Consider the following 461,373-nt stretch of genomic DNA (forward strand, 5'->3'; position numbering starts at 1 on the left):
CGCAGAGGCCGAGATGACTCCCAGCCCCGGCGTCAGAAGCGTGATGATCCGGTCTGATTCTTTATACCGGGTCTCTTTCAGGACAAGGCCCGGGGTCACAATGGTATCCATCTGTTTTTTCTCCTGCCGGGGCGGTGAGCCGCTGCTGAGCGAGCTGCCGCCTGTAGTCCAGATAACACAGAATATCACCGGTGCAGGCAAACGTCTGCCAGCTGAGTTCCACATCCATCGGACAACGCTCCTTTCCTTAAGGTATAGTGTCACCTCTATGGTACTGCGCTATCCCCGGGAAATCTGTCCTGTTATGAGGCTCAGCGGTTGGGCTGCTGCTTGAAGCCGAAATTGTTGAGCATGAACTCGTTATCGCGCCAGTCGGCTTTGACCTTCACCCAGCACTGTAAGTTGACGCGGCAGCCGAGGAATTCCTCGCAGTCGGTGCGGGCTGCACTGGCGATCTTCTTCAGCATCGCGCCGCCCTTGCCGATGACCATGCCCTTGTGGCTCTCCCGCTCACAGTAGATGTTCACGTCGATGTCCACGAGGTCCGTGCCGGGGCGCTCCTTGAAGCGCTCGACCACGACCGCAATGCCGTGCGGGATCTCGTCCCGCATATAGAGCAGAGCCTTTTCGCGAATAACTTCTGCAACGAGCTCCTTCTCAGGCATATCGGTGTAGGCATCATCGTCAAAATAATGTGGGCCTTCCACGGCATAGCGGCTCAGTGCATCGAACAGTTCCTCGCAGTGGTCATTATCGCGGACACTGACGGTATAGACATCATCAAAGACGCCCAGCGCTTTCAGCTCCGCCTTGCGGGCCTCGAGGTCCGCCGGGTCTTTGACGAGGTCGGTCTTGTTGATGACCGCGATGGCCGGGCCGCCCTTTTTCAGAGCCTCGACCAGAACCATCTCCGATTCATTCAGTGCGCCGTAGGGCTCGAACAGCATCATGGACACATCGACGTCAGCAATGGAGTCGCTGGCCGTCTTGTCCATCCGCTTGCCCAGCTTATTGTGGGGCTTATGCACACCGGGGGTATCCAGCAGAACGTACTGCAAAGGCCCCCGGGTGATGACGCCAGTAATACGGGTACGGGTGGTCTGGGGTTTGGAGGTGACGATAGCCACCTTCTCCCCCACCAGCAGATTCGTCAGGCTGGACTTGCCCACGTTCGGGCGGCCAATGACCGCCACGAACACAGAGGATGTATCATAATGGCCCTGGATCGGTGTTTCGTTTTTCAAAATAGAACTCCTGTCTTTTTATTCCGTGTAGCTCACCGTGCGGGGCAGGCCCAGCTGAGTGAGGACAGCTTCTTCCTTCTCACGCATCCGCATAGCTTCCAAACCGCCGTTCTCGTGGTCATAGCCCAGCAGATGGAGCATGGAGTGGACCGTCAGGAAAGCGACCTCTCTCTGCAGCGGATGGCCGTAGAGAGTCGCCTGCTCCTGTGCGCGTTCCATGCTGATGACGATGTCGCCCAGCATCTTGCAGCCGTTGTTCTCGTCCACATCATAAACGCCGTTCTCCCCCAGAGGAAAGCTCAAAACATCCGTGGGCATCGGCTTGTTGCGGTACTGGTTGTTCAGCTCAGCAATGGCTGCGTTGTCCACGAAGGTCACGCTGATCTCCGCCGGGTCGTCAAAATGCTCATATTCCAGCACAGCGTTGCAAGCGCGGCGGATAAGGATGCGAAGGCCCGAGGGGACCTTGATCGCTTTCTGCGAGTTGGTGATCAAAACTTTATTGGACATAAATCGTCCGCTCCTTTCGTTTCTACATTCTATTGAGCGAATACCCCGGTTTCTGTGGTATGCCGCCGGGGTTGTTTTTTTCAGTGTTTAGCCGGGTGGGCAGCGGCCTCGTAGGCTTTGATGATCTCCTGCACCAGACGGTGGCGCACCACATCTTTTTCAGTGAAGTAGCACTGCGCGATGCCGTTCACGCCCTTGAGGACCTGAAGTGCATCCACAAGGCCGCTGCGGGTGCGGTCGGGCAGGTCGATCTGAGTGACGTCGCCGGTAACGACCACTTTAGAGCCGACACCCATGCGGGTGAGGAACATCTTCATCTGCTCCGGGGTGGTGTTCTGCGCTTCGTCGAGGATGATGAAGGAATCGTCCAGCGTCCGGCCGCGCATATAGGCCAGCGGTGCAACCTCGATGATCTGCTTTTCCACGAGACGCTCATAGGTCTCTGCGCCCAGCATATCGAACAGGCCGTCGTACAGAGGCCGCAGATAGGGGTCTACCTTCTGCTGCAGGTCACCCGGCAGAAAGCCCAGCTTCTCGCCTGCCTCCACCGCCGGGCGGGTCAGCACGATGCGGGAAACATCTTTGGCCTTGAACGCTTTGACAGCCATGGCCACAGCAAGGTAGGTCTTGCCGGTGCCCGCCGGGCCGACACCAAAGGTGATGGCGTTGTTCCGGATGGAGTTGAGGTACTCTTTCTGACCCAGGGTCTTGGGACGGATGGGCCGGCCTTTGACCGTCACCGTCACGAAATCTTCGGTCAGCTCCCGGACGCGCTTTTCCTCACCGTCATGCGCAAGGCTCAGGCAGTAGCGCACCGTCTGGTCTTCCAGCGGTGTATGGTTCTCGATAAGGAGAAGCATCCCCTCCACAGCACGGGCCGCAGCTGCAACATTGGCCGGTTCGCCCGAAATGCGCAGCATCGTACCGCGGCACACCGCCGTCACCAAAAATTCTTTCTCCAGCATACGGATGTTCCGGTCACAGTTCCCGAATACGGCGGCTGCGATCTCTACGCTGTCTAATTCAATGCTCTTTTCTGCCATGCGGCTCCTCCTGAATGTCACTAGATTCTGCCTCTATTGTACCACCAAAACAGCGCGAAGAAAACTATGAAAATTGCACAAAATTTTTCAACCGCATATGGCGGTTTGGCAGAGCATTCGAAACCTGCTCTATCAGCCTTTTCAAAGCCGTCTCTGGGGCAGCTGTTTCGATTGCATTTTGATATTTTTGTGGCCCGCGCAACACATATTGAGAGGATTCTTGTCATTTCACTATAAAAATGGTATAAATTTGATAATGAGTTCTTATTTCGCGTATTTTCTTTTTATGATTGGTTCGAGGTGAAACATATGTCCAAACCCACACGCGCTTCCATTATCATCCGTGAGGGCCGGAAGCGTGCCGGGCTCACGCAGCAGGAGCTTGCAGATAAGCTTGGCATTACAACGGGTGCAGTCAGCAATTATGAAAACGGCGTAAGCTTCCCCAAAGCAGAGATTGCCTTCGGACTTTGCGACATCCTCGATATAACACCTCGCGAATTATTTGAGAGTGAGTGAGATTGAAAACGCTCGGCGTCCCAGCCAAACAAAAATCCCCGAAAAGCCAGGCGCGAAGCCACTTTTCGGGGATTTTACTTTGGAGCTACTGATCCGATTCGAACGGACGACCTGCTCATTACGAGTGAGCTGCTCTACCGGCTGAGCCACAGTAGCACATTGCGATCTCTGCAACGTGTGATATTTTACCATAAAAGCCGGGAGCTGTCAAGATTGATTCGCAACTTTATCCCTCTGTGTTTGATTTAGCTCCTTTGCAAGGACGCGGCTCAGCTCACAGACCACAAAGCAGCAACCGAGAAACACCAGCAGCGCACAGTCGGGCGGGAGGCGGCGCATCGTGGTCACGCGGCCGCACAGGGTGCTGAACGTCTCCTGCGCCCGCTGAGGAAGCAGAAGATAGAATATCAGCAGCGAAAGCGGCAGATGGAGCAGCCGGGCGCGGTAGAGCGGGCGGAGGGTCATCTCGGGCGGGCAGATGGTCCGCACCTGCATCAGAACAGAAAGCCCCTGCACGCTCAGTGCCGCGCAGCACAGCATACTGGCGAACCGGCCGCTTTTCGCAGCCAGGTCACAGCCGGAGCAAACCTCCAAAAGCATCGCGCAGAAAACGCCTGCACCGGAGGGCAGCACTTCCCCCGCTCCTGCGGCCAGCATCCGGAAAAACAGGACGAAACCGCAGAGCTTGAGGTAGGTCTGGGACGCCTGCGCGATGATGCCGTCCAGCCGGAGAGGCTGCGGAGCGGTCGGGACAGCGGGGTGCGTCATTGACCCAAGCGTCCCTCCCAGCCGCGCCAGAAGCGCGGCGGACAGATAGCCCGCCGCCACCTGTGCAAGGAACAGCAGGACGCCCAGCTCTGCACTGCCCAGCATGGACTGCCCGACAGCCAGTATCACAAAGGACGGGCCGGAACAGACACAGGCCGGAAGGAGCGCATCGGCCTCCCGCGCGGTGAGCTGCCCGGAGCGGACGGCCCCGGCGGCGGCACTTGCTGCGGGGGCAAAGCCGCCCAGAGAGCCGATGAGCAGCACCCGCCCAGCCGCCGGAGCGCGGACTCCGATGAGCCTTGCAACTGGGCAGAAGGGCAGCCCCAGCACATCCGCCGCCGGGCATTGGATGAGCAGCGTGGACACGATGAGGAACGGGAACAGCGAGAGCAGCAGCGGGCCGCCGCAGAGCGCCAGCCCTTCCCGCAGGGCCTGTGCGCAGGCATCCGGCGCGGCAAACGGCAACAGACCCGCGGCCAGCGCCATCAAAAAATACCCCACGCCCCGGATTTTCTCTTTCTGAATCATACGCGCACCCTCCATTTCCATATATATGTGGTAATTGGCAGCAGTTTGCATGGCGGGAGGGAGCAGCGTGGGAAGGAAACGAAAGCAAACGCATTCCCTGCGCGGCTGGTTCCGGCGGATGTTCCGTCAGCCGCCCGGGGACTTCTACGGACGGGCTTCGGTCTACCTGAGCGGCAGAAGGATGGAGATCGAGCAGTTCCGGCGCATCCGCTCCTACGAAGAAGGCAAGCTCTGTCTCGAGCTGGGGCGCGGCACTCTGACGGTCTACGGCGACGATTTGAAGATAGAGACACTCTCCGCCCGGAGGCTCACCCTGCGGGGGCAGATTCTGCGGACCGATTTTTCAAAGGAATAGGAGCTTTCTACCATGGAATGGATTCAGCTCTGGGCGGGCATCACCTTTGCGGCGCAGAACGGCGATGTCGAAGGTCTGCTGACTGCTGCGGCCGCAGGCGGGCTGCACCTCTTCGACATCGTTCCCCGGCCCGGCGGGTTCTCGGCCCGGTGCGCCGCATGGCATTATCGGAAACTGGCCGCTCTGGCCCGCAGACGGCGGGTGCGGCTGCGCATCCAAAAACGGCGGGGTCTTTTCTTTTGCATCCGTCCCCTTCTCCGGCGGCGGGGGCTCTGGGCCGGATGCCTTGTCTTTCTCCCTCTGCTGTTCTGGCTGCAGGGCTTTGTCTGGTTCGTCGAACCGGTGGGCCTGACGCCCGGCCAGCAGGCGCGGGCCGCCGTCGTCCTGTGGGAGGCAGGGCTTTTCCCGGGAAATGCCGTCACACAGGAAAAGCTCACCGCCGGAGAATACGCCCTGCTCCAGAGCGGTGAGTTTTCCTGGGCCAGCCTCAACTTTATGAAGGGAAAGCTGGTGGCGGAAGCGGCTGCGGCTAAACCGGTGCCGGACATCGCGGCCGGGACGCTCCACGGCCTCCGGGCCAGGGTGTCCGGCACGGTCGTTCGCACCAACCTCGTCAGCGGGACGATGCTCGTCGTCCCCGGCCAGGCCGTAGAAGCCGGTCAGGGCCTCATCGGGACAGCCCGCGCCGAACGGGACGGAACGCTCATCTTTCAGCCTGCGGCGGGCAGCGTCCGGGCGCAGTTCGAGTGGGAAAACGAGCAGGATACTGCCCTCCTGCTGCCCATCGAACAGCTCACAGGGCAGCAGGCCGTGCATCGGACGCTGTTCTGGGACGGTCATGCTATCGCTCTGCCCTCCCTGCATCCTGCTCCAGGCAAGGCAGAGGCCGAAGCCATCGTCCGGCACTACCAGCCAGAAGCCCTTGGACTTCCTGTTCCTGTTTTTATCGAAGAAACGACATATTATTATAAAGTCTCCACTGATTTGGAGCGGACCGAAGAGCAGGCTCTGGCCCTTGCAAGACTGCAAAGTAAACAAGCTTTACAGCAAAATTGGCCTGATTTTGAGCTTCTGGCCCGCAAAGAGGACGTCTCTGTCGAAGAAAACGCCCTCCACTACCGGGTCGTCTACACCATCACCGCCGACATCTGCAAATGAAAACGCCGCACAGCCCCGAGCTCATCTGCTCCGGCCATGCGGCGATTTATGATTATGGATTTTTGTTACTTCTCTTCCGGGGTCGTCTCGGCCAGAAGCTCGTTCAGGTCGAACTCATACTTCGTGTGACAGAAGTGGCAGACCACCTCACACTTCGGGTCTTCGTCCCGGAGCTTTACCAGCTCTTTGCGGCCAAGGCTGAGGAGCATATCCTTCGTGCGCTCCTTGCTGCAGTCGCACTGATACTTCACCTCGCGGGTATCGAGGACCTGCGGGTCGAAGCCTGCCATTGCCAGCTCCATCATATCCTGCGGGGTCTTCCCTGCCCGGAGCATCTCGGTGACGGAAGGCATGGCGGCGATGTTCTGCTCCAGACGGGTGATCTCGGCATCGGTCGCGCCCGGCAGGAGCTGCAGCAGATAGCCGCCGGCGCAGGCGATGGACAGATCCTTGTCCACCAGAACGCCCAGCGCACATACGGTGGGGATCTGCTCACTGTAGGCGTAGTAGCTGGTGATGTCCTCGGCGATCTCACCGGACACCAGCGGCACCTGACCCACCGTCGGCTCCTTCTGGAGCTTGTTGTCCCGGATGACGGTCAGAACGCCGTCTTTGCCGACTGCGCCGCCCACGTCCAGATGTCCGTTCTCCTTTGCGGGAAGCTCGACCAGCGGGTGGTCGATGCAGCCTTTGACGTTTCCGTGTGCATCGGTGCAGGCGATGACGACGCCAGCCGGGCCGCCGCCGGACACGCGCAGGGTGATGGAGTCGCCATCATCCTTGAGCATCGCGCCCATCAGGGAGACACCGGTGAGCAGACGGCCAAGGGCTGCGCTGCAGGTGGCGCTGGTGGTATGCAGCTTTTCTGCCGTGCGGACGATCTCAGTGGAGTCCACGCCGCAGAACACGACACCGCCGTTTTCAGAAATGCCGCGGATAAGATTCGACATATTATTGTTCCTCCAGTTGGGTATACTGTTTGACTGCGCAGAAGAAATAGCGCTCGCTCTCGTTGGTCAGAGGGCCAAAGCTCTCGCCGTCGCAGACACTTTCCAGCGCAAAGCCGTGCTTTTCCAGAGCGGCGCGGATGGTGTCGAGGTCGTAGGTGTACTCGTAGAACTGCTCGTGGAAGTGCTCCCCCGTCTCGCGGTAGTCGATGTCCACGCTGATCTCCACCCGGCGGTCGGCGGCGCTGTAATGGTTGCGCCAGACGCAGGAGGCGTCCTCTTCTTCAAACGTAAAGACGTTTTCGCCCAGCACGTTCTGGTGCTTATAGGGCGTGTTCATATCGAACAGGAGCACACCGCCTTTTTCCATAAAGAAACCGGCGTTGGCGATGGCTTTGTCCAGGTCCGGGATGTGGTTGAAGGTGTCGAAGGTGGACACCGCACCCCGGATGGTGCCGTAGAGGTCGAGCTTGAGCAGGTCCTGCCGCAAAAGAAGCAGGCCGCCGGAAAGGCCAAGCTGCTCAGCCTTGTCCCGGACGACGCAGAGCATCTCCTCCGACTGGTCGATGCCGATCATATCGTAGCCCGCCTGCGTGAGCATCAGGGTCAGCTCTCCTGTCCCGCAGCCCAGGTCTGCGAGGATGCCGTCATGGATACCGTGGGCTTCCAGCTCTTTTTTGATGTGGGCATACAGGGCCTCGTAGTCGGCCTCGCCGTTGAACTCATCGTAAAAATAAGCAAATTCGTTGTAAGCCATTGCGTTACTCCGCGTCCTCTGCGTTTGCCTCGTACTCGGCGGCGACAGCTGCGTTCAGCACAGCCTGCAGCTCCGGGATGCCGTAGCCGCTCTCACCGCTGGTCAGCACCACTTTCTGGCAGCCGTAGGGCAGGCAGAGCTTTTCGAACTCCTCCTGCGTCTGGGTCAGCTGGCTCTTCTTGAGCTTGTCGGCCTTGGTCAGGGCCACGACGAAGGGAATGTTGTGGTAGTGGAGATACTGCAGCATCTGGATGTCGTCGGCGCTGGGGGCGTGACGGCAGTCGATGAGCTGGACCAGCAGGGTGTGGTGGCGCTGAGCCTCGAAGTAGCTGTTGATGAGGTCGTCCCAGCGCTCACGGTCGGCGTTGCTCACCTTGGCATAGCCGTAGCCGGGCAGGTCCACGAAGTAGCAGTCATCCACCGCGTAGAAGTTGATGGTAGCCGTCTTGCCCGGCGTGCTGGACACGCGGGCGAGATTCTTGCGGTTGCAGAGCTTATTGATGAGGCTGGATTTGCCCACGTTGGAGCGGCCGGAGAAGCTCAGCTCCGGGCGGTCGCTCTCGGGCAGCTGGCTGGAAATGCCGTAGCTTGCAATGAAATCCGCTTTGTTATAGTTCATAGCTTCGCTCCTTTCGTCTCAGCAGACCGCGCCCGGCTGCGGCTTTTCAGCCAGCTGCGGCAGGGCCGAAGCCTCAGCGGGCTTTACCTTCCTGGTGCGGGGGTGGCCCGCAGACACCGTCTTGGGCTTGAGGAGGGCTGCGGCGAGGACCTGCGACAGGTTGGACATGGGCAGGAACTCGATGTTCTTCTTGACCTCGTCGTCCACCTCGTACAGATCGGACACGTTGTCCTTCGGGATGAGGACCGTCTTCATCCCCTCGCGGTAAGCGGCCATGCTCTTCTCGCGGAGGCCGCCGATGGGAAGCACATTGCCGTGGAGGGTGATCTCGCCGGTCATGGCCACATCGCCCCGCACCGGGATGCCGGACAGGCAGGAGATGAGGGCCGTGGTCAGGGTGACGCCGGCAGAGGGGCCGTCTTTGGGGACTGCGCCCTCCGGGGCGTGGATGTGCAGGTCGCACTTCTTGAGGCGCTCGGAGTCGATGCCGTACTCTGCGGCATGGACGCGGGCATAGGTGATGGCCAGCTGGGCGCTCTCCTTCATCACGTCGCCCAGAGAACCGGTGACGGTGATCTTGCCGCTGCCGTTGTCGATGACCTGCACCTCGATGGGCAGGGTCTCGCCGCCGATGCTGGTCCATGCCAGACCGTTGGCGATGCCGATGGCGTTGGTGCGGTTGAGGAACTCGGGCTTGACCATGCGAGGTCCCAGCAGCTTTTCGAGGCCGGTGCCGGTGACGGAGACATTCTCCGCCTCGCCGGAAGCAATTTTCCGGGCGCACTTGCGCAGGACGCTGGTGATGGTGCGCTCCAGATTGCGGACGCCGGCCTCGCGGGTGTAGCCGTCGATGATGCCGTAGAGGGCGCTCTGGGAGAAGGTGACCTTGCCGGTCAGGCCGCAGGCGTCCAGCTGCTTGGGGACCAGATGCTTCCGGGCGATGTTGTACTTTTCCACCCGGGTGTAGCTGGGCAGCTCGATGACGTCCATGCGGTCGCGCAGCGGGCCGGGGATGGCGCTGAGGTCGTTGGCCGTGGTGATGAAGAGCACATGGCTCAAATCAAACGGCATATCGATGAAATGGTCGTTGAAAGTGCTGTTCTGCTCGGGGTCGAGGGCTTCCAGCAGAGCGGCCGCCGGGTCGCCCCGGAAGTCGCCTGCCAGCTTGTCGATCTCGTCCAGAAGCATCAGGGGGTTCGAGCTCTTGGCAGAGATCATGGCGTTGATGATCTTGCCGGGCATCGCGCCGATGTAGGTGCGGCGGTGGCCGCGGATCTCGGCCTCATCCCGCACGCCGCCGAGGCTGATGCGGACATACTTGCGGTTCAGGCTCTCGGCGATGGAGCGGGCGATGCTGGTCTTGCCGACACCCGGAGGGCCGACGAGGCAGATGATCTGGCCCTTCACGTCGGGGGCCAGCTTGCGGACGGCCAGCACCTCGAGGATGCGGTCCTTGACCTTCTTCAGGCCGTAATGGTCCCGGTCCAGCACGCGCTGGGCCTTGGCGATGTCCAGATCGTCCTCGGTGAAGGTGTTCCAGGGCAGGTCGAGGCAGATGTCCAGATAGGTGCGGATGACCGTGCCTTCCTGATTGCTGCTCTGCATCTTGGAGAGGCGGTCCACCTCTTTGAGAAGCTTCTTTTCCCGGTCCTCGTCCAGATGGAGGGCCGTGATCTTCCGGCGGTACTCCTCGGCCTCGGCGGTGGTATCGTCGTCCTCGCCCAGCTCCTCGCTGATCATGTGGAGCTGCTCGTGGAGGTAGTAGTCGCGCTGGTTCTTGTCCATCGCCTCGTCTACCTTCTGGGCGATCTCCTTATCGATCTCGAGCATCCGACGCTCCCGGTGCATCTTCTCGATGAGCAGATGCAGACGGCCCATCAGGGTGCCTTCGTCCAGAATGGCCTGTTTATCCTCGAAGCGGAACAGGAGGTTGGCCGGGATGTACTCGGACAGGAAAGCGGCGTCGGTGCTGGTGGTGATGGCAAACACCACGTCCTTGCCGATGTGGGGGTTCAGAGCCAGCAGGTCGTCAAAGCTCTTTTTGACGTTGCGGACGAGGACGTCCGCCTCCGGCAGTTCCTCGGGCTTCGCCATCTTGACCGGGGCCGGGCGGACGGTGGCCAGCAGGAAGCTGCCGTCATCCTCCATCTCGGAGAGTCTGGCGCGGTATTTGCCTTCGACCAGGATGCGGACGAGGTCGTCCGACACCCGCATCACCTGCTTGACCTCGGCCACGACGCCGTAAGTATAGAGGTCGGCGGCCTTGGGGTCCTCGACCTTCATCTCTTTCTGTGCCACGAGGAAGACGTCAGAGTTGTTGCTGACGGCCCACTCCACGGCGGCGATGCTCTTCTCGCGGCCCACCTCGAAGTGGAGCAGATTGTTGGGGAAGACCACCAGCCCGCGCAGGGCGATGGCCGGAAGGTGGAGGACGCTCCGCTCCACCTTGACCGTAACTTTTTCAGACATAGTACAAAACCTCCCAGCCGTCCCTCGGATGCGAGTCATCCATAAGGGCGGCTTTTTTGTAGGGTCATATCAAATCTATCATTTTATTATAGCGAAAAATGTTTGCAGATGCAACTGTTCAGCGCTTTTCCCGGGTGTTGTAGCCCAGTCTGCCCAGTGCGGGCAGGATGGCCCGGAGGGTCAGCGACGTGAGGGCGCCCATGACAAGGCCCAGCACCAGCATCACCGGCGCATAGTACAGCGACATGGCCGAGGACAGGATGAGCCCCGCGCCGAGCAGCTGGCCGATGTTGTGGGACAGTGCGCCGCAGACCGACAGGATGAACCATGTGGGCCGGAACGGGAGCTTATAGTAGAGCACCCACATCACCAGCAGGGACAGCAGTCCGCCGCAGAGCGAGAGGAAGCCTGCCGTCCAGCCGGAGACGAGAAAGACGAACAGCGCCTTGAGCAGGTCGAGATAGAGCGCCTGCCGCGCCCCCATGAAGAACAGTGCATACATCACTACGATATTCGCAAGGCCCAGCTTCATGCCCGGCGCAAGGCCCGGGATGACCAGTGTGCCTTCGATGAAGGAAAGAGCCATCGCCAGCGCGAACAGCAGGCCGGAAAGTGCGATCTCGTGTGTTTTCTTCGGGTCATGGTTTCGGTTTGCCATCGGCTCTCCCCCTTTGCTGCATCGGTCATTCTTCGCCGCCGGCGGTCTGCTCGTACTGCTCCTGCTCTTCCACAGCGGCCTCCCATGCGGCGAAAAGCTCGTCCTGATGGAAGCGCAGGTCGCTGAGCTCGTCGCTCTTTTCCCGCAAAAGCTGCGGGTCGTTGTAGACTTCCGGCGAGTTTATCTCGTTTTCCAGCTCCACTTCGCGGGCGCCGCAGGCTTCCATCTCGTTCTCGCAGGCTTTGATCTTAGCGCGCAGCTCGGCCCGGCGGCGGCGCTGCTCTTTGCCGTAGCCCGCCTTGGCGGGTTCGCTGCTCTTCTCGGCCACGGGGGCGGGAGCGGCGCGGCCCATCAGGGCGTCATAGCTGGGGTAGATGACCGCCTTGCCGTCCTCGAGATAGAGGATGGGGCAGGCCAGACTGTTCATCAGGTGGCGGTCATGGGTGACGAGGAGCAGCGTGCCAGTGTAGGCCATCAGCGCCTCGGTCAGGTTCTCGCGGGTGTAGATGTCCAGATGGTTGGTAGGCTCGTCCAGGAACAGCAGGTTCGGGCGTTCCAGCACGATCTCTGCAAAGCGCAGTCGGGCCAGCTCGCCGCCGGACAGGGCTTCGCAGGGCTTGAAGACCGTCTCGCCCCGGAAACCCAGCTTTGCCAGATGGCTGCGGACTTCCAGCTCGGTCATCCGGGGGTACTTGTTCCAGATGACGTCGATGACGCGGCCCGCGCCGATGCGGTCCTGCTGCTGGGCGAAGATGCTGGGCCGTGCGCCGGTGCCAAGGCGCACCATGCCGCCGGAGGGGCGGCGCTTGCCGTCCAGCACCTGCATCAGGGTGGATTTGCCTGCGCCGTTGGGGCCGGCGATGATGAGCCGCTGACCGCGGCAGACCGTATAGGTGAAGGGCTCCAGCAGGGTGCGGTCGCCGATCTTAATGGTCAGGTTCTTGAGCAGCACCAGCTCATTCCACGGCTCCACGTCGTATTCGAAGCGGAACTTGAGCTGGTTGGTCTCGTCCTGAGGGGCCTCGGTGATCTCCAGCTTTTCCAGCTGCTTGCGGCGGCTCTGGGCCATCTTGGTGGTGGAGGCGCGGACGAGGTTGCGGTCGATGTAGTCCTGTAATTTTTCGGCCAGCGCCACGTCGGCGTCGTGCTGCTTCTGGCGCAGGGCGTCGGCGGCTTCCTTCTGGGGCAGATAGGCCGAGAAGTTGCCCTTATAGGTGGTCATGGTCTGGAACGAGACTTCCCAGATCTTGGTACAGACGTTGTCGAGGAAATAGCGGTCGTGGCTGACCACCAGAACGGCACCGGAGTAGCCCTTGAGGTAGTTTTCCAGCCACTCCATGGTGGCGAAGTCCAGATGGTTGGTGGGCTCGTCCAGAATGAGGACGTCCGGCTTCTCGAGGAGGAGCTTGGCCAGACGGAGACGGGTCAGCTCACCGCCGGAGAGGACGCCCACGTTCTTGCTCCAGGTATCCTGCGCAAAGCCCATGCCGGACAGCACCTTCTTGATGTTGACGTCCATGTTGTAGCCGTCGGCGGCGTCGATGATGTTCTGCAATTCGTCGTGCTTTTCGAGAAGGGCGGCGTCGTCGGGAGAGGCCGCCATCTTCTTTTCCAAGATCTGCATCTGGGCCATGGCGTCCAGCACAGGGGCGAAGGAAGAGCGCATCTCCCCATAAATATCCAGCGTGACATCGAGCTTTGCGTTCTGCTCCAGATAGCCCAGCGTCACGCCGTGGGTCACGCTGAACTCGCCGTCATAGTCGGTGTAGACGCCGGTCAGAATTTTGAGCAGGGTCGTCTTGCCTGCGCCGTTCTGGCCCACGATGCCGATGCGGTCTTCTTTTTCCACGCTGGCGCTCACGTCGTGCAGGACGACTTTCTCGCCAAAGCTCTTTCCGAGTTTTTCCAAATGAATCAGCATATCGTTCTTCCGTGTTCTTTTCCAGTAGGGTGGATGGGGACATTCCCGCCGTTACAGCTGATGACGGCGGTGCTTGAGGCCGAGGTTCGCCAGCTCTTCCGGCTCCATCACCAGCGGGTAGAGCTCTTCCAGCGAGGCGATCTCGTAGGTGGGGCTCACCTTGCCCGGGTTCTCGGCGTGGCCGGGGTTGAACCAGCAGGTGTCGAGGCCCGCGTTCACGCCGCCCTGAATGTCGCTGGTGAGGCTGTCGCCCACCACCAGGACGTGCTCCCGGTTCTCCACGCCCAGAGCGCGGAGGGCGGAGTCGAAGATGCGGCGGCTGGGCTTCTCGCTGTCCAGCTTCTCGGAGACGAAGACGTCCTCAAGGTAGGCCCCGATGCCGGATTCTGCCACCCGGCGGCTCTGCACCTTCTCGAAGCCGTTGGTCACGATGGCCAGCGTCGCCACCTCGGAAAGCTCCCCGAGGACGTCCAGCACATTGGGGGTCATCAGGTCGGGGTGGGAGGACAGGTGGTCGAGGTAGCAGCGGTTCATCTCCACGCCGTCACCGGCTGCGTTGATGGCCTTGAGGAAGCGGGTGAAGCGCTCCCCCATCAGCTTGTCGCGGCGTATCTGGCCCTTTTCCAGCTGACGCCACAGCTCCGAGTTGATGTCCCGGTAGGTCTGCACCGTCCCGGCGTCCGGCTCGATGCCGTATTCCACCAGCGTCTCAGCCAGCGCCTTGTTCTCGGCGGCGTCAAAATCCAGAAGCGTATTGTCTGCATCGAAGAGGATGCAATAATATTTTGCCATGTTTCTTTCCCTTCTCTATCATTTTTCGAGCCGCCTGCCGCCTTGAGCGGGTGCGGCTGCGGTGCGGTTTGAGAACAGCGAGAAGCCAGCCCCGCCCGGCAGAGCTGGCTTCTCGTATTTTTTATCATTCCAACGTCATTTCATAGGCTTCGCCGTCGGACTGGTCCGGCAGGTTCCCGCTGCACTTACAGCGCGACGTGCAGGCACACTCTTTTGCGATGCACTTTGCCATCTGCTCCTCCGTCACGCCGTTCTCGACGTTTTCCCAATCCATGTCGTAGTAGTCCACGCTGCCGTCGGTCACATCTTCTGCGCCGGGCAGGCCGAGAACTCGCATTTCTTCACGGAACATCCGCTCGCCTCCTCTCGGCTCAGCCTATGCGGCTGCGCAGAGGAAGGTGCGGGGCGTCATTCTGCCTTGCTTTCGGCTTCCTTGCTGGCAGAGGCTTCCGACTTGCTTTCGGCCTTGGACTCTGCTTTGCTCTCGGATTTGGATTCTGCTTTGCTCTCGGCCTTGGACTCTACCTTAGACTCCGCTTTGCTCTCGGCCTTGGACTCTACCTTAGACTCCGCTTTGCTCTCAGTCTTGGATTCTGCCTTAGACTCGGCCTTGCTTTCGGACTCCGGCTCTGCCTTGGAGCTGCCAGACGACGAACTGCTGGTGCTGTGGGAAGAGCTGCCCGAACTTGCAGAGGAAGACGAAGAGGATGTACTGCCGGAAGAACCGGCATGGGACGAGGACGAACTGCTGGTGGAGCCGGACTCGCTGGTCACACCGCTGCCGATGGTGATGGTCAGGGTGTTGCTGCTCACCTTGCAGTCGTTGTAGGTGACGACGGCGTGGATCTTATAAGAAGCGTTGACCATGGAGTTGTCCACCACCACAGTGATGCTGGACTTGCCGGCGGCCTGCGTGACCTCCTGACCGTTGGCGTACCAGCGCAGGTTCTCGGTCTTGGCGTACTTGCCGCTCAAAGCCGCCTTGAAGGTGTAGGAGCTGCCCACAGCGCCCTTGCCCTCGCTGGTGATGTGGACGGAGGCCGTGCCGAAGACTGCTGTGACGTCCAGATTCTGCTTGAAGTCGGTGTCGGTGCGGGTCTTGCTGGTGAGGCCGTCGCTCCACTTGACGAAGACGTGGCCCTCCGCCGGGACAGCGGTCACGGTGATGGATTTATCAGGGTCGGTGACGGTGTAGGTCACAGAGCTGTTGCCGGTGTCATTGCCGACGCTCAGAGTGCCGCCGCCGTTCTTGTCCACACGGTAGCGGGCCTCGAACTTCTTGCCCTCACCGGTGCTCTCGCTGGAAGAGCTCTCCGAGCTGCTGGCACTCTCGGCCTGACTCTCGCTGGAGCTGACAGCCTCCGAGCTGGGAGCGGCCACGGCGGAGCTGGGGTTGGAGACATACTCCATGGTGCGGGTGGGGATGTTGTTGGTGTCGGGGCGGCGGTCCTCGGTCTGCAGGGCGTGGGTGCGGAGATAGTTCAGCACTGCCTTGAGGCCGGCGCTCTTGAGGTGGATGTCGCCGCTGGTGTAGTAGTCCGCGATGCCGTAGCCGTCGCTGCCCTTGAGGGCCTCGGCGGAGTTGAGGAAGCGGACGCCCAGCTGCTCGCAGAGATCCAGAAGGGCCATGTTGAAGTCGTCGATCTTGGCCTGGTCCATGTGGGGGTAGTTGGAGTGGTCAGCCGGGACCGGCGGCACCGTGTTGACGATGATGTCGGCGTAGGGGTAGCTCTGCTGGATGGCCTGGATGAGGGCCGTGTAGTGGGCGATGAAGTCCGCGACTTCCATCCCGGTGTCGTTGGTGCCGAAGGTCATGACCACACGGCGAGGCTTCATCATGGCCACCGCCTGAGGGATGGTATAATGGTTGGAATCCTTCTTAAAGGTAACGATGCCCTCGTTGAGCGCTACCTGGGTGCCGATGCCCTCTTTGGCGCAGAACTGCTGCAGGGAGATGAGGCCGTTGTTATAGAGGCGGACGGTGTTGGAATCGCCCAGAAAAAGGGTGTCGTTCAGATAGTCCGTGCCGGCGTCGGCGGTCTCCGTCAGCAGAGCGGTGGAGGCGTTGTCGATCTGGTAGTGGCCCGACAGGTCTTCGCCGGGGGTGGGGTCTGCCACAGACTCCGAGACGGAGGGGTCAGACTCCTCACCGCCCTTTTTAAGGAGGGTGGTGGTGATGCCGAAGGTCAGCAGCACCGCCAGCACGCAGAGGATGCAGACCAGAACGGCCCGATGCTGCATGGGAGTCATGGTTTCATTTTGTTGTTGTTTTTTTCGACTCATAGATTCAGTCCCTCTCGTTTCAGGAATGGGAAGGCTCGTCCACCGGGCGGAGAGCCCAGTCCGTCAGCTCGTTGCAGTCAGCGGCCATGAAGACCGGCGCAAAGGGGGCGACCTCTTTCCTTCCGCCGTAGCCGTAGAGCACAGCGGCGGCGTCCAGGCCGCAGTTCACAGCGCCCTGCATATCGTCCCGGCGGTCGCCCACCATCAGCACCCGCTTGCCCTGCATGACGGGCTGGGCGAGGACGTGGCGGATGACGTCGGTCTTGTTGTCGCGGCTCTCATCCATGGACGCACCGCCCACGAAGGAGAAGTAAGGCGCAAGGCCCTGCTCTTCGAGGATGGGCCTCACAACGTCGGTGGGCTTGCAGGTGGCCGTGCAGAGGGTCAGGCCCGCAGCCTTGAGACGGCCCAGCATCTCCACCACGCCGGGGTAGACATCGCCCTCGTGGCAGCCTTTGGCGGCGTAGCTCACGCGGTAGCGCTTCGTGGCCTCCTCGATTTTTGCAGGGTCGGAGAAATGCTCGCCGAAGCTCTTGCGGAGGGGCGGGCCGATGTAGCGGCCAAGGTCGCTCCGGGCGACGTCAACGCCCATGGAGCTGAAAACTTCTTCCAGTGTATTGAGAATGCCGGGGGCGGAATCGATGAGCGTACCGTCCACGTCAAACAGGATCGCATCGTAGTGCAGCAAGGTCAGGTTCCCCTTTCTCTTTGGATAAACATTATATAGTATAGCACAGATTTCGATATTCAGCAATTCCAACAAAACACTTTTCCGACTTTTATACATATTTTTAGGCAGCCCCGCCCCGGAAAGCAAAAACTGCCCACCCATTGCGGGCGGGCAGTCGCATTTTGACATCAGTTCTCGGTGGTGGTGCAGTTCCCCGTCGAGGGGTAGTAGAGGTTGTTGGCGATGAATTCCAGCTTCTCTTTCAGAATCAGCTCAAGGTTCGCCACGGCGTGGACCATGTTGGTGGCGGAGTCGTTGACTTCCAGCAGCTTGCACAGGTCCAGCTCCTCCATGCTGAGGGCGGCTTTCATCTTCTGGGTCTCGGCGCAGAGGATGTGGCTCAGGGCCGACTCCTGCAGAGCGATGCTCTCCATCAGGTCCACGACGGCCTGGTCGAGGGAAACTCTCGGCAGCGCGGGGCAGCCGCAGGAAACGCAGGGGGTGCAGTTGGTGGTATCAGCCATAAGAAGGACCTTCCTTTCTATAATAGGAATAGGGCGCAGTCCATCCTATGTGCCTCGCCGCCCGGATGTCACTCCGGCTTTGCGCTCTTCTGTACCTTCTCGATGGTGTCGCGGTAGCCGCCGGAGCCGTACTGGATGCAGCGGTTGATGCGGCTGATGGTGGCGGTGCTGATCTCCACGGCCTTTACGATCTGGTCGTAGGTGCTGCCGCCGAGCAGGAGCTTGGCCGCTTCCAGACGCTGGGCCATATCGGAGATCTCCTTGACCGTGCAGAGGTCTTCGAAGAAGTTGTAGCACTCCTCCCTCGTCTCAAGACTCAGGATCGCGTCGAACAGTGCGTCGGTGGTGGGGTTTCTTCTGGGGTTCTTGTCCGCCATAGCTTCCTCCTTCAGGGCAAAGTGCCGCAGGGTGCGGCACGGGTCTTTCTATTACTCTGTTACTTTAGCACTTGAAAGTGTAAAAGTCAAGTGTTCGGTCTTTCTTTCCGGGGGTTTAGAAGATTTCACCTGTGGAGGCATTCAGTTTTATTCATCTCACATCTGAACAAAAATCGCCTAAATTTTCTTAGTTTCTCCCCCGCAAAAATGGCACAGTCTCCTAACTTGCCCAAAATATATTGACAAGTTATGAAATCAGGACTAAAGTATACACAATCATTCGGCAAATGCAATGAACAGGACATGACTTTTCGCATTCCCTGCGCTCAGAGAGCCGCCATTCCGGTGCAAGACGGCAGCACAGTGCGATAGGCCCTCACCTGCGAGCAGCCTGTGCGAACCCGTTTGCGGCAGTAGTGCATGGCCGTTCAGCCCACGTTACAGGGCGGCGTATCGGCGGCCAAACGCCTGTACGCGCAAGCGGCTGCTCCCGAAAGCAGCAAACGAAGTGGTACCGCGGAGAGCGACCGGTGCAGATGCACCGTTTGGCCTTCGTCTTCGAGGAAGATGGGATACATTTTTGTGTCTCTGTCTTTCATGAGGACGGAGGCTTTTTTCACCCCTCCGGGCCGTTTCGCCTGCCCTGCTTTTGGGTACAGACGCTCTGTCTGGCACATTGCCGGTTGCCGGTGTGAAAGAAAGGAAAGAGGTATAAAGAAATGAATACGCTGGTCATCGTTTTGATCGCAGCCGTGTGTCTGTTCGGCGCTTATACGCTGTATGGCCGCTGGCTGGCCAACAAATGGGGCATCGACCCCACCGCCAAGACCCCCGCAGTCGTCCACGAGGATGGCCGCGACTATGTCCCCACCAACGGCTGGACCGTGTTTGCACACCAGTTCAGCTCCATCGCCGGTGCAGGCCCTGTCACCGGTGCCATCCAGGCTGCTGCTTTCGGCTGGCTGCCTGTCCTGCTGTGGGTGCTGCTGGGCGGCATCTTCTTCGGCGCTGTCACCGACTTCGGCGCTCTGTACGCTTCCGTCAAGAACGACGGCAAGAGCATGGGTATGCTGATTGAGAAGTACATCGGCAAGACCGGCCGCAAGCTGTTCCTGCTGTTCTGCTGGCTGTTCTGCGGCATCGTCATTGCAGCGTTTGCTGACATGGTGGCCGGTACCTTCAACGCCTTCGGCGCCGACGGTGCTCTGGCGGAGGCTGCTCAGACCAACGGCGCTGCCGGTATGGTCTCCATCATGTTCATGGTCTTCGCTGTCGTCTTCGGCCTCATCCAGAAGAAGTTCAACTTCTCCGGCTGGAAAGAGAGCCTCATCAGCATCGTTTTCATCGTGCTGTCCTTCGTCATCGGTGCGAACCTGCCCATCATTCTGGGCAAGGCTGCATGGAGCTACATCACCTTCGTCTACATCTTCTTTGCCGCTGTTCTGCCCATGTGGCTGCTGAAGCAGCCCCGTGACCACATGACCACCTTCATGTTCGTGGCCATGATCATCGGCGCTGTGGTCGGCCTGCTGGTCGCTCATCCCACCATGAACCTGCCCGTCTTCACCGGTTTCACCAACGAGAAGCTGGGTACCATGTTCCCCATCCTGTTCGTCACCGTGGCCTGCGGTGCTGTCTCCGGCTTCCACAGCCTCGTCTCTTCCGGCACTTCCTCCAAGACCGTCGAGAACGAGAAGGATATGCTGAAGGTCGGCTATGGCGCCATGATCCTCGAGAGCCTGCTGGCTGTTCTGGCTCTCTGCGTAGCCGGTGCTGCTGCCGCTGCTGACGGCACCCCCGCCGCCGGCACTCCCTTCCAGATCTTCAGCCGCGGCGTTGCCGGTTTCTTTGAGATGTTCGGAGTCCCCGCTTATGCCGCTACCGTCTTTATGACCATGTGCGTTTCCGCACTGGCTCTGACCAGCCTTGATGCCGTGGCCCGCATCGGCCGCATGAGCTTCCAGGAGCTGTTCAGCGTGGACGACATGGAGCACGCTGAGGGCTGGCGCAAGCTGCTCTGCAACGTCTACTTCTCCACCTTCATCACTCTGGTGTTCGGCTTCATCCTGACCAAGATTGGCTACGCCAACATCTGGCCCCTGTTCGGTTCTGCAAACCAGCTGCTGAGCGCTCTGGTCCTGTCTACCCTGTGCGTCTTCCTGAAGGTCACCGGCCGCAGCAACAAGATGCTCTTCCCCCCGCTGGTCATCATGCTCTGCGTCACCTTCACCGCTCTGGTGCAGCGTCTCATGGCGATGGTCAAGGCCATCAGCAATGCCGCTTCTGTCACCATCCCTGCCGGTGAGACTACCTGGGGCGCTGTGTTCATCGCCAACGGCCTGCAGCTCATCCTGGCTGTGCTGCTGATCGTTCTGGGCCTGAACATCGTGTTCCACTCCTTCTCCGCCTATAAGAAGGCAGAGCACAACAGCGAGGCCAAGGCCTGATCCATTGACCGCTGCTGACTGAATAAGCAAAGCGCCGCTGACGGCTTCCGAACCGTCGGCGGCGTTTTTGTTCTGTTCCGGTTACAGCATCTTCACCATGATGATCTCATCCCGGTAGGTGCCGTCCTTCAGCTTAAAGGCCCGGGGCTGGATGCCATAGCGCTCAAAGCCGAACTTTTCATAGAGATGGATGGCACGGCTGTTATCGCTGTACACCCCCAGCTCCAACTGCTCGAAGCCGTTGGCCCGGGTCTGGTCGATGGCAAGCTGCATCAGGTAGCTGCCCAGGCCGCAGCCCCAGTATTTTTGTTCAATCGAGATGCCCATATATGCACGATGGCGATATTTCAGCATACTCCGAACACAGCAGACACCGATACGCCCAACCTGCTCTTTCCCGTCGAATGCACCGACCTCAAAGTCAAAGGGACTCTCCTCGCAAGCTGCCAGACTGGCTGCCGTTTCCGGACTATAAACACATTCCTCCGGGTAACGCGCCATAAAGTGTGTCTCACCGGAGGTCATGCACTTGAATTTGATGTGTACCTCAGCATCTGCGGCAGTTACACTGCGGACGAGCAGTGCTTTTCCGCTGGGCAGCTCATATTCTCTGGGTTCGATCTTCATGATTTCTTCTCCCCTCTTTTATATAGCCCTTATAATAGCACATTCGCCGCGCAAACACCAACAAAAAGAGCCGCAGCGCCCTGTTACAGGCACTGCGGCTCTCGTATGCTTCAGCAGTAGAAGCTGGCTTACTTCACCATGCTTGCGACTTCAGCAGCGAAGTCGTCAGAACGCTTCTCCAGGCCCTCGCCCTTGACGAAGTGGGTGAACTTGATGACCTTGATCTCGCCGCCCAGGTCCTTTGCGACCTTGGCAGTGTACTGACCGACGGTCATGTCGCTGTCCTTGACGAACTCCTGATCGACCAGGCAGTTCTCCTTGAAGTACTTCTTGATCTTGCCCTCGATCATCTTCTGCTTGACAGCATCGGGCTTGTTGGCGTTCTTCGGGTCGTTAGCCATCTGAGCGAGGAGGATCTCCTTCTCCTTGGCGACGACCTCAGCGGGGACAGCAGCCTCATCGACGTAGCTGGGGTTGGCAGCTGCGACCTGCATGGCAACATCCTTGCCGTATGCAGCGAACTCGTCCTTAGCCTCGATGCCGTTGGAGGTCTCGAAGTTGACCAGGATGCCGTGGGTGCCGCCGCCGTGGACGTATGCAGAGCAGACGCCCTCGTAACGGACGAAACGGCGAACCTTGATGTTCTCCTTGATGACCAGGATGAGGTTCTTCAGAGCCTCATCGACGGTCTCGCCGCTCTCGGTCTTGCATGCCATCAGAGCCTCGACATCAGCGGGGTTCTGCTTCATGATGACCTTGGTGGCCTCCTTGACGAAGGCGACGAACTTGTCGTTCTTGGCGACGAAGTCGGTCTCGGCGTTGACCTCGATGACGACGCCCACCTTGCACTCGGGGCAGTAATCAGCGTAGACCATGCCCTCGGCAGCCACGCGGCTTGCCTTCTTGGCGGCGGTAGCCAGACCACGCTCACGCAGGATCTCGATCGCCTTCTCGAAGTTGCCGTCAGCCTCGGTCAGAGCCTTCTTGCACTCCATCATGCCGCAGTCGGTCTGCTTGCGCAGTTCCATAACGTCCTTTGCAGTAATAGCCATTTTGGTATTCTCCCTTACACAGTATTTGTTGGTTTGTGAGAATTTCGGGAAATCAGGCGTTTGCTGCGTCCTCAGCGGGAGCGGCCTCCTGGTTGCCCTGCTTGCCTTCCAGCACAGCGTCAGCCATAGCGCCAGCGATCAGCTTGACAGCGCGGATAGCGTCGTCGTTGCCGGGGATGACGTAGTCGATCTCGTCGGGGTTGCAGTTGGTATCAACGATCGCAACGATGGGGATGTTCAGCTTGCGAGCCTCAGCAACAGCGATGCGCTCCTTGTGGGGGTCAACGATGAACATGGCCTTGGGCAGGGTCTTCATGTTCTTGACGCCGCCGAGGTACTTGTCCAGCTTCTCCATCTCCAGCTCGAGCTTGGCGACTTCCTTCTTGGGCAGCAGCTCGAAGGTGCCGTTGTCCTTCATGTTCTGCAGCTGAGCCATACGGTCGATGCGCTTGCGGATGGTGCGGAAGTTGGTCAGCATACCGCCCAGCCAGCGAGCGTTGACGTAGTGCATGCCGCAGCGCAGAGCCTCGTCACGGATGGACTCCTGAGCCTGCTTCTTGGTGCCGACGAACAGGATGTCGCCGCCCTCAGCTGCAACTTCCTTCACGTAGTTGTAAGCCTCGTCCAGCTTCTTGACGGTCTTCTGCAGGTCGATGATATAGATGCCGTTGCGCTCGGTGAAGATATACTTCGCCATCTTGGGGTTCCAGCGGCGGGTCTGGTGACCAAAGTGAACGCCTGCCTCGAGAAGCTGCTTCATAGAAACGACTGCCATAGTAAAATTACCTCCAAAATTTGTTTTGCCTCCGCACACCGTGATCTGCCGCCGTATCGGACGGTTGCAGACTGCCCTCCACCCTCTCGGGCACAAAAGGGCATAGTGATGCGTGTGTAATGCTAAGTAATAATAGCACAAACCTCTGGCCGTTGCAAGGGGTTTTCGTGCTTTTTTCTAAAAAGAATCGTAGTTTTTCGTCAATCTGCGCCCTCGGCGATGCTCTCGAGGCCCATCCGGCTCAGGGCATAGCCTTTGCCGAACATGAGGTCGTACTGGAGCAGCCAGTGCTCATCGCTCCACTTCTGCTGCAAGGGGGTCAGCTCGTTCGAGGCAGTGCCGTCCTTCTCCAGAATGGTGCCGCGGGTGTTGGCCCGGTAGGCGGCCCGGAGCTGACGGCCAAGGAACTGGAAGTAGGCGGGCTGACGCAGGCCGAACAGCTCCATCATCACCGGCGAGATGTCGTAGGCGGCGATGGTGCCGAGGTCTACCGCGCGGTCGGAGTAGTTCGACCACATCAGCAGGGTGGTCTGATGGAGGCGGGGGTCGGCGCTGGAGCCGCTGGCATAGCCGCTGCGGGTGTAGATGTCGTAATTGGAGTCGATGGGGTTGTAGTGGTCGCCCCAGAACACGAGGATGACCGGCTCGTCCACCTGCGAGAAGTAGTCCGTCAGCCTGCCCAGCATGGCGTCGGCGTCCCGGATGCCGGTGGCAAAGTCTTCCAGCGCACCCACGGTGCTGGCCTTGAGGCCCGCCGGGGCTTCGGTGACTTTCACCCGCTGGTCGTCGGGGTAGTTATCCTTATTATAATTGGTATGGTTCTGCATGGTGACGGCGTGGAGGAAGATGGGGGCGTCGGACTGGGCCTTCATGGTCTCGTACTGGCCGATGATCTGGTCTGCCATGGAGTCGTCGGTGACGAGGCCGGTGGTCCAGTAGTGGCGGCGCACCTTCTGGACGCCGTGCATCTTCTCGAGGCTGATGAAGTCGTCGAGGCCGAGGTTGGGGTAGGCCGTGTCGCGGCTCCAGTATCTGGCCCAGAAGCAGTGGACCGCCGCCGTCTGATAGCCCTGGGTCTTGAGGTAGCTGGGCAGGGCGAACATGGGTTTCGTCACGTGCTGCTGGTAGGGCTTGCTGCCGCTGGGCAGATAGGACACCGAGTAGCCCGTCAGGGCCTCGAACTCCACGTCACAGGTGCCGCCGCCGAAGCTGGGGCTGTAGACCCGGCCATAGGCGCTGGTCTGCTGCAGAGCGTGGAGGTTGGCCGAGACGTCGGTGTCGAACTGGAAGCCGTACTGTTCCAGCTCCGAGACGTCCCAGTAGGACTCGTCCATCACGTAGAGGATGGTGGGCTGCTTCACCTGTTCGTCTGCCGGGGTCTGGGCGGCGTAGGAGCCGGGGTAGACCGGGCTGGTGGTGTACTTTTCCCCTGCCTCCACGTCGTCGAGGATGGCGTTGATGGCCTCCTCGGAGTAATCCTCGGGCTTGTCGATCTCCAGATTCGTCAGGTTGGTGAGGAAGCTGGTGATGACGCCGTAATAGCGGTAGTAGCGGTCCTGCATCCATGCGTCGGGCAGGATGCCCAGCGACTGGGTGACGGCAGGCTGCAAAAACACCCCGAAGATGAGGGCGCAGGTGGCCGCTGTGCTGGCCGCAAAGCCCGCCAGACGCTGCACCCACGGCAGCTTCTGACGCCCCCGGTAGAGGAAGAAGGAGCCGACGGTCAGAGCCAGCACCACGACGCCGGAGACGACCATGCTCTTCTGGACGTGGATGCCCGCCGCGGAGGCCACGCCGGCCGCCTCGGACACCTGCATCAAGTCCCACGGGAGGAAGGGCTCGCCCCGGAGCTGCAGGATGTAAAAGTCCACCGTGGCGGGCAGACAGCCCAGCAGGGCCGACAGGAGGGTGGCCAGCGGGGCGAAGCGGGTGAGCCAGTCCACCGCCATCCAGACGAGGAAGAGCAGCCCCCACGCCAGCAGGTAGGCTTCTGGGTGGGGGAAGATGTACTGCACAAAGGTATCTCCGCTCAGGGTGCCGCGGGCGATGTACTCGGTGAGCACCAGAAACAGAAGGGTGGCCGCAGGCGGAAACAGCAGCCGCGCCCCGTGCAGCCGGAGGGACGCAGCACTCGGATGGTGTGTCATAAAGAAGTTCCTTTCACTTCTGCGTTTTTCGTATTATTTGAAGCTTATTTGAGGCGGCAGACTCCGCCCCAGTCCTCTATTATAATCATCCCGCCTCCAAAATCCAGCCCTGACGGACAAAAAACGGGTGAAAATCTTTCATCCGTTCAGCCACTGATGCAATTTATCCAGCAGTCCCCCGTGGGAGGGCGGCGGGGCGGGGATGTCCGTCCGCACGAGGATGGCGTCCAGACCGATGCGCTCGATGTCGGCCCACGGGATGGTCAGGGTCTCGTCCCGGCCCAGCAGCCCGAAGAGCCGGGGCCGCCCCAGCAGAAGCAAACTCCCGATGCGGGCCGTGTCGGCGTCCAGCTCCACATCGTCCACCCGACCAAGGCAGGCCCCGTCCTTCAGCTGGACGACTTCCTTGCTGCACAGCTCCCGAAAGGTCATCTCCCCCGCCCCCTTACAGTCCCATCCTATGCCGGTACGGGCCGGACGATGCAAAAGGGCTGGAAAATACTGCCCCGGATGTGCTATACTGGGCGCAGTGCAATCCCAACTTTTTTTAAAGAGGTATCATCGATGTATAAAAATATCGTGTTCGACTTCGGCGGCGTCATGGTGGATTTCGACCCCCACAAGTACCTCATCGACCTGTTCGGGAACCGGGGGCTGGAAGAGGAGGTCTACGACCTGACCTTCGGCAGCAGAGAATGGCGGCTGCTGGACGCGGGCCGCATCACCCGCCGGGAGGCCAACGAGCGGATGCTCGAGCGGGCCAGAGCCGTGGGCCGGGGCTTCGAGGTGGAGGGCGTGCTGGACGACTGGATGAGTATGCTCCGTCCCCGCCGCCGGATGCAGACGCTGGTGGCGCAGCTCAAGCAGCGCGGCTACTGCGTCTACTACCTGAGCAACATCCCCGAGGACGTGCTGGACCTGCTGATGCACCGGGACTTCGAGGGTCTCTTCGACGGCGGCGTGGCCTCCTGCGAAGTGAAGATCAACAAGCCCGACCCCCGCATCTATCAGGCCCTGCTGGACAAGTACCATCTCCGGGCCGATGAGTGCATCTTCATCGACGACCGGGCCGACAACCTCGTAGCCGCCAGCGCTCTGGGCTTCGGCATCTACGAGATGCACAACGTGGGCACCCTGCTGCGCAGCCTGCCCACCTTCGGCGTCAGCCTCCACTAAAGGCACAAATGATAAAAGACCCCTGCCCGGCAAGGCCGTCGGGCAGAGGTCTTTTTGTTGCGCAGGGCTTACTTCTTCTCGTAGCTCTGGCAGTAGTGCGGGATGTCCACCTGCTGAGAAGAGCAGGTGCAGCGCTCCGTCACCGTGATCTCGGGCAAGTCACACTTGCAGCTCCCCACGTTGTGGCGGCACTCGCAGACATCACAGCGGACACCTGTGTTTTCCATTCATTCATCACCTCTTTGTCCCTAGGTTGCCCCAAAGACGCGGGATGATGCAGGATGGGCCGGTGTTATTTTTTACCAGTTGGCCAGATCAGCGCCCAGCTTGCGGCAGGCAGCCTGAACGTCGTCGTCGGGCGTTTCGTTGCAGACGAGGCCCTCGTCGCTGAACAGCTGTGCGCCGTCCTCTTTGGCGCGCTCGCACCAGTCGCGCATCCACTGGCCGTCGCCCCAGCCGTAGGAGCCGAACAGAGCCACCTTCTTGCCGTTCAGAGAGCCTTCGAGGCCCGCGAACATCGGCTCGAACTCGCTCTCCTCCAGCTGCTCCGCGCCCATGGCCGGGCAGCCGAAGGCCACCACGTCATACTCGCCCAGCTTTGCTGCGTCCATCTCGGCGCAGGGGACGATGGCGGCGGCAGCGCCTGCACCCTCCGCGATGCAGTTTGCCATGGTCTCGGTGTTGCCGGTCGCGCTCCAGAATACGATTGCTACTTTGCTCATAATGTTCAGCCTCACTTTTGATTTATTGGGTTAGCTGCTTCTAACTTTTTGCTCCATAAAAATGCGTCGGAAGCAGGCTCAGACGCATCTCTTTAGTTAGATTTCTCTAACCGTCCATAGGATACCACAGCGCCGCTGCTTTGTCAAGCGGTCACAGAGGCTAACTTTTCCAGAAGTTTTACCCCGCTCTCACCAGCCGGAACGCCACCGTCAGCACCCCCAGGATGACCGGCTGATGGAGCAGATAGAGCACCAGCGAGTGACGGCCCATCCAGCCCAGCGGCGGGCAGACCGACCGGCGCAGCGGCGCGAGGCGTCCGCGGCCCACGAGGTGGTGGAGGAAGTACCCCGCCCAGAACAGAAACAGCCAGGGCAGCAGCGGGAAATAGTCGGTGGAGAAAAAGCTCTTCGGCATAAAGCCCAGATAGGCCGTGGTGTAGCTGGCGTAGAGGGCCTGCGGCAGGACCAGACGCCCGCCCGGCAGGTTCCAGAAGCCGTTCATCGTCGGGTAGGTCACCCAGAACAGCAGGGCGCTGACGGCCACGCCCGCAGCGGGCGGGACACGGCGAAACAGCGGGTCCAGCGCGGCGGTGAGGAGCATGGACGAGCCCAGCAGAGTCAGCACCCCGAACCACACCACGTCCTCGGGCAGGAAGAGCAGGGTGACGGCTGTGACCAGCGCCCCTGCCCCGAAGACGACGGCTCCCCGCCGGAACGGATGATGCCCCAGCGGCAGGCAGAAGCCCGAAAGCAAGATGAAGACCCAGCAGATGCTCTGCTGCCACACAAAGCCCGGGCGTCCGGTGTACCACTTCTGGACCACGCCGAAGAGGAACACCACGTCCCACATCCCGTGGTAGAGCATCATGCTGATGAGGTCGAGTCCCCGCAGCTCGTCCAGAAGACGATAGCGGGCGGCAGTTTGCGGTTCCATAGAGTCCTCCTTCCCTCTTCCTGATAAGACTAGGGAAATTATAGCACAAAAAGACCTCCCTGCAAAGACAGGGAGGCCGCAGTGCTTCAAAATTTACTTCTCGTCGCGGGGCAGCAGGCAGTTGAGCAGGATGGCCACGAAGGCGGCAGGCACGATGCCGCTCTCACCGCAGATGAGCTGGACGAACTGGGGGGTGTTGGCGAGGATCTTGGCGTTTGCACCCATGCCGTAGCCCACGCCCAGCGCCACAGAGACGATGGTCAGGGTGCGGGGAGTCATCTTCTCCTTGGTGATGAGCTGGATGCCCGACACCACGATGGAGGAGAACATCATGACGGCAGCGCCGCCCAGAACGGCCTGCGGCATGATGGAGATGAGTGCGCCCAGCTTGGGGATGAGGCCGCAGAGCATCAGGAAGATGGCGCCGGTGGCCAGTGCGCCCCGGTTGACCACCTTGGTCATGGCCACGAGGCCCACGTTCTGGCTGAAGGAGGTGTTGGGCAGGACGCCGAAGCAGGCGGCGACGGTAGAGCCGAGGCCGTCGCAGATGATGCCGCCGCTCAGCTCCTTATCGGTGGCTTCGCGGCTCATGCCGCCCTCCATGACGCCGGAGATGTCGCCCACCGTCTCCACGGCGGTGACGATGAACATGATCATGACGGGCAGGATGGCGCGGAGGTCGAAGACGATCTTGACCGGCACCAGCTTCGGGATGGCGAACCAGCTGGCTTCAGCGACCTTGTTCCAGTTCAGCACCCATGCTTTGGTGAACTCCACGCCGTCGGCGGTGACGCCGGTGGTGGGCAGGACGAAGCCCATGACGATGGCTGCCAGATAGCCCGCGACGATGCCCACGAGGATGGAGGAAGAGCTGAGGAAGCCCTTGGTCCAGTGCTTGAAGAAGAGGATGACCACCAGCACAAAGACGGCCAGCAGCAGGTTCTCCACCGAGCCGAAGTCCTTGGCTGCGTTGCCGCCGCCGAAGGAGTTGACGCCCACGGAGATGAGGGACAGACCGATGGACAGCACGACCGTGCCGGTGACCACCGGCGGGAACAGCTTGCGCAGGGGCTTCAGGAAGACGCCCAGCACGCTCTCGAACAGGCCGCCCAGAATGGATGCGCCCATCATGGCGCCGTAGGCCGTGACGTCGCCGCCCATGGTGGCAGCCACGCTGTTGAACACGCCCAGAAAGCCCGAGCTGGTACCCATGATGATCGGCACTTTGCCGCCCACAGGGCCGAGGCCGTACAGCTGCACCAGCGTGACGATGCCCGCCACGAACATGGCGTTCTGCAGCAGGCTCACCTGCAGGTCTGCGAACTCACCGCCCGCGAGGCCGCAGGCGCTGGTGATGATGAGCAGCGGGGTGAGGTTGCCCACGAACATGGCGAACACGTGCTGCAATCCCAGCGGGACAGCGTGGCGCAGCGGCATTTTCGCCTCAAACTCATATGCCGAATTTTCCAGTTCAGCGCTTTTTATCATATCCTGGCTCCTTTACTTCACTTCAGGTTTTTGTAACAAGCATAGAAAATTATAGCAGACCGGAACCGGGAACGGTAGGGCTTTTTCGAGTTTTTATTCATATTTTCGTCATAAGTCGTACTTCTACGCCCCCAGCACAAGCACAGAGGGCAGGCTTCCCTTTGTACAACCTCTCAGTCTGCTTCGCAGACAGCTCCCCTAGTAGGGGAGCCTCTGGCGAAACCGTTCACTTTGCGGGGACTGCCAAGGCCTCTCCTACTAGGAGCAACGGCGACGACCGCCGCCAGTGGCGGAAACAGGGAGGAGCTGTTGGGGCCGCGGCCAGCAGGATGCGAGCAGCAGCGAAGCAGACGCTGGGAGCCGCAACCCGGGCAGTGGCATCGCGCAGCGATGACGGAGAGGTTGGACTAAGACAGAGCCTTTCCTTTGTAGGAAAGTCCGGCTCGTGGCATCGCTTCCTGTATCTTTTTGCCGAAGTTTATGGTATACTTATTTTGCACGCGGTGGAAACGCTGCTGCGCTCCCGGGCAAAGCCGGAGTGAATCAGCCGACAAACGGCAGATCTGTTTTGGCAGGGGCTTCGGTCAGGATGGTCAGAACCTCGGGGACCAGATCAGGGTACTGCCGCAGGATAGCAAGGATCTCTTCATTTGTCATCATGCCCAAGCGCTCCTTTTTGTTGTATTTATAATTTTATGTTACAACAGCTATAAGCTGAAATCAAGAGGAAAGAGGCAAATCAAATGAAAATTACAGAAAAATGCAAAGTTATTGTGGCAGGCAGCCTTGTGGCCGCTCTGATGGCAGGTACTGCATTGCCTGCGCTGGCCGCCAGCCCCGCCGGGGACGTTCCTTTTGCGGTGCTCGCGCAGCAGAATAGTGCTGTGACCCCGGAGCAGGTAGAAGCGCTGATCAGCCAGATCGGTACTGTCACGCGCAGCAGACGCGCGGCAATCGTGGCCGCTTTGGATGCCTATAACCAGTTGGATGATGCAGGAAAAGCTGCTGTCACCAATTTTGGTGTGCTGGCAGAAGCACAGCAGATTCTTGGTATTCAGGATGCACTTGCAAAGTGCAATGTCAACTACGATGCAGTAGAAGACTGCTGGGCGATTACAACCCCGCATGATGACAGCATCGATAAGCGCAAGACGTGTGGCATTGGCCCCAACCTTTATATCTGGGACAAGGGGAACACGATTGTTTTCTGGGAAGATTTTACTTACATGGGCTCTTCCGAGCTGGATATCGATGACATCATTCTGCGCGGTGGAGATTATAAGTACACTTACATTTGCGATTATGATAACTCCGGTTATGGATACGACAAAGAGCTTGGTAAATGGTTTGCATGGGCCACCTTTGAAATGGAAGACAGTGAAGTCGAATGGTTGCGAAACCTTTTGAGTGCCGATACCGTTATCATGCGTTTCGAGGGAACGGATTATAGCAAGTTTGATTACACATGGACGGTGCAGGACCGGCAGGCAATCACCGATATTATTGACCTCTATAATCTTCTGAAAGCAGTTACACCGGAAGTGCGTGAAAAAGCACTGCGTAACTAATACGTTCGGCCTAGGGAATAGAAGCTTGGAAGAAAAAGTCTCTTCATGCCAGTGAACAGGAGCGTTCCCGATGTGGCGCAGAAGAGAAAAGACTGGAACGGCCTTATATGATGAAAGCGGATGCAATATGGATATGACAAGAAGGAGCCCGGGTTGCGGCTCCCAGCGTCTGCTTCGCTGCCGCTCGCATCCTGCTGGCCGCGGCCCCAACAGCTCCTCCCTGTTTCCGCCACTGGCGGCGGTCGTCGCCGTTGCAAGTGGCTTGACAGATGGTTCACGGGCCGTAAGCACTAAATAAAGAAGACCCCCTTTTGGAGCTGGCACTCCAGGAGGGGGTTTTCTTCTTGGTGAGTCAAATGACTAGTTCAATTTCTACTTTCACTATTTATAGTATATGCCATCCCCCGCAAAAGTCAAGCGCTGTGCAGAAAGTTTACAACTTCGCTCACACCCCCGGCACCAGCAGTCTCCGCGCCTCGTCGAGGCGGGCGGTGCCGTCGGGGAGGTCGTTGGCGGCCAGCATCTGGCCGGGCGAGACGTGGTAGCGCCGGGCGATGGCGAACAGCTCCTCCCCCGGCTGGGCGTAGCAGATGCGGAGCGACACCTCCGGGTCGGCGGGGGCGAGGGGGTCGCCCAGCTCCACCGCCCCCACGAGAGAGGCCGTCTGCCGCGCCAGCACCGCGCCCTCGGCCCGGACGGTGAGGGACACATCCAGCGCGCCGCCCGCGCTGGCGCATTGCAGGTCCTGAACGCTCAGCCAGCACTCGGGGTAGGCGTCGGCATCCTCGGGCAGGTCGGCGGGGAGGGGCAGGGCGTAGTCCAGCGCCTTTTCGTAGCACTCCATCTCCCCGAGGGTGTTTTCTGCAAAGGCCGACACCACGGCCCGGGCCGCGAGGAACGCTCTCCCCTCCTGCCGCGTCAGGCTCACCGGCCCGAAGGACGCGAAGCAGGCTAAAATATGCGCTCCGGCGTCGGGCAGAGGGCCGGAGCCTCGCAGCACCGTCGTCTCGTCCAGCGCGCAGAGCAGCGACTCGGTGGCGAGGGTCTGGGGCGTGAGGGTCGTCTCGAAGCGGGTGGAGAAGGCATCGGCCACGCATTGGAGCTGGTAGGGACGCCAGCCGCTCAGCCGCAGCATCGCCGTGGCCGTGAGGGTGGTGGAGGCCGCGCCGTCCTCGGTGGTCTCCCCTTCCGCCGCCGCAAAGCCCACCGGCTCCAGCACGCAGAGGCAGCGGCAGTCCTCGCTGAGGCCGTCTGCATCCAGGATCTGGTTGAAGGGCAGGTCGGCAGTCTGGCTGCGGAGGGCGGCGTCCCCTTCGGCCCGCCATGCGCAGAGGACGTGCAAGACCCCCTTCGCCACGGCCTTGCCCTGCATCAGTTTCAGCTCCCTCACCTCGGCGGTGCCGGTGATGTCGAGGATGGCGGCAGGGGGCTTCGGGAAGGTCAGCGCCCCCTCGATGGTCACGAGCTTTTCGAGGGTGGCGGCCCGCCGCACTCCTGCCAGCGTGACCGGCTTCTGCTCGATGCCGCCCTCGCTGAGGGCCGTGATGACCTCGGTGGACAGCTGGGCGTGGACGCTCACCACCAGCCCGTAGGCCCCCCGCACCTCGATGCGGCGGGGGTTGACGGCCCGGCAGTTGAGGTATTCGGTCTGGCCCTCGACGCAGGCTGTCCACGCCGTGGCCGCGAAAGAGGGCAGCTCGAGGGCCTTGGTGAAGGGCAGCTTCTGCTCGGTCTGGCACAGCCCCGCCCCCTCTTCGCCCTGATAATACACGGTACAGCGCAAATATCCTTCCAGCGTCAGCCGCCCGGGGGCCAGCTGCTTTTGCAGCACCACCGGCTTTGCGAAGCACTTGACGATGCGCTGCACCGGCGGCAGATAGTCCGAGATCAGTAGTTCGGTCTCGAGGGGCAGCTCCGCCTTGGCGGTGCAGTCCGCACCCGCCGCAGGCAGAACGTCCCGGAACACTTTCAGCTCCATGGTGATGCTCCTTTCCTGTCCTTGCTCTGATGAGAGTGTATGCGGGGCAAAGCCGGGCTATGCCCTGCGCCAGCCCACAGGCGCAAAAAGGCCCCCTCAGAGGGGCCTCTGAGGGGGGCAAAGTTTTCTTTCCGGAACAGGGGGTGTAAAGCAGAGCTTGGCATCACTCCCTACACATTACCACCAACCGTTCATTATTGTGACCATCGCGGCGTAGGTTTTTCCGTTTTTCTGGAATGTACCGGCGTATAGTTCAGCGTCATTTTTCTTGTAGCTGCTCAATTCATTTCTTAAACTAGAAGGATCCACCAGATAAACCCAATGGTAAGGATCACCAGAACCAGGCCCTGGGTCTATATATCTATCCGAGTAAATCGGCCTGTTATCCAGAGTAATATCCGCTGTCCCGCCGGGGGAGGTCAGCTCCATCACGTCCACCCATAACGCCTGTTTAGCCTGCAATTTGGCTTTCGTGATGGAATCGAGCGCAGTTATAGACGTTTCGTTCAACATGTTGTTGTTGTCGAGCCATCCTGCGTCAAATCCTTTTGCCACTTCCTCAAGCGTCTCCTTGGCTCTGGCGCTTGCTGTGGTTTCAGAAAGACCGAAATACTTCTCGAGCTGCTTTTCAAGCTCCTCGGACTCCGTCACAAGGCTCTTTTCGTTGCCCCGGGAGGCGCTGCCGCCGCCGCCAAAGAACCAGTCGTAGAGGGCATCCAGCGGTGCGCAGGCGGTGAGGGTCACTGCGGTCATCACGCCCGCGAGGGCGAGGGCAAGGAATTTTTTTCGTTTCATGGTCGTATCCTCCTTTTTCCAGGGTGTTTTTGATACTTCCATTATAACCCGGCCCCGTCGCAGTTGCAATGGCCATTCGCGCAGGTTTTGGGGCGATTCACGCAGAAAAAAGCCCCCGGGGAGGTTGACCTCCTTGGGGGTTTTGCATTTATTGTATCTTTTTGCCGAAGTTTATGCTATACTTGTCCTGCGGCCTTGCCCGCCCATTTTATTGGGAAGGGGGTGAGCACCATGAGTCCATTTTTATCTCTTATCCAGTCCGTCGTAGTAAACATAATTTCACATTGTGTTTGCAAGTGGCTTGACGGATTGTCTACGGGCCGTAAGCACTAAATAAGGAAACCCCCTTTCGGAGCGGCAACTCCGTGAGGGGGTTTTCTTTTGCTTTGGCGAGCACCATGAGTACTCTTATCTCTTATGCTTTTATTATATGCCATTCTCCGCAAAAGTCAAGCGTTGCACAGAAAGTTTACAAGCGCATCATCGGGCCCGGACAACGACCACCAAGCAGTATTCCCGGCCATCGACGGTCTTATGGCAGACGCCGACACGCAGCTTGGTATTGACCGTGGGCGACACATCTTTATAGTACACCCTGACCACCGGCGCACCGCTGGAGAACCGCTCTACCTGCTGAAGGGCGCTCATCCCGGTGGAGTCGAAGGCAACAAAGCTCACGAAATTGCTCTGCGCGTAGGCCTTCAGGCTGTCTTGCAGGAAGCCTTTCAGCGTCTGACCGGCGTCTATGGGGAAGTTCTCGTCCAGCCAGATGATTCCCTCTGGGGTCTTCTGGAACCAGTCCGGGGTGAACGCGGGCCGAATGGTGCGGGTCAGCGCGGGGACGCTGTAAGAGACTTCGACGTTTTGGGAGTTTCCCTTGAAGATGTCGGCGACGGCCTCCGCGACGAGCCTGTCCTCTTCTGTCCCGCTGGCACCGCCGGAACAGCCGGTGAGCAGGGCCAGCATCAGCACGCCCGCAAGGGCGAGGGCAAGGAGCTTTTTCAGTTTCATGGTGGTATCCTCCGTTCGCTGTGGTGTTTTTGACACTTCCATTATAACCCGTCTCCCGCCGCAGCTGCAACGGCCATTCGCGCAGGTTTTGGGGCGATTCACGCAGGTTTGGGGGCTGAAGCTGAAAAAGGCTCCCCCTTTGGGGGAGGCCTTGGCATACCGGAAAGCCTCGCCTCTTCGCCAGAGGCTCCCCTACTAGGGGAGCTGTCTGCGAAGCAGACTGAGAGGTTGTACGAAGGTGAGCCTGCCCGTGAGCCGCAGTGGTGAAAACCTCTCCGTCAATGCTTCGCATTGCCACCTCCCCTACCGAGGGGAGGCCTTGGCATGTCGGGCAACTCTTCGCTGGACGCTGAAAGCTCAATATGACGCAAAAGGGCGGGCCTTGCTACAGAGGGCAAGGATGCTGCCATTCACGCAGGTTTCGGGAAATATGGCTGCTCTGAGACCAGCGGGTTATCTGACGAAGTGACAATTTTATGTCGTCATTTCGTTCAAAAACGCACTTACGCAAGGTGACGAAGTGACGCTTGTTGCGTAAGTGAGTCACTTACGCAGATGCCCCATTTACGCAGGCTGCGTAAGTGGCATTTTATAACATATACACGTTATATATTTCTCACTTACGCATTTGTTTTACTACAGTAGGAAAGAACACTGTACCAGCTTCTTTCGCCACCATTTCGTGTGAACTGCTTTTTGGTCACTTCACCGCTCATCACAAGGCTTCTATAAGCTCTATCGTAAGTACATTTACTACATTCAATTTCTTTCATCACCTCGGCCCGGAGCTGGGTGCTGGGCATACTCCCCAGCTTGCTCTCGGCCAGCACGTTGAGGATGGCCTGCGCGGTATCCTCTTTCGTCTGGGCGGTGCGGACGCGGCGCTCCTCCACGAAGTCGGCGTCCTTCTTGTCGGTGCGGCTGTCAAAAACGGCCACGGCTGTCTTCACGCCCTCCACCTGCGCCTGCTCGATGTGGAGCAGGGCCGTCCGGGCCGGGGCGGAGTAGCTGCTCTTCTCGTGGCTGAGGTAGAGCTTTTCGCTGTTCTTGTCGCGGCCCATCATGAGGACGCTGCGGGCGATGTCCCAGATGTCGGAGCTGTCGGCCAGACGGGCGCGGCCCGAGACGTTGGCGCGCTTGTTGGTGTGCATCGAGATGAGGGCCGCGCAGCCGTGCCTGGCGCAGAGGGCTTTGAGGGGCAGCAGGGCGCTGCGCATCTGGTTGCGGCTGGCCATCTCCACCCCCGCGGGCAGAAAGCTCTGCAGCGGGTCGATGATGACGAGGGCGGGCGCGGCCTTCCCCACGTACTTTGCAAAGCTCGTGTCCGGGATGCAGAGCGGGCTGCCGGTGCGGGCAAAGTAGGCGTCGCTGGTGACCACCATCACCCGGCTCATATCGGCCCCTGCCGCCGTCAGGCGGGCTTTGAGCACCTTGCCGGGGTCGTCCTCGCCGGAAAAGATGAGGACGCTGCCGGTCTTCTCCGGCGGCTGGGGGAAGAAGCCGGAGGTCCGGCCCGCCGTGACATACGCAATGAGCTGGGCCTGCCAGATGCCCTTGCCGGTGCCGCCGTCGGCACCCAGAAGCGACACCTCCCCCATGGGCAGCAGCCCGTCCACCAGCCAGCTCACGTTCTGGATGGGGACGTTCTCGAGGCAGTCGGGGGTGAAGTTGAAGGGCGCGGCGCGGCGGCGGTCCCGGAAGCGCGCCCGGGCCGCGTCGGCCTTTTCCCGGTAGGCGGCGTAGTCCTCGGCGATGCGGCTCTGGAACTCCTCCCGGCCCACCGCTTCCAGCTCGCTCTTGCCGTCGGCCAGCCAGCGCTCCATCCGGAAGGTCAGGCCCTGCCAGAAGCCCAGCTCCTTCGCCCTCGCCTCCACCAGCTCGGAGCGGCTGAGGACGTCCTCGGGGCGGTCCTGTCCGGCGAACCAGTAGGTCAGTCGGGAGAACAGCTCCTCTTCGGTGCGCACCGTGCCGAGGTAGGCCACGAAGTCGTCGTAGCTGCCCGGGGTGCGGTCGGTCATGTTTTTCTGCATAAAAACTCCTTTCGTTTGTGTTTGATGCATTGAGCATAGCACAAATGAAAGGAGCGGAACAGTACATACTTTTTTTGGGTTTTGAGGGGGGGTGAAAGTTCGTGTTTCTCGACAGTGCGTTAATTATTTGGTGCTTTTCGCGAAAAATCGAGGAAAGTCTCAGGAGAGCTTTTCCTTTGTGGCAAGGCCCGTCTTTGTACAACCTCTCCGTCATCGCTGACGCGATGCCACCTCTCCTTGTAGGAGAGGCCTTGGCAGTCCCCGCAAAGTGAACGGTTTCGCCAGAGGCTCCCCTACTAGGGGCAACGGCGACGACCGCCGCCAGCGGCGGAAGCAGGGAGGAGCTGTTGGGGCAGCGGCCAGCGGGATGCGAGCGGCAGAGAAGCAGACGCTGGGAGCCGCAACCTGGCCTTGTCGAACGAAGTGAGACTGAGAGGTTGTACTAAGACAGAGCCTTTCCTCTGTAGGGAAGTCCGGCTCGTGGCCTCGTTTCCTGTATCTTTTTGGCGAAGTTTATGATATACTTGTTTTGCGGTTCATCCCGCCCATCTTACTTGGGAAGGGAGGTGTACCTGATGATTCATATCCTCACGATTTTGGAGTCTGTCGTAGCAGATGTAATGTCGCATTACATCTGCAAGTGGCTTGACAGATTCGACAAGGACCGCAAGCCCGACTAAACGGAAAGCCCCCGGGGAGGTCGCAACTCCTTGGGGGCTTTTCTTTTTGGTGTACCGAATGGAATATCCTCACAATTCCATCTTTAGTATATGCCATTCCCCGCAAAAGTCAAGCGTTGCACAGAAAGTTTACAAGCCTGCTGCTTTCATTTTGCAAGTTCCTCATACACGTGCTTGTTACGGTCCATCAGCTTCAGCGAAGAGGCCAGCACATCGTCATCTGCTGCGGCCTGCATGGCATCCGCCTGGTTGAAATCACACTTCACTCTTCTCTCTCCTTTTTTATGCCGAACAGCCTCCGGAGCAAGCCTCTCAGGCACTTGGGGCTTTTGAGAACGACCACCTGCATAGAGCCGACCACCTTTCGTCGCTTGATACGCCATTATAGGCGTCCCGCGCCCGGAATGTTCCGGTTCAGCTCAGGATCGGCCCGTCCGGCACCGTCTCCACCACCACCAGCGCGCCCTTTTGGGTGGAGATGGTGATGCAGTCGGAGCCATCGGCATACTCGTTGCTGACGCCGAGGGGGTAGCCTGCGGTGAGGACGGCGTCGGTCAGCTCGTAGAAGGAGCCCCGCTCCGAGACCCCCTCTGCCCTGCCCTCCATCGGGAAGACCGAGAGGTAGAAATACCCGTCCTTCGGGTAGCGGCGGGTCTCGCCGGGCATCACGAAGGTGATGCGGCTGCGCTCGTCCAGAAGCGTGGCGCGGACGCCCCGCTGTTCGAGGCCGAGGCCGGTGCAGAGGTTGGCCAGCGTATGCTCGAGGCGTCTGCCGCCCAGTACACCCAGCAGCAGCGCCTCGTCGAAGCCCTTCTCGGAGGCCAGCTTTGCCGCGTACTCGGTGTCGGTGTCGTCCTTGACGTGGGGCAGGATGATGGTGTCGTCGCCCTCCTGCGCCGGGCAGGGCGCAGTGTCGAAGTCGCCCACGATGATGTCGGGGCGGCAGTGGAGCGGCGCACAGTTGCGGTAGCCCGCGTCGCAGGCAATGATGGTGTCGCCGGGCCGCAGGGCCGACGCCAGCGAGGCGCTGACCGGGCAGGCGGAAATGATAACACAGCGGGACATTACAACCCCCTCCTCTGCCACTCCTTCACATCCTTGACCTCATCGTACATGGCGCAGTAGCTGTCGTAGCGGGTCTGGGAGAGCTTGCCTTCCGCGAGGGCGGCGCGGACGGCGCAGCCCTTCTCGGAGCGGTGGGAGCAGCCGGTGAACTGGCACGCGCCGAGGTAAGGCCCGAACTCCGGGAAGGCGTGTTCCAGACCCTCTTTCGGGATGAAGCCCGCCCGGCTGGCCTCGAGGCTGGCGAAGCCCGGGGTGTCGGCGATGCGGCCCCCGAAGGCTTCAAAGATGGTCACCTCGCGGGTGGTGTGACGGCCACGGCCCAGCTTCTGGCTGATGGCGGCGGTCTGACGCTCCACGTCGGGCAGGAGGGCGTTCAGCAGGGTGGATTTGCCCACGCCGGAGTTGCCGCAGAAGGCGCAGAGACGGCCATTGATCCAGTGCCTGATGTCGTCCAGACCCTCGCCGGTGGCGTAGTCGATGCGGATGAAGGGCAGGGTCGATTTTTCGTAGGCGCTGCGCAGAAACTCCGCCTCGGCGAGGTCGCTTTTGGTGCAGACGATGACGGGCTGGACGCCCTTGTCCACCGCGATGGCCGAAAGCTTATCCAGCACGAGGGTGCTGGGGGTGGGCTGGGTGGTGCTTGCCACAAGGAACAGCACATCGAGGTTCGCCATGGGCGGGCGGACGAAGACGTTCCGCCGGGGCGCGATGCCCGCGATGACCGCCGCGCCGTTCTCGGTCTCCAGCGTCACCACGTCGCCCGCCACGGGGGTGATCTTCTGCTTGCGGAAGATGCCCCGGGGCTTGCACTCCACGATGCCTTCCGACGTCTTAACGTAATAAAATCCACCGATGCCTTTTGTGATATAACCTGTCATACCTTCTCCTTTAGCCCAGCCAGGACGTCCACCAGTCGCTGAGACCGCCGCCGGTGGAAGAAGACGAGCTGGCGCCGGTGCTCTCGCTGGAAGAGCTGCTGCCCCCGAAGAGGCCGCCCAACCAGCCGCCGGAGCCGTCGCTGCTGGCGGTGCTCTCGCTGGGTGCTTCGGGTTCCGGTGCAGGCTCAGGGCCTGCGCTGACCACGACGCTGACGCGGGTGTTCAGCTTGGCCGATGCGCCCTCGCCGGGGTTCTGGCTGATGATGCTGCCCACGGGCTGGTCGCTGTACTGCTCCGTCTGGCTGCCCAGACCCAGTTTCCGCTGCACCAGCAGGGTACGGGCGTCGTTCACGTTCATGCCGATGAGGCTGGGGACTTTGGTGGTGGTGGCCACCTGCGGGCGGCTGACGTAGACCACCACCGTGGTGCCTGCGGCCACCTGACTGCCTGCGGCGGGGTCGGTGCGGATGATGGAGCCTGCAGCCACCGACTCATCCACGGCCTGAGTGACCAGCACCGACACGCCCAGGTCCTTCAGCTGCTGTTCGCCGTCGGCCTGCACGTAGTTGGTCAGGTCGGGGACGGTGACGTAGTGGATGCCGAGGCTGACGGTGAGGGTCACGCTCTGGCCCTCGCGGACGGTGCGGCCCGCCACCGGCGACTGCTTGTAGACATAGCCTGCGGCGTAGTCGTTGTTGTACTCCTCTTCCCAGTTGACGACCACCTGACCGGAGGCCACCTGCTCAGAGGCGTTCACCTCGTCCTGCGTCATGCCGCTGAAATCGCTCAGCACGATGTCGTCGCTTTTGGTCATGATGTTGCTGGAATCGTTCAGGATGGTCCAGCACAGGGCCGCACAGGCCAGCGCAAAGGCCGTCGTGATGCCCAGCAGCACCGGCATAAAGCCGCTGCGCTTCTTCTTTTTCGCCCCGGCCTTGGGGCGGGCGGGATTCGCCGCCGGTTTCTCCGGGGGTCTGCGGATGCTGCGTTTCTGCGGCATGGGGTCATTCACCACCTTTTCAGGTTCTTCCTTTACATATTGATACTGGAACGTGACGGAGGGGTCCTGCACGTAGGCGTCCAGCGCTTCCAGCATCTCTGCGGCGCTGGAATACCGGTTGACCGGAAGCTTCGCCATGGCGCGCTCCGTGATCTGCACGAGGCCCAGCGGCACATCCGGGGCAAGCTCGGCCAGCGGCTTCGGGGTGTCCCGAATCTGCTTGCGGGCCACCTCCACCATGTCGTCGGCGTCGAAGGGCAGCCTGCCCGAGAGCATCTCGTACATCATGACGCCCACGGAGTAGATGTCGCTCTTGGGGTCGGTCTCCTCCCCCTTCGCCTGTTCGGGGCTGATGTAGTGGACGCTGCCCATGGCCTTTTTGCCGTTCTGTATCTGGTTCTCGGCCCGGGAGATGCGGGCGATGCCAAAGTCCATCATCCGCAGCTGGCCATTGTCCAGCAGCATGATGTTCTGGGGCTTGATGTCCCGGTGGACGACGCCGTTGCGGTGGGCGTGGTCGAGGGCGCGGAGGATCTGGGCGATGAAATGGACGGTCTCCCGGCTTGTTATTTTGCCGCCCCGCTCGTTGAGGTACTCCCGGAGGGTCATCCCCTCCACGCACTCCATAACGATATACTGTAAGTTTTCGCCGACGGAGACGTCGTAGACCTTGACGATGTTGGGGTGGTTGAGCAGGGAGATGGCCTTGGACTCGTTCTTGAAGCGGCGGACGAGGTCGGCGTCATGCATCAGCTCCTGACGCAGCACCTTGACGGCCACCACCGTGCCTTCCGGCACAGGCCCGCCGGGGGCAGAGACCACGGCCTTGTAGACGTTGGCCATGCCGCCTGCGCCGATGAGCTCCTGAATGGTGTAGAGCCCGTCCAGCGTCTTGCCGATGAGATTATCCATGCTTCACCTCCAGCGGCTCCACACCCAGCAGCAGCGCGGTGATGTTGTCAGGGCCGCCGCCCGCGTTGGCGGCGTCCACCAGCCGGTCGGGGATGTCGTAGAACCCGCCCTTCGTGAAGATCTCTTCGATCTTTTCTTTGGGCAGGACGTTGGTGAGGCCGTCGGTGCAGAGCAGGATCATATCGCCCTTCTGCACCGGCACGCTGGTGAACTCGGGGTCGAGGCGGTAGTCCACGCCCAGCGCCCGGGTGATGATGTTCTTCTGGGGGTGATGCTCGGCTTCCTCGGCGGTGATGGTGCCGCAGTCCACCAGCTCCTGCACGTAGGAGTGGTCGTGGGTGAGCTGGGTGAGTCTGCCGTCCCGGACGAGGTAGGCCCGGGAGTCGCCTGCGTGGCAGATAAAGGCGTTGCCGCCCCGCACGAGGGCGCAGACCGCCGTGGTGCCCATGCCCGCCAGCTCCTCCTCCCGGGAGGCTTTCTGGAAGACGAAGCGGTTGGCGTTGATGAGCGCCCGCTTCAAAAACCTTTCCTCGTCGCCGGGCAGGCACTGGGCGTACTGCTCGTGGAAGCTGTGCTCGATGACGTCGCAGGCGCTCACGGAAGCCTCACGGCCTCCCCGCGCACCGCCCATGCCGTCGCACACGAGGCCCCAGGCCGCGTCGCTGTTCAGCTCGCCTGCCCGGTAGTCATCCTGATTCTCGGGGCGGACGCTGCCGACGTCTGTTTTTCCTGCAAGTTTCATAGGATTCTCCTTCTCAAACTTTGCCGTTCATCTCGTCGCGGCGGAGCTGGCCGCAGGCGGCGCTGATCTCGCTGCCCAGACGGCGGCGGACGGTGGCGTTGACGCCGAGGCTTTCCAGCTTCTGCTGGAAGCGCCGGACGTTGGCGGCGTCGGTAGCCGAATAAGGGCTGCCGTCCACCGGGTTGATGGGGATGAGGTTGACGTGAGCGCCCATCCCCCGGATGAGGTCGGCCAGCTGCCTGGCGCAGGCGTCGGAGTCGTTGACCCCCCGCACCATGGAGTACTCGAAGCTCACTCTCCGGCCCGTCGTCTCCTGATACCGGCGCACGGCCTGCATCAGCACCTCCACGGGGTAGGCGTCGTTCACGGGCATCATGCCGCTGCGGATGTCGTTGTTGGGGGCGTGGAGGGAGACGGAGAGGGTGAGCTGGAGCTTCTTCTCGGCCAGCTGGTCGATCTTCGGCACGAGGCCGCAGGTGGAGAGGCTGATGTTCCGCATCCCGATGTTCACGCCCTCGGGGGACGAGATGTTCTCGAGAAAGCGCATGACTTCGTCGAAATTATCCAGCGGCTCCCCGATGCCCATCAGCACGATGTGGGAGATGCGCTCCCCGATGTCCTTCTGGGCGGTGTAAATTTCGGAGCATATCTCGCCCGCCTCGAGGTTGCGCACCCGGCCCGCCTGGGTCGAGGCGCAGAAGCGGCAGCCCATCCGGCAGCCCACCTGGGTGGACACGCAGACCGTGTTGCCGTAGTGGTAGCGCATGACGACGGTCTCGATGCAGTTGCCGTCGGCCATCCGCAGCAGGTACTTCACGGTGCCGTCCTTGGCCTCCTGCCGCCGCTCGATGATGGGCGCGGCGATGTAAAATGCCTCCTCGAGCTTTGCCAGCAGGGCTTTGGGCTGGTCGGTCATGGCCGAAAAGTCGGTCACGAGCTTCTGGTGGACCCAGTGGAAGATCTGTTTAGCCCGGAAGCCGGGCTGGCCCATCGCTTTCAGCTCCGCTGTCAGCTGTTCCAGCGTCAGGGAGGATATACAGCGTTTAGTCTCCATGAAAATCTCCTTTTGTCAGGAATCACGTTTCTGCATCGCGCAGAGGAAAAAGCCGTCCATGCCGGTGCGGGTGGGGACGGAAAGCGCACCCCAGTCCCCCACCGTCATCCCGGCCGGGAAGCGGACGTCCGGCGTCACCACCCGGAACTCCGGGTGTCGGCCCACGAAGGCCCGCACCTGCTCTTCGTTCTCGGCAGGGTCGATGGTGCAGGTGGAGTAGACCAGACGCCCGCCCGCTTTCAGGTGGGCGGCGGCTGTATCCAGAATGGCCGACTGGGTGGCCAATAATTCATCGTGACGCGCTTTTTCGAGGGTCTTGTAGCGGATGTCCGGCTTCTTGGCGAGGATGCCGAGGCCGCTGCAGGGGGCGTCCACCAGGATGGCATCCGCCATGGGCAGGTCGGCGTCAGGCTTAGTGCCGTCGGAGACCCGGGGCTCCACGTGGGCAAACCCCATCCGCTCCACGGCCTTGCGGATAAGCTGGACGCGGTTCTCGCTGACGTCGCAGCTCACCAGCCGCCCTTCGTCCCCCATCTCCTCGATGAGGAGCAGGCTCTTGCCGCCGGGGGCGGCGCAGAGGTCGAGGACGGTATCGCCGGGCTTTGCCTCCACGCAGAGGGCGGCAAGCTGGCTGGCCTGCCCCTCCACGTGGAAATATCCGTCCCGGAAAAGCCCGCTCTCCGCCGGGCTCCCCTCGAAGCGGGCCAAGACGCTGCCCGGCACAAGGCCCGGGGCGGCGGTCTTCGCGCCCGAGGCCAGCAGCTTTTCGCAGAGGGCTTCCGGCGTCCCTTTCAGGGGGTTGGCCCGGAGGCTGGTCAGGCCGCTGTCGGCGGTGTGGGTCAGGATGTCCAGCGCCTCGTCGGGGTAGTGTTCGTGGAGGAACGCTGCCACGTCCCGGCCCGCCGAGCCCAGCACCATCAGCCGCTCCACCTCGTCGGCGAAGACGGCAGAGCCGAGGTCATAGCCGATGGCCCGGCGCAGCACGGCGTTCACGAGGCCGGAGGCGCTGGCTTTTCGGAAGGTGCGGGTCAGCTTGACGGCCTCATTGACCGCCGCCGAAGCAGGCACCTGCATATAGCGGGCCTGCGCCAGCGCGGCGCGGAGAATTTCCCGCACCTGCGGGTCGAGCTTGGCAAGCCCTTTGGGCAAAAACTGGCTCAGGATATAGTCCAGCGTTCCCTGATGTTCCAGCACGGTGTAAAAAATCGCGCTGGCAAATGCTTTATCGCGGCCTTCCAGCTTCTGGCGGCGCAGCTCTGCGTCGAGGATGAGGTTCGAAAAACCGTCCTGCTCCTGCCGCACCAGCGCCGCCACCGCCGCCGCGCGGGGGTTCGGGCCGCTCACAGGCTGTCCCCCGCCTTGAGGCGGAGACCGGCGGCGAAGGAGGTGCCGTCCATGGGCTTCTTGCCCTCCGGCACGACGTGCAAAAGCTGAATCGCGCCCTCACCGCAGGCCACGGTCAGGGGCTTGGTGGCGAGGACCGTGCCAGCGGCTTCGCCGTGGCTTTCCGCGACGCGGCACTCCATGACTTTGACCTTCTTGCCGCCCGCCGTCACGAACCATGCCCCGGGCCACGGGTTCATGCCCCGCACCCAGTTGTGGATGTGGTCGGCGCTGTCGGTCAGATGGAACTCGGCCATCTCCTTGCTCAGCATGGGGGCGACGGAGGCGTTCTCGTGGGCCTGAGGCTCTGCCTTGAGCGTCCCGGCTGCGATGGCGGGCAGGGTCTCACAGAGCACCCGTGCGCCCACGGCAGTGACCCGGTCGAACAGCTGGCCGCTGGTCTCCTCGGGGTCGATGGCGATCTTCTCGCAGGCCAGCACGTCGCCGGTGTCGAGGCCCTCGTCCATCTGCATGATGGAGACGCCCGTCTCGGCGTCGCCGTTCAGCACCGCCCACTGCACGGGGGCGCTGCCCCGGTATTTCGGCAGCAGGGAGACGTGGAGGTTGATGCAGCCATATTTCGGCGCTTCCAGCACCGATCTGGGCAGGATGCAGCCGTAGGCCACCACGACGATGAGCTCAGGAGCCAGCGCGCGGATGTTCTCGTCCTCGCCGCCGTCCCGCAGGGTGCGGGGCTGAAAGACGGGGGTGCCGTGGGCCAGCGCCACTTCCTTCACCGGGGGTGCGGTGAGCACCTGCTTGCGGCCCACGGGCTTATCGCGCCGGGTATAGACCGCGCAGATGTCGTGGCCCGCCTCATACAGAGCTTTCAGGCAGTCCGCCGCAATATCCGGCGTCCCCATGAACAGAATGCGCATCAGTCGTTCTCCTTCTTCTTGGCGGCAGCGGCGCGGCCCTCCTCGGTGTCCTCATAGAAGAACTCGCTGGACTCCATGATGGTGATGCCGTCCAGATGGTCGTTCTCGTGCTGGATGCAGCGGGCCAGCAGGCCCTCGGCTTCCAGCTCGAACCATTCGCCGTTCCGGTCCTGTGCGCGGACCTTGACGGCCACGGGGCGGGTCACGGCGCCGTTGTGGCCCGGGAAGGACAGGCAGCCCTCGTAGGCGGTCTCCTCGTCCTCAGACACGGCGAGGATCTCCGGGTTGACGAAGTCGATGAACTTGTACTCGTAGTTTTCGGGAATTTCTTCCGGGGCGTCGGTGGTGTCCCACACCACGAAGAGGCGGCGCAGCATCCCCACCTGCGGGCCTGCGAGACCCACGCCGTCGGCGGCGATCATCGTCTCGCGCATATCGTCCAGCAGGGTAGCCAGACGGTCGTCGAAGTTGGTCACCGGGCGGCAGACCTTGTTCAGGATGGGGTCGCCCTCTTTTACAATGTTGCGGATAGCCATGAAGTATACCTCCAAATAATCTTATCAAATATCACCGTCAGAATGCATATCCACCACCACGGTGGCCTTGCTGGGCAGCTTTTCCTGCTCGTAGAGGCCGAGGGTCTGGCGGACAAGGTCGCGGAAGCGTTTGTCGGCGCGGCACTTGATGGTGAGCTTGTAGCGGTAGTTCTCGTTGATCTTTTCGATGTTGCCGGGGGTGGGGCCAAGCACCCGGAGGGGCAAGTCCGGCTGCTGCGCGGCCTGACGGCCTAAGAGGGCCGAGAACCGGGCGGCGGCCCGGGCCACCTCGATCTCCTTCGGGCCGGAGAAGCCCACGACGCAGAGCCCGCAGAAGGGCGGGTAGAGGCCCAGTTTACGATATGCAATTTCCTGCTCAAAGAAGGCGTCGTAGTCCTGCGCGGCGGCGAGGTTGAGGACGGGGTTGTCGGGGTCGGTGGTCTGGATGATGGCGAAGCCCGGGTCTTTCGCCCGGCCGGAGCGCCCCACCACCTGGGTGATGAGGCTGAACACCGTCTCGTAGGCCCGAAACCCCTGCGCAAAGAGCAGCGAGTCGATGCCGAGGACGCCCACGAGGGTCACGTCCTCGAAATCGAGGCCCTTGGCCACCATCTGGGTCCCCACCATGATGTCGTACTCATGCCGGGCGAACTTCGCCAGCAGCTTTTCGTGGGCGTCTTTGGCGGCGGTGGAGTCCTGGTCCATCCGCAGCACTCTTGCCTCCGGGAAGAGCTGGGCCAGCTCCTCCTCGGCCTTCTGGGTGCCGAAGCCCCGGTAGAGCAGCTTGCCGCCGCAGGCGGGGCAGGTCTTGGGGGGCGGGTCGAGCTGGGTGCCGCAGTAGTGGCAGAGCAGCTTATGGCCCGCCTTGTGGTAGACCATGGGGACGCTGCACTTGGGGCATTTCAGCACCTCGCGGCAGTCGTCGCACTGGGCCATGGTCTGGTAGCCGCGGCGGTTGAGCAGCAGGATGGTCTGCTTGCCCGCGTCGAGGTTGCGCCGGATGGCGTCCTCCATCGCAAGGCTGATCTCCCTCGGGTTGCCCGAGGCCAGCTCTGCCCGCATATCGACGATCTGGACGCTGGGCAGCGGGTTGCCGCCGTAGCGCTGGGTGAGCCGGACGAGCTGGGTGCGGCCATTCTGGGCGGCGTAAAAGCTCTCGGTGCTGGGGGTAGCGCTGGCCAGAAGGAGCAGGGAGCCGTTCTCCGCCGCCCGCTGCCGGGCCACCTCGTGGGCGGCGTACCGGGGCGCAGACTCGGAGCGGTAGGTGTGCTCCTGCTCCTCGTCGATGATGACGAGGCCGATGTTTTCCAGCGGGGCAAAGACGGCGCTCCGCGTCCCCACCACGATGTCGGCGCCGCCGTCCTGTATCATCTGCCATTGGAGCAGACGCTCGGTGTGGTTGAGGGCCGAGTGCTGGACGGCCACCCGCCGCCCGAACCGGCTCTTGAGGCGGAGGATCATCTGAGGCGTCAGGCTGATTTCCGGCACCAGCACGAGGGCGCGGCGGCCCAGCGCCAGACACCGCTCGATGAGCTTTAAGAACACCAGCGTCTTGCCGCTGCCGGTGACGCCGTAGAGCAGCGCCGAGTGGGGGGCGGTGTCTTCGAGGCCGGGCAGCAGGGCGTCATAGGCCGCCTGCTGCTCTGCCGTCAGGGTGATGGGCTCGTTTTTCAGCGGGATAGACGAATACAGGTCGATGGATTTGTTCACCTTGCTGCATTCGACGACGCCCTTGGCGCAGAGGTTGTCCAGCACGGCTTTGGTGATGCCGTGGGCCTCCATCTCGTTCTGGGTGCGCTCTCCCCCGCTCAGCAGGGCCACTGCCGCCAGCTGCTTGGCCGTGGGCCTGGGCTTTTGCTGCAAAGACCCCACCAGCTTATAGCTGTTCTCGGTGTGGCGGGTGAGCTGCTTTTGGAGCACCGGCGTCACGCCGTCCGCCGCGAGGGCGGGCTTATACTGCGCCCCATAGGGGATGACCGCCTTGACGGCCTCGTAGTAGGTGCAGAAGGTGCGCTCCTTGAGGAAATGCACCAGCCGCAGCAGCTCCGGCGTCAGGCAGGCCGAGGCGGGAGCTACGTCGAAGAGGTACTTGAGCTTTGCATGCTCCGGTTCTTCGTCGCAGGCCAGCACCACGCCCATCCGGGCCTTGCTCCCCCGCCCGAAGGGCACCAGCACCATGCTGCCGAGGCGGACGGCCTCCTGCTGGTCGGGCATGACGGCGTAGGTATAGAGTTTGTCGAAGTGAAAGGTCGCGTTGCTCACGGCAACGCCTACCGTTTTTGGCATTCGCGGCTCCTTGTTATCTGTCGAGGCCGGCCCGCTGGCGGATGATGCCGTAGAGCTTCTCAGCGCAGGCGTCCACCTCGTCGTTCACGAGGGTGAGGGTGAACTTCTCCTGCTCGGCCAGCTCCTTCTTTGCGGTGTCGAGGCGCTCGAGGATGCTGGCTTCCGTCTCGGTGCCGCGGCCCCGGAGGCGGCGTTCCAGCTCCTCCACGGAGGGCGGCAGCAGGAAGATGGTGGTAGCCCCCGGGAACATCCGGCGGATGTTGGCCGCGCCGTGGACGTCGATGACCAGCACCACCAGCTTGCCCGCCTCGAGGCGCTTATCCACCTCTTCGCGGAGGGTGCCGTAGTAGTTGCCGTTGTAGAAGTTGTGCTCCACCACCTGGTCGGTGTCGATGAGGTGCTGGAACTGCTCCCGGGTGCGGTAGTAGTAGTCCACGCCCTCCTGCTCGCCGGGGCGGGGTGCACGGGTGGTGGCGGAGACGGTCTTTTCGATCTCGGGGTGGGCCTCGCGCAGGGCCTTGACCACACTATCCTTGCCGGTACCGGCGGCACCGGAGACGACAAACAGGTACTTTTCGTTTTCCATTTTTTACTGCTCCTCTGTCGATTTTCCTTCCGGCTGGCCCGCAGCGCGGCTTGCCACTGTCTCAGGCGTCAGGGCCGAAAGGACTACATGGTCGGAGTCCATGATGAGCACGGCCCGGGTGCTGCGGCCATAGGACGCATCAATGAGCATCCCCCGCTCCCGCGCCTCCTTCACCAGACGCTTGACCGGCGCAGAGTCGGGGCTGACGACGGCCACCACCCGCCCTGCGCTGACCAGATTGCCAAAGCCGATGTTGATGAGCTTCATCTGAACTCCTCCGTACTGTTTTTATTCGAGGTTCTGGATCTGTTCGCGGATCTTCTCGATCTCCGCCTTCATGTCCACCACCGTGCGGGTGATGTCCAGGTCCTGACACTTGGAGCCGATGGTGTTGGTCTCACGGTTCAGCTCCTGGGTCAGGAAGTCCAGCTTGCGGCCCACCGGCTCGTCCAGCTCCAGAATGGAGCGGTACTGGGCGATGTGGCTGCGCAGACGGACGGTCTCCTCGTCCACGGCGGTCTTGTCGCCGAAGATGGCGGCTTCCGTCAGGACGCGGGCGTCGTCGATGCTGCGGTCCTCGAGGATGGTCTTAAGCTTCTCGTAGAGGCGGCTGGTGTAGGCTTCGACGCGGCCTGCGCTCAGGGTCTCCACCCTGCCCACCCGCTCCTCGAGGAAGCACAGGCGGCTCTCCACGTCGGCCTTCATCTTGGCGCCCTCGGCGGCGCGCATGGCGATGAAGTTGTCCAGCGCCTGAGCCGTCACGGCGGAGACGTCGGCCCAGAGCTGTTCCTCGTCCACGTCGGCGTGGCGGGTGGCCAGCACATCCGGGAAGCGGGTCAGCGTCGAGACGGTGACGTCGTTCTTGATGCAGAGCTTCTCCGAAAGGTTCCGCAGGGCCTTCTGGTAGCTGCGGGCCAGCTCCATGTTGACGGTCACTTCTGCGTCGGCGGCCTCTACGTTCTGGATGGTCATGCTCAGCTCGACCTTGCCGCGGGTGACCCGCTCGTTGAGCTGCTTTTTCAGGCGGCTGTCCATGTAGCTGCAGCTGCGGGGGATGCGGGACGAATACTCGAAATACCGGGAGTTGACGCTGCGCAGCTCGACCGTGATCTCGCGGCCATTCAATACAGCAGTCCCCCGGCCAAAACCGGTCATGCTCAGGATCATATGCTCCACGTTTCCTCTCTGTTCATGGGTGGATATGCGGACAAATTACGGTATATGTATCCGCGTTTGGGTATACAGGCCCATGTTACGATACATATGTTATTATTCTACTCTGATGACCGCTTTTTTGCAAGTAAAAGAGCGCAAAAAGCCCCCCGCATCCCTGCGGGGGGCTTTGAAAAGCCTTATGCTGTTTTATCAGACGGGGTGAGACTTATTTGCAAAATCTGCATGGTCTGCATCCACGCCCTGAGCCTTGGCGTTGCGCTTCTCAAAGAACTTGGGCGCGACCTGCGGGAACATGGCGTAGGTCAGGACGTCCTCTTCCTGAGTAGCCCACTTTGCAGCCTCTGCCTTCAGCTTGTCCATCTCGGGAGCGAGGGTGTCAGCAAAGCGGCAGGTGATGGGCTGCTCGTCGCCCAGGATCTTCTTGGTGAACTCGGCGCTGATGGGAGCGGGAGTCTTGCCGTAGTCGCCGTGGACCAGGCCCTTGAACTCCTTGGTGACCATCTTGTAGCGCTCGCCCAGGATGACGTTGAAGACAGCCTGAGTGCCGACGATCTGGCTGGTGGGGGTGACCAGCGGAGGATAGCCTGCGTCCTCACGAACGCGGGGGATCTCAGCCAGCACTTCGTCCAGCTTGTCCTCTTTGCCGGCATCCTTCAGCTGCTTGAGCATGTTGGAGAACATGCCGCCCGGCACCTGATACAGCAGGGTGTTGGCGTCCACGCCCAGAGACTTGGGGCTGATCTGGCCGTTGGCGATGTACTTCTCGCGCAGCTTTGCAAAGTATGCGCGGACGACGTTCAGCTGCTTGAGGTCGAGGCCGGTGTCGTAATCGGTACCCTGCAGGGCAGCGACGAGGCTCTCGGTAGCCATGTGGCTGGTGCCGCCGCTCAGGGGGCTCATGGCGGTATCGACGATGTCAGCGCCGGCCTCGATGCCCTTCAGCAGGGACATGGAAGCCAGACCGGCAGTGTAGTGGCTGTGGATGTCCACAGGGATGGACAGGGTGTTCTTCAGCTCCTTGACCAGCTCGTAGCAGGTGTAGGGAGTCAGCAGACCGGCCATGTCCTTGATGCAGATGGAGTTTGCACCCATCTCTTCCAGAGTCTTTGCGTACTTGACGTAGTACTCGTTGTTGTGGACAGGGCTCAGGGTGTAGCTGATGCAGCCCTGAACGTGTGCGCCTTCCTTGTTGGCAGACTTGATGGCGGTCTGCAGGTTGCGGGGGTCGTTCAGTGCGTCGAAGATGCGGATGACGTCGATGCCGTTTGCAACGGACTTCTTCACGAAGTACTCGACGGCGTCGTCAGCGTAGGGGCGGTAGCCCAGCATGTTCTGGCCGCGGAACAGCATCTGCAGCTTCTGGTGGGGCAGCTCCTTGCGCAGGATGCGCAGACGCTCCCAGGGGTCCTCATCGAGGAAGCGGATGCAGCTGTCGAAGGTCGCACCGCCCCAGCACTCGACGGAGAAGTAAGGGATCTTGTCCATCTCGGGCAGGATGGGACGCATATCGTCCATCGTCATACGGGTGGCCAGCAGGGACTGGTGGGCATCGCGCAGGACGACTTCCGTGATCTTGATGGGCTTTTTAGCCATTGTTGTCACCTCTCTCTTAGTTCATGGAAACCAGAGTGTCACCGGAGTTGACGGTGTCGCCCTTATGGACATTGATGGAAGCAACGGTGCCGTCCTGAGGAGCAACGATCTCGTTCTCCATCTTCATGGCCTCGAGGATGACCAGCACGTCACCAGCCTTGACGGAAGCACCGGCGGCGACCTTCACGTCCAGGATGTTGCCGGGCATCGGAGCCTTGACCTCAACAGCGCCTGCGGAAGCAGGAGCAGCGGGTGCGGCAGGAGCAGCAGCGGCAGCGGGAGCCGGAGCGGCCTTGGGTGCGGGTGCAGCAGCAGGAGCCACGGGTGCAGCGCCGGCAGCGGTCTCCTCGACAGAGACGCTGTAAGCAACGCCATTGACGGAAATATTGTAGTACTTCATGGAAGAGTCCTCCTGAATCAATCTAGATCGTTAGATGTACGTTTTCTTACAGAGCCATGTTGCCGTGCTTCTTGGGCAGACGGGCAGCACGCTTGGTGCTCAGCAGCTCGAACGCGGCCACGACGCTTGCGCGGGCGTTGGCAGCCTCGCAGGTCATGTCGGCAGAACCGGCGGCCACAGCAGCGTCAGCGCTGCACACCTCGGCGACGTAGGCAGCAGCCTTGGCCTTGGTAGCGGCGACGATGTTGTCGGAAGCGTCGATCTCGTCCTTGTACAGCACGGAGACGGCAGCGGAAGGCTCGAGAGCGCTGATGGTGCAGCCCTTGACAGCGATCTTCAGGTCAGCAGCGGCCAGTGCGGTGTAGACGGGGCCGACAGCCTTACCTGCGATAAGAGCCACCTTGGCGGTGGTAGCGTCGGCATAGGTAGCAGCCAGACGGGCAGCCTCGCGGATGCCTCCGGCGATGTCATCGGAAGTGCTGGGAACGAAGCCCTCGGTGTTCACGATGGTCAGCACGGGGACGCTGAATGCGTCGCACAGGCGGACGAAGCGGGAAGCCTTCGCCACGCAGTTGTGGCACAGCTCCTTGCCGGTGGCCACGACGCCCACGGCGTTGCCGCCGATGGTAGCGAAGGCGGTGTAGACGTTCTTGCCGAAACCGGCGTACATCTCCACGGCGCTGTCCTTATCGATGAGGGCAGCAGCGGCCTTTGCAGGCTCGGCGTTGGCGCTCAGGACAGCGGTGGGCTGCTCGAACTCGAAGATGGCCGGGCCGGTCAGGTTGTTGGCAGGCAGCAGACCCACGATGTGGGCAGCCTTCTCAGCAGCCTCGGCAGCGTCAGCGGCCACGATGGCAGCCACGCCTGCCTTTGCGGCAGCAGCGGCAGAACCGGCGTCAGCGACCTTGTCGCCCTTAGCGGCAGCGGTGAAGGGAGCGGTGAAGAACAGCTCTGCGCCCTCAGCCATGATGCAGACATCTGCGTTGGCAGCGCTCAGAGCGCTGGTGCCGCCGCAGACGCCCAGAACGACGGCTACCTGAGGCACGACGCCGGACACCTTTGCGATGGTGGCGTTGAGCTTTGCAGCTGCATTCAGCACGTCCAGACCCTCAGCCAGCTTTGCGCCGACGGAGTCGTAGAAGGTGACGACCGGGCAGCCCGTCTGGGCAGCCAGCTCGAGGACCTTGATGTTCTTCTCAACGTCCTTGACGGAAACAGCCTCGCCGTTCTGGAAGACGGCGTAAGCCTGCTGACCGGCAGCATAGCCGCTGGCAGCGCTCACCGCACCGTCCGCAAACAGAGCGGTGTATTCCCCGTCATCAAAAAACTTGGCGAGGATTTCTCCTTTGGTACTCTTTGAAGCCATGGTAAGACCTCCTGCTTATCTGTGTGAGTTTCAAAATTAGGTATATTATACCCGATTTTTCCAAGATTCTCAAGCCTTGTTCCATTCCTTTTTTTCAGAGAATGTTACAAATTTGGCAAAAAGAGCGGAAATTTCGGACACATTGCTCACTTGTGCTTTTTGCCCGCAGCGGCTTTGTTCCCGCCCACAGGACCCCGGGGACGGCGGGCAGCAGCCTTGGACTGCAAAGCGGCCGAGCGGGTCTGGGCGCGGCCCTTGGCGGCTGCGGCGCGCAGGCCGTTCACCTCTGCCTTGGTCAGCTCGCGGTACTTGCCGGGCTGGAGCATTCCCAGCTTGACGACGCCCTCGGCGTTCCGCTTCAGACGGATGACCTCGAGGCCCACGGCCTCGCACATCCGGCGGATCTCGCGGTTCTTGCCCTCTTTCAGGGTCATCTCCATGACGGTGCGGCCCGGCTCGTCGGTGACGACGTTGATGGCGCAGGGCATGGTCCTGGTGCCGTCGTCCAGCACGACGCCGGAGCTGAGCTTCAGGATCTGTGCCTCATCGGCCCGGGGCTGGACGGTGACGCGGTAGAGCTTGGAGATGCCGCCGGACGGATGGGTGACAGCCTGTGCGAAAGCGCCGTCGTTGGTCATCAGCAGCAGGCCCTCGCTGTCCTTGTCGAGACGGCCCACGGGGTACAGGCGGGCCGGGATGTCGGCCACCAGCTCCATGACCGTCTTGCGGCCCAGCTCGTCGCTGGCGGTGGTGACATAGCCACGGGGCTTGTACAGAGCTAGATAGTACAGCTGCTGGTTCTTCTGGATATAGATGCGCTCGTCGTCCACATGGAGGACGTCGCGGTTGGGGTCCATCTTGTCGCCCACCTTCACGGGGTGGCCGTTGACCTTCACGCGGCCCTCGGCGATGATCTGCTCGGCGGCGCGGCGGGAGCACAGGCCCTGCTCGCTCATGATTTTCTGAATGCGTTCTTCTGCCATGATAAAATCTCCTTGTGCGCCTCCCGGCGCTCAAATAGGGCTGCGGATGAACTCAACCTCTCAGTCTCGCTCACGCTCGACAGCTCCCCTACCGAGGGGAGCCTCTGGCGAAACCATTCACTTTGCGAGGACCGCCAAAGCCTCCCCTCGTTAGGGGAGGTGGCATTGCGAAGCAATGACGGAGAGGTTAATTACAGCAGCCTCAGTATCAAAACTGCGGGTCGGAAGTCCGCAGTTACGGCGTAGGTTAAAGTTTACTCTGCTGCGGGAGCGGCAGGCGCAGCGGCGTCCTTCTTCTCCTCTTTCTTCAGCAGAGCGCTGACCTTGTCCACCAGCTCGGGCAGCATGGTCAGGGCGCGGTCAACGGTGTTGGAGCCGTCGGACAGCTGGATGGTGCGCACGCAGCCGTCCTTCACCACCAGAAAAGCCACCGGCTGGATGTTGACGCCCGCGCCGGAGCCGCCGCCGAACAGGTCCTTGTTGGCGGCGTTCTTGCCGTCGAAGTCGGTGCCTGCGGAAGCAAAGCCGAACGAGATGCGGGACACCGGCAGGATGGTGGTGCCGTCGTCGGTCTTGATGGGCTTGCCGATGATGGTGTTGGAATCTGCCATCTGGCGGATCTTGTCCATCGTGACGTTCATTAAACCTTGAATCGGATGCTCAGCCATAAAATCGGCCTCCTACTATTATTTTCCGGGAAAACTCCCTCTGGATAGGAGTATACACCATACGATATTATTGTAACACACTTTATAGGAAGACGTCCAGCACTTTTTCGCGCCAGAACTCATACAAAACGCGCAGAGCGGCTGCAACGATGAAAAGCAGTCTTGCGCTGAGGTGGAACGACACCCGGTCGGCCACCGTCGGCTCGGCACTGCCGAAGTCCGGCAGGATGCGCAGCTCGTCAAAATCGAGGTAGACGAAGCGGTCGATGACGCCGAGGGACGGGTAGAGCCATGCGTTCAGCCTGCCGTAGGCGCGGGCGGCTTCGGCGGGGTCTTCGCCCCGGACGCCGAGGCAGACCTGGATCTTCGTGACGCGCAGCGAGCCGAAGACGGCTTTCGTCAGCCGCCCGGCACCCCGCAGGATGGTCACGAGGATGTTCAGCGTCAGCTTCGCCTTCTCGCGCGGAGCGGTCTCCTTTTTCGGTCTCTTCGCCTCTTTTGCGGCGGCTTTCTTCCGCTTGCGCTCTTCGCGGCGGGCGCGGAGCTTCGCTTTCAGCTTTCCCCAGAAGCCTTTCGGTTCTTCGGATCCGGCAGGCTTTTCCGGCGCAGGCCACCGGAACACCGGCAGGGTGAGCCCAAGCGCACCGGCCCGGACGGTCAGGACGCCACCCTCCCAGCAGACGTCCGCGCACAGCGGGCAGAGCAGGACGAGGGCCAGCAGCACCAACAGGATCAGGAGCAGGACGCCTGCGATCTTCAGCAGGGTCAGCAGCAGCCAGCCCAGAGCCATCAGGACTCCCATCATGTCGCCGCCTCCCCTTCCTGATCTCCGCGCACCGGCGGCAGGTCCGCCAGCGAGGAAAGGCCGAAGCACCGCAGGAAAACGTCCGTGGTGCGGAAGCTCACCGGGTGGCCGGGCAGGTCGAGACGGCCCGCCTCCTCGATGAGGCCCTTCTGCAGCAGGCCGCTGACGCTGGACGAGGAGTCCACACCGCGCACCTGTTCGATGAAGGCGCGGGAGACGGGCTGGTTGTAGGCGATGATCGTCAGCGTCTCCATGGCCGCCGGGCCGAGAGGCACCGAGCGCCGGGCGTCCAGCAGACGGCGGATGCAGTCAGCCCACTCAGTCTTGGTCGCCAGCTGCCAGCGGGTGTCCAGATGGAGCAGGCAGAGGCCGGAGTCCTCCCGGGCGTAACGGACGCGCAGGTCTTCCAGCGCGGTCTCCACCGTGGTCTGGGGCAGCTGGACAGCAGCGGCAAGCTTATCGGCGCTCACCGGGTCGCCCGCCGCAAAAAGCATCGCCTCTACGGCGGATTTTATCTGTTTCTGGTTCATTCTTCCTCCTTTGCCTTTTCACGGGGCAGGCGTCCGCGCTGCATGGTCAGCTCCCCCTTGGGGCCGAGAGTGACACGTCCGCCGCGCACCAGTTCCAGCAGGGCCAGAAAGGTAGCCACGTTGGTGCTTCGGCTCTGGCTGCGGGCGAAAAGCTGGCTCATCCGGGCCGCACCGCCCGCGATGAGGCGGCGCAGGATGTACACCACCCGGCTGCTCACCGACACCTGCGGGGCTGTCACCAGCGGCTCAAAGACGGCCTGGGTCGGCATCCGCCGGACAGGCGCACGGCCCATCAGGCTCTCCCAGCAGTCGGCCAGCACCTGAGGCAGATGGTTGAGGGCGTAAGTCTCGTCCCGTTCCAGCAGCATCGGCTGTCGGACGAAGGTGGGCGTCGCCTCCGCAGCGGCGCGGAGGGCAGAGGCCATCCGGCGGCACTGGTCGTACTCGATGAGCTGGCCGGTGAGCTCCTGCTTCATCCGCTCGCCCTCGGTGCTCCGGGGCAGCAGCAGATAGCTCTTCATCTCCACGAGGTGAGCTGCCATTTCGATGAAGGAGCTGGAAATGTCGGGGTCTGCGGCCTGCGCGGCCTCCACGGTGCGGGTGTACTGGTCGATGAGCTCAAGGATGGGGATGTTGTGCAGGTCCATCTTGTGCTTTGACACCAGCGCCAGCAGCAGTTCCAGCGGGCCTTCGAACTCTTCCAGATGGAAGGTAAGCTCCTCCGTCATCAGATCACCGCCCCTGCAGACGCATAGTAGGCCGAGTAGGCGATGGTGTCGATGTACTGAGTGCCATTGTCCAGCAGGTCCCACACCACATTGTTCATCACGCTGAGGGGGCCGTCCAGAAAGCCGCCCCAGACCGCCGCCAGCAGGACGATGAGGATGACCTTCTCATACTTCATCATGCCGAAGTAGATGCGCTCGGGCAGCACAGCCAGCAGGACGCGGCTGCCGTCCAGCGGCGGCACCGGGATGAGGTTGAACACGGCGAGGCTCACATCCAGATACACTAAGTATTGCAGGAAGAGCGCCAGAAAAATCGTCGCATCGTTGACGGGCGCCCAATAATAGAGCAGCTTCCAGACCACCATCGCAAGGTAGGCCAGGATGAGGTTTGCCACCGGGCCGGCCAGCGCCGTGAGGGCCATGCCCTGCTTCGGTTTTTTGAAGTTGCGGGGGTCGGTGGAGACAGGCTTTGCCCAGCCCACGCCCGCGAACACCATGCAGAGCGTTCCCAGCAGATCGAAGTGGCGGAAGGGGTTCAGTGACAGTCTCCCCTGCTGCTTGGCTGTGGGGTCGCCCAGCAGCCATGCGGCCAGCGCGTGGCCCGCCTCGTGGAAAGGGATGACGGTCAGGGCGGCCAGCACCCGTGCGAGGGTATAAAACATTCTTGGGGTCATGGTGTTCTCCTGTTTTCTATAAGATATACGCGTTTATTGTACTATTTTTTTCGCCTTTAGACAAGCGTTTGGGCTGTAGACGAAAAAAAGCCGCAAAAAAATCGAAAAGGGACTTGCTTTTTGGCGGCAGTTCTGGTAAAATAGTCAAGCTGATTATTTTGATTCCATACTTCACTGTAGGAGGTGCAAGTACCATGGCTAAGTGTGAATGCTGCGGCAAGGGTGTTACCTTCGGTATCAAGGTCTCCCACTCTCATCGCCGTTCCAACCGTACCTGGAAGCCGAATGTCCGTCGTGTCAAGGCGGTCGTGGAGGGTTCTCCCAAGTATATCTACGCATGCTCCCGTTGCCTGCGCGCTGGCAAAGTCACCCGCGCTGTCTAAGCTGATGCGTATTGCCGGTCACTTTGTCGAGTGGCCGGCTTTTTATTTTATCTCGGAACATGGGAGGAAACAAAAGATGGCTCTGCCGAGCGACCCGATCATGCTTTTGAGCGTGGTCAACCTGAAACTGCGCGATTTTTACCCCAGCCTCGACGCCCTCTGCGACGACATGGACGCCGACAAGGACGCCCTGTGCAAGGCACTTTCCGCCGTAGGCTATGCCTACGACGCGGCACGCAATCAATTCATCTGACAGGAGGAGCATTTTCATGATGGAAGGCACTTATTATAAGGAGTGGAGCGCGGTGCTCGACCGCGAGATGGAGTTCAAGGTCTACGGCCACGGCGGTGTGCCGGTGCTGGCACTGCCCGCCCGGGGCGGCCGCTTCTACGACTGGGAGAACAACGGGATGCCCGACGCAGCGGCCCGTCTGCTGCACGAGGGCAAGATCCAGCTCTTCTGCGCCGACAGCATCGACGGCGAGAGCCTGCTGGCGGGCAATGAGTCTCCCCGCCGCCGGGCCGAGATGCAGGAGAAGTATTTCGTCTACCTCACCAGCGAGCTGGCCGCGCGCATCGCGGAGCTGAATGCCCCCGAGAGCAAAGAGAAGCCCCGCATCTGGTGCGTGGGCGTGGACACCGGCGCCTATCAGGCCGTCCAGTGCCGCCTGCGCCGTCCCCGGACCTTTGCGGGTGCAATGGGCCTCTCCGGCCTCTACGATATGGGCCGCTTTCTCGGCAGCGCAGAGGACGACCTCGTCCTCCGCAGCAGCCCCCTCGCCGCTCTGCACAAGAACGGCATCTGCGACAAGAATGTTCTGTCCAAGGCCGAGGAGAACAGTCTGCTGCTCTGCGTGGGTCAGGGCGGCTATGAGGGCGATGCCCTCGCCGACACCCAGGCTCTGGCCGACACCCTGAGTGAAGTCGGCTTCCCCTGCCACCTCGAAGTCTGGGGCGGCGACGTCTCCCACGACTGGTACTGGTGGGGCAAGGAGTTCGGGATGTTTGCCGAGCGTCTGTTCGGCTGAGCGTAAGGAGGATGCGGTATGTCTGAATTCATCGTCGGCGCACGCGGCCACGATTTTGGCCGTCGCAGCGTGGAAGAACTGCTCAGCTCCATCGGGGACGCAGGGTTCCGCTGCACCCAGCTGGCCTACACCAAGGCCGTGGAGGGCGTCAAAAGCTATGCAGACGTGACCCCTGAGCTGGTGGCCGCCACCAATGCCGCCGTCCAGAAGAGCGGCGTGTCCATCGCCGTGGACGGCACCTACGTGGAACTGAGCTACGCGGACGAGGACAAGCGCCGCGCCGAGGTGGCGAAAGCCCTGAGCCAGGTGCCGGTGGCAAAGGCTCTCCGGGCCGGCTGCATGGGCAGCGAGACCACCAACATGGCAAAGCAGCCCACCGTCAGCCGCAAAGAGGCGCAGGAAGCACTCCTTCGCAGCCTGGGCGAGATCCTGCCCGTCTGCGAGGAGCAGGGTGTGCTCTTCGCGGTGGAGTGCGTCTATTACCACGCCATGAACACCCCCGAGGCCGTCAAGATGGTGCTGGATACCATCGCCAGCCCCAACCTGCGGGTCATCTGCGATCTGGCGAACTACGTCGGCCCCGAGAACGCCTCGGTGGACGCACAGCGCCGCCTCTGGGACAAAGTCGGCAGCTGGTACGGCGACAAGATCGTGGCCGTCCACTTCAAGGGCCAGAACTTCAAGCCCGACGGCACCCTCTACTCCACCAGCCTCGAGGACTCCTGTGTGGACTACAAGGGCGGCTTCGAGATGCTGCGCACCCTGCCCCAGCCCATCCTTCCCGTCCTGCGGGAAGAGGCTGTCCCGGCCCGCGCCGCCAGCGATATTGCGTTCATGAAGAGCTTTTTCTGAAGCTTCTGAAATAAAAATAAGAGGCTGTTGGACAACCTCTCAGTCTGCTTCGCAGACCGCTCCCCTACCGAGGGGAGGTGGCACGGCGAAAGCCGTGACGGAGAGGTTGAAGCCAACGGCCTCTTTTTATTTAATCCGTATCGTATTCCACGCCGCCTTGCGCGGCATCCCCGCCGGCGGGCGTCCCGGTATCCGAAGGCGCTTCCGGTTCCGCCGGGGCATCGGCGGGGACATCGCCTGCGATATAGAGCACGATGGTAGTTCCCACCTCCACCATGCTCCCGGCGTCCTCGCTGGCCGACACGACGCAGCCCGCCGCCTCGGAGCCGTCGTTGACGACCGTGAAGCAGGTGGCGTTCAGACCCTTGGTGGCCAGCTCCTGCACGGCGCTGTCCTGCGTCTGGCCGATGACGTCGGGCATCTCCATCATCTGGGGGCCTCGGCTGACCACGAGGCTGACGGTGTCCCCCTTCTGGATGACCTCGCCCGCCTCCGGCGACTGCCGGATGATGCGGCCCTTCTCCACCGTGTCGCTGTATTCCAGCGTGACGTAGAAGAGATACTCGTCGATATAGCTGTGGTTGTTGCGCACCTCGGCGTCATAGTCGCGGCCCACGAAATTCGGCGTCAGGGTGACGTTTTCGCTCACCGGCTCACTCGCCGCCTCGCTGACGGACTCCGGAGCGATCACTTCCGGCGGCTTCTCGCTCTGACGGCTCAGCAGGCCCCAGAGGATCAGCAGGATGAGGACGCTGAGCAGAATGACGATGCCCGCCAGCAGATTTCGGACGCTCAGCAGCTCGGTCTTCGCGGGCGCTTTCGGCTCCTGCGGCGCGGGGGCGGGCGGGTCCAGCGCCTCCATGCTGCGGGACAATTCCTCCGCATACTCCCGCTCCGAGAGGGCGCGGAAAAGCTGCTGTACCGTCTGGATGCGCTCCACCGGCTTGAGCCGGAGTCCCAGATACAGCGTTTCGGAGACGTAAGCCGGCACCGACGGCGTCACCGTGCGGGCCTTGGGGTTGGAGTCGGAGACGAGGCGCTGTGCCGCCGGGACGGGGCTCAGCCCGCAGACCATCCGGTAGAACACCGCCGCGAGGCTGTATTCGTCGGTGTAGCGGCCCTCGAACTCGGCGGTGGAATACTGCTCCGGGGCGGAATAGCCCTCGTACAGCTGCTCGTGGAGGCCGCTGCCCGCCGTGCGCAGCCCCACTGTCGCGTAGCCGGTGAGCCGGGCGCGGCCATTGTCCATGATGCGGATGTTGGCCGGGCAGATGCCCCGGTGTACGAGGCCCACCTGATGCATGGCCTCCACCCCGTTGAACACCGGTTCCAGCATGGCGCAGGCCTGCTGGGGCGTCACGGTGCCGTGCTCCTCCAGCCACTTCTGGAGCGGACGGCCGCCGGGGTTCTCCATGACGGCGTAGACCGTGTTGTTCTCTTCGAAGACGTCCAGCACGGCCTCCAGGCCGTTGGCCGGGGTAATGCGCTGGATGAAGCGGTAGAGGTCGGCAAAATCCATCCGGGTGGTCTTGAACAGCACTTCGCTGCCCGGCTTCGGGCGGAGGATGCAGTCCCTCCCCCGCTCTGCCGCCAGCGTCAGGGGTATATACTCCTTGATGGTCACCCGGAAAGGGCCGTTGTTCTCCACGCCCCGGTAGAGGATGCCCTCGCCGTCCACGCTCTGGATGTCGCCCACGGTATACCGGCCTGCCAGCACGGTGCCTGCCGGAAGACTGCCCGACGGGTTGCGCCCTGCAAGTTCCCGGCCGCAGTGGGGACACTGCGCCTCCCCCGCTTCCAGCTCCTGCATACAGTATGGACAAATGCGTCGTTGCTCCATGTCGGCCCCTCCCCGTAATGTTCTGTACTGTTTATTATAGCATAGCCGACGGGAAAATGGTACCCTACCGCCATGAACTTCAGAAGCACGGGATCATTCAGTATATCCACTCTTTTCGTTCATGCACAAGACGATGTATTTTTCAGTTTTCACATTATTTCAAATATTCTTCTGCACTTTTGCAGATCTCTGCTTCGATTTTTTCAGCAGTCTCCTTATTTTCTGCACTAATTGAAATATAGGTCTTGAGCTTCGGCTCGGTGCCGGAGGGGCGTACCACGATGGAGCAGTTGTCTTCCAGCAGGAACTTGAGCACGTCGGATTTCGGCAGGCCATCCAGACCCGGCGCATAGTCCAGCAGTTTGACGACCTTTTTGCCGCCGAACTCCTTGATGCCGCCCCGGAACGCCTGCATGATGCGCTGCATCTTGGCAAAACCGGCACTGCCGTCGAACTCATAGCTGTGCAGAGTGTTCAGGCAGTAACCATAGATCTTGTACAGCTCTTCCAGCTTGTCCAGCAGGCTGATACCCTTGGTCGCATAGTAGCTGAACATTTCGCAGATCATATAGGCGCCGTCCACGCCGTCCTTGTCGCGGACGTAGGAGCCGGTCAGGTAGCCATAGCTCTCCTCAAAGCCGAACACATAGCTGTCTGCCCTGCCCTGCTGTTCCAGCTTGCCGATCTGCTCACCGATGAACTTGAAGCCGGTCAGCACATTGATGGTGCGCAGGCCATAGTGAGTTGCGATCTGCTCGCCCATATCCATGGTGACAATCTATGTTACACACATCCTTTTGGATGGTAAAACCAATCTATTGTGACTTTCTTGTCATTTTCCTCAGTGCATATTTATTTGCCATGTTTATCCACCTCCTCACCCAAGTGTTAAGTTGTTGAATAGCCCTGTTTCCGCGCAGTCGCTATATTGAAATTCCAATTTTTGTAGCAATCACATAAATATAGCTATCGTTCTTTTTGTGACATCTCATTATCGTATAGCAGACCTCAATCCTGGCTCCAACTGATTTCGTCCTCCAATTCTTCGTCCCTATTGTCACTGCGGCAACGACAAGATAAACATCTTTTTTAAATCTATTTCCTTATGGACAAAAGCAAACAAACCCACGGCGGGTCGCATAAAGGCAATCCACCGTAGGCTCGATTCGTTCTCCTTAATTTTTTACTTGCTGCTCATTTTGTGGGTCAAAACAGAGCTACACCAAAGCCTCCCACTTATAACCTCTGGATTTCAGCTTCTCCGCAGCCTGTCAGCAAATAAATACTTTTGTTGAACGAGTCGAGCCGTCAAAACCCTTTAGTTATCGTGGTTTTTCTTGGTTGACCCTATGCGGTTGTCAAGTAAGGAACAAAAATTTTTGCAAATAAATAAGCCCTACAAGGTTTTCAAATCGGTTTTGAACCAATTTGATCCTTGTAGGGCTTATCTCTTAATTTTTATGGACGAAGACCCTTTACAAGAGTCTGAAATTCCTGTTCTGTATCCACAAAGTGGTAAGGCGCATACTCACCATACGCTGTTGGCCTGCTGATTGTTACAAGCTGTACTCCCTTATATCCAACCTCTTTGTTCAATTCTCTTTTTAATTCCACCAGATGCTTCCCATGCGTCGTTTTTAGAGCAAAACAACCATGTGCATTACGATCTTTTGCTACTAAATAGCACATTATTCAGCACCTCCTTAAATTCATGTTCATTCCGAATCAATCCATTTTCATACTTTTCACGCATTATCTTCCCTGTTTCCACGGGATAATTCTTTTTATATTGCTCTTTTTTCGGCATCATGCCGTCACTTAAATTGATGTTCTCCCCTGTCACCAAATCATTTTCCTTCAATAGTTTTCAGTTCTTCAAGGTAATAGTCACCATGATAGAATTTAGAAACATCCATATCAAGAGCTTCAATTACCCGACACGCCAAGCCAAAAGAAGAAGTCAAAATATTTCTTTCCCCAGATTCCAGCCTTTGATATTGACGTAAAGTTATATTGGCTTGATCAGCAACCTCTTGTTGCGTCATCCTTAACATTTGTCGTCTTTCCGATAAGACAGCCGCTGCTGTTGGAATTATCGTTTGAAAACTATCTAAAATTCCACCACTCATAATATTGGTTCCCTTCATCACGTCCATTTGGACGTATTATACGACCAAGCGGACGTGATGTCAAGTTGTACACTTTTGAGGCGAGAGGGCACTTTGTTCATCTTTTTCAAGCGAAATGATAACTGCATTTTTCTCGGCATCATACCGTCCTTTAAACTGATGGTCTTTTCCTGCCACCAGACCATTTGCTTCCAGCAACACCTGAATGAACTGTATTCCGTTAATCATCATCCGACACTGCCCATCGGTCAGCAGCCTGTCTGGGACCTTAAAGGACATGGGATGCTCCGCAGCACACGGCGTGATTGCAATAGACTTCCGATCTTTCCTCTGCAAAACGCAGATATAGGCCGGACTTCCAAGAATACGGATAACATCTTTCCCAACATTCATTCTCCGGCTTTCCGCCGGAATTGTCACTCGCATGTTCATAACTCGCCCAGAATTCATGTCGGCATTCCTCTCTCAGCAATCTCATTGCCCGATTGTTGTACGTTTTCAAGCTGTCCCGGTAAATCTGGCAAAGGTATATTTTCAGATTCTTCACGTTGCGGAATCGGTATTGAAGTAGTGCCTGCTTCCCGTTCGGGCTCATCCAATACAGTAGAACTCTGATACCCAATGAAGTCTTCAAACATGTTCATCTGATGGTCTGCAATATAGTCATTATAAGATTTTCCGATACGGTTCTTATAGGCATCCGGGAAGAATTTCATCTGCTTTTTCTTCATTTCACCAGTAAGCGGATCTGTATATTCCTGTGGCTTCGGGGTGAACATGATTGCTTCTTCCAAATCAAACAACATACAAAGACCCTGATCTGAATTAGCCACCCGTCCAAGCACTTTATAACGGCATTCCCGATTCCAGTTCATGAGCCTGAAGATATTTTCCACAAATTCCAATGATGTAATATCCTTATTCACCCAGTTTTCGTCCTTCTGTCTTGCCCATTCAACAGATGCACTGTCCTCTTCCGGGCACATAATCAGCGCAAGCCGCTTCTTGTTTGGGTGCAGAATCGGAAGAACATACTTGATTCCTTCAAAAAGCCGGATGCAGGCCATATTAAATTTCATAACGCCATACTTTATGCTCACTGCTGGCTTATTCAGCATGGAAAATTGTGTACGCGGCGGCAGCTCATAACCATCAAATTTTTCGTACTCCAGTTCTCTTTTATGTTCTTTTCGTATCTGCGTCAACTCACGAATCAAGGAGATTTCCCGAACGCTCAGTTCCTGCTCCCTACCTTTTTCTTCCATTTCACAAATCCTCCTACATCGACATTAAAAGGTCATCCAGTTCACGTTGAACTTCATTTCTGCTTGGAATTGCACCAATCATTGGGTTTTCTACGACTTGGCCGGATTTCATCACATCACTGGCCGCAATGCTCTGAATCCACTTGCTCCGATACAGCCGACATTTCAGATCCATCGAACGACCTTCAATCTGTTCATACTGATTTTTACCAATCAAAATCCGGGACTCATCCAATTCAAAAATTAGGAACCTTGCATTTTCCTCTCCACGGCAGATACCACGACACTGGTAACGGCAACTCCATTTCCAGTTCATTGCTTCAAATATCACCCCTGAAAACGCCCTGGATGAAAAACTGCTGCAAATCTTATCCTTATTTTCCCAATGTATCGCTGTTGAAGCGTCACGATTACTTTTTCGCAGGATCACGACTTGCAGAATCGGATGATAGAGCAGTTCCACATGCTCGCAGTCGTCCAAGCGGGTATGACACGCTTTGCTGAAACGGATTCCATTTTTTGAGATTGTTATGACCGGGCTGCTCTGGTTGATAAAGCAAGTACCTGAAACCGTCAGATAATCAGATAACAATGCCATATCCGACTTCTTTCCAGACCGCATTTCCGTCATATCGTTCAGTTCGACCACTTCTTCCGGCAGATAGGCATTCAGGCAAAGGCTGCGAATGCTTTCGGCATTGATGCCACTCCAGTTCGGATGGATGCCCACGAATCCTTTCAATGCTCCCTGCTGGATTACTACAATATCCTGCACCCCGCACTTCTTTTTGCTGGACGCCACAAGATGTGCAGCCCGTGCAATTTCCGGCGAAACAATCGCTTCGTGATGTTCTGGAACGTAGGCAGAGCAGCGATTTCCGTTATTCTTTGTGACCTTGCCCAACTTGTAGTCCACCACAATGCTCTTCCGAGCTTCCAGATCACCCCAGCGACGTTCGTTTTTCATGATGTTAGCCACCATCATGCCGTTCCACTCCTGCCTGCCGCGCAGGGTGCTGCGCTTCTTCTGTGTCAGGATCATTGCAATCTGTTCGTAATCATAGCCCTGAATAAATGCCAGGAAGATAAAACGTACCGTCTTTGCTTCTTCCGGCTCAATCACAAGCTGTCCATCCTTCGTATGCCGATACCCCATCAGGTCAGCCACCGGGTACTGACCTGTCATAATACGCTGGTCATACGAAAGGATCATGCGGCGGCTCTTATTGCCCGATTCCCAGTCTGCCAAAAGAGCCTGGATGTCAAGACTGTATTGACTGCTTGGATTCAGCGTGTAGATATTCTCTGTTTCAAAGTACACACCGATGGGATGTGCAGGATGCATGGTTTTCAAAGCTGCGATCTGTGTCATGCAATCCGAAAAGTTCCGGGCAAAACGCGAAATGCTGGCACAGATAATCAAATCCATCTTCTGGTCTTTGGCATCTCGCATCATTCGCTTAAACGCATCCCGTTTCCGCAGTGAAGTACCCGATTTTCCCTCGTCACTGTAAATATCCTGCAGATTCCAGTTTTCCGTTTCTGCAATCTTTTTGGTGTAGTATAGAGTCTGATTTTCAATGGAGGAAATCTGTTCTTCGCTAGATGTGCTGACACGGGCATAAACGGCCACACGTTTTAGGTCACTGTCATAAATTGATGGGGTCGGCTTTGCAGGGCGGAAATAATCTTTTGCTGATTTCTGGTCCTGTTCAGTCTGCTTATGGATTCTGTCGCGGATTTCAGCTTTTCTCTTTTCAGCTTCCAAATGCCTGCTTTTCCAATCCATTCCATTGGACACAACTTCGATATTTTCTATTGAAATATGTTCTACATTTTTTGAATCATACTGTCCTTCGTTCATTTTCCATCAGCCTTTTCCATTTCATGTTCTAGTCGTGCTTTCCATGCAAGATATTCTTTCTCACGGATTGATGTGTATTTTTCGGCTAATTCTTTCAGACTTTGCCGTTGGTTATCAACATCAAGAATGGTGTCGATTCTCTGGTCGTCATCATCCGTAACAACGTCCACTCGCATCGGTATGTCAAACAGATATTTCAACAGGAAACAGAAATCACAGGTATTCGCCGCAAGGTAGGCTCTTGTCTGTGAAAAAATCAGATTGACGGCACCCTTTTTGCAATCTTTGAGCAGATGCACCATTTCCGGGCGTTTGTAAATTTCCTTATTTCCTGTGATGTCAATATAGACACCAACCAGCCTTTTATCCACATCATCTCTGAACCTTTCAGCGTAATAGGAACTATGATAGGCTACTGCTACATCCTTGGAGCGTTCCCACAGTTTTGCAAGTTTCACATAGCCACCAACCTTATACTTGCGGTCCATTCATAGCTCCTTCTTCCAGCTGAACACTCCAATACCATCTCCGCTTCTTCTGGTAGCAGTGGATTCCCATTTCCGTTTTTACCATCCGCGCCACTCGTTTGCTGACACCCTCATTGTCCAGACGGCAATAAATTTCATTTGCACTCATATCGCCTTTTTCAAGGAAATGCTTGATCCAATAGGCAGCTTTCTGTTGCTCTGTATCAAATTTAGGTTCGGCGTCCGGCTGTTGTTTTTCAAAAAGCTGTGGCCTGCATTCCAGCCATCGAAAGCCCTTGTCGGCAGAAATGGAAAAGCGGATGTCTTCTGCCGTAGGCGCAAGACTGTTTTTGATTTGATGTACGATTCTTATATCAGGATTCTCGGTATCTCGCTCCACCTGCAGGACGCTTCGTGCTGCTGCCACAACATCAATGCTGCCAAGGCTGCGGTACAGCCCTTTGGAGCCTTCTTTTTTGTTAAGGTGTCCAATCAGAACGATAGCGCAGTCGTAACCAGCAGCCCACATTCCAAGGCGGCGCATGAGTTTCCGCGCTCTGCCTGCGATTTGCAAATCCGAATCGCTGCCAAGATAAGCCTGAATCGGATCGATCACGACCAATCGAGGCCGAAATTCAATGATTGCCTGACGGATGCGCTCATCATCCAATGTGAGGCCGTTATAAACCTCTTCATTGATGAAGGCAATCTTCCGGCAGTCTGCTCCGCAGCGTTCCAAACGGGGCTTTATCGTGTCTGAAACGCCATCCTCCGAGCACTGATAAATCACTTTTTGCGGCGCACCAATTTTGCATCCGTCCGGGGTCTTACCTCCTGTTGAAAGTTCCGCAATCAGATTCATCATCATGGTAGATTTTCCATCGCCGGGATCACCTTGCAGAAGTGTGATTTTCCCGATTGCAATAAAGGGATACCACAGCCACCGTACATCCGTTGACTGAACTTCGCTATACAGTGTCAGCAGCCGTTCCATTTCGTTTTCCCCACTTTATTTTCGCAGCTTGATTTCATGCTTTTATTATACTCTTATCAGATGATTTTTTCTGTGAAGTGGCACTTCACATGTGCAGCAAATTGTGATGTAACACTTCACAAAATTGCCTCAGAACACACAACCGCTAGGGGTGGCCCCGCCAAATTCTGAGCCACATTTTCATCATTTTCTCTATACAAATGAAAGTACATCTGTTAACTGAACCCCGCTGTACAGCGTCAGTAACTTTTTCACTTCGTTCTCACTCACATTATCGTGCTGTTCAATTTTATGGTTTTATTATACACCTGTCAGATAATTTTTCTGTGACCCAGCAGGTCACTTGTTCCTTAAAATGTGACCTACTGGGTCACATTTTGGCCTCAGAAGCCATCTCCGCTAGAGGGGAAAAACGAAAATTCTGACTTCTATGTTGGCTGCTCTTTTCGTTCTTCTTGATTCGTTTTTTCATAGGCCAGATAATAAAAGTACTCTTATGCGGGCATTCGAAAGGAAGATTTACTTATGTCCGTCAATTATGTTGCTTTGGGAAAACGTATTGGTTATTTCAGAATGCAGTGTGGCAATATCACCCAGGAAGCCTTAGCCTCTAAAATCAATCGCAGTCGTGAATTTCTGGCCAAAATTGAAAAAGGCACAGAACACCCCAGCGTTGCCACTCTGGTCGATATTGCCGACGCCCTCTGCATTTCCGTTGATGATTTGTTGATAGACAGTCTTCACTATTCCGTTTCAACTTCCAACACCGAATTGCATCGTCTGTTATTGGACTGCAACGAAACTGAGCAGGAAATCATTATCCGCACGGCGAAGGAGTTAAAGGCCACTCTTGTCAGCCTAGGAATTTAACATCCATCCGTATTAAAATCACAAAATAAAAAGGCCCGCATAAGCCGCAGACGCACCCTCGAATCATCTTGGGTGCTGTCTGTGGTTTATGCGGGTTTGCCTAATTCATTTCGGAAATGTTACATAAACTCCTTTTACAATTTCTCTTGCCTCTATACCGTCTTGTTCATCCTCCATCAAAATATTGATTTTTTCTCTGCTCAACCTTGTAATTATATATCCATCATCGCATTTATACGTTTTATAGCCATATACCATAAATACAGGACTCGTTTGCATACCATTACTAAAAATGAAAGTAATTCCTACAAACACAAAAATAATCGCTGCCATCCAAATTCCATAATCGGAAAATGCTGTAGGCAAAATCACTGTTAGTATATTAGCAGTTAAAAAGCCAAAATTCTCTATAACAGCATTTTCTTCCACTTTTTTCTTAATTCTCGTATTATTCCTTTGCCGCATAAACTGTCGGACATAAAAAAGTGAAAAAGCAATAAGTATAACTAAACCACACCACACAAATTTATTTTCGGAAAAAATCAAACTTGCTTTCTCCGCTATTGATTTACTTTCTATAGTTTTTACGCTTTTCCAGCCATTAAAAACACTCACACCAAGAAGAAAAACGTACACAATACAATACGAAGAAATATACAGCATCCATTTTGACAGGTTCGTCATCATTATCTATAAATATAGCCTCCTTGCATTATAAAGAATCTTCAGTTTTAGAAACGCCTATTCTCTCTGCCAAAAGTGATTTGAAGTAGGCATCTGACATCAGATTGACAATATGGTATAGCTGTGATTTTTCTCTGTAGATCAACTTTCCATTTTCGTCAAACTCAATATCCAGTCCAAGATCTTTCACAATTCCTTCCACTTTATCATAATTATCAAAGAATAGTGGCAGTCTTCCTTTACTCATGATATTAGTGAATCTCTTCATGATTCTAACATCTCTACTGCAATCATCCGCAAATTGTTCAATATTCACAAGTACACCTTGTGTCAAAATTGCTCCCATTGCTTCATCTGTTTTAGCTTTATACGCATCTCTATAGTTAAAAATTCTTTCCAAGGAGATATGGTTTAAAATCACTAATGAGTCTTCGCATAATACCATATCCACATCTTCATCAAGCCCAAGGAAGTCACTTTCCATTTCAACCAGTTCATCGTTAATAAAGTGTGTAAGTAATCCACTTCGAAGCTTTTTCATCTTAGAAAACTGGCGCAGAAGATATACGCATTTTCCTTCATATACAACTCTCAAACAGTAGAAACTCACTTTATCAATTTGAAGATTTTCTATTTCTTTACAGACTTTTCCATCATCAAGAGTTTTTACAAAAGTTCCTACATCTGTAACACTTTCCTTGTTGAGAATTTCAATTTCCTCATCTGCTACTCCAATAGGATTAAAATCCACCAAGCGATTTATTTTAAACTGGTTCTTCAACTTTGGAAGCACCATTTTCAAAATTTTCTTTTGAAGTTCAGCACTTATCATTGGCTGAAAAGATCGAAATCTCACGTCACTCATTAATTTTTGAACGAAGTAAAGACTCAATATATTTTCCGGTTCATTTGCAATAATCTTTTCGAAATAGTCTATATATTCTACGTTTGTCATATTTATCATCACCCGTTTCTCATAGATTTTTTATTTTACTAATGATAGTTGCTGTCACTTTTTCTTCACCATGCAGCGTTTCTTAAAGAACGAAATGCCATAGCAAAGAATCTGATCATAGTCGTCCTCATACTCCTTTGCGTACATCCTATCATCAATTTGCTGCAAAGCCGTATCGCACTCACTCTCCAGATTTTCCAATACCTTCGTGTACTTTGCTTCAAAGATTGCAACGCGAGCATTGATGGAATCGTAAACAACCACATCGCTTCGGCCTTCTCCATGCTCCTTGTTGGAGTCTACCATATATCCAGCACCTGTAAAAATGCCCGCAAGGAAAGCGTGATAGAAGTCTTCCCGATAGTCATGGTAGCTGATGGTACGCCGGAGCAATACATTCATCTCTTTCGTAATGCCATCGCTGTCACCGTTCCAGACCGCATCAAACAGCGCGTTTCGATTCCACTTCTTCGTACTGTCATCGAACCATTTGATGACTGTCGTTTCAAAAATCTCTTTGATTTCTGCATTCGGAATCATAAGGGCAACCATGCCATCCGGCAACTCACCCTTATAATTTTCTTCACGCGCCTTGGTTAAGTACCCTGTCAGGTACAGCGTACTCCAAAGATTGTCTTCTGAGGAATGCAGATAATCATAGGTCAGGTTTTCATCTACACGCTGAACGATGCAGCCACCAGCCATCAGCGTTTCAAGTTTATTTGTGATGGTACTGCCTGCATAGTCAATAAAGGAACGAATGATGGCATTATCGCTGGTGTTCTTCCAGTAGCTGATAGGCTTAGCTTTCGGATTGCGCTGCAGTTCCAGCATGTAATTCATTACGTCCCACGGGCAGTAAACATCAAAGGCTCCGAAATGGTATCCATCATACCATTTTTTGATGTTCTCAGCCTGCGTTGTCAAGTCAGCATCCTTTAGCAGCAGGTCGACCTCACTCTGTACAAATCCGAAATACTCGTTCAGCCGAGAATTTGTGATAGTATCCGATACAAAATTGTTGGTTCCTGTAAAGATACTCTCTTTCGCAATCTTCAAGCAACCTGTAACAACTGCAAAACGAAGGGCTTGATTGTCTTTCAGTGCTTGCATCAGGCCTTTCATGACATCGAGCATTTCATCATAATAACCGTTGTTGTTTGCTTTTGCTACGGGTACATCATACTCGTCTATAAGAAGAATTACAGGCTTTTCATAATAACTTTGCATCATCGTTGTCAAAAGCATAAGGCTGCTCTTAACTTCTTTTATGGAGCCACTGCCATGTGCAAGATGCTCAAACGCTGTTTTTTGGAACTCTGTAGCATTTTCACTATCAAGCAAATAAAGATGTTTATTGTACAAATCTGCTATCACCATTGTAAGCATATCGTATGCCCCGGTGAAATTCAGTCCATCTACTTGTCGAAATGAAACAAAAATTGTCGGATACTGGTTCATCCACTCAACGCACAATGCTTGGTTTTCTGTAATTTCCAGTCCCTCAAACAGTTTTCTGCTGTCTTTGCGGATGTCAAAGAAGTTTTCCAGCATACTCATGCCCAATGTCTTACCGAAGCGTCGGGGACGAGTGATAAGCGTTACTTTCGTTCCTGTTCTACTGAGCAGTTCTCCAATCAGTCCCGATTTATCAATATAGTAATACCCATTTTTTCGAATTTCTTCAAAGTCCGAAACTCCAACGGGAATATTCATTTCTTTCATCTCTGCTGCTCCTTTCGCGTAGCCATGCACAGACTTTTCCTTGCTCTTATGATACCATGAATCTCGTGTTCTTACAAGAAAAACTCTGCTTACAGCAGTGATTTCGACTACAACTCATTCTGCATAGCCTGCTAGCACATCTTCAAATGTAAAACGAATTTTCACACGCTCATCGTTGAAAACCTCAATGCGGTCAATAAAGGTTTCCACCACATTCTGTGATAAGCGCATCACATCGCCTGCTTCTTCTGCTGCACTTACGACAGTCTGCAAATTATCAGCATCTTTCCTTACTGGCAGGAAAATTTGATTTTTCTCGGCACGAAGTCGTTGAATCTGCTCCATTCGTTCATCTTCTTGCGCTCTGTAGGCGTCTCTCTGCCGGACGAATTCTTCCTTGCTTATATTTCCGTCGGCGTATTGCTCATACAGTGCAATGCGCTGTTTTACGATCTCTGCCTTTTCTGCACTCAGCTTTTCTTCCTGCCGTTCCAGTGCGGAAAAGCAAATCAACGCTTTGCGTTCCCGTTCGTGCAGGATTTCCAGTACATGCTCCGCCTGCTTTATCTGCACTGTCAGTGCGTTTCGGACAATCTCTTCCAGCAATTCCTCAGAGATCGGGATTCGCTTGCAGGGACTGTCCACCGCTGTGGCTGAGAATCTGCAGTTAAACGAGGGGCCAAGCTTCTTGAGAACACGATATTTCATCAGTTTCTGGCAGTAGCCGCAGTAGACCTTGCCTTTCAAGGGATACTGGCGTTTTGTGTAGTTCCCGGCCTGGTGCTTCCCATGCTGCAGCATGATGACCATTTGTGCCTGTTCAAATTCCTCCGGGGTCACAATGGCGGCATGGCTATCCTCAATTCGTACCTGCTGTTCCAAAGGAGCGCGCAGAACCCGATGCTTACAGGGAACCGGCATAATGAATTTCGCGCCCACATAGGTTCCCTTATACTTCTCATTTTTCAGAACATGGTAAACCGTTCCACTTGTCCAATGGCTGCGCTGCAGATCCCATGCTTTCTGCTCACTGTACACATGGTTTTCCGCCACATGATATGCTGCCGGGGTCGGGATCTGCTTTTCATTCAGGATTTTGGCGATGGTGCCTGTTCTGTTGCCCTGCAATGCCAGTTCAAAGATCAACCGCACATATCGACTGGCTACCGGGTCGAGGATCAGCTTATGGCAATCGTTCGGGTCCGGCAGAAATCCAAACGGGCGGTATCCTCCGAGATACATTCCTTTTTTCTGCATCACATGGTCTGCTGCTGCGATTTTAGCGGAGAGGTCCCGGCTGTAGGATGCGTTGATGATGTTCTTGATGGCTACTTCCAGTCCGCGCACATCGTTCCCAGCCTGCATTCCACTGTCATACTCATCGTTGACAGAGATAAAGCGAACGCCCAGCAGCGGGAAGATGCGCTCCATATAATCGCCTGCCTCAATGTAATCACGGGCAAACCGTGAAAAGTCCTTTACGATGATTGTTTTTATCTTGCCATCCTGTGCGTCCTGAATCAGCTGCTGGAACGCCGGGCGGCTTGTGGATGTGCCGGAATAGCCATCATCCACATACTCCTGTCGCGGCTCTGCAGCCAGTTCCGGGCGAGCCATGATGTACCCCTCTACCAGTCCGCGCTGACCCTGAATGCTGTTGCTCTCAGCCTTATCTGTTCCCACATCCTCGTCCGCAAAGGAAAGTCGATAATAGGTTCCGATCATCTGCTGCTCACCGCCCTTCAAACGGATAAATCAATTCTGTCTTTACAATTTCCGCTGCACGATTTTCCAGATTACTCATGCGGCGTACCCATTCCATCTGATTTTCTTCTTTCAGTTTTTCCGAAATGCCCTCCCGTTGGCTCATCTGCTCAATCAAAACCTCATATCGTTCTGCTGCATGCTCTTCCACGTCTGCCAAAACAGCATCCAGTTTTCCACTCAGCAGCAGGCTCTGATAATAGGCTGGTTTTCGTAGTTTCAGGTACGCCTTGTGCAGCATTCCCCATCGGCCAATCGGACGAGTCCGTGGCAGTTTCAAGGCTGGCAGGTAACAATTTCCAACTAAGGAATATTCCATCCCTGTCCGGGCATCGTAGATTTTCTCTTTCATTGCTTTGTTCTCCTTTTTCGTTAGAACGAAAATTCCGTGCAAGTGATTTTCTCGCGGTCCACTTCAATTTTCTTTACATACTGCTGTAGATTGTCTGCCGTCAAAAGCACCTCTGTGTTGTCTGCGATTTGCTTTTTCTGCCGCAGTTCTTCTTGAACAACTACCAGTTCTTTCTCGTTTTCAGCTTTTGTCTGTCTGAATGCCTCAATTTCATTCTCTGCATCCTGCTTCAATTCCAAGAACTTTTCTTTTGAAATTTTTCCAAGGACATACTGCTCGTAGCCGCTGCGCTTCTGTGATTCCAGTCGAACGATATTGCCTGACGCCTGTTCAATTTCACGTTTTGTAGCTATTTCTTTTGATTGGAGTTTGCTTTTTCCAGAGCTTTTCCGTACCAGCTTCTGCAAATCACGGTGTTCTTCCATCCGCTGGTGCAACTCCTTGTTAATGCCATTCCAGAGGTCTTTCTCTGAAATTGAAACATGGCAAGATGCACAGTAAAAATACAGCGAACCATCGCTTTGCCAATGACAAAACAGCTTTTCTCCGCACTCTTTGCAAAATATCCGGCCTTTGAAAATGTTCGGATTACTTTCTCTGCGCTGTCTGCACCACTTTTTCCGTTCCTCCCTGACCGCTTGCTCGGCTTCCCGCAATGCAGAAACTTCATCAAACAATTCCCAACTGATGATTGCCGGATGGCTGTCCGGCACCATCCGCCAGCTTTCCCGTGGATTCCGCCCGATTTTCCGATACGTTTCATCATAAGCGATGCGGTTATAGACCATTGTTCCTGTGTAGATTGGATTTTCCAGCACCTTTGTCACGAAAACGGTCTGCCATGCTGGGTCCTTTACCCGCAAGGTGTTTTTCAGGTATCCCAGCTGACAGCGGCGTGTAAAAGGTGTCGGGATTCCCTGCGCAGACAGCTTTTTTGCAATCTCGCGCTCTTTCATACCGGATTTCTTCCAGAGAAAAATCCGAACTACCACATCGCTGACTTCCTCGTCCAGAATCAAATGATTCTGCTGATTTCTCTTGTAACCGAACGGAACAGGCGTATAGATTTCTCCTCGTGCTTCCTTGGAACGAAAGCACGACTGAATCTTCTTGGACAGGTCTTTCGAGTACATTTCATTGATCATGCTCTTGATCGGCACCAGCATCCCGTCCCGACTCTGGCTGTTCAGGCTATCATAATTATCATTGATGGCGATAACTCTTACGCCAAACAGTGGAAACACCTGTTCCAGATACTGACCTGTTTCCACGAAATTACGGCCCAGTCGGGAGAAGTCCTTTACCACAATGCAGTTGACTTTCCGCTCCTGCAGTGCTTTCAGCAGCCGTTCAAATTCCGGGCGGTCAAAGTTCATCCCTGTACACCGCTTGTCCGCAAATACATCCAGCAGCATCAAATCATCCCGGTGATTGATGTACTCCTTGATATAGGAAATCTGCACTTCCAGTGATTCCGTATTCCGAAGCACATCATCGAAATCAGACAATCGTGCGTAAATTGCGGTTTTCCAGATACGGTGCTGTGCGTTCTCGGCCTCCCGCTGCGCCGCACTTACTTTCTTGCTTACTCTTGCCATAAATCACGACCTTCTTTCAAGCTGACACTTCATGCTGCTTTTGGTGCAATTCCTCCAGCAGGTCTGCAATTTCATCCTGGAATCGGAACGTAATTTCCACCCGATTGCCCTCATAGACTTCGATTTTCTCAATCAATTCGACAATCATCGGGCGGGTGATTTCTTCCAATTTTCGATACTTACGGTACACGTCCAGAAATGGATACGCATTCGGGGCAGTCTGTAAATTTTGCTGTTCCGCCTCCAGTTCCTCAATTTTGCGGTCATACTCTTCGATTCGCTTGCTGTACAGTTCGTTGTAGTTCAGGAAATCCTCCCGTGTGAGGATTTCGTCTGCATAATCCCCATACAGTTTTTCCTTAATGCCCTGTGTATGGGTCTTTTCTGCAGTCAGCTGCCGAATCTGCCGTTCAATGCGCCGCACACGGTAGGGTTCCTGCTGGGCCTGCCGGATGCTTTCCACAAATTCTGCTTCCTCCATCACAATCTGGATCTGCATCTGGAGCGCATTCCGCACAATGTTATAGAGCTTTTCATCCCGTAGGTTATGGCTCGTGCAGCTGCCTTTGTTCTGTTTGCTGCCGGAGCACTGATAATAGATGTACCGCTTTCTTTTATAGCTGGCCGACCTGCGTACCAGCCGACTGCCGCAGTCCCCACAGTAGAGAAAGCCTGCAAACAGGGCCACCGTTTCGGCATCGTTTGGCCTGCGGGTTTCGGTTTCCAGAATCCGCTGCACCAGTTCAAACTGCTCTGCCGGAATGATTGCTTCATGAGTGTTGTCCACGATTACCCAGTCCCGCATCGGCACATTCATTTTCTTTTTGGAGCGATAATCCAGTCGCCGGGTCTTTCCCTGCACCAGCTTCCCGATATAGACCTCGTTGTGCAGAATGCGGTCCACTGCCTTGGCAGACCACGGCGGCTCATCGCTCTTGCGGAAATGCAGGCTCAGCTTTGCACCGCTCTGCAGCTTTCGCGCAGCCGGGGACGGCACCTTTTTCGCATTCAATCGGTCTGCGATGCTCTGATTATTCATGCCACTGATCTTCCAGCGGAAAATATCTTGCACTGTTTCCGCTGCCAGTTCGTCCACGATCAGCTTGGTATGATTGCTGGGGTCCTTCTGGTACCCATAGGTTGCAAAACTTCCCACAAAATCGCCGCGCTTCCGCTTTACCGCAAGCTGACTCTTGATTTTGACGGAAATATCCCGACAGTAGGCATCATTGAGCAAATTTCGCATCGGGACCATGATGGAATCGCTGGTCTTCCACGCAGATTGGCTGTCATAATTATCCGTCACTGCAATCAGCCGGACCCGCATGACCGGGAAAATACGTTCCAGATAACGCCCCACTTCAATGTAATTTCGTCCAAAGCGGGACAGGTCTTTCACCAGAACACAGTTGATGATTCCTTGTTCCAGTTCCCGAAACAGCCTTTGGAACGCAGGTCGTTCAAAGTTTGAGCCGGAGTAGCCATCGTCCACAAACTCATCCACGATGCACAGTTCCGGGTGGTCTGCAGTATAGGCTTCCAGCAAGGTACGCTGGTTTGCAATACTGTCGCTCTCTGTCTTATCGCCATCCTCACGAGATAAGCGTAAGTACAAGGCTGTACGGTATCGGGTTGTATTTTGCTGTGTTCTCTTCTGCAAATTTATATCCGGGTATAACAAAAGCCTTCCACCTCCTTAACGAATCGGCAATACTGTTCGTCAGAGAAGCGAAAGGCTCCACATTTTCTATGTAGAACAAGCCTACCGAGCAGGTTCTGCTCAGCTTGCACATTCCTATCTTCTTACCCGTAAACAGCTTACCAGAATCATCATCTTTTGTCTATCGCTTTATCGCATTAAAGTGTGAAATTTTTCTGCGTTTTTTTCAGCAGTTTGCCGAAAGCTTCTCTGCCTTTTCAGCTGGCAGACTGAAAGCACCTGCCAATGCGCTCAGACAGTGTGCTGCACCCTCTTGGTGCAAAATTCAGCTTTACAATAATTCCATTGTCCAGATAGCAGTAAGGATTTCGGACCTTATCCAGCAGCTTTTTCAGCCTTTCCTCTTGTGGCAATCCGTGTTCCACTGCATCCTGCTGCAGTTCCTGCAGTTCAGACTGTTCAATCGTGCGGATGTCCCGGTTCTTCATCTGGCGGATCTGCGCCAGCCAATTCATTGTACCGTTTTCTTTCAATTGCGTTCCTCCCATTCAGGCCAGAAGTGCTTTCAGCAAGTTCAATTTTGCCTGTCCTATATCCTTTCTCATGCTGGGGCCTGTGCAGGCAATCGGGGTACACAGTTCCAGCAGCCGGTCATAGATACGGGCGTGTGCGGTATTCTGCGGGTTCTTCAACTCCGTCAGGGTCAGGTTCGTGGTGACGATCAGTGGTTTTCGGCTGCGGTAACGGCTGTCGATAATGTTGTAAATCTGCTCCAGCACATATTCCGTGCCCCGCTCCATGCCGAAATCGTCAATGACAAGCAACGGATAGCCGCAGAGCCTGTCCACGACTTCATTTCGCCCGGAAAAGGCGTTATTCAGTTCATTCATGATTCGGGCAAAATTCGTCATGCAGACGGCCACTTCCTGTTCCATCAGGGCATTGGCAATGCAACCCGCCATAAAACTCTTGCCTGTACCGACACCGCCCCAGAGCAGCAGCCCCACATTCTTTTCCCGCATTTCCGGCCAGTGGGCCACATACCGCTGTGCCAGCTGCATCTGTGGATTTTGCCCGTGATCGTTTGCAAATGTCCAGTGCTACATCGCCCAGTCGGTAAAGCCCTGCAGCTTCAGCCGCTGCACTTTCTCGTAATGCAGCCTTGCACGTTCTTCTTTCTCTTGCTTTTCCCTTGTAGCCTGCCTGCACCGGCATTCAGCCGGATGGCGGTCACGCCCAAACAGTTTTTTGCCGTTCGGAAAGAACGCTTCCTTGGGAGTTTTGCAGCTGCCGCAGTACAACAGCCCATCTTCTGCAACATAGTCCTGCGGTTCCACAGAGATCGTCATAAGCCTGTCCATCGCTGTCTGGATTGTTTCCGTCATAAACTTTCCTCCTTGTTGTAGGTATAGTCCGGGATACCTGCTCCCGGTTTCTGTTGTCTTTTCTTCCGTGCTGACCAGCTACGCAGGGTCGCCGCATGGTCTGCGTACTTCCTGCCTGTAGACTGCATATAGATTGAAAGGTCATCAATCAGGGAATCTAACTCTGCAATTTCCGTTTTCAGTTCTGAATAATCTTCCAGATAGACATTCCGATAACGCCCATATGCTTCTTTGGTTCTACTCAGTTGGTTCAATCTTAGGTTGTTCTTATTTATTTGGTTAGGTGTGCAGTTTTGCGCAACCGTATTGCCCACTTTTGAGCAATCAGGCTGCTCATTTTTGACCATCTCGACTGTGCATTTCTGCGCAGTAGATGGAAAGCTTAGGAACACCTGGTTTGGCTTGGAAAAGCCATTGGACCACCGTTCGATCAGCCGTGCGGCTTCCAGTTCCCGCAGGGCACGGGTGACACTGGAAATGCTGCTCTGCAGATCTTCTGCCAGCCCTGCCAACGGATAGAGCACATATGCCCGGCCCTGTGCATCCACCCAGCCGTTCTTCTGGGAAAGGGTCATGCGGTCCAGCAACAGAACATACGTCAATCGTGCCGTATGGGAAAGGCTCATCTGCAGCAGAAATTTCGGATAAGGGAAATAAGCGGGTAGTGGGGTTTGTGCCTTGATGTACTCTTTACTCAAACTTCCTCCTAATCGTTTTCAAAAGTCCCTGCCGAATGGGAAAGTCCTGCACGGGCTTACGCATCCGGCAGGGTTCCGGGGTGCGGGGTGGAAGACCCTGCTGATTACAGGCTCACATCATAGCTGCGCTTCTTACGTTTCGGTTGACGTACGCGCTGTTCCTGTCGAACCTGCTCCTGCCTTGCCTTTTCGCGGACTCTAGCCTCCCACTCGCGTTTCCATGCAAGGTCGGATTTCATCTCATTGGTTTTTCGGAAGATGCTGTACACATTATCCGATGCAACTTCCAGACGCCGGGATTCTTCTTTCAGGGGAGTGTATACCTTTTTCCTCTCCGCGATTTCTTTCGTCAGTTCTTCTTTCCGTTTTTTCAAAGATTTCAGCGATGGCAGCTTTCCATCATTTTCTTCCCGGAAATATTTCACGGATTCCACATAGGCATCCAATTCCTTGGAATGCTCTGCGCGGAATTTTTTCTTGAAAATTGCTTTCGTAAATTGCTGCTGGACCTCTTTTGTGGAAAGGTACTGCCCCGCATAATGAATCTGTTCATTGGTTTTGTACAGTTCATCCTCCGCCTGTGACAGCCGTTCATACGCTGCCTGCGCATTGGCCTGCGCAGTTTTACACAGATCGTTCAGTTCTGTCAGATCGTTAATGTTATTCTCCTGTACCCATACCAGCGTTTCAGCCATTTTCTGCAAATTGCTGATTTTGACCTTTAGCGCATAGGCCAGATTTTCCTGTGCCTTAACATTCTCCTGCAGGTCCACAACAAGCCGCAGCCTGGTTCTGGTCGTAAAGATCAGTATGGGATCTTCCTTGTACCGCAGATTCTTCTCGGCGTTCTGAACAAAAAATCCTTCCAGACATTCTCTTTTGCAGCTATCCCCCAAAGAACGCTCCGATATAAACTTGTTCCGTTCCGGTAGCAGATAGCTGTAACGCCCACGTTGTGTTTTGACAAAAATGTTGTATTCATCCTGCAGGATGTCTTGAAAATCTTCATACGAGATTGCTTTCTCACGAGCAGCGGCAACAGCATCCCGGATAAGCTGTTTCTGTGTTTGAAACTTTGTCAGGTTGGGCGTAAATCCTTCCTTTTCGATTTCCTGTTTTTTCTCATCCAGCCGCCGCTGTGCCCAATACTCTGCTTCGGTCACACCCGTTCTGGATGGTGACAGCAAATCGACCTGATACAGAAATTCGCGGTTGCACAAATCCATGAGGGATTTCTGCAGGTGCTTCAGATACTCGTTTGTTACATGGTGCTTGTAGCCAGCCTTGCTATCAATGGGTCGCTCCATGAAGGGCTGCTGGGGCACATCCAGTTTTCGCAAACTGTTGATTACGATATGGACATGAATGTTGCCGCTGCCATTGTGCCCATCCATGTGCGTACAGACCAATGCCTGATGTCCCGGAAAGTTGGCTTTTGCGTATTCCAGTCCAAGCTCCTGCGCCCGTTTCCCCGTCAAACAATTTTCTGTGCTGTCCCGTGGATCAAAGCTGATGATGTAATGGTGGCTTTTGATTTCATTCTTGTTTTTGTTTTTCTGGTACTCGCGGTTCAGCTGCTGGCAGGCCGCATCAAAGGAATAGGGTTCACAGTTCAGACCGTCCAGATAAAACTCATCTCGCATGATACGATTTCCGTTCTGGTCAAGGATCGGAGTTTTCCGAAGCTCATCATGTTTGAAAATCAGATACTCCAGTGCAGCACCATAGTTGGAACTCTTACTTGCGATGTGCTTTAATATTGCCATAGTTCTTTCCTGCCATTTCTGCGACTTGTTCCCGCATTTCAAAAATGCGGGAAATCGCATGGTTGATGTTTTCACGCATAACATGTGATGGAAGGCCTCCACTGTTGAAGAACGCCGCGATCTGGTTCAGGTTGTTCCCGATGGCGGCAAACTCCCGTGTGATTGCTTCGATCTCGTCCGGGTGGACATAGAACACATACGAGGTATTCACGCGGCCTTTCATCAGCATCTGCGCTGTAAATTCAGAGAGGGTCATTCCGGCATCTTCTGCCTGCCGGTGTAAAAGTTCATGTACTACTTCTGTAACTCGTGCGGAGATTACTTTTGTCTTTACGATAGATTTCACTTTTTTCTTCGTTCTTGGCATGGGGTCTCCTTTCCAAAATCAAGAATTTGATTTTCCCGGCAGTGCATCTGCACTCCGGCTGTGACCTGCTGCAGCAGGCCACCAATGGGCAAAATCATGTGATTTTGCACGATGTGAGGGTATGGGGAGCGCAATCCCCATCAAGATGCCGCCGTGGAGAAACTGCCCGTAGGAGCGGTTTCGTATACAAAGGCTAATCTTGCTCTTAACCACTGTCCACTCTGTCCCAGCCCGTTCCTGCCCGATTTTCTCCGGCGTATTTTCCGGTAAGACGCGCAGAATGCACATTCAGTACCAGAGGTATCCTGCTGGGGTGGCTCATGCGATTTTCAAGGTGCGATGTGCCTTTGTAAGGAATTAGGGATTTTCGGGGGTGAGACCAACAGCGAATAGGTCTGTTTGAGAAAATAGTCCTTACACCCTATACAAACTTTAAGGGGTGTTTTTAAACCGGGTCTTTTGAAAGTTTAAAGAAAATTCATTTTTCCAACGTTCCCCTCTACCTATAACATTCTAAAATGGGTGTTTGGCAACCAGTTTTTTAAATTTTGTTGAACTGACTAATTTTAGAATATAGATTTTGTTTATTTTCCACTCATAAAACTAGAGGAAAGCCGTTTCACAAAAGATTTTGAAAACCCCTACACTAATAGGAATCCGCAGAGCCGTTTTGGAATACAGTTTTAATTTTTTATTTAAGGCAAAAGAAAAACGGTAAGGCTCGCAGATGGAACCTTACCGTTTGAAACCGTCATTCAACTTTCTAGTGCTTTACATTTTTAAAGGCAATCCAAAATTCGGAAAACTATTCTCCGATGCTCTTATATATTGCAATCATTTCATCTAGTATGTTTTGATACTCGCGAATCGGACTATCATTCGAAGCCATCCCGATATCCTTATCGCCTCTCATCTCTGCCACCTTAAAAGGATATTGATTCATCCTTTCTAAAAAAGCCTCTCCGCCGCTTCGCTGAATAAATTCTTTTTTTTCCCGTTTAGACATTTTGCGAAGTCTCTCTCGGATGCTTTTTCTTAGATTGTATGACAGCCAATCTGCCGTATCAAAAAAAGCTCTATACTCATGTCCGTATGCTTTTTCCAAGTTTTTCTTCACATACAGTTTGCAATCCACATCTTCTGGAACTTTCTTTAAATCAATTGAGAACGTTCGTATAACATGATCATAGGCATCTCTATGTTCCTTTAACGGCTGAAAGAAAAGAACACCTTCTTCACATACTTCTTCTGCTACCAGAAGATATTCCTTTGTTATTCTGTGCAATCTGCAAATATTAAGCCACTGTTCTTGAACATCTTTTTCTTGTAAAATTGCAAAAATCGACTCTTGCGTCATAGTTCATTTACCCTTATCTGACTTTTTTTCTGGCTTCTCGTTTAATTTGCAATTCTAAATTGTTTTTTTGCAAAATTTGATCCATAGCGAATCGCCAAGATCCTCGCCTGTTTACAATCTCACGGTTTAAAAGGATTTTCTCCGAAGAATTGACCGGAAAAAGAACTCCCCATCCATATCCTATAAATATCAATAGTGCTACAATTATAAATGCCACATTCATCTTCCAAAGTGCCTCCTACAATTTATCGGTCTTCCCATGATGTCGAAATATCAGAGTCATCATTCTGATGCGGTTCATTACTCTTCGGTTTTAATAAATCTATATGTATCTTGAGTTCCCGTCCTAGTGCTCCTAGAACTGCTGCGACAAGAATGGCACAGATAATGATTACTGCCATATTTTCAAGTGCCTTATGAATCACATTTGTTTCAGCAGAAAAAGAATAACATACCGCTATAATAATTGCCAGCGCGTTTGCTCCGAGAACCATTACTTCTCTACGTATGCAACAGAACTCATAAGAGGAAGTCTCCAAATACCCCATCACGTCTGCAATTGTATTTATTGCTTGTAATAACACCGTCAGATAAAACGCTCTAGCATCTCCCTCTATACCAATCGTGATTTCAGCAATAATTGTGATTGTAAGAAGCATTAGTTTTGTACAGCATTCTTTCAGATTTCTTGTTGCGGTTGACCTCAATCCCATTTCACCCGCTTATTCATACCATTCAATGGTCATCCATTCAAGTTTGTAACACAAAAATCCGAGAAACCAGTTACAGTTTCTTCGGATACATTTTATATAAGGGAACTAGTGTAGTGGTATATTGCTTTGCAATATACATACGCCCTTACGATTCTTTATAAGTTTTTACTGTCTTGCAGATGATGATATTGTATCACTTTCTCTTTCGCTTTGCAACACAAATTTTAATATTGTTTCCTCTAATCGTCAAATTTCATTCGACAGCACCCACCCTTAATCAAGCTATTCACACAATTCTCATACGCATGGATCTGTATCAATGTCATCATGTGGTGTCTGGCTCTCCCCATCCGCTCCATTTGCATCATAAAGATCATGCTTAATTTGGCTGGTGCTAATTTCGGGAGTTCTGGGTAAGTACACAACCTCAACACCCTCTTCCTTCAGAAAATCAAACTTTCCCTTCCAATCATCGCCCATGACAAAGGTATCCACATGATACTCGTGCATATCGGAACGCTTCTGTTGCCAGTTTTCTTCAGGAATAGCAAGGTCAACATAGCGGATTGCTTCAAGAAGCTGCTTACGCTGCTCATAAGTAAAGTATGTTTTCTTATGCTTTTCATTCCGCTTGAACTCATCAGAAGAAACTACCACTATAAGATAAACTCAACGCTTTTGCTCTTCTTAGCAAGTTAATGTGACTATAGTACATCAGATCAAATGTACCACATCGGCCGCAGAAATAAACGAGAATTCCACACCGTACCGATTGGACAGCTTCATGGCGACAGGCAGAGCGTTAATGCCTTCTATAACCATGCTGACTTCTTTAACACCTTCATCCGTCTTTTGACCAATTAAACAGCCTGCTCTATTCATAATCAAAAACTCATATTCCTCTATAAATAGAGTCATCCTTTTCTCCAATTCTATTTTTAAGTGCAATTTTCATACTAGGATTCGTTTGTTTTATGATAAAAAATTAGCGGCCAAGCCCGTAAAATGGCTTAGTCGCTAATTGTACATTTTTCAAGCCTTAAAATTAACTTTAAAATACCAATTTCTTATTTTCTTCAATTATTCAATGGAATATAAATCAATCTTGAACCATTTTTCGGAGCCTTTGTACTAGCCGATGCAACGCGATATGCAAATAGCCCGGCATAATTTCTCAAATCCCAAGTCAACCCATACGTTAAAACCAAGTCACTCTTTTGAGAGGATTTCGGATATGCCCACAAATCCACATAACCAGTCGTCGGAGAAGCACCCATCCCTGTTTCTACAGGGAGCATAATAAGAGAATTCTCCGCGTCAAATGCCATCTTAGAGACAAATGCTGTATTACGACCCTTTCGTATTTCATAGGTAAAGGGTAAACCTGAATATGTTTTGAATCGCACATCAGCATAAAGAAGAACCACTTCCCACAAATGCTCTTCTGTCGGCTCGGTTCTCAGTTTTCTTACCGCTCTGTATCTCCGCTGCCGCTCTGCTCCTACACTGATTTTCTCTTTATCTGCTGTACTTGGGTAATACACGCCTTTCTGATATGGTAGATACGAGGTAACGGAGGCTTTGGAGAGTTGAAGAGTATTTGCGGTTGAGAGTATAGCTTCTTTATAGCGCTGTGTTTCGCTGTGTTTCTCGGTACTCTTCAAAAGTGTCTTGTACCTTCTCCGCCACTTCTGATTCATACACACCAGCCGTGATGAGGAGCTTCCTTACTTTGATAGGGTTTAGGTTCAGGGCATCACCGATGGCCTGCAAGGACATCTCAGAATTATAAAGTGCCACAGCACTTTCCATCTGCTCTTTCAGATTTTTCCCAGCATCGTACTCCGGCTTCAGCTTCTTCCGGCCTCCACCGGGCTTTCTGGCTTTATATGCTCTTTTCTCTCCCATAATTATTCGTGCAGCTCCAGCGGCAGTCCGTCCGGGTCATGGAAGAAAGTCATCTTCTTGCTGGTATAATCATCCACACGGATCGGCTCACATTCAATGCCAACTTCTGCCAGTTCTCTGACTGTCTGCTCCACGCTATCCACGCAGAACGCAAGATGACGTAGCCCACAAGCTTCCGGTCGGTTCACACGCTTCGGAGGATTTTCCTCAGCGAAAATCTCCAGCTCTGTGTGTTCATTGACACGCAGATCCAGCTTCCAGTCCTTGCGCTCCGGGCGATAATTTTCCCTGATAACAGAGAAGCCCAATTTGTTCACATAAAAATCCTTTGCAGCTTCGTAGTCAGATACGATGATTGCAATATGATGTATTTTTGATAAATTCATTTTATCTCACACTCCTTTTTATTTCCGTCACAAACTATATAGTGACTCTCAAAATATACCGTGTGAACTCCTGGAGTTCAGTTTGTCCACACGGCATTTATTTTTTCTTGGGTTCTTGTTTATTTCAGCTTTTCCAGAATCTCGTCCGCACTCATCCCGCTGGCTAACATTCTCTTAACCACACTCTCAGCTTCAGCCTTCTTTGCTTCTTCAGCGGCTTTAGCATCTGCTTTGGCTTTCTTGGCTTCGAGCTTGGCGATTTCTTTTTCGACCTGCTTGATCTCAGCTCTCTGCGGCTTCAGCGATTCACGCATAGACTTGATGTCTGTCTTTAACTCCTCAATCTGAGCAACCGTCTTGGCTAGGCCCTCTTCTAAGAGAGCTTTGTCCTTCTGCAGCTTTGCGATCTGTGCATCGAAGTCGGTCTTGGCGCGATTCTTGCTTCCTTTGGTTCTGGGCATTTTTGTTACCTCTTACATTTTGTGTACTATTTCAATTACAAAAAGCAATGATAATTTCATCAAATATCAAAATTTGCTTTTGCAATATTTATATTTTGATCCTCATTAAGATAGCATACTGCTGTCTGTATTGAATGATCCGCAAATAGCTTTCTAACTTTGGTTTTTCCCATATGCTCCATGATTTTCTCTACGAGTGCCTCATTTTTTGCTATTATAAAATTGTAGTACCAATAATGCTCATTACCGGTTTCATACAATTTCTTCAGCTCGAACGCATTTGTCATTCCATGCAAAACCCTGGCGTAATTTCCTCCTCCAACAATGGTAGTTATTATTCTAAATTTTCGACCATTTTCATCTTCCGCTTCATAAATATCCGGGTTATCAAACAGCCTAATTGACTCATTCTTTGGAATTTTATCGATCACATAAATGGGTTTAACTATCAAATTATTAAAAATCTTTTGAATGTCATCTGCAGATAGTTCTTTTCGGATCTTGTCATTTTCTTTTTCATCCTGCACGGAATCTATATCTTGCAATACATTTTCGTGAATTTGATCATCCAGCAATAAATTGACGTGATAAATAAAATTCTTCATTGAAAGAAGCCATATTCGCTTATTTGCTTGTTCACGAAATTCTTTTAGCAACTCAAATCGAGGAGTTCTTTTATCTTCCTCGTACCAATCTATCTTTACATCATTTGTTACAAAGATAAAATCTTTTTGCTTTGATTTTGCACAATCAAGGATTTGATTCCATACAAACAAGTCTCCATATTTTTGGAGGCCAGTCTTTTCTTTACCGTCTTCGTATCCAGGAGGAATTTCTTCGCTATATCTAAAACTTCCCTCTCTAGCAATTTCCATCATTTTTGAAAAAGAATACTCTTTTCCAATTTGAAAACTGCTTTCTATGGCGTTATTCACATTATCAGGTAGCAGATCACTCTGCAACTCTGTGATTTTCTTTTCAATTTCTTTCTGTATTCTTGTCTGGAAGTCTGCTGTCTTAGTTGAAAAATCAGTCAATTGATTTTCAACAACAGACAATACACTTTCATATTCTGCATACACATCTGGAGACAAATATGGGTGCTTATCCGTTCCTAATGTTTGTTCCTTCAGTGTCTTCAATTGATTTTTTATCTCGCCTAAACTTTGCCCTTGGAGCATCTTTGTCTTGTCTACGATTGAATTAACATATCCACCATCTTTGCTTTGTTTCGTTAATAGTCGCTCATACGAAAGGATTGGTTTTTCTGAAACCTTGCTTTTGTTCTTTAAATATTCAAAGTATACCTGTGCAGGTATCCATAGCCGACCTTTGAGATAATTGAATGCCTTATTAAAAATCTCATTTCTGGTTTCTGAAGAATAGTAATATAAATCCAGCAATGCAGAAGTATCGAACACAACAATTCCATTCTGTAGAATCTCTTTGATCGTCTCGCTATCAAGATAATATTTTTTATATAAGTCAACCATTTTATCACCCCCGCACTTTGTGCATCTTCTTCACATATTTCCTTGGATTTTTAATATGGTATTATCTCTCTGCTGCCCTCGACATTCTCAAAATAATCGTCTTTCCAAAGAACACAGCATTTATATCCAGTGCTTTTATATCTGATGCCGTCAATTCCCAGTTCTTTACAGCACGAAGCTACAAAATTAGGCAGTAAATATTCTTGCACCGTTCTTCCCTCATCGTTTTCTACTGTAAATCTCAGGTGCTCTACGAAACGATTAGTTTCTTTTACATCTCCAGACAAATCAAGTAATTTAGCCGATTTTATGGCTTTCAGCCCAATTACTTGCACACGAGGTTTGGTTTTGCCACTGTGCTTGTAAATTTCTTTTAATGCGCCGTCCTTGGTTTCAGCTATGTAATAGCAACTTCTTCCAACTTCATTATAACGGCCGTGTGCTGAAACATTGGTAGGTGCTTTCATCATCTCAGAGTCATGAAAAGGTCGTTGATTTTCACCTAACGTTCTTGCATGATAATATGTAATATTCTCAAAGCTTACAAAGTTCTTCCAATTTTGAAGAATTTCATATATTCTAATGCCAACTGGATGTCGAACAGCAAAAGCAAAATTCTGTTCCAATTTACTTTCAAATGAAAGCAACTCATCAAGTGTAAACTCCGCAAACAGCTCCAGCGAACTCTCTACCACCGTGATTTGATCTGCCGATAGCTTACTTTCTGGTGAATCTTTGTGATAAAAGTCTTTTTCCTTTGGATCAAACTGAATCTCATCGGACTGCATCAATTTCTTAGCAGTCGTTTTTGTCAAAGACCTTAATACCTTTTTACTTCCACGCGGCAGCTCTAAATCACTGTAGCAGGGCAGCATTCTTACCATAGCGAGATTTTGTGCTGCAATACTACGCTCTAATACATTAGCCACTCCAAGCGCATTGTCCCACTGTGAAGTCAATCCATTTACATAATCAGAAATAGCAGACATACCATCTCCCATTTCTTGGACATTAACTTCAAACTGTGTACGAAAATCCCGTAGTTCTGGCGTAATTGCTGCAGCTTCAAAAGCGGCTAGAACATTTGAGTTGAATAAATTCATATCTTGTTGGTACGGCTGTATTGCTGTTGCTACAACATTCAAAGATTCTGTCATTGAGCCCACTGCATTATCGGGAACTATTGTCTGGGCCACAGAAGATAGAGATGCCGCAACAAGCCCCAAGCTATTTTGATCTATTAAATTATGATATGGTTGCAAAGCATCTTGCAGGGGCTGTAAAGCTTGAATCAATGGTGCCTGTTGAATTCTTATTTGTTCTGCAGCATCTGCGGCAATTTGCATAGCCGGAGTATTAAAAATGTGTGCCTCTCGTTCTTCCATTCTTTTTATGGCTTTATCATAGGCAGTTTCCGAAGGATGAATGGAATCCTCGTCTGATTTTTTTGTCATTCATATCCCTCTCACATATTTTTTCTGTAGTTCTTCACATCTCAGCCAATCCTTAGATCGTTGCCTGCTGCTCACCGCGTAAAGGTGTGTGATTATTAGAGCAGCAAGAGCCACGGTCTCCCGTGGCCCCAGAGTCAGGGCCCCACCTGAGACACAGTCAGTCTCGTTTGCCCCAGTATATCATATTATTCTCTATTTTGACAGCCTTTCGTGTACTTTCTTTCCCACTTGTAACACAGTCCACCAAGCATACCGCCAAGCGTGTTGTACACGATGTCTGACACTTGGAATGTCCCCAGTCGAAGCAGCAACTGCAGCATCTCGATGCTCACGGAGAAGATCAGGCCAAGCTTTGTGCTTTTCCATACTACACCCTTCTCAACATCAAACATCCACATCACCATCCCGGTGAACGGCATCATCAGGATCACATTCTCGATGCACTCGGTCGTCAGCTGTCTTTCTCCGTTCACCGTTTCCCAGATGCCCCAGCCGCCCATTACATCGGACAAAGGATTCATCCACAAGTCCCGATTCAATAGCGTCCGGAACAGGATCATTGAGGTGACAAAAACAAGCAAGAATAACTTTCTAAAAAAAGAGGATACTTTGAATGCAGTAAACCATGTATGGATTGCTGCTTTCCAACCTTTTCCGGCTTCAGACGGGTAATAGGCATAAAGGTAAAAAAACAGAGCAAAAAAAGAAAGCAAGCATGAAAAGCCAAAAGGTTTATATAGAGTTGCTAGAATATTAGTAAGGATTTTTTTGGTAATAATTAAAAGCTGACTCATTTTTACTTTTCTCCTTGATTTCTTTCAGACAACAGCTCAACGCATCCTATTTTAGTCAGAAGCGGAATACTTCGACCTTTTTATAATGTTCAGGCTATTCTGATCATGTTACTTTAAGTGAGCCAACTTGCTTTTTGCCTCATTAATAATGAACTTTGTCTCCTTAGGAAAAGAAATCCATGTCACAACCATTATTTCAAAAATATAAATGAAAAATCCAGGGATAGCACTAAAACAAAATCCACATACTAAAAAAGCGCACGTCTGAATAAAAGGATACAGCTTTTCCTTGGTGTTATATTTTATCCACTTAAAATCAGGTAAACATAAAAAGTACCAGCATACAGCCGATAGCAATGTACCCACTGCAAAACTTTCCTTTACCTTATAAAGGTTATAGCATATTACATTAAACACAAATCCCACAACAATAATCGCTGTGAGTTTTATAAAATAAATACTCTGCTTTTTTTGTGCCTTATAGAGATTGACGTAAATGCTTTTTATGACAATATAAAAAATCTGTGCCGCAAAAAGCAAAAACATCACCTTAGCAGAATCGATATATTTTGTTAAATATACTTCCAAAATAAATCTAGCAGGAAATGCACAGGATACAATCAATGCGGCAAAAATCATCACATAATTTCTTGCTTTTCTTACCTTAACTTCATCTGTTGCCTTACAAAAGTAATTATATAATGTAGTTGTAACAGGTGTGACTGCGACATTCATAAAGTTCTCCATGCTAACAGCAAATGAGTACTGTGCAAATGCAAGCGTAGTCATAAGAGCTTTTACAAACCATCGATCCATACTTGTAAGTACAACTGATGACAGATTTCCAACAGTTAATAATATACCCGCTTTTATATTTTTTATCAGCTCATCAAATGAAAATGTATTTCCATCATTTTTGCTACCAATAAGTTTTCTACAGTTGAGTTCCAATACAATCCATACAATAAAATAAACCGCAACATTACTCAGCAGAAAGCAAAGAGCATTATCTGTTTTTATTAAGAAAATCCAAATCATGTTTGCAAAGAAAATCAAAATCGTATTTGCATTCATGATTTTTCCGTAAAGTGAGAACTCACCCGTTGCTTGATATAATTGTTTGAAATAGTTTGCTAAATTCAACGGAAGAATTGAAAGCGAAAAAAACACCAAAACTTCTTGCTTTGAAATTATCGCAATAATAGCACAAACAATCGTAACAACAATTTCAAACAACCTTAAAGTCGAAAGGTTTGTCCCTAAATCTTCACGCCGGAGTTCTTTAATGTTTTTTCCTCCATATTTTAGGTACATTCCATCAACAAATCCAAAGTGAAATAAACCAGCATAACTTACATATAGCTGGAATGTTTTTATTGTAGCGTAGCTTTCCACACTCAGCTCTTTCGGGAGAACAAAATTAGTTATCAGATTAAATCCTAAATTTATGAAATTGGCTATAAAAACATATGCCAATCCCTTTTTCAGTGAAGTTGACATTATATATGTATTTCCTTTCGTTATTGTTTTTACAGCGATCCAAATAAAATCCTTAGTTTTGCCTTCTGCAATTCCCGCGTGGAAAAAACGTTTTCTGTTGATTGCTTAAAAAAATAATTTTTTGCCTTTATGGACTTTGGATAACTGGCAAAAGTCTTATATTTTGAAAGCATTTCTTTTTTCATATCTTGTCCATAGAGTCTTATGATTTCATCAATCATCTTCGCTCGTGGGGAACCGTTTTGCTGGCATATCATTTGGATTTTTTTTTCTTATCGAAATTCGTTTTGCTCCAATAACATTATTTCCGTGTTGTCTATACTGGATATACGCATTTTTATCTGATATGATTTTTCCACCAATTCCGAGGCAGATATAATACAACCAACAATCATGCATCGTTATTAGATCAAACTCCGGCTTTCTTTCCTGAATTTTTCTCATCAAACAATTATTGAATACCATAGTGCAACCTGGAATATAAAAGACCATCAAAGTTTGATCTATAAACTTGGTTTTATTGCAATTTCTGGTCATTTTTATATGTTCTAAATTCTCATCAACAATTTCAAGCTCACAATGATACAATGCTGGTTTGTCATCAAAGTGTTCAAGTCTTTCTATCGCTTTATAAAGTTTATCTTCTTTCCAATAATCATCTTGATCACAAAAAGCATAATAGTCGTACTTTAACGGTGCGTTATATACCAAATCCAAGAATGATTTTGCCGGTCCCATATTTGTGCTAGAGTACCAATTAAGTTTGCCGCATTTTTGGTATTCTTCCAGAATACGAATCGTACCATCTGTCGATTCATCATCTCGAACTCGTATAGTTACTTCAACATTTTTTTGAGCAAGAATGGAGTCTATCTGTTCTTTTAGATACTTTTCTCCGTTATATGTAGACATCAGTACCAAGATATTTCTCATTTATTTTCTCCCCAATAATACTCTATTATCTTATCAATCCCATCTTCTTTTTCTGGAGCGCATTTTGTCTTTTCTATTCTCTTTTTGGCAAAGTCATCAAACTTCCCTATTACTTTAGCAGGAACTCCCGCAACGATTACTCCCTCAGGTACATCCTTCGTAACAACACTTCCTGCTGCAACAATTACGTTTGGACCAATTTTAGTATTAGGCAATATTAGGCTATTTGCTCCAATCATCACATGATCAAATATCTCGATTGTTCCCATATAATAGTGTGCCTTTCCTATTTGTTCGTACTCAGGCATTTTGTTTACCATATAAGACGCAATATCATGCGTGATCAATCTAACGCCCGCCGCAATGCGGACATCATCATGCAACTTAACAAGAAAAGGCTCTGCGGGCAAATCTCTTGTATGATAATAGCAGTCCTCTCCCATTGCATAAAAAATTTGTTTTTTCTTAAGATATTTTGCTCGTTTCCAGCCACTTGAACATAACATCAGTCTAATTTTTGCCCACCGAATATCTCTACTTTTATAAATCATTTCTTTTCCCTCATGCTTTTAATTCAGAATTATAAATAATATACAGTGCTATAATTACCCATAATAATTGTGAAATATCTGCAACTGACAGCATAACTGCAACATATGATAGAAAGCAAAGGAAAAAGCCATTATTCAAGTTTTCCGCATTTTTGAATGTCGCCCTCTTCCACGAGGTTCTAAGAAGCGAGAAAAAAAGACTAAAGCACGCAAGTCCTCCTAGCAGACCTTCCTCTACAAAATATGCAACATATCCATTATCAATTGTATCTCGGATAGACCATGCACCATTTATATAATAACTTAGCTTTCCTCTTGTGTGACAACTTGCTCCCAATCCAAATATCGCATTGTGCATAAGCATCCAAGTAATGCCAGATAATTGAATCATTCTGGATTCAAGTCCTGTTGATGAATTTCCTCCAAAATTTTCAATTGTCTCACTGCTATCTCCAAATGCAATCATTACAGATTTAATAATATTTGAAAACTGCTGCGCAACTGTCGGTACAACAAAAGAAACCACAACAGCGACACATGCAATCGCACAGACCGCAGTTAAAATTCTGTTTCTCGTTTTTTTATCCGCAATTATAACATATACCAAAAAGAGTGCCAGCAATACAACGATTGTTCCTCGTGACTCAGTCAAAAACGCCGCAATAACATTTAAACCGAGAACACAGCTATTCCACGCATTTTTTTCATTTTGCCAAACATACAATGCAAGCGGAATAATAAGTGCGCAATACATTGCATAATATACCGGATGTCCGAAAGTTGCCTCTGCACGAATAATACCCATTCTTACAGTAGATACCATCAGTACATTTCTGGACACTGTATTCAAATTGTAAAACAAGTTGGACCCAATCAGCACATTGATAATGCTTATAATTGCTACTACGCCACTTGCATTCACAATAGTCTTTACACACAAATGCACATCTTCTCTGCTTCGGACAACTTGACAAATCATAACAATCAGCAATAGCTGTTCCACAATCACTGTAAACTCAGTATTGATTGCCGCAGATAAACTCAGTGCATAATATCCATTTGCTAAAATTCTTGCCGCAAAATATATAAACAACGGCCAGTATAAACCTGTAACTTTCAATGGTTGTCTGATCAGATGTATTTTTTTATTATGAAAACACACACACAGCATCAGAATCAGTAACAAAATTCTGCTGGCCTTGAGTAATGGAAGCCCGCCGCCCAATTCGATAGCAAAATAATCAGGCAATACTGGATAAAATGCCATGAAAAACAAAATAAATTTTTTGTTTCCTTTCAGTGCAACCAATAGTGCAACCACTATAAAAAATACTAAAAACAGCATTGTTTTATTTCTCCATATTACATTCTTTCCATCCTATATTTTTACTTGTTTTTAATTTTACCAGCCATCTTCTTAATATTTCTCTTCAACCCTTTTGGAAGCATTCCGGAAACCGTATATTTCAAGATATCCTTCTTATAGTTTTTATGGAAATAGCGGTCAACCGCTTCATAGCCTTCTTTCTGGTACAATTCCAGAATCTGCTCACGTTTCGGGCTGTACTTGCTGGGCGAATGCAGCTGGTCGTTATGCCGTGCAACTTTCTCAAAGTCTGAGGTCATCAGGACGAACTGACCTTCGCACTGCTCCAACGTAGCTTTTCCTTGATTGGTATTGACTAAAATGCAAGAAACGCCTTTCCCATTAGAAAGTCCCTGCTTTTCATCATAAGACGGGTATTCTTCATGAAATCCCCAAAAATCCCCCAAAGTCAAATCTCCAACGCGCTTCTCTGAAGCAAAGGGGCAGGAATAGCAATTTTTGCGGTATGTGAATGACCTCAAAAAGAAATTGAAGTAGGAAAGTAAATTTCCTACAATTATTTTTTCTTGCTGTTCGCCATTTTTATTTTTATAGACACTCCGGGTAATCATACCCTGACCTTTGCTCTTGTCCCGGAAATAAAACTCGGTGATCGTTCCACCCAGTTTCTTCCCGTAGTCTTCCATAAAGCTCTGGAAAAATCGTTTGCTTGGAACTCCATGACAAATAATGTCCACTGTGAGCAGATTTTCATAATCTTTTTTCAGATACTGCTTTAAGCCTGCAATCTGACAAGGTGTTCCAGAAAAAAAACACTTTTTCCATCCAACAGATCTTTTTTTGCCTGTGCATAGGTATCCCCAATCGCACTTTTCACATATTTCGACCCTTGCAGTTCAGTCAATCTTTCCACTGTATCAATGCGGAGATGCTTTGGCTCCAATTTTCCATTTTCCAGAGGAAGTGCAGCACCATATACCACACCACCTTTTTTCAACACATTCTCTGCAAGGACAGCAAATGCTCCGCCCGATGCAGATTTTCGCAACAAATTGTCATCGTTCGATGCAGCCGCATAGACCGCTTCGGACTTCTGCATCATAGGCTGCATTTGATAGCCGCAAGCCTTTTTGCAGGCACCGCATCCAATACACAAATTTTGATCGATTTCTGGATAAACAAAACCGACTTCATCTTCCGCCATTCGAATCGCATTCTTGGGACAAACGTTCATACACGCCCCACAGCCGCAGCAATCCTTTTTATCGTCAAATAAAACGATCGAACTCATGATTTATCTCCTGTAAGGAAGTCATCTGCTTCCTGAATCTTCTGTGCAATATAGTTTCGAGTTTCCGTATAATCCATTGGCGTATCCAACAGCGGGATAAAATCATCTTCGCATCCCACCTCCAAAAGTCGAGAGGCAATCTTCATATCGGATAACAGCGAACGAATCTTATTGATTCGGTTTTTCTCTGTTGGATAACACAAAACCGATTTGTTGTACTTAATAGAAAAAACTGTCCCATGAAATGTTCCAGTAATAACTTTTTCTGCATTCCGAAACAAATCGACCCACTCATATGGGGTCAGGTCAATAAATCCTTCATCGTAGAATGTCTTGTAATCGCCCGCACCAATGATCTTCAAATCATTTTTCTTTGCATATTCCTGTAGCTGTTTCGCCATCGGTTCTGTTAATTTGCAGTCATAGATCAGAATATACCGGTACGGCTTCGGCTTGATATTTTCCCTTTCAATATCCATATCAAAATTATAGAGAAAAGTCGGATCAAGCATTTTCTCAGCTTTTCTTCCGCAGGCCCTCTCAACAAATTTTAAAGATTCCACATCACGACCAGATATCCGATCAAGGTGTTTCAAGCCCGAAAAGACATCCTCCGGCACAGCGGTTTCTTCGGTTACTGCGCCAACACTCGGTGTATAAGCAATTGTCCGCTGATTTTCAAGTCCCGTACCAAATTTCAAAGGATGGTACCCAGATCCACACAGATTCCAAATTTCATCACTGCCAAGAACGATAAGATCCAATTTCAAATCGATTATCTCCTTGGCAGTCTTTACCGAGCGAGTCCTCGGAATACTGCGTTCATATTTTGTGAATGTTCTTAACTGTCGGATTTTTTCCACATAGGTAGAAAGCGTATCAATTCCCGGACGAAAGTGAAGAATATGGATGATGTTTCTTCTCCAATGCTTTTGATTTACATAATTGATGATTCTCACTTCTGCTTCAGGATATAGCCTTTGTAGCGTTTCATACATTCCCTTCATCTGAAGGAATGCACCATAATTTTTTACGTAATGATGTGTTAAAATTCCTATTCTCATTTTTTTGCCATTCCTATCGCATCTTTTAAATACTGCTTGCTGCTCTGCCGATTCTGTTCTATGACATCATACACTTTTTCATAGTTGATTTCCGACTTCATACTTTCTAAATCGAAGCAAAAATCCTCTTTGATAGGGCGGTTTGTAATCTGAAGTTCACTCAGCAAGGCTGTTACTTTTTTGATTCGGCTTTCATTTGTCAGATATACCTTAAACTGCCTGCGATTCAGAATAGAGAATACTGCACCGTGAAAAGTTCCAGTAAACACAAACTCCGCATTTCGGAACATTTCCACCCACTCAAATGGTGTCAGGTTTACAGTAACTTCTGAATATCGTTTGTCATATTCACCCGCGCCATAAACCGCCAGACCATGCTCTTTTGCATAAGAAAAAATTTGATTTAAAATATTTTCCGGTAGATTTTCGCAATAGTAAAACAGAATATACGGCCTTCTATTTGCTTTCAATTCTGCCCGTGGAAATTCGGCCAAAAAAGTAGGATCTAAAACTCGTTTCGGTGTCTTCCCTGTTACCTGCTCGACCAGTTGTTCTGTCAGGTCATCTCTCGCAGAAATCCGCTTAAACTTTCTGATACCATCAATAACATACTGCGGAACTACTTCATCCGCTGCCGTCTTTCCTACACTCGGCGCATAGGCAATCAAATTTTTACATGTTAATCCTACACCAAATTTAAGTTCAGCATTTCCCTTTGTATCTCTGTAGTTCCACACTTCATCACTGCCGACAACAATGCAGTCAAATGCTAATTCGTTGATTTGCCGAGCATTAAAACATCTTTTTGAAAGAATCATTTCTTGATTTCTTGCTTTCGCAAAAGTATTCGGGAGCTGAACCTTAGCAAACCATTCTTTCAGCGTTTCTCTATTTTTATAAAATCGAAACCACCCACCGGCATTGATGATATAATGTTTTACGTTTACATAATCTATAATCTGCACTTCATCTTCGGGAAATAGTTCTGAAATTGCTTTTCTTAGTGCCCATGCCTGTAAAAAAGCACCATAATTGTTGATATACTGATGTGTTAATATTCCGATCTTCATTTCACTTCTCCAGCAAGTTGTAAATATCTCTCCTGCAGTTTCTTCGCTTCAAATGCAATATTATAGTGGTGTTCTGTAATCAGCTTCGTGTTGTCATTACGCTCATTCTGCTGCAACGCATCACACAGTGTTTTTGCCCATACAGAAACAGATTCTGTGAGCGGAACAAATTTTGCGCGCTGTGACAGCCCAATTTCTCTTGTAATGGCTGACGAAAAGACACACGGAAGGTCCGCTGCCTGAGCCTCTACACCCACAACGGGAATGCCTTCCCAGATTGACGGCAAAACAAAGCAGTCAAATGCTTGATACCACTCATTGGCGTTTCCAACATTTCCAACGAAGGTTACATGCTCACTGATACCAAGGTCTGCCGTCTTTCTTTTAATTTCATCCATCAGTTCACCATCGCCTAATAGAACAAGATGTGCCTGAGAATCAATTTTTAAGACCTCTGCAAAAACATCCATTAAGAACGTATGGTTTTTTTGCGCCATAAAGCGTCCAACATGCCCCACAACGTGTTTGTTTTCCAGATTGTTTTCCTTGCGAATCTTATTACGGATTTTGGGGTTATAGATAAAGCGAGCAACGTCTATTGCATTTGGAATCAGCACATAGTCATTTTCGTCTACCACTTTTTGTCCAAAATAGCATTTTGCGGCCTCGACACCACAAGAAAAATGATGCGTCATATTTGTGGGAAGGCAAGCCTTACAAACAAGCTTGATTGGAAGCTTCCAGTCTTTCGTTATGCTTGCTCCATGTGCATGAAAAATGCGCACAGGAATTTTGCTCACTTTGGCAGCATGAAGTGCATACACGCCAAGTGCCCCATTGTGCGCCTCAACGATTTTATATTCTGGATGTTCTTGAAACAGTTCTCGCATGTATTTCAAGTACACAGGATACTTGGCCGGATTCAATCCCGGTGTATGATAAATTCTACCGCCCATAGATTTTATTTCATCGTCATACGCTCCCGGTTTTTTCTTATTGCATAAAAAATCGAATTGAACTTTTGACTTATCCATATATCGATAATAGTTCATCAGCATCGTCTCAATACCAGCACGATCCATATTGCTGACAGAATGAAGAATTCTTATCATTGCCTTTTCTCCTTATAAATTTCTTTTCACAATACGAGTTACGTACTGTCTTTCTGCTGATAAATATTTTCTCAGCAATTCAAGTGTCAACCGTTATATTCTATGTTCTATTTCACTGCCCCTGTTCAGATAAAGCACTTCCAATGCGTTGTTCATAAACCAGAGTGCTCCATACAAACGCAGGTAGTGATACTGAAAGTTCTTATGATAAAATCATCTGCTGTTGCTAAACCTAGGTAGCGAGATAAAAACCACACTTGCAGCTCTGCCCATCTTCCGAAAAGCGCCGTAAATACGCTATTTTTCCAGTATTTTTACTATGTACATCTCACTACCTGCGTTCGGTTAGAGGAGATTATTTATTATCAATACTCTCATCTATTATTATCTCCTGTACAGTTTCATCGTTTCCTTTACAACTTCATCCCAATTGTATTTTGCACAGATAAAGTCAGCTGCCTGCTTCTTCATTTTCATAACCATTTCAGGATGGTCACAGGCATCTTGCAATTTTTCTCGCAAGTCCTCTACATCTGACTTTTTGAAAATCAATGCCTTATCTTCCACAACCTCTGCGCACTCCGGAATATCCGAAACCAAACAGCAGTTGCCGTAGCTCATTGCTTCCAGTAGACTTAGCGGCATTCCTTCCAAATCAGACGGCAGCGTGTAGATGTAAGCGTTGCTGTATAGTTCATCCAGCATTGCTCCCTGCACAAACCCAGTAAAGAGAATCCGATCGTCACCCTTCGCCAGTTCTTTCAATTCCTCCATAAAGGAATCCGTATCACTAGAGCCGCCTGCGATAACCAGCTTTTTATCCGTCTTGACATTCTTGAAGGCCTCAACCAGATATCGAATCCCCTTCTCCGGCACCAGACGACCGAGGAACAATATGTATGAGTCTTTTTTCAGCCCGAACTTATCTGTAATCAGACTTGCTTCCCGAATCTGCGGCCTATTCACGCCATTAGGGATAAAGTGCGTTTCTCTTCCATAAGTTTCCTTAAAATAGCCCTGCACGCCTTTGCTCAGAACAATGACCTCGTCCGCATATTTCACAGCGTTCTTTTCGCCTTGGTGGATAAACTTAGAGCCAAGTCCTGATTGCCATTTCTCGCGCTGCCAATCAATGCCGCCCGATGTCAAGTCTTGGACAACTTTTTTCACAAATAAATTTGAAAAAGCGCAAAAAAATAAGCCCCACAAGGCTTTCAATCGGTTTTGGGAACCAATTTGAGCCTTGTGGGGCTTATCTGCTCTATATAGTATTTGTATTATACTGCCTGCAACGGCGTGTCATCCATTACTCTCTTGAACTGCTCTACGCTCATATTAGCATCCTCGGCAGCCTGCTCGATTGTAATGCGGCCTTTTCTCACCTGCTTCACAAGCATCCTGAGTTCGCCTCGTTCTTCGCTTTCGTTCATCATTTCCTCAACAGCTTTGCACACATCAATCACCTCCGCGCCCTCTGGAATATCCAGCGGTGTATTCGTAACTGCTTTAATAACCCTCGCCGCGTTTGCTTCTATCAGCATACGCGGATTATCCGTCAAAAATTCAGATAAGCGTTTCTTATCTTTGGAATACTTAATGTATCCAATGACTTCTCTCAGACTTGAAGAGAATCTTTCCAAATCCTCTGCGCTTAGCTTTGCAGGGTCAATCAGGTGAATCTGATAGTCCTGCACAAAGTTCAGAAGATTCTTATTTTTAACCGCCATCATCTCATGGAGTGACAACGGCCCATCCCATTCATTTGCGCCAAAGTGCAGCACCAGCGTGATAACAGGTGTAATCTTATCTTCTTTGTAGAATCCAGAAAGATACTCGCCACGGCTATGCCCTTTTGCATCTCCATCACTCGCACGATGCTTGGCTGCAATATCAGCCACCTGTTTTCCGTACTGGAGAGCATCATAGATGATGTTGCGGACAGGCATTGCATAATGAATGTCAGTCTGATTTTCGATTCCCAGTAAAATGTACGCAGCCTCATCATCCTGTTTAATGATTGCTGATTTCAGCACATCACGGTATTTCTGAACTGCTTCTTCAGGCTGTTTTCCATCTTCATCCTGCGATCCAAACGGTAATGCAATCTCCGTAGTATCCAGTTCTTGCAGTTGTTTAGGGTCTACAACTGCTTCGCCGCCGTAGATCAAGTAATTAAACGCATCCGCAAACACAGAATTATCTTTCATATAGGCTTTGGTCACGGTATCAGCTAATCCCATTGGCTTACACCTCCTTGTCGTAGTCAACAGTAGCTTTTGTCCGCTATTGTAATTCTATCTTACCATAAACCACCCATCATATCAAGCTGTGCAATTCCCTCAAAATCCTTAAATTTTTACGAACAGTTGTCCATAATATAACATTGTCGTTGATGTTATATCATGGACAACCGCTTGATGCCACTTTCCTGCCGTGCTATACTTATCCTATACAAAATTGTCAAGAGGAAGTGCATTATCATGAGCAAAAGACTTGTCGCCTATTTTTCTGCCAGCGGTGTCACCGCAAAAGTTGCCGAAAATCTGGCAGATGCTATCGGTGCAGACGTTTTTGAGATTCAGCCGGAAGTTCCTTATACCAAGGCCGATTTGAACTGGATGGATAAGAAATCCCGTAGCACCATCGAAATGAGCGATCCGACCTCTCGCCCTGCCATCGCCGCTAAACGTGATAACATGGACGAGTATGACACCATCTTTGTCGGCTTCCCTATCTGGTGGTATGTTGCTCCCACCATCATCAATACATTTCTGGAAAGCTACAATCTGAAAGGTAAAACGATTATTCCCTTTGCCACCTCTGGCGGCAGCGGCATGGGTAAGACCAATGAAAAACTTGCGCCGAGTTGCCCCGGTGCAAAGTTGCTGCATGGTAAGGTGTTCAACTCCTATTCCAGCAAAGCCGCCTTGTCTGCATGGGTAGAAACGCTGAGCCTGTAACTTTCACATTCCTGCGGAATGAAACACCCGCCTGATTGAGAAGATTCAATCCTCTCAACCAGACGGGCGTTTTGTTTACTCTAATTTAATAATCTCTTACAAACATTACAATTCAATCATACCTGCCATTTCCCCTACAACATTTCTTGAATTTTTTGCCACTACCACAAGGGCAAAGAGCATTTACCCCCGGCTTCTTTACTCGCCTATGATTGTTCTTGGACTTCATCCATGTCCTAAGTCCAACTCCTGTCTCTGTAAACCAAATCGCTTCCGTTTGAATTTCAGCATCTTCATTTTCCAGCTTTTCTGCAAAGTTTGACAAGGACAAAGGCTGAAGTGTTTCATACATTTCAATCATATAGTGTTTCAATTCGCTGAGATGTTCTTGGGCACACTCTGTAAAAGCCGGATAGTAAAAGACATTTCCTTGCGCTATATTTCCTTTATGTTCTGCTTCCACATCACATACTACTTTAAGCCACTCTGATTCAATGATTTCAAATTCTTCCTCTGATTCAAAAAATCGCTTAAGACTTCCTTCTACAATTTCTTCTGCATAATACATTCTAATAGCTGGAATCGGATGACCACATTCTTTCAGAGATTTAAGAATTTCAAACCTTGCGCCAGACCGATTATCGAAAAGTGAATATGCCGAAGCCAACGCCGCCATCAAAAAGCCAATTTCATTTTTTATATACGAATTTCTTTGTTCTACATATAGTCCTCGCTGTTTTGTATCTCTCATTAGCATATTAACCAACATACAAAATGCCGAACTATCCGCATCCAGTTCCAAAGCCTGCTGTGTCATATTTCTCCGAGCATCTGGGGAATTGTCCTTTAGTCGTTCAACTCGCTCACCTTGCGCAAAATTTGTTAGCTCAGATTTCATTTTTATCACTTTTTCATTGTCATCAAATTCGTATAGGCTTTTCCATAAACCATGCCGATGCCACAAGTGATATAATTCATGTAATACTATATATCTCCAAAAATAAACTCTTATTCCAGAAAGCACTTCCTCTTGAGGGATTCCCTCAAATATTTTGTACTTCTTTAAAACGTCCTCCGTGTACTTTTCTTCTATCAAATTCAGAAACGAAAATATCAATCCTGAAAAGACTACAATATATCCATCCGCTTCACCTGTAGGTTGGGCAAATGCATTTGGCTCATTTTTATCAGCCAAATATATTCTAGGTTTATATACTTTAGGGTACATCGGATGCAACAGCTGATAAATATAATCCAAACAGTCATTCATCATTTCCATTGCAGTGAGACACGCCATCTTCTTTTCAAAATCACCTTTATAAATTTCAGTCTCGTTTTCAAATATTTGAAGGTTTTCTTTTTCAAAAGGGATTTCTCTCATATCTGCTCCTTATGTTCAACCATTTCATATATTCATTTTCATTCGTGCAGTTCCAAAGGCAGGCCATCCGGGTCAAAGAAAAAGGTCATTTTCTTTTGGGTGTAGCTGTCCAATCGAATCGGTTCACATTCAATCCCCATCTGTGCAAGTTCTGCCACGGTAGCTTCCACATCCTCCACCCGGAACGCCAAATGCCGCAGCCCACAGGCTTCCGGCCTGTTTACACGTTTGGGTGGGTTCGGCTCTGCAAAAATCTCCAATTCAATCGCATCGGCTCCATCACCGACACGCAAATCCAGTTTCCAGTCGTTCCGCTCCTTGCGGAAGTTTTCTCTCACAACTGCAAAGCCCAGCTTGTTCACATAAAAGTCTCTCGCTTTTTCGTAGTCAGAAACGATAATCGCCACATGATGAATCGCCGCCAATTTCACTATCTGTACGCCTCCCCATTTTATATGTACCATACCTGCCGAAGTATTACTGCCGCCAGTTCCAAAAGCACGACCACGCCGCCGACCACCTGCGGTATCATAAAAATCACAAATCCACCAATCAGCATTTGAAGTGCTTCCATCCCCTGCGACTGCTGCATGAGGTACGAAAGAATCGCCGTTGCCAATAGCACACTACCCAGCAAATAGAAAATCCATGCCGAACAATGATGCAGGAATACTACAAACCACTTTATCAGCCACACAGCAAGGATCAGTGGCAAGGTCATAATCACCAGCACCAATTTTAACAGCCATCGAATTGCTTTCATAATGTCCTCTTTCCGGCTGTTTTGTTGCCCATATTATAACATACTCTTTGATGTTACAATATGGGCAACGCAGCCTTTTTTGAAATTCAGTCTGTGTGTAGTGCTTTTACAGCATTCTGGATGCTCTGCTCATATTTGAACCGTACCACAATGCGCCCGCCATCATATACAAAGACATTTTCAATGAACGCTGACACCATACTTGCCGTAAGCCTAGTGCCATTCAAAAAGTTTTCTGCCTGCTCAGCCGCTGCGCGCACAGTTCCCGGCACAACGCTCTTAGTGGATTCTTCCGCTTTGGACTGTTCAATTTGCTCTTGCACCTCTGAAATTCGTCTATCACATTCCTGCTTTTTCTGCTTGTAAGTATCCAGTGAGAGCGTTCCTGCTGCATATTCCTCATACATCCGCATTTTCTCCCCTTTTAGATTTTTTAGTTCCTGCTCCATCAGAGTTTTGCGGCGGCTTGCCTTTTTGTGAGCTTCCTTCAATCCCTGTTCTTCTTTTTGAATATCGCCATAGAGGGAATCCAGCAGGGAGAGTTCCTTTTTCAGTGCTTGAAGAACCGCATTTTCAATATCACTGACCTGAAAGACTTCGGATGTACACTGAGTTTGTCCCACAAGTTCCAGTCCTTCTCTGCACCAGAATGTTGGAACAGCCTGTTTGAAATTGTGCGCCATCACTCGCCTGCAATTTCCGCAGCGGACTTTTCCTTTCAGCGGGAAGTCCACGCCGCCCATCAGCACTTTATGGCTGTTGCTTTTTATGACAAGCTGCGCTTTTTCAAATTCTTCCCGGCTGACGATTGCTTCATGGGTTCCCTCTGTAATAAACTGCTGTCCTTTGGGGACTGTTCGGACAATGCTTTTGCCAGAAATCAGCGTTTTGGTTTTACCCAAAACCATCGCCCCGGTGTACACATACGCTGTGAGGATTTTCCAAACGCGGGAGCTGTCCCAAAGTATTACAGGGGCAATGGTATAGGTCGTTTCCTTGCCATACGCCTTATTCTCTTTGTTATATATGCTCGGCACAGGAACATTTTCGTCATTGAGCATCATCGCTATCTCTCGCGTACCCAGCCCCAGAATCGCAAGGTCGAAAATGCGCCGCACGATTTTTGCCGCAGGTGGGTCGATGATAAATGCACCCTTTTTGTTCGGGTCAAACTGATATCCAAACGGTGCAGCAGATGCCGTTGTGATGCCTTTACGCCACTTGACCTGATTGGCTGTCCGCAGTTTCTTTCCTGCATCCCGGCAGTACATGGTATTTACCAGATTACTGACGATCACATCCATTCCCAGCGTTGTACCTTTATAATTATTGCTGTCATAGTTATCGTTGATGGCAATGAGCCGGACACCCAGCAGGGGGAAAATCTGCTCCATGTATTCGCCCACACCGATATAATCACGTCCAAAACGGGAAAGGTCTTTCACGATGATGGTATCAATCTTGCCATTGCGCACACTGTCCATCATCTGCTGGAATCCAGGTCTGTCAAATAATGAGGTGTGATAGCGATAGCGGCAAAAAGCTAATAAAATCAATGGTTTTGCGGACAGCGGATAGACAGGGAATGTGTTAAAAACTGAATACGCACACAAACGGCGTTACCTTAACCCCTTTGGGGGAGAAAGTAACGCCGTTTTTTTATGCCCGCAGGAAAGGAGGTGCAGCCGGAATGTATTTCACAAAGGGCAAGCAGCGGGCGTTTGAATTGCTCATGCAGCAGAAGCCGGGATTTGACCGCTATCAATCCGGTTGTGCCGGAGATGATGAAGATTGCGGCACTTGCCGTTTCTACCGCCCCGGGTGGAAATATGAGTTTTGCGTTTTCAAAGAGTGTCCCTATTGCCCCGGCAAAAGGACGCGGAAAACGCACGCCAGCATGGACAAATAGACGGGCAAAAGCCCTTGTGCCATGCGGCTTTGCAGACGCGAAAACGGCAAAGGGCATATTGCAATACCAAAACAGCCGAAAACGGCTTTCTAATTGTCCACGCATACCAAGAGAGGAAGTGAGGAAATATGGCAGTTTTCAGAGTGGAGCGAAATACGGGATATACCGTTATGAGCAACCACCACTTGCGAAACAAGGAATTGTCCTTAAAGGCAAAGGGCTTGTTGTCGCAAATGCTTTCGCTGCCCGAAGATTGGGATTATACCCTTGCGGGCTTATCCCATATCAACCGGGAGAAGATCGACGCAATCCGCGAAGCGGTCAAAGAACTTGAAAAAGCCGGATATATCGTCCGCAGCCGGGAACGCGACGAGAAAGGACGTTTGCGCGGTGCGGATTATGTCATATACGAGCAGCCGCAGCCCAAAGAGCCGGAAGCAGCTACCAGCAGCGAACAGCCGCCTACATCGGATTTACCTACATTGGAAAATCCAACATTGGATAATCCAACGTTGGAAAAACCTACGTTGGAAAAACCTACGTTGGAAAATCCAACGCAATTAAATAAAGATATATCAAGTAAAGAACAATCAATTACTGATTTATCAAGTACCCATTCCATTCCTTTCCATTCCCTAAATCCCTTGCCTTATGAGCAGGACGAAGCGGCTACGCCGCCGGAAAGGAAAAGAACGGAAGCGAAAACAAACAGCGCAATAGAGATTTATCGGGAAATCATCAAAGACAACATCGACTATGACATTCTCATTCAAGACCCCAAAATGGATAAAGACCGTTTGGACGAGATTGTAGAAATCATGCTGGAAACCGTCTGCACAGCCCGAAAGACAATCCGTATCGCCGGGGACGACTACCCCGCCGAACTTGTCAAATCAAAGTTTATGAAGCTGAATAGCAGCCACGTTGAGTTTGTTTTGGACTGCATGAGGGAGAACACAACCAAAATCCGCAACATCAAGCAGTATCTAAAAGCGGTGCTGTTCAACGCACCGAGTACCATTGACAGCTACTATACCGCCCTTGTCAATCACGACTTTTACGGCAGCAAATGAGCATAGCCGCAGTTTACCGGGAAAGGAGTTGATACCTTGCAGGAGGAAGTAACCCAAAAAACGATTGCCCTATCCGTCAATGTGGGAAAAGGCGCGGCAAGGCTTACCGAACAGGCGTTGCAGAAAGCAATCAAGAAGTTTTTGGAGCAGAAAAGCAAAGCCCCGCATGGGAAACAGACCATGCGGCAGCTTATGAAGCAAAATGCGGGTGTTTCCAACATCGAGATCACCGACAGCAATATCAAAGCCTTTGAGAGTACCGCGAAGAAGTACAACATAGATTTTTCGCTGAAAAAGGTTAAGGGCGAACAGACCCGTTACCTTGTGTTTTTCAAAGGCAGGGACGCGGACGTTATGACCGCAGCGTTTCAAGAGTTTTCCGCAAAGAAGCTGAACAGGGATAAAAAGCCCTCTATCCGCAAAGCCCTTGCCGCAGCAAAGGACAAGGCGAAGCAGCTTAACGCCGCCCGCGACAAGGTAAAGAAAATAGACAGGGGGCGCGAGATATGAAGCAGATGAACTACAAAAAGTTGATAATCCCGAATATCCCCTATGTGTTCTTTGTCTATCTCTTTGATAAGGTGGGACAGGCGGTGCGGCTTGCCCCCGGCGCGGATATTTCCGAAAAGATACTCAATATCACACAGGGATTTTCCGAAGCGTTTTCAAATGCCTTGCCGAGCGTTCACCCGTTGGATTTGCTTATCGGCATTGTCGGCGCGGTGGTTATCCGTCTGATTGTCTATGTCAAAGGGAAAAACGCAAAGAAATACCGCAAGGGCGCAGAATACGGCAGCGCACGTTGGGGCAACGCCGAAGATATAAAGCCCTACATCGACCCGGATTTTCAGAACAACATCATTTTGACGCAGACCGAACGCCTTACCATGAACAGCCGCCCGAAGCAGCCGAAATATGCGAGAAATAAAAACGTCGTGGTGATCGGCGGCAGCGGCAGCGGCAAGACAAGGTTTTTCGTAAAGCCTAATTTAATGCAGCTTCATTCTTCCTACGTCTTGACCGACCCAAAAGGCACCGTCTTAATCGAGTGCGGAAAGCTCTTGCAGCGCGGCGGCTACAAGATAAAAGTGCTGAATACGATAAACTTCAAGAAATCCATGCGATATAACCCCTTTGTGTATATCCGCAGCGAAAAGGACGTGTTAAAGGTTGTCAATACCCCCTGATGTCAAGATAGGGACAAAAAATTTCACACAAAAAAATAAGCCGTATAGGATTTTCTAATGGCTTTGAACCATTTAGACGCCCTATACGGCTTATTCATATTTACCTAGCTAGTCTTTTCCAGTATTTTTTTCTATAATCCTATTAGTCATATTTTCCATTTCCCCTGCAGCATTTCTTGAATTTTTTTCCGCTGCCGCAAGGACATAGTTCATTTGCTCCCACTTTAGGACGAACTCTTTTATACGGCTCTTGATATTTATTCTCTTCAAAAAGAAACTCTCTTAGTCCTTCCTCAAAATCTGCAATCTCTTGAACGCCACCGTCCGACATAGGGTTATACCTTGCATCCTGCTGAGCATTTATCACCACTGCTTTCGTTAAATAATGTGCCCGATTTTTTTCTTCCGTGGAATTGGGCAGTAGTTTATTAAAGAATAATTCTCTCAACGATTCAGAATATGGATTTAATTCCACATATCGGAACACTTCATCTATTTCTGTTCTCACAATCTTTCTGTGCAAGATACCTTTACACAGCGCAAGTTGTGCCGACATAAAAGCTCCCGCAACTTCACATTGGTAAGGGTTTACTGAAAGAATTTCTCTTGCATCAGTAATTATTGTATTTATTTTGTCTTTATCTTTGTTCACAAAATTAAGTTTAAATGTGTTTGTCGCACCCCATAGCATTCCCAAGTATTCAGATGCCTCATTATTTTTTTCATAGCTATTTAGAGGAACTTCTATTTTTATTTCACTCACTTCGTCTAGTGATATGGTTTCGCCTTTATCAAAAAACCTTTCCTCCAAGTCGCAAAGTCTACATAACATCCACTTAGCTTGAACATCAACGTCATTCAGATATTTTTCAGAAAGCATCTTTGCGTCCGCCATAACTTTAGCAATGACGTCTTTCTTTCCCATTTGAAATGCCATTTCAATAATATTTCTGTGTGATAGCATCAAGATACGCACTGCATTGATATTTTCATAGTTACATTTGCTTCTCATTGTTTTCAAGACATTAAGTGCGTCATCAAATTTTTCAAGCTGAAGATCATTCATCATTTCAGCATTGTAGCAGTCCATTTCTGAGATCGATGACAATTCATCCATCTCAGGATTTTCACCGATTATTTCGTTCATTTTCTGAATCAAACTATTAGATTCTTCTACAAATCCCTTTTGTGATAACCCTTTTATAGCTTCGGATAAAAACAATTGTTTCAGGACGTTGGTGGCTTCACCTCCTTGAACCTTGCACATCTCATCTAATGCCTCCATCATGTAAGAAAGATCATACAGTGACCACCCTGCATATTGTTGTGCCACCATATTTAATCCCATTACCTTTGTTGTTGCAAGCTTCTCCTTCTGAGTATTTTCCTCTGGAATTTTTACTTGTCGCCAAAAAGCATATTCATTATCAATGATAGAAATAAGAACCATCGGGTCATCGTTTTCATCAACTGTCCGCTTTTGTAGGAGATTAAGTCGTCCAAGCAATACATCTATATTCTGGGTATTTTCGTCAAACTCTTTCAAAACCTTCTTAAAAAATGAAATTTCAGGAAAATCCGTCAAAGCCCGCGTTATAAATATTGCAAATTTGCTTGCTTCATTTTGCCACAACTCATTCAGCACTTCCGAAAGTCTTGAATCATCCATATAGAAACAAAACATATATTCTTTTATTAAGTCTGGATATAATGGTTCAATTTCCAAACTATTCTCATTTACGTTTTGACAAATTGTTGCAAATATTGCTTTCTTTTCTTCTTCTCGTTGCTTTCCCGGAAAAGAGTGATTTTGCAAAAAGGAATTCACCATATTCCAATCGTCTTGATAATAGATTGGAATCTTTTCCGGTTGAAGTTTACCGCTAATATTGGCTCTCAATAGTAAGTGAATAAATGCATTGCAACAAGATTGGTCATTGTCTAATATCTCCAGCCATCTCTGCTGTTCTCTTTCTAGCAGTTTTTGCAGAAGCTCCTCAAATTTATCATATCTTGGCAGTTGGAAGTCATTTTCAATCCATGCTTCTACAAATATTTGCACAAATAAAGGTCTGAATTGCAATTTTTCGTATTTTTTCCCATAAGCCTCACATAATTCCCGTGCAACTATATCGTCCGCTTCTATTCCTCTTTGGTTCATAACTTCTTTAATTAAGGTTTCTACTGATGCTCTATCCAAATCCCCCAAATTCAGAAAATAGTTTTTGTACTCCGTACTTTTTAGATCGTACGTGTCATATTTTCCAATCCTTTGAAGCAGCTTGTAATACCACGAACTTGCATTTCTTGAGTTTTCTCGTTCCAACAAAAGAATTCTTACTTTATAGTCCGAATTTTCAAATTTTTCTTTTATCGAGCGAATAGCATTTGCAACAAATCCTTCACGACTTGCAACATAATCAATGACTACCACTGTATTGTTAAACGGTTCAAATGAATCGAAATCACTTTGGGTTGCATTCTCATTAACAAAGAATCCGAACCATTTACCGGCAGATTGTTTTAGAAACTCTAGTGCAAGGCGACTTTTTCCTGCTCCAGCCTGCCCCGTAATCGCCCACCACAAGAACTTCTGATCTTCTTCAAGAAAATTTTGCAATTGGCTCATTTCGCTGGTACGCCCGCAGAAAGGCAATTGTTGTAAAGAATAATGATACCTCTGCAACACATCTGTCGCATATCCCGCTGTTTTGTATGGCGATAGTCCAATCAGCGGTCTTTTAATGACCTTCTCTTTAATGCGCAATTCTGCCATGTCCTCTAAGAAATCTGGCAAATCACTGTACTCATTTCCATACGAAATAAGTTTTATATTGCTGGGCATTCCAATGGGATTTTCGCCCTCTCTATAAAGGAAATAGTATTCCTGATTCATCTTGAGATGGCTATTGGCGAATTGAATAAATCGTGATATATTAGCGTCTTCTGTTGTCTTTCCGCATCCAACAAAAATGAGCGTTCTCGTTCCCAAAATTCCTTGTATAAACTGCGCTCCTTGATTATTCATTACCGCATCATACTGTTCTTTATCTGCAACAATATTGTCAATCTCCTTTTCAGAATCATAAATTCCATGAATGTGCAAAACATTGTTCGATTTTCCCTGTTTTAGCATTTGAAAAGCTACATTGGGTTCTTCATAAGATACCGCCATCAGTCCAGTAGCATTCTCTAGAAGGTGGTCATAATTTGTCGTTGCAAACACATCCTGCATAAGCAATATTTTCATTAGTGTGTTTTTCAGTTTTTCGTTCACAACCGCGGTTGATTCAAATGCCTCATGCATCCATGTTTTATAAGACCCTTCTTCCTTGAGTATTTTTATAACTTTTCCAACAACAGAAACCATGTTGTCCGTTGAGTTATCGGACATCAATGATTCATTAAGCATATCCGCAGTAGCATGGTCTTTTATACGACCAATTCCATCAACTATCCAATCCCACCATGTGTATTTTCTTCCCGATAATGCTGTTGAAAATCCTGCTCCAAAGAGGTAAACAATCTCATTCTTTTCTAGTGCTTTTATAAGATCAGGATACAACTGGATGTCACTTTTCATATTCTTTCTCCATAAAGTTGCTGTCTTTCAACTTATATTCGACCTTTTTATTTACGGCAATATATACAATTCTCCTACTTCTCGAAGAATCTGTTCTTTTGTTCTTCCCACAAGCCCCAACTGCTTGATGTCAACTGCTTCATCTTTCATCCGTTCAACAAACCTCTGCATATCCTCATACACGCCACTAGGAGCGGCAATCTTGACCGTAGGGTCAATCAACTCAGTCAATCGAAAAACATCATTTTTATGTTTTTTGATGTTTTTACTATCAACGTGTTCTCCTAACGCTTTGCGATCCGTCAAATCCATCCACGCTTTCGCCTTGAATGGAATCAGATATGCAGCATCCAAAACCGTTACTCCATCAACGGTCACTTTTCCCTGTTTCAGAAATTCATAGTAGTCATCATCCAAAAGAATTGCGGATAAGCTCGATATGTCCTCATCCATTGGCAGCGGAGTCAGTTCTGCATCATCTGGAAGCTGAATTGCATCCAGTTTTCTGGTAAACAACTCGATCATTGCCGGGTAGCGGTTTGAGGTCGGGTGGCTGAAACGATAGAACTGCGGTACCCCCGAACTCTTATTGCAGTGTTCATATCCGGCCTGTTTTACATAGTCCCAGAACTTTCTTCCAAAATCCGCATCCACTGCTTCAATAATCAGAACAAGGTCAATATCTTTTGTTGCACGGAAATCTAAGCCTTCTTCTGTCATCAAGATGTCACACGCTGTTCCACCGATAATTGCATACTGGCTCTCGTTGCCCTTAAACCATTCCTTAAAGCTCTCAATTCCTGTTACCATCTATCTTCCTCCACAGGTTATTTAACATTTCTTCTACTGCTTCTTCTACCCGTTCATCTGCATCTTCTCTAAGCGATAATGCTAGAGAAAGTTCATCAACCATTTTTTCCCTCGATAATTTTCGTGGATCATACCTCCACATTTCAATAGCTACCTGCGAATTTGAGTCCTGTAAATCCTTGGTCATAAAGTCATTCCACTGAGATATTTTTTCTGAAGCATAGCACCGAACACTAGGCGCATTGAGCATCGAATACTCTGCCAACGCAGAATAACCGCTCTCCAATAATTCAATCTTTACTTTCTCATCTGGAATATAGACCGTTCTTTTCACAGGACTAAGCAGAGCTTTCTCTGCTTTATAAAACAGTTCCTTCGGGGAATTTTCCGAGGACAGTATCTTCTGCACTCCGATTTTTTTTGCTTGCAAAAGTCCCATTTCTTCAAGTTGTTTCGATGCTCTGGAAATAGATGTTGGAGTCAACTCCAAATCTTTTGCAGCCTGACTTGTGGACAGCTCCTTTGCTCCCTCATAAATAAAATAAAGCAACAGCATCTGTGCCGATGGCAAGATTTCTTTTCTGTCACTCTTTTCTGCATCACAGCGTTCCTGCAAATACACCGCCATGAAAGGCAGATATATTTGCTTTCCATCTACAATAAATGCTACTTTCTCTCGAAGCAAATACTCTCTTTGCCGTGCCGTGATTTGTTCCAGAACCAACACCACAGGACAATCCGCACTCTTTTTCACACGTTCCAGATGCTTTTTTAATGTTTCCACCTGCTCCAATTCGTTTTTTGGATACAAAAAAACCACTTTTTGACCATTCAAAAATACTCTCTGCGAAACGTATCTCGTATTGATGAAGTTTGGCAGATGCTCTAAAGCTTTATTTTCATATAGCACTTCGATTCCTAAAACTCGCTTAAGGTATTCCACTCTATCGCCTCCATTCATAACTCTTTTTCTGTATTATAACTTATTTTGAGTTAAGATGCAATATTAAAGTTATAATTAGCAAAACCAAACATTGAAAATCCAGCATTTTCCAAATAATTCTGTTTTCATTTCACTTCTTGATACCCCACCCCCACCGTGCTATACTATTATCAAATCAAATATTGAGGGAGTGCATTGTCATGAGCAAAAAGCTTGTTGCCTATTTTTCTGCCAGCGGCATTACCGCAAAAATTGCCGAAAATTTAGCAGATGCCATCGGTGCAGACATTTTTGAAATCCGTCCCGAAGTCCCTTACACAAAAGCCGACCTGAACTGGATGGATAAGAAATCCCGCAGCACTATTGAAATGAGTGACCCTGCTTCTCGTCCTGCCATCGCGGTCAAACGTGATAACATGGATGAGTATGACACCATTTTTGTCGGTTTCCCGATTTGGTGGTACATCGCTCCCACTATCATCAACACATTTCTTGAAAGCTACGACTTAAAAGGAAAGACCATTATTCCATTCGCCACTTCCGGTGGTAGCGATATGGGCAAGACCAATGAAAAGCTTGCTCCTAGCTGCCCTAGTTCCAAGCTTCTGCATGGAAAGGTATTTAACGCTTCCTCAACCAAAGCCGATTTGTCCGCATGGGTAGATAGTTTGAATTTCTAAAGAGGAAATACCATGAACATTTTTGAAGAAAAGACCGACAGCGAACTGCTTTCCTATTTTTCTGATTATCAAAAGCTGTGTTCCCTTGACAAATATACTGGATTTCAAAATCCAGACTTTACGGCTATTCTTAAATCCTATCGGGAGAAGTTCGGCCCTATTGGTGAAGGAGTCCTTGGTCACGACTTCTTTGAAGCTGTTTTCCATCGTTGGGAAAAGACCGTACATAACGACTAATCTCCATTCCTACGGAATGAAATGCCCGCCTGATCGAGAAGATTTGCGAATCCTCTCAACCAGACGGGCATTCTTTTTTGCTCACCTCGCTGTTTCTATGCAGTTATGCGCCATACTTTTCCAATGCTCTCCGAATCACATCCTCACAGTTAAACTCAACTTTCATCGTCTGATCGTCATACAGATAAACCATGCTGACAAAGGCATCCACACATTCCTTGGTCAGACCTCCTATGTATGTTTTTTGACTTGCCTGCTTTGTCAGACTGCGGATTTCCTCATCCAGTTCATCTGCGGTTTCCTGCTCTTCCTCTTCTATACGAATCTTCTCTTGCAAATCTGCCAGCTTTTCCCCAAGTCCTTTCTTCTTTTCCAGATATTCATTGCGGGTCAGAATCCCATCTGCATACGATTCATAGAGTTTAATTTGCTCTGCCCGAATCATTTCTGCCTGCTTTTTCAAATCATCAACATCTACACACTGCAAGGTTATGGATTTTTTCTCCTGCATTCCCTGATTCACAACTTCCAATGCTGTAAATACCGTTTTTATAGCGCGGGCAACTCTTGAATTGACCGCCTGCTCTCTGTAATAGCCTGAATAGCAGTGCGAGAATTTCCCCACTGACCTTTTGTGACCGCAACAGAATACCATTTCGCCATACTGCTTCTCATGCCGGAGCTGTCTCAGGCAGTTTCCGCAGCATATTTTGCCTTTCAGAGCAAAATCATCTTCGGTCTTGTATTGGATCGGAGCAACATTGCGGATTGCCTTTTGCGCCTGATAATACTCATCTTTTGTAACGATCGCTTCATGGGTGTTCTCCGTAATAATCCATTTATCTTCCGGCAAGGTGCGGAACGCCGTAGTATTCACATCAAGTTTCTTCCTTCTGCCCATCACCAAAGCCCCAGTATATTCGTACCGCCGCAGCACCCTCCAGACGATTCCTGGATTCCAAAGTATTTCGCTCTCCGGGGCTATAATTGCATTGCCGCCTACTATGGTATTTTTCCGTTTAGAGTACAATCCTGGTGTCGGCAAGCCCAATTCATTCATCGCATAGGCGATCTGCGTTGTATTGCGCCCAGATAATGCCAAATCAAACACCTTTCGGACGCAGGCCGCTGCTTCTGGGTCAATCGCCCATCGCTGATTGCCTTTCCCGTTCCAGACGTAACCAAACGGTACATTAACAGATGTAGCTTTGCCACTTTTCCAGTTCACTTCCAATGCCGCACGAACCTTTTTTCCAATGTCACGGCTATACAGATTATTCACCAGATTGCTGACTGCAACTTCGATGCCCGGAGTGCCGTTGTTCAGCTTCATGCTGTCAAAGGCATTGTTCACTGCTATAAAGCGGACACCCATCAATGGAAAAATCTGCTCAATATAATCGCCCACGCCAATATAATCACGCCCTAGCCGGGACAAATCTTTGACCACTATGGTCTTTATCTCCCCTTGCTTCAGGTCAATAATCATCTTCTGAAACGCCGGACGATTGAAGTTCGTTCCAGTATAGCCATCATCTACATACTCCACAATTTCGCCTGAGAGATCGTCCTGCTTTTCAATATAGGAATGGAGCAAAAGCCGCTGGTTTTCAATGCTATTGCTCTCATCCTTGCTTCCCTTTTTCAAATCTCCATCTGACAGAGATAATCGAAGATAAATCGCAATCTTATTATTCATTCTGCACCTCCGCCACAAATGCCAGAACCTCTTGATACGGGTCACTGCACTTAAACTCGATCTCTACCGAATTGTCGATGCCCACATAGATTTTCTTGATAAGCTCATGTACCAGTTCTTCATCAAATTCCTTCTGATTCAGAATAGCTCTCATCCGCTCCATCTGTTCATCGCAAATTCTCATTCTCTTTTCAAGTTCTAATGACCGCTGCCGCTGCTTTTGCAATTCCTGTTCCAGCCGCTGCTTTTCAGCAATATAGTGTTCTTTTAACTGACTGTACTCTTCTTCATCCAGAATTTCTGCCTTATAGTCCTCATATAAGCGCAGCCGCCGTTCTTCGGTTTCCTGAATCCGAAATGCAATCGAGTTTTCTTTCACCTTGATGGAACGGGTGGAATCCAGACCACCGTTGTTCAGCATTTCTTTTACCATCTTTTCTTCTTCGCACATGGTAGAAACAAGATGATGAATCTGCTTCATTGCTACCATCATAAGCATTTTTTCTGGCACAGTATGATAGGAACATGGTGTTGTCCCTTTCTTTCTCTTGCACTGGAATACTCCAAAATAGCTTTCCTCTTCCGTTTTATGCACCTGACGCACAAATGTCATGCTGCGCCGACAACAGCCGCAAAACACCATGCCTGCAAAGTGATTCCTACACTCTGTCCGCACCTGTTCTGAACGAGCCATTGCATTATTTCGTCTTTCCTTATTATGTTTTCTTTTTTCCTGCACGATTTCAAAATCGGACTTCAAGATAATTGCCTCATGAGCATTTTCCACAATATGCCATTCTTCCTTATCTACCGGGTGCAGCCCAATTCCTTTATAAGAGGCAGTCCGGGTTTTTCCCGTCACCAAATTTCCGATATATACCTGACTATCCAGAATACGGAGAACAGAACTGGAATGCCATTTATTAAAAGTCGTATCATGTCCCTCGTGCAGTCTACGATTCAGATGTTCATTCGGACGAGGCACTTCCAGAAATTCCAACCTCCGAGCAATCTCATTCGTACTCAGACCCATGAGATACCACTGATAAATCAGCTTCACATACTTTGCTTCATCTGCCACTTCATACTGACTTTTCTGTTCATTCATGCGATAGCCATACGGCACACACCATGAAGTAGGGATTCCTTTTTCCCTACGCATCTGGTAGCTCAGCCCAATTTTCTTTGAGATGTCCTTTGCGTACAGGCTGTTTACCATGTTCTTGATGGGGACTGCAAGACTGTCCACATCCGACTGCCGGATATTGTCAAAATCATCATTGATAGCAATAAACCGGATATGAAGCATCGGAAAAATCGTTTCCAGATAGTTGCCCGTTTCAATGTAGTCACGACCAAAGCGGGACAAATCCTTAACCACAATACACTGGATTTTCCCTGTCCGCACATCCTGCATCATACGCTCAAACTCCGGGCGGTCAAAGTTTGTTCCAGTAAAGCCATTGTCCACATAGGTATCCGTCAGTGTCAGCTCTGGATGTTCCTTTATATAATTATGGATTTGCAGAATCTGCGTATTCAGGGTATCTTCTGTTTCATGCCCGCTGTTCTCCGAGGATAATCGTGCATACGCTGCTGTACGCAGAAGATTGACTTCTTCGGAAATACGAATCTCCGGTGCAGCACTCTGCGGCATTATGTTTTTTCTGCTCTTTCTAGCCATTTTAATTTTCCTTTCCGTTTCTCAGCCATTCCTCCGGGAAGAATCTTGTCCATTCTTCTCCCTTCAAAACAACCTCTACTCGCTTAAAATCCTCAATCCAAACCCGCTCCACATATTTTTTGATGTGCGTCCGTTCCAGTATTTCAGGAGTCGTAAGGTCTTGAAATTTTGTCAGCCATGGATTTACATAACTGAACGCCTTCTCTATTACGGAAACTTTCATCATAATGTTCTTGAACTCTGCTTCCAGTTCTTCTATTTCTGCCTGATACTGAGATTCAAAATCCTCCAACTGCTCTTGTTCCATTTCACATCTTTCATATTTCCGGTAGACAGCAGTTCTCTCAACATCTTTTTCAGACAGCGCATCCATAAGTGTTCTTGCCTGTTTCCTATAAGGCTGAAGCACAATATTCTGGCATCGCTTAACTTCATCTTTGTCCGATTCCAGTAATCTGCCAATATATCTTGCCTGCTCCTGCGCTGTTTTCAATGAAGATCGAATCGCATCAAAAATTTCAGTGCTTTCAATATAGGGTGCTTTCCCACTAAAGCACTTATATTTTCTGTCAAAAGAATATATCTGCCTTGTTTCGTCCTCAGTCGTTCTGCACAACAAGCGTTCTCCACTTGCCCGGTCATATATTTTCTTGATAAGGATATTGGGCGTTGATCTCCGTTTAGGAGCAGGAAGTTTAACCGAATCATTGATTCTTTCCTGCACCTTTTGAAAATCTTCCTCTGATACGATTGGTGGAACTTCCATCTTCTTCTCAGCACCGGACAGCTTCAATGTGAGCTTTCCGATATAGAGTGGATTCACCAGAATAGAGCGAATTGTCGTGACAGGCCATTTTGTTTTCCTCGTCACCTTTTTATTTCGAGTCATCTGAATTTGCGGCGATGGGACATTTTGTGCGTCCAATGCCGCTCCGATTTCTTGAAGCGTCATTCCTTCCAGATACATCTGAAAAATTAGTTTCACAATGTATGCGCTTTCCGAATCAAGCACAAAGCTCCTACGATCTTCTGATATGTCATATCCATACTTTGCCTGCCGATGTGTCAGCACTCCTTTTTCAAAGCTGTCCTGTCTGTTCGCTATAAATTCAAATCGAATTTTCTCAATGGCCTTTTCCTTAAAATACTGTTCCACTTCGTCCGCTGTTCGGTCTGTACTGCAAAAATCATCCTCAACAACAGCAAACTGAATACCAACCGGATAAAAAGTTTTCTGTAATACCTCAATGGCAAATGGCAATGTCTTGCCAAAACGGAAGATGGAATCAACGGCAACCGCATCGAATTTTTGTGTCATGCCGTCTTGCACCATTCGATCAAAACCATCGGCTGCTTCTGCCGATCTCTTGCGGTCACTGTACTTTTCTGATATTCTGTACCCTTTATTTTTCAAGTATTGTTCAATATTTGCATTCTGTTCTGCAATCGTATTGGCAGGATTTTCTTCTCCGATCCTGCTGGAGATTGAACGTGTGTAACTTACCCACCTCATTCTTCTGCCACCTCTTTCCCGTTATGCGCCTGATATTCCATGAATTTTTCTGTAATGCTGTGTAGTTCGTCCTCAAAGCAGAAGTGAATTTCAATTTCTTCCTTACTATGAATGTCGATGTGGTCGATTAGTTCTACCACCACCCGCCGTTCCAGCGTTTTAATGTGCTGGTACTGTTTCAGTTCTTCCAACCAACCGGGAAGCATTGTGTCATGCTTGACCGCCTCCTGCTTTTTATCCTGAATCGCCTGAATTTTGTCTTGCGCCTCTTTTATCTTCTGCGCAAACCGGGCATTCATCTCACTGTACTCTTCCTTGCTGACAACATCATCGCAGAAATCCTGATACAGCCGAACTTTCAAATTACGGTATCGTTCCAATTCCGCTTCCAGTGCATTGATTTGTCCATCCAAAATTTTTACGCCAATCTGTTCACCGCTTGCCAGGTCTGCATGAGATAACACCTGTTCTGCTTCAACAAGAAGTGCAACCTGATGCCGGATTGCCGCCAAAACACTTCCTTCCAGCTTCTCGCCGTTTATCATGTGCGGAGTGCAATCTCCGCCATTCTTATAGGTAGAACAGTGATAGTATTGATATTTCTTTCCTTTCTTTGTCACCGTGCGCCGAATCATGTTCTGTCCGCAGTCAGCGCAGCGCAGAAAGCCTGATAATGGATATACTGTTTTCTGACTAGGTGAAGTGCGTGTATCCAATTCCATCAACTGCTGCACCTGTTGGAACTCACCTCTACTGATAATCGCGTCATGTGTTCCCTCGACACGAATCCAGTTATCAGTCCCAACATCCTGACTCTTTTTTATTTTGTAGTTAATTTTCCGACGTTTGCCTTGAATCAAGGTTCCCGTATAGGATTCATTTTTCAGAATCCGATTGACCGATACCACCGTCCATTTCTGGTTCAGTCCCGCTCGAAATCCGCAAGTATAATTGAATCCGCTGGCTCGTTTGTACTCATTTGGCGGCAAAACTCCCAATTCATTCAGATGGTTTGCAATGTGCTGTGCGCTCATCCCGTTGAGCTTCAGCTTGAAGATTTCCTGCACGATGCCCGCCGCGTATTCATCTATAATCAAATGATTCTTGTCTTTCGGGTCTTTCTGATACCCGTATCCTGCAAAGCTGCCGATGAACTGTCCTTCTTTCCGTTTTACATCCAAGTGACTTCTGACACGCATGGAAATGTCACGGCAATAGGTATCGTTGATAAGATTGTTGAACGGAATCAGGATGCGTCCCTTATCATCGTTTTCTTCTGCACTGTCATAATGATCGTTGATGGCGATAAATCGGACTCCCATAAATGGAAAGATTCTTTCCAGATAACGTCCTGTTTCAATGTAGTTTCTGCCGAATCGTGATAAGTCTTTGACGATAATACAGTTGATTTTCCGATTCTCAATGTCCTGCATCATCCGTTTGAAATCCGGGCGTTCAAAATTCGTACCGCTGTATCCATCGTCTACATACTCATCGACCTTATGCAGTTCCGGGTGCTTTCCCAGATAATCGTTCAGTAAGGCTCTTTGATTTTTGATGCTGTTGCTTTCCTGCTGATCGCCGTCCGAACGTGACAATCGAAGATACACAGCGCAGCGATATTGTCCATTTTCCTGAAAAAACATAAAAAGCCGATAACCTCCTTAATCTATTTGTCGTTCTGACAATAAACCAAGAAAATTATCGGCTTTAGTTAGCATATTCTGTTTTGACCCAAAGCCATTATCTCATATTTCGCGGTCTATGTCAACACTTTAATATGTTAAAGTGCAGATTTTCTTCTACTTTATTCTTTTTTATCTTCTATGCGTCCGTGCGCATTTTTTCAGTGTGTCCTCTAATCGGTTCTCTCCTGCAAAGCTGATCTTCACTACCATGCCCTTGTCAAGATAGCAATAAGGGTTCTTGATCTGCGAAATGAAATCGACCATCCGCTCCCGCTGCGACAAGTCTTTTCTAATTTCCACTTCGTTGATGTCTACCAGTTCCTTGCGGTTCACATTACGGAGATCGGTCTGCGCCATCTGGCGCAGGCTTTCCATGGTGTGATAGGTTCGTGCAGTTGTTTCGGTCATTCACTCATTCCTTTCTGTTTTTTGGGTGGTGTGTCAACCTCTTTCACTTATAGAATTGGAGAAAGGCCATTTCGCAAGGTATTTCAAAATTTTTTTGATTTTTCTCAAAAACACCTTGCGAAACACGCTCTGCACGATTCTAAAGATAGAAGAACCCGAAAAATGCGTAAGGCTACGGCTTCCACCGTAAGTAGCGCAAGATTCGCCTGGAGTAACTCAAAATTCACTTTCGTGATTTTTCGTTACCGGCAATCTTGATGGGGATTCCGCTTCCCCATTCCCTCGGTACGCACAAAATCTCTGATTTTGGCTATTTGGCTTCCACTAAAGTGGTCGCAGCCGACCGCCTACGGCTTGTCGGGATTTGCTTCGCAAATAAATTTGAAGGGAGTTTCTATCTATGGGCAGAAGAAAAAAGTGCGAGCAGATAAAAAGAACAAATAACGTAATGGTACGTTTTACGGATGCCGAGTACGCTTCTATTTCCATTTCTGCTGAACAGGCAGGCTATCCGGTTGCCGTTTATGTCAGGAAGAGTGCGCTGGACGAACGCATCGAAGTCCACTACAACATCACTGCAGAACTTCCCGAACTTCAAAAACTGATTGCTGAGTATTCTGCCATCGGCAACAACCTAAATCAGATTGCCCAATACTTCCACTCTGGCGGTTTCTATTCCAAGTCAATGCAGGACGAGATCAACCGCCATCTCACTGCATTATGGCAGCTTCGGCAGGAAGCAATCAAATTAGGGGGAACCTATCATGGCCGTGTTAAAACACATCGCAATAAAAAACGCTGATTACAGTGCGGCAGTCTGCTATTTGAAATACCAGCATGATGAACGACACTTAAAACCGCTCCTTGATGAAAACGGGAGCATGATGCTCCGCAGCGAATTTCACATGAATGGAGTAAACTGCAATCCCGACACCTTTGATCTTGAGTGCGAAATGCTCAATGACCAGTATCGAAAAAACTACCGATACGACGAAGTCAAGTCCCATCACTATATCATCAGTTTTGATCCGCGCGATAAAGACGAACACCATCTTACTGGCGAGAAAGCACAAACCCTGGGACTTGAATTTGTGAAGAATCATCTTCCCGGCCATCAAGCATTGGTCTGTACTCACACGGATGGACATAATGGCAGTGGCAACATCCATGTTCATATCATAATCAACAGCTTACGGAAACTGGACATAGAGCCACAGTCATACACCACACGCAGCATTGACTGCAAAGCAGGATACAAACATCACCTGACAAAAGATTATCTAAAATACTTACAGCAAGAACTTATGAATCTATGCCAGCGTGAAAATCTGTATCAGGTCGATCTTCTCTCTCCGGCTCAACATAAAATCACTGAAGCTGAATACTGGTTGCAAAAGCGAGGTCAGAAAGAGCTGGAAGATATAAACGAACAGATCATTGCTGATGGCATGAATCCAATGGAAACAACATTTCAGACTCGTAAGCAGTTTGTTCGGAATGCCGTTTCAGAGATTTCTTCCTCCGCAATTTCGTTTGAAGATTTTCAAAGCCAGTTATTTGAAAAGTATAAGATTCATGTGAAAGAAAATCGGGGAAGATATAGCTATCTGCATCCAGAGCGAGAGAAGTACATTTCTGGTCGCTCTTTAGGCACAAATTTTGATAAAGATTATTTGCTCAATCTTTTTGAAGCCAATGCACTTGCTGCTGAGCAAGAAGAAAAGCAACGACAGACCATGCCCGATTACCATGCAGACCCGATTGCCATTCTCTTCATTCGCTCTGATCTGCGTCTTGTTGTGGACTTGCAGAACTGTATTAAGGCTCAACAGAGCAGAGCTTATGCTCAAAAAGTCAAAATTTCCAATCTTCAGCAGATGGCAAAGACCGTAGCTTACATTCAGGAAAACGGATTCGATACCAGAGAAAATTTACAGACAACCTACGATAGCATCACATTACAGATGCACGATGCACGGCAAAAGACAAAGGACACCGAAACACAAATCAAATCTGTGAATGAGCAAATCCACCATCTGGGTCAGTATCTTTCCACAAAATCCACCTACAATGAATTTTTGAAAGCTCGCTTCAAAGGAAAATTTCGCAAGGATCACGCTGATGAAATTGAGAAGCACGAAAAAGCCGCCCAGATTCTGAAAGCACAAAATCCAGACGGCTCACTTCCGAAGATGAAAGATTTGAAGCTTGAAAAAGAACGATTACTTGCCTTGAAAGCGGCTCAATACGACACCTATACCTATTATAAAGATTATCAGAAAGAATTACGAACAGCCTGCGCCAATGTTGACAACATCTTGGGGCAGCACCACATTCGAGATCACACTCAGCGAACAGAACAGACCCTTTAAGCAAAAAAGAGCCACCATACGCTACCCTTTTGTTGGGTAAGCCTATGGTGGCTCTTGCACTATTTTCAGTCTTTAAGCGTCCCTGTATTTCAAGAAACCATTTTGTAATTCCACAAAGCGATCCTGAAATATTTCTTCCAACGCCTGTTTGCAGGGAACTCTCTGCATCCGGGCAACAACAGATGCTTCCATTACTCTGAATGTCTGCTGATTATGTTCTCCACAGAACTGAACATAAGAATTTATGTATGGTTCCGCTGCATCAAATGTCCACGAGATTTCTTTCTTCAACCTCAAGAATTAAATATTTTACTTTTTGTTGCCAAAGTGGAAACAAGTCCTATCCCAGAGATTGCTATATCTCCAGGATAGGACTTGTTCATCACTTCCTGTTCCGTTCCATATCAGCCGACTGCTCTTGGCTACTCTTTTGCTTTTCCCGTGCCATCTGCCTGATTCGCAATTTATCAAGAACGGATTCCCGTCCGTTGATTATGCGAGGCTTCGGGAGATTGTTGGCACAGCCATCAATCATATTGTAATTCTGTTCCGTAGTGGATTCTACGGCCCGAACATATTCCCCGTTCTCATAGAACTTCTGATAATGTTCCATCTGGTGTAGTGAAAACTTCTGATTCACCGGCTTTTCTATCAGCGGTGGATGCAGATAATCCAGAATCTTTTTTCTGGCATCCTCATCCAACCCTTTTCGGATTTCAGTGGAAACCAGTTTGCCAGAAGCATCTACAATCACGTTCGGTGCTTTTTCCTTATAGACTTCATGCTGCATCAGAAAAAAGTGCTGGCTTTCTACCACGCATTCTTCGGTTGCCATCCACGTTCCAGCACATCCATCTATAAAAAGATTCTTCGTGTCAAGTGTAACCAGAATGCCAGAGCTACTACTGCGGATAAAGCCAGCAACCACAACAAGGGAGTCCTTATCCACGAAATACGCCGTAATTTCTCCCTGTTGGTTTATGACAATCACATCACCGATACCAAATGGACGACCACGGAAGTTTTTCGGTCGATGCTCTTCCAACCGTTTCCGAATCATCTCTGGTGTGTCCGATGTAAACAACTTTGTAAAATACGCCTGCTGATAATTTTGTACGATCACCTGAAAATGATGTTCCGTCAAATACTGATACGAGCGCGACCGATACGCAGCAAGTTCTGCAATTTCTTTCAGCTGATAGACCGCATACTGATTGATATTCATTTTGCCACCACATCCTGAAGATACGGTTTAAGGTCAAGTCTGGAAAATTCCATGTCCGAAATAGAGCGCATCTTTTTCATGGTCGATGCTACCAGCGAAAAAACTTCAACATCGCCCTCGACAAACGGAACAACTTCCTCGATATATCTCATGGTTTCCGTCCGTGTCGGCTGCTCAAACATTGCCATAACCATCATCTCATCTGCATTAAACTTCACCTTGCTCACAGTTCCATTTCTCCTTTCTTCTTTGCCTTCTTCGGTTTTTCCTGTTCCTGCGCCTTTTTGCGGTTCTTCAACGCTTCACAAACAGACTGCCGGGTGCTGGGGCGTTCCTCTAACTCCTTGCTTGCCTGCCGCTTTTCCAAAAGCGTTTTCATATCCGAAATTGCTTTCTGCACCAGCGGACTTTCCCGGTAATGCTGGATATGGTTGACGATTTCTGCCTGCACTTCTCCACCTACCATCAGGTCAAACATTCCCGAATAGATGCTTCCATCCTCAAGGGAAAAGCCAATGCTCTTGATTCCGTTCATCCGCTCTGCCGGAATCTTATCGTAGACTTCCAATGCCTGCTCCAAGGTCAGATTGTCATGGAACTCACCCATCACTGGGAACTCTGCACACTCTGCCACATAAAAGCTGATGCTTGCTTCTGGCGCAGGCTTCTCTGCCGCCAGCTTTTCTTTCATCGCTTCTGCCCGCTGTGTTTCTGCACGGTAGGACTGTTCCTGAAGATATTCAGCGCTAATCACACCGCACTCAGAAACGCTGTGTCCGTGTTCTGCCAGAACTTCTTCCATCACTTCCTGCACGGGTCTGTACTCGTCTGTTTCAACAATGCCACCGTCCATTACTGTGAAGTCCTTACTATATAAGGTATAGTCGTAGCCGTCCTCGCTGGTCTGGATGTGAAAATAGCCATCGTTGATCTCATAGGCTACCGCCACATCCTGCACTTTCAATGCTTCTGCCACCAATGCAACAACATGATTCTGGATGTACGGATTATCCCAGCCCGGAACTTTCTTGTAGTCCTCCACAATCGTGTCGATACCGTTCTTGCACTGCACAATGTCCAGACTGCCCGGAAGTGGGTCAGGCATTTTCTCTACGCCAAGGGCTTTTAGATGAAAATTCGGAACCTGCTGATAGCAGGACATTGCATCATCGAGATCCCCGAACTTCTCAATTTGCATCGGATTGGTCTGCAAATCTGTCACAACATAGAACTGCTGCACAAAAGGCTTTTCCGGCTCCCTCTGCTGTTCAGTCTCAAGTTCTTTGCGGTACATATCCACAAATCCGTTCAGCACAGCCGGGTGACTGCACACGATCCAGTCAGGACGAATGTTGTTACCGCGTTCTCCTTTACAGGTGGTCTCTGCCCATTCCTTATTGCTGTGCGAATACCGTCCGTCGTGATTGTTATAATTCAGCGTATACGCCAGAATATAGCCCATACGCTCCATGCCGAACTGTTCAACGACGGATTTCGTAGCATCGTCTGCAAGGTGCATTCCATCGAAATTGTCTGCAATCGCTTCTTCAATGGCATTTCTGCAATCTTCATTGAGCTGTCTGGAAATGCGGTACAAATCCACCTCGCCATTCTCTGCTGCATAGGCAAAAGATTCGTAATAAACCGGAACATCCGAATCATCCGTGCGGCTTTCCTCTGCCACAGGCACAGCCTGTTCTTCTTTTTGTGAAGTCGGATTCTTTTCTGCAAAATAATCATTCAGCGGATTCTTTGCCAGTTCTGCATCATACTGGTTCGGTCGAAGCACCCGCGCCACCCATGCAGGACGCTCCATATCTTTCAGATAGATCAGAGAATCCGTAACACGTTCGATTTTATAAAGGCGGTCATCTTCCAGATAGAGATAATCCCCGACATTTCTGCTGTACTTTGCCGCCTGCTTCTGGGGTTCTTCAACCACTGCGGTGGTTGAATGCTCTTTCGATTCCTGTTCCTGCGCCCAAATATCGAAAAGCGATATTTGTCCTGTCTCAGAAACAGAAATCTCAACAGCCTTTTTCTTTTCCGGGAAGATCGTGTACGTTCCCTCGACATACTGGTGCAGTTCAGCAAGCGTCTTTGATTTTTCCGCATATTCCGGGGAATCCAGCGGCACGGAAAGAAGTGCTGCATCCATCTTTTCCAGAAGCTCTACCGCCTGTTCCGGGTCAGCCAGCATGGTGGGCAGTTTCTTTCTGGCATCCTCATTCAGCAATTCCCGCTTAAATGGACGCTCTACTTCATCGGGCAGACGATGGTAGAAACCGATTACCCGATTTGCCATCTGCTCACGCTCGTAACTCGGCATCCGGCTGTAATCCGCAGGCTTCAGATACAAACTCTGGTCAATGAGCTTTGCAACTCGTTCAGCCGCCTGGTTCCAGTTCAGCTTTACCAGCGCATCCGGCTTTCCATAGATGCCCCGTGCCAGTTCAAGACCTCTGCCGTCATAGCTGGCATGGGAATTATCTGCACGGGAAAGTGCATGACTGCTGCCGCCCACACCGTATCGGTCTTTCAGAAATGCCGCGCGTTCTGCTTTCTCTGTATGGGTAAGGAAGAAACTGTACGTTGCCAGCCTGCCATCCGAATACGGCCCGCCGCCTGCAAGGAAAGCATTGATCTCATCTTCCGTGATAAAGACTTCCTGCTCATTCCACTGAAAGCCCTCTCTTGCCTGATACGGCTGGAACGGGAGGGCAAACTTCTGAAACTGTTCGGATACTTTGTCCGGGCGATAGAACGGCATCCGCATCACGCTTTTATCTTCGGCGTAGGCTTCTGCCAGTCCCAAAAGACGTTCGTTCAGGTCAGCCAGAAATTCCGGCTGGTCAATCAACTTTGCAAGTCGTTCTGTAAGTTCCGGGTATCCGCCGGAGAAGATGGACGTATCGGCAAAGACCATCTCTGCCACGCCCTCTGCCATATCGCGTTCCATATAGCTTAGGGCTTCTGCGTGTTCATGCAGAGCATTGCCACGGGCTGCATCCAGGACAGACTTTGGTGCGTACTCTCCCTGCTGCAGAAGCTGATGGATTCTGCAGCTGACATCTTCCCAGGACAGAAATGCTTTGTTTTTGGGGTCGTTCCGAACCGTATCTCCAACGGCGATCTGCATACCCAACTCATCGAACCAGACTGCATATTTTGTGCCGCCGATCTCAAAGCCCTTGCCGCCCTCGCCATACTCTTTTTTGACGAAAGCAGTATACTCTTCCGGGATCTGTTCGGTCATAAAGTTATAGATAAGGCGGAGCTGGCTTTTGCTTCGATTGCTTCCCGTCCGCAGGATTTCATCCACAACTTCTGCCGGAATCGTGATCTCATCGGCATACTGGGCCTGCATCGGGGCTTCGATTGCCCGAATCTGCTGTTCCACGGTCGGCAGACTGGGCAGAGAAAAAGCAGAGGCAATTTCTTCCTCTGCTTCGCTCAAATCCTGTTCGGTTGTGTCAGCGGTTAGTTGTACACCAATTCCTTCAGCACGATCTCTTCCGCCATCGCGGTCAGATTGTTCTGATGTGCCACCCATTTGCACTATTATAAATAACAGTACATTCCTACGACGGAGCATCTTGCGACACTCCGCCGCATTGTATCTGCTGTTATTTGAGCTTTGCCATTCTGCCCCAGCCCGTTCCTGCCCCATATTTCAGCGGCGTTTTCTCTGACAAGACACGCAGGATGCACATTCAGTATCAGAAGTATCTCTCTGGGATGGCTTATTCAATTTTCAAGGTTCCGGTGAGAGGTTTTGTATTGTCCTCTCATCCTTAGAATCGGAGAAAGGTCATTTCGCAAGGTGTTTTCAAAAAACTTTTTGAACATTTTGTGAACCTTCCGATTGGGGTGGAGAATTTTTGTGTCCTCTCACTCCTAGAATCGGAAAAGGGCTATTTCGCAAGGTGTTTTGAAAAAAGTTCAAAAAATTTTTGAGCCGCCCAATTCAGCGTGTTTTCTGATTGGACGGCTCATCTTTTAATTATGTATCTGTTAGCAGCTGCACAATGCCCGGAAATGCTTTTTCTGTATCTTGTAAATTGCTGCGTTATAAATTCCGGTAAGATTCTGGCGAGTCATGCCAAGGTGTTTTGCCGCCTCTGTGAAAGACAGACCATGGAACAGGTGGATGTGAACGACCTTTCTCTGCAAATCAGTCAAAGTAGAGAGCAATTCTTCCACTCTTTCCTCACTTATCATTCTTTCCAGTGTGCTGACTGCTCCATCGACTCCCTCCAGGATTTCTTCTTTATACTCCCTGTCCTCACGGGATGGCATCCACTTTCCTTGGATGATCTCATAGTTCATAAAAATCCGATCCTCTCCTTCCAGAACCAGACGGATGTGCCACTCGTATTCATCAAATTCCTCTTCCTCAATGTGATGTCCCGCCCCTTCTGCTGCATCATATTTATAATGTACACAGTCGCGGAGAGAAAAAACTGTCACCCTCTTGTGCGCCCGGTAGATCACATAACCGTTCTGGTAGACATTGATGCTGCCATGATTTTCCAAGACCTTTTCGGTAACCACTGGCACACCAGATACCTCAAGTGCCTTCACGGTTGGAACACGCTGTTCCTTGTACAAAGGGAGTTCAACAAGCTTTTTCAGATCCTTGAATGTCATCATAATGTCCACCTTTCTGCCTTTTGGCTGCGGGCGGTCTGAAACAAAAAATGCAGCAAAAGTTGTCCCAGACTTACCCGTTTTTTTTTGAACGGGAAGTCTAAGACTTCTCCTACTGCATCGCTATTTTATGATTCACTTTTAAGGTGTGATGTTTAGTCTCTCATATATAGAATTGCTGGAAGGGCATTTCGCAAGGTGTTTTTGAAAAAAAATCAAAAAAACCGGAACAGGATGAGTTACTCACAGGCGCACTACTGCGCTGCATTCGCTCATTCTGTTCCGGCCTATATCACATATTGCTACGGTATCGCTCTAAACAAACAGATATTATATTGTAGACCCAAAAGAACGTCTGATGGAGCTGGTCGGCTAACCAAGTGCCGCCTAAGATTCCACCTCTGCGCTTTCAGTGTCCGATGAAGCACTCTGCTTCAGGCTTCTTTCCGTTGGTTCTCTGCTGTGAAAAATTCGATACTCTTCACAGGAAGGCCGTGAATACACTCCACCAGAGATTCAGCAGAAATATAATCTTCACAGCCACCACGCTTGATCTGAAGCATATTCTTTCCATCAACGACACTGCGATTCCCGATCCGCAGCCCTTTGGGGGTGCGGATTTCATGTTCTCCGTTGCTCATCTTCTCACGGCCTCCTTTGTGTTGGTTTAAGTTTCTTCTTTTCTTCTATTCAATTTCACCTTTTGAACTTCCGCTCTTTTTTCACCTTTTTCATCTTGCATATTTACGATTTTTACGGTATAATAATCCAAAAGATGATAGAATATAGCATATATTATAAGCAAGTCGTGTCGCCGTGTCAAGAGGAAAATGTGAAAATTCGTTGCATCTTCCAGATTGAATATTTACAAATCCCGTTGCACATTGTTACAGCACGATAACTACGCCATAGAAAGGTTGCAAACATGAAATTTGGAGAGAAAGTCCGCGATCTGCGAAAAAAACATTCTTTAACACAGGACGAATTGGCACAATGTCTGGGTATCAACAAACGAACGATCATCGGATGGGAGCGGGATGGCCGCTACCCTCGCAGTATTGAAATGCTTGAAAAGATGGCCGACATATTCCATGTACCTTTGACCTATTTACAGCCGGATCAGTCTTTATTTATCGAACGTGCCGCCGAAGCCTACGGAAAAAAGGGCAAAATAGAAGCCCAGCATCTCGCATTCGAGCTTACTGAGCTATTTGCCAGCGGAGAGTTGACCCCGCAGGATATGGACGGCATCATGTATGAAATGCACAAAGCCTATTTTAAGTACCGAGAACAAAAACGAGAAAAAGAACGAATCATGAACCTGTAAATCACTGTTCCATTCACTATGCCATCCCCGAAAGGAGATCACATTATGGATTCTGCATTTATCTACCGAGCTGCCAACGAACTTGTCCAAAGTGCCGGAACTCGCAACATCAAACGGATCGCGCGCAGTTGCAGTCTGGACATCAGTGAAACCTCCCGCATTAAAGATATGTTGGGTTTGCTTTCGCTCTATTTTGATAAACCATTGATCCTTATCAATCGCCAGCTGGACAAACAGACAAAGCAGATGGTGTGCGGCTATGCGCTGGGGCATTATCTGGAGCATCAGCTGCTTATGGACTTGCATACCCTGGACAAGTTTCTGACCATTAAGGACAAGCACATCCTTCTTTACGAGCATAACGCTTTCACATCCCACCTGATGCTGGACAGTGATGAAGTCTATCAAATGACGAAGCGCGGGCTGGATGCTGCTCAAATTGCCGCTGCTAAGGGAATCCACCTCAATCTGGTGCTGGTGAAGCTGCTGGAACTGCATCATCTAGGATATGATCTACGTCACTACCACGCCCAGCACCATGCGTTTATCAAAAAGCTCAACCTTCCGGCACATTTTCAGTTTGATGTTGCCGTTGGATGAACTTATGTTCTCATAATTCTAAAACCCGTAATGAACGGTGCGTTATGCCTGTCCATCACGGGTTTTTCGTGTTATTTCAGTTTTGCGAGAATTTCATCGGCACTCATGCCTTCGGCCAGCAGCTTTTTCAGAACGGACTCTGCTTCTGTCTTTTTTGCTTCTTCTGCAGCTTTGGCATCTGCCTTTGCCTTCTTCGCTTCCAGCATTGCCACTTCTTTTTCGGCCTTCTTCAGAGCAGTCTTCTTCACTTTTAGGTCAGCCTTCAAAGTGTCAATGTTTGCGGTGATAGATGCGATTTCCGCTGTGAGCGCTTCCTTTGCGGACTGCTTTTCTGCAATCTGCGTTGCGAAATCAGCAGTCACAGTTTTGGGCTTATTCTTGCTACCTTTGGGACGGGGCATAGGGGACACCTCCATCAAATTCATATTGCTTTAATGTAAGTATATCATATTGTTTGCTCTATTTCAATTTTAGAAATTGAAATGGCTGGTTGCTTGTTCTTTTGCGATATGCTCCATATCTGGATAAATAGAACTTTCATGGAATCCCATCGCATCAAGCTGAACTAAGAGTTTCTTTCTGATCTTCCGCGGTATACGAATTTTATAAAAGTAATCGCAGGATTCGTCTAACTTGAGTATCTGATCCAACCGTTCAGTAGTACTATGAATCGTAAAATCCGACTGTTGCACATACATTCTCAAGTCACATCCTACTCCATGACACGCAATAATTTTGCCCTGTGATTCATTATCATCGTTATCTTGATTAGAAAATGCACCTTCCAGGTCACCTCTTAGACTATCGTAGCTTATCGGAGGCACATATTCTCCATAGCCCACTTTTTTATTTAACTCCATTGGATTTAGAACCCAAACAGCTGCATCTGTCTTTGCATCTTTATCACTACTCAATGCAAAATACAGTGCAACCAATGGAGATTCCGACCAATCCAGCAATCTAGTTGGTAATCCATAATGTTGCATTAACGTCAACCACGATGCACGATCATACCGTTGCGGAGCAGTAGGATTCAGCCGCATGGTATGAATCATGAAATTGGTCGATACATACTGCTCATAGTGTTTACCCATACCATCTTTTCGTTGAACCGATGGTACTAACCCCCACGAATAATCAGACTGACCCCGAAACCACATACGATACTGTTGTTCCGCATCAATTTGTGTAATTACTTCTATATAATTTCCAATATTGTTGATTTTAAATTCACGAATCATAATGCAATTTTCTCTATCTTAATAGTAGTTTTACAACATTTAGACCTTTTCAGACTGTTTCTGCAATACCAATCTATAGTAAGTTGTTCTCGTACACTCTCCTTCAACTCGACCCTTTCTAATGTACACAATATTAAACAATCCACCTTCGATTTTTCTCCGATATTCTATCCTCTGCTCCATAAATCAACTGCTTTCTTGAACCACTCATAAGATGAATAAAGAAGAGTGCAATCACAAAGACCAATAAAATCAGACCATCGGCAAAAACTGTTCCAATTCTTGTTGTCACTTTTTATTCAACCGTAACGCTCTTTGCAAGATTTCTCGGCTTATCTACATCTAAGCCCTAAATTCTTTCACCATTTATTTTCAAATCCAGCGCATTTAATCTGCATAGAAAATTCCTGTTTGAGAAAATCATATTTTCAATCTTTTTTCTAGCGTACTCAATTGAAATTCCGACGCCAAAAATCAATAGTAACAGCAACCAGCTATACGGGACATAGTACCACGATAGCGATATACGATCCAGACAAAAAAGTTCTTTCCAAAATATCGAAATACTTGCTTCATGTGTATGTAGCAAATAAATACCAAATGTTGTTGCTGCCACAAAATTGATTTTTTTGTTATAAACGATGTTGATTTTTTTAAACATCAAAAAGAATGCCGCTGCTCCCAAAACACACGGAAATGATTGCATATCTCTTATTGTAGAGAAATTATCCATGGCAAATGTGTTTCCGCCGAGTCCCAAAGAATACATTACCACTTCTGTAATCAGCATTACACTATAACACGCAAGCCAAATCCAAAAATAGAACCACTTGGACTGCTGAAATATTCTGTAGTTTTTACAATTTTCTTTAAGATATTTAATCAATAAATACAAGAATGAAAACCATATCGGCCCAAACAGCAACAGTTTAAAGCCATAATGCACAAGTTTAGAGGGGCCAAACAGATTTCCATTAAATGTTAATGTGGGTACTACGGAGAACACAGCTACTCCCACTAGAATTAAATAGCCCTTCTTTTTCAATTTCCTATACACACAATTTAAAAGTGGTATCAGAATTAGAAGAATTATATAGGAAGATGCAAACCAGTAGCTTCTTCCTAGAATTGGAAGAAACGATTTTATCCACACAATTGAATCAATTCTTTCATGAAAAAACACGGTGTCAACTATATTCAACACAATCATATAGAAAAATGTTTGCATCCATAGTTTCACTATTCTTATACTTTTAAATTTCGAGTCACACAGGAAATAAATTCCTAGAATTACAAATACATTCGTTCCAAATTTTCCACCGAGCAAATATACCATTGAGACCATGCAATTTAATGATATTTTCGGGTAATGTACCCCCCCCCCAGACTAACTACATGATTCAACACTATTATGGCCATAGTTATGATTCTACAGCATTCTAAATTGCTATCTCTCTTTTTAATATCTTTTTTCATTGAAGCCTCTTCGTTATTGTAAGATTCAAAAAACCATATAACGATATTCAGGCATTAACCTAGTTTTTGCCAATATCGTCACATCAGTTCCCAATTAAGGCGCTTTTCACAAGAGCATTATTCTTTTCATCACTATGAAAAACTGACCCGAAAGCGGTTTAGATAGACATTTTGCGATAAATCAATCCAGCTTTGACCATCTATCGAAGATTGCCTGCCGACTAAATCACAGTTCACCAAGGATGTCCATCGTTCTCTCCACGCCACTTCTTATATCATATTTTGCGCTCCATCCCAAATTTTCCAACTTACTTCCATCAAGTCTTGCTTTAGTAGCCTTGCTATAGCCAGCACTTTCTATCTCATCCGGTATTTCAAATACAACTTTTGTTCCAGCGTAATCGGCTATCAATTTTGCCAAATCTTTAAGCATAATATCCGATTTTCCATTTGAAATATTATACGCTTCTCCAGATTCTCCACAAAGAAGCACTGTGAGTAATCCAGAAACTGCATCTGCAACATAGGTGTAAGAGTAATATTGTGTTCCCGCGCTTTTTAATACAATATCCTCTTTATTAATCCCTTTATGCAAAAATTGAGAAAGAGCTTTGGTATCAGATGCCAAAAGCGTTGGCCCATACGAACGAGTCAGCCTTGGAATCACTATGTCAAGCTCTTTTTGCTTTTTATATGCCTGACACAATGCTTCACCACAGCGTTTGCTCTCAGGGTATCCAGCCCTCATAGTGTTAGAATCAATGTAGCCACAATATTTTTCATCAAATTTTTCTACATCACCACGATTTTCACCATATATCTCATTCGATGATGCAAATGCAAATCGTCCCGCTCTATGCTCAACACAAAAATCCAACATATATTTCACGCCAAAAATATTTGTCGTGATTGTTCCTATTGGATCGGTCGAGTACTGCATCGGATGTGTATTACTAGCTAAATGCAGAACATATCCGATATCCCCGACTGCTGTAGTTTGTAGTGGTTTATTGATATCGTGCTGAACAAAAATAAAATTGCTGTCTTCAAAGCAATATCGGAATCTGCCCTTTGCCTTATCCTCATTTCTTCCAAGCGCATAAACTGCGCAATTTAACCCCTCTTGATTTTTTTTCATGATAACATCCACAAGAAAAGAACCAATCAGCCCTGTTGCACCGGATATCAAAATAGACCGATCAGCCATTTTATTCCATGGCAAATCGAGATTTGCCACATATTCTACGTCTTCAATATATTTTTTATTGTCATATAACTTCACTTACACTCTTCCTCCTCATCAATATCTCAGGAAAAGAATTTCATGGCAGACTCATTCATTTCGGCCTTAATTTGCATTAAAGACCGATTACTTCAGCCACGTATCTTTTGCACCATTCAAGTACGCCTTAAACATTTCAAGGTTATCTTTCGTTGTCAACTTAATGTTTTTATCCGAACCAGCGGCAAAGTGCAATACCTCACCCAATTCGACCATCATCGTATTTGTATAGGACGATCCATAAATTCCGATTTCCTTTTCAAACGCTTCATGATAGCGTCTGTCCAAATTAGAAAACTCGTATGCCTGTGGTGTTGAAACTCTTCTCAATGTCTCTCTGGGAATATACTGCGTTGTTGTCGTTTCATCTTCTTTGGAAACAACAAAAATTTGCTCATTGTACGGCATTGACGTAACGCCATTTCCAAATTCCTGAGCAGTTCTTATGACATCAGTAAGCACCTCATCTTCCACCAATGGCCGCACACCATCGTGAATAATAGCAATATCCCCTTCTCTACATATACCTTCCAAATTGTATACACCATTCCGAATAGATTCCTGCCCGCTATTTCCACCAGGAACAATCCACTTCAACTTGTTGATATTAAACTGCTTTGCGTATGCCCAAAGAATTTGATCCCAGCCTTCCAGACATACCACCTCAATTGCATCAATAAGCGGATGATTCTGAAAGCTCTCTAGCGTATAAATTATAACAGGCTTATCATATACATTTATAAACTGTTTTGGGATATCCTGTCCCATTCTGTGGCCAGATCCTCCGGCAATAATTACTGCAACATTCATTTTTATCCTCCTCAATCAGAACATAACTCCAGAATAGTCAACCTTTGGGTACTTTGAAAAGTCAAACAAATACTCCGGCAGCATTTTCTCTATGTATTCTATTTCTTTCTTACACTGCGGATAACGATCCATAAGTCTCGTGTTGTTGATCGAAATTTCCGGTTTAAAGTATTTTTTAGGCTCCGCATGATTTTCACAACCCAAAAAAGCTTCAATTCTCTTTACCGTTTCATCATAGTTGTAGATTACATCCTCGAACCGAACGAACAAAATCCGATCCGTATCTTTTCGTTCCTGGTTCTCCCTAAGACGCTTATAATATTCCACAAACACCTTGACGTCCTGGCGAGGCATAAAGCGTGCTTCACCTTTGGCATCTCGTGCATATTTTGATACAAGCCATAAATCTCTAGGATCACGATCCACAACGATTGCCTTTGGGTCCCTAAAAAAAGGAAAACAATTTTGGGGAGCATTTCCTTCAAAGACCTGATCAAAAACCACCGTCTGTTCAGGGTCAGCTCCAGATGCACGTATCAGCTCATCTGTATAGCATTTTGCTTTTTCATAAAATCCCTCTGGATTAATGGAAAGATACATTTTACGAGCAGGCCAATGATCAAACGAATGTCCTGTCAACTTTTCATAATTTGGGAACACCAGTTTCTTATACAACAAGATAATAAAGTTCAAAAACGGATGCCCTGTATTATAATCAATGTTGTCGATTCCGTACCAACTTCCCTGAATCAAACTGTCTACAAATTCATTTGCTGCTTTTATATATTTTTCCGGTGGAATCGTTTTCTTGACAACCGGCGTTTTATAATATGTAATGGACTTTTTAAATCTTACGATTGCAGCATCTCCAGAAATATGTCTCGAATACTGTTTTACCAAATGGTATTCCAAGTCCTGCAATCCATCCACCTTGAAAGCTTCCTGAATCTCAGACTTGTCACAAACAACCAATTCTGGATACTCTTTCAAGAGACCGACTACTGCGCTCGATCCTGTTGCACCATATCCGCATACACCAACAAACATTTGAAAATCCCACCTTCCTTTAAGCCGCAGCTTTCATATCATACTGCTTTTTTCCAGATAAAAGTCGTCCAATTTTTTCGTTTCCTTTTTTATATCGTACCCTTTTTGTTCAATCCATTTATGCGGGTCATTTTCTCTCTGCATATTTTTATATTCCAGAATTTTCTCCGCCCACACTTCAGGACTATCGCTCAAGTTCAAATACGCGCTTTGCGGTAAAATCGCAGCATCCTTTGTAATAGTTGTCGCAAATAGAACAGGAACTCCAATTGCCTGAGCTTCAACACCTGTCACTGGAAGTCCCTCAAAATGAGAAGGCATAACTAACAGATCAAACGCCTGCATAATGCGATTTACATCCGATCTGAATCCGAGGAACTTCACCCTGTCATCAATCTGCAGCATCTTACACTTTTCTTTGATTTTGTCCTCCAACTCACCTGTGCCAACACAAACCAGCACGGCATTGGGATCTTTTTTATCTTCTCTCGTTTGACGAATAACCGCCTTTGCATCATTCAGACTGTTAAACGGCCCTGTTTCTGCTGTACCTGTTCCCGTTTCTTCGTCATAGTTGTAATGGTTATAGAACTTGCCATCGGAATATTGCAGAATTGCAATATCCTCGATATATCCCTCCTGCATCATCACCGTTGACTGATACCGTGCAACGACTTTTGCCTTTCGGGGTTCCTCAACCGCTGCGGCGGTTGACTGCTCTTTCGATTGCGGTTCCTGCTCCATAAAATCAAACATGGACATCTGCCCCTGTTCAGGACCCACAATCTCAACAGCCCTCTTCTTCTCCGGGAAAATCGTGTACGTTCCCTCGACATACTGGTGCAGGATAGAGAGGGATTCTGCCTTGCGCTCATATTCTTCCGAATCCAGCGGCACGGACAGCAGTGCAGTGTCCATCTGCTCCAGCAGTTCAGCCGACTGTTCGGTGTCGGCCAGTTTTTTGACGAGAGCATTTCGTCCTTCTTCATGGTAAAGGTCTTGCGGATAAGGCCGCTCCACGTTGTTCGACAGATGGTGATAGAAGCCCATCACCCGCATTGCCATCCGCTCGCGCTCATAAGCAGGCATCCGGGAGTAGTCTGCCGGCTTCAAATACTCACTGTCACGGATAAGCTGGTTGATCCGGCCTGCGGCCTGATTCCAGTTCAGATGAACGCTGGCATACGGGCTTCCGTATCCTCCCACGACAAAAACGCATTGACAAGCGTGCCGCCCTTTGCCGTGCTGCCTACTGCAATACGCAGCCCTAAATCATCGAACCAGACTGCATACTTTGCGCCGTCAATTTCAAAGCCTTTGCCGCCCGCACCATATTCGTTTTTCACGAACTCCATGTATTCTTCCGGGGTTTTCTCGACCATGAAATTGTAGATCAGACGAAGCTGACCTTTACTGCGGTTGCTGCCCGTGCGCAGAATTTCATCGACCACTTCGGAATCAAGTGCAATTTCATCCGCATACCGCGCCTGGATCGGTGCTTCGATAGCGCGGATCTGCTGTTCCACGGTCGGCAGATCAGGAAAAGAAAAAGCAGAGGCAATTTCTTCCTCTGCTTCGCTCAAATCCTGTTCTGTTGTCGTTTTGGTTAATTGTACACCAATTCCTTCAAGACGATCTCCTCGGCCATCGCTGTCAGGTTGTTCTGGTGCGCCGCCCATGCCAGCGGGTCCTTCTCCTTGCTCGGTGCCGGGAACTTCTCGTTCAGGCTGTCCAGCAGGGTTTCCACCCTGCTCTCCGCTGCTTCCTCGATCTGCGCCAGATGCTGGTTCAGCCTGCCGCTCATCAGCATACTCTGATACCAGTTCTTGCGATTCCTTTTCAGGTACGTCCTGCGCAGCATCCCGTACTTCCCGATGGTCTGCGGCTCGTCCTGCACGGCCAGATTCGGGAACAGATAATCTCCCTTGCGGTAATACGTCAACTCCATTTTCTTGTCCTCCTTTGGTCGTGGCCTCTTCAGTTTCACGCTTTAATGTGCTAAAGTCTATATTGGTATTATACAAGCTGTCAACAGATTTTTCAAGCTGCTGCGTGATTTCTTTTTTGTAAATTTTCCGCATCTCACGGCTAATGTCAAAAAGAACCGCTTCGCACTGTTCGGAAACCGCATTGCCAAGGAACGACAGCACCGGCAGCTTGTTGAAATCCACGATACGGATAAACTCATCATCGTCCAGCACATCCATAGGCTCCTGCCCGCAGCGGCGGGAAAGCGTATAGAAGATACTGTTGGTCATCAGTTCCCGGAAGCGGACACGGATGTTATCTTCGTCCAGTTCCTCCAGAAAAGTGTCTTTCACCTCATAGGCCAGACCATCCATCGCTTCATCCAGATTGTCGGCGGTCAGCTGCTGTGCCAGTTCCAGCAGAGCAGCGTTCATGCTGTCTGTCTGGGATAAACCATAGGTATCTGCCAGATGGTCTAAGATAGCCTGCTCATGCTCGTGGCTGTCCAGATTCCATAAGAGCGGTGTTCTGCCGCCGCGTACCAGATGGGTGTCCGCAATATCGAACACATACCGCAGCTTGGTACGAGGTCCGGTATCATCCAGAAGCGCGATGCCCTTTGCACCACGATTGACCCAGCGGTTCATTTTCTGATTCCACAGTTCCAGTTCTGCACAGGCGGTTGCATCGGGCCGCTGTGCGTGGATCAGGAGCGCATCGGTGAACGAATAGCGGTACAGCCGCGCCGCCACATCCAGATAACTCATCCAGTCCTGTGGCGAGTTACTGACATACCGGGCGTTCTGCTGCGCCAATTCTCGAATATCGTTAATCTGTGGCAAGGGTCAAACCTCCTTTACGTTTTCGTTTTCATCGTTGTTTTGGGAAATTCCAGACTGTACTGTGCGCGGCCCTCTTCGACGCGCATCACAAGATCGGCAGCGAACGTTTTATCTTTTTTCACGGAATAAAAATCTTTTACATGGGTGCGGCCTTTCTTCAAAAGGTCTACCGCCATCTTCTTGTCCAGCGTTTTTCTCATATTGGCCAAGTATCTGCTTTCTTTCCAGAGGGCAAATTTGCAGCTGCGGTCTGCACAACAAAAGCTGAGCTTACTCTCATGTACAGGGTTTCCGCAGACCGGGCAGCTTCCTACGCTTACCTTATTATGATGGGGAGCTGCCGCGACGGTAGGAATCTGCCGGAGGTCAGCCAGCATCCTATCGAGCAGTCCGTGGATGCCCTGCATAAAATCATGTGGCTTGATCTCGCCGCGCTCCATCCGCAGCAGGTCATTTTCCCACTCGGCTGTCATGCTGGCAGATTTCAGGTAGTCCGGGATATTGCGGATCGCGGCCACACCGTCCTCCGTAGGAATCATCTGCTTGCCTTTACGCTGCACATAGCCGGAGGATACCAGCTTTTCCAGAATTGCGGCGCGCGTTGCAGGGGTTCCCAGACCTTTCTTCTCCGTGTCCTTTTCAAATTCCTTGTTGCCTGCTGTTTCCATGGCCGACAGCAGGGTATCTTCGGTGTAGACTTTCGGCGGTGAAGTAAAGCCCTGCTTTTTTTCTGCCCGTACCACCGGAATAACCATCCCCTGTTCCAGATCGTTCGGAAGTGACGCATCCTTGTTCTTCTCCGGCTCCACAAGCGGAACAGGTTTTGCAGTATAACCGGGCTGCAGAACATCCTTATATTTTGCTGTAAAATTCTGTCCCTGACAGCATACCGTCACAAGCACATCCTCATAGATGAACGGCGGCTGCACAGCCTGCACCAGTTTCCAGATGATAAGCGAAAGAATCTTCTGCTTGGTTTCGGACAGCTTTTCCTTATCACACTTTGCACCCTGCATAGTCGGCAGGATCGCATGATGGTCTGTGACCTTGCTGTTGTCAATAACGCAGCTTACGTCTGCCGCCGCGTCATCTAAGGCTAGCACCAGAGATTCCACCGTCTTGCGCATATCCTCGGTCACGAACTGGCTGTCCGTTCTGGGATACGTCACCAGCTTTTCTTCATACAGTTCCTGTGCCGCCTGCAAGGTCTGGCTGGCGGTCAGACCGTAATAGCGGTTTGCTTCTCGCTGCAAAGTTGTCAGGTCATACAGCTTCGGGGGCTTCTTTTCTACCCTCTTTCGCTCGATGCTGCCGACCACCGCGCACTGCCCGTCACAGGCAGCCCGCATGGTATCGGCATCCTGCTCCTGCGCCATCTGTTCCGATACTGCGACCATGCCCCCACCGGACAGTTCCACTTTATAATAGGGTTCCTTTACAAAGTTCTGGATTTTGGTCTGCCGTTCGGTCAGCATCGCCAGCGTCGGGGTCTGCACACGGCCAATGGTCTGTTTTCTGCCGTACTTTTTCGTAAAAGCACGGGTTCCGTTCATGCCGATCAGCCAGTCCGATTTTGCCCTGCACTCGGACGCTGCAAACAGATTATCATACGCCGCACCATCTTTCAGGTTTTCAAAGCCCTGCTGGATGGCGGCATCCTCCATGCTGCTGATCCACAACCGCTTGATGGGGAGTTTGCTTCCGGCAAGAGCATACACACGGCGGAAAATTGCTTCGCCCTCGCGCCCTGCGTCGCAGGCGTTCACCACATAATCAAATTTCTTGCTGCGGAGCAGTTTGCGCAGAACATTGAACTGCGGCTTCTTGGTATTGTGTACCAGCAGTTTCCACTCAACAGGGAGAATCGGCAAATCCTCAAAACGCCAGTTTTCATAGCGTTCATCGTAATGCTCCGGGGCTGCATACTCTGCCAGATGCCCCAGACACCAGCTTACCACGCAATCCCCACCCTCCAGATACCCGTCCTCCTGCCGATATGCACCGATCACTTTTGCAATGGATTTCGATACGCTCGGTTTTTCTGCAATCACCAGATATTTCAACGCTTTCTCCTTTTTTGAAAAAAGCAGGGATAGCCTTTCGACTACCCCTGCATCCTTATGTTACGGTTTTCTTATGTGCCATTTTCGTTGCCGGACTGATTATCCTCGTTCACCGTCGCAAGGCTCTGGTCGGTTTCCAGATTTTCACTCTGCGGCGTTTCTTCTTTCGGCTTCGGCTTATAAATGTAGAAGTAGAAGAAAGCACCTGCACCGCCCAGTGCCGCCACGAATACCAGCAGCAGAATCTTATTCATGCCACCGCTCGATTCCTCTTTCGGTTCTTCGATTTCCACATCCGGGGTAGATTCGGGTTTGGTTTCGGGCAGAACTACCGCAGGCGTTTCTTCTTCCTGCTTGCCGTTCCGCTCTTCATCATCCAGAAACTCCTGCAAATCGTACTCGTCGATCATCGAGAGCATATAGACGTTCTCATTGTTCCGCGCCCGGTCAATCACCAGAAAGAACGTGTTGCCGCCCTTGGTCTTTACTGTGAAGAACTCCTTGCTGGGGTCATCCACGATGTCATCCTCTACCTCGCCGTTGCCTGCGATGGTGAACGGAATCTTTTCTTCCTCCGTCGGCTCTGCCTCCTCGATTACCTGCACAGGTTCCTCTGCCACCTCAGTGGTATCCACATAGGCAAAGACCGGAGTCGAAAAGCCCACCGCCATCAGCAGGGTCAGAATTGTGCTGGGAATAACAACACCCAGCCGTTTAAGCATCTTTTTCAATCGCTTCCTCCGTTTCCGCTTCCTCCGAAGCATTGTTCACAGCGGTCAGGAACGTCACGTTGCCCGCCTGAATGTTGTCCAGCAGAGCCAGCAGTTCGCGCCCGCCCATCTTGGTGCTGCGGATGGCACGGATGATCTCGCTGTCCTCTTCCTTTTTCTGTGCTGCCCGGATGGTTCTCAGCCGTTCTTCCAGTTCCGCGATCTGCTGTTCCGTTTTTTCGGCTTCATCCAGATATTTCTGTAATTTTTTGCCCATCGGCCCTCCTTTCAGTTGATGCGGCCAAAGCCTAAAAAGTGGCTTTGCCAGTAGGTCGAATTGATACTGGTATAGGAAATGGGGTCGCCGCAGTGGATCATCATGCCATTGCCGACGTAGATTCCAACGTGCGACGCGCCAACGGTGTTATAGGTTTTCTCAAAGAAAATCAAGTCACCAGGCTGTGCATCCGCAGGAGAAACATAGCTGCACTTTCCGCGCAGACCGTTGGCTGTTGTACGCCCAACGCTCCACCCATTGCCGCTGTTATTGATGACCCAGCAAACGAAGCCGGAGCAGTCAAAACTGGTGCTTGGGGAACTTCCGCCCCACACATACGGCATACCAAGATACTTTTCGGCTTCCTCAATCATCCTTGCAAACTTTTCATCCGAAAGGGCTTCCGAAGGAATATCATACTTGAAGCCGCCGGAGCCACCAGTACCGCCGCCCGTGCCAATACTGCCCGTTGTGCCGCCGCTGTATGTCGGGGAGCCTGCACCGAACAGTTCCGGGCGGTTGCCGTAGGTCAGGTTGTAGGCATCGTACCGCCCGGTCTGCTTCCGGTTCATGTTCTTCCGCGCGATGGTATCAACGACACTGCGATTCCCAATCCGCAGCCCCTTTGGGGTGCGGATTTCATGTTCTCCGTTGCTCATCTTCTCACGGCCTCCTTTGTGTTGGTTTAAGTTTCTTTTTTCTTCTATTCAATTTCACCTTTTGAACTTCCGCTCTTTTTTCACCTTTTTCGGCTTGCATATTTACGATTTTTACGGTATAATAATCCAAAAGATGATAGAATATAGCATATATTATAAGCAAGTCGTACCGCCGTGTCAAGATGAAAATGTGAAAATTCGTTGCATCTTTCAGATTGAATATTCACAAATTCCTTTGTACATTGTTACAGCACGATAACTACGCCATAGAAAGGTTGCAAACATGAAATTTGGAGAGAAAGTTCGCGATCTACGAAAGAAGCATTCTTTAACACAGGACGAATTGGCACAATGTCTGGGTATCAACAAACGAACGATCATCGGATGGGAGCGTGATGGCCGCTACCCTCGCAGCATTGAAATGCTTGAAAAGATGGCCGATATATTCCATGTACCTCTGACCTATTTACAGCCGGATCAGTCTTTATTTATTGAACGTGCCGCCGAATCCTACGGAAAAAAGGGCAAAATAGAAGCCCAGCATCTCGCATTTGAGCTTACTGAGCTATTTGCCAGCGGAGAGTTGACCCCACAGGATATGGACGGCATCATGTATGAAATGCACAAAGCCTATTTTAAGTACCGAGAACAAAAACGAGAAAAGGAACGAATAATGAACCTGTGAACCACTGTTCTATTCACTATGCTATCCCCGGAAGGAGATCACATTATGGATTCTGCATTTATTCACCAAGCCGCCAACGAACTTGTCCAAAATGCCGGAACTCGCAACATCAAACAGATCGCGCGCAGTTGCAGTCTGGACATCAGTGAAACATCTCACATTAAAGATATGTTGGGTTTACTTTCGCTCTATTTTGATAAGCCACTGATTCTTATCAATCGCCAGCTGGACAAACAGACAAAGCAGATGGTGTGCGGCTATGCCCTCGGACATTATCTGGAGCATCAGCTTCTTATGGACTTGCATACTCTGAACAAGTTTCTAACCATTAAGGACAAACACATCCTTCTATACGAGCATAACGCTTTTACATCCCACCTGATGCTGGACAGTGATGAAGTCTATCAAATGACGAAGCGCGGGTTGGACGCGGCGCAGATTTCTGCGGCCAAGCGGATTCACCTCAATCTGGTGCTGGTGAAGTTGCTGGAACTGCATCATCTGGGATACGATCTACGGCACTATCACGCCCAGCACCATGCGTTTATTAAACAGTTCAACCTTCCGGCACATTTTCAGTTTGATGTTGCCACTGACTAAAAAATTTATCTTTGTAACATAAAAAATCCGTAGGGGCAAGAATGATCCCTACGGATTTTCCATATTATTACAAGATTGTTTTTACTTTGCTCAGCATATGTGAGCGATATAGAATATAGTATAAAATTATCGGAATCAATGTAGATGCGAAGAAAATATCTGCTCCATAGTATCTAAATTCACGAAATATCAGTGTATAACTAAACGCCACCCACATATGCGTAAAATAGATTATTTCACTAACATATCTCATATGTTCCCATATTGGATGCTGCGGCAATGTTACTTTACAGGAAGCACTCAACAAAATTTCAGCAATCAAAAACTTTAACAAAAACCCCCATGTATCCCCTGCTAAATATAATGCTCCCAATAATATTAGGCCAAGAATTATGCTAATCCGCCCACTTAATATTTTCTTTTTAGCAACAATCCATCCAACTGCTATATAACCAAATCCAGATAGAATTCTCCCATTTCCAAATATAAATTTGATGCACTTAATTACCATCTCTATTTTTCTATATTCTGAGAAATCAACTGTCGTTAGTACTCCTATACCCCCCCCCCCATTAAAAATATGGCCATCATAATCTTAAATATATTTTTATCTTTGATTTTATGTTCAGCCATAATACAAATTGAAGCAATCACAAAAAACACAGACAGTAAATACCAAAGTTGCCATGAGTAAAATTGTTGGCCTATAAAGAGAAATCCTCTTATACAATCGAGTACGTATCTCGCAAATGACATATTATTTTCCTTGAATCCAAAAATAGTTATTGGCAGATAAATAATATTCCAAATGACATATAACGAGAGTACTCTTGATAGATACTTCTTACACACCTCCATACTTTTCCTGCTTAATATATTCGCATCAATTTTTGAAAACAGAAGAAAACCCGATACTGAGAAAAAATATGGCACAGCCAAACTAGTAATCGTGTCAAATAATCGTTGCACAACTATAGACTGTATGCTATAAAGCGGCTGAGTGTGAATAGCGACCACACACACTGCCATTATAAACTTTAATAAATCTATTCCGTAATAGTTTTTCTTTTCTAGCATTATCTTTAATAATCACTTCACTTTTCTTATATTCACCATTTCTCCAAGCTTTGCATCCCATTCTTCAGGAACAAACGGCATAAAACCACCACATGGGGAAAACGTCAGCTCTGAGAAGTACACTTTATTGTTTATCTCGTATAAATCAACCCGTAGAAATGGATGCCCACCGGATAAAGATTTTGCTATTTTCACCATTTCATCGAACTTTGTGGGCTTCGGAGGAAGAACTTCAAATTCAAGATAGTCAGATCGTCCAAACGGAGCTTTTTCCCAATTCATTGTCAAAAAACTCAGCCGAGCAGTTTCATGGTTATCCATTCCATTTGAAACATAGAGATATTTAGGAACACCATTAAAACAATAAAATTTGTAGTCTGTCAATCCATTACCTGATATATCTTCCATGTATTCCTCAGCAATAATCTGCGGCTTTACATTTTTATACGGCCACTCACGTCCTCCTTTGTAGTAGTTCGTTTTCATAGATTTCTCTATTTTCTTTTTTGCCGCCTTTTTATTTAGATTGCTTTTGTCCTTGCAAACAACCAATCCACCAGAATCGTGTGTACATTTTAGAACAAACTGCGTTGGTAATTTATCAAAATCAATATCATCAAAACGACTCCAAACGCCTAAAGTCGGAATAATATGTTCTTGCCCTATTATACTTGCCACATATTTTTTCGCCATGAATTTATCTACCATTTCTGTATATTCTGGCTTTCGATCATTCAATTTCAACCATTGAAGTTTTTCATTAAATGTCACAGGATTATTGAGGTCAAGCTCTTTACCAAATTTTCTTTTATAGGCCATTTTCAAGAACGTCTCATCATCCATTCCATCATAAAGTCCCGAAGATATTTTAAGCCAATAAATGTGGTTTTTCAATTTATCTATAAACAATTTCATTTTGCTCCTCCTGATTAAAAACCATACAAAATCAGAAAGGCAAAGCATTAAATCCTTATTTACTTGTAGGAAGTTTAATCCAATCCCCCATTTTAATCGCCCATTCTTCTGGTTGAATCGGCGCAAAACCACTGCAATGGTAAAAGGTCAACTCTCCAACATATAGCCTTCCATTCGCACAGTAAAAGTCAACTCTTAAATGGGGCAATCCTTTGGACAATACTGCTGCAATTTTTTTCATTTCATCAAAACGAATCGGTTTTTCAGGTAACACATCCGAATTAGGATCTCGCATTCTAATCGGCAAGTGAGTATAATCCATATCAAAAAAGTCCGTCGTCGGATTTTCTGCCTTGTCTTTCGATATATAAACAATTTTAGGTATTCCACCAAAACAGAAAAACTTATAATCTGTCAAGCACTCCTGCTCGCCCACTTTCGTTGCATCATCTTTAAGAAGAGGCTCTGCAATAATTCGAGGCTTTACATTTTTATATGGCCATTCGCGCCCCCCCCCGAAATAATTAGAATGCAACGATTTATTGATCTTTTTTCTTGCTTTTTCCCTGTCAAGTTTACTTTTATCTTTGCAAATAACCAGACCACCAGAATCATGTGTACATTTCAAAACAAACGCATTCGGAAGCTTTGTAAAGTCAATATCATCAAATTTTTCCCAAACACCTAATGTTGGAACCACATACTCTTCACCAATTTTTTGAGCAATATAAGCTTTTGCTTCATATTTATCAACCATCGTTGTATACTCCGGCTTTCGATCATGAAGTTTCAGCCATTGAAGCTTTTCATTAAAGGTCACAGGATTTTTCAAATCCAATTCTTTTCCGAATTTTCTTTTGTAAGCCATTTTCAAAAATGACTCATCATCCATTTTGTCATAGAATCCCCATTCAATCTTTTTCCAATAAATATGGTTTTCTGCTTTGGACACAACAGCTTTAATGTTCATTTTCTCTCCTTTTAACCATCAACGCTTAACTTTTCTTTTAATTATCAAATTCATACAAGCCAAGAACTGTTTTTTTTCTGTAATAAAATATATAAGTCCAGTCGTCACAAGTACTATTATGCTTGCAATTACAGCATACATAATCCACTCACCCCAACCATTCATAATATATTTTCCAACCAACAACTTATACAGTATCACATTAATAGCAATTACTAGCGCAACTCTCAACACCCTTAAAACGGATTTTTTGCAGGATATATTTAGAATATGCTTATGTGAGTAATAGATAATATCCGTTGTTCTATAAGCAAAAGAACAAATAGTTCCAATCAGCAGACCATACATACCTAATGGTTTAATCAGCAAAAGGGAAACCGTAATATTTATTACAGCTTCTAAAATTGCTCTCCATTGCGTTTCTTTGAAATGCCCTGCTGCGTTAATCATTGTCAAACAAGGAATTCGTATATTATTCGCAAAGCCTATCAACATAAACAGGACAGCAAGCTTTACATCCACATAAGGAATATCTGTATATTTCTTCGTGTAAACACTCACAAATGGCAAAATCATTGATGCTGAAACACCATAGACAAATGTTATTATAATATAATAACCATATTCATACAAATCATAATTTCGCAGTAGGGACTCTCTCTTATTTTCACTCATCAACTGTCCAAAACTCGCTAAAGTTCCAGACGAAAAAATGTTCGTCAACAGTTCATACAGTTTTTGAAAGACCAAATTGTAGACAGAGTATATACTAACTTGCACAAGACTTCCAAATAGCGTCAATAACGTAACATCGGTATTATAAACAACCAAACCTGCTAATTGATGGGCCATCGCAGACCATCTTTTTGACAGTGCTGAGTTATCCCTCACGACCTTTTTATCCAGTCCCGGATAATTATTTCGACAGTATATGGACAAAATCATCATTCTAAAGATAACCATAACCGCAGGAATTGCCATTACGATCACAATGCTTGCCTTAGCCCAAATCAAAATCACCTGAAGCCCAACACGAACAAAATACATTATGGTATCGGCAACAGAAACCACAAATAGCCTCTGATCCGCTTGTAAGAGAACTTTGTACTTACTATAAATGAAACATTCTAATGTGCTACTTGCGCCTATCACAATCATCAAAAGCACAATAAGTATCGGAGGCAACTGATTTGACAAAACAAACGGTAATACGCTCGCAATTATTGCTATCGCTATCGTATAAAGGCATCCCGAAACTGTATAGAAATGGTCAATAGCATTCAAAACTTGGTTTAATCTATATGTGTCCTTTTTAGCAAGAGGCGTATATAAGGCTTGCACTGCTGCAGGAGCCAATCCCGCATTAACAAGTGCTACATAACTCATAATATTAGAAACAGTTGTTGTATAACCATGTAAACTTGCACCATAGGTGTTCAAAATCATGCTTGGCAAAACGAATCCGAATAATGCCGTCACGATCTGATATGCTCCCATAAGTGCCATATTTAGCATAGATGCTTTCTTTTTGCTCAATGGCTTGCTCATGTTATAATCCCTTCGCTGCTTCCTCTAAATATTGTTTAAACAGTGGAAGCACCTTTTCCAAGCTAAAATCCTGTGATCTTTCAATTGCACATTTTCCCATTTGTTTTCGCTGTTCAGGCTGCTTTAATATTTCCACAACTTTTTTTGCAAATGCTTCTGTATCGAAGTGATCTACAAGGTATCCATCAACCGAGTCTCTAATTATTTCGTCTGGGCCGTAATTATGAAATGCCACTACTGGAATACCGCAAGACATAGCTTCTAGTATTGTCATTCCAAAGCCCTCCCATCGAGAAGTCTGGACCATTACTGACGCCCTGCCATAGAATTGATAAACATTATCTGTTGTTCCCAATAGGTTAACTTTCTCCCCTAATCCAGTTCTTTCTATCTCAGCTTTTAGCCAATTATGTGATGGTCCGTCTCCAATAATAGTCACTCTCAACTTCGGGACTTCTTCTGAAATCTTTTTTATTACATCAATTAAGTAGTCCAACCCTTTATGCTCTCGTTCCAGTCTCCCAGCAAACAAGACATATCCTTCTTCATACGTTGTACTAACGCTGTCATTTTTCGGAAGTGGATTATAGAGTACTTTGCTTTCTATACCCAAGTTGTTATCAAATTCTGTTTTGTCAGAATTTGTCAAAACCCAAATGCCATCCAACGCTGAATAACATTTTTTTACATATTTCATCAATCCATATCCAGTTGCTCCTCTTTTTTCAAAGTATGAACCGTATGTACTGTGTTGCCATCCTATAGTTTTTGCTGATATATCTTTCTTGATTTCGCCCAAAAGCAGACTATATTCAATGCCCGCACCAATAACAACATCAAAATTTTCTTCATTGAAATATTTTATGTACTTTTCTTTTTCCTGTGGTGCGATTCGATTGTTTAGGACAAATGGAAGTGCTATACCATTATCTAAAAATCCAATTCTTTTGTTTAATGCAAAAATATATCTTACGGGCTTATGTTCTCGATTCACAGATAGTTCTTCTTGATTTTTCAGCTTAATACGTTCATCAATTTTGAAAAGTTTCTCCCCGCTCATCTTAAAAGGCATCACAACTGTTATGTCGTAATTTTCGTCATTCACAAGTTCATTTAAAATTGTAGTTACAACTCGTTGGATACCTCCTAGTGTATATAGATTTTGTACTAGAACACATATCTTCATTTCCATTTCCTCTTACCGCATAGCTTAAATTCAGTAACAAAAATACCGAAACACAATAAAGCAACATCTGATCAGATTGCGTCGTAATCCCGTTATAACTGTTCACATCGAGAATTAGTATAATCAGAACAATAAAAATTTTAATATTTTTGTTCTTAAGTATCATCATTGCTGGGGTCAAAAATAAAATGATGCACATTACCACTGAAAACCACACTCCAAATAGATATGCCCATCTTAATGGTGGATACTCCAGCGCAGCAATCATTCTTTCCGATAAATCTGCTCCTGCATGACCCATTAAAAAATTAAAATGCAAGTATCCATTTCTCATAAGTAGGGCTAATGCAGTGTTTCTTCCTGTTGTTAAATCTCCTGATTTGAAGCCATCCAAGAATCGTCCGATCACTGTATCCAATAGTCCATAACCATAGGCCCAATAAACAGCCGCGGCGACTAGAATAAAATATTTTATTCCTTTCTTATTGACATACAGCAGTGCAAACTCTATTGCAATCAATATCAGTCCCGTTTTGCTTCCGCAGAATCCTATTCCGATTACACTTACTATTGAATAGTATACTGTCTCTGTTACTGTTTTTTTCTCTATGCAGTAATTTACCAATGTATTAAATGAAAAGCACAAAATCATAACTTCACTTGTCAACAACGGATGCCCAAAATATGAAACCATCCGTCCTTGACGAATAGATTCAATCAATGAATCTGCCGCCGAAAATTCTGCTATTGTCTTTCCAATGCTCGTACCAATAAAGGTATCAAAAATACCACACAAAACAACAACCGTGCTTGCAATGGTTAATAACTTTGCAAACATTTTAAAATATCGAATGATTTCCTGTCTTGGCAAGGAAACATATAATATATAGCATGGAAGAATCGTTGCATAGATGTACTTAATCTTTGATTCAGCCGAAAAATACGGGAGCATCATTCCTTCAATCAGAAAAAGGATTATTAGCGTTATTATCAATAATGGATTTGTAACTCCATTGCTTCCATCTTTAGATAATACTACTCTGCCCCCCCCCCATAATATCTCTGTGTCAGCAGAATAATTCCTATCCATGATAATACATTTACTAATGCCCATTGAGATTTCAACATTCCCACTCTTAGTAAGCTCGGTACAAATAGCAATCCACAGCCCACCAAAAAAAACTGAATATCCTTTTTTCTAATTTTCATTTTTCCAGTTCTCCTCTGTAAATCCAGTTATTATGAGTGGTAATACTTAGGTTTCCTCATAAACATTTACATTACAGCCTAAAGTCAAGATAATATGGCATCAGCCCAGATACATCATATACTGTAAATAGTCGAAGCACCAACCAAATGGGCATTGCCACTTTAACTATCATATAGTATGCTTTTCGAGAATTTTTCGATATTTTTCTCGAAAAGTCGGTTATTATATATCCTAAAATCAAAAGACGAGGCAAAAAGAAATAGCTCGCTCCACGCCAAATCCCTAAAATGTAGCATATTGGAATTAGCATCAAATCGAAGTAGCACATCATTTGAAGCATCCGAAGTTTTTCTTTTTCCAACTCTTCCATTTCTTGCAGTTGTCCATTTACTTTTTTATAGGACAGAATCATATACCCATCAATGATTACTTGCTCAACAATTAGCTTTATGTAGTCGAATAAATATCCCGCAGATGATGATGCACTTGCATAATTTGCATACACCCCTCCTGTTAAATACCCAATACTGCCACCAATAATAACTTTCTTCCCGATATATCCAACAGCACATCCGATAATAATAAAAGCTGTTGCTTTTTTCATCGTCATCTTATTCTTTTTATAATAAAAATAGAAAATCGGAAAGATTGCATATATTAAACTTGCTCTCTGAATAAAAACACTCGCAATAAGTAGTCCCCACATTAAAATATTTCTTCTATTTTTCAAAGCAACTATCGCCAATAAAATCAATGCAATAGTTATATGTGTGCGTATCGCGCAAAAGCTTTGAATAAACGGGAACACAAGCATAAACAGCGGAGTTTTATTGCTTTGTAGGAGGTCAAACTCATCTATAAAGCGCAAATAACTAAATATTATCAGTCCGTAAATGAGTGCGAAGTACACATGGTAGTTAGACGTAATAGTTCTTACCGCCTTAGTCATTATCTGAAACAATGGTTCTGTCCGCACAAAATAGATATTATTTCCTTTACCAGCTAGACACGTCTGGAAATAATCTATATATGTAGGGGCATCATTACCTCCAATAATTATGCCGCTCTCATATCCAACATATCGGTATACAGCTAGGAAAAGCCACACAAAAAACAGAATTGCATAGGAAACTTTTAAGCGCCTTCTTACTCCATTTTGAATGCTTCTTCTTTCCTCTGATATACAAAAGTAGCCTATTGACGCCATCACAAGATATAATATTACGCTTTTAATATCCCACATCTTATCTCCTTATCAAAGTAATTGCAGCCATTTCTGACAAATATTAGGTGCAGCTAACTGCTCACGAATTTTTATTGCATTATTTGAAATATGCTTTACATACCTGCTATTCGTTGCAATCAATGTCATTGCACTGACCAAATCATTTTTATTTTCCATTTGAATAAGAACACCATTATCTCCCGTATGTACAAACATCTTTGATCCTCCTACTGGACAATCGGTTACGATAGTCGGAATTCCCATTCCTAATGCTTCCAGCATCGAATTAGAAATTCCCTCATGATTCGATGTTGAAATATACATGGCTGCTTTATTGATTTCTTCAGGTAGATTTGACGCAAATCCGGGAAGTTTCACACTCCCACCTAGCCCAAGTTCCTGTATTTGCATTTCATAATCTTTCCTCAGTGCACCTTCCCCATATATTGTAAGTGTATAGTCTGGGAAGCTTTCATGAAAAGTCGCAAATCCATCTATTAGAAGTGCAAAATTTTTCTCCTCGGAAAAACGACCGGCAGCAACAATTCGTTTTTCACGTTCTCCATCGTATCTTTCTGGGAGTTTATCAATATCCAACGGATTCGGAATGATCGAACTCTTTTTCTGAATTTTTTCAGAATAGTATGACTGTGCATCTGGGGTTTGAAAAACCATCCAATCTGCCAAAGAAAAAAGGCCACATTTTCTCATAAAGAAATTTCCAATTTTATCTTTCCATGGCAAATTGTTGAACTGAGCTCGCGGATCAGCTCTTTCAGACATGATTACTTTTTTTCTCAACCCAATATTTGCAATCATTGTATATAACGAAATAATGGGAAGGAACGGAATCACTACTTCTGCAGCTGATTCTTTCAGCACCCTATGCAGCTTTCTTATGCGTTTTATAGTTGCTAGTTTTCCGTCATCTGTAAATTGAACTATTTTGACTTTATCAGACACAGGATATACGATTTTCTTTGGTCTTAGTACCACAAGCGTAACGTCTGCTCCAAGCTCTGCACAGCCCGATGCTAAAATTGACATTACCTTTTCTGCCCCACCGTCAGCCAATGAGCCAGTAACAAAAATCACGCTTTTTATCACCTTGTTTTAATCCTCCTCTATTTTTGAGCTATAAATTTTAGGATTTCCGCAGTATTTTTTCCAAATGCACCCATACCATTTGCCATTTGAGGGAACCATATACTCTGTCCTCTCGTATTTGCTTCTATCAGAACAAACACTCCATTTTGATCAACTGTTAAATCCCACGAAATAATTCCGAGCTGCGGGGCATTCAGATGTAGCTTCTTCGCTGTTTTGATAAGTTCAGGTACAAAGTTAAGTTTATACCCCTTGAATACGGTGTGTGTATCAGGATGTTCTTTATATCTTTTTCCAAATTCTGTAAACGCCTCATCATTCAGTTCACCCAAGTCATTTACACCGATAAACATTCCACCAGCATGAGCATTATCCAAATAGCTACCGCCTTGTCCTATTCTTAATGCAAGCGGCACATGGAAAACTTCTCCGTCCCAAAGATATGTAATAACCCTAAATGTATTGACTGCCTCTGAATACAACATGGCAAGTTGTTCATTTTGAGTGATACATTCCTGTACTATATATGTACCCTTTTTTGCTGCTTTCTCTTGCAGATTGTTCTTTATCGCTTCTATTCCTTTTATTTTCTCAACACCAACACCTGATGATGTATCTTGAACAGGTTTTATTATTGCCTCTGTACCCCCCCCCATTAAAATTATCATTTTTCAAATCCACAATATTTTTTTCTTCATCAAAGCAAATGCCATCGCATACTGAATAGTATGTACGCGGTGTTCTGACGTGATCTACGCCCACACAAAACAATGGAAGCAATAGTTTATCATCAAGAACATAGCGATAATCCATCGGATTCATCTTTGGCTCTAACACACTTGAAAAAAGATATTCCGGAAAATAGTTTTCATCAAATTTCCCTGTAAAAGATTGATACAGCCTATGCCAATCATATTTAATCTTTTTGCCATAAGTAGAAACAAACAATGTATCAATTTTATTCTCTTCTGCTTTCGTCAAGTGTACTGTTTCGATTAAGTTCTGTCGCCTAGGATCATTGATTTTCTTCATTTCTCCATGAAGTTGACCCATACTGTAACTTTTCTCTATGAAGCCTTTCATCGCTTTACGGCTACTATTTAATACACCCATTATCTAACCTCCGGCAATTCAATCCAACTGCCAAATTTGTAATCCCATTCCTCCGGCTCAAAAGGCATCAATCCGCTCCAATGGAAAAATGTCATCTCACCAAAAAGAATTTTTCCATTGACATTGTACAAATCTACCCGCACCTCTGGCATTCCCTTTGAAAGTATGCCCGCAATGCGAAGCATCTCATCGAAATTTTCTGGCTTCTTTATCTCCTTGTCCGCATTAGGATGGCCATTGGTAAAGGGCAGATGGTGAAACTCTGTATCAAAGAAATCAAATTTAGTATCCGTTCCACGATCTGTTGCAATAAACATTGCTTTCGGTTCACCATTAAAGCAGAAAATCTTATAGTCTTTTAGCTCGTAGCCAGATTCGTCCACCGTATATTCCTCTGCAATAATTCTAGGCTTGACATCTTTATACGGCCATTCTCTATGATTGAGGAAGTAATTTCTTTTAAGGCAATGTTCAATTTTCTTTCGTGCTTGTTTTAAGTCTAATGTCGATTTGTCTTTGCAGATAATCAAACCGCCCGAATCATGTGTACACTTCAAAACAAATTGATTGGGAAGTTTGTTAAAGTCAATTTCGTCAAAGTGATTCCATACGCCAAGGCATGGAATCAGGTGTTCACTTCCAATTCGTTCTTCAATAAACTTCCGTACTTCATATTTATCGACAAGTTGGGTATAAAGAGGATTTCTGTCATAAATCTTCAACCATTGCAACTTTTCACTATATGTTTGAGGGTTATCAAAGTTACACTCTTTCCCCATCAGATACTTAAATAAAATTTTGAGATATTTTTCATCAGCTTCGGGACTACCTTGCAGAATATGTCCCAAAGCATAAATACTATATAATTTCCACTCAGAAAGTTTCATTTTATCTTCCACCCTTATTCATCAGTTTCAAATACAAATTCTGATACCTCTTGCTCATACCCTCTGCCGTGAAATTTTCCATAACAGCGGTATAACTTCTTTCGCCCATTTCAAACAGGTTCTCATCCATCATCTGATCCATCAAGGCTGAAAGCTGCTTAGCATTCCCAAGTTTATAGGAATGACCACACTGGGGGTCTGCTTCCAAAACCTCCATGTGCTGCGGAATGTCTGACAGAAGCACCGGCAAGCCGCAAGCCATCGCTTCCAAAACGCCATTAGGCAGTCCTTCGGACTTGCTTGTTGCCAAGTAAACATCAGAAGCATGGAGATATTCATTTACGTTGGACACCTTACCCCGGAACAAAATATTTGTATTCTTAGAAAACTCGTCTTTCAGTGCTTCAAAATTCGTTCCATCACCAAGCAGAAGTAAAACTGCATCTGCATTTTTCTTCATTGCCAAAAATGCGGTAATGGCTTCTCTTTGATTTTTTCTGTCGATAAATCCACCGCTATACACATAGATGACTTTTCCTAACGGCAAATCAAGTTTTCTCCGCACGTCATCTATTTCGTCACAGTTTCTTTTTGTATATTGGCTCACATCCACGCCGTTGCGGATATACGGAATCTCCATATTCTGACGGCTTCTATACATTTTTGTCAAACTTTCAGAACACGTCACGAAAGGTTCGCCTGCTGCCATATGTTTCTTAATCAAATTCAAATCGAGAAAGGCCATAACTGTTCCGGGAATTTTCCCATAGTAGTCAGGATAATCCTCATAGCAATAATTTCTGAGCGTGACAAAGTGAATTGCTCTCTTATAGCCGAGCGTCATTCTGTACGGCGGCATACCGACACCCTGCACAATATCCGGCTGCAACTGCTCTAAAAGTTGTCCAACCTCTTTCTTTCCAAAGAGAACAGACTTTTTCTTGCTCATGTTTGCAGACAGTACGGGGATACCCAGCTTTTTATACTCATCAATCATTGAATTGTCTGCATCTTCCGGCCACACAGTTACCAGACTAGGCTCAAAGACCTCTTTGTCCATATTGCGAATAATATTCAGTGTCTGTTTGATTGGGCCATTCTTTTTACAATTTGTTTCTACAAAGGTAACTTTGATTTTGCTCATTATGTTCGTTGCCTTTCTTTACTTGTTAAACAACTCATCTACGATTGACTCCAAGCCCTCATTGAATTTTGCATTGTTGCTGCTAATCCCATGACCCATGCCTGCTACAATCCGATCGTAATTGGTTATAACATCTCCAAGGGTTTCAATATCTTCCACTTCAATAATCGTTCCCATCCGTTTTGCGACATTTCGTGCAAATTCCACCTGATGGTCATTAACGTGTTCATTGAACTGATGCTGCCGTGGCACAACAATAGGTGTTTTTCCAATCTGAAGCGGCATAATAAAACTTGCTGGGCCACCGTGGGTGATTACAATGCGCGCATCTGCTACATTCTTAATCATTTGCTGGTACGGAATCAACTTGCTCCACTGGCAATATTTTGGTTCGTATGTACTGAAACCCGTCTGAATAATGACATCTTCGGTTATAACGCCATCTTTTTTTAATTCATCCACCTTTTGAATCAACCGATTAAATGGTTGCTCATGTGTTCCCACTGTCACAAAAATCATGTTGGCTTTCTCCCCCTACTATCTTAGAATATACTTCCGAGATTTACTGCTTTGGGGTAAACCTTCTTCTGCTCATCCCATTGAACGACAAATTTATCAGCAATAGGGTAAACCATCTTTCCAGTCATAGTTGGTTTATCAATACGATCAAACACCTCGATGTATACCACTTTTGCTCCCATCATTTTTCCGATATAGAAAAACGGAACGGCTACTGCTGCACCACAGGAAACAATCAAATCCGGCTTTTCCTTATGCAGAACATCCCATGCAATTTTGGTGTTTTTTACCAATGCTTTCAAACTACGATTTGTCGGGTAATAGCACGGATAAACTTTTTCTCCCTCAAGCAGACTACGCGCATCTTCTTTATCAAATGTAACCCAAAACCGCTCTTTATCCTTCCAAAACGGTTTCAACATATATAAGTGCGTTAAGTGTCCGCCTGACGATCCCACTAAACATACTTTCATCTTCGTACTCCTGCTAATTAGTCACGGCGGAAAATATCGCGCGTATAAACCTTATCCTTCACATCATCCAGACACTTGTCATAGCGATTTGCGATGATAGCATGGCTCATTTCCTTGAACTTAGCCAGATCATTAACCACTACTGATCCAAAGAAAGTCTCACCGTCCTTCAGAGTCGGCTCATAAATAATGACCGTCGCCCCCTTAGCCTTAATGCGCTTCATAACGCCCTGAATGGAGCTCTGACGGAAGTTATCACTGTTGCTCTTCATCGTCAAGCGGTACACACCAACTACAACTTCTTTTTCTTTGCTCTCATCCCAGCTGTCATTTGCTTCATAAGCACCAGCAATTTCAAGCACACGATCCGCAATAAAGTCCTTGCGAGTACGGTTAGATTCCACGATTGCTTCAATCAAATTTTCCGGTACATCGGCATAATTTGCGAGCAGCTGTTTAGTGTCCTTGGGCAGGCAGTACCCGCCGTAGCCGAAGCTGGGATTGTTGTAATGAGTACCGATACGCGGATCAAGGCAGACACCATTGATAATCTGCTGGGTGTTCAAGCCCTTCATCTCTGCATAGGTATCCAATTCATTGAAGTAGCTAACGCGCAGAGCCAGATAGGTATTAGCAAACAATTTGACCGCTTCTGCCTCGGTAAAACCCATGAACAGCGTATCAATGTTTTCCTTGATTGCGCCTTCCTGAAGCAATTCAGCAAAAATATGTGCAGCCTTCACCAGACGGGCGTTTTCTACATCCGTGCCAACGATGATACGGCTCGGATACAGGTTGTCGTATAGAGCCTTGCTCTCACGCAGGAACTCCGGGCTAAAGATAATGTTATCGCAGTGATATTTTTCACGAACACTTGCAGTGAAGCCAACAGGAATCGTAGACTTGATTACCATGATTGCTTCCGGGTTATACTCAATCACCAACTTGATAACCGCTTCAACCGCAGAAGTATCAAAGAAATTCTTCTTGCTGTCGTAGTTGGTAGGAGCAGCAATAACAACAAAATCTGCATCGCTATATGCTTCCTTTGCATCCAATGTTGCAGTTAAGTTCAGTTCTTTCTCTGCCAGATACTTTTCAATGTATTCGTCCTGAATCGGAGACTTTTTGCTATTGATAAGTTCCACCTTTTCCGGCACAATATCCACTGCCATAACCTTATGATGCTGGCTCAGCAGCGTTGCAATGGAAAGTCCAACGTAGCCAGTTCCGGCCACAGCAATTTTCAAATCCTTAAAATCTCTCATGATTACTTTCTCCTCTCTCTTTGCGTTTTTATTTTGAAAACACACTCTTTACATACTCATAGCTGTTAATATCGCCAATGTCATACCTCTTACCCGGCATGACGTAAGCGTGCATCGGTGTCTGCTTGCTCAACCAAGCCGCAAAGCTGCCCGGTGCGTCATAGCCGCAGCCGTTCTCCAGAGCTTCCTGAATCCGCTTTACATCACAGGCACGATAGCAGTAGAACGGCGGCACAGCCAGATTTCCTTTTGGTTCCTTTGGCTTTTCCTCATAGCTCGTAATCAGATCCGAGTTATCGAGCGTGATGATTGCTGTTTTCTGCTGCTTTTTCAGTTCGTTTTCCTCATGGCACATCACACAGGAAGTATTCTTTTCCTTGGCAAAATCAACGAACTTTGAAAGGCTGAAATCCAGCACATTATCGCCAGCCATAACCAGCAAATCATCAGCCAGATTCAGCTTTTCTACCACCAGTTGAATATCTTTGACTGCTCCCAGACGAGTTTCATTGGTGCTTGTACCATCGTCGATCACAGTAATCTCATAAGGCCGCGTCTTTTGCTTATTACTTTTCCAATCCTCAAAATGCTGTGCAAACTTGTGATTGGAAATCACCACAAATTCGTCAATGTCGGTGGTGTCCACCAGATCATCCACCAACCAATCAAGGATGGATTTCTCGCCCACTTTCAGAAGCGGTTTCGGGAAATTCTCTGTCAGCGGATAAAGCCGTGTAGCATAGCCCGCTGCCAAAATCAAACATTTCATCTATGTACTCTCCTTATAGTTCCACGCCATCGGCACTCTCACACAAATGGAAACTATACTTTCCATTCAGTGCTGGGAACGCTTTCAGATACTCTGCTGTCACCCTCGCTTCAATATCTTCGGCCTTGTCCGGGTCAATCAATGCCATGCAGCAACCCTTGAAGCCCGCACCAGAGAAGCGGCCACCGTAGATACCATCGGTATCGGTCATGATTTCATACAGTTTTTTTAGTTCATCGCAGCCACACTCATAGCTATAAATAGAGGATTTTCCGCTTTCAAAAACAAGCTGACCGTAGCCCTCCAAATCACCTTTACGCCACAGTTCTGCACCCTTTTCGGCACGAGCGAACTCACTGTAATAGTGCTCTGCACGTCTGCGCCACAACTCTGGCAAACGATCTTTATAGGCTTCAAAGACCTCAAACGGTACATCACGGAGCCGGGTGTTTGCAAAGGTATCGTAGTCCATCCCTGCATAGCCCATCAGTGCATAGGCCGCTGCCTTGCACTCATCTTGCCGCAGATTGTACTTAGAGTTTTTCAAAGAACGTTCCAAACCAGAGAAGAAAATTGCAACCTTGTAGGGCTTCATCTTCTCGCTGGTAGGGATCAGTTCATAGCTGTCATCTTTCGTGTCGAGGTACAGTAGATGGTTTTTCTTAGAAAGAACTTCGCAGCTCTGGTCGAGCTTGCCACAAGAAACGCCAACATACTGGTTTTCTGCTGCCTTTGCGGTGAGAATCATTTCCATCGGCTTCAAATGGATGCCATTCACTTTGCACAGTGCAGACAAGAAGCAAATAATGACCGAAGCCGACGAGGACAAACCGCCAATCGGTAAGCTGCCTTCGATGATACCTGACAGACCAACTTTCAGGCGATACTTCTCCCCCAGCATTTTCGCTGCACCACGCAGATGATCTGCCCAGTCACCCTGTTTTTCTTCCGGCACCGCACTTACAAAGAACTGAGCGCGTTTCGGAAAATTCAAAGACTGCAACTCCACAACGCCGTTCTGTTTCGGATGGTAGGCCATGTGAATTCCTTTGTCGATTGCCAGACCGTTGATTTTTCCATACTGATGGTCGATATGCGCACCCAGTGGACTGATACGGTACGGGCAGAACGCCACATCAAACGGCTCCTGATGATATAATTCCTTGTAAACCTCAACACACTTCATGGATTCGTTTTCCTATTCTTCTTGTTTATTTGTAAAACTTTGCGTACCACTCAGCGAACTTCCGCAGACCCTCGCGCAAACTGGTAGAAGGTTTATATCCGAAGTCACGCTCCAGTGCGCTCGTGTCCGCATAGGTCACAGGTACATCACCCGGCTGCATCGGAACCAGTTTCTTGTGTGCTTCAAAGTCGTAATCTTCCGGCAGGACACCCGCACGGATCAGTTCTTCCTGCAAAATCTGTACGAAGTCCAGCAGATTTTCCGGGTTCTGATTACCAATGTTATAAACTGCATACGGAGGAACAGGCAGACCGTCTTCACCGTTCTTGCGCTCCGGCGCACCCTGCATTACACGGACAACGCCTTCAACAATATCGTCCACATAAGTAAAGTCGCGCTTGCAGTTACCGTAGTTGAAAATCCGAATTGTCTCGCCTTTCAGCAGCTTATTCGTAAAGCCAAAGTACGCCATATCTGGGCGACCAGCAGGGCCATATACCGTGAAGAAACGCAGACCAGTAGACGGAATGTTATACAGCTTAGAATAGGCATGAGCCATCAGCTCATTGGATTTCTTAGTGGCTGCATACAGCGATACCGGGTTATCCACCTTGTCATCCGTGCTATAAGGCACTTTTTTATTGCTGCCATACACGGAAGAACTGGACGCATAAACCAGATGCTCTACCGGGGTATGCCCCTCATCGTAAGAATGGCGGCAGGCTTCCAAAATGTTATAGAAGCCAATCAAGTTTGCTTCCACATAGGCATCAGGGTTCGTAATGGAATAGCGGACACCCGCCTGCGCACCGAGGTTCACTACGATTTCCGGCTTATACTGCTCAAAGATAGATTCGATCACAGCCTTGTCTGCCAGATTGCCTTTTACGAAACTGAAATTTTCAAACTGCTCCAATTCGTTCAAACGTGCTTCCTTCAGGCGCACATCATAATAGTGGTTCATGTTGTCCAGACCCACAACCTTGACACCCTCCACCGTGGAGAGCAGACGCTTTGCAAGGTTGGAACCAATGAAACCCGCTACACCCGTGATAAAAATGCTTTTGTTTTTCAGATCAATTTTTGTTTTATTTTCCATCATTTATCTTTATCCTCCTTGTCGAATCACCTTGCGTACTTCATAGCACAACAACAAGCCTGTATACAGATTGCAGCAACAATCTATACGCAGGCTTGTCCTCGTACCTCCTTATTCTGTTTTCTGCTCTATCAGCTTTCGCTGTGGTGGGTTAAGTATAGAGCGCAACCAGAAGCCATTAACCCCTGAAAACACGCTGGTCCTAACGCACCATGGCAAGCAGAAACAAGTTGAGGTGAAAAGGTCAAGCCGCGCAAACCCGCATGAAATCAGGCTTTTCTCTGGTTGTCCATATTATTTCACACTCCCCACGGCGGATCACTCAATGGCAATCCACCGTAGGCTCGATTCGTTCTCCTTATTTTTTTACTTGCTGCTCATTTTGTGGGTCAAAACAGAGCTGCGCCAAAACCTCCCACATATAACATTTGGATTTCAGCTTCTCCGCTTCCTATCAGCAAATAAACACTTTTGTTGAACGAGTCGAGCCGTCAAAACCCTTTAGTTATCGTAGGTTTTCTTGGTTGACCCTATTATATCTCTAGCCCCAGTTCCGGCTACAGCAATTTTGTAGTTTTTCATTTTATATCCTCCTATTTTAAGTCAATACTATTTCTTTATCGGTACCCTTACTAACTTTACTCATCCAGTAGATAACAACTCCTACTAGCAGAGAAATCATGTCCAACTCTATTGCAATAAGAAGGGCGACAATCGCAGTCAATGGATATTTTCCACTTATCAAAAGACAAACTTTTTCCATGACATTTATATCTGTCAGTTTGTTTCTCTCCAAGCGATCAATTTTGTTAGAAATATCGGTCGAATCATATTCCAGCGCATCTTTATTTATTTCAATGCCACTCGCACTAAAAGCTGCTATTTCTTCCCCTGAATACGAGGGAATACGCCAAACAATTTCTCTTAAATTCTCTAGCCGTGTCTTCCACTCTGCTACCCACATTGTTTTTGTGTTTTCAAAGTCATCTTCTTGTGGATTTGGTATTGTCAATTTTTCCTCTACATCAATTTTCAATTGTTTGATTTTTTCTTCGGCACTTTCACTATCATCTGCATTTTTCAAACGCGAATAATCATCGAGTACATTATTAATTTCTAAAACAGTTTCAACAATCTCGGCATAATTACTCGGTATCTGCTCGCCCTCTCCAATGCTCAAAACGTAGTCAACAAGGTCTTCCATGTGTTTATTCATGTCATTTATGTTAAAGTTCGGCTTCAAAAACTCAACCAGCATTTCCATTACCAAACTTCCACTAGACGGTTTATAATTCGTTACTGCATCTTCTGCATCCATAAGGTCATTTTGCGCCTGTGTCAGTTCGTTCTTGGCTGCAGTGTACACCCTGTTCTTTTCTTCCAAGTTCGTTTTTGCGTCTTCAAATTCATCTGATTTCCAATATCTTGTTGCCTTTGCATCTTCATAATCCGTTTTTGCCTGATTGTATTCTCTTTCCGCATTTTCAAAGGCGGTTTGTTTTTCTTTAACAACTTTGATGATGTCGCTTTTCTTTGCATTTAAAGCTTCCAAGTTCACCGATTGTGAATTTTCAATCAGTCCTGCCTCGCTCATTTTAATCTGTAAATTGGACAGTTTATTACTCGCACGCAATGGCAAAACTCTTAGGTTCTCATCTATCGCCTTTTCCGCCTCATTCAACTGATTCCTATAAAAGCTCATCAATACTGTGTTATCATCCGCGTAACCCGTATCATGTTTATATACCAATTCATTTCCGATATACACAAACGAAAAGAATGAAGATGTAATCAGCACCAGAGCATAAAAAACAATCGCGATTTTCTGCGCAAAAGTATACTTATATTTCCCTTTTCGATTTACTTTACGTTCTTCTTTAGGCGTTGATTCTCCAATTTTTTCAATAAGGAATGGAAGCCTAAGATTGAATACAAAAAGAATGCTTTGAACTCCGAACGAAATCAAAGTTGCTTCAGCTCCACCTGAGAAAACATCTGCCTGCAAACCTCTTGCTGTTGCCATCCACGAAACAATTGCAAAGCAAAAAGCCGCCACAGTCAAAACCTGTTGTTCATTGCTCTCACGAGAAGTTTTTTCAATATCTTTAAAACGATGCTTATTTTTCTTGGCGTCATTTTCACTCATTTTTGTTTTCCTCCTCTTCGTGAGATTCACTGTTCTTTCTTTCTTCCTTTGATTTTTCTTTTTTCGTCAAAATCGTCACATTTGCTAAATTTGCCATAGCGGTAAAATAGCTGGGAATAAATGATAAAAAACTAAGGATGGAAAGGATTGTCATAAATACATAGTCAAACAGTGCTTTTATAATTTCTTTGCAATTTTCTCCCAAACAAATTTCTTCTTCTATGCTTTTAAACTTTTCCTTTATTGATTTACCATTGATTGTACTTATTAAAGCAAGCATTCCATGAACGATCCACAGCAGGAGCACAAACACTGTAATAATTAGAATCAGCAGTAATGGATATGCTAAATATTTTCCATCAATCGCAAAATTCGTAAAATCATCAATGGTAAATTTCCCCATTTTATAGGATAAATAGAAAAGAGCCAACACCACAAAAACGCTTAATACATATAATGGAATTCCGTTTTCTTCATCTTTTTCCTTTTGTGGATTTTTCAATTCATTTACAAATTGCAATACTTTACGAACCAAATAGCTTGAAAAGGTCAGTAAAATCAGAAAGCCAAATACTACAGCGAATGCTACCATTAAAAAAAGAATTCCGTAGATGAAAACAGTAGTCGCATTCTCCATTGGGTTTGCTTTCATCTTGTCTAAAGGCATTCCATTAACCTTAAATATTAGAAAAAATGAAAGAGCCACTATAATTAGCAGCATTACAATTACACTCACAACATAGTAAAATGTGCTTGCTTTCATAGATGTTGCCAACTTTGTGCTATCAACATCTGTTCTACCTTTTAAGTTTTCATTTTCCTTTTTCCATTCTTGTTGAACTTTTTCATTGGCTACATAATTTTCATTCTTCTGTTTCCGTTGATTTTCAAGTTCGCACTGGTTTTGTTTTTCATTTTCTTCAACAATTTTTTCTTCTTTTGCTATTTCACCTATTTTTTGGGAAACTTTTACAAGGGTAAACACAAATGTTACCAACAAGAAAACCGCAAGAACACAAGCTCCCTTATCCACTTGATCAATAATCGGAAAAATGTGTACCAGATTATCGTAAATATATAACCTATTGGCAAACATCATTGACAAAAATATATTAAACAGCAAAAAGCCATACGCTGTTCTCTTCTCTTTATTGAAGAAAAATCCATATATTGCATAGACACCAACAACCATTAAAATAATCGTTACTGATACAGCCATATCAACAAATGCAGTCGGTAAGAACAAACTCGTGAACAGAATTGTTACGGTAATCAGTACTTCCATAATCCACCCAATTTTGGAGTTTAAAAATATCCGCAATTTATCCATGTTCTTATTCCTCCCTGTCTTTTTGACTATGTCGCACACTCTTCTTCCACTTTATACATTTTTGATTAATAAATCACTGTGTCACCCATCACACCTTTACTCTATCTTCCTATTCTGAGAACGCTTTTTTCACATACTCATAGCTGTTAATGTCGCCAATGTCATACCGCTTACCCGGCATAACATAAGCGTGCATCGGGGTCTGCTTGCTCAACCAGGCCGCAAAGCTGCCCGGTGCGTCATAACCGCAGCCATTGTCCAGTGCTTCCTGAATCCGCTTTACATCACAGGCACGATAGCAGTAGAACGGCGGCACAGCCAGATTTCCTTTCGGCTCTTTCGGCTTTTCCTCATAGCTGGTAATCAGGTCATTGCCATCCAACGTGATGATTGCCGTTTTCTGCTGCTTTTTCAGTTCATTTTCCTCGTGGCACATCACACAGGAGGTATTCTTTTCCTTTGCGAACTCCACAAACTTGGAAAGGCTGAAATCCAGCACATTGTCGCCAGCCATAACCAGCAAATCATCAGCTAAATTCAGCTTTTCTACCGCCAGCTGAATATCTTTGACTGCACCCAAACGAGTTTCATTGGTGCTTGTACCGTCGTCGATTACAGTAATCTCATAAGGCCGTGTCTTTTGCTTATTGTTCTTCCAGTTCTCAAAATGCTGTGCGAACTTGTGGTTGGAAATCACCACAAATTCGTCAATATCGGTGGTATCTACTAAATCATCCACCAGCCAATCAAGGATGGACTTCTCGCCCACTTTCAAAAGCGGTTTCGGAACATTCTCAGTCAGCGGATAAAGCCGTGTAGCATAGCCCGCTGCCAAAATCAAACATTTCATCTATATGTACTCCCCTCTTACAACTCAACGCCATCTGCGCTCTCACACAGATGGAAGCTATACTTTCCATCCAGTGCGGGGAACGCTTTCAGATACTCGGCTGTGACCCTTGCTTCAATATCTTCGGTCTTGTCCGGGTCGATCAGTGCCATACAGCAGCCTTTGAAGCCCGCACCAGAGAAGCGGCCACCGTAGATGCCATCGGTATCAACCATGATCTCATACAGCTTTTTCAGTTCATCACAACCACACTCATAGCTGTAAATAGAGGATTTTCCGCTTTCAAAAACAAGCTGACCGTACCCCTCCAAATCACCTTTACGCCACAGTTCTGCACCCTTTTCGGCACGAGCGAACTCGCTGTAATAGTGTTCTGCGCGTCTGCGCCACAGTTCGGGCAGGCGGTCTTTATAGGCTTCAAAGACCTCAAACGGTACATCACGGAGGCGGGTGTTTGCAAAGGTATCGTAGTCCATCCCTGCATAGCCCATCAGTGCATAGGCCGCTGCCTTGCACTCATCCTGCCGCAGATTGTACTTAGAGTTTTTCAAAGAACGCTCCAAGCCAGAGAAGAAAATTGCTACCTTATAAGGCTTCATTTTCTCACTGGTGGGGATCAGTTCATAACTATCGTCTTTCGTGTCAAGGTATAGCAAGTGATTTTTCTTAGAAAGTACCTCGCAGCTCTGGTCGAGTTTTCCGCAGGAGACACCAACATACTGGTTTTCCGCCGCCTTTGCCGTGAGAATCATCTCCATCGGCTCCAGATGGATGCCGTTCACTTTACACAATGCAGACAAAAAGCAAATAATGACCGAAGCCGACGAGGACAAACCGCCAATCGGCAGACTACCCTCGATGATGCCCGACAGACCAACTTTCAGGCGGTACTTTTCTCCCAGCATCTTTGCAGCACCACGCAGATGATCAGCCCAGTCACCCTGTTTTTCTTCCGGCACTGCACTCACAAAGAACTGGGCGCGCTTTGGGAAGTTCAAGGACTGCAACTCCACAACACCGTTCTGCTTCGGGTGGTAGGCCATGTGGATTCCCTTGTCGATTGCCAATCCATTGATTTTTCCGTACTGATGGTCGATATGCGCACCCAGTGGACTGATGCGGTACGGGCAGAACGCCACATCAAACGGTTCTTGATGATATAATTCCTTGTAAACCTCAACACACTTCATCAGACTTTTCTATCCTCAACAAATTCAGTATAAGATTGGCGGCTGCCCTTTCTTTTCAACAACACATCGGACATAGCCTTCCCACTTTTGAATTATTTGTGTCCATTCTTTAGATGCAAAGTACGCGTCTATATCACTATCCAAATCAAATTCTGGCATATAAACGCCCAGCACACCTTTTTCTAATATGCCTTCTTCTACTACGCCCTTTTCTCTTATAATTAATACCGGTAGTCCCAACTGAAAAGCCATCGCTGGTTCAATTTGGCAATATGGACTCGTCAGCCACTGATTTGTCAAATCGTACGCATTTTCGCCTATATCGCTATCCGGTTTTCCCGTTCCTTTCACAATTAAGCTTCTTCTGAATGCGATTGCTATCAATCCATTTGATTCCAGCAACAATCTTCTTATTGCTATTAGTGGGGCATCCATATCATAATCCGTCACGCCTAATGTTCTTGGTTGCAGCCCTCTATTTTCTAAATAACTGACAACTTTTTCTATAAACTGCTTTTGCTTTTCTAAATAAGGCTTTGGATAGCTCAAAAAGACGGAATCTTTCATTTGCGTCCTCCAGTTACATCTTATAAAAATTTGCATACCACTCAGCAAACTTCCGCAAGCCCTCGCGCAAACTGGTAGAGGGCTTATATCCGAAGTCACGCTCCAGCGCACTGGTATCTGCATAGGTCACAGGTACATCACCAGGCTGCATCGGAACCAGTTTCTTGTGTGCTTCAAAGTCGTAATCTTCCGGCAGGACACCAGCACGGATCAGTTCTTCCTGCAAAATCTGTACGAAGTCCAGCAGATTTTCCGGGTTCTGGTTGCCGATGTTATAAACTGCATACGGAGGAACGGGCAGACCATCTTCACCATTTTTACGTTCCGGCGCACCCTGCATCACACGGACAACGCCCTCGACAATATCATCCACATAAGTAAAGTCACGCTTGCAGTTACCGTAGTTGAAAATCTGAATTGTTTCGCCTTTCAGCAGCTTGTTGGTAAAGCCGAAGTACGCCATATCCGGGCGACCAGCAGGGCCATATACTGTGAAGAATCTCAAACCGGTGGAAGGAATGTTATACAGCTTCGAGTAGGCATGAGCCATCAACTCATTGGATTTCTTAGTGGCCGCATACAGAGATACCGGGTTATCAACCTTGTCATCCGTGCTGTAAGGCACTTTCTTATTACTGCCATAGACCGAAGAACTGGATGCATAAACCAGATGCTCCACCGGAGTATGGCCATCATCATAAGAATGGCGGCAGGCTTCCAGAATGTTATAGAAGCCAATCAGGTTTGCTTCCACATAGGCATCAGGATTTGTAATGGAATATCGAACGCCAGCCTGCGCGCCAAGGTTCACCACAATTTCCGGCTTATACTGCTCAAAGATAGATTTGATCACAGCCTTATCAGCCAGATTACCTTTTACGAAGCTGAAATTTTCAAACCGCTCCAGTTCCTTCAAACGTGCTTCTTTCAGGCGCACGTCATAGTAATTGTTCATGTTGTCCAGACCCACGACCTTAACCCCCTCCATCGTGGAGAGCAGCCGCTTCGCAAGGTTGGAGCCAATGAATCCCGCTACACCCGTGATAAAAACGCTCTTGTTTTTCAGATCAATTTTTGTTTTATTTTCCATCATAATTTTCTTATCCTCCCTTGTTGAATCCCCCACTTATTTCATTATACGGCAACAAGCCTGTATACAGATTGCAACCACAATCCATACGCAGGCCTGTCTTTTTATTCTCCATGCCCCAGCAAGCACACCTTGAAGGTCTTAAAAATAATCTTCCAATCCACCCAGAAACTGCGCTCCTTGACATACTTCACATCCAAATCCATCCACTCCTCAAAAGAGAGGTCATTGCGGTGCGGAGCGATCTGCCAATAGCAGCTCAGGCCCGGCGTCACATACAAACGCTGCTTCTCATAATCCCCATACTGCTCCACCTCGCGGGGAAGTGCCGGGCGGGGGCCCACAATACTCATGTCTCCCTTGAGGATATTCCAGAGCTGGGGCAGCTCATCGATGCTGGTCTTGCGGATAAATTTACCCACACGGGTAATGCGGGGGTCGTCCTTGATCTTGAACACAGGACCATCCATCTCGTTCTGGTCCAGAAGGTCGTCCAGTTTTGCTTCCGCATTCGGACACATGGAACGAAACTTGTAGAACCTGAACGGTTTGCCATCTCGTCCAATGCGTTCCTGCGAAAAAATAGGCCCGGCAGAAGGGTCATCTACCACGATAGCGATAGCTGTTGCCAGCATCACCGGCGACAACACCACCAGCGCCAGTGCCGATAAGACCACATCCTGCGTCCGGCGTCCGACCCAATATAACCGATGTTCCCGCAGATTCTGCTTTCGGTCGATGACGACCGGCTTTTCAATTTCAACCACACTTGCTGACATTCCGCATACCTCACTTACGATTCGATGTTTTGCTCTGCCTCACCGCTCATCTCTGCCCGCTAAAATCGCTCGACTACCGCATAAACGGAGCTTTTCGAGCATGACGACCACCAGAGCTTTTATGGACACATCTGAAATACCTTTTCTCCGGTATTTTGACCAAAGGCATTTCATATTCAATGTGTCATTCCATCAACACTTTTGAAATCGCGATTTCTTTTTTCATCTTTCAGTTTCGCACAACTTTAATAGACTCCTGCATGCACTCTGCAAAAGTCAACCCCTTTTACTTTGAGATTTCATTCTGTTTTTATCGTTTTTCTGAGCTTTTTTCTTTCAGAGCCATAACCCCTGCCTATTTTCATATTATGATTTATTCCTCGACCAATTTTATCATAATTTTACCATTACTTCAATAGTTTTCCTCCTCAAACATATACCCTTTCTATAGCCGCCGATTTGTCACCCTCTTTGCCTTGTTCTATTTTTGTTCTACAAAGTTGAATTGCTATAAATGATTTTTTGAACAGCTTTTGTCTAACAGCCACCGTCTAAGCTTGCAATAGATCCAGAATTGTAAATAAGCGGCAAAAAGCGTTTTTATCTTTTACAGACACTCCCAATATTAGGAGCCACTATCAAACAACAAAGCCGCTTTCTGTGCCTCGCAGCACAAAAAGCGGCTTTGTTACGTCCTTATTCAGACTTGTAGAGCATTATTCCGGCAGGTCCTCTTCGTTCTCGAGAGAGTGCCAGACATTCTGGACGTCATCGTTATCCTCGAGAGCATCCAGCAGCTTGCCCATCAGCTTGAGCTGATCGGGGTCGGTCAGGCGGGTGGTGGTCATGGGGACCATAGCCAGATCGTCGGAGAGGATCTCGTAGCCCTTCTCCTCCATTGCCTTGACGACAGCGGAGTAGTTCTCGGGGTCGGTGGTGATCTCAGCGGCATCTTCGCCTGCATCGAAGTCCTCAGCACCGGCATCCAGGGCGTCCATCATAGCCTCGTCGGCATCCTTGTCTTCCAGAGAGATGTCGATGACGCCCTTCTGGCTGAACAGGAAGCCCACGCAGCCCATAGCGCCCAGATTGCCGCCGTTCTTATCGAAGTAGTGGCGCAGGTCAGCAGCGGTACGGTTGCGGTTGTCGGTCAGAGTCTCTACCATGACCGCAACGCCGCCGGGGCCGTAACCCTCGTAGGTGATTGCCTCGTACTCGGTCTTATCGCCGCCCTCGGCCTTCTTGATGATACGCTGGATGTTATCGTTCGGCACGCTCATACGCTTTGCCTTGGCGATCAGGTCAGCCAGCTTGCTGTTGGAAGCGGGGTTGGGGCCGCCGGTACGGACGGCAACGCTGATCTCGCGGCCGATCTTGGTAAAGACCTTTGCCTTTGCGCCGTCAGTCTTCTCCTTCTTGCGCTTGATATTGTTCCATTTGCTATGTCCAGACATGGGAAAGAGCCTCCTGTATTTTATCAGTGATCTCCGCCTGCGGGCAGACGGGCTGTGGTCGCCCGCATTGTGGCAGCACACAAAATCTAACTCTATTATTTTATCACAACAGCCATCGGCGTTCAAGCCTTGTACCGATGGTTTTCCGGTTTATTCTGCCAAAAACTACGTTTTACAGCAGACGAAGTGCCTTGGGATAATGGTTTTTGACCCTGCCGCCGGACACTTTGCCGCCTCCCAGCGGCCAGCCGTCCACCGTCACACAGCACCATCCATCGGCAGCGGTGTGAGCTTCTATCTCCCGGCCAGAGAGATATTCCACGGTTCGGGAGTCGGCGAGGGTCAGTTCCTCACGGTTCTGGCAGAGCGCGCCGAAAGCCGTGAACAGATGATGTTCCGGCACGAAGCGCCCCTTTTGCACGCTGCCCACGAAGACGCCTGCACGCAAAACGTGAAGATTCGTCTGCGGGAAAGCCGCCGGCAGCAGAACGCCGCCGCCATGCACCACGGCAGGGCGCTTTGCCAGCTCCGGGAAATATTCCTCCGCAAATTCCCGCCATGCAGCGAGGCTCTGGGCGGGCGATGCATCCCCTGCCCCAGCGTCCCGGCTGCGGGAACTGCGGCCCTGCACAGCCTCTCGGCAAGCCCGGCTGTTCTCGCGCCGGGCGCTGCGGGCATCCGCAGGCTTTGCAGCCTTCTGTGGTTTGCTGCCCTTGGCCTTTTTGCCTGCTTCGGCGGCAGCGGCCAGCCAGAGCTGCTCTTCGGGGGTGTACTCGCCGGGAGCCGGCAGAGTCCGGGGCGTACCGGCTTTGACGAGCCGGGCCATAAAGTGGCCCTCACCGCCCTGACAGGGCCAGATGCGGCGCACCTTGCTCACATCCAGCGGCAGACCACCGGTGCGGTTGGCCTCACCCTCGCTGCCGAAGGGATGGTCCACATTGCCCAGCACATCGGCCAGCGTGAACTCCGGGTGACGCTGCAGGAATGCGGCCACCTGTCCCTCGTCCTCTTCCGGCGCGAAGGTGCAGGTGGAGTAGACCAGTTCGCCGCCCGGCGCGAGGGCCGCAGCGGCGCTGTCGAGGATGTCCGCGCCCAGCTCTGCGCACTGCTTCACCAGCGCTTCGCAGTGCTGGGCCAGCGCGGCAGGCTCTTTACGAAACATCCCCTCACCGGAGCAGGGCGCATCCACCAGAACGCGGTCGAAGAACTCCGGCAGTGCCGCCGCGATGCGGGCGGGCGTCTCGTTTAGCACGACGGCGTTGGACACGCCCATCCGCTCGAGGTTGCTCTTCAAAATCTCTGCACGGACCGCGACATATTCGTTGCTCACCAGCAGGCCCTGCCCCTGCAGAGCGGCGGCAAGCTGGCTGCTCTTACCGCCGGGGGCAGCACATAGATCCAGCACCCGCATCCCGGGCTTGACGCCCAGCAGCGGAGCTGCCGACGAGGCCGATGGCTCCTGCGAGTAGAAGACGCCTGCGTGATGGTAGGGATGGCGGCCCGGCTTGAAGTCGGGCTGTTCCACCACGAACGCCGCCTTGCAGAAGGGCGAGGGCCGCAGCGGGAAGTCTGCCCGGGCCGCAAATTCTTCCGGCGTAGTGCGGAGGGCAGAGACGGTCACGCCGCGGGCCGCTGTCTCCTGCGGGGCAGCGTAGAGCGTATCGTATCGCTCACCCAGAAGGGCGCGTTCCCGGGCTTCAAAATATTCGGCAGACATTTTTATGAGACCTCCTTCGGGCTGCGGTGCATAAAGCCGCCGCAGCCGGTCAAACTATGGGCAGGGAGCACAGAACACCTCCCGAAATCGAAAGGAGCGACGATACGATGGAAAATCGCAGCGAGAACCGCAGCACCAACTGCAAGAACCAGACTCAGAACCGCACCAGCAATCAGAGCACCAACCGCAACACCAATTCCAGCCAGAACTCTGCTACCAACGAGCACAAGCACCCCAACCAGTACACCAAGGGTGCCGACGACGAGGGCAGCAAGAACTCGGCTCACAACTCCGCCCGCAACAGCCGCTAAGCCTCTGCGCTGAGCGCCGCCCCGCCCGAACGGACCATCTGGCGGGACAACAAAAAGCCCACTGCTCTCTTTGCACTGTTTCCCAGTGCGGAAAGCAGTGGGCTTTCGCGTGTTCCGGTTATTTTTCGTTGGGGTCGAACGACTGCCACAGCGTCTCGAACAGCTCATGCACCCGGCTCAGCTGGCCGTTCAGATACAGCCAGCCCAGCAGGCACTCGAAGCCGGTGGACGCGCGGTACTCCTCCGGGGAGGCGTGTTTGGCCACACTGGCCTTGCTGGCGTTGCGGCCCCGCTTGAAGACAGCCAGCTCGTCCTCGGTGAAAAGCGGCTCCAACAGCTGCTCTTCCCGGAACTGCGCCCGGGCCGAGACGTATTTGACCTTTTCGGCGTTGAGCTTTCCCGCCGACAGACGGTGGTGCTCCACCAGCCGCTGCCGCACCAGAAGTTCCAGCACACTGTCGCCCACGAAGGCCAATGCCAGCGGGCTCAGCTCCCGGGGGTCGATCTTTTCGGGTTCGTTCATAGGATACCTCTTAAAGCTTCTTCTTTGCTCAACCTCTCAGTCTCGCATTCGCTCGACAGCTCCCCTACCGAGGGGAGCCTCTGGCGAAGAGGGAAAGCTTCACGAAATGCCAAGGCCTCTCCTCGCTAGGACAGGTGGCATTGCGAAGCAATGACGGAGAGGTCTATCCCGCAAAAGCTCTTGCTTAGAAAATATAATCGAACTGATACTCGCCGATGAGGATGGTATCGTTCTCCTGCACGCCCTTCTGCACCAGAGCGTCCAGAATGCCGCTCTCGCCCAGCTGGCGCTGGAAATACTGCAGGCTCTCGTAGTCGTCCACGTTGCTGCCGGCCAGGATATACTCCAGCCAGGGTGCATCCACGCTCCAGACATGAGCCTCCATCCGCTTGATGGTGAACTCGCGGCCACCGGCCTTTGCCTCGGGCTTCTTGTACTCGGGGGCAAACACGGGGACGGCGGGAATATCCTTCAGGCGGTTGTAGACCAGACCCGGAAGCTCCCTGACGCCCTGCATGGTGGCGGCGGAGATGGGGACGAAAGTCAGGCCCTTCTCTTCCACATACTTGCGGAAGGTGTCGATCTGCTCCTCGGTGGCAAGGTCACACTTGTTGCCCACCACGATCTGGGGACGCTCGGCCAGAGCCGGGCTGAACTTTGCCAGCTCCTCGTTGATCTGCTCGAAGTCCTCGATGGGGTCGCGGCACTCGCTGCCGGAGACGTCCACGACGTGCAGCAGCAGACGGCAGCGCTCCACATGGCGGAGGAAGTCGTGGCCCAGGCCGACGCCCTCGCTGGCACCCTCGATGAGGCCGGGGATGTCGGCGCAGACGAAGCTTGCGCCTTCACCCACCGACACGACGCCCAGCGTCGGCACCAGCGTGGTAAAGTGGTAGTTTGCAATTTTCGGCTTTGCGGCGCTGATGGTAGAGATGAGGGTGGACTTGCCCACGTTGGGGAAGCCGATGAGGCCCACATCCGCAATGAGCTTCAGCTCGAGAGTCACCTGAATATCCTCGCCGGGCATACCTGGCTTTGCAAACTTGGGGATCTGGCGGGTGGGGGTAGCAAAGTGTGCATTGCCGTAGCCGCCGCGTCCTCCCTTGGCGATGGTGACGGGGGTGTGGTCGGACAGGTCAGCGATGACAAGGCCGCTCTCTGCGTCCTTGATGACCGTCCCCAGAGGCACCTTGATGACGAGATTCTCGGCATTCTTGCCGTGGCAGAGGCTTGCGCCGCCCTTGCCGCCCTCGTCGGCGGTGTACTTGCGCTTATAACGGAAGTCCATCAGAGTGGTGAGGTGGTCGTCCACGACGAAGATGATGTCGCCGCCCCGGCCACCGTCGCCGCCGTCCGGGCCGCCAGCGGCCACGAACTTCTCACGATGGAAGCTCACTGCGCCGTCGCCGCCCTTTCCGGCATGGAGCCAGATGGTGGCGATGTCGATAAAATTGGTTTGTGCTGCCATACAGGCCCTCCTGTTCTCAGAAAAAATTCTTCTCAGCGCTTATTCTCTGCGCTTTTATTTGAAAATAACCTCTCAGTCCGCGCTTTGGCGCGTCCAGCTCCCCTAATAGGGGAGCCTAATCGAGGAAGAAGAAATTCATCAAAAAGAGCCGGGCCACGAGGGTCCGGCTCTCTGTGTTGCAGATTTTAGAAAGAAGTTACTGCTTGACGCTGCACTTCTTGCCGCTCTTGCCCACGCGCTCGAAACGAACGGTGCCGTCGACCAGAGCAAACAGGGTATCATCGCTGCCCTTGCCGACATTCTCACCCGGCTGGATGTGAGTGCCGCGCTGACGAACGAGGATGTTGCCGGCCAGAACGAACTGACCATCTGCACGCTTGGTGCCCAGACGCTGAGCCGCAGAATCACGGCCGTTCTTGGTGCTGCCTACGCCCTTTTTATGTGCCATTGTAATATACCTCCTACTTAGCCGTTGATCGCAGTGATCTCAACCTTGGTGAAGGGCTGACGATGGCCCATGCGGCGAGCACTGTGCTTCTTTGCGCGATAGGTGATGATGTTCAGCTTCTTGCCCTTGCCATTCTTGATGACCTTGGCAGAAACGGAAGCGCCCTCAACAACAGGAGCGCCAACCTTGACCGAACCCTCCTCGCCAATAGCGAGAACCTGATCAAACTTCACTTCGGAGTCGGCCTCAACGTCCAGCTTTTCGATGTAGACGATGTCGCCCTGCTCCACGCGGTACTGCTTACCGCCGGTAACAATGATTGCGTACATTTTGTTCATTCCTTTTCGTTGTACTCGCTGGTCGTAAAGGCAGGCCCTCACAGGGGCCATTTGAGGCGCCCACACCAAGCGGCTAGAATAGTATAGCAAAAAAATGTGCGGATTTCAAGAGGAAAATCCCGCTTTTGCGGAAATATTTTCAGTTTTTCTCCGCCAGTTTCTCTTTGAGCTGCTGCTTCACCCGCTCGTTATAGGCATTCGTGCGCTCGAGGAAGAGCTTGCGGGGGCTGGAAGCCACCAGCTCTTCCCTCTCCACCGTAAATTCCGGCTCTGCCTTGCGCACCTTTGCCAGCAGACTGCGGTTCTCTGCCGTCAGGGCCAGCGTCACCATGAGAGGCTTGGACTTATATTTCCGGGTCAGGAAAATTTCCAGTGCCACACCGCCCACGACGGCCGCAGCCGCCACCAGCTGGGAAGCGCGAAGGCCGAGCGACGGCACCAGCAGCAGGCTGTCGGTGCGGAGAGATTCGATCCAGAAGCGGCCTGCGCCGTACCAGACAAGGTAGCGCAGGGCAATGTCGCCGTTGAACTTCCGCTTTTTGATGTACGCCGCCAGCAGAGCCAGACCCACGAAGCACCAGATGCTCTCGTAGAGGAAGGTGGGGTGGACGGGCATGGCGGGGTCGATGGTGACGCCCTTCGGCACCGTGACGGTGCTGCCCATCAGGTAATCTTCCGTTGCTTCGCTGAACATGCCCCAGGGCAGGGTGGTGTTGCAGCCGAAAGCCTCCTGATTGAAGAAGTTGCCCCAGCGGCCGCAGCCCTGTCCGATGAGGAAGCCCATGCCGGCCAGGTCGAACATGGGCAGCACCGGCACGCCCCGCCATTTGCAGGCCAGGCCGCCGAACACAAAGGCGCCGATGATGCCGCCGTAGATGGCCAGACCGCCGTCGCGGACGGCCAGCACATCCCAGATGGTATCGTAATTATAGGGTGCCATCGCCACATAATACAGGCGGGCGCTGGCGATGCCCAGCACCACGCCGATGAGGATGACATCCACCATCGAATCGGCGTCGATGCCGAACTCCGTGCAGCGGCGGAACGCAAAGACCAATGCGAGGCAGAGACCAAAGGCGATGCAGACGCCGTACCAATAAATATCCATGTCGCCGATGCTGAAGGCCACCCGGCTCAGCTCAAAGCTGAGGCCGAGGCCCGGGAACTGTACCAGATTCGTCATTCTTCCGTCTCCTCTTCTTCCTCGTCCTCAACGGCAGTGCCGTCCGGCTCAATGTACATCACGGCCATCCGCTCAGGCCGCAGGATGTGCTGCAATGCCGCGTCGGCGTCCTCTGCCGTCAGGCCCGCCAGCATGGTGATCTGCTGGGCCACAGTCTGACCTGCCAGCGCGAAATCTGCCATCTGGCTGGCCGAATCCTCGACATTTTCCAGGTTTTCGATGAGCTGGCCGTATTTTTCGTTCTTGCAGAGGGTGAAGATCTCCCGGTCCACGCCCTCTTTGCGCACCCGCTCGATCTCGTCCAGCAGAAGCTGCCGGACGGTGTCGGGCCGGTCGCTCTCGCCGGTGAAGAGGATGCAGCAGCATCCGTCCACCCGCAGCACCTCACCGCCGAAGCCCGGGTTGGTCAGGCCCTCGTCGTAGAGGCGGCGGTAGAGCGGCGACATCCCGCCGCAGATGCAGCAGAGGATGAGCTCGTACAGCATCTCGCTGCGCAGGTCGCCGAAAGGCAGCGGCTCTTCTTTGAAGCCCAGACCGAAGCAGGACTTGGCGATGGGCATGGCGATGGTCTTTTCGGCCGCCGCCAGCGTCATCGGCTCCGGGCGGAGCAAGCGCTCGACCTTTTCCGCCGGGCGCTCGTCCATCAGGCCGTGGCGGGCGCAGGCAGCCAGGATCTGCTCCATGCTGGTGTTGCCTGCTGCGGCCAGCACCATATTGCCCGGCGCATAGAACGCCTTGCAGCAGTCGTAGAGCATTTCCGGCGTTATCTCCGCGATGCTCTCCACCGTTCCCGCAATATCGCTGCGGATGGGGTGGCTGTGATACAGGCACTCGCACAGGCCGGTGATGAGCCGCCAGTCGGGGCTGTCGTCGTACATCTTTATCTCCTGCCCGATGATGCCCTGCTCTTTGGCGATGGTCTGCTCGGTAAAGTAGGGGTGTCCCACCATGCCCAGCAGCACGTCAAGGCTCTCGTCCAGCTGTTCCGTGGCCGTAAAGAGGTAGCAGGTGCGGTCAAAGGCCGTGAAAGCATTGGCATTCGCGCCGGTCTTGGCGAACTTTGCAAAGGCATCGCCGTCCTCATCCTCGAACATCTTGTGCTCGAGGAAATGGGCCACACCGGCGGGCAGATGCACTTCCCGCTCCCCCAGCCGGAAATCCCGGTCGATGGAGCCGAAGCGGGTGGCGTAAATGACATGGGTGCCGGAGTAGCCCGGCATGGGGCGGACGAGTACGGTCAGCCCCGAGGGCAGAACTTTCCACTGGTCAGCGGCGGTGCGTTCCAGCACGCTCTGGGTGTTCTCAGCCATTTCCATTCTCCTCCTCCCGCGTCAACAGACAGCTCACCGACAGGGTGAACTGCTTCAGAATATCCCGCACATCTTCCCTGGTCACCGCCAGCAGGGCGCGGCGGGCGTCGTCCGGCGTCTGCACCGGGCCGCCCCGCAGCACTTCCATATAGTACCATGTCTCGATGCCGCCCAGCGTATCCTCCAGGCCGTTCATCCCGGCCAGCAGGCCCCGGCGGCAGTCTTCCAGCTCTTCGTCGGTGATAGGGCCGTCGCAGAGATCCGCCAACTCTTTGAGCACCGCCTGCTCAGCGCGGGCCGCGTCGGCGTGCTCGACGCCGCTGTTGACGGCCATGCTGCCCGTGAAGCTCTGGAAGGACGACGAGCAGTAGTAGCACAGATGGTCGCGCTCCCGGACGTTCAGGAAAAGGCGGCTGGTCACACTGCCGCCGTAGAGAGCCATCGCCAGCCGGACAGCGGCCAGCTGTTCAGGCTGCATGGGCCGGCCCAGCGTGAACAGCATACAGAGCTTGGCCTGCGTGGTGTCGAAATGCTCCACCTTCCGCACCGGCTCCCGCCGGGGCATGGCGATATTCTCCGCCCGGGGCAGCGGGGCTCGGTCGATGGCTGAAAGCTCCATCAGAAGGGCGTCCTTCACGGCGGTGGTGCTTGCCTCGTCGCAGCCCAGCACGATGAGCTCGATGTTCGCCGTCCGTAGCATCTCGTAGTATGCTTCGGTCAGCGCTTCGGGCGTCAGGCCGTCCACTTCTTCTAAGTAGCCCTCCTGCCGGACACCGGCGGGGCTGTCTCCGAAGAACTCGCGGTTGGCCTGCCGCTGGCAGTAAAGGCGCTTGTCGTTCACTTCGTCTTCCAGCGCCTTTTTCAGCATCTGCTTTTCGATGCCCACGGCCTCGGGGTCGAAAGTGCTGCCCACAAAATAGGGGTGGAACGCCGTGCCGAGGGCCAGTGCGGCGTACTCCTGCGTCAGCTTCTCCCCTTCCAGTGCGAACTGGTCCTTGATGCCGGTGATGCTGACGCAGAGGTTGTGGCTGCAGCCCATGGGGCGGGCGTCCACGGTCAGGTCGGCGCCGTAGAGGCGGGCCAGCTTTTTGGTCATCTGGGTCATGTCGGGGCAGTCGGCATAGCCCCGCTCCATCACCAGCGGCAGCAGCGCGTGGGCCGTGGCCGTCTCGCGGCGGGCCGGGAACGCGAAGTGGATGCTGATGCGGCAGCGGTTGAATTTCTGCGCGGCGTCATACGAGAGGTGGACGCCGGGCGCGATTTGGAATCGTCTCAATGTTCTATCGTCCTTTTGTATTATTTCGTTTGTTCCAGCGCCAGATACTCTTCCAGCGAGAGGCCGGAGGCGCGGATGGCGAGGGCGTTGTCCCTGCCCACATACCGCCAGTGCCACGGCTCAAACACCATGCCGGTAGCAGCCTGACGCTCCTGCGGCCAGCGCAGGATGAAGCCGTACTCTGCGGCATAGGCTTCCAGCCACTCATAGGCACGGGTGTCGGCGAAACCGGTGTCCTTCTCCATGCTGTCTGCCGCGAGGATGTCGGCACCGTAGCCGGTGGCATATTCGCTGGCCTCCGGCGCAGGCTGGACGGTCGCAGCCCTGGCAGTGGCCTCTTCCTCCGAGCAGCCGGACTCCCGGTAGCTCTGGACAGCAGCCTCATAGGCGCTCTGGCGGGCGGCGGCATCCTGATACCCTGCCGTCAGCACCAGCTCTATCTCATCCTGCTTTGCAGCCTCGGCCATTTCGCGGTAGGCTGCGGCAGCCTCGGCTTCCAGCGAAACGCCGGTGGCATCATCGGCCACAGCCAGCTCCGGCGTCGGCTCTTCCGTCAGGGGAAGGTTTGCATTCACCAGCATGAGGCGCTTATCCGAAAGGTCCGTCTCCGCGCCGCCCTCATACTCCCGGGCCTCGAAGGCCGTCGGCGGTGCGATGAGGGCATAGGCCCTGGGCAGCAGCCAGAGGATGCCGCCGGTCATCACAGCCATGACCGCGCCGCAGCTGAGCAGAAAGACCGTCCAGTTGCGCACGAGGCGGATACGGTGTCTCCGGCGGCGTTCTTTCGGCGACAGAGCGCGGCGGGGTGCGGGTCGATTTTGCTCCATGATGCAGCTTCCTTCCTGTTTTTGACGTTCGCCCTGAATACAGGCACATAATAATATTATACACCCCTTTTATCTGGGTGTAAACGGCAGGGGCTGTAAAAAAATTGTGTACGCAAAAAGCCGCCGCACCGGCACAGGACGCACGGCACGGCGGCTTTGAAGCCACGTCTTACTCGAACAGCATCTCGTGGATGGCGCTGACAGCCTTGTCAGCGTCCTCACGGTCGATGATGCAGGAGATCTTGATCTCACTGGTGGAGATCATCTTGATGTTGATGTTGTTGTTGGACATGGCCTCGAACATCTTGGAGGCCACGCCGCTGTGGCTCTGCATACCGGCACCCACGATGGACACCTTGGCGCAGGTCTCGTCGCAGGTGACCTGGTCGAACTTTGCGCTCTCGCGCAGGACGCGCAGAGCAGTCTCAGCTTCGCTCTCGGCGCAGGTGAAGCTGATGTCCTTCTTGCCGTCGCGGCCGGTGGACTGCAGGATGATGTCCACGTTGATATTCTTCTGGGCCAGCAGGCCGAAGATCTTGAAGCTGGTACCCGGCTCATCGGGAACATTCAGGATCGTAATAACAGCAACGTCGGTGTCCTTTGCGACACCCTTGATCAGCATACCTTCCACGTCTTTTACAACCTCCTTGACGACCGTGCCAGGCACGGGGTTCAGGCTGGAGAGGACCTCCAGCTCCACATTATACTTTTTAGCCAGCTCCACGCTGCGGTTGTTGAGCACCTGTGCGCCGAGGGATGCCAGTTCCAGCATCTCGTCGAAGGTGATCTCATCCAGCTTGCGGGTGTTGCGCACCTTGCGCGGGTCGGCGGTGTAGACGCCCTCCACGTCGGTAAAGATCTGGCAGCGGTCGGCGTGGAGCGCTGCTGCGATGGCGACAGCGCTGGTGTCGGAACCGCCGCGGCCCAGCGTGGTGATGTCGTCCAGCTTGTTCAGGCCCTGGAAGCCTGCCACGACGACGACGCGGTTGCGCTCCAGCTCCGAAGAGATGCGCTCGGTCTCCAGCTTGGTGATGCGGGCCTTGGTGTAAGCACGGTCGGTGCGGAAGCCTGCCTGCCAGCCGGTCAGACTGGTGGCATGGCAGCCCAGCTCGTTCAGAGCCATAGCCAGCAGGGCGATACTGATCTCCTCGCCTGCTGCCAGCAGCATATCCATCTCACGGGCAGAAGGGTTGTGGGTGATCTCTGCTGCCTTTGTGATAAGGTCGTCGGTGGTGTCGCCCTGTGCGGACACTACCACGACCACGTCATTTCCCGCGTTGTGGGTGTTGGCCACGATGCGGGCCACGTTGAAGATACGGTCCCGGTCCTTCACCGAAGAACCGCCGAACTTCTGTACGATCAACGCCATATCTTGTCACTCTCCTCTTTTTGCTCCCTCAGTGTGTGAGGGGTACACCGGGCGGAAGCGGTCTTGCACTTCCGGTCCTGTTTATCATTCCACTGTCGCACCGGTGTTGTCGGCATCCAGCCGCAGCAGTGTAAATGCTTCACATCCGTCCAAGCCTTCCAGCAGCTCGAGGCCCTTTTCCAGTTTGGAGTAGAATTTCTCGGCGTTGGCCTTTTCGGCCACAGCCATTACGGTGCTGCCGGCGCCCGAGACGTACACCGCCTTGGCACCGCAGAGCCGCGCCATATCGAAGACCTCCTTCGAGCCGGGCATCAGGGGCATCCGGTAGGGCTGGTGGAGCTTATCCTCGGTGGCAATGGCCAGCAGGTCGTGGCGGCCCTCGCAGAACGCCGCCGGGATGAGGGCCGCACGGGACAGGTTATACACCGCATCCTTGTGGGTGACCTCTTTGGGCAGAGCCGCACGGGCGGCTTCGGTCAGCAGCTTGTAGTCCGGCACGATGGCCGCGAAGCAGAGGCTCTCGTCCACATCCCGCTTGACGGAGTAGACGACGCCGTCTTCGAAAACGCTGCTGGTCAGACCGCCAAGAAGGGCCGGTGCCACGTTGTCCGGGTGGCCCTCGATGGAGGTAGCCAGCGTCAGCAGCTCCTGCGTGTTGAGCACATCGCCCAGCATCCGGTTCGCACCCAGCAGGCCCGCGATGATGCAGGCCGAGGACGAGCCGAGGCCCCGGGCCATCGGGATGGCGTTGGTCTGGACGAGCTTGAGGGGCGGCATGGTCTTGCCGACCTTATCGAATAGACCCTTGGCCGAACGGTAGACCAGATTGGTCTCGCCGCGGGGGATGCGGGTGCCGTCCGCCGCCGAGATGTCCAGATGGTCGCTCTCTTCGAATGTCACGGTATTGTACAAGGTCACAGCCAGACCCAGCGCATCGAAGCCGGAGCCGATGTTGGCACTGGTGGCCGGGACGGAAACTTTTATCTTCATCGCAGTTCCCTCTTTTCTCACGCTCAGGCGTCCTCAGGCAGGCGGCGGAGCACCAGCTTCACGCTGCCGCCCATGGCCTCTACCTTGCGGGCTGCTTCGGCCAGAGCCTTGTCGTCGGCGCTGTCCACAAAGTAGGAGCAGCCGTCGAAATGCTCTTCCACCACATGGCCCTTGCCGTAGATGGCCTCGGCCACCGCCGGGGCGATGCCTTCCACACGCACATAGTATGCGGCGGGAGCGGGGTCGGTGAGCATTCCTTCCACCGGCTCGGCGGGCTGCCAGAACAGGCTGTCGTGGACCTTGACGCCGTTCTTGAGGGCGTCCACCACGTCGGCCACGACAGCACTGGCAGTGGGCAGCTTACCCGCGCCCTTGCCGTAGAAGACCACGTCGCCCAGCATATCGCCCTTGACGAGGACGGCGTTGAAGACGTCATCGACACCGGCCAGCTGGTTTGCCTTCGGCACGAGGCAGGGCTCGACGCCGGCGGCAACGCTGCCGTCCTCGCCCCGCTTCATCCAGGCAATGAGCTTGATGACGCAGCCCAGCTTCTCTGCCGCAGCCACATCATCCACCGTGATGTCGCGGATGCCGCGGGTGGGGATGTTCTGGGGGTAGATCTGGTGGCCGCAGACCAGCGAGGACAGGATGGCGATCTTGCGGCAGGCGTCGCGGCCGTCCACATCGTCGCCGGGGTCCTTCGTCTCGGCGTAGCCCAGCTCCTGAGCGATCTTCAGAGCCTCGTCAAAGCCCAGATTCTCCCGCACCATCTTGGTGAGCATGAAGTTGGTGGTGCCATTGACGATGCCCTCCACCTCAGTGATGACGTTGGCTGCGAGGCACTGGTGCATCGGGGTGATGATGGGAGTACCGCCGCCCACGGAAGCCTCGAACAGGAAGGCGCAGTTGTGTGCCTTGGCCAGAGCCAGCAGCTCTGCGCCGTAGGTGGCCACCATCTCCTTGTTGGAGGTGCAGACGCTCCGACCGCTCTCGAGGCAGGCTTTGACGTAAGGGTAAGCGAAGCGGGTACCGCCGATGGTCTCGACGACGACCTTCACTTCGGGGTCTTCCAGAATGGCGTCAAAATTCTTTATAAACAGCTGTGCAGCCGGATGATTCGAGAAGTCTTTGGGGTCAAGGATGTACTTGACCTCCACCGGTTCGCCTGCGCGGCGGGAGACACCTGCGGCGTTGCGGCAGAGCACCTCGTACACGCCGCTGCCCACCGTGCCAAAGCCCAGAATCGCGATTTTTGCCATGATACTGCCCTCGTTCCTTTTTTCTATGAATGTACTGTCACAGATTGTATCCGCAGTGTACGCCCACGACCATCCTCTGGCGCGAAAGCTTTTCCGTCAGCTCCTCGGGGGTCATCTGCATGGTGTCGGTGCGGATGGTGACAGCCACCAGCGCGGCTCCGTTCTCCGGAGTAGACTGATTGATGGTCACGATGCTGGCACCGGCGGCACTGATGCCGGCCAGAAGGCTCTGCAATGCACCCGTCTCGTCCCGCAGGGTCGCCATGACAGTGATGACCTCGCGGCCATTCTCCGAGTCGAAAATGCAGTCCTTATATTTATAAAATGCACTGCGCGACAGGTCTACACTGCGGGTCGCAGCCGAAATGCTGCGTGCCTCTCCGCTGGCCAGAAGCTCCTTGGCCCGGACGACCTTGAGGAAAACTTCCGGCAGGACCTGCGCATCCACCAGATAAAAACGGCGTTCCAACTTGTTCACCTCTCAAACACAAGTGTTCTTGCAGAAAATATAATAGCATCCGACTCCCTGCATTGCAAGAGGTCGGATGCTATTTTGTCAGATTATCCAGTTTTGAGCCGTGAAGTACCCCTTCAGCGCACCGAATCTGCAACCCAATGTGCCGAAAAGTACGATTTTTGCCTCAGTCGGTGTCCAGGTTGGTGGTGTCCGGCTCAGGCGCGAGGGGTTCGCTGGCGACAGCTGCCTGACCGTGGGAATAATTGCAGACGTCGGGCAGGTCGTCGGCACGGTAGTAGCCCACTGCCGTGCTCGGGCAGGAGCCGCTGGCCAGCAGGCCGCTCTGGGTGCAGTAGCTGCGCTCCACGACGCCGTCAGCCGCCGGGAATGCCTTATAGGGCAGGTCTGCCTGGACCTGCTCCATCAGGGCCTTCCAGGCCGTGACGCAGGTGCGGGTCTTGGCCTGCTGCTTGCCGAGGGTCTTAGTCATATCGTAAGGCGCATCGTAGCCCCACCACACAGCGGTGACGTAATAGGGCGTGCCGCCCACGAACCACAGGTCCTTTTCATCGCTGGCCGTACCGGTCTTACCGAAGGCCTCCATACCGTTGGAGTTGGGGTAGCGGCCGCTGGCCGTACCAACGCTGGAGAACAGGACGTTCTTCAGCAGGCGGTTCATGACATAGGCCGTCTGGGGCGTCAGAGCCTGATAGCTGGTGTCGTTGCTCTCCATATAGATGTTGCCGTCACGGTCGAGCACACGGGTGTAGAGGTGAGGCGTGGTGTACTCGCCGTCGTAGAAGATCTGGAACGCCGCCGCCAGCGCCATCGGGGTGACACCGTGGGTCTGGCTGCCCATGACCATCTGTGCAAGGCCCACATCGTTGACGGGGTCCAGCGTGCTGAGCTGCAGGGTATTGTAGACGAAGTTGAAGATGTTGTTCGCACCCACGAGGTCGCCAACGCGGATGGCGATGGTGTTCAGGGAGCGTGCGAGGCCGTTCCAAAGCGGCAGGTCGGAGCCGTCGCCGTAGTTGCCGCCGTAGTTGCGGGGCCAGCTGCGCCATGCGTTGGGGTAGGCTTTCAGCTGCTTGTCCGTCAGGCCCATGAGGCCGTTCCGGCGGCAGTAGTCCTCGTCACGGATGACCATATCCTGCTTGAGGTAGAGGGGCGAGTTGTTGAGCATGGTGGACCAGTTGACCAGACCATACTCGATGCCCAGCGCATAGGCGCCGATGGGCTTGATGGTAGAACCGGTCTGACGGGTGACGCCGTAGGCGCGGTTCAGGGAAAGGCTCTTGGTCTTTTCGCCCAGACCACCCACCATGGCGATGACATTGCCGTCATAGTCCAGCGTGACCATCGCCGCCTGGGTGCGGACGTTGCGGTAATAATAGACCGTACCGTCGTCGCCGGTGCGGGTCTTGGGGGTGCCGTCCTCGTTGTAGACCTGCACATCGTCGTCGGAGATGCTGGTCACCTCTTCCTCATGCCAGCCGGCCGGGAAGTAGGCATCGTCGGTGTTGAGCATCAGGTTCTCCATCGCGGTCTGGATCTTGGGGTTGACCGTTGCCTCGATGGTGTAGCCGCCGGTGTAGAGCATACTCTGGGCGGTGGACTCGTCCACGCCCTCCTTGGCCATGATGTCCTTCACCACCTCGTTGAAGAGGGCATCGGTGAAGTAAGAGGTGGTGGAGCTACTCTTCTTCGTGTTGTCCGTCTCTGCCAGCACCAGCGGCTGGGCAGCGGCGTTGCGGTAATCATCCTCCGAGATGACACCCTGCTGCCACATATTGTAGAGCAGGAAGTTCCGGCGGTTGATGAGGTTCTCGGGGTTGGTGTAGGGGTTATAGTTGGTGGGATTCTTGGTGATGGATGCGATAGACGCGCACTCCCAGAGGGTCAGCTCGCTGACATCCTTGTCGAAGTACTCGTTTGCCGCCGTCTGGACGCCCTGGATGGTACCGGTGAAGCTGATGGTGTTCAGGTAGGCTTCCAGAATGGTCTCCTTGGAGTAGCTGCGGCTCAGGATGAGAGCGCGGTAGATCTCGCGCAGCTTGCGCAGTGCGCCCTCGATGCCGCTGGCGCTCTTGTCGCTGGTCAGGTTCTTGATGAGCTGCTGTTCCAGCGTGGAGGCGCCCTGCTTGGAGCTGTAGATAGGCAGCAGGTATTCATTGATCATCGCGCCGATGGTGCGCTTGAAGTTGACGCCCGGCTCGCTGTAAAAGTCTTTGTCCTCGGTGCAGATGAATGCATACTGTAGGTTGGTGGGGATCTGCTCGAGGTCCGCCCAGACGCGGTGGCTGTTGGAAGAGCGCAGGGTGGCGTACTCCACCTGTGCGCCGGTGTCGGGGTCGGTGGCCACCACAAGGCTCGACTGGCTCAGTTCGATGTTGTCGAGGTCCAGCAGGTCGCCGTCACTGGCCGTAGCCTGCACCACATAGTATACAGCGCCCACCGCCACCAGACTGCCCGCCATAATGCCCAGACAGACGAGGGTGACGATGGTCCGGCCCAGGAATCCGAGAACGGGATGGCCGTGCTTTTCTCCCTGCTCCTGCGGTCCGCGGGGCTCACGGACCCGCCGGTTCTGCTCCGCTGCGGGCCGCTGCTCCCGGAGCGCACCATCACTGTGGAGTCTCCGTCTTTCATTGTTTGAGATAAGGATCGCCTCCTATCGCAATTTTCACTGTTCTGCATCTCAAAGCATCCTCTGACGATGCCGTTTGCTGTTCCTGCTGCGGCCAGACTGCCCACAGCCATAATAATACATTATAGTCCGCACCGCCCGCTTCCGCAAGGGGGAAATCGACGGGATACGATGTTAGTATAGCACATCTGCCCCGCCAAAGTACAGCATCCGGGTGTGAAAATTCTGCATTCCTGTCTGAGGCAGTTTTCTTTTGCACATACTACCGTCTGAAACACCATTTCAGCCGAAAGGAGTCCACTGCCATGCGCAAGGTCTGGCTCTGCATTTTTTATGCGCTGTGCATTTTTACCATCGTGTTCAGCCTGTTCTGGATGGCCCTGCCCAGTCTCCCCTTCCCTGCCGACTCCGGCGAAGAGACACCGGCCTCCGAGCCGGGTCTGGCCGCGCAGGGCTCCGCCGGGCAGAGCGGCACCGATTTCTACCTCTGCGACGAGGGCGGGCGGGTGGTCGTCTACACCTGCTCCGACAACGGACTGCCCGACAAGCGGCTCCTGCGCACCGGCATCTATGTCAATCTTCTGCCCGAGGCCGATGCCCTCCGGCTCAAGCAGGGCCTCTATGTCACCGGCGAAACGGCCCTCCGGGCGCTGCTGGAAGACCTGGGTGAATAAACAAAAACAGTGCAGACGCTCCCCGGGGAGGTCTGCACTGTTTTTATCCTTTATCAGAATCAGGCTTCGAGCTGTTCCAGCGGGATAAGGTAGTCCTTACGGCACTGCTCGTAGTTGAGCATATATTCCTTGGTGGGGTTGTGGTGCATCATGTTCTTGAGGGTATGGGAGTCATAGTCCTCGCCCGCCTCCATGCCCACCAGACGGGCGGCGATGTTGGAGCAGTGGTCCGAGATACGCTCTACATTGTTCAGCACATCGAGATAGACGACACCGGTATCAATGGAGCAGGCACCATCTTTCAGGCGCTTGATGTGCTGCGCACGAAGCCGCTCCACGAGGATGTCGATGACCTGTTCCAGCGGCTCCACCTGGCTGGCGGTCCGGGCGTCGTCGAACTCGAAGGCGTCCGTGGTGAGGGTCAGTATCTTTTCCAGCGCATTGTCGAGAAGCTTCAGCTCCTGCTGTGCCTTCTCGCTGAAGGTGACTTCCTTGTCGGTCAGCTCCTGCGCTTTTTCTTTAATGTTGACTGCATAGTCGCCGATGCGCTCGCACTCGGTGACAAAGTTGAGCAGCTCGGTCACCTCATGGCTCTCCGCGTCGCCCAGCTCCTGGTCTGCCAGCTTGATGAGGTAGTTGGAGATGTCCACCTCCATCCGGTCGATGAGGTTCTCGCGGACATCGATGGCACTCACGACGTCCTCGTCCATCTTGAGCAGCAGCGGGGTGGCGAGGCCGACGTTGCGGGCTGCGCGGCGGGACATCTTGACCACCGCGTTCTTAGCCTGCTGCAGAGCCACAGCCGGGCTCTTGAACAGACGCTCATCCAGCACAGGCATACTCAGCTCCTGCGCCTCCTCCGCGCTGTTCGGCACGGTCATCATGGCCAGCTTGGACAGCACGCCGCTGCAGGGCAGGAAGAACAGCATCGCAATGACGCTGGTCATGGTGTGGATGTTTGCAATGCTGCTCTTGTTCATCACATCGCCCCACATGGGGATGCCGATGGTGAACTGGACTGCATAGACCAGCGCCAGCAGGATGACGCTGCCGATGATGTTGAAGTACAGGTGGATGAGGGCGGCGCGCTTGCCGTCCTTGGAGGAGCCGCCGATGGTCAGCAGCGGGGTGAACGCGGTGCCGATGTGGGCACCCAGCACGATGGGGATGGCCGAACTGAAGGTGACGAGGCCGGTGCTGGAAAGCGCCTGCAGGATACCTACAGAGGCCGAAGAGGACTGGATGATGACCGTGACCACCACGCCCACGAGAACGCCGAGGATGGGGTTGGTCATGGTGACGAACAGCTCCTGAAATGCTGCGCTCTCACGCAGGGGAGACACACCGGTGTCCATCAGGCTCATGCCGGTGAACAGGATGCCGAAGCCCAGCATGATCTGGCCGATGTTCTTTTTCTTCGCGTTGCGGATAAATACATAAAAAATGCAGCCGATAAACGCCACCACCGGCGCAAACGTCTTGGGCTGGATGAGGGTCAGGATGAGGCTGTCGCCCGAAATATCCGCCATGCGGATGAGCTGACCGGTGACCGTAGTACCAATGTTTGCACCCATGATAACGCCTACCGACTGCGTAAGGGTCATGATGCCGGAGTTGACGAGGCCGACGCAAATGACAACCGTGCCGGCCGACGACTGGATGACGCCGGTGATGAGGGTGCCGAAAATGACGCCCTTGATGGTGGACGAAGTCAGTTTCTGCAATACGCCCTGCATCTTGCCGCCGGCCAGCTTTTCGAGGCCGGCACCCATGATCGACATGCCATACAGGAACAGCGCAATACCGCCTAGCAGAGAGGTGATGTGTGTAATGTCCATAAAACAATGCTCCTAAAATCTTCCTATTGCTCCATTGCACAAGACGGCTGTGCTTAGCTCTCCATACGCAAAACGCCGTCCTTTTTATTATAGCATCGAACCCCCCGGCTCAACAAGCATTATTTTACAGGAAAATCACTTTTTTGACCGGAATTTTAAGATTTCCGGGCCTTCTTAGACGGTTCTTTTCTTGAATTTTACATTCATTTTACATTAGTATTTTCTAACCTCTGCTCCGACGTTTCCCGGCATTCCCGGGAATGCATCAGGCGGCATCCAGCTCTTCCATCGCCTCCCGCAGGGTGTCCGCCGAGAACAGGAACGCGCCCGCCCCCGTATACACCTCCACATGACCGCCCACATACCGAAGCTCAATGTCTTTCATTCCTCTTCCCTCCTGTGTCTTTTTGTTCTGACAGGAGTATAGCAGAATAAAAGTCCAATAAAATGTATCTTCAGGAAGTTTTTTGAGCAAAAAGGCGCAGAAAAGCTCTCTGTCGGCGTCCTTGCCCTCTCCGCACAGTGATAAACCGTCTCCTTGTCAGAGCCAAAATCTGACGGGTTTTCTCCATTCACGCAGGAAACAGGGCGATTCGCGCAGGTTTTGTTGATTTTTTCCCGCAGATCCGGTATATTTAAAGTAACCTGATATTCTACGGTCTCACCATTTCTTTTCACCGTTCAAAGGAGGTTTTTGTATGCTGTCTTATCGTAAGCTTGCGATGCGTGTTCTGGGTCGCCCTCTCCATACGGAGGGTATCGATTCACCCCGTCCGGCCTCTCAGCGGGCAGCAGCGTTTATCCTGACCGCCGCAATGCTCACCACCCTTGCCGCCCCGGCTTTTGCCGATATATGGCACATCGAAAATGGTGACATTACGATTTCGGCGGGTGAGAGCGGCAACAACGTCACTCAGAACAACAATACCACCTACGGCGACACCAACACCATCATCACAAATCAGAACAAGGACACCGCTTCTTCCCACACCGTGACCATCGAGGCCAAAGATAAGGACGATAAGGTCGAGGTCACACTCAAGGATGTGAACATCGACACCAGCAGCCGGAACAAAGCCGCCGTAAGCGTGACCGGCGAGGGCGACACCAATATCAAGCTGGATGGCGACAACGCGCTGAAGAGCGACATCTACCGCAGCGGCATCTACGGCAGCGGCAGCGGCAGCCTCACCATCTCCGGCGGCGAAAATGACAGCCTGACGGCCCAAGGCGGCAGCGGCGCAAACGGCATCTCCAGCAGCGGCAGCCTCACCATCTCCGGCGGTACGGTCACTGCCAACGGCGACGACGGCGGCCGCGGCATCTCCAGTAACGGCGGCGTCACCATCTCCGGCGGTAGTACGGTCACTGCCAACGGCGGAAGCGGCACCATCTCCGGCGGCGACGGCATCTGCAGCAGCGGTGGCGTCACCATCTCCGGCGGTAGTACGGTCACTGCCAACGGCGGTAACGGCGGCAGCCTCGTCGGCGGCGACGGCATCCGCAGCGGCGGCGGCCTCACCGTCTCCGACGGTACGGTCACCGCCAAGGGCGGTAACGGCGACAGCAAAGACGGCTACGGCGGCGACGGCATCCGCAGCGGCGGCGTCGTCACCATCTCCGGCAATACGGTCAACGCCGCTGGCGGCTACGGCGGCAAAGTCGGCGGCTACGGCATCTGCAGCTTCGACCGTGTCGCCATCTCCGGCGGTACGGTCGAAGCCGCTGGCGGTAACGGCAGCACCGGCGGCGGCAGCGGCATCTACAGCAGCGTCATCGATCTGTCAGGCAGCCTTGAGCTGACCGCCAAGGCCGGCAGTCCCAACGGCAAGGCCCTCTCGCAGAAAGGCAGTGAGCTTGTCCTCGACACCATCAAGGACAAGCTGGGTCCGGGCGCAAAAGTCACCGCCACCGATGCCGACGGCAAGGTCATCGATCAGGTCTCTACCCCCCGCCCTGTGGAGCCGGAAGAGTCTTCTTCCTCTTCTGACGGCGGCTCTGCCGCCCCGTCCGCACCCGCCTCTCCCCTCCCCGGCCTGACTGTCACCGACAAGGACGGCCAGCGCATCTCCTACACGAGCACCCAGAGCGGCAACACCCTCACCGTCTGCGTCGGACGGCTCACAGCCTCCTTCCGCATCTCGCTGGCCGCGCTGCGTCAGCTGCGGGCTGAGGGCATCGAGACCATCACCTTCCAGACCGTCCTCTGCTCCACCACCCTCTCGGTGGACGAGCTGCTGGCCATGGGCGGCGAGGACGCCGAGGCTGTCCTGACCCACCGGTTCACCGATTCCAGCCTCACCGTGGGCTGAAGCACCGCTCTCCCTTTCCCACAGGCATAGAAAGGCCCCGCTGCCCTGCACATTTCATGCAGAGCGGCGGGGCCTTTTCCTGTTTTACTGCACCCCGGCAGAAACCGGGACTCGTTTTTCCTGCTTTTCGGGCTTTCTGCGCTGCTCTGCGGCGGCAGCGCGGGAGCGGTCGTAGCAGTAGCGGATGATGGCCTGACGGCGGACGATGCCGATGAACATTCCCCGGTCATCCACGACGGGGACGAAGTTCTGGTTCATGGCCGCCTCGATGAGCTGGTCCATGCTCGTGGTGACCGTGACGGCCTTGTAGTCCCGCTTGTGGGCAAAATCCCGGATGGGGATGTCCTCTGCCGCCTCAAGGTCGAGGCCGTGGAACTTTTTCAGCCCCCAGAGGATGTCCCCTTCCGTCAGAGTTCCCACATACTCTCCCTTGCGGTTGAGCACCGGGATGGATGCGTAGCGGTTGTTCTCCCATTTTTCCAGCGTCTGGCGAAGGGTGAAGTCATCGTACACATACATCAGATCCTGCTTGGGGGAAAGGAAAAACAGAATATTCATGAAAACAACTCCTATTGTGAACTTTTCCGCCGCCGGGCCGCAGCTCCTGTGCAGCCGCAGCAAATTCCTGTCTTCAGCACCTTGGCAGCCGAATGCCCCGGCATCCTGCGCCGGATACAGTCTTACTCTTGCCACCTTAGATTTTAGCACTTTTTCATAGTAAGATAAAGATGTCTGCGCCATCTTTTATATTTTATTCACAATCACCTTTTGTTTCGTCGGATAAATATTCACGAAATGGATGCACTGCGAAGGATTTTGTGCTATACTAACAGCAGGAACGCGGCCCTTTGCGGCTCTGTCTGTCTTTCAGTATACCGGCATTGCGGTGTCGAAACAGACCGAGACGGGTAAGCCGCGCCTGACTTTTTTCTTTCTGTCAGCAATTATGTGCTGTACAGCTTCCTCATAAAGTTGTATAATAAGAGTGGTTCGCCGCCTTCTTAGGCCCGCGCACCGCCCCGCCGCCGTGCGGACCGGGGTATCATAATGAATAAAAGGAGCAGAGCGACTATGATCACTTCCCGTTTCCCGCTGGGAGATGTCAGCTTCTCAGCCGAGTATTTTTCCACGCTCGTGGGCGAAGCAACCAAACAATGCTACGGCGTGGCCGCAATGGCCCCCCGTGATCTGACCGACCGTGTCCGCAGCGCCGTGCGCGGCGTGGACGACTCGGCCAAGGGCGTCCGTGTCACACAGGAAGAGGGCCGTCTCGTGATCGAGCTGCACATTGCCGTCAGCTACGGGCTGAACATCTCCACCGCCGCGCGTTCCATCTCGCACCGCGTGAAGGACGAGGTGGAGCAGGCCACCGGCCTGAAAGTCGCCCGCGTGGTCGTATCAGTCGATGACGTGGTTGCCTGATGAGACAAAGCCCGCCCGGGGGTACCGGGAAGATATAAGGAGTAAAAAGCAATGATTTCTGGTAAGATCCTGCGCGACGCCATTATTTCCGGCGCAAACAACATCAACAACCAGCGCTCCCGCGTGGACGAGCTGAACGTGTTCCCCGTCCCCGACGGCGACACCGGCACCAACATGGGCATGACCGTCGGCGCAGCCGTCCGTGAGCTGCAGGCCATGGACGACAGCTGCACCGTGGGCGAGGCCGCAAAGACCGCTGCCTCCGCCATGCTGCGCGGCGCCCGCGGCAACTCCGGCGTCATCACCAGCCTGCTGTTCCGCGGCTTCTCCAAAGCTCTGGAGGGCAAAAAGGAGGCTGACGCCGCCGACATCGTGGCTGCACTGAAGAAGGGCGTCGAGGGCGCTTACAAGGCTGTCATGAAGCCCACCGAAGGTACCATCCTGACCGTTGCCCGCATCGCTTCCGAGGAAGCTGCTGCCTGCGGCAAAGAGGACGTGGCCGAGCTGTGGGACGTGGTGATGACCGCCGGTCAGAAGGCTCTGGAGGACACTCCCAACCTGCTGCCCGTCCTGAAGAAGGCTGGCGTCGTGGACGCCGGCGGTCAGGGCATCATGATCATCTTTGAGGGCATGGGCAAGGTCTTCCACGGCGAGGACATCGTGGCCGGCGGCGAGGCTGTCCCCAACAAGGCCAAGCTCTCCACCGCGAACGCCGGCAAGGGCGTCTTCACCGATGACCTGATGAAGGTCGAGGACATCAAGAACGGCTACTGCACCCAGTTCCTCATCAATAAGAACGAGGGCGCAAGCGCCGCAAAGATGCGCGCCTTCGCCGAGTCCAACGGCGACAGCGTCGTCTGCATTGAGGACGATGACGTCATCAACCTCCATGTCCACACCGCCGACCCCGGCAAGATCCTGAGCGAGGCCATCAAGTACGGCTACCTGACCAACTTCAAGATCGAGAATATGCACGAGCAGTTCCTGGCCCGCCAGAAGCAGGGCAAGAGCCTCGAGAAGCAGGCTTCCGCTGAGAAGAAGCCCGACCCCGCCAGCGAGTTCATCTACGCTGCCGTTGACCCCAGCCGCGACTATGGCTTCGTTGCTGTCGCCGCCGGTGAGGGCCTGAAGGCTGTCTTCACCGACCTGGCCGCTGACGCTGTCGTCTCCGGCGGTCAGACCATGAACCCCGCCACCGAGGACATCCTTGCCGCCATCCAGAGCGTCCCGGCCAAGACCGTCTTCGTTCTGCCCAACAACAAGAACATCATCATGGCTGCTGAGCAGGCCCAGAAGCTGGCTGACCGTCAGGTGGTCGTCCTGCCCACCCGTACCGTCCCCATGGGCATCACCGCTCTGCTGAACTTCGACCCCTCTGCCACCGTGGAGGCCAACACCATCAACATGATGTCTGCTGCCGATAAGGTCTCCACCGGCCTCATCACCTACGCCGCCCGCGACAGCGAGTACGACGGCAAGCGGATCCGGAAGGGCGAGATCATGGCCCTGGAGAACGGCAAGATCGTCTCCACCTCCAACGACATCACCAAGGCCACCTATCGTCTGGCCCGCGGTATGTGCAAGAAGGATTCCAGCTTCGTCACCATCATCTCCGGCTGCGACGTCTCCGACGAGGATGCTGAGAAGGTGACCGAGATCGTCAAGGCAAAATGCCCCAACCACGTTGAGGTCAGCCACATCCGCGGCGGTCAGCCGGTCTACTACTATATGATCAGCGTGGAGTAAGCCTCTCCCCTGTTCAAAAACTCAATCGTATAACAAAACGACCTCTGCTTCCGGTCCATCCGGCTGCAGAGGTCGTTTTTTGCTGCAATTTTAGAAGAAGCTCACCTGACTGCTTTCCGGCAGCTCACCCAGAGCGCCCACCTGACGCAGGCGGTCGATGATGCTGCTGCCAACGCCAGAGGCCTGCTGCAGTTCCTCGATGGAGAGATACTCTTCGCCGTGGATGGTCACATTTTCCAGCGCATCGGCGGCGGCACCGCCCAGACCCTTCAAGGAGCAGAAGGGCAGGCGTACCTTGCCGTCCTCCACCACATACTTCGAACCCCGGCTCTTGCCCAGCTCGATAGGCAGGAACTCGTAGCCGCGCACCAGCATCTCGTTGACCAGCTGGAGCGAGACGAGCACATCTTCATCCTTGGCGTTCTTCTCTTCCTTGAGACGGCGCTTCACCTCGTTCATGTGGGCGCGGGCCACCGCCGCGCCGCCCACAGCGGCTTCATAGTCGATGTCATCGCCGCGGACGGTGAAGTACACCGCATAGAACGCCTGCGGGTGGTAGAGCTTAAACCACATGAGGCGGATGGCCGACATCAGGTAGGCCACCGCATGGGCTTTCGGGAACATATATTTTATCTTGCGGCAGCTCTCGATGTACCAGTCCGGCACATCGTGCTCCCGCATGGCCTCTTCCCAGCCGGGCGCAAAGCCGCCCTTGGCCACCTTGCCCTTACGGACGGCCTCCATAATATCGAAGGCCATCTTCGGCTCGAGGCCCTTGCGCAGCAGATAGAGCATGATACTGTCACGGCAGCCGATGACCTCCGCGATGGTACAGGTGCCGCTGCGGATAAGCTCGTCGGCGTTGCCGGTCCAGACGTCGGTACCGTGGGACAGGCCCGAGATCTGGATAAGCTCGGAGAAATTCTTGGGACGGGCCTCCACCAACATTCCGCGCACGAAGTTGGTGCCCATCTCGGGGATGCCGAAGGTGCCGGTCTGGCTGTCGATCTGCTCCGGCGTCACACCCAGCTCTTCCGGGCTGGTGAGCAGGCTGTAGACCTTGGGGTCGTTCATGGGGATGCTGTCCACGGGGATGCCGGTGTACTCCTCGAAATACTTGTAGAAGGTGGGCATATCGTGGCCCAGCTCGTCCAGCTTGAGCAGGGTGTCGTGGAGGTACTTGAACTCGAAGTGGGTAGTCAGCAGACCGCCCGCCACATCGTCCGCCGGGTGCTGGATGGGGCAGAAGTCGTAGATCTCGTAGGTATCCGGCACGACGACCATGCCGCCGGGATGCTGGCCGGTGGTACGCTTGACGCCGGTGCATCCCAGCGTCAGGCGGTTCTCTTCCGCGTGGTTGACCGTTCTCCCCCGCTCATCCAGATACTTTTTGACGTAACCGTAGGCCGTCTTGTCCTGAATACCGGAGACGGTGCCGGCCTTGAACACGTTGGCCTTGCCGAACAGCTCTTCCGTGTAGCGGTGGACGTTGGACTGGTACTCGCCCGAGAAGTTCAGGTCAATATCAGGCTCCTTGTCGCCGTAGAAACCAAGGAAGGTCTCGAAAGGGATGTCGTGGCCGTCCACCAGCATCCGGGTGCCGCAGTGGGGGCAGTTCTTGTCGGGCAGGTCGAAGCCGTCGTCCACGCTGCCATCGGTGATGAACTCGCTGTACTTGCACTTGGGGCAGCGGTAGTGGGGCGGCAGACTGTTGACCTCCGAGATTCCGGAGAAGTGGGCCACAGCTGACGAGCCGACCGAACCACGACTGCCCACCTGATAGCCGCCCGCGTTGGAGTAGGCCACCAGTTTGACCGCGATGACGTACAGGACGGCGTAGCCGTGGCCGCAGATGGAATCCAGCTCTTTTTGCAGGCGCTTCTCCACGATCTCGGGCAGAGGGTCGCCATAGTCCCGCTTGGCGTGTTCCCAGGTCGCATCCCGGAGCTGCTGTTCTGCGCCCTCGATGCTGGGCGGGTAGGTGCCGCGCGGGATGGCGCGGACGTTGCCGTCGATGCTGGCCGCTATCTTGCGGGGATTGGTCACGACGATCTCGTAGGCCTTTTCCTTGGGCAGGTAGCTGAACTGGTTCAGCATATCCTCGGTGGTGCGGTAGAACAGGGGCGGCTGGTTGTCCGCGTCCTTGAAGCCGTTGCCCGCCTGCAGGACAGAACGGTAGATGGCGTCCTCCGGCTCGGTGAAATGGACGTCGCCGGTGGCGATGACGGGCTTGTGCAGGTCTTCGCCCAGCTTGATGACGGTGCGGTTGAAGTCCTTGATGACCTCTTCGCTCTCCACCTTGCCCTCCCGCACCATATAGGCGTTGTTGCCCAGGGGCTGGACCTCCAAAACATCGTAGTACGATGCAATTTTCTTCAATTCTTCATAAGAGCGGCCCTCTACGACAGCCCTGTAAAGTTCTCCTGCTTCACAGGCAGAAGTGAGGATAAGGCCGTCCCGATACTTGTTCAGAAGGCTGCGGGGGACGCGGGGCTTCTTGAAGAAGTAGTTGACATGGGCCTCGCTGACGATTTTATAGAGGTTTTTCAGGCCCATCTGGTTGCGCACGAGGATGATGAGGTGGAAGTACTTCTTCTTCAGCACCTCGCGGTTTCCGCCGAGGCCGGTGTTGATGCCGCTGACGGCAGTCACCTGCTTTTCCTCCAGATCTTTCAGCATGACGCAGAAGATGCGGCCCAGTGCGGCAGAGTCCTCGCAGGCGCGGTGGGCCTCGTAGGCGGGCAGCTCCAGATGCTTGTTGATGGTCCCCTGCTTGTAGTTGTGGAGGCCGGGGTACATGGCCTGGGCCATGGTCAGGGTGTCGATATAGGTCGGCTCAAACTCGATGCCGCTCCGCTTGGCGGCGGCGCGAAGGAACCGGATGTCGAAGGAGTGGGCATTGTGAGCCACAAGGATGCGGCCATCTACAAAGTCGAGGAAGGCTTTCAGCGCCTCGGCCTCGCTGGGGGCGTCGGCTACCATCTCGTTGGTGATGCCGGTCAGCTCGGTGATCTTGGAGGTGATGGCCTTTCCGGGTTTTACGAAGGTATCGAATTCTTCCACCACTTCCCCGTTCCGCACGATGACCGCGCCGATCTCTGTCAGGTACTCCACGCCGGGGTCGAGGCCCGTCGTCTCAGTGTCGAAGACGCAGAACTCACCGTTCAGCGGCTCGTCTTTCACGCCGTAGACGCAGGGTATCATGTCATCGACAAAGTAGGCCTCACAGCCGTAGATGAGCTTGAAGTCCGGGTCTGTCTTGTGGATGGCGTCTGCAGCCAGCATAGCCTCGGGGTAGCCCTGACAGACACCGTGGTCGGTGATGGCAATGGCCGGGTGGCCCATCCGGTGGGCCAGCTTGACGATGCCGCCGGGGTCGCAGAAGGCGTCCATGCTGGACAGCTTGGTATGCAGATGCAGCTCCACTCGCTTGACGGGGGCGTTGTCCTCCCGCTTTTTGCGCTCGACAAAGAGGACGTCGTAGGGCCAGACGATATAGTCGTGCTCGTACTTATCGTAGGAGCAGTCGCCGCGCACCACGACCGTCGTACCCTTGGGGATGGACTCCCACTTGGAGCAGTCCTCCCCTTCCTGCGCACGGATCTTCAGGTTGATGGAGCCGGTGTAATCGGTAATGGAGACAGTGTATATCTTGCGGAAGTTGCCCTTCACTTCGGTGAAGAAGACGTCGCCCCAAATCATGCACTTGCCGCCCTCGCCGCCCAAATCCTTGAGGGGGGTGAGGTTTTTCGGGGTGAACATCTTGCCGTGGAAGATGGTGACGGGCTTGTCCGTAAGGTCGAGGCCCTCCACCTTGATGGAGGGGGCAGTGTTCTTTTTCTCGAACTTGACGACAGGCGGCGCAATTTTCCGCTCAAGTTTTTCTTCCATCTGGCGCTGTTCGGCCTCGCCCACGCTGCTTTCCAGCGTCACTTTGGGCTTTACGCCGGTGTGGGCGGCGATGCGCTCCGCCAGCAGGCGCTCGAACTGCATCTCCTGCAAAAACTTCGTGCCGTGGCAGACGCCGATGGTGATGTTCTGGCCGGTGATGGTGATGCGGCAGCGGTCGAGGAAACCGTTGATGGGGACACCATCCCGTTTCATCTCCTCCATCATTTCCCGCAGACCGGCTTCATCCAGCGTCGCATAGCCGAAAAGATTGTTGATACGGAGCTCGAAGCCCTCGTAATCCGGTGCCAGCGAGGCCAGCAGCCGGGCGCACAGCCCCTTGTCCAGCGGGGCAGAACTGCGCAGCGTAAAGATGACCTGCCGCTCCTGCCGCAGCATCTGGGCGTGCTCGACGACCACGCGGCCAAAACAGGCCGCAAAGTCCGGGTCCGCCATAAACTGCGGCCATAGCTGGGAAACAAGTGGTGTCACAGTGGTACTCCTTTTCTATCAGATAACAGCACAAACTGCCGCGCCCTAGAAAAGGGCGTGGCAGCAGGTTGTTCTTGAGCTTACAGCTTATAGATCTCCTCCATGAACTGGTCGAGGATATTATCCCCCGTCAGCTTCTTGACGGGGTTGCCGTGGACGAACAGCACTGCCTCGCCCTTTCCGCCGGCAATGCCGATGTCAGCCTCACGGGCCTCGCCGGGGCCGTTGACGACACAGCCCATGACAGCCACCTTGATGGACTTTTTGCAGCCCTGAAGCCGCCGCTCCACCTCATTTGCGATTTCGGTGCAGGGGTACTGGGTGCGGCCGCAGGTCGGGCAGGTGATGACCTCCGGGCCGGCCACCGGAAAGCCGACAGCGCGCAGGATATTGTAGCCTGCTTCCACTTCCTTCTCAGGGTCAGCAGCCAGCGAGACACGAATGGTGTCGCCGATACCCTCCAGCAGCATCCCGCCGATGCCCATGCCGCTCTTGAGCAGACCCATCTGGTAAGTGCCGGCCTCAGTGACGCCCACATGGAGCGGGTAGTCGGTCACAGCGCTGAGCTGGCGGTATGCCTCCATCATGCGGGGGACGTTGGAATTTTTGATGGAGATGACGATGTTGTTGAAGTCGAACTTTTCCAGCAGGCGGACATGGTACAGAGCGCTCTCCACCATCGCTTCCGGCACAGGTGCGCCGTACTTGGCGAGGATGTGCTTTTCCAGACTGCCGCCGTTGACGCCGATGCGGATGGGGATATTTTTCTGCTGGCAGGCATCCACGACAGCCTTCACGCGGTCATCGTCGCCGATGTTGCCCGGGTTGATGCGGATCTTATCCACGCCCACATCGGCGCAGGCAATGGCAGCCTTGTAGTCGAAGTGGATGTCTGCCACGATGGGGATATTCACGGCGTTCTTGACGGCCTCGATGCACTTGGCGTCTGCCGCGCTGGGACAGGTCACGCGCAAAATCTGACAGCCTGCCGCTTCACAGCGCTTTGCCTGCGCCACATTGCCCTCGATGTCTTCCACCGGGACGTTCAGCATGGTCTGCACGGCAATGGGATTCTTGCCGCCGATGGTCACATTGCCGATCTTCACTTCACGTTTCAGCTGCCGCATGGTTTTACCCCTTTCAAATTGCTCCGGTCACGAGCCGGACGATGTCATTGTACGTTGCAAAGAGCATCAGGCCGAACAGCAGCGCAAAGGCTGCGACGGTCAGACTGCTCTGGATTTTTTCCGGCACTGCATGGCCGGTGACTGCCTCGATGAGCAGGAATACGATCTTGCCGCCGTCCAGCGCCGGGAACGGCAGCAGATTGAGGACGCCGAGGTTGATGGTGATGAGCGCCAGCAGCTCAGCCACATCCTCCCAGCCGTAGCTTGCGGCCTGACCGATGGCGGTCACGATGCCCACCGGGCCGGACAGGTCGTTGATGCTCTCGCGGCCCCGCAGAAGGTCGGCCAGCGAAGTATAGATGATGCGTCCATAGTAGATGACGCTGTTGGCCGACTCTTTCAGGACGTTCTGCGGTGTTTTTTTAAGGCCGTAGACTGTGAAGCCCAGTGTCATGTGGGTCTGGCCCTGCTCATCCTGCCAGGTGTCGAACTGGACGTCCGGCAGCTCCACGAGCTTGCCGTCCCGGCGGACGGTGAAGTCTGCACGGTAGCTCTCGGTGCGCATAAGCTCGTAGAGCATATCGTTGGCCACGAAGCAGTGCCGACCGTTGACGGCCACGATCTCGTCGCCGGCCTGCAGGCCGGTCTGGCCACAGAGGGCGTTGTCCTCCACGGCATAGATGACTTTGCTGGTGATCGGCTCACTGCGCAGTGAGATGAGGAGCAGCAGCACCACGAAGCCCAGCACGAAGTTCATCACCGCGCCTGCCGCCATCACCAGCATCCGCTGCCAGACAGCCGCCTCGTTCAGCGGCTTGCCTGTCCGCTGCGCCAGCACCTCCGGCGGGATGTCCGGGCCGTCATCGTCCCCGCTTCCACCCTCGGCCTGTTCGCTCTCAGGGCTCTCCTCCCCTTCCAGCGCCACAAAGCCGCCTACGGGCAGGAGCCGCAGGGTATACTGCGTGCCTTTGCGATAGGTCTTGATGAGGGTCGGACCCATGCCAATGGAAAACTCGTTGACCTGGACCCCGCAGAGCTTTGCCACTGCAAAATGGCCGAACTCGTGGATAGCGATGACCGCGCCGAAGATGAGCAGCGCAGCAGCAAAGGTGATGAAAACTGACATTATTTCTCCTATATTACAGATGTGCTCTCACGAATGCACGGGCCATACGGTCACACTCATACACATCCGCGAGGCTGTAGTCGCCGCCGAAGCTGTCGCTGTCCACGACAGCCTCCACCAGACGGCCGATGTCGAGGAAGCCGATCTTATCCTCAAGGAAGAGCTTGACGGCCTCCTCGTTGGCACCGTTGGCGGCGCAGGGGCCGAGACCGCCCTTCTTGATGGCCTTCTTGCAGGCGGCGAGGCAGCGGAAAGTCTCCTCGTCGGCCACATCGAAGGTCAGCAGTTTGAGGGTGGTGAAGTCCAGCTCCGGCACGACGCCCGGCACACGGGCCGGATAGGTCAGCGCATACTGGATGGGGATGCGCATATCCGGCACACCCAGCTGGGCGATGATGGAGTTGTCGCTGTACTGCACCGCCGAGTGAACGATGCTCTGGCGCTGGACAACGATTTGAATTTTCTCCGGAGGCAGACCGAACAGCCACACAGCCTCAATGAGCTCGAGGCCCTTGTTCATCAGAGTGGCGCTGTCGATGGTGATCTTTGCACCCATGTTCCAGTTGGGATGCTTGAGGGCATCGGCCTTGGTCTTGCCCCGCAGCTCTTTGGTCTTCATGCCGAAGAAGGGGCCGCCGGAGGCCGTCAGCAGAATTTTGGTCAGGCTCTTGGCGCTCTCCTTATCCTGCAGGCACTGGAAGATGGCCGAGTGCTCACTGTCCACAGGCAGCAGTTTGACGCCGTGCTTTGCCACAGCCTGAGTGACAAGATGGCCGCCGGTGACAAGGCTTTCCTTGTTGGCGAGGGCGAGGTCATGGCCGCTCTCGATGGCGGCAAGGCTTGCGCCGAGGCCCGCGATGCCCACCACGCTGTTCAGCACCACGTCCGGGCCGTCCATCGCAGCGAGGGTCTTGAGGCCCTCCGGGCCGGTCAGGAGCTTGGGTGCATCGGCGCGGCCTGCCAGCGCAGCCGAAAGCTTTTCGGCACCGGCCTCACTGGTCATGCAGACGTATTTCGGGTGGAATTCTTCTATCTGCTGCAAAATTTTATCCGTCTGGCTGTGGGCCGACAGGCCGAACACCTCATACCCTTGAGCACGGATGACGTCAAGGCTCTGGGTGCCGATGGAGCCGGTGGAACCCAGCAGCGTGATTTTCTTAGCCATAAAGAATCTACCTCCTGCTGATTTTAATCGTAGAATGCTGCGATGACCACCATCGTGACGAAGGGCGCGATGAACATCACGCTGTCAAAGCGGTCAAGGATGCCGCCGTGGCCCGGGAAGATGGTGCCGTAGTCCTTGATGCCGCACTGGCGCTTGACCACGCTGGCGAACAGGTCGCCGTAGATGCCCAACACCGCAGCCACACAGGCCAGCAGCGCAATGATGACATACATGGATACGCCAATATTGGAGCGGGTGAACTCTTCCATCCGGTCTGCTGCGATGGAGTAGATGACCGTGACCAGCACACCGAATACCATAGTACCCAGCACGCCGCCCACAGCGCCCTCCACCGTCTTTTTGGGGCTGACCACCGGGCAGAGCTTATGCTTGCCAAAGGCGCGGCCCGCGAAGTAGGCGCAGGTATCGCCGCCCCAGGCGAAGCAGAGGATGAGCAGGATGAAGAAGATGGCGTCGTAGCCATATTCCTCCACCGGCAGCATCTCCTTGAGCCGGATGAACGAGTAGAAGCAGAAGATCACGATGCCCGAAAACATGGCGAGGCCGCTGGCTTTCTGGTAGCTGATGACGCCGTTGCGCACTACAAGGTAGATGGCATAGAACAGCACCACGAGGAAGGAAGCGGGCATCACCATCGCCCGGCAGACGCTGTAGCTCGACAGCATGATGAGCAGTGTGTAGGGTACCAGAACGGCCAGCAGCGGCCAGTCCTGCTTTTCAAAACCCAGCGCAGAGTAAATTTCATGCAGGGCGATGAGGGTGATGGCCGCGATGACCAGATTGAACACCAGCGTATCGAAGGTGAACAGGACGCCTGCCAGAACGATCAGGCCCACCACGGCTGTGATGATTCGTGTTTTCATAGTTTCATGTTCTCCTTTGTTTCGTCCGGGAGCCGCTCCCCTGCTCTGGCAGGGTCTGCAGCGTCAGCGCCTGAGGAAATACCGGACGCTCTCCGGGGGCCGCGCACGCCGCGCGGCATCTTGCGTATCGTTTGCTGCGCTCAAAGTCCGCCGAAGCGGCGGGAGCGCCGGTTGAACTCCATGATGGCGGCATCGAGGTCATCACGGGTGAAATCAGGCCACAGAACGTCCATCTCCACCAGCTCCGAGTAGGCTGCCTGCCAGAGCATGAAGTTGGAGAGCCGCTTTTCTCCGCTGGGGCGAAGGATGAAGTCGGGGTCTTTCTGGCCGGCGGTGTACATTTGGGCCGAAAGAGCCTCTTCCGTGATGTCCTCGGGCTTCATCTCGCCCGCAGCCACCTTGGCCGCAAGACTCTGGGCCGCCCGGACGATCTCCGGCCGTCCACCGTAGTTGACGGCGATGTTGACGGTCAGACCGGTCTTGGAAGCCGAGTCGGTCTCCAGCTCGTTCATCAGCTTTTGCAGCTTGGGGTCCAGCGCAGTGCGGTCGCCCATGAAGCAGATGCGGATGTTCCGGTTCTTGTAGTCAAAGCCCTTGATGAGGTACTCGCCGAACAGCCGCATGATAGCACCCACTTCTTCGGCGGGACGCTTCCAGTTTTCGGTCGAGAATGCGTAGAAATACACCGACTCCACACCCAGCTCATCGCAGTAGTTCGCAATGTCCTGAAAGACCTGTGCGCCCTTTTTGTGGCCGGCGGTGCGGGGCAGGCCGCGGCTCTTGGCCCAGCGGCCATTGCCGTCCATGATGATGCCGATGGACAGCCCCTTCGCAAAATCCTTTGGATGTTCCATGATCTTATTCCTCTATTTTCAGTCTGGCAAAAAGTGCCGCGCACCTTCTTTCAGCGCACGGCACCTCCCTGCTTGCAGTCAGAATCAGACGGACATGATCTCCGTCTGCTTTTCTTCCACAGCAGCGTCGATATTCTTCACGTACTTGTCGGTCAGCTTCTGGACGTCCTCTTCCATGGTCTTCTGGGTGTCCTCGGTCAGTTCGCCAGCCTTCTTCATTGCCTTGGCCTTGTCCATAGCGTCGCGGCGGACATTGCGGACTGCCACCTTTGCCTCCTCGCCCATCTTGGAGACTTCCTTGGCCAGCTGCTTGCGGCGCTCCTCGGTAGGAGCCGGGAAGTTCAGACGGATGGTCTGGCCGTCATCAATGGGGTTGATGCCCACATCGCTGGCCAGGATGGCCTTGCTGATGGCGCGCAGCAGAGTGCGGTCCCACGGGGTGATGGTCAGGGTGCGGGCCTCGCTGACAGCCACAGAAGCCACCTGCTGGATGGGCGTGGGCGAACCATAGTAATCCACGGTCACCTTGTCCAGAACGCCGGGGTTGGCACGGCCTGCGCGCACGGTCTTCAGCTCACGCTCCAGATGCTCGACTGCGCTCTTCATCTTGTCTTCGAATGCCTTGGTGTTGCTGCTCATTGTCCTTGTCTCCTGTTTGTTATCAATTCTCACCAGCCGCGAAAAGGCGCCTGGCATATTCTATTGTCGGAAGCGGGGCGATATGCTCAGCCCTCGTAGACCAGCGTACCCACGTTCTCACCCTGCACAGCGCGGGCGATGTTGTCGGGGTCGGCCAGGTCGAACACGAGAATGGGGAGCTTGTTGTCCCGGCAGAGGGTGGCGGCAGTGCCGTCCATAACAGCCAGACGGTCTTCCAGCACCTTAGTAAAGGTAAGGGTCTCGTACTTCTTGGCATCGGGGTACTTATGGGGGTCCTTGTCATAGACGCCGTCCACCATCGTGGCCTTGAACATGATGTCTGCACTCACCTCAACGGCGCGCAGAGCAGTGGTCGTATCGGTGGAGAAGAAGGGGTTGCCCGTACCGCCGCCGAAGATGGCGATCTTGCCCTCTTCCATTGCGTGGAGAGCTTCCTTGCGGGTGAAGGCCGGGGCCACCTGCGGCATGGTGATGGAGGTGAACACCTCGGTCGGCACACCCAGCTGCTCCAGCTTGTCGGAGACAGCCAGGGCGTTCATCACCGTTGCCAGCATACCGATCTTATCGGCCAGCGTACGCTCCATCTTGCCGCTGGAACGGCCGCGCCAGAAGTTGCCGCCGCCCACAACGATGCCGATCTGAACGCCCAGCTCATGGGCCTTCTTTACGCCTCCACAGATCGCGTCCATGGTCGGCTCGTCGAAGCCGGTCCCCTTTTCGCCGCCGAGGGCCTCACCGCTGATCTTCAGAAGGATACGCTGATATTTCAATGCCATAATAACATACACCACCTGTATCAGATTTGGCCGCGCTGTGCGCCGCCGATTTTATCTCTTATCTATTTTACAATAAAACTGCTCCAAAGTAAACAGGCAAACGCCAGCTCATCGGCAAAGGTTTCTTCTCCTTCTGCACTTTGGGCAAAAAAAGCTGGACATTTGCCGCGAATCATGCTATAATACTGCTTGTATCCCGGCAAAATAGAATATGCGGGCATCGTACATCGGCTAGTATATCAGCCTTCCAAGCTGAGGAGGTGGGTTCGATTCCCATTGCCCGCTCCACAAAAAACCGCCTAGATTCGTCAGAATCCAGGCGGTTTTCTTGCTTCATTACCTCATTTCTTTTCCATACCATATAATAATGCCCCCTTCGAAAAAATTTTGAAGGAGGCATTATTAGACTATACAGCTCTCACCGCACTCTCTTTTTCATCCTTGCCATAAATGCATCCGCCTCGATGGCCTCAGGGGTGAAGCTGTTGTTCTTCCACCATGCGGCCAGTGCTGCACCGACGGTGAAGCCGGTGGAGATCATCTGCTCGAGCTGGGCGTTGTCGATGGGCAGTACAGACTTGCCCGCTGCGCTGAGCAGCTGATTTGTCAGGGCGAGGCCCAGCGCTACGGTACGGGTCAGAGTACCGGTGGAGACGGTGCGGTTGGTAGGGTTGGTAATGATATGTGCGTTCATAGCTTAATTCCTTTCTCTTGTATGTTCGTTTGCTTCTAAATCGACGATGCGGTGGTTTGCCACCTTCATCTGCTCTTCCAGCACGGGGACGCGCTGGGCGAAGTTGTTGTGCGCCCGCACCTCGCGGGTCAACTCCTCAAGCTTGGTGTCTGTGACAGCCTGACTGCGGCTGTTGGCGATGAGTACGCCGATGAGAGTCACGGCCCCGGTGATAAGCGCTGCGAGAACATTCTCCATCGGTCTCACCCCTTCCATCTGGACTTATTCGTCCGGGTGTCGATATGCACCCAGCCGGTCTTGCGGGCGGGATGCTTTGCATCCTTCGGGTACCGTCCGATGCCGCCTCGCCCGGGAAGCAAGGTCTCCGCATAGGCGGCGACTGTCGCTACCGGCACACCTTCGACGTAGAAGTCTGCCGCCCGGCCCAGCAGGTGCTGGCTGCTCTTGCTGCCGCCCACGGCGGCATTGTGTTCGGCGGTGCGGTAGCCGCTGGTGATATGTACCGGTTTGCCGAAGTGCTCCCGGATGCACTGCAGAAGCACCACCAGCTCGTCGTCGATAAGGACAACGTCGCTGCCCTTGCAGGCGAACTCGCGGACGCGGAAGCTGGGCGAGAGCTGCCGGGTGGAGTCGCGGGTCATGGAATATTCTCTGATTGCCAATTTCTTCATCCTTTCTTTTTGCTTTGTTGATTGACATTGTATCGCATATGTGCTACATTGTATTCAGAAGGAGCGTGATACTATGGCACAGACCACTGTCAGCATCCGTATGGATAATGATTTGAAAAACAATTTCGACCACATCTGCAATGAACTTGGGATGTCCATGTCCACTGCTGTCACCATGTTGGCCAAGAAGATGACCCGTGAACAGCGCCTGCCTTTCGAGCTTTCGGTGGACCCGTTCTACTCTGAGCAGAACCAGGCTCGTCTGCGTAAGTCCATCGCGGAGATGGAAGCGACCGGCGGCACCATCCACGAGGTCGATTTGGATGATTAAGGCGTGGACAGAGGAAGCATGGGAAGATTTTGAATACTGGACAACGCAGGACCGCAAGGTGCTCAAGCGCATCCTGCAGCTCCTGAAGGACATTGACCGAAACAGTTATGAAGGCATCGGCAAGCCCGAGCGCCTCAGCGGAGACTTGTCCAGCTATTGGAGCCGCCGTATCGACGATGCAAACCGTATCGTTTACCGAATTGATGGAAATGTAGTCAAAATCGTCCAGTGCGGTTCCCACTACAGAGATAAATAATTTTCATTTCCGGAGCAGCCACTCATTCGAGCGGCTGCTTTTTGTTTAGTACTTCTTCCCGCAGATCTCCTCGAAATCCGCCTTCGAGATAATGCCCTTGCGGACATACACCCGCAGCATCGCCTCAGAGATGCGGCCCTGCGTCCAGCGCTCGGTCAGTTTTTCCTTGTTGCTCATAACTTCGTTCTCCTTTCTCATTCTGCGTCTGGCAGGCTCAGCGCCACCATGTCTTCCAGAGCGTCCGCAATGCGGGTCTGGTCGGAGACGCCGGCGTCTGCCATGGGCGGGTTATCCTCGAACGCCTCGATGGCGGCCAGATAGTCCTCGTCAGTGGTGCAGGCACTGAAATCGCAGCCCGCCTTGCGGTAACGCTCCACCTCGTCGTCGAAGACCAGCGCGACGCTGCCGTTGATGATGCCGCCGCCCACGATCATCTTGGTGTAGCGGCCCCACTGGTAACGATCCAGCCACTGCTCAGCGGTAAGCTTCTCGCCCACCGGGGTGATGACGTCCGATTTGTTGTCGTAAATTTTGTATCGTGCCATTTTGATTTCTCCTTTCATTACGCCGAATAGACATCGACGACATCCTGATATTTGTCTATCGTGCTACTGATTTTTGAGATACCGCCTGCGAACAGCGCATAATCTCCAATTACAGCAGATGCAAGGCCATGCCGTCCGACACTCAAGTCTGGCATAGTCGTCTTGGTTAACGCGGTGTTGTATGCATCCACCGTCGCCACATAGGCTGCATCGCTGTTGCCTTTATAGCCACCTGCAAACATTGCGTATTCGCCCACTGTGGCCGAGGCCAGGGCGGTCTTTGCGCTGCTCAATTCGACGGCAGTGCTTCGGGTCAGCGAGGCGTCGTACGATTCTACTGTGGAGAGGTATTTTCCCGTAGTGCTGTTGTATCCTCCTGCAAAAAGAAGATGATTCCCGATGGTTGCGGCGGAATGGACTGCTCTGGGGCAACTCAAGGGCGCGGCCTTACTGGACGTAAGAGACGAATCATATGCGCGCACTATCTCCATAGCCCCAATGGCTTCAACAAGAGTCGAATCCGAGTTCATGCTGCTGCCGCCGCTAAACACTGCATAACCTCCGACTGTGCCTCCTGCACAGGCGTATACATTACTGGGCAGCGGAGTTGCAGTCGTCCGGGTGAGAGACGTGTTGTATGCATCTACGGCGGACTGCGAGATTGCAAATAAGCCATTATGCCTTCTGCCGCCAGCAAAAAGCGCATAGGAACCTACAACTGCTGCGGCGCTGTCATATCGGTCAATACTCAGCTCTGTAGCGGTCGTCCGGGTAAGAGATGCATCGTAGACATCCACCGTACCAAAGGACGTGTCTTCGCTTCGTCCACCGACGAATAGTGCGTGATTCCCCAGCGTTATCGCCGTCAATCCTTGCCTTGCCACGCTCAAAGAAGCTGCGGTCGTCCGGGTGAGAGATGCGTTGTATGCGTCCATTATGGCCTCGCCTTTTCGGGCGTCGCTATCATAACCGCCGCCTCCGAACAGGGCATATCCGCCAACTGTCGTTCCGGCAAGGAAGATTCTGTATTTACTCAGCGGTGTCGCAGTTCCAAATTTGTCAGCCTCTGCACTATAGCACAGCCTCGCCTTGCCTCCGACACCGATGTACATCTTCTTGACCTTGCGGGCCTTACCGCCGATGCCGATGTAGGCTTTCTTCATCTTGCGGGCTTTGCTGCCAACGCCCACATAAACTGCTTTTGCCATATCCGGCCTCCTTTACACGTACACGATGAGCACCTTGTTGGTGGTCAATGCGCTTCCCGCCCCCGGGTCGGTGGTCTGGGCGGCGAAAGTCAGGCCATTGACCGAGTTGGCCGTGCCGCCCGCACTCGAAGACCCGGCATAGTTGTGGGTGTGGGAACTGTTGGCTTTGCCGTTGAGTTTGGTATTCATCTCGCTTTCGGTGTAATACCGGTCATCATGGGTGTGGTTTGCGTTCGCCTTCCCATTCAGCTTGGTGTTCATCTCACTCTCGGTGTAATACCGGTCATCGTGGGTGTGGCTGGACGCCGCCTTGCCGTCCACGAGGCCTTTCAGCACCTTGCCCTGATTTGCGCTCAGACTCTGGTCGGTGGCCGTGCTGGTCAGGTTGTCCTGCACCCCGCGCCAGGTGTTGGTGTCCGTGAACTTTGCATCCGCAGGCACACTCTTGCCCAGCGTGTAGGTCATAGCGACCGGCACACCATCCTTGAAGTATACTCCCTGCGTAGCAGAACCCGCGTTCTTGTTCAGTTTGTTGGCTGAGTTTGCCACACCGCCCGCGCTGGACGAACCAGCGTAGTTGTGGGTATGGCTGGCGGCAGCTTTACCCGCCAGCGCGTCGCCGGTGGCTTTGGCATCGGCCGCCGCGCCGGAGACTTTGAGGGTGGAATCCACCTTCGTTTCTTTGCCCGCCGGGCCTGTCTCGCCTTTCGGTCCCTGAGGGCCGGTCGCGCCTACAGGACCCTGTGGACCGGTGTCGCCTTTGTCGCCCTTCGGACCCTGCGGGCCAGTCTCGCCCTTTGGACCTTGTGGACCTGTTGCACCAGTGGGGCCTGTCGGGCCGACGTCGCCTTTTTCGCCTTTAGGCCCCTGAGGTCCGGCATTTCCCTGCGGACCTCTCGCGCCTGTATCACCCTTTTCGCCCTTGAAATCTCCCGCAGCGATGCCATCCTGAAGCTCTTTCAGTTTTTTCGCCGCCGCTGCAGCACTACCGGCCGCTGCGCTTTTTTCACTTTCGGCCTGTTTCATCGACTTCCGGGCCTGTTCGGCACTTTTCCGGGCGTCTGCACCGACTTCTTCCACCCGGCCCACCAGCTGCTGCCACGCAGGCGTACCCAGCGGCGGCATAGTACCGTCTTCGGTGCCGGAATTTGCCGCCACGCGGTAACGCATATCGGCGCTGGTGATGGTCCGGGTGCCGTCGGAGCCTTCGAAGGTGATGCGGCCCTCGCCGGACACAGCCGTGACGAAGGCAGGCACCTCCACCACACCGTTCTCTACCAGTGATGCAGGCGGGTCACCCTCCGGCGTATGCCAGAACACCCGGAGCTTCATCCCCTTCCACTCGTCGGCGGCAGCCACCCTCAGCCGATAGACGCCGCAGTTCTTGTTGTAGCCAAACCGCAGCATATCCTCATAACCCGGTGCTTTTACCGCGCCGGACGATGCAAGAGAAAGCTTGTATTCTATCATTGAGACCTCCTTTTTCGGCAGTCATTTCCTGTGCGGAGGCTTCTGCCGATACCATCCGCACGCAGACAAAAACTTCGAGCCGTTTCCAGCACAGATGCCGGCCTCTGCGCCCATGAAACAACTTTATTTCGTCATCTCTGCCTTTTCTTGTGCCATATGGTAGCATTTTGCACATTCAAAGTCAACGATTCTCATGAAATAGTCGGAAACTTGTGCAAAAGCGCACAAAAAACTGTATTTTCCTCTTTTGGACGCAAAAAAAGAACCGACCCAAGCCGTGTGAGGATACACGAACTCGGGTCGGTTTTCCATCATTTTATTTCAGAACGATGTTTTCGGAGCAGCTATGCCGCCGGGATGTTTGCCTCATCTGTCCCACTTGTCACAGAGAGCGTTGATCTGGTCGGCGAACTTGGCGAGGTCCTTGTTGGCACCGCCCTCGTTGTGCTCGATGACTCGCAGCAAACGCTTGCCGGCATTGAGCAGGCGCTGGAAGACGGTAGCTGCACGGGCTGCACCCTCGCTGACGTGGTGCTCGATGCGGATACGGGTGCCTTCCTTCAGGCAGACTGCGCCCTCGGCACCGATGGCCCACTGCTCACCATTATAAGGTGCGCAGGCGTTGAAGCCCTGCTCAGTGAGGGTCTGGGCAAAGATGTTCTCCACCTCATCCTCGCCGTGGATGATGAACACCCGCTTGGGCTTCGGCTCAAAGGAGTTGACCCACTTCAGCAGGCCCTCCCTGTCGGCGTGGCCCGAAAGGCCGGTGAGCTGGCAGATCTCCGCCTGCACCTCGATGGATTCGCCGAAGAGCTTCACGTTGTCCGCACCCTCCAGCAGAGAGCGGCCCAGCGTGTTCACGGCCTGATAGCCCACAAAGAGGACAGTGCATTCCTTCCTCCAGAGGTTATGCTTGAGGTGGTGGCGGATACGGCCCGCTTCGCACATGCCGCTGGCCGAGATGATGACCTTCGGCACAGGGTCAGTGTTGATGGCACGGGACTCATCGCTGGTGACGCTGACCTTCAGGCCCGGGAACTGGATGGGGTCGATGCCCTTTGCCAGCAGGGCGTTGGTCTCTTCATCAAAGCAGGAGGAGTCGGTGTCCTTGAAGATACGGGTGGCCTCGATGGCCAGCGGGCTGTCGATGTACACCGGGAAACAGCCGTGGCCGGTGACCAGATTCTTTTCCTTTATCTCGCGGATGAAGTAGAGCAGTTCCTGAGTGCGGCCCACTGCAAAGCTCGGGATGACCACATTGCCGCCGCGATCGAAGGTGCGCTGCAGGATCTTCGCCAGCTCTGCCACATAGTCGGGCCGCGGGCCGTGGCTGCGGTCACCGTAGGTGGACTCCATAAAGACATAATCTGCGTCTTTCAGATACGTGGGGTCTTTGATGATAGGCTGGTCGTGGTTGCCGATGTCGCCGGAGAAGACCAGCTTTGTGGTCGCGCCGTTCTCCGTCACCCATATCTCGATGCTGGACGAGCCCAGCAGATGGCCCACATCCACAAAGCGGATGACGATGCCGGGCGCAAGCTCGATCTCTTTATTGTAATCATAGCCCCGGAACAGCGCGATGGCTGCCTCGGCGTCCTGAATGGTGTACATGGGTTCCACAGGCTCTGCACCGGAGCGCTGGCCTTTGCGGTTCTTCCACTCGGCTTCGAATTCCTGGATGTGCGCCGAGTCGCGCAGCATGATACTGCACAGTTCTGCCGTGGGCCTGGTGGCATAGATCCTGCCCCGGAAGCCGTTGCGCACCAGAAGAGGCAGAAGGCCCGTGTGGTCGATATGGGCATGGGTGGCCAGCACGCCGTCGATCTCGCCCGGCGCAACGGGGATGGGTTGGTTCTCATAGACATCCTTGCCCTGTTCCATACCACAATCGATGAGGTAGCGCTGTCCCGCCGCTTCCAAGAGGGTACAGCTGCCGGTCACTTCGTGGTTGGCACCCAAAAACGTCAGTTTCATAGACACACCTCCAACGAGATTATCCAACTTTGGTACATTAAGTATATCACGTTTCGCGCTGTAATGCCGCCCAAATCGATAGCCGATTCTCGGGCAAAACGCCGAATCCATCAAAAAATTTTTATACAATCTTGACAAACCACCCCCGGATGATATAAACTTAAATCGTATGACGTAACTTCTACTGAGATTCAAAATAGAGAGGTTGTATTTTATGGTTCGTAACGATTTGCGCAATGTCGCTATCATCGCTCACGTTGACCACGGCAAGACCACGCTGGTGGACGCCCTGCTGCGCCAGAGCGGCGCTTTCCGCGACAATCAGGCTGTGGCAGAGCGTGTCATGGACAGCGGTGACATCGAGCGTGAGCGCGGCATCACCATTCTGGCCAAGAACTGCTCCTGCACCTACAAGGGCGTCAAGATCAATATCGTCGATACCCCGGGCCACGCCGACTTCGGCGGCGAGGTCGAGCGCGTGCTGAAGATGGTCAACGGCGTTCTGCTGCTGGTGGACGCTGCTGAGGGCTGCATGCCCCAGACCCGTTTCGTGCTGCAGAAGGCTCTGCAGCAGAATCTGAGCCTTGTTGTCGCCATCAACAAGATCGACCGTCCCGATGCCCGCATCAAGGAAGTCATCGACGAGGTCCTCTACCTGCTGATGGATCTGGGTGCTACCGACGAGCAGCTGGACTGCCCCATGCTGTTCTGCTGTGGCCGTGATGGCACTGCAAGCCTTGACCCCGATGTACCCGGCACTGACCTGGTCCCCCTGTTCGACACCCTGCTGAGCACCATCAAGCCGCCCGAGGGCGACCCCGAGGCTCCCTTCCAGATGCTGGTGTCCTCTGTGGACTACAACGAGTTCGTTGGCCGCATCGGCATCGGCCGCATCCAGAACGGCGTCGCCAAGGTGGGCGAGGAAGTGGTCGTGTGCGACTGGCACAACCCCGACCTCAAGATGCGCGGCCGTCTGACCAAGCTGTATGACTTCCAGGCCAATGGCCGTCAGCCCTGCGACAACATCACCGCAGGCGACATCGTGGCTTTCTCTGGTCTGCCCGACGTCACCATCGGCAACACCCTGTGCAGCCCCTCCAATATCGAGCCGCTGCCCTTCGTGAAGATCAACGACCCCACCGTCGAGATGACCTTCTCCGTCAACGACAGCCCGCTGGCCGGCCGTGAGGGCAAGTATGTCACCAGCCGCCAGATCCGTGACCGTCTGCAGAAAGAGCTGCTGAAGGACGTCGCTCTGAAGGTGGAGGATTCCGCCACCACCGATTCCTTCCGTGTCATGGGCCGTGGTGAGATGCATCTGTCCATCCTCATCGAGACCATGCGCCGCGAAGGCTATGAGCTGCAGGTCTCTCCCCCGCACGTTCTGACCAAGGTCATCGACGGCAAGACCTACGAGCCTATGGAGCACGTCGTCATCGACGTCCCCACTCAGTATCAGGGTGCTGTCATGACCGGTCTGGGCCAGCGCAAAGCCATCCTGCAGCAGATGGAGTCTCTGGGTTCCGACCGTGTGCGTCTGGAGTTCCGTATGCCCAGCCGCGGCCTGTTCGGCTACCGCAACCAGTTCCTGACCGATACCCACGGCGAAGGCATCATCAACCAGATCTTCGACGGCTATGACGTCTGGGCTGGCATGATCGCCAACCGCTCCACCGGTTCTCTGGTCAGCTTTGAGACCGGCGAGGCCGTCACCTACGGCCTGTTCAACGCTCAGCAGCGCGGCACTCTGCTGGTGGGCGCCGGCGAGAAGGTCTACGAGGGCATGGTCATCGGCTACACCGCTTCCGGCGAGGACGTCGATGTCAACGTCTGCAAGACCAAGCACCTGACCAATACCCGTGCTTCCGGCTCTGACGACGCTCTGCGCCTCATCCCCATCAGCAAGCTGAGCCTCGAGGGCTGCCTCGAGTTCCTTGCTCAGGACGAGCTGCTGGAGGTCACTCCCGAGAACCTGCGCATCCGCAAGCAGATCCTCAACCACGAGCAGCGCATGAAGGCCAAGAGCAAGATGAAGTAAGCCTTCCTCATAAAATGCAAAATGTCCCGTCCTCCGTATCACTGGTACAGGGGGCGGGATTTTTGCTGCAAAAAAGCATCCGTGATGTTTCTCTCCCCCTCCCGGGGCAGGGCATCACGGATGCTTTTGTTCTTTTTGGTTTTGCGCTCAGCCTGCGTAGGCACTGCCGGGTGTCCATGCATTATCGGCAGAATACTTGGCGTGGTTGCGCAGGTAAGTGACCCACGCGCCGTAGCCGTTGCCCGCCGAGAAGTGGACGCCGTCTGGCGCAGCCAGCACCTCTTTCAGGTTACCCTCGCCGTCGGCCAGCGTCTCCCACAAATCGAGGTAGACACAGCCCTTATCTGCGGCCAGCAGGGCCAGCTGCTCGTTCACCGAGCGGATGATGTCCGAGGCAAGGCCCGGCTTTTCCGCTGCGGCCTCGGGGCGGACGGGCGGGATGGACTCAACATAGATGACGCAGTCCTCCCCCAGCGTCTGGCGCAGCACATCCAGCATCTGGCCGTAGTAAGCGAGGAAGCGGTCTGCCGCACCCACGGTGGTCAGGGTGTTGGTACCCAGAAGGATATACAGCTTCTTGGGCTGAGCAGCGGCCAGCACGTCCAGCGCGATTTCCTCGCCCCGCACACTGCTCTTGACGGCGCTGCGGTTGACGATGGCGTCCGGACCGACGCCGGTGTAGCCGCAGATGAGTGCTCCGCCGAGGTTGATCTTATAGTCGGAGAAGCCCACCGTCAGGCTGTCACCGAGAAAGGCGGCATCGGAGAAGTAGCTCAAATCGACCTGGCCGCTGGCGGGCTGGCGGATGACGCTGCTGTCGTAGGCTTTGACGCTGTAGGCTCCCGCCGTCTGACGGGCCGGGCCGAACTGCTCGAGGGTCACGGCGGGCGTGCCGTCTGCCGCTGCGTTCTCCTCGCCGCTGACGGCGCTGTCGGTGGTGCTGTCCGCCGCGCCCTGCATGGGCAGCGGGGCCAGAATGTTCTGCGCCGTGCCGTTGGCCGTCACGGTGGGCAGCTCTTCGGGCTGTGCCTGTCCATGCTCGAGGATGGCCGTGATGGCGAAGCTCACCAGCAGGATGCCGGCCACGGCCCCCGCAAACCGGATGACTCCGCCGGGACCGCCTCTGCGGCTCCTGCCCGTGCTATGATAATCGTGTGAAATGCCCATAAAGGTGTTCCCGCTTTCGTTTGGTTCTGCTCTTAGTCTGCCCGGGCGTCGGCGGGTTATCCCCGCTTTCCGGCCCGGCAGAGCTGTGCAGCACCTATTTTATCATAATTTTTTTGCCTCTGCAACCAATTAGGGCTTGCATACAACAGGCAAAACAGTTACAATAGAAGAAGAGCAGGTTTTTGCACACATTTCTCGAAGTGCTTGCACGACCTGCCAGAATTTTTGTGCGAGTTGCAGTCATCGATTGTTGGTTGTTCCCACGTCTGTACACTGTGCAGGGTGTACGGACCGCGAAATGGGGACAGCGCGGAGCGGTGCTGCGGCGCACAGGAAGTCCAATTTATCGGTAAATGGTACAAGGAGGTTCTCATGGCCAAGAATGTCATCATCGGCCAGAGCGGCGGTCCTACCGCCGTCATCAATTCCAGTCTCGCAGGCGTCTATAAAGCCGCCTGCAGTCTGGGCGCAGACAAGGTCTACGGCATGAAATACGGCATCGAGGGACTGCTGAAAGAGGAACTCGTGGAGCTGAACGTCCTGCTGGACGACCGGCTCAGCATCGAGCTGCTCAAGCGCACGCCGTCCAGCTATCTGGGCAGCTGTCGCTACAAGCTCCCCGAGCCGGAGGCGGACTCCACGCCCTACGTCAAGCTGTTCACCCTGTTTGACAAGTACGACATCTGCGCGGTGTTCTACATCGGCGGCAACGACTCGATGGACACCATCGCCAAGCTCAGCCGCTACGGCGCACAGGTAGGCAGTGCGGTGCGTTTTATCGGTGTACCCAAGACCATCGATAATGACCTCTGCCTCACCGACCACACCCCCGGCTACGGCTCTGCGGCCAAGTACATCGCCACCATCCTCAAGGAAGTCATCCGTGACTCCTCCGTCTACGACATCCGCAGCGTGACTGTGGCCGAGATCATGGGCCGTCACGCCGGATGGCTGGCCGGTGCGGCCTGCCTCGCAGGCGGCGACGACAGCGACGGCCCCGACCTCATCCTTCTGCCGGAAGTCCCCTTTGACCAGGACAAGTTCCTCGCCAGAGTGGATGAGCTGCAGCGGGTGAAGTCCAACGTCATCATCGCGGCCAGCGAGGGTGTCAAGACCGCCGACGGCACCTATCTGTGCGACCTCGTGTCCACGGCAGGCCAGCTGGACGCCTTCGGCCACAAAGCCATCCTCAGCGGCACCAGCCGCTATCTGTCCGACCTCATCCACGACAAGCTGAACTGCAAGAGCCGCGCCATCGAGTTCTCGACACTGCAGCGCTGCGCCAGCCATCTGGCCAGCCGCACCGATGTCAGCGAGGCCTACGCCGTGGGCGGCGCAGCGGCAGCCGCAGCCTTTGCCGGTGAGACGGGCAAAATGATCGCGCTCAAGCGCGTTTCCGAGTATCCTTACCAGTGCATCACCGAAGCGGTGGACGTCCAGCAGGTGGCAAACCTCGAAAAGAAGGTGCCGCTGGACTGGATCACCCCCGACGGGATGCAGGTGACGGCGGCGTTCGAGGAATACGCCCGCCCGCTCATCCTCGACGAGGTCACCCCTGTCTACGTCAACGGTACACCCCGCCACATCTGCCTGTAAGGAAACTCGCTTCTCCCCTTCCCCGCGTCTGTTTTCGTGCTCCTGCACGATTTTATAAAGCCGAAACAGAAAAACAAAAAAGGAGAAATCATCATGGGTAAAAATGCAATCGTTGGCCAATCCGGCGGCCCCACCTCTGTCATCAACGCAAGTCTGGCTGGTGTGTTCGAGAGCTGCAAGAGCCGCGGCGCGGGCATCGTCTACGGTATGTGCAACGGCGTCGCCGGTCTGCTGGAGGAGCGGGTCGTGGACCTGTCCACCCTGCTGACCGATGACCTCGACATCGAGCTGCTCAAGCGCACCCCCTCCAGCTTCCTCGGCAGCTGCCGCTACAAGCTGCCCGACTGGCACACCGACGAGGCCGTGTACAAGAAGCTCTTCGCCATCCTCGAAAAGCTGGACATCGGCTACTTCTTCTACATCGGCGGCAACGACTCGATGGACACCATCGGCAAGCTGGCTGAGTACGGCGAGTGCATCCAGAGCGACATCCGCTTCATGGGCGTGCCTAAGACCATCGACAACGATCTGATGGTCACCGACCACACCCCCGGCTACGGCTCTGCGGCCAAGTACATCGGCGTGGTGATGAAGGAGATCATCCGCGACGCCACTGTCTATGGCACCAAGTACGTCACCGTCGTCGAGATCATGGGCCGCAACGCCGGCTGGCTGACCGCCGCCGCCGCACTGGCCAAGAGCGACGACTGCGAGGGCGTGGACATGATCTGCCTGCCCGAAGTCCCCTTCAATGTGGAGCACTTCATCGAGAAGGTGCGCGTGATGCAGGAGAAGAAGCCCAGCATCGTCATCGCGGTGTCTGAGGGCGTCAAGCTCGAGGATGGCCGCTATGTCTGTGAGCTGGCCGACGATGTCCACGCAGTGGACGCTTTCGGCCACAAGGCCCTGACCGGCACCGCCCGCTATCTGGCCAACGTCGTAGCCCGCAATCTGGACACCAAGACCCGCTGCATTGAGCTTTCCACCCTGCAGCGCTGCGCCGGCCACCTGACCAGCCGCACCGACATCACCGAGGCCTATCAGGTCGGCGGTGCTGCTGTCAAGGCTGCGTTTGAGGGCGTCACCGGCCAGATGGTGGCCCTGAAGCGCATCTCCAACAGCCCCTATCAGTGTACCACTGAGCTGCACCCCATCAGCGAGGTCGCAAATCTCGAGAAGAAGGTGCCGCTGAGCTGGATGAACGAGAATCATACCCAGATGACCGAAGATTTCCTCGCTTACGCACGGCCCCTCATCCAGGCTGAGCTGACCCCGCTCTACATCGCCGGTCTGCCTCACCACATCTACATGAAGCCCCAGAAGTAAGCGTTCTGTTTCGCAAACGTACCTCCGCGCCCCTGCACCCTGTGTGCAGGGGCGCATTTTTGTACGGAAAAAGCTTTGATTTCACTTGTATTTTACCCGAAACCGTATTATAATACTATCTGCGTCGCTCGCTGTTGAGCGGCGCGTTTTTTCGTGAGTACCATCTGATATTTGAGGAGGCAGAGCATTTTCATGGCACAGAATACCCGGACAGGCGATCTGACCAGCGGCCCCATGCTGCAAAAGATCATCCTGTTTTCCCTGCCGCTGGCTGCATCCAGCATCCTGCAGCTGCTGTTCAACGCAGCCGATGTCGTCGTCGTAGGACGCTTTGCGGGCAGCACGGCGCTGGCCGCTGTCGGCTCCAACGGTGCGCTCATCAACCTGCTGGTCAACCTGTTCGTGGGCCTGTCGCTGGGCGCGAACGTCGTTGCGGCCCGCTGCTTCGGCGCGAAGGATGATGAGGGCGTCCACAACACCGTCCAGACCTCCGTGGCGCTGGGCCTCGTCAGCGGCTTCTTGCTGGCCGTGGTGGGCTTTTTCGCCGCCCGCGTCCTGCTGGAGCTGATGAGCTGCCCGGAAGACGTCATCGGCCTGTCCACCCTCTACCTCAAGATATACTTCATCGGTATGCCCATGACCATGCTGTACAACTTCAGCTCGGCCCTCCTGCGCGCCGTGGGCGACACCAGGCGGCCTCTGTTCTGTCTGGCCGTGGCAGGCGTCATCAATGTGGTGCTGAACCTCGTGTTCGTCATCCTCTTCTCCATGAGCGTGGCGGGCGTCGCTCTGGCCACCATCATCAGCCAGACCGTCTCCGCCTGCATGGTCACGGCCCTGCTCGTGAAGGAGAAAGGCCCGCTCCACCTCGACCTCGGCCATCTGGGCTTCCATGCGGGGGTTCTGGGCCAGATTTTGCGCATCGGCCTGCCTGCCGGTCTGCAGAGCACCGTGTTCAGCCTCTCCAACGTCGTCATCCAGTCGGCGGTCAACTCCTTCGGCTCCATCGTCGTGGCCGGCAACTCTGCCGCTTCCAACCTCGAGGGCTTCGTCTATACCGCCATGAACGCTTTCGCCCAGGCTGCTGTCACCTTCACGAGCCAGAACATGGGCGCCCGCCGGTACGACAACCTGGACCGCGTCATGCGCAACTGCCTGCTCTGCTCCATCGTCACCGGCCTCGTGCTGGGCGGCGGTGCTTCCCTGCTGGGCGAACAGCTGCTCCACTTCTACTCCTCCGATGAGGTCGTGGTGACCGCCGGTCTGGCCCGTATGCACATCATCTGCACCACCTATCTGCTCTGCGGCGGCATGGATGTTCTGGCCAGCTGCCTGCGCGGCCGGGGCTACTCCGTCCTGCCGATGGTGGTCAGCCTCGTTGGCAGCTGCCTGCTCCGCCTCGTCTGGATCGCCACCATCTTCCGGCTGTTCCACACCACCACGATGCTTTACCTCAGCTACCCCGTCAGCTGGATTCTCACTACACTGGTGCATCTGGCCTGCCTGCTGGTGGTACGGCATAAGATGAACGAGAACCTTAAAGCTGCTGCACAGCGGTAAGCAGGCTCTTTGTCAGAGCGATACGATCGCAGTGCAAGAGCTGTTTGGCAGCGTCCTTGCCCTCTCAGGCGCTCCGCGCCAGCTCTCCCAGAGGGAGAGCCTTTGGCAGGCCGGTCAACTCTGAGCTGGCCGCCGGAAGCCTGATATAACGCAAAAAATAGTGCCCTGCTACAGAGGGCAGCAGCTACGGAACCATGTTCCTTGTCAAGCTGCTGCTAGCCTTGGTAGCAGGGCACTACTGTTTGCGATACAAATTAAGCTTTACTCGTCCAGCATGGGCTTGACCGACACGCCAGTGCCTCTCCCTTCGGGAGCAACGGCGACGACCGCCGCCAGCGGCGGAAACAGGGAGGAGCTGTTGGGGCAGCGGCCAGCAAGGATGCGAGCGGCAGAGAAGCAGACGCTGGGAGCCGCAACCCGGGCAGTGTCACCGAAGGTGGCGGAGAGGGGCCTTCGCCAGCAGATACCGGTCATACCCGCCGTACATCTCCCGGCGGCAGACGATCTCAAAGCCGCTGGCCAGAGCGTTGTTCAGGCTGTACTGATTTTCCGGGCTGACGGTGGCCCCGATGCCCACGATGCCCGGACGGAGCAGGGTAAGCGCCACTTCCAGCAGCTTCCGCTGCAGACCGTTGCCCCGGTAGTCGGGGTGGACGATGGCGCTGTCGGCGTTGGCCCAGCCGTCCCACTCTTCTCGCGGGATGCCCATAAAGGCGGCATAGTTGTGCGCGTCCTGCCCGCAGTACCGCAGGATGAAGTAGGCCCCCAGCCGCCCGCCGTCCCACCCGCCGATGCACAGATCCTCTTTCAGGTAGCGGGCGATGTTTTCCAGCGTGTCGGGTACGAACTGCTCCGGGTGAGGCATCGCGGCCCGCACCTCGTTCTGCAAGGCGTAAAAGGCGGCGGCATCCTCCGGCCCGGCAGCGCGCAGGGTCATGGTGCGGCTTGCGGGCCGGCCGCACACTTTGTGCAGAAGAATTTCCATTCTTGCTCTATCCCTCCAAAATAAAATCATACTTTCCGGCTGATTCCAGTATAAATGCCGTTTGAATCATTGTCAATTTATGCTATAATATTTGCAGGAAAAGCTTTTGTGCTCAGGCACAGCTTTTTCGGAAGTCCAGGCAGGGCCGCCCTGCCCGTGTACCGGAGGAAACGAACCATGAGAGATTCCAGCTTATCCCCTTCCAGCCGCCTGGGTGGTGCTGTCATCAGCGACCGCATCGTCAGCGCTCTGCTAGAGGAACTGCGCACAGGCCGCTATGCACAGACTGACCGTCTGCCCGCCGAGGTAGACCTTGCCGCCGAACTCGGCGTCAGCCGCACCGTCATCCGCGATGCGCTGAGCGAGATGGAGCGTGCGGGTTACATCGAGCGGGTGCGCGGCATCGGCACAGTGGTCAACCGAAGTGTCCTGAACCTGCGCAGCCGGTTGGACCAGAAGCTGGAGTATTACCCGCTCATCCGCAGCTTTGGCAGCTACCCCCACGCCGACGGCATCCAGATCTACCCCGTCCGCGCAGGCGAAGAGCTGGCCCGTGATTTGGCCATCGAGCCCGGCGACGATGTCATCTGCATCAAGAAGCGCATCCTCGCCGACACCACCCCCGTCATCTACTCCATCGACTACCTGCCCCGCGCCCTGTTTGGGAACCGGGACTACACCCGCATCGACCTGTCGGGTGACATATTCGATGTTCTGGAGCGGGAGTGCCGCCAGCAGGTGGCCTCCAATGTGGCCCATCTCAAGGCCAGCTGCGGCGACGAGCCCATCCGGGCCGCCATGCGTCTGGCCCCGGGCGAGGCCATGCTTCTGCTGGATGAGATATGCTACAACCGGCTCTGCCATCCCGTCATGCGTTCGTTGAGCTACTACACGAACTTCTTCGACTTCTCGATTCTTCGAAAGCTTCTTTGACGGAGGGAAACAAAAGAATATGCGTCATCTAATCGATCCGTTGGATTTCAGTCAGCAGGAGATCACCTCTCTGCTGGACCTGGCCGACCGCATCTGCGCCGACCCGGCTGCCTATCAGGACGTGGCCGCCCACAAAAAGCTGGCTACTCTGTTCTACGAGCCGTCCACCCGTACCCGTCTTTCGTTTGAGGCCGCGATGCTGAACCTCGGCGGACATGTCCTCGGCTTCCCGAGCGAGACCGTCTCCAGTGCATCCAAGGGCGAGAGCGTGGCCGACACCATCCGCGTCGTCTCCTGCTACGCCGACATCGTGGCCATGCGCCACCCCAAGGAGGGCGCACCGCTGCGGGCCAGCCGGTACTCCCGCATCCCTGTCATCAACGCAGGCGACGGCGGTCACCAGCACCCGACCCAGACCATGACCGACCTGATGACCATCCGCCGCCGCAAGGGCCGTCTGAACGACCTGACCATCGGCCTGTGCGGCGACCTCAAGTTTGGCCGCACCGTCCACTCCCTCATCAAGACCATGGCGCGCTGTGAGAACATCCGCTTCGTCCTCATCAGCCCCGAGGAGCTGCGGGTGCCGGACTACATCATCACCGACGTGCTCGAGGCCAACCACATTCCCTACAAGGAGACCCGCAGCCTCGAGGAGTCCATGCCCGAGCTGGACATCCTCTACATGACCCGCGTCCAGAAGGAGCGTTTCTTCAACGAGGAAGACTATGTCCGTCTGAAGAACAGCTATATCCTCACCAAAGAGAAGATGGCCCTTGCCAAGCCTGACATGGCCGTGCTCCATCCCCTGCCCCGCGTCAATGAGATCACGCTGGACGTGGACGACGACCCCCGCGCCGCCTACTTTGAGCAGGTGCAGAACGCCGTCTACATCCGCATGGCGCTGATCATGACGCTGCTGGGCCTCAAGGACCCCAAGGCTGAAAAGGAGGGCAACTGAGATGTTGAACATTGATGAAATTCAGAACGGTATCGTCATCGACCATATCAAGGCAGGCACGGCCATCGGCCTGATGGACCTGCTGGGCATCAAGGGCAACCGCACCTCCAGCGTGGCCCTCATCCAGAACGCCCGCAGCCACAAGGCAGAGTCGGGCCGGAAGGACATCATCAAGGTGGAGGGCGACGCATCCTGGCTCAACCTCGACGTGCTGGCCTATCTCGACCCTGACATCAGCGTGACCGTCATCGAGAACGGCAAGGCTGTCAAGAAGGAAAAGCCCCAGCCCCCCAAGCGTCTGGTCAACATCGTGCGGTGCAAGAACCCCCGCTGCATCTCCTCCATCGAGGAAGAGTGCGACCAGATCTTCGAGCTGAGCTCCAACGGCAAGTATCGCTGCATCTACTGCGAGCAGGAGCTGCAGGTCAAGCCGGAATAATATAGATAAACGATAAAAGCCGCCTGTCATTCAACGAACGACAGGCGGCTTTGCTTTTGATTCTCAGACTTTCCGGCGCAGCAGGCTCATAGGCGGCAGCTCCGGGGTGGGGATGGTATAGCGCTCCATCGCGTGGGGCGTGGACTCCACCAGCTCACCGGCCTCATTCTTTATCCACTCGGGGTTCAGCGGGATGCTGCGGCCATCCGGGCAGAGCACTTCCAGCGTGTCGCCGAGGCTCCACTTGCCCCGCTGCTGGCAGCTGGCGACGCCGTTCTCCCAGCCGTCCACCGTACCGACAAACTCCCACTCGCGGATGTAAGTAGCGCTGTCGGTAGCCTGACGGGCCTGCTCCCGGCCAAAGTAGAAGCCGGGCGAATAGTGGCGGTGACTGGTGCGGGTCAGCTCAGCCAAAACCTCTTCCGGCAGCTCGAAGTTCTCGTTCATCGGGTCGGCCAGATACTGGTCGAGGGCGCGGCGGTAGGCCGCCGTCACGCTGGCGACGTAGTAGAAAGTCTTGGCGCGGCCCTCGATTTTGAGGCTGTCCACGCCCGCGTTGCAGATGAGGTCGAGAAAGGGCGCGGTACACATATCGTTGGCGTTGAGGATGTAGCTGCCGTTCTCGTTCTCGCCGATCTCATAGAGCTGCCCCGGGCGGGTCTCCTCGCTGAGATAGTACTTCCAGCGGCAGGGCTGGGCGCACTGGCCGCGGTTTGCGTCGCGGCCTGCCATGTAGTTGGAGAGCAGGCAGCGGCCCGAGACGCTCATGCACATGGCGCCGTGGACGAAAGCCTCAATTTCCAGCTCCGGCGGGGTCTTGTCGCGGAGGGTGGCGATGTCCTGCAGGGTCATCTCCCGGGCCAGCACCACCCGCTTCGCGCCCATATTGTAGGCGGCGCGGGCAGCGGCCCAGTTGGTGATGCCGGTCTGGGTGGACATATGGACGTCGATGTCGGGCGCGAACGTCTTGCAGGCGTCCAACACGCCGAGGTCGGCCACGATGAAGGCGTCCACACCGGCGGCGGCAGCGTCCTTGATGGCCTGGGGCAGACGGTCAGCCTCCTCGTTGGTGGGCAGGGTGTTCATGGTCAGGTAGACCTTGCGGCCCCGGGCGTGGGCATAGATGACGCCCTCGCTCAGTTGCTCCGGGGTGAAGTTGGTGGGTGCAGAGCGCATCCCGAACTCAGGCAGAGCGCAGTAAACGGCGTCCGCGCCGTAGTTGATGGCATACCGCAGGCGCTCGAGATCGCCTGCCGGGGCCAGAAGTTCCGGTATCTGTAACATGGTATTCCTCTCTAGCCCTCTCAGTCACCTTCGGTGACAGCTCTCCCAGAGGGCGAGCCATTGGCAGGCCGGTCAGCGGCTGCCTTTTCCGTCAGGCTTGCGGGCTTCGCTTCTTATTTCAGGTTCTTGTTGACTTTAGCCGCCTCATCGCAGTTTTTCTGGTGGTCTGCGTAGGTGCGGGCGTAGTAGTAGTGACCGGCAAGGTCCGTGACAAAGAAATAGGCGTCTTTCACCTCATCGTCGGGCTGCGGGTCAAGCGCCGCACGGATGGCCGCGATGCCGGGGTTGGAGATCGGGCCGGCGGAGAGTCCGGTGCGGGTGTAGGTGTCGTAGGCTTCCAGAATATTCTCCGGGATGCTGTCCCAGCCGCCGTAGTAGGGTGCGACCCAGTTCCAGAGGTAGTTGTTGTCGGCGTCGCTCTGGACGTAGCTGGAGGTGTTGCTCTGCAGTTTGGGGTAGGGTGAACCCTCGGCCAGACGGTTGCGGAACACCTGCGCCACATTATCGTCCTGATCGTTGCCGGCCTCCTCCTGCACGAAGGACGCCAGAGTGACCACCTCGGAGAGGGTCATTCCCTGCTTTTCCATCTCGGCATACATCTCATCGGTGATCTGCTTGTCGAAGTGAGAATAGAACGTCTCAACGTAATGATGGACGGTGTCATCCTTCAGGAAATCGTAGGTATCCGGGAAAAGATAACCCTCGCACTTGAGGAAGCGGTCCGGGGCGTCCTTGTCGTCGGGGACGTACTGCCAGAACCTGTACTGGCTGAAATCACCGGTGTTGGCCTCCTTGAGGAAGTCTTCGGCGCTGCACAGCCCGGCATCCTCCATTTTTTTCGCAATGGCGATGGCCGTCGTGCCCTCGGGGAAGGTCAGCCGGACGCTGTCGGCTTTCGCGTAGGCGGAGAGCGCCTCGATGATATCGTCGTAGGAGCTGCCGGGGGCGAGGTCGAACTCGCCGTATTGGAGCTTGCCTGCCGCGCCCTGTTTGCCTGCATACCAGCGGAAGACGTGGGGGTACTTGATGACGCCCGCCGTCTTGAGCTTCTGGGCGATGGCTGCCACGCCGCTGCCCTGCTGGATGCTCACACTCACCGTTTTGCCAGCGGAAGCACTGCTGCCGTTGATCTCTTTTCGGATGGCCAGCAGACAGCCGCCCGCCGCCAGTACCAGGATCAGCAGCACGATCAGAATCATTTTCGCTGCGCCGCCTTTTCTGCTTTTTTTATGTTTTGCATCGTGTGCCATGTACACACTCCTTTACCATTCCGTTCAGCTTTCCATCATCAGCCGCATATAGCTTTCTTCCACATCGAAAGGCTCCGCGTCGAACCGTATCATGCCGTAGTCCTGCCGGGTGCCTTCGCCGAGGAAAAGGTTCTGAGCCGCACCCACTGTGATGACGGCGCGCTCCACGATGACTTCCTTCTCCCGGGCCGCTTCCATCAGCACCTCGGCGGAGCGGTCGTCTTCGGCCATCAGCTCCACAAAATAGAGGGTGTCCTCCCGGCGGAAGTAGATGCCGTAGCCCTTCTCGCTGGACACGATGGTCGCGCCCCGGGCGTAAAGGTCGGTCAGCACGACGGCCATCTGCTCCGGCGGGAACTGGACGGTATCGGGATAGAAGCGCTCCCGCAGCTCACAGAGCTTGCGGGCCGTCACGGAGTCGAACTCCGCCTGACTCCACAGGTTGCGGGACACCTCCCGGGGCAGGCAGCGGAGGGCAAAAGCCCGCTGGAAACCCTTGTTTTCCAGCAGCGCGGCCTGCTCCTGTCCGGCCGGAACGGCCACGGTGAAGCCCGCGCCCCGCAGCTTCTGCTGCGCACAGAGACAGTCTACAAGTCCTGCCAGAAGCAGGCTTCCCTGCCCACAGAGGCCGTAGAGGTAGCTGCCGCTGCGTCCCTTGAGGGTGACGGGGACCGCCAGCGCCGCAGCGACGATCTCGTCATTTTCCTCAGCGACGTAGATATTTTCCGCTCCGGCGAACTTTTCCAGAGCAGTCTTGATGAACTCGGCGCTGTCGCCGCGTTCTTTCTGCCACAGTGCCACGACTGCCGCCTCATCCGACGGCTGCATCAAACGATACATTGATAGTATCCCTCCCATTTTCGCGGTTATCCGAGTTCTTTTTCCGCCAACGCCCGCACCTCGGCCTGAATATCCTCGATGGTGCGCATGGCTCCATTTTCCGTGCAATGGACGGTGGCCCAGCCCAGATGCTCTGCGCAGTACTCAGCGGCACGGCGGCTGCGGGCCAGATATTCGATGTCCTTTTCGTGGACGTCCTTCCTGCTCTCGTCGCCGTGGTAGCGGCCGGTCATGAGCTTCTGGCTCACGGCGGGGTCTACCTGTAAGTACACCACAGCGTCCGGCGCGGGCAGGCCCAGCAGCCTGTATTCGTAGTCAAAGGCCCAGCGGAGGAAATCGTCCCACTGCTCCGGCGGGAGCTTGGAGCACTGATGCACCGCGTTCGACGTGGTATAGCGGTCGGCGATGACGATGCCGCCCGCCTCGTAGAAGCTGCCCCACTTGGTCTTATAGCTGGCGTACCGGTCCACCGCATAGAAGCTGGACGCCGCATAAGGGTTGACGTCGTCGGGCTTGTCGCCGAACTGACCGGAGAGGTACATCTTTACCAGCGCACTGGAATCGCTCTCGTAGTCCGGAAAGGTGATCTCCATCACCCTTCGACCGCTCTCGGCCAGATGGGAGGCCAGCAGCTTTGCCTGGGTGGCCTTGCCGGAGCCGTCCAGCCCTTCGATGACAAGAAGCCTGCCCTTGCTCATTCTGCCTTCTCCCCTTTCAGCGCGGCGTACTGGGCGCGGACCTCAGTGGTGCGTCCGCAGCACATCTTGCCCTCCGGGCAGGGGCCGGACACGCAGGCCGGGCCGGCGGTGCGGAAGATATGGGGTGCCACCGGGTAGACCAGCCGCAGCATCTCTTCGGCCAGCTGCCGTATCTCCCACTGGGCACGGCTGCAGCAGCGCAGGTGGAAGAAGTTCTGCAGGCTGCGGGCGTTCATGGTCACCACCATCTTGGTCTCGCAGGCGTTGGGCAGCACGAAGCGGGCGTCCTCGTTGGCCTGCTTGGAAGCCTTGGCCCGGGCCTGCTTTTCGGGCAGACCTTCGGCCATCAGGCGGGCGGTGTGGCCGTCTTCCAGCTTCTGCACGAGGTCGAGGTAGCGCCTGGCGTCCTCGTTCATGCTCTCGATGAACGCTGCCTTTGCCTCAGGGATGGCCTCGATCTCGGGCGGGATGACGTAGCGGAAATCATCCAGACGGACGTACCGCTGACTCTGGACGCTGAAGGACGCGATGCGGTGACGGGTGATCTGGGCCAGCAGGGTACGGCTGACTCCCTCGATGCCGAAGGTGAAGCTTGCGTGCTCGATGGGGCTGGCGTGGCCCAAATCGCTGAGCATGGTCAGGAAGCGGGCAGTCTTTTCCTCATCCAGCCCGTCCAGCAGGTCGGTGATGTGGGCGTCGGAGTAGCAGAGCTTCGCCGCAGCCGCCACGACCTTCTCCGGCTCCGGCGTATGTGCTATCAATCGGACAGTCATCATTTTTTCTCATTCCTCCGTCGTTATCTTCACAAGGGGCGCAAAGTTGGCCATAGTCTTTTTCACGCCCACCTTCTCGAAGCTGATCTCCACGATCTGGTCGCCGGCGGCGGGCTTGACTTTCAGCACCTTGCCGCGCCCGAAGACCTTGTGCTCCACGATGTCGCCCGGCTCATAGTGTTTGGGGCCGGTGGATGCCGCTGCCGGACGGGGCGAAGACGTCACACCGCCGCCTGCGGGTTTGACCGGCGCTTTGGGCGCTGCCGGACGGCCATAGCCAAAGCCGAAGCCGCTGCTTCCCGAACCGGAGCTGCAGCCGCCATGACCCGACGAAGCACTTCCCCGGCCCGCGCAATCGGAGCCAAAGCCTCGATTATTGGACATTGGTGCGTTATATTCTTTATTCAGATAGCCGCTGCGGCTGCCATAGCCCGAGCCGTAACCGGAGGCCGCACGCCCCCAGCCGGAGGGGCCGGAGTAGCCCGACGCACCGCCCGGCACGGTATCGCTGCCGTAACCGCTGCCCCAGCCGCCCAGACGGGAGCGCTGTTCCAGCACCGGGCTGCGGGTCTCTTCGATGTACTCCGGCTCGATTTCCCGGAGGAAGCGGCTGGGCTCGTTGCGCTGGGTGCGGCCATAGAGCATCCGGGTGACGCTGTTGGAGATGTAAAGCTCCTTCTTGGCGCGGGTGATGCCGACATAGGCCAGGCGGCGTTCCTCCTCGAGGTCAGCCTCGGAATACCTGCTCATCTCACTGGGGAAGACCCCCTCTTCCATGCCAATGAGGAATACATAGGGAAATTCAAGGCCCTTGGCCGAGTGAATGGTCATCAGCACCACCTGATCGGCGCTCTCGTTGTAGCTGTCGATGTCGCTGATGAGGGCGATGTCCTCCAGATAGCCTTCCAGCGAGGCCTCTTCGCCGTGCTGGTCGCAGTAGCTCTTGACATTGTTGACCAGCTGACCAAGGTTCTGCAGACGGTCAGCGGCATCCTCGTGACCCTTGGCGGCGTCGGCTTCCAGCATGGCGCGGTAGCCGGTGATCTCGATGACATCGGAGGCGAACTCATCCAGCGTCTTCGTTTCCAGCGATTCCTGCAGTTTCTGGTAGATGTCCCAGAACTTGAACAGCGGTGCGATGGCGCGGCTGAGCTTGGCGTACTGGTCGGCATGGGAGATGACATCCAGCATACTGATGCCCTGCTGAGCCGCCAAATCCGCGATGACTTCGATGGTCGTCGCACCGATTTTGCGCGCAGGCTCGTTGATGATTCGACGAAGTCGGACATCGTCCCGGGGGTTCGCCACGATGGACATATAGGAGTGGATGTCCTTGACTTCCTTGCGGTCGTTGAAGCGCTGGCCGCCCACGATCTTATGCGGGATGCCCGCACGGGTGAAGTAGCTTTCGATGGGGGCCGACTGGGCGTTCATCCGGTAGAGGATGGCGTGGTCGGCCAGATGTCCGCCCTCTTTGAGGTGCTGGCCGATGACGTCCGCGATATGGCTGGCCTCGTCCTGCTCGTTCTCGGCGGTGTAGACCTGCACCTTGTCGCCCTCGCCGTTCTTGGTCCAGAGGGTCTTGCCCTTGCGCTCGGTGTTGTGCTGGATGACACAGTTGGCGGCATTCAGGATATTCGACGTAGAGCGGTAATTCTGCTCGAGTCGGATGGTCCTGGTGCCTTTATAGATGCGCTCGAAGTTGAGGATGTTCTCAATGGTCGCGCCACGGAAGCGGTAGATGCTCTGGTCGTCGTCGCCCACGACGCAGATGTTTTTCTCCGGGCCGGTGAGCAGGCTCACGAGCCGGAACTGAGCCACACTGGTGTCCTGATACTCGTCCACCAGCAGATATTTGTACTTGTTCTGGTAGAACTCCCGCACGTCCTCGTGCTCCGACAGCAGGATGACCGTCTGGTAGATGAGGTCATCGAAGTCGAAAGCACCGGCCTCCTTGAGCTTCTTTTCATAGGCGGCGTAGACCTTGGCCGCAAGAGCGCCCTTCGTGTCCCGGGCCGGGGTCTTCAGGGCCTCTTCCGGGCTGATGAGCTGATCTTTCCAGCGGCTCATCTGGTTGATGGCGCTTTTGACCGGGAAGAACTTGTCGTCCACGCTCAGCTCTTTGTACACAGTCTTCATGACACGCTGGGAGTCGTCGCTGTCGTAGATGGTAAAGCTGCGGGGGTAGCCGATCTCCTCGGCCCAGCGGCGGAGAATGCGGACGCAGGCCGAGTGGAAGGTGGAGGCGAACACCTCGTCGCCCTCTTCCCCGCCCAGCATCCGGCGCAAGCGCTCTTTCAGCTCACCGGCGGCCTTGTTGGTAAAGGTGATGGCCATGACGTTCCAGCTCCGGACGGCATCCTTCCGCAGCATCCCGTCCAGCCACGACGGGGCGTCGGTGCCGGTCATGATGGCGGTGCGCAGGGCTTTCACATCGTCCTCTGTCACCTCCCGGGGCGTCCACCTGGAGCCGTGGGCCGAGCCGAAGCGGATGAGGTTGGCGATGCGGTTGACCAGCACGGTGGTCTTTCCGCTGCCTGCACCCGCGAGGATGAGCAGAGGGCCGTTGGTGGTGAACACCGCCTCCCGCTGCATATCGTTCAGGCGTCCGAACTGCTTTTCGATATACGTATCACGCAAAGCGCAGAATTGTTGTGCGAGATCTGTTGCCATTGTTTCACCTGTTCTTTTCAATCATTTCTGGATATATCACTTAAAATATAGTATATCACATTTCAAAAAAGTTGTACATAAAAACAATGCAAACAAAAAACCGCCCCACCGCGGTCAATACCACGATGGAGCGGAAATTTCAGGAAATGCTTAGCCGAAGATGTTGATGAGGATACCAGCAGCGACGGCAGAGCCGATAACACCGGCCACGTTGGGGCCCATTGCGTGCATCAGCAGGAAGTTGGAGGGGTTCTCGCTCTGGCCGACCCTCTGAGAAACACGGGCAGCCATAGGCACAGCGGAAACGCCTGCGGAACCGATCAGGGGGTTGACCTGACCGCCGGTCAGGATATACATGACCTTGCCGCAGAGAACACCGGCAGCAGTGCCGAAGGAGAATGCGATGAGGCCCAGCACGATGATGAACAGGGTGCGGTTGTTCAGGAAGGTGTTTGCAGAGGTGGTGCAGCCAACGGACAGAGCCAGGAAGATGGTGATGATGTTCATCAGCTCATTGCCGGCGGTCTTCTGGATACGGTCCACGACGCCGCACTCCTTCATCAGGTTGCCCAGCATCAGCATACCGACCAGAACGGCGGCATCCGGCACGATGAGGGAAACGATGATAGCGACCATGATGGGGAAGATGACCCTCTCGGTCTTGGTCACGGTGCGCAGCTGCTTCATCACGACGGTACGCTCTTTCTTGGAGGTCAGAGCCTTCATGATAGGCGGCTGGATAACAGGCACCAGAGCCATGTAGCTGTAGGCCGCGACGGCGATGGAGCCCAGCAGCTCAGGAGCCAGACGGGAGGTGACGAAGATAGCGGTGGGGCCGTCTGCGCCGCCGATGATGGCGATGGCGGCAGACTGCTTCTGGGTGAAGTCCACCAGACCGGTAGCGGCCAGCAGACGAGCGCCCATGTAAGTACCGAAGATGCCGAACTGAGCGGCAGCGCCCAGCAGCAGGCTCTTGGGGTTGGAGATCAGGGGTGCGAAGTCGGTCATGGTGCCGATGCCGAGGAAGATCAGCGGCGGGTAGATGCCCAGCTTGACGCCCATGTAGAGCATGTCGGCCAGACCGCCGTTGTTCAGGATCTCGACCCACATCGGGTGCTCGAGGCCGTCACCGACGAAGTACTGCATATGGATGACGCCGCTGCCGGGGAGGTTGGCCAGGATCATGCCGAAAGCCATGGGCAGCAGGATCAGAGGCTCGAACTCTTTGACGATAGCGAGGTAGAGCAGGAAGCAGCCCACGCAGATCATCACTGCGTACAGCCAGCCGCCCGGCTCACCGAACTTGGCAAAACCGGAACTCTGGAAAATACCGACCAGAGTCTCAATAAACTGAGTCATGTTTTTCCTCCTGTGTTAAAAGGGTGCGGTGGTGTCGTTGACGCCAGCCTTGCCCCAGCCATTCTTGCCGCGGCGGACTGCCTTCAGCACATACTTGCCGTTGCCCATAGAGTAGATGGCTGCCATGATGGCTGCCACAACGTCGCCGGGGATGCCGGCCTCGACCTGCGGGGCAGCAGCCTTTGCAGGAGCGGGCGCAGCGGCCTGTTTCACAGGAGCAGCCGGTTTTGCAACAGAAGCAGCCTTAGCAGCTGCCTTCTTGCCGTTCATGGCGTCAAAGATCTTGCCCTCCAGCGTGATGATGGCCATCAGCAGGACGAGGATCAGAAACACCAGCACAATACCGGTTATGGTAACGATCACATCATAACCTAAATCCATGGTCTTCCTCCTATTTACTTTTTTCTTTGCCGCCCGGGGGGCGGGCGGCAAAAAGCGATTTGAAGATATTATACAATATTTTCCGGGTCGATTCAACAACTATGAACAAAAATCATATTGTTTTTCACGGTTCTGTGAACAGCACTTTCCTCTCAGCGGCGGCCCATGCGGGGGGTGGCGTCCATGAAGCCGGTCTCCAGCTTGTCGCCCAGACGCAGGCTCATGGCCGTACCCAGCGCGACACAGTTGACGGGGTCAGGCGAGACGGTCACTTCCACCTTCAGCTCCTGGCTGAGGTACTCAGGCAGGCCGTGGAGCTGTGCGCCGCCGCCGGTGAGGACGACGCCGTTGCGGTAAATGTCTCCGGCCAGCTCCGGAGGAGTCTTCTCCAGCACCTGATGGGCGGCGGTGCCGATCTGCTCGCTCAGGCGCATGACCGGCTCGTAGAGGTCGGCGGTGGAGACATTGACACGCACGGGCAGGCCGGTGAGCAGGCTGCGGCCCTTGATCTCCATGGTCTCGTTGAAATCCGCCTTCTGGGGGCAGCAGGCCACGTTCTTTTTCAGGTTCTCAGCGGTGCGCTGGCCGATGGCGATGCTGAACTTGTTGCGCACGAACTTCAGGATCTCTTCGTCGTAGTGGTTGCCGGCCACGCGGACGCTGGTGGCCTTGACCTTGCCGCCGAGGCTCAGCACGGCGATGTCGGTGGTGCCGCCGCCGATGTCGATGATCATCCGGCCATCCGGCACGGTGATGTCGATGCCGGAGCCGAGAGCTGCGGCGATAGGCTCATCAATGAGGTAGACCTGACGCGCACCGGCGGCCATGACGGCCTCCACCACAGCGTCGCTCTCGATGCCGGTGATGGCGGCAGGCACACAGACGGCCACCCGGGGCTTGACCATGTGGGAGCTGTAGACCTGATTGACGAAGCGGCAGATGAGCTCCCGGGTCATGGTGTGGTCGCTGATGACGCCATCCTTCAGCGGGAAGATGGCGGAGATGTAGTTGGGCGTGCGGCCCACCATTGCAAGGGCCTTGTCGCCGGCCTCAAGCACGCAGTTCTTGCGGGTATCCACCGCCACCACGCTGGGCTGGTTGAGCACGACGCCCTGCCCCTCCTGCGCGATGATGATGGTCGTCGTACCAAGATCGATACCGATGTCATTCTGTGCCATAATCGTGATATTTCCTTTCTCTGCTGCCCATTCTCTATTTCCATCGCCCATCTCCGGGCGCGGGTCATCAAAACACATTATAGTATAACACAGGTGTATTCAAAAAGAAACCCTTAAAGGTTCTCCTGCTCCGGGGGCAGAGCCTGGGCCAGCAGGGCGGCCAGGCCGCTGTAGCGCAGGTTCTGGCGGATGTTGGACATCATCCGGTTCACCACGTCCCGCCGGCCCACCACGATGCAGAGCTTCCGCCCGCGGGTGACGCCGGTGTAGAAGAGGTTGCGGTAGCACAGGCGGGGCGGCACCTGCGCCGCCGGGAGGATGACCGCCGGGAACTCGCTGCCCTGGCTTTTGTGTACCGTGATGGCATACGCAATTTCCAGCTCGTTGAGGTTCTCCGCCGGGTAGACCAGCCGCCGGTCGTCCATCCGCACCACCATGGAGCGGCTGCGCACGTCGATGGACTCCACGATGCCGATGTCGCCGTTGTAGGCGCCCACACCCTGTTCCCCGCCGATGCGCTGCCATGTTATCTCGTAGTTATTGCGCACCTGCATCACTTTGTCCCCCACCCGGAAGACCCGGGCCGCGCTCTGCAGCTCCGGCTTTCCCTTCCTGGGCGGGTTGAGCATGGCCTGTAACTCCGCGTTGAGGGCCTGAGTGCCGGTGGGGCCAAGCTTCGTGGGGCAGAGCACCTGAATATCCTTCACCGGGTCGAACTGGTAGCTGCGGGGCAGACGGGTGGTCACAAGGTCGCAGACCAGCTTCTGGGCTGCGTCGCCGTCGGCTTCGAGGAAGAAGAAATCGTCCGTCTTTCCGCCCTTTTTCAGTGGTTCGCCCGAGATGATGTGGTGGGCGTTCTCCACGATGAGGCTCTGAGCGGCCTGCCGGAATATCTCGTTGAGGCAGACCGTCGGCACCAGCCCGGAGCGGATGATCTCACCGAGGATATTGCCCGGGCCGACGCTGGGCAGCTGGTCGGCGTCGCCTACCATAATAATACGGCAGCTGTACCGCAGTGCCGCAATGAGGGCCTGGAACAGCTTGACATCCACCATACTCATCTCGTCGAGGATGACGACGTCGCACTTGAGCAGGTTTTTGTCATTGTGGATGAAGCTGACCACGCCGCCGGTGTAGTCCACTTCCAGCAGACGGTGGATGGTAGAGGCTTTCCGGCCCGTCAGCTCGCTCAGACGCTTGGCGGCGCGGCCTGTGGGAGCACAGAGGGCTACCCGTTCGGCCTCGTTCTCGAGTAGCTGCAAGATGGCGTTGACCGTGGTGGTCTTGCCGGTGCCGGGGCCGCCGGTGAGGACAAGGCAGTTCTCGGTCATGGCCTTACGGATGGCTTCCTTTTGGAGCGGCGCGTAAGCAAAGCCCTGCGCCAGTTCCAGTATTTGGATGTTCTTGTCGAGGCCGTGGGCCGTCTGCTTCCCGCGCTTGGTCAGCATGGCCAGACGGTCGGCGATGTCCTGCTCTGCGGCCAGCAGATCCGGCAGATAAATATACGGTGTGCCGTCGAACATCCGCACCGCCAGTTTCCCGGTCTGGATGCAGCTGTCCAGCGCCGCCGCCAGCTTTTCGGGGGGCTGGTGGATGAAGTTCGACGCCGTTTCCAGCAGCTGCGCCCGGGGCAGACAGGTGTGGCCATTGCCTGCGTTGTGGCGCAGGGTGCGCAGAAGGGCGGCTTCCAGCCGCTGGGCGCAGTCCCCTGCCATCTGGTAATACTGGGCGATGCTGTCGGCATGGCGGAAGTCCAGCTGCAGCGGCTCCCCGCAGAGCAGGTAGGGGTTCTGCTGGATGGCCTGCATTGCCCCCGGCCCGAAGGTGCGGAAGACCTCCATCGCCCGGCGGGGGCTGATCTCGAACTGAGCCAGATAGGCGATGAGCTCCCGCATTCCGAACATCCGCTTGAACTCCTGCTGGATGCGGTCGGCCTTGTCCGCCGAGATGCCCGGGATGAGGGTGAGCTGGGCGGGGTCGTTGGCGATAACTTCCAGCGCCGCCGCGCCGAATTTGTCAATGATCTTATCCGCCGTCCGTGCGCCGATGTAGGGCAGCGACCGGCTGGCGAGGAAGGCGTAGACGGCCTCGAGGTCTTTGGGCATATCCGTCTCGCACTCCTGTGCGTGGAACTGTCGGCCATAGGTGGCGTGGTTCTCGTACCTGCCCCGGCAGACGACGCTCTCACCGGCGTGGAGCTCTCCCACCACGCCGCACACAACGGTGACGACACCGCTGCCCGACACCTCGAACACGGTGTAGCCGTTGTCCTCGTTCAGGTAGATGATGTCCTCTACCGTGCCTTCCAGCCGTTCCAGCTCCTGCTCCATCGTCCCGCCTCCTCGTTTTGACACAACTATATATAGTATAGCGGTTTTGGGGGGATTTGTAAATACAACAAAAGCTCCCCCGAAGGGGAGCTGTAGGCGAGGTTTAATCCCCCACCCCATATGCATTTTCTTTCATCAGCCGATTGCGCACTGCAAAGTACGCCGGGATGAGGAAGAAGCAGGCGAAGAACCATGCCACAGGGTTGGCGATGCAGGCCGCAAAGTAGCCCCAGAGCGGCACGAACCAGAAGCCCACCATGGCACGTGCGACCATCTCGGCCACGCCCGCGAACATGGCAAGGCCGGAATAGCCCAGGCCCTGGATGGTGTAGCGGTAGATGATGAGGACGGCCAGCGGGATGTAGAACACGCTGTTCCAGAAGATGAAGCTGCGGGCATTCGCCATGATCTCCACCTCGCTGCTCTCGAGGAAGAGGCTGATGAGCGGCACATCCAGCACACGCAGGATGAGGAAGGATGCCACACTGTAGACGCAGCCAATTCCCAGCGCAGTATTGACGCCCCGGTCCACACGCTTGAGGTCGTGAGCACCCATGTTCTGGCTGGCGTAGGTGGTCATGGCGGTGCCGATGCTCTCCAGCGGCACCGAGAGGAACTGGGCGGCCTTGCTGCCTGCGGTCTGCGCGGCCACGATGCTGCTGCCCAGACCGTTCACCGCGCCCTGCAGCACGACGCTGCCGATGGCGGTGATGCTGCACTGCAGGCCCATGGGGATGCCCATGTTGCAGAGCTTGAGGCAGTGGCTGGCGCTCAGACGGCCCTCTTCCCTGCTCCATTTCAGCTCCGGGTAGTGGTGGCCGATGTAGATGAGACTGCCGATGCCCGCCACCGCCTGACTGAACACGGTGGCGAAGGCCGCACCGAACGCCCCCATCCGGAAGATGAGGATACAGAGCAGGTCGAGGCCGATGTTCAGCACGCTGGCCACCAGCAGGAAATACAGCGGCCGCTTGCTGTCGCCCAGCGCGCGCATGAGGGCGCTGGTGACGTTGTACAGCAGGGTGAAGGGGATGCCCCAGAAGATGGTGCGGATGTAGATGTCCGCGATGTCGATGATGTTGTCGGGGGTGTTGGTCCAGACCAGCACCGACCGGGTCAGGGCCACCGTCACCACCGTGAGCACGGCGGCGAAAAAGAGGCTCAGCCAGACGGTATTGGCGGTGTAGCGCCGCATCTCTCTGTAGTCCTTCGCGCCGAAGGTCCAGGAGATGGGGATGGAGAAGCCGCAGGCGATGCCGTTGACGAAGCCCAGCACCAGATAGTTCAGGCCGCCCACGCTGCCCACCGCCGCCAGCGCATCCACGCCCACGAAGCGGCCCACGATGATGGTATCGGCCAGATTGTAGAACTGCTGGAACAGGCTGCCCAGCATCAGCGGCACCGCAAAGGCAAGGATGAGCCTGAGCGGGCTGCCCTGTGTCATGTCTTTTGTCATACAAAGCCCCTCCCCGGGCGGTCACTTAACATTTCTTTGCCAAATTTTTACCGACAAAAACGCCCTGCCGGACGAGGGGCAGGACGTTTTGCGTTTCATGAGTGGTATTATACTCAGCTCATCGTGATTTTGCAAGGGGTTTTTCTCAGATTTCTTCGTACAACATTGCTATTTTCTATTGATGGTTTTTGGTGATTGTGCGCAGTGGGCGGCAGGTCTGCCCCTGCGCAGGACCCTCCTGCTGCACTCCCTCTCAGCGCGCGCTCTCAGCCTTCATAATCGTACATCCATGCAGTGTCAGAATATGTGGGGTCATAAAAGGGATCCCACGGAAAATAGTCATGGAGTCTTACCCATTTGTTTGGTTTCCAATATGCGGGGTCATAAAAGGGATCCCTGATCCGTGTCTGCAGGATTGGTTTCCAATATAACTGATCACCCTCCTGCACCGGCTGCCACTCCCACCAATAATCGTCGCTGCTCCCCATCCATTTTCTTGTATCCCGATTTCCTCTCAAATCCGGCGGCCGACTGTCATCCTTGCCCGGCTTCCACACCAAGTCACCCTGACTGTCCGTTACCCATCCGCCTGTCTCCGGCTGCTGGGTGCTTGTCTCCGGCTGCTGGGCGCTTGCTTCCGGCTGCTGGGCGCTTGTCTCCGGCTGCTGGACCGTGGTGAGGCTGTCCGGCGAGAGAGTCGTCAGGCCGCTGAGGTCACCGACGGAGGGGGCCGGGTCGTCCTTCTTGCTGTCCTGCTTCCCGCTCACGAGCTTCACGATGTTACCGGTAACTGTCTTCCACACCGTGGAGTCGGAGGCGGACTTCCCGGGCAGACGAACCGTGATGGAGCCCATGTCGGTGACCTTCGGGTCTGCGATGGAGTCGGTCACGCCGCCGACGGTGTCCGTTCCCGGCTGAGTCAGCTCGGGCAGTCCGCTCAGGGAGCTGCTTTCCCGACCGGAGAGGACAGTTCCCCATTGTTTTTTCTCCTGCTTACGGCGGGCGATCGCTTCCTCCACCCGGGCGCTCTCCTGCGCTTTCTGCTCCTCATCGCCAACGCGGTACACGAGGACCAGTTCCCTGCCGTTTCGGCGCAGGGCGGTCTCATCCGAGAATGCTTTTTTATCATATCCCGTCTGCCCGATAACATAGAATCGTTCGATTCCTTCCTGGGACAGCTCGAGTTCGAATGCGCCATTCACGCCGACCAGATCTTTGATCCGGACCAGCGGAATGACCGCCTCCATTTCCTGCCCGTTCCCATCAAGGAACCGGACGCGAAGCTCATGGACCTCCTTTGCAAGCTCCCGCAGCGAGTCGCCTGTCATCCGAAAGACCGAACCATGGGCATCGAAGCTCAGGACCCTGTTGACCGGGTCATACTCTGCCGTGGTCACGTCACCAAGCTCCTGTGTGCCATCCAGATGGGTGATCACGCCGATGGCCTCGTACATCTGCTTCACACGGCCCGGCACCTCGCCAGACTGCGAGTTCGGGGTGTCGTCCTCGTCGTCATCGTCGTCGTTCTCGGTATCATCTGGCTGTTCCGGCTTGTCCGGCTGCTCCGGCTTGTCTGGCTGCTCCGGCTGGGAGGGCGTCCGCCGGTCGTAGCTGTAGTCCTCCTTCTTGTTCCCGGCGGGGTCGTAGCGGGTCAGACTGCCGCCCGTCACCTTGTGGTCGTCGTTGGAGAGGGCGTCATTGGGGATCTCGCCGACCAGGCCGCCGCCGATGGCCGCAGTTTTGCCGCCGGTGCTTGCGCCCGCTTTGGCCTCCACCTCGGCGTCGCCGGAGATGATGATGTTATTGGGGTTGCTGGGCGGCGCATCCGGGTCTATCTCAGACCACGCGCCCGCGCCGTCGCCGATGCCTGCCGCACCGGGGCGGGGATCGTCTTCAGGGCCGCTGTAGCTGCCGCCCGAGGCCGATACCTTGCCGCCGGAGATTTCGATATCGTGGCCCGTGCCGTACACACCGCCGCCGATACCGGCAGCACCCTCGCCGCCCACGGCCTCTATCGTGCCGCCGGTGATCTCGATGTTTCCGGCACCGCTTTCGTGCTTTCCGCCGATGCCTGCGCCGCCGCCGTCGCCGCCCTCAGCGGTCAAAACGCCTTTGGTATCGTTATCGTCCTTGATGGTCAGCTTGCCGGAGACGGTTTCGCCCTCTTCAAACCTTTCATCATTCTTCTCGAGGCCCGCACTGTAGCCGCCGCTCTTCAGCTCGTTGTCGCCGTCCAGCTCGATGGCGGCATCGTGGTCACCCTGCACGGTGACGGCGGCTTTGCCCGCATCGACTGGGCTGTCACCGCTGCCATCCACCTCGGTCTTGCCGCTGACGTCAATTTTCAGGTCGTCGAAGGTGACGTCCACGTTGCCCTTGGTGGTGTCGATGGTGACGGTATGCTCCTTCGACTCGCCGGTGATGACGGTCTCCCCCTCATCCTTCTCGAAATCCTTTTCACCCTGCTTGACATTGTTATAGTTTCCGCTTTCATCGCTCGCACCTTTGACCGTAATGTCGCCGTCGGCGATGTCCCATGTTTTCGCATAGGCCGGGATGCCGGAACTCACCACGATGCCCGCGATGACGGCGGCGGCTACGCCCCGCCGGAGTGCGCTTTTCAGTCTCATAGTACATCTCCTTTCGTTCTATGTATCATGCAATGCCGTCGATGCGGCTCAGGCTCTCCTTTGAGGGGCTTATGAGATGCTCCAAGTCCTCCGGCAGCCAGAGCTTTATCTCACCCTGCGTCGGCAGGTCGTCCCAGTCGTCACCAAGGTCGGTATAGCTCCGCAGGTCACTCTCCAACAGATTGGTATACTTTGTGCCATCCGGGACGGTGGTTTCCAGCAGGAAAAGCCGTGGCTTATCCTCCTCGGGAGCGATGGCCTCAAATCGGGAAGCCAGCTGTTTCAGGGACTCGTCAAGCCCGATTCTCGGCGTTTCCTCTCTCGCAGGCTCGAGCCACCACTCCAAACTCGGGCGGTCGTCCCTTTTTTTCGCAAATTGGAAGCCCATCTCCCGCTCTTGTTTCAGTAATTCGTCGAGTTCACGTCTGAGTTCTTCACTCGTTTTTCGCTCTACCTCTTCGTGTTCGTGGGTCAATATCAGCCGCTCCTTCACCTCTGGTATCCTCACCGGCACCCACTCCTGATAGCGCTCCGACAGGTCGTCCCGCGTCTCGCCGTCCAGCCGGAGGCTGATGTCCTCCCTGTTCTGCTTCAGCTCCACGTCAGCGTCCTCGCCCGCCGCGTCGGCCATCTTGTCCACGCTATAGTGGGTCATGGTGTCCTCATAGCGGAAGAAGATGTCCTCCACGCCGTCCTCCCGGAGGCTGGAGATGTCGGTGGTGACGGTGGAGCGGGGGGCGGCGCTCTCAATAAGCACCACACCCCCCGGGGTGAGGACCTCTCCGGCGTCGCCGGCCTTTACGCCGCCGGGCAGGGGGTCGGCGCTCTCAATGGCCAAAGCAGGGTCCAGCCGCTGGATGGTGACCCGGCTGGAAAAGAAGCCGCCCACCACCATGCCGCCGGGCAGGGGTTCGGGGGCGTTCTCCTGCACCGGGGGCGGGACGTCATCATCATCGTCGTCCTCGTCGTCGTCCGGCTGGGGCTTGGGGGTGGAGGTGTAGTCGTAGCCCATCCCCTCCATCACGGTGCCGTCCGCGTTCAGACGGGTCAGCCGTCCTCCCGTCACCTTATGTTCCTCGTCAGAAAGGTTCTCCGTGGGTACTTCGCCGTAGCTGCCGCCGATGGCCGGGGCTTTGGCGTCCGTCATCTGGCTTCCCGCCTTGGCCGTCACCTCGGCGTCGCCGCAAATGTAGAGGTCTCCCGGGTTCGGGTCGTCGGTGTCGTCCGACGCGCGGCCTGCTCCGTCGCCGATGCCTGCCGCGTTGCTCCCGCCCACAGCCTCGATGGTGCCGCCCCGGATGGTGATGTTGCTGCCGGTGCTCTCCTTTCCCCCGCCGATGCCTGCGCCGCCGCCGTCGCCGCCCTCAGCGGTGAGGGAGCCGTCCTTGCCCTTGTCGTCCTTGATGGTCAGAGTGCCTTTCGACTCGTGTTCGTTCTTCTCAAGACCCGCATTATAGCCGCCGCTCTTCAGCTCGTTGTCGCCGTCCAGCTCGATGGCCGCATCGTGGTCGCCCTGCACGGTGACGGCGGCTTTGCTCTCCCGGACAGGGCCGTCATCGCTGCCATCCCCCTCCTTCTTGCCGCTGACGTCGATCTTCAGGTCGTCGAAGGTGACGTCCACGTCGCCCTTGGAGGTGTCGATGGTGACGGTGTTCTTATCCGACTCGCCGGTGATGACGGTGTTGGTGTCGTCCTTGTCGATGGTCTCGCCCTGTGAGACCTTGTTCTTTCCTTCGGCGTCGCCCGCTTTCACGGTGATGTCGCCGTTGGCGATGTCCCACCGGGCCGCATAGGCCGGGATGCCGGAGCTTACCACGATGCCCGCGATGACGGCGGCGGCCACGCCCCGCCGGAGTGCGCTCTTCAGTCTCATAGTCTGTCCTCCTTTGGTCTGTTCGTCTTTTGAAGAATCAGCCTTTTCTGACACAAGATTACCAAAAAATCCGGAGGATGTAAATAGAATCTGCGCGAATCGTGGTGTTTTCGGCGTGAATGGCGCAAAAAAGCCCTCCCGAGCTGGGAGGGCCATAGCCTGTCTTATTCAGAGTAGTGCGCCAAAAACTGCTTGGTGCGCTCCTCCTGGGGGTGGTCGATGAGCTGGCGGGCCGGGCCTTCCTCCACCACGACGCCGCCGTCCATGAATAGGATGCGGTCGGCCACGTCCCGGGCGAAGTGCATCTCATGGGTGACGATGATCATGGTGGTCTTCCGGTCGGCGAGGTCCCGCAGGACGCGGAGGACTTCGCCGGTCAGCTCCGGGTCGAGGGCGCTGGTGGGCTCATCGAAGCAGAGGATGTCCGGGTGGAGCGCCAGTGCGCGGGCGATGGCCACCCGCTGCTGCTGACCGCCGGAGAGCTGGTGGGGGTAGTGGCCCGCCCGCTCCGACAGGCCCATCTGGGCCAGCAGGTCACGGGCCTGTGCTTCCAGCCGGGCGTGGATGGCCTTTTTGTTGGCCTTGTAGTCGGGCTGCTCCTTCGCCAGAAGCTCCCCCGCCAGCATCACGTTTTCCAGCGCGGTGTACTGGGGGAAGAGGTTGAAGTTCTGGAACACGAGACCGAAGTGGAGACGCTTTTTCCGCACCTCGCTCTCCCGCTGGGTGGCAGGGTCGGCGGCGTCCCACATGGTCTCGCCGTTCACCCTGATGACGCCGGTGTCGGGACGCTCAAGGAAATTCAGGCAGCGCAGCAGCGTCGTCTTGCCCGAGCCGGACGAGCCGATGATCGCCAGCGCCTCGCCCTGTTCCAGTGTGAGCGAGATGTCCTTGAGAACTTTCGTCTCGCCGAAATTCTTCCCGATGCCAGAGGCTTCGAGTAATGCCATAATTCAGTATCCTCCTTAGCAGCGGAAATAGTCCATCTTTTTCTCGGCCCAGTCCAGCAGCAGGGTGAGTGCGCCGACAAAGACGAGGAAGAAGATCGCGGTGGAGAACAGCGGCCAGATAAGGCCCTTGGCGCTGTACTCCTTCGCCATCATGATGATCTCCTTGTTGGCGATGACATTCGCCAGCGAGGTATCCTTCACCAGCGTGATGACCTCGTTGCCCATCGGGGGCAGGATGCGCTTGACGACCTGCAGGAGCGTGACCTTGAAGAAGATCTGGCTCTTGGTCATGCCAAGCACCTGACCGGCCTCGGTCTGGCCTTTCGGCACAGCCTCGATGCCGCCGCGGTAGATCTCAGAGAAGTAGCAGGCGTAGTTGATGGCGAAAGCCACCACTGCCGCCACCAGACGGCCCGAAGAGCCGGAGGGCCAGGGGTTGGTCATGCCCAGCAGGCCGGGGCCAAGGTAGATGACGATGATCTGGAGCATCAGCGGCGTACCGCGGATGACCCACACGAAGGTCTTGACGACGCCCCGCAGCGGTGCGCACCGGCTCATGGAGCCAAAGGCCACCACAAGGCCCAGCGGCAGCGAGAACAGCAGGGTCAGAAAGAACAGCTCACAGTTGAGCGCGAATGCGCCGGTCAGACGCTCCAAAATCACAGTCACAGAATCACTACACCTATCCGTTTATAATGTAAGTTACTCAGCCAGAGTCAGGCCGTACTTGTCGGCCAGAGTCTGCATGGTGCCGTCAGCCTTCAGCTCGTCGAATGCGTTGTCCACAGCCTCGGCCACGTCGCTGCCCTTGCGGAAGGCCACGCCGTACTCCTCGACGTTCAGCTCATCCACCATCTTGAGGTTTGCATAGTCGGTACCCTCGCCGATCATGGCAGAAGCCAGAGTCAGGTCGAGGATGGCGGCGTCAGCAGTGCCAGCGGCGACTTCCATCAGGCAGTCGGTCTGAACAGCCTTGGAGATGAAATCAGCCTGAGACAGGTCGGCGTTCTCGGTGATGGTGGTCTCACCAGCAGAGCCGGCCTCGGCCACCACGGTCTTGCCGATGAGGTCGGCGGTGGAGGCGTAGTCGGTGCCGTCCTTCACCACGACGACCTGGGCGTTCTTGACGTAGGGCTTGGTGCAGGCCATGTTCTCCTCGCGGTCATCGGTCAGGGTCAGGCCGTTCCAAATGCAGTCGATGCTCTTTGCAGCCAGCTCGGTCTCCTTGGTGTCCCAGTTGATCTCCACGAACTCCGGCTCGACACCCAGCTTCTCACAGACAGCGGTGGCCAGCTCGGTATCGAAACCGGTGAAGTTGCCGTCGGCGTCGGTGTAGTTCATCGGCTCATACACGGTGTAGCCGATGACCATCTTGCCGTTGGACTGGATGTAAGCCAGGTCGCTGTCAGCGGCCACGGAGCTTGCCGGGGCGGCAGAGGCGGCGGCAGAAGAAGCAGCCGTAGAAGTGGATGCAGAACCGCCGCAGGCGGCAAGGCTCAGTGCCATCGCACCGGCCAGAAAAGCAGATACCAGACGTTTCATGTTGTAATTTCCTCCCTCAGTTTCAGCAGAAGCGGCGCTTCGTTTTACCGCTTTACCATGCTAAATTGTTAAACTGTGACTATAGAATAGCGCGTTTTGCCCCGTTTTGCAAGAGGAAAACCGATTTTTTCGCGTTTTGCCCGCAGACCGCCCCTTTCCGATCGGGTTTTCGGTGTATTTGTACAAAGGACAAAAAGAAAACCGCCACCTCACGGTGACGGTCAGACTTTCCGTTCAATTTATAATGACGCATTCTCAAACGCATCCCCTGCGGCCTTTTGCAGGGCGTCGATGGAGATTGTGCAGAGGGCCGCGAGGTCGGCGTCCGAGCCGTCGGCAGGGATGTCCGCCACCTCTTTCTCAGTCTTGCCCTTGAGGTAGCTGCAATAGCCCTCGCTGTGCTCGTACCACTCCTTGCCGAGGCTGGATGCATTCCGCATCCCGTAGCTGTCGCCCAGCTCAAGCTTGGAGCGGACGGTGTCCGGGGCGGTGACGCCGCCGTCTGCCGCGATGGTCAGCGCAGGCTCTGCCATGTCGCCGATGGCGCTGGTCACACGGCCATCGGCATCCAGAGTCAGGGCCACGACGGTAAGGTCAACTTCTGCGTTCACATCCTTGTCGTCGGTGGCAGTGATGTCCGAAGAGGCATTCTCCGCCTCCACGCCGAGGCTCACCCGGTCGCCCTTCGCCGCGCCGAGGGCGGACGCATTCGTGCAGGCTTTCGCCACGGCGTCGCGGTACTTATCCACCCGGATGGTGCAGCCGGACAGCAGGTCGGCGTCCGCAGCCTTGCCGTCCTTATCCGTTTCCAGCATGGATGCCTGCTCGGGCGTCATGCCGGTGAGGTAGTCGGCGAAGTCATCGGCCTGCTCGGCCCAGCCCTTTTTCAGCGAAGATGCCGCTGCCAGCGGGTAGTCGTCCCCTTTCTGGCGCTTGGTGCGGTAGTCGGTAGGCATGGTGACGACGCCTTTGCCGTCGGCGGTAACTTCCACTTCCAGCTCATCCAGCATCACGTCGGCCAGCTTGCCGTCTCCGTCCAGCAGGACGGCGGCAGCGATGGTATGGATGGTGCCGGTACGGGCCTCATCGGAAGCCTCGGTCAGGATGCCGAGGCCGGTCTTCCAGCCGCCGGTCTGGGTGGTGCTGGCGCTGCCGGACGAGCCGGACATGGCGTTCGAACTGCTCATGCTGCCGGAATTGCTGTTGCCTTTGCGGCAGCCGGACAGCAGCAGTGCCGCCGCCACGGCACAGCTCAGAAGAGCTTTTTGTCTCTGTGTCATAAGCGTTACGCTCCCTTTCATCTCTTTGGGAGTAGTATAGCCCGACACAGAGCCAATCATGCACGTTTGCTCTGAGACCGACGTGTTATCTGGCGAAGTGAGAAATTATAAACGAAACATCGTCGAGAATGTCACTCCGCCACCGTGGCGAAATGAGCACAGCTGGCGAAGTGACCAGTTCGCCAAGTCAAAGCACTTCGCCAAGTTGGCGAAGTGATAAAATATAACGTAGATATATCATTAAGTTGTCACTTCGCCACTTATTCTACCGCAGTATCGCTCACATCAGCGGGCTCAACAGGCGGAGCACACTGTCCAGCAGCGTCCCGGCCAGCGAGGTGCGGCAGTCGGCCAGCTGCACTTCCCGGCACTCCGGCAGGGTGCGGAGCACATCGTCCCGCAGAGCAATGACCTGACTGTTATAGAGCAGCAGCGCCCCGCACTCAAAGTGGAGGAAGAGGCTGCGGTAATCCATGTTGATGCTGCCCACCACGGCGGCGCGGTCATCGCTGACGTAGCACTTGGCGTGGAGGAAGCCGGGCGTGAACTCGTAGATGCGCACCCCCGCCCGGAGCAGCGGCACATAATAGGAGCGGGTCAGCCGGAAGATGAGCTTCTTGTCCGGGATGCCCGGCAGCACCAGCCGGACGTCCACGCCCCGCTTTGCCGCCGCCTTGAGGGCTTCCAGCATGGTCTCGCCCACCGCGAAGTAGGGCGTATAGATATAGACATACCGCTGGGCCTGATTGATGATATTCAGGTAGACCGTCTCGGCCAGAGCCTCTTCGTCCAGCGGGCTGTCCCCGTAGGGCTGTATCACTCCGTCCGACTGGGCAGACAGGGACTCAGCCTGAGGCATAAAGGGCGCATAATCCTCCTCGCTGGGGCGGAAGGCGTTCCAGTGGTCGAGGAACATCACCGTGAAGTTCCAGACTGCCGCGCCCTCGGTGCGGAGGGCTGCGTCCTTCCAGTAGCCGAACCGCTCTTCTTCATTGATATACTCGTCGGCCAGATTGATGCCGCCCGTATAGGCTGTATTTCCGTCCACGACCACGATCTTCCGGTGGTCGCGGTGATTCATGACCAGCGACACCAGCGGCACCACCGGGTTGAACGGGATGCAGCGGATATGCGCCCGCTCCATCTGCACCACGAAATCGGACGGCAGACCCAGCAGACTGCCGAAATCGTCGTAGATGAGCCGGACATCCACCCCCTGCGCCGCCTTGCGGACGAGGATGTCCTCTACCCCCTTCCACATCTTGCCGGTGCGGACGATGAAGAACTCGAGGAAGATGAACCGCTCTGCCTTTTCGAGGTCGGCCAGCAGGTCAGGGTACATGGCCTCACCGCAGGGGTAATATTTTGCCGTGGAGTTTTTCCATGCGGGGTACGGCCCGTACTCCGAAATATACCGGCTCAGTCCCCTGCTGGCGGGGTCGAGGGCGTCGGTCTGACCCGGCTGCTGGGCGAGGTCGGCGGTGTGCTGGCGCTCCACCGCCTGCATCCGCTGGCGCATCCGCTTGGCAGGGGCCTTGTTGCCGAAGGCCAGATAGAGCGCACCGCCCAGCAGCGGCATCATGCCGATGAGGACGAGCCAGATGATCTTATAGTCGCTGTTCTCGTCCTTCCGCACGAGGTAGAGGGTGATGAAGAGGCTGAGGACATTCAGCCCCGCATTCACCCACACCTTTCCGGCGGTGAGGGAGAAGAAGGCCCAGAGCAGCCAGCCGATCTGCAGCAAAACAAGGGCCACTGTAACCGTGGCCCTGTTGATGACACGATTGAAGAACCGTACGACCGGCAGCCGAAAGAACATCTGCGCCTCCCCCGCTGCCTTTCGGCAGCATTTTTATGGGAATAGTATAGCGCAGAGATGCGGAGATTTCAAGCTCAGGCGTCCGCGTCCTCGAAGCCCACCATGAGGCCGCCCAGCTCGGCGTAGTAGCTGCACAGGCCGCCGCATTCGGTCACCCGCACCTGTGCGCCCTCGAAGACAGCTTTCACCATGTGCATCAGGCGCTCGGCGGCGGCGGGGTTGCCGCAGTGGGCAATGATGACCTTGCCGTTCGTGTAGCCGTGGCCTTTGAGCTCCAGCACGATGCGCTCGAGAGCGCCGTGCTCGCCGCGGGTCTTGCAGAGGACGTCCAGTTCGCCCACATCGCTGGCCTTGCCGATAACCCGGATGTTGAGCACCCGCGCTACAGCAGCCACAGCGGGCTTCACCCGGCCATTCCGGGCCAGATTCGCCAGCGATTCCAGCGAGAACAGCAGATGGGTGTGGTGACGGTAGCGCAGCATCTCTTCGCACACCTCGTCAAAGTCCCTGCCCTCTTCGATGAGCGCACGGATATGCTCTGCCAGCAGCACCAGTTCCGGGCCGGCAGACAGGCTGTCCAGCACAAAGACCTGAGCACCCGGGTGCTCTGCCTGATACTCTTCTGCGGCCAGCTGGGCGGCGTTGCAGCTGCCCGACAGGGTGCCGGTGATGGTGATGGCGTATATCTCGTCCGCGCCCTCGTAGGCTTCCAGCCAGTCGCCGATGTTGGGGCAGGAGGTGCTGGTCTTTCCTTTATAAGTGCGCAGGGTGGTCGCCATCTCCACGGCGTCCAGCGTGCCGTCGTCGAGGTATTCCCTCTCGTCGGTCACGATCTTCAGAGGCACAGCCGCAAAATCCACGCCGTCCAGCGCATACAGGCTGGCGGAAGAGTCCACAACGATTCGTTTCATATCCATCTATCTCCATTCCGGCGGGTGTCCGCCGCATTTTTTACATTCGGTGAGTCCACTATATCAGTTTTTCAAAAACCTGTCAAGCGATTTGCAAAATTCTTAATATTGTTTTCATAAACGGTTGACCCCGACTCAAAAATGCGCTATACTACCACCATGAATCAGGAAATGAAACGCCGTGTCACGGCCTGCGCCGCCGGGTTTTCCCTGCCGCGCTACCGGGAGCTGCCCTCTGTGGGGCTGTATCTCGACCAGACCGTGCAGCTCGTCAATGGCTGCTTCCGGGGCTTCCCCGGGGTGGAGCTCACCCCCTCCATGGTGAGCAACTACGTCAAGAAAGGAGTCATCTCCCACCCCGTCAAAAAGAAGTATTCCCGCGAACAGCTGGCTTCTCTCATCTATATCGTATTGTCCAAAAACGTCCTCTCGCTGGAAAACATCGACACCCTCTTCCAGATGCAGCGGGCTCACTGCACCGCCGCCGAAGCCTACGACTACTTCTGCGACGAGGTAGAGAACTGCCTGCCCTACATCTTCCGGGCCAGCACCACCATCTGCGACCTCGACCCGGATGCTGACGACGAAAAGCGTCTGCTGCGCGGTACCATCATCGCCGCCGTAAACAAGATGTACCTCGACTGCTGCTTCGTCGCCATGCGGCAGGAGGAAGCCCTCTGGCCGGGGATACTCGGCGACCTCGAATAAAAGAAAAAACGTCTGTACCTCCAAACGAAGTACAGACGTTTTATTATGCTCTGATTTTAGGCATCCTGCAGCTCACCACGGCTTGCGGCCTTGAGGTAAGCGAAAATGAAGCCGTCGAGGTCGCCGTCCATGACAGCGTCCACGTTGCCGGTCTCATAGTTGGTGCGGTGGTCCTTGACCATCGTGTAGGGCATGAAGACGTAGGAGCGGATCTGGTGGCCCCATGCGATCTCGTTCTGGACGCCCTTGATGTCGTCGATCTTATCCATGTGCTGCTGCTTGGCGATCTGGTACAGCTTTGCCTTCAGCATTTCCATCGCGTAGTCGCGGTTCTGGAACTGGCTGCGCTGGGTCTGGCAGCTGACCACGATGCCGGTGGGCTTATGGATGAGTCGGACAGCGGAAGAAGTCTTGTTGATGTGCTGGCCGCCTGCACCGGAGGAGCGGTAGACCTGCATCTCGATGTCCTCGGGGCGGATGTCCACCTGGATGGTGTTGTCCAGCTCGGGCATGACTTCCAGCGAAGCAAAGCTGGTCTGACGGCGGGCGTTGGCGTCAAAGGGAGAGACGCGCACCAGACGGTGGACGCCGTTCTCGCTCTTGAGCAGGCCGTAGGCGTTGGCACCCTTGACCATCATGGAAGCACTCTTCATGCCGGCCTCGTCGCCGTCCTGATAGTCCAGGACCTCGACGGTCATGCCGTGAGCCTGCGCCCACTTGTTGTACATACGGTAGAGCATCTCGGCCCAGTCCTGTGCCTCGGTGCCGCCGGTGCCTGCGTGGAAGGTCAGGATGGCGTTGCTGTGGTCGTACTCACCGTTCAGCATGGTCATCAGCTGCAGCTCGTCCACAGCCTTGCCCACGGCGTTGACGGCCTCTTCGGCCTCCGGCACCATCTCGGGGTCGTACTCCTCGTCCAGCATGACCAGCATGGTCTCTGCGTCATCGTACAGGCCCTGCAGCTTCTCGAAGCGGGTCAGCTTGCCCTTCAGGTCGCCCACCTCGTCGAAGACCTTCTTGCTCAGCTCAGCGTCGTCGTAGAAGCCGGGGCGGGACATGGTGTGCTCCAGCTCCTGCACGCGCTTGCGGGAAGCGTCGATGGCCAGCGCTTCCTCCAAGTCCTTTACAGCGGTGTGGTATTCAGCCAGCTGTACTTTCAGTTCATCAGTGGTGATCATCGTTTTATTCCTCTCGTCTCAAAGAACAGGAGCAGCCTCTTCATCATCAGCCACGCACACGGGCAGGCCCGTCTTAGTACAACCTCTCAGTCTCGTTAGCGCTCGACAGCTCCCCTAGTAGGGGAGCCTCTGGCGAAACCGTTCACTTTGCGGGGACTGCCAAAGCCTCCCCTACCAGGGGAGGTGGCACGCCGTAGGCGTGACGGAGAGGTTGTACGAAGGAAAGCCTGCCCGAGGACTCGGCCAATGACGGAGAGATTTACTCCTAAAAGATACAGTTTATACACAGATACTTCATTAGTATACCCAGAATCCATGATAAAGTAAAGAGGAAAAAATACCATTGTGCTGGAATTTTGAAGATTTTCGCCTTTTCTTTTCCGCATTTTAAGTGTATAATACTGATAAACTACCATATTCATTGGAGGATGTTATGCCAAAATACTATGGCTGTCCGTGTGAGGGCTGCGGCAAGCCCCTCACACTTCAGGATGACATCGTGGTCTGCCCCGACTGCGGCGCGCCTTATCACCGCGTCTGCTACGAGAAGCTGGGCCAGTGCATCCACCGCCCCGCCCACGCCGCCGGCTACGAGTGGAAGTTCCCCTACGAGGAGAGCCAGCTCCGCACCTGTCCGTCCTGCGGCGAGCGCACCCTGCGGGACGAGGAAACGTGCCGCTGCTGCGGTGCTGTGCTGCCCCCCGAGGGGCAGGAGCCTCCTTCTTCCCGCGGCAGCGGTGAAGAGACTTTCGACTACTCCCAGATGTACCGTCAGTTCGGCACTTCCGCTGACCCGGAGAAGGAGTTTTTTGAGGACGCCTTCGGCAAAGAGGCCAAGATGGACGGCATCGACCGTCAGGACTGGCTGGACTATATCGGCCCCGCCGCTCCCGCTTACCTCGCCGCTTACAGCCGGATGCAGCTCCAGAAGAGCAAGGTATCCATGAGCTTTTCGGCTCTGCTGTTCGGTCCCTTCTACTTCTTCTATCGCAAGGCGTGGAAGCCGGCCTTTGGCTTTCTGGCCGCTGAACTTCTGCTGGCAGCGCCCACCTTTATCGAGATGCTGCAGCTCTCCGGCAGCGCCCTCGCCCCGGCCATGAGCGCTTCGGCTCTGACGGTATTTGCCCGCATCTGCTCTGTCCTCAGCTTCGTGCTGATGCTGGTGCGCGGTATGTACGGCAAGTGGCTCTACCGCAAGAGCGCCGCCGACCACATCCGCCGCATCCAGTCTGAGTTCCCCGATGCCCAGCAGCGTCAGGCCGTGCTCCGCGCCCAGGGCGGCGTCAGCTTCGGCGCGGTCTTTCTCTGTGTCCTGCTCCTGAGTGTCTGCGGCAGTGCGTTCACCCTGCTGCTCGGCCCGGATCTGCAGGCCATCCTCAACGCTTTCTATGGCTGATACACCCAGCCGTGAATCTATCGCAAGTCAATAAATTAGTGCAACATCCAAACAGCATATTTGCGATATGCAATTCAACGCTGTTGCATTAAAAAGTTGAATTGCTATAAATGTGAAGGAGTTTGAACCATGAAAAAAGTCACCAAGGCAGTCATCCCCGCCGCTGGTCTTGGCACCCGCGTGCTGCCCGCCACCAAGGCGATGCCCAAAGGAATGCTCCCCCTCGTGGACAAACCCGCCATCCAGTATCTGGTGGAGGAGGCTGTCCGCTCCGGTATCACCGACATCCTTATCATCGTGAGCCGCAATCAGGACATCATCCAGGACCACTTTGACCGCAGCCCCGAGCTGGAAGCAAAACTTGCTGCTCCCGGCAAGGAGAAGATGCTGGAAGAGTGCCTCGGCATCTCCAATCTGGCCAACATCTTCTTCGTCCGCCAGCAGCAGACCCTCGGCCTCGGCCACGCTGTCAGCATGGCTAAGCCCTTCACCGGCGACGACCCCTTTGTGGTCATCTATGGTGACGACGTCATCTGGGGCGAAGACCCGGTCTGCGCTCAGCTCATCCGTGCCTACGAAGAGTTTGGCCGCCCGGCTGCCGGTGTGTCCGCCGTGCCTTGGGCCGACGTGAGCCGTTATTGCAGCCTCAAGACTACCCCCATCCACGACAACTACTTCTTTGTGGACGACATGATCGAGAAGCCCAAGAAGGGTCAGGAGTTCAGCAACTACTCCATTCTGGGCCGTGTGCTGCTGACCCCGGAGATCTATGACATCCTCGCCAGGACCAAGCCCGGTGCCGGCGGCGAGATCCAGCTGACCGACGCCATGGCCGAGTATGCCCGCAGCTACGGCGGTATGACGGCTGTGGAGTTCACCGGCAAGCACTACGACATGGGCAACAAGCTCAAAGTCGCTGAGGCACAGGTGGAGCTGGCCCTGCAGCACCCCGAGATCGGCGGGGCGTTCCGCGCCTACCTGAAAGAGTTCTGCAAGACGCTGTAAATAACCGCATAAAAAGCAACGCCCGGCATCTCATTGAGGTGTCGGGTGCTTTTTGCTATTTGGAGATGATAACCTTGCGGAATGCCAAGGCCTCCTCTCGTTAGGAGCAACGGCGACGACCGCCGCCAGCGGCGGAAACAGGGAGGAGTTGTTGGGGCAGCGGCCAGCAGGATGCAAGCGACAGCGAAGCAAACGCTGGGTGCCGCAACCCGGGCGGTGGCATCGCGCAGCGATGACGGAGAGGTTTTGTCCCGCAGCGGCTCACGGTCAGGCTGTCCTTCGTACAACCTTTCAGTCTCGTCGCAAGCTCCTCGCCAGCTCCCCTAGTAGGGGAGCCTCTGGCGAAGAGATCAACTCTCTAAAGCAAACCAAAAAGCGCCCTCACCTTGTCATCGGTGAGGGCGCTTTGCTGATTGCTGATTATTTTGATTGGGTTGATTATCTCAGATTAGTCGCTGACGTAGGGCATCAGAGCAACGTGACGAGCACGCTTGATAGCCACGGTCAGTGCGCGCTGATGGAAAGCGCAGGTGCCGGTGACACGGCGGGGAATGATCTTTGCACGCTCAGAGACGTACTTACGCAGACGGGGAACGTCCTTGTAATCGATGGTGTCGATGCGATCGACACAGAAGCTGCAAACCTTCTTGCGGCCGCGACGCATGGGGCGTGCGGGGCGAGAGCCTTCGGTTCTTTCAAAAGCCATTGCTTATTACCTCCTGTTGGATTTTTACGGTTAAAACACCGGTTCGGGAATCAGAACGGCAGGTCGTCGCTGTCGTCGATGACGGCGAAGTCATCTGCATTGCCGGCAGAATAGCTGGGAGCTGCCTCCACAGCAGCCGGACGGGCAGGAGCTGCGTTCTGGTAGGACGGAGCAGCATTCTGATAGCTGCCGCCGCCCTGATTGCTGCCATTCGATTTGGAGCCAGCAAAGTTGACGTTGTTTGCCACGACCTCCACAGCGGTGCGGTTGTTTCCGTTCTTGTCCTGATACTGGCGGGTCTGGAGACTGCCTTCGATGGCGATCAGACTGCCCTTCTGGAAATACTTGGAGACGAACTCTGCCTGCTGGCGCCATGCGACGATGTCGATGAAATCGGCCTGACGCTGCTCGCCCTGACGGGCAAAGTTGCGGTCACACGCAATGCGGAAGCTGCACACATTGGTGCCGCTCTGGGTGGTGCGAAGCTCGGGATCCGCCACGAGACGGCCCATGATCGCTACAACATTCAACATAATACGGACTCCTTTTTCGTCACGAAAAGATTACTCCTCGTGGGCAACGATCAGGCTGCGCATAACGCCCTCAGTGATCTTGTACACACGGTCGAGCTCAGCGGGGAAGCTGGGGTCAGCAGTGAAGTTGATCACGGTGTAGACGCCTTCCTCCTCATCGTTGATGGGGTAGGCCAGACGGCGCTTGCCCCACTCATCGATGGAATCGATGGTACCGTTAGCCTCGATCAGGGACTTGAACTTACCGATGAGAGCGGAAGAAGCCTCCTCGTCGAGAGCAGCGCTGGTAATCAGCATGGTTTCGTACTTTGCCATTTTGTAGCACCTCCTTTTGGACTTAAGGGCCTCAAGAATATGAGGCCAAGGGTACACAGCCAGCGCGGCGTCGCGCGGACTGTGCGGCGTGTCTGTTCAGACAGCAACTTATTATAGCAAGCCCCGCAAAAATTGTCAAGCCCTCCCGCAGGATTTTTTTCGTATTTTTGAGCGCATGACAGCAAAATCTCCCTCATCATTCTTTTTATGCTTTTCCAGTATATCCGTCATATCTCTCTTATATGGCATCCTTAGTCATTTCCAAGCCAGTTTTCCTTTGCATTTCGCCGAAAGATGGACTATAATAAAAGATGTTCTTCTCCCCTTCTGTCTTTGTGCGCGGCGCATGGCAGGGCTTACGGGGGAGCAGGACGATTGCTAACGTCAAAGGAAGGATCGCCTATGTATTCCATCTTTCGGAATCTCGCCCTCATCCTCATCAGCGCCAAGTTCTTCGCGCTGCTCGCCCGCAAATGCCGGGCGCCGCAGGTGGTGGGCGAGATCATCGCAGGTCTTGTCATCGGTCCCTGTCTGCTAGGTCTCGTGCAGCCCAGCGACTCCATCGCCATTTTTGCTGAGATAGGCGTCGTGCTGCTGATGTTCACCACCGGCCTCGGCACCAACCTGCAGGAGCTGATGCGGGCAGGCCCCATCGCCACCCTCATCGCCTGCGTAGGCGTGGCGGTGCCTCTGGCGGGCGGCACCCTGCTCTACAGCCTGTTCTATGGCTTTTCAGCGCTGGGCAGCCCGGAGTTTTATCGGGCGCTCTTCATCGGCACCATCATGACGGCTACCAGCGTCTCCATCACCGTCGCCACCCTGCAGGAACTGGGCAAGCTCAAGAGTTTCCTCGGCACCACCATCGTCAGCGCCGCCGTCATTGATGACGTCATCGGCATCGTGGTGCTCACCTGTGTGCTGGGTGCCAGCGGCGGCGCGGACACCAGCCTCGTGGAGGTGCTGATGGACACCATCCTCTTCTTCGCGGCCGCCATCGTCATCGGCCTCATCATCCACAAGGCCATGCTCTGGCTGGACCATCGCAACCCCCACACCCAGCGCATCACCATCGTCAGCCTCGCCTTCTGCTTTGCGATGGCCTACATCGCGGAGCAGTACTTCGGCATCGCAGACATCACGGGTGCTTACATTGCCGGCATCGTGCTCTGTTCCCTCGAAGATGCGCCCTACATCGAGCGCCGGGTGGACATCAGCAGCTACACCCTCTTCGCCCCCGTCTTCTTCGCCAGTATCGGCCTGAAGACCGACATCAGCGGCCTGACACCCACCATCCTGCTGTTCAGTGCCTGCTTCGTGATCGTCGCCCTGCTCACCAAGATCATCGGCTGCGGTCTGGCTGCGAAGCTCTGCCGGTTCAACTGGGGCGACTCCCTCAAAGTGGGCGTCGGCATGATGACCCGCGGCGAAGTGGCCCTCATCGTGGCCCAGAAGGGCCTCGGGGTCGGTGTGGTGGACCCCGTCTACTTCACCGCCGTCATCCTGCTCATCGTCGTGTCCTCTATCGTGACGCCGCTGGCACTGAAGGGGCTGTTTACAAAAGCATAAGTCATCAGAAAGCCCCCTCTTCCGAATGGAAGAGGGGGCTTTCGTCATCTTATCGGTTTTCTGCTAAAACTCAGACCACCTGAATGCGGCCTGCGCCATACGGGTTCTCGTAGTTCAGCAGGTAGCCCGGATAGCTTGCCAGCGGGCTGTTGGCACTGCTCAGAACAGGCATATCGTTCACAGCGTCGAAGATCATGGCGTAAGTGGACATGACGAGGTAGTCCTCAGAGACATAGTCCTTGATGAGCTCTGCGCCGTCGAACATGGCGAAGCCATCGCCCAGGTTGCGGAGGGTGTAGTTCATGCCGGCCAGCGCATAGGTGCGGTTCAGGTCCAGCGGCTCGTAAGTGCCGGTCTTCTTGTTGTAGATGCGCACGTTCTGGACGCGGGGCGTGCCGGTGGCGCTGCCCATCCAGACATTCTTGTCGTCGGTGAGGACGGTGTTGGGGATGTCGGTGTGGATCTCGTAGGTCGCACCGGCAACATGCAGGAAACCGCCGTTCTCCTTGCCCTCCGGGCCGACGAAACGGGCGCCGAACTCCAGAGCATCCTGGATCTGCTTGCCGGTAACAGACATCAGGCAGGCCACATTGCCGAAGGGGCTGACCTGCTTGCAGGTCTTGAAGGTCCACTTGCCGGCGTCCACATCGGTGCGGATGCCGCCGCCGTTCATCATAGCGATGTCACAGTCCAGCTGCTCGACCTCATTGAAGTAAGTATAGATGCCGTCGGCCACGAAGTCGCCGAGGTTGGTCTCGCCCATACGGATGCGGCGCTTGCCGGTAGCGGGGTCGTTGATGTAGAAATTGATGTCAGTGGTCGCGATCTGCTCGCCCAGCATAGCGTCCACGTCGTTGATCCAGGCTTCTGCGGTAGCGGCCACAGCGGCGTCGGAGACATCAGCGGTGGAGATGAGCTCGGTGGTGATCGCGCCGTCCTCGGCGATGGTCATCTTACCGACGTTTGCCAGATAAGAGCCGGTCTGGGTCAGGGTGACAGCCTTGCCAGCTGCATCGTAGACCTGTTTGTTCTCCATGACGGTGTGAGAGTGGCCGTCGATGAAGGCGTCAAAACCGGTGGTGTTGGCAATGACTTCCTCACTGGTCCAGGGAGAGGAGGACGGGTCAACGCCCAGATGGCCCAGACCGATGATGATGTCTGCGCCCAGGGTCTTGGCCTTGTCGATGGCCTTCTGGACGGCGTCGTACAGCTTCCTGCCGTCGTCACCGCCCAGGATGTCGTAGATGTACTTGGTCTGCTTGGCGTTCATGAAGTAAGCAGGAGTGGACTTGGTGAAGGACTCGGGGGTCGTGATGCCCACGAATGCGATCCACTTGCCGCCTGCGGGGAACAGCTTGACAGCGGGCAGGACGCGCAGGCCGGTGCGCAGGTCCACCCAGTTGCAGGAGACATAGGGGAAGTCCGCTTCCTTGATGATGGCCTTTGCGCGGGCCATGCCGTAGTCGAACTCGTGGTTGCCCAGAGTAGCGATGTCGTAACCAGCCTCGTTCATCAACTCGATGATGGTAGCGCCGTCGTCCATGGAGCCGTAGGCAGTACCCTGAATATGGTCGCCTGCGTCCACCAGCAGGACGGGCTTGCCCTCATCCACATAGCCCTGCTTCATGGCAGCGATAGCGGCATAGGTCAGTTTGGGAGACTTGTTGTCGATGTAGGTGTGGACATCGTTGGTGTACAGGATGGTGACAGCGGCATCCTTGCCCGTCAGGAAACCGGCCGAAGCCTGAGGAACGGCAGCAGCCATAGCGGAGGCAGCGGCGGTGACACCGGCAGCCTTCAGGAAATTGCGGCGAGAAATAAAGTGTTTCACAAAAAGGACCTCCTTTATGTTCCAGACCAATTTTTACAGCACAGCCTCTCTTCCGCTGTGCCGCATTCTTTGTTTTAAGCTTACCACAGAACCGCCGAAAGAGCAAGCACAAAGATAGTCATCCTGCATAATAGTTTTCTTTATGAGTACGACTTTTTATGAAATCTCGCGCAAATCAGCACAAAAGGCCGGGTGCTGTTTCCTGCCTCAGGCATACAGCACCCGGCCTTTTGTTTTGGACGGTATTGTTCCGTCGTGAATATCGTCTTATCAGATAGCGTTATACTGGCGCAGGAACTTCTCGAGGTCGGTGCCTTCGATCTTCTTCAGCGCCTCCTTCAGGGCGATGCGGCCCATAAGGGGCAGTTCCATGTCCGTGAGCTTCCGGCCGTCCCGCAGCTTCACCGAGGCATCCACCAGCGCCCGGACGTCATAGGTGCTGCCCCAGACCTCCGGCACACCGCGGTCAATGTTCAGCAGCCGGTACACGGCCTCCATGCCGGTGCGCATGGAGTATTCGGTGGTGAAGATGGTGTCCCGGCCGGTCTCGGCGAACTGACCGAGGAAGGCAAAGTTCACCGCATCCTTCGGCACGATGTCGGGGCGGTCGCCCTTCGCGCGGGGCATGAAGAAAGCGTCGATATAGGGCATCATGACCGGCACGGTGTTGGCGCTGTGCTCGGCAAGCTCTGCGATGTCCTCCACCGGCACGCCCAGATGGTAGAGCCACTCCATGCAGATCTCCCGGCCGGTGCAGTCCCGCATGGGCTTTTTGACGTAATCGCCGGGCTTATCGCTGAACAGGCCGTACACCCAGACGCAGAGCTGGTCTTTGGGCTGTGCGCGGAACTGCTGCTGCCGGTTCAGGGTCCAGCTCATGAGCCACTTAGAGTCCTTCACCGTGACGATGCCGCCGGTGACGGTGCGGCCGCTGAAGGGGTCGCGCTTGCAGATCTTCTGGATATACTGGGGGATCTTCTCATCCAGCGTCGTGATGGTGGCGCTTTCCCAGTTGGTCAGCTCCGGCTGGCTGCAGAACTTTTCCGGGTGGCCGAAGGAGTCGTCCAGCGCGGCGATGCGCTTCCAGAGGTCCCAGCCGTTGCCCGGCTTGATGGTGGGGTCGAAGCCCGTGGCCTTGTTCTGTGCGCCGACGGTGCAGCTCTCCACGCAGCCGCCGTTGGTGATAAAGAGCAGGTCGTCCTCGGTGAGGTCGATGGTCTCCACCTCGCCCTTGTGGTCTACCGTGATGCCCGCCGCCTGCTTTTTGCCCGGCTCGAGGCTGAACTGGACGTCCACGACCTTTGTGTCGTAGTAGAACTGGACGCCGTGGTCTTTCAGGTAGGTGACCATGGGCAGGATGATGGACTCGTACTGGTTATACCGGGTAAAGCGGAGGGCCGTGAAGTCGGGCAGACCACCGATGTGGTGGATATACCGCTTGAGGTAGAGCTTCATCTCGAGAGCGCTGTGCCAGTTCTCGAAAGCGAACATGGTGCGCCAGTAGAGCCAGAAGTTGGAGTTGAGCACCTCATCGTCAAAAAAGTCGGTGATCTTTTTGTCCTCAAGCTGCTCGTCGGGGGTGAAGAAGAGCTTCATGATCTCCATGGCTCCCTTATCCGACAGGCCGAACTTGCCGTCGGTGTGGGCGTCCTCGCCCCGGTTCACGGTAGCGCGGCAGAGGGAATAGTTGGGATCGGCCTTGTTCAGCCAGTAATACTCGTCCAGCACACTGGCTCCCTCCGTTTCCAGCGAAGGGATGGAGCGGAGCAGATCCCACATGACCTCGAAGTGGTTGTCCATCTCACGGCCGCCCCGCATCACATAGCCGACGTCGTACTTGTAGCCGTCGCAGGCACCGCCGGGCAGGGGGTCTTTTTCAAAAACGTGTACCCTCTCCCCCTTCATCTGGCCATCCCGCACCAGATAGCAGGCTGCCGTCAGGGCCGCCAGGCCGCTGCCGATGATATAAGCCGATTTGCGATCCACGCCTTCGGGCTTGCGGGGCCTCGCAAAGGCTTCGTAATTGCCACTGGAATAATACATAGACGTGACCTCCATTTTGTTCTGTACCGGCAGCACGTTCGGCCCCGGTTTGTTTTGTTCTGGCATCAGTATACCCCGCCGCTTCCCGCCCTACAACAAACAAAATCGCCCAACTGCCGCAATTTTTGTCATACAGGCAGGTTTGCATAGAAAAAATCCGCCCCCGGCGTACCGGAGACGGATAAAAAGTTTTATGATGACTCAGAATGTCAGCCGCATCTGATGCCAGACGACATCGCCGTGGGTGGAGACGGAAACGCCCTCATCCACGAAGCCGAACTGCGCATAAAAGCCGATGAGCCGTTCCTTGCAGGTGAGCACGATGCCCTTGCGCCCGGCGGCTTTCGCGTCGGCGCAAACCTGACGCAGAACACGGGAAGCACAGCCTTCGTGCCGATGGGCCGGGGCGGTGACGACGCTGAATATCATCTGCCACGCACCCTTCGGCGTGTGAAGATGGGGGTCATCGTACATCTCATCGGTGAGGTCGGGCATATCGGTGACGAAGCCGTTGACGAAAGCTTTCACCTCGCCGCCCTCGTCCAGCAGCCAGAAACAGTCCGGGTAGACAGCCACACGCCCGGCGATGCTCTGCCGGGATGCCCCCTCAGCGGACGGGTAGGACGCAGCTTCGATTTCGGCCAGTGTGTCCACGTCAGCGGGCAGTGCATGACGGATGCTCATACTCTCCCCTCCTCAGGCTTTGGCGGCGGGAGCCACTTCAAAGTCGATCTTGCCCAGATTGACGTCGGCGCGGACGATGGTGATCATCATCTTGTCGCCGAGGCTCCAGGTCTTGCCGGAAGCGGGGTCAGTCAGGCGGACGCCCTCGGTCAGGCTGGTGCCGGAGGGAGTCAGGCTGGAGGCAGGCACAAAGCCCTCCACGCCGTTGTCCAGCTCGATGAAGAGGCCGCGCTGGGTCACGCCGGAGATGGTACCCTCGTAGCACTCGCCCAGATGGCGGCGGGCATACTCGGCCTTATAGCAGTCCTCAGCCTTCCGCTCGATCTGCATAGCGATGACCTCACGCTCGCTGGACTGCTTGGAGGCGCGCTCTGCGAAATCGGTGTAGCGGAGGATCATGGTCTCCTTCTCGGTACCCTTGAGCAGATCGGTCATGATGCGATGGATGGCCAGGTCGGGGTAACGGCGGATGGGGCTGGTGAAGTGGGCGTAATCCTTCAGCACCAGACCGTAGTGGCCCTTGGGCTTCTCTTCGTAGAGAGCCTTGGACATGCAGCGGAGCATACCGGTGTTGATGATCTGCTCATAAGGGGTACCGCGCACACCCTCGAGGATGGCGCTCAGCTCCTTGGGAGTGGGAACGTCCTTGGCGAAGTGGTCATTGATGCCGCAGGCCTGCAGCAGAGCGTGCAGACGCTCCAGCTTTTCGGCGTTGGGCTCTTCATGGACGCGGTAGACGAAGGGGATCTGCTTGACGCGGGCAAAGTGGGCAGCGCACTGGTTGGCCAGCAGCATGAACTCCTCGATCATGCTCTCGCTCTCGCCGGAAGTGCGCTTCTTGACGTCGATACAACGGCCATTCTCGTCGAGGATGAGCTTGACTTCGCCGCTCTCGATGTCCATGCAGCCGCGCTCCTTGCGCAGGCGGGCGCGGTGGCCGTACAGCTCCTTCATAGCGGGCAGCTGGTCGATGACATCGGCATACTTTGCCTTGATCTCGGCGTCGGCCGTACCGGCCAGCAGGGCGTTGATCTCGGAGTAGACACCCTTGACGCGGCTGCGGATGATGGACTTGACAAAGCGGTAATCCGTCAGATTGCCCTCCTTGTCCAGACGCATCAGGCAGGAGAAAGCCAGACGCAGCTCGTTCTCGTTCAGGCTGCAGATGCCGTTGGACAGGGCCTTGGGCAGCATCGGAACGACCTGATCTGCATAATAGACGCTGGTTGCGCGGCTGAACGCCTCGTTGTCCAGCTCGGTGCCGGGCTTGACGTAGTTGGAGACGTCTGCGATGTGGACGCCCAGCTCAAAGCCGCCGTCAGAGGTGCGGGTCAGGCTGATGGCATCGTCGATGTCCTTGGTCTCGGCACTGTCGATGGTGAAGATGGGCAGGGCGCGCAGGTCCATGCGGCCCTCGCAGTCCTTCTCAGAGACCTCTGCGCCCTCGAACTTCTTGGCCTCATCGCGCACTTTATCCGGGAAGCGGGTGCGGATGTCCTTTGCGTAAAGCAGAGCCTTGGCGCAGCGCTTGGCCTCGTCGGAGCTACCGAAGCGCATGGCGACGCCCACGCGGTGGTCTTCCTGACGGTTGCCGCGGTTCAGGATCTCGACGGCTACCTTGTCGCCGTCCTTTGCGCCGCCCTCGCAGTCGCGGGCCAGAGGCATGGTGATGGCCGGGCAGTCGTCTGGCACGAAGCGCAGACGACCCTCGACCCGGCGCACAGTGCCGACCAGATCGTTTTTCTCGGTCAGGATGGCGAGGATAGCGCCCTCGTCGCTGCCCTCCACACGGGGATGCTCGAATTTCTCCACCAGCACGTCGTCGCCGGGCATTGCGCCCTTGGTGAAGCGGCCGGGGATGAAGATGTCGCTGGTGCCGTCCTCCAGCATGACGAAAGCAAAGTTCTTGCCCAGCTTGACCACCTTGCACAGCAGAGCCTTGTCGGCACGGCCGGAGCGGACGGTAAAGAACACGCCCTGACGCTGGCAGACGACAGCCTCTCGCACCAGTTCGTCCAGAGCTTCCATCACCTTGCGGTCTGCGCCGCGCTCGCCGCCGAACTTCTGCTTCAGCTCTTTGACGGTGCAGGGCTGGTTCTGGATGGCATGTTCGATTTTATCGCGCATTGACATAAATTTTCTTTCTCCTTAACTACCATAGCCCGCCCTCCACCGGGGCGTGGCTTCTTCCCTCTTATCTCTTTTATAACAACATATAGACACAAAAACAGCCCCGCTTTCATCACGGGGCTGCGGGCGCATACTCAGGCCAGACGGCTTGCGAACACGCAGGCCAGGATGGCCACCACAAAGAAGATGATACCGGCGACGCGGGTCACCTTTGCCAGCATCTGGTCCGCAGGGGTCAGACGGGCGTTGTTTGCGCCGTAAGCGCTGCCGTTGATGGCACCAGCCAGGCCCTGACCGTGGGTGTGCTGCATCAGGGTGAGGGCAAAGATGACCACCGAGACGACGAGCAGAATGACGCCGCCGACGATTTCAATGACTGCCATGGATGAAAACGCTCCTTTTATTGTTAAATTTGGATAACAAACATACAAATACAAGTATATAGTAACATACCTCAGCCAAAAAAGCAAGCAAAAAAGCAAAACCATTCACGCCCCGGCGCTCAGTGCGTCGCACAGGCGGGCAAAGATGGCTGCGCTGGACACTTCCGGCTCTGTCTGGGCGTCCTGCATCACCACGATGGTCCAGCGGGGCTTTTCTGCCGGGTAAAAACCGGCGAACCAGTAGTTTTTCAGCTCTTCGCCATCCCGGAACTGGCCGGTCTGGGCGGTGCCGGTCTTTCCGGCGGCAGTCCCCTCGGAGGGGGCGGCCTGCTGGCCCGTTCCCTCTGCCACGACGCCCGCCAGCAGCTCTTGCAGCTTTTCCGCCGTCTGCTCCGCGAACACCCGCCGGGACGAGCTATGTGCCAGCGGCATGAGCTCTTCGCCCGTCGTCTCGTCCACGGTACACTCCACGAAAAGCGGGGTGTGGTAGACGCCTCCCGCCGCAATGGTGTTCATCATCCCGGCCACCTGTAAGGGCGTCGCCAGAAGCTTCCCCTGTCCGAAGCAGAAGTTGGCAAACTGCCCCTCGTTTTCGAGTGTCTCTGCTTCGGGCAGAACGCCAGAAGCAGACCGGAGGCCGTCTGCAATGTCCTGTCCCTTCCCGAAGCCCAGCGCTGCCGCCATCTTCCGGACACGCTCCGGCCCCAATTCCCGCCCCAGCTCGATAAAGTAGCCGTTGCAGCTCTTTTCCAGAGCGCCGCCCAGCCCCACGAGGCCGTGAGGTACGCTTCCGGCACAGCGGTAGACCTGACCGTTCAGGGCGTCGTAGCCGGGACACTCCCGGATGAAGTCCCCTTCTCCGGCTTCCAGCGCCGCTGCGGCCAACACCGGTTTGAACACCGAGCCCACCGCATAGGCCGAAAAAGCACGGTTCAGAAGCGGGCTGTCCGGGGCAGTCAGACTCTCGCCCACATTGGCCGCATCAAAACCCGGCAGGCTCACGCAGGCCCGCACCTTGCCGCTGCTTACATCTATAATAAGGATACACCCGGTGGCCATGCTCTCCGCCGCCACCCCTTCTGCGGCCCTCTGGATTCTGCGGGAGAGGGTCAGCCGCACACCCTGCGGGGCAGAGTCTGCTTTTTCTAAAATCGGCTCACTGCCCCGCTGCAGCCGTCCCTGCGCTGTGACCGCACAGTGCAGTGTATCCCGCTCGCCGGTGTAAAGAACATCGTCCAGCGCAGCCTCAAGGCCCGCTGCGCCGTGGCCCTCGCTGTCCAGGTAGCCGATGAGCTGTTCTGCCAGCGGGGCAGCGGCGTACCGCCGGGGAATAGCATAGCACCGCACGCCCAGTCCACTTACATCCTGCACCACGTCCAGCAGAAAGGGTCGGGAAGTATTCCGCTCCCGGTAAAGCCTGGCCTGCCCGTCAGCGTCCGCATAGGGGTAGAGCCGCGCGTAGCTGCCCTCACCCGGGAAGCAGAGGGCCAGCCAGCTCTGAGAGATGCCCGTCAGCGGCAGGCCGTCACAGTCGTAAAAGTTTCCCCGCGCCGCAGGCAGGCGGAGGACCGCTTCGCTCTGCGCCGCCGCCCGCACGGCGTACTCCGTGTTCGAGCAGAGCCAGTACAACCTGCAGACCACCGCCGCAAACCCCAGCAGCAGCGCCCCGTACAGCGCAAGCACTCTCCGACCCGACATAAAAAGCCCCCCTTCCCTGCCCGGTAGTATGGGCAGAAAAGAGGGACGGTACACAAGCCTCCGAAGAAGCTCTGCCTCAGATACTGAAACAGTATGCGCGTTTTGGGAAAGGCTGCGGCTTAGTACATGCCGCCCATACCGCCCATGTCACCGCCAGCGGCAGCAGGAGCAGCCGGAGGTTCGGGCAGGTCGGCCACGAGGCTCTCGGTGGTCAGAACCATCTCAGCGACGGATGCTGCGTTCTCCAGAGCGGAGCGGGTGACCTTGGTCGGGTCAACGATGCCGGCGGCGATCATATCCTCGACGTAGACTTCATTCTGAGCGTCGAAGCCGTAGTTGGGCTTGTTGGCAGAGATGATCTTGTCGATGATGACGCTGCCCTCGAGGCCGGCGTTCTTGGCGATCTGGCGCAGAGGAGCTTCCAGAGCCTTCAGGACGATCTTAGCACCGGTGCGCTCGTCGCCTTCCAGCGTATCGCACAGCTCACGGACAGCAGGGATGGCGTTGATGGGAGCAGTGCCGCCGCCAGCAACGACGCCTTCCTGAACAGCAGCCTTGGTTGCGTTCAGAGCATCCTCGATGCGGAGCTTCTTGTCCTTCATCTCGACCTCAGTAGCAGCGCCGACCTTGATGACAGCCACGCCGCCAGCCAGCTTTGCCAGACGCTCCTGCAGCTTCTCGCGGTCGAAGTCGCTGGTAGCGGCCTCGATCTGGTTGCGGATCTGACCGATGCGGGATGCGATAGCGTCCTTGTCGCCAGCGCCGCCCACGATGGTAGTGTTCTCCTTGGTGACCTTGACCTGACGGGCATGACCCAACATGTCAACGGTAGCGTCCTTCAGCTCGTAGCCGAGGTCTGCAGAGACAACCGTGCCGCCGGTCAGGGTAGCAATATCCTGCAGCATCTCCTTGCGGCGGTCGCCGAAGCCGGGAGCCTTGACAGCCACGACGTTCAGGGTGCCGCGCAGGCGGTTGACGATGAGGGTGGACAGAGCCTCGCCCTCAATGTCCTCGGCCACGATGAGCAGCTTCATGCCGTTCTGCATGACCTGCTCCAGTAGAGGAACGAGGTCCTGAATGACGCTGATCTTCTTATCGGTGATGAGGATGGCGGCGTTGTCCAGAACAGCCTCCATCTTGTCGGTATCGGTGACCATATAGGGAGTCAGGTAGCCGCGGTCGAACTGCATACCTTCGACGATCTCGTTGTAGGTCTCGGCAGTGGTCTTGTTCTCCTCGATGGTGATGACGCCGTCGGAAGTGACCTTCTCCATCGCCTCGGCGATGAGACGGCCGATCTCGGGGTCGCCTGCGGAGATGGTGCCGACGCGGGCGATGTCGTTGGAGTCCTTGACCTTCTGGCTGTGTGCCTTGATGGTCTCGACGGCCTTAGCGACAGCCTTGGTCATGCCGCGGCGGATGTCCATCGGGTTTGCACCGGCGGTGACATTCTTCATGCCCTCGGTGACCATAGCCTGTGCCAGAACGGTCGCGGTGGTGGTGCCGTCGCCTGCGGCGTCGTTGGTCTTGGTAGCGACCTCACGCACCAGCTGTGCGCCCATGTTCTCGAACTCGTCCTTCAGCTCGATCTCCTTTGCGATGGTCACACCGTCGTTGGTGATGACGGGGGCGCCGAACTTCTTGCTCAGCACCACATTGCGGCCCTTGGGGCCGAGGGTGATCTTAACAGTATCTGCCAGAGTGTCGATACCGGCACACAGTGCCTTGCGGGCTTCCTCGCCCTGCTTGATCTGCTTAGCCATATTTTATCGCTCCTTCGTAAAAGCTTGATTATCCAGTGTGAGGGGAAGACGCTTACTCCACGATGGCCAGAATGTCGGCCTGACGCACGATGGTGCATTCTTCGCCGTCCACCTTGACCTCGGTGCCGGAGTACTTGCTGGTGAGCACCTTGTCGCCCACCTTGACAGTCATCTTGACTTCCTTGCCGTCCACGACACCGCCGGGGCCAACGGCCACGACCTGTGCCACCTGAGGCTTCTCTTTAGCGCTGCCAGTCAGGATGAGGCCGCCCTTGGTGGTCTCCTCGACCTCAACAGTCTTGATAACAACACGGTCTGCAAGAGGAATGATCTTCATCGTTCTTGCCCTCCTATTATAAATATAAAAGATAAACTGTTTTATGTCCCGGGGGCTTTGCCCTCCCGGTTATTTAGCACTCCTTTTCCTTGAGTGCTAAGTGTATTGTACTCATCTTGGAGTCAAAAATCAAGGGGTTTTGCAAATTTCTTTGTTAAGTTTTTATGTCCTTTCCATGAGCCATGTTCTTTTTGCCCTCGCCATGTACGAACAATGTACGCTCCATCTACTTTTCAGATAACAAAAAACGCACCCGTCATAAGACCAGTGCGTTAAACTATAGGGGGATCCTCTCTATTTGGGCAATTCCGGTTCACCTTCATATTTTCGCTCCGAAACACAGTGCAGTCAAAATACTTGACTTTGTCAAGTAACAGTGCTATAATGCTTTCCATTCAAAAGCAGAAGGAGTTGACGAAATGGAGCCATTCACGGTATCTTCCTGCATTCTGACCCTGCACAAAGAGTTTGCCGCTTACACGACCCAGCGGTTACAGGAACTGGGTCTGAGCTTCGGGCTGATATATTTTGTCATTTATGTAGGAAAGCATCCGGATTGTACGCCTTCGGAACTGACCAAAGATCTGCATCTGGATTGGGGCCACTCCCAGCGCAGCCTGAACAAGCTGGCCGAAGACGGCTTTCTGACGAAAGAAAAGAATGGGCGCAGCTACCACCTGAAGCTGACCCAGAGGGGTGAAAACGCCTTTGTGGTCTGTCATCAGGTCTTTATCGGCTGGGATGCGCAGAGTCTGGGCGGACTGACAGCGCAGGAGCGGCAGCAGCTGCTGACATTACTGCAAAAAGCAGTGCAAAAGAAAGTGTGCAAATGATGTACGAAACGATCTTGAGTCCGATCCATTATGGTGAGATGCAGCTGAAAAACCGCATCATTTTTGCGCCGACAACATTCGGGCTGTCGGATGAAGAATACCTTGCAAAGATCCGTGCCATTGCACAGGGCGGCTGTGCCATGATCATCGTGGGCGATGTCCCGGTGGGCAAAAGCAAATTTGAAAAATCTCTATTTGACCCCAAAGGCTTTGCATTCTACCAGCAGGTCGTGAAAATCGCCCATGATGCGGATTGCAAAGTCTGTGCCCAGCTGCACCAGAGCGATTCCAACCTGCTGGCCCTGTTCAAGTACATTCCCGGCGTCCTGCTGAAGAAGATCACCCCGGATCAGCTGCGGGAAAAACTGAACGCCGAAGTCGCTCCTTACATTACAAAGATGTCCAAACGGAAGATCCGGACCATCATCAGCGGGTTTGGAAAAGCGGCGGTGCTGGCAAAACAGGCCGGTTTTGATATGATGCAGGTGCATGGCGACCGGATGTGCGGCAGTTTCAGTTCGGCCATCTTCAACCACCGCACCGATGAATACGGCGGCAGCGCAGAAAACCGCGCCCGTTTTGCGGCGGCAGCGGTCTCGGCTGTCCATGCGGCGGTTCCGGGGATGCCCATTGATTACAAGCTGGCCGTCCGGCAGGAAAACCCGCACTTTGGCAATGCCGGTGTGGTGGAAGAAGAACTACCGGTGTTCGTTCCGCTGCTGGAGCAGGCGGGTGTGACCAGCTTCCATGTAACGCTGGCAAACCATTCCGCATTGGAAAACACCATCCCGCCCGCCGATCATCCCTATTTCAGCCAGCCGGGATGTTTCCTCAAATTCTGCGATGAGGTGCGGCAGTACACCCAGCTGCCCATCTGTGGTGTCGGTGGTCTGAACGACCCGGATCTTGTGGAGCAGCAGCTCGCCAGCGGACGCATCCAGTGCGCCGCCATGAGCCGCCAGCTTCTGGCAGACCCGGATTGGGTGAACAAGCTGAAAAACGGGCAGGCGGAACAGATCCACCGCTGTCTCCGCTGCAACAAGAAATGTCTGGGCGGGCTGACGGCACATCAGGGGACCCGCTGTGTTTATGATGCTTTGCGAGAAAAAGAAGCAAAAAACGCATAAACCTACCCGACAAAAAATCACGATATACTCAACAAAAAGACATTCACAAAGGAGAAGCTATGAGTTACGCAATCGTATTCAGCAGCAAAACAGGCAACACAAAAATCTTGGCAGATACGCTGCACGACTGCCTGCCGCAGGAAGGCTGCGATTATTTCGGCATCCCGGATCCTGCTGCCATGGAAGCGGACACCCTTTATGTAGGCTTCTGGACGGACAAGGGAAATGCCGATGAAAGCACTTTGGACTTTTTGAAGCAGCTGCACGGCAAAAACATCTTTCTCTTTGGCACTGCCGGCTTCGGCGGCAGTAAAGAATACTTTGATAAGATCTTGAAAAAGACGGAGCATTCGCTGGACAAGAGCAACACTGTTTTCGGCTGCTATATGTGTCAGGGCAAAATGCCGATGTCCGTACGCCAGCGGTACGAAGAGATGAAAAAGCAGCCGATCCATCTGCCCAATCTGGATGCCATGATCGAGAATTTTGACAAGGCCCTTTCTCACCCGGATGCGGATGACCTGGAGCAGCTGAAACAGGCTGTAAGATAACGGAAAAGGCGGCGGCTTTCCTTGACAAGGAAAGCCGCCGCCTTTGTTGATCATCCGATGAGCACCTAAAGAAACGTGCAGGGTGCTTCTCATCCTTTCATTTTACACGCTGGCACGCTGGGCCATGAACCGCTCATAGGCCGGTTTGGGCAGCAGGACGCGCCCGGCCAGCGGCTTGAGCTGGGCGGTGATGGCGTCGCATGGAGCGCACTCGCCGTCGGCGGTCGCCACGATAGGGCCGCGTCCGTCTGCCGGGCGCAGGGAGACACACTTGGCCCGGCGGTAGATGAAGTAGGGCTTCGCCTGTTCCGTCAGCTCACCGTTCCGGAAGTGCCTGCCGCTCTTGTACATCCCCAGCAGGCGGGCGATCGTCAGGCGGCTCACCCTGCGGATGATGAAGACGTCCAGCCAGCCGTCGTCGGGCTGAGCCTCGGGGGCTGCATAAAAGCCGCCTCCATAGGTGCGGCCATTGCAGACGGCACACATCAGGCAGTCCACCGTCAGCTCCTCGCCGTCGATGGTAAAGGTCACGTTCCGGCCGATGTGGCCGCAGAGCTGCTTGACGATGGAGAGTGCATAGGCCATCTCGCCGCCGCAGAACGGGATGCGCCGGAACTGCGGGATGCCGTAAGCCACCTGTGCATCGAGCCCGGCGGCGCAGATGGTCGCCGAAAGGCCGAGGTCGGTCTGCATCAAATCAATGTCCACCTCGCCGCCCGCCAGCTGGGCGTCGAGGTCATTGAACTCTTCCCGCGTGCCGTAGGTGCGCAGAAAATCATTGCCGCTGCCAAAGGGCAGACACCCCACCGCCGCGAGGCTGCACCCCTGCGCCCCTGTCAGTGCCTCGTTGAAGGTGCCGTCGCCGCCCGCTGTCCAGATGCGCACCGGCTCACCGTCGGCCTGCGCGGTGTGCGCCGCCTCAGCGGCCAACTCCCGGGCATGGCCCGCGTACTGGGTCACAACGACCTTCCGTTTTTCCGGCGGGATGCCCGCCCGCTGGGCTGCGGCCTGGATGGCCGGGGCCAGCTCGGCAGTGCAGTCCCGCTTACCGGCGGTGGGATTGAGCAAAAACAGATAGCGCATTCGGCTTCCTCCTCTGGTAGTTCCTGCCCTCTATCATAGCGGAAAACCAGAGCAGATGCAAGAGTTTTTCAGCCGACACCCGCCGTCTGCGTCTCCTGCACCACGATCGTGCCGTCCTCGGCACAGTCTGCCGTCCAGTGCTGTCCGAGGCTCACACTGCCGGAGGCGATCTGGTCGGCGAAGGCCTGCTCCACGGCCCGGTCTACCTGTCGGCGCAGCTCTCGTGCGCCATAGGGCGAATGTGCTTTTGCCGCCAGCGCCGGGCCGACCCGGGCCGTGTGGGTCAGCTGGTAGCCGCTGCGGGCAGCACGCTCTTCCAGCTGGCCCAGCAGCTTTTCGGCGATGGAGCAGAGGCTCTGCTCCTCCAGCGGGCGGAAGACGATGAGCTCATCCAGACGGCCCACCAGCTCCGGCCGGAACCACTTTTTCGCCTCGGCAACGGCGGCTTCCGACTGCTTTTCAAAGGCGGCTTCGCTTCCCGCCCCGAAGCCCAGCGGTGCGCTCTGCCCGGCGAGGAATCGTGCGCCGAGGTTGGAGGTCAGCAGGACGATGGTATTGCGGAAATCCGCCTTGCGGCCCATGGAGTCGGTCAGCTGGCCGTCCTCGAGCATCTGCAGGAGCACATTCTGAATATCCGGGTGCGCCTTTTCGATTTCGTCAAAGAGCACCACGCTGTAGGGGCGGCGGCGGACGGCCTCAGTGAGCTGACCGCCCTCGTCGTGGCCCAGATAGCCCGGAGGCGCACCCAGCAGACGCGCCACGGTGTGCTGCTCCTGATACTCCGACATATCGAACTTGAGCAGGGCTTTCTCGCTGCCGAACCAGCTCTCCGCCAGCGCCTTTGCCAGCGCAGTCTTACCGACACCGGTAGGCCCGAGGAAAAGCATCGCACCGATCGGCCGGCCCGGCTCCCCCAGCCCGGTGCGGCTGCGCCGGATGGCCCCGGCCACGGCAGCGACAGCCCGGCTCTGGCCCACGACTTCGGCGTTCAGGCGCTCTTCGAGGCGGGCCAGACGCTCCCTCTCTTTTTCGCCCACCCGTTCTGCCGGGACGCCGCTGGCCTGCGCCACCACCCGGGCAATTTCCTTCCGGCTGAGGACGGGGTCTTTCTCCCCTTCCCGTTCGGCCCGGATGCGCACCGCCGCGCAGGCTTCGTCCACGAGGTCGATGGCCTTATCCGGCAGACAGCGCCCCGGCAGATACCGCACTGAAAGCTCCACGGCCTCCCGCAGGGCTTCGTTGGGCAGACGGACGCCGTGATACCGCTCGTAGCGGGGTGCCAGACCTTCCAGTATATCCACAGCCTGCTTCGGCGTAGGCTCTTCGATTTGGACGCGGCCAAATCGGCGCTCGAGGGCGGCGTCCTTCTGGATGTGGGTGCGGAATTCCTGATTCGTCGTCGCGCCGATGAGCTGCAGTTCACCCCGGGCCAGCACCGGCTTTAAGATACTGGCTGCGTCGATAGCCCCCTCTGCCGCACCTGCGCCGACGATGGTGTGGAACTCATCCACGAAGAGGATGGCGCTGCCGTCCCGGACGAGTTCTTCCAACAGATTCTTGAACCGCTCTTCAAAGTCGCCGCGGTATTTCGTACCAGCCACGAGGCTGGCCATGTCCAGCGCCAGCAGACGCCGCCCCTGGAGCATCCGGGGTACCTGCTTGTCGGCGATGCGCTGGGCAAGCCCTTCGGCCAGCGCGGTCTTGCCCACGCCCGGTTCCCCCACAAGGCAGGGGTTGTTCTTCTGGCGGCGGCATAAGATCTCTACCATCCGGTCCAGCTCTTTTTCCCGGCAGAACACCGGGTCCAGCTCGCCGTCCGCCGCCCGGCGGGTCAAATCGCGGCAATATTTGTCGCTGGCCCGGCTCCCCCGCGGCAGCGACGACGCCGAGCGCGGCTGGATCGGCAGGATGAACTGCCCTGAAAGCTGGCGGCACTCCCGCACCGCCTCGGTGAGCTGGACACCCATGGATGCCAGCATGACCCCGGCGGCGCAGTCGGTGTCTTCCAGCATGGCGCAGAGCAGATGCTCCGGCTCGGCCCGGCTCAGGTGGGCGTTCTGCGCCCCGATGATGGCGTAGTCCATTGCCCGGCGCAGGTCCGCCGCCATATCGCCCCGGGCAAGCCTGGTGACCGAACCATCCCGCCCGGCGGACAGCTGACGCCGCACTTCCAGCTCCGAGATGTTCTTCCCGGCCAGAAAGCGGGCCGCCGGGCCGCCGTCCGCTTGCAGCATCGCCCACAGCAGGTGGCCGGTGTCTGCCTTTTTGCAGCCCAGCCCTCCGGCCAGCTCCACCGCCTTATCCAGCAGCTGCCCCGCCTCCCGGGAGAAGCCCTTATACCGTCCTTTGCCGAATGCGTCCCAAATGCTCATTTGCCTGGCTCCTATCTTCCGTGTTGCCTTGTTGCATCAAGAAACAGTATAGCCCCGGCAGGCGAGAAAAAATCAGAGCTTTGTGTCGCACCGGCCCAAAAAACGCACCGAGAGACAAAACAAAAAAGCCATCTGAACGAATCAGATGGCTTTCTGGTTGGGGATGAGAGAATCGAACTCCCACAAGTAGAGTCAGAGTCTACCGCACTACCACTATGCAAATCCCCAATATCCTGTTGTGTTTCGCGGCATTGAGCCGGTCAACGTGTGCTATTATAGCCGCCTTCGAGCGTTTTGTCAAGCAGATTTTTGAAAAAAGTTGTACTTTTTCAGAAATCCGCGAAAATCCGTCAAGTTTATTTTTCAATGTCCGAAGTTCCCTCTTCCAGATAGATGGCGACGTCTTCGATTTTGCAGTCTAAAATCTTGCAGAGCTGGTCGAGAGTATAGGTATTGACATTATGATTGTTTCGCAGTCGGTTCAGCTGTCCAGCGCTGAAGTGGTAATCTTTGATCAGTTTATACTGGGAGATACCACGCATTTTCATTGTTTTCCAAAGAGGTTCAAACGAAATCACGGACAGTCCCACTCCCAACAAATTAGATTATATCTATAATAGAATGGTAAAGGATTGCCCGAATATTGACAATTATCCATATGTGGAGTATTATTTTGATATAGCCCGAAAGTGGACAATATCAGAGGTAAAAAGGATGGTGTCATAATGAACGCTGCGGCAATCAAAGAGCATCTCAAAATGTTAATGGAGCTAGAAAAAGAGGTCTATACTCAAAATCAAGTTATCGCATCGTTAGAGTATCAACTTTCCTGTCTGCCAGATGCTCACCGGTACACAAGGCCCGTCTATACCGAAGCAAACTCCAACTACCAAATCAGTGGACTTACATGGTTGTGCTTTGGCAGCGCACTTATATTCCTTTTGTTAGCACCTGTATCAGATGCCATCATCAATTCCGATTGGGGAATTATGGGCTTGCTTCTCTTTCCTATTCTTTTAATTTTCTACCTTGCCAGGTCTTTCGCTATCCCTTGTGCAATATTTTTGTTCGCCGCTGGCATAATCGTTTTCTTTGTCGAAAGGAACAATCAATCCGACGCTCGTTATGCTGCCAAACAGCAATCCAAAAAATCCTATGAAACTGCTATGGCCACATACAATCGGGCGGTCGAACAAGACCGACTCCGCGTAGAAAGAGAGCGTCCTAAAAAGCTCCTTCTTCAAGGCCAGCTCAAAACTTTGAAAGATGCACACAAAAAGACTGTAGACACTTTGAACAAGCTATACAACAAGGGCGTTATCCATAAAAAATATTGGGGTCTCGTTCCTATCTGTTCCCTGTACGGCTACTTCGATACTGGCGTATGCACTCAGCTGGAAGGCCATGAAGGTGCATACAACAAATATGACACTGAATGCCGTCTGGACAGAATTATCTCGAAATTGGATCAGGTCATCCAGCGTTTGGATGAGATCAAAGAGCTCCAGCAGGACCTTTATGAAGCTATCGAAGAATCCAACTGCAAGGTTGGTCAGCTTATCCGCAACTCCGAGCGCATATCTGACCAACTGACTGGGATCCAGTCGCAGGGTGCCGAACTGAATGCCCGCATTGCCAACCTGCAAACCACTTCTGACATCAATCTCTATGTGAATGCCTGCGCCAAGCGTGAGCTCGAGTACATGAACCGCGCCAACCGCATCTTCTGATAACTTCCAGCATACGCCGTCTCCCGCCCCCGGAGGCGGCGGTTTCTTTGTGCCAACCTCAGAACCGGCATTTTCTGCACGCTCCGCACCATACAATAAGGTGTACCTGATTTTCTACTTGTTAATAAAGGAGGACGCCTTATGCTGCAAACCCCATCCAAGACCACCCAGACTCTGCTTTCGTCCCGCATCCCCCGCGACAACGAGCACGAGCGCTACCACCCCGAGCTGGAAGAAGAGCTGAAAGAGTGCCTGTTCTGCCTGCAGCGGAACGCGATGATGTTCGACCTCGAGGTGGACTCCGACCTCATCGAGCAGCGCATCTACGAGCGGCAGGCGCTTTTGTGCCGCTACCGCTACCTGCTGGCCCGCGCCCGGGAGCTGGGGCTGCATACCATCCTGAAAAAGTATCAGCCGCTGGGATAAAAACCTACCCGCGAAATCTTGACAGAATCCGCACATCGTGTTATCATACATAAAGATAACACTGTATACAGAGAGCTGTATGCGAAACTTTGGAGCTTAGAGAGGTTTTCAACTATGGAACGTATTAAGACTATCGCTACTCGTGACCTGACCAAGAGCGTCGTGACCGGCGGCTGCGGCGAGTGCCAGACTTCTTGCCAGTCTGCCTGCAAGACCTCCTGCGGCGTCGCAAACCAGAAGTGCGAGAACAGCAATAAGTAATCATTGCAGACCCTATGCCGCCTTTGCAGGGCGGCATTTTTTTATGGCAATTATAGATTGGAGAATGAAATGGTACATCAGTATCAACTGAACGGATATAACATCGTGCTGGACAGCTGCAGCGGCTCGGTCCATGTCGTGGACGACGTGGCTTACGACGTCATTGCGATGTACAAAGAACACTCTGCCGACGAGATCGTGGCCGCCATGCTGGCAAAGTATGCCGACCGCCCCGACGTCACCGAGGCCGACCTGCGCCAGTGCCTCGAGGATGTGGCCTCTCTGGAAGCCGCCGGCAAGCTTTGGGCTCCCGACGTCTACAAGGACATGGCGTTCGACTTCAAGAACCGCCAGACGGTGGTCAAGGCGCTCTGCCTCCACGTCGCCCACACCTGCAACCTCAACTGCTCCTACTGCTTCGCCTCGCAGGGCCGCTATCAGGGCGACCGCGCCCTGATGAGCTTCGAGGTGGGCAAGCGGGCCATGGACTTCCTCATCGAGAACTCCGGCACCCGCCGCAACCTCGAGGTCGATTTCTTCGGCGGCGAGCCTCTGATGAACTTCGACATGGTCAAAAAGCTCGTCGCCTACTGCCGCGAGCAGGAGAAGATCCACAACAAGAACTTCCGCTTCACCATGACCACCAACGGTATGCTCATCGACGACGATGTCATCGACTTCTGCAACAAGGAGTGCCACAATGTCGTGCTGAGCCTCGATGGCCGCAAGGAAGTCCATGACCGCTTCCGCAAGGACTACGCAGGCCACGGCAGCTATGACGCCATCGTGCCGAAGTTCCAGGAGTTCGTGAAAAAGCGCGGCGACAAGAACTATTACATGCGCGGCACCTACACCCACTACAACACCGACTTCACCAACGACATTTTCCACATGGCCGACCTCGGCTTCACGGAGCTGAGCATGGAGCCTGTCGTCACCAAGCCCACCGACCCCAGCGCCCTCACCGCCGAGGACCTGCCCATCCTCAAGGAGCAGTACGAGATCCTTGCTAAGGAGATGATAAAGCGCGACCGCGAGGGCCGCGGCTTTACCTTCTACCATTACATGATCGACCTCACCGGCGGCCCCTGCATCTACAAGCGCATCTCCGGCTGCGGCTCCGGCACCGAGTACATGGCCGTCACCCCCTGGGGCGACCTCTACCCCTGCCACCAGTTCGTCGGCGACCCCAAGTACCTGATGGGCGACATCTGGAAGGGCGTCACCAACACCGCCGTGCGGGATGAGTTCAAGCACTGCAACGCCTACGCCCGCCCCGAGTGCAAGGACTGCTGGGCCAAGCTCTACTGCTCTGGCGGCTGTGCAGCCAACGCCTACCACGCCACCGGCAGCATCACCGGCGTCTACGAGTACGGCTGTGAGCTGTTCAAGAAGCGCGTCGAGTGCGCCATCATGATAAAAGTTGCTGAGAACCAGGAGCTGGCAGCTCAGGGCATCGAAGTTCCCATCGAGCTGGGCGGCACCTGCAACGCCTGCGCAGACGGCGAAGCCTGCGAATAAAGCCATGAACACTCCTGTCGTCGATTTTGTCCGTCGCTACGCCCAGCAGCGCACCACCCGGATGCATATGCCGGGCCACAAGGGCCGCGGCCCGCTGGGCTGTGAAGAGCTTGACATCACCGAAATTGCGGGCGCAGACGAGCTGTACGAAGCCGAGGGCATCATCGCTCAGAGCGAGGCCAACGCGACGCAGCTCTTTGGCACCGCCCGCACCTATTACAGCACCGAGGGCAGCAGCCAGTGCATCCGGGCCATGCTCCACCTTGCGCTCCAAATGCGGCCCGCAAAGGCAGGTCGTCCTGTCCTGCTGGCGGCGCGGAACGCCCACAAGGCCCTGCTTTACGCGGCGGCTCTGCTGGACTTCGATATCCAGTGGCTCTGGCCCGCGCCGGACGCCGCCGGGACGCTCTGCACCTGCCCTGTGGAGCCGGAGGCGCTCTCTTCTGCGCTGGACGAGCTGTCCGCCGAGAGCCGTACGCCCTTCGGCGTCTACCTCACCAGCCCGGACTATCTGGGCTTCGTGCAGGATGTCGCGGGGCTGTCGGCGGTCTGCCACGCCCATGGCCTTCCCCTTCTGGTGGACAACGCTCACGGCGCCTATCTCCACTTTTTGAAGGAGGGCAGCCGCCACCCCATCCAGCTGGGCGCGGACCTTTGCTGTGACTCGGCTCACAAGACCCTGCCTGTCCTCACGGGCGGTGCGTATCTCCATCTTGGGCCATCGGTGCAGGCCGACGAGGCCGCGGTGCGCAATGCGCTTGCTCTCTTCGGCTCCACCAGCCCCTCTTATCTCATTTTGCAGTCGCTGGACGCTGCCAACGCGGTTCTGGCCGACAGCTTCCGGGAGAAGCTGGACATCTGCCGCTGGCGGCTGGGGATGCTCTGCCGGGAGCTGGATGCCCTCCGGCCCGGGCTGGCACTCCCCCTCACCGGGGCGCACCGCGAGCCCCTCAAGCTGACGCTGGACGCCGCCGCGCTGGGGCTTTCCGGCCAGCAGCTGGCGCAGGCTCTGCGGGAGCGGGGTGTGGAGTGCGAGTATGCCGACCCCCGTTACGTCGTGCTGATGCCCTCCGCCGAGAGTTCTGCGGCAGAGTTTGCCTGCCTGCAAACGGCCCTACACGCCATCTGCGGTGAGGCCCCTGCTGCCGATGTTTCCGTTACGGCTGACGATCCTGCCGCTTTCGCGGCATTGGCCGGGGCGCTCGAGGCACAGCCCCGCCGCTTCACCATCCGGGAAGCTGTCCTTGCACCGCAGGAGATGATCCCTGCCGCCGAGGCCGTGGGCCGCATCTGCGCCGCACCGGCGGTCTCCTGCCCGCCTGCCATCCCCATCGTGGTCAGCGGTGAGACGGTCCCGCCGGAGGCCCTCCCCCTCTTTGCCCGCTATGGCATCGAGAAGGCGGCCGTTGTAAAAGAATAACGTGCAAAAAGCATTTTCGTACTCTTCAGCCTCTTTTTTTACTCTATATTCAGAGTCCCCCCTAAGATTCAGCTAAAAGTCCCGCACATTTCTTGACAGGCTTCGCATATTCTGGTTTAATAGAATTGGATAAAAGGGAGTAAAGGGCGCTCCACCTTATGGGAGCGCTGCATGGCAGCGTCAACACGGCAGAAATGCCCGATGTCATGTGTTCGCTTGAGACTTTTGTCGCAGTAATTGATGCTGTGGCGGAAGTCTCTTTTTTCGTCATTGCATCGCAGATTTCAAAGGAGGCAATGACATGGATTTCTGGAACGCATTCGCCAGTCTCTTTTCCAATTTCGGAAACCTGACTTGGCAGATGGTGGTGATGTGGGGCATCGGCGCCCTGCTCATCTACCTCGCCATCGCAAAAAAGATGGAGCCGAGCCTGCTTCTCCCCATGGGCTTCGGAGCCATCCTCGTCAACCTGCCCTTATCGGGCGCTATCACGCAGGGCGACACCGTCGGCCCCATCTCGGCTCTGTTTGAGGCCGGAATGTCCAACGAGCTGTTCCCCCTGCTGCTCTTCATCGGCATCGGTGCGATGATAGACTTCGGCCCGCTGCTCGAGAAGCCGTGGCTGATGCTCTTCGGCGCAGCGGCGCAGTTCGGCATCTTCTTCACCCTCTTCCTCGCGGGCTTCTTCTTCGATTTGAAGGACGCTGCTTCCATCGCCGTCATCGGCGCGGCAGACGGCCCCACGGCCATCTTCGTGGCCAACGTCCTGCACTCCCAGTACCTTGGTGCCATCATGGTGGCGGCCTACAGCTACATGGCGCTGGTCCCCATCGTGCAGCCGCCGGTCATCAAACTGCTGACCACCCAGAAGGAACGCCGCATCCGGATGCCCTACCAGAAGGGCAGTGTCAGCCAGCTGACCAAGATCTTGTTCCCCATCGTCGTGACCATCATCGCCGGGCTCGTGGCTCCGGCCAGCGTAGCACTGGTGGGCTTTCTGATGTTCGGCAACCTGCTGCGGGAGTGCGGTGTGCTGAACACCCTGAGTGAAACGGCGCAGAACGTCCTCGCAAACCTCATCACCATCGTGCTGGGCCTGACCGTGGCCGGCCAGATGACCGCCGACAAGTTCGTGCGGCCCGACACTCTGCTCATCCTTGCACTGGGCCTCGTGGCCTTTGTGTTTGACACCGCCGGCGGTGTGCTGTTCGCAAAGCTGGTGAATCTCTTCCTCCCGGAGGGCAAAAAGCTCAACCCCATGATCGGCGCAGCCGGCATCTCTGCCTTCCCCATGAGCGGACGCGTCGTCAACAAGCTGGGCCTCGAGGAGGACAACCAGAATTTCCTGCTGATGTACTCCATCAGTGTCAACGTCTCGGGCCAGATAGCCTCTGTCATCGCCGGCGGACTGCTGCTGACCCTGCTGAGCTAAAGGAGGGACCGATATGCTGCATCTTACTTCGTGGATGACGACTCTGCCCATCATGGTCATCGGGATGGTGAGCATCGTGCTGGTCATCGGCGTCATCGTGCTGGCTGTGATGTTTTTGAACAAGCTGACGAGCCGGAAATAACTGCAAAGGGCTGCTGTACCGTGTTGTACAGCAGCCCTTGTTTTATTTATCAGCCCACGCCTTTCAGATAGCCGCTCTTGGCGTTCTGCCCGGTGTCATCCGGCTCGTCGCAGCCATCGTAAGGAGCATTCGGATCGTGAGCCTTTTTCTTTTTGAAGGAAACATTCGATTTTGATGCCGTCGATGTCCAAGATCTGGCCGCCCTTCAGGAGGACTTTTTTTGTTGTTGATCCTCAACCGTTGGGGTTGATGATTTTTTCTACCGTCAGCTTTCCGTCTGCATAAGTCATCTCGAGGATGCCGCAGTTGCCGATAAAGCCGGCGATCTCGCCCGCCTTTTCCGGGAATTTAGTCAAAAAGCGCCGGATAGCCATGCCGTGGGAGACGATAAGGATGCACTCCCCTGCCGCGTGTTCGGCAATGCCCTTCACTGCCCCGTATACCCGCTCGGTGAAGGCATCCAGGTCTTCGCCGCCGTACTTCACGAAGTAGTCGCCGTAGGGGTACGTCGGGTTTTCACGGATGGGCGAAGCTTCCTTTATGCCGAGGAAAATTTCCTTGAGGTCTTTGCGGCGGGTATAGGACATCCCGCCTGAGACGAACTCCGCTGTGTCGCAGGCCCGCTCTGACGTGGAGCTGTAGACCGCATCAAAATGGACGTTGTGGGCATCGAACCACGCTTTTGCCGCCTTTGCCTGCCGGATGCCGTTTTCTGTCAGAGGCGAATCACACTGGCCCTGATTGACGTCCATGGTGTTGAAAAGCGTTTCACCGTGACGCATGAGGTAGATTTTTTTCATGAAAGAGTCTCCTCCCCGCTTTTTTACCAGTATAGCACACCGCCTGCATAGACTGCAACAGCCCGCACAACGCTTCTGTGCGGGCTGTGTTTCGTTACGTTTCCTGTGTATCTGCTTGCCGGTCAGGTGCTCGATGGTGATTTCATAAAACCGGACGGCCTTTGCAATTTCAGCCTCAATCTCCTCTGCACTGGGATAATATTTCGCCGGTGGGGCCGTTTTCTTGTTTTATCTGCTCCAGCAGGTCTTTTTGTCCTCATCGGTGATAGCACGGATGACATGGCAGGGATTGCCGACAGCCACCGAGTTATCGGGGATGTCCTTCACCACGACGCTGCCGCCGCCGATGACCACATTGCTGCCGATGGTCACGCCCGGCATCACCTGCACGCCTGCGCCGATCCAGACATTGTCCCCCACCGTGATAGGGTAGGCATACTCAAACCCGGCGTTGCGGCGCTCGAAGTCGATGGGGTGACCAGCGGTGTGGAAACCGCAGTCCGGCGCAACAAAGACGTTATCGCCGAATTTCACCTTAGCACAATCAAGGATGACCAGGTTGTGGTTGGCGTAGAAATTTTCGCCCAGTTCGATGTTGTAGCCATAATCGCACCAGAACGGCGCAGTGATGTAGAAATTCTCCCCCGTCTTGCCGAGAAGTTTCTTCAAGACCGCTCTCTGGCCCTCTTCGTTCGACGGGCGGAGCTGATTATACTCCCAGCACAACTCCTTGGCTGCGATGCGCTCATCGTGCAGCTCCTTGTTGTAGTTTGCGTCGTACATCTGATGGGCCAGCATCTTTTCTTTTTCGGTCATTTCTGTATCTCCTTCAAAAGCTTGGTATAAGAACACGTCAGACTGCCGCAAAGCACCCCGTACACCGCAGCACCTCGTCGTGGCATCAGTCGCCGTCCGACAGGTCGGAGTGGCAGATAATGCAGTTTCTCAGAACAGGTCAAGCATATTGTCCAGATAGATGGCTTCCCGGACATGCAGCTGGTATTCCGGTTTTGTCATGTAGTAGAGCAGAAATTCCAGTACCAGCGCACTGCCCAGGCCCCGGCCCTCGATCTTGAAGTTGGAAAATCCCATCGGCATATAGACATCCTGAATGTCCCTGATGCCGATAAACCCCGGATTTTCCATCGCCTTCGAGAAGCGGTAGCCTTCCTCCGCACCCGGTGCGGTACAGATGTGTTCGGGGCAGGCTTCGCCGAGATTTTTTCGGCTGACATTCTCATAGCAGCGCTTTCTGTCCCGGCATCCGACCCAGCAGCACTCGTTGCAGAGAAATTCCACCTTGTCTTTCTGCGCCTGCGGCAGACTGTCCAGCTCTCCAAAGGCTTTGTTCAGCCGGAAGTCCGGCACCACATAGCGGAACTCTTCCCGGGCTGTCTCCGCCCGGAGCTGCTGAAACTCTGTCAGCACTTTCGTCGTGGAGGACACGAAATAAAGCTGCGGATAGTGCGTTTTCAGGTAGTCCAGCAGCAGCTCCGAGTGGACGATGACGCCGCTCTGTACCGGGTTTTCTCGCTCAAACAGGGCGCAGAGAGCATTGCACTTTTTATCCGAAAGATGTTCCTCCCGGAGGAGCGAGTTGCTGAAGGTCAGCCGCGCCGAGATGCCGTATTCCCGCGTCAGGGCAAGGACTTCTTTGGGGTCATGCTCCCCGAAGCCAGCCCGTCCCCCGCCCCAGACGCAGTCTGCCGGTGCGCCGTAGATGGAGCCGATGTCGCACCAGTCATAAAAGTATTCTCTGTGTACCCGGAACAGTGGCAGGAACTTCCGGTACAGCTCGTAGAACTCGAACGATCCGGGCAGATGGTAATAGGCTTTTTCCTGTTTCATGGCGTATCCACCTTCCCGCAAGAGTTTTTTCCTATTATGCCATGAACGCAGTGAAATGGCATAATTGCGCATCCAAAGCCGGTTGCCACGCAGCTCCGCAGGAGCAAGCGGCGAGGCGCTGCGCATAAAACTATAATATCGCGTTAGCGATATTATACCACGTTCTCTCCCATTACAAAAGCCCCCGAAGAGTACAGCTTGCTTTGTTCACGATGCCCTTCATCCGGCGGTTGATGTTGTTGGCAAAGCGGCGGACATAAAAGCGCTTGATGAACCGCGACGCCTGCACCAGCAGGGCGACGAAGATATAGGCCAGAACCAGCAGCGCCATTTGGGCCGCTGTTTCGCTGCCGCTCAGGATGTCCGCCAGGCACTGGGCCAGACGGCCCTCGAACCACGGGGTGGCCAGCAGGCCGATGTTATAGATGAGGCCCGACAGGGTCACGAAAGCCAGCGGGAGCCACTCGACCCGGAAATAGGAGAATATCCGGTCCGGGCGGAAGGTCTTCTCATTTTTCATCGGTCGTCTCACCCCCTGCGGCATTTCGGAAGTGCGGGAAGCCCGCACGGCTCTCGGTCTTGGACGCCGTATAAAGCTTGTTCAGCGAAGCGGCAAAGGCGGCGGCTTCTTCCTCCGTCAGTACACTCGTCAGATACTCGTAAAAAGCGGCCTCAATTCCGGCCTTGGAGGATTTCATGCTCTCGGCCTTTTCTGTGGGGAAAAGCAGCTGGCTCCGTCGGTCGTTCGGGGCGTCCTCGCGGGTCAGATAACCCTTCCCTTCCAGATTTTTGGTCCGCCGGGCGATAGCCGCCTTGTCTGCGTGCAGCAGTTCGGCCAGCTGGGCCTGCGTACAGCCGGGATGGTGGCGCAGCGCATGGATGAGGTCGATCTCCGCTGTGCCGACGCCCTCTTCCCGCATCGTGAGCAGGACGAGCTTTTCAGCCTCCCGCGCGATTTTTGTGATTTTTCGTTCGGTAATATCCATAGACAGCCTCCGGGTCTTATCTCAAGAAGATGTATCTACATCGTTGTATGTACAACCATTATGATACAAAACCACTCTTTGTCAAGAGCGGCAGTGGTTTTATTCATCAAAAAAATGTTCTTCCAGCATCAGGCACAGGCAGTGATAAATGGGCAGATGAAGCTCCTGTATCTGATAGGTCTCCTGCAGCGGCACCCGGATGCAGACGTCGCACAGCGGCAGCAGCGGGCTGTCTGCCCCGCCGGTCAGGCCGACCACTTTCATGCCCAGAGCGCGGGCCGTTACCGCCGCGTACAGGATGTTCTTGCTCTTTCCGCTGGTGGAGATGACCAGCAGCACATCTCCCGCCCTGCCATAGCCATTGACCTGCTGGGCAAAGCACATCAGCGGGGCGCAGTCGTTTGCATATGCCGTCGTGAGAGCCGGATGACCGTCCATAGCGATGGCCGGCAGTGCCTTCTGCAGATGCTGGACAAGGTCCGGCCCCAGTTCCGGGCTTTCCCGGAGAAGCCGTTCCGCCAGTGCCTCATCCAGCCTGCGGGGCTTCTTGAACCCCTTCATCAGCTCGCCCACGATATGCTCCGCATCCGCTGCCGAACCGCCGTTGCCCGCAATGAGGAGCTTGCCGCCCGCCTCGTAGCTGGCCGCGATGATCTGGTAGGCACCGTCGATCTCATCCCGCTGCCCGGCGAGGATGGGATAGCGCTGCAGCAGAAGCTCGAGCTGCTTTTTTGCCCCGTCAGTCTGTTTCATCGTTTCTCTTCTCCTTCTTTTCCACGCAGCACCTGCTCCACGAAGTCGTATAAGGATGGTGCCGTCCTCTCCTGCCCCAGCTCCGGCGGTGCCCCGTCGGCACAGAGCAGCGCCGTCCTGCACCCCGCATTTTTTCCGGCGAGGACGTCATTTTTTCCGTCTCCTACCATCCAGGAGCGGCTCAAGTCGATGTTGAACCGCTGTGCTGCATCCAGCAGCATCCCTGGCGCGGGCTTGCGGCAGCTGCAATGGATTTTCAGCTCCGGCCTTTCGCCGGGAAATCCCTTGTCCGGGTGGTGGGGGCAGTAATAAATAGCATCCAGCCACGCACCCTCCCGGCCAAGCAGGGTCTCCATCTTGCAGTGGATGGCTTCCAGCTGCTCTTCCGTCACCTCGCCCCGGGCGATGACCGGCTGATTCGTCACCACGACAGCAAGCCAGCCCAGCTCGTTGATTTTGCGGACAGCCTGTGCCACGCCGGGCAGAAGCTCAAACTCGTCGATATTCCGCAGAAAGCCAACGTATCGGTTGATGGTCCCGTCCCGGTCCAGAAAGACGGCTTTCTGCTTCCGGCGCAGATTCCGCGCCGCCGCATGGCCGCTGCGCACATCCTCGCAGACTGCCGCATAGCGTTCCGGCGTTCCCATATCCTTGACGTACTCCGGGCTGTCGTAACAGAGCAGCTGCCCCGTTCCCGCCAGCGGCTTCAATATCTGCCGGTCCAAGTCTACCTTTCCCGCCGGGATGTTCCCTTCCAGCAGCTTTGGGCTGAGGATGTGCAGCCCTGCATTGACCCGGTTGCGGTAATACTGCGGGCGGGCATCCTCCTTGGTCAGCCACTGGGTCACCCGCTGCTCGCTGTCCGCCACGATAAGGCCGCTGTCATAAGGGTGGCCGTTCGGGTGGGTGAACAGGGTGGCCAGCCCGCCATGAACCTTGTGGAACGCCGCAAAGCGCTGCAGATCTACATCGAACATCACGTCTCCGTTCAGCAGCAGAAAATCTTCGTCCAGCCGGTCCCGGATGCGGAACAGCGCGCCCGCATTCCCCAGCGGCTCTTTCTCCACAAAATACTCGATGTGAACGCCGAAGGGCCGGCCCGTCTGTGGCGAGCATCCGCTGCCGTCGCCGAAGTACTCCATGATGGCCGGGGCCAGATGCCCCACTGTGATGAGCACATCCGTCACACCCTGCTCCCGCAGGGATCCCAGCTCCCGCTCCAGCACAGGACGCCCGTCAATGGGCAGCATCGGCTTGGGGAGATCCCCTGCCAGCGCGGCGATGCGGGTGCCGCGGCCTCCGGCCATGATAACAGCTTTCATAATGCCGGCTCCTCCTCGGGCGCATAGTAGATGACCCGCGTGCCACCGTTTTCAAAGCGGAACGGGATATAAAGCAGCTCCTGCATGGCCTGGCGCACGGCGGCCTGATGTTCCGGCTCCACGTAAAATACCAGAAATCCACCGCCGCCCGCGCCCAGCAGTTTTCCGCCCAGCGCACCGGCGGCAATGCCTCTGGCGTACAGCGCGTCGATGCAGTCGGTAGAGACTGCTGCGCCGGTGCCGCGCTTCAGCTTCCAGGTGTGGTCCAGCAGACGGCCAAATTCGTTCAGGTCTGCCTGCTCGTCGGTCAGGATGGCTTCGGCTTCATCCACGAGCGCCAGCATCTCCTGCAGCCGCGCAAGCTTGTCTGCCCCGTTCCGGCTGTTGTTGAGCTTCTGGATCTCCGCCGAGAAACGGGTAAATCCGGTAAAGAACATCATCAATCTGCCGTTCAGACGCCTTTTGCGCTCCGGCGACAGCAGGACTGGGCGCACTTCGTACCCGTCCGCGCTGAAATCAATGCGGTTGAAGCCGCCGAACGCCGCCGCGATCTGGTCCTGCCAGCCGCCGGCCTCTGCACAGAGCACCCGCTCCAGATAGATGGCCTCCTTGGCCAGTTTTTCCTTGCTGGCATACTGCCCTTTCAGCGCGTAGAATGCGTTCAGCATCCCGACGGCAAATGAGCTGGACGTCCCCAGTCCGGACCGCGCCGGAAGGTCGGCCTCGTAGGTCAGCCGGATATGATGCATATCCAGCATCTTCATTGCGTTCCGGATGGCCGGATGCTCGATCTCTTCCAGGCTGTTCACCCGCTCGGTCTTTGCGTAGGAAAGCTCCGTCGCGTAGGAAAAGAAGGGCGGCAGATGCCGGACGTTGACATAGCAGTATTTGTCGAACGTCGTGGAGAGCACAGCCCCGCCATATTCGCGGAAAAAGCTCTCCATGTCCGTTCCGCCGCCAAAGAAGGACATCCGGAAAGGTGTTTTGGTAATGATCATCTTCTGTCACTCATTTCACATCTGAATCGTGTTCCGGTCCGGCATTCCGGTACTTCCATGCCAGACGGAATATCTGCATATCATCCACAAAATAGCGGTGGAACAGCCGTTTCGGCTCCTTCACAAAGCGGTAGAACCATTCCAGTCCATTCTCGCTGAACACCTTCGGGGCGCGCTTGATATTGCCTGCCAGAAAATCCACTGTGGCACCGGCGCAGAGCGTGACGCCCGATGCACAGTCGCGGTAATGTTCGCTGACCCATTTTTCCTGCTTGGGGCAGCCAAAACAGGCCAGCAGGATGTCGGGCTTCACCTTTTGCAGCGTCTCTCGGATATATGCTACCTCCTCCGGCTTTTTCTCAAATCCCATGCTGGGCGAGAGTGCGCCCGCCATCACCAGACCCGGATAACGGGCCTTGATGTTTTCTGCTGCCTTGCGGGCCGCGTCTTCTTTTCCGCCCAGCACAAAGACAGAGCGGCCTTCCTTTGCCGCAGCCTGCAGCAATGTCGGCACGAGGTCAGAGCCGGACACTTTCATCTTCAGCGGTCGGCCATACAGCTTCGAGATCCAGATGAGCGGCTGCCCATCCACCAGCGTCAGGTCTGCGTCGTCGGTGATCTGCCGCAGCACAAGGTCTGTCTCCATCTTCACCACGACATCCACGTTGACTTCCACCACATAGGCCGGGGTCTGTTCCCGTATCTTCTGCAGCAGAAATTCCACCGCTTCGTCCAGCGTGATGTTGTTGACATAGGTATTCAGCAGCCGCATTTTTTCCATTGTTGTTACCCTCTATCGTTATTCTGATGAGCACCGCCGAGTTTTTGAAGTGCAGTCATCAGGAGTTCGTTTTTGGTATGGTACAGATAAAGCACAGACAGGATGCAGTAGACGCTCCCTCCCACGACAATTTCCAGCAGGAGCCAGGAGACTGTGATCTCGGCCCGTTGGTCGAGCACCCGGACAGCCCCATACATCAGAAGACCGGCCATTCCAAAGAAGGCTGTGCTTTTCAGGTAGGCCAGGATGTCGATTCGTTTTTTCACCGCAAGACACTGGGCAGCGCAGACGACGCCCTCGGCGATCACCGTACCCACTGCGGCACCCAGCGCTCCGCAGCGCGGGATGAGCAGCGAATTTGCTGTCAGATTGGACACTGCGCCCAGGATGACCGAGAGGATATAAGCTCCGTCCATCCCGTTCGGGATAAGGTACTGCATCCGTATCACATTGGCAAAACCCGAGAAGGGAATGGAGAGGGCCAGAGCGCTCAGGATATAGGCACAGGGCGCGAAATCCTCGCCCCAGAAGATGGGCGCAAAGAGCCGCGAGACGCTGACGATGCCCAGTGCGATGGCAAAGGCGATGGCCATGATGGCATCCACCGACAGCTTCATGTACCGCTGGCTCTCCCTGAGGTCGCCGTCCGAGAACAGCTTGGTCATCCGTGGCATCATCACGGTGCCAAAGGCCGTGATGACCGAGCTGGCGCAGAGGATGATGCGCTCAGACGCTTCGTAGAAGCCCATCTGCGCATTGGTGCTCATGGCACCCAGCATCAGCTTGTCCATCATGGTGTACAGGCTGACGGCCACCACCGGGATAAAGAGGATGAGCATCGGCTTTACATGGGCCAGGACCCTCCCGCCGTCGAAGACCGGTCTGCCAACGAGCTTCCTGGCGTAAAACCAGAGGAGGAGCTGGTTGATAAAAGTGCCTCCGCTCATGATAAGGCAGTATTTCAGCAGGTCGCCCGGTTCCCGTATCATCAGGAACACCGCTGCCGTGGTCAGTATCTTAACGACCATGCTGCACGTCGTGGTCTTCTTGAACTGCTCCATGCCGAACAGAAACCAGCTGATGTCGAGCATGGAATCCACGATGAGGATGGCCTGCACCGCCGTGACAGCCTGGTCTTCCCGGACGAAGAAGAACGTATATCCGAGATAAACGATGAGCATCAGCAGAGACGCCAGGAACTGGACGGAATAGATGCTCCAGAACCAGATATTCAAATCGCCTGTATCCCGATGCACCGAGATCTCGCGGTTGCCGTAATTCTTGACGCCCAGCATCCCAAATAAACCGAAATAGGTCGCCAGTGTGCGGGAGTAGGAGTATACGCCCAGCATATCCGCACCCAGCATCCGGGAGATGAACGGTGCCGTGAACAGCGGCAGCAGCATGGCAAACAGCTCATAGGAGACCTGATAGAGGATGTTGCCTATGATATTTGGTTTTTTCACAGGGTCTCTCCCCCTTTCTCCCGGCGTCGTTCATTATCCTTTCAGCACCTGCTCCAGATACTGCCGGGCCGTCTTCTGACTGGTCATTTCCCGGATGGTCTTCAGGCCCGCGTAGGCAGCCGCCTGATTTTCTGCCGCAGGAGCCTGTGCAATGGCGTCCAGACGCGCTCTCAGCTCCTCCGCATTTCCGGGCTCTACCAGATAGCCGTTTTTCCCGTCCACAAGGATGCCGTCGATGCCCTCATTCCTCGAGCCGATGGCGACGCACCCTTGAGACATCGCTTCCAGATAGACCAGTCCCAGCGTTTCCGGGCTGCTGATCATCACGAACACCTCCGCTTTCCGGAACGCCTCCAGCGTCTGCTCCCTTGTCAACCGGCCAGTGAAGCGGCAGGAGTCCGCAATGCCAAGTTTTTCTGCCAGACGGATGCAGGGCTGCAGGCACACGCCATCTCCGATGATGGTGAACTCAAACGGGCGCTTGTCTTTCCAGCTGCTCAGCGCCGTCAGGACGGCGTCCACATTTTTGTCCGGAAGCAGATTTCCCGCATAGACGACCCGCATGGGGTGCGGTCCCTCTGCCCATTTTTTCCGGAACTCCTCGTCCGTCATGATGATGTCTTCGTCAATGCCGGACTGTGCCAGAAAAGTCGTCCTGATGCCGGTCTTCGCCAGCTTTTTCTGCAGCTGGCTCGTGCGGGCGCCCAGCACATCGTAGGTCTTGCGGAGAGTCGGGCAGACTTCCGGCTTTGCCAGCACCGTTCCCAGGTCGGTCTTATGGAAAACAGCCGCCTTTTTGCAGTGGATGTCCAGCCTCTCCACGATACCGACATAATTGGTCGGGAAATGCACCAGTAGAACATCCGGCTCATATTCCTTCTCGTGGAAATACTGGTTGATGGCCACAGCCATCTTCTTCTGCTGCACCGGCAGATACCACTTGGCGTTCCGGAGCCAGAACTGCTCTTCCAGCAGAAGCACCCTGACGCCTTCGTTGTTCGGACACTCCTGTATCTTTCCGTAACGCCGGAAATCGTGCTTTCCCAGCTCCTTGACCAGCTCCCGGAAATAGTGTCCGTAACAGTGCAGCACCGTCACCTGATGGCCCTGCTTCACCCACTCCCGTGCGATGTAGTGAACCGCAGAGGTGTCCCGCAGCAGATCTTTCCTCTCGGGGTGTGGGTAAAATGTCGTTATGACCAGAATCTTCATTGTTTTTCTCCCGCAGCGATGGACAAAAATGCATCCGCACAGGGTTTCCAGTTGTAGCGCTGCACCGTTCGGGCCGCACTCTCATGGAGCGCCTCTCTCGACGGATGCTCGGCCAGCAGCCAGTTTTTCACGTCCTCGTAATCGCGGCACAGCTTGTGTCCGGGCATATCCTGCAGCGTCACCGACGGCCCCGGGGCCACCAGCGCCGCAACTGAGACTTCATAGTACATGGCCTCCAGAATCGCCATGCCGAAGATCTCCGTCTGGCAGAGATTGACAAAGTAATCCGCAGCAGCGTAAATTTTCCAGATCTGGTCGTTGGGTATCCGGTCGATAAGGATAATATCCGCTGCCCATTCGCAGGCCGCTATCCTGGCTTTCAGCTCATCACTCTGGATGCCCTCTCCTACCAGGAGCAGCTTACAGGGCTTCTGCCTGCGGACCTCCCGATAAATATCCACCAGATCCAGCGGATTTTTCTCCGGTCCCATTCTTCCGACGGTACAGATGACGGTATCCTCCGGCATCAACCCCAGTTCCCGGCGCAGCTGCGCCCGGTCGTACTCCCGGAAGTTGGACTTCATGACAGAGAAATCCAGCCCCACCGGAGCCACCGTCACATCCTTTACTCCGAGCTGCAGAAGCTCCTGCCGCACTTCTTCGATTTTGGAGATGACCGGCCCGCGCCGGAACCAGCGCAGCGTCCCCATATGAAACAGGGCATTCATCACGAATCCGTGGACGCCCCCGCTGCTGCTGTGCGTTCTGCCGATATACGGCACGAGCTTTATCCCATGCCGCACACAGAAGCGATGGATGTGCGGAAGAAAGATTTGATTATCCGCAAAGCAGAGCGCCGCATCCATGTCCGGGTCCAAAACTGCCGTGTCCAGACAGCCATGGGCACCAAAAGAAGAGACCGGGATGTACAGGATGGACAGCCGGTCGCCCAGCTCCACACGCTCTGCTTCGCCTGCGCCCTCTTTTTTCACGCACTTATAAATGGTGACCGCGTGGCCCTGCCGCACCAGTTCCCGGCCCAGACCGATCTCCTGAGTATTGTAAAATCCTCTTCGTCCAAACCCATTGATCATGGTGCAGATGATTCCAAGCTTCATGCGAACTCCTATCACTTTCTGTTTCTCAGTTTCCATACCGCCAGTTCCAGCTTCGGGGAGATGCAGGACAGCAGCACCGAAAGCTTCTGGCTGCGTCCGGAGTTTTCATCCCTGAAAAACAGACCCGCTCCCCGGCGGAGGATGTCCTTGAGCCGGGCATGATCGGCTCCATGGTAGCCTGCCGCTTCCATCGAGCGCAGGACGATGCCCGCTTCCCGGACTTCATGGAGACGGCAGGCCGCGGTCACAGCATCGTCCTTATACAGGTCTGCCATATATTCCGTCATCTCAAAAACGCTCATCCATTTCGGGTCATACGCCTTCCTGCCGGAATACCGGCCTCGGTTTGCGCCGCCGCTGACCTGACGGTAGCAGTACAGGCATTCCTCTGTGACGCAGACCCGGCTGCAATGGTAGAGATAGCTTCCCACAAACATGGTGTCCTCACAGGCCGGATAGTCCGCGTGGAACCGGATGTCGTTTTCCCGGATGAGCTGCAGATCGAAGAGCTTGTTCCAGATATAGCCGTTGAAGCTGTTATACCCCATCAGCAGCTGCATCGCCTCCCGGCGGTCCACAACTGCAGCTTTCAGTGTCTTTACCTGAGGCGGGTGCTCCACGCCGACCGCCTCAAAGCAGCAGGATGCCAGCTGACCGTCTCCGGCCTCAAGCGCAGCCTCCATCTTTTCGAGGAAGTCCGGGTGGTACCAGTCGTCTCCGTCCAGAAAAGCGGCGTACCTTCCTTTGCTGTGGTCTAGACCTGTATTTCTCGCCGCAGCGACCCCCTGATTCTTCTGATGAAACGGAACGATGCGGCGGTCGGTCTGTGCCAGCCGGTCCACGATCTCGCCGCTTTTGTCCTTTGAGCCGTCATCCACTAAGAGCAGCTCGAAATTTTCATAGGTCTGTGCCAGCACCGAACGAATGCACTGCTCCAGATACACTTCGACATTATAAATCGGCACGACCACCGTGATGAGAGGCTTCTCGTTCATCGTTCTTTCTCCTTCGGAGCTGTTTTCGGTCGGGGATATGATTGCACGCAACTGCGAGCAGAATAAAGAACATCACCACGCGGTACGCATACGCATTTTCGAAAATGCGCTCCGTCAGTCCGCAGAGCATCAGGTAAAAGAAGAGCGAACTGACCCGCATATACTCATTGAGCTTCATGTTTTTTGCATACCGCATGGAGCCAACGATGGCAAGGAAGTAAGAGGCGATGCCAAACAGACCGATATTCAGCCAGAGTTCCATGATCTGGTTGTGCGCACCGGTGGACATTCTGCTGAAATAGGATTTGTGGTTGTACATCAGGTGCAGCTTCTTCACGTTCGACTTGTTCATCCAGAACTGGCCGTAGCCGTAGCCTGTGAGCATATTGTGCTGCTGCATGAACTTGTAAATACCGTTCCACAGCTCTGTGCGTCCCGTCAGCGTCGCGTCCTTGCCCATGCTTTCCAGCAGAGGGGCAAACAGCGGCAGGATGGTAAAGGCAAACACCAGAAAGCCCACACTGCCCGCAACATAGAGCCATCCCAGCGGGAGCCGCAGGTCACGCAATTTCCGGAAGACCAGGAAATACATCGGGAGCAGCATGGAGATGAGCAGTGCGCCCGTCGCCTTGGCCATCAGCAGCAGGATGCCCTGAAATGCGATGGCGGCAAGCCAGAACGGCGAGAGATTCTTTTCTTCCTCCGCCTCACTGACGATATGGAGGAACATCACGATAAGGCCGAAGGCAAGCTCCGACGCCAGTGCATTTTTTGCCTCATACACGCCCCTGAGCGCGTGAGAATAAGTATCGCCAGACTGGAACGCGATGCCGGGCCGCAGGACGATGATGCCGACAATGGCCAGGTCAAGCAGCACCTGTGCGTAGGAAAACAGTTTCAGGATACGGTTCAGCGTGAAATGCTCCACCAGCCATATCGCAAACAGGATGGTCACAGAAAGCCGCAGACTCGTCACCACCTGCGCCTTCGGCACATCGGTCACCAGCATCGACTCCGCAAATGTAAATATCATGAACTGGTATATCGCCCGGTATTTTGGCTTCATATCCAGCAGCTTGACATCCATAACAGTCTCTCCGCTGGACGTCAGCATGATCACGATCTGCATCAGAAAGGAGAGGTACTCGTACAGCGTCTCTATAAAACCGCCAAATATCTGGCGGTAGGTCCCCGGAAAGCCGATGCTGCCCAGAAAGATGAAGACGATAACGATTTCCGTCCGGAATTGTGTGAGGTCACTTTTCTGTTTCATGGATGCACGCTGATGCTCACAGCCGCTGCCGCGAACGGAGCCCGACTCCTTTCCTGCAAAATCACAGCCGCCAGAACCGCATTCCGGATGCTTTCATATCCTTTACGGGATAGATGCCTTTGACGTCGATGAGCACCTTCTGGCCGTCCGGGACGTCCCGGTACAGGGCTTTCAGCTCTTCCACCGACAGAGCGCGGAACTGCTCATGGGCGACTGCCGCAATGATGCAGTCTGCCTCCCGGACGTCCGAAAGGTCCACCAGCTCTACGCCGTAAAAGCGCTTAGCTTCTTCCCTGTCCGCCCAGGGGTCCACGACCACAGGCTCTATCCCGTAGGTGCCAAGCTGCTTGATGATGTCCACCACCTTGGTGTTCCGGATGTCCGGGCAGCCCTCCTTGAAGGTCAGGCCCAGAACGACCACCTTCGCCGCTTTAGGCGTCTGCCCGGCCAGAATCATCTGCTTGACGGCCTTGTCGGCGATATAGGCGCCCATATTGTCGTTGAGGATGCGTCCGTTCAGGATGATCTGGCTGTGGTAGCCCAGCTTTTCGGCTTCATAGGTGAAGTAATAGGGGTCCACGCCGATGCAGTGGCCGCCCACCAGTCCCGGCCGGAACCCAAGCGCATTCCACTTGGTGTTCATGCCGTCCACGACCTCGTTGGTGTCGATGTCCATCCTGTCAAACACCATCGCCAGCTCGTTCATAAAAGCGATGTTGATGTCGCGCTGGCTGTTCTCCACGACCTTGATGGCCTCTGCCGTCCGGATGTTCGACACGGGATAGGTCCCCACCTCGATGACAATATCGTAGATATGCTGGATCTCTTCCAGAGACTCTTCGTCCATACCGGAAACGATTTTCCGGATGTTTTCCAGCCGATGGGCCTTATCACCGGGGTTGATGCGCTCCGGGCTGTAGCCGATCTTGAAATCGGTGCCGCAGACCATGCCGGAGCCTTTTTCCAGGATGGGGATGCAGACATTCTCGGTGCAGCCCGGGTAGACCGTGGACTCATATACCACGATGGCACCCTTTTTCAGATTCCGGCCCACGATCTCCGACGCACCGATCACCGGGGTCAGGTCTGGCGTATGGTCAAAGTTCACCGGCGTCGGCACAGCCACCACGATGAAGTCGGCCTTCCGGAGCTGTTGTTCCTCGTCCGTGAACTGCACGGTGGTGTTCCGTACCTGCTCGTCGCCCACTTCCTTCGTCGGGTCTGCGCCGGAGCGGTAGGCTTCTATTTTTTTGCTGTTGGTGTCAAAGCCAATGACATTCAGGCCCTTCTTTGCAAATGCCACCGCAATAGGCATTCCCACATAGCCAAGACCGACCACAGCCAGCACTGCTTCTTTGGCAATCAATTTCTCATATAGCGACATGATATTTCTCCTCATCCTGCTCGTCATAGCCGGGCATATTCCATTTTCTGCACGCTTCCCGCACGGCTGCGGACCAGTGGTTCCAGTGCTTTTCCCCGTGCAGCGACCTTTCCGTCCGGCAGATGCTCCTTCTTTTCCCGGTCGATGAGCACACCGTCCGAATCATGATCCGGGTGTACCATCATTTCCGAGATGCCGGGAAGCGTTTTCTCATACATCCGGATGCTCTCAAAATGCTCCGGGCTGCGGAAGCCGTTCTGCCTCAGTCGTATCCCATAGATGTGAGCATACAGCCCGTTCCACAGCTTGAATCTGCCCCGGACATTCTTGTGACATCTCACGCGGCAGATGCCATGCTCCCGGCAGACCCGAAAAAAAATCGGTGCAAGCATCCAGTTCCAGTGGATGTGGTGGTGGGAATCGGCATGGGTAAGTTCTATCCCTCCGGCAATGAGCCGTTCCATCTGTGCCGTCAATTCTTCGTAGATGTCCTGCTTATCCTGCGGGGAAAGGCGGCGGAAGTAGTTCGAGCGGGTCTTGAAATAATCGGTAAACCGCCCATTTGAGACAAATTTCGCATTTTTCCGCATCGCAGGTGTCAGGGCAGGACCTTCCGTCAGGTTCAGGTGCGCTCCGATATGGCCCCGCATTTCGGGAGCCATTGCGAATGCAAGCTCCATCGCTTCCCCGTTCGCCACCATCGTTGTGTCGGTTATCAGGCCCTTCTGAAAAGCCTCATAGATGGCTCTTGTACACGATTCGGTCTGACCGAAATCATCCGCGTTGATGATGACTGCATACTCATCCTTTTTCATGCCTGTACCTTCCTGTGCCGTTATTTTCTGCTGCTGTGGTGGACGATTTTGTACAGCACCAGGCCCAGAAGAGCGCCGAACGTGTTTGCCAGAATATCGTCCACATCGCAGTTTCCCAGCCGGAAGATGAGCTGACAGCTCTCGATGATGGTCGAGAGCATCACGCCGATGCCCAGCACCTGAGCGGCATCGCCCAGCTTCCGGGGATGCATCTGCACGAACAGATAGCCCAGCGGCATGAACATCACGACGTTCAGGATCATGTGGTTCAGCTCTTCCACATCCCCTTCCAGCAGGAAGCTTTTTACCGAGGCGAACAGCTCCGTCTGCAAGACGGTCTCCGTCCGGGTCTGCCGGGTGATGAGGGTCACCACAAGAATCGCAAGGATGTAGAGGACGAACAGCACCGCGTACTGAGGCTTTATCTCTCCGCGGCTGTGGGAAACAGTCAGGATGACGTTTCCGATCTCCACCAGAGCAAAGAGCAGGCAGAGCGTATACAGCACCATTCCGAGGTCACCCGACATATAGGCTGCCACTGTAAACCCGCCCGCAAAGCAGGAGTATACAAAAAACAGGACCACCCGTATCATCATCCGATTGCCCGGGGCGGCAGATTCGGGGACGGTCCGCTTTGCAAGCAGATAAAATCCCACAAGATACAGGATGATCGCTAACAGGATGGTCATGTTATTTTCCTCTTACTCTTTCCCAGTTCCGGCCTTCCTGCGGCATACCGCCGGGAACCTTCTGCCCAAAAGCAGGATGACAGCCTGCGCTGTCATCCTGTGCTCAATGCTTTGTTTTTTTGCCGAAAATGCCAAGCCCCCTGCGGGACGACGGCTTTCCGTGCTTTTCTACTGCGGCATCCGATCCTTCCTTATAGATATATTTGTGTTCCGGAGCAGACTTGCGCTCGTGCTTGGGTGCCGGTGCCGCTTTTTGTTCAGGTTCCGGCGGCAGCTCTGCCGGGAGCGGCTGCTCCAGAGGAGCCATGTCAGCTTCGGCCTTCTCAGGCTCGGCCCAAATCTCTTCCGTTTTCTGCAGTTCCGGCTCTGCTGCGGCAGATTCTTCCGGCTTTTCAAACACAGGCGGCTCCGGAGAGATGCTGCTTTCTTCCTCGGTCGGCTGCATCTCTGCGACCTCTGCCGGGGCGGCAGCAGCTTCCTGCGGCTGTGCCTGAGAGGCTTTGCTTTCCGGTTTTTCCGGGTCTGTCTGCTTCCAGCTTCCGTCTTTGCCCATGCGGAGCAATTCCCACATGGCCTCATTGTCGCTCAGGCCGCCCTTTGTCTGGTACAGGTCGTCTGTCAGTTCGTCCAGCACGCTCTGGCTCCCTGCACCGGACGGCTTCCAGTCAGCGGCCTTCTCCTGACCGTCCGCCGGGCGAAGCAGATCTTCCGGCAGCGAGCCGCCAGTTTCTTTTTCGTCCGTATTTTCGTTCTTTTTCGATGCGTTCGAAACTGCAGTGCGCTCCGGATAGAACTGGAAGGTCCCCAGAGACTGCGTCTCATTGACCACACAGCCCAGCACACGCACACCGGATTTATCCAGCTTTTCAATGGCATCCTGCAGAGCGGGCAGCGGCGTCGCATCGTAGCGCACCACAAACAGCACATTGTTCGCCAGTTTGTTCAGGCGCAGCACGTCCGAGGAACGACCCACCGACGAAGCGTCGATGACCACGTACTCGTAGGGCTCCATGATTTTTTCCAGAAGCTCGAACAGCGTACCATCCAGAGGCACGGCGTTGCGCTCCAGTACCATCGGCAGCAGGTCCAGAAAGCCCGTCAGCGAAACGATGGCCTCCTGTGCAGCAGACTCGCCCTTATACAGAGCATTCAGAGTCCGGCTGTAATCCACGCTCTGCAGAAACATTCCGCCCAGACTCGGGGCGCGGGTGTTCAGGTCCAGCAGCAGAGTGCGCTTTTCCATATCCGAAAGCTGCAGAGCCAGGTTCGCTGCCACCGTGCTCTTGCCCTCGCCGTCCTCGGCAGAGGTCACATAGAACCGGTGCTGCTTTTCCTTCGTGCCGAAGCGATTGGTCAGGATATATGCCGCCGAGGCAAAGTTCTGCACAGCTTCGGCATCCGAGCGGTGCTTTTCGCTCAGGAGCTGGGTATTCTTCTGGAAATAGCCGTCGTCCTTCGGGACATTGCCCAGCGTTTCCAGACCCAGAACATCCTCCACGTCTTTCAGGTTCACCAGAGTGGGCCGCATAAGCAGTTCCAGAACTGCCATGCCCACACCGGCCATCAGGCCCAGCAGGCTGAAGATGATCCAGAGGCTGGCATAGCTGCCGCCACCCATCAGGTACTTTGCCTCCGGGGCGTCGATGACCGCCACCGATCCCACCATCAGCGTCTCCGGCAGGATCGTCCTGCTGGCGTCCAGAATGGCGTTCATCAGCCGGATGCCGGCGTCCGCATTGTTCCAGCTCAGAGTGAGCTGAAGGACCTGTGTCTCGTTGTACCGGCTCACCTCCAGATTCTGGTAAACATCCTTCGTCGAGACCGACACAAGGCCTGTGCTGTCAAGGGCCGCCTGCAATACACGGTTGCTCTTCATCACAAAACTTGCCGCGTCTACCATATCCTCCGCCAGATGGAAGTCGTTGGTGCTCAGGTAGGAGGAGTTGTTGGTAAAGGCTCCCGTCGATGATTGGGAGGTGATGGCAATGGAACAGCTGATCTCATAGCTGGTGTAGTTGCCCTGCAGATAGGAGACACCGCTGAGCGCGAATCCGCAGATGAATCCCAGCAGGCCCAGCGCCAAAATCATCTTCCAGCGCTTGAAGGCCGCATACAGCAGGTCTCCTACACGGAGCTGAACATTGTTCATCGTTTCTCACCGCCCTTTATGACTCTTTTTTGTTCGAATCTTCTTCGTTCTTTTCTTCTTTCTGAGCCTCTGCTGCCTTCCGCGCCTTGCGGCGGGCCAGCACGCCCCACAGGAATACCAGCAGCCAGATGACGCCTGCCGCGATGACAGCCAGCACAGCCAGCGCGATGGCACTGCGCAGCGTGAATACCGGCACGTTCCAGTTCTGTTGTCTTGCCGTATCCTGTACGGTAAAGTTATATTTCTTTGCGTTTTCTGCATTCGGCTCACCGCGCACGACATAGTAGCTGCCCTCGGTCAGGTCGGTGAACATCTCGCCGGAACCGTTGGTCGTCCAGGTCTGGATGAGCTGGTCCTGAGCGTTGTACAGCGAGAGCTGTTCGTCTGCCGTGTCACTGCGCAGGACCATATCCACTGCGTGGATGGACACCCTCAGCATCCGGTTGGTGATGGACAGAGCTGCCGTGCTGAGGCCGTCGATACGGCCATCTGCCGCCACCGTCATGGTGTAGTCCGTATTGTCCAGGCGGTAGTTCTCCAGCGTCTGCTGCTCACGGATGTGATAGGTCGTGCTCTTGTCCAGGTCGGTCAGCAGCACATTGCCTGCGGCATCGGTCGTCACGGTCTGAGTGATGCCAGTGCGCTCGTTGCTCACAGCAAAGGTCACACCTTCCAGTCCGGTGGAGTTCAGTTCATCGGTGACGCTCAATGCGATTTTGGTCTTCTCTGCGTCGATCTCATGCAGCTCCGGATCCTCGCCGTTCTTCTTCTCCACCTCGACATTCAAATCTTCCTGCATGGTGGTGTAGTAGTTCGGTGCGGTCTGCTGCTGCACGGTGTAATTGCCCAGATACAGCTCCTTGCTCTCGCCGTAGCCGTTCTCATCGCAGACGATGGTATCTGCATACTGGCCCTGCGTATAGCGCACCGTGCCGTCCTTGGTCACGATGTCCTCAGCTGCGATGACGCGGAATGTACCGCCGCCCACAGGCAGCTGCGTCTCGGCGTCGTTCATCTGGATGCGAATGATGTTTTTGCAGGGCGACAGCCGGATCTGCACCACATAGGGGTCGGGCCAGTCGTACATCCGGTTCACATCATAATAGGTGTCCCCCGCCGCATCGTAGCCCTCCGGCTCGGTCAGCTCGTGGAAATAGTAACTGCCCTGCCAGATCTTTTCCGGCAGATAAAAGACGCCTTCCTCGGTCGTCTCATAGTCGCGGTAGTTGATTTTTTCCGGATAATAGGTATTCAGGGTCTGCAGGCTTCCGTTCTGCAGATGGGTCGTATCGGTGCGGTACAGCTCGAAGGTAACGCCCGCTTCCGGGATGCGCCGCTCCGTCTCATCATCGACCACTTCTACGAACACGGCGGTCTTAATGCCGTCCTCGCCGTAGCCGCCTCCACCGCCGGTCTGGATGATCTGCTGGTCGAACTGACCGTTGCCGTCTCCATCACCGTCGCCGGTGCCGCCGTCATAGTACCAGCCGCCGGGGTCGTTATTGTTCCAGCCGGTGCCGCTGGACGAAGGCCCTTCGCTGGAAACGGAGGACGCCTCCTCATAACCGGTGTAGTCGCTCAGAAGATAGAGACCCAGCAGCGCAATGATGAGCACCAGCACAAACACAAGGCCGCTCATCATATCGGTGGCCGGCTGCCAGAAGTTGTACTCCTCATTCGGTTTCTGTCTGTGTCTTTTCATCCTGCGTGCCCCACTTTCAGAATCTTGGCGAACTCATCCACCGACAGCGGTCGGGAGAAGAAATAGCCCTGTCCCTCGGTGCAGCCTGCCTTGCGCAGCACATTGAGCTGCTCTGCGCTCTCGATGCCCTCTGCCAGCAGGTTCAGCCGGAGCGTCCGGGCCTGCACAAAGATACCGGGCAGTGCGTTCGTCCGGTTCTGCATCTCGGCGCTGCACAGGTCGAGCTTGAGCACGTCGGTGCCGATGTCGCCCAGAGCACTCAGCTCCATATAATTTCCGTCAAAGCCGTCCAGCACGACCCGGAAGCCCATCTGCTGCAGCTGAGCCACTGTCTCGCTCAGAACGTCGTGCGTTTCCAGATAGGCAGTTCTCGAAATATCAATGTCCAGATATTTCGGCGGGATACGATATTTCTTCAGCATTCCCGAGAAGAATTCTGCCACATCAATGGCCAGAATATCAGTCTTGGTCACGTTGACCGTAATAGGCATCGGACGGACACCCTCGTCGATCCACACCCGGATGGTCTTGCACACTTCCTCCCAGATATACTGGTCCAGCTTCGTGATATAGCCGTTGCTTTCCAGTACCGGGATGAACACTGCGGGCGAAACGACGCCCAGTACCGGGTGGTTCCAGCGCACCAGCGCCTCGGCACCGATGACCTTGCGGGTGTTCAGCTCATACCGCGGCTGTAGGAAGAAGGTGAACTCATTCTTGCGCAGGCCGTCCAGGATCTGCGGCATCAGTACGCGCTCGTTGCCGCCGTTTCCGCTCATGGCTTCGCCGGTCAGCGCGCCATTGCCCGTGTTCTTGGGCAGACGGTCCAGCAGTTCCAGGATCTGCCGCACCTCGCGGCGGCTGCTGTAGCGGGCCTGCTCGTCCGTGGTGGGGATGACCGTCTTGTGGAACTCTTCGAGGAACAGTCCCGTCTCGCGATTCATGATGTTCCTCAATACATTATTTATAATATTAAACAGGATAGACAGGATAACGCCTGCGATGGAGGTATAGAATGCCGTATCGATACCGGCCAGAATGGACTGCACGCTGCCCAGAGCGGCCTCCACCGTGACGAAGCTGATGTTCCGCAGGCCCAGCAGCAGACCCACGAAGGTACCCAGAATGCCGAGGCCCGTCAGGGTGCCGGGGATCTGGGCGATGACGCCTCGCCATGTGTACAGTGCAAGGACATCCTCGTTGAGGACCTCATCGATGTCGCTGACGATCTGCCCCGTCTCCCGCTGGTGCTGCACTTTCTCGCGGTACTCGCCAAACAGCTTGTCCAGCCGCTTCTGCTGGAAGAAGCGCTCGATCCGCAGCGCCGCGACCCACGCCGAGCTGCCTTCGGTCCCGGATGCCTTGCGAATGCTGTTCTGTCCGTTCAGCAGTCCGCCCGTAAACGAGATCGTCGGCAAAAGGCCATAGATGCACCCCGCCAGTGTGATCATACACATAAAGCCGACGATGACCATGGAAAGCAGGTCCGGAGAATACGCTGTGAGCACAACACCGCTCACAAGCAGCACTGCCACAGACAGGTAGGAAAACAGCCTCATACTTCCATCCTTTCTCACCATTGAAAGCGCAAAAAGAAAAAGGCTGCAATAGTATCTTCCCCAAAAATAAGGGAAAATCCTTTTGCAGCCGAACCACCTTTTGGTTTTATAAAACAACTTCCAGAAGGCTTCAAACTTTGCGTCCTTGACTCACATCAAGTTTGCCCAGATAATTCAATTATATTAAAGGAGCAAAGTACCCTTACGATTACAAAAGACGCACTACTCACCTTATTCTAGTGCTTATGATACCATTCTTAAAGTTCAAAGTCAATACAAAATCTCTTTTGGCAGACTTACTAGCAATTCAACTTTTTAATGCAACAGCAACAGCGTTGCATTGCATATCGCAAATATGCTGTTATCATGTTGTGTTATTTTCTTGACTTGCGATAGATTCGGTACTATTTGGTTTCTATTCTACCACGCTTTTCTCTGCCGAAAAGATGCCGGAACGCAAAAAGCCCCCGGAGAGCCTTGGGCAGCTCTCCGGGGGCAAGTTCTATGCACCGGTGTTCCTCACACCGATGCACAGGCATTATTCAATTTCAATGAGGTTGGGATTGACCGGCAGAGCCTTCTGCTGCTGAGGTGCAGGCAGCATGATGTGCAGGATGCCATCCTCAAACTTTGCGTGGATGTCCTCCTTCTTCACGGTGTCACCCACATAGAAGCTGCGGGCGCAGGTACCGGAGAAAGTCTCGCGGCGCAGATAGCGGCCCTCTTTATCCTTCTCGTCATTGGAGTGGCTGCGGACGGCCTGAATGGTCAGGTAGCCGTCGTTCAGCTCCATCTGAACGTCTTCCTTCTTGCAGCCGGGCAGATCAACAGCAACGTCATAGCTGCCGTCGGCGGTCTGCTTCACATCGGTCTTCATCATGTTTGCACCGCGCTTGCCGAAGGTCTCACGCTCTTCACGGTTCATCGCACGCTCCAGCGCACCATCGTTCCAGAACGGGTCAAAGAAATCATCGAACAGGTTTTCATGAAAAATAGTCGGCATAAACATAAATCATTCCTCCAATCCCGGCGTTCGGGTCGGGCAAAAAATTTATGAGATGTGCATCAGGAGCGGAGTCTTCCCGGGAGCCTTGCGGCTCCCTCATGCCCCTCTCTCCTGAGCACGGCTTAGTTATAGCACATGTTTTTAGCACTGTCAAGCATAGAGTGCTAAAATTCACAAAAGAATAATACTTTGATAAAATCTCATGCAATCTTTTCAAAAATCAGTCGTATCATCGTCTTCATTCAGCAAAAGCGCCAGGCACAGCAGTTCTTTGCACCGCCTGCGATTTCTCTGTATTTCAACGCTTACTCCACTTCACTCTTGAGCAGTTTCAGTGCCTTATCCATAGGCACACAGTCAGCATAGCGGTCCGGCCAGAGAAACTCATTATAATATCGATAGCTCTGCTCCCCTGTCATATAGATCACCATTTTCTATAAGCAGAAAACGATTCTGAACCCCCTCTCCCCGTTCATACTGTATAGAAGAACGGTTTTGGAGGTGTTCCGTATGCTGTTGACCCTGCTGCAATTTTTCGCGTCCAAATTCCTCGTGCTTGCGCTCCATCTGGAAGCGGGCAGTTTCCCCCGCCCGCTGAGTCCACAGGAAGAGATCAGGGCCTTCGCCGATCTGCGGGCCGGTGATTCATCCGCCCGGGAAAAGCTCATCCGCCACAATCTGCGCTTAGTGGCGCACATCGCAAAGAAATACTATGCTCTCCCCTCTGAGCAGGACGATTTGATTTCCATCGGCACCATTGGCCTGATGAAAGCCGTAGACACCTTCGACTCCACCCGCCGGGCGCGCTTCTCCACTTATGCCAGCCGGTGCATCGAAAATGCTATCCTCTCCCCAGCGCACTTTGGGATGGAAAAGAGAATCCACCTCTTTCACGCAATGACGCATCTACGTCAAAATGGATTTTTTGGAGCCGAGAGAGTGGTTCCTTTTTTCTGCTTCAGAGGGTGTCATGTGAGGGTTGTGGTCTAACCCCTCTATACATCTTACAGGTAAGTTTGGCAGGCCCCCGCACTACCGTAGAGGCGCAGGCGTTCTACCGTATGTACCATTCTTACGCCGACATCCCGGACCCATGGGACCGTCTGCGTTGGTGCCGCTATGGTCTTGACCTGCTGCAAAAAGAGGTTGCTGCCATGGTTGGCATGGAGGAATGGCTCTATCGGGATCTGGAAAGCGGCATATTTCACCGCAGCTTTACGCCGGAACTTGCGGACAAGCTCGCCGCCCTTTACGGCATCCCGGTGGAGGACATTCTGGACGACTACACCCTGTTTCTGCACCGGGGCGGCGGAGACTTCCTCCGCAGATACCGGGAGGCAAAAGGCTGGAGCCGTCAGCAGCTTGCCGACCATGCCAAGGTAGGCAGGACAAGTATTCGCTGCTGGGAAAACGGACAAAAGACTATCAGTCAGAGGTGCTTTTGCCTTCTGGTGGAAAACCTTGGTTCCGATTTTCCATCTATGCTTCGCATGTGAGGTATGGTAATTTTTCTCCGGCCAAACGAAAAAGCTCGTCTGCAAGCCACGATATGTGGCAGCGCAGACGGGCTTTCGTTATGGAATCATTCTGTTTCAATCATTCTGATATTCGCTCTGACTTACATGGCGTTCCGTAAAACACGCAGTCGTTCTTCAAACGTTGCTTTCCATGCCGGATGCTCGGAGAATACGGTGTGCTCCACCTGACGGACTTGGTTCAGTCCGATGTTCCGCACCGCTTCCACTGCAGCATCTTTTTGGCTCAGATGGCGTTTTCCCACGGTCAGACAGTTTGCGCCTTCTGGCGTGTCGTACTGCCGAAACGCCCGGTTGAAGTCCATCAGGTCATGCAGACGGATGGGCTGATTGGTTTCGTTGTCTACCAGCAGACCCCAATTTTCCCAATGACGGTCGGTATTGCCCACCAGATAATCCAGAATGTTCATCATATAGTAGCTGGGAGCATCCAGCTCTAAGATCTTATCCAGTGTGTTCCAATCATGGTTCGTGCAGTAGACGTCATAGGCTGCATAGGTCACAAGACTGTATCGCTGAGATGTCATGATTTTGCTGATAGAAACCGGCTCATTTTCAAACATCCCCTGCTCATACAGTACCTGATGGCAGTCAAAGCACCGGCAGATTTTGCTTGCCAGCACTTCACGTTCCACCGCATCCCTGCCACCATCCTTGTAAAGATAGAAGCCATCCTCTTTGCGCACCCACGCCTTGGGGTACACGCCACCCGTAGACAGGTCATTTGCCAGAAGATGGGCGTTTGTCACCGTCATTTGGTGCCCCCGCAGCGCAATATCCACAAGCGCATTGCTTAAGGAGTGTGCGAAAAGGTTGATATCCTCGAATCGAATCTTCTCGTTTTCTTCTTTCACCCAGAACACATCCAGCAAAGACAGACAATGGTAGGATAATGCAATCTGTGCTCGTTCCCTGTCCGTAACACTCTGAGATGCACCGATACTGTTCAGGATTTCCTTGGCGTAGGTGCGATCCAACGTCAACATCCGGGAGGCGCACCAATAGTAAAAGTTCGTTACATTATTGATGCGCTCGTCAAAATCATCCGATTCCACCAGAACCAGATCATAGGGCATGAAATCCTCGAGGCAGACCCTGCATTCCCCTGTTGTGCTGAGTTGTGCCACACAGCTTTCCCGGTGCATGATCTCGTAAAACATGGTTTTCATCCCTCCCTGCGTTCTGTGTCTTGCTCTGTATTTATATTACCTTCTTTTTTCACGGGACGCAAGAGCTTTTACTTTTCAAAAAGCTTTTTCTGCTGCTCCATCAGGACGGTTTCGATACGCTCTTTCAGCAAAAAGCGGAACTGTTTTGGGTAATATGCAGCGTCAAATAATTTCCAGCCATTTGTGATCCTCCGCCATTCTTCCCTGCGTCTTTTCAACAAGCAGAACCGGGTCATATTCCGGAACGCCAACAGCATCCAGATAGTAATCCAAGCCCTTTCGTGTTTTCGGAATGCATCGGTCTGCCAGAAAGGCCAGGAAATCTTCCCATGAGGGCGTTTCGTTCACACCAAACGCAGTATCCAGCACATCGTCGATCTTATTTTCAACGCAGACCTGCTGGGCTGTAAAATCTGCCAGGATCACGGTACACAACGTATCTCCGTCATAATACCGATATTCTTTCAGCTGATGTCCTTTCTGTTCTGCATTTCTGCGAAACAGTTCCGGGTCTGTTGATGCAAGCGGTCGGACGGTGATTTTTTCACCGTCAAAAGAGAGTTCCACACGATCCTCTTTTGAAAGCCCCATTGTATGAAGCCACCCTGCCGGGAGATTGAGCGAATACTTTTCTGCATTCTTTCCTGCTGTTCCCCCGGCTTTTCTTCTCATAATTTTCACGCTGCGACGATTCATGCACTTCACCTTCCCTTACAAAAAGAATACCATATTGGCCGCCAACAATCAACCGTTTTGTTGTGTCAGCAGCATTTCAAAACACTTATGTAACACAAAAAGCCCCACGCTCAACACTGCCTCTGAATCTGACCGTCTCTGGTCAGAGCAGAAAAGCATATGTTGAGCGTGGGGCTTTGTTTATCGGCTCGGCTGCCAGCCGGGCTTTTGGTGTTCCTTGGGTTTGTAAGTTCCTTTGGTAGTATCGATCACCGCCTGCAGCAATTCGAGCTTCTGCCATGTGGGGCAGTTCAGACGGTCGATTTTTTCGATCACATAGTTGGCGTGGGCGGTTGCGACCCGTTTTCCGAGTTCGTCCCATCCCTCTTTCGTTTTGGGGTAATGTACCACCACTTCAATGGGGGCACTCTTTCGCATGGCTCACTCACCTCCGATTACATCGCTATCACCTCATTTTTACGGGTTACTGGTTGTCCGCTATTCGCTGCGGTTTCCGCTCAGAACATTCAGAGCCAGACTGACCAGCAAAGCCATATCAATGCGGAGCATTTCAGCCTTGCTGGCATAGCCCATAAAGCGTTCGATGCGGGATTTATCGATCGTGAAGATCTGCTCCAGAAGAATCATGGACGGTTCTTCAAAGGCCGGGTTGGAATCCACCAGCACATGGGTGGGCTGGTTTTTCTTCTTTTCCGTCCGGGTGGTAACAGTTGCAACGATCAGTGTAGGCGAATGACGGTTTCCAATGTTGTTCTGCAGAACTACCACAGGGCGTTTCCCGCCCTGTTCCGAGCCGATATGCGGCTCCATGTCTGCATAGTAGATGTCCCCCTGAGATATCTCCAATTGTTCGGCAACATAAAAATCAACCTCCTTTTTATGTAAGAAACAGCCGCCGCAGACGGATACCACGACGGCTGTTGTTCAGGAGGTAGAACGAAATTGTCAGTTTTTCAGCGGCAGGCTCATCTCACGGCTGGCACCGTTATAGATGCGAAGAATCTGCCGCATATGGCGGTTTGCAGAACTTCCGGTGTCTTTCTGTGCCAGCTGCGTGATGGTTTTCGGATGTGTCCTTGCCAGCTGCTGCACCAGCCGCTCCCGGCTGTACTCGCCCTCGTACTCCGAAAAGTTTTCCGCGATATGAGCAACCTTTTCGACATGCAGAACACGCTGATATTCAGCGCACGGGATCAGCAGCGCACTGTTCACCATCTGATAGGCAAACTTGCATTCAGGCAAAGCACTGAGGTTTAAATTTGAATTCATCATAATTTCTCCTCCTTTACGGTTTTCAGGTAAGACATCATTCGGTCCATTAGTTCAGAAAGTTTCTTTTGGCAGACTTTATCGATCAGAACCTCCGGGTGTTCTTGAAAGACAACATTCCATCGAAAAATAAAATCTTCCGTTGCTCCCTGCAGTTCGCACAGCATGATGGAGCCGGTTGCTGCTGCTTTATCCTTGTAACGGGCATCCACCGAGGCCTGCAGTCGGGCCTTGTCTTCTTCGGACAAGTGCCGTTTATGACCCTGTATGCTCTGAAGAAAACTTGGTGGCGCATTGCTGGTCGGCTCAATTTCCTCTTCCGGCGGGGACTCGGTGATTGGTGCCTGTACCGACGTTTCCGGCTGTTCTGCCTGCGACGCCGTGTTGTTTTCCGTTGCCGTTGGCTTTTTCTTCTGCGGTGCAGGCTTTGGCTTCGGTGGTGGCCTGTTCGGCTTCAGGCGTTCGAGGACCGTATCATCACGGTCACTCTTTTTCTTCTTGAGTTCCTCAAGAATTGCCGTGCGCTCTTCCTTTGGAATTGAAGCAAGCGCTACGATCTGTTCATCTGTCGCCTTGATATGCCCGGTCAGGATCTCTTCCTGCGCACCGGGCACCGCTTCTTCCGCAGCATCAATGCCTCGTGAATACTTTTCAGCACGTCGTACCGTCGCAGACCCAACACCATGTTCTACGGCGATTCGTTCGCAAGTGCGTTTTTCTGTATGGTTTCTCTTAATTTGCCCCCGGCACCCCTGAGAAAGGGAAACAATCAGGCGTTGGATTTGCACCACTCCATTGGCCTCTCGGCCACCCCGTCTTCTTTATGACCGGGCCGCGAATTACGGAAGCATCATTATCTGGAAGTACCTGAAGCTGCATATTCAATTTTCAAGGTCCATCGGCTCCGGTTTCCGCTCCCTCTCGGGCCCGGTCCGTTTCCGTGACATGATTGTATCGTACTTTCGAGCAAAAGTTTATGGACTCGTAGTCCAAGTCACCCACCCTCTTAGTCCATATATTGTATACAACAGTCCCAAAAAGCAAAAAAATCCCGCCTGAAAAGCAAAACCTTCGCTTTGCCCTCAGACGGGATGTCTTTCGACACGACTGTTAGCTAAATCAACCAATAAAGGCCTCCGAATCTCTTTCTTATTAGGAAAAGATTCAGAGGCCTCTGTTTTACAATTTTTTCGGAATAGCGGCTTTCACCAGCAGCATCATGGGACGGCGCAGTTCATCCTTCATGCCGTAAACACTCAGCATCTCTGCAGAGGTTCGTTGTCATATTCGCTAGTATGGAGTGGTTTCACTGGCTGCATTGAACTTCTGATAACATCCAAAATAGTCTGATCCGCCGGGAGCCACGGAACGGAATCAATGTCATCTTTTGTCAGCCATCGTGCAGCTTCCGCTTCTTTCAGCACAAGCTCGCCGGAAACCACTTCACACCAGAAGCAGTCCATGGAAAGATGAAACGCCGGATAATCGTACTCGATTGTACCAATTAAATCCTCCACGGCGATTTCCGTGTCCAGTTCTTCTTCAATTTCCCGCTTCAGAGCCTGCTGCGGGGTTTCACCCGGCTCGATTTTGCCGCCCGGAAACTCCCATTGACCTTTGTAGTCACCATAGCCGCGGGCGGTAGCGTAAATTTTGCGTTTTGCCTGCATGGAATCGCAGATCACAGCGGCCACAACACGAATCGTTTTCATAACGTTCTCCTTTTGGATTCATTAGGCCGACCGTCAGAAGTCCCACCGACATGATAGAACACCCTGTTTCCTGCTTTTCTTGCAGTAAGCAGCCCCATCTCATGGAATTTCATCACAAACGTCCGAATAGTTGCATACGCAGCGTTTCGGAAATCCTTTTCCAGCTGCTTTGTGGTAAACTCCTCTGCACCATAAGCAGACAGAACATACTCCCAGAGCAGCCGTTCTTTTTCTGTGATTTTTCCTTCCGCAAGAGCAGTTTGATAAACCTCAAGATCAGTTTTCGGCGGGACTGCATCCACCTGCAGGCGGTTATAGACCTCATTGCAGAAGTAGAACAGAAAGGGAGTCACATCCGTATAGCCGGAAATCAGAGCATTTCTCTCCACGCGTTCGTAGGCTTTGTAATATGCGTCCTTGTTTTCAGCGATGTATCGGGAAAACGGCGTGAACAGTGCCGCAGGATAGCCCTGCTGAACAAGATACCAGAGGTGGAATAGCCGTGCAGTGCGTCCATTCCCGTCAAAATAAGGGTGGTAGTATGCAAAAGCAAAGTGCAGAATGGCAGCCTTATGCAGCTCATTGATGCCGTCATTGGCATTCGCAAAATCGACAAGACATTTCATAGCACCGGGAAGCCACTCTGCCGGAAGTCCCGGTCTGGGTTCTTCACCGCCCACAATAAAAACCTCGCCATGCCGATAAAAGTGGTTTGGCAGTAATCGATCTTCATCCGGGAGATAATCCCCTGTGCTGATCTGATATAGGTGATGCAGATTCTCCTCGGTGATCGTATTCTGACGATTCGCGATAAACTCCAGTCCGCGCTTCATACCATAGATGCGGGCTTCTTGTTCATCACGAGGGGCATAACCATCGAGGATATAACGGATACTGCTGCGGGTCGAGCGGATACTTTCAATTTGAAAAGTAGCATAAATTTCCTCGGTCATCGCCGACAAACCGAAGTTTTGTCCACTGACAGGGACAGAGAGCAACTGCTTCATACCATTTGTTGAAATTTGCGCGAGGTTCGGCAGGTAAAACAGCTTATTTCCAGAAAAATCAGTCAACGGCAGAGGCTGCGCAAAGTTTTGCCGCAGCAATTCGGCAAATTCTTTGACTCTGACAGTCGAGTACTTGTATTCCATCCGATTGAGTTCAAACAAATGCTTATCTGAAAGCATTTTGGCAAACTGTGCCCCATCCATTCTGTCCACCTCGCAGTTGATACTTATTGATACTATATAGTATCAATATACCAATTCTTTATAAAAAGTCAACCGAAACAGGCCGAACCAACTTTTTTTCCATACTCCCCGTCAAAATTCCCGTGGTTCCGTCACGAATCACGTCTCCATCGGCTTATTCCCCACTTCGTCCAGATACGCATTCAAAAATTCCGCTGCAAGGCTGTTGGGACGGATTTCGGGCAATAAGGCACAATGCCCTCTTCTTCCAGTTCTTTTTCAATCAATGCCGTACCGCATTCAAAGCAATGCTTCTGAATCATTTTTACACTTCAAACACTGTTTTCGTCAGCCGGATACCTGCTGCCGTCTTCATCGTATGTTCCATAAAGGTTCGGATTGCCTGCTGGTCGTACCCGCTTTCGGACGCATTGACGATATAATCTGCCTCAATCAGAATCTGATAGTCAATGCCGTCGATCTGCGCCGAACTATGGTGGTGCCCTACCAGATAGGCCACCCGGTCGATCTGTGCCGCTGTCATGCCGGTATCCGCCAAGAACTCCCGCACCAGCGGGGCACCCTCCTGCTCCTGATATTTACCATTGGTGTTGCCGTACTTTTTGCGGCAGAGCGGGCAGGCGATATCGTGGGTGATGGCCGCCACCTCCAGAATAAACTGCGTGTCTGCGTCCAACCCCTCCAGCTCACCAATGGTTTTGGCATAGGTCCACACACAGCTCAGGTGCGTGATGTCATGGATATTCCCTTCGGAAAAGGCGATCATCTTTTCCATGATCTGTGCAATGGTCATCATTTGTTTTCACTCCCGTTTTTAATACTTAAATGTTCACCTTGATAAACGCGAATTTGTTATTCTCCTATGGAGGTACCGCTATCGTCTTTAAGACCACAAATCGCAACTATACCATTATTTTTATAACTCACAACGAGAATGGTATCATTTCCTATTTTCCAACATGCTGTGCCGTTTTCACTGGTATCAGGCTTCCCCCATACCTCTCTAAGCTGGTCAATATGATACCCAGGCAAAAGGTTATTAACATCGGCTTCACTCATTTCTGCGATTGCCGCCAGAGTGGGAAGATTGTCGTTGCTTTTGTGATTGTAGTATCCATAAAACCACGCCGATACACATATCGCAAGAACCAAGATGATTACAGCTATAACAGATAGCTTCTTTTTCATACAATCACACTCCTCGTCAAGTTCCGATTCATAAAATCCCCGTCAGCGCCACTGCAACCAGAAGGGACGGCAGCAGGTTTGCCACCTTGATGGTTCTTGGCCACACCAGATTGATGCCCACACAAAAAATCAGAATATTTCCTACCAGCGAGAGATTGTTCAGCACAGCGCCTATCACAATGGCCAGCGCATTGATGATCGTTCCCAATCCCCGCATTTTCGTTTTTCCTTTGCTTACTGATTCCTGTATTTGTTTAAGACTTCATCCGGGATATGACAGTAGCTGCAGTCTTCCGGGTACCGCTCCAGATGGTGCTGATGCTCCTCTGCACTCCGGACGTAATTCGTCAGCGGCAGCACTTCCACAACGATTTTATCCCGGTCCTTCCGGCTGTCAATAAAGGCTCTTGCTTCTTCCAGATGTCCGAGATTTGTGCTGTAAAGCCCCGTGCGATACTTTTTTCCAACATCAACGCCCTGTTTGTTCAGGCTGTACGGGTCGATGATTTCAAACAGATGCTCCATAAGCTCTGTAACACTGGTACATTTCTCATCAAAGACCACTTTAACGCACTCTGCGTATCCATCATACGGGCCGTCCAGCGTGTTTGTTGTTCCGTTGGCTCTCCCGGCTTCGGTCGTCCGTACACCGGGCACCGTGTCAAAAAAATGCTGGACGCCCCAAAGGCACCCGCCTGCAATGTATACCGTTTCCATACTCTTGACTTTCCTTCTTTTACTGGTACAGTTTGCATCCATGCTCTGTACTCCTTACGGTTTCCTTGCTAGCTGCAAATCGATCCATCATACCAACTCACAAAAAGTGCTTCCGCACCATTGCAGAGTAATTATCATACGGATAAAAACAGTTTCTGCAATTCATCGGCCGTGAAATCTTTTGTTTGTTTATACTCGATTTCCATGATGCACCCCTTTATAACTTCCACAAATGCGAAGTTGTCTTACTTCTTGTCATTGAAGTAGATGATAAAAGCACCCATTACTGCAATAGCAATGAGCAATCCAAACTCAACCCAATTACCTAAAAGTTCAAGTCCTACGACCGTACCTAAATAACCAACAATCAATGTAACGATTGCTGCCAAAATCGCTTTACCCATATAATCACACTCCTTTGTCAAATTCCGATTTATCAAATAAGAATTTCCGTCAATTTTTCTCTTGATGCGGCTCGCTTCTAAGAGTAGGAACGAACTGTTCTGTTGCCGGAGACCGACCATTCGGGTCGGTCTCCGGCAGTATTTTTGTTATCGCGTATTAAAAAACAGCCGGAACGACTTTCTGCTGCGCTACATCGATGATGCCGTATGTATTCAGTCTGAGTTTGGGAATGACCGGAAGGCTGACGAAGGCGAGGGTCATAAAAATGCCGATGTCTTCCGCCACGCCATGTGCCTTGAGGGCATCGTTCAGCGCCTGCATTTTCGCCGCAACGCTCTCTGCGCTTTCGGTGCTCATCAATCCGGCCACCGGAAGCGCAAGTTCTGCCACGACCTGTCCATCTGCCACAAACGCAAGTCCGCCTTTGTTTTTCCGCACAGTGTTGCCGGCCAGCATCATATCGGTATCGTTGTCCCCTGCCACGATCAGGTTATGGGAATCATGTGCGATGCTCGATGCAACGGCTCCGCATTTCAGGCTGAAGTTTCCTAAAAAGCCAATGCCCACATGGCCGGAGTGATGATGCCGCTCAAAAACGGCCAGTTTTACGATGTTGTGTTCCGGGTCCACACCGGGAGCTTTGCCCGGATGCCGTTGGAACGGGATGATTTTTTCCTCCGTAAGCAGCTCGCCCCGGTTCAGGCAGATGACACGCTCCTGCTCCCCGCTCCCCCGAAGTTCCAAATCCTCCAGTGTGATTTCATCCAAATCGAACGAGTTCATGACGCGTGCAAAGCGCGCATGGTCGATTTCAAGCGATGCGGGTTTCAGCGTTTTTCCGTGCTCGGCCACCAGCGTGCCATTCTTGTAAACCCGTTCGACCGTAAAGGATTCAAAATCCGATACTACAATGAGGTCGGCAGCATACCCCGGTGCCACGGCACCGTGCTGCTTTAATCCAAAATACTGTGCCGGAACCAGCGTCGCCATTTTGACGGCCACTGCTGGGTCTGCGCCCAGCCGGATCGCTTTACGGATGTTGGAATCGATGTGTCCGCTGTCCAGCAGGTCACCGGGGTGCTTATCATCCGTCACCAGCATACAGCGGCTGCAATAGGGCTCCCGGAACAGCGGCATCAGGGCCTCCATATTTTTGGCAGCCGTTCCTTCCCGGATCATGATGTATTGTCCACGCCGGAATTTTTCCATGGCTTCCTCGATGTTGGAGCACTCGTGATCGGACTGAACACCTGCCGCAATATAAGCATTCAGGTCCTTATCGCTCAAGAGCGGCGCATGGCCATCCACGATCTTTCCCGCTTCGGTGCAGTCGCGGATCTTCTGCAGGATCTTCGGGTCACAGCGCACCGTCCCATAGGCATTCATCAGCTCCGCAAGCCCCAGCACGCGGGGATCGCCGTAGTAAGGCCGGAGCTGTTCTGCGTTCAGCACCGCACCGGATTCATCCAGATCCGTGGCCGGAACACAGGAGGGCAGCATGAAATAAACCGAAAGGGTCAGATTTTTTGTCGTTTCCAGCATAAAATCCAAGCCTTCCAGCCCCGCAACGTTCGAGATCTCGTGTGGGTCTGTGACCACCGCAGTGGTACCGTGGGGCAGCACTGCCTGCTCGAAAGCCGGACCACAGAGCATGGAGCTTTCGATGTGGATATGCCCATCGATCAGGCCCGGGCAGACATATTTGCCGTGCAGATCAACTTCTTTCCGGCCATGATACGTGCCCACGCCCACGATCGAATTTCCGCTGATGGCAATGTCAGCGGTGTCGATCTCATCGGTAAACACATTGACAATTCTGGCATTTTTCAAAACCAGATCAGCCAAAGCATCTCCTCTGCCTGCCGAGATCCGGCGTTTCAGCTCATCAGACTGCATAGAAACATCTCCTCTCTCTGAAGTTCGATTTTCTCACCTGTGGATTGGTTCTGCCATTATTCTACCACGCCTTGCCGCTGCGGAAAAGATGTCGGGAAACAAAAATGGCCCCGGAGGGCTTGTTACAGCTCTCCGGGGCCACCTTATGTGCGTTGTGCCTTGGCGCACACGACCGGCGTTTTACTCGATTGCAATCAGATTCGGGTTCTCAGGCAAAGCCTTCGTCTGCTGAGGAGCAGGCAGCTCGATGTGCAGGACACCATCCTCGAACTTTGCGTGGATGTCTTCCTTCTTCACATCGCCCACGTAGAAACTGCGCGCGCAGGTGCCGGAGAAGGATTCGCGCCGCAGATAGCGGCCCTTCTTATCCTTTTCATCGTTGCTGTGGCTGCGCACTGCCTGAATGGTCAGGTAGCCGTCGTTCAGATCCATCTGAACGTCTTCCTTCTTGCAGCCCGGCAGGTCAACAGCTACTTCGTAGCCATTGTCCGTCTGTTTGACATCGGTCTTCATCATGTTTGCACCACGCTTACCAAAGGCACCACGAGCCTCACGGTTCATAGCACGTTCCAGTGCAGCGTCATTCCAGAACGGATCGAAGAAATCATCGAACAGGTTTTCATGGAAAACAGTCGGCATAAGCATAAATCATTCCTCCAATCCCGGCGTTCGGGTCGGGGCAAAAAATCTGAAGCGTCCACTCGGAAAGGCTTTCCGGAGAGCCTTGCAGCTCTCCTTTTGCCCTTCCTCCTGAGCACGCCACTGTTATAGCACCGTTAATTAGCAATGTCAATAGAAGAGTGCTAAAATTCACGAAAGAATAATACTTTTATAAAATCCTATGCAATCTTTTCAAAATTCAGTCGTATCATCGCATTTTATATCATCTTGGCAATCATGAAGCACAACAGTTCATATGCTTCCCGGATGTCCTCCGGCAGACGTTTCAAAGTCTCGTCCCGCAGTTCCTGCGGCATCCCGTAAAAAGCTTCGGCAATGCCGCCGGTGATGCAGGCAAGGGTGTCGCTGTCGCCGCCCAGAGAGGCCGCATTGCGAAGTGCATCCTCAAAACTGACGCTTTCCAGAAAAGCAATGATTGCTTCCGGCACAGTTTCCTGACAGGTCTCCACATGATGATAGGTCGGCCGAATTTCATCGCAGGTACGGTTCAGGTCATAACCGAAGGTCTGCTCCACATATTGTTTGATTTCCGGCTTGCTGTGGCCGGTACGGGCCAGAAAAATCACTGCCGCCGTGGCCTGCGCGCCTTTGATGCCCTCCGGGTGGTTGTGGGTAACTTCAGCGGTCACTTTTGCCATTTCCAGCGTTTTGTCCAGCGTATCGAACAGCCAGCCCGCTGCCGACACCCGCATAGCCGAGCCGTTACCGAAACTGCCATAGGGATTCGGATTTTCTGCGTGCAGCCACCGGCGGAACATCCCGCCGTAACCGGCATGGGGATATTCACGGCCCCAGAACCGCATTTCATGCTGCACTGCACAAAATGTTCTCTCCGGCAGACCCTTTCCATCAATCAGACCAACTGCCACCGCAGCGGTCATGACGGTATCATCGGTGAAGTGCGATTTCTCGCTCAGCAGCGGAAAATCCTTGTGCTTGTAATTGTTGTGGTCAAATTCATAGGGACTGCCCACGATGTCACCCAAGATTGCTCCTAACATGGCTGTTTCCTCCCTTACCTATGATACCGCTTCTGGAAATCAGCTTCGATTTGTTCTTTCCACTATGCGCCGATGGACGCGCAGCAGGGTGCCTCCCGCATCCGGGAGACTGTCTCGCTGACAACGTGGTAGTTGACCGCCACGCCCTGTGCGTCATTCTCAAACCGCACAGCCCGGTCAGACGAGATGCCGAAGCGGGCAGCTTCCTTCACGGCGTCCATGTTGGCACCGAGGAACAGGAACTCCCAGCCGTACTGCTCTTTTTCCCGCTCGATCATCCGGCGGATCTTCTCATAGCTAAACCGTTTGCTGGCGTTTTCCAGTCCGTCGGTGGTGATGACAAAGATGACCTTTTCGGCACGCTCGTCCTCCGGCAGATGGCGCTGGATATTCACCATCTTTTCCATGCCATAACCAATGGCATCCAGCAGCGCCGTGCAGCCCCGGACGTAGTAGTCCTTTTCGGTCAACGGCGCAACGGCGTGCAGCGGAAAGCGGTCGTGCAGTAGCTGCACCTCATGGTCGAACAGGATCGTGGTCACATTGGCCTCGCCCTCCTGCTCCTTCTGCCGGGTCAGCATAGCATTGAACCCGCCGATGGTATCCTGCTCCAGCCCGCCCATGGAACCGCTGCGGTCCAGAATGAAAACAAGCTCGGTAAGATTTTTCTTCATAATAAATGCCCTCCGTTTTGTGGTGTATCGCTTTCGTTGGCAAAAGGATACCACAAACCGGAGGGCAAAAGGTCAACGGGCAGGCGACAAATCACGCACCCAGCTGTTCCTGATCGTATTCAAACAATAGCGTATTGACCTGATTGATGTTATAGATTTTGTGTTCCAGACAGTACCGCACGATCCAGTCCCGCTTGGAGCCATCCGAAAAGGCATAGCCCGCGCTCTTGAGCAGGTCGATGGTTTCATCTTCGGACAGGTGCAGCCCAACCGCAAAGGCCAGCACCGTTTTCTTTTTGGGGTTGTAGTCGCGATTGCACTGAATTTTGGAGAAATGCTGCCGAGAGATGTTGGACTGCTTGTACACGGTGGAGTCTTTCAGCCCCCGCTCGTCAATGAGCCGCAGCAGACGAGTGGTGAAGCTCTCGCCAAGGTTGTCCATCAGGCTTTCCAGACTGCGGGCTGTCCTGGGTGCCGCGGCGGGTGCCGGAACTGCACCTAGCATCGGCAGGGCGGCATCTTCTTCCAGAAGCCTCCGCCGCTCTGACAATTCCCTGCGCCGACGGCCAAATCCGTAGCTTTCATCGTTCTGTGCTACATAGTGGTCGTCAATGTACTCCTCCACCGAGGCGAACAGCTTCCGGCTCACGGCCAGCGAGCCCCGGTCGTAAAGCACCAGATACACGGTAAGGTCGTGCTCCATGACGTACTGTGTGATGGTGTCCACCGCAATGCGGAAGGCCTGTTCTTTGGGGTAGCCATAGTTTCCGCTGGACAGCAGCGGAAAGGCCACGCTCTCGCAGTGGTACTCTGCGGCTAATTCCAATGCGGAGTGGTATACACCGGCTAATTGTTCAGCTTCGCCGAACCCGCCGCCGTGCCACGCAGGGCAGACTGCATGGAAAATATACGTTGCAGGCAGCCCGAACGCCGGAGTACACACGGCTCTGCCCAAATCGCAGCGGCCGATGGCTTCGCAGGCGGCGGTCAGCTCCTGCTCCCCTGCCGCCTGATAGATGGCACGGCTGGTGCCGCTGCCCTGCAAAAGGTTCCGGTTGGCCGGGTTGACAATGGCATCCGCCGCCACTTTGGTGATGTCGTTGCGGATCATCTGAAACGGCATGGTGGTTCCTCCCTCACATGGTTTTCTTCATCCTATCACATCCGATGGGGCGGTGCAAGGGGTGCTCTTGTTTCCTGTCCGCGCAGCTATTATAATAATAGGTACAGAAAGAGGGTGAGCTTCCTGCACGACATCTGGAATCCATGGCACGGCTGCGTCAAGTGCAGCGAGGGCTGCCAGAACTGCTACATGTATTTTCTCGACCGGATGCGGGACCAGAACGGGGCCGAGATCTACAAAACGAAAAGCGGCTTTTCCTACCCACTCCAGAAAGACCGCACCGGACACTACAAAATCCAGAGTGGTGAGCAGATCCGGGTCTGCATGACCTCGGATTTCTTCTTGGAAGAAGCCGACCCGTGGCGGGCTGAGGCGTGGGACATCATGCGCCAGCGCAGCGATGTGGTGTTTTTTCTGCTCACCAAACGGCCGCAGCGGGTACGGAAGTGCCTGCCGCCGGACTGGGGCAGCGGTTGGGACAACATCTTTTTCAACGTCACCTGTGAAAATCAGCGCCGCGCCGATGAGCGCATTCCCATTCTGTTTGACCTGCCCTTCAAGCACAAGGGCATCATGTGCGCGCCCTTCATCGGGCCAGTAAGCATCCGGCAGTACCTTTCCGCCGGGCAGATTGAGCAGGTCATCTGCGGCGGCGAAAACTACGATGGTGCCCGCCCCTGCAATTTTGATTGGGTCAAATCGCTCCGGCAGGAATGTGTGGATGCCAACGTGACCTTCTGCTTTATCGAGACCGGCACCGTGTTTATCAAGGACGGCAGGCGCTACCACCTGCCAAACAAGCAGCTGCAAAGCCGGATGGCTTATAAATCCGGTATGAACTTTCAGGGAAGGCCCATCCGTTTTGACCTCGTGGACGACTGGGGCTACCCCATCCCGCAGGAAGATTTATATACGCCCCATTTCCGCGCAAACTGCGAGACCTGCGGCAGCAAGTTGATCTGCAACGGCTGCAGTGACTGTGGAAAATGCTTATAAAATAAAGGAGTTCTATGAAGAACCAGAAGAAAAAATCGTTTCCCCGCAGAGTGTTCCTCTGCCTGCTGGCTGTTTTGCTGGCCGTCTGCATCGCATTCGGCATTTACGTCAGCGACTACTACCACACAGACCCCGCCGCCGAGGATGCAATGGTGTCGGACCGCTTTGTGAGCGTCACCAAGCAGAACGGCAACTGGGTCTTTGCGCCGGAATCTCCCACCGCCGGGCTGATCTTCTATCCGGGCGGCAAGGTGGAAAACACCGCCTATGCTCCCCTCCTGCACGACCTTGCCGAGGACGGCATTCTGTGCGTGCTGGTAAAGATGCCCTGCAATCTGGCCGTACTGGACATGAACGCGGCGGACGGTATCCCGGAACGCTTTTCCGAAGTCACAGACTGGTACATCGGTGGGCACTCGCTGGGCGGGGCCATGGCGGCAAGCTATGCGGCCAAGCACACCGATGAACTGGACGGTCTGGTGCTGCTGGCGGCCTACTCCACCGCCGACCTGACCGACAGCGGCCTGCGGGTCTATGCCGCCTACGGCAGCGAGGATGGTGTGCTGAACCGCGAAAAATATGAAGCCGACCGCACGAACCTCCCACAGGACACCACCGAAACGGTCATTGACGGCGGCTGTCATGCCGGGTTCGGCAGTTACGGTGCGCAGAAGGGCGATGGCACACCCACCATCTCTGCCGAGGAACAACAGCGGCAGACGGCGGACGCGCTGGCGGCATGGATGAATCTTCAATAAAAAGCAAAAATATCCCGACCATTTTCCTGTATGTCACAGGAGAATGGCCGGGACTATTTTTATTATTCCGCGAACCAGCACTCAATACAAATGGAACTTATGGCTGATCCGGTGTGCAATTTCATCCGGCAGCGGGCGGAAACCGATGCAGGTCAGGGTCATGCCCTCGCCGTTTTCATCAAATTCTTCCGGCTCCAGCTCGGTGTGGCAGGCATCCCGGATAAGGAAGAAGTCTTTGTTTTCCACAAGCCCCAGTTCTTCGGCAATGGTCTTTGCTTTCAACAGCTGATTGCGGTTCTTTGCCCCGCAGATAGTTTTGGTAAAAGAGCCATCGAACCATTCTTCATAGGTTGCTTTCTCCAACATGATTTCTGCCCGATAGCCGGTAATTTCTCCGTCTTTCTCGATGGGTTCCACGCCCTGTCCCATGCCGATGGGGTCGGTGAGGAATGCCAGCGAAGCATGGCAGCACTGCGCCGCCAGCTTACCGGGAGACATCTGCAGGTCTTTTCGGGCAATGATGAGTTGACGCATTTTCTCTCCTTCTTACGACAGCTTGATCTTCAAATCTGCCAACAGATTCACCGCTTCCGGCAGCGAAAATTTCGCATTCTTCAGGCGGCTGCCCAGAATGTCCACCTTATAGCCTGTAGCATCCCGGAAATCCGCCTTGCGCAGATCACACTGGTAGAACTCCGTTTCGTGAAGTTCTACACCCTTGAAATTCGCCAGCTGCATCTCGCATTTGGCAAACATGGAGCCGACAATTTCGTTGCCATCCGAAAAGTCGAAGCGGTTAAAGTTCATTTCGGTGAAGGTGTTATATTTCAGACTGCACTCTTTCAGCGTGTGGATAGGGTCCGGGAAGGCACCGTTGGACATCAGCGGTGCCCACTCAATTTCATTCAGGCGGCAGTCCTCAAAATCCAGCGACTGCACCGAGGAATGGGTACTGCGCAGACCTGTGATCTCACACCGCACGAATTTGCACTCGTTCAGCGTGGTATGATCCAGTTCGCATTTGGTAAAGGAGCAATCCACAAACACGCAGTCGATAAAGTTGCAATCCTCAAAAGCCTCCTCGGTGAACGACATGTCAGCAAACCGTTCACCTTCACAATAACGCTCTGTCATAAAATTCTCCTGTCAGCGCAGTTCTTCCAGCAAAGCTGTGCAGCCCTCCAGCACGTCCTGCCAAGTGGCCTCAAAGTCCCCGGTATACCACGGGTCGGCCACATCGCCGGGGCGGCGGGTATGATCCATCAGCAGAGACACTTTATGCTCCGGGTCGCCGCCCACAAAGCGCGCCATATTGCGCAGGTTGTTGTGATCCATGGCGATCAGGTAATCGTAGGTTTCGTAATCCCTCCGGGTCATCTGCCGGGCGGTTTTACCCTCGCAGGAGATGCCGTGCTCGGCCAGCTTCCGCCGGGCGGGCGGATAGACCGGGTTGCCGATCTCCTCGGTGCTGGTGGCGGCGGATGCGATTTCAAACTGGTCGGAAAGTCCGGCTTTGTCCACCAAGTCTTTCATTACAAATTCGGCCATTGGGCTGCGGCAAATATTGCCGTGGCACAAAAAAATCATCTTTGTCATTCCTTACACATCCCTCCACAAGTCTTTATAACACGACACATCGCATTATTTTTAGGCGTTGATTCTGTGCGCTTTTCACGCATCTCTACGCTGCTCTCCATAACTTTTCAGCAAAATGGTGTAGTAATGGTGTACCAAACCGTGCTATATCAACCTGACATCTTTCGCTCCTGCCGGTCAGACGACCCCGGAAAATCGACCAGTTTCGCCATCTGTTCCGCAGCGTGGTCATAGCTTGCATGGGTGTAGACATTCAGCGTGATGCTTGCATCGGAGTGTCCCATCACATACTGCAACGCCTTGATATCCATCCCCGCATTTGCCATGTTGGTGCAGAAGGTATGCCGGAATACATGAGGCGTGATGTGCGGCAGCGGTGCATCCGGGTACAGCTTGCGATACTTTTTCATCGCCCAACGCATCTCGTTCTCGATGTGCAATGCCACCTTCGGATGATCGTTTTTATCCAGCAGCAGAAACCCACTGTAGCCATCAATGATAACCTCATTTTTCAGCCGTTTGCGGTTTGCAAGCAGGTTCTGCAGGCTCTGGAACACCTCCTCCGTCATCGGGATAAACCGGCGGCCACACTCTGTCTTGGTTTTCTCAACGTAGTATTTGCCGCCGCTCTCCCGGATCAATTGATGGTCCACACGGATCTTTCGATTTTGAAAATCCAGATCCTGCAGGGTCAGACCACAGAACTCGCTGACACGCATTCCTGTTCCCAGCAGCACCACAAATTCATCGTAGTACTTGGCGTAGCTCTTATCCTCTCGGATGAAGTTCATCCACACCTTCTGCTGTTTCTCGGTCAGGGAGATACGCTTCTGCGAATCGTTGACCACCACATCCGTCAGCTTGAAGTCAAACGGATTGCGCCGCACAACTTCTTCGTTATAGGCCATCTGGAAAGCCGGTTTTACAACGCCCCGGATACTGGTTAGGGTGCTGTAGCCCTTTCCTTCCTTTTGCAGCTTGATCATCCACCGCTGAGCATCCGACACCTTGATATCCCGGATCTTTCTTGCCCCGAATGGTTCTTTTTGTACGATGTTCATCACAAAGCCGTACCCGACCTTCGTGTTATAGCGGACACCGCACTTCAGCGAAAGATAGCGTTGCAGCAGTTCGTATACCGTAATTTCGCCGCCTGCATAGTCAAGGCCGTCTTCAAGGCTTTTCTGCAGTTCATCCTCTTTTTCACGCAAGGTTTTAAGATCCGACGCATAGATGCACTTTCGGTTTCCCAAAGCATCCGTGTAGCGATATTGATAGATCAGGTCTTTTCGCTGGCTCTCTCCTGTCCGAAGAACACGCCCTTTATTGTCTTTTCTTCTTGACATCGTCAAACTCCTTTCCTGAATGGAAAGAGCCTTGATATGACACCCTCAGTATACCACATCAAGGCTCACTTGGCACGTCTGATTTTAGATGGAGTAGGCTTTATCGAGATATTCGTCCAACCTACGGCGTTTGATGAGCCGTTTTGAACCGATCCATAAAACGAACTGACAGTGCTCGCCGTCCGACAGCGTGCGAAGTTTGTTGATGCCAATGCCGGAATAAGCCGCAGCTTCCTCCAGCGTTAAATTGCTCTTTTCCCAAATCGGGACATCCTTCATAGGCAGACCTCCAATTCCTTGTAACCGAACGCCTGTAACCGGGCAGGAAAACTCTCTTTTTCTGCACACAGGGCATCCGGTGGGCTTTATACTTTTTCTTATTCTTTTAAGGTTACATGGTTACAGAGAGAGGAAAACACAGTAGCCATGCGGTTTTTGCGCTGTAACTGCAGCGTAACCGAACCTGTAACCAGACGTGTAACCACTGTTCATCAGAAGGGAAAGCCCAGTTGCTTGGCTTCCGCATCCGTTATTTCGGAGAAATTTTCAGCCCCGGTTTCGGGGCTGGTTACGCGCTCCCAGCCTTTCTGAACGCCGTACTTCGGGTAACGCTTGGCGGTTTTATGAGCCTGCCAGCCTTGGATATCGCCGCGCGAAATACCCGTGTTCATGATCTCGCAGATAGCACGGGTCTCCCACTCTGCCGGGATGTTCGTGTTGCCCAGAGCCTCCACATAGAGCTGCTTGGAACACACCCGGTCACCCGTGTAGTCCTCCAGAAAGGCGTAGATCATGCCCGCCTGTGCATCCTCCTGCATGAAATCCTGCTGATGGGCTTGCAGCGTTTCCTGCATGGCGGGGCTGAACGCCAGCTTGTAGTTTCCGCTGTTGTAGAGGATCATGGCTTCTGCCCAAAGCTGGTCGATATAGGCACGAGAATCTTCCTCATTGTCCAGAATGTGGACTTCGGCCAGTTCAGCATCCACCGGGATGGGGATAAAACGGCGGTTGCCCGTGCGGTCACGGGGCAAAAAATCCTGCCGGTTGGTCGTGCCAGCAAAGACGCACTGGCGCAGACGGTCGGCAGGATGGGTCTCGTAGGGGACTTTATAGGTTTCCTTCTGCTTGCTGAGAAAGCTCTTGATTTCCTCGATGCTCTTGGCATTGGCAGTGGCGATCATCTCCGACATTTCGATGATCCAGTGCCCTTGCAGCTTGCGGTACACGTTGTCATCGTCCAGCCGCCGCAGGTCGTCCGAGAACCACTCGTCCTTGACTGCCAGCAGTCGGAAAAAGCTGGACTTTCCTGCACCTTGCCCGCCCACCAGACAGAGCATGGTCTCAAATTTGCATCCCGGCTGGAACACCCGCTTGATGGCTCCCAGCAAGAAGATCTTCATGGCTTCGCAAGTGTACTCGTCCTCCGCAGCACCGAGGAAATGGTGCAAGACGTGGGCAATTCGCTCTGTTCCATCCCATTTCAAACCGTTCAGATAGTCCCGGATGGGATGATAGCGGTTCTCATTGGCAACGATTCGGATGGCGGATTCAATTTTCTTTTCGCTGGAAATGCCGTATTTCTCCATCCCCCGCAGGATATACTTCATGTCGGTGTCGTTCAACGTTTTGCCGGAGCGGGGCCAGCCCACGGGCTTTACAATGTCGATGCGCTCACTCAACAGGTTCAGTCGGATGGCATCGGCAAGCACATGGTCATTCTGCAAAATCGTGATGCAGTTCTGGATCGTCCGCTGGATCTCGCCGTTGGAGTGCTTGGTCAGCATCTCCTTTACTTCGGCAACGGTTCGTGGAGCGCGTTCTTCGTTGGCTTCTTTGCTCAATAAACATCACCTCGTGTTTCTGTTTTTTCAGCAGTGGGCGGCGCAGATGACTTCCGCTGTGCCTGTTCTGCCTGCAAGCGGTTCAGCAGTTGCAGAACGGAATCCCGCGCTTTCTCCTTGACCTGTTCTTTGCCTTTCTGCCGGACTTCCGGCTTCAGCAGCTTGTTCTGCAAACGGGCGGCGGTGGTTTGCATGGTCTTGAGGAACTTCTCCAGCACGGTGTCCAGATGCTTGGCGGTGTACTCTCGTGTGGCTTTGGGAGCCTTGCGCTCCGGGGATAGCACCCACTTCTTCGTGTCCTCGATCACCCGCATATCTTCTTTGCGGGTCTCGGTGCGCACTACATCCGTCACGACCTCCACCGCCTTGTCGTAAGCTGCAGCCGAAACATTTTCCAGCAGGGTCTCCATATCCGCTACTTTCAGGGTCAGTTCATCCAGCTTGCTCTGCTGGACGGCAAGCTGCTCCTTCTGCTTGGCAAGGATGAAGTCCTGCTTTTCCAGATATTTGCGGTTTCCGTACTCCGCTTCTTCCTCCAATTCCAGCCCATGCCGTTTTGCGATCTCGAACAGCATCTTCCGGCAGGCGGCATCGAAGGTGATCTTGCGGTTATTCCTGCGGCTGAGGGGCTTGTCCGGGTCGGGCAGATCAAAACCCAGTGCCTCCAGCGCCTTTTCCTGCTGGGGTGCCACCTCGCCATACTTGTTCTCGCAGTCGAACACATGACGCTCGTGGATGTGGGGGGTGCTTTCATCCAGATGCAATGCCCAGTCCAAAACGTGAACGTGTTCGCCAAACTTGGCCTTGAACTCGTCAATGAACTCGGTGACGATGTTCAGCAAGTCCTCTGCGGAAGCGTGGGCATCCAGCGTTCCCAGCTGATAGATGGTCTCTTCCGGGCAGGTCTTACGGCTGGACAGCAGGTCGGTAATGGAGCGGTTGCGCTCCGTGTGCCGGATTTTTGCGTTACGCTCGTTCTGGCTTTCCACAAAAGCCGTGTAGTAGGTCTCGTAGAATTGACGTTCCACCTCCGAGAAGGTCGCCGCCAGATCATCCGGGTCTTGTGGGTCAAGGGCCGAACGGAAACCGTGGAAGCAGTCCCAGTAGATGTTGCCCTTGGCTCGTTCCGGGTCGATATGCTCACTGTTGGCAAGGTTAAAACTCCGGTCATTGTGCTTGGGGTTATAGGTGCCGTGGGTCCCGGCTCGTCCGTTGTGCCGTGTTAATTTCAGATAGACATCCCTCCGTTTCGACTTATTGGCGTGGGAGAACGCAGCAGCGAAGCTGCTGAATCTGCCGCCGTTTTGCGCCAGATAATACCCAGTAGGATATGACGCACAGCATCATATCACTGGACAAGGCGTTCCCCCTTGACTCCCTTCAACGGGCCATTTTGGCCCGTTGATTTTGGCAAACTGGCGGGCAAAGATTTGCGAATCTCTGCCCATCAGCTCGTCCGGCTTTTTCAGTTGGCCAAAATGACCAACTGATTCCGTTACGGTCAGAATCAGGTTGTCATCTTGGCAACCTGATTTTTACGGAGTGGGGGTGACGTGTTACAGGTAAAACCGAAGTTTTCAAAATGAGAACTCCGGTGGTTTCGTTACGGGTGCAATCAAGTTATCATTTTGGGAACCTGATTCGGCGGGAATTGCAAATCAAGTTACGGAAAGCGTAACCTGATTTACAACCGCACAGCCCAAATTCCCATTTTGGGGATTTGGGAGTGAGCGATTAGGCGTTATGGTATTTTGGTGCTTTCCAAAATGGGAAGTGCCACTTTACTGATAAAAGCGAGCGTGGATAAAGAACTTGACAAACTTCATCAAGTTTCTCAAAGAGAAGCGTGAACCATCGCTTTACGCTGGCGGTAGTCTTTTTGCCGACAGGCATTGCTGCAATATCTGGCATCTGCCCGAATCGGTAAGAACTGCTCCCCGCAGCAAGCGCAGGTATACTTTCCTCGCTCAACGCGCTTTTTAAGCCTTTTCCGCAGATTCAGCATCTTGTGACCACAAGTCTGGAAGCTGCAATATTTTCGGTTCCGGGTCTGGGTGTAGATGACCTTGCGGCAGTATTCACACTGGATTCTGCGCACACTGGGGTCGCCATCAATGAAATATTCCATCAGGGTGTCCTGATTTTCACGTTCCCATTGTTCTGTTGTCATAGGCATCCTCCTTTGGCTGTTACGGGTGTGTGGTGGATAATGAAAAGCATTATTTGCCAAAAGTGTTACGGAAGCGTGGCTGTTATCAAAATGGTAACAGCCACTTTTGCACAATAAAGTGTTGCAATTGTTTGGTTGATGGTCAAAATGACCACCAACCAAAATCTGTGCGTTATGGCTGGGTGGTAAGTGGACATTTTGTCCATTTACCACTTCCAAGTGGTGAGTTACGGTTTTCGTAACCCACCACTTTTCACCGTGGCTTGACAAAATGTCAAGTCGAGGTCAAACGTAACACAAACGGAGTCAACGTGGACAATTTGTCCACATTGATTTAGGCAGCGGCAATTCACCTCGTGTGGACAAAATGTCTACATGAGGTGAGCCATAACGCAGAAGATCCTTCTGGGAAATGACGCTTTGTGTCATTCCCCAAATCAAATGGTCATTTTGACCACTTGATATTGGATGCGCCGTTCTCCCTGCATGGATTTCCTGCCCCCTTCCGGCGGCGTTTCCCGGCTCTCCCTTGCGGGGTCATCGCCGTGTATCCCATGCAGACGGTCATGCGGTTTTCAAGGTGCGGTGCTGGATCTGGCAATAAAAAAATCGCCACACAACAACCTGAATCTGACCATCTCTTCCGGGATGGCCTTGGTTCGGGTTCGTTATGTAGCGATAAGAAAGTCAAAAACTTGCTCCGACTCCTTCAGGAGCCGAGCTGGAACTCTAAGTAAATATGTTATATTAAATTGTTGGGATAGATTACCACAAAAATCGAGCCGTGTCAACAAAAAAATTCCGAAAATGCGTCACTTTCGGCAGCTTGCAAGAAAACGCACAGGAAACTTTGGTAAAAAGAACGAAAACAAGACTGCTTGTCCTGTTTGATATGATGTATCCAACAGCTTTCATTTTTGTAACAGCATAGCACAAAAGGGCGGCCATCTGCACCCATGCAGACAGCCGCCCTTGGTTTAATGCTGTATTCTATTTGTCAGTCTCTGAAAATCTTATCCAGTTCCCTTTCCATGGTGCCCGCCTTGGCAAATTCCAGCGTATCCGCCTGACGGATATGGTGGGCGGTGATGCCGTGACCCTTTGCAAAGCCCAGAATGTAGCTGATGGCAATGCGGTAGATGATCTCGGTCGGGGCCAGGCCATAGACCTGCTTGGCAAAGATATGTTCCAGCCGAGCGGTATCGTCCGGGAAGGCTTGCCGCATCTTCTCGCTGCGGTAAAGGCGCTTGACGATTTCCGTGATGTACAGGCCGGACTTCATGTAGGGGTCCAGGAAGGTCTTGCCGGGGTCATCGAAGCAGCCGGGGTTCTCCTGCTCCAGCAGATCCACCATCTTTTTCACCACCCACTTGGGGGTAAAGATCTGGTTGGTTTTCTGGGGCGGGATGTAATCGAAGATATCCTCGGTGCGGCTCTCGTCAAAGTAATCCGCCAGCTTGATCTTCAGGTTCAGAAATTCCTTCACCGAATCGTCAAACACCACCGGATCGAACAGGTGGCCTGCAAAGTGCTCCTCCTGTCCGGTGGCTTGGTTGAGGTAGGGGCCGCCGTCCCGCAAAAAGCGGAACTGCTCCAGCGTGATGCTGGTGACCTCCTGAAAGACCTTGTCCGGGATGATCTGGTCAAAATTTGCCAGTGTCACGGTCTCGTCGCCGTAGGCCATGAGGAAGGACGGGATGGTGCGGGAAAAGCCCCGGAGATGGTCACGGACGGTGTCCTCGTAGCCCTTTTTCTCCTGCTCCTTCTGGTTGGTCTCCACGGTGCGCACGATGGTCTGCTGCATTTCCTGCGCCGTCTGCTGGATGGTGGATTGCAACGTCTCCATCAGGGCGGCGGTGCTCTGCTGCTGCTTTGCGTCAAACTCCCGGTTCACCTGCTGGCGCTGCTGGGCGGTGGTGCAGTTCTGTAACTGCTGGGTGCGCTGGGTCTCCAACTGGCTCTGGTCGATGCGGTAGTTGTCCACCACCTTGTTCACCGCCACATCCATTTTTGCTTTGGCGGTGCTTTCAAACCGCTTCTGGTCGGACAGCTTCAAATCTCGCCCATACTCCTGCTTTGCCTGCTCCACCATAGGGGTGATAATCTCTTTGGTGATGCTCTTTTTCAGGGGTTCCAGATGCTCTTCTTTGGCAGGGGCCGGGGCATCGGTCAGGTCTTGCAGGGCGGTGTCCAGCGCCGGGGTGTTCTCATAAATTTTCGCCCCGAACACATCCGTTGCCTTGCCGATGACGTAGCCCTCGTCTAAATCCACCTCGCCCTTGTCGTTCAGGGAGAGGTCTGCGCCGGTGTCCGGGGTGATCTGGATGGGCTTTGCCTTGGCTTCGCTGATGGGCTGGAAGTTTTGCAGAATGTCCAGCACCTCCTGCGGGGCACTGAACACGTTGGAAATGTTCTGGAACAGGAAATTGCTCTGGAAGCCCATCCGCACCACTTCCTTGGACTTGATCTTGCGGGGGATGCTGAGGACTTTTTCTGCATCCAGCGGAATCATCTCCCCTTCCTCGTCCTCGCCGATGACCGGAAAGAAGTTGAGCAGATTCTGGATGTGCGCCTTGCGCTCTTCGGTGTCGCCCTTGCCGCTGGCAGTGTCCTGAGAAAGGTCGTTGGCGAACTGCTCGTAGATCAGCAGGGTGCGGGCGGGGTCAAAATCGAACACATAGGCGTTCTCTTTGCGGCGAAAGGTGCCGTTTTCGTGGAAAAGGCAGGGGTTCTGGGCACGGAACGCCGCCTGCATATACAGCGCCGGGCTTTTCAGGTTGGAGAGCATCAGCACCGCCGACCACTCCGGGATGGTGACACCGGTGGTCAGCTGCCCCACCGACAGGGTGATGGTCTTTTCGTGGTGGGCGATGGCGGCTTTTACCCGGTCAAAGCTTTTCTGGTTCTCGTCCGTGTCGTCCAGCTTGCCGTCACCGGCGGCAAGGATTACCTCATAGTCCCGGAATACCGGGTGTGCCTGCAGCTTTTTCGCCAGCGCTCTGGCACTGTCCACCCGATTCAGCAGCCAGAAGGTGTGCTTCAGTTCGGCACGCAGCTCCGGGGTGGAAAACGGAAATTTGTTCTGGGTGGTCATGGCATCCAGAAAGCGGTCCACCTCGGCCTCGTGCTCAAAGCTGCCATTGAGTTTCACCTTAAAGAACTCGTTCAGGTCAAAGGCAAATTCCTGCGTTTCACCGTCGATCTCCACGCCCTGCCGGATCTCATCCCGGATGATCTCGGACATCTGGTAGGTGTAGAGGTTGAGCATGGGGAGGTTTGCGTAGGGGTTCTGCTGCCCCGGTGCGCCCTGCCAGTTCCGCTTGGCGGCCTGCTCGTCCGCATAGGTCCAGTTGAAGATGGCATCCCCGGCAAACTTGTCGTTCGCCAGCGCCTTGAAGGGCGTGCCGGACAGGTGCAGCGTGAACTTGCGGCGGATGCGGTCAAAGGCAAGGTCGGTCTTGTAGGTGTCCACGCCCTCGTGGGCTTCGTCGATGACCAGCACATCCCAATTCAGTTCGGTCAGGTGGCGCAGCTTGTCGTACTCGCCGCCGAAATACTTAGAGCCTTTCATGTCCTGCAGGCTGACGAACTCAATGCGCTTATACAGTTCCTCGCCCTGTGCGGCGGCATCCAGATAGCCCTGCTCGTCCAGCACATGGGGCTGCCCGGCAAGGGCATCCACATGGCTGACGAACAGATAGCCGGACTCCCTGCCCAGAAAGCGCACATAGTCGCTGTACCAGCTGTTGGCGATGGCAGGACGGTTGGTGACGATGAGCACCGTCTGCGCATCGACCTGCTTGCAGAAGTCGTAGACGGAAAGGGTCTTGCCAAAGCGGGGCTTGGCATTCCAGAGGTATTCCCCGCCGGGGTGGCTCTGGTAATAGGTCTTGGTGTCGCGGACAGCCCTTGCCTGTTCTTCCCGCAGGGTGTAGGCGATGGCGGCATCCAGCTGCACCCGGCCCCGATTCATGCGGAAATCCTGAAAATACCGCCGGGACTGCTGCCCATCCAGATGGAACCACTCGTTTTTGCGGTCATTCTCCACGTTCAGCTTGCGGAGGTAGGCGTGGAAGTCGTGGTCGGTGAACACCTCGCCGCTGCCGTCATCGTAGACGGCATTACCCCGCCACTCCTCATGAAACAGCACATCGGCGGTGTGGGTCTGCTGTTTCAGGCGTTTGTCCACCGACTGCTCGGTGTAGCCGATCTTCGTCCAGCCGTTGTGCCGGGCAATTTCCGGGGTGGTATAGGCGTAGATCATGGGCACCACCTGCCGGGCAGTGCGCAGGGTTATGCCAGCCATTATGCCATCTCCTTTATCATTCCTTGAATATAGTTTACTTCTTCACTAGACAAACCATATTTTTCAAACAGTTGTTTGTCTGTCCATTTTCTTGTAAAATCCTGACAAGGAACAAATGCAAATGACGCTTTACTCAACTGCTGCGTCATTGCAATTTGTAAGATAAGAAATCGAACAAATTGCGTCTTTAAGTAATCCATATAGTTGGTTGCTTCTTCTTTTGAATCAAATGCTCCTGCCACAAGATACGTTTCGGAACATATTTCGCCCGGCTTCAAAAGTTCCATCGTCGAAAGGACACGGTACTTTCCATCCTTGGCTGGTTGTCCTGCGTGTTCAGCCGTAAGACGAGAAATGATAATTTTCCATTGGTTAATTATTTCTGTTCCAACCCTTATTTCGGTTCTTTTATATGGGCCACGTCCTCCATTGTATCGTAGTGTGATGTCACCGGTTTTCATTGGCTTTGCTGTTGTTGCTAGTCCAAATGGTTTTCTGCTGGAAACCACTTTATCCAGTGTTAATTCTCCATCTTCTTTTACTTTTTTGACTATCTCGGATGCAACCGGATAGCGAATAAATGTTTGAAACTCGTTCAAATCTCTGTATGCTGTTGTGGCTTTTCCATTACGATAGTTTGTATACTTACACTTCCCGTTATATGCTTCTTTCCAGACAAAGTAGCAAACGCCACCTGCAACATCTACATTCGGAAAAACATCTAGCGAATTAGAATAATCAACCAATGTTGAAATATGTCTATCTCCTAGCATTTCCTCTCTGAACTTATCCAGTCCTTTACCGCCGGAGTACCATTTTGCAGGAATAATCAAGCAAATTGCGCCGGGATGTGTAGTTTTGATCGCTTCGATAAAACGATTATAGATAGGCGTTGCACTTACGCCGGCACCGCCATCACTTATCTGATACGGCGGGTTTCCGATGACATAATCAAACTTCATGCTGGTACTCCCTTCCTGAATGGTTTCAAAGTTCTGGGCGGTTCCATGGCTGCCCTTGCGCCAGTTTTTCACTTTACAGGATACCGTGGGCGGCTGCGGCTCTGCCGCCCCGAACATGGAAAAGAGGTCAAGCTGTTCTGCCTCCGGCTGGGGCTTGCCGCCGGGCACAGACAGGTGCAGGCCGTCCATCTGCCACAGGTTCCAGCTGATGATGTTGGCGATGGTTTGCAGTTCCTCTTTTGTGGGCTTGCGCTGCCAGCGGTTTTGCAGATGCTCTGCATAGGTCAGCAGCAGGTTGACCCGCGCCAACAAAAGATTATCGCCCTGATACTCGTAGCCGTAGGTGGACTGCACCGCATGGGTGGCATATTTGCACCACTCGTCCTCTGTGGCGGCGTTCTCGCTTACCACACGCAGCTTGCGGTCCAGAATGCCAATGCGCCGGGGCACCGGGATCATCTCGCCGGTGGCGGCATCGTACCGGGACACAAGGAACGGAGCCTCGCCGCAGGTCACCTCCAAGCGGCGGCTCTGCACATACTGCACCCATGCCGGGTTCTTGCCCCCGCAGGCCGGGAACTGCACCGGCGTTTCCACCGTCTGCCAGCCTTGGGGCAGCTCCACCGTGAACTGCCCGGCACTTTCCCCTGCCCCCAGCCCACGGAACCAGTCGGCGTCCAGTGCGTTGTTCATCTTGTTGCAGACCCATGCAGGGCTGAACACCTCGCCTTTTTTGCGGGTGCGCTGCTGCTGGGTGTCGGTCTGCTTCATCATCCGGGGCAGCACTACCTCGTAGTGGGTCAGCCCGAGCTGCTGGGTGGTGATCTGCGATTTATCCGTCACCGGCTCGTACATTACCGTTTGCAGTTCCTCCGGCGGGTCGGTGGCCCAGATGATGTTTTTACCGGTGGATTTATCTTTTAGTAGCGTATCCAGCACCGCCTGCACTTCTGGTGCGTGAAAGTCGATCAGTTGTTCCAACGGGGTATTCCTCGCTTTGCCTTAGCGTTGCGGCGGAAGTGATAATGTTCTTAGCACTTTCAGCCTATACTAACAAGTATCTTATCATTTTCAAGGTAAATTAACAAGATTCTCGGCGTTTTTTACCAAAAGTGATATGAAACACCTATACTTATGGCAAAGAAAGGCGGGAAAAAGATGATTGGAGCACGATTAGCCGACCTGCGAGATTGGAATAACCAAACGCAGGAAGAACTCGCCAAAGCCCTTAATGTAGCAACCTCTACCATCCGCAGTTGGGAGCATGAAAAGAGTTCCCCAAACCATGAGATGTTGATTGCCATTTGCAGGTACTACGGCACCTCCGCCGACTACCTGCTGGGTCTGACCGACATCGACCCCTCGGACGAAGCCCGCAAACAGCGCCAGCGCTTGACCGAAGAAGAACAGAACGAGATGCATCGCTACGAAGAATATCTGTTGTGGAAACGCAAAAAATAAGCCGCCCAGCGAGACCGTAAGGTCGCTGGGCGGCTGTTGTTTTGTTATGGAATTATTTTGCGGCATCCTTAAAATTATTCATCAACTTTGAAAAATAATCCATTTCTTCCTCAAAGTGAGGATTACTATCAATGGCGAGATCCTTATAGATGGCAGGAATATTTTTTCGAGAGTTTTCTGCTCTGCTGGACTTGAGAATCTCGTCCAGAATCTGCTGTTCCGTTTCTTTATTATGTTGGTGAAGGTACAGAAGTATCTCGAATTCACGAATTGTCATAATAAAACAGGAAGAATCCGAACCTAATATTTTGTGCGCAGCTTCTTCTACTATGGCCGAATTAGAAAACTGGTCATACAAGAGAATAATTTTTATAATAGGATTCTTGCTCGAAACTGATAATCGAACATAACTACTATTTAATTGCTTATACGCTTTTGAGATTGTGCGTTCAAAGAAAATATCGGCATTGTGTAAATTGGGAATCTGCTGCTTTACATCAAGACTAATCAGAGCAGATTTGGATTCTACAAGAAGCGTTAAGCTTCCTAGATCGAATGTGAAATCTGCTGACTTTCGGGAACCAGTAGACAGTGTAGTCCATTCAGATGGTTTACAATATTTTGAGGCAATATCTTTTATATAATCCTCAAAAAGGCATCCGAAGGTGTTTACAAAGACTTGTGTTCCTTGCTTGCAGTAATAATTGCGCACAAGCCAATAAAGACCATTTCCAACCAGCATTGCCACAGGAAAAATACTTGAAGCAAAATATTCTCCCGTCCTTTGCGTTTTAATGAATGGTTTTGAATACAAGAGCTGCTTTTTTAGAGAAGAAGTACGCAAATTTTGATAGGTGCACGAATAATATTTAATAAAGTTGGAAAGATTCTCAACAGTAAGGACTGCACTGTTCACATTACTGTATAATTCTTCCGGAGCAGACAAAGGATCCGGATGCTGACAGCACAACCAAAAAACAGTTACCAGAATTAAAACATAATCATTGACAGGAATTCCAAAAATCTCGCGCACAATAGCGTCAGTATCAATTATAGACCGATGTTCAAAATTTTCCGCCGCAAAAAGAATATAATAATCACGGCTGAATTTTTCAAATAGCCAATATAGATTTTCATATGCAAATTGTTCAGCTGTCATTCCCATCAGGGTACGAAATACGCCATCGGCATCTACATTTTGAAAAATCCCCTCTTTTGCAGAGCGCTCGTTGTCATAGTCGCGATATAAGTCGACTAGAGCTTCAACTGGGACTTTTTTTGAGGAACGACGATAATCGTTGCTTTCTTTTATAGATAGAAACTCCATGTCAAGAATATCCCAAGCAGTCAATGTGACGGTTAGAATCTTTCTCTGACCATTGTGTATAACTGGAATAGTTACAGGCATTAAACACTCATTTTTTCTAAACATATCTATAGATTTTTCCGAAAGACAATAAATAAGTCCATCCGTTGGAATTTTCTTAATTTCAGAAATAAAATCCTTCATAAGGCACTCCATATTATTAAGCGATTTTCTTCTAATACAAAGTTTATAGCGGTCATTTCCATAAACATCACTCAATCTTTCTGTTTGCTTCCTCTTCCAACATCATAAATCGATCAAAATCGCTCTCATACAAACGGTCCTGCACGACACGATACTTCTCATATTCCGTTTCAGCATGAAGCTTCGCCTGTTCTGCGCTGATTTTTCCGGGACCGGTCAGCAGCTCGTTGCCGTTGAACTCCAAAAAGCCGTCCAGACGCTTTGCCCAGTCCTCCATGCTCATGGGGATTTTCCGTTCTGCCTGCAATTCGGCATAATCCAGATAGAGTGACACGATGCGCTCCAGATAGTTCATTTCCTCTTTGCTCAGGTAGTTTTTGGCCACCGTCACATCTGCTTTCAGGATTTTTCCGTCCGGGGCATTCTCCCAAGTGGTAAGCCCCATGTGTTCCTTGTTGGCATCGGCTCGCTCATAGATCAGCTCTGCCGCCGTATGGCGATGCACGGCATAGTGCATCTTGTTCTGGACGGTCTGGAAGAACAGCCGGGTCGTCTTGGCATCCTTGTCGTAATCGAACGCCGTAGCATACAGGTCTGTCACTTTCTGGTAGAACTTGCGCTCCGACAGACGAATCTCCCGGATCTGCTGCAGCTGCCGCTCGAAGTATTCATCCGTGAACATATGGCCCTTTTTCAGGCGTTCCACATCCATTGTCCAGCCCTGAATGGTGTGGTCCTTGACGATCTGCCCTGCCCACTTACGGAACTGCACCGCTCGCTGGTTGTTTACCTTGAAGCCGACAGCAATGATCATTTGCAGGCTGTAGTGGTCCTGTTTGCGGCTGATTTGCCGGTTGCCCTCGGTTTGAACCGTCAAGTATTTCTTGACAGTTGCCTCCGGAGTGAGCTCTCCATCGGCATAGATGCGTTTGATATGCTGGGAAATCGTCTGTTTGGACACAGCGTACAGTGCCGCCATCATCTTCTGTGTCAGCCAGATGTTCTCATCCTCGTAGCGCATTTCATAGCTGGCATCGTTCTCCCCTGTGGACGCCACAAAGGTCAGGTACTCCGCTGCCGAGCTGCGGATCACCGCCTCTTTTCCCTTATCATCTTTATTCCGCTTCACTTTTCACACTCTCTTCCAAGTAAAGAATTGCCGTGGAAATCAACGCATGGCAGCGTTGATAGAAGTAATCGTACTGCCGATCATCTGTAATATCGGTCTGCGTTGTTTCGTGATGCCGGATTCTAAAGCCATTTCCAATCTCAGTCAACACCTTGAACTCATCTTCATACAGCTTTTGAAAATGGGGTTCTTTGTGGCTCATAGTTTCAACCACCTTGTTTGCCGAGTTCTTTTTATCCAGCTTCGGAGAATAGTATGTTTTCAATCGCTCAAACGCATCCCACAATTTCTCAACCGCAATCTGTTTATTTCCATCCCTGTAATAATTTTCTGCGTCCGTAACAAGTTCTTTTAGTCCCTTTTCTGGAATTGCTGCAATCGTATTCTCACTCAAAGACGTTTCTACTGTACATTTAAGTTTTCCTTGAATCAATTGATACCCAATCGCTTGTCGCACCAACAATGCATTCATCTCTTTTGAGTAATTATTGTCTGCATTGTATCGAAAATAAATTTCTATTGCATCAAAGACGCAAAATGGAGAATTATGTAATATGAATTGCTTCATATCCCTTGTTCTAACATATTTGCTACTTCTGTTATAACATCTCGGTTCATAGAAACAGGAAATATCTCGAAAAACATATTCTTCCGTTGTTACGTCATACTGAAAGCCTGTTTCGTTTGTTTCTCTATACACATCATTATACTTTTCAAACAATGCGCAAATTTGATTACGTGCTTTCATACAAATATACAGTTTAAGACTATGTGCTCTGATTGCTTTTTCATTCCGCTGAGAAAATGGAACAAACACATCACTTTCGTTGTCGTTATACTCTCTCCAATTATAAATGTCTCTTCCAGAAATTTTCCCAGATGGATACAACTCATACCCATCCATGCGAAGCAGCTCATTCACGGAAATAAGGCACTCTTGCCAGTATCCTCTTTCTTCGCGTACAGCCGGATGGAATACCGCGCAAAGAAACTTTAGAAAGATTTCGTCATCACCATTTGATAATTTAAACCTCTCATCATCAAAAGCCCATCCTTTTTGATAGTCATCATTATTTACAGTATGCTGCCAAATATCACCTTCTGCATTTAAATACCGCCCATCATAACTTGGCAGCTGTTCAAGATTATAAATTCTCTTCAAAAAGTCCAGTTCGCTTAGTTTTCCAGAATAATTATAATGGAGCAGTTCTGTTCCGAAATCTGTATTTTTATCTATTCCATATAGAAACAAATTAAAAATATCTCTTCTCGTTATTTCTGAAATTCGTTTCACTTATAGCACCTTTCTTACCGTTTCCGGGCTCTCTTCCACCGGTTTTGTGCTTTTCAGCATTCGTTGAGGTATTCCTCAAGGCTATCTTTCAAACTCCATTCTTATTATACCACCCCCTCATCCCCCTGTAAACGAAAAAGCTGACAGTGCGCATCTTGCGGCATCCGTCAGCTTTTTGTGTCATTCAAGGCTCTTATAAAATGGTGTAATTGTGGTGTAGTAAGCCACGCAAAACGTAAATTTTTAATTTACTATCGTTATTATTTTGCATTTTCAAAGATATTGCCGTGGCAGATAAAAAGCACTTTCGTCATACCAAAATATTTCCTTATATCGTATCATTTTGAATTTTGCACACATGCGTGCAAAATTCAGTTCTGCTTCAAGAACTCCCGCAGCACATCCTCTGGGCGGGGTGTATGGTTCGGGTACTTTTCCCGCAGCGGTGCGGCGGCACCATCCATAATGTAGGGCACACCCACAATGTCCAGCATCGACACATCGTTATAATTGTCGCCAAAAGCCATCACATCGGCAAGGGCGATGTCCAGAGTCTTGCAGATGCTGCGCACACCGATGCCCTTGTTGGCAAAGGTGGTGTCGATCCAGTACGGCCCTGCCACAGCGCAGTTCGCCTCTTTCCATCGTGGGACAAACCGTCCCGTGTAAGATTCTACGCCTTCGTGCAGATACACCGATACTTTTGTGATCTCCTCCGGCACCTCGGAAGGGTCATGGATGATTTGATAATTGTTCCCGATGAACTGAATACGCTTGAGCATTCCCAGACCCCGCTCCATCAGGTATGCAGTATTCTGACCGGAAAGCATCACTTCGCCCTGCCCGTCGCTGCGGGTCCACAGGTCGTTGGCGATTTCTTCGGCCAGCGCGCGCGGCATCGGATTCTTGGCAATGCACTGCTCGTCCTTATAAATCACACCGCCGTTTTCGCAGAGAAACACACAACAGTCTGCCACCGGTGCAAAAAGCTTGCACAGGCTGGTATACTGCCGGCCGGATGCCGGGCAGAACAGAATGCCGCGCCGATGCAGCTCCCGCATCTGCTCAAAGATCTCGTCTTCCAGTTCCTTTTTGCCGTATTGCAGCAGCGTACCGTCAATATCGCTGCAAATCAGTCTGATTGACATTTTCCGTCCTCATTTTTCAAGATAATTTTAGGCAATTCCCCGGCATCCAGAACACGGACACCTTCGTCCATCAGCATTTTCGCAAAAACGCCCTGTCCGGGAATCTTTGTCCCGGAAAACGTTCCGTCGTAGATTTCCTTCACGCCGCAGCTGGGGCTGCGGGATTGCAGGATGGCAAGCTCCACCCCATTTTCTTTTGCGATGGCAAGGGCCTTGGCTGCGCCCGCTCGGAACTCCCGGTCCACATTGATGCCCTCTTTGTTCGTGACAACGCCCTGCACGATTTCCGCCGGGCACCGCGGTGTGGGCAGGCCGCCCAGCACCTCCGGGCAGACCGGAACCACCTGATGCCCCCGCGCAAAATCGCAAACCGCCTGATTGTAATTGTTTCCGCCGCTGTATTTGCAGTTTTCGCCCAGCAGGCAGGCGCTGACCAGAATCTTCATTGTTGCGCGCTCCGTTTTTCAGATACTGAATCTTTTACCTATTCTACCACGCTTTTGGGCATTGAAAAAGAGGATTCTGCTTTTTCCTATCCCCATACCGGGAGGTCCGCCGTAATCTTTTCTAATTCCTGTGCAAGAAACGTCAGCCTTTCCCTCAGATGGTTGTTATGCGGTGCATCTCCGTTCAGCAGATAGTCCGTTCTGACATTCAGGCAGGACGAAAGATCCTGCAGCAACTCAATCGAGCAGCAGCGGCTTCCCGTTTCAACTTTTGCAAGATGGTTCGCACTAACGTTCAGCATTATACTCAACTGTTCCTGCGTAATCCCTTGCTTTTTCCGCAAATCGCGGATACGTCCGCCGAATTCTTTTGAATCAGATCGCATTGTTCAATCCTTTCCTTTGCGCTGAAAACACAAACAGGCCGAGACTCCTTTTCCGAGTCCCGGCCTGTTTTCAGCTTGAAAATATGATAACACTTCCTATTTATGATTTCTGTGACTGAATCACGCAAAGCGTTTTTCTGCCGTCTTCACCCTTCCCTCTGCTCCACGATTTCCAAGCTGTCACGCCCTACATGGCAGAGCAAAAACAGCACTTGCACACCTGCGGCCTTTGCTTCGGCCAGTGCCGTGCCAAACTCCGGCTGTGTGCTGACATTTGGCCGCACCTCAGTGATGCCCCTTCCATCTGAATCACAAAGGCCACAGCGCACCGATACCCTGCCTGCTGTGCCTGCGCCAGCTCGTGCAGGTGCTTCACACCCCGCTCGGTGGGTGCATCCGGGAAATAGCCGATACCGTCCACTTCCAGTGTGCAGCCTTTGACTTCCAGCAGGTACTTCTGTTCGCCCTTTTCCATATAAAAGTCGATGCGGGACTTCCCATAGGTGAATTCCGGCCTGATATAGTCGTAGCCCTGTTTTGCAAGCCACTCTCCTACTACCTTGTTAGGTGACTGACTGTCCATATTGACCCAGCCAAGCCCCTGCTTGTGTACCGCCACGAGGTCGTATTTTGTTTTGCGTTTCGGGTTATCTGACACTTCCAGCCGCACCGCAGTACCGGGCAGCAGCAGTTCCCTGCACCGCCCGGTGTTCTTGACATGGACGGTTTCCACTGCTCCATTCACTCCCACATGGGCAATAAAGCGGTTGGGACGGTCAACAAAAATGCCGTCTGCGATTTCTCTGTATTTCAATCTTTACTCCATTTTTGCCTGATACACCCGCTCCGTCCGGGCATCGAAGCAGCAGAAAATCACCTGCATGGCGTAATCCGCGTGATCTTCCAGCCACTGTGCCACTGTTTTGACTGCAATCTCCGTGGCATCTTCCAGCGGGTAGCCATACACGCCGGTCGAAATTGCCGGGAACGCAATGCTATGGACATCATGCTCTTTGGCAAGGTTCAGCGAATTGCGGTAGCAGTCCGCCAGCTGCGCGGCATCCTCTGCTGTGCCGGAATAAATCGGGCCTACCGTATGAATGATATACTTTGCTCTCAACCGGTAGCCCTTGGTGATTTTTGCTTCGCCGGTGCGGCAGCCGTGCAGCGTACGACACTCCGCCAACAATTCCGGCCCTGCTGCCCGGTGGATGGCACCATCCACACCGCCGCCACCCAGCAGACTCCGATTGGCCGCATTCACGATGCCGTCACAGTCCAGTTTGGTAATATCACCCTGCACCACTTGAATCTGATTTTTTACTTTTTCAGAAATCATTGTAAACTCCTCACTTTTTGAGCAGTTCCAACGCCTTCTCCATAGGCACGCAATCGGCATAACAATCTGGCCAGAGGAATTCATTGTAATAGTGGTAGCTCTGCTCCCCTGTCATATACTCGTTGTCCTTCGTGGAATTTGCATAGGCAGGAACGATCATGTGCAGGCCATGCTCAAAGCCCGCCTCCACCGTTGCATTGATGCAGAAGTCCGTCATGATGCCGCAGACCATCACATCTTTTTCGCCCTTTTCCGTCAGATATTCCAGCAGACCGCTTTCTTTTTTGAACGCGCTACATACGGTTTTGACGAACCGTCTTTCAGTCGGCAGCGGTGCAAATTCGGAATAGACCTCAAATTCATCGTCTCCGATGGAAAAGCCTGTACCGGGCCCATCGTCATGCTGGACATAGACGACCTCGATTCCCTGTTCGCGGGCAGTCCGGATCAATTCCCTGATGTTGCTGACAAACTTTTCAAACGCATACAGGCGTTCATCCACGATACCTTTCTGTGTATCCACAACCATTAAAACCATGTGTAAGCCCTCCTGTTTTTCTTTGGTTTCATTCTACCATAGACCGCCGTTTTCTACAATCAGATTCGAAAAATCCCCACAGGGAAAACCTGTGTTTCACCTGCAGGGATTGATTCAGCCATCCAAGACGATCAGGATCAGCACCACGACCACTGCAATAGCGATCAGGCAGCCGCATCCGCTGCCGTCCCCGCCGCCACCGCCATTGTTGTTGTGGTTTCCGCCACCACCACCGCCGCCGGACGAGCCGCCGAAGTTGCGGTTGAACGCCGTCATGTACTGGGCATATGTTGAGCGTAGGGCTTTGTTTACCGGCTGGGCTGCCAGCCGGGTTTCTGGTGTTCCTTGGGCTTATAGGTACCCTTGGTGGTATCAATGACTGCCTGATACAGTTCCAGCTTCTGCCATGTGGGGCAGTTCAGCCGCTCGATTTTTTCGATCACATAGTTTGCGTGGGCGGTTGCGACACGCTTGCTCAGCTCTTCCCAGCCTTCCTCGGTTTTGGGGTAATGCACCACCACTTCAATGGGGGCACTCTTTCGCATGGCTCACTCACCTCCGGTCACATCGCTATCACCTCATTCTTACGGGTCACGGGTTGTCCGCTATTCGCTGCGGCTCCCGGTGAGAACATTCAACGCCAGGCTGACCAGCAACGCCATATCGATGCGAAGCATCTCGGTCTTGGCAGCGTAGTCCATACAAGAGGAAGAAGCAGTATTTTGGGCTGCTCCACCCTGTCCAATCCGATCTTCTTTGCATTCCTGCTGGGCGTGTGGTTCTTGCTCCGCTGAACGTGGCAGCAGGCAGCGCTATGAACATCTTTTTCCCGCTGCCGGGCAGGAGGGTGCATATAAGTATCGAAAGGTCTGATCATACCAGTTTTAGGGGATGGTTCTGCGGAGTCATCCGTTTTTTCTTATTCAGATCGCATTTTTTCTGTTTTCTCTTGACGATGCCCCGCTAATGGAGTAGGATTGTGCTGCAAAAACGAATTGCAAAAGAGGAGTTCTAAATGCAAATCAGCCTTTTATTGATGCGGCAGATCGCGCAGCTATTTCTGATTCTGCTGATGGGATATGCCGTTGTGAAAACCGGCCTGTTGAAGGCATCGGACAGTAAGGTGCTGTCTGTGGTCTTTGTCTATCTGGTCATGCCCTGTGTCGTTCTGAACGCCTTTCAGATCAAGGATACACCGGAGATCCGCACCGGGCTGCTTTATTCCATGGGCATCGCCGTTGGAATGCACGTTGTATTTCTGCTTCTGAATGCGCTGTTCCGCAAAGCTCTCAAGCTGGACGCCGTGGAGCAGGTCAATACCATTTACAGCAATGCCGCCGCGCTGGTCATCCCCATCGTGCAGGCCCTGCTGGGAGAGGAATATGTTGTCTACTCCTGCGCCTTTGTCATTGTACAGCTGGTACTGCTCTGGACCCATGCCAGTGCCTGCCTGCAGGGGTCTGCACAGCTGGAATGGCGCAAGCTCCTTACCAATGTCAATCTGATCGCCATTGCAGCCGGTGCTCTGCTGTACCTGCTGCACGTCTCGCTGCCTGCCCCGATCACCAGCACACTGAGCAGTGTCGGCAATATGATCGGCCCCATGGGAATGCTGCTAGCAGGCATGGCCATTGCGGATGTCCCCCTCAAAAAGGTTTTCTGCACCCCTCACAACTATCTGCCGGTGTTCCTTCGTCTGCTGGGTGTTCCGCTGGTCATCGTTCTGCTGCTTTGGGCAGTTCAAGCCTCCCACTGGATCCCGGACGGCAAGTCCATCCTGATGACAGTCTACCTTTCTGCCATTACCCCCGCCTGTGCAACAGTCACCTCCATGGCACAGCTCTATGACCGGGATGCTTCTCATTCCAGCGCGATCTATGTCCTGAGCACGCTGCTTTCCATCCTGACCATGCCGCTGATGATCGGGTTGTTTGAGCTGTTGCTCTGAAATACGAAAAAAGGCTGTCCGGCATCGCAGCAGGGCAGCCTTTACAACTACAAGGATGTGTCTCTATGAAACTCAAACAATTCATTCAGCAGGAAACGGTCCTCACCGCAGCCGCTGTGCTGGCCGTTGTCTCCGCCTTCTTTGTTCCGCCGGATGCGCAGTATCTCGGCTACATCGACCTGCGCACGCTGGCGATCCTGTTTTCCCTGATGACGGTCATGGCCGGGCTGCGGCGGCAGGGCTTTTTTGATGGACTGGGACGGGCATTGCTGTCCCGCACCCACAGCACTTTTCAGCTGACGCTGGTACTGGTCGGGCTGTGCTTTTTCGGAAGTATGTTCATCACCAACGATGTTTCCCTGCTGACCTTCGTTCCCTTTACGTTCGTGGTCCTGAGCCGTCTGGGAGCGGATGTCCGCCGCGCTCTTCTGATTCCGGTGGTCTGTATGCAAACCATTGCGGCAAACCTTGGCAGCATGCTGACCCCCATCGGCAACCCGCAGAACCTCTATCTTTACGGAAAAAGTGGCATGAGCATCGGGGGATTTGTGCTTCTTATGCTGCCCTACACCCTGGTCTCTCTACTTCTGCTGCTGGCTTGGGCAGCGCTGGTCTGCCGAAAAGCCTCTGCCGCCCTCTCCGTGGACGAGCTTGTTTCTTCCTCTGCATCTCGGGGGGATCAGAAGATCATCCTGCTGTATCTGGTTCTGTTTGCCGTTTGCCTGCTGTCCGTGATCCGGGTGCTGCCCTATGGCATTGCCTTTGCCGCTGTGCTCCTCTGCGCCCTTTTTGCAGACCCGCACACCTTACGGGCAGTGGACTATTCCCTGCTTTTGACCTTTGTGGCTTTTTTCATCTTCATTGGCAATCTTGGCCGCATTCCGGCCTTTTCCGGCTGGCTGCAGGAGTTTCTGACCGGCCGGGAAGTTCTGGTGGCGGTTCTCGCTTCGCAGGTCACCAGTAATGTTCCCGCCGCCCTGCTGCTGTCCGGGTTCGCGGCAGAGACACAAGCCCTCATCATCGGCACCAATCTGGGAGGTCTTGGCACTTTGATCGCATCCATGGCCAGTCTTATTTCCTACCGGCAGATTGCACGGGAGCTGCCACAGGGAAAGAAGCAGTATTTTGGGCTGTTCACCCTATCCAACCTGATCTTCCTTGCGATCCTGCTGGGCGTGTGGTTCTTGCTCCGCTGAGCGTGGCAGATGACTTATGGTTTTTCTATACCCTTTCTTTTTGTACCCGCAGTCGCAGTAGGGCCCGCCGGAGGCAAGGGTGTACTGCCGCACAAAGTTCGTCACAGCGCCCGCTTCGCTCATGGTGTAGTCCAGATGGCACAGGGCGGGGGTCAGGTCGTACAGCCCCAGTTCCTTCATCAGCACACAGATGCCGCATTTGGTAAAGCGTCCCTCGTAGCCGCTGCCATCCGGGTATTCGTAAAACTCCATGTTCCACGAGTAGGGGTTGCGGTCGGCGGCTTTCAGGGCGGCAGTGACTTTCATAGCGGCAATATCCTTTGCGGTAAACTTGCTTTTTCCGCTCTTGCGGCAGAACCACTTCATCAGCGACGTCATCTGGGCATTCTCATAGTATACCGTCAGCGCCTCTGCATCCGGCCGCTTCGGCATACAGAGGACGAACGCCCCCAGCATGGCGCAGCCAATGATGTTTAATTGGAAGCGATCACCCTTTTCAAACTCCGGCAATTTTGCGATGATCTCTTTGTATTTCGGCTTGGCGATTTTGGTGATCTGCTTTGCGGCGTCTGCATCATAGCCCAGCACAGCGGTCAGCTGCTTTTGAAAGGAGCCCGCAAACAGCACCCACATTCCAAAGGGCATTCCTGCGTATTTCATTGTCTGTCTCCAAATCCGATCTTCACGATCTGCATTTTCATTCCGTTGTCTCCAACCTTGGCGACGAATCGGAAAAAGCCGCTGACAGAAGGATCTTTCAAATCGTTGTACCCCAGCATATAGCCCCGGCTGGACACTTGCAAACGGCTGTCCCATGGGGAAAGCTCGCTTTTCACATCCGAAACCGCGAAATATGCTCCCACATCCTTGATTTTCGCCGTCCTGAGCCACGTTTTGGCGATCATCTTTACCGCCGTGCGGTTGGCGGCATCAAACACCAGCACTCCGCCGGGGAACGCATCTGCCATCCCCTGCACCAGCGCCTTGACCTGCTGGGTCAGGAAGTAATAGAACACCCCAGAGGCAAAAAACACCGCCCCGCCGGAGGCATCGATCTTGTCAAACCATGCGGGGTCTTTCAGGTCGCAGGGGATGTTTTGCTCCCGCTCCCCGGCGGGCAGCAGTTGCTGCCGCAAGGCGATCACATCCGGGAAGTCCAGATTGTAGATCTTGCATCTGCCGTTGTCGCAGGCTCTGCCGGTGTTATCCAGCCCGCAGCCCAAATTGACCACCGCCGCACAAGGGTGGTTTTTCAGGTACGCCCGCACCTCAAAAGCAAGGTCATTCTGCCGCGTGGCCACCTCCAGCGCACCGAAACGCTGCATCAGGCTGCGGGAATTCTTCTCTGCCTGCGAAAAATCGTAGTCGATCTGGTCGAGCAGCCGAACCGCTGTTTCGTCCCGATAAAGGTTTGGGTACAGTTCGGTACACAGCTTCCGGGAATACAGTGGGAGGATCAGCGTCTCCTGCACGGTGTTTTTCTCGATTTTGTATTTCATAGGTTCCTCCCTGTTCTCCTTATTCTGCTTTCCGGCAGACAAACCATGCCATACTCTTCACCGTGTCAAGTGTTACGGTTGCGTACCGTTTCTCCAGCCGTTTTTTCAAGCTGAAGGCCGTCTCGTAGGGCGGCGTGAAGAACCCCGTCTTTTCATAAATGTGCCGGACAAACCAGTCCGTCCGCTTCTGCTCGCCCTTCACATAGAAGCAGCCGCAGAAGATTCCGCCGGGTTTCAGCACCCGATAGGCCTCCCGGTAAGCGGCCTCTTTATCCGGGAACGCGTGAAAGCCGTTCAGCGACAAAACAATGTCAAATGCACCGTCCGCAAAGGGCAGCGCACCTACATCTCCCTGCCGGAAGGTCACATTTTTCAGGTGCAGGCGGTCTGCCTTTTCCTGTGCCTGCCCCATCATATCTACCGAGTAATCCAGACAGGTGATGTCCGCTTTTGCGCCGTAACGCACAGCCAGCCCTTTTTATTTTTGTGGCTTTGGATCTGACAGAATCCTGCTTTTTCCAGATACTCTTTCAGTGCAGTATCCGTATAGATGGCCATGCCATCGATGATCTGCGTCCATTTGTCGTCTTTTGTCGTTTCGCCGTTTGCTTCGTTACAGATGAAAAAGATTCCGCCGGGCTTCAGTACTCGATAAACCTCTCTGAAATTCTGTGCAAGCTCTGGCCAGAAGTAGACCGTTTCAAAGGCGGTCACCACATCAAACTGCTCCGCTTCAAACGGCAGTTCTGCCACACTTGCCTGTTGCACGGTACACCGTCCTGCCGCAATGGCTCTGGCATTGACCTTTCGCGCTTTTTCCACGCTGACGGCTGAGTAGTCGATGCCCTGTACCTTGCCGTTGGGGCACAGTTTCAACAGCGTTTTAATGTTCGCTCCACCGCCGCAGCCGCAGTCCAGCACCATGGCATCCGGGGCAGGCTGTAAAAAACTCAGCCCCCATTCTGCCATTGCGCTGTGTCCAAAGTTCATCATAGCAACCATGATCTTCCCGCCAAGGCCTACGGGCTTTCGGGTGTTTTCAAAAAAGGACATAACGCCACCCTCTTTCTGTTTACCGTTCACAATGCAATGCTTTTTACCAGATGCGCCCACTGCACCGGATGACAGGCCAGCAATTCCTCGCGCCACAAGTTAGGTAAAGCTAACTTTCTGTTCTATAAAAAGCCGCTTCTCAGCGGTCCTTCTGCCAAAATAATACGCCCTGCCGTCTCCTCTGTCAAGAAGTTTCGGCATTTTCGGGTATTCCGAAAGAGATTTCGCTTTCGGGAACCCCCAACCGTCACCCCAGTGCCACATCCAGCACCATCATCACGCTGAAGCCTACCGCAAAAAACACCGTGCCGACGTTGGAGTGCTGTCCCTGCGACATTTCCGGGATCAGTTCCTCCACCACAACATACAGCATGGCTCCGGCAGCAAAGCTGAGCAGATAGGGCAAAGCAGGCACCACGATGCCTGCCGCCAGAATCGTCAGCACTGCCCCGATGGGCTCTACGATGCCGGACAGTACGCCGCCCCAGAATGCCCGGCCTTTTTTCATTCCTTCCGCCCGCAGTGGCATGGAGATGATAGCACCCTCCGGGAAGTTCTGGATGGCAATGCCAAGGGAAAGTGCCAGCGCCCCGGCGGCGGTGATCTGAGCCGTTCCGGCAAGGTATCCGGCATAGACCACGCCCACTGCCATACCCTCCGGGATGTTGTGCAGCGTTACCGCCAGAACCATCATGGTGGTGCGCTGGAGCTGGCTTTTTGGCCCTTCGGCCTGCAAGCTGTTCTGGTGCAGATGCGGGATGAGATGGTCCAGCAGCAGCAAAAACAGGATACCCAGCCAGAAACCCACCGCCGCCGGGAAAAATGCCAGCCTGCCCAGATCTGCGGCCTGCTCCATAGCCGGGATCAGCAGGCTCCACACCGATGCCGCCACCATCACTCCGGCGGCAAAGCCGGTCAACGCCCGCTGGATGCCGTCACGCAAAGAGTTTTTCAAAAAGAACACACAGCCTGCCCCAAGGCTTGTACCCAGAAAGGGGATCAAAATCCCCCAGAATGCGTCTTGTATCATGTAGTACCTCCTCGCGGTTAAATATAACTAACTACGCAAGCAGTATACTGCGCTCCGGAAAAAAGGTCAAGGGCTTTGCGGTATAGAGGATGCAGATCGTTTCCTGCACCGAAAAATTAGCCTCTGCAAACTTGCCGGTTTCTACTTGACAACGCCCGGTGGGAGTGCTATTTTTACTTCGCGAATTTGTTTTGCCTAACCATCTGAGGGGCTTTGCCCCTGCATTTTTTTGCATCGATTGTTAGGAAAAGCTAACTGTTTTTTCAAAACTGAGATAGAGGTGTGTTACCATGAGATTGAAAAAAGTATTTGCAGGTGCGCTTGCGGCCGCTATGCTGGTATGCGCTGTGACAGTCCCGGCCTTCGCTGCGGAAGAGGTGGAACAGGAAAACTGCCTGACCTCCAGCTATGTCCAGATGAACATCCCCTACGCCGACTTCTACAAGGCTGCCGGTGTGGACAACGCATCTGAGATCGACGCTGTGACCAGCGCCACCAAGAACAAGCCCCGTGCGGGCAAGCTTGCCGCCGGTTCCTACCACGTCAACGCAGATGGCACCGACATCACCGGCGTTTCCTTCCCGGTCAAGGTGCTGACCCCGTGGGCGCTGAAGAATGCAAAGCAGGTCACTGATGCCGACAGCTACGACATTACCGTTACCCTGAAGGGCAAGGAATCCACCACCACCTACACCGGCGCAGATGCCTTGTTTGAGAACGAGAGCTACGCTTACTACAAGCTCAGTGAGACCCCTGCCTACTACATTACCGCATGGTATAACCTGCTGAGCGGCAAGTGGGAGTTTGGCAAGGTCCACGCCACCGAGACCACCGTAGAGGGCACCACTGTGGAGCTGAATACCAACGGTCACCACGCCACCTACGAGATGAAAATCTCCGGTTTTGATCTGGACTACAAGGCCAACAAGGTCTACGGCGTAGTTCTGACCACCGCCGATGGCAGTGAGTACGGCCTGCGTCATCTGGCCAACATCTGGCATGGTACCAAACTGGGCCTCAATGCCGATGATCCTTACTTTGCATCCATCATCGGCAAGACGATTACTCAGATCACCTTCTACGCCGCCGACGGCGTGTATGTCCTGCCGGTCAGCGTGGCACTGTAAGTTTGCGGAAGGCTGCCTGATTCAGCCAACATATAGCACAAAACGGCAAGGTTTCCTGATTGCGGGAGACCTTGCCGTTTTGTTATTGCAGATGGAACCCAATCGCAGGGTCAACAGTTTTTACGTCTGCAATACGGAATCAATATTGTCGGCATTACTCTGCGAATCACAAAAGAGTCCATCCGACAGCGTTTTGGCGATGCTGGCAGGCTCTACGTCCAGTGCGTGAGCTGCCTCTGCCACGGTTGCCGAGGACTCGCTCAGCACAATGACATGGTCTCCCAAGCCTTTGAGAATGCAGTATACATCTCCCCATAGGTGGCCGCTTTTCCTTCCAGCATCTCCGCCAGACTCAAGCTGACGCTTCTATCCGAGACTGTCGTTTCTTTTATTACTCTATCCCAACTGTCTGGTTTTTGTCCTAATCCATGTAAGTATAAATACTTCATCTGCTTTTTACCATCATCGTTTTTCCTTTTTTCTTCATACGTCCTGCTGCTTTTCCAGTGCTTCAAAGTGATACCGGGGCTTGCCTTTGCTCTTTTTGCCGTACTCGATGGCTTCTTTGGGGCAATAGCAGATGCACGCCATGCAATGGGTGCAGTTTTTGCCCCAGACTGGTTTGCCGTTTTCCAGATGGATATTGTTCAACGGGCACAGCTCCACGCACCTGCCGCAGCCGATGCAGGCATCCGTTGCCCGGAAGGCATCCGCTTTTACAAAGAAGCGATAGAACACCGGATTCACCGGGCCGCTCATAAAGCGGTCATAGAGGTTGTCTCTCGGCGGGGGAAATTCCTGCCCGGCCTTGAGCTGGGCCAACACCTTCTGAAGCGCAGGCTCTGCCTGCTCCACGACGCTCCGTGCCTGCTCCTTTTGGGGTGCATTGAACATGGCAATGTAGTTTTCCGGCATGACGACCTGCGCAGTCCCCATATAATGCAGATATTTCTGCGCCGCGAGCTGCCGGTTATAGCCTGCCGCATTGCCAATTTCGCTGCCGCAGTCCATCACAAACCAGATACGCTCTGCCCCGGTCAGCGCGGTCTTGCCCAGCCACTCCGACACCACCCGGGGGATGCGCCATGCGTAGGTAGGCGTGACCAGCACCACATCCCGGCCAGTCTGCACCGGGGCGGTATTCCCTGCCTTGATGCAGGCGTTCAGGTCGTAAAGCTGCATCTCCAACCCTTCGGCAATACGCCGCGCCAGATACCGGCTGTTGCCGGTTCCTGTAAAATAAAGTACCATGGCTGCTCCTTCGTTTTTTGTGTGGTTTTCAGTTGCCTGTCTGCCCGGCAAACTGGAAGTTGTAAGTTTCTTTACTATCATATCTTTAAAACTTGTTTTGCTTTCGCATTAACAAATTGGATAATTGGGCCTGAAATGATAACTGTAATAAGCGTGCATACACCAAACTTTCCGCCAAACAAAACACCTGTAACAACAACCAAAATATCCAATGCCATTCGGACAAATTTAATCTGCCAGTGATTTTTTTCTGCTAAAGCAAAAGTGACTGCCTCATAGGAGCCTCTACCAAGGGATGCCGACGCATATAGTCCTGTTCCGACAGCAAACAAAACCACTCCTAACAACATAATTAAAAAATTGATCCACTTATAGGTACTGTAAATATGGCAGTTAGCAAACAAATCTACACAGGTACTGTATACAATCTGGTACAACACAGTTCCTATATGAATCTGACTTTTATCGTAAATGAGCGCAAACAAAATCATTCCCAATGCTACAACAAAAGATGCTGTGCCAATGCTTATGTGAAATGTTCTTGCAATCCCCTGCCACAGCACCGCAAGCGTAGCTCCGCCAAATCCAGCATACAGTGCAAGTGTAATTCCATAAGCCGCAATTATAGAACCTATTACAAGGATTGCCAATTTCTTTAGTGTTTTTTTATTGTTATTTTTCATTGACTTTTAATAATTCACTCCTCGTATAATTTTCTTTGGGGCTAAAGCATACCGTTAGCAACCGCTCTAATTTATTTAATACCAGCAAATTACTCTCCTCCACAAATTCCGAGTTGTCGCTCTCCGTATGCCATAGTCTCCGCACGCCAAAAAAGCCCCCTGTGCAAGGTGTGTGCTTACACCTCGCCCGCAAATTTCATGCCCCAGCTCATGCGGGTGTCGTACATCAGGCGGGTCAGGGCAAGGCTGTCCTGCGGGGTGTAGCGGTCGCTGCCGGTACGCCCCAGCTTGACGCAGCGGCTTGCTTCCCGGATCTCATACTCAAAGCCGTTGATGTCCACCGGGCAGCGGATGACCTCCGGCTCTTTGCCCTCCACTTCCAGCGTCATGGTCTCGGCGTGCTGGAAATCCGGCAGGAAAATACTGCCCTTGGTGCCAACGATGCGGGCATTGCGCTCCAGCTCCTGCCCGATGGTCTGGACAGACTCCGCCTTGCAGCCGCCGGGGTAGGTCAGCACAAGGCGACTGTAATCGTCGGTGCCGTACTCGTTGATGTGGACCTCTTTAGTCTCCACCTTCTCCGGGTCCTGTCCGGTGAGGATGCGAAGAAAACCCAGATCGTAGATGCCGATATCCAGCAGCGCACCGCCGCCCAGACCGGAATCAAACTTGCGGTCCTTCCGGGCACCGGAGGCCACAAAGCCGTACTGACAGGTGATCTGCTTCAGCTCCCCGATGGTGCCAGCCGCAAGGATCTGGCGCAGACAGTCGTACAGCGGCAGCAGCCAGATCCAGAATGCCTCCATGAGAAAGCGTTGCTTTTCCTCTGCCAGACGGTACAGCTCCTGCGCCTGCTCCGGGCTGATGGTAAAGGGCTTTTCGCACAGAACGTGCTTGCCCTGCTCCAAGCAGAGCTTGCAGTTTTCGTAATGCAGGGTGTTGGGGGTGGCGATATAGATGGCCTCCACCTCCGGGTCGGCGGCAAGGGCTTCGTAGGAGTCATAGCAGCAGGGAATGCCGTACTGCTGCGCAAACGCCTGTGCGCTTTCCAGATGCCGTGACCCCACGGCAACAAGCTGCTCCCCCTCTGCGCCCATCTGTTCCACCGTAGATGCAAACTTTTTGGCAATGGTGCCGGTCGCTAAAATTCCCCACTTCATAACGGTACCTCCCGATTTATCACTTGGAACTCAGTATACCACGCTTTTTCCCCACAGAAAAGATTCCGCACGCAAAAACAGGCTCCTGCAAGCGTCAACCACTGGCAGGAGCCCGTTTATTTCTTACAGTTTCGTCATCCACAGACCATGCAGGTTGCAGTAGGCGTAGACCGCCACCGGCTTTTCGCCGCCCAGCTCAAACACCGCCTTGGGTGCCTGACCGGGGGCGAGGTATCGGAGCTGTCCGCCGTTTTCGGTCTCCACAAAGAGCCACTGGATGTGGTGCACATCCACCATGGGGTGCTCCACTGCCCCCACCGTGACGGTGAGGGTGCTGCCGGAGTGCTCTGCCACCGGCAGATGCTTTTCGCCGCTGGCTTCCACGGTGTTGGGGAGCAGTTCCTTCATCTTTTCGCCGCAGCAGACCAGCGGAACCCCTGCGTTGTGGATGGTGGTGACCAGGTTGCCACAGTGCTCACAGATATAAAACTTTGCTTTCATATTCAAATCCTCCATCGGAATGTCGTTGGTGTTTCCTGTGACTATATGATAACATTTCCTAGTTAGATTTTCTGTGACTGGGTCACGTAAGCAGCCATTGCATGAGCCAGCTTCACTCTTGGCGTGAGCCGGATGAAAAACTAGAAGGGTCGTTTTTCTTGACTTCGACCCGGCAGAAGAGTATACTCCGTGGCAGTGAAATATTCGGCTATGACGAGAAAGAGTACCCGGAAAGAATGCTGCAGAGAGCTGCCGGATGGTGCAAGGCAGTGCAGGGCGTCCGTGGGAAGATCCTCTCCGAGCTTTCCGGCTGAATGGGCGGTGTATGCGCCCCAGTAAGCGGGAACGGCAGGCCCCCGTTATCACGGGCCGCGCATTGTTGGATGCGCACTGAGGGGCCGGGCTTTGCACCGGCAATAAGAGTGGTACCGCAGAGGAGTTTATACGCCTTTGTCTCTTACGAACTGTAAGGGACAAAGGCGTTTTTGTTTGCGGGAAAGCCATTTTCCGGATGTTTCATTGCCTTTGCATCCGCAAAAATAAGTGTTTTGAAAAAGGAGATTTCATCATGAAAACATTGGAAAAAGTGAGCGACTTTGTGGGCAAATACATGGCCGCCATCGTCATTGTGGTAGCGGCACTGGCTCTGCTGTTCCCCGGCACCTTCAGTGTGGTAAAGACCGCATGGGTCAACACCCTGCTGGGCATCGTCATGTTCGGCATGGGTCTCACCCTGAAGCCGGAGGACTTCAAGGTAGTGTTCAGCCGCCCGAAAGACGTGATCATCGGCTGCATTGCGCAGTTCACCCTGATGCCCTTTTTGGCATGGGCGCTGACGCAGCTGTTCCACCTGCCCACCGAGCTGGCTATCGGCGTCATCCTTGTGGGTACCTGCCCCGGCGGCACCTCCTCTAACGTGATGACCTATCTGTCCAAGGGCGACGTTGCACTGTCCGTTGGCATGACCGCAGTTTCCACCGTGCTGGCGCCCTTCCTCACCCCGCTGCTGACCCTGCTGTATGCCGGCCAGCGCGTGGATGTAAATCCTGTAAATATGTTCCTGTCCATCGTCAAGGTGGTGCTGGTTCCCATCGCACTGGGCTTTGTGGTCAATCACTTCTTCCACGCCTTCACCCAGAACGCCGTCCGGGTGCTGCCGCTGATTTCCACCACCGCCATCGTGCTCATCATCTGCGCTGTTGTGTCCGCAAACTCCGCCAAGATCATGACCAGCGGCCTGCTGATCCTTGCTGTGGTCATCCTGCACAACCTGCTGGGCTACCTCACCGGCTTTGGCGTGGGTAAGCTGCTGAAGCTGGATTCCACCAAGTGCCGTGCAATTTCTATCGAGGTCGGAATGCAGAACTCCGGTCTGGCCACCTCTCTGGCTGCCGCCCACTTTGCACAGTATCCGCTGGCAACCATCCCCGGCGCTGTGTTCTCTGTGTGGCATAACATTTCCGGTGCCGTCCTCGCCAACTTCTTTGCCCGCACCGCCGAGAAGAAGGACTGAGTTATTACATACCATAATGGGCTGCTGCAAAAGGCTGGGATCTGCAACGATCCCAGCCTTTTTTCAAATCATTCAGAAGAGCTTGCTCAGAACCGAGTTCTGGCAGCTCTCATAGATGCCAGCCTGCAGGAACTGCGTAATGACTGACGATTATCCTTCTACTTTGACCGTAGCACGATCGCTCTTTGCGTTTCCATCCGCATCCAGCGTGATATGCACAAAATGTTCCGGCTTATCATAATCCCTTGTCTCGCCGTCATCGGTATAGTATTCATAGGATGCACCATCGGGAGCATAGGCAAGCAGGCGCAGATCTGCAAAATCCACATCGGCAACGCTCTGGATCTTTTTGCCGTCCTTGGCAAGGGGCAGAAGGTGTCCCTTGCGCATAAAGAACACCACTTCATCCAGCTCCACCGGAATGTAATGATGGCCTGCTGGCAGCACGCTGGTTTCGATGCGGTTGCTTTCGCTGCACTTTACCCGCACCTGCAGCATCTCCTCCGGCAGGTAAACATAACGACCTCGGGCGTTTTGCTCATATACCGGGGCGATCAACAGGCTTTCACCGATCATCACCTCATCCTCCACCCGGCGGGCAAAGTCGTCCTCCGGGAAGGCGAACGCCAACGGCATACAGTACATGCCGTCGTGCAGGGCAGCTTTCATGTACTCGCTGTAAATATAGGGCAGCAGCAGGTAGCGCAGCTGTAAAATACCGGCAAAGGCGGCCTTGTTCTTAAAGCGGTAGGGTTCCTGCCGGCGGGTGCCGTTGGCAGAGTGGTTCCGCAGCAGCGGAGAGAAGATGCCCATGCCGTACCAGCGCAGCACCAGATCCTCCGTGGTATTGCTGCCAAAGCCGCCAATGTCGGGGCCTTCGTACAGGAAGCCGCACATATTCAGGGAGGGCATCATGTGCAGCGCAAGCAGAATGTGGCTCCACCAAGAATGGTTGTCGCCGGTCCAGATGCCGCCATACCGGTGCATCCCGATGCAGGCAGAACGGGAGTACATCAAAATGCGCTTGTCCGGCTCCAGCCGCTCAAAAGCCTCGCCTGCAGCACGGGTCATGTTATAACCAAAAAGATTATGTACCTTGTCGTGCCGCATACGCCCCTGTTTGGTGTTGTGGTAGAACAGCTTATAATCGTTTTCGTTGTTGGAAAGCTCTGCCACCATGCCGGTAAAAGCACCAAAGCTGGAAATATCCAGGTTTTGCTTGGTGTATTTCTCAATTTTAGCAAAGACCTTTTTCAGTCTTTCCTCTGCGTAGAAGATAGCCGGCTCGTTCATATCATTCCAGAAGCCCTCGATCCCCTGATCCAGCAGAACTTTATATTGACTGCCAAACCAAGCACGGGCTTCCGGGTTGAGCATATCGGGGAAGTGTACCCGTCCCGGCCACACACCGGCTACAAAGGGGGTGCCATCCTGATTCGTGCAGAAGTAGCCGTTTTTCACGCCTTCCTCGTACACATCATATCCCTCTTCGACCTTGACTCCTGCATCGATGATGGGGACAAGATGGATGCCCTGCGCTTTCATCTCGGCGGCAAAGTCTGCAAAATGCGGGAAGCGCTGCGCATCCACCGTAAAGTCCTTGTAACGCTCCATGTAATCAATATCCAGAACCACAGCGTCCAGCGGCATATGATTGGCACGGTAATTTGCCACCACCTCGCGGACCTCGTCCTCGTTCATGTAGCTCCAGCGGCTCTGGGCGTTGCCAAAAGCCCATTTGGGCGGAATATAACTGCGTCCCACCAACTGGCGGAATTGGTGCACAATATCGGTCAGGCTCTCGCCCTCAATGATGTAGAAATCGTAATTTTCCTCGGCTACCGTGATGCGTAAGGTATCCAGGTCGGTGTAGCCGCAGTCAAAGGTGACCTTGCCCGGGTAGTCGATAAAAAAGCCAAATGTATCCTTGCCGGACACGATCATAAAATTATAAGCACCGTACAGCGAGGATTTGCCCTCGGTATGGTTGCCGTCATCGGAGCATTTGCTTTCGTACACCCACCCGCGCTTGTTGATACCACGGACGTTTTCGCCAAGACCATACAGGACATCCTGCGGTTCCATGGCATAGGAGAAACCATTCGGCTCCTTGGTCAGATAGGGTATCGTTTCCATCATGGGCAAAAAAGAACCCACTACACTTTCGGTATCAAACGGTTGACCGTATCGCTTTTTGTAGATCATAGCAAAATATCTCTCCTTTGTTTTTTGAATCGTCACAGTGTAAAACGTACCAACGTATTTTTGATGGACAATCTTGAAACGTGATGTTCCTGTTTGCCCAGATAGGGCTTTATGTCAGCCAGTATCACGCGCCTTACTGCAATGCACAGATCACAGCCACTGTTTCAGCACATCGTTCAGCTTATTCAAATCAAGCGGTTTGGCGATATGCTCGTTCATGCCGGTGTTCTTTGCCAGCTGCACGTCCTCGGCAAAGGCATTTGCCGTCATGGCAATGATGGGCACTTTGCCCCGGCTGCCGGCAAGCGCACGGATCGCAGCAGTGGCTTCGTAACCATTCATGATGGGCATCTGGATGTCCATAAAAATGAGATCGTACCACTTTTCTGGCGCTTCCATCACCTTTTCGACTGCAATTTTTCCGTTTTCGGCAATGTCAATGGTCACGCCCGTCATGCCTATGATCTCGGTTGCGATCTCACGGTTCAGCTCGTTATCTTCCACAAGAAGGATCCGCTTACCCGCATAGTTTTCCTTCGCAAAGTCTTCCAGATAGTTCCGGGCGTTTTCCTCCTTCTTCTCGGATGTAAGCTGCCGCAGAGTTGCCGTCAGACGGGAACGGAACAGCGGTTTTGCCATAAACGCATTCACGCCTGCTGCTCTGGCTTCTTCTTCGATCTCGCTGAAATCAAAGGAAGTCAGGATGATGATCGTGACATCTTCTCCTACCCGTTCCCGGATTTTTCTGGCAGTTGCAATACCGTCCATCTCCGGCATCTTCCAGTCCAGGATCACCGCAAAATAGTCACTGTTGGTCTCATGACGCGCATAGCAGCGCTCCACAGCTTCCTTACCGGTCAGGACCCATTCGCCCGCTATGCCGATCTCCTGAAGGGTCGCAACGGTGCTTTCGCAGCAGGTCTTGTCATCGTCCACGACCAGTACCGGCAGATCGAGCAGTTCTTTTTCCTGTTCCTTCTCGTTCTCCTGAAGCTTCAGATAGACTGTGACCGTGATCTTCGTTCCCTTGTTGGGAGCGCTTTCGACCTGAATGTCACCATTCATCAGGTTGACGATGTTTCTTGCAATGGCCATGCCAAGACCGGTGCCCTGCACCTTGGTCGTCCGGTGATCGTCTGCCCGGCTGAACGGCTCGAACATGATCTTCTGGAATTCCGGCGTCATACCGATGCCGTTGTCCTCGATGGAAAACTCATAGCAACCAAGCTCCGAGAAGCCGTTCGGTTTTTCCTTGATCGTAAAGGTGATGTTTCCTCCATCCGGGGTGTACTTGACGGCGTTGCTCATCAGGTTCACAAAGACCTGCTGGATGCGCAGGCTGTCGCCGCAGACAGCTTCGTGCTCAATGTGCTCAACATGGACTTCGAGCTGATGGTGGTGCTCGTCGATTGCCGGTTTTGTGAGGGTGAGCAGGTTATCGACCAGCTCCGGCAGTCTGAAATCCTCCTCGGCAAGGCTTATTCGCCCGCTCTCGATTCTGGCCATATCCAGCACTTCATTGATCAGCCCCAACAGATGACGACTCGACTTTGTGATCTTGCCAAGGCACTCGACCACCCTGTCCTGACTCTCGATATTCGCACCCGCAATGGCGGTCAAGCCAACGATTGCATTCATCGGTGTACGGATATCATGGGACATATTGGAGAGAAATTCTGTCTTGGCGCGGCTTGCGTTTTCCGCCGCCCGGTACGCATCCTTCAGTGCCTTATGGGATTCGATCTCGGCCTTTTTCTCCTGTGACACATCCATAGATGCCAACAGTGCTTTGACCAGCTTTGTGCCATCCCACTCCAGCGGAATGAAGGAAGCGATCTTATAGGTGTTTTCGTCTATGGAGCAGTATTCAAATTTGTAGATGTCGTTCTCGCCCTGCAGATTCTTTCGGATATTTTCCGGCGAGATCAAAGCAGCCAATCCGTCCAGCGGTTCCAGTGTCTTATACTTTGCAGCCACCTGCTCCACAAAACCATGGTAGGTTCCCGTCGGCGCGTATATCATTTCACCTCGCAGATTATAGAACCGATACCGGTCATTCTCCAGATCGCAGACGACAAAGCGGTCCAGCAGACGCACCATACTCTTGATCAAAAGGTCCATGGATGCGTTATCTGAGGCCATCTGCATCCGCCGTGCCATCTCTGTTTTGAACTCTGTGATGTCCCGCAGAAAAATCATCGCATATTCGGAATCTTCGATCTCGCCGCGCATGACCACATTGCTGACCCATCGTTCCTCCCCATTCAGAACGATGCGGCAGTCCTGACGCAGCTCCGTCTCCAGCCCCTTTAATTTTTCCGCGATGTAAGCGCGATTATAGAAATTCGTTACAGGCTTTTTGTCCTCTTCAACCACATAGTTGTCCACAAAGAATCTGACCAGTCCATCCCATGTGTGGTTCTGCTCAAAGGCCGTCATCAAAGAGGGCTCCACTTTGAAAGTATCAAAGGTGTTCTTTTCCAGATTTACATAGTATTCGCAGAGGTTTGCGCTGGTAAATGCACGGTGAAATGCCGCTGCCCGCTGCGCCTGCATCCGGCTTCTTTTTTCCGCGTCAATGTTGCTGATGATTCCGGCAATTCGATTGGCCGAGCCATCCAGACGGCGTATCACCTCCGCCGATGCCCGGAACCACTGGTATTGGCCATCCTGCATTTTCAGTCGGTACTCTACGCTGAACTTCGTGGCGTTGCTTTTGTCCGCAATCGTTTCCAAAAGCAGCTTCATCACCCGGTCATAGTCCTCCGGGTGCAGAAGGTTCGACCAAGAATCCAGTTTGTTCGGAAAATCCAGAATGTCATGATAACCAAGGATCTGCCGGAACGCATGGCTCCAGTTCACATGAACGATCTCACTGTTTTCATTACACTCAAAATACCATAGTGCAGAATGGATGGATTCATTGACCAGCGCAAGGTTCTCATACGCCCAGTTCATCTGTACTGACATGATCCAGATCGGTGTTCCATTCGTATCGACTACATCTTCTTTATAGAGACGCACATAGACGGGAGAGCCATCTGCTGTAAGGATCCGGCCTTCTCCTTCGCCCTTGATCTGACGAAAGTGCGCATTGTCGAGGAATGTGGCATCTTTCTTATAGAAAAGATTCTTCAGCGAACCCTTTGTCTGCTCCATCAGGGACTCATAGCTGTGGTTCAGATTATGCAGCAACAGATCACTGACCGACAGGATCGACAATTCGGCATCATAGTACCCGGTAATGGTTCCGACACCGCCATTATGATAGATCGTCTCCTGCATGGCCTGAAATGCATCTTTTCCCAGCCTTACCGTATCGGAAGTGTAGATTTCATCTGTAAGTCTTCTATCGAATTTCATTTTCATCCTCGTAGGGTTTTGACCCCGCTGTTTCCTTCCATTCCAGCGCTTCCGTTGTGTCTCACAAGGCACACTGCAACATTTTATATTATATCCCCTCCCCCACTGTCATTTCAAGTCCTGCCAGACGTTGGCTGTGTAAAAAAGAGAGGCCAATCTGCGTGAAAATTTACGCAAGTTGATTCCTGTAAGCAAATCAGGTCGCTCAACCGCTGCACTGCCAACGCCGAAAAGAAAAAATCCCGGAACTTTCTGGTGCCATCCAGTGCCGTAGAGTTGAAAATCACATGGTTGTGGATGTGTTTCCTGTCCGTGTGGGTGGCAACAACAAATGCGTGCTTGCCCTTGGTAAAACGCATGGCCAGTTTGTAGCCCCCCTTTTTGACCGTTTACATCCTTGACACCTCCGTTCTGTTTGTGATGAATATATATAACTATCGTTATTTTTCTTTGCCAAAATCGCTCACCATGCTACAATAGCCGCATCTACGGCCACCAGACAACAGGAAAGGAGTATCTCATGGCCAAAACTGCCGACACCATTGCAATTTATTCCCGCAAGTCCCGCTACACCGGCAAGGGCGAGAGCATCGGAAATCAGATTGACCTCTGCCACGAATATATCCGCACCCACTACGGCGATGCCGCTGCGGAACATGCCGTTGTCTTTGAGGACGAGGGCTTTTCCGGCGGCAACCTGAACCGCCCGGATTTCAAAAAGATGATGACCGCCGCCAAAGAGCGGAAGATCCGTGCCATTGTGGTCTACCGTCTGGACCGCATCAGCCGCAACATCAGCGACTTTTCCAGCCTGATTGAAGAGCTGGGACGGCTGGGCATCGACTTTGTGTCCATCCGGGAAAGCTTTGATACTTCCAGCCCCATGGGACGTGCCATGATGTACATCGCATCGGTGTTCAGTCAGCTGGAGCGGGAGACCATTGCAGAGCGCATCCGGGATAATATGCACGAACTGGCAAAGACCGGGCGCTGGCTGGGCGGCGCTACCCCCACGGGATACGCCTCCGAGAGCGTCAAGAGCATCACGGTGGACGGCAAGACCAAAAAGGCTTGCAAACTGAAGCTGCTGCCGGATGAGGCAGAGATCATCTACAAAATTTTCGACCTCTATGAGCAGTACGATTCCCTGACCATGACCGAGACCGAGCTGCTGCGGCAGGGCATCAAAACAAAAACCGGGCGTTCGTTCACCCGGTTTTCCATCAAGTCGATTTTGCAGAATCCTGTCTACCTGATTGCAGACAAGGACGCCTATCAGTATTTTGTGGACAATGAGGCAGAGCTGTTCTCCCCGGAGTCCGATTTTGACGGCATTCCCGCCCAAAGTCAGGAAAAAGGGCAAGCCATCCTTCATAAATTAAAGTAACAGTTTATGATGCTTCGGGGAGGAACTCGGCATGTTTTTATCTCTTTTACAATTTTTCGCCACAAAATTTCTGTTTCTGGCGCTTCATCTGGAAGCGGGCAGTTTCCCCCGCCCGCTGAGCCCGCAGGAAGAGATCCGGACCTTTGCCGCCCTGCGGACTGGTGATTCGTCCGCCCGGGAAAAGCTCATCCGCCACAATCTGCGCTTAGTGGCGCACATCGCAAAGAAATACTATGCTCTCCCCTCTGAGCAGGACGATTTGATTTCCATCGGCACCATTGGCCTGATGAAAGCCGTGGACACCTTCGACTCCACCCGCCGGGCGCGCTTCTCCACTTATGCCAGCCGGTGCATCGAAAACGAGCTCCGGATGCACTTCCGGCGGGAGCGGAAGAACGCCCCCACCCTCTCGCTTCAGGAGACTCTTGATGCTGGAAAGGAAGATTCTGCCCTCACCCTCGCCGATGTGCTGCAGGACGGCTTCTGCATGGAGGACAGCTGCGAAAAACAGGACGATGCCCAGCGCCTGCGCCGCCTCATCGAGGGGTTGCCTGCCCGGGAGCGGAAACTCATATTATTAAGGTACGGTCTGGCGGGCCAGCCGCCGCTGACCCAGCTGGAAACGGCAAAGCTGCTCCAAATAAGCCGGAGTTACGTTTCCCGGCTTGAAACACACGCACTGGAGCTTTTGCGGGCCGGATGGGAGCAGCCTTAGCTTCCTCTTGCATTCCTCGCCGAACTGTGGTACAATACTAAGGCACACAAATCGTGTGCCTTGTCGGACAGCGCCTGCTGCGTGGTTCGGCATACGGATGCGGGTCCTGTACGATGGAGCCGCAGTGAACCAGGTCAGGTGGGGAACCAAGCAGCCTTAAGCGGCGCGCCCCGTGCGTTTCAGTCAGCCTGCATCCGTATGCCGAGTTACGCAAGGCGGGGGTCAAACCCCGTCAGCGCTGTCCGATTTTTTATTACTGACGGGAGGGAAGCACCGATGTATCGCGCATTATACCGCAAATGGAGACCCCAGCGGTTTGAGGATGTCGTCGCACAGCGCGGCATCGTCACGGCGCTGCGCAATCAGATAGCGTCGGGCCGCGTAGGCCACGCCTACCTGTTTACCGGCGTGCGCGGCACGGGCAAGACCACCTGCGCGAAGATTTTCGCCAAGGCGGTCAACTGCCTCCACCCCCATAACGGCGACCCCTGCGGCGAGTGCGAGATCTGCAAGGGCATCGACAACGGCAGCATCCTCGACGTGGTGGAGATGGACGCCGCGTCCAACAACGGTGTGGACGACATCCGCGACCTGCGTGATGAGACAGCCTACACCCCCAGTGCCTGTCATTATAAGGTATACATCATCGACGAGGTACACATGCTGTCCACAGCGGCCTTCAACGCCCTGCTGAAAACGCTGGAAGAGCCGCCCGCCCACGTCATCTTCATCCTCGCCACGACCGAGATTCAGAAAGTCCCGGCCACCATCCTCTCCCGCTGCCAGCGGTACGATTTCACCCGCATCGGGCCGGAAGACATCGCCCAGCGGGTCGAGTATATCGCCGGACAAGAGGGCTTAGAGTTGACGACCGGTGGTGCAGAGCTGATCTCCCGTCTGGCCGATGGTGCCATGCGTGACGCCCTCTCGATCCTCGACACCTGCGCCGGCGTGACCGCAAAAATCGATGCTGATGTTGTCCGCCGGATGGCGGGCGTCACCGACCGGAGCTACCTGTTCCATATTTCGGATGCTCTGGAAGCGCAGGACGGCGCAGCGGCGCTGGCTCAGCTGGCCGCACTGCGGCAGCAGTCGGTGGATGTGAAGCGTCTGACGGAAGAGCTCATCGCCCACTACCGCGCCCTGATGCTGGCGGCTCTGCCCGGCGGGCAGAGCCTGCTGTCCGGTGTTTCCCCCGAAGAGGAACAGCAGTACCTCGAAAAAGGCCCTCAGCTGGGCCAGCGGGAGGCCATCCGGGCCATCCGTACGCTGGGCAACGCCCTTGAGCATATGACTCGGGGCAGTGACCAGCGCATCGAGCTGGAACTGGCCCTCTTCACCCTCTCGGAGCCGCCGCAGGCCGCAGCTGTCCCCGTGGCGGCAATGCCTGTGCAGACTGTCGCTCCTGCCGCACCGGTCGTCCGGCCCTTTGTTGCGGCACCGATCCAGTCTGCGCCGCAGCCTTTCATGAGTACACCTGCTGCACCCGTGGAACCTATGGCCGCACCGGCAGTGGAAAAGGAGCCTGCTCCCGCGCCCGTTGTAGAGCCGAAGGCCGCTGCCCCGGATATTCCAGAGTCCCCCGCGCCCGCAGACGAAGAGCTTCCACCTCCGCCCGACGAGCCGCCGGTGACGGAGTCGGCCCCCCTGCCCTGGGATGAGCCGACTGCGCCGGTCACTGCGCCTGTACCACCCGTACCGGAAGAGAGACCGGTGGAGTCCGCTGCAACGGTCTCGTCGGCAGCACCTGCCCCGGAGTACACCGTCGACCCGGCTCTCAGCCGACCCCGCAAGGTGGCCGCAGAGGGCGTCAATCCCTTCGAGCAGTGGAGCGAAGTCGTCAAGCTCTTACAGGAGAAGGACCCGATGCTTCACAGCTACCTGCGCAAATCGAAGGCGTACTTCGATGGCACACGGGTGCTCATCGACGGCGGCAAGACCTTCCGGGACTTCATCCGTGTCAACAAGGACAGCCAGCGTCTCATCAAAAAACTCATCGCGCAGGTGTCAGGCGTCGCGGTGCCGATCGGCCCCTACGAGCCCCGCACCGCCGCAAAGCACACCTCCAATGCCGAACAGTCACTCCATGCGCTGGAAAAGCTGGGTTTGGACGTGAGCATTGAGGACAGCGCGAAGAAAAAAAGATAAACAATAACTTTTAAGGAGAACCAATTATGAAAGCAAGAATGCCCGCAGGCTTTGGCCGCCCCGATATGAACGCCCTGATGCGTCAGGCTCAGAAGATGCAGGATGACATGAAGGCCAAGCAGGCCGAGCTGGAAGCCGCCGAATACACCGGCAGCGCCTCCGGCGAGATGGTCACTGTCCGCATGAACGGCAAGCACGAGATCCTTGGCATCACCATCAAGCCCGAGGCCGTTGACCCCGACGACATCGAGATGCTGGAAGACCTGGTGGCCGCCGCCGTCAACGCCACCGTCAAGCAGGTGGACGAAACTGCCGAGGCCGAGATGGGCAAGCTGACCGGCGGTCTGAACATCCCCGGCCTCTAAGCGGGAGGGATACGCATGGGTTACACCGCAGCGCCGCTGGAAAAGCTTATTGAGCAGTTCAGCCAGTTCCCGGGCATCGGCCGCAAGGGCGCGACCCGGATGGCCTATCAGGTGCTGAGTATGTCGGACGCGGACGCCGCGGCACTGGCCGAGGCCATCCAGAACGCCCACACCCGGCTCCACCGCTGCCGCGTCTGCCAGAACTACACCGAGGCCGAGCTCTGCCCCATCTGTTCCAGCGCCAAGCGGGACCGCTCCACCATCTGCGTGGTCGAGACGCCCCGCGATGTGCAGGCCTTTGAGCGCACCCGGGAGTACCACGGCCTGTATCATGTCCTCCACGGCCTCATCAGCCCCATGGACGGCATCGGTGCCGAACAGCTCTCGGTGAAGGAGCTGTTGGCCCGGCTGGGCAGCGGCGAGGTGAAAGAGGTCATCATGGCCATGAACCCCACCGTCGAGGGCGAGGCCACGGCCATGTATCTGGCAAAGCTCATCAAGCCCCTGGGCATCAAGACCACCCGTCTGGCCTACGGCCTGCCCGTGGGCGGCAGCCTCGAGTACACCGATGAGACGACGCTTTACCGCGCGCTCTCCGGCCGCGACGAGCTGTAAAGAGCAGATTTTATAGAACCTTAACGATTCTTTCAAAAATCGCTCTTGAAAATCCAGCAAAATGTGATATAATGACAAGACAGTAAAGGAAAGGAGGCGCGCTTCATGGCACCTGCCAAGGAACGTCCGGCGACAAAGACCATCGCCACAAACCGCGAGGCGCGTCACGAGTATTTCGTGCTCGAAGCGCTGGAAACGGGCGTCGAGCTGAAAGGCACCGAGGTCAAGAGCCTGCGTGCCGGCGGCGTCAACCTGAAAGACAGCTGGGTCGATATTGAGGACGGCGAGCTGCTGGTCAAGGGAATGCACATCACTCCCTACGACCACGGCAACATCTTCAATCAGGACCCTCTGCGGGTGCGGCGTCTGCTGGCTCACAAAACCGAGATCCGGCGTCTGCACCAGCAGTGCAAGCTGCAGGGCTATACTCTCGTTCCCCTTTCTCTCTACTTCAAGCATGGCCGCGTCAAGATGGAAGTCGGCCTGTGCAAGGGCAAAAAGCTCTACGACAAGCGTGCCGACGCCGCCAAGCGCGACGCCAAGCGCTCCATCGACCGGGCTGTGAAGTCCAACGGCAAATTCTACTAAATCTCTTTCAGGCAGCATTTCTGCCCTGAGAACACCAAGCTTTCTGCGCATGGCAACATGCGCTTTATGGGGGCGTAAAGGTTTCGACGGGGGGAGCGAGGCCTGGGCAGCGGGTAGCAGTGGGGGAACTGCTCTAAACTCCTCCAAAAAATTAACTGACAACAACAATTATCAGTTGCTCGCAGCCTGAGTGCTGCGCGTTCCGCCCACTCTTGTGTCGTGTGGGGCCGGGGCGTCCTTTAGACACAGCACCTGAACGGACCTAAGCTTTGCGGACCGGCAGGAACTCATGAAGCTACTGAAGCGTTAGCCTGACGACCGGCGTGACGCGGAGGGAATGTTGTAGATCGCCTGCACCCGGAGACACCTACGCTGAACTCTTTTCGGACATGGGTTCGACTCCCATCGCCTCCACCACACGTGAGCCAGACGAACCCTCTGTGCTCCACCAAAGGGAAGAGCCTCACCGCTTTGCAGTGAGGCTCTTCCCTTTTCATCTTATAGCATCCTTATCCCATGAAATCAAGCAGCACGTCGATGTCCTGACTGATGGCGCGAAGATAGTCAGCTCCGCCGCGCTGGCCTCTATAGTTCCGGGCGCGGCTGCTCATCTCATTCAGGAGCTCTTCCTTCCGCACCAGAACGGGGTCTCCGATCCACTCGTCTTTCTCTATAAAGGCCTCCAGCTGCTCATATTCTTTTATGATACGGACGTTGGACAGGTTCTCCGGGAGGGTACGGGCATCGAACCAGTCCGGCTGCGCGTGAAAGTCCAAAGGCGGCAGCGGGTCCAGCGGCTCATCGGCGTCCCACACATAGGGATGCCGGTCATCTTCTTCCGGCGTCTTCTTGAAGCGTCCTACCCGGTTCTCGGCCTTGCCGACCGTCTCATAGTGGTTGAACAGCGCCTCAGCGTCATAGCCATAGAGCTCGTAGGCGTCCGAATAGCGGTCTGCATAGTCCTTGTACTGGAACGTCTCGACGCTCTCCGTCCCCGGGGTAAGGTCAAGCCAGATGCTCACCGCCTCCGCATGGGTGGGCAGAGCTGCCATGACCGTCAGGGCCAGAACGCCCGATGTGACCGCCGCAATAAATTTTCTTCGCATGATAAAACCTCCTTTTTATGAGCGGTTCATCCCAGAATCGAGAATCTCCGCACTTCTACATTGTTATTCTCCACGCCGGAGCAGTCCTGGAAGACTTTATGCCGTATCCGGCCCCGGATGGTGTTGCCGCTGACTTCCTTCGTGCTGGCGATGCCGTAGCCGAGGGAGACGTCCAGCGTATTCCCTTTCAAGGCACTGAGCTGATAGCAGATGCGCCGCCCGTTGTCGCCGCTCAGGGTGATGCGGCTGTTCTGGATGACCGTGCTGCCGTCGGCACGGTCATTGCCCCGGGCCATCATGGGGTTCGCGCCCTTTTTCATATCGTGCTTTGCCATGCTGTCCGGCTGTTTCATGGTGATGTCGCAGTTGTCCACGACGGCGCGGGTCTTATCGCCTACCATACGGAAAATGGTCTCACAATACTCCGCACGGACGGTGCAATCCTCCATCCGGACGTCTGTGGTGCCGCTCTGCCCCAGCGTGATGAACCACACCGAGCGATGATCGGCATCCAGCGCCTCCTGCGTCTGTGTCTCATAGAAGCTGCAGCCTGAGAGGACGACATCCCGCACCGCGCCGCCCCATCCCCAGACCGCCAGCAGCTCGTCGGCACCGGACTTGTAAAATTCACAGTTCTGGAAGCGGATATTCCGGCTCTCCACCCTGTCCGTCCAGTTGCGCACCCAGATGCCGCCGGACGCGCCGGAGGTCATCTGGCGGAATACACAGCCCTCAAAACGGATATTCTCGTTGCCGCCATACAGGTCGGCGGCGCAGCGCCCCCACTCGTTGGGCTCACAGTCGAAGGTGCAGCCCACAAATTCCACATTGCGGGCGAGCATCACCCGGAGCATATAGTTGGCCTGACAGCTGTCCGCTGCCCGGAAGGTCACATTTTCCAGCCGGACGTCGTGGGCGCGGTCATCATTGGGGTCTCCCATAAGCTCCACCGCCACACGGTCCTCTCTCAGGTCAGGGTACTGAATATCGCTGAGCAGGACAGCGCCGTTTCCCTGGATGGTCAGCCCGCTGGGCAGCCCGAGGCTGGAGGAGAAGCGGTAGACCGCCCCCTCCGTCAGCTCGAGAGGCTGACCGGACGCGCTGGCCTGCTGCATCGCGGCCTGCAGAGCCTGCAGGTCGTCCGCGATACCGTCGCCCTTCGCCCCGAACTGTTCCGGCGTAACGCCGGTACTCACCGGACGAGCCGTACTGCTCTGGGCAGCAGACGCTGTGACCGCCTGAGCCGGGGTCGCAGCCGCCGTTTCGCTCTTCTGCCCACAGCCGCACAAAAGCAGCACCGCCATGAGGACAAAGGCCAAAGCTTTTATTTTCACGTTCAAATGTTCTCCTTCTCTGCCGGGGCTTCTTATGCTTATCATATCATAAACCGCAGTCGATGTACATCCAAAAGAGCCGCTGCCCGCAAAATGCGGCAGCGGCTCTTTTCAGCTTTTCAGTTCAGCCGGATGTCAGCTCAGGACTGGCAGGCGGTGATGAGGCTCATCTTGTAGACCTCGTCGGCGTTGCAGCCACGGGACAGGTCGTTGATGGGAGCGTTCAGGCCCTGCAGGATGGGGCCGTAGGCAGCGTAGCCGCCCAGACGCTGTGCGATCTTGTAGCCGATGTTGCCGGCCTCGATGCAGGGGAAGATGAAGGTGTTAGCCTGACCGGCGACCTTGCTGCCCTTGCACTTGACCTGTGCGACCTCGGGAGCAACGGCTGCGTCGAACTGCAGCTCGCCGTCAATAGCCAGCTCGGGAGCCATCTCCTGAGCCTTGATGACAGCGTCGTGGCTCAGAGCGACGGTGCCGCCCTTGCCGGAACCCTTGGTGGAGAAGCTCAGGACAGCGACCTTCGGGTCGATGCCGAACAGCTTAGCGGTCTTAGCGGTCTCGACAGCCACCTCAGCCAGCTTGGCAGAAGCAGCGACCTTGACCTCGCCGGTAGCCTTATCGACGGTATCGGTGTAGTCGATGTTGACGGCGCAGTCGCCCATAGCGATGCGCTTCAGGCCCTCTTCGCCGCAGTCACGGTCCAGAATGAAGCAGGAGCTCACCAGATGAGCGCCCTTCTTGGTCTTGACCAGCTGCAGAGCGGGACGGATGGTGTCGGCGGTGGAGTAGGTAGCGCCGCCCAGCAGGCAGTCAGCCTTGCCCATCTTGACCAGCATGGTGCCGAAGTAGTTGGACTTCTTCAGCAGAGCAGTGCACTCCTCTGCGGTCTGCTTGCCCTTGCGCAGCTCGACCATGGTGTTGACCATCTCATCGAAGCCGGCGTAGTTCTCAGGGTCGATGATCTCAGCAGCGGAAATATCAAAATTGCCAGCAGCGGCAGCAGCCTTGCACTCTGCCTCGTTGCCGACCATAACAACTTTCAACACGCCCTCAGCCAGCAGCTTGCTTGCGGCCTCCAGAATGCGGGGGTCATTGCCCTCGGTAAAAACGATCGTCTTGGGGTTTGCCTTCAGCTGGGCTACCAGGGGTGCAAACATATCAGCCATTGTTGATTACCTCCGAAATTACTTTGCAATTATTCCGGGCATCACAGATATGCCCTTCTTTTTTATTCTAGCACAGAGTCAGAAAACTTCAAGACAAATCTTGAATTTTGTGGTATATTTTAAGGAAGAAATCGTGCGATGATTTGTTAAGAAAATGTCATTTAGTTTGTGAGAGGATACCGAGCTTATGGATTGGGAAACACTGAAAAACGACTGTCTCGCCTGTCAGCGCTGTCCGCTGCACACCACCCGGCACAACGTGGTGTTCGGGCAGGGCGTGGAGAATGCCGAGGTGCTCTTCGTGGGCGAAGGCCCCGGCCAGAGCGAGGACGAGCAGGGCCTGCCCTTCGTGGGACGCAGCGGCCAGCTGCTGGACAAATACCTCTTCGCCATCGACCTCGACCGTGCCTCCAACTGCTATATCGCCAACATCGTCAAGTGCCGCCCGCCTCAGAACCGCGACCCCCTGCCCGCCGAGAGCGAAGCCTGTATGCCCTGGCTGCGAGAGCAGTTCCGTCTGCTGCGGCCTAAAATCGTCGTCTGCCTGGGCCGCATCGCCGCCCAGCGGATGATACGCGCCGACTTTTCGGTGACGAAGGAGCACGGCACCTTTATTGAGAAGAACGGCATCCTCTTCATGGGGACGTTCCACCCCGCCGCCCTGCTCCGTCAGCCCCAGAACAAGCCGGAGGCTTTCGGCGACTTCGTGGCCCTGCGGGATAAAATACACGAGGTGTGCGAGCATACGTATTAAACCTCTCAGTCTCGCTATCGCTCGACAGCTCCCCTACCGAGGGGAGCCTCTGGCGAAGAGATTAAGTTTTCCGGTATGCCAAGGCCTCTCCTCGATAGGAGAGGTGGCAGCGCGTCAGCGCTGACGGAGAGGTTTTCCCCTCTTCACTTTTTTCCTCATTTTTGCATACCCTATAGCAAAAGTGAGGTGTTTGAGTATGAATGCTGTACGCAGCGATTCTGTTGATTTCTTTCTGGGCACCACCACCCCCGCCGGGTTCAAGGGCTATTTTGAGCCGCTTCGGCAGGAACCGGGGATGCAGATGTATCTCATCAAAAGCGGGCCGGGCTGCGGCAAATCGACGCTGATGAAGCGGCTGGCCGTCAAGGCCGAGCAGAAGGGGGAGCCTATCCAGCGCATCCACTGCGCCAGCGACCCCGACAGTCTGGACGGCGTCATCTTTCTCGACAAGCGCGCCGCCATCGTGGACGCCACCGCACCCCATGTCATGGAGCCGGACGCCCCGGGCGCAGAGGAGCAGGTGGTGAGCCTGTACCACACACTGGACGCCGACGCCCTCCACGCCCACGCCGACGAGGTGAAGCGGCTCTTCGCCCAGAACACTGCCCTGCGCAGCCGGGCCGCGCGGTATATCGCATCTGCCGGGAGCCTGCTGCTGGACAGCCGCCGGGCTGAGGCGTGCAGTGCCAACTTCGAGAAAGTCCGCCGCTACGTCAAGCGGCTCTGCGCCCGGACTCTCCCCCGCCTGCCCGAGGGGGCCTCGGCCAGCGAAGAGCTGCGGCTGCTGTCGGCCATCACGCCGAAAGGGCCGGTCTTCTACCGCGGCACCGTACAGGCGCTGGCCGACCGGTATGTGGTCTTCCACGACGACTACGGCGCCGTCTCCCGCCTGCTTCTCGAGCTCATCCGGGCCGAGGCGCTGGCCCGGGGCTACCACATCATCACCTGCCCCTGCGCCATGCACCCCGACGACAAGATAGACCATCTCTTCATCCCGGCCCTCCGGCTGGCTTTCCTCACCGACAACCGGTGGCACCCGGTGCAGCTGCCCGGCGTGCAGGCCGTCCGGTGTACCCGTTTCGTGGACCGGGAAAATCTGGCGGGCTACCGCGCCCGTCTCCGCTTCAACGAGCGGGCGGCAGCAGAGCTTTTGGAACAGGCCGCCGACCTGATGGCACAGGCCAAAGCCTGCCACGACGAGCTGGAGACGTACTACCGCGCCGCCGTGGACTTCGGCAAGGTGGACGAAGCTGCCGCCCAGTGCGCCGGGATGCTGGGGCTGGAATGATATTCTAAAAGGAAGTGACCCGCTATGCCTGCTTTTCGCCTGCCTGTCCGCCAGCTGGTGGAATTTTTGCTCCGCACCGGCAGCATCGACAGCCGCTTTACCGGCTTCGACCGCGCCAACGAGGGCGCACGCATCCACCGCAAGCTCCAAAAGGCCGCAGGCGAAGGCTACGCCGCCGAAGTCTTTCTCTCCGGCGAACGGGAAGCGGCGGGCATCCCCTTCACCATCGAAGGCCGGGCCGACGGCATCTTCACCGACGAGGCGGGCGTGACGGTCATCGACGAGATAAAGGCCACAGCCGTCCCCGCCGACGACATCGCCGAGGACATGAACCCCTGCCACTGGGCGCAGGGAATGGTCTACGGGGCGCTGTATGGCCGTCAGCAGGGGCTGGAAAAGCTGGACGTCCGGCTCACCTACTACCAAATCGACACCGACGACATCCTCCGCTTCGTGCGGCATTTCACCCTTGAAGAGCTGGAAGCGTTTTTGCAGGATCTGCTCGAGCAGTACGCCCCCTGGGCGCAGCGTCAGCTGGCGTGGAAGGAGCAGCGGGGCGTGAGCCTTTCGGCGCTGGATTTCCCCTTTCCGGCCTACCGGCCCGGGCAGAGGGCGCTGGCAGGCGAAGTCTACCGCGCCTGCACTGCCGCGCCGTCTAAAAGCGGCGTCCGGCTCTTCTGTCAGGCCCCCACCGGCATCGGCAAGACCATGAGCGTCCTCTTTCCTGCTCTGCGGGCCATCGGCACCGGCTGCGGCGAGAAGCTGTTCTACCTGACGGCCCGCAACACGACTCAGTCCGCCGCCGAGGATGCCATTGCGCGGCTGCGGGCGTCTGATTCCAAGCTGGCTCTGCGCAGCGTGACCCTGACAGCCAAGGAGAAGGTCTGCCTCCACCCGGATGCTGAGGGCCATCCCGCCTGCCTGCCGGAGCTCTGCCCCTACGCAAACGGCTACTACGACCGGGTGAACACGGCCCTGAAAGCCCTTCTGGACGACGGCACCGGCCGCTTCGACCGGGCCGCGCTGGCCGACGCCGCAAAGCAGTTCACGGTCTGCCCCTTCGAGCTGGGGCTGGATCTGAGCGAGTGGTGCGACGTCATCATCGGCGACTATAACTACCTCTTCGACCCCGTAGTGCATCTGCGGCGGTTCTTCGACAGCGCGGGCGACTGGCTCTTCCTCGTGGATGAGGCCCACAATCTGCCCGAGCGGGCGCGGGCCATGTACTCGGCACGCTTCTGCAAGAGCAGCCTCACCGAGGCAAAACGCGCACTCGGGCGGGGCAAAAGCACCCTCAAGACCGCTCTGAGCAAGGCCGACAAAGCCTTTTTAGAGGGACGGAAAGCGGTCTCGACCCTCGCGCCCCGCCGGGGCAGCACTGCCGCCGAAGAGGACGACAGCGGCCAGACCTCCCTGCTGGGATCTGCGGAGACGCCCGCCATCGAGCTGCCCGCCGCCGACTACGCTCAGGACGGCACGGTGTTCTGCAAGGAGCTTCCCTCAGCCCTGCTGGCCCCGCTGCGGGCGCTGACGGCTCCCTTGCAGGACTGGCTGGAAGATGATCCCGACGCCGAAGCCCACGCGGCCCTGCTGGATCTCTACTTTGAGGTGCAGGACATCCTGCGGGCGTCGGAACGGTACGACGAGCACTTTGCCGCCCAGCTCACCGCCCGGGGCAGTGACCTTGAATTGCAGCTGCTCTGCCTCGACCCGTCCCCCTTCGTGGACGCAAGCCTTTCGGCAGGGCGGGCGACGGCGCTGTTCAGCGCGACGCTGACGCCGCCGGGCTACTACCGCACCGTCCTCGGCTGTCCCGAGGCCCGGGCCGTGGCGCTGGAAAGCCCCTTCCCGGCAGAAAACCTCGGGCTCTACTGTCTGCCCTCCATCTCCACCCGCTACCGCCAGCGGGACGCCAGCATCCGGCCCATCTCGGACGCCCTCGCGGCACTGGCGTCCAGCCGGGTGGGCAACTATCTGGCCTTCTTCCCCAGCTATGCCTATCTGCGGCAGGTGTGGGAGGACTTCACCGCCCGCTACCCGGACATCGGCACACTGGTACAGGAGAGCGGTCTGGACGACGCCGGGCGGGCGGCGTTCCTCGAGCGGTTTTCGCCCTGCCCGGAGAAGACGCTTCTCGGCTTCGGGGTCATGGGCGGCATCTTCGGCGAGGGCGTGGACCTCGCGGGCGACCGGCTCATCGGCTGCGCCATCGTGGGCGTGGGCCTGCCGCAGGTGAGTCCCCGTCAGGAGATGCTGCGCCGCTACTACGACGCCCAGAACGGGGCGGGCTTCGACTACGCCTACCGCTGGCCCGGGATGAACAAAGTCCTGCAGGCCGCCGGGCGGGTCATCCGGACGCAGGAAGATAAGGGCGTGGTGCTGCTCCTCGACGACCGCTTTGCCCAGAGCGAGTACGCCCGGCTCTTCCCGAAGCATTGGAGGCATCTGGAGTATCTGAGGGATACGGAAGAGCTGAAGAAAAAGCTGGAAGATTTCTGGAAAGGCTGAACCTCTCCGTCACGGCTGACGCCGTGCCACTGCCCGGGTTGCGGCTCCCAGCGTCTGCTTCGCTGTCGCTCGCATCCTGCTGGCCGCGGCCCCAACAGCTCCTCCCTGTTTCCGCCGCTGGCGGCGGTCGTCGCCGTTGCTCCTACCGAGGGGATCTGTCTGCGAAGCAGACTGAGAGGTTTTTCCCACACAAAAAAGAGGCAGACTCGCATCTGCCTCTTTTTCCATGCACTTATCGCCTTGCTTTCGCCGTCTTTTTCCGCATGATGTCCCACGAGGGCATCTGGCTGCGCAGGGTATCCCACGCCGTCATCCGGACGCTCGTCCGGGTGCGCAGACCTTCGAAAGCCTCATCGAGGTACTGCATCTCGGTCACAGCATGCATCGCGTGGTCGGAGACGCAGAGACGGCCCAGCGGGGTCTTACAGAGCGCCAGGACCATGGCGTCCATCTTCCGGCGGCCGGGCGTACCGGCACGGTAGCAGTCGGTGTTCTCCTTGTCGTCCACGGGGATGTGGGCGGCTTTCAGCATCTCGCAGGCCTCCCACGCGGCGTCGAGGACCAGGTCACGCTGCTCCTTCGTCGCCTTGGAGAGGTCGCCGCTGCAGGCGTAGCAGAGATAGCAGGCCGGCAGGATGAGGGCGAGGTGGCACTTGAGCCATCCATCCATGTCGCTGACGAAGGTCAGCTTGTACTTTGCGCCCTCGAAAGCCGTCTTGACCCGGTAGCGGAAGACGCCCGAAAGGGGCGCGGTAGCCCCGCCGATGGTCATATCCACACCGACGTGGGCGCTGACGACCTTATCGACATCCCGGTGGCCGCCGCTGCTCTGGAAGCCGAAGGCGATCTTATCCGCCGGGCGCTGCATGGCCTGCATGACCTCCACGGCGTGGGGGTCGTTGCCCACGAAGACGAAGTATTCGCTCCTGTTCTGCTTGAGGATGGGCAGCACGTCGGGCAGCTGCCCGGCCTGCATCGTCACGAAAACGAGGTCGTAGCAGTCGTCCGGGGCCAGCGTGTCGATAGTGGCCACCCGATCCACCGTGGTGCGGCACTGCGCCCAGTGGCGGATGACGAGGCCCCTTTGGTCGAGCCTCTCCTTCCACTCGCCCCGCGCCAGCATGGTGACGACATTCTTTTTGTTCTGCAGCAGACGGTGGGCCAGCTCACAGCCCTGCACGCCTGCACCATAGACCAGTATCCTCATCTCTGCCTGCCTCCTTATACAGGCCCCACCCGGGGGCCGGAAGTCATCAGTGCTTCAAAAACGAGAAGAAGCCCTTCTTCTCATACGGCTTTTCCTCTGCGCCGGTCACGGTATAGCCCGTGTCGGCAATGGCAGCCTTCAGGGCCTCGATGTCCAGCGGCTGGGCCGAGACGATGACCGTCTCTCCCTTAGTGTGGGAGGAAGTCACCTTCTCCACCTGCGCAGTCTTGCGCACCACCTCGTTGACGTGGCTCTCGCACATTCCGCACATCATGCCGTCTACTTTCAGCGTCGTCTGAACCATTGGTCAGTACCTCCTAAAAATCGTTATCCACTGGGCAGACTGCACAAGCCGCCCGTGCGTTTTTCGTCATTTTGTTAGTTTTGCCTAACTTTTTATGGGAAACAAAAGGCCGTCGGCCCCGCGCACCCCCTCAGCGCCCGAGGCAAAAGACCCTGTTTTTCTGTTTCCGCTTTCATCATACCACACCGGTATGGTAATTGCAAGCACCGGTTTCTCACAGTACACGGGTGTGGTATATTTCTCCCGTCTCTACGTCTTTCCAGTAGAAGACGCCGTTTTCCAGAATCATATAGCTGTGGGGACTGTTTTCCTTCGGGATGCTCAGGGAGCCGGGGTTGAGGCAGACGTTCCTCTGCCCGAACTCCGTCCACGCCGGGACGTGGGTGTGGCCGTGGAGCAGGATGTCCCCTTCGGCCAGCGGCGGCGGGTTCTTTCCATTATAGATATGCCCGTGGGTGGCATAAATGAGCTTTTCGCCCGCCGGGAGGATGCAGTAATCCGCCATCACCGGGAGATCCAGCACCATCTGGTCCACCTCGGCCTCGCAGTTGCCCCGGACGCAGCAGAGTTTGTTTTTCAGGCCGTTCAGCATCGGGATGACCTCTTTCGGCGCGTAGTCCCGGGGCAGATCGTTCCGGGGGCCGTGGTAAAGCAGGTCGCCCAGCATCAGCAGCCGGTCAGCCCCCTCCCGCTCAAAGGCCTCCACCATCTTCTTGCAGTAATAAGCCGACCCGTGCAGGTCGGACGCGATCATCCATTTCATGGCATCTTTCCCCTTTTGTCCTGTTTTTGACTTCATTGTAAAGGCTCTCAAACAGAAAGTCAAGCATGGCTCCCAGAGGTCGGAAACGCTTTTCATCTTTTTTATTTTATCCTATCCCCTTGTCAGCGCAGATGTAAAATGATAAAATTTTCCTGTCCGAAAATCTCATTTTGTTAGGAAGGAAAAAACATTATGGAACAAAACCATGACATGGATGAGATCGACCTCCTCGAGTTGGCGCGGCTTCTCTGGAGCCACGCATTGCAGATCGCTGCGGCCGGCATTGCGGCAGCGGTCATCTGCCTGCTGGTCTGTACCTTCGTATTGACGCCCCGCTATCAGGCCTCCGTCAATCTGATCGTCAATTCCCGGCAGGACGGCAATGCTTCCATTACCAGTGACAACATCAACTCGGCCCGGAATCTCATCGACACTTATGCAGTCATCATCAAGAGCAACATCGTCCTGAACGACGTCATCGAGCAGCTGGGTCTGGATATGACCTACCGTCAGCTGCTGGCCTGCGTCTCTGTGGACGGCGTGGGCTCGACCCAGATCATGTCCATCACGGTCACCAACGAGGACCCCGCCCTGGCCGGAAAGATCGTGCAGGCCATCGCCGAGACTGCCCCCGATGTCATCGTGGACAAGGTGGAGGCCGGCTCCTGCAAGGTCGTGAGCGACGTGGAGATCACGAGCAACCCCGTCTTCCCTCAGACGAAGAAGTACGTCCTGACCGCTGCTCTCGGCGGCATTGTGGCGGCCTGCGGCATTCTGGTTCTCGACCACCTGCTCCATGACTACATCGTCGATAGCGAGGACATCCAGAAAAAGCTGGAGCTTCCTGTACTCGGCCTTATCCCGGAGGTGTAATACCATGTGGAATCCGTTCAACCGAAACACCATCTCCAACTCTTCGGCAAGCAAGCGTTCGCTTCAGCTCATCACCCAGAAGGGTATGCCGTTTGCCTACGTTGAAGCTTACAAAGCTCTGCGCACCAACCTGAACTTTCTGTCCGGTTCCGGCGATGTCCACGCTTTCGTCGTCACCAGCACGGTCCCGGAAGAGGCAAAGTCCAATGTGTCGGTCAATCTGGCGCTGGCTCTGACGGAAAGCGGCAAAAAGGTCGTCCTCGTGGACTGCGACCTCCGCAAGCCTGTCCTTCACCGCTATCTGAAGGCCGGACACAATCTGAAAGGTGTCTCCAACGTCCTGTCCCGTCAAGTGGCGCTCTCCGACGCCCTCGTCGAGCCGAAGGACATCCCCAACCTGACGTTCCTGCCGGCCGGCACCACCCCTCCCAACCCTTCTGAGCTGCTCAGCCAGCCCCAGATGCAGGAGATGGTGAACACGCTGCGCGGGAGCTATGACTTTGTCATCCTCGATGCGCCTCCCATCTCGATGGTCACGGATGCCGCCGTCATCGGCCGCATCGTGGACGGTGCTCTCTTCGTCGTCCGCTCCAAGTATGCGTCCACCGACGCCGTCAAGACAGCCCTCGAGAAGCTTCAGGATGCCGGCGTAAAAGTCCTTGGCGCCGTTCTTACCCGTTATGATGCCAAAAAATCGCTCAAGCGCTCGGATTATGGGTACGGATATTACTACTATAATAGTAATTATTCCTATGGTCCCCCCGATGGCATTTCAGAGTCAGCAGCCAAAAAGAACGGCCTGACGTCAAAAAAGCAGCATAACGGCAAAGAAAAGCATTCCGTACATACGGAGGATGAAGCATGACAGACCTTCATTGCCATATCCTTCCTAACATTGACGATGGTGCCAAAGATGTTTCGATCTCCCTTCGTCTGCTGGAAAAAGAGTATGCAGACGGTGTGCGGAACATTGCTTTTACGAGCCACTTCAACAGTGAGTGGACGACTCCCGATGCATTCCTGCAAAAGCGTGCGGCCGCCTATGAGACACTGACAGCCGCGCTTCCGACCGGACCGGAAGCCATGCAGTTCCGCTTCAAGCTGGGCTGTGAAGTCTACTTCTCCCCCAAGCTCTGTGAGCTGGATGCCAAGGCGCTCTGCATCGGCGATACCTCTTATATGCTGGTGGAGTTTCCCACTACCCACAAGCCCCATTTCATCCGGCAGACCTTCGCCCTCCTGCAGGAGCAGGGCGTTCTGCCCCTCATCGCCCACATCGAGCGATACCCCTACGTCCTCGAAGACCCCACCCTGCTCTACAACTGGGTGGCCGCCGGAGCCTATGTCCAAATCAACGCGGGCGCACTGCTGGATTCTCCAAAACTGCGCCGGACGCTCTGCAAGTTCATCTCGTGGCAGCTTGTCCACGTCATCTCGACGGACACCCACTCCCTGGACAAACGCCCGCCCCGGATGGCAGAAGCCGCTGCTGTTCTGGAAAAGGAGCTGGGCAGAGAGACTGCCTCAAAGCTTTTGCAGAACGGCGACGCACTTTTCGACGATGAGGAGCTGGATGTTTTCACTCCCCACCGGCCCAAAAAGTTCCTGAATTTCTGGATGTGACAGGCCTGTGAGTCCTCTATCCAGCTGAGCTTCCTCTCTATGCTGGTTTTTGTGAAAAGTCATACTTTTTCCTTGACAATCCACCCGTTTCGTGGTATCCTATCGCAGGCCGGTCAGAAAGGCTCTTCCCGTACTGCCCTTTCCGGCCCGCATCCCGGTGCTGTCCGGCGGCGTCCCGTAACACCGCTTTTGCGATGCACCGTATTTCTCAGCACTTCAATAAAACCCGTGTGGATTTTTACAGCATAGATGTTTGCTACTTTTCGCCACACAATGGCCCGCTTCAAGCCGCCGTTGTGTGGCTTTTCTTGTGCGGAAATTTCAGGAAAGGAAGCTTTTGCCCCTATGAACGATACTTTTATGAAGACGAAGCCGGTGTTCCCGCTGCTGGTGTCGATGGCTCTGCCCAACGTCATCTCCATGCTGGTGAACTCGCTGTACAACATCGTGGACAGCCTCTTTGTGGCCCAGATCAACGAGCAGGCCATGACGGCCCTCTCTCTCGTGTTCCCCATCCAGAACTTCGTGAACGCCGTTGCCATCGGCTTCGGCATAGGCATCAACGCCCTTGTGGCCCTCTACCGGGGCGCAGGCGACTACGACAGGGCGGACACCGCCGCCACCCACGGCATGGCCCTCTCGGTGCTCCACGGCATCCTCTGCACGCTGGCGGCTACCGCCATCATGCCCGGCTTCCTGGCCCGGTTCACCGCCGACGGCACCATTGTCTCCATGGGCGTGACCTACTCCACCATCGTCTTCCTGTTCGCCACCGTGAACATGGCCAGCCTCGCCTTTGAGAAGCTCTTCCAGGCCGTGGGCCGGATGAAGCTCACCATGATCGCCCTCATCTCGGGCTGTGTCTGCAACATCCTGCTGGACCCCGTCCTCATCTTCGGCCTCGGCCCGGTGCCTGCCATGGGCATTGCAGGCGCGGCGCTGGCTACCGGCATCGGACAGGCCGCCACTCTCGTCATCTATCTCGTGGTCTACAGCACCACCGAGTCGCCCGTCCATCTGCGCCGGAAGGCCCTGCGGCCTGACCTCTCTCTCGAAGGCCGTCTCTACGCCATCGGTGTGCCTGCCATCCTGAATCTGGCCCTGCCCTCCCTGCTGGTCACCTTCCTCAACGGCCTGCTGGCGGCCTTCTCCGAAAGCTATGTGGTGGTGCTGGGCATCTACTATAAGCTCCAGACTTTCCTCTATCTGCCCGCCAACGGCATCGTGCAGGGAATGCGTCCCCTCATCGGCTACAACTACGGTGCAAAAGAGCACGCCCGCGTGGCAAAGCTCTACCAGCTCACCCTCGGCATGAGCGCCGTCATCATGGCGGCGGGCACCGTCATCTGTATGGCCGCTTCCGCGCCCCTCATCGGCCTGTTCTCCTCCACCCCCGAGACCATCGCCATCGGCCAGACCGCCCTGCGCATCATCTGCCTCGGCTTTGTGGTGTCGGCAGTGTCCACCACCTCTTCCGGCGCGCTGGAAGGTCTGGGCAAGGGTGCAGCCTCGCTGGTCATCTCCCTCTGCCGGTACGTCATCTTCATCATGCCGCTGGCGTGGCTGCTCTGCCGCCAGCTCGGCCCCACCGGCGTCTGGCACGCTTTCTGGGTCACGGAAGTGCTGTCGGCTGTCATCGCCTTTGCGGTGTATCGGAAGAGCGTAATTAAGAAGTAAGAGAAAGCCCGATGCATCGCATCGGGCTTTCTCTGTTATCTATCTTCCGGCACCAGCGCACACACCAGCCGCACCATCCACGGCAAAAAAGGCAGCCAGAGCAGGGCGCAGCAGACGTTGAAGGCGGTGTGGGCATTGGCGATTTGCCGGGAAATGACTTCCAGCTCCGGGCCTTTGGGGGAGATAAACTCCACCAGCCGGACGAACCAGGGCAGCAGCACCGCCGCCAGCAGACTCCCGCTGAGGTTGAAGCAGCTGTGGGCCAGTGCGGCGCGGGCGGCGTCCTTCCCCTGCCCGATGCAGGCCAGCAGGGCCGTGACCGTCGTGCCGATGTTGTCGCCCAGAAGGACCGGCACCGCCCCGGCAAGGCCCAGCACGCTGTGGATGCCGTCCGGCCCGGCCTGACGGGCCACGTTCTGCAGCAGCGCGATGGTGGCCGAACTGCTCTGCACCACCATGGTCATGGAGAGGCCCAGCAGGATGCCCAGAAGCGGCGACTCCTTCACCCGGGTCATCCAGTCGAGAAAGACCGCCTGCCCGGCCAGCGGCTGCAAAGCCCGGCCCAAAATGTCGATGCCCTCGAAGAGCAGCCCAAAGGAGAACACCGCCTCGCCCACGGCCTGCCAGCGGGGCCTGCGGGCCGCGAAGTCGAGGAGGAAGCCCAGAAACAGCACCGGGTACACCAGCGTCTGGACATCGAAGGCGATGAGCTGAGCCGTCATGGTGGTGCCGATGTTGATGCCGTAGATGACGGCCACCGCCCGGGGCAGTTCCAGCAGCCCGGCGCTGACGAAGCCGATGACCATTACTGTGGCCGCCGAGCTGCTTTGGAGCACTGCCGTCACGGCCAGCCCGGTGAGGACGCCCAGCAGCGGTGTGGCCGTCAGCCGGGCCAGCAGCCGCTTCATGGCGTCGCCCGCCGCCCGCTGCAAGGCGCGGCTCATCCTGTCCATCCCGTAGAGGAACATCGCCAGCCCGCCGAACAGCGCAAAGAGCATCTCCGTCCCCTGCTCCATCCGCACACCCCCTTGTCCAACAATGTATGAGGGGTGGACGGGCGGTATGACGGGAAGGCTTCTTCTCTGTACAACCTCTCAGTCTGCTTCGCAGACAAGGCCGGGTTGCGGCAGCGCGTTAGCGCTGACGGAGAGGTCGGACTACAGAGAACTTCCTCTGAGACCCGCGCGTTATCTGATAAAGTGACATTTTTCTAACGCAGCATCGTCCAAAATCCCACTTTCTCAAGGTGATAAACTGAGGCTTGCTGATAAAGTGGGTCACTTTATCAATCAGGGTCACTTTATCAAATTGATAAAGTGACGTTTTATAATTATAGTACGTTATTTTTTGGTCATTTCATCACATAATCCGCCTCAGTAGAGCGTATCACTTCATCAGCCCCATCGTCCATGCCCGGACCAGCAGGCCCAGCAGGACGACGGCCAGCAGCACCACGGTGAGAGCGCGGCTCTGGGTGCGCTGACGCTTCTTGCGGCGGGCCGTGGTCTGCATATTCTGGCGGCTGCGGCTGTTCCGGCCAGAGGTATTCCGGCTGCGGCTGGATGTCCCCCGGCCCGAAGCGGCACGATTCCCGCCGCTCTGGCGCTTGCGGGATGTGCTGCCGCTTTTCTGGGACTTCTGACGGCGGGGCGCCTCGTCCTCAGCCTTCTTCTGAGGCTCGATGGTCTCCGACGCGCCGCAGCGGGACAGAAAGTCCTCCGCCATCCGGTAATACTTCTCGAGGTCGTCGGTAGTCAGGGCCGTTCCCTCATAGCCCGCTTCCAGCTCCTCCACGGCCTCGTTGAACCGGATCGCCGCCTGTGCGGCTGCGGTCCTGTCGGAGGCGTGGGCGGCCTCGTTGCGGGCCATCCGTACCGCGTTGCAGGCGCGGCGAGCCGCTGCAGGGTGGGGCGTATTGCCCAGCAGGTCCAGAGGCCGGGCGGCGTCCTTTTCCGGGTCCAGCAGGACACGCATACAGAGGGTGGTATCCAGCTGCTGCCAGCCGGTGCGGCCATTCAGCTCCGGCAGGCGCTCGTAGTAGTCGGGGCTCTCCTTCTGGCGCTGGGCCAGATGCTTCAGCAGGGCGTCCACGCTGTGAGCGCCGGGCTTTTCCTCCCAGTGCCAGCGCAGCAGTTTCCGGCTGATGTCGTCGCAGGCCGCTTTTATCTCGAACGCGGCCTGCAAAGCTTCGTCAGGCATAATCATCTCTCCTTGTTAAACCTCTCCGTCACGCCTACGGCGTGCCACTGCCCGGGTTGCGAAGCAGACGGAGAGGTTATTCCTTAAATTAAAAGCGGAGGAAGCCTCTGCCTCCTCCGCCGTACATCCTATTTTACATCATGAACTGGGAATACACGAAGCCGCACAGGGCGATGCCCGCACACACGATGGCGGTGATGGGCGGCACCCAGCGGATGAGCGTCTCAGCGATGCTGTCGCGGGGGTCTTCCTCTTCGCAGTCGTCCTCCTCGTCCAGCGGTTTTGCCTGCAGGCGGGACGGCGCGGCGGCGGGAGTCGAGGGTACCACACGGGTGCCGTACTTCTCCACCTCTTCGTCCGGCGCAAAGGACTTGGCCGGGCGCACCGGCTCCGGCTGGCGGGGCAGGACACGGGTAGCCTCCTGCTCCGGGGCGCGGGTCACCACGCGGGTCGCGTCCATCTCAGCGGCAGGCGCATAGCCGGGCGCAGGCTCCGCCGTCCGGGGCGGGATGATACGGGTGGCTTCCTCCTGCGCCGCACCCACGATGCGGGTAGGCTCCTCAGCAGGCGCAGCCGGGCGTACCGGCTGGGCCGCAGGCTGTGGCTCGGGCTGGCGCACCGGGGCTTCCGGCTGCAGCAGGGTGTTCAGCGCGTTCTGCAAAAGGATGCGGTCACTGCCGCACTCGGAGCAGTAGACGGTGTCCTCTTCCTTCGGGTGGAAGGCACCGCAGGCGCAGTACCAGCCGTTCTCGAAGACCTGGGGCATGAACTTCATGCCGGTGCGGTTCATCCGGGCTTCGAGGGCCTTCTGCATCTCGACGCTCAGGCGGCGGGGGGCCGGCAGGCGCACCCGCTTGATGCTCTCGAGGTGGACGACCTTCCTGCCGCTGTAGACATTGCGCAGGGTAACGTCCACGCTGGTGATGGCCTTCTGGGTGACAAAGACGGCATCGTCCATGCCGAAGCTCTCGCCGGGCTTTGCGGTAAGGTCACGGTACTCGAACTCGTCCTCACAGAGGATGACGCCGTCCACGCCCTTGCACTTGAAGTGGATCTCCAGTGCCGTCAGGGTCACGCGGGAAATGTTCTTAAAGGTCAGACAGACCGCGTGTTCGCCGCTGACTTCGCCCTTGAGCAGCTCCACGCAGACGAACTGCACCGGGCTGCCCGGGGTGTAATAGTTGGCCCGTGTCCGCGCGACCGGTTCAAAATTTTCCTCCACAACACTCTCCCCTTTCTCTTGGTTTACTGGTTGGCTTCGCCTTCATCCGGCGTTTCGGGGGCCGGGGCTTCCTGCGGGGCGGCATCCACTGCCTCAGCAGGTTCGGCAGGCTCCGCAGCCTCTGCGGTCTCGGGCTGTTCCACAGGCTGGACAGCGGGCTGATCCTCGGCGGGCTTTGCGTCGGGGTCCTCACGCGAGGGCAGGGTCTCGCCTGCCATCACGGCGTTGAACTCCTTCTCGTTCAGCTTCTCGCGCTCCATCAGGGCCTGTGCCAGCGCATGGAGCTGGTCGATATGCTCCGTCAGGGTGCGGCGGCAGGTCTCGTAGGCCTCGTCGATGATGTCCCGCATCTCGCTGTCGATCTCAGCAGCGGTGGTCTCGCTGTAGCCCTTGCCCTGACCGAAGTCGCGGCCCAAGAAGGTCTCCTCCTGAGAGGTGCCGTAGACCACAGGGCCAAGGCGCTCGGAGAAGCCGTACTTGGTGATCATCTGGCGGGCGATGTTCGTCGCCTGCTGCAGGTCGTTGGACGCACCGGTGGAGATGTCGTCCAGGATAAGCTGCTCGGCTACGCGGCCGCCCAGACTGGACACGATGTCCTCGAACATCTCGCCCTTGGTGACGTAGCTGCGGTCTTTCTCGGGCAGATACATGGTGTAGCCGCCGGCCTGACCGCGGGGGATGATGGTGATCTCATGCACACGGGGGTGGTGCTTGCAGTAGAAGCCCGCCACAGCGTGGCCTGCCTCGTGGTAGGCGGTGAGCTTTTTCTCTTCGGGGGTGACGACCCGGCTCTTCTTCTCGGGGCCGGCCATGACCTTCATGGAAGCCTCTTCGATGTCCTCCATCGTAATGGCCTTGCGGCTGCGGCGGGCAGCCAGCAGAGCGGCCTCGTTGACGAGGTTCTCGAGGTCAGCGCCCGCAAAGCCTGCGGTGCGCTGTGCGATGACCTTGAGGGAGACATCCGGGGCGAGGGGCTTGTTCTTGGTGTGGACTTTCAGGATTTCCTCGCGGCCCTTGACGTCGGGCAGGCCGACGTAGACCTGACGGTCGAAGCGGCCCGGGCGGAGCAGGGCCTTATCGAGGATGTCGGCACGGTTGGTGGCCGCCATGACGATGACGCCATCGTTGGCCTCGAAGCCGTCCATCTCGACCAGCAGCTGGTTCAGGGTCTGCTCGCGCTCGTCGTGACCGCCGCCGAGACCGGCACCGCGCTGACGGCCCACAGCATCGATTTCATCAATGAAGATGATGCAGGGCATGGTCTTTTTTGCCTTGTCGAAGAGGTCGCGCACACGGGATGCGCCGACGCCGACGTACATCTCGACGAAGTCAGAGCCGGAGATGGAGTAGAACGGCACACCGGCCTCACCGGCGCAGGCGCGGGCCAGCAGGGTCTTGCCGGTACCCGGAGGGCCGACGAGCAGCACGCCGTGAGGGATGCGTGCGCCCAGAGAGTTGAACTTGTCGGGGCTCTTGAGGAACTCCACGACCTCTTTCAGCTCTTCCTTCTCTTCGTCTTCACCGGCCACATCGGCAAAGGTGGCGGTCTTCTTGTTCTCGTGCTCGTCCTTGACCTTGGCTTTGCCGACATTCATGATGCCGCCGCCACCGCCGACGCCGCCCCGCATCATCGAGAACAGCAAAAAGCCGGTGCAGCCCAGCATCCCCAGATAGAAGATGATCTCCATCCAGGGGATGGTCTCCTTGAGGGAGGTGTAGTCGTAGGTCATGGGCGCGTCGGGATTCGCCGCGTCGTAGGACTCGATATACTTGTCCACGTTCTCAATGAAAACGTAGGCATAGGGCAGTTTATAGCGGACGGTGACGGTGCCGTCGTCCTCCTGCACTGCGCCGGTGGACTCCGACGAGGAGGAGAACATCCCGCTCAGCAGACCGCCGGTAGACTGCACCGTGCTCTGGGTGGAGGAGACGTCCGGCAGGGGCAGGTCGCCTTCTTTCAGGTTCAGGGTGATGACGCTGGTGTTGCGGTCCAGCGTAAAGGCCGTGACCTGATTGTGCTCAAAGTAATGGACGACGGTGGAGTAGCTCATGGTCGAGCCGCTGGTGCTGCCCGCCCCGCTGCCCATCACCGACCAGACCATCAGCACGGCGGCCAGCGCCAGTGCGAGGATGAGCGGATTGATACGAGGTCTCTTAGGTTGCAAAAGGATCAACTCCAGTTCTGGTTTTATTTCTTACTTTTCGTAGACGCTGGGTTTGAGTACGCCGATGTAGGGCAGGTTGCGGTACTTCTCGTCGTAGTCGAGGCCGTAGCCCACCACGAACTCGTCCGGCACCGCGAAGCCCTCGTAGTCCGGGGCGATGTCGGCCTTGCGGCGGCTGGGCTTGTCGAGGATGGTGCAGATCTTCACCGAGTTCGGGTTGCGCATCTTGAGCATCGGCACGAGGTTCGACAGGGTGATGCCGGTGTCGAGGATGTCCTCCACGATGAGCACGTCCTTGCCGGAGAGGTCGCCATCCAGATCCTTGATGATCTTGACGAGGCCGGTGCTGGTGGTGTTGCCGCCGCCGTAGCTGGACACCACCATGAAGTCGATGCTGCACGGGATGCTCACAGCGCGCATCAGGTCGGCCATAAAGACCACCGAGCCCTTGAGGATGGAGACGAGAACGAGGTTTCTGCCCTCATAGTCTTTGCTGATCTGAGCGCCCAGCTCAGCCACTTTCGCTTTCAGCTCCTCTTCCGAAACGAGGACCTTCAAAATATCGTCATTCATGCTCATGATTCGATTCCTCCAAAATTTTCTAGTTCCACCTGCAGCAGCTGCCCGGTGTCCGGCCCGGGGGCCAGCCCATCGGCAAAGCCCTCTCCGCAGACCCACAGCACCTGTCTGCCTGCCGCCAGAAGCGGCAGCGTGTCCCGTTCCCGGGGCGGGATGCCCGCCTCGTTCATCCATTTGCGCAGCTCCCGGTCTACCCCCCGCCCGGCCGGACGGAAGCGGTCGCCGGGCTGACGGCAGCGCAGCCGCAGAACAGGACATATCGAGTTTATTTTAGCATAATCTGCCTGATTTTTTAAGTCTTTTTTATGAACACCCTGTGTTTTTTCTTCAAAACAGGCCGAAACCACCCGGATATGCAGCTTTCTGCCGCCGGGCAGCGGATAATCGCCGCCCTCCGGCAGGGATACTTCAAATTTCGGACAGTCCGCTTTTTCGCCCTGTCGGCGGGTGTTTTTATCGGCTTCCTCCCGCCAGAGCACGCCGTCCCGGGCGCAGAAGCGGACGGCGTCGGTGAGCTGCACCGCGCCGCTGCCCTTTTCCACAAGGTCGGCCAGCAGACGGATATATTTTTCCTCCGCGTCCCGCACCGGCTCCACAAGGCTGTGGAGGGCCATGTCGAGGATGAGTGGGTCAGTCTGCCGCAAAGGCTCTGACATCCACACGGGCTGGCCGCTGCGCAGGGCGTATCCCGCCCCGCCGGGCAGGCTTTTTGCGTCCGCTGCCCGGGCCGAAGCCAGCAGCGCATCCGCCTGCCGGGCGAAGTATTCGTCCGCCTTGGCGGCTTTCTCACAGAAGCGGGCCAGATTGCGCTCGGCGGCGCTGTTGACCCCGCAGAGGGCGGGCAGTGCGCCGTGGCGCAGACGGTTGCGGGCGTAGTCGTCGGCGTCGTTGGTCTCGTCGGTGACCCAGCGTTCGCCGCAGGCGCGGCAGACGGCCTCGGTGTCGGCCCTCGTCAGGCAGAGCAGAGGCCGCAGATAGCCCGGGCGGCTGGGCCGGATGCCCGCCGCGCCGTGGAGGCCGGTGCCTCTGGCCAGCCGGAACAGCAGCGTCTCAGCCTGGTCACTCCCAGTATGGGCAGTTGCGACGGCATCTATCCCGTCGGCCAGCACCCGCTCAAAGCAGGCATACCGCAGACGGCGCGCCCAGTCCTCCCCCGCCCGGGGCTTTCCTGCCTCGGCTTCCAGCTCAGCGGCATGGAACACCCGCAGCGGCAGGCCCAGCCGGGCGCAGACCTCCCGGACGAAGGCTTCGTCCCGGTCCGCCGTCTTCCCCCGCAGGCCGTGGTTGACGTGGCAGACCGTGAGGGCGATGCCCTTTTCCTCGGCCAGCGGGCGCATGAGGCAGAGCAGGGCCATGCTGTCGGCCCCGCCCGAAACAGCCAGCGCGAGATGCTTTTTGCCGTCCAGCAGCTTTTCCCGGGCGCAGAAGCCGCGCACCGTCTGTAAGATCTCTTCGTAGTTCATCAGCGTTTGAAGTCCACATCCATAAAGCGGGTGTGGGCGCCGTCCCAGCCCAGCGGCACCGTGCTGGTCTCGCCGTGACGGTTCTTTGCCACGATGCACTCGGCGGTGTCGGCGTCCACCTCCGCGCCGTCGGGGTTCTGGCTGGCGTAGTAGGAGTCGCGGTACAGGAAGAGGACGCAGTCGGCGTCCTGCTCGATGGAGCCGGAGTCGCGCAGGTCAGACAGCTGGGGGCGGTGGCTGGAGTTGTTGCCCTGCTTTTCCACCGCACGGGACAGCTGGCTCAGAGCGATGATCGGCACGTTCATCTCTTTGGCCATGATCTTGAGGTTTCGGGTGATGGAGCTGATCTCCTGCACGCGGTTCTCGCTGCGCTGGCCGCTGGTCATCAGCTGCAGATAGTCGATGACGATGAGGCCCACGTTGGGGCGGGCGGGGTCCTGATTGACCCGGCGGATCTTCGCCTTCATCTCGGTGATGGTGATGCCCGAGGTGTCGTCCATATAAATCGGTGCGTCGTGCAGTTTTTCGGTGGCGAGGGCCAGATACTCCCAGTCCTCGGCCCGGAGCGCACCGGTGCGGAACGCCTGACTGTCGATGCCCGCTTCAGCGGAGAGGATGCGGTTGGTCAGCTGCTCCTTCGTCATTTCGAGGCTGAAGATGGCCACCGGCACCTTCTGCTGCATGGCCACGCGGGTAGCGATGTTCAGCGCGAAACTGGTCTTGCCCATACCGGGGCGGGCAGCGAGGATGATGAGGTCACCGCGGCCAAGGCCGGTGAGGACGGTGTCCAACAGCCGGAAGCCGGTGGGGATGCCCTTATACTTGTCGGCGTCGGGGCCGCTGATCTTTTGCAGATTTGTCAGAGTCTCCACCATGCTGGAAGAAAGGGGCGTCAGGGCGCTGGAATCGCGGCCGGAGCGGATCTCATAGATGCGCTGCTCGGCGTTTTCCAGCAGCAGGTCGGCGTCGGGCTCGTCGCCCGCGTCCTGCAAAATGTCCTTTGCGACACCCATCAGCTGGCGCACCAGATACTTTTCCTGCACGATCTGCGCATACGCCTTGACGTTGGAGATGCTGGGGACCGTCTCGGCGAGGCCGGTCAGGTAGACTTTCGCCTCGTCGGCGCTGGGGAACACGCCGTCCGAGATGACGGCGTCCAGCAGGGTGACGAAGTCGATGGTCTGATCGCTGGTAAAGAGGCGGAGCATCTCGGAGTAGATCTGAGCGTTCTGCCGGGTGTAGAACATCTCGGGCCGGATGATCTCGACGAGGTCGGTCAGGGTCTCGGGTTTCAGCAGCACCGCGCCCAGCACGCTCTGCTCTGCCTGCATATTGTAGGGCAGGTTGATGCCCACGCTCTCGAGGTTGAGTTCGTTATAATGTCGTTCGTTCGGCATGGTCGTTATCCTTCTGCTTTATTTATATAAATGCCGTAAAGCCAAAAAGCGCCCCCTGCCGAGAGGGGGCGCAGATAGCGGTCAAATCAGGCCTGCTCCACTTCTACCTGGACCTTGAAGGAAGCCACGACACCGACATGGAGGCGGACTTTGCCGTTAAAGACGCCCGCGTCCTTGATGTCCTTGGTCTCCAGCTCGATCTTCTTCTTGTCGATGGGAGAACCGGCCAGCTGGGCCAGAGCCTCAGCGACTTCCTTGCCGGTGACCTTGCCGTGCAGACGGCCGGAGGCACCGCCCTTGGCCTTGATGACCACGGTCTTGCCCTCGAGCTTCGCGGCCACAGCCTGAGCGGCGGCCACGTTCTCAGCCTCGTGGAAGTCGGCAGCGGCCTCCTTGCCCCGGGCGATATTCACCGCGCTGGCGTCGGCCACAGCGGCCAGCTTGCGCGGGAACAGAAAGTTGCGGGCGTAGCCGTCGGAGACCTCGTGGATCTCGTCCTTCTTGCCGATGCCCTTGACGTCCTGCTTCAGAATCACTTTCATGATAGTATCCCTCACTTCTCACCGGAAAACCGGTGGATTTCTATGGTTAGTATACAGCAATCGGGCTGTTACGTCAACGCTTACGCCAGTTCCCTGCTCACGACGTCCAGCGCCACCTCGATGACCTTATCCATATCGTAGTACTTGTACTCGCCCAGACGTCCGCCGAAGATGACCCCCGGCTCGGCGTCGGCCAGCTTCTTGTACTCGGCGTAGAGTGCGCCGTTCTTCTCGTCGTTCACCGGGTAGTAGGGTTCATCGCCAGGCTTCCACTCGGCGCTGTACTCGCGGCTGATGACGGTCTTGGGCTGGGTACCGAACTCAAAGTGCTTGTGCTCGATGATGCGGGTGTAGGGCGTCTCGGCGTCGGTGTAGTTGACGACGGCGTTGCCCTGATAGTTGTCGGTGTCCAGCGTCTCCGTCTCAAAGCGGACGCTGCGGTACTGCAATGCGCCCAGCTTGTAGCCGAAGTAGGCGTCCACCGGGCCGGTGTAGACGACCCTGTCGGCCAGCTTGTCCAGCTCTGCCTTCTCGGCCAGATAGTCCACGCCCAGGCGCACTTCCACGCCGTCCAGCATCTTCTCCACCATGGCGGTATAGCCGCCGTTGGGGATGCCCTGATACAGGGCGTTGAAGTAGTTGTCGTCGTAGGTAAAACGGACGGGCAGGCGCTTGATGATGAAAGCGGGCAGCTCGGTGCAGGGGCGGCCCCACTGCTTGCCGGTGTAGCCCTTGATGAGCTTTTCGTAGATGTCGGTGCCGACCAGACTGATGGCCTGCTCCTCGAGGTTCTTCGGCTCCGTGATGCCGGCCTCGGCGCGCTGCTGCTCGATCTTCGCCTTCGCCTCGGCGGGGGTCACGACGCCCCACATCCTGTTGAAGGTATTCATGTTGAAGGGCAGGTTGTAGATCTCGCCGTGATAGTTGGCGACAGGGCTGTTGGTGTAGCGGTTGAACTCCGCGAACTGGTTGACGTACTGCCACACAGCCTTGTTGTTGGTGTGGAAGATGTGGGCGCCGTAGCGGTGGACGTTGATGCCCTCCACCTCTTCGGTGTAGATGTTGCCTGCGATATGAGCGCGCTTGTCGATGACGAGGCAGCGCTTGCCGGCCTTCTTGGCCTCATGGGCAAATACCGCGCCGTACAGGCCAGCGCCAACGATAAGATAATCGTACTGTTTCATCACTGTTTATCCTTTTTCTTCTGTTCGGATTCCGACTCGAGGCCGCTCTTTTTCTGGGCCTCTCGGTACTGGTCGATGGCCGTCTGGATGCGGCTGTGGGCCGCCTCCGGGGTGATATGCTTGAGCTGGGCCGCTGCCATGGTCTGATGACCGCCGCCGCCCAGAGACTCCATGATGACCTGCACATTCACCGCGCCGAGGCTGCGGGCCGAGATGTTGACGCCGCCGCCCACCTGCACGGCCACGAAGCTGGCCTCCACGTTCTGGATGGTCAGCAGGTCGTTGGCCGCCTGAGCGATGGCCACCCGGGCCTCGGGGGCCACCTCGCCGCTGACGGTGATGGCGCAGCCCCGGTACATCTGGGCTTCCGATACCAGTCTGGCCTTGGTGGTGTACTCCACCATGCTCACGTCAAAGAGCTGACGCACGTGCTCCGTCTCCGCGCCGTAGCGGCGGAGGGCCGCAGCGGCCTCGAAGGTGCGCACGCCGGTGTGGAGGGTGAAGTCACGGGTGTCCAGCATGATGCCGGAGAGCAGTCCCTCGGCCTCGATACGGTTGGGCTTGTCGTCCCGGTCGCCTACATACTGCAAGAACTCCGTGACCAGCTCACTGGCCGAGGATGCATAGGGCTCGTGGCAGACGAGGTCGGCTTTCTCGATGAAGCCGACGCCCTTGCGGTGGTGATCGATGACGGCCACCTTGCCGCATTTTTCCAGTATCTCGCGGCTCTCCACCAGACCCAGCTGGTATGTATCCACGACGATACAGAGCGTTCTCTGGGAAATGATGGGCAGAGCCCCCTTGGGGTCGATGAAGTCATCCTCCTGCCCTGCCGCGATGAGGGCGTTGATGAGGCTGCCCGCCAAAGTGGCGTCACGGCGTACGGCGATGACTGCCGGCACATCGCAGATCTTGCAGATGCGCAGCACGCCCTCGGCAGAGCCGATGGCGTCCAGGTCGCTCATCCGGTGGCCCATGATGACCACATGGTCAGCCTCTTTGATAAGCTTGACCAGCTGGTCGGCCACGATGCGGCTGCGCACCTTGCTGCGCTTTTCCACGCCGTGGCTGACACCACCGTAGAAGGTAAAGCCGTCCGGGGTCATCTCGGCGGCCTGGTCGCCGCCGCGCCCCTGCGCCATATCCAGCGCCTGAACGGCCATGTCCTGAGCCTCCCGCAGGGTCTTGGCCCCGCGTCCGATGCCGATGGAGATGGAGAGGTTCACGCTGGGGTCGAGGGCGCGGATCTTGTCCAGCACGTCGTAGCCGCGCTTGGCGAACTGCTCCAGCTGGCGCTCTTCCACCACAGCGATGTAGCGGCCGCTGGCCACGCGGCGCAGAAAGCCCGTGCCGCGGCCTATCATATCTTCCAGCACCCGGTTGATGCCTTCCAGCAGGCGGGCACGCTCGCTGTCCAGCATATCGCTGAACACGTCGTCGTAGCCGTCCACGAGGAAGACCAGATAGCCCGGGCGGCTGGCCTTATATTCGGCCTCCACTTTGCGGAGGGCCGTTTCCTCATTCAGGACAAGAAGGGTCATGCTCTCGGCCTCGCCGGGGACGGTGGAGCTGTGAGCGTTCCACACGCCGTCGGCCAGATTGAGCAGCTGGCCGCTGACCTTGCGTGCCTCCTGCAGGTCGAGGCCGGGCAGCACTTTCTGCACCCGGGGGACCAGAAGGGCTTCGCCTTTCATCAGACGGGTGCGGAACTCGGTGTTGTACCACAGCACCGTCTCCCCCGAAAGGAGGGCGGCGGGCTGGCTCAGCGGCTCGAGGCTGAACTGCGTCTTCGATTTTTCGAAGCTGCCGCCGCAGACCCAGCGGGCCACCCAGCTGCGCACCCGGTAGCGGAACACTCCGAACAGGGCGAACCACAGCACCGCCAGCACCACCAGCACAGGCCAGATGGCCGGGCGCTGCACCAGAAGCACCAGCACCAGCAGGGCGCAGAGCACCGCCAGCGCAGCGGTCAGCATTTCAAGAGTCCATCTTGGTTTTTGTTTCATGAAGTGTTATGCCTCCTGCGGGCAGACTCAGACCTCCATCAGGATGGGGAGGATCATGGGGCTGCGCTTGGTGCGGCGGTAGATATAGCTGCTCAGGGCCTCGCGCACCCGGGTCTTGACGCTGTTCCAGTCGCGGACGTGCTCGTCCACGCAGCGGTCAAGAGCCGTCTCCACGATGCTCTGGGCGCCGTCCATCAGGCTCTCGTTCTCCCGCACATAGACGAAGCCGCGGCTCACGAGGTCGGGGCCGGCCAGAACTTTGCCGGTCTTGCTGTCCACGGTGGCCACGATGATGACGAGGCCGTCCTCAGACAGATGCTTGCGGTCGCGCAGGACGACGTTGCCCACATCGCCCACGCCGAGGCCGTCCACCATGACAGCGCCCGCCGTCACCGGCTCGCCCAGCTTCATCTCGTCCTGGCTGAGGATGATGTTGGAGCCGTTCTCGGCAATGAGGATGTTGCTGGTGGGGATGCCGAGGCTTGCCGCCGTGATGGCGTGCTTTTTCAGCTGCTTATATTCGCCGTGGACGGGCAGGAAATACTTGGGTCTGGTCAGGGTGAGCATCAGCTTCTGCTCTTCCTGACAGGCGTGGCCGGAGACGTGGACGTCGTACATGCCCTCATAGATGACCTCTGCGCCCAGCAGGAGCAGACCGTTGACGATCTTGGTCACGCTCTTCTCGTTGCCGGGGATGGGCTTGGCCGAGATGATGATGAAGTCGCCGGGGCCGACGCGCACCTGACGGTGGCTGCAGGAAGCCATGCGGCTCAGGGCGCTCAGAGGCTCGCCCTGACTGCCGGTGGTCACCAGCACCACCTGTTCCGGCGGATACTGGTTTATCTCATCGATGCTGATGAGGGTGCCTTCCGGGATGTGCATATAGCCCAGCTCCTGAGCCATGGCGGTATTGTTGACCATGCTGCGGCCGCTGAAGGCCACCTTGCGGCCATCCTCCACGGCGAGGTCGATGATCTGCTGGACACGGTAGATGTTGGACGCGAAGGTCGCAATGATGATGCGCTTGTTCTGTGCCCGGGCAAACAGGCTGCGGACACCGGCGGCCACCTTCTGCTCGGTGGCGGTGAAGCCGGGACGCTCCGCGTTGGTGGAGTCGCTCAGCAGAGCCAGCACGCCCTTCTGGCCGTACTCAGACAGAGTAGCAAGGTCGGTGGGGCCGCAGGCCAGCGGGGTGTAGTCGATCTTGAAGTCGCCGGTCTGGATGATAGTGCCAGCCGGGCTGTCGATGGCGAAAGCTACCGCGTCCGGGATGGAGTGGTTCACATGGATGGGCTCCACGGTGAAGCAGCCCAGCTTGAGCTTCTGACGGGGAGTGATCTCCACGAATTTGGTCTTGCCTGCAAGGCCGAACTCTTCCAGCTTATTGCGGATGAGGCCGCAGGTCAGGCGGGTGCCGTAGATGGGCAGATCGAACTTCTGCAGCAGGTAGGGGATGCTGCCGATGTGGTCCTCATGGCCGTGGGTGATGAGCAGGCCCTTGATCTTATCCTTATTCTGCACCACAAAGGTGAAGTCCGGGATAACCATATCGACGCCGAACATATCGTTATCCGGGAAGACGAGGCCGCAGTCCACGATGATCATATCACCGCAGCACTCATAGACCGTCATGTTCTTGCCCACTTCGCCGAGGCCGCCCAGCGGATAGATATGGATGGGCGTTGCAGCCTCTTTGGGCTGCTGGGGGCGGCGGGGCCGACGGGTGTAGTGGGGACGGCGGGAAGTGCGGGGGCGCTTTTCGCCGGACGCATTGGCCGCAGCGGGAGCGTGGTTCTGTTCTTTTGTCTGTGCCATCGAAAACCTCCAAAAATTCAATCAGCAAAGCACAGGTCTGCCCCGGAAGACAGCCTGCCCTGCATTAAGGGAAGCATAAAAACGCATCTGCTTCCGTCGGATGCATCGTATAGAAATCATTTTATCAGCGTTGTTTTATACCACGCTGCTGGTTCCGCAGGAAGCCTTTTGCCCATCCAGTCCATCTGTTCGATGCGACCGCGGCGCTTCGGCAGGAACGCTGTGAGCGCACCCACGGCGCGCCCCTATACGCATTTCGTTGCAACAAGTATAGTATTTCTCGCCTCTTTTGTCAATTCCAAGCTTGGGCCGGGCGGTGGTAAATTATGCCCTGCCCCTTGACAGACGGGCCAAAATGGCTCTAAATAATAGGTACTACAAACATGATGCAGGAGAGACGCATGAAACAAGTCGAAGTTTACACCGACGGCGCGTGCAGCGGCAACCCCGGTCCCGGCGGCTGGGGCGCGGTGCTGCGCTACCGCTTTAACGGCAAGGTCTACGAAAAGGAGCTCAGCGGCGGCGACGCCTCCACCACCAACAACCGGATGGAGCTGACGGCCTTCATCGAGGCGCTGCGCCAGCTCAAGGAGCCCTGCGAGGTGCGGCTGTGCTCCGACAGCCAGTACGTCATCAACGGGCTGGAAAAAGGCTGGGCCAGGGGCTGGAAGCGCCGGGGCTGGAAAAAGTCCGACGGCTCCCCTGCCCTGAACCCCGACCTCTGGGAGCAGGCGCTGGAGCAGGAAGCCCGCCACAAGCTCACCTACGTCTGGGTCAAAGGCCACGCAGGCCACCCGGAGAACGAACGCTGCGACCAGCTTGCGGTCGCCCAGAGCCAGGCACATGGCGGGAGACAGGGACGATGAACGATGCTTTTCTGCCCGGGAACGGGTTTGACACCTACGAAGAACAGGACCGGGTCCTGATGGGTCTGAGCGGCAGTGTGCGCAGCGGCGTGGCCGTCCGCATCCTGCAGCAGCAGGGCTTTGCCGTGGCGGCAGCGGTCGTCCGGCTGGCTGACACCCCCGAAGAACACGCCGCCGTGGACGCAGCCAAAGCGCTGGCAAAGAAGCTGGACGTGGAGTGCGTCACCCTCAATGCCGAGGCTCTGGCCGGACAGGATGCCGAAGCCGCCCGCTTTGCGGCCCTGCTCACTGCTGCCGACAAACTGGGCATCCAGTATATTGCCTCCGGCCGCTACGCCCGCATCGAGACAGACGCACAGGGCATGAGCCACCTGTTCGCCCCCGAGAGCGGCGCACCGGACGAGAGCGGAACGCTTGCCGCCCTCCCGCCCGAGGTCCTGAGCCGCCTCATCCTGCCGCTGGGCGATTTCGCCCCGGAGGACGTGGCAGAGATGGCGGAGGATTTTAAGCTGTAAGATCTTTCGCTTCCGGTCAGCGCCTGAGAGGGCAAGCCCGTTGAAGCAAAAAATCCCCCGTGCAGTTCAGCTGCACGGGGGATTCGTTTTATTGATCAGTTCTGGGGATGCACGATGTCGCGCCAGTCGAGGTCGCCGCGCTCGAGGCCGTGGATAAGGACCTCAGCGGTGGCGATGTTGGTGGCCATCGGGATGTTGTGGACATCGCACAGGCGCAGCAGAGTCATCTCATTCGGCTCGCTGGGTTTTGCGTTGATGGGGTCGCGGAAGAACAGCAGCAGATCCACCTCATTGCAGGCGATGCGGGACGCGATCTGCTGGTCGCCGCCCTGTACGCCCGCCAGAAAGCGCTGCACCTGCAGGCCGGTGGCTTCGGCGATCATCTTGCCGGTCGTACCGGTTGCCACCAATTTATGCTGGCTCAAAATCCGGCAGTACGCCGTACAGAACTGTACCATCAGCTCTTTTTTGGAGTCATGCGCAATCAGTGCAATCGTCATCGGTCAACCTCTCCTTTTCCCGCGCCCCTGTCTGGGGCAATCATCTTGCACATATCATAGTATCACAGTTTCCGTCTTTTTACAACTGTTTTTCGGGCAAAAGTTCTAATTTTTCATAGATTTCTGCCAAATCCACGCACCATCGCTCAGACGGCGGGCTGTTCTGCGGGAGCGGTGTCGTCTGCAAGGGCGTCGTTGTTTTCCACAGTCTCCGGCACAGTCTCTGGCACAGCATCCTGCCCGTCAGCTGTCGTGTCAGCCGTCTCGCCTGCTCCTGTCTCGTCCAGCGTCAGGCTGCCGTCCTTCATGGCGTAGTAGGAGTCGAAGATGTCGGCCACGAGGTTGCCGGCGCGGGCACCGCCGCCGCCGTACTCGATGACGATGCCGAGGGCGATCTCAGCGTCCTCGGCCGGGCCGTAGGCCACCATCATGGTGTTGGTGTAATGCTTGCGGGTGCTGCCGACGTAGTACGTCTCGCTGCGCTGAGGGGTGCCGCTCTTGCAGGCGATGGTGACGGGGTAGTTCTTCAGGCCCGACACCGTCTCCGACATGCCGATCATCCCCTGCCGCACGAGGTCGAAGGTGTCGCCCCGGTCCTCGATGACGTCCATCACCTCGGGCTGGGTCTCCTGCAGGACTTTGCCGGTGTTGGTGTCGAGGATGGCCTTGACGAAGTGGGTGCGGTAGCGCACCCCCCGGTTGGCCAGCGTGCCGGCGTAAGTCGCCAGCTGGACGGGGGTGACGACGGTATTGCCCTGACCGATAGCGGCCTGGACGTCCAGTGAGGCGATGTAGTTGGAGTCCTTCTTTGTGGTCAGTCGGCCGGTGGCCTCATTGACCTCCACGCCGGTGCGGGTACCAAGGCCCATCTTGTAGGCGTAGGCGTCGTAGACATCGCTGGTGGTGCGGCGGCCCACATCGTAGAAGAAGATGTTGCAGCTCCACTTGATGGCCGTGATGACGTCGATGTTGCCGCTGTGGCCGTGGCGGGTACACTTGGGGCGGTAGTCATCATAATAGGTATAGACACCGTTGCAGTAGACGGTAGAAGAGCGGTTGATGACGCCGGAGTCCAGCGCCGCCACCGCCACCGCAGGCTTGAAGGTGGAGCCGGGGGTGTACAGGCCCTGCAACGCGCGGTTGAGCAGGGGCAGACCCGGGTCCGAGCTGTACTGGCTGTACTGGGTGGCGAAGAGGTTCTGGTCGTAGCTGGGGTAGTTGGAGGCGGCCAGCACACTGCCGTCCTTCGTGCTGATGACCACCACCGCACCGGCGGCAGCCTTGGCAGAACTGCCGCTGTTGTAGGTGCTGTTTATCATCTCGATGTTCCTGGCCAGCGCCTTGTCCACCGCCTGCTGGAAGGCGCTGTCGATGGTGAGCTGGACGGTATGGCCCGGCTCCGGCACGGTGGTCATCGCAGTCCCCACGATGACGCCGTCCGAGCTGCGGGTGATGGTCTCAACGCCGTCCTTGCCCCGCAGCTCGTCTTCGTAGACGGCTTCGAGGCCCGACACGCCGATCATGTCGTTCATGTTATAGCCCTTTTCCCGCAGAGGGTAAGTGGTCTGGCCGTTCTCGTCGGTCACCTTCCACTTTTCGGCAGTGATCTTGCCCACACGGCCCAGCACATGAGGGATGATGTCGCCCTCATCGTAGCTGCGGGTGCTGGTCTCTACGATCTCCACACCGGGCATGGTCAGGCTGTTCTCCTTGATGGTCGCCACGGTCACTTCGCTGACATTCTCGGCCATGACGAAGTTGTTGACGTTGGAGAACGCCTGCTGCTGCATCTCGTAGTGGATGCCGCCCAGCACCCTCTGCCAGTGGAGGGGATAGCTTTCCAGCTTGTAGTCCTCCACCAGCTTTTCCATCACGTCATCGGCGGTGGCGTACTGCTGTAAGCCCAGCGAGTCCTTCATGGCCGCGAGAGCCTTCTGGTCGCTGGTGCTGTCGGCCTGCGCAGTAAAGCTGTAGTGGCCTGCCGCGTCCGGCTCGCCGATGAGCAGCGAGTCGTTCCATTTTTCGCCGTGGGCTTCCAGCAGCTCCACGATGCGCTGCAGCATGGCGTCAAGGTCTTCGTCCCCCATCAGCAGCTTGCTGAGCACCACATTGTAGCTGGTGGTGCTGGCCGCGATGCGGCGTCCGGCGCTGTCCACGATGTCGCCGCGGGCAGCGGTGACGGTAAAGTTATAATCGGTGGTGTTGGTCGCCTGCGCCTTGAAGCTGTCGCTGTTGACGAGCTGCAAAAATATCAGCCGCAGCACATACACGGCGATGAGCACCGAAGCGGCAGCGATGAGTCCAGCCATCCGGCGCACCACGATCTTGTGTTCGTCTTGATTCATCCGTTTTCCTCCCGGCAGGGTCTGACATCACACCACGCCGTTGTCTATCTTGAATTCCGTGCTGATGCGCCGCACTGCACAGTGGAGCAGCCAGCTCCCCGGGGCAGTCATCAGGGCCGACGGCAGCACAACCCAGAGAAAACGCTCCCCTGCGCCCGCATAGCCCGGCATATAGTAGAAAAACAGCCAGTCCGCCGACAGCACCAGCAGGGCGCAGACCACGGCCAGCAGCACGAAGTTGGAGGGGGTGTCCTTCAGATAAAGCTGCACGACCACCGACACGCCGAAGCAGAGGATCATCAGCTCCAGCGCCAGCATCCCCACAGTGCGGCCGGCGGTGTAGTCCCACATCAGGCCGCACACCGCGCCAAAGATGGCCCCGGCGAACTCGCCCTCTGTGGCAGACACCGCCAGACAGAGCGGCAGCAGCCAGAGCGGCTTCGCGGCCCCGAACTGGAACAGCCCCGGCATGGTCTGCAAAACCGTACACACCACCAGCAGAAGGATATAGCAGCCCCATTTCAGCCTCTGGCTGCGGCTGCGCTTGCGGCGAGATTCCATCTCCGGCCCTCCTCAGTAGTTGGTGATGATGAACACATGGCGCACCGTGCGGGGGTCTGCGCCCGGCTGGATGACGGCCAGCGTCGATTTGCCGCTGGCCTCGGGGGTCAGCTCCTTGATGACTCCCACCAGCACGTCCGGCGGGAACACCCCGCCCAGACCCGTGGTGATGACCTGGTCTCCCTCTCTGCTCAGGGTGCTGCGGGCGAGGTTCGAGAGGATGCACAGGCCGTCGGCGGCATAGTCGGCGCTGCCGGTGATGATGCCGTTGTCCCGGGTGCGGGACACGACGCCCGCCGCATTGAAGCTGGGATGCAGGACGGTCATGACCTTGCAGCTGGTGAGGTCGGCTTCCCGCACCACGCCCAGCAGATAGCCCTCGTCGCTGATGACGGCGTCGTTGACGGCCACACCGTCCAGTGTGCCTCTGTCCAGCGTGAAGCCCCAGAAAGAGTCCAGCGGATCGCGGCCAATGACGAAAGAGGACGTGTAGCTCATCTCAGGGTGCTGCTCCTGGATGTTGGCCAGCGCCTTGTAGGCCTCGTTCTCGGCCTTGAGCTTGTCGTAGTCCACCATCTGGGAGCGCAGAGAGGCGTTTTCCTCGCTGAGCTGCTGGTTTTCTTCCAGAATGGCGTCGATGTTGGCGTAGTTCTCCCACAGGGAGGCCACGCCGCTGCTCACCGCCGCTGCTGCCCGCTGGAACGGGGCTACGGCCACGCTCAGCAGCTCCTGCGGGGCGGCGGTCAGGCGTCCGTTCGCGCCTGCATAGGCCATGATGCCCACGAGGAAGACCGCGATGGCAATGAGTATCTTAAATTTCCATGTGTCAAAAAAATCCTTCAAGGCGGGTTCCTCCCGAATCTGCAAAAAAGCGCGGACAGCCGTGCCATCCGCGCTCAAAACTCATCTTCTGCGGCGCAGCAGCGCAAAGGTCCTCCCTCAGCGTACCGCCGCAAATGGCACAGCCGAGGCTTACATATGACCGCCATCGGTATCCAGAACGTCGTGCAGGACATCCACATGGTCCAGCACAGCACCGGCACCCTTGGCCACGCAGTCCAGCGGATCCTCAGCCACATGGACATCGATGCCGGTCTCGCTCTCAATGAGCTTGTCGAGGCCGCGCAGCAGTGCGCCGCCGCCGGTCAGGGTGATGCCGTGGTCGATGATGTCGGCGCTCAGCTCGGGCGGGGTGCGCTCCAGAGTCTCCTTGATGGCACTGGTGATCTTGACCAGGCACTCCAGCAGAGCCTCACGGACATCCTCCGAGTGGACGACGACGTTCTTGGGCAGACCGTCCACGAGGTTGCGGCCCTTGATCTCGAGGGTCATCTCGGGGTCCATCGGGTAGGCAGAGCCGATCTCGATCTTGATCTGCTCGGCGGTGCGCTCACCGATGAGGAGGTTATACTTGCGCTTGATGAAGGCGATGATGGCCTGGTCGAACATATCGCCGGCCATCCGCACGCTGCGGGAGGCCACGATGCCGCCCAGAGAGATGACAGCGATCTCGGCCGTGCCGCCGCCGATGTCCACGATCATGCTGCCGGTGGGCTCGCTGATGGGCAGGCCCGCACCGATGGCAGCAGCCATGGGCTCCTCGATGACCGACACCTGACGGGCGCCGGCCTTCAGCGCAGCCTCACGCACAGCGCGGCGCTCCACCTCGGTGACGCCCGACGGAATGCAGATGACCACGCGGGGGCGGGAGAACATGCTGTTGCCGCAGGCTTTTTTGAGGAAGGTCTCCAGCATATTGGCGGTGATGTCGAAGTCGGCGATGACGCCGTCCTTCAGGGGGCGGACAGCCACGATGCTGCCGGGGGTGCGGCCGATGACGGCCTTTGCCTCAGCGCCCACGCAGCGCACTTCGTCGCTCTTGGTGTCCACGGCCACAACAGAGGGCTCACGCATGATGATGCCCTTGCCCTTCATGTAAACGAGGGTATTGGCAGTACCGAGATCGATACCAACATCCTTTGAAAACAAACTCATATAGTCTTCTCTCCTTACGATTTTCCAGGGTCTATTCCAAAACGCAGAGCCGCCCGCTCAGACCAACGGGCAGCTCATCGCAGAATAACACGTTTTTATTATAGCCGCAAGGCGCACTTTTCTCAAGCATTTCCGTAAACTTTTTCGAGTTTTTTCATTTTTGGCCGCCGGGGCCGCTTTTCTGTGTCCTGCATCAGAATCTGTTCAGCAGACGGGCCGTCCGGCTGACGGGCAGGCCCATGATGGTGTAGTAGTCCCCTTCCAGCCGGTCGAGCCAGAGGGCTGCGCGGCCCTGGATGGCATAGGCACCGGCCTTGTCGTAGGGCTCTTTGGTGGCCGTGTAGGCGTCTATCTCCCCTTCCGAAATCGGGAAGAAGGTCACCTTGCAGCTGTCCACGAAGCTCTCGGTGCGTACGCCGTCCGATACGCAGACGCCGGTATGCACCTCGTGGGTCGCGCCGGACAGGGCGCGGAGCATCCGCTTTGCGTCCTCCACGCTGTGGGGCTTGCCGAAGACTTCGCCGCCCACATCCACGACGGTGTCACATCCCAGCACCACCGCGCCGGGATGGTCTTTTGCCACAGCGAGGCACTTGCCCCGGGCCAGCTTTTCCACCAGCTGGGCCGGAGTGGGTGCAGTGACTCCGCTCTCGTCGAAATCGCTGACGCAGATGGTAAAGTCCGTCGTGTATAAGCTCAGAAGCTCCTTCCGGCGCGGACTGCCGGAGGCTAATATCAGGTTCTTCATCATCATTTCCCCGTCGAGCCGAAGCCGCCCTCGCCGCGGGCGGTCTCATCCAGTGCGTCGGCCTGCACGAATGCCGCCGTGTACACCGGCGCGATGCAGAGCTGGGCCACCCGCTCACCGGGCTGGACGGTATAAGCCTCCGCACCCAGATTGACCATCGGGACTTTCAGCTCACCGCGGTAATCGCTGTCCACGACGCCGACGCCGTTGGCCATGCAGAGGCCGTGCTTGATGGACAGGCCGCTGCGGGCATAGACCAGCGCCACAGCGTGGGCGCCGGGCAGCTCGATGGCAAGGCCGGTAGGCACCAGCACCCGCTGCATGGGCTGGACGGTCAGCGGCTCATCCAGCACGGCGCACAGGTCGGCGGCGGCAGAGCCGGGGGTGGCGTAGGCGGGCGTCCTGGCGCGGGAGTCTAACACTTTGTATTTTACAGTGATGGGTTCCATAGTATACCTCTTTTATTTTCAGTTCGTTCCCTTAAAGTACAATCCTCTCGTGAACTCTCCCTCAAACGGTGCGTGCTGGCGGATGCTGTCGAGGATGGCGGCGGCCTCTTCCCTGCTTTCCAGCGTGAAGTAAGCCACGCCGTAGTCCACGGTCAGTGCGCCGGGCTTGTCGCCCATATAGATGGGGACGGGATTATAAATAGTACGGACACCCAGCCCGCACCGCACCGGGAACTTCTTCGCCTTGCGGTCGGTGAGCAGGCCGGTCTTGTCGCAGTGGGCGCAGTCGTGAATGTTCTGCAGCGGGCAGGCACGGGTGACCATCAGCGGCATATGGCCGTAGGTGATGACGCCGGTCGGCACAGGCTTGCCGTCACGAGTCGGCGCGATGGTGCTGATGTCGCTGTCCTTCACCTCGGGCAGGATGAGCACCGAGCGGAGGCCAAGGTCCGCATAATACTGGGCCGCGAGGTTATTGGTGACGTTGAGGCCGAAGCCGCCGGTCATGGGCAGGCCGCGGCAGAGCCGCAGGTGGGCGATGTTGCTTACCTCATAGCCCGCAAAGCCCGCGTCCTGGGTGGCCGCGATGCGGCGGGCAGTGTCCTCTTCCAGCGCGCCGAACATGACGCGGGGCAGTTCGAGAAGGGTCTTCTCCCTCCACTCGCGGGGGACGCGGTCGGCCTGCGCGATGGGCAGGATGAGGTATTCCACCCCGCTCAGCGCCTGCTCCGGCACCTGCTCCCAGCGCTCGAACCGGACGCGGAGGGTGCGGTGGGGCGGCAGAGTGCGCAGCGGCAGAGGCGGAAGCTCCACCTCATTCACCGGCCACGGGCGCAGGGTCTCCCGCTTTTTCAGCAGGGCGTCCAGTGCCTCACGGCGCAGCTCGTTGATGGCACTGCCCGGCACGAACCAGGGGCCGCCATCCATCTCCACGTCGATTTTTTCGGCAGAGAAAGGCGTGCCGCCGGTCTTGCTCAGGCTGCGGCTCAGGCTCTCGGTGGGGTCGGTGCGGGCGGGCTGAGGTTCGGCGTCGCCGTAGGCGAAGGCTTTGTTGGTGCCGTCAGTGACGGTCAGCTTCTCGCCGCCCTCTTCAATTTCAATTTTCATCTCCACCGGCACGCGGGAACGCTCCCGGCGGTACAGCTCCCGCAGGGCAGGCAGGGTCTTCTTGGTCAGCTCGGCGTCGGCCTCGCTGCGGACGCCGAACATCGTGCCGTCGATCTTTCCGTCCAGATAACCGGAGGTGAAGCCGGAGCGGCTGAACGCATTCTTCAGCAGGTCGCGGTCATAGGCGCGGCCCTCGCGGCCTGCCAGACAGGCGCTGACGGCAGCAGCGACATACTCCGGCGTCCGCAGACGGCCTTCGATTTTCGCCGATGCCACGCCGATGGCCTGCAGCTTGTCCAGCTTGTCGATGACGGAGTTGTCCTTGAGGGACAGATGGTGCAGACGGCCCGGCTTGCCCTCGGGCAGAGCGTTGGCCTCGAAGGGCAGGCGGCAGGGGCCGGCGCAGGAGCCGCGGTTGCCGCTCCGTCCGCCCAGGAAAGCCGACATATAGCACTGGCCGCTGACGCACATGCAGAGTGCGCCGTGGACGAAGCACTCCGTCTCGATGCCGCAGTGCCTGGTGATATGCTCCACCTCGGGCAGGCTCAGCTCACGGGCCAGCACGACCCGGGCAAAGCCCAGCTCTTTCAGTTCCAGTGCGCCCTGCAGGGTGTGGACGCTCATCTGGGTGGAACCGTGGCGGGGCAGCTGGGGCGCGATGTCCCCGATGAGCTTCGCCACCGCGAGGTCCTGACAGATGACGGCGTCGGCCCCGCTGGCGGCGACGGCCCGCACGGCGTCGGCCAGACCCGCCAGCTCGCCGCCGTAGACGGTAGTATTCAGCGCCACATGAACGGCCACGCCACGGGCATGGCAGAACCGGACGGCTTCTTTCAGGCTGTCGGCATCAAAATTGCCCGCACCGGTGCGGGCGTTGAAGCCGGAAAAACCCAGATATACTGCGTCCGCGCCGCTGAATACTGCTGCGCGGAGCATTTCTTCACTGCCCACAGGGGCAAGGATCTCAATTTTTGACATAGCTCTCCCTTTGACATTTATATAATGTAGATCACTTCTGCTGCAGCTTGGCCAGCTGTTCCCGCAGAGCGGCATTTTCCCGCTTGAGGGTCTCGTTCTCCGCCTTGACCTTATCCGCTGCCAGCTTCGCCTTGGCTGCATCGGAAATGTAGTCCTGTATCTGGCTGCGCATATTCTCGGCGCTGCCCGCGCTCTTGCGGTACTCGTCCAGATAGTCCATCGCGCAGAACACCGCCGCCTTGGTCACAGAGAGGTTGCCGTTGTTGTCCAGCAGCTTCGTGATGTCATCGTCCAGCTTCTTGGCCAGTGTGGTGATGTAGTTCTCGGTATCGGTCGTTGCAATGGCGTAGGGTGCGCCTGCAATGGTCACTCTCACTTTATTTACCATATCGTCCTCACTTTGCGCGGCGCACGCCCTGCCGGGCTGGTCATTTCCGGTCGTTTCCCACTATCTCCGGGATTTTCGGAAACCATTTCAGCCCTGACAGGAGCGTTTAGCTGCGGCTTTTTCATGTTCAGCCGAGTTTGTCCCCGAATTACCCGCCCGAACCGATGCATTTCGGGGCAAACACGGCCCTTGTCACCCTTTATTATAATATAAATAGTGCGCGAGAAAAAGTGCTATTTTTGAATTTTTGGCATATTTGTCAGAAACATTGCCATAAAAATGTCAGATACGGCAAAAATGGTTCCTTTTTCTTGCAATCCCCATCCGGAGTGATTATAATACTAGTGTTATGTGTTATGCGAGGGGCGAGGGAATTAGAGGAGAAATGCCCTGTCACCGTACTAATTCAAAAAATTTAAGCATTCGTGCGGATAGGAGTTCATTTATGACTACAAAAGAATTTGCAAAAATTCTTCAGGACAAGCTCACCAGCGAATATGGTGTTGACCTGAGCGTTGCATCTCATCAGCAGATCTACCGCGCTCTGGCCCTCATCTGCCGCCAGATGATGAGCGAGAACCATAAGAAGTTCCAGTCCAAGGCCATCGGTACCGGCTCCAAGCAGGTGTACTACCTGTGCATGGAGTTCCTGATGGGCCGCAGCCTCAAGATGAGCCTGTTCAATCTGGGCCTGAATGACGCTGCCCAGAAGGCTCTGGCCGAGGCTGACATCAGCCTGGACAGCATCTATGAGGAAGAGCCGGACGCAGGTCTGGGCAACGGCGGCCTGGGCCGTCTGGCCGCCTGCTACCTGGACGGCATGGCCACCACCAGCATCTGCGGCACCGGCTACTCCATCCTGTACGAGTACGGCATCTTCAAGCAGAAGATCGTGGACGGCTGGCAGCAGGAACGCGCCGACAACTGGCTGCCCGGCGGTCAGGTCTGGCTCAAGAGCCACCCCGATCAGGCTGTGGAAGTCCGCTTCGACGGCGAGATCCACGAGAACTGGGACCATGGCTTCCACTATATCCAGCACACCAACTACAACAGCGTCATGGCCATCCCCTCCGATATGTACGTTCAGGGTTACGACGGCAAGGGCGTTGCAAAGCTGCGTCTGTGGCAGGCCAAGGCTCCCGACTTCGATATGTCCAGCTTCTCTCTGGGCAACTACAACACCGCAATGAGCAAGAACGCCAGCGCTGAGCTCATCTCCAAGGTGCTGTACCCCAACGACAACCACGTTGAGGGCAAGATCCTCCGCCTGCGCCAGCAGTACTTCCTGTCTGCTGCCTCCATCGGCGACATCGTCCAGAACCACCTGTCCACCTACGGCACCCTCGAGAACCTGCCCGACAAGGTGGCTATCCAGCTGAACGATACCCATCCGACCCTCGCCATCCCCGAGATGATGCGCATCCTGCTGGATGAGTGCGGCTTCGGATGGGACAAGAGCTTCGACATCTGCCAGAAGGTCTTCTCCTACACCAACCACACCGTCATGGCCGAGGCCCTGGAGAAGTGGAACGTGGACATCTTCAAGATGACCCTGCCCCGCATCTACCAGATCGTGGTCGAGATGGACCGCCGCGCCCGCGAGAAGCTGGAAGCAGCCTTCCCCGGCGACCAGGGCAAGATCAACTATATGGCCCTCATCGGCGACAACCAGGTGCGCATGGCCAACATCTGCGCCTACACCGCCAACAGCATCAACGGCGTCTCCAAGCTCCACAGTGAGATCATCAAGCAGAGCGTCTTCCACGACTACTACCTGTTCAAGCCTCAGGCTTTCAAGAATGTGACCAACGGCATCGCTTACCGCCGCTGGCTGCTGGCCTCCAACCCCGAGCTGTGCAAGCTGCTGGACGAGACCATCGGCACCGGCTACAAGCACGACGCCGCCGACCTGTCCAAGCTGAACAAGTTCGCTGAGGACAAGACCGTCCTGAAGCGCCTGAATGAGATCAAGCTGGACAACAAGAAGAACTTTGCCGCTTACCTCGAGAAGAGCACCGGTCAGGTCATCGACCCCAACTCCATCTTCGACTGCCAGGTCAAGCGTATGCACGAGTACAAGCGCCAGCACCTGAATGCGCTGAACATCGCTGCTCAGTACCTGTACCTGAAGGAGAACCCCAACGCCGACTTCATCCCCAAGACCTATATCTTCGGCGCAAAGGCTGCTCCCGGCTACTATATGGCCAAGCAGATGATCCGCATGATCTGCAAGCTGGGCGACCTCATCAACAACGACCCCGCTGTCCGCGAGAAGCTGCGCGTGGTCTATCTGGAAGAGTACTGTGTCTCCCTGAGCGAGCACCTGATGCCCGCAGCCGAGGTTTCTGAGCAGATCTCTCTGGCAGGCACCGAGGCTTCCGGTACCGGCAACATGAAGTTCATGCTGAACGGTGCCATCACTCTGGGTACTCTGGACGGCGCAAACGTCGAGATCGCCGACGCCGCCGGCAAGGAGAATGAGCTTATCTTCGGTATGCTGACCCCCGAGGTCAACAACCTCAAGCAGGTGGGCTACCATCCCAACGCCTTCATCACGGGCGACGACGTTGCAAACGCCGCTCTGAACTTCCTGGAGCGCGGCTGGAACGGCGAGAACTTCCACGAAGTCACCGAGAACCTGCGCAGCAGCGACCCCTATATGGTCATGGCCGACTTCAAGGACTACCGCCGTGCTCAGGCCGACCTGCAGCGCCTGTACGCTGACCGTGAGCATTGGGCTAAGATGAGCCTGAAGAACATCGCCAACAGCGGCATCTTCAGCGCTGACCGTGCTGTTCTGGACTACGCACGCGACATCTGGCACGCTTCTGCTGTGAAATAAACCTCTCCGTCAGCGCTGACGCGCTGCCACTGCCCGGGTTGCGGCTCCCAGCGTCTGCTTCGCTGTCGCTCGCATTCTGCTGGCCGCGGCCCCAACAGCGACTCCCTGTTTCCGCCACTGGCGGCGGTCGTCGTTGTTGCTCCTATCAAGGGGAGGCCTTGGCATATCGGAAAGCCTCACCTCTTCGCCAGAGGCTCCCCTCGGTAGGGGAGCTGTCGAGCGAATGCGAGACTGAGAGGTTATCCCTTTAATAATAACGCAACGCCCCGTGGCATCGCTGCCCGGGGCTTTTTTTGAGAAAGGACGATCCTTTTTGCCTTGTCTGTTCAATAGTTTCGACCCCTACTTCAAGCAGCCCTTCGGCGCGGTGCGCGCCGGTCAGAGTGTACATTTGTCCCTCTGCATCCCGGAGGAGCTGGGCTATGTAGACCCTCATCTCGTCCTCCAGAAAGAGGGCAGGTACGATGTTCCCGTCCACTACCGGATGAAGTTCGACGGCCAGACGCCCCATCAGAACCACTTCTCGGTGGACGTCACCCTCAACGACGTGGGCCTCTACTTCTACTATTTCGACCTCTACACCGACTTCCGCCGCATCGTGCGCGGGCCGGACAACTGCGGCGTCGTGAGCTGGCAGGAGGGCGAGAGCTGGCAGATCACCGTGTATGAGGCCGATTTTGAGACGCCCGCCCCCATCAAGGGCAAGGTCTTCTACCAGATCTTCCCCGACCGCTTCTGCGAGGGCGTAGAGAACAAGCCCATGCCCTTCCCTGACCGGCTTTATCAGGCCGACAAACACGCCGAGCCCTTCTGGCAGCCCAATGAGGTGGGCGGCCACCTGAACGAGGACTACTTCGGCGGCGACCTCAAGGGCATCCAGATGAAGCTGCCCTACCTCCGCGAGATGGGCGTGGATTACCTTTACCTGAACCCTATCTTCGAGGCCCACTCCAACCACCGCTACAACACCGCCGACTACCTCAACGTAGACCCCCTGCTGGGTACCAACGAGGATTTCGAGACCCTCTGCGCCGAGGCCAGGAAGTACGGCATCGGCATCGTGCTGGACGGCGTGTTCAGCCACACCGGCTCCGACAGCCGCTATTTCAACCGCGAGGGCCGCTACGGCGAGGGCGGTGCCTATCGTGACCCCAACTCCCCCTACCGCAGCTGGTACGATTTCGATTCCAAGTATAAGGGCGGCTACCGCAGCTGGTGGGGCTTCGAGACCCTGCCCGAAGTCAACGAAGAAACGCCATCCTACGTCGAATTTATCACCGGCGAGGGCGGTGTCATCGACACCTGGCTCCGCAGGGGCGCTGCAGGCTTCCGTCTGGACGTGGCCGACGAGCTGCCCGACGAATTTATTGAAAAAGTGCGCACCGCCGTCAAGCGGGTCGGCCCGGATAAGTTCCTTCTGGGCGAAGTGTGGGAGGACGCCACCACCAAGTTCGGCTTCGACAAGCGCCGCACCTATCTGCTGGGCAAGGGCCTCGACAGCGTGATGAACTACCCCTTCAAGAACGCCGTTCTGGGCTTCGTCTGCGGACGGGACGCCGGTCAAACCATGACCGACATCCTCTCCATCTGCGAGCACTACCCCGCCCCGGCCCTCGATACGGCGCTGAACTTCCTCTCCACCCACGACACCGAGCGCGCACTGACCGTCATTGCCGACGAGCCCGCCAATGGCCGGGGCCGCGAGTGGCAGAGCGGTCGCTGTGTCACCGGCGACGCCTACGAGGAAGGAATGCTCAAGCTGCGGATGGCTTACGCCATCATCTACACTCTGCCCGGCGTCCCCTGCCTCTACTACGGCGACGAGATCGGGATGCAGGGCTATCGCGACCCCTTCAACCGCGGCTTCTACTGCTGGGACAGCCACGAAGAGCGGCTGAAACCTGTTCTGGCACAGCTGGCACAGCTCCGCCACACCTGCGAAGCCTTCCGCACCGGAGAGCTTCGTGTCCTGCGGGCGGAGGGCGGCGTCCTCCACTACCAGCGCATCGGCGAGTTTGAGGCGGCAGAGATCATCGTCAACCGCACCGAGCATATCATCGTAGAGCCGCTGGCCTCCGGCAAGCACACCGAGGTGAACCCCATGGGCTTCACCATCGTGGTGGAAGAGGTCGGCCACAACCCGAACCATAGCTACTACGACTATAAGTGACCCCCACCCCCTGCCCTGCCTGCGGCATCCCGCCCGGCGTGAGCAGGGGGGTTATTCATAATCTGTCTCTGTACTTTTCAGACGTTTTGCTCTATAATGGGGAAAAAGGAGGGAGAACTCATGTCTGTTGACCCCATTTTCTGGCTGCTGGCCGCCATCGGCTTCGTCGTTCTCGAGGCCATGACCCTGAATCTCGTCTCCATCTGGTTTGCCGTGGGCAGCGCCGCAGCCCTGCTGAGCTGTCTGGTCACCGGCTCCTTCCGGGTGCAGGCGGTGGTGTTCATCGCCGTCAGCACCCTCTGCCTGCTGGCCCTCAAGCCCCTGTGCAGCCGGCTGCGCAAGCCGCCCACGGCAACGAACGGCGACCGCGCCCTTGGCCGGGAGGCCATCGCGCTCACCTCCGTCTCCGCCGAGGCCACCGGCCGTGTCCGGCTGGACGGTGTAGACTGGAACGCCCGCTGTGCCACCCCCGGCGACACCATCGCCCCGGGCCAGAGCTGCCGGGTGGCCGAGATCCACAGCACCCTGCTCATCGTGGAGCCTGTCCTCACCGAGACCGCCGCACCGGCGGATCACTGATATGAAAGGAGCGTCCCTATGCCTATCATGCTGTTCCTTATCCTCATCCTCATCTTTGTCATCCTGCTGGTGGTCGTCACCAACATCGTCATCGTGCCGCAGTCCATGGTCTACGTCGTGGAGCGTCTGGGCAGCTACTCCGAGACATGGAGCGCCGGCCTCCACGTCAAGATCCCGTTCCTCGAGCGGGTGGCGAAGAAAGTCAGCCTGAAAGAGCAGGTCGCCGACTTTCCCCCTCAGCCGGTCATCACCCGCGATAACGTCACCATGCAGATCGATACCGTGGTGTTCTTTCAGGTGATGGATGCCAAGCTCTACACCTACGGCGTCAACCAGCCCATCGCGGCCATCGAGAGCCTGTCGGCCACCACCCTGCGCAACATCATCGGCGAGATGGAGCTGGACCACACCCTCACCAGCCGCGACACCATCAACAGCAAGATCACGGCCATCCTTGATGAAGCCACCGACAAGTGGGGCATCAAGGTCAACCGTGTTGAGGTCAAGAACATCATCCCGCCGCGCGAGATCCAGGAGGCCATGGAGAAACAGATGAAGGCAGAGCGCGAGAAGCGCGCCGTCATCCTGAAGGCCGACGGCGAGAAGCAGGCCGCCATTACTGCCGCTGAGGGCGAAAAGGAATCAGCCATCCTCCGCGCCGACGCCGTCAAACAGCAGCGCATCCTTGAGGCCGAGGGCGAGGCACAGGCCATCCTCGCCGTCCAGAAGGCCAACGCCGACGCCATCCGCCTGCTGAACGAAGCCATGCCCACCGATAAGGTCCTTGCCCTGCGCAGTCTGGAAGCGCTGGCCAAGGTCGCCAACGGCAAGGCCACCAAGATCATCATCCCTTCCGATTTGCAGAATCTGGGCGGCGTCGTTCCCAGCATCAAAGAGCTGATGACCGACCCCAAAGACGCAGAATAAGAGGTTTCTCCTATGATTTACGATACCCTGAACAATCTCCCCAACTATCTCGGCATGAGCGACAACCTCGACGCTGTCATCGAGTTCGTCATGGCCCGGGACATCAACAATCTGCCCGCCGGAAAGACCCGCATCAGCGGCGACAAGGCCGTGGTCACGGTGTGTACCGTCACGCCGCAGACCTCGGACAAAGCGCTTTTCCAGCGCCGGGACAATCACCTGACCCTCGAGACCGACCTTGAGGGCAGCGAGCTGTTCGAAGTTTCGCTTGGTGAGCTGACCCCCACCAAGCCCACCGACGAGGCCGCCGACCTGACCGTCGGCACCGCCGGCACCAGCATCGCCGGGATGCTCTGCGAGGGGCGCTTTGCCCTCTATCTGGCCGGTGAACCCTACAAGTCCGGCCTGAAGGCGCAGGGCTGCGGCAAGCTGAAAAAGGCCGTGTTCAGCATCGAGCTGGACGAGGACGAAGAAGAGGCCTCAGAGGAATAACGGAGGCTTTCTATGAAGCGTTTTCTGGGCATTTTCGCCACCGCGCTGCTCTTTCTGTTTCTGTTCACCTTCTTCGGCGGCTCCTATTTTCTGGACATCCAGCACCACTTTTATGCGTGGATGTTCCCGGTCAGCCTTGGCATCGCCTTCGTCATCTGGGCGTTCTGGCGGCTGGACGACAAAGTAGAGGCCCTGCAAAAGCGGGTGGACGAGCTGGAAGCCGCCCGGCAGAAAACAGACGAAGCCAAATAAAAAAGCAAAGCTCCACGCAGCGTAGGTTGTGTGGAGCTTTTTGTTATGGTATCCTTTGGACAGAGAGAAACAATCACAAAGGAGAGTTTATATGGATTCTTACGTCACCGGCACTGCCATCCGGCAGCTGCGGGAAGCCAAACACCTGACGCAGGCAGAGCTGGCCGAAAAGCTGGCCGTCAGCGCAAAGGCCATCTCCAAGTGGGAGACAGCCGTTTCCCATAATTAAAGATATTACTGAACATCATTCATACGCTCACGCTTTCAATATTTTGATATTAAGATTTGTATATATTAAATATAGGAGATTCGACTATGAATAAACTGCTTTCCTGCCGCTATGCGTGAATGTACAAAAGATTTTTCTCCCCTCGACCATATCGCCATTGATGTAACCGATATTTCAGAGAATTCCAAGTTTTTCGAGGATGTTCTGGGTATGCGCATCTGCCGCACGATGGGGCCAGAGGATAATCCTTCGGCCGTCTGGTTCGATGGCGGCATCCAGCTCTGCAAGGTGGATGACCCCAGTCAGGAGAATGGCCGCTTCCAGCACCTCGGCTTTCAGGTTATCAGTGTGGATGCAGTTCTGGAAAAGGAGAAGCCTTTTGGTGCTGTACCTGTCCCCGGCAAAGGCCGTCACTGGTTCATGCTGCCAAATGGCATCAAGTTTGAGCTGAAGGAGAAGTAAGGACTCCCTCTTGTCAAGTTCTTTCTGATATGTTATTCTTTTATCAAATAAACCCGAAAGGATGACGTGCATGAAAGAGCTGGACTGGAAAATACTTATCGTTCTGTATGAAAAGCGCAGTATATCAAAAACAGCGGAAGCTTTGTACCTGACCCAGTCAGCCGTCACAAAAAGGCTCAAAAACATCGAGACCGAATGGGGTATCAATGTCATCCATCGCAGCAATCAGGGGGTTACGTTTACGGAAGACGGCATATACCTTACCCAGAAAGCCAGCATCATGATGGATTTCCTCCGGGAAATACGGGAGCACTATGCCCAGAGGGAATGCCAGAAGGAAGTGCTGACCGTCGGCATCCCCAATTCTTTTTCCAGACTTCATTTCCCGGAGGCGCTCAGCAAATATATCGAGTGCTTTGACCGTCTGGATATACGCCTCATCCCAAGCTCCAGTGAGGTCGTCCTGCAAAAGCTGATGGACGGCTCGGTAGACATCGGCTTCGTCTGCGGCGATTACCCCTATCTGGGCGAAAAAGAGCCGCTGATGGATGAAAATCTCTATCTCCTGGTTCCTGCCGGAATGCCGCTGGATGAAGTCGAGCGTCAGCCTTTCATCCAGTGGAAGATGAACCCCCTCGTGGAGATGATACGCGACCAGTGGTGGAAGTCGCAGTATGGCGGCCTGCCCCACCAGAGCTATCAGGTCCCCTTTGCAGATATTGCCATCGAGATGGTCGAGAAGGGGCTAGGCGTTACAACGCTGTTCGGCGACAAGTGGCGCATTGACCACGAAAAGGCTCAGCTTATCCAGACGTATGACGAACAGGGGAACAAAGTCAGCCGAAAAGTCTGGATGATGCTGTCGGACCGCTGCTTCCAGAATCCGGACATTTCGGATTTTGTATCGCTGATAGAAGAATATTTTGGTGTGAATAAGTAAAACAAGGCCCTCTCTCGAAGCTACTTTTGAGAGAGGGCTTTGTTCTGTCTGATGGCATTCCAAAATGGAATACCACAGGGGCAAAAATCGGGAATATCCATTTGACAAAAAATTGTGCTATTATGGGGTCACAGAAGAACGGCCAGCAACAAGCAAACACAGAGAGTCAAAAAGGAGAAAAAAATCATGCATTATGCTTATGTAGGATGCCGGACGACAAAAGAGAGAAATGCCCGCGGCGAGGGCCTCAAGACCTACGAGATCCTGCCGGACGGCAGCTGGAAGTGCCTGCAGTGTCTGGAAACGGAGCCGAATCCGTCCTTCCAGACGCTGGACAACGAAGGGAAGTACCTCTACAGTGTCCACGGCGATTTCACCAAGGTTTCCAGCTACCGCGTTCTGCCAGACCACACGCTCGAGCACATGAACACCATCGACATCGGCGGCAAGAACCCCGTGGATGTGACGGTGGACCGTGAGAACAAGCACGTCATTGTTGCTACGCTGCAAGGCGGCACGCTCTACACCATCACCCGCAATGAGGACGGTTCCCTCGGCGAGGTCGCAGCTAAATACACCTATGAGGGCAAAGAGGCCGGCAAGGTATCCACCATCCATCAGTGCCTGTGGGATCACAAAAAGAATTTCCTCTTTGCCTGCGCGCAGGGCCGTATCAACGGCTATGGCCAGATGCGCGCTCTGCGCTATGACCATGAGACAGGCGAGTTCACCCAGACCGACCGCTTCCTGTCCAGAACGTGGGACGAGCCCCGCCACGCTGCGGTCCATCCCAACAATCGCTGGGTATATATGTGCGAGGAAAAGGGCAACAAGGTGCTGTTCTTCCGCTTCGACGATGAGAAAGGCACCTTTGAGGCTCTGCAGGAGCTGACCACCGTGCCGGAGACCGTGACCGGCTACTCCGACGCCAGCGAAGTCATGGTAGACCCCTCCGGCAAGTTCGTTCTCGTCTCCAACCGCTATACCGACAGCATCGCCGTTTACCGCATCGACCCCGTCACCGGTTATCTGCGCAATGTGGGCTTCTACCCCTGCCTCGGCAAGACCCCCCGCTTCTTCTGCTTCGGCGACAACGGCAAGTGCTATGTCGCAAACGAAGACAGCGACACCATCGTGGAATTTGATTTCGACAATGTGACCGGTACGCTGACCCCCACCCTGAACATCCTGCACACCGGCAGCCCTGTGTGCATCGTGTTCGCAGACTGAAGAGGACGTAAAAATGAATGTAGGATTGATTTCCCTGCTGGCGTTGATCATAGCCATTGTTCTTGGATTTACTCGTAAGGCCAATGTTGGTATCCTTTCCATCGGCTTTGCAATGGTCATCACCATTCTTTTCAAGAGCGATACCATTACCACGAAGGCCGTTATCTCCGGTTTTTCTACCTCGCTGTTCATCCAGATGGTGGGCGTGACCTACCTTTTTGCTATCATCAATGGCAATGGCACACTGGAACTTATGGCAAAGAAGATCGTCAACCGTGTTCCGGTCCACGCCATCCCGGTGGCTATGTTCTTTATCGGTATGGTACTCAGTGCCGTCGGTCCCGGCTCCATTCCTTGTCTGGCCATCATCCCGGTCATCGCTATCCCACTGTCCATTTCCGCTGGCATCAACCCCATCATGGTCTCCATCATCGGTGATATGGGTGCTATGGCCGGACGCATGAGTCCCCTGACTCCTGAGGCCGCCGTTGTCCGCAGCCTGATGGAGGCTCAGGGCATGGAAGCGGATACTGTTCCTATCATGATCTGCACCGCTATCACCGCCGTCATCTGCTCCATCCTCATTTACATCTATTATAAGGGCTGGCAGGTGGATAAGAGCAAAGCAGCCGGTGAGAAAGATATTCTTCCCAAGTTCAACTGGCAGCAGCTGCTGAGTCTTCTGGGGCTCATCCTTCTCGCCGTCGGTGTTCTGGCTCTCAAATGGAATGTGGGTCTGACCGGCTTCTTTATCGGCAGTATTCTGAATGTCATTGGCTGTGGTCAGGACAAAAAGGCCATTTCCGGTGTACCTTGGAATGTCATTCTGATGGTTCTGGGCGTCGGGATGTTGATGAATATTATTTCTCTGTCTGGTGGCATCGACATTCTTGTCTCGATGCTGGAGAGTCTCATGGGAGCGAAGAGTGCTGCGCCTATCATGGCATTGACTGCTGGCATCATGTCCTTCTTTTCTTCCGGTCTGGGCGTTGTGTTCCCCACACTGGTGCCCGTGTGCGGCGGTCTGGCCTCTGGTCTTGGTATTGACGGTGTACAGTTGGTGGCGATGGTCGTCATTGGCGGCACCATTGCAGGCTATACTCCGATCTCTACTACCGGCGCGCTCATCATGGCCGGTGTTGCTCAGCAGCCGGACAGTGAGACCCGTTTCCCTCAAAACAAGATGTTTGTGGAATTGTTTGCCGTGTCTGCACTGAATCTTGTAGTTCTGGCTGTCATGGCACTCTGCGGCATTTACACCCTTATCATTTGATTTCAGGAGGTATTTTTTATGGCTACTACCACATTGCAGGAACAGCAGATCAAAACCGCGCAGGAGAAGCTGGCAGAGCTGATCCGCAGCGACTTCGCTCGCATTGAGCGGATGAAGGCCGACGAAGAAGTCACCGACTTCTCCAAGCTGGACACCATCACCATTGGCGTCATGCCCGGCGACGGCATCGGCCCCATCATCATGGAGCAGGCACTCCGGGTCCTGAAAGACCTGATGGCTCCGGAACTGGCAAGCGGCAAGGTGAAGATTCGCATCATCGAGGGCATGACCTTCGAGCGCCGCGTGGAGCTGGGCGAAAGCCTGCCCGAGGACGTGCTGAAAGCCTGCAAGGAGTGCAACGTCCTCATCAAGGGTCCCTTCACCACGCCCCGTGCCGGTGATAAATTCCCCGACGGCACCCCGATGCCCAACATGGTCTCGGCAAACAGCCTGCTCCGCCGCAGCCTTGATCTGTTCGCCGCTGTCCGTCCCATCAAGATTCCTGAAAAGAACATCGACTGGTGCTTCTTCCGTGAGAACATTGAGGGCGAATACATCTGGGGCAACAAGGGCATTCAGGTCAACGAGGACCTTGCCATTGATTTCAAGGTCCAGACCAAGCAGGGCAGCGAGCGCATTGCCCGCGCTGCCTTTGAGTATGCCCGCAAGAACGGCAAGCACAATGTGACTGCCGTCACCAAGGCCAACATCGTCAAGCTGGCGGACGGCAACTTCCTGAAAGCCGTCCATCACATCGGCGAGACTGAGTACCCCGACATCGAGGTGCAGGAGCGTCTGGTCGATGCTATGACCGCAAAGATGGCCGATCCGGAATTCACCAAGGGCTGTGAAGTCTTCGTTCTGCCCAACCTGTACGGCGATATCGTCACCGACGCTGCCGCTGAGATGCAGGGCGGTCTGGGCAGTGCTTCCTCCTCCAACATCGGCAACAAATACGCCCTGTTCGAGGCCATTCATGGCACTGCACCCTATCTCATCAGTCATGGCCGTGCCCAGTATGCAAACCCCTGCTCCCTCATCCGCGCCGCTGGTCAGCTGATGGCACACATCGGCTACGGTGACCGCACCGCAAAGCTGGAAAAGGCTCTGGACATCTGCTGCAACACCGAAAAGAAGCTCGTCGTTACCACTGACAAGGACGGCGCGACCAGCGAGGAGTTCACTACCTATCTGCTGGATACACTCAAGTCTCTGTAAAAACGACTGCGCCAGAAAAGAAAGAGAGAGTTATTATGGCTATGAATCTTACCCGGAAAATTATTTCCGCCCATCTGACCAAACCGTCCGCCATGAACCCCGGCGATGAGATCTACGTCCATTTCGACCAGACCCTGACCCACGATATCAATGCCGTCATGTGCTATCTGGCCCTCGAGGGCATGGGCATCAAGCGTGTCCGCACCGACGTCTCGGTGAGCTACCTCGACCACAACCTGCTCTACGTCAACACCAACACCCCCGATGACCACATCTTCCTGACCTCGATTGCCCGGAAGTATGGCATCTACCTTTCCCGTCCGGGCAACGGCATCATGCACAGCGTCCAGTATGCCCGCTTCGGTGTCCCGGGCAAGACCAGCCTCGGCACCGACAGCCACACCACCACCGGCGGTGCCATCGGTATGCTGGCCATCGGCGGCGGCGGTATGGACGGTGCCACGGCCATGGCCGGCCTGCCCATCCGCCTGAAGATGCCCAAGGTCGTCCGCGTCTACCTGACCGGCAAACTGCGCCCCGGCTGCTCCGGCAAGGACGTCATCCTCGAGATGCTCCGCCGCTACTCCGTCAAGGGGGGCTTAGGCCGTGTGTACGAGTACGTCGGCCCGGGCGTCGAGACCATGGAAGTGCCCGAGCGCGCCACCATCGCCAACATGGGCGCAGAGTTGGGTGCCACCACCTCCATCTTCCCGGCAGATGAGACGGTCCGCCGTTTCTTCATCGCACAGGATCGTGAAAAAGATTTCGTGGAGATGAAAGCCGACGAAGGCTGCGATTACGACGAGTACGTCGAGATCAACCTGAGCGAGCTGGAACCCCTTATCGCCTGCCCTCACTCTCCGGATAATGTTCATAAGGTATCCGAGATCGAGAAGAAGCCGGTCCAGCAGGTCTTTATCGGCAGCTGCACCAACGGCAGCTACACCGACATCGCCCGTGCCGCTCTGGTCTTCAAGGGCCGTCACGTCAGCGATGATGTGAGTTGCGTATGTGGCATCGCAACCCGCCAGATCTACAAGCAGCTGCTCCACGACGGCTATCTGGATATGCTGGTGGATGCAGGTGTTCGTCTCATTGAGATCTCCTGCGGCCCCTGCTGCGGCATCGGTCAGACGCCGCCCACTAACGGCATTTCCGTCCGCACTTCCAACCGCAACTTCAAGGGCCGCAGCGGCAGTGCCAACGCTCAGCTCTATCTGGTCAGCCCCGAGACGGCAGCCGCTACCGCCATCGCAGGCACCTTTACCACCGCTGAGGACATCATGGGCGCAGATGTGGCAAAACTGGCTGATGTCCATGAGCCGGAGCATTACTTCATCGACGACTCCATGTTCATCAAACCCCTGCCGGATGAGGAACTGGAAAAGGTACAGATCGTGCGCGGCCCCAACATCAAGCCTCTGCCCATCCCTGAGAAGCCCGAGGAGAATCTGGACGCCAAGATCAGCCTGAAGGCCGGCAACAACATCACCACCGACGACATCACCCCGGCTTCCGCCGAATTCAGCTCCATGCGCTCCAATATGCCCCTGATGGCTCAGTATGCCTACTGCCGCTACGACCCGGAATTCTCGAAGCGTGCCCAGAGCTACGGCAAGAGCATCATCATCGGCGGTGAGAACTACGGTCAGGGCTCTTCCCGTGAGCACGCCGCCATCACCCCGATGTTCCTCGGCGTCAAGGCCGTTATCGCCAAGAGCATGGCTCGTATCCACAAGAACAACCTCATCAATCACGGCATCGTCCCCATGGTCTTCGCCGACCCGGCGGATTACGACAAACTCGAGCTGTCGGATGAGCTGTACATCGCCAACTTCCGCGAGCAGATCAAGACAAAGCGCGTCACCGTGGAAGACAAGACCAAGGGTGTCTCCTTCGACGCTGTGCTGGAACTGTCGGATGATGAGATTGAAGTCATCCTTGAAGGCGGTCAGCTGCGGTATGTGCAGCATCAGCTCGCCAATTCCTGAATTTTTCTGAACATAGCAAAAGCCATGCCGTGGAAAATGCGGCATGGCTTTTGCTGGAATATGGAGTTCCGTATGGAGTTATGTTAATTTGACACGATTCCTCTCTGCTCATTCAGATGTACCACCACGGCAATTCCAGCCACAGGTTATCCATAGCCTGTTCCTCGGTCTTTTTGGCGCGACCTTTTGTCAGGTGAAAGTATATCGCCGTGCCGATCAGCGGATGTTCCTCGCCATCGGTGAAGCCATAGCGGTACAGCAGATAGGTCTGCTCCCGTTGGGTCAGCCGTTTCAGGCCATCGTACAGTTCCCGGCGCGATTCCTGTTCTTCCATAATGCTCTGTGGCTGCATGGCGTAGGGGTCGGCTATGGCTTCGATGCGCCGCAGCTGCTCTTCTCCCGGCAGAACATCGTCCAGCGAAACGCGCTGGTAGCAGATACCGTCCTTATCCTCCGTCACCATCCGCTGCTCAGAAGCAGTAAAGGCATCCCGAACCATATCCATCATGGCGTTGCGGATGGCCGGAGCTGCGTAGGTCAGGAACTTCATGCCGCGCGCTGCATCGAACTTCGGCACAGCTTTCCATAAGCCCAGATTGCCCGCCTGTTTCAAATCGTCCGTGTCAAGGTTCAGGCCGTACTGTGCCAGATTCATGCTGCGGAAAAGGTCATTCGCCACCTTGCCGATAAAGGACTTGTTGTTTTCGATCAGGCTGTCCAGTGCGGCGGCGTCCCCTTTCTGTGCCAGCGTACAAAGCCATTCATTCGTCTGCTTCATGGGCGTTTTCCTGCTCTGCGGCAGACTGCAAGATTCCCAGCAGACCGCTCCGCAGCTGTTCCAGTGCTTCCGGCGTAGCTCCTTCCATGCCCGAAACACTGTCTAACATTGCATCTGTCAACTGCTCTGCCGTGATCGTTGGGTGCTGCACATCCTGCCCTTTGGTCAATTCGGTGAACATCTTCTCTGCCACTTTCTTGCTCATGGCTTCCTGTTCGGTGTAATGGCTCCCGATGCCCTTTTTGATTTCCTTGACCGCCGCCATGAAGTACATCTCAATGTCATCAAGGTCGCCTTGGTACACCGGCTTTCTCCGGAGGCTGATGTCCTTTGCGGCTTTGGCTGCTTCCGGGGTCTTGACCTTTGTGCGCAGCAGGGTGCTCAATGTCGTAAGCATAGCGTTCTGCGCCGCGATGCCGGATGCAAAGGTATCATCAAAATACTGCGCTATGCGGTGAGTAAGCTCTGCAAAGCGGGCGTTTTCCAGCAGCAGATTGACTACCTCTGCATTGACGTGCCCTGTGTAGAGGTTCTTTGCGGCTTCTACGGACAAGCCCAGTTCGGCAATGTCGTAATTTTTGCGGTCGGGGATGTTGGTTTCTCCCAGCAGAAAATCCGTAGACACGTTGAACAGCCTTGCAATTTTCAGCACCTGCTCGTGGGTCAGGGTTCCCTTTGCACCGCTGATGAAGCGGCTGATGGTGCTCTTGGAGCAGCCGATTTCCTTGGCAAGCTCTGGTTGGCTGATGTTGTGTTCTTTCATCAAGTCCGCAAGACGGACGTTGGATGGTGCGGGCAGATATTCCTGTGCCATGTGGTCGGCCCTCCTTTTTGAGCTTTTTCCTCATTATAATACGCTCTGCCGTTTTGTTCAATATACGGTTTCCCCTCTGCCCTTGCTGTTGCAACTCTGCAACCAGTAAGGGCTTTTTTCTTTTTCCGTTGCAGTTCTGCTGCTTTTTCGGCCTTTCTGCAAAATTCTCCGTATATTCAGGCAGGAAGCAAAAAACACCAGAGTTCCCACTTTGGGGTACTCTGGTGCAACGCACGAAACAAAGGAGGAATGCCCTTGAGCCTGTATCAAACTGTCAAGTCCGCCATCACCGTTCGGCAGGTGGGAGAGATGTACGGCATGGAGCCCGACCGCCATGGCATGGTGTGCTGTCCGTTCCATTCCGACAGCGACCCCAGCATGAAGCTGAACGACAACTATTATTATTGCTTTGGCTGCGGAGCCAACGGCGATGCCATCGACCTCACCGCCAAACTGTTTGACCTGAACCCCCGGCAAGCCGCCGAGAATCTGATACACGACTTCGCGTTTGCGAAGCAATGCAGTCCCCAGTGGGGACTGCAAGTGACAGAGCGGTCTTGCGTCAGCAAAATGGAGGGGCCTCGCCCCGACAAGCTCTGGCTTGACCCGGACAAACCGCCCGCCAACGCCATCGCCCTGCCGCCGCCCAAGCGTGGCCTGACGGACGAGCAGTGGGCCGACATCGCCTACTGTCTGCGGGTGCTGACCAATTATCTTGACCTGCTGCACGACTGGCAGGAACACTACAAGCCTGCCACCCCGGAAGAGCCGCATGACCCACGGTTTGAAGAAGCCCTCCACACGACCGAGACCATCGAACACCTGACGGACTGCGTTGCATTTGGGACGCCCCAGCAGAAGGCCGATGCCGCTGCACGGCTGCTGTCCGGGTCGTACCTGCTGATGTTAGAAGAGCGCACCGACCGCCTTGCTCTGGCAAAGTGCGCCTGATAATTTATTCACCTGAAGTGGTGGGTCTCACCGTGAGACCCACCACTTCACTTTTCTAAAGGAGAACCACCACATGAAGAAAAACATTTCCCGCAACCCCTTATGGCCGGACTGGTACAACGGCAAGAAAATTGACGAAGTCCAGTTTGGCCGTGCCTTTCTGGAACAGTGGCCGCTGAAATGCGTCAACGGAACGCTGTACACGCTGGACGGCCCGGTGGAGGACGAGAGCGAGATCAAACAACGCATCTTGGAGAACATCGAGGAATATGTCACCTCTGGCCTGTCCAAAAAGGTCACCAACATTCTGGAGACCATCAAGCTGCTGGCCTTTTCCGATCCGTTCCCCATTGAGCAGGACTGCATCCACCTTCAGAACGGCGTGTACCATCTGCCGGACGGCTCTTTTCAGGAGAGCCGCTTGTTCTGCCAGAACCGTCTGCCTGTGAACTACGACCCGAAAGCTGCCACCCCTGACCGTTGGCTGACCTTCCTGCACGAGCTGCTGGACGATGCCGACATCCCCACCTTACAGGAGTATCTGGGCTACTGCCTGATCCCCAGCACCAAGGGACAGAAGATGATGCTCATTGTCGGCAAGGGCGGCGAGGGCAAGTCCCGCATCGGGCTGGTGCTCAAGCGACTCATAGGAGATGCCGCCAGCAACGGCAGCGTCCAGAAAGTGGAGAATAACCGTTTTGCCCGCGCCGATCTGGAACGTCGCCTGCTGATGATCGACGACGACATGGACATGAACGCCCTGCCCAAGACGAACTATGCCGATCTCAAATAAAATGCTTGTCATTTTATTTGACCACCAAATTGAGAGCCATCCTTGGCTCTCAACGGCCAAATGCCCTTTGCAAAAGGGCATTATTTCAAGACCATCGTGACCGCCGAAGCCAAGCTGGACTTGGAACGCAAGGGTGTCCAGAGCTACCAGCGGGACATCTACGCCCGGTTCCTCTGCTTCGGCAATGGTGCGTTGACCTCGCTGTATGACCATTCGGACGGTTTCTTTCGCCGCCAGCTTATCCTGACCACCAAGGACAAGCCCACCGACCGCATGGATGACCCCTTCCTTGTGGAGAAGATGTGCGCCGAAATGGAGGGCATCCTGCTCTGGTGTCTGGAAGGGCTGCACCTGCTGGTACAGAACGATTTCCGTTTCACGGTCAGCGAACGTGCCGCCGCCAACGTGGACACCATCAAGCGCAGCAGCAACAATGTCATCGACTTTATGGAATCCGAGGGCTATTTCCGCTTCAAGGCGGACTACTCCATCAGTTCCAAAGATTTCTACGAGATCTACAAACTGTGGTGTGAGGACAACGCCTGTCACAGCGTATCGGCCATCCGTTTCAGTGCCGAACTGCGCCAGAACGACCGCCGCTATAACCTCGAAGCCACCAACAACATCTACCTGCCCGGTGGCCGCAGGGTGCGCGGTTTTGTGGGCATCGAGCCGCTTGTCCACCCCTGCCCGTAAAAAGTGCATTTTTCACGGAAGAAGTTCGTACAACCTGTACGGTCTGTACTTGTACGCACCTGTACGGCGAGTTTTGATAAAATCAATCGTTTTATCGTTCGTATTTTATTTATTCGTACGCCGTACGAACCGTACAGGTTATTTGAAGTTCATACGCATTTTTTTTTTTTAGATGCGTACGGAGCAATCAAGTTCGCATTGTGCGAACTTGATTGTAACTCTCCCGCAGGAGACGTTCCCCCTCGGAGAGTCCTCGAAGAGCCCACTACACTTTGCAGCCCATAGGGATGAAAGTGTCATAGTGGGTTATTACACTTCCGCAGAAGTGCATCTCCGTTCCCCGTCACCTCACGATGAACCTTGAAAGGAGGAATGCCCCTTGGCAAGAAATGATGGCATTGACCGCACCAGTGTCCGAAATCTCGCCGTTTCAGACAAAGCCGTTGGCAACACCCAGCAGCACAACGAGCGCGAAAAGGACAGCTATCGAAACCCCGACATCATCCCCCAGCGCGCTGCATGGAACGTCCACTTCAAAAAGCCTACCGCCAGCTACACTGACCTATTCGCCCAACTGGAAGCCGATGGAACTATCTCCACGCGTGGCCTGAAGCCGGATGCCACCCACTACTGTGAGCTGATCTTTGATGTCAACTCGGCCTATTTTGATAACCACGGCGGCTACGAGTTCGCCAAACAGTTCTATGAGGATGCCTACAAAGCTGCTGTGCAAATCGTGGGCGGTGAGCAGTATATCCTTTCGGCAGTCATGCACGCCGATGAGATCAACCGTGCCATGACCGAAGCATTAGGCCGGGAGGTCTACCACTACCACCTCCATGTGGTCTATGTGCCTGTGGTTGAAAAGCAGATCCTCTGGTCGAAACGCTGCAAGGACAAGGCGTTGGTCGGCACAATCAAGGAGACCGTCATGCAGGTCAGCCGAAGCAAGAAGTGGGCATCCAAGCCCTTGCTGGACGACGCCGGAAAGCCTGTCCTTCAAAAGAACGGCAAGCCAGTCCTGAAGAAGTCGTACAGCATCTTGCAGGACGATTTCTTCCACTATATGCGCAATGCTGGGTACACGGATGTAGAGCGCGGTGAGCGTGGCAGCACTGAAGAACACCTGACCGTCACCCAATTCAAAGTCCAGCGGGAGCAGGAACGGCTGGACACCCTGACCACCCAGATTAACCAGAAAGAGCAAGTCCTTGCCAAGACCAGCACTGTTCTTTCCAAAAAGGAGAAGGAGCTTGCCGCTGTGCAGAAAAAGGCCACGCTCACGAAAGAAGCCCTCATTCATGCGCGCGATCTGGATTATATCGGCAAGCGCACCTTCCTCGGCAACTATTCGCTGACCGAAGAAGAATTCTCCAAGCTGAAAAAGCAAGCCGACCACGGCTATATGATGGATGTGGAGAACCGCCGCCTGAAAGAAGAACTTTCCACCGCCAAGAAGGAAGCAGCCCATTGGGGTCAAAAGTATCATGAACTCTGGTACGAGGTGAAGCCCTATCTGGATGCTCTCCACCGTGCGCCCGAACTGGTACGCGGCTTTCTGGAAAAGATTCTTGCCCCCAAGCAGGAGCGCACTGTGAATGCACCGCAGCGAAACCGCAAGCGTGGGCAGGATATGGAACTTTGATTTTCGGAGGATACTGAATGGATAAAAGAAGCACTGATATGATGAACGATGCGATTGACCTTTGCTCCTGTTATGAGCCTATTTGTGAACCACCTGCCGATTTACTCGAAGAGTGGCAGGATTCGGAGTACACGGGTCCCGAACCTACTCTTGAGAACACGTCTTACTATGTTAAGGAGCCAGACGGTACGCTCTATTTTTACTGTGGCAATACAAAAATCAAAATGACTGAACATTTCGCAGAAAATGGAAAATCAGTCGGTACACTGCTGGAAGATGTGATTCAGTATTCAGCTAACCGATGCGCCTGATGATAAAAATGAATTGAATCCAGCCCACACTTACGGTATAATGGAAGCAAAAGTATTGTAAGCGTGGGCTGTTTCTTTTAAGAAGGAGGCTCTATTATGAAACAGCCTAACAATACAATGATTTATAACACTGCACTGTACCTTAGACTAAGCCGTGACGATGAATTGCAGGGTGAAAGCGGCAGCATCCAGACCCAGCGCATGATGCTTCGTCAGTATGCAGAGGAACACGGGTTGACCGTTGTTGGCGAATATATCGATGATGGCTGGTCTGGCACCAACTTTGACAGACCGGGCTTTCAACGGATGATCGACGATATTGAGGAAGGCAAAATCAACTGCGTTGTAACAAAGGATTTATCCCGCTTAGGTCGAAACTATATTCTGACAGGTCAGTACACGGAAATCTACTTTCCGAGTAAGGGTATCCGCTATATTGCTGTCAACGATAATGTGGATACTCTCAACGGCGAAAGCGAACTTGCTCCGTTCCTGAATATCCTGAACGAGATGCACGCTCGCCAGACCAGCAAAAAAGTCAAGGCCGCTATGCGGACAAGATTTGCAAACGGTGCGCACTATGGCGCATACGCTCCTCTGGGATATATCAAAGACCCCGACAAGTCAGGGCATCTTCTGGTAGACCCGGAAACGAAGTGGATCATTGAGAAGATTTTTGATCTTGCGGTGCATGGACACGGTGCGGCCAGCATCACCCACATTTTAGTAGATGAAAAGGTTCCCACTCCCGGCTGGCTGAATTTTCAGCGGTACGGCACATTTGCCAACATCTATGCAGGAACATCCGAAGATAAAGCCTATGCATGGACGATAACGCAGGTTAAAAGCATCCTGAAAGAAGAAACCTATATCGGTCACAGCGTTCACAATAAGCAGAGCAACATCTCTTTCAAGAACAAGAAAAAGGTGCGGAAACCGCAGGAAGAATGGTATCGTGTGGAGAAAACCCACGAAGCTATTATCTCTGAGGATGTGTTTCGACAGGTGCAGGAGCAGATTGCTCATCGCCGTAGAAAACAGAAAGATGGAACAACGCAAATCTTTTCTGGACTTGTAAAATGTGCAGATTGCGGCTGGTCGATGGCCTATGGTATGAATAAGCAGAACAAAAAGCCCTATGGCTATTACCATTGCAGCAAAAATGGACAGGGACTTCACCAGTGTTCCATGCACTATATTCGGTATGATGTGCTGTACACCTATGTTCTGGCAAGAGTGCAGTACTGGTCGCAGCAAGCACAGCAGGATGGAGATAAACTCTTGCAGCGTTTACTGAATGCTAGCGACAAAGAACGCAACACCGCCAAGAAAAAACAGACTGCCGAACTCAAAAAGGCCACAAAGCGTAAGGCAGAGGTGGACAACCTGTTCGCCAAAATGTATGAGGACTGGTCTGTTGGACGCATTACAGAGTACAATTTCAATATGCTGTCCGAAAAGTATCAGGCAGAACAGCGTGAACTGGACGAAAAGATTCAAGAACTTCAAGCCGAACTTGATGCAGCCGCCCAAACCGCTGTTGACGCGGAAAAGTGGATTGAGTTGATGAAAAAGTACGTCAACCCCACACAACTGACCGCCGAGCTTCTAAATGCCCTGATTGAGAAGATTCTCATTCACGAAGCTGTCAAGCATGAAGATGGCACCAGAGAACAGGAAGTTGAAATTTTTTACCGTTTTATCGGCAAAGTCGAGTGACGCATTATAAGAAGGTGTGCAATCGAATAAGTTGCACACCTAGTACATAACCAATCTCTTTAAGTGAGGGATTCTGCCCGCGGCCTGCCCGATATTTCCCTGCTGGAGCCGCTGGCGGCGGCTCTGGGCGTCAGCGTGCTCGAGCTGATGCAGGGCGAACCCGTCGTCAACCGGAACCGTTCTGCCAACCTGCTTCGCTCCAAGCTCTACGTCTGCCCCCTGTGCGGCAATGTGCTCCACGCCACCGGCCAGGCTGTCGTGAGCTGCTGCGGCATCACCCTGCCGCCGCTGGACATCTCTGAGGCGGACGACGCCGACGAACACCATCAGCTGACGCTCGAGCGGGTGGAAGATGAGCTTTTCGTCACCATCCACCACCCCATGACCAAAGACCACTACATTTCCTTCATTGCCTGCCTCACCGGCGACAAATTGCAGCTGGTCAAACTTTACCCTGAGGGAGACGCCAGCTGCCGTTTCAAAATCACCGGTGCGGGCGTACTCTACTTCTACTGCAACCGCCACGGCCTGATGAAAGCACCGGACTTCCGCGCCGCAGCTCGCCATACGCCGTCCCAGAAACTCCATCTGCGGGAGCCGGACGAGGGCGACCGGGAGCAGGTCATGGCCTACCGGGAAGAGTTTCTTGCCATCAGTTCCCGGCTCGACGGCACTTCAGCGCTGGACAAATACGACGACTTTGGCCAGTGGCTGGCTAACATCCGCAAGCTGAAAGACCCCGCCACCACGCCTGCCGGGTTCGTACCGGCCACCCAGTATCTGGCTCTGGACGAGCAGGAACATCTTGTCGGCATGACCAACCTGCGCCACCACCTCAACGACTATCTGCTGGCCTACGGCGGTCATATCGGCTACAGCGTCCGCCCCTCGGAGCGGAAGAACGGTTACGCCAGCCAGATGCTCTGCATGTCCCTCGAAAAGGCCAAGGAGCGCGGCATCTCCAAGGTGCGCATCTGCTGTGACCACTATAACATCGCCTCAGCAAAGACGATTCAGTCTAACGGCGGCGTACTGGAAGATGAGATGTTTGACTCCTCGGATGGGATGCTGACCCAGCGGTACTGGATAGAGAATCGATAAGACGCAAAAAGGCTCCGGCAGTGCCGGAGCCTTTGCTCTTATTCAAAAATCAGCCCAGATGGAACATATCAATGAGCACGATCATGGCCAGACCGTAGTACACCACGACGGCCACGAGGTCGTTGATGGTGGTGATGAGCGGGCCGGACGCCACGGCGGGGTCGATATGGATCTTATGGAACAGCATGGGGATGACCGTGCCCACCAGGCTGGAAATGACCATCGCCACGATGAGGGAAACACCGACGCAGCCGGAGAGCAGGAACGCCTGCCCCCACGCATAGGCTTTGAAGAAGTGGATATAGCAGCCGAGGAAGCCCAGCGCCATGACGGCCAGAAGCGCACCGTTGACCAGACCCACCCGCATCTCCTTCCAGAGCAGATGCAGCTTTTTGGAGGTGGTCAGGTTCTCGTCCACCAGCACGCGGATGGTGACGGCCAGCGACTGGGTGCCGACATTGCCCGCCATATCCAGCACCATGGACTGGAAGCAGATGACGATGGGCAGGACAGCCACCACCGACTCAAAGGCACCCACCACCGAGGACACCAGCATCCCGAGGAAGAGCAGAGCGATCAGCCAGGGCAGGCGCTTCTTGACACTCTCGAAGACGCCCTCGTTCAAATCTTCTTCGCTGGTCAGGCCGCCCAGTTTTGCGTAATCGTCGCCCATCTCGTCATCGACCAGTTCGACGACATCCGCCGAGGTGATGATGCCCACCAGCTCGCCGGCATCGTTCAGGACAGGCAGAGAGCGCTCGGCGTAGTCTACGATGCGGTCGATGCAGTCGCTGATCTTTTCGTGGTCGGTCACATAGGGGTAGGACCGGGCAATGAGCTTTTCGAGGCGGTCCTCCGCACGGGCGATGATGAGGTCTTTCAGGTCGATGGCGCCGTAGAACTTGTCGTTCTCGTCCACGACGTAGAGGGTAGAGATGTTGTCGTTCTCGCCTGCCTGCTTCACCAGCTCACTCATGGCCTGCCGGATGGTCATGTCCTTCCGGATGCAGATGTAGTTGGTGGTCATGCTGCTGCCGATCTCGTCCTCGCCGTAGGAGAGCAGCATCTTCACATCTTCGGCGGAGTCTTTGTCCAGCTGGCCGACGATCTTGGCTTTATCCTCTTCCTCGAGGTCGTCCAGAGCGTCCACGGCGTCGTCCGAGTCCATGTGGGAAACGACGTTGGCGGCCTTCTCGCTGGGCAGTTCTTTCAGGTAAGGTTCTGCGTCGTCCAGATAGGAGAAGATCTCGGCCACGGTATCCACGCCCAGAACGGCATAGAGCTTCTGACGCTCGTCGGGCGTCAGGGCTGCGAGGGCGTCGGCAAGGTCGTTCTCGTGGTAATCAGAGAGCTTTTCGGCCAGCTCTGCCTGCGGCAGGCCGCTGTGGATGAGGGCGAGTATTTCCTGCTGGTAGTTCTTCTGCTGCATCTTGGGTTCCTCCTCCCCTTTTGGGGGCATAAAAATACACCGCGTCGTCTTTTGGTCAGACTCCTGCGGTGTATCATGGGCAGATGCATTCAGGACGCGGCAGATTCAATCCATACTGCCCGCATCGCAGGAGGAGCGTTGTTTGGGGTTGTCTAAATGGTCGCCGGACATCGTGTTCGCTTCCTCCTGTAAAGTATTTGCCTTTTTCGGCCCCGTCATCATACTACGGCTGGACGATTTTTTCAACCCCTTTTACAAAATTTTTACCAGATTATTGCCAGCTTGCACAAAAGAGCAGCCGCTCTCCCGTGAGGAAAGCGGCTGCTCTCAGTTGTCTTGCAGAAGTTTCGCTTAGTATGCGATGCCCCAGTAGACCATGGTCTTGGCGGGCTTGCCGCAGCAGGGGCAGACATCGCTCAGGTGCTCCTGCTCGAAGGGCATGCAGCGGCTGGACAGGCCGACTTCTTCCTTCATCTTCATCTCGCAGGCCAGGTCGCCGCACCACATGGTCTTGATGTAGCCGGTGTTGGCCTTGGCCAGCTCCTTGACCTCGTCCATGGTGGTGGCAGCCCAGGTGCGCTTCTCACGGTTGGCAAGAGCGCGCTCGTACAGGTCCTTGCGCAGAGCCTCCAGCTGGGCCGGGATCGCGGTCTCCAGCTCGTCCAGAGAGACGAACACCTTCTCGCGGGTGTCGCGGCGGACGAGGACGCACTGGTTCTTCTCCAGGTCCTTGGGGCCGATCTCGAGGCGCAGAGGCACGCCCTTCATCTCCCACTGAGAGAACTTCCAGCCGGGAGCGTTGTCGCTGTCGTCCAGCTTGACGCGAGCGTACTTGGAGATCTTCTCGGCCAGCTCAGCAGCCTTCTCGGAGACGCCGGGCTTGTGGGCAGCGATAGGCACCACCACGACCTGGATGGGGGCGACAGCCGGGGGCAGGATGAGGCCGTCGTCGTCGCCGTGGGTCATGATGATAGCACCCACCAGACGGGTGGAAACGCCCCAGCTGGTCTGGAACGGATGATGCAGCTGGTTGTCGCGGCCGGTAAAGGTCACGTCGTAAGCCTTGCTGAACTTATCGCCGAAGTAGTGGCTGGTGCCGCTCTGCAGGGCCTTGCCGTCCTTCATCATGGCTTCGATGGTATAGGTAGCCTCAGCACCGGCGAACTTTTCCTTATCGGTCTTGCGGCCCTTGACAACAGGGATGGCCAGGTCCTGCTCGCAGACGTCTGCGTAGCAGTTCAGCTGCTGCTGGGTCTCAGCCTCAGCCTCGGCGGCAGTCTCGTGGATGGTGTGGCCCTCCTGCCACCAGAACTCGCGGCTGCGCAGGAAGGGACGGGTGGTCTTCTCCCAGCGCACGACGCTGCACCACTGGTTGTACTTCATGGGCAGCTCGCGGTAGCTGTGCAGCACGCGGGACCAGTGGTCGCAGAACATGGTCTCGCTGGTGGGGCGGACAGCCAGACGCTCTTCCAGCTTGTCGGAGCCGCCCATCGTGACCCACGCCACCTCCGGCGCGAAACCATTGACCAGCTCGCCTTCCTTCTGCAGCAGGCTCTCAGGGATCAGCACGGGCATTGCCACGTTCTCATGGCCGGTAGCCTTGAAGCGGGCATCCATATCCTTCTGGATGAGCTCCCAGATTGCCTGACCATAGGGGCGCAGGATGATGAAACCCTTCACGCTGGAATACTCGACCAGCTCTGCCTTGACGCAGATGTCGGTATACCACTGTGCGAAGTTCTCCTCCTGACTGGTGATCGCCTGTACGAGCTTTTTGTTGTCTTTTGCCATTTTAATCTTATCCTCCCAAGGCCGTGCGCCAAACGCTCATCGTTCCGCACGAACCCATATATAAAGCCCCGCCGCCTACTCTGCCGTGTGCAGAGGCGCGGATGCGGGGCTTTTTTGCTTGTTGGTCGCTCAGCCCTTGTGGCTGTCCACAAACTTCACCACATCACCCACCGTGCGCAGGTTCTCGATGGCGTCGTCCGGCACCTCGATGCCAAACTCATCCTCCAGCGTCATCACCATATCCACGATGTCGAGGCTGTCGGCCTCAAAATCGCCCATAATGTCACTGTCCATCGTGATCTTAGTGGGGTCGATGTCCAGCTGTTCTGCCAGCAGTGCGCGGATCTTCTCAAACGTATCCATGATAGTGGTCTCCTTTTGCTTTAATTTCGCATCTTCACGCTGCGCAGACCATGGCAGCCTTTCCCTCCTCCCCTTTGGCGGGCAGACTGTCTCCCTGCGCAGAACGCTCTCTTTCTTTATATCCCATGATATGCTTATTGTCAAGCCCCGTTTTGCATCCGGCATGATTTTCCGGGCAAAAATTCCGCTCAAAATCTCTCTGCCGCCCCTTTTCTGCTTGACAGAAGGGGGCTATTTTCTTATCATTATAGAGTGGCAAGTTTATGGGGACTGACCAGCAGCCCCAAAGGAGTTTTCAACATGAAGCTTTCATTTACCAAAATGCAGGGCTGTGCCAACGATTATATCTATCTCGACTGCCGCGAAAGCGGTGTGCCGGAGAACATCGCAGCCCTTTCGCAGGACCTCTCACGCCGCCACTTTTCCATCGGCGCGGACGGCATCATCTGCATCTGTGCCCCGGTGACGGCCGGCGCAGACGGACGGATGCGCATCTTCAACGCCGACGGCAGCGAGGCCCAGATGTGCGGCAACGGCGTACGCTGCGTGGCCGAGTGGCTCTACACCCACGGCGTCGCCAAAGAGACGCTCGTCGTGGACACGGGCAGCGGCCCTAAGACCATCACCCGCAAGGGCCGCCAGCTCTGGCAGGTGGAGATGGGCGGATACTCCGCCATGGCGGCGGCTCTGCCCGCCGTGAATATGGGCGAAGGCCCGCTGGTGGACTGCCTCCTCACCGTGGAGGACAGGACCTGGCGTGTCACCTGCATCAGCGTGGGCAACCCCCACTGCGTCACCGTCGTGGACGATGTGGACAGCCTGAAGCTCGAGGACATCGGCCCGGCGTTCGAGAAGCACCCGAACTTCCCGGAGCGGATCAACACCGAGTTCGTGCAGGTGGTGGACTCCACCCACCTGAAAATGCGGGTGTGGGAGCGGGGCAGCGGCGAGACCTGGGCCTGCGGCACCGGCACATGCGCCACCGTGGCGGCGCTGACCGAGCTGGGCGTCTGCCCCGCCGGGGAGGACGTCCACGTCCAGCTGCGCGGCGGTGAGCTCATCATCCGGGTGCTGCCGGGCAAAAAACTGCTGATGACCGGCAGCGCGGTCACCGTATACGAAGGCGTCACTGAAGTTTAAGCATCCTTGCCCTCTCTGTTATGTTTTTGGCTTTCCCTCTGAGGGAGCCGGACGCGGAGCGGCCTGAGAGGGCAAGCCATTTATAAAGAAAGAATTGAGGGAAAGTATCATGAAAATGAACAAACATTACAATGAGCTGAAGGCCAGCTACCTCTTCGTGGACATTGCCCACAAGGTCGCCGCCTATCAGGAGGCACACCCTGAGAAGGAGATCATCCGTCTGGGCATCGGCGACGTGACCCAGCCTCTGGCCAAGTGCGTCGTGGATGCCATGCATGACGCCGTCACCGAGATGGGTACTAAAGAAGGCTTCCACGGCTACGGCCCCGAGCAGGGCTACCCCTTCCTCAAGCAGGCCATTCAGGGCTACTACGCAGGCCGCGGCACCAAGCTGGACGAGGACGAGATCTTCATCTCCGACGGTGCAAAGAGCGACCTTGCCAATGTGCTGGGCCTGTTCGACGTGGACAACACCGTCCTCGTTCCGGACCCCGTCTACCCCACCTATGTGGACGACAACGTCACCGATGGCCGCAAGATCATCTATGGCCGCACCAGTCAGGAGAACGGCTTCCTCGGGATGCCCGACGACAGCGTGAAGGCTGACATCATCTACATCTGCAGCCCCAACAACCCCACCGGCGCTGCCTACACCCGCGACCAGCTCAAGGCATGGGTGGAGTACGCCAGAAAGAACAACGCTATCATCCTCTACGACGCCGCTTACGAGTGCTTCATCTCCGACGGCGAGCTGGCCCGCAGCATCTTCGAGATCGAGGGCGCCCGCGAGTGCGCCATCGAGATCTGCTCCTTCTCCAAGATCGCAGGCTTCACCGGCACCCGCTGCGGCTACACCGTCGTGCCGAAAGATCTGGAACGTGACGGCATGAACATCAACAAGCTCTGGCTGCGCCGCCAGACCACCAAATTCAACGGTGTGCCTTATGTCGTGCAGCGCGGCGCTGCCGCCGTCTTTACTGAGAGCGGCATGGCTGAGATCCAACACAACCTCGACTACTACCGCAAGAACGCCAAGGTCATCGCCGACGCTCTGGACGAGTGCGGCGTGTGGTACTGCGGCGGCAAGAACAGCCCCTACATCTGGCTGCGCTGCCCCGGCAGCATGAAGAGCTGGGAGTTCTTCGACTGGCTGCTGGAGAACTGCGGCGTCGTCGGCACCCCGGGCGTGGGCTTCGGCGAGTGCGGCGAGGGCTACTTCCGCCTGACCGCTTTCGGTGACGCCGAAAAGACCAGGGTGGCTGCCGAGCGCATCAAGACTGCCATCAAGGCTCTGTAAATTTTATCGTACAAAAAAGGGAGGCACCCCGCCGGGGCGCCTCCCTTTTTGCTTGCAGTTTAGCGGTTGAAGGTCGTGCTGAGGGTCGTGCTCCACTCCCCGCCCGGGGCGAGGCAGGCCGCAGCAGCACGCTGCTCCCACTCCTGCGGATCGTCTACCGAGGCGGGCAGCGAGTTCCACGGCTCGATGCAGACGAAGCGCAGGGGCTTCGACAGGGCCGACCAGATGAGGGTGTAGGGGAAGCCGGCCACATCGCAGACGATGCTGCGGCCCGTGTCCTTCTCGTAGATGCCCAGCGTCCTGGTGCGCAGGCCCGCCATGCAGAAGCTGTCGTTGTCGAAGAGGTCGTTGGTCAGCTGGATGGCCTGCTGGTTCTTCCACTGGTAGTAGCATTTGCCCGTCAGCAGGCCGCCCCCGCTGGCGTCGAGGATGACCGGGCTCTCGGGCTGGTCGAAGCGGAACTCGTAGTCCTCGACGGTGTGGCTGTCATCGAACGGCACCTGAAAGGCCGGGTGGTAGCCGATGCCGAACCGCAGCTCTTCGGCACCGGGGTTCGAGACGGTGAGGGTGTGGTGAAGGGTCTTTCCGTCCAGCCGGAAGGTGCTGGTGAGCACGAAGTCGAAGGGGAACTTCTCCGCCTTCATGGCCTCATCCGGGCGCAGCTCGAGCTGGATGGTGTCGCCCTCCGCTTTCAGCAGGGTGTGCTCCACGTCCCGGGCAAAACCGTGCTGGCCGCCCTTGTAGGTCTTGCCGCCATGGGTGAAGCTGCCGTCTTTAAGCTTGCCCGTCCACGGGAAGAGGATGGGCGCGTGGCGCTTCCAGACCGCCGGGTCGGCCTGCCAGAGCAGCTCCTCCCCCGCCGCGTTCTTCAGGCTGACGGCCTCGGCACCGTGAGTGTCCACCGTAAGGCTCAGAAATTCGTTTTGAATGGTCGCCTGCATTTTCAGTATCTCCTTTGTCCTTCTTATTTTCCGGGGCCTGCTGTTTCCAGTATACTCCCCCGTGTGCCAAAAATAAAGCCCCCTTCCCATGCTTGCACAAATCGTCACTGGGCAAAAGCCTTCACCCCTTGGGGACAGATTTCCCCCGACCGGGGGAAGCCTTTATTCGGAAGCACGATTTCCATGCTCTGCTTGCTTCAACAGGGCTGTGCCAGCGGCAGGGTGACGACAAAGGTAGTGCCGTTTTCGCTGCTGCTCTCCACAGTCACACTGCCGCCGTGCAGTACGGCGATCTCCCGCACAAGGGCAAGGCCAAGCCCCACGCCGCCCATCTCCCGGCTGCGGGACTTATCCACCCGGAAAAAGGGCTGGAAGATGCTCTCCCGGCAGTCTGCGGGGATGCCCGGGCCGGTATCCGCAACGCGCAGCACGGCAGTTTGCTTTTCCCGCCGCAGAGTGACGCGCACCGCACCGTCGAGGCGGTTATACTTGATACCGTTTTCCACCAGATTGAACACCAGTCGGTAGATCAGCGCATCACTGCCCACCATGCCCAGTTCCGCGCAGTCCTGCTGCAAGGAGATATTGTTTTTCTGGGCAAGGGGGGTCAGGTCGGTCAAAATTTCCTCCACCAGCGGTGCAAGGGCGATCTGGTCAGTACGGGAGATCGATTGCAGATTGCTCATCTCTAATAAAGTGCGCACAAGGGCGGTCAGGCGATCCAGTTGCTCCCGCAGAGAGCTGACCAGCCCGGCAGTCTCGGCATCCATGGCTGGGTGCTCCGCTGCAAACAGTTCCAGCTTCGTCTGCAAAATAGCCAGCGGGGTGCGCAGCTCGTGGGCTGCGTTGCCCGCAAACTGCCGTTGTAATTCAAAGGACTGTGCCAGGCCATCCAGCATCCGGTTTACCGACCGGCTCAACTGCCCGAATTCCTGCACGGTATCTTCGTCCAGACGGACGGTAGCAATGCTGTCCTGATCGACCCGCTGCGCCTGCTGCGCAAGCTGCTGCAACGGTTTCAGAGCTCTGCCGCTGACAAAATAAGCGATGGCCGCGCTGAGGATGGTGACCACAGCAGTGATGCACCAGCCCTTGCGGCCAAAAACCACCTTTGCATCGTAGACTTCCTGTGAAAAATGCGCCAGCAGGCTGGACATTTCCTCCTGCGGGATCTCGATGGTCAAGGAATCCTCACTGCCGGGCTGATACTGCATCATAAAGCCGTTGAGGGCATCCATGCCGGTTGCACCGGTGCGGTATAAAAGCAGGTTCATGCACACGCAGGCACAGGCGATGAGCAGCGCCGTCAGCAGGGTGATGCGCCATTGCAGGGACAACCGTTTCATTGTACCTCTCCTCCGATCTCGTAGCCTTCCCCGATGCGGTTGCGGATGGGGTCGTAGCCCAGCACCGCCCGCAGCTTTTTGCGCAGGGCAGAGATATGTACCCGGATGGAGTTGCTGAAGCTGTCCACGCTTCCGTCCCAGACGTGCTCAATCAGCTCTTCCTGACTGACCGGGCGTCCCTGATGCAGCAGCAGATATTCCAGTACGCCGCTCTCCTTCCGCGTCAGGGCAAGGGTCTGACCATCCACCGTGGCAACGCGGCTGCGGGTGTTGAAGCTGAGCCGCCCGCAGCACAGGCAGACGTCCTGCTGGATGAACTTGCGCCGGGTCAGGCTGCGCACCCGGGCTTCCAATTCTGCAAGGTGGAATGGCTTGGAAAGATAATCGTTCGCCCCGGCATCCAGCCCCTCCACCTTATCTGAAATTTCACTGCGCGCTGATAAGATCAGCACACAGGTCTCAAGGTCGTGCTGCCGTAAGCTGCGCAACACCTGCATCCCGTCCACCTTGGGCAGATTGAGGTCCAGCAGTACAAGGTCGTACCGCTCTGCCGTCAGCGCTTCCAATGCGGCTTCGCCGTCTGCACAGGCGTCCACCTCGTACCCGGACAGCCGCAGCTTCCGGGCAATGTCCTCCCGCAGGGAGTGCTCGTCCTCTACCACCAAAAGGCGCATTTTGTTTTCCACCCTTCCCGTAAAAAATCCATTTCTTGCGTTTTTCTTCATTATAACAGATTATAGCAGACGGTGTTAAGATTCGTGTTAAGATTTTCTTAGCAGAAATTTTATCCCGGAATAGTGTATACTGGTGCCATCAAACAACAGGAGGCTATGATGTTCATGACAAAAAAACAGGCGCAGCTGCTTTTGCTTGCTGCCGGGGTACTGATGCTGCTGTTCGGCGTATGGCGGGGCGAGGCAGACACCGTATTTTCAAAAGCCATCCGGCTGTGTATGGAGTGTGTGGGCATTGGATAAGAAAAAATTAAATCCCCTTGCCCGGTTCCGGGGCTTTATACAGGCCGGAGCGACCCTTTTAACCAACATCCACCTGCCCAACTTTGCTAAAGGAACGCTGTATCAGGGCAATGGAAAATACGTCTGCGTCCCGGGGCTGAACTGCTATTCCTGCCCGGGCGCTGCCGGTGCCTGCCCGGTGGGGGCGTTTCAGGCGGTAGTGGGCTCTTCCAAATTCCGCTTTTCCTACTACATCACCGGCATTCTCATCCTTTTCGGGGTGCTGCTGGGACGGTTCATCTGCGGTTTCCTCTGCCCGTTCGGGTGGTTTCAGGAGCTTTTGCACAAGATTCCCTCTCCCAAGCTTTCCACCAAAAAGCTAAAGCCGCTGCGCTATTTAAAGTATGCGGTGCTGCTGGTCATGGTGGTGCTGCTGCCATTGCTGGCGGTCAACGAGCTGGGCATGGGCGACCCCTTCTTCTGCAAATATCTCTGCCCACAGGGCGTGCTGGAAGGCGCCCTTCCCCTCTCCCTGACCAATGCTGGCATCCGCGCCGCGCTGGGCAAGCTGTTCACATGGAAAGCCTGCATTCTGCTGGCAGTCATTATGGGCAGCGTGGTGTTCTACCGCCCCTTCTGCAAGTGGCTGTGCCCGCTGGGCGCGTTTTATGCGCTGCTGAACAAGGTCTCGCTGTTCCAGATGCGTGTAGACACCCACAAATGCGTCTCCTGCGGCGCCTGCGCAAGGGCCTGTAAGATGGACGTAGACATTACCAAGACCCCCAACCACGCCGAATGTATCCGCTGTGGGATGTGTATGAAAGCCTGCCCCACGGACGCCATCCAGTACAAGTTCGGGCTGGGAGACCAATCAAACACCGAAACAACAAAGGAGTAAAACCATGAAATTCAGCCGTGTAACCGCACTTTTGCTCAGCCTTACGCTGGCTTTCAGCCTTGCCGCCTGCGGGCAGGGCGCGTCCTCTGCATCTTCTGCATCCTCTTCTTCTGCCGCTTCCTCTGCGGCAGCGGAAACCAAGACCGAGGAGCAGCTGCTGGCCGAGGAAAACGAGATCCTTTCCGCAAACGATGCCCTGTGGGAGAAGGTGTTCGCTTCCATGGACAAAAACATGACTGAGACCACCCTCAGCACGAACTACGGCGATTTTCTGCGCAGCTACGTTGAAAAGACAAAGGACCAATTCTCGGATGAGGAGTACAAGACCCTGACCGCCGATGCAGAAAAAATCCGTGCCATCGAGGAGCAGATTGCCACCCTTGCCCTCGCGGACGCGGCCGCTTCCGGCGCTGCCGCACAGGGCACTGCCTTCCCCCAGTTTGAGGGCAGCGATTTAGAGGGCAACCCGGTGGACAACAGTCTGTTTGCGGGCAACGCCTTTACGGTGGTGAACTTCTGGTTCAACGGCTGCAAGCCCTGCGTAGAGGAACTGGACGACCTGAACGCCCTGAACGAGAAGGTCAAGGCACAGGGCGGCGAGGTTGTCGGCATCAACACCGAGACGCTAGACGGCAACCAGCAGGGCATTGATGCCGCCAAAAAACTGCTGGCTGCAACGGGCGCAAGCTACCGCAACATCTACTTTGCCTCCGGCAGCGACGCCGGCAAGTTTGCGCTGAACATCATGGCCTTCCCCACCACCTACGTTTTTGACCGGGACGGCAACGTTGTGGGCCAGCCCCTGCTGGGCGGCATCGACAAGGAAGAAAACCTTGCCGCCCTGCAAAAAAATATTGACGCTGCCCTTGCCAAGGACAACGCCAAATAAGCTATTCTCCCCTGCCACGGAAATCAACTTTTAGAGTTCGTCCCAGAGCAGCCGGATGAGGGGCAATTTCCCGTAAGCTGCTGCTCGTTTGCGCCCTCATCAGTCACCTGCGGTGACAGCTTCCCCCCAACCGGGGGAAGCCTTTAGAGAAAATTTGATTTCTGTAATTTCCTGCCGCCTACGGGCGGCTTTTTTTGTTTGCACCGGGCATTGTCATGCACGCCCGGGCGCCGGACGGAATACGCTGGGGCAAAAGCATACTTTTACCAGCAAAGGAGCGTATCTCCATGAAGAACACCGGAACTCTCCGCATTCAGGCCTTTGCGGCCCGTCAGTCCAGCCCTGTCGAGGGTGTGACCGTCACCGTCAGCGGCGACGGCTTCACCGCCACCCGCCTGACCGACGCCGAAGGCAACGCCGACGACGTCACCCTTACCACCCCCGCCTGTGCTCTCTCGCTGGACGAGGACAACACCACGCAGCCCCCCTACGCGGTCTGTGACCTCGTGGCCTCCAAGACCGGCTACCGCACCGTCCGCATCCAGGGCGTGCAGGTCTTTCCCGGGCAGGTGACGCTGGCCCAGCCCGAGATGATACCCGACACCGAGGAGATGCGGGACACGCCCAACACCCCCATCGTCATCCCACCCCACAGCCTCTTCACCGGCGACGGCGGCAGCGGCCCGACCCCGTCCCTCGCCTGTGTGCCGCGGGTGCTGGACCGGGTCATCATCCCGAAAAATATCACCGTCCATCTCGGCAGGCCCGCCGCCTCGGCCCGGAACGTCACCGTCTCGTTCCGCAGCTATATCGCCAACGTGGCGTCCAGTGAGGTGTATCCGACCTGGGCTGACGAAAACAGCCCAGCGGGGCAGTCGAGCTGTCTGCCGACTCAGAAATTCCATTCGATCGTGATTTTTTGTTCTCCGGTAAGCGGATCTTTTGGGCTGACAATAACACGATGGACCAACAGTACAACAAGTTCGCGGGTCAGGTACGAAACCTGTGCCAGTTCACGGACACGCTGCATCTGCGTCTGGACTCCACCGGTTTCTTCCTGCTGTTGTTCCAGTTCCGTTTCCAATGTATCGATCCGGATCTCTGCCTTTTTCACTTCTTCCAGAAAGGTCTGGTTCATTTCAGAAAACTGAACGGCATCAATTAAACCTGACACCTTATCCAGATACAACTCCTGCATGGCCTTGCGCCGCTGGGCTGCTTCGCTCTTCAACCGTTTCAGCTCGTCACGCCTGGCCTGCTCTCGCTGCCGGATGGGGTCATCCTGTTCTGGAAGGGTAACTTTTTCAGGGTCAAAATAGTCTGCCGCATACGCCCGGATACGTTCCAGTACAGCATTCTCCAACGCGTCCATATCGGTACAGGTCCTGTTGCCGCACACTTCCGGTGCGCGCTGGTGCATCCGGCAGCGAACATAGCGTCTTTGTGTTCCATCTGCTCTCGGCTGACGGCCAGTTTGCTCCATGCAGCCGCCACAGCATCCACAAACCACTTTTTTTGCCAGCGGATGGATCATTCCCTTCTCGCCGCTCCGAGTGCGCTCCTGCATCATCCTCTGGACCGTTTCAAACATTTCTCGCTCAATAACCGCTTCATGCGTATTTTCTACAACGATCCACTGCGATTTTGGAAGCCAAATCGTCTTTTCAGACTTGTAACTTATCTTTTTATGCTTTCCCTGCACCATATTTCCGATATAAAGCTGATCATGCAGTATTTGATATACGGTGGGACTGCTCCAAAGAGCCGCATTTGTATTCTTTAATGCACTGCGGTAATGGATGCCATGCAGCTGCTTATAGGCTGTTGGGCTTGGAATTTTTTCGTCATTCAGGATGCGTGCGATCTTGTGTGCGCCGATCCCGTTAAGAGCCATGGAAAAGATCCGCCTTACCACTTCGGCTGCTTCCGGGTCGATGATGAGTTTTCCTTTTGCATTTGGGTCTTTGCAGTATCCATACCGTGCAAAAGAGCCGATGAACAGCCCCTCTTTCCGCTTGTGGTCAAGCACCGAGCGGACATTGGTGGACAGATCTTCCAGATACCACTCGTTGATCAGGCCGTTGATCTGGCGGGATTTTTTGTTCGCGGTATCGTTGGTATCCACATGGTCTACCACCGCAATGAAGCGGATGCCCCACTCCATGAACTTTCCGTGCAGATATTTTTCCACGAGTTCCATGTCACGAGTGAAACGGGATTGCGTTTTGGCCAGTACCACATCAAACTGATGTTCGCTTGCGGCTTGCAGCATCGAATTGAATGCCGGACGGTTCCGGTCGATGCCGGAATAGTCCTCATCCGAATAGATCTGGTAAATATCAAATCCTTTCTCCATGGCGTACTGGAGCAGCATCGACTTTTGATTCTGAATGCTCTCCGATTCACCAATTTTATCTTCATCTTCTTTGCTCAGGCGGCAATAAATGGCTGCTTTCATGATCTGCCCCCTTCTTTTTGTACACGAGCATCCATGCGCAGCACAACGCATCCCTCCTTCAAATTCAGGGATGCCAAATCAGGCACAGGATCTTGAAGGAACGGCATTGAGCAATCCATCGATGATATATCGCTCAAATTCCTTTTGAAACCGTTCTTTGCGCTGTTCGTTGTTGTCCGAACGAAATTTTTCGTGCAGAATAAAAGGAGTTTTTTTCATCGAATCCCCCTTTTCGGTCCATCTGGTCGTGATCTGTGTCACTTCAGTCTATTTCCAGTCAGCGAAATTCAGAACTTTCCAGATTTTTCATGCAAAATATTGCAAGACGTTCAAAATCAGCTTGAAACGCTTTTGCCGCAATGGTACAATTACACTGTTATTTTATGGGAACTCGGCGCAAAGCCCCGTGCGGACAGGCCGCAAGCGTCGGAGTTCCTGTGGGATGTGTAAGAATAGCTAAAGCAGCACTGCGCTACTGCACCTGCGTAGTATTGCTTTCCGAAAATGTGAGAAAGTATATTTATATGATGAAAAAGATCTCCCGCCGCTCGTTTTTACAGGTCTGCGGCATTACTGCGGCAACGGCAGCACTGACCGCCTGCGGCGGTAAGACCGAAACAGCTAAAAAAGACGCTGCTCACGAAGCCATCACCTTTATGGCACCTTATAAGGAGATAGAAGCCTTTATTGAGCAGGTACACAGCGTTTACCCGGAAGTGAACATCGAGGTCGTGCCCTACAGCGGCGATAACACCACCACCTGTTTGCAGAATATGTTTGCGGCGGGCGACCTGCCGGACGTCTGCACCTTGACCTACTACGACCCCCGGATCGATCTGGTCTCCAACAAACTGCTGGACCTTTCCGGCTACGATTTTACGGATAACTATGTGGAGTCCCGTCTGCAGGACGTGTTCGACAACGGTGCCATCTACCTGCTGCCCTCGACCTACAACTGCTACGGCATCACCTACAACAAGACCCTGCTGAAGAAATACGGCTGGGAGCTGCCCAATTCTTTCGCTGAGCTGGAAGAACTGGCTGCAAAGGCAAAGGAAGCCGGGGTCGATCTCTGTCTGACGCAGATCCAGTATCCGGGCTACGGTTTCCAATACCTGTGCAACATTGCAGACGCCGATTTCCTCGGCACACTGGACGGCAGGCTGTGGCAGCGGGATTATCTGTCCGGTAAGGCGAACGTCAGCAATACCCCCGGCATGATGCAGGCCATGGCCTATGTCCAGAAGTGGAAGGACATCGGGATGCTGAACGACTCCGGCGATGCTCTTGACGACAATGTGACCCGGCAGAGGATGGCCGAGGGGAACACCCTGTTTTTGATTGGAAACACCAACGGCATTGTGGAGGCAGACGGCAACGCCGATAAATTCGGCCTGATGCCGTATCTTTCCGAGGACGGCACCCAGAACGTCTTTGTGCTGAATGTGAACCGCTTCTACGGTCTGAATAAAAAGCTGGAGCAGGATCCCCAGAAGCTGGAAGATGCGCTCAAGGTGATGCGTGTGCTTTCCACCGTTGCAGGCACCAGCGCTCTGCAGCCCGCAACGGCGCTGAAAAGCAGCCTGCTGCCCTTCAAGGACGCAAAAGCGGACGGCACCTACTATGCCGACATCGCCGATGCCCTGAACGCAGGCAACACCGCGCCCTTTATCTATTCCGGCTGGGAAAACACCATCGTGACCACCGGCCTTAAAATGCTGGACTTTATCAAGGGCGATGCTACCATGGAGGATGTGATCCGTCAGATGGACGAGGATCAGGATAGCGTGGTGAACAACACCCCGGATACCATCACCACCGTCACCGAAGAACTTTCGCAGGAGGATTGCGCCATGCTGGTGGGTCGCTGCTTTGCACAGGCTACCGGCAGCGACCTTGCGCTGGTCTCGCTGAGCACATGGATCCCCGGCAACCCCACCGATCAGAACCATCACGGCGTAGCGGCCAAACTGTACGCCAAGGATATTACGGATTACGACCTTTCGGTCATTCTGCCCACCGGCTGGAACCGCACCATCCAGACCGTTTCCCTGACCGGGCAGCAGATCAGCGACCTGCTGGCCACGGGTTACGATGCCTACGGCAACGGCAAGGGCTACCCCTATGTGCTGGTAAGCCCGGTGCAGCCGGAGGCGGGCAAGACCTATCAGGTTGCAATCTGCGGTGTGAGCGACCAGTTGGCTGCGGAGACCACGGTCACAGACAGCGGTGTGGTGGGCATGGATGCCGCAAAAGCCTTCTTTGGCGCATACACCACCATCAGCCGGGCAGATACCGCATGGAGCTAGGGTACACCTGAAACAAAACGGACAGGAGATACTGGATGTGAACAACAAAATCTATAAAAAGCTGTTTGGTGGCTTCGGCTTTGTCATCATCGTGTCGCTCCTGACCCTTTTTGTCATGAGCCAGACCTACATCCAGAACCTTGTCTACCATGAGCGGCTGAGCCAGATGGAAGAGGTCACCCACCAGATGTTCCGCAATCTGGAGGATGTCATCGACACCCACTGGGACGAGGTGGATGTGCAGTGCAATTATTTGTACTACACCCCTCTAAAGACCGATACCGATCTCTACCGCTATCTGAAAAAGCTGCCCGAGCTTTCCAATTACCATGAAAAACAGGTCGAATTGATTGCCGTGGATACTGCCGGATATTATTATACCGAGTATGGCCGCATGGGGCTGCTGCGGGGAATGAACTATCTGGAAAGCGCACCGGAGCGGGTCAGCTATATTTCCAACTCGCTGACCAAGGACGACTCCTGGATGGTGTTTCTGGAACAGCTCTCCACCCCCATCACACTGCAAAGCGGAGAAAAAGAGATCACCCTGCGCTACTTTGGCATCTCCCAGAGCATGACCCAGCTGAACGATTATTTCCGCTGTGACGCCTACGAAAACAGCAACAGTGTCTATGTGCTGGACAACAACGGCTTTAAGCTGTTCAACGCCAATGACACCGAGCTGCTGAAGGGACACAACGTATACACCGTCCTCTCCCGGATGTCCTATCTGCACGGCTCTTCCTTTGCGGAGGCAAAGGAGCGGCTTACCCGCACAGGCTCCTGCTATTCCAACGCCGTGCTGGATGGGACTGAGTATTTCTACGCCCTGAAGCAGATGGAAAACGCCCAGTGGACACTGGCGTTCCTTGTTCCGGCAGAATATGTGGCCGTGAATACGCAGAAGCTGGTCAACATCGTCATGGTCATCATCATCGTCATTGCGATGATGTTCTCGGTCATAACAGTTTTTGTCGGCTGGTTTCTCCTGCGGCAAAAGCAGCAGCAGGAGCTGCGGACTGAAAAAGAAGCGAACCTCCGTCTGGAACAATACAACATCCATCTGACGCAGGTAAATGATGAGCTGCGGCAGGCGCAGGTCGTTGCAGCAGAGGCTTTGCAATCCGCAGAGCGCGCCAGCAAGGCCAAGACGGACTTCCTCTCCAACATGAGCCACGACATCCGTACCCCCATGAACGCCATCATCGGCATTACCACCCTGATGAAAAACGAGCTGCACCAGCCGGAAAAGCTGGCCGAACATCTGGGCAAGCTGGAAACTTCCGGTCAGCTGCTGCTGGGCATCATCAACAATATTCTGGATATGAGCCGCATCGAGAGCGGCAAGACCACCCTGAATGTGGAAAAAATGAACCTGCCCCAGCAGGTCAGCCAGCTGGACAGCATCATCCGTCAGCAGGCAGGCCAGCGCCGCCAGACCTTTACGGTAAACACCCATCTGCAGCACGAAAACGTACTGGCAGACCCCAACCGCCTGAATCAGGTGCTGATGAACATCCTCTCCAACGCGGTCAAATATACGCCCAAGGGCGGGCATATCCGGTTGGAGGTGGAAGAGCTGCCCCGGAACGAGCACTTCGCCCGGTACCGCTTTGTGGTGCAGGATGACGGCATCGGCATGAGCGAGGAGTTCCAAAAGACCCTTTTTGACCCCTTTACCCGCGAAGAAAAATCCGGCACCAATAAGGTGCAGGGCACCGGCCTTGGCATGGCCATCACCAAGAGCATCGTAGACCTGATGGGCGGCACCATCCACGTGGAGAGCACCACCGGCAAGGGCACCCGCTTTGAGGTCGTACTGGAATTTCCCATTGATGCCGAAGCCGATACGGTGCAAGAGGCACAGGTGCTCCCGGAGGAAGAAGAGACCGCTTCTCCTCTGTCCGGCATGAAGTTCCTCTGCGCCGAGGACAACGCCATCAACGCCGAGATCCTGGAGCTGCTGCTGGAATCCAAGGGCGCAAGCTGCACCATCTGCTCCAACGGTCAGGAAATCGTGGATGCCTTTGCCAGCGTCAAGCCCGGCGAGTACGACATGATTTTGATGGACGTGCAGATGCCGGTGATGGACGGCCTGGAGGCCACCCGCCGCATTCGCAATGGCGAAAATCCACTGGGCAGGATCATCCCCATCCTTGCCATGACCGCCAACGCCTTCCTTGAGGATATGCAAAAGAGCAAGGAAGCCGGGATGGATGTACATCTCTCCAAACCCGTGGACATTGCAGCGCTGGAACAGACCGTAAAACGCTTCCGCGTTACCCCCCCCCATTAAAAAATAGCGGAAAAGCGCGTTTCCGCAGATGAAACACACAAATGATGTAAATAATATAGAAGAAGGTCAGAACGTGAATACACTTTCCGAGATTGAGGAATATTACAAAGCGCGTGAGCAGCAGCTGTTGAAAAAACTTCATCGACAGGAAGCTGCTCTTGCCGCAGCGGAGCAAACGCTGAAGCGATTGACCGAAAATCAGAAAGCACCGATGGACGAAACCACCGAGCAGCGTACTGCACAGGAGCAGGCATTCAAAGAAAAACTCTATCGGGATCCGCTGACAGGAATTTACAACCGCCGCTATTACGAAGAAGTTGTCCGTAAATCCATCGGCCCGGCAGGGATCGCGCTGATGGATGTGGACGATTTCAAGATCTGCAACGATACCTATGGGCATTACGCCGGAGATATGGCACTGAAAACGGTGGCAAACACCATCCAGTCCTGCATCCGGGCGTCGGACCTGCTCATCCGCTATGGCGGAGACGAATTTCTGCTGGTGTTATCCGGCATTCCGGGAGACTTTTTGCAGACCAAACTGGAACAGATCCGCACCGCCGCGCAGATGGCATCTGTACCCGGCTATTCGCATTTCCGTATCTCGCTGAGCATTGGCGGAACGATACAGTCCCTCGCCGACCCTATGGAAAACATCGTTCGCCGGGCGGATTGGCTGATGTATCAGGCAAAGTGCCGCAAGAATGCCGTCATGGTGGAGGTTCCTGGGCATAACCTGGCGGCTTTGGAAAAACTTTTGCAGAACAAGTCACAGATCTTACTTGTGGATGACTCCGCAATGAACCGCATGATGCTGACAGAGATCCTGGGAGATAGTTACCACATTCTGGAAGCAGAAAACGGACGGGAATGCATGGAAAAATTGCAGGCAGAAGCCGGAAACATTGCACTGGTGCTGCTGGACATCAATATGCCCGTTATGGACGGCTTTGAAGTGCTGAAAGCCATGAATGCCAACCACACCATCGAGGATATCCCGGTCATTATGATCTCCAGCGAGGACTCCGATGCGACGATCCGGCGTTCCTATGAGCTGGGCGCAAGTGATTATGTCAATCGCCCCTTCGATGCTCGTATCGTGTACCGCCGTGTGACCAACACCATCAAGCTGTACGCCAAGCAGCGGCGGCTGGTGCAGATGGTCTCTGAGCAGATCCGCGCCCGTGAAAATAATACGGATATGCTGGTGGGTGTACTGAGTCATATCGTAGAATTCCGCAACGGCGAAAGCGGCGCCCATGTGCGGCACATCCGTATCATCACCGAGCTGCTGCTCCGCCGTCTGTTGGAGATCAGCAGCAAATACTCTATCACTGCGGAACAGCAGGATATGATCCCGCTGGCTTCTGCCCTGCACGACATCGGAAAAATCGGCATTGACGAAAAGATCCTTAATAAGCCCGGCAGGCTGACCCCGGAGGAATTCGAGGTCATGAAGACCCACAGTATGCTGGGAGCCAAGATGCTGCATGATCTGGATAATTTTGCAGAGCAGCCGCTGCTGCAAACGGCCTACGAGATCGCCCGCTGGCACCACGAACGCTGGGATGGGCGCGGCTACCCGGATGGGCTGAAGGGCGATGAGATCCCCATCAGCGCACAACTGGTCTCGCTGGCTGATGTGTACGATGCACTGACCAGCGAACGCTGCTACAAAAAAGCCTTCTCCCACGAAAAAGCCGTGCAGATGATCCTGAACAGCGAGTGCGGAGCGTTCAACCCGCTGCTGCTGCAGTGCCTGACGGATATTCAGGCTGACCTGAAAGAAGAATTACAGCAGCACAACTGAGCAATGGATGCAATAAAACAGGAGAACAAAAAGCCCAAATGAAACACAGAATCTCACGCCGTGCATTTCTGCGCGGCTGCACGCTGCTGGCGGCATCTGCTGCCGTCGGCAGTCTGACTTCCTGCGGCGGAACGAACGCGAAGGACAGCGGTCTTCCGCAGATCATTGTGGGAAGCGATACCTATCCACCCTATATTTATCTGAACAATGACGGCATTCCCGCCGGGATCGACGTGGAGATCGCCACCGAAGCGTTCCGCCGCATGGGGTATGCTGCCCGGTTTGAAACGATCGACTGGGAGCAGAAAACAGATCTGGTGGAAAGCGGTACCATCGACTGCATCTGGGGCTGCTTTTCCATGGATGGACGCGAAGAAATGTACCGCTGGGCGGGGCCTTACATGGTGAGCCGTCAGGTGGCTGCGGTGGATGCCGACAGCAGCATCCGGACACTCGGCGACCTTGCCGGAAAGACCGTCGCCGTGCAGAGCACCGGCAAGCCGGAGGAGATCTTTCTCAGCGGCTCCGACCCGCGCATCCCGCAGACGGTGGAGGTGCTCAGCATCGAAAACCGCAGCGTGCAGTACGCGCTGCTGTCCTGCGGCTATGTGGATGCCATCGCCGCCCACGAGACAGGCATTCTGCAATACATGAAGGACAATTCCGTGGAGTTCCGCATTTTGGAGGAACCGCTGCTGGTCACCGGGCTGGGCGCCGCCTTTGCCAAGAACGACACCCGCGGTCTGGACAGCCAGTTGACCGACACCCTTGCGCAGATGCGCGCGGACGGCACGCTGGAGCAGATCGTTGGCAAGTATCTTGAACATGCTTCGCAGTATCTGGAGGTGGACACCATTGGCACGTAAAAACAGAACCACCCCGGATACATGGAGATGGGGGATCTATCTGGTCATCGGCGTGCTTTTTATGGCCGTCGTCGTTTTTTTCTCAGGTTGGCGGGCGCTGCGCACAACGGAGGCTCGTTTCTGTCAGATTCTTGATTTTGTCAAATCCCAATCCACCAGCTTTGAAAAGTACAACGATACGGTTGTGGCCAAAACGCTCCGCCGCACGGCGGTATCGGTGCATCAGCTGGCACAGGACCCTGCGCTCGACCTTTCCGACCCGCAGTGCCTGAACAGGCAGGCAGAGCTGCTCTGGCTCACAGGTATTTCCGTTCTGTCTCCGGACGGTACGCTCCTGTGCGAATCCACAACGAACGGCATCGGCTATGTCCGGTTTGGAGAGCAGATCAAGAATGATACGGTTCTGGACGTTTTCTCTTACCCGCAAAAGACCTACCTGAAGCGTGTCCTGCTGGAGGATGGGTCTGCCGTGGATGTTGCGGCACACCGGGCAGAAAGCAAAGAGGTCATCCTGCTTGCCTACCGCTATACCCCGGCAGAATTTGTAGAAGGAACGGCCTTGTCCATCCAGAGCGTACTGGACGGCTACTCGGTTGAGACCAGCGGCACATTGTTCATCGTGCAGAACAATCAGGTCATTGCCTCTAACCGCCCGGAGCTGATCGGGCAGGATGCTGCGGACAGTCCGCTGGTGCGGGAGATCCGCAAAGCCGGGGCTGCCAAAACGCTGACCCATACCCACGATTGGAACGGCTCCGGCTGCTATTTTGGAATGTACTGCCACGGAAGGTCTTTCGATCTCTACGCGTATACGGATGAAAAATCCGTCTTCCGTGAATCGTTTCCGCTGATTTTGATGGCGCTGGCCGGTTACATCCTGCTTGTAATGGTCCTTTGGGTGCTGCGCAGACGCTCCGTGCAGGAGATGGAGCAGCAGAAGAAAGAGCAGGAGAAGAAGTATCAGGCTCAGCTGGAGGAACAGAACCGCAAACTGGAGATCGCACTCCAGCACGAGGGTGCGGCAAACCGTGCCAAGCGGGAGTTCCTGTTCAATATGAGCCACGATATTCGCACCCCCATGAACGCCATCATCGGCTTCACCTCGCTGGCTGCGACCCATATTGATAATAAGGAACAGGTGCTGGACTACCTGAAAAAGATCTCTACCTCCAGCCAGCATCTGCTTTCCCTCATCAATGATGTGCTGGATATGAGCCGCATCGAGAGCGGAAAAGTAAAAATTGAAGAAAAAGCGGTGCATCTGCCGGACCTCGTCCACGATGTGCGCTCCATCATCCAACCCGATGTTTCGGCAAAGCGGCTGTCGCTTTTCATCGATACCATGGACGTGGAGAACGAGGACATCATCACCGACCCGATGCGGCTGAACCAGATCTTGCTGAACATTTTGTCCAACGCCATCAAGTTCACTCCCACAGGCGGTACGATCAGCATCCGCATTTCCCAGAAGAACGGTGCGCCCAAGGGCCGTGGCTGCTATGAGTTCCGCATCAAGGACAATGGCATTGGTATGAGCGAAGAGTTCCAGAAGCACATCTTTGAGGCGTTCAGCCGGGAGGAAAGCTCCACCGTCAGCGGCATTCAGGGTACCGGCCTGGGCATGTCCATCACCAAGAACATTGTGGATATGATGGGCGGCACCATTGCGATTGAAAGTGAACCGGGCAAAGGCAGCGAATTCATCGTAGATCTCTGCTTCGCACTCAGCGGACAAAGGGTGGAGCCCAAGCAGCTCCCGCAGTTGGAAGGGCTGCGCGCATTGGTAGCAGACGACGATACCGACACCTGCCTGAGCGTCAGCACCATGCTGTCCAAGATCGGGATGCGGCCGGAGTGGACGATCTCCGGCCGGGAAGCGGTGATCCGCACCCGATACGCCATGGAGCAGGGCGACGAATTCAGCGTCTACATCATCGACTGGCTCATCCCCGATATGAACGGCATCGAGGTCGTGCGGCAGATTCGCAAGGTGATCGGGAAAAGCTGCCCTATCATCATTCTGACGGCCTACGATTGGACGGATATTGAAGAGGAAGCCCGCGCTGCCGGAGTGACCGCCTTCTGCGAAAAGCCGCTGTTCCTTTCCGAACTGCGCAGAGTGCTGGCAGAACCGTACGGTGCAGAGCCTGCCTGTAAGCCAGCGCAGCCAGCTGCCGCCGAGCTCAGGGGAAAGAAACTTTTGCTGGTGGAGGACAATGCCTTGAACCGCGAGCTCGCACTGGAGATCCTGAAGGAAGCGGGCTTTACGGTAGACACTGCTGAGGATGGCGAGATTGCTGTCCAGAAGATGAAGCAGGCGGCCCCCGGGCAGTACGATTTGATCTTAATGGACATCCAGATGCCCAAGATGGACGGTTACGAGGCGACGCGGCAGATCCGCGCCCTGCCGGATGCTGCAAAGGCAGACATTCCCATCTTTGCAATGACGGCAAATGCCTTTGAAGAAGACCGTCAGAATGCATTGAAGGCCGGTATGGACGGCCACATTGCAAAGCCGCTGGATATTCCGCATCTGCTGCAGGTCCTCGCAGATGTACTGAAATCATAACGGCTGCCAGCCGACAAAAGCAAAAGCACCCGCAGCGGGCTTCGCAGAGGCTCTTGACCTCTGGAAGCGAATGCTGCGGGTGCTTTATTTGTTTTTTGTCTGACAGGCGTTTGGCTTACAGGATCTTGTGCAGCTCCTGCACAAGGTCGCCGATCACGATGGGCTTGGACAAAAAGCCGTTCATGCCGCTTTCCAATGCGTTGCGGCGATCCTCGTCGAAGGCGTTGGCGGTCATGGCAAGGATTGGGAGCTTTGCCCGGGCAGGGTCATCCAGTGCGCGGATCTTCCGGGTGGCGGTGTAACCGTCCATCACCGGCATCTGCACATCCATCAGCACCAGATCATAGCTGCCCGGCGCTGCGGTGCTCACCTTTTCCACCGCCACTTCACCGTTTTCCGCCGTATCGACCTGGAAGCCGTACTCGCGCAGGATCTCCTGCGCGATCTCGCGGTTCAGCTCGTTGTCCTCTACCAGCAGGATGTGTCTGTCCTTAAAGTCGGCGTTCTTTTCCGGCAAAAGCTCCTGCGACGCATCTGTCAGTTTCTGGCCGAGGGCGCTCATCAGAGTCTCGCGCAGGTCAGACAAGAACATGGGCTTGGAGCAGAAGGCGGTCACACCGGCGGCCTTTGCCTCTACCTCAATGTCAGACCAGTCATAGGCCGTCAGGATGATGATGGGGGTATCGTCGTTCAGGCTGCGGATCTGGCGGGTGACCTCGATGCCGTTCATATCCGGCAGCCGCCAGTCGATGATATAGGCGTGGTAGGCATCGCTCATCTCGATGGACTGCCGCGCGCGCAGCACCGCTTCCTTGCCGGAAAGGGTCCACTCCGCGCGCATTCCCACCTTGACCAGCATCTTTGTCACGCTGTCGCAGGTGTTGAAATCGTCGTCCACCACCAGAGCCTTCAGGCCTTCCAGCTCGGTGATCTTTTCCACCGGGCGGTGCTCTGCCTGCACCCGCAGCGGCACACGAATGATAAACTCGCTGCCCTTGCCCTGCGCTGTCTGCACCTCGATGGTGCCGCCCATCATATCCACGATGTTTTTGGTAATAGCCATGCCAAGGCCGGTGCCTTGGATACGGCTGACCGTGGAGGTGCGCTCCCGCTCAAACGGCTCAAAGATTTTTTTGGCAAATTCCGGGCTCATGCCGATGCCGTTGTCCTTGATGCGGAACTCGTACTGCCCGCAGCCGCACACCTGCCCGGCAAGCTGGCGCACCCGCACCGAGACCGTGCCGCCCGCCGGGGTGAACTTGATGGCGTTGGACAGCAGGTTCAGCAGGATCTGGTTCAGCCGGGTCTTATCGCAGTAGACATCCTCGTCGGTCACATCCATCGCGTCCATATAAAGTTCCAGCTGTTTTGCGTAGATCTGCCCACTGACAATGGTTTTCAAATCGTGCAGCACATCCGAAAGGTTGACTTCCACCTCTTCCAGATGGAGCTTTCCGCTTTCGATGCGGCTCATATCCAGCACATCGTTGATGAGCGAGAGCAGATGGTTGCTGGAAGCAAGGGTCTTGGCCAGATAATCCTTCACCCGCTCCTTGTCGTCAATATTGCTGATCGCCAGTGTGGTAAAGCCGATGATGGCGTTCATGGGGGTGCGGATGTCGTGGGACATATTGGAAAGGAAGGTGCTCTTGGCGCGGTTGGCAGTCTCGGCGGCGGCAACGGCATCCGAAAGCGCCTGATTCACCTGTTTGTCGGCGGTGCGGTCGGACATGACAAGGATGTATTTGGTCCTGCCCTCCACCTCGCTGCCTATGGCGATGTTATGGAACCAGCGGCGCTCTTTGGTTTCCAGATGCTCAAACTCGAAATCCCATTCCCGCTGCTGTCCGCTGAGAAGCCCATCCAGAAAGTTTTTGCCCTGCTCCGGGGCGCCCAGCTTGTCCAGAGCAAAGGCATTTTGCCGGACTTCTTTCCACGGGATGCCCAGCAGACGCTCAATGTTCGGGCTGACATAATCCACCTTGGAGGTCTCTGCGTCCAACATCAGGAAAACGTCGTCCACGTTCAGCGAGAGCTTCTGGAACAATTCATCCCGGTACAGGAGCTTGGTGTTCTTCTGGCGCAGTGCAGTATGGCCTCTGCGCACAACGAACAGAATGGCCAGCGCGGCAAAGCCAAGGACAATGCCCGCCACGATCTGCACCGTATGGAACCACAGCTTATCCAGATTGGCATTGACGATGCTGACCGGGACAAGCCCCACCATCGTCCAGCTCTGGACCGCCGTGTCCTCATAGACCAGATAATAACTGGTATCGCCCAGCTTTACCTTCATGTTTCCGCTGCCGCCCTGTGCAAAGGCATTGGACAGATCCAGGATCTGCGCCTCGGAAAGGTCGGAATGGTCGCGCAGCATCGCAATGAAGTTGTAGATCGTTTCCTTGCGGTTTACAGAATTGTCGATGACCACCCGCCCATCCGGGTAGATGACATAGTTGCTGGCATTGCCCTGAAAGGCAGAGTTGTCCAGTAATCTCAGCACCTCATCATTGTAATAAGAGATGGCAACGGCATCGTAGGCAAAGCCCCGGTAGCTGCCCTGCGTTTCGGGACAGATGAACGCCAGCATCTGGGGCTTGCCGGGCAGCGCCGTGTTCACGACGATATCCTCATCGTGAGCGAGCTTTTCGTCCAGATTTGTCTGCAGGCCAAGGTAGCCCGTTTTCCCGGTCACGGTCATGTAGTTGCCGTCATAGGTGAGAAAGTAGAATTCGGCAAATCCAGCCTCCTGCTGTGCCGCCCTGATATACGCCTGTATTTCGGCCTCATCCGAGGTACTTTCCAGAAAGCCGTTGTACAGATGCAGATAGGTCAGGTTCTTGCGTACCATCTCTTTCAGCATATTATTGGATTTATGCAGCACCTCTTCCAGATGCGAGGTGCTTTCCTGATAGATGGTCTGGGACACAAACGAGATGTACTGGACGCTGAAACCGACTGCCAGAAAGACCAGAAGAAGGATGGCAGCAACAGGGAGCCATTTTTGCCGGGGATGGCAGTTTCGTTTGGATTCGTGCTTTTCGTCTACCATCCCGCTCACCTCAACGTAATGTAGTTTTCAGGCTCTGCAAGCGCTGCGCCGCCGCCGGAGACATAATCGCGCCATCTGTTTTTTACCCATGTATCTCCGTCCAAAGACGTGCCGCTCTCGCTCGCAAGCAGCGCTTCCATCTGTTTTTCCGCTGCCAGACAGGTCACGGTAACGGTGTCGTCGTCCCGGAGCGGCTGTCCGTTCCGGGTGATGCCGGTCAGGGTATAGCTGCCGCTTGCCTCTTTGACCTCCACGGCAATGCCGCTGACCACCGGCAGAGAGCCGCGGTTGAAGGGTACAAACCCTCCCTCGCAGCCCTCCACAAAGGCGCGGACGGTCTCCTTCAGCTCTGCGCCGGTCATGGTGCGCTGGCGGGACATCAGACCGTTGGGCATGATCATGGAAGCGGCCATTTTCTTGTTATAATCTGCCTGCAGCACACTGCCGGTAAAGCTGTTTGCGGTGGCAAGCAGCACATCGGTGCCATAAACGCCCCGCAGCGTGTTCGCCATAACGGAGAAGGAGGCGCTGCCGCCGTTTGCGTGGAAGACATTGGAATAGCTCTTCCCGGAGGTCAGCACGATCTCGTCATCGTCAGGCGTTTCTTCGGCAAGAAGCCTGGCATTGAACGCACGATAAGCCTGCCGTGCCGTGTACTCGCCCGCGATCATTTTGGAGACAACGTCCTTGGAGACGGCAAAGAAATCGTTGGAGGCGATGCGGATATACATGTGGTTTTCTTCCACCACATCGCGCACGTCCTTCATGTACTCGGTCAGGCGCAGAGGGACATTCTGGCTGTAGCTCAGCACATCCTGCCCGTCGGCAACGATGCGGATCTGTGCCTCCTCGGAGAGCATGACGTTCAGCACCTTCATGGCTTTTTCGCGGCGCGCGGTGTCCTGCTCGAGGTCACGGTTCAGAGCGATCTGGAAATACGGGGTGGTCATGATCCACTTTTCTCCGTTCTGGCTGAAGAAGGGCAGGAAGATCGTATCGATGCCCTCATCCTGAAACATCTTGACACCGGCAGAGCTGCCAAAGTACATGGCAACTTCTCCGTTCCGGAACATCCCGGTCACATCGTCGTAATTCAACGCAAGATCGTCTGCCGTGAGGTGGGTATCCTGAATGAACTGCGTCATCCGCTCAAACGCCCCCGGCCACACGGTGTCGTCCAGACCCACCCGTGCGGTGCTGGCAGGGTCGCTGTAAGCAGTGCGCCACTTGCGCCCATCAGTCGTGGTAAGCTCGGCAGCGGAAAGCCCCTGCAGCGTTTCCATGCAGGTGTAGTCGTAGGCATAATCGGCGGTAAAGCCGCGGATGCCCACTTTTTCAAACGCCTGGCAGGCCGAAACGAAGCTCTCGTAATCGGTGGGCAGAGGAATATCGTACTGCTCAAAAAGGCTGCGGTTGACCACAAAGCCGTGGGCATCGGCGCAGACCGGCAGCCAGTTCACGCTGCCGTCCTCGTTTTTGAAGCTGTTGAGGTAGGTGTTGTACACAGCGCCCGCCTCGTTGGTCAAGGCAAGGTTCATCAGGCTGTCCTTTAAGGGAGCCGCATCGTGCAGCGAGAAGCGGCAGCTGGTGATGATATCCGGCAGACCGCCGTTCTCCTGCAAAAACTTGTAAAAATCCAAATCGTTGTTACCCACGATGAATTCAATATTTACATCCGGCAGCTGGGACTGGATATAGGGCGCATAGGTTTCGTACAGGCTGGTACTCCACAGATACACCTGAATGGTCTGGGCATCCTCCTGCTTTTCCACATTTTCGGCGGTTTTTGTTCCGCAGCCGGTCAGCAGGGAGACCGCCATCACCAGTGCCATAAGCACGGAAAACAGGCGGTGCAATGTTCTTTTGTTCATTAAATTGTTCTCCTCACAACTCTTGGGCAGCTGCCGTTCTGCACTCCCGAATACCACAAAAGGGCATAGGTACAGCATGACAGAACTATAGGATTATTTTACCACCGCCATGATGGATTTTCAATAAAATTTCATATATTGATTCATAAAAGCAGCGCGTCCGATTTCTTTGCGCCAGTCGATGCAGCTTTTTGTCTCAACGCACAGGGTGAGGTGGTCTGCCAGTGTTCTTATGTGCTGCAGCCCTTTCTTGCACCCTTCTCGTTGACATAGTTGAAGGTATCCTCAAACGAGCCGACACGGACGACCTTTGCAGGGGCGGTTTCCGCGGCAGCTTTGGCCAGTTGGGTTATTTTGCTCCCCGTGGCCCGAGCAGGCCCTGCGGGCCAACATCCACTGCCAGATCTCGCTGGCTCTCAACCGCATCTACACCGAGTGGTACCCCAGCAAGGGCTACAGTTTCAACATCACCAACTCCACCAGCTACGACCAATACTACGTCCATGGCCGGACGGTGTTCGACGTCATGGTGCGGCTGACGGACGACATCTTCAACACCTATATCCGCAAGACCGGCACCGTGAACCCCTACTACGCCGAGTACTGCGACGGCAAGTCCGTCACCTGCCCCGGCCTCAAGCAGTGGGGGACCGTCACGCTGGCCAATCAGGGCCGCAGCGCACTGAGCATCCTCAAATACTACTACGGCAGCAACATCGAGATCATCCGCACCAACAACATCCAGTCCATCCCCCAGAGCTACCCCGGAAGCCCTCTGCGGCAGGGCAGCACCGGAGCGGCGGTGTTCACCCTGCAGCGGCAGCTCAACCGCATCACCAAGGACTATCCCTTCCTCGGCCTGCTGACGGTGGACGGCATCTTCGGCCGCAAGATGACCGAGACGGTCAAAAAGTTCCAGAAGCAGTTCAACCTCACCGCCGACGGCGTGGTGGGCCGCAGCACCTGGTATAAGATCAGCTATATCTATGTCTCGGTGAAGGACCTCGCCGAGCTGACCAGTGAAGGCGAGACATTCAGCGGCACCCTCCCGGACGGCTCATGGAACTTCGGCAGCAGCGTCCTCAAACAGGGCTCCACCGGCAGCGAGGTAGAGCAGGTGCAGTTCTGGCTGAGTACGCTGGCTCAGTATGAGAGCAGCATCCCCTCTGTCACGGTGGACGGCGTCTACGGCAGCGGCACAGCGGCAGCTGTCCGGGCGTTCCAGCGGCTCTACGGCCTGACGGTGGACGGCATCGTAGGCCACACCACATGGACCGAGCTGTACGACCAGTTCCGCAGCATCCAGTCCGACAACGGCACCCCCAACGCCTACCCCGGCACCGCCCTGCGCCAGGGCAGCAGCGGCCAGAACGTC

At 54.7% G+C, this 461,373-nt stretch carries 431 protein-coding genes, 3 tRNA genes, 2 other RNA genes, 9 pseudogenes, 1 riboswitch and 1 other annotated feature (2 of these 447 cut by a window edge); of the genes and pseudogenes, 111 read left to right on the forward strand and 334 right to left on the reverse strand.

The window, feature by feature from the left end; all coding sequences use genetic code 11:
• The 4 genes from recO to J3349_RS00290 form a co-directional block, all read right to left on the reverse strand.
• A protein-coding gene (recO, locus tag J3349_RS00275) for a DNA repair protein RecO (RefSeq protein ID WP_207675926.1) crosses the window boundary here: on the reverse strand, positions 1 to 111 show its 5' portion. 636 nt of this gene lie to the left of the window's left edge; 111 of the gene's 747 nt are visible here — the first part of the coding sequence; it begins with the start codon at positions 109 to 111; its stop codon lies beyond the left edge, outside the window.
• A gap of 200 nt (positions 112 to 311) precedes the next feature.
• Positions 312 to 1,244 carry a GTPase Era gene (gene era / locus J3349_RS00280; RefSeq protein WP_223387478.1) on the reverse strand — a complete coding sequence of 311 codons (933 nt, stop codon included), beginning with the start codon at positions 1,242 to 1,244 and terminating at the stop codon, positions 312 to 314.
• An 18-nt stretch (positions 1,245 to 1,262) separates the two neighbouring features.
• Positions 1,263 to 1,754: an rRNA maturation RNase YbeY gene (gene ybeY / locus J3349_RS00285; protein WP_015564134.1), complete on the reverse strand. Its 492-nt coding sequence runs from the start codon at positions 1,752 to 1,754 to the stop codon at positions 1,263 to 1,265.
• An 80-nt stretch (positions 1,755 to 1,834) separates the two neighbouring features.
• Positions 1,835 to 2,797: a PhoH family protein gene (locus J3349_RS00290; protein WP_207675927.1), complete on the reverse strand. Its 963-nt coding sequence runs from the start codon at positions 2,795 to 2,797 to the stop codon at positions 1,835 to 1,837.
• 66 nt (positions 2,798 to 2,863) lie between these two features.
• On the opposite strand from J3349_RS00290, the gene J3349_RS00295 reads away from it, so the two are divergent.
• Both J3349_RS00295 and J3349_RS00300 read left to right on the forward strand, forming a co-directional pair.
• A complete protein-coding gene (locus tag J3349_RS00295) occupies positions 2,864 to 3,034 on the forward strand; it encodes a hypothetical protein (protein WP_207675928.1) in 171 nt (56 codons plus the stop codon).
• Positions 3,035 to 3,106: 72 nt separating this feature from the next.
• Positions 3,107 to 3,316, forward strand: coding sequence for a helix-turn-helix transcriptional regulator (locus tag J3349_RS00300; RefSeq protein WP_158394514.1), 210 nt, complete (start codon positions 3,107 to 3,109; stop codon positions 3,314 to 3,316).
• Positions 3,317 to 3,396: 80 nt separating this feature from the next.
• Here J3349_RS00300 and J3349_RS00305 read toward each other — a convergent pair.
• Both J3349_RS00305 and J3349_RS00310 read right to left on the reverse strand, forming a co-directional pair.
• Positions 3,397 to 3,472, reverse strand: a tRNA-Thr gene (locus J3349_RS00305).
• 51 nt (positions 3,473 to 3,523) lie between these two features.
• Positions 3,524 to 4,612 carry a hypothetical protein gene (locus J3349_RS00310; RefSeq protein WP_207675929.1) on the reverse strand — a complete coding sequence of 363 codons (1,089 nt, stop codon included), beginning with the start codon at positions 4,610 to 4,612 and terminating at the stop codon, positions 3,524 to 3,526.
• 67 nt (positions 4,613 to 4,679) lie between these two features.
• Here J3349_RS00310 and J3349_RS00315 point away from each other — a divergent pair, with 67 nt between their 5' ends.
• Both J3349_RS00315 and J3349_RS00320 read left to right on the forward strand, forming a co-directional pair.
• Complete coding sequence (locus tag J3349_RS00315) at positions 4,680 to 4,967, forward strand: YabP/YqfC family sporulation protein (RefSeq protein ID WP_223385743.1); 288 nt, start codon at positions 4,680 to 4,682, stop codon at positions 4,965 to 4,967.
• 12 nt (positions 4,968 to 4,979) lie between these two features.
• Positions 4,980 to 6,125: a sporulation protein YqfD gene (locus tag J3349_RS00320; protein ID WP_207675930.1), complete on the forward strand. Its 1,146-nt coding sequence runs from the start codon at positions 4,980 to 4,982 to the stop codon at positions 6,123 to 6,125.
• Positions 6,126 to 6,190: 65 nt separating this feature from the next.
• Here J3349_RS00320 and hslO read toward each other — a convergent pair whose 3' ends face one another.
• The 12 genes from hslO to J3349_RS00380 all read right to left on the reverse strand — a co-directional run bounded on the left by hslO (position 6,191) and on the right by J3349_RS00380 (position 18,142).
• On the reverse strand, positions 6,191 to 7,075 hold the full coding sequence (gene hslO / locus J3349_RS00325) for an Hsp33 family molecular chaperone HslO (protein ID WP_149793431.1): 885 nt from the start codon (positions 7,073 to 7,075) through the stop codon (positions 6,191 to 6,193).
• A 1-nt stretch (position 7,076) separates the two neighbouring features.
• Positions 7,077 to 7,829, reverse strand: coding sequence for a methyltransferase domain-containing protein (locus tag J3349_RS00330; RefSeq protein ID WP_207675931.1), 753 nt, complete (start codon positions 7,827 to 7,829; stop codon positions 7,077 to 7,079).
• Positions 7,830 to 7,833: 4 nt separating this feature from the next.
• Positions 7,834 to 8,448 (reverse strand): ribosome biogenesis GTP-binding protein YihA/YsxC, encoded by a 615-nt coding sequence (gene yihA / locus J3349_RS00335; RefSeq protein WP_207675932.1) that lies wholly within the window; start codon positions 8,446 to 8,448, stop codon positions 7,834 to 7,836.
• Positions 8,449 to 8,466: 18 nt separating this feature from the next.
• A complete protein-coding gene (gene lon / locus J3349_RS00340; RefSeq protein ID WP_207675933.1) occupies positions 8,467 to 10,917 on the reverse strand; it encodes an endopeptidase La in 2,451 nt (816 codons plus the stop codon).
• Positions 10,918 to 11,035: 118 nt separating this feature from the next.
• Positions 11,036 to 11,575 carry a Gx transporter family protein gene (locus J3349_RS00345; RefSeq protein ID WP_149793435.1) on the reverse strand — a complete coding sequence of 180 codons (540 nt, stop codon included), beginning with the start codon at positions 11,573 to 11,575 and terminating at the stop codon, positions 11,036 to 11,038.
• A gap of 25 nt (positions 11,576 to 11,600) precedes the next feature.
• Positions 11,601 to 13,496 (reverse strand): ABC-F family ATP-binding cassette domain-containing protein, encoded by a 1,896-nt coding sequence (locus J3349_RS00350; RefSeq protein ID WP_207675934.1) that lies wholly within the window; start codon positions 13,494 to 13,496, stop codon positions 11,601 to 11,603.
• Positions 13,497 to 13,547: 51 nt separating this feature from the next.
• Positions 13,548 to 14,288 (reverse strand): YjjG family noncanonical pyrimidine nucleotidase, encoded by a 741-nt coding sequence (locus J3349_RS00355; RefSeq protein WP_207675935.1) that lies wholly within the window; start codon positions 14,286 to 14,288, stop codon positions 13,548 to 13,550.
• Positions 14,289 to 14,412: 124 nt separating this feature from the next.
• On the reverse strand, positions 14,413 to 14,640 hold the full coding sequence (locus J3349_RS00360) for a hypothetical protein (RefSeq protein ID WP_207675936.1): 228 nt from the start codon (positions 14,638 to 14,640) through the stop codon (positions 14,413 to 14,415).
• A gap of 56 nt (positions 14,641 to 14,696) precedes the next feature.
• Entirely contained in the window at positions 14,697 to 16,538 is a 1,842-nt protein-coding gene (locus J3349_RS00365; protein ID WP_207675937.1) for an SGNH/GDSL hydrolase family protein, read from the reverse strand.
• 52 nt (positions 16,539 to 16,590) lie between these two features.
• Positions 16,591 to 17,259, reverse strand: coding sequence for an HAD hydrolase-like protein (locus J3349_RS00370; protein WP_242699439.1), 669 nt, complete (start codon positions 17,257 to 17,259; stop codon positions 16,591 to 16,593).
• Positions 17,260 to 17,429: 170 nt separating this feature from the next.
• Positions 17,430 to 17,765 (reverse strand): hypothetical protein, encoded by a 336-nt coding sequence (locus tag J3349_RS00375; RefSeq protein WP_207675939.1) that lies wholly within the window; start codon positions 17,763 to 17,765, stop codon positions 17,430 to 17,432.
• A gap of 68 nt (positions 17,766 to 17,833) precedes the next feature.
• The gene (locus J3349_RS00380; protein WP_149793442.1) at positions 17,834 to 18,142 is read right to left on the reverse strand and encodes a YerC/YecD family TrpR-related protein; all 309 of its coding nucleotides are present in this window, start codon (positions 18,140 to 18,142) and stop codon (positions 17,834 to 17,836) included.
• Positions 18,143 to 18,861: 719 nt separating this feature from the next.
• Here J3349_RS00380 and J3349_RS00385 point away from each other — a divergent pair.
• Positions 18,862 to 20,589, forward strand: a complete 1,728-nt coding sequence (locus J3349_RS00385) for a carbon starvation protein A (protein ID WP_207675940.1) — start codon at positions 18,862 to 18,864, stop codon at positions 20,587 to 20,589.
• A gap of 81 nt (positions 20,590 to 20,670) precedes the next feature.
• Here J3349_RS00385 and J3349_RS00390 read toward each other — a convergent pair whose 3' ends face one another.
• The 5 genes from J3349_RS00390 to J3349_RS00410 all read right to left on the reverse strand — a co-directional run bounded on the left by J3349_RS00390 (position 20,671) and on the right by J3349_RS00410 (position 25,622).
• Complete coding sequence (locus tag J3349_RS00390; protein WP_207675941.1) at positions 20,671 to 21,216, reverse strand: GNAT family N-acetyltransferase; 546 nt, start codon at positions 21,214 to 21,216, stop codon at positions 20,671 to 20,673.
• A gap of 128 nt (positions 21,217 to 21,344) precedes the next feature.
• Positions 21,345 to 22,268, reverse strand: a complete 924-nt coding sequence (gene tsf / locus J3349_RS00395) for a translation elongation factor Ts (RefSeq protein WP_207675942.1) — start codon at positions 22,266 to 22,268, stop codon at positions 21,345 to 21,347.
• Between the two features lie 52 nt (positions 22,269 to 22,320).
• A complete protein-coding gene (gene rpsB, locus J3349_RS00400) occupies positions 22,321 to 23,043 on the reverse strand; it encodes a 30S ribosomal protein S2 (RefSeq protein WP_015563994.1) in 723 nt (240 codons plus the stop codon).
• A 200-nt stretch (positions 23,044 to 23,243) separates the two neighbouring features.
• Positions 23,244 to 25,190, reverse strand: coding sequence for an LTA synthase family protein (locus J3349_RS00405; protein ID WP_207675943.1), 1,947 nt, complete (start codon positions 25,188 to 25,190; stop codon positions 23,244 to 23,246).
• Between the two features lie 138 nt (positions 25,191 to 25,328).
• Positions 25,329 to 25,622, reverse strand: a complete 294-nt coding sequence (locus J3349_RS00410) for a YlmC/YmxH family sporulation protein (protein WP_158394530.1) — start codon at positions 25,620 to 25,622, stop codon at positions 25,329 to 25,331.
• Between the two features lie 132 nt (positions 25,623 to 25,754).
• On the opposite strand from J3349_RS00410, the gene J3349_RS00415 reads away from it, so the two are divergent.
• Positions 25,755 to 26,366 (forward strand): HAD family phosphatase, encoded by a 612-nt coding sequence (locus J3349_RS00415; protein WP_207675944.1) that lies wholly within the window; start codon positions 25,755 to 25,757, stop codon positions 26,364 to 26,366.
• Positions 26,367 to 26,434: 68 nt separating this feature from the next.
• Here the strand turns inward: J3349_RS00415 and J3349_RS00420 are convergent, their stop codons facing one another.
• The 4 genes from J3349_RS00420 to J3349_RS00435 all read right to left on the reverse strand — a co-directional run bounded on the left by J3349_RS00420 (position 26,435) and on the right by J3349_RS00435 (position 29,510).
• Entirely contained in the window at positions 26,435 to 26,593 is a 159-nt protein-coding gene (locus J3349_RS00420) for a DUF1540 domain-containing protein (RefSeq protein WP_149793449.1), read from the reverse strand.
• A 72-nt stretch (positions 26,594 to 26,665) separates the two neighbouring features.
• A complete protein-coding gene (locus tag J3349_RS00425; RefSeq protein WP_207675945.1) occupies positions 26,666 to 27,088 on the reverse strand; it encodes a flavodoxin in 423 nt (140 codons plus the stop codon).
• Positions 27,089 to 27,266: 178 nt separating this feature from the next.
• The gene (locus J3349_RS00430; RefSeq protein ID WP_207675946.1) at positions 27,267 to 28,022 is read right to left on the reverse strand and encodes a heparan-alpha-glucosaminide N-acetyltransferase; all 756 of its coding nucleotides are present in this window, start codon (positions 28,020 to 28,022) and stop codon (positions 27,267 to 27,269) included.
• Positions 28,023 to 28,115: 93 nt separating this feature from the next.
• Positions 28,116 to 29,510 (reverse strand): nucleobase:cation symporter-2 family protein, encoded by a 1,395-nt coding sequence (locus J3349_RS00435; protein ID WP_207675947.1) that lies wholly within the window; start codon positions 29,508 to 29,510, stop codon positions 28,116 to 28,118.
• A gap of 743 nt (positions 29,511 to 30,253) precedes the next feature.
• Here J3349_RS00435 and J3349_RS00440 point away from each other — a divergent pair.
• Entirely contained in the window at positions 30,254 to 31,078 is an 825-nt protein-coding gene (locus J3349_RS00440; RefSeq protein ID WP_207675948.1) for a hypothetical protein, read from the forward strand.
• A 445-nt stretch (positions 31,079 to 31,523) separates the two neighbouring features.
• On the opposite strand, the gene J3349_RS00445 is transcribed toward J3349_RS00440, so the two are convergent.
• From J3349_RS00445 to J3349_RS00565, 25 genes are all read right to left on the reverse strand, one after another.
• On the reverse strand, positions 31,524 to 33,056 hold the full coding sequence (locus J3349_RS00445) for an SPOCS domain-containing protein (RefSeq protein ID WP_207675949.1): 1,533 nt from the start codon (positions 33,054 to 33,056) through the stop codon (positions 31,524 to 31,526).
• Between the two features lie 177 nt (positions 33,057 to 33,233).
• Positions 33,234 to 33,851, reverse strand: coding sequence for a hypothetical protein (locus J3349_RS00450; protein WP_207675950.1), 618 nt, complete (start codon positions 33,849 to 33,851; stop codon positions 33,234 to 33,236).
• Positions 33,852 to 34,331: 480 nt separating this feature from the next.
• On the reverse strand, positions 34,332 to 34,862 hold the full coding sequence (locus tag J3349_RS00455; protein WP_207675951.1) for a hypothetical protein: 531 nt from the start codon (positions 34,860 to 34,862) through the stop codon (positions 34,332 to 34,334).
• Between the two features lie 620 nt (positions 34,863 to 35,482).
• On the reverse strand, positions 35,483 to 36,892 hold the full coding sequence (locus J3349_RS00460; RefSeq protein ID WP_207675952.1) for an AAA family ATPase: 1,410 nt from the start codon (positions 36,890 to 36,892) through the stop codon (positions 35,483 to 35,485).
• Positions 36,893 to 37,986: 1,094 nt separating this feature from the next.
• Complete coding sequence (locus tag J3349_RS00465; protein ID WP_158394539.1) at positions 37,987 to 38,637, reverse strand: thiamine diphosphokinase; 651 nt, start codon at positions 38,635 to 38,637, stop codon at positions 37,987 to 37,989.
• Positions 38,637 to 39,515, reverse strand: a complete 879-nt coding sequence (gene rsgA / locus J3349_RS00470) for a ribosome small subunit-dependent GTPase A (protein WP_207675953.1) — start codon at positions 39,513 to 39,515, stop codon at positions 38,637 to 38,639. Before rsgA ends, J3349_RS00465 begins: the two co-directional genes overlap by 1 nt.
• Before the next feature lie 10 nt (positions 39,516 to 39,525).
• Positions 39,526 to 41,427 (reverse strand): Stk1 family PASTA domain-containing Ser/Thr kinase, encoded by a 1,902-nt coding sequence (gene pknB / locus J3349_RS00475; RefSeq protein WP_207675954.1) that lies wholly within the window; start codon positions 41,425 to 41,427, stop codon positions 39,526 to 39,528.
• On the reverse strand, positions 41,420 to 42,169 hold the full coding sequence (locus J3349_RS00480) for a Stp1/IreP family PP2C-type Ser/Thr phosphatase (RefSeq protein WP_207675955.1): 750 nt from the start codon (positions 42,167 to 42,169) through the stop codon (positions 41,420 to 41,422). The genes pknB and J3349_RS00480 overlap by 8 nt, the downstream gene beginning before the upstream one ends.
• A 13-nt stretch (positions 42,170 to 42,182) precedes the next feature.
• Positions 42,183 to 43,223 (reverse strand): 23S rRNA (adenine(2503)-C(2))-methyltransferase RlmN, encoded by a 1,041-nt coding sequence (gene rlmN, locus J3349_RS00485; RefSeq protein ID WP_149793463.1) that lies wholly within the window; start codon positions 43,221 to 43,223, stop codon positions 42,183 to 42,185.
• A 15-nt stretch (positions 43,224 to 43,238) separates the two neighbouring features.
• A complete protein-coding gene (rsmB, locus tag J3349_RS00490) occupies positions 43,239 to 44,567 on the reverse strand; it encodes a 16S rRNA (cytosine(967)-C(5))-methyltransferase RsmB (RefSeq protein ID WP_207675956.1) in 1,329 nt (442 codons plus the stop codon).
• Positions 44,564 to 45,484 (reverse strand): methionyl-tRNA formyltransferase, encoded by a 921-nt coding sequence (gene fmt / locus J3349_RS00495; RefSeq protein ID WP_207675957.1) that lies wholly within the window; start codon positions 45,482 to 45,484, stop codon positions 44,564 to 44,566. Before fmt ends, rsmB begins: the two co-directional genes overlap by 4 nt.
• Positions 45,484 to 46,020 (reverse strand): peptide deformylase, encoded by a 537-nt coding sequence (def, locus tag J3349_RS00500; protein WP_207675958.1) that lies wholly within the window; start codon positions 46,018 to 46,020, stop codon positions 45,484 to 45,486. Before def ends, fmt begins: the two co-directional genes overlap by 1 nt.
• Before the next feature lie 24 nt (positions 46,021 to 46,044).
• A complete protein-coding gene (gene priA, locus J3349_RS00505; RefSeq protein ID WP_207675959.1) occupies positions 46,045 to 48,306 on the reverse strand; it encodes a primosomal protein N' in 2,262 nt (753 codons plus the stop codon).
• Positions 48,307 to 48,319: 13 nt separating this feature from the next.
• Positions 48,320 to 48,892, reverse strand: coding sequence for a guanylate kinase (gmk, locus tag J3349_RS00510; RefSeq protein WP_207675960.1), 573 nt, complete (start codon positions 48,890 to 48,892; stop codon positions 48,320 to 48,322).
• A gap of 3 nt (positions 48,893 to 48,895) precedes the next feature.
• Positions 48,896 to 49,159 (reverse strand): DUF370 domain-containing protein, encoded by a 264-nt coding sequence (locus J3349_RS00515; protein ID WP_207675961.1) that lies wholly within the window; start codon positions 49,157 to 49,159, stop codon positions 48,896 to 48,898.
• 21 nt (positions 49,160 to 49,180) lie between these two features.
• Complete coding sequence (locus tag J3349_RS00520) at positions 49,181 to 50,059, reverse strand: YicC/YloC family endoribonuclease (RefSeq protein ID WP_015563971.1); 879 nt, start codon at positions 50,057 to 50,059, stop codon at positions 49,181 to 49,183.
• 198 nt (positions 50,060 to 50,257) lie between these two features.
• A complete protein-coding gene (locus J3349_RS00525) occupies positions 50,258 to 51,661 on the reverse strand; it encodes an oxaloacetate decarboxylase subunit alpha (protein ID WP_207675962.1) in 1,404 nt (467 codons plus the stop codon).
• Positions 51,662 to 51,677: 16 nt separating this feature from the next.
• The gene (locus tag J3349_RS00530; RefSeq protein ID WP_149793471.1) at positions 51,678 to 52,061 is read right to left on the reverse strand and encodes a biotin/lipoyl-containing protein; all 384 of its coding nucleotides are present in this window, start codon (positions 52,059 to 52,061) and stop codon (positions 51,678 to 51,680) included.
• Positions 52,062 to 52,107: 46 nt separating this feature from the next.
• Entirely contained in the window at positions 52,108 to 53,427 is a 1,320-nt protein-coding gene (locus tag J3349_RS00535; protein WP_158401789.1) for a carboxyl transferase domain-containing protein, read from the reverse strand.
• Between the two features lie 146 nt (positions 53,428 to 53,573).
• On the reverse strand, positions 53,574 to 54,410 hold the full coding sequence (locus tag J3349_RS00540; protein WP_207675963.1) for a pseudouridine synthase: 837 nt from the start codon (positions 54,408 to 54,410) through the stop codon (positions 53,574 to 53,576).
• A 254-nt stretch (positions 54,411 to 54,664) separates the two neighbouring features.
• Entirely contained in the window at positions 54,665 to 55,078 is a 414-nt protein-coding gene (ytfJ, locus tag J3349_RS00545; RefSeq protein WP_015563966.1) for a GerW family sporulation protein, read from the reverse strand.
• 82 nt (positions 55,079 to 55,160) lie between these two features.
• Entirely contained in the window at positions 55,161 to 55,883 is a 723-nt protein-coding gene (locus J3349_RS00550) for a DUF2953 domain-containing protein (RefSeq protein ID WP_242699440.1), read from the reverse strand.
• Positions 55,880 to 56,413 carry an SMC-Scp complex subunit ScpB gene (gene scpB / locus J3349_RS00555; protein WP_207675964.1) on the reverse strand — a complete coding sequence of 178 codons (534 nt, stop codon included), beginning with the start codon at positions 56,411 to 56,413 and terminating at the stop codon, positions 55,880 to 55,882. The genes J3349_RS00550 and scpB overlap by 4 nt, the downstream gene beginning before the upstream one ends.
• Positions 56,410 to 57,141, reverse strand: coding sequence for a ScpA family protein (locus tag J3349_RS00560; protein WP_207675965.1), 732 nt, complete (start codon positions 57,139 to 57,141; stop codon positions 56,410 to 56,412). The genes scpB and J3349_RS00560 overlap by 4 nt, the downstream gene beginning before the upstream one ends.
• Positions 57,141 to 57,815 carry a site-2 protease family protein gene (locus J3349_RS00565; protein ID WP_242699441.1) on the reverse strand — a complete coding sequence of 225 codons (675 nt, stop codon included), beginning with the start codon at positions 57,813 to 57,815 and terminating at the stop codon, positions 57,141 to 57,143. The genes J3349_RS00560 and J3349_RS00565 overlap by 1 nt, the downstream gene beginning before the upstream one ends.
• Before the next feature lie 194 nt (positions 57,816 to 58,009).
• Between J3349_RS00565 and rpmB the strand changes: the two genes are divergently transcribed.
• The 4 genes from rpmB to J3349_RS00585 all read left to right on the forward strand — a co-directional run bounded on the left by rpmB (position 58,010) and on the right by J3349_RS00585 (position 60,078).
• Complete coding sequence (rpmB, locus tag J3349_RS00570) at positions 58,010 to 58,198, forward strand: 50S ribosomal protein L28 (protein ID WP_005932647.1); 189 nt, start codon at positions 58,010 to 58,012, stop codon at positions 58,196 to 58,198.
• Between the two features lie 76 nt (positions 58,199 to 58,274).
• Positions 58,275 to 58,451: a DUF4250 domain-containing protein gene (locus J3349_RS00575; RefSeq protein ID WP_158394555.1), complete on the forward strand. Its 177-nt coding sequence runs from the start codon at positions 58,275 to 58,277 to the stop codon at positions 58,449 to 58,451.
• Between the two features lie 16 nt (positions 58,452 to 58,467).
• Positions 58,468 to 59,226 (forward strand): hypothetical protein, encoded by a 759-nt coding sequence (locus tag J3349_RS00580; RefSeq protein ID WP_207675966.1) that lies wholly within the window; start codon positions 58,468 to 58,470, stop codon positions 59,224 to 59,226.
• Between the two features lie 18 nt (positions 59,227 to 59,244).
• Positions 59,245 to 60,078, forward strand: coding sequence for a sugar phosphate isomerase/epimerase (locus J3349_RS00585; protein ID WP_207675967.1), 834 nt, complete (start codon positions 59,245 to 59,247; stop codon positions 60,076 to 60,078).
• Positions 60,079 to 60,208: 130 nt separating this feature from the next.
• Here the strand turns inward: J3349_RS00585 and J3349_RS00590 are convergent, their stop codons facing one another.
• The 10 genes from J3349_RS00590 to J3349_RS00635 all read right to left on the reverse strand — a co-directional run bounded on the left by J3349_RS00590 (position 60,209) and on the right by J3349_RS00635 (position 68,637).
• Complete coding sequence (locus J3349_RS00590; protein ID WP_242699442.1) at positions 60,209 to 61,918, reverse strand: PASTA domain-containing protein; 1,710 nt, start codon at positions 61,916 to 61,918, stop codon at positions 60,209 to 60,211.
• Between the two features lie 154 nt (positions 61,919 to 62,072).
• Positions 62,073 to 62,681, reverse strand: a complete 609-nt coding sequence (locus J3349_RS00595; protein WP_347564952.1) for a hypothetical protein — start codon at positions 62,679 to 62,681, stop codon at positions 62,073 to 62,075.
• A gap of 695 nt (positions 62,682 to 63,376) precedes the next feature.
• The gene (locus tag J3349_RS00600; RefSeq protein WP_207675968.1) at positions 63,377 to 63,607 is read right to left on the reverse strand and encodes a DUF6718 family protein; all 231 of its coding nucleotides are present in this window, start codon (positions 63,605 to 63,607) and stop codon (positions 63,377 to 63,379) included.
• Positions 63,579 to 63,779, reverse strand: a complete 201-nt coding sequence (locus J3349_RS00605; RefSeq protein ID WP_207676379.1) for a hypothetical protein — start codon at positions 63,777 to 63,779, stop codon at positions 63,579 to 63,581. Before J3349_RS00605 ends, J3349_RS00600 begins: the two co-directional genes overlap by 29 nt.
• The gene (locus J3349_RS00610; protein ID WP_207675969.1) at positions 63,766 to 64,047 is read right to left on the reverse strand and encodes a helix-turn-helix transcriptional regulator; all 282 of its coding nucleotides are present in this window, start codon (positions 64,045 to 64,047) and stop codon (positions 63,766 to 63,768) included. The genes J3349_RS00605 and J3349_RS00610 overlap by 14 nt, the downstream gene beginning before the upstream one ends.
• Positions 64,048 to 64,107: 60 nt before the next feature.
• Entirely contained in the window at positions 64,108 to 64,479 is a 372-nt protein-coding gene (locus tag J3349_RS00615) for a hypothetical protein (protein WP_207675970.1), read from the reverse strand.
• A gap of 14 nt (positions 64,480 to 64,493) precedes the next feature.
• Positions 64,494 to 65,312 (reverse strand): hypothetical protein, encoded by an 819-nt coding sequence (locus tag J3349_RS00620; RefSeq protein ID WP_207675971.1) that lies wholly within the window; start codon positions 65,310 to 65,312, stop codon positions 64,494 to 64,496.
• Between the two features lie 13 nt (positions 65,313 to 65,325).
• On the reverse strand, positions 65,326 to 67,176 hold the full coding sequence (locus J3349_RS00625; protein ID WP_177720199.1) for a recombinase family protein: 1,851 nt from the start codon (positions 67,174 to 67,176) through the stop codon (positions 65,326 to 65,328).
• Entirely contained in the window at positions 67,173 to 67,664 is a 492-nt protein-coding gene (locus J3349_RS00630; protein WP_177720198.1) for a hypothetical protein, read from the reverse strand. Before J3349_RS00630 ends, J3349_RS00625 begins: the two co-directional genes overlap by 4 nt.
• Complete coding sequence (locus J3349_RS00635; RefSeq protein ID WP_207675972.1) at positions 67,648 to 68,637, reverse strand: AAA family ATPase; 990 nt, start codon at positions 68,635 to 68,637, stop codon at positions 67,648 to 67,650. The genes J3349_RS00630 and J3349_RS00635 overlap by 17 nt, the downstream gene beginning before the upstream one ends.
• Positions 68,638 to 69,162: 525 nt before the next feature.
• Here J3349_RS00635 and J3349_RS00640 point away from each other — a divergent pair.
• The gene (locus J3349_RS00640; RefSeq protein WP_207675973.1) at positions 69,163 to 69,507 is read left to right on the forward strand and encodes a helix-turn-helix transcriptional regulator; all 345 of its coding nucleotides are present in this window, start codon (positions 69,163 to 69,165) and stop codon (positions 69,505 to 69,507) included.
• A 105-nt stretch (positions 69,508 to 69,612) separates the two neighbouring features.
• On the opposite strand, the gene J3349_RS00645 is transcribed toward J3349_RS00640, so the two are convergent.
• From J3349_RS00645 to J3349_RS00820, 36 genes and pseudogenes are all read right to left on the reverse strand, one after another.
• Complete coding sequence (locus J3349_RS00645; RefSeq protein WP_207675974.1) at positions 69,613 to 70,194, reverse strand: hypothetical protein; 582 nt, start codon at positions 70,192 to 70,194, stop codon at positions 69,613 to 69,615.
• A 25-nt stretch (positions 70,195 to 70,219) separates the two neighbouring features.
• Positions 70,220 to 71,146: a Kiwa anti-phage protein KwaB-like domain-containing protein gene (locus tag J3349_RS00650; protein ID WP_207675975.1), complete on the reverse strand. Its 927-nt coding sequence runs from the start codon at positions 71,144 to 71,146 to the stop codon at positions 70,220 to 70,222.
• A 54-nt stretch (positions 71,147 to 71,200) separates the two neighbouring features.
• Positions 71,201 to 72,871, reverse strand: a complete 1,671-nt coding sequence (locus J3349_RS00655) for an AAA family ATPase (protein ID WP_207675976.1) — start codon at positions 72,869 to 72,871, stop codon at positions 71,201 to 71,203.
• A 114-nt stretch (positions 72,872 to 72,985) separates the two neighbouring features.
• Positions 72,986 to 74,617: a recombinase family protein gene (locus tag J3349_RS00660; RefSeq protein WP_207675977.1), complete on the reverse strand. Its 1,632-nt coding sequence runs from the start codon at positions 74,615 to 74,617 to the stop codon at positions 72,986 to 72,988.
• Positions 74,604 to 74,987 carry a TnpV protein gene (locus tag J3349_RS00665; RefSeq protein ID WP_207675978.1) on the reverse strand — a complete coding sequence of 128 codons (384 nt, stop codon included), beginning with the start codon at positions 74,985 to 74,987 and terminating at the stop codon, positions 74,604 to 74,606. The genes J3349_RS00660 and J3349_RS00665 overlap by 14 nt, the downstream gene beginning before the upstream one ends.
• A 20-nt stretch (positions 74,988 to 75,007) precedes the next feature.
• Complete coding sequence (locus tag J3349_RS00670; protein WP_207675979.1) at positions 75,008 to 76,585, reverse strand: recombinase family protein; 1,578 nt, start codon at positions 76,583 to 76,585, stop codon at positions 75,008 to 75,010.
• A gap of 16 nt (positions 76,586 to 76,601) precedes the next feature.
• The gene (locus J3349_RS00675) at positions 76,602 to 78,200 is read right to left on the reverse strand and encodes a recombinase family protein (RefSeq protein WP_207675980.1); all 1,599 of its coding nucleotides are present in this window, start codon (positions 78,198 to 78,200) and stop codon (positions 76,602 to 76,604) included.
• Between the two features lie 302 nt (positions 78,201 to 78,502).
• Entirely contained in the window at positions 78,503 to 78,778 is a 276-nt protein-coding gene (locus tag J3349_RS00680; protein ID WP_207675981.1) for a DUF6870 family protein, read from the reverse strand.
• Positions 78,779 to 78,793: 15 nt separating this feature from the next.
• A pseudogene (locus J3349_RS00685) lies at positions 78,794 to 79,630 on the reverse strand (ATP-binding protein).
• Positions 79,627 to 80,328, reverse strand: a complete 702-nt coding sequence (locus J3349_RS00690) for a replication initiator protein A (RefSeq protein ID WP_207675982.1) — start codon at positions 80,326 to 80,328, stop codon at positions 79,627 to 79,629. Before J3349_RS00690 ends, J3349_RS00685 begins: the two are co-directional and overlap by 4 nt.
• 104 nt (positions 80,329 to 80,432) lie before the next feature.
• Complete coding sequence (locus J3349_RS00695; RefSeq protein WP_207675983.1) at positions 80,433 to 82,094, reverse strand: relaxase/mobilization nuclease domain-containing protein; 1,662 nt, start codon at positions 82,092 to 82,094, stop codon at positions 80,433 to 80,435.
• Entirely contained in the window at positions 82,066 to 82,461 is a 396-nt protein-coding gene (gene mobC / locus J3349_RS00700; RefSeq protein WP_207675984.1) for a plasmid mobilization relaxosome protein MobC, read from the reverse strand. The genes J3349_RS00695 and mobC (J3349_RS00700) overlap by 29 nt, the downstream gene beginning before the upstream one ends.
• An 805-nt stretch (positions 82,462 to 83,266) precedes the next feature.
• Positions 83,267 to 83,818: a hypothetical protein gene (locus tag J3349_RS00705; RefSeq protein ID WP_207675985.1), complete on the reverse strand. Its 552-nt coding sequence runs from the start codon at positions 83,816 to 83,818 to the stop codon at positions 83,267 to 83,269.
• Positions 83,819 to 83,831: 13 nt separating this feature from the next.
• Positions 83,832 to 84,041 carry a hypothetical protein gene (locus J3349_RS00710; RefSeq protein WP_207675986.1) on the reverse strand — a complete coding sequence of 70 codons (210 nt, stop codon included), beginning with the start codon at positions 84,039 to 84,041 and terminating at the stop codon, positions 83,832 to 83,834.
• 22 nt (positions 84,042 to 84,063) lie between these two features.
• Positions 84,064 to 84,477: a hypothetical protein gene (locus J3349_RS00715; protein WP_207675987.1), complete on the reverse strand. Its 414-nt coding sequence runs from the start codon at positions 84,475 to 84,477 to the stop codon at positions 84,064 to 84,066.
• Between the two features lie 351 nt (positions 84,478 to 84,828).
• A pseudogene (tagD, locus tag J3349_RS00720) lies at positions 84,829 to 85,246 on the reverse strand (glycerol-3-phosphate cytidylyltransferase).
• Positions 85,246 to 85,449, reverse strand: coding sequence for a hypothetical protein (locus tag J3349_RS00725; RefSeq protein WP_207675988.1), 204 nt, complete (start codon positions 85,447 to 85,449; stop codon positions 85,246 to 85,248). The pseudogene tagD and the gene J3349_RS00725 overlap by 1 nt, the downstream one beginning before the upstream one ends.
• A gap of 158 nt (positions 85,450 to 85,607) precedes the next feature.
• Positions 85,608 to 86,195: a hypothetical protein gene (locus J3349_RS00730; protein WP_207675989.1), complete on the reverse strand. Its 588-nt coding sequence runs from the start codon at positions 86,193 to 86,195 to the stop codon at positions 85,608 to 85,610.
• A complete protein-coding gene (locus tag J3349_RS00735) occupies positions 86,155 to 86,439 on the reverse strand; it encodes a hypothetical protein (protein WP_207675990.1) in 285 nt (94 codons plus the stop codon). Before J3349_RS00735 ends, J3349_RS00730 begins: the two co-directional genes overlap by 41 nt.
• Before the next feature lie 2 nt (positions 86,440 to 86,441).
• Positions 86,442 to 86,825 (reverse strand): VOC family protein, encoded by a 384-nt coding sequence (locus J3349_RS00740; RefSeq protein WP_207675991.1) that lies wholly within the window; start codon positions 86,823 to 86,825, stop codon positions 86,442 to 86,444.
• A gap of 119 nt (positions 86,826 to 86,944) precedes the next feature.
• Positions 86,945 to 87,286: a hypothetical protein gene (locus J3349_RS00745; protein ID WP_207675992.1), complete on the reverse strand. Its 342-nt coding sequence runs from the start codon at positions 87,284 to 87,286 to the stop codon at positions 86,945 to 86,947.
• Between the two features lie 59 nt (positions 87,287 to 87,345).
• Positions 87,346 to 88,779 carry a PIN-like domain-containing protein gene (locus J3349_RS00750; RefSeq protein WP_207675993.1) on the reverse strand — a complete coding sequence of 478 codons (1,434 nt, stop codon included), beginning with the start codon at positions 88,777 to 88,779 and terminating at the stop codon, positions 87,346 to 87,348.
• A 50-nt stretch (positions 88,780 to 88,829) separates the two neighbouring features.
• A complete protein-coding gene (locus J3349_RS00755; protein WP_207675994.1) occupies positions 88,830 to 90,233 on the reverse strand; it encodes an RES family NAD+ phosphorylase in 1,404 nt (467 codons plus the stop codon).
• Between the two features lie 185 nt (positions 90,234 to 90,418).
• Positions 90,419 to 91,027, reverse strand: coding sequence for a VanZ family protein (locus tag J3349_RS00760; protein WP_207675995.1), 609 nt, complete (start codon positions 91,025 to 91,027; stop codon positions 90,419 to 90,421).
• Between the two features lie 108 nt (positions 91,028 to 91,135).
• The gene (locus tag J3349_RS00765) at positions 91,136 to 92,527 is read right to left on the reverse strand and encodes a hypothetical protein (protein WP_207675999.1); all 1,392 of its coding nucleotides are present in this window, start codon (positions 92,525 to 92,527) and stop codon (positions 91,136 to 91,138) included.
• 29 nt (positions 92,528 to 92,556) lie between these two features.
• A complete protein-coding gene (locus J3349_RS00770; RefSeq protein ID WP_207676001.1) occupies positions 92,557 to 92,748 on the reverse strand; it encodes a hypothetical protein in 192 nt (63 codons plus the stop codon).
• Positions 92,741 to 93,460, reverse strand: coding sequence for a glycosyltransferase family 2 protein (locus J3349_RS00775; RefSeq protein WP_207676009.1), 720 nt, complete (start codon positions 93,458 to 93,460; stop codon positions 92,741 to 92,743). The genes J3349_RS00770 and J3349_RS00775 overlap by 8 nt, the downstream gene beginning before the upstream one ends.
• Positions 93,457 to 94,011, reverse strand: coding sequence for an acyltransferase (locus J3349_RS00780; RefSeq protein WP_207676011.1), 555 nt, complete (start codon positions 94,009 to 94,011; stop codon positions 93,457 to 93,459). The genes J3349_RS00775 and J3349_RS00780 overlap by 4 nt, the downstream gene beginning before the upstream one ends.
• A gap of 10 nt (positions 94,012 to 94,021) precedes the next feature.
• Positions 94,022 to 95,356 (reverse strand): O-antigen ligase family protein, encoded by a 1,335-nt coding sequence (locus J3349_RS00785; protein ID WP_207676015.1) that lies wholly within the window; start codon positions 95,354 to 95,356, stop codon positions 94,022 to 94,024.
• 41 nt (positions 95,357 to 95,397) lie between these two features.
• The gene (locus tag J3349_RS00790) at positions 95,398 to 96,219 is read right to left on the reverse strand and encodes a Coenzyme F420 hydrogenase/dehydrogenase, beta subunit C-terminal domain (RefSeq protein ID WP_207676360.1); all 822 of its coding nucleotides are present in this window, start codon (positions 96,217 to 96,219) and stop codon (positions 95,398 to 95,400) included.
• A complete protein-coding gene (locus tag J3349_RS00795; RefSeq protein ID WP_207676017.1) occupies positions 96,114 to 96,629 on the reverse strand; it encodes a 4Fe-4S binding protein in 516 nt (171 codons plus the stop codon). Before J3349_RS00795 ends, J3349_RS00790 begins: the two co-directional genes overlap by 106 nt.
• Positions 96,626 to 97,693 (reverse strand): polysaccharide pyruvyl transferase family protein, encoded by a 1,068-nt coding sequence (locus tag J3349_RS00800; RefSeq protein ID WP_207676019.1) that lies wholly within the window; start codon positions 97,691 to 97,693, stop codon positions 96,626 to 96,628. The genes J3349_RS00795 and J3349_RS00800 overlap by 4 nt, the downstream gene beginning before the upstream one ends.
• Entirely contained in the window at positions 97,690 to 98,763 is a 1,074-nt protein-coding gene (locus J3349_RS00805) for a polysaccharide pyruvyl transferase family protein (RefSeq protein ID WP_207676021.1), read from the reverse strand. Before J3349_RS00805 ends, J3349_RS00800 begins: the two co-directional genes overlap by 4 nt.
• Entirely contained in the window at positions 98,760 to 99,875 is a 1,116-nt protein-coding gene (locus J3349_RS00810; RefSeq protein ID WP_207676023.1) for a glycosyltransferase family 1 protein, read from the reverse strand. Before J3349_RS00810 ends, J3349_RS00805 begins: the two co-directional genes overlap by 4 nt.
• 384 nt (positions 99,876 to 100,259) lie before the next feature.
• Positions 100,260 to 101,042, reverse strand: a pseudogene (locus J3349_RS00815) (glycosyltransferase family 4 protein); the annotation flags it as partial.
• Between the two features lie 110 nt (positions 101,043 to 101,152).
• Entirely contained in the window at positions 101,153 to 102,115 is a 963-nt protein-coding gene (locus J3349_RS00820; RefSeq protein ID WP_207676025.1) for an Rpn family recombination-promoting nuclease/putative transposase, read from the reverse strand.
• Positions 102,116 to 102,355: 240 nt separating this feature from the next.
• Here J3349_RS00820 and J3349_RS00825 point away from each other — a divergent pair, with 240 nt between their 5' ends.
• Positions 102,356 to 102,835, forward strand: coding sequence for a flavodoxin (locus tag J3349_RS00825; RefSeq protein ID WP_207676033.1), 480 nt, complete (start codon positions 102,356 to 102,358; stop codon positions 102,833 to 102,835).
• A gap of 112 nt (positions 102,836 to 102,947) precedes the next feature.
• Here the strand turns inward: J3349_RS00825 and J3349_RS00830 are convergent, their stop codons facing one another.
• The 4 genes from J3349_RS00830 to J3349_RS00845 all read right to left on the reverse strand — a co-directional run bounded on the left by J3349_RS00830 (position 102,948) and on the right by J3349_RS00845 (position 106,535).
• The gene (locus tag J3349_RS00830; RefSeq protein ID WP_207676040.1) at positions 102,948 to 104,216 is read right to left on the reverse strand and encodes an SEC-C metal-binding domain-containing protein; all 1,269 of its coding nucleotides are present in this window, start codon (positions 104,214 to 104,216) and stop codon (positions 102,948 to 102,950) included.
• Positions 104,217 to 104,254: 38 nt separating this feature from the next.
• Positions 104,255 to 104,647 carry a VOC family protein gene (locus J3349_RS00835; protein WP_207676041.1) on the reverse strand — a complete coding sequence of 131 codons (393 nt, stop codon included), beginning with the start codon at positions 104,645 to 104,647 and terminating at the stop codon, positions 104,255 to 104,257.
• A gap of 20 nt (positions 104,648 to 104,667) precedes the next feature.
• Positions 104,668 to 104,979 carry a hypothetical protein gene (locus J3349_RS00840; protein ID WP_207676044.1) on the reverse strand — a complete coding sequence of 104 codons (312 nt, stop codon included), beginning with the start codon at positions 104,977 to 104,979 and terminating at the stop codon, positions 104,668 to 104,670.
• Positions 104,980 to 105,065: 86 nt separating this feature from the next.
• Positions 105,066 to 106,535 (reverse strand): recombinase family protein, encoded by a 1,470-nt coding sequence (locus J3349_RS00845; protein ID WP_207676051.1) that lies wholly within the window; start codon positions 106,533 to 106,535, stop codon positions 105,066 to 105,068.
• 134 nt (positions 106,536 to 106,669) lie between these two features.
• On the opposite strand from J3349_RS00845, the pseudogene J3349_RS14235 reads away from it, so the two are divergent.
• From J3349_RS14235 to J3349_RS00870, 4 genes and pseudogenes are all read left to right on the forward strand, one after another.
• Positions 106,670 to 106,858 (forward strand): annotated as a pseudogene (locus J3349_RS14235) (hypothetical protein); the annotation flags it as partial.
• Between the two features lie 158 nt (positions 106,859 to 107,016).
• Positions 107,017 to 107,961, forward strand: coding sequence for a DUF6017 domain-containing protein (locus tag J3349_RS13985; protein ID WP_055143522.1), 945 nt, complete (start codon positions 107,017 to 107,019; stop codon positions 107,959 to 107,961).
• 36 nt (positions 107,962 to 107,997) lie between these two features.
• Positions 107,998 to 108,471: a PcfB family protein gene (locus J3349_RS00865; RefSeq protein ID WP_006775667.1), complete on the forward strand. Its 474-nt coding sequence runs from the start codon at positions 107,998 to 108,000 to the stop codon at positions 108,469 to 108,471.
• Positions 108,468 to 109,142: pseudogene (locus J3349_RS00870) on the forward strand (type IV secretory system conjugative DNA transfer family protein); the annotation flags it as partial. The gene J3349_RS00865 and the pseudogene J3349_RS00870, both read left to right, overlap by 4 nt.
• Before the next feature lie 148 nt (positions 109,143 to 109,290).
• On the opposite strand, the gene J3349_RS00875 reads toward J3349_RS00870, so the two are convergent.
• Genes J3349_RS00875 through J3349_RS00885 form a run of 3 tightly spaced genes read right to left on the reverse strand, consistent with a single transcriptional unit; the run spans position 109,291 to position 114,484 of the window.
• Positions 109,291 to 112,731: an SIR2 family protein gene (locus tag J3349_RS00875; RefSeq protein WP_207676053.1), complete on the reverse strand. Its 3,441-nt coding sequence runs from the start codon at positions 112,729 to 112,731 to the stop codon at positions 109,291 to 109,293.
• Positions 112,732 to 112,782: 51 nt separating this feature from the next.
• On the reverse strand, positions 112,783 to 113,541 hold the full coding sequence (locus J3349_RS00880; protein ID WP_118552707.1) for a hypothetical protein: 759 nt from the start codon (positions 113,539 to 113,541) through the stop codon (positions 112,783 to 112,785).
• Positions 113,525 to 114,484 carry a MarR family transcriptional regulator gene (locus tag J3349_RS00885; protein ID WP_207676055.1) on the reverse strand — a complete coding sequence of 320 codons (960 nt, stop codon included), beginning with the start codon at positions 114,482 to 114,484 and terminating at the stop codon, positions 113,525 to 113,527. The genes J3349_RS00880 and J3349_RS00885 overlap by 17 nt, the downstream gene beginning before the upstream one ends.
• Before the next feature lie 200 nt (positions 114,485 to 114,684).
• Between J3349_RS00885 and J3349_RS00890 the strand changes: the two genes are divergently transcribed.
• Together J3349_RS00890 and J3349_RS00895 are read left to right on the forward strand one after the other, a co-directional pair.
• Positions 114,685 to 115,164, forward strand: a complete 480-nt coding sequence (locus tag J3349_RS00890) for a flavodoxin (protein ID WP_207676060.1) — start codon at positions 114,685 to 114,687, stop codon at positions 115,162 to 115,164.
• Between the two features lie 12 nt (positions 115,165 to 115,176).
• Positions 115,177 to 115,401, forward strand: a complete 225-nt coding sequence (locus tag J3349_RS00895; RefSeq protein ID WP_118613338.1) for a hypothetical protein — start codon at positions 115,177 to 115,179, stop codon at positions 115,399 to 115,401.
• A 103-nt stretch (positions 115,402 to 115,504) separates the two neighbouring features.
• Here the strand turns inward: J3349_RS00895 and J3349_RS00900 are convergent, their stop codons facing one another.
• The 5 genes from J3349_RS00900 to J3349_RS00920 all read right to left on the reverse strand — a co-directional run bounded on the left by J3349_RS00900 (position 115,505) and on the right by J3349_RS00920 (position 122,393).
• On the reverse strand, positions 115,505 to 117,100 hold the full coding sequence (locus tag J3349_RS00900; protein WP_207676062.1) for a recombinase family protein: 1,596 nt from the start codon (positions 117,098 to 117,100) through the stop codon (positions 115,505 to 115,507).
• The gene (locus tag J3349_RS00905) at positions 117,093 to 118,784 is read right to left on the reverse strand and encodes a recombinase family protein (protein ID WP_207676064.1); all 1,692 of its coding nucleotides are present in this window, start codon (positions 118,782 to 118,784) and stop codon (positions 117,093 to 117,095) included. Before J3349_RS00905 ends, J3349_RS00900 begins: the two co-directional genes overlap by 8 nt.
• A 1-nt stretch (position 118,785) precedes the next feature.
• A complete protein-coding gene (locus J3349_RS00910) occupies positions 118,786 to 120,297 on the reverse strand; it encodes a recombinase family protein (protein WP_207676066.1) in 1,512 nt (503 codons plus the stop codon).
• A complete protein-coding gene (locus J3349_RS00915) occupies positions 120,294 to 121,943 on the reverse strand; it encodes a recombinase family protein (RefSeq protein WP_207676067.1) in 1,650 nt (549 codons plus the stop codon). The genes J3349_RS00910 and J3349_RS00915 overlap by 4 nt, the downstream gene beginning before the upstream one ends.
• 171 nt (positions 121,944 to 122,114) lie before the next feature.
• Positions 122,115 to 122,393, reverse strand: coding sequence for a DUF6870 family protein (locus J3349_RS00920; RefSeq protein WP_242699444.1), 279 nt, complete (start codon positions 122,391 to 122,393; stop codon positions 122,115 to 122,117).
• A gap of 400 nt (positions 122,394 to 122,793) precedes the next feature.
• On the opposite strand from J3349_RS00920, the gene mobC (J3349_RS00925) reads away from it, so the two are divergent.
• Together mobC (J3349_RS00925) and J3349_RS00930 are read left to right on the forward strand one after the other, a co-directional pair.
• Positions 122,794 to 123,195, forward strand: a complete 402-nt coding sequence (mobC, locus tag J3349_RS00925) for a plasmid mobilization relaxosome protein MobC (protein WP_119250909.1) — start codon at positions 122,794 to 122,796, stop codon at positions 123,193 to 123,195.
• Complete coding sequence (locus J3349_RS00930) at positions 123,158 to 124,765, forward strand: relaxase/mobilization nuclease domain-containing protein (protein WP_207676076.1); 1,608 nt, start codon at positions 123,158 to 123,160, stop codon at positions 124,763 to 124,765. Before mobC (J3349_RS00925) ends, J3349_RS00930 begins: the two co-directional genes overlap by 38 nt.
• Positions 124,766 to 125,147: 382 nt before the next feature.
• On the opposite strand, the gene J3349_RS00935 is transcribed toward J3349_RS00930, so the two are convergent.
• The 5 genes from J3349_RS00935 to J3349_RS00955 form a co-directional block, all read right to left on the reverse strand.
• Positions 125,148 to 125,990: a YodL domain-containing protein gene (locus tag J3349_RS00935; RefSeq protein WP_207676078.1), complete on the reverse strand. Its 843-nt coding sequence runs from the start codon at positions 125,988 to 125,990 to the stop codon at positions 125,148 to 125,150.
• Positions 125,987 to 126,217, reverse strand: coding sequence for a transposon-transfer assisting family protein (locus J3349_RS00940; protein WP_207676080.1), 231 nt, complete (start codon positions 126,215 to 126,217; stop codon positions 125,987 to 125,989). Before J3349_RS00940 ends, J3349_RS00935 begins: the two co-directional genes overlap by 4 nt.
• Positions 126,214 to 129,660 (reverse strand): DUF3849 domain-containing protein, encoded by a 3,447-nt coding sequence (locus tag J3349_RS00945; protein WP_207676088.1) that lies wholly within the window; start codon positions 129,658 to 129,660, stop codon positions 126,214 to 126,216. Before J3349_RS00945 ends, J3349_RS00940 begins: the two co-directional genes overlap by 4 nt.
• Before the next feature lie 344 nt (positions 129,661 to 130,004).
• Positions 130,005 to 130,643, reverse strand: coding sequence for a sigma-70 family RNA polymerase sigma factor (locus J3349_RS00950; RefSeq protein WP_207676090.1), 639 nt, complete (start codon positions 130,641 to 130,643; stop codon positions 130,005 to 130,007).
• 431 nt (positions 130,644 to 131,074) lie between these two features.
• Positions 131,075 to 131,281 (reverse strand): hypothetical protein, encoded by a 207-nt coding sequence (locus tag J3349_RS00955; protein ID WP_097776605.1) that lies wholly within the window; start codon positions 131,279 to 131,281, stop codon positions 131,075 to 131,077.
• Positions 131,282 to 131,565: 284 nt separating this feature from the next.
• Between J3349_RS00955 and J3349_RS00960 the strand changes: the two genes are divergently transcribed.
• Both J3349_RS00960 and J3349_RS00965 read left to right on the forward strand, forming a co-directional pair.
• Positions 131,566 to 131,967, forward strand: a complete 402-nt coding sequence (locus J3349_RS00960) for a helix-turn-helix transcriptional regulator (protein ID WP_055185268.1) — start codon at positions 131,566 to 131,568, stop codon at positions 131,965 to 131,967.
• A gap of 45 nt (positions 131,968 to 132,012) precedes the next feature.
• The gene (locus tag J3349_RS00965; RefSeq protein ID WP_207676092.1) at positions 132,013 to 132,567 is read left to right on the forward strand and encodes an ImmA/IrrE family metallo-endopeptidase; all 555 of its coding nucleotides are present in this window, start codon (positions 132,013 to 132,015) and stop codon (positions 132,565 to 132,567) included.
• Positions 132,568 to 132,638: 71 nt separating this feature from the next.
• Here the strand turns inward: J3349_RS00965 and J3349_RS00970 are convergent, their stop codons facing one another.
• From J3349_RS00970 to J3349_RS01030, 12 genes and pseudogenes are all read right to left on the reverse strand, one after another.
• The gene (locus tag J3349_RS00970) at positions 132,639 to 132,968 is read right to left on the reverse strand and encodes a hypothetical protein (RefSeq protein ID WP_207676094.1); all 330 of its coding nucleotides are present in this window, start codon (positions 132,966 to 132,968) and stop codon (positions 132,639 to 132,641) included.
• Between the two features lie 69 nt (positions 132,969 to 133,037).
• Positions 133,038 to 133,808: an FRG domain-containing protein gene (locus J3349_RS00975; protein ID WP_207676096.1), complete on the reverse strand. Its 771-nt coding sequence runs from the start codon at positions 133,806 to 133,808 to the stop codon at positions 133,038 to 133,040.
• Positions 133,809 to 134,157: 349 nt separating this feature from the next.
• Positions 134,158 to 135,153 (reverse strand): acyltransferase family protein, encoded by a 996-nt coding sequence (locus J3349_RS00980; protein WP_347564954.1) that lies wholly within the window; start codon positions 135,151 to 135,153, stop codon positions 134,158 to 134,160.
• A gap of 357 nt (positions 135,154 to 135,510) precedes the next feature.
• Positions 135,511 to 136,566, reverse strand: a complete 1,056-nt coding sequence (locus tag J3349_RS00985) for an NAD-dependent epimerase/dehydratase family protein (RefSeq protein WP_347564955.1) — start codon at positions 136,564 to 136,566, stop codon at positions 135,511 to 135,513.
• Positions 136,567 to 136,653: 87 nt separating this feature from the next.
• Positions 136,654 to 137,376 carry an IspD/TarI family cytidylyltransferase gene (locus J3349_RS00990; RefSeq protein WP_207676098.1) on the reverse strand — a complete coding sequence of 241 codons (723 nt, stop codon included), beginning with the start codon at positions 137,374 to 137,376 and terminating at the stop codon, positions 136,654 to 136,656.
• 15 nt (positions 137,377 to 137,391) lie between these two features.
• Positions 137,392 to 138,423, reverse strand: a complete 1,032-nt coding sequence (locus J3349_RS00995) for a sulfotransferase (protein WP_207676100.1) — start codon at positions 138,421 to 138,423, stop codon at positions 137,392 to 137,394.
• Positions 138,424 to 138,456: 33 nt separating this feature from the next.
• Positions 138,457 to 139,629: a glycosyltransferase gene (locus tag J3349_RS14240; RefSeq protein ID WP_207676101.1), complete on the reverse strand. Its 1,173-nt coding sequence runs from the start codon at positions 139,627 to 139,629 to the stop codon at positions 138,457 to 138,459.
• Positions 139,590 to 141,233, reverse strand: a complete 1,644-nt coding sequence (locus tag J3349_RS13995) for a hypothetical protein (protein WP_242699445.1) — start codon at positions 141,231 to 141,233, stop codon at positions 139,590 to 139,592. The genes J3349_RS14240 and J3349_RS13995 overlap by 40 nt, the downstream gene beginning before the upstream one ends.
• Positions 141,234 to 141,247: 14 nt before the next feature.
• Entirely contained in the window at positions 141,248 to 143,296 is a 2,049-nt protein-coding gene (gene topB / locus J3349_RS01015; RefSeq protein WP_207676109.1) for a type IA DNA topoisomerase, read from the reverse strand.
• Positions 143,297 to 143,367: 71 nt separating this feature from the next.
• Positions 143,368 to 144,018 (reverse strand): DUF4366 domain-containing protein, encoded by a 651-nt coding sequence (locus J3349_RS01020; RefSeq protein ID WP_242699472.1) that lies wholly within the window; start codon positions 144,016 to 144,018, stop codon positions 143,368 to 143,370.
• The gene (locus J3349_RS01025; protein ID WP_055187021.1) at positions 144,011 to 144,283 is read right to left on the reverse strand and encodes a DUF4315 family protein; all 273 of its coding nucleotides are present in this window, start codon (positions 144,281 to 144,283) and stop codon (positions 144,011 to 144,013) included. Before J3349_RS01025 ends, J3349_RS01020 begins: the two co-directional genes overlap by 8 nt.
• A gap of 11 nt (positions 144,284 to 144,294) precedes the next feature.
• Positions 144,295 to 144,813 (reverse strand): annotated as a pseudogene (locus J3349_RS01030) (NlpC/P60 family protein); the annotation flags it as partial.
• 412 nt (positions 144,814 to 145,225) lie between these two features.
• Between J3349_RS01030 and J3349_RS01035 the strand changes: the two are divergent.
• On the forward strand, positions 145,226 to 145,627 hold the full coding sequence (locus tag J3349_RS01035) for a helix-turn-helix transcriptional regulator (RefSeq protein WP_207676114.1): 402 nt from the start codon (positions 145,226 to 145,228) through the stop codon (positions 145,625 to 145,627).
• 45 nt (positions 145,628 to 145,672) lie between these two features.
• Positions 145,673 to 146,227 (forward strand): ImmA/IrrE family metallo-endopeptidase, encoded by a 555-nt coding sequence (locus J3349_RS01040; protein ID WP_207676116.1) that lies wholly within the window; start codon positions 145,673 to 145,675, stop codon positions 146,225 to 146,227.
• A gap of 555 nt (positions 146,228 to 146,782) precedes the next feature.
• Here the strand turns inward: J3349_RS01040 and J3349_RS01045 are convergent.
• From J3349_RS01045 to J3349_RS01175, 27 genes are all read right to left on the reverse strand, one after another.
• Positions 146,783 to 147,304 (reverse strand): acyltransferase family protein, encoded by a 522-nt coding sequence (locus J3349_RS01045; RefSeq protein WP_207676118.1) that lies wholly within the window; start codon positions 147,302 to 147,304, stop codon positions 146,783 to 146,785.
• A 12-nt stretch (positions 147,305 to 147,316) separates the two neighbouring features.
• Positions 147,317 to 148,219 (reverse strand): ATP-grasp fold amidoligase family protein, encoded by a 903-nt coding sequence (locus tag J3349_RS01050; RefSeq protein WP_207676120.1) that lies wholly within the window; start codon positions 148,217 to 148,219, stop codon positions 147,317 to 147,319.
• 55 nt (positions 148,220 to 148,274) lie between these two features.
• On the reverse strand, positions 148,275 to 149,189 hold the full coding sequence (locus tag J3349_RS01055; RefSeq protein ID WP_207676122.1) for an ATP-grasp fold amidoligase family protein: 915 nt from the start codon (positions 149,187 to 149,189) through the stop codon (positions 148,275 to 148,277).
• A gap of 18 nt (positions 149,190 to 149,207) precedes the next feature.
• On the reverse strand, positions 149,208 to 150,737 hold the full coding sequence (locus J3349_RS01060; RefSeq protein WP_207676124.1) for a polysaccharide biosynthesis C-terminal domain-containing protein: 1,530 nt from the start codon (positions 150,735 to 150,737) through the stop codon (positions 149,208 to 149,210).
• 1 nt (position 150,738) lies between these two features.
• On the reverse strand, positions 150,739 to 151,923 hold the full coding sequence (locus J3349_RS01065) for a glycosyltransferase (RefSeq protein ID WP_207676126.1): 1,185 nt from the start codon (positions 151,921 to 151,923) through the stop codon (positions 150,739 to 150,741).
• Positions 151,847 to 153,013, reverse strand: a complete 1,167-nt coding sequence (locus tag J3349_RS01070) for a hypothetical protein (protein ID WP_207676128.1) — start codon at positions 153,011 to 153,013, stop codon at positions 151,847 to 151,849. The genes J3349_RS01065 and J3349_RS01070 overlap by 77 nt, the downstream gene beginning before the upstream one ends.
• A 190-nt stretch (positions 153,014 to 153,203) precedes the next feature.
• Positions 153,204 to 154,376: an EpsG family protein gene (locus tag J3349_RS01075; protein ID WP_207676130.1), complete on the reverse strand. Its 1,173-nt coding sequence runs from the start codon at positions 154,374 to 154,376 to the stop codon at positions 153,204 to 153,206.
• A 12-nt stretch (positions 154,377 to 154,388) separates the two neighbouring features.
• Entirely contained in the window at positions 154,389 to 155,465 is a 1,077-nt protein-coding gene (locus J3349_RS01080; RefSeq protein WP_207676132.1) for a glycosyltransferase, read from the reverse strand.
• Between the two features lie 17 nt (positions 155,466 to 155,482).
• Positions 155,483 to 156,133: a sugar-transfer associated ATP-grasp domain-containing protein gene (locus J3349_RS01085; protein WP_207676134.1), complete on the reverse strand. Its 651-nt coding sequence runs from the start codon at positions 156,131 to 156,133 to the stop codon at positions 155,483 to 155,485.
• A complete protein-coding gene (locus tag J3349_RS01090; RefSeq protein ID WP_207676136.1) occupies positions 156,057 to 156,578 on the reverse strand; it encodes a hypothetical protein in 522 nt (173 codons plus the stop codon). Before J3349_RS01090 ends, J3349_RS01085 begins: the two co-directional genes overlap by 77 nt.
• Positions 156,578 to 157,465 carry an ATP-grasp fold amidoligase family protein gene (locus J3349_RS01095; protein ID WP_207676138.1) on the reverse strand — a complete coding sequence of 296 codons (888 nt, stop codon included), beginning with the start codon at positions 157,463 to 157,465 and terminating at the stop codon, positions 156,578 to 156,580. Before J3349_RS01095 ends, J3349_RS01090 begins: the two co-directional genes overlap by 1 nt.
• Position 157,466: 1 nt before the next feature.
• Positions 157,467 to 158,609 carry a glycosyltransferase family 4 protein gene (locus J3349_RS01100; protein WP_207676140.1) on the reverse strand — a complete coding sequence of 381 codons (1,143 nt, stop codon included), beginning with the start codon at positions 158,607 to 158,609 and terminating at the stop codon, positions 157,467 to 157,469.
• An 18-nt stretch (positions 158,610 to 158,627) separates the two neighbouring features.
• Positions 158,628 to 159,128 (reverse strand): glycosyltransferase, encoded by a 501-nt coding sequence (locus J3349_RS01105; RefSeq protein ID WP_040087874.1) that lies wholly within the window; start codon positions 159,126 to 159,128, stop codon positions 158,628 to 158,630.
• A 23-nt stretch (positions 159,129 to 159,151) separates the two neighbouring features.
• On the reverse strand, positions 159,152 to 159,601 hold the full coding sequence (locus J3349_RS01110; protein ID WP_040087875.1) for a UDP-N-acetylglucosamine--LPS N-acetylglucosamine transferase: 450 nt from the start codon (positions 159,599 to 159,601) through the stop codon (positions 159,152 to 159,154).
• 17 nt (positions 159,602 to 159,618) lie between these two features.
• Positions 159,619 to 160,869 (reverse strand): nucleotide sugar dehydrogenase, encoded by a 1,251-nt coding sequence (locus J3349_RS01115; protein WP_278251779.1) that lies wholly within the window; start codon positions 160,867 to 160,869, stop codon positions 159,619 to 159,621.
• 28 nt (positions 160,870 to 160,897) lie between these two features.
• Positions 160,898 to 161,638 carry a nucleotidyltransferase family protein gene (locus J3349_RS01120; protein WP_207676142.1) on the reverse strand — a complete coding sequence of 247 codons (741 nt, stop codon included), beginning with the start codon at positions 161,636 to 161,638 and terminating at the stop codon, positions 160,898 to 160,900.
• A 13-nt stretch (positions 161,639 to 161,651) separates the two neighbouring features.
• Complete coding sequence (locus J3349_RS01125) at positions 161,652 to 162,824, reverse strand: galactokinase family protein (RefSeq protein ID WP_207676146.1); 1,173 nt, start codon at positions 162,822 to 162,824, stop codon at positions 161,652 to 161,654.
• 25 nt (positions 162,825 to 162,849) lie between these two features.
• Positions 162,850 to 163,926 (reverse strand): GDP-mannose 4,6-dehydratase, encoded by a 1,077-nt coding sequence (locus tag J3349_RS01130; protein ID WP_278251780.1) that lies wholly within the window; start codon positions 163,924 to 163,926, stop codon positions 162,850 to 162,852.
• 595 nt (positions 163,927 to 164,521) lie between these two features.
• Positions 164,522 to 166,069 carry a hypothetical protein gene (locus tag J3349_RS01135; RefSeq protein ID WP_207676147.1) on the reverse strand — a complete coding sequence of 516 codons (1,548 nt, stop codon included), beginning with the start codon at positions 166,067 to 166,069 and terminating at the stop codon, positions 164,522 to 164,524.
• Positions 166,062 to 167,399, reverse strand: coding sequence for a hypothetical protein (locus J3349_RS01140; protein WP_207676148.1), 1,338 nt, complete (start codon positions 167,397 to 167,399; stop codon positions 166,062 to 166,064). The genes J3349_RS01135 and J3349_RS01140 overlap by 8 nt, the downstream gene beginning before the upstream one ends.
• Positions 167,400 to 167,508: 109 nt before the next feature.
• A complete protein-coding gene (locus tag J3349_RS01145; RefSeq protein ID WP_207676149.1) occupies positions 167,509 to 168,249 on the reverse strand; it encodes a nucleotidyltransferase family protein in 741 nt (246 codons plus the stop codon).
• 17 nt (positions 168,250 to 168,266) lie between these two features.
• On the reverse strand, positions 168,267 to 169,439 hold the full coding sequence (locus tag J3349_RS01150; protein ID WP_207676150.1) for a galactokinase family protein: 1,173 nt from the start codon (positions 169,437 to 169,439) through the stop codon (positions 168,267 to 168,269).
• 24 nt (positions 169,440 to 169,463) lie between these two features.
• The gene (locus J3349_RS01155; protein ID WP_207676152.1) at positions 169,464 to 170,006 is read right to left on the reverse strand and encodes a hypothetical protein; all 543 of its coding nucleotides are present in this window, start codon (positions 170,004 to 170,006) and stop codon (positions 169,464 to 169,466) included.
• A 13-nt stretch (positions 170,007 to 170,019) separates the two neighbouring features.
• The gene (locus tag J3349_RS01160; protein ID WP_278251781.1) at positions 170,020 to 171,099 is read right to left on the reverse strand and encodes a GDP-mannose 4,6-dehydratase; all 1,080 of its coding nucleotides are present in this window, start codon (positions 171,097 to 171,099) and stop codon (positions 170,020 to 170,022) included.
• A 101-nt stretch (positions 171,100 to 171,200) separates the two neighbouring features.
• On the reverse strand, positions 171,201 to 171,875 hold the full coding sequence (locus J3349_RS01165; RefSeq protein ID WP_207676153.1) for a sugar transferase: 675 nt from the start codon (positions 171,873 to 171,875) through the stop codon (positions 171,201 to 171,203).
• A 716-nt stretch (positions 171,876 to 172,591) separates the two neighbouring features.
• The gene (locus J3349_RS01170) at positions 172,592 to 173,329 is read right to left on the reverse strand and encodes a YebC/PmpR family DNA-binding transcriptional regulator (protein WP_015563953.1); all 738 of its coding nucleotides are present in this window, start codon (positions 173,327 to 173,329) and stop codon (positions 172,592 to 172,594) included.
• 172 nt (positions 173,330 to 173,501) lie between these two features.
• On the reverse strand, positions 173,502 to 175,046 hold the full coding sequence (locus J3349_RS01175; RefSeq protein WP_207676161.1) for an RsmB/NOP family class I SAM-dependent RNA methyltransferase: 1,545 nt from the start codon (positions 175,044 to 175,046) through the stop codon (positions 173,502 to 173,504).
• A gap of 107 nt (positions 175,047 to 175,153) precedes the next feature.
• Here J3349_RS01175 and J3349_RS01180 point away from each other — a divergent pair, with 107 nt between their 5' ends.
• On the forward strand, positions 175,154 to 175,357 hold the full coding sequence (locus tag J3349_RS01180; RefSeq protein ID WP_158394615.1) for a hypothetical protein: 204 nt from the start codon (positions 175,154 to 175,156) through the stop codon (positions 175,355 to 175,357).
• Positions 175,358 to 175,475: 118 nt separating this feature from the next.
• On the opposite strand, the gene J3349_RS01185 is transcribed toward J3349_RS01180, so the two are convergent.
• The 13 genes from J3349_RS01185 to J3349_RS01245 form a co-directional block, all read right to left on the reverse strand.
• Complete coding sequence (locus J3349_RS01185; protein WP_158394616.1) at positions 175,476 to 175,880, reverse strand: ribonuclease III domain-containing protein; 405 nt, start codon at positions 175,878 to 175,880, stop codon at positions 175,476 to 175,478.
• A gap of 184 nt (positions 175,881 to 176,064) precedes the next feature.
• Positions 176,065 to 177,348 carry a GTPase ObgE gene (gene obgE / locus J3349_RS01190; protein WP_158394617.1) on the reverse strand — a complete coding sequence of 428 codons (1,284 nt, stop codon included), beginning with the start codon at positions 177,346 to 177,348 and terminating at the stop codon, positions 176,065 to 176,067.
• Positions 177,349 to 177,544: 196 nt separating this feature from the next.
• Positions 177,545 to 177,796 (reverse strand): 50S ribosomal protein L27, encoded by a 252-nt coding sequence (gene rpmA, locus J3349_RS01195; RefSeq protein WP_015563948.1) that lies wholly within the window; start codon positions 177,794 to 177,796, stop codon positions 177,545 to 177,547.
• 17 nt (positions 177,797 to 177,813) lie between these two features.
• The gene (gene rplU / locus J3349_RS01200) at positions 177,814 to 178,125 is read right to left on the reverse strand and encodes a 50S ribosomal protein L21 (protein ID WP_015563947.1); all 312 of its coding nucleotides are present in this window, start codon (positions 178,123 to 178,125) and stop codon (positions 177,814 to 177,816) included.
• A 148-nt stretch (positions 178,126 to 178,273) separates the two neighbouring features.
• The gene (lgt, locus tag J3349_RS01205) at positions 178,274 to 179,317 is read right to left on the reverse strand and encodes a prolipoprotein diacylglyceryl transferase (protein WP_207676163.1); all 1,044 of its coding nucleotides are present in this window, start codon (positions 179,315 to 179,317) and stop codon (positions 178,274 to 178,276) included.
• Positions 179,314 to 180,627, reverse strand: a complete 1,314-nt coding sequence (locus J3349_RS01210) for a pitrilysin family protein (protein WP_207676165.1) — start codon at positions 180,625 to 180,627, stop codon at positions 179,314 to 179,316. The genes lgt and J3349_RS01210 overlap by 4 nt, the downstream gene beginning before the upstream one ends.
• The gene (locus J3349_RS01215; protein WP_207676167.1) at positions 180,620 to 181,903 is read right to left on the reverse strand and encodes an insulinase family protein; all 1,284 of its coding nucleotides are present in this window, start codon (positions 181,901 to 181,903) and stop codon (positions 180,620 to 180,622) included. Before J3349_RS01215 ends, J3349_RS01210 begins: the two co-directional genes overlap by 8 nt.
• Positions 181,904 to 181,923: 20 nt before the next feature.
• Positions 181,924 to 182,730 carry a M15 family metallopeptidase gene (locus J3349_RS01220; protein ID WP_207676175.1) on the reverse strand — a complete coding sequence of 269 codons (807 nt, stop codon included), beginning with the start codon at positions 182,728 to 182,730 and terminating at the stop codon, positions 181,924 to 181,926.
• Positions 182,731 to 182,899: 169 nt separating this feature from the next.
• Positions 182,900 to 184,099: an aspartate kinase gene (locus tag J3349_RS01225; protein WP_207676176.1), complete on the reverse strand. Its 1,200-nt coding sequence runs from the start codon at positions 184,097 to 184,099 to the stop codon at positions 182,900 to 182,902.
• A gap of 84 nt (positions 184,100 to 184,183) precedes the next feature.
• On the reverse strand, positions 184,184 to 185,089 hold the full coding sequence (thrB, locus tag J3349_RS01230; RefSeq protein WP_158388861.1) for a homoserine kinase: 906 nt from the start codon (positions 185,087 to 185,089) through the stop codon (positions 184,184 to 184,186).
• Positions 185,090 to 185,112: 23 nt separating this feature from the next.
• Positions 185,113 to 186,348: a homoserine dehydrogenase gene (locus tag J3349_RS01235; RefSeq protein ID WP_207676177.1), complete on the reverse strand. Its 1,236-nt coding sequence runs from the start codon at positions 186,346 to 186,348 to the stop codon at positions 185,113 to 185,115.
• Between the two features lie 37 nt (positions 186,349 to 186,385).
• Positions 186,386 to 186,826, reverse strand: a complete 441-nt coding sequence (locus tag J3349_RS01240) for an ACT domain-containing protein (RefSeq protein ID WP_112114976.1) — start codon at positions 186,824 to 186,826, stop codon at positions 186,386 to 186,388.
• A 163-nt stretch (positions 186,827 to 186,989) separates the two neighbouring features.
• A complete protein-coding gene (locus J3349_RS01245; RefSeq protein WP_242699447.1) occupies positions 186,990 to 189,284 on the reverse strand; it encodes a transglycosylase domain-containing protein in 2,295 nt (764 codons plus the stop codon).
• 476 nt (positions 189,285 to 189,760) lie between these two features.
• Between J3349_RS01245 and J3349_RS01250 the strand changes: the two genes are divergently transcribed.
• Positions 189,761 to 190,129 carry a hypothetical protein gene (locus tag J3349_RS01250; protein WP_015563938.1) on the forward strand — a complete coding sequence of 123 codons (369 nt, stop codon included), beginning with the start codon at positions 189,761 to 189,763 and terminating at the stop codon, positions 190,127 to 190,129.
• Positions 190,130 to 190,188: 59 nt separating this feature from the next.
• Here the strand turns inward: J3349_RS01250 and J3349_RS01255 are convergent, their stop codons facing one another.
• On the reverse strand, positions 190,189 to 191,967 hold the full coding sequence (locus tag J3349_RS01255; protein ID WP_207676178.1) for a Na/Pi cotransporter family protein: 1,779 nt from the start codon (positions 191,965 to 191,967) through the stop codon (positions 190,189 to 190,191).
• A 698-nt stretch (positions 191,968 to 192,665) separates the two neighbouring features.
• Here J3349_RS01255 and J3349_RS01260 point away from each other — a divergent pair.
• On the forward strand, positions 192,666 to 194,279 hold the full coding sequence (locus tag J3349_RS01260) for a carbohydrate-binding domain-containing protein (RefSeq protein ID WP_242699448.1): 1,614 nt from the start codon (positions 192,666 to 192,668) through the stop codon (positions 194,277 to 194,279).
• Between the two features lie 84 nt (positions 194,280 to 194,363).
• Here J3349_RS01260 and J3349_RS01265 read toward each other — a convergent pair whose 3' ends face one another.
• A complete protein-coding gene (locus J3349_RS01265) occupies positions 194,364 to 194,837 on the reverse strand; it encodes a CBS domain-containing protein (RefSeq protein ID WP_149793497.1) in 474 nt (157 codons plus the stop codon).
• Between the two features lie 513 nt (positions 194,838 to 195,350).
• Between J3349_RS01265 and J3349_RS01270 the strand changes: the two genes are divergently transcribed.
• Both J3349_RS01270 and J3349_RS01275 read left to right on the forward strand, forming a co-directional pair.
• Complete coding sequence (locus J3349_RS01270; protein ID WP_015563933.1) at positions 195,351 to 195,701, forward strand: Asp23/Gls24 family envelope stress response protein; 351 nt, start codon at positions 195,351 to 195,353, stop codon at positions 195,699 to 195,701.
• Positions 195,702 to 195,752: 51 nt separating this feature from the next.
• Positions 195,753 to 197,447, forward strand: a complete 1,695-nt coding sequence (locus J3349_RS01275) for a DAK2 domain-containing protein (RefSeq protein WP_207676179.1) — start codon at positions 195,753 to 195,755, stop codon at positions 197,445 to 197,447.
• A 90-nt stretch (positions 197,448 to 197,537) separates the two neighbouring features.
• Here the strand turns inward: J3349_RS01275 and J3349_RS01280 are convergent, their stop codons facing one another.
• The 8 genes from J3349_RS01280 to pyrH form a co-directional block, all read right to left on the reverse strand.
• A complete protein-coding gene (locus tag J3349_RS01280; protein WP_207676180.1) occupies positions 197,538 to 201,791 on the reverse strand; it encodes a PolC-type DNA polymerase III in 4,254 nt (1,417 codons plus the stop codon).
• Positions 201,792 to 201,907: 116 nt separating this feature from the next.
• On the reverse strand, positions 201,908 to 202,954 hold the full coding sequence (gene ispG, locus J3349_RS01285) for a flavodoxin-dependent (E)-4-hydroxy-3-methylbut-2-enyl-diphosphate synthase (RefSeq protein ID WP_158394630.1): 1,047 nt from the start codon (positions 202,952 to 202,954) through the stop codon (positions 201,908 to 201,910).
• A gap of 13 nt (positions 202,955 to 202,967) precedes the next feature.
• Positions 202,968 to 204,080 carry a site-2 protease family protein gene (locus tag J3349_RS01290; protein ID WP_207676181.1) on the reverse strand — a complete coding sequence of 371 codons (1,113 nt, stop codon included), beginning with the start codon at positions 204,078 to 204,080 and terminating at the stop codon, positions 202,968 to 202,970.
• 13 nt (positions 204,081 to 204,093) lie between these two features.
• Positions 204,094 to 205,245 (reverse strand): 1-deoxy-D-xylulose-5-phosphate reductoisomerase, encoded by a 1,152-nt coding sequence (dxr, locus tag J3349_RS01295; protein ID WP_207676182.1) that lies wholly within the window; start codon positions 205,243 to 205,245, stop codon positions 204,094 to 204,096.
• Positions 205,246 to 205,268: 23 nt separating this feature from the next.
• Complete coding sequence (locus tag J3349_RS01300; protein WP_158394633.1) at positions 205,269 to 206,129, reverse strand: phosphatidate cytidylyltransferase; 861 nt, start codon at positions 206,127 to 206,129, stop codon at positions 205,269 to 205,271.
• 140 nt (positions 206,130 to 206,269) lie between these two features.
• Complete coding sequence (gene uppS, locus J3349_RS01305; protein WP_158394634.1) at positions 206,270 to 206,983, reverse strand: polyprenyl diphosphate synthase; 714 nt, start codon at positions 206,981 to 206,983, stop codon at positions 206,270 to 206,272.
• Between the two features lie 84 nt (positions 206,984 to 207,067).
• Positions 207,068 to 207,622, reverse strand: coding sequence for a ribosome recycling factor (frr, locus tag J3349_RS01310; RefSeq protein ID WP_207676184.1), 555 nt, complete (start codon positions 207,620 to 207,622; stop codon positions 207,068 to 207,070).
• Positions 207,623 to 207,708: 86 nt separating this feature from the next.
• Complete coding sequence (pyrH, locus tag J3349_RS01315) at positions 207,709 to 208,419, reverse strand: UMP kinase (RefSeq protein ID WP_158394635.1); 711 nt, start codon at positions 208,417 to 208,419, stop codon at positions 207,709 to 207,711.
• Positions 208,420 to 208,632: 213 nt separating this feature from the next.
• Between pyrH and J3349_RS01320 the strand changes: the two genes are divergently transcribed.
• Positions 208,633 to 208,707: transfer RNA gene (locus J3349_RS01320), tRNA-Gly, on the forward strand.
• Between the two features lie 130 nt (positions 208,708 to 208,837).
• Here J3349_RS01320 and J3349_RS01325 read toward each other — a convergent pair.
• From J3349_RS01325 to J3349_RS01335, 3 genes are read right to left on the reverse strand one after another with little or no spacing between them, the layout of a single operon-like run.
• Positions 208,838 to 209,113 carry a phage holin gene (locus J3349_RS01325; protein ID WP_207676186.1) on the reverse strand — a complete coding sequence of 92 codons (276 nt, stop codon included), beginning with the start codon at positions 209,111 to 209,113 and terminating at the stop codon, positions 208,838 to 208,840.
• 3 nt (positions 209,114 to 209,116) lie between these two features.
• Positions 209,117 to 209,350, reverse strand: coding sequence for a hypothetical protein (locus J3349_RS01330; protein WP_207676187.1), 234 nt, complete (start codon positions 209,348 to 209,350; stop codon positions 209,117 to 209,119).
• Between the two features lie 5 nt (positions 209,351 to 209,355).
• Positions 209,356 to 209,775 carry a D-Ala-D-Ala carboxypeptidase family metallohydrolase gene (locus J3349_RS01335; protein ID WP_207676367.1) on the reverse strand — a complete coding sequence of 140 codons (420 nt, stop codon included), beginning with the start codon at positions 209,773 to 209,775 and terminating at the stop codon, positions 209,356 to 209,358.
• 82 nt (positions 209,776 to 209,857) lie between these two features.
• On the opposite strand from J3349_RS01335, the gene J3349_RS01340 reads away from it, so the two are divergent.
• Together J3349_RS01340 and J3349_RS01345 are read left to right on the forward strand one after the other, a co-directional pair.
• Positions 209,858 to 210,115 carry a type II toxin-antitoxin system RelB/DinJ family antitoxin gene (locus tag J3349_RS01340; RefSeq protein WP_207676188.1) on the forward strand — a complete coding sequence of 86 codons (258 nt, stop codon included), beginning with the start codon at positions 209,858 to 209,860 and terminating at the stop codon, positions 210,113 to 210,115.
• Positions 210,108 to 210,371 carry a Txe/YoeB family addiction module toxin gene (locus tag J3349_RS01345; protein WP_207676189.1) on the forward strand — a complete coding sequence of 88 codons (264 nt, stop codon included), beginning with the start codon at positions 210,108 to 210,110 and terminating at the stop codon, positions 210,369 to 210,371. Before J3349_RS01340 ends, J3349_RS01345 begins: the two co-directional genes overlap by 8 nt.
• A 45-nt stretch (positions 210,372 to 210,416) precedes the next feature.
• Here the strand turns inward: J3349_RS01345 and J3349_RS01350 are convergent, their stop codons facing one another.
• The 5 genes from J3349_RS01350 to J3349_RS01370 all read right to left on the reverse strand — a co-directional run bounded on the left by J3349_RS01350 (position 210,417) and on the right by J3349_RS01370 (position 215,568).
• Complete coding sequence (locus tag J3349_RS01350) at positions 210,417 to 210,548, reverse strand: XkdX family protein (protein WP_207676190.1); 132 nt, start codon at positions 210,546 to 210,548, stop codon at positions 210,417 to 210,419.
• Between the two features lie 17 nt (positions 210,549 to 210,565).
• A complete protein-coding gene (locus J3349_RS01355) occupies positions 210,566 to 210,916 on the reverse strand; it encodes a hypothetical protein (protein WP_207676191.1) in 351 nt (116 codons plus the stop codon).
• Positions 210,917 to 210,933: 17 nt separating this feature from the next.
• A complete protein-coding gene (locus J3349_RS01360) occupies positions 210,934 to 212,124 on the reverse strand; it encodes a kelch repeat-containing protein (RefSeq protein WP_207676192.1) in 1,191 nt (396 codons plus the stop codon).
• Positions 212,125 to 212,136: 12 nt separating this feature from the next.
• On the reverse strand, positions 212,137 to 213,594 hold the full coding sequence (locus tag J3349_RS14135; protein ID WP_278251782.1) for a hypothetical protein: 1,458 nt from the start codon (positions 213,592 to 213,594) through the stop codon (positions 212,137 to 212,139).
• Between the two features lie 366 nt (positions 213,595 to 213,960).
• Complete coding sequence (locus tag J3349_RS01370; RefSeq protein WP_207676193.1) at positions 213,961 to 215,568, reverse strand: MBL fold metallo-hydrolase; 1,608 nt, start codon at positions 215,566 to 215,568, stop codon at positions 213,961 to 213,963.
• Between the two features lie 214 nt (positions 215,569 to 215,782).
• On the opposite strand from J3349_RS01370, the gene typA reads away from it, so the two are divergent.
• Positions 215,783 to 217,606 (forward strand): translational GTPase TypA, encoded by a 1,824-nt coding sequence (typA, locus tag J3349_RS01375; RefSeq protein WP_158401701.1) that lies wholly within the window; start codon positions 215,783 to 215,785, stop codon positions 217,604 to 217,606.
• A 147-nt stretch (positions 217,607 to 217,753) separates the two neighbouring features.
• On the opposite strand, the gene J3349_RS01380 is transcribed toward typA, so the two are convergent.
• On the reverse strand, positions 217,754 to 218,773 hold the full coding sequence (locus J3349_RS01380) for a GDSL-type esterase/lipase family protein (protein WP_207676194.1): 1,020 nt from the start codon (positions 218,771 to 218,773) through the stop codon (positions 217,754 to 217,756).
• 372 nt (positions 218,774 to 219,145) lie between these two features.
• Here J3349_RS01380 and J3349_RS01385 point away from each other — a divergent pair, with 372 nt between their 5' ends.
• From J3349_RS01385 to J3349_RS01395, 3 genes are all read left to right on the forward strand, one after another.
• On the forward strand, positions 219,146 to 220,369 hold the full coding sequence (locus J3349_RS01385) for a 6-phosphofructokinase (protein ID WP_158394645.1): 1,224 nt from the start codon (positions 219,146 to 219,148) through the stop codon (positions 220,367 to 220,369).
• A 93-nt stretch (positions 220,370 to 220,462) separates the two neighbouring features.
• Entirely contained in the window at positions 220,463 to 221,695 is a 1,233-nt protein-coding gene (locus tag J3349_RS01390) for a 6-phosphofructokinase (protein WP_207676195.1), read from the forward strand.
• Positions 221,696 to 221,887: 192 nt separating this feature from the next.
• Entirely contained in the window at positions 221,888 to 223,255 is a 1,368-nt protein-coding gene (locus J3349_RS01395) for an MATE family efflux transporter (protein ID WP_207676196.1), read from the forward strand.
• Between the two features lie 261 nt (positions 223,256 to 223,516).
• Here J3349_RS01395 and J3349_RS01400 read toward each other — a convergent pair whose 3' ends face one another.
• Positions 223,517 to 223,729 carry a hypothetical protein gene (locus tag J3349_RS01400; RefSeq protein WP_207676197.1) on the reverse strand — a complete coding sequence of 71 codons (213 nt, stop codon included), beginning with the start codon at positions 223,727 to 223,729 and terminating at the stop codon, positions 223,517 to 223,519.
• Positions 223,683 to 224,240, reverse strand: a complete 558-nt coding sequence (locus J3349_RS01405) for a GNAT family N-acetyltransferase (RefSeq protein WP_207676198.1) — start codon at positions 224,238 to 224,240, stop codon at positions 223,683 to 223,685. Before J3349_RS01405 ends, J3349_RS01400 begins: the two co-directional genes overlap by 47 nt.
• A 177-nt stretch (positions 224,241 to 224,417) precedes the next feature.
• Here J3349_RS01405 and J3349_RS01410 point away from each other — a divergent pair, with 177 nt between their 5' ends.
• Genes J3349_RS01410 through J3349_RS01420 form a run of 3 tightly spaced genes read left to right on the forward strand, consistent with a single transcriptional unit; the run spans position 224,418 to position 226,573 of the window.
• The gene (locus tag J3349_RS01410) at positions 224,418 to 225,173 is read left to right on the forward strand and encodes a GntR family transcriptional regulator (RefSeq protein ID WP_158394648.1); all 756 of its coding nucleotides are present in this window, start codon (positions 224,418 to 224,420) and stop codon (positions 225,171 to 225,173) included.
• Positions 225,174 to 225,192: 19 nt separating this feature from the next.
• Entirely contained in the window at positions 225,193 to 226,134 is a 942-nt protein-coding gene (pyrB, locus tag J3349_RS01415; RefSeq protein WP_015563910.1) for an aspartate carbamoyltransferase, read from the forward strand.
• A 1-nt stretch (position 226,135) separates the two neighbouring features.
• Positions 226,136 to 226,573, forward strand: a complete 438-nt coding sequence (locus J3349_RS01420; protein ID WP_015563909.1) for an aspartate carbamoyltransferase regulatory subunit — start codon at positions 226,136 to 226,138, stop codon at positions 226,571 to 226,573.
• Positions 226,574 to 226,636: 63 nt separating this feature from the next.
• On the opposite strand, the gene J3349_RS01425 is transcribed toward J3349_RS01420, so the two are convergent.
• The 19 genes from J3349_RS01425 to J3349_RS01515 form a co-directional block, all read right to left on the reverse strand.
• Positions 226,637 to 227,857 (reverse strand): U32 family peptidase, encoded by a 1,221-nt coding sequence (locus tag J3349_RS01425; protein ID WP_207676199.1) that lies wholly within the window; start codon positions 227,855 to 227,857, stop codon positions 226,637 to 226,639.
• Between the two features lie 113 nt (positions 227,858 to 227,970).
• Entirely contained in the window at positions 227,971 to 229,056 is a 1,086-nt protein-coding gene (gene mltG / locus J3349_RS01430) for an endolytic transglycosylase MltG (RefSeq protein WP_242699449.1), read from the reverse strand.
• A 75-nt stretch (positions 229,057 to 229,131) separates the two neighbouring features.
• On the reverse strand, positions 229,132 to 229,947 hold the full coding sequence (locus tag J3349_RS01435) for a hypothetical protein (RefSeq protein WP_207676201.1): 816 nt from the start codon (positions 229,945 to 229,947) through the stop codon (positions 229,132 to 229,134).
• Positions 229,948 to 229,973: 26 nt separating this feature from the next.
• Complete coding sequence (locus J3349_RS01440) at positions 229,974 to 230,645, reverse strand: deoxynucleoside kinase (protein ID WP_207676202.1); 672 nt, start codon at positions 230,643 to 230,645, stop codon at positions 229,974 to 229,976.
• Complete coding sequence (gene thyX / locus J3349_RS01445) at positions 230,642 to 231,421, reverse strand: FAD-dependent thymidylate synthase (RefSeq protein ID WP_158404616.1); 780 nt, start codon at positions 231,419 to 231,421, stop codon at positions 230,642 to 230,644. The genes J3349_RS01440 and thyX overlap by 4 nt, the downstream gene beginning before the upstream one ends.
• A gap of 6 nt (positions 231,422 to 231,427) precedes the next feature.
• Entirely contained in the window at positions 231,428 to 234,091 is a 2,664-nt protein-coding gene (locus tag J3349_RS01450; protein ID WP_207676203.1) for a UvrD-helicase domain-containing protein, read from the reverse strand.
• 150 nt (positions 234,092 to 234,241) lie between these two features.
• Positions 234,242 to 235,450, reverse strand: a complete 1,209-nt coding sequence (locus J3349_RS01455; RefSeq protein WP_207676204.1) for a sodium ion-translocating decarboxylase subunit beta — start codon at positions 235,448 to 235,450, stop codon at positions 234,242 to 234,244.
• Positions 235,451 to 235,465: 15 nt separating this feature from the next.
• Positions 235,466 to 235,831, reverse strand: coding sequence for an OadG family transporter subunit (locus J3349_RS01460; RefSeq protein ID WP_207676205.1), 366 nt, complete (start codon positions 235,829 to 235,831; stop codon positions 235,466 to 235,468).
• 152 nt (positions 235,832 to 235,983) lie between these two features.
• The gene (locus J3349_RS01465) at positions 235,984 to 237,009 is read right to left on the reverse strand and encodes a rod shape-determining protein (protein ID WP_149795304.1); all 1,026 of its coding nucleotides are present in this window, start codon (positions 237,007 to 237,009) and stop codon (positions 235,984 to 235,986) included.
• 113 nt (positions 237,010 to 237,122) lie between these two features.
• On the reverse strand, positions 237,123 to 239,339 hold the full coding sequence (locus J3349_RS01470; protein ID WP_207676206.1) for an ATP-dependent RecD-like DNA helicase: 2,217 nt from the start codon (positions 239,337 to 239,339) through the stop codon (positions 237,123 to 237,125).
• Between the two features lie 103 nt (positions 239,340 to 239,442).
• On the reverse strand, positions 239,443 to 240,795 hold the full coding sequence (locus J3349_RS01475; protein WP_207676207.1) for an MATE family efflux transporter: 1,353 nt from the start codon (positions 240,793 to 240,795) through the stop codon (positions 239,443 to 239,445).
• Positions 240,796 to 241,061: 266 nt separating this feature from the next.
• Positions 241,062 to 243,425 carry a hypothetical protein gene (locus tag J3349_RS01480; protein WP_207676208.1) on the reverse strand — a complete coding sequence of 788 codons (2,364 nt, stop codon included), beginning with the start codon at positions 243,423 to 243,425 and terminating at the stop codon, positions 241,062 to 241,064.
• Positions 243,426 to 243,450: 25 nt separating this feature from the next.
• The gene (locus tag J3349_RS01485) at positions 243,451 to 245,298 is read right to left on the reverse strand and encodes a hypothetical protein (RefSeq protein WP_207676209.1); all 1,848 of its coding nucleotides are present in this window, start codon (positions 245,296 to 245,298) and stop codon (positions 243,451 to 243,453) included.
• 164 nt (positions 245,299 to 245,462) lie between these two features.
• A complete protein-coding gene (locus J3349_RS01490) occupies positions 245,463 to 246,245 on the reverse strand; it encodes an amino acid ABC transporter ATP-binding protein (RefSeq protein WP_207676210.1) in 783 nt (260 codons plus the stop codon).
• Positions 246,246 to 246,260: 15 nt separating this feature from the next.
• A complete protein-coding gene (locus tag J3349_RS01495) occupies positions 246,261 to 246,908 on the reverse strand; it encodes an amino acid ABC transporter permease (RefSeq protein WP_158397221.1) in 648 nt (215 codons plus the stop codon).
• A 39-nt stretch (positions 246,909 to 246,947) separates the two neighbouring features.
• Positions 246,948 to 247,787, reverse strand: coding sequence for an amino acid ABC transporter substrate-binding protein (locus tag J3349_RS01500; protein ID WP_207676211.1), 840 nt, complete (start codon positions 247,785 to 247,787; stop codon positions 246,948 to 246,950).
• A gap of 239 nt (positions 247,788 to 248,026) precedes the next feature.
• Positions 248,027 to 249,067, reverse strand: a complete 1,041-nt coding sequence (locus J3349_RS01505; RefSeq protein ID WP_207676212.1) for a hypothetical protein — start codon at positions 249,065 to 249,067, stop codon at positions 248,027 to 248,029.
• A 280-nt stretch (positions 249,068 to 249,347) separates the two neighbouring features.
• The gene (gene cls / locus J3349_RS01510) at positions 249,348 to 250,886 is read right to left on the reverse strand and encodes a cardiolipin synthase (RefSeq protein WP_207676213.1); all 1,539 of its coding nucleotides are present in this window, start codon (positions 250,884 to 250,886) and stop codon (positions 249,348 to 249,350) included.
• Positions 250,887 to 250,960: 74 nt separating this feature from the next.
• A complete protein-coding gene (locus J3349_RS01515; protein WP_207676214.1) occupies positions 250,961 to 251,797 on the reverse strand; it encodes a DegV family protein in 837 nt (278 codons plus the stop codon).
• Positions 251,798 to 251,938: 141 nt separating this feature from the next.
• Here J3349_RS01515 and J3349_RS01520 point away from each other — a divergent pair, with 141 nt between their 5' ends.
• Positions 251,939 to 252,505 (forward strand): DUF1836 domain-containing protein, encoded by a 567-nt coding sequence (locus J3349_RS01520; protein ID WP_242699451.1) that lies wholly within the window; start codon positions 251,939 to 251,941, stop codon positions 252,503 to 252,505.
• A 56-nt stretch (positions 252,506 to 252,561) separates the two neighbouring features.
• Here the strand turns inward: J3349_RS01520 and prfB are convergent, their stop codons facing one another.
• The gene (gene prfB, locus J3349_RS01525) at positions 252,562 to 253,683 is read right to left on the reverse strand and encodes a peptide chain release factor 2 (protein WP_207676215.1); all 1,122 of its coding nucleotides are present in this window, start codon (positions 253,681 to 253,683) and stop codon (positions 252,562 to 252,564) included.
• 433 nt (positions 253,684 to 254,116) lie between these two features.
• On the opposite strand from prfB, the gene J3349_RS01530 reads away from it, so the two are divergent.
• Together J3349_RS01530 and J3349_RS01535 are read left to right on the forward strand one after the other, a co-directional pair.
• Positions 254,117 to 255,079, forward strand: a complete 963-nt coding sequence (locus tag J3349_RS01530) for an RING finger protein (protein ID WP_207676216.1) — start codon at positions 254,117 to 254,119, stop codon at positions 255,077 to 255,079.
• Between the two features lie 129 nt (positions 255,080 to 255,208).
• Positions 255,209 to 256,084 carry a UTP--glucose-1-phosphate uridylyltransferase gene (locus J3349_RS01535; RefSeq protein ID WP_207676217.1) on the forward strand — a complete coding sequence of 292 codons (876 nt, stop codon included), beginning with the start codon at positions 255,209 to 255,211 and terminating at the stop codon, positions 256,082 to 256,084.
• Positions 256,085 to 256,532: 448 nt separating this feature from the next.
• Here J3349_RS01535 and rpsR read toward each other — a convergent pair whose 3' ends face one another.
• The 3 genes from rpsR to rpsF are packed head-to-tail and all read right to left on the reverse strand — an operon-like array spanning position 256,533 to position 257,638.
• Positions 256,533 to 256,790 (reverse strand): 30S ribosomal protein S18, encoded by a 258-nt coding sequence (gene rpsR, locus J3349_RS01540; RefSeq protein WP_015563885.1) that lies wholly within the window; start codon positions 256,788 to 256,790, stop codon positions 256,533 to 256,535.
• 50 nt (positions 256,791 to 256,840) lie between these two features.
• Positions 256,841 to 257,323 carry a single-stranded DNA-binding protein gene (locus tag J3349_RS01545; RefSeq protein WP_015563884.1) on the reverse strand — a complete coding sequence of 161 codons (483 nt, stop codon included), beginning with the start codon at positions 257,321 to 257,323 and terminating at the stop codon, positions 256,841 to 256,843.
• A gap of 30 nt (positions 257,324 to 257,353) precedes the next feature.
• Positions 257,354 to 257,638, reverse strand: a complete 285-nt coding sequence (rpsF, locus tag J3349_RS01550) for a 30S ribosomal protein S6 (protein ID WP_015563883.1) — start codon at positions 257,636 to 257,638, stop codon at positions 257,354 to 257,356.
• 402 nt (positions 257,639 to 258,040) lie between these two features.
• Here rpsF and J3349_RS01555 point away from each other — a divergent pair, with 402 nt between their 5' ends.
• A complete protein-coding gene (locus tag J3349_RS01555) occupies positions 258,041 to 259,204 on the forward strand; it encodes a cation:proton antiporter (protein ID WP_207676218.1) in 1,164 nt (387 codons plus the stop codon).
• 70 nt (positions 259,205 to 259,274) lie between these two features.
• Here J3349_RS01555 and J3349_RS01560 read toward each other — a convergent pair whose 3' ends face one another.
• From J3349_RS01560 to J3349_RS01595, 8 genes are all read right to left on the reverse strand, one after another.
• Positions 259,275 to 261,035 carry a bifunctional UDP-sugar hydrolase/5'-nucleotidase gene (locus J3349_RS01560; protein ID WP_207676219.1) on the reverse strand — a complete coding sequence of 587 codons (1,761 nt, stop codon included), beginning with the start codon at positions 261,033 to 261,035 and terminating at the stop codon, positions 259,275 to 259,277.
• Between the two features lie 270 nt (positions 261,036 to 261,305).
• A complete protein-coding gene (locus J3349_RS01565; RefSeq protein ID WP_207676220.1) occupies positions 261,306 to 263,078 on the reverse strand; it encodes an oleate hydratase in 1,773 nt (590 codons plus the stop codon).
• A gap of 201 nt (positions 263,079 to 263,279) precedes the next feature.
• Complete coding sequence (locus tag J3349_RS01570) at positions 263,280 to 263,762, reverse strand: GNAT family N-acetyltransferase (RefSeq protein ID WP_207676221.1); 483 nt, start codon at positions 263,760 to 263,762, stop codon at positions 263,280 to 263,282.
• 12 nt (positions 263,763 to 263,774) lie between these two features.
• A complete protein-coding gene (gene rnr, locus J3349_RS01575) occupies positions 263,775 to 265,895 on the reverse strand; it encodes a ribonuclease R (RefSeq protein WP_207676222.1) in 2,121 nt (706 codons plus the stop codon).
• Positions 265,896 to 266,026: 131 nt separating this feature from the next.
• Positions 266,027 to 266,275, reverse strand: coding sequence for a preprotein translocase subunit SecG (gene secG, locus J3349_RS01580; RefSeq protein WP_207676223.1), 249 nt, complete (start codon positions 266,273 to 266,275; stop codon positions 266,027 to 266,029).
• A gap of 105 nt (positions 266,276 to 266,380) precedes the next feature.
• A complete protein-coding gene (locus J3349_RS01585; protein WP_207676224.1) occupies positions 266,381 to 267,973 on the reverse strand; it encodes a penicillin-binding transpeptidase domain-containing protein in 1,593 nt (530 codons plus the stop codon).
• A 119-nt stretch (positions 267,974 to 268,092) separates the two neighbouring features.
• A complete protein-coding gene (gene groL, locus J3349_RS01590; protein WP_149793725.1) occupies positions 268,093 to 269,736 on the reverse strand; it encodes a chaperonin GroEL in 1,644 nt (547 codons plus the stop codon).
• A gap of 52 nt (positions 269,737 to 269,788) precedes the next feature.
• Positions 269,789 to 270,073 (reverse strand): co-chaperone GroES, encoded by a 285-nt coding sequence (locus J3349_RS01595; RefSeq protein WP_015563875.1) that lies wholly within the window; start codon positions 270,071 to 270,073, stop codon positions 269,789 to 269,791.
• A 419-nt stretch (positions 270,074 to 270,492) separates the two neighbouring features.
• Between J3349_RS01595 and bilQ the strand changes: the two genes are divergently transcribed.
• Genes bilQ through bilS form a run of 3 tightly spaced genes read left to right on the forward strand, consistent with a single transcriptional unit; the run spans position 270,493 to position 272,584 of the window.
• Positions 270,493 to 270,906 carry a bilirubin utilization transcriptional regulator BilQ gene (gene bilQ / locus J3349_RS01600; protein WP_207676225.1) on the forward strand — a complete coding sequence of 138 codons (414 nt, stop codon included), beginning with the start codon at positions 270,493 to 270,495 and terminating at the stop codon, positions 270,904 to 270,906.
• Positions 270,906 to 272,033, forward strand: a complete 1,128-nt coding sequence (gene bilR, locus J3349_RS01605) for a bilirubin reductase (RefSeq protein ID WP_207676370.1) — start codon at positions 270,906 to 270,908, stop codon at positions 272,031 to 272,033. The genes bilQ and bilR overlap by 1 nt, the downstream gene beginning before the upstream one ends.
• A gap of 59 nt (positions 272,034 to 272,092) precedes the next feature.
• On the forward strand, positions 272,093 to 272,584 hold the full coding sequence (gene bilS, locus J3349_RS01610; RefSeq protein WP_207676226.1) for a flavodoxin family protein BilS: 492 nt from the start codon (positions 272,093 to 272,095) through the stop codon (positions 272,582 to 272,584).
• Between the two features lie 102 nt (positions 272,585 to 272,686).
• Here the strand turns inward: bilS and J3349_RS01615 are convergent, their stop codons facing one another.
• From J3349_RS01615 to J3349_RS01630, 4 genes are all read right to left on the reverse strand, one after another.
• Complete coding sequence (locus tag J3349_RS01615; RefSeq protein WP_207676227.1) at positions 272,687 to 273,667, reverse strand: diacylglycerol kinase family protein; 981 nt, start codon at positions 273,665 to 273,667, stop codon at positions 272,687 to 272,689.
• Positions 273,668 to 273,735: 68 nt separating this feature from the next.
• Positions 273,736 to 276,039, reverse strand: a complete 2,304-nt coding sequence (locus J3349_RS01620; RefSeq protein ID WP_015563871.1) for an ATP-dependent Clp protease ATP-binding subunit — start codon at positions 276,037 to 276,039, stop codon at positions 273,736 to 273,738.
• Positions 276,040 to 276,193: 154 nt separating this feature from the next.
• Positions 276,194 to 276,267 (reverse strand) — tRNA-Gln (locus tag J3349_RS01625).
• A 128-nt stretch (positions 276,268 to 276,395) separates the two neighbouring features.
• Positions 276,396 to 276,587 (reverse strand): helix-turn-helix transcriptional regulator, encoded by a 192-nt coding sequence (locus J3349_RS01630; protein WP_278251783.1) that lies wholly within the window; start codon positions 276,585 to 276,587, stop codon positions 276,396 to 276,398.
• Positions 276,588 to 276,764: 177 nt separating this feature from the next.
• On the opposite strand from J3349_RS01630, the gene J3349_RS01635 reads away from it, so the two are divergent.
• The 8 genes from J3349_RS01635 (at position 276,765) to J3349_RS01670 (ending at position 282,971) form a co-directional block, all read left to right on the forward strand.
• Positions 276,765 to 277,769, forward strand: a complete 1,005-nt coding sequence (locus J3349_RS01635) for a hypothetical protein (RefSeq protein ID WP_207676229.1) — start codon at positions 276,765 to 276,767, stop codon at positions 277,767 to 277,769.
• Between the two features lie 141 nt (positions 277,770 to 277,910).
• Positions 277,911 to 278,195: a DUF2508 domain-containing protein gene (locus J3349_RS01640; protein WP_158389929.1), complete on the forward strand. Its 285-nt coding sequence runs from the start codon at positions 277,911 to 277,913 to the stop codon at positions 278,193 to 278,195.
• Between the two features lie 114 nt (positions 278,196 to 278,309).
• Positions 278,310 to 278,456, forward strand: a complete 147-nt coding sequence (gene scfA / locus J3349_RS01645) for a six-cysteine ranthipeptide SCIFF (protein ID WP_015563834.1) — start codon at positions 278,310 to 278,312, stop codon at positions 278,454 to 278,456.
• A gap of 69 nt (positions 278,457 to 278,525) precedes the next feature.
• A complete protein-coding gene (scfB, locus tag J3349_RS01650) occupies positions 278,526 to 279,977 on the forward strand; it encodes a thioether cross-link-forming SCIFF peptide maturase (RefSeq protein ID WP_149793733.1) in 1,452 nt (483 codons plus the stop codon).
• Between the two features lie 4 nt (positions 279,978 to 279,981).
• A complete protein-coding gene (locus J3349_RS01655; protein WP_207676230.1) occupies positions 279,982 to 281,397 on the forward strand; it encodes an amino acid decarboxylase in 1,416 nt (471 codons plus the stop codon).
• Between the two features lie 158 nt (positions 281,398 to 281,555).
• Complete coding sequence (locus J3349_RS01660; RefSeq protein WP_207676231.1) at positions 281,556 to 281,750, forward strand: hypothetical protein; 195 nt, start codon at positions 281,556 to 281,558, stop codon at positions 281,748 to 281,750.
• On the forward strand, positions 281,699 to 282,829 hold the full coding sequence (locus J3349_RS01665) for a sodium ion-translocating decarboxylase subunit beta (protein WP_158394691.1): 1,131 nt from the start codon (positions 281,699 to 281,701) through the stop codon (positions 282,827 to 282,829). Before J3349_RS01660 ends, J3349_RS01665 begins: the two co-directional genes overlap by 52 nt.
• 13 nt (positions 282,830 to 282,842) lie before the next feature.
• Entirely contained in the window at positions 282,843 to 282,971 is a 129-nt protein-coding gene (locus J3349_RS01670; protein WP_015563830.1) for a hypothetical protein, read from the forward strand.
• 233 nt (positions 282,972 to 283,204) lie between these two features.
• Here J3349_RS01670 and J3349_RS01675 read toward each other — a convergent pair whose 3' ends face one another.
• From J3349_RS01675 to J3349_RS14150, 22 genes are all read right to left on the reverse strand, one after another.
• Positions 283,205 to 283,771 carry a histidine phosphatase family protein gene (locus J3349_RS01675; RefSeq protein ID WP_207676232.1) on the reverse strand — a complete coding sequence of 189 codons (567 nt, stop codon included), beginning with the start codon at positions 283,769 to 283,771 and terminating at the stop codon, positions 283,205 to 283,207.
• A gap of 228 nt (positions 283,772 to 283,999) precedes the next feature.
• The gene (locus tag J3349_RS01680; protein ID WP_158402536.1) at positions 284,000 to 284,587 is read right to left on the reverse strand and encodes a sugar O-acetyltransferase; all 588 of its coding nucleotides are present in this window, start codon (positions 284,585 to 284,587) and stop codon (positions 284,000 to 284,002) included.
• A gap of 129 nt (positions 284,588 to 284,716) precedes the next feature.
• A complete protein-coding gene (locus J3349_RS01685; protein ID WP_207676233.1) occupies positions 284,717 to 285,619 on the reverse strand; it encodes a hypothetical protein in 903 nt (300 codons plus the stop codon).
• Positions 285,620 to 285,791: 172 nt separating this feature from the next.
• A complete protein-coding gene (locus J3349_RS01690) occupies positions 285,792 to 286,139 on the reverse strand; it encodes a hypothetical protein (protein ID WP_242699454.1) in 348 nt (115 codons plus the stop codon).
• The gene (locus J3349_RS01695) at positions 286,129 to 286,605 is read right to left on the reverse strand and encodes a MarR family transcriptional regulator (protein WP_207676234.1); all 477 of its coding nucleotides are present in this window, start codon (positions 286,603 to 286,605) and stop codon (positions 286,129 to 286,131) included. The genes J3349_RS01690 and J3349_RS01695 overlap by 11 nt, the downstream gene beginning before the upstream one ends.
• 99 nt (positions 286,606 to 286,704) lie before the next feature.
• A complete protein-coding gene (locus J3349_RS01700) occupies positions 286,705 to 287,358 on the reverse strand; it encodes an SIS domain-containing protein (protein ID WP_207676235.1) in 654 nt (217 codons plus the stop codon).
• Complete coding sequence (locus J3349_RS01705; RefSeq protein WP_207676236.1) at positions 287,355 to 288,680, reverse strand: HAD-IIIA family hydrolase; 1,326 nt, start codon at positions 288,678 to 288,680, stop codon at positions 287,355 to 287,357. Before J3349_RS01705 ends, J3349_RS01700 begins: the two co-directional genes overlap by 4 nt.
• Positions 288,677 to 289,678, reverse strand: coding sequence for a kinase (locus tag J3349_RS01710; RefSeq protein WP_207676237.1), 1,002 nt, complete (start codon positions 289,676 to 289,678; stop codon positions 288,677 to 288,679). The genes J3349_RS01705 and J3349_RS01710 overlap by 4 nt, the downstream gene beginning before the upstream one ends.
• 10 nt (positions 289,679 to 289,688) lie before the next feature.
• On the reverse strand, positions 289,689 to 290,450 hold the full coding sequence (locus tag J3349_RS01715; protein WP_242699455.1) for a WecB/TagA/CpsF family glycosyltransferase: 762 nt from the start codon (positions 290,448 to 290,450) through the stop codon (positions 289,689 to 289,691).
• Positions 290,451 to 290,464: 14 nt separating this feature from the next.
• Positions 290,465 to 291,925, reverse strand: coding sequence for a flippase (locus J3349_RS14245; protein ID WP_207676239.1), 1,461 nt, complete (start codon positions 291,923 to 291,925; stop codon positions 290,465 to 290,467).
• A gap of 33 nt (positions 291,926 to 291,958) precedes the next feature.
• Positions 291,959 to 293,137 (reverse strand): glycosyltransferase, encoded by a 1,179-nt coding sequence (locus J3349_RS01725; RefSeq protein ID WP_207676240.1) that lies wholly within the window; start codon positions 293,135 to 293,137, stop codon positions 291,959 to 291,961.
• Positions 293,134 to 294,255 carry a glycosyltransferase gene (locus J3349_RS01730; protein ID WP_207676241.1) on the reverse strand — a complete coding sequence of 374 codons (1,122 nt, stop codon included), beginning with the start codon at positions 294,253 to 294,255 and terminating at the stop codon, positions 293,134 to 293,136. The genes J3349_RS01725 and J3349_RS01730 overlap by 4 nt, the downstream gene beginning before the upstream one ends.
• A gap of 11 nt (positions 294,256 to 294,266) precedes the next feature.
• Positions 294,267 to 295,250 (reverse strand): glycosyltransferase, encoded by a 984-nt coding sequence (locus J3349_RS01735; protein WP_207676242.1) that lies wholly within the window; start codon positions 295,248 to 295,250, stop codon positions 294,267 to 294,269.
• A complete protein-coding gene (locus J3349_RS01740; RefSeq protein WP_207676243.1) occupies positions 295,207 to 296,523 on the reverse strand; it encodes an O-antigen ligase family protein in 1,317 nt (438 codons plus the stop codon). Before J3349_RS01740 ends, J3349_RS01735 begins: the two co-directional genes overlap by 44 nt.
• A gap of 61 nt (positions 296,524 to 296,584) precedes the next feature.
• On the reverse strand, positions 296,585 to 297,907 hold the full coding sequence (locus J3349_RS01745) for a nucleotide sugar dehydrogenase (protein ID WP_207676244.1): 1,323 nt from the start codon (positions 297,905 to 297,907) through the stop codon (positions 296,585 to 296,587).
• Positions 297,908 to 297,930: 23 nt separating this feature from the next.
• Positions 297,931 to 298,722, reverse strand: coding sequence for a ChbG/HpnK family deacetylase (locus J3349_RS01750; protein ID WP_207676245.1), 792 nt, complete (start codon positions 298,720 to 298,722; stop codon positions 297,931 to 297,933).
• Positions 298,723 to 298,742: 20 nt separating this feature from the next.
• Complete coding sequence (locus J3349_RS01755) at positions 298,743 to 299,411, reverse strand: VanZ family protein (protein ID WP_207676246.1); 669 nt, start codon at positions 299,409 to 299,411, stop codon at positions 298,743 to 298,745.
• Positions 299,412 to 299,514: 103 nt separating this feature from the next.
• Positions 299,515 to 301,560 (reverse strand): polysaccharide biosynthesis tyrosine autokinase, encoded by a 2,046-nt coding sequence (locus tag J3349_RS01760; RefSeq protein ID WP_207676247.1) that lies wholly within the window; start codon positions 301,558 to 301,560, stop codon positions 299,515 to 299,517.
• A 16-nt stretch (positions 301,561 to 301,576) separates the two neighbouring features.
• Positions 301,577 to 303,262 carry a SpaA isopeptide-forming pilin-related protein gene (locus J3349_RS01765; RefSeq protein ID WP_158394707.1) on the reverse strand — a complete coding sequence of 562 codons (1,686 nt, stop codon included), beginning with the start codon at positions 303,260 to 303,262 and terminating at the stop codon, positions 301,577 to 301,579.
• A complete protein-coding gene (locus J3349_RS01770) occupies positions 303,259 to 304,797 on the reverse strand; it encodes an EAL domain-containing protein (protein ID WP_207676248.1) in 1,539 nt (512 codons plus the stop codon). Before J3349_RS01770 ends, J3349_RS01765 begins: the two co-directional genes overlap by 4 nt.
• A gap of 104 nt (positions 304,798 to 304,901) precedes the next feature.
• A riboswitch (cyclic di-GMP riboswitch) is annotated at positions 304,902 to 304,997 on the reverse strand.
• A gap of 362 nt (positions 304,998 to 305,359) precedes the next feature.
• Positions 305,360 to 305,830 (reverse strand): Hsp20/alpha crystallin family protein, encoded by a 471-nt coding sequence (locus J3349_RS01775; protein ID WP_207676249.1) that lies wholly within the window; start codon positions 305,828 to 305,830, stop codon positions 305,360 to 305,362.
• A gap of 302 nt (positions 305,831 to 306,132) precedes the next feature.
• Positions 306,133 to 306,258, reverse strand: a complete 126-nt coding sequence (locus J3349_RS14150) for a hypothetical protein (RefSeq protein ID WP_278251784.1) — start codon at positions 306,256 to 306,258, stop codon at positions 306,133 to 306,135.
• Between the two features lie 79 nt (positions 306,259 to 306,337).
• On the opposite strand from J3349_RS14150, the gene J3349_RS01785 reads away from it, so the two are divergent.
• Together J3349_RS01785 and J3349_RS01790 are read left to right on the forward strand one after the other, a co-directional pair.
• The gene (locus J3349_RS01785) at positions 306,338 to 306,817 is read left to right on the forward strand and encodes a sigma-70 family RNA polymerase sigma factor (protein ID WP_158394710.1); all 480 of its coding nucleotides are present in this window, start codon (positions 306,338 to 306,340) and stop codon (positions 306,815 to 306,817) included.
• A 71-nt stretch (positions 306,818 to 306,888) separates the two neighbouring features.
• The gene (locus J3349_RS01790) at positions 306,889 to 307,323 is read left to right on the forward strand and encodes a helix-turn-helix transcriptional regulator (RefSeq protein ID WP_207676250.1); all 435 of its coding nucleotides are present in this window, start codon (positions 306,889 to 306,891) and stop codon (positions 307,321 to 307,323) included.
• Between the two features lie 122 nt (positions 307,324 to 307,445).
• On the opposite strand, the gene J3349_RS01795 is transcribed toward J3349_RS01790, so the two are convergent.
• From J3349_RS01795 to J3349_RS01885, 18 genes are all read right to left on the reverse strand, one after another.
• Entirely contained in the window at positions 307,446 to 308,531 is a 1,086-nt protein-coding gene (locus tag J3349_RS01795; RefSeq protein WP_207676251.1) for a hypothetical protein, read from the reverse strand.
• A 162-nt stretch (positions 308,532 to 308,693) separates the two neighbouring features.
• On the reverse strand, positions 308,694 to 309,227 hold the full coding sequence (locus J3349_RS01800; protein WP_207676252.1) for an AbrB/MazE/SpoVT family DNA-binding domain-containing protein: 534 nt from the start codon (positions 309,225 to 309,227) through the stop codon (positions 308,694 to 308,696).
• Between the two features lie 180 nt (positions 309,228 to 309,407).
• Complete coding sequence (locus J3349_RS01805; RefSeq protein ID WP_005922522.1) at positions 309,408 to 309,644, reverse strand: hypothetical protein; 237 nt, start codon at positions 309,642 to 309,644, stop codon at positions 309,408 to 309,410.
• A 60-nt stretch (positions 309,645 to 309,704) separates the two neighbouring features.
• A complete protein-coding gene (locus J3349_RS01810; protein ID WP_112091640.1) occupies positions 309,705 to 310,037 on the reverse strand; it encodes a type II toxin-antitoxin system PemK/MazF family toxin in 333 nt (110 codons plus the stop codon).
• 135 nt (positions 310,038 to 310,172) lie between these two features.
• Positions 310,173 to 310,499 carry a DUF6551 family protein gene (locus J3349_RS01815; protein WP_207676254.1) on the reverse strand — a complete coding sequence of 109 codons (327 nt, stop codon included), beginning with the start codon at positions 310,497 to 310,499 and terminating at the stop codon, positions 310,173 to 310,175.
• On the reverse strand, positions 310,496 to 311,287 hold the full coding sequence (locus J3349_RS01820) for a hypothetical protein (protein WP_207676255.1): 792 nt from the start codon (positions 311,285 to 311,287) through the stop codon (positions 310,496 to 310,498). Before J3349_RS01820 ends, J3349_RS01815 begins: the two co-directional genes overlap by 4 nt.
• 465 nt (positions 311,288 to 311,752) lie before the next feature.
• Complete coding sequence (locus J3349_RS01825) at positions 311,753 to 312,208, reverse strand: (deoxy)nucleoside triphosphate pyrophosphohydrolase (protein ID WP_207676256.1); 456 nt, start codon at positions 312,206 to 312,208, stop codon at positions 311,753 to 311,755.
• Complete coding sequence (locus J3349_RS01830; RefSeq protein ID WP_207676257.1) at positions 312,205 to 313,419, reverse strand: Fic family protein; 1,215 nt, start codon at positions 313,417 to 313,419, stop codon at positions 312,205 to 312,207. Before J3349_RS01830 ends, J3349_RS01825 begins: the two co-directional genes overlap by 4 nt.
• A gap of 304 nt (positions 313,420 to 313,723) precedes the next feature.
• The gene (locus tag J3349_RS01840) at positions 313,724 to 314,215 is read right to left on the reverse strand and encodes an HD domain-containing protein (RefSeq protein WP_207676258.1); all 492 of its coding nucleotides are present in this window, start codon (positions 314,213 to 314,215) and stop codon (positions 313,724 to 313,726) included.
• A gap of 56 nt (positions 314,216 to 314,271) precedes the next feature.
• A complete protein-coding gene (locus J3349_RS01845) occupies positions 314,272 to 314,607 on the reverse strand; it encodes a hypothetical protein (protein ID WP_207676259.1) in 336 nt (111 codons plus the stop codon).
• A 28-nt stretch (positions 314,608 to 314,635) separates the two neighbouring features.
• Positions 314,636 to 314,815 (reverse strand): DUF554 family protein, encoded by a 180-nt coding sequence (locus J3349_RS01850; protein WP_347564959.1) that lies wholly within the window; start codon positions 314,813 to 314,815, stop codon positions 314,636 to 314,638.
• A 26-nt stretch (positions 314,816 to 314,841) separates the two neighbouring features.
• Positions 314,842 to 315,324, reverse strand: a complete 483-nt coding sequence (locus J3349_RS01855; RefSeq protein ID WP_112091827.1) for a peptide-methionine (S)-S-oxide reductase — start codon at positions 315,322 to 315,324, stop codon at positions 314,842 to 314,844.
• A gap of 245 nt (positions 315,325 to 315,569) precedes the next feature.
• Complete coding sequence (locus J3349_RS01860; protein WP_097774963.1) at positions 315,570 to 315,728, reverse strand: binding-protein-dependent transport permease; 159 nt, start codon at positions 315,726 to 315,728, stop codon at positions 315,570 to 315,572.
• A 157-nt stretch (positions 315,729 to 315,885) separates the two neighbouring features.
• Positions 315,886 to 317,625 (reverse strand): adenine deaminase, encoded by a 1,740-nt coding sequence (gene ade / locus J3349_RS01865; protein WP_207676261.1) that lies wholly within the window; start codon positions 317,623 to 317,625, stop codon positions 315,886 to 315,888.
• A gap of 180 nt (positions 317,626 to 317,805) precedes the next feature.
• Positions 317,806 to 318,270 carry an Hsp20/alpha crystallin family protein gene (locus tag J3349_RS01870; protein WP_097782057.1) on the reverse strand — a complete coding sequence of 155 codons (465 nt, stop codon included), beginning with the start codon at positions 318,268 to 318,270 and terminating at the stop codon, positions 317,806 to 317,808.
• A 233-nt stretch (positions 318,271 to 318,503) separates the two neighbouring features.
• Positions 318,504 to 319,307: an ADP-ribosylglycohydrolase family protein gene (locus J3349_RS01875; protein WP_207676262.1), complete on the reverse strand. Its 804-nt coding sequence runs from the start codon at positions 319,305 to 319,307 to the stop codon at positions 318,504 to 318,506.
• Between the two features lie 62 nt (positions 319,308 to 319,369).
• Complete coding sequence (locus tag J3349_RS01880; RefSeq protein WP_207676263.1) at positions 319,370 to 319,981, reverse strand: vWA domain-containing protein; 612 nt, start codon at positions 319,979 to 319,981, stop codon at positions 319,370 to 319,372.
• Between the two features lie 91 nt (positions 319,982 to 320,072).
• Positions 320,073 to 321,104, reverse strand: coding sequence for a macro domain-containing protein (locus tag J3349_RS01885; RefSeq protein WP_207676264.1), 1,032 nt, complete (start codon positions 321,102 to 321,104; stop codon positions 320,073 to 320,075).
• 114 nt (positions 321,105 to 321,218) lie between these two features.
• Here J3349_RS01885 and J3349_RS01890 point away from each other — a divergent pair, with 114 nt between their 5' ends.
• Together J3349_RS01890 and J3349_RS01895 are read left to right on the forward strand one after the other, a co-directional pair.
• Positions 321,219 to 322,100, forward strand: a complete 882-nt coding sequence (locus tag J3349_RS01890; RefSeq protein WP_347564961.1) for a DUF5131 family protein — start codon at positions 321,219 to 321,221, stop codon at positions 322,098 to 322,100.
• A 14-nt stretch (positions 322,101 to 322,114) separates the two neighbouring features.
• On the forward strand, positions 322,115 to 322,858 hold the full coding sequence (locus tag J3349_RS01895) for an alpha/beta fold hydrolase (RefSeq protein WP_207676265.1): 744 nt from the start codon (positions 322,115 to 322,117) through the stop codon (positions 322,856 to 322,858).
• An 81-nt stretch (positions 322,859 to 322,939) separates the two neighbouring features.
• On the opposite strand, the gene J3349_RS01900 is transcribed toward J3349_RS01895, so the two are convergent.
• The 10 genes from J3349_RS01900 to J3349_RS01945 form a co-directional block, all read right to left on the reverse strand.
• Positions 322,940 to 323,392, reverse strand: coding sequence for an aminoacyl-tRNA hydrolase (locus tag J3349_RS01900; RefSeq protein ID WP_207676266.1), 453 nt, complete (start codon positions 323,390 to 323,392; stop codon positions 322,940 to 322,942).
• 12 nt (positions 323,393 to 323,404) lie between these two features.
• Entirely contained in the window at positions 323,405 to 323,992 is a 588-nt protein-coding gene (locus J3349_RS01905) for a pentapeptide repeat-containing protein (protein WP_207676267.1), read from the reverse strand.
• A 12-nt stretch (positions 323,993 to 324,004) separates the two neighbouring features.
• Positions 324,005 to 324,454, reverse strand: a complete 450-nt coding sequence (locus J3349_RS01910; protein WP_207676268.1) for a low molecular weight protein-tyrosine-phosphatase — start codon at positions 324,452 to 324,454, stop codon at positions 324,005 to 324,007.
• A 149-nt stretch (positions 324,455 to 324,603) separates the two neighbouring features.
• On the reverse strand, positions 324,604 to 325,800 hold the full coding sequence (locus J3349_RS01915) for a site-specific integrase (protein WP_207676269.1): 1,197 nt from the start codon (positions 325,798 to 325,800) through the stop codon (positions 324,604 to 324,606).
• An 84-nt stretch (positions 325,801 to 325,884) separates the two neighbouring features.
• On the reverse strand, positions 325,885 to 326,079 hold the full coding sequence (locus J3349_RS01920; protein WP_117503796.1) for an excisionase: 195 nt from the start codon (positions 326,077 to 326,079) through the stop codon (positions 325,885 to 325,887).
• A 212-nt stretch (positions 326,080 to 326,291) separates the two neighbouring features.
• Positions 326,292 to 327,584 (reverse strand): virulence-associated E family protein, encoded by a 1,293-nt coding sequence (locus J3349_RS01925; RefSeq protein ID WP_207676372.1) that lies wholly within the window; start codon positions 327,582 to 327,584, stop codon positions 326,292 to 326,294.
• A 53-nt stretch (positions 327,585 to 327,637) separates the two neighbouring features.
• Positions 327,638 to 328,669, reverse strand: coding sequence for a hypothetical protein (locus J3349_RS01930; protein WP_347564962.1), 1,032 nt, complete (start codon positions 328,667 to 328,669; stop codon positions 327,638 to 327,640).
• Between the two features lie 806 nt (positions 328,670 to 329,475).
• Positions 329,476 to 329,811 carry a hypothetical protein gene (locus tag J3349_RS01935; protein WP_207676270.1) on the reverse strand — a complete coding sequence of 112 codons (336 nt, stop codon included), beginning with the start codon at positions 329,809 to 329,811 and terminating at the stop codon, positions 329,476 to 329,478.
• A 997-nt stretch (positions 329,812 to 330,808) separates the two neighbouring features.
• Positions 330,809 to 334,117 (reverse strand): DEAD/DEAH box helicase family protein, encoded by a 3,309-nt coding sequence (locus tag J3349_RS01940; protein ID WP_207676271.1) that lies wholly within the window; start codon positions 334,115 to 334,117, stop codon positions 330,809 to 330,811.
• On the reverse strand, positions 334,117 to 336,060 hold the full coding sequence (locus tag J3349_RS01945) for an Eco57I restriction-modification methylase domain-containing protein (RefSeq protein ID WP_207676272.1): 1,944 nt from the start codon (positions 336,058 to 336,060) through the stop codon (positions 334,117 to 334,119). The genes J3349_RS01940 and J3349_RS01945 overlap by 1 nt, the downstream gene beginning before the upstream one ends.
• A gap of 177 nt (positions 336,061 to 336,237) precedes the next feature.
• On the opposite strand from J3349_RS01945, the gene J3349_RS01950 reads away from it, so the two are divergent.
• Positions 336,238 to 336,540, forward strand: a complete 303-nt coding sequence (locus J3349_RS01950) for a helix-turn-helix transcriptional regulator (protein ID WP_097792897.1) — start codon at positions 336,238 to 336,240, stop codon at positions 336,538 to 336,540.
• A 52-nt stretch (positions 336,541 to 336,592) separates the two neighbouring features.
• On the opposite strand, the gene J3349_RS01955 is transcribed toward J3349_RS01950, so the two are convergent.
• The 11 genes and pseudogenes from J3349_RS01955 to J3349_RS02005 all read right to left on the reverse strand — a co-directional run bounded on the left by J3349_RS01955 (position 336,593) and on the right by J3349_RS02005 (position 344,875).
• Positions 336,593 to 338,125, reverse strand: a complete 1,533-nt coding sequence (locus J3349_RS01955; protein ID WP_207676273.1) for a hypothetical protein — start codon at positions 338,123 to 338,125, stop codon at positions 336,593 to 336,595.
• On the reverse strand, positions 338,118 to 339,179 hold the full coding sequence (locus J3349_RS01960; protein WP_347564963.1) for a virulence RhuM family protein: 1,062 nt from the start codon (positions 339,177 to 339,179) through the stop codon (positions 338,118 to 338,120). Before J3349_RS01960 ends, J3349_RS01955 begins: the two co-directional genes overlap by 8 nt.
• Positions 339,166 to 340,473, reverse strand: a complete 1,308-nt coding sequence (locus J3349_RS01965) for a hypothetical protein (protein ID WP_207676274.1) — start codon at positions 340,471 to 340,473, stop codon at positions 339,166 to 339,168. Before J3349_RS01965 ends, J3349_RS01960 begins: the two co-directional genes overlap by 14 nt.
• A 371-nt stretch (positions 340,474 to 340,844) precedes the next feature.
• A complete protein-coding gene (locus J3349_RS01970; protein ID WP_207676275.1) occupies positions 340,845 to 341,621 on the reverse strand; it encodes an HAD family hydrolase in 777 nt (258 codons plus the stop codon).
• Positions 341,606 to 342,067: a DUF523 domain-containing protein gene (locus J3349_RS01975; protein WP_117535089.1), complete on the reverse strand. Its 462-nt coding sequence runs from the start codon at positions 342,065 to 342,067 to the stop codon at positions 341,606 to 341,608. The genes J3349_RS01970 and J3349_RS01975 overlap by 16 nt, the downstream gene beginning before the upstream one ends.
• An 86-nt stretch (positions 342,068 to 342,153) precedes the next feature.
• Positions 342,154 to 342,453, reverse strand: coding sequence for a helix-turn-helix transcriptional regulator (locus J3349_RS01980; RefSeq protein WP_207676276.1), 300 nt, complete (start codon positions 342,451 to 342,453; stop codon positions 342,154 to 342,156).
• A 146-nt stretch (positions 342,454 to 342,599) separates the two neighbouring features.
• Positions 342,600 to 343,267 (reverse strand): annotated as a pseudogene (sfsA, locus tag J3349_RS01985) (DNA/RNA nuclease SfsA).
• Between the two features lie 3 nt (positions 343,268 to 343,270).
• On the reverse strand, positions 343,271 to 343,792 hold the full coding sequence (locus J3349_RS01990; protein WP_207676277.1) for an O-acetyl-ADP-ribose deacetylase: 522 nt from the start codon (positions 343,790 to 343,792) through the stop codon (positions 343,271 to 343,273).
• Between the two features lie 10 nt (positions 343,793 to 343,802).
• The gene (locus J3349_RS01995) at positions 343,803 to 344,330 is read right to left on the reverse strand and encodes a cysteine hydrolase family protein (protein WP_207676278.1); all 528 of its coding nucleotides are present in this window, start codon (positions 344,328 to 344,330) and stop codon (positions 343,803 to 343,805) included.
• 114 nt (positions 344,331 to 344,444) lie between these two features.
• On the reverse strand, positions 344,445 to 344,657 hold the full coding sequence (locus J3349_RS02000) for an HFLK protein (protein ID WP_347564966.1): 213 nt from the start codon (positions 344,655 to 344,657) through the stop codon (positions 344,445 to 344,447).
• On the reverse strand, positions 344,639 to 344,875 hold the full coding sequence (locus J3349_RS02005) for a hypothetical protein (protein WP_207676279.1): 237 nt from the start codon (positions 344,873 to 344,875) through the stop codon (positions 344,639 to 344,641). Before J3349_RS02005 ends, J3349_RS02000 begins: the two co-directional genes overlap by 19 nt.
• Positions 344,876 to 345,366: 491 nt before the next feature.
• Here J3349_RS02005 and J3349_RS02015 point away from each other — a divergent pair, with 491 nt between their 5' ends.
• Positions 345,367 to 346,278: an AEC family transporter gene (locus J3349_RS02015; protein WP_242699456.1), complete on the forward strand. Its 912-nt coding sequence runs from the start codon at positions 345,367 to 345,369 to the stop codon at positions 346,276 to 346,278.
• A gap of 65 nt (positions 346,279 to 346,343) precedes the next feature.
• On the forward strand, positions 346,344 to 347,474 hold the full coding sequence (locus tag J3349_RS02020; protein WP_207676281.1) for an SLC13 family permease: 1,131 nt from the start codon (positions 346,344 to 346,346) through the stop codon (positions 347,472 to 347,474).
• On the opposite strand, the gene J3349_RS02025 is transcribed toward J3349_RS02020, so the two are convergent.
• From J3349_RS02025 to J3349_RS02045, 5 genes are all read right to left on the reverse strand, one after another.
• Positions 347,418 to 348,134, reverse strand: coding sequence for an L-2-amino-thiazoline-4-carboxylic acid hydrolase (locus tag J3349_RS02025; protein ID WP_242699457.1), 717 nt, complete (start codon positions 348,132 to 348,134; stop codon positions 347,418 to 347,420). The two genes, J3349_RS02020 and J3349_RS02025, sit on opposite strands and share 57 nt — an antisense overlap.
• Positions 348,131 to 348,973: a class I SAM-dependent methyltransferase gene (locus J3349_RS02030; RefSeq protein ID WP_207676282.1), complete on the reverse strand. Its 843-nt coding sequence runs from the start codon at positions 348,971 to 348,973 to the stop codon at positions 348,131 to 348,133. The genes J3349_RS02025 and J3349_RS02030 overlap by 4 nt, the downstream gene beginning before the upstream one ends.
• A 19-nt stretch (positions 348,974 to 348,992) precedes the next feature.
• Positions 348,993 to 349,439, reverse strand: coding sequence for a class I SAM-dependent methyltransferase (locus J3349_RS02035; protein WP_227618358.1), 447 nt, complete (start codon positions 349,437 to 349,439; stop codon positions 348,993 to 348,995).
• The gene (locus J3349_RS02040) at positions 349,391 to 350,026 is read right to left on the reverse strand and encodes a class I SAM-dependent methyltransferase (RefSeq protein ID WP_207676283.1); all 636 of its coding nucleotides are present in this window, start codon (positions 350,024 to 350,026) and stop codon (positions 349,391 to 349,393) included. The genes J3349_RS02035 and J3349_RS02040 overlap by 49 nt, the downstream gene beginning before the upstream one ends.
• A 247-nt stretch (positions 350,027 to 350,273) precedes the next feature.
• Complete coding sequence (locus J3349_RS02045) at positions 350,274 to 351,056, reverse strand: ZIP family metal transporter (protein ID WP_097770701.1); 783 nt, start codon at positions 351,054 to 351,056, stop codon at positions 350,274 to 350,276.
• Between the two features lie 290 nt (positions 351,057 to 351,346).
• On the opposite strand from J3349_RS02045, the gene J3349_RS02050 reads away from it, so the two are divergent.
• Positions 351,347 to 352,183 carry a hypothetical protein gene (locus tag J3349_RS02050; RefSeq protein WP_207676284.1) on the forward strand — a complete coding sequence of 279 codons (837 nt, stop codon included), beginning with the start codon at positions 351,347 to 351,349 and terminating at the stop codon, positions 352,181 to 352,183.
• A gap of 260 nt (positions 352,184 to 352,443) precedes the next feature.
• Here J3349_RS02050 and J3349_RS14010 read toward each other — a convergent pair whose 3' ends face one another.
• From J3349_RS14010 to J3349_RS02075, 5 genes are all read right to left on the reverse strand, one after another.
• On the reverse strand, positions 352,444 to 352,698 hold the full coding sequence (locus J3349_RS14010; protein ID WP_242699483.1) for a hypothetical protein: 255 nt from the start codon (positions 352,696 to 352,698) through the stop codon (positions 352,444 to 352,446).
• Positions 352,667 to 353,434 (reverse strand): EFR1 family ferrodoxin, encoded by a 768-nt coding sequence (locus J3349_RS02060; protein ID WP_207676285.1) that lies wholly within the window; start codon positions 353,432 to 353,434, stop codon positions 352,667 to 352,669. The genes J3349_RS14010 and J3349_RS02060 overlap by 32 nt, the downstream gene beginning before the upstream one ends.
• 77 nt (positions 353,435 to 353,511) lie before the next feature.
• Positions 353,512 to 354,117: a YitT family protein gene (locus J3349_RS02065; RefSeq protein ID WP_021885137.1), complete on the reverse strand. Its 606-nt coding sequence runs from the start codon at positions 354,115 to 354,117 to the stop codon at positions 353,512 to 353,514.
• Between the two features lie 176 nt (positions 354,118 to 354,293).
• Positions 354,294 to 355,277: a Gfo/Idh/MocA family oxidoreductase gene (locus J3349_RS02070; RefSeq protein WP_207676286.1), complete on the reverse strand. Its 984-nt coding sequence runs from the start codon at positions 355,275 to 355,277 to the stop codon at positions 354,294 to 354,296.
• Between the two features lie 123 nt (positions 355,278 to 355,400).
• Positions 355,401 to 355,778 (reverse strand): desulfoferrodoxin family protein, encoded by a 378-nt coding sequence (locus tag J3349_RS02075; protein ID WP_207676287.1) that lies wholly within the window; start codon positions 355,776 to 355,778, stop codon positions 355,401 to 355,403.
• Between the two features lie 201 nt (positions 355,779 to 355,979).
• Positions 355,980 to 356,239 (forward strand) — a binding site (T-box leader).
• Positions 356,240 to 356,346: 107 nt separating this feature from the next.
• On the opposite strand from J3349_RS02075, the gene J3349_RS02080 reads away from it, so the two are divergent.
• Complete coding sequence (locus tag J3349_RS02080; protein WP_207676288.1) at positions 356,347 to 357,291, forward strand: bile acid:sodium symporter family protein; 945 nt, start codon at positions 356,347 to 356,349, stop codon at positions 357,289 to 357,291.
• 150 nt (positions 357,292 to 357,441) lie between these two features.
• Here the strand turns inward: J3349_RS02080 and J3349_RS02085 are convergent, their stop codons facing one another.
• The 3 genes and pseudogenes from J3349_RS02085 to J3349_RS02095 all read right to left on the reverse strand — a co-directional run.
• Positions 357,442 to 359,496, reverse strand: a complete 2,055-nt coding sequence (locus J3349_RS02085; protein ID WP_207676289.1) for a TIM-barrel domain-containing protein — start codon at positions 359,494 to 359,496, stop codon at positions 357,442 to 357,444.
• 150 nt (positions 359,497 to 359,646) lie between these two features.
• Positions 359,647 to 362,781, reverse strand: a complete 3,135-nt coding sequence (locus J3349_RS02090) for a PAS domain-containing hybrid sensor histidine kinase/response regulator (protein ID WP_242699458.1) — start codon at positions 362,779 to 362,781, stop codon at positions 359,647 to 359,649.
• 263 nt (positions 362,782 to 363,044) lie between these two features.
• Positions 363,045 to 363,233: pseudogene (locus tag J3349_RS02095) on the reverse strand (relaxase/mobilization nuclease domain-containing protein); the annotation flags it as partial.
• 146 nt (positions 363,234 to 363,379) lie between these two features.
• Here J3349_RS02095 and J3349_RS02100 point away from each other — a divergent pair.
• The 8 genes from J3349_RS02100 to ssrA all read left to right on the forward strand — a co-directional run bounded on the left by J3349_RS02100 (position 363,380) and on the right by ssrA (position 369,094).
• Positions 363,380 to 364,246 (forward strand): recombinase family protein, encoded by an 867-nt coding sequence (locus tag J3349_RS02100; RefSeq protein WP_242699459.1) that lies wholly within the window; start codon positions 363,380 to 363,382, stop codon positions 364,244 to 364,246.
• Positions 364,247 to 364,277: 31 nt separating this feature from the next.
• The gene (locus J3349_RS02105) at positions 364,278 to 364,961 is read left to right on the forward strand and encodes a sigma-70 family RNA polymerase sigma factor (RefSeq protein WP_158394751.1); all 684 of its coding nucleotides are present in this window, start codon (positions 364,278 to 364,280) and stop codon (positions 364,959 to 364,961) included.
• A gap of 97 nt (positions 364,962 to 365,058) precedes the next feature.
• Positions 365,059 to 365,158, forward strand: an RNA gene (gene ffs, locus J3349_RS02110) — signal recognition particle sRNA small type.
• Between the two features lie 79 nt (positions 365,159 to 365,237).
• Entirely contained in the window at positions 365,238 to 367,109 is a 1,872-nt protein-coding gene (gene dnaX / locus J3349_RS02115; protein ID WP_207676290.1) for a DNA polymerase III subunit gamma/tau, read from the forward strand.
• Positions 367,110 to 367,135: 26 nt separating this feature from the next.
• Positions 367,136 to 367,474, forward strand: a complete 339-nt coding sequence (locus J3349_RS02120; protein WP_015563753.1) for a YbaB/EbfC family nucleoid-associated protein — start codon at positions 367,136 to 367,138, stop codon at positions 367,472 to 367,474.
• Positions 367,475 to 367,489: 15 nt separating this feature from the next.
• Positions 367,490 to 368,089 carry a recombination mediator RecR gene (recR, locus tag J3349_RS02125; RefSeq protein WP_015563752.1) on the forward strand — a complete coding sequence of 200 codons (600 nt, stop codon included), beginning with the start codon at positions 367,490 to 367,492 and terminating at the stop codon, positions 368,087 to 368,089.
• A 105-nt stretch (positions 368,090 to 368,194) separates the two neighbouring features.
• The gene (smpB, locus tag J3349_RS02130; protein ID WP_149793789.1) at positions 368,195 to 368,677 is read left to right on the forward strand and encodes an SsrA-binding protein SmpB; all 483 of its coding nucleotides are present in this window, start codon (positions 368,195 to 368,197) and stop codon (positions 368,675 to 368,677) included.
• A gap of 68 nt (positions 368,678 to 368,745) precedes the next feature.
• Positions 368,746 to 369,094, forward strand: a transfer-messenger RNA (tmRNA) gene (gene ssrA, locus J3349_RS02135).
• 92 nt (positions 369,095 to 369,186) lie between these two features.
• On the opposite strand, the gene J3349_RS02140 is transcribed toward ssrA, so the two are convergent.
• The 3 genes from J3349_RS02140 to pta all read right to left on the reverse strand — a co-directional run bounded on the left by J3349_RS02140 (position 369,187) and on the right by pta (position 372,283).
• Positions 369,187 to 369,783: a hypothetical protein gene (locus tag J3349_RS02140; protein WP_207676291.1), complete on the reverse strand. Its 597-nt coding sequence runs from the start codon at positions 369,781 to 369,783 to the stop codon at positions 369,187 to 369,189.
• 26 nt (positions 369,784 to 369,809) lie between these two features.
• Positions 369,810 to 371,102 (reverse strand): glycosyl hydrolase family 28-related protein, encoded by a 1,293-nt coding sequence (locus J3349_RS02145; protein ID WP_207676292.1) that lies wholly within the window; start codon positions 371,100 to 371,102, stop codon positions 369,810 to 369,812.
• A 155-nt stretch (positions 371,103 to 371,257) separates the two neighbouring features.
• Positions 371,258 to 372,283, reverse strand: coding sequence for a phosphate acetyltransferase (gene pta, locus J3349_RS02150; protein WP_015563747.1), 1,026 nt, complete (start codon positions 372,281 to 372,283; stop codon positions 371,258 to 371,260).
• 187 nt (positions 372,284 to 372,470) lie between these two features.
• Here pta and J3349_RS02155 point away from each other — a divergent pair, with 187 nt between their 5' ends.
• The 3 genes from J3349_RS02155 (at position 372,471) to J3349_RS02165 (ending at position 376,833) form a co-directional block, all read left to right on the forward strand.
• Positions 372,471 to 373,037: a uracil-DNA glycosylase gene (locus tag J3349_RS02155; protein WP_158394755.1), complete on the forward strand. Its 567-nt coding sequence runs from the start codon at positions 372,471 to 372,473 to the stop codon at positions 373,035 to 373,037.
• A gap of 196 nt (positions 373,038 to 373,233) precedes the next feature.
• Positions 373,234 to 374,325, forward strand: coding sequence for a hypothetical protein (locus J3349_RS02160; protein WP_207676293.1), 1,092 nt, complete (start codon positions 373,234 to 373,236; stop codon positions 374,323 to 374,325).
• Positions 374,326 to 374,349: 24 nt separating this feature from the next.
• The gene (locus J3349_RS02165; protein ID WP_207676294.1) at positions 374,350 to 376,833 is read left to right on the forward strand and encodes an ATP-dependent DNA helicase; all 2,484 of its coding nucleotides are present in this window, start codon (positions 374,350 to 374,352) and stop codon (positions 376,831 to 376,833) included.
• A 232-nt stretch (positions 376,834 to 377,065) separates the two neighbouring features.
• Here J3349_RS02165 and J3349_RS02170 read toward each other — a convergent pair whose 3' ends face one another.
• The 3 genes from J3349_RS02170 to yfcE form a co-directional block, all read right to left on the reverse strand.
• Positions 377,066 to 378,040, reverse strand: coding sequence for a ketopantoate reductase family protein (locus J3349_RS02170; RefSeq protein WP_207676295.1), 975 nt, complete (start codon positions 378,038 to 378,040; stop codon positions 377,066 to 377,068).
• A 46-nt stretch (positions 378,041 to 378,086) separates the two neighbouring features.
• Positions 378,087 to 378,344, reverse strand: a complete 258-nt coding sequence (locus tag J3349_RS02175; RefSeq protein ID WP_158394759.1) for a heavy-metal-associated domain-containing protein — start codon at positions 378,342 to 378,344, stop codon at positions 378,087 to 378,089.
• A gap of 214 nt (positions 378,345 to 378,558) precedes the next feature.
• On the reverse strand, positions 378,559 to 379,107 hold the full coding sequence (yfcE, locus tag J3349_RS02180; protein ID WP_149793796.1) for a phosphodiesterase: 549 nt from the start codon (positions 379,105 to 379,107) through the stop codon (positions 378,559 to 378,561).
• Between the two features lie 192 nt (positions 379,108 to 379,299).
• On the opposite strand from yfcE, the gene J3349_RS02185 reads away from it, so the two are divergent.
• The 4 genes from J3349_RS02185 (at position 379,300) to J3349_RS02200 (ending at position 383,280) form a co-directional block, all read left to right on the forward strand.
• Positions 379,300 to 379,980 (forward strand): Wzz/FepE/Etk N-terminal domain-containing protein, encoded by a 681-nt coding sequence (locus tag J3349_RS02185; RefSeq protein ID WP_207676296.1) that lies wholly within the window; start codon positions 379,300 to 379,302, stop codon positions 379,978 to 379,980.
• A 4-nt stretch (positions 379,981 to 379,984) separates the two neighbouring features.
• Complete coding sequence (locus J3349_RS02190; protein ID WP_207676297.1) at positions 379,985 to 380,845, forward strand: CpsD/CapB family tyrosine-protein kinase; 861 nt, start codon at positions 379,985 to 379,987, stop codon at positions 380,843 to 380,845.
• Positions 380,842 to 381,603, forward strand: coding sequence for a CpsB/CapC family capsule biosynthesis tyrosine phosphatase (locus J3349_RS02195; protein WP_158394762.1), 762 nt, complete (start codon positions 380,842 to 380,844; stop codon positions 381,601 to 381,603). The genes J3349_RS02190 and J3349_RS02195 overlap by 4 nt, the downstream gene beginning before the upstream one ends.
• A 345-nt stretch (positions 381,604 to 381,948) precedes the next feature.
• Entirely contained in the window at positions 381,949 to 383,280 is a 1,332-nt protein-coding gene (locus tag J3349_RS02200) for an MATE family efflux transporter (protein WP_207676298.1), read from the forward strand.
• A gap of 35 nt (positions 383,281 to 383,315) precedes the next feature.
• On the opposite strand, the gene J3349_RS02205 is transcribed toward J3349_RS02200, so the two are convergent.
• From J3349_RS02205 to J3349_RS02255, 11 genes are all read right to left on the reverse strand, one after another.
• Positions 383,316 to 384,296, reverse strand: a complete 981-nt coding sequence (locus tag J3349_RS02205; protein WP_207676299.1) for a Na/Pi symporter — start codon at positions 384,294 to 384,296, stop codon at positions 383,316 to 383,318.
• Between the two features lie 370 nt (positions 384,297 to 384,666).
• On the reverse strand, positions 384,667 to 385,479 hold the full coding sequence (locus J3349_RS02210; protein WP_207676300.1) for a hypothetical protein: 813 nt from the start codon (positions 385,477 to 385,479) through the stop codon (positions 384,667 to 384,669).
• A 133-nt stretch (positions 385,480 to 385,612) separates the two neighbouring features.
• Entirely contained in the window at positions 385,613 to 386,701 is a 1,089-nt protein-coding gene (locus tag J3349_RS02215; protein ID WP_158394767.1) for a hypothetical protein, read from the reverse strand.
• Between the two features lie 23 nt (positions 386,702 to 386,724).
• On the reverse strand, positions 386,725 to 388,875 hold the full coding sequence (ftsH, locus tag J3349_RS02220; protein ID WP_207676301.1) for an ATP-dependent zinc metalloprotease FtsH: 2,151 nt from the start codon (positions 388,873 to 388,875) through the stop codon (positions 386,725 to 386,727).
• A gap of 21 nt (positions 388,876 to 388,896) precedes the next feature.
• A complete protein-coding gene (hpt, locus tag J3349_RS02225; protein ID WP_158394769.1) occupies positions 388,897 to 389,445 on the reverse strand; it encodes a hypoxanthine phosphoribosyltransferase in 549 nt (182 codons plus the stop codon).
• On the reverse strand, positions 389,442 to 390,908 hold the full coding sequence (tilS, locus tag J3349_RS02230; protein WP_207676302.1) for a tRNA lysidine(34) synthetase TilS: 1,467 nt from the start codon (positions 390,906 to 390,908) through the stop codon (positions 389,442 to 389,444). Before tilS ends, hpt begins: the two co-directional genes overlap by 4 nt.
• Positions 390,908 to 392,305, reverse strand: coding sequence for a replicative DNA helicase (gene dnaB / locus J3349_RS02235; RefSeq protein ID WP_015564739.1), 1,398 nt, complete (start codon positions 392,303 to 392,305; stop codon positions 390,908 to 390,910). The genes tilS and dnaB overlap by 1 nt, the downstream gene beginning before the upstream one ends.
• Before the next feature lie 86 nt (positions 392,306 to 392,391).
• Positions 392,392 to 392,847 carry a 50S ribosomal protein L9 gene (gene rplI, locus J3349_RS02240; protein WP_015564738.1) on the reverse strand — a complete coding sequence of 152 codons (456 nt, stop codon included), beginning with the start codon at positions 392,845 to 392,847 and terminating at the stop codon, positions 392,392 to 392,394.
• An 80-nt stretch (positions 392,848 to 392,927) separates the two neighbouring features.
• Positions 392,928 to 394,031, reverse strand: coding sequence for a UDP-galactopyranose mutase (glf, locus tag J3349_RS02245; RefSeq protein ID WP_207676303.1), 1,104 nt, complete (start codon positions 394,029 to 394,031; stop codon positions 392,928 to 392,930).
• A complete protein-coding gene (locus tag J3349_RS02250; RefSeq protein ID WP_242699460.1) occupies positions 394,031 to 396,037 on the reverse strand; it encodes a DHH family phosphoesterase in 2,007 nt (668 codons plus the stop codon). Before J3349_RS02250 ends, glf begins: the two co-directional genes overlap by 1 nt.
• Positions 396,038 to 396,064: 27 nt before the next feature.
• Entirely contained in the window at positions 396,065 to 397,852 is a 1,788-nt protein-coding gene (locus tag J3349_RS02255; protein ID WP_015564735.1) for a ribonuclease J, read from the reverse strand.
• 401 nt (positions 397,853 to 398,253) lie between these two features.
• Between J3349_RS02255 and rnhA the strand changes: the two genes are divergently transcribed.
• Together rnhA and J3349_RS02265 are read left to right on the forward strand one after the other, a co-directional pair.
• Positions 398,254 to 398,718, forward strand: a complete 465-nt coding sequence (rnhA, locus tag J3349_RS02260) for a ribonuclease HI (protein ID WP_015564734.1) — start codon at positions 398,254 to 398,256, stop codon at positions 398,716 to 398,718.
• The gene (locus J3349_RS02265) at positions 398,715 to 399,233 is read left to right on the forward strand and encodes a hypothetical protein (RefSeq protein ID WP_207676304.1); all 519 of its coding nucleotides are present in this window, start codon (positions 398,715 to 398,717) and stop codon (positions 399,231 to 399,233) included. The genes rnhA and J3349_RS02265 overlap by 4 nt, the downstream gene beginning before the upstream one ends.
• A gap of 95 nt (positions 399,234 to 399,328) precedes the next feature.
• Here J3349_RS02265 and mgsA read toward each other — a convergent pair whose 3' ends face one another.
• The 9 genes from mgsA to J3349_RS02310 form a co-directional block, all read right to left on the reverse strand.
• Complete coding sequence (mgsA, locus tag J3349_RS02270; RefSeq protein ID WP_015564732.1) at positions 399,329 to 399,733, reverse strand: methylglyoxal synthase; 405 nt, start codon at positions 399,731 to 399,733, stop codon at positions 399,329 to 399,331.
• Between the two features lie 146 nt (positions 399,734 to 399,879).
• Complete coding sequence (locus J3349_RS02275; RefSeq protein ID WP_207676305.1) at positions 399,880 to 402,078, reverse strand: penicillin-binding transpeptidase domain-containing protein; 2,199 nt, start codon at positions 402,076 to 402,078, stop codon at positions 399,880 to 399,882.
• A gap of 27 nt (positions 402,079 to 402,105) precedes the next feature.
• Positions 402,106 to 402,639: a rod shape-determining protein MreD gene (gene mreD, locus J3349_RS02280; protein WP_207676306.1), complete on the reverse strand. Its 534-nt coding sequence runs from the start codon at positions 402,637 to 402,639 to the stop codon at positions 402,106 to 402,108.
• A 12-nt stretch (positions 402,640 to 402,651) separates the two neighbouring features.
• A complete protein-coding gene (gene mreC / locus J3349_RS02285; RefSeq protein WP_207676307.1) occupies positions 402,652 to 403,482 on the reverse strand; it encodes a rod shape-determining protein MreC in 831 nt (276 codons plus the stop codon).
• 129 nt (positions 403,483 to 403,611) lie between these two features.
• A complete protein-coding gene (locus J3349_RS02290; protein ID WP_015564729.1) occupies positions 403,612 to 404,634 on the reverse strand; it encodes a rod shape-determining protein in 1,023 nt (340 codons plus the stop codon).
• A gap of 193 nt (positions 404,635 to 404,827) precedes the next feature.
• Positions 404,828 to 405,382 (reverse strand): Maf family protein, encoded by a 555-nt coding sequence (locus J3349_RS02295; RefSeq protein WP_207676378.1) that lies wholly within the window; start codon positions 405,380 to 405,382, stop codon positions 404,828 to 404,830.
• A gap of 2 nt (positions 405,383 to 405,384) precedes the next feature.
• Positions 405,385 to 405,831, reverse strand: a complete 447-nt coding sequence (dut, locus tag J3349_RS02300) for a dUTP diphosphatase (RefSeq protein ID WP_207676308.1) — start codon at positions 405,829 to 405,831, stop codon at positions 405,385 to 405,387.
• An 18-nt stretch (positions 405,832 to 405,849) separates the two neighbouring features.
• Complete coding sequence (locus J3349_RS02305; protein ID WP_207676309.1) at positions 405,850 to 407,916, reverse strand: U32 family peptidase; 2,067 nt, start codon at positions 407,914 to 407,916, stop codon at positions 405,850 to 405,852.
• Positions 407,917 to 407,947: 31 nt separating this feature from the next.
• Entirely contained in the window at positions 407,948 to 408,304 is a 357-nt protein-coding gene (locus J3349_RS02310; RefSeq protein ID WP_158394779.1) for a cell division protein ZapA, read from the reverse strand.
• 445 nt (positions 408,305 to 408,749) lie between these two features.
• Here J3349_RS02310 and J3349_RS02315 point away from each other — a divergent pair, with 445 nt between their 5' ends.
• The 13 genes from J3349_RS02315 (at position 408,750) to J3349_RS02375 (ending at position 422,909) form a co-directional block, all read left to right on the forward strand.
• Entirely contained in the window at positions 408,750 to 411,146 is a 2,397-nt protein-coding gene (locus J3349_RS02315) for a glycogen/starch/alpha-glucan phosphorylase (RefSeq protein ID WP_207676310.1), read from the forward strand.
• Between the two features lie 313 nt (positions 411,147 to 411,459).
• Entirely contained in the window at positions 411,460 to 413,316 is a 1,857-nt protein-coding gene (locus tag J3349_RS02320; RefSeq protein WP_207676311.1) for a glycoside hydrolase family 13 protein, read from the forward strand.
• Positions 413,317 to 413,436: 120 nt separating this feature from the next.
• Positions 413,437 to 413,895 (forward strand): NfeD family protein, encoded by a 459-nt coding sequence (locus J3349_RS02325; protein WP_207676312.1) that lies wholly within the window; start codon positions 413,437 to 413,439, stop codon positions 413,893 to 413,895.
• Positions 413,896 to 413,922: 27 nt separating this feature from the next.
• Complete coding sequence (locus J3349_RS02330) at positions 413,923 to 414,822, forward strand: SPFH domain-containing protein (RefSeq protein WP_149795016.1); 900 nt, start codon at positions 413,923 to 413,925, stop codon at positions 414,820 to 414,822.
• A 12-nt stretch (positions 414,823 to 414,834) separates the two neighbouring features.
• Entirely contained in the window at positions 414,835 to 415,314 is a 480-nt protein-coding gene (locus tag J3349_RS02335; protein ID WP_207676313.1) for a YhcH/YjgK/YiaL family protein, read from the forward strand.
• 12 nt (positions 415,315 to 415,326) lie between these two features.
• Complete coding sequence (locus J3349_RS02340) at positions 415,327 to 415,566, forward strand: hypothetical protein (protein WP_158394784.1); 240 nt, start codon at positions 415,327 to 415,329, stop codon at positions 415,564 to 415,566.
• 91 nt (positions 415,567 to 415,657) lie between these two features.
• The gene (locus J3349_RS02345) at positions 415,658 to 415,795 is read left to right on the forward strand and encodes a helix-turn-helix transcriptional regulator (RefSeq protein ID WP_207676314.1); all 138 of its coding nucleotides are present in this window, start codon (positions 415,658 to 415,660) and stop codon (positions 415,793 to 415,795) included.
• Positions 415,796 to 415,906: 111 nt separating this feature from the next.
• Positions 415,907 to 416,257 (forward strand): VOC family protein, encoded by a 351-nt coding sequence (locus tag J3349_RS02350; protein ID WP_207676315.1) that lies wholly within the window; start codon positions 415,907 to 415,909, stop codon positions 416,255 to 416,257.
• Positions 416,258 to 416,318: 61 nt separating this feature from the next.
• Positions 416,319 to 417,197 (forward strand): LysR family transcriptional regulator, encoded by an 879-nt coding sequence (locus tag J3349_RS02355; protein ID WP_207676316.1) that lies wholly within the window; start codon positions 416,319 to 416,321, stop codon positions 417,195 to 417,197.
• 186 nt (positions 417,198 to 417,383) lie between these two features.
• Positions 417,384 to 418,427 carry a beta-propeller fold lactonase family protein gene (locus tag J3349_RS02360; RefSeq protein WP_207676317.1) on the forward strand — a complete coding sequence of 348 codons (1,044 nt, stop codon included), beginning with the start codon at positions 417,384 to 417,386 and terminating at the stop codon, positions 418,425 to 418,427.
• A 13-nt stretch (positions 418,428 to 418,440) separates the two neighbouring features.
• Positions 418,441 to 419,700: an SLC13 family permease gene (locus J3349_RS02365; RefSeq protein WP_207676318.1), complete on the forward strand. Its 1,260-nt coding sequence runs from the start codon at positions 418,441 to 418,443 to the stop codon at positions 419,698 to 419,700.
• Between the two features lie 18 nt (positions 419,701 to 419,718).
• Positions 419,719 to 420,918, forward strand: a complete 1,200-nt coding sequence (locus J3349_RS02370; RefSeq protein ID WP_207676319.1) for an isocitrate/isopropylmalate family dehydrogenase — start codon at positions 419,719 to 419,721, stop codon at positions 420,916 to 420,918.
• 35 nt (positions 420,919 to 420,953) lie between these two features.
• Positions 420,954 to 422,909, forward strand: a complete 1,956-nt coding sequence (locus J3349_RS02375) for an aconitate hydratase (protein ID WP_207676320.1) — start codon at positions 420,954 to 420,956, stop codon at positions 422,907 to 422,909.
• Positions 422,910 to 423,021: 112 nt separating this feature from the next.
• Here the strand turns inward: J3349_RS02375 and J3349_RS02380 are convergent, their stop codons facing one another.
• The gene (locus J3349_RS02380; RefSeq protein ID WP_207676321.1) at positions 423,022 to 423,687 is read right to left on the reverse strand and encodes a sigma-70 family RNA polymerase sigma factor; all 666 of its coding nucleotides are present in this window, start codon (positions 423,685 to 423,687) and stop codon (positions 423,022 to 423,024) included.
• A complete protein-coding gene (locus J3349_RS02385; RefSeq protein ID WP_207676322.1) occupies positions 423,671 to 424,501 on the reverse strand; it encodes a helix-turn-helix transcriptional regulator in 831 nt (276 codons plus the stop codon). The genes J3349_RS02380 and J3349_RS02385 overlap by 17 nt, the downstream gene beginning before the upstream one ends.
• A gap of 249 nt (positions 424,502 to 424,750) precedes the next feature.
• Here J3349_RS02385 and J3349_RS02390 point away from each other — a divergent pair, with 249 nt between their 5' ends.
• From J3349_RS02390 to J3349_RS02415, 6 genes and pseudogenes are all read left to right on the forward strand, one after another.
• Positions 424,751 to 425,452 carry a CHC2 zinc finger domain-containing protein gene (locus J3349_RS02390; RefSeq protein WP_207676323.1) on the forward strand — a complete coding sequence of 234 codons (702 nt, stop codon included), beginning with the start codon at positions 424,751 to 424,753 and terminating at the stop codon, positions 425,450 to 425,452.
• Between the two features lie 73 nt (positions 425,453 to 425,525).
• A pseudogene (locus J3349_RS02395) lies at positions 425,526 to 426,941 on the forward strand (DUF5906 domain-containing protein).
• A 379-nt stretch (positions 426,942 to 427,320) separates the two neighbouring features.
• Positions 427,321 to 428,586 (forward strand): plasmid recombination protein, encoded by a 1,266-nt coding sequence (locus J3349_RS02400; RefSeq protein WP_207676324.1) that lies wholly within the window; start codon positions 427,321 to 427,323, stop codon positions 428,584 to 428,586.
• Positions 428,587 to 428,603: 17 nt separating this feature from the next.
• Entirely contained in the window at positions 428,604 to 428,897 is a 294-nt protein-coding gene (locus tag J3349_RS02405; protein ID WP_207676380.1) for a hypothetical protein, read from the forward strand.
• Positions 428,898 to 428,993: 96 nt separating this feature from the next.
• Positions 428,994 to 430,616, forward strand: coding sequence for a recombinase family protein (locus J3349_RS02410; RefSeq protein WP_207676325.1), 1,623 nt, complete (start codon positions 428,994 to 428,996; stop codon positions 430,614 to 430,616).
• Positions 430,617 to 430,679: 63 nt separating this feature from the next.
• Positions 430,680 to 431,717 (forward strand): GNAT family N-acetyltransferase, encoded by a 1,038-nt coding sequence (locus tag J3349_RS02415; RefSeq protein ID WP_347564964.1) that lies wholly within the window; start codon positions 430,680 to 430,682, stop codon positions 431,715 to 431,717.
• 49 nt (positions 431,718 to 431,766) lie between these two features.
• Here the strand turns inward: J3349_RS02415 and mgtE are convergent, their stop codons facing one another.
• The 3 genes from mgtE to acpP form a co-directional block, all read right to left on the reverse strand.
• The gene (mgtE, locus tag J3349_RS02420; protein ID WP_158394786.1) at positions 431,767 to 433,146 is read right to left on the reverse strand and encodes a magnesium transporter; all 1,380 of its coding nucleotides are present in this window, start codon (positions 433,144 to 433,146) and stop codon (positions 431,767 to 431,769) included.
• A gap of 351 nt (positions 433,147 to 433,497) precedes the next feature.
• Positions 433,498 to 434,937: a proline--tRNA ligase gene (gene proS / locus J3349_RS02425; RefSeq protein ID WP_158394787.1), complete on the reverse strand. Its 1,440-nt coding sequence runs from the start codon at positions 434,935 to 434,937 to the stop codon at positions 433,498 to 433,500.
• Between the two features lie 129 nt (positions 434,938 to 435,066).
• The gene (gene acpP / locus J3349_RS02430) at positions 435,067 to 435,300 is read right to left on the reverse strand and encodes an acyl carrier protein (protein WP_207676327.1); all 234 of its coding nucleotides are present in this window, start codon (positions 435,298 to 435,300) and stop codon (positions 435,067 to 435,069) included.
• A 300-nt stretch (positions 435,301 to 435,600) separates the two neighbouring features.
• On the opposite strand from acpP, the gene dapF reads away from it, so the two are divergent.
• Together dapF and J3349_RS02440 are read left to right on the forward strand one after the other, a co-directional pair.
• The gene (gene dapF, locus J3349_RS02435; protein WP_207676328.1) at positions 435,601 to 436,440 is read left to right on the forward strand and encodes a diaminopimelate epimerase; all 840 of its coding nucleotides are present in this window, start codon (positions 435,601 to 435,603) and stop codon (positions 436,438 to 436,440) included.
• A 109-nt stretch (positions 436,441 to 436,549) separates the two neighbouring features.
• A complete protein-coding gene (locus J3349_RS02440; protein ID WP_207676329.1) occupies positions 436,550 to 437,737 on the forward strand; it encodes an LL-diaminopimelate aminotransferase in 1,188 nt (395 codons plus the stop codon).
• Between the two features lie 59 nt (positions 437,738 to 437,796).
• On the opposite strand, the gene J3349_RS02445 is transcribed toward J3349_RS02440, so the two are convergent.
• From J3349_RS02445 to J3349_RS02455, 3 genes are all read right to left on the reverse strand, one after another.
• On the reverse strand, positions 437,797 to 438,678 hold the full coding sequence (locus J3349_RS02445; protein WP_207676330.1) for an aldose 1-epimerase family protein: 882 nt from the start codon (positions 438,676 to 438,678) through the stop codon (positions 437,797 to 437,799).
• Between the two features lie 197 nt (positions 438,679 to 438,875).
• Positions 438,876 to 440,024 (reverse strand): HAMP domain-containing sensor histidine kinase, encoded by a 1,149-nt coding sequence (locus J3349_RS02450; RefSeq protein WP_207676331.1) that lies wholly within the window; start codon positions 440,022 to 440,024, stop codon positions 438,876 to 438,878.
• Positions 440,021 to 440,698, reverse strand: coding sequence for a response regulator transcription factor (locus J3349_RS02455; protein ID WP_149795017.1), 678 nt, complete (start codon positions 440,696 to 440,698; stop codon positions 440,021 to 440,023). The genes J3349_RS02450 and J3349_RS02455 overlap by 4 nt, the downstream gene beginning before the upstream one ends.
• Before the next feature lie 159 nt (positions 440,699 to 440,857).
• Between J3349_RS02455 and J3349_RS02460 the strand changes: the two genes are divergently transcribed.
• Genes J3349_RS02460 through J3349_RS02470 form a run of 3 tightly spaced genes read left to right on the forward strand, consistent with a single transcriptional unit; the run spans position 440,858 to position 442,767 of the window.
• Positions 440,858 to 441,001 (forward strand): CD1871A family CXXC motif-containing protein, encoded by a 144-nt coding sequence (locus J3349_RS02460; RefSeq protein ID WP_333490614.1) that lies wholly within the window; start codon positions 440,858 to 440,860, stop codon positions 440,999 to 441,001.
• Positions 440,994 to 441,878: a 4Fe-4S binding protein gene (locus J3349_RS02465; RefSeq protein WP_149794985.1), complete on the forward strand. Its 885-nt coding sequence runs from the start codon at positions 440,994 to 440,996 to the stop codon at positions 441,876 to 441,878. The genes J3349_RS02460 and J3349_RS02465 overlap by 8 nt, the downstream gene beginning before the upstream one ends.
• A 4-nt stretch (positions 441,879 to 441,882) precedes the next feature.
• Entirely contained in the window at positions 441,883 to 442,767 is an 885-nt protein-coding gene (locus J3349_RS02470) for a TlpA disulfide reductase family protein (RefSeq protein ID WP_207676332.1), read from the forward strand.
• A gap of 892 nt (positions 442,768 to 443,659) precedes the next feature.
• Here the strand turns inward: J3349_RS02470 and J3349_RS02480 are convergent.
• On the reverse strand, positions 443,660 to 445,225 hold the full coding sequence (locus J3349_RS02480) for a recombinase family protein (protein WP_207676333.1): 1,566 nt from the start codon (positions 445,223 to 445,225) through the stop codon (positions 443,660 to 443,662).
• Between the two features lie 524 nt (positions 445,226 to 445,749).
• Between J3349_RS02480 and J3349_RS02485 the strand changes: the two genes are divergently transcribed.
• The 5 genes from J3349_RS02485 to J3349_RS02505 all read left to right on the forward strand — a co-directional run bounded on the left by J3349_RS02485 (position 445,750) and on the right by J3349_RS02505 (position 455,075).
• Positions 445,750 to 447,534, forward strand: coding sequence for an extracellular solute-binding protein (locus J3349_RS02485; RefSeq protein ID WP_207676334.1), 1,785 nt, complete (start codon positions 445,750 to 445,752; stop codon positions 447,532 to 447,534).
• Positions 447,535 to 447,571: 37 nt separating this feature from the next.
• Positions 447,572 to 449,830, forward strand: coding sequence for an ATP-binding protein (locus tag J3349_RS02490; protein WP_207676335.1), 2,259 nt, complete (start codon positions 447,572 to 447,574; stop codon positions 449,828 to 449,830).
• 73 nt (positions 449,831 to 449,903) lie between these two features.
• Entirely contained in the window at positions 449,904 to 451,640 is a 1,737-nt protein-coding gene (locus J3349_RS02495; RefSeq protein ID WP_347564965.1) for a diguanylate cyclase, read from the forward strand.
• A 38-nt stretch (positions 451,641 to 451,678) separates the two neighbouring features.
• A complete protein-coding gene (locus J3349_RS02500; RefSeq protein WP_207676337.1) occupies positions 451,679 to 452,506 on the forward strand; it encodes a transporter substrate-binding domain-containing protein in 828 nt (275 codons plus the stop codon).
• Positions 452,496 to 455,075, forward strand: coding sequence for a response regulator (locus J3349_RS02505; RefSeq protein WP_207676338.1), 2,580 nt, complete (start codon positions 452,496 to 452,498; stop codon positions 455,073 to 455,075). The genes J3349_RS02500 and J3349_RS02505 overlap by 11 nt, the downstream gene beginning before the upstream one ends.
• A gap of 115 nt (positions 455,076 to 455,190) precedes the next feature.
• Here the strand turns inward: J3349_RS02505 and J3349_RS02510 are convergent, their stop codons facing one another.
• Together J3349_RS02510 and J3349_RS02515 are read right to left on the reverse strand one after the other, a co-directional pair.
• On the reverse strand, positions 455,191 to 458,127 hold the full coding sequence (locus tag J3349_RS02510) for a PAS domain-containing hybrid sensor histidine kinase/response regulator (protein WP_207676339.1): 2,937 nt from the start codon (positions 458,125 to 458,127) through the stop codon (positions 455,191 to 455,193).
• Between the two features lie 5 nt (positions 458,128 to 458,132).
• Complete coding sequence (locus J3349_RS02515) at positions 458,133 to 459,998, reverse strand: ABC transporter substrate-binding protein (protein WP_207676340.1); 1,866 nt, start codon at positions 459,996 to 459,998, stop codon at positions 458,133 to 458,135.
• Between the two features lie 310 nt (positions 459,999 to 460,308).
• Between J3349_RS02515 and J3349_RS02520 the strand changes: the two genes are divergently transcribed.
• Positions 460,309 to 461,373, forward strand: the 5' portion of a protein-coding gene (locus J3349_RS02520; protein WP_207676341.1) for a peptidoglycan-binding protein. It continues 1,053 nt past the right edge of the window; the window shows 1,065 of its 2,118 coding nt (coding positions 1-1,065); it begins with the start codon at positions 460,309 to 460,311; its stop codon lies beyond the right edge, outside the window.

Source organism: Faecalibacterium sp. Marseille-P9590, assembly GCF_017377665.1.
Classification (GTDB): Bacteria; Bacillota; Clostridia; order Oscillospirales; family Ruminococcaceae; genus Faecalibacterium.

Bases quoted from the DNA above. Each gene is read 5' to 3' on its own strand.
- ybeY (WP_015564134.1), bottom strand. From the start codon at position 1,754: ATGTCCAATAAAGTTTTGATCACCAACTCGCAGAAAGCGATCAAGGTC.
- J3349_RS00290 (WP_207675927.1), bottom strand. From the start codon at position 2,797: ATGGCAGAAAAGAGCATTGAATTAGACAGCGTAGAGATCGCAGCCGCC.
- J3349_RS00295 (WP_207675928.1), top strand. From the start codon at position 2,864: ATGAAAATTGCACAAAATTTTTCAACCGCATATGGCGGTTTGGCAGAG.
- J3349_RS00300 (WP_158394514.1), top strand. From the start codon at position 3,107: ATGTCCAAACCCACACGCGCTTCCATTATCATCCGTGAGGGCCGGAAG.
- J3349_RS00310 (WP_207675929.1), bottom strand. From the start codon at position 4,612: ATGATTCAGAAAGAGAAAATCCGGGGCGTGGGGTATTTTTTGATGGCG.
- J3349_RS00320 (WP_207675930.1), top strand. From the start codon at position 4,980: ATGGAATGGATTCAGCTCTGGGCGGGCATCACCTTTGCGGCGCAGAAC.
- hslO (WP_149793431.1), bottom strand. From the start codon at position 7,075: ATGTCGAATCTTATCCGCGGCATTTCTGAAAACGGCGGTGTCGTGTTC.
- J3349_RS00330 (WP_207675931.1), bottom strand. From the start codon at position 7,829: ATGGCTTACAACGAATTTGCTTATTTTTACGATGAGTTCAACGGCGAG.
- yihA (WP_207675932.1), bottom strand. From the start codon at position 8,448: ATGAACTATAACAAAGCGGATTTCATTGCAAGCTACGGCATTTCCAGC.
- lon (WP_207675933.1), bottom strand. From the start codon at position 10,917: ATGTCTGAAAAAGTTACGGTCAAGGTGGAGCGGAGCGTCCTCCACCTT.
- J3349_RS00345 (WP_149793435.1), bottom strand. From the start codon at position 11,575: ATGGCAAACCGAAACCATGACCCGAAGAAAACACACGAGATCGCACTT.
- J3349_RS00350 (WP_207675934.1), bottom strand. From the start codon at position 13,496: ATGCTGATTCATTTGGAAAAACTCGGAAAGAGCTTTGGCGAGAAAGTC.
- J3349_RS00355 (WP_207675935.1), bottom strand. From the start codon at position 14,288: ATGGCAAAATATTATTGCATCCTCTTCGATGCAGACAATACGCTTCTG.
- J3349_RS00360 (WP_207675936.1), bottom strand. From the start codon at position 14,640: ATGTTCCGTGAAGAAATGCGAGTTCTCGGCCTGCCCGGCGCAGAAGAT.
- J3349_RS00365 (WP_207675937.1), bottom strand. From the start codon at position 16,538: ATGACTCCCATGCAGCATCGGGCCGTTCTGGTCTGCATCCTCTGCGTG.
- J3349_RS00375 (WP_207675939.1), bottom strand. From the start codon at position 17,765: ATGGCTGATACCACCAACTGCACCCCCTGCGTTTCCTGCGGCTGCCCC.
- J3349_RS00380 (WP_149793442.1), bottom strand. From the start codon at position 18,142: ATGGCGGACAAGAACCCCAGAAGAAACCCCACCACCGACGCACTGTTC.
- J3349_RS00385 (WP_207675940.1), top strand. From the start codon at position 18,862: ATGAATACGCTGGTCATCGTTTTGATCGCAGCCGTGTGTCTGTTCGGC.
- J3349_RS00390 (WP_207675941.1), bottom strand. From the start codon at position 21,216: ATGAAGATCGAACCCAGAGAATATGAGCTGCCCAGCGGAAAAGCACTG.
- tsf (WP_207675942.1), bottom strand. From the start codon at position 22,268: ATGGCTATTACTGCAAAGGACGTTATGGAACTGCGCAAGCAGACCGAC.
- rpsB (WP_015563994.1), bottom strand. From the start codon at position 23,043: ATGGCAGTCGTTTCTATGAAGCAGCTTCTCGAGGCAGGCGTTCACTTT.
- J3349_RS00405 (WP_207675943.1), bottom strand. From the start codon at position 25,190: ATGACACACCATCCGAGTGCTGCGTCCCTCCGGCTGCACGGGGCGCGG.
- J3349_RS00410 (WP_158394530.1), bottom strand. From the start codon at position 25,622: ATGACCTTTCGGGAGCTGTGCAGCAAGGAAGTCGTCCAGCTGAAGGAC.
- J3349_RS00415 (WP_207675944.1), top strand. From the start codon at position 25,755: ATGTATAAAAATATCGTGTTCGACTTCGGCGGCGTCATGGTGGATTTC.
- J3349_RS00420 (WP_149793449.1), bottom strand. From the start codon at position 26,593: ATGGAAAACACAGGTGTCCGCTGTGATGTCTGCGAGTGCCGCCACAAC.
- J3349_RS00425 (WP_207675945.1), bottom strand. From the start codon at position 27,088: ATGAGCAAAGTAGCAATCGTATTCTGGAGCGCGACCGGCAACACCGAG.
- J3349_RS00430 (WP_207675946.1), bottom strand. From the start codon at position 28,022: ATGGAACCGCAAACTGCCGCCCGCTATCGTCTTCTGGACGAGCTGCGG.
- J3349_RS00435 (WP_207675947.1), bottom strand. From the start codon at position 29,510: ATGATAAAAAGCGCTGAACTGGAAAATTCGGCATATGAGTTTGAGGCG.
- J3349_RS00440 (WP_207675948.1), top strand. From the start codon at position 30,254: ATGAAAATTACAGAAAAATGCAAAGTTATTGTGGCAGGCAGCCTTGTG.
- J3349_RS00445 (WP_207675949.1), bottom strand. From the start codon at position 33,056: ATGGAGCTGAAAGTGTTCCGGGACGTTCTGCCTGCGGCGGGTGCGGAC.
- J3349_RS00450 (WP_207675950.1), bottom strand. From the start codon at position 33,851: ATGAAACGAAAAAAATTCCTTGCCCTCGCCCTCGCGGGCGTGATGACC.
- J3349_RS00455 (WP_207675951.1), bottom strand. From the start codon at position 34,862: ATGAAACTGAAAAAGCTCCTTGCCCTCGCCCTTGCGGGCGTGCTGATG.
- J3349_RS00460 (WP_207675952.1), bottom strand. From the start codon at position 36,892: ATGCAGAAAAACATGACCGACCGCACCCCGGGCAGCTACGACGACTTC.
- J3349_RS00465 (WP_158394539.1), bottom strand. From the start codon at position 38,637: ATGTCCCGCTGTGTTATCATTTCCGCCTGCCCGGTCAGCGCCTCGCTG.
- rsgA (WP_207675953.1), bottom strand. From the start codon at position 39,515: ATGACAGGTTATATCACAAAAGGCATCGGTGGATTTTATTACGTTAAG.
- pknB (WP_207675954.1), bottom strand. From the start codon at position 41,427: ATGGATAATCTCATCGGCAAGACGCTGGACGGGCTCTACACCATTCAG.
- J3349_RS00480 (WP_207675955.1), bottom strand. From the start codon at position 42,169: ATGAAACTTGCAGGAAAAACAGACGTCGGCAGCGTCCGCCCCGAGAAT.
- rlmN (WP_149793463.1), bottom strand. From the start codon at position 43,223: ATGGAGACTAAACGCTGTATATCCTCCCTGACGCTGGAACAGCTGACA.
- fmt (WP_207675957.1), bottom strand. From the start codon at position 45,484: ATGCGCATTCTGTTCATGGGGACGCCGGATATTGCGGCGGACTGCCTG.
- def (WP_207675958.1), bottom strand. From the start codon at position 46,020: ATGGCTATCCGCAACATTGTAAAAGAGGGCGACCCCATCCTGAACAAG.
- priA (WP_207675959.1), bottom strand. From the start codon at position 48,306: ATGCCAAAAACGGTAGGCGTTGCCGTGAGCAACGCGACCTTTCACTTC.
- gmk (WP_207675960.1), bottom strand. From the start codon at position 48,892: ATGGAAAACGAAAAGTACCTGTTTGTCGTCTCCGGTGCCGCCGGTACC.
- J3349_RS00515 (WP_207675961.1), bottom strand. From the start codon at position 49,159: ATGAAGCTCATCAACATCGGCTTTGGCAATCTGGTCAGCGCAGGGCGG.
- J3349_RS00520 (WP_015563971.1), bottom strand. From the start codon at position 50,059: ATGATCCTGAGCATGACCGGTTTTGGCCGGGGGACTGCTGTATTGAAT.
- J3349_RS00525 (WP_207675962.1), bottom strand. From the start codon at position 51,661: ATGGCTAAAAAGCCCATCAAGATCACGGAAGTCGTCCTGCGCGATGCC.
- J3349_RS00530 (WP_149793471.1), bottom strand. From the start codon at position 52,061: ATGAAGTACTACAATATTTCCGTCAATGGCGTTGCTTACAGCGTCTCT.
- J3349_RS00535 (WP_158401789.1), bottom strand. From the start codon at position 53,427: ATGGCTTCAAAGAGTACCAAAGGAGAAATCCTCGCCAAGTTTTTTGAT.
- J3349_RS00540 (WP_207675963.1), bottom strand. From the start codon at position 54,410: ATGGCAGAAGAACGCATTCAGAAAATCATGAGCGAGCAGGGCCTGTGC.
- ytfJ (WP_015563966.1), bottom strand. From the start codon at position 55,078: ATGGCTGAGCATCCGATTCAAGGTTTAATGAACGTCACGATGGACAAG.
- J3349_RS00550 (WP_242699440.1), bottom strand. From the start codon at position 55,883: ATGATGGGAGTCCTGATGGCTCTGGGCTGGCTGCTGCTGACCCTGCTG.
- scpB (WP_207675964.1), bottom strand. From the start codon at position 56,413: ATGAACCAGAAACAGATAAAATCCGCCGTAGAGGCGATGCTTTTTGCG.
- J3349_RS00560 (WP_207675965.1), bottom strand. From the start codon at position 57,141: ATGACGGAGGAGCTTACCTTCCATCTGGAAGAGTTCGAAGGCCCGCTG.
- J3349_RS00565 (WP_242699441.1), bottom strand. From the start codon at position 57,815: ATGACCCCAAGAATGTTTTATACCCTCGCACGGGTGCTGGCCGCCCTG.
- rpmB (WP_005932647.1), top strand. From the start codon at position 58,010: ATGGCTAAGTGTGAATGCTGCGGCAAGGGTGTTACCTTCGGTATCAAG.
- J3349_RS00575 (WP_158394555.1), top strand. From the start codon at position 58,275: ATGGCTCTGCCGAGCGACCCGATCATGCTTTTGAGCGTGGTCAACCTG.
- J3349_RS00580 (WP_207675966.1), top strand. From the start codon at position 58,468: ATGATGGAAGGCACTTATTATAAGGAGTGGAGCGCGGTGCTCGACCGC.
- J3349_RS00585 (WP_207675967.1), top strand. From the start codon at position 59,245: ATGTCTGAATTCATCGTCGGCGCACGCGGCCACGATTTTGGCCGTCGC.
- J3349_RS00590 (WP_242699442.1), bottom strand. From the start codon at position 61,918: ATGGAGCAACGACGCATTTGTCCATACTGTATGCAGGAGCTGGAAGCG.
- J3349_RS00595 (WP_347564952.1), bottom strand. From the start codon at position 62,681: ATGGGCGAGCAGATCGCAACTCACTATGGCCTGCGCACCATCAATGTG.
- J3349_RS00600 (WP_207675968.1), bottom strand. From the start codon at position 63,607: ATGTGCTATTTAGTAGCAAAAGATCGTAATGCACATGGTTGTTTTGCT.
- J3349_RS00610 (WP_207675969.1), bottom strand. From the start codon at position 64,047: ATGAGTGGTGGAATTTTAGATAGTTTTCAAACGATAATTCCAACAGCA.
- J3349_RS00615 (WP_207675970.1), bottom strand. From the start codon at position 64,479: ATGAACATGCGAGTGACAATTCCGGCGGAAAGCCGGAGAATGAATGTT.
- J3349_RS00620 (WP_207675971.1), bottom strand. From the start codon at position 65,312: ATGGAAGAAAAAGGTAGGGAGCAGGAACTGAGCGTTCGGGAAATCTCC.
- J3349_RS00625 (WP_177720199.1), bottom strand. From the start codon at position 67,176: ATGAACGAAGGACAGTATGATTCAAAAAATGTAGAACATATTTCAATA.
- J3349_RS00630 (WP_177720198.1), bottom strand. From the start codon at position 67,664: ATGGACCGCAAGTATAAGGTTGGTGGCTATGTGAAACTTGCAAAACTG.
- J3349_RS00635 (WP_207675972.1), bottom strand. From the start codon at position 68,637: ATGGAACGGCTGCTGACACTGTATAGCGAAGTTCAGTCAACGGATGTA.
- J3349_RS00640 (WP_207675973.1), top strand. From the start codon at position 69,163: ATGTCCGTCAATTATGTTGCTTTGGGAAAACGTATTGGTTATTTCAGA.
- J3349_RS00645 (WP_207675974.1), bottom strand. From the start codon at position 70,194: ATGATGACGAACCTGTCAAAATGGATGCTGTATATTTCTTCGTATTGT.
- J3349_RS00650 (WP_207675975.1), bottom strand. From the start codon at position 71,146: ATGACAAACGTAGAATATATAGACTATTTCGAAAAGATTATTGCAAAT.
- J3349_RS00655 (WP_207675976.1), bottom strand. From the start codon at position 72,871: ATGAAAGAAATGAATATTCCCGTTGGAGTTTCGGACTTTGAAGAAATT.
- J3349_RS00665 (WP_207675978.1), bottom strand. From the start codon at position 74,987: ATGAAAGAGAAAATCTACGATGCCCGGACAGGGATGGAATATTCCTTA.
- J3349_RS00670 (WP_207675979.1), bottom strand. From the start codon at position 76,585: ATGGCAAGAGTAAGCAAGAAAGTAAGTGCGGCGCAGCGGGAGGCCGAG.
- J3349_RS00695 (WP_207675983.1), bottom strand. From the start codon at position 82,094: ATGGCAATATTAAAGCACATCGCAAGTAAGAGTTCCAACTATGGTGCT.
- mobC (WP_207675984.1), bottom strand. From the start codon at position 82,461: ATGCCAAGAACGAAGAAAAAAGTGAAATCTATCGTAAAGACAAAAGTA.
- J3349_RS00705 (WP_207675985.1), bottom strand. From the start codon at position 83,818: ATGACGCAAGAGTCGATTTTTGCAATTTTACAAGAAAAAGATGTTCAA.
- J3349_RS00710 (WP_207675986.1), bottom strand. From the start codon at position 84,041: ATGAATGTGGCATTTATAATTGTAGCACTATTGATATTTATAGGATAT.
- J3349_RS00715 (WP_207675987.1), bottom strand. From the start codon at position 84,477: ATGCTTCTTACAATCACAATTATTGCTGAAATCACGATTGGTATAGAG.
- J3349_RS00725 (WP_207675988.1), bottom strand. From the start codon at position 85,449: ATGACTCTATTTATAGAGGAATATGAGTTTTTGATTATGAATAGAGCA.
- J3349_RS00735 (WP_207675990.1), bottom strand. From the start codon at position 86,439: ATGGGAGAGAAAAGAGCATATAAAGCCAGAAAGCCCGGTGGAGGCCGG.
- J3349_RS00740 (WP_207675991.1), bottom strand. From the start codon at position 86,825: ATGAATTTATCAAAAATACATCATATTGCAATCATCGTATCTGACTAC.
- J3349_RS00745 (WP_207675992.1), bottom strand. From the start codon at position 87,286: ATGCCCAGAACCAAAGGAAGCAAGAATCGCGCCAAGACCGACTTCGAT.
- J3349_RS00750 (WP_207675993.1), bottom strand. From the start codon at position 88,779: ATGGTTGACTTATATAAAAAATATTATCTTGATAGCGAGACGATCAAA.
- J3349_RS00755 (WP_207675994.1), bottom strand. From the start codon at position 90,233: ATGACAAAAAAATCAGACGAGGATTCCATTCATCCTTCGGAAACTGCC.
- J3349_RS00760 (WP_207675995.1), bottom strand. From the start codon at position 91,027: ATGAGTCAGCTTTTAATTATTACCAAAAAAATCCTTACTAATATTCTA.
- J3349_RS00765 (WP_207675999.1), bottom strand. From the start codon at position 92,527: ATGTCAACTTCACTGAAAAAGGGATTGGCATATGTTTTTATAGCCAAT.
- J3349_RS00770 (WP_207676001.1), bottom strand. From the start codon at position 92,748: ATGATTGATGAAATCATAAGACTCTATGGACAAGATATGAAAAAAGAA.
- J3349_RS00775 (WP_207676009.1), bottom strand. From the start codon at position 93,460: ATGAGAAATATCTTGGTACTGATGTCTACATATAACGGAGAAAAGTAT.
- J3349_RS00780 (WP_207676011.1), bottom strand. From the start codon at position 94,011: ATGATTTATAAAAGTAGAGATATTCGGTGGGCAAAAATTAGACTGATG.
- J3349_RS00785 (WP_207676015.1), bottom strand. From the start codon at position 95,356: ATGCTGTTTTTAGTATTTTTTATAGTGGTTGCACTATTGGTTGCACTG.
- J3349_RS00795 (WP_207676017.1), bottom strand. From the start codon at position 96,629: ATGAGTTCGATCGTTTTATTTGACGATAAAAAGGATTGCTGCGGCTGT.
- J3349_RS00800 (WP_207676019.1), bottom strand. From the start codon at position 97,693: ATGAGAATAGGAATTTTAACACATCATTACGTAAAAAATTATGGTGCA.
- J3349_RS00805 (WP_207676021.1), bottom strand. From the start codon at position 98,763: ATGAAGATCGGAATATTAACACATCAGTATATCAACAATTATGGTGCT.
- J3349_RS00810 (WP_207676023.1), bottom strand. From the start codon at position 99,875: ATGATAAGAATTCTTCATTCTGTCAGCAATATGGATCGTGCTGGTATT.
- J3349_RS00820 (WP_207676025.1), bottom strand. From the start codon at position 102,115: ATGGGATTAGCTGATACCGTGACCAAAGCCTATATGAAAGATAATTCT.
- J3349_RS00825 (WP_207676033.1), top strand. From the start codon at position 102,356: ATGAGCAAAAGACTTGTCGCCTATTTTTCTGCCAGCGGTGTCACCGCA.
- J3349_RS00830 (WP_207676040.1), bottom strand. From the start codon at position 104,216: ATGAGAGAAATCCCTTTTGAAAAAGAAAACCTTCAAATATTTGAAAAC.
- J3349_RS00840 (WP_207676044.1), bottom strand. From the start codon at position 104,979: ATGAAAGCAATTCGATGGCTGTTAAAATTGGTGCTGGTGATTATGACC.
- J3349_RS13985 (WP_055143522.1), top strand. From the start codon at position 107,017: ATGGCAGTTTTCAGAGTGGAGCGAAATACGGGATATACCGTTATGAGC.
- J3349_RS00875 (WP_207676053.1), bottom strand. From the start codon at position 112,731: ATGAAAAGTGACATCCAGTTGTATCCTGATCTTATAAAAGCACTAGAA.
- J3349_RS00880 (WP_118552707.1), bottom strand. From the start codon at position 113,541: ATGGTAACAGGAATTGAGAGCTTTAAGGAATGGTTTAAGGGCAACGAG.
- J3349_RS00890 (WP_207676060.1), top strand. From the start codon at position 114,685: ATGAGCAAAAAGCTTGTTGCCTATTTTTCTGCCAGCGGCATTACCGCA.
- J3349_RS00895 (WP_118613338.1), top strand. From the start codon at position 115,177: ATGAACATTTTTGAAGAAAAGACCGACAGCGAACTGCTTTCCTATTTT.
- J3349_RS00900 (WP_207676062.1), bottom strand. From the start codon at position 117,100: ATGAATAATAAGATTGCGATTTATCTTCGATTATCTCTGTCAGATGGA.
- J3349_RS00905 (WP_207676064.1), bottom strand. From the start codon at position 118,784: ATGGCTAGAAAGAGCAGAAAAAACATAATGCCGCAGAGTGCTGCACCG.
- J3349_RS00910 (WP_207676066.1), bottom strand. From the start codon at position 120,297: ATGAGGTGGGTAAGTTACACACGTTCAATCTCCAGCAGGATCGGAGAA.
- J3349_RS00915 (WP_207676067.1), bottom strand. From the start codon at position 121,943: ATGTTTTTTCAGGAAAATGGACAATATCGCTGCGCTGTGTATCTTCGA.
- J3349_RS00920 (WP_242699444.1), bottom strand. From the start codon at position 122,393: ATGACCGAAACAACTGCACGAACCTATCACACCATGGAAAGCCTGCGC.
- mobC (WP_119250909.1), top strand. From the start codon at position 122,794: ATGGGCAGAAGAAAAAAGTGCGAGCAGATAAAAAGAACAAATAACGTA.
- J3349_RS00930 (WP_207676076.1), top strand. From the start codon at position 123,158: ATGGCCGTGTTAAAACACATCGCAATAAAAAACGCTGATTACAGTGCG.
- J3349_RS00935 (WP_207676078.1), bottom strand. From the start codon at position 125,990: ATGAATATCAATCAGTATGCGGTCTATCAGCTGAAAGAAATTGCAGAA.
- J3349_RS00945 (WP_207676088.1), bottom strand. From the start codon at position 129,660: ATGGGGCAGGAACGGGCTGGGGCAGAATGGCAAAGCTCAAATAACAGC.
- J3349_RS00950 (WP_207676090.1), bottom strand. From the start codon at position 130,643: ATGATGACATTCAAGGATCTGAAAAAGCTTGTTGAACTCCCTTTGTAC.
- J3349_RS00955 (WP_097776605.1), bottom strand. From the start codon at position 131,281: ATGAGCAACGGAGAACATGAAATCCGCACCCCCAAAGGGCTGCGGATC.
- J3349_RS00960 (WP_055185268.1), top strand. From the start codon at position 131,566: ATGAAATTTGGAGAGAAAGTCCGCGATCTGCGAAAAAAACATTCTTTA.
- J3349_RS00965 (WP_207676092.1), top strand. From the start codon at position 132,013: ATGGATTCTGCATTTATCTACCGAGCTGCCAACGAACTTGTCCAAAGT.
- J3349_RS00970 (WP_207676094.1), bottom strand. From the start codon at position 132,968: ATGCCCCGTCCCAAAGGTAGCAAGAATAAGCCCAAAACTGTGACTGCT.
- J3349_RS00975 (WP_207676096.1), bottom strand. From the start codon at position 133,808: ATGATTCGTGAATTTAAAATCAACAATATTGGAAATTATATAGAAGTA.
- J3349_RS00980 (WP_347564954.1), bottom strand. From the start codon at position 135,153: ATGGTCTCAATGGTATATTTGCTCGGTGGAAAATTTGGAACGAATGTA.
- J3349_RS00990 (WP_207676098.1), bottom strand. From the start codon at position 137,376: ATGAATGTTGCAGTAATTATTGCCGGAGGATCTGGCCACAGAATGGGA.
- J3349_RS00995 (WP_207676100.1), bottom strand. From the start codon at position 138,423: ATGTTTGTTGGTGTATGCGGATATGGTGCAACAGGATCGAGCGCAGTA.
- J3349_RS01020 (WP_242699472.1), bottom strand. From the start codon at position 144,018: ATGCTTAAACGGCTGGGTGTTGTTATTCCCAGCACAATTCTGACCCTG.
- J3349_RS01025 (WP_055187021.1), bottom strand. From the start codon at position 144,283: ATGGGCAAAAAATTACAGAAATATCTGGATGAAGCCGAAAAAACGGAA.
- J3349_RS01035 (WP_207676114.1), top strand. From the start codon at position 145,226: ATGAAATTTGGAGAGAAAGTTCGCGATCTACGAAAGAAGCATTCTTTA.
- J3349_RS01040 (WP_207676116.1), top strand. From the start codon at position 145,673: ATGGATTCTGCATTTATTCACCAAGCCGCCAACGAACTTGTCCAAAAT.
- J3349_RS01045 (WP_207676118.1), bottom strand. From the start codon at position 147,304: ATGCTAGAAAAGAAAAACTATTACGGAATAGATTTATTAAAGTTTATA.
- J3349_RS01050 (WP_207676120.1), bottom strand. From the start codon at position 148,219: ATGAAATTGTTTATAGATAAATTGAAAAACCACATTTATTGGCTTAAA.
- J3349_RS01055 (WP_207676122.1), bottom strand. From the start codon at position 149,189: ATGAACATTAAAGCTGTTGTGTCCAAAGCAGAAAACCATATTTATTGG.
- J3349_RS01060 (WP_207676124.1), bottom strand. From the start codon at position 150,737: ATGAGCAAGCCATTGAGCAAAAAGAAAGCATCTATGCTAAATATGGCA.
- J3349_RS01065 (WP_207676126.1), bottom strand. From the start codon at position 151,923: ATGAAGATATGTGTTCTAGTACAAAATCTATATACACTAGGAGGTATC.
- J3349_RS01070 (WP_207676128.1), bottom strand. From the start codon at position 153,013: ATGGATAGGAATTATTCTGCTGACACAGAGATATTATGGGGGGGGGGC.
- J3349_RS01075 (WP_207676130.1), bottom strand. From the start codon at position 154,376: ATGTGGGATATTAAAAGCGTAATATTATATCTTGTGATGGCGTCAATA.
- J3349_RS01085 (WP_207676134.1), bottom strand. From the start codon at position 156,133: ATGATAATTTTAATGGGGGGGGGTACAGAGGCAATAATAAAACCTGTT.
- J3349_RS01090 (WP_207676136.1), bottom strand. From the start codon at position 156,578: ATGGGTGTATTAAATAGTAGCCGTAAAGCGATGAAAGGCTTCATAGAG.
- J3349_RS01095 (WP_207676138.1), bottom strand. From the start codon at position 157,465: ATGAAACTTTCTGAGTGGAAATTATATAGTATTTATGCTTTGGGACAT.
- J3349_RS01100 (WP_207676140.1), bottom strand. From the start codon at position 158,609: ATGAGCAAAATCAAAGTTACCTTTGTAGAAACAAATTGTAAAAAGAAT.
- J3349_RS01105 (WP_040087874.1), bottom strand. From the start codon at position 159,128: ATGATTTTTGTGACAGTGGGAACACATGAGCAACCATTTAATCGGTTG.
- J3349_RS01110 (WP_040087875.1), bottom strand. From the start codon at position 159,601: ATGAAAGTATGTTTAGTGGGATCGTCAGGCGGACACTTAACGCACTTA.
- J3349_RS01115 (WP_278251779.1), bottom strand. From the start codon at position 160,869: ATGAGAGATTTTAAGGATTTGAAAATTGCTGTGGCCGGAACTGGCTAC.
- J3349_RS01120 (WP_207676142.1), bottom strand. From the start codon at position 161,638: ATGAAATGTTTGATTTTGGCAGCGGGCTATGCTACACGGCTTTATCCG.
- J3349_RS01125 (WP_207676146.1), bottom strand. From the start codon at position 162,824: ATGAAGTGTGTTGAGGTTTACAAGGAATTATATCATCAGGAGCCGTTT.
- J3349_RS01130 (WP_278251780.1), bottom strand. From the start codon at position 163,926: ATGATGGAAAATAAAACAAAAATTGATCTGAAAAACAAAAGCATTTTT.
- J3349_RS01135 (WP_207676147.1), bottom strand. From the start codon at position 166,069: ATGAGTGAAAATGACGCCAAGAAAAATAAGCATCGTTTTAAAGATATT.
- J3349_RS01140 (WP_207676148.1), bottom strand. From the start codon at position 167,399: ATGGATAAATTGCGGATATTTTTAAACTCCAAAATTGGGTGGATTATG.
- J3349_RS01145 (WP_207676149.1), bottom strand. From the start codon at position 168,249: ATGAAATGTTTGATTTTGGCAGCGGGCTATGCTACACGGCTTTATCCG.
- J3349_RS01150 (WP_207676150.1), bottom strand. From the start codon at position 169,439: ATGAAGTGTGTTGAGGTTTACAAGGAATTATATCATCAAGAACCGTTT.
- J3349_RS01155 (WP_207676152.1), bottom strand. From the start codon at position 170,006: ATGAAAGATTCCGTCTTTTTGAGCTATCCAAAGCCTTATTTAGAAAAG.
- J3349_RS01160 (WP_278251781.1), bottom strand. From the start codon at position 171,099: ATGATGGAAAATAAAACAAAAATTGATCTGAAAAACAAGAGCGTTTTT.
- J3349_RS01165 (WP_207676153.1), bottom strand. From the start codon at position 171,875: ATGTCAGCAAGTGTGGTTGAAATTGAAAAGCCGGTCGTCATCGACCGA.
- J3349_RS01170 (WP_015563953.1), bottom strand. From the start codon at position 173,329: ATGTCTGGACATAGCAAATGGAACAATATCAAGCGCAAGAAGGAGAAG.
- J3349_RS01175 (WP_207676161.1), bottom strand. From the start codon at position 175,046: ATGTCTGCCGAATATTTTGAAGCCCGGGAACGCGCCCTTCTGGGTGAG.
- J3349_RS01180 (WP_158394615.1), top strand. From the start codon at position 175,154: ATGGAAAATCGCAGCGAGAACCGCAGCACCAACTGCAAGAACCAGACT.
- J3349_RS01185 (WP_158394616.1), bottom strand. From the start codon at position 175,880: ATGAACGAACCCGAAAAGATCGACCCCCGGGAGCTGAGCCCGCTGGCA.
- obgE (WP_158394617.1), bottom strand. From the start codon at position 177,348: ATGGCAGCACAAACCAATTTTATCGACATCGCCACCATCTGGCTCCAT.
- rpmA (WP_015563948.1), bottom strand. From the start codon at position 177,796: ATGGCACATAAAAAGGGCGTAGGCAGCACCAAGAACGGCCGTGATTCT.
- rplU (WP_015563947.1), bottom strand. From the start codon at position 178,125: ATGTACGCAATCATTGTTACCGGCGGTAAGCAGTACCGCGTGGAGCAG.
- lgt (WP_207676163.1), bottom strand. From the start codon at position 179,317: ATGACGAATCTGGTACAGTTCCCGGGCCTCGGCCTCAGCTTTGAGCTG.
- J3349_RS01210 (WP_207676165.1), bottom strand. From the start codon at position 180,627: ATGGCTGAGAACACCCAGAGCGTGCTGGAACGCACCGCCGCTGACCAG.
- J3349_RS01220 (WP_207676175.1), bottom strand. From the start codon at position 182,730: ATGGAGCAAAATCGACCCGCACCCCGCCGCGCTCTGTCGCCGAAAGAA.
- J3349_RS01225 (WP_207676176.1), bottom strand. From the start codon at position 184,099: ATGGCGTTGATCGTACAGAAGTTCGGCGGTTCTTCGGTGAAGGACCGG.
- thrB (WP_158388861.1), bottom strand. From the start codon at position 185,089: ATGAAGATAAAAGTTTCCGTCCCGGCCACCAGTGCCAACATCGGCTCC.
- J3349_RS01235 (WP_207676177.1), bottom strand. From the start codon at position 186,348: ATGGCAAAAATCGCGATTCTGGGCTTTGGCACGGTGGGCAGCGGCGTG.
- J3349_RS01245 (WP_242699447.1), bottom strand. From the start codon at position 189,284: ATGGCGGGCAGTCTGGTGGCGGTGGGCGCTGTATACTATGTGGTGCAG.
- J3349_RS01250 (WP_015563938.1), top strand. From the start codon at position 189,761: ATGCGCAAGGTCTGGCTCTGCATTTTTTATGCGCTGTGCATTTTTACC.
- J3349_RS01255 (WP_207676178.1), bottom strand. From the start codon at position 191,967: ATGGACATTACACACATCACCTCTCTGCTAGGCGGTATTGCGCTGTTC.
- J3349_RS01260 (WP_242699448.1), top strand. From the start codon at position 192,666: ATGCTGTCTTATCGTAAGCTTGCGATGCGTGTTCTGGGTCGCCCTCTC.
- J3349_RS01265 (WP_149793497.1), bottom strand. From the start codon at position 194,837: ATGAATATTCTGTTTTTCCTTTCCCCCAAGCAGGATCTGATGTATGTG.
- J3349_RS01270 (WP_015563933.1), top strand. From the start codon at position 195,351: ATGATCACTTCCCGTTTCCCGCTGGGAGATGTCAGCTTCTCAGCCGAG.
- J3349_RS01275 (WP_207676179.1), top strand. From the start codon at position 195,753: ATGATTTCTGGTAAGATCCTGCGCGACGCCATTATTTCCGGCGCAAAC.
- J3349_RS01280 (WP_207676180.1), bottom strand. From the start codon at position 201,791: ATGGCGGACCCGGACTTTGCGGCCTGTTTTGGCCGCGTGGTCGTCGAG.
- ispG (WP_158394630.1), bottom strand. From the start codon at position 202,954: ATGCGGCAGCTGAAACGTGAAGTGAAGATCGGCAATGTGACCATCGGC.
- J3349_RS01290 (WP_207676181.1), bottom strand. From the start codon at position 204,080: ATGTCAGTTTTCATCACCTTTGCTGCTGCGCTGCTCATCTTCGGCGCG.
- dxr (WP_207676182.1), bottom strand. From the start codon at position 205,245: ATGGCTAAGAAAATCACGCTGCTGGGTTCCACCGGCTCCATCGGCACC.
- J3349_RS01300 (WP_158394633.1), bottom strand. From the start codon at position 206,129: ATGAAAACACGAATCATCACAGCCGTGGTGGGCCTGATCGTTCTGGCA.
- uppS (WP_158394634.1), bottom strand. From the start codon at position 206,983: ATGGAACATCCAAAGGATTTTGCGAAGGGGCTGTCCATCGGCATCATC.
- frr (WP_207676184.1), bottom strand. From the start codon at position 207,622: ATGAGCAGCAACACCAAGGCATTCGAAGACAAGATGAAGAGCGCAGTC.
- pyrH (WP_158394635.1), bottom strand. From the start codon at position 208,419: ATGGCATTGAAATATCAGCGTATCCTTCTGAAGATCAGCGGTGAGGCC.
- J3349_RS01325 (WP_207676186.1), bottom strand. From the start codon at position 209,113: ATGAACGCACATATCATTACCAACCCTACCAACCGCACCGTCTCCACC.
- J3349_RS01330 (WP_207676187.1), bottom strand. From the start codon at position 209,350: ATGGAGAATGTTCTCGCAGCGCTTATCACCGGGGCCGTGACTCTCATC.
- J3349_RS01340 (WP_207676188.1), top strand. From the start codon at position 209,858: ATGGCACAGACCACTGTCAGCATCCGTATGGATAATGATTTGAAAAAC.
- J3349_RS01345 (WP_207676189.1), top strand. From the start codon at position 210,108: ATGATTAAGGCGTGGACAGAGGAAGCATGGGAAGATTTTGAATACTGG.
- J3349_RS01350 (WP_207676190.1), bottom strand. From the start codon at position 210,548: ATGAGCAACAAGGAAAAACTGACCGAGCGCTGGACGCAGGGCCGCATC.
- J3349_RS01355 (WP_207676191.1), bottom strand. From the start codon at position 210,916: ATGGCACGATACAAAATTTACGACAACAAATCGGACGTCATCACCCCG.
- J3349_RS01360 (WP_207676192.1), bottom strand. From the start codon at position 212,124: ATGGCAAAAGCAGTTTATGTGGGCGTTGGCAGCAAAGCCCGCAAGATG.
- J3349_RS14135 (WP_278251782.1), bottom strand. From the start codon at position 213,594: ATGATAGAATACAAGCTTTCTCTTGCATCGTCCGGCGCGGTAAAAGCA.
- J3349_RS01370 (WP_207676193.1), bottom strand. From the start codon at position 215,568: ATGAAACTGACGTTTTTGGGTGCCAACCACGAAGTGACCGGCAGCTGT.
- typA (WP_158401701.1), top strand. From the start codon at position 215,783: ATGGTTCGTAACGATTTGCGCAATGTCGCTATCATCGCTCACGTTGAC.
- J3349_RS01380 (WP_207676194.1), bottom strand. From the start codon at position 218,773: ATGGGCATTTCACACGATTATCATAGCACGGGCAGGAGCCGCAGAGGC.
- J3349_RS01385 (WP_158394645.1), top strand. From the start codon at position 219,146: ATGGCCAAGAATGTCATCATCGGCCAGAGCGGCGGTCCTACCGCCGTC.
- J3349_RS01390 (WP_207676195.1), top strand. From the start codon at position 220,463: ATGGGTAAAAATGCAATCGTTGGCCAATCCGGCGGCCCCACCTCTGTC.
- J3349_RS01395 (WP_207676196.1), top strand. From the start codon at position 221,888: ATGGCACAGAATACCCGGACAGGCGATCTGACCAGCGGCCCCATGCTG.
- J3349_RS01400 (WP_207676197.1), bottom strand. From the start codon at position 223,729: ATGACCGGTATCTGCTGGCGAAGGCCCCTCTCCGCCACCTTCGGTGAC.
- J3349_RS01405 (WP_207676198.1), bottom strand. From the start codon at position 224,240: ATGGAAATTCTTCTGCACAAAGTGTGCGGCCGGCCCGCAAGCCGCACC.
- J3349_RS01410 (WP_158394648.1), top strand. From the start codon at position 224,418: ATGAGAGATTCCAGCTTATCCCCTTCCAGCCGCCTGGGTGGTGCTGTC.
- pyrB (WP_015563910.1), top strand. From the start codon at position 225,193: ATGCGTCATCTAATCGATCCGTTGGATTTCAGTCAGCAGGAGATCACC.
- J3349_RS01420 (WP_015563909.1), top strand. From the start codon at position 226,136: ATGTTGAACATTGATGAAATTCAGAACGGTATCGTCATCGACCATATC.
- J3349_RS01425 (WP_207676199.1), bottom strand. From the start codon at position 227,857: ATGTTACAGATACCGGAACTTCTGGCCCCGGCAGGCGATCTCGAGCGC.
- mltG (WP_242699449.1), bottom strand. From the start codon at position 229,056: ATGATTCTGATCGTGCTGCTGATCCTGGTACTGGCGGCGGGCGGCTGT.
- J3349_RS01435 (WP_207676201.1), bottom strand. From the start codon at position 229,947: ATGTATCGTTTGATGCAGCCGTCGGATGAGGCGGCAGTCGTGGCACTG.
- J3349_RS01440 (WP_207676202.1), bottom strand. From the start codon at position 230,645: ATGAGCAAGGGCAGGCTTCTTGTCATCGAAGGGCTGGACGGCTCCGGC.
- thyX (WP_158404616.1), bottom strand. From the start codon at position 231,421: ATGATGACTGTCCGATTGATAGCACATACGCCGGAGCCGGAGAAGGTC.
- J3349_RS01450 (WP_207676203.1), bottom strand. From the start codon at position 234,091: ATGGCAACAGATCTCGCACAACAATTCTGCGCTTTGCGTGATACGTAT.
- J3349_RS01455 (WP_207676204.1), bottom strand. From the start codon at position 235,450: ATGACTCAGTTTATTGAGACTCTGGTCGGTATTTTCCAGAGTTCCGGT.
- J3349_RS01460 (WP_207676205.1), bottom strand. From the start codon at position 235,831: ATGGATTTAGGTTATGATGTGATCGTTACCATAACCGGTATTGTGCTG.
- J3349_RS01465 (WP_149795304.1), bottom strand. From the start codon at position 237,009: ATGGCACAGAATGACATCGGTATCGATCTTGGTACGACGACCATCATC.
- J3349_RS01470 (WP_207676206.1), bottom strand. From the start codon at position 239,339: ATGGAGCAGGAGCTGGAACGGCTGGAAGGCACGGTAGAGGACATCATC.
- J3349_RS01475 (WP_207676207.1), bottom strand. From the start codon at position 240,795: ATGACAAAAGACATGACACAGGGCAGCCCGCTCAGGCTCATCCTTGCC.
- J3349_RS01480 (WP_207676208.1), bottom strand. From the start codon at position 243,425: ATGAGACTGAAAAGCGCACTCCGGCGGGGCGTAGCCGCCGCCGTCATC.
- J3349_RS01485 (WP_207676209.1), bottom strand. From the start codon at position 245,298: ATGAGACTGAAGAGCGCACTCCGGCGGGGCGTGGCCGCCGCCGTCATC.
- J3349_RS01490 (WP_207676210.1), bottom strand. From the start codon at position 246,245: ATGGCATTACTCGAAGCCTCTGGCATCGGGAAGAATTTCGGCGAGACG.
- J3349_RS01500 (WP_207676211.1), bottom strand. From the start codon at position 247,787: ATGAAACGTCTGGTATCTGCTTTTCTGGCCGGTGCGATGGCACTGAGC.
- J3349_RS01505 (WP_207676212.1), bottom strand. From the start codon at position 249,067: ATGACACAGAGACAAAAAGCTCTTCTGAGCTGTGCCGTGGCGGCGGCA.
- cls (WP_207676213.1), bottom strand. From the start codon at position 250,886: ATGTTCTTTCGGCTGCCGGTCGTACGGTTCTTCAATCGTGTCATCAAC.
- J3349_RS01515 (WP_207676214.1), bottom strand. From the start codon at position 251,797: ATGAAACGAATCGTTGTGGACTCTTCCGCCAGCCTGTATGCGCTGGAC.
- J3349_RS01520 (WP_242699451.1), top strand. From the start codon at position 251,939: ATGCGCTATACTACCACCATGAATCAGGAAATGAAACGCCGTGTCACG.
- prfB (WP_207676215.1), bottom strand. From the start codon at position 253,683: ATGATCACCACTGATGAACTGAAAGTACAGCTGGCTGAATACCACACC.
- J3349_RS01530 (WP_207676216.1), top strand. From the start codon at position 254,117: ATGCCAAAATACTATGGCTGTCCGTGTGAGGGCTGCGGCAAGCCCCTC.
- J3349_RS01535 (WP_207676217.1), top strand. From the start codon at position 255,209: ATGAAAAAAGTCACCAAGGCAGTCATCCCCGCCGCTGGTCTTGGCACC.
- rpsR (WP_015563885.1), bottom strand. From the start codon at position 256,790: ATGGCTTTTGAAAGAACCGAAGGCTCTCGCCCCGCACGCCCCATGCGT.
- J3349_RS01545 (WP_015563884.1), bottom strand. From the start codon at position 257,323: ATGTTGAATGTTGTAGCGATCATGGGCCGTCTCGTGGCGGATCCCGAG.
- rpsF (WP_015563883.1), bottom strand. From the start codon at position 257,638: ATGGCAAAGTACGAAACCATGCTGATTACCAGCGCTGCTCTCGACGAG.
- J3349_RS01555 (WP_207676218.1), top strand. From the start codon at position 258,041: ATGTATTCCATCTTTCGGAATCTCGCCCTCATCCTCATCAGCGCCAAG.
- J3349_RS01565 (WP_207676220.1), bottom strand. From the start codon at position 263,078: ATGTATTATTCCAGTGGCAATTACGAAGCCTTTGCGAGGCCCCGCAAG.
- J3349_RS01570 (WP_207676221.1), bottom strand. From the start codon at position 263,762: ATGAGCATCCGTCATGCACTGCCCGCTGACGTGGACACACTGGCCGAA.
- rnr (WP_207676222.1), bottom strand. From the start codon at position 265,895: ATGTCAATGCGCGATAAAATCGAACATGCCATCCAGAACCAGCCCTGC.
- secG (WP_207676223.1), bottom strand. From the start codon at position 266,275: ATGGCAGTCATTGAAATCGTCGGCGGCGTCATTCTGCTCGTCGTCTCG.
- J3349_RS01585 (WP_207676224.1), bottom strand. From the start codon at position 267,973: ATGTCGGGTCGGAGAGTGCTTGCGCTGTACGGGGCGCTGCTGCTGGGG.
- groL (WP_149793725.1), bottom strand. From the start codon at position 269,736: ATGGCTAAGCAGATCAAGCAGGGCGAGGAAGCCCGCAAGGCACTGTGT.
- J3349_RS01595 (WP_015563875.1), bottom strand. From the start codon at position 270,073: ATGAAGATCATTCCTCTTGCAGACCGTGTTGTTATCAAGACTGTTGAG.
- bilQ (WP_207676225.1), top strand. From the start codon at position 270,493: ATGGAGCCATTCACGGTATCTTCCTGCATTCTGACCCTGCACAAAGAG.
- bilR (WP_207676370.1), top strand. From the start codon at position 270,906: ATGTACGAAACGATCTTGAGTCCGATCCATTATGGTGAGATGCAGCTG.
- bilS (WP_207676226.1), top strand. From the start codon at position 272,093: ATGAGTTACGCAATCGTATTCAGCAGCAAAACAGGCAACACAAAAATC.
- J3349_RS01615 (WP_207676227.1), bottom strand. From the start codon at position 273,667: ATGCGCTATCTGTTTTTGCTCAATCCCACCGCCGGTAAGCGGGACTGC.
- J3349_RS01620 (WP_015563871.1), bottom strand. From the start codon at position 276,039: ATGAGCATTTGGGACGCATTCGGCAAAGGACGGTATAAGGGCTTCTCC.
- J3349_RS01630 (WP_278251783.1), bottom strand. From the start codon at position 276,587: ATGAAAATGCGTGGTATCTCCCAGTATAAACTGATCAAAGATTACCAC.
- J3349_RS01635 (WP_207676229.1), top strand. From the start codon at position 276,765: ATGAACGCTGCGGCAATCAAAGAGCATCTCAAAATGTTAATGGAGCTA.
- J3349_RS01640 (WP_158389929.1), top strand. From the start codon at position 277,911: ATGCTGCAAACCCCATCCAAGACCACCCAGACTCTGCTTTCGTCCCGC.
- scfA (WP_015563834.1), top strand. From the start codon at position 278,310: ATGGAACGTATTAAGACTATCGCTACTCGTGACCTGACCAAGAGCGTC.
- scfB (WP_149793733.1), top strand. From the start codon at position 278,526: ATGGTACATCAGTATCAACTGAACGGATATAACATCGTGCTGGACAGC.
- J3349_RS01655 (WP_207676230.1), top strand. From the start codon at position 279,982: ATGAACACTCCTGTCGTCGATTTTGTCCGTCGCTACGCCCAGCAGCGC.
- J3349_RS01660 (WP_207676231.1), top strand. From the start codon at position 281,556: ATGGGAGCGCTGCATGGCAGCGTCAACACGGCAGAAATGCCCGATGTC.
- J3349_RS01665 (WP_158394691.1), top strand. From the start codon at position 281,699: ATGGATTTCTGGAACGCATTCGCCAGTCTCTTTTCCAATTTCGGAAAC.
- J3349_RS01670 (WP_015563830.1), top strand. From the start codon at position 282,843: ATGCTGCATCTTACTTCGTGGATGACGACTCTGCCCATCATGGTCATC.
- J3349_RS01675 (WP_207676232.1), bottom strand. From the start codon at position 283,771: ATGAAAAAAATCTACCTCATGCGTCACGGTGAAACGCTTTTCAACACC.
- J3349_RS01680 (WP_158402536.1), bottom strand. From the start codon at position 284,587: ATGACCGAAAAAGAAAAGATGCTGGCCCATCAGATGTACGACGCAAAC.
- J3349_RS01685 (WP_207676233.1), bottom strand. From the start codon at position 285,619: ATGAAACAGGAAAAAGCCTATTACCATCTGCCCGGATCGTTCGAGTTC.
- J3349_RS01690 (WP_242699454.1), bottom strand. From the start codon at position 286,139: ATGAAAAATGAGAAGACCTTCCGCCCGGACCGGATATTCTCCTATTTC.
- J3349_RS01695 (WP_207676234.1), bottom strand. From the start codon at position 286,605: ATGGATATTACCGAACGAAAAATCACAAAAATCGCGCGGGAGGCTGAA.
- J3349_RS01700 (WP_207676235.1), bottom strand. From the start codon at position 287,358: ATGAAACAGACTGACGGGGCAAAAAAGCAGCTCGAGCTTCTGCTGCAG.
- J3349_RS01705 (WP_207676236.1), bottom strand. From the start codon at position 288,680: ATGAAAGCTGTTATCATGGCCGGAGGCCGCGGCACCCGCATCGCCGCG.
- J3349_RS01710 (WP_207676237.1), bottom strand. From the start codon at position 289,678: ATGATCATTACCAAAACACCTTTCCGGATGTCCTTCTTTGGCGGCGGA.
- J3349_RS01715 (WP_242699455.1), bottom strand. From the start codon at position 290,450: ATGCGGCTGCTGAATACCTATGTCAACAACATCACGCTGGACGAAGCG.
- J3349_RS01725 (WP_207676240.1), bottom strand. From the start codon at position 293,137: ATGAAGATTCTGGTCATAACGACATTTTACCCACACCCCGAGAGGAAA.
- J3349_RS01730 (WP_207676241.1), bottom strand. From the start codon at position 294,255: ATGAAGCTTGGAATCATCTGCACCATGATCAATGGGTTTGGACGAAGA.
- J3349_RS01735 (WP_207676242.1), bottom strand. From the start codon at position 295,250: ATGAACGAGAAGCCTCTCATCACGGTGGTCGTGCCGATTTATAATGTC.
- J3349_RS01740 (WP_207676243.1), bottom strand. From the start codon at position 296,523: ATGAAACAGAAAAGTGACCTCACACAATTCCGGACGGAAATCGTTATC.
- J3349_RS01745 (WP_207676244.1), bottom strand. From the start codon at position 297,907: ATGTCGCTATATGAGAAATTGATTGCCAAAGAAGCAGTGCTGGCTGTG.
- J3349_RS01750 (WP_207676245.1), bottom strand. From the start codon at position 298,722: ATGAAAAAGGATGAGTATGCAGTCATCATCAACGCGGATGATTTCGGT.
- J3349_RS01755 (WP_207676246.1), bottom strand. From the start codon at position 299,411: ATGACCATCCTGTTAGCGATCATCCTGTATCTTGTGGGATTTTATCTG.
- J3349_RS01760 (WP_207676247.1), bottom strand. From the start codon at position 301,560: ATGAACAATGTTCAGCTCCGTGTAGGAGACCTGCTGTATGCGGCCTTC.
- J3349_RS01765 (WP_158394707.1), bottom strand. From the start codon at position 303,262: ATGAAAAGACACAGACAGAAACCGAATGAGGAGTACAACTTCTGGCAG.
- J3349_RS01775 (WP_207676249.1), bottom strand. From the start codon at position 305,830: ATGTTTATGCCGACTATTTTTCATGAAAACCTGTTCGATGATTTCTTT.
- J3349_RS14150 (WP_278251784.1), bottom strand. From the start codon at position 306,258: ATGGTGATCTATATGACAGGGGAGCAGAGCTATCGATATTATAATGAG.
- J3349_RS01785 (WP_158394710.1), top strand. From the start codon at position 306,338: ATGCTGTTGACCCTGCTGCAATTTTTCGCGTCCAAATTCCTCGTGCTT.
- J3349_RS01790 (WP_207676250.1), top strand. From the start codon at position 306,889: ATGTACCATTCTTACGCCGACATCCCGGACCCATGGGACCGTCTGCGT.
- J3349_RS01795 (WP_207676251.1), bottom strand. From the start codon at position 308,531: ATGAAAACCATGTTTTACGAGATCATGCACCGGGAAAGCTGTGTGGCA.
- J3349_RS01800 (WP_207676252.1), bottom strand. From the start codon at position 309,227: ATGAATCGTCGCAGCGTGAAAATTATGAGAAGAAAAGCCGGGGGAACA.
- J3349_RS01805 (WP_005922522.1), bottom strand. From the start codon at position 309,644: ATGCGAAAGAGTGCCCCCATTGAAGTGGTGGTACATTACCCCAAAACG.
- J3349_RS01810 (WP_112091640.1), bottom strand. From the start codon at position 310,037: ATGGAGCCGCATATCGGCTCGGAACAGGGCGGGAAACGCCCTGTGGTA.
- J3349_RS01815 (WP_207676254.1), bottom strand. From the start codon at position 310,499: ATGATGAATTCAAATTTAAACCTCAGTGCTTTGCCTGAATGCAAGTTT.
- J3349_RS01825 (WP_207676256.1), bottom strand. From the start codon at position 312,208: ATGAAAACGATTCGTGTTGTGGCCGCTGTGATCTGCGATTCCATGCAG.
- J3349_RS01830 (WP_207676257.1), bottom strand. From the start codon at position 313,419: ATGGATGGGGCACAGTTTGCCAAAATGCTTTCAGATAAGCATTTGTTT.
- J3349_RS01840 (WP_207676258.1), bottom strand. From the start codon at position 314,215: ATGATGACCATTGCACAGATCATGGAAAAGATGATCGCCTTTTCCGAA.
- J3349_RS01845 (WP_207676259.1), bottom strand. From the start codon at position 314,607: ATGAAAAAGAAGCTATCTGTTATAGCTGTAATCATCTTGGTTCTTGCG.
- J3349_RS01855 (WP_112091827.1), bottom strand. From the start codon at position 315,324: ATGGAAACGGTATACATTGCAGGCGGGTGCCTTTGGGGCGTCCAGCAT.
- J3349_RS01860 (WP_097774963.1), bottom strand. From the start codon at position 315,728: ATGGGTAAAGCGATTTTGGCAGCAATCGTTACATTGATTGTTGGTTAT.
- ade (WP_207676261.1), bottom strand. From the start codon at position 317,625: ATGCAGTCTGATGAGCTGAAACGCCGGATCTCGGCAGGCAGAGGAGAT.
- J3349_RS01870 (WP_097782057.1), bottom strand. From the start codon at position 318,270: ATGCTTATGCCGACTGTTTTCCATGAAAACCTGTTCGATGATTTCTTC.
- J3349_RS01875 (WP_207676262.1), bottom strand. From the start codon at position 319,307: ATGTTAGGAGCAATCTTGGGTGACATCGTGGGCAGTCCCTATGAATTT.
- J3349_RS01880 (WP_207676263.1), bottom strand. From the start codon at position 319,981: ATGAAGAAAAATCTTACCGAGCTTGTTTTCATTCTGGACCGCAGCGGT.
- J3349_RS01885 (WP_207676264.1), bottom strand. From the start codon at position 321,104: ATGCCGTTTCAGATGATCCGCAACGACATCACCAAAGTGGCGGCGGAT.
- J3349_RS01895 (WP_207676265.1), top strand. From the start codon at position 322,115: ATGAAGAACCAGAAGAAAAAATCGTTTCCCCGCAGAGTGTTCCTCTGC.
- J3349_RS01900 (WP_207676266.1), bottom strand. From the start codon at position 323,392: ATGCGTCAACTCATCATTGCCCGAAAAGACCTGCAGATGTCTCCCGGT.
- J3349_RS01905 (WP_207676267.1), bottom strand. From the start codon at position 323,992: ATGACAGAGCGTTATTGTGAAGGTGAACGGTTTGCTGACATGTCGTTC.
- J3349_RS01910 (WP_207676268.1), bottom strand. From the start codon at position 324,454: ATGACAAAGATGATTTTTTTGTGCCACGGCAATATTTGCCGCAGCCCA.
- J3349_RS01915 (WP_207676269.1), bottom strand. From the start codon at position 325,800: ATGTCAAGAAGAAAAGACAATAAAGGGCGTGTTCTTCGGACAGGAGAG.
- J3349_RS01920 (WP_117503796.1), bottom strand. From the start codon at position 326,079: ATGAAGGATGTCCCGATTTGGGAAAAGAGCAATTTAACGCTGGAGGAA.
- J3349_RS01925 (WP_207676372.1), bottom strand. From the start codon at position 327,584: ATGCTGACCAAGCACTCCAACGGCGAGATCCAGCGGACGATCCAGAAC.
- J3349_RS01935 (WP_207676270.1), bottom strand. From the start codon at position 329,811: ATGACAACAGAACAATGGGAACGTGAAAATCAGGACACCCTGATGGAA.
- J3349_RS01940 (WP_207676271.1), bottom strand. From the start codon at position 334,117: ATGGCTGGCATAACCCTGCGCACTGCCCGGCAGGTGGTGCCCATGATC.
- J3349_RS01950 (WP_097792897.1), top strand. From the start codon at position 336,238: ATGATTGGAGCACGATTAGCCGACCTGCGAGATTGGAATAACCAAACG.
- J3349_RS01970 (WP_207676275.1), bottom strand. From the start codon at position 341,621: ATGTCAATCAGACTGATTTGCAGCGATATTGACGGTACGCTGCTGCAA.
- J3349_RS01975 (WP_117535089.1), bottom strand. From the start codon at position 342,067: ATGAAGATTCTGGTCAGCGCCTGCCTGCTGGGCGAAAACTGCAAATAC.
- J3349_RS01980 (WP_207676276.1), bottom strand. From the start codon at position 342,453: ATGCGATCTGATTCAAAAGAATTCGGCGGACGTATCCGCGATTTGCGG.
- J3349_RS01990 (WP_207676277.1), bottom strand. From the start codon at position 343,792: ATGATTTCTGAAAAAGTAAAAAATCAGATTCAAGTGGTGCAGGGTGAT.
- J3349_RS01995 (WP_207676278.1), bottom strand. From the start codon at position 344,330: ATGGTTTTAATGGTTGTGGATACACAGAAAGGTATCGTGGATGAACGC.
- J3349_RS02005 (WP_207676279.1), bottom strand. From the start codon at position 344,875: ATGCGAAAGAGTGCCCCCATTGAAGTGGTGGTGCATTACCCCAAAACC.
- J3349_RS02015 (WP_242699456.1), top strand. From the start codon at position 345,367: ATGCGGCAGATCGCGCAGCTATTTCTGATTCTGCTGATGGGATATGCC.
- J3349_RS02020 (WP_207676281.1), top strand. From the start codon at position 346,344: ATGAAACTCAAACAATTCATTCAGCAGGAAACGGTCCTCACCGCAGCC.
- J3349_RS02025 (WP_242699457.1), bottom strand. From the start codon at position 348,134: ATGAAATACGCAGGAATGCCCTTTGGAATGTGGGTGCTGTTTGCGGGC.
- J3349_RS02030 (WP_207676282.1), bottom strand. From the start codon at position 348,973: ATGAAATACAAAATCGAGAAAAACACCGTGCAGGAGACGCTGATCCTC.
- J3349_RS02040 (WP_207676283.1), bottom strand. From the start codon at position 350,026: ATGTCCTTTTTTGAAAACACCCGAAAGCCCGTAGGCCTTGGCGGGAAG.
- J3349_RS02045 (WP_097770701.1), bottom strand. From the start codon at position 351,056: ATGATACAAGACGCATTCTGGGGGATTTTGATCCCCTTTCTGGGTACA.
- J3349_RS02050 (WP_207676284.1), top strand. From the start codon at position 351,347: ATGAGATTGAAAAAAGTATTTGCAGGTGCGCTTGCGGCCGCTATGCTG.
- J3349_RS02060 (WP_207676285.1), bottom strand. From the start codon at position 353,434: ATGGTACTTTATTTTACAGGAACCGGCAACAGCCGGTATCTGGCGCGG.
- J3349_RS02065 (WP_021885137.1), bottom strand. From the start codon at position 354,117: ATGAAAAATAACAATAAAAAAACACTAAAGAAATTGGCAATCCTTGTA.
- J3349_RS02070 (WP_207676286.1), bottom strand. From the start codon at position 355,277: ATGAAGTGGGGAATTTTAGCGACCGGCACCATTGCCAAAAAGTTTGCA.
- J3349_RS02075 (WP_207676287.1), bottom strand. From the start codon at position 355,778: ATGAAAGCAAAGTTTTATATCTGTGAGCACTGTGGCAACCTGGTCACC.
- J3349_RS02080 (WP_207676288.1), top strand. From the start codon at position 356,347: ATGAAAACATTGGAAAAAGTGAGCGACTTTGTGGGCAAATACATGGCC.
- J3349_RS02085 (WP_207676289.1), bottom strand. From the start codon at position 359,496: ATGATCTACAAAAAGCGATACGGTCAACCGTTTGATACCGAAAGTGTA.
- J3349_RS02090 (WP_242699458.1), bottom strand. From the start codon at position 362,781: ATGCAGGAGACGATCTATCATAATGGCGGTGTCGGAACCATTACCGGG.
- J3349_RS02100 (WP_242699459.1), top strand. From the start codon at position 363,380: ATGGCCAAAACTGCCGACACCATTGCAATTTATTCCCGCAAGTCCCGC.
- J3349_RS02105 (WP_158394751.1), top strand. From the start codon at position 364,278: ATGTTTTTATCTCTTTTACAATTTTTCGCCACAAAATTTCTGTTTCTG.
- dnaX (WP_207676290.1), top strand. From the start codon at position 365,238: ATGTATCGCGCATTATACCGCAAATGGAGACCCCAGCGGTTTGAGGAT.
- J3349_RS02120 (WP_015563753.1), top strand. From the start codon at position 367,136: ATGAAAGCAAGAATGCCCGCAGGCTTTGGCCGCCCCGATATGAACGCC.
- recR (WP_015563752.1), top strand. From the start codon at position 367,490: ATGGGTTACACCGCAGCGCCGCTGGAAAAGCTTATTGAGCAGTTCAGC.
- smpB (WP_149793789.1), top strand. From the start codon at position 368,195: ATGGCACCTGCCAAGGAACGTCCGGCGACAAAGACCATCGCCACAAAC.
- J3349_RS02140 (WP_207676291.1), bottom strand. From the start codon at position 369,783: ATGCGAAGAAAATTTATTGCGGCGGTCACATCGGGCGTTCTGGCCCTG.
- pta (WP_015563747.1), bottom strand. From the start codon at position 372,283: ATGGCTGATATGTTTGCACCCCTGGTAGCCCAGCTGAAGGCAAACCCC.
- J3349_RS02155 (WP_158394755.1), top strand. From the start codon at position 372,471: ATGGATTGGGAAACACTGAAAAACGACTGTCTCGCCTGTCAGCGCTGT.
- J3349_RS02160 (WP_207676293.1), top strand. From the start codon at position 373,234: ATGAATGCTGTACGCAGCGATTCTGTTGATTTCTTTCTGGGCACCACC.
- J3349_RS02165 (WP_207676294.1), top strand. From the start codon at position 374,350: ATGCCTGCTTTTCGCCTGCCTGTCCGCCAGCTGGTGGAATTTTTGCTC.
- J3349_RS02170 (WP_207676295.1), bottom strand. From the start codon at position 378,040: ATGAGGATACTGGTCTATGGTGCAGGCGTGCAGGGCTGTGAGCTGGCC.
- J3349_RS02175 (WP_158394759.1), bottom strand. From the start codon at position 378,344: ATGGTTCAGACGACGCTGAAAGTAGACGGCATGATGTGCGGAATGTGC.
- yfcE (WP_149793796.1), bottom strand. From the start codon at position 379,107: ATGAAATGGATGATCGCGTCCGACCTGCACGGGTCGGCTTATTACTGC.
- J3349_RS02185 (WP_207676296.1), top strand. From the start codon at position 379,300: ATGGAACAAAACCATGACATGGATGAGATCGACCTCCTCGAGTTGGCG.
- J3349_RS02190 (WP_207676297.1), top strand. From the start codon at position 379,985: ATGTGGAATCCGTTCAACCGAAACACCATCTCCAACTCTTCGGCAAGC.
- J3349_RS02195 (WP_158394762.1), top strand. From the start codon at position 380,842: ATGACAGACCTTCATTGCCATATCCTTCCTAACATTGACGATGGTGCC.
- J3349_RS02200 (WP_207676298.1), top strand. From the start codon at position 381,949: ATGAACGATACTTTTATGAAGACGAAGCCGGTGTTCCCGCTGCTGGTG.
- J3349_RS02205 (WP_207676299.1), bottom strand. From the start codon at position 384,296: ATGGAGCAGGGGACGGAGATGCTCTTTGCGCTGTTCGGCGGGCTGGCG.
- J3349_RS02210 (WP_207676300.1), bottom strand. From the start codon at position 385,479: ATGCCTGACGAAGCTTTGCAGGCCGCGTTCGAGATAAAAGCGGCCTGC.
- hpt (WP_158394769.1), bottom strand. From the start codon at position 389,445: ATGAGCATGAATGACGATATTTTGAAGGTCCTCGTTTCGGAAGAGGAG.
- tilS (WP_207676302.1), bottom strand. From the start codon at position 390,908: ATGAACTACGAAGAGATCTTACAGACGGTGCGCGGCTTCTGCGCCCGG.
- dnaB (WP_015564739.1), bottom strand. From the start codon at position 392,305: ATGCCGAACGAACGACATTATAACGAACTCAACCTCGAGAGCGTGGGC.
- rplI (WP_015564738.1), bottom strand. From the start codon at position 392,847: ATGAAAGTGATTCTGAAGCAGGACGTCAAGGGCATCGGCAAGAAGGAC.
- glf (WP_207676303.1), bottom strand. From the start codon at position 394,031: ATGAAACAGTACGATTATCTTATCGTTGGCGCTGGCCTGTACGGCGCG.
- J3349_RS02250 (WP_242699460.1), bottom strand. From the start codon at position 396,037: ATGAAACAAAAACCAAGATGGACTCTTGAAATGCTGACCGCTGCGCTG.
- J3349_RS02255 (WP_015564735.1), bottom strand. From the start codon at position 397,852: ATGGCACAGACAAAAGAACAGAACCACGCTCCCGCTGCGGCCAATGCG.
- rnhA (WP_015564734.1), top strand. From the start codon at position 398,254: ATGAAACAAGTCGAAGTTTACACCGACGGCGCGTGCAGCGGCAACCCC.
- J3349_RS02265 (WP_207676304.1), top strand. From the start codon at position 398,715: ATGAACGATGCTTTTCTGCCCGGGAACGGGTTTGACACCTACGAAGAA.
- mgsA (WP_015564732.1), bottom strand. From the start codon at position 399,733: ATGACGATTGCACTGATTGCGCATGACTCCAAAAAAGAGCTGATGGTA.
- J3349_RS02275 (WP_207676305.1), bottom strand. From the start codon at position 402,078: ATGAATCAAGACGAACACAAGATCGTGGTGCGCCGGATGGCTGGACTC.
- mreD (WP_207676306.1), bottom strand. From the start codon at position 402,639: ATGGAATCTCGCCGCAAGCGCAGCCGCAGCCAGAGGCTGAAATGGGGC.
- J3349_RS02290 (WP_015564729.1), bottom strand. From the start codon at position 404,634: ATGAGTTTGTTTTCAAAGGATGTTGGTATCGATCTCGGTACTGCCAAT.
- J3349_RS02295 (WP_207676378.1), bottom strand. From the start codon at position 405,382: ATGAAGAACCTGATATTAGCCTCCGGCAGTCCGCGCCGGAAGGAGCTT.
- dut (WP_207676308.1), bottom strand. From the start codon at position 405,831: ATGGAACCCATCACTGTAAAATACAAAGTGTTAGACTCCCGCGCCAGG.
- J3349_RS02305 (WP_207676309.1), bottom strand. From the start codon at position 407,916: ATGTCAAAAATTGAGATCCTTGCCCCTGTGGGCAGTGAAGAAATGCTC.
- J3349_RS02310 (WP_158394779.1), bottom strand. From the start codon at position 408,304: ATGGTAAATAAAGTGAGAGTGACCATTGCAGGCGCACCCTACGCCATT.
- J3349_RS02315 (WP_207676310.1), top strand. From the start codon at position 408,750: ATGACTACAAAAGAATTTGCAAAAATTCTTCAGGACAAGCTCACCAGC.
- J3349_RS02325 (WP_207676312.1), top strand. From the start codon at position 413,437: ATGTCTGTTGACCCCATTTTCTGGCTGCTGGCCGCCATCGGCTTCGTC.
- J3349_RS02330 (WP_149795016.1), top strand. From the start codon at position 413,923: ATGCTGTTCCTTATCCTCATCCTCATCTTTGTCATCCTGCTGGTGGTC.
- J3349_RS02335 (WP_207676313.1), top strand. From the start codon at position 414,835: ATGATTTACGATACCCTGAACAATCTCCCCAACTATCTCGGCATGAGC.
- J3349_RS02340 (WP_158394784.1), top strand. From the start codon at position 415,327: ATGAAGCGTTTTCTGGGCATTTTCGCCACCGCGCTGCTCTTTCTGTTT.
- J3349_RS02345 (WP_207676314.1), top strand. From the start codon at position 415,658: ATGGATTCTTACGTCACCGGCACTGCCATCCGGCAGCTGCGGGAAGCC.
- J3349_RS02350 (WP_207676315.1), top strand. From the start codon at position 415,907: ATGCGTGAATGTACAAAAGATTTTTCTCCCCTCGACCATATCGCCATT.
- J3349_RS02355 (WP_207676316.1), top strand. From the start codon at position 416,319: ATGACGTGCATGAAAGAGCTGGACTGGAAAATACTTATCGTTCTGTAT.
- J3349_RS02360 (WP_207676317.1), top strand. From the start codon at position 417,384: ATGCATTATGCTTATGTAGGATGCCGGACGACAAAAGAGAGAAATGCC.
- J3349_RS02365 (WP_207676318.1), top strand. From the start codon at position 418,441: ATGAATGTAGGATTGATTTCCCTGCTGGCGTTGATCATAGCCATTGTT.
- J3349_RS02370 (WP_207676319.1), top strand. From the start codon at position 419,719: ATGGCTACTACCACATTGCAGGAACAGCAGATCAAAACCGCGCAGGAG.
- J3349_RS02375 (WP_207676320.1), top strand. From the start codon at position 420,954: ATGGCTATGAATCTTACCCGGAAAATTATTTCCGCCCATCTGACCAAA.
- J3349_RS02380 (WP_207676321.1), bottom strand. From the start codon at position 423,687: ATGAAGCAGACGAATGAATGGCTTTGTACGCTGGCACAGAAAGGGGAC.
- J3349_RS02385 (WP_207676322.1), bottom strand. From the start codon at position 424,501: ATGGCACAGGAATATCTGCCCGCACCATCCAACGTCCGTCTTGCGGAC.
- J3349_RS02390 (WP_207676323.1), top strand. From the start codon at position 424,751: ATGCCCTTGAGCCTGTATCAAACTGTCAAGTCCGCCATCACCGTTCGG.
- J3349_RS02405 (WP_207676380.1), top strand. From the start codon at position 428,604: ATGGATAAAAGAAGCACTGATATGATGAACGATGCGATTGACCTTTGC.
- J3349_RS02410 (WP_207676325.1), top strand. From the start codon at position 428,994: ATGAAACAGCCTAACAATACAATGATTTATAACACTGCACTGTACCTT.
- mgtE (WP_158394786.1), bottom strand. From the start codon at position 433,146: ATGCAGCAGAAGAACTACCAGCAGGAAATACTCGCCCTCATCCACAGC.
- proS (WP_158394787.1), bottom strand. From the start codon at position 434,937: ATGGCAAAAGACAACAAAAAGCTCGTACAGGCGATCACCAGTCAGGAG.
- acpP (WP_207676327.1), bottom strand. From the start codon at position 435,300: ATGGATACGTTTGAGAAGATCCGCGCACTGCTGGCAGAACAGCTGGAC.
- dapF (WP_207676328.1), top strand. From the start codon at position 435,601: ATGAAGCTTTCATTTACCAAAATGCAGGGCTGTGCCAACGATTATATC.
- J3349_RS02440 (WP_207676329.1), top strand. From the start codon at position 436,550: ATGAAAATGAACAAACATTACAATGAGCTGAAGGCCAGCTACCTCTTC.
- J3349_RS02445 (WP_207676330.1), bottom strand. From the start codon at position 438,678: ATGCAGGCGACCATTCAAAACGAATTTCTGAGCCTTACGGTGGACACT.
- J3349_RS02450 (WP_207676331.1), bottom strand. From the start codon at position 440,024: ATGAAACGGTTGTCCCTGCAATGGCGCATCACCCTGCTGACGGCGCTG.
- J3349_RS02455 (WP_149795017.1), bottom strand. From the start codon at position 440,698: ATGCGCCTTTTGGTGGTAGAGGACGAGCACTCCCTGCGGGAGGACATT.
- J3349_RS02460 (WP_333490614.1), top strand. From the start codon at position 440,858: ATGTTCATGACAAAAAAACAGGCGCAGCTGCTTTTGCTTGCTGCCGGG.
- J3349_RS02470 (WP_207676332.1), top strand. From the start codon at position 441,883: ATGAAATTCAGCCGTGTAACCGCACTTTTGCTCAGCCTTACGCTGGCT.
- J3349_RS02480 (WP_207676333.1), bottom strand. From the start codon at position 445,225: ATGAAAGCAGCCATTTATTGCCGCCTGAGCAAAGAAGATGAAGATAAA.
- J3349_RS02485 (WP_207676334.1), top strand. From the start codon at position 445,750: ATGATGAAAAAGATCTCCCGCCGCTCGTTTTTACAGGTCTGCGGCATT.
- J3349_RS02500 (WP_207676337.1), top strand. From the start codon at position 451,679: ATGAAACACAGAATCTCACGCCGTGCATTTCTGCGCGGCTGCACGCTG.
- J3349_RS02510 (WP_207676339.1), bottom strand. From the start codon at position 458,127: ATGGTAGACGAAAAGCACGAATCCAAACGAAACTGCCATCCCCGGCAA.
- J3349_RS02515 (WP_207676340.1), bottom strand. From the start codon at position 459,998: ATGAACAAAAGAACATTGCACCGCCTGTTTTCCGTGCTTATGGCACTG.